We start from the raw sequence: 461,373 nt of genomic DNA, 5'->3' as shown, positions 1-461,373 counted from the left end.
AACACGTGCAGGAAATTTTCCAGTACGCTCTAACCGCCATATTGTAGTTCGTGATAACCCTGTTAATTCTTGCACTTCTTTTGAACGAATTATTTTATCTGGCAATGAAGAATTAGAGGCATGCGTATGGTTGTGGTTTGAAGGCTGAACTGTTACCTGTATATTACCTAGTTGGTAATTTAGTAATTGAAAACCAAAAAACTCAGTTTGTTTTTCGGTAACTTGAATAAACTCGATTTGATGATTAGTCTGTAGCTTAGTGATTTCAGCTAATGGACACCGTAAAAATAGTGATGCTTCAGTAGGTGTGAATCGCTGATACATAGCGATCCCCATACTGTCTGCTAGCTCACATAAATTGGGTGTAAACGGCTTATCCATTTAGTTGTTATGATCCTATAGTTACAATGCTAATTTTTACTTAATTCATGAAAGAAATATGGGGTCAGTGAAAGAAATATGGGGTCACCCATTAGAAATTTCCGGTCAAGCAGACATGTGTGTTTTCTTGTGTTTTTTATTAAAAACCAAGTAAAAATGTTTTTTGTACCGCCAATTTCAATTATTTATTAATACGCACCTAAAAATCACAATGTTGGTGTGAATATGCACCAGTCACCCATCTGAATTAAAGCGGTGTAGTCAGCCAATAAACTGGATGACTACTGCTCTTGGCTACAAAGCCTCAGTAATTATTTAGTGCCAAAGTTAATCCAGTTCTTTACAGAAGTTTCTGTAATTAACAGATCTATGGCTTTGCCTGCTAAAGGCAATCCAACCCGTTATGGCTTTAACTTTGGGCATACTCATTTTTACAATTAAATTGGAATGGTTAAGGTAAAGGTTTAATCAGGTCTCGTGGTTTTTCCAACCCCTTGTATAACTCATTACCTTAACCAAATTCTGTTAACAAAAAGCTTTTTTAGCTTCAAAAGGCACGTCATCTCGCAAAACATAAAAGCAAGCTCTCGCTAATTTATGGGCCACTGTTTTTATCGCAACAGTTTGATTTGTTTTTGCTGCTTTTCGTTGATAATAACTTTTCACTGTTTTGTTATACCTGATAGCAAAGCTAGCGGCTTCAACAAAAGCCCATGCCAAATCTTTATTGCCATTTTTTGAATTTGTGCTGCCTTTCTTTTTACCATTACTGTAACGAGCACCACTGACACATCGACAATAAGATGCGTAATTACCTACCTTGTCAAAACGCTTAATATCACCAGTTTCAAGCATAATAGTGAGGGCTAAAATATTACCAATACCATCAATGCTAGTCAGTTGTTGGAATTGCGCTCTTAATTTAACCTGTTCTAATATGACACGTTCAATCGTCTTAATTTGTGTTTTTAGACAGTTCATTACAGCTAGGTTGCAAACTGTAGCCTGACTAACATTTGTTGATAAAAAATCTTTTTCTATGTCTTCAGCTGAGAGTTGTTTTATTTTGTTATTACTCAGTTTATAACTCAAATGACGCATATATAGCCCCTGGATGGACAAAAGGTTTTTCGTGGCTTGTTGAACAAGTTGCATCCGTTTACGCATCAAATCTCGTACTGCTCGCTCTGCTTTTGGGTAGATATACCCCTCAGGTAGAATATTTAATCTCAACATTTCTGCCAGCCAAGCAGCATCACTATTATCATCAGCATATTTCAAACCAGAATACTGCTGGATCGCTGTCGTATTGGCGAGATGAACACAAAATCCAGCATCCATTAAAGCGTCGACTAACCAATACCAGTTAAAAGTAGACTCAACTACCAAGCCAACTAATTCATTTTCAAAAGAGCCTAAAAACTGAAAAATCATATTTAAATCATTGGGTAATTTTTTTCTTGCTTTAATTTCACCATTTTCATCTTTAATAGCAAATACACTATTATTTGAATGTAAATCAATTCCACCATATAGTTTCATCTTAGGCTCCTAGTGTTCGTAAAAGTGTTTTGGACGGCACATACTTTACGCTTAACACTTAGGAGCTTTCTATATGATTATCAGGTCTTGCATTTTGCATGCTGATTCCACAGGCAAAATAAATCATCCATTTCTGTAATATTCCAGCTAAAACGATTTTGTACGTGTTTTAAATGCGAAGTAGGATTTTTGACAGGTCGGAAACTTGATTCAAGCTAGTCATATTTTTAACCTATAGAGGTAATTATGACTGACGATTTAAAAAAAGAGATTGCTAGATTAGCGGGCGTATTAAATGAACCGGGAGCTATTACAGACTTTGGTTGTTCTGAATCTCAAATTGATAAAATGAAAGAAAAGAGCAAGCAGATAGAATCAAATAAACCAGTATGTGTGGTTAAGGATTGGATGATTTGGGATGTTCAGCCACCTCCTCAGCTTAATGAATCTAATGTTCTGGTTATTAAAGGTAGTACAATTATTTTTGATGAACTAGAGCGGTTTCCCGTAGGAGGTTGGGTTCGAACAGCAGCAATGATTAATATATATGACAATTGCATTTTTGCTACTGGTAATACACATTATATCTTAGTGGGCAGAGGAACTCGTAAAATAGTAGCTTTGGACGATGCACTGAGATTTCTTTAACAGCAAGAATAAAGCTGGGATTAACCCAGCTTTTATTAATTTTTTTGTAATTTATCAGAACTTTTGGGGGACTTTGTAAAAAAGCGTTGATCTAGGCATAAAGTCAATAAATGGTTGATAGACACCTCTGTATCTCCTTCATGGTAAATATCCAGAGCATCTTGAAAAGTGATGTGCTTATCAAGTAAATATCTAGCCCATGAGTCAGCCTGACTTTTTGTTATCCTAGAGGTTCCAGTTCTTCACTTTTAACGCCCTTTGTTACTAAAAGAATAGCGATTGCAATTCGCTGTATTTTGGTGAAATTTTTCATCTTATTCCCGCTGTTAATTAACTTGTAAGAAGTTTAAATACAGAAACTATAAGAAGTCGTTAAAAAGATAAGTAAAACTATATAGTTTTGAGGGTTGCTCATTATTCCCATAATAGCTGATATTTAGAAAAGTAGTTTGTTACCGTTTGTTAGTGGTGTTTTTAATTTAAACGGTAGTATTCTACCGTTGTTGTGCTACTATTTGTATATTAACGGTAACAAACTACTGGTCGATATATGCCAAATGTAACACTTCAATTATTCAATCAAGGTAAGTGGTGGGATGCTGCTGAACTAAGCTTTACATATGAACAAGTAAGTTCAAGTGTAATTTTATCTTACTATCCTGATTATATTGCATCTGTAGCTAGTTATGAAATTAAAGATTGCTGGGCATGTTCTATTAATGCTCCTATCAGTATTATTCCAACAGAATATACGAATTGGCCTGCATTACTCGATGATATTTTACCTGTAGGAAAATCTAGAGATTGGTGGCTGAAGTTTTTGAATGTAAGCCGTGCCGATGAGTTTAAGCAAAACTTCACTTTATTAACACATGCCTGTATGTCGCCAGTGGGTAATCTTAGAGTTAAGGAGTCTGTACCTAAGAAGCTTGCAGATAATAACTTTCGCTTTCCAATAAATGATGTAATTCAATTACAGCACGACTTTCTTGAGTATGCCAATGAGCAAGGGGCAGCCGTTGGTGGGGCAACAGGTGCTGGTGGAGTAGCACCTAAGTTATTACTTATGCTAGAAGATGAGGAAGTTTATATAGATGGTGATTTTGCCGGAAAATCATTAACGGCTACACCTTATTTGACCAAATTTGCGAGAAATAATCGAACGTCTAGGGATAACAATCTATTAAAAGCGGAAGGTATTTATTATAAAGTCTTAACTGATATTTTATTAGAAACTGAAATTGAAACAATTGAAGTGTCTAGGTTGAAAATATTAGAACATAAAGGACAAGTTAGCTTATGGTTACCTCGCTTTGATATTCGAGTCGAAAATAATGAAGCAACCAGAATTGGATTAGAAAGCATTTACTCAATCATTAATGCAGAGCCAGGCAGCTATCATGATCATTTTAAGGTGATGGAAAAAGTTTGGAGTCGAATAAAAAGTGATACAAAAATGACTAGTGCTGAATTTGCAAAGCAGTATGTCGTGAGAGACTTTTTAAATTTAGTTTTTGGTAATTCGGATAATCATGGTCGAAATATTTCGTTTTTAAAATTAGAAGGCGATATCCAATTTGCTCCTATTTATGATTTTGCGCCAATGAAAGCTGATCCTGAAATAGTGACTCGTTTATTTAAGTGGGAAAAGGATTGTGAAAGAAGTGGACAAGTAAACTTTGAAAATGTATCGAAAGAGCTTGCTGATTTTTGTGAACCAGCAGAATTGATTAATTTTATAAAGCCAATTGCCCAAAAACTGATTGAGCTACCCACTATGTTGGAGAAGCTAAATTGCCCTGAAGAGATTTTAAATTTTCCAGCCATAGGTTTTTACAACATAAAAAATAAATTAAAGGATATGGGAGTTTACGATGGCTAATTTATCTGTTGCAGAGCGAAAAGAAATTTTAGCTAAGCTAGAAAGTAATTTAGAACAAAACACTATTTCTCATGGTGAAGTGATCAAAACTATTCGCACAGCATTATATGGTATGACTCAAACACAGTATGCAAAATTTATTAAAGTTTCAGATAAAACATTACGTGATATTGAAAAAGGAAATACAGATCCTCGCTTGTCAGTACTCAATAAGTTATTGGCGCCAGGAGGGTTTAAAATCAGTGCTAGGTTTATAAAGCGTTCTATATAATTACAAGGGCATGCTAACTTACGGCAAAAGCTTAACCGTAACTAATTTATTACCTGCATATTATTCCTCGCAGAGTGTTAATTATCCTGCAATAGAGAAGTAAAACTAAATAGGGGGTAGTTCTGCAAGTTATCGCTGAAATATGGTCATATTAGTTGTATGAAAGAGCTTAAGAGCGCAGGCTAACTGATGGAAACTCTGCAATACCTTGCAGAGTTTCCATCTCGTAATTTATGCTCCACATTTAATATTTGAATGAAAACCTGCAATATGTTGCAGAACCATTGATAGTAGCACTAACACCCCAGCTAGTTACTGCTTGTTTATAGGCTCCATTTTTTTGTGCAGCGTAGTCTCGATATCGTAAAATAGTTGATTGACGCCATTGATTTTTTTTGCCAACTTTGACATCTGGCAAAGGAAAATTTCCTAACTGAATTTGTTTGTATAGCCAAGATTTTTTATAGCCAAGTAATGCTAATACTTCATTTAACGACTAAGAAGGTTCTGGTTTTTTAAATATAGACACCATCATTTATCTTCCTCTCGAACATACTTAACAAGCGTTTCTATGTAATTAGATAGCTTTATTGCTGCCTCTTTTCTTTCAGGGTAAAGGTGATAAATATCATGCATATAGTTGTTTTTAGAGTGACAAATATAGGACTCGGCAATATCGTCACTAATGCTTAAAACACTAAGTAGAGTTCTTGTCGTGTGCCTTAGTTCATGCACTGAAAATTTTAAATCACCGGAAATACGCTTGATAAATTTATTTAGTGTAGATGAGCTGATATGCGGTTTACTACTATTTGATTTTCTTGCTGTTAACAAGTAATCAGAACTATTTCCTATCTCAACTAGTCGATTTAAACATTCTTGCATGAAAGGGGGGATATATTTAGATCTCATGCCTCCTGTTTTAGTTGTTTTCTGCTTCCAAGCAATAACCTCTACTAGTGAAAGCCCATTATTAACTGGTATCAGATCAATCATGAAATCTGATACTTTTGCACTGATTAATTCCATTTTCCTTGGACCCAGTAAGATCAATAAGTATATGGCATAAACGTTAGCTGGTTCTGTTTCAGCTTTAGACTCTAGGCGATGGATTAACGTTTTTAACTCAGTTAACATAAGTGCTTTACGTGATTTTTTTACTTTGTATCCTACGTCTTTAGCTGTCATGTTTTCAGCCGCATTTAAATTCGTTAATTTGTATTCAACGGCTAATGCTAATAATTTTTTTATTATATAAATAGCATGATTAGCTGATGCGGTATAATCATACTTACTAGAGCTGTTCCCTTTGTTTAGTATGCTTTTAGTTACTCGGTTTATATGCCTTCTATCTATCGCAGTAATTAAGATATGACCTATTATTGGACTGATGTTGCCTACATACTTTTGTTGAAGATGAGGAAGGCTTTGCAGTGGCTCGTTACCCACAGGAAAATCAACATCGTCATGATGTAAGAAAACTCGCAAGCAATATCATCACACGTTTCTATTTCATCAATACGTTTTTGAGTCTCATAGATATCTTCATTTATGACTCCGTTTTCTTTCAAACATAATTCATGCTCCCAACAATCAGTAAGGGCTTGCTCGATCGAATAATTGCTACTTAATTTACCAAGTGTTTTATATGGGCGCTTTTTTCTAACTTGTTTCCTAAAAACAAAAGTAACCTCGCCTTTAGTTGATTTTACAGACAAACTATTTATAAGTTTAGTTAGCTGAAATGTATTCCCGTGTTTAGTCGTTAATTGGGCTAGTTTTTCTTTGGCATACAACACACTCTTGCGAAATACCATTGCTTCTCTCTTAAGTAAGTTTAAAGCTTGAGCATATATTTTAAAGTGGTTGCACTGAATTATGCTTGGAAACACTACTTAGATAATTTTATGAGGTGAGGAGGTTAGACTAGGGTGTATAAAAAAAGCTTGAAGTTGTCAAAGCCTATGCAGGCTCTGGTTTTCAGCGCTACTCCCTGAGGCTTGGTACACGTTTGTACTGACATTATAAATACGAAAAGAGAACTCATAGAGGGAATTCTCTTTAGTTTGTTATTAAATATGTAGTAGCTCATATTTAATCTGACACTTTTCAATTTTGGATTTGACCTAATCGCACAGTTGGTTAGGTCAGCGATGAGCCTGAAGCGGACAAAAAGCCGTATTATTTAATTCAATTTATATATTTTTTAATTTTGAATACTATATCCACGTAACCTGATGACTTTTCTAAAAGCTTTTAAAAATGGAGTTTTGGACACGGAAAATTATTTTAAAACTGCTTTTATATACAGTACCAAAAATATTTACAATAAAACAAGCACGCTTTGTGAGTTTTGGTCGCACGCTTTGTCTTGCTGCTAAAAAATAAAACTTGTATAGTCAAGCACGTAGGGAAATATGCACCGATATAATAGGCGCATATAAATTACAAAGCGTGCATGCACACTTTATTTAGTTAAAAATTGTTCAACATGTGTCTGATAATAAAGCATTAAATAGTAATTTTTACGTAGAGGTCTAACCAGAAAAGCGTGCATGCACACTTTACTACCTCCGTTTTTGACGTTATTTTTCTCTAAGCTATTTATTTTTAGTTACTAATTTTTAATTTATATTAAGAGGTCTAACCTGATAAGTGTGCGTGCCGTTTATACAAATGTTAGCCATTACTGCTCTTCAATAATCGAATGTAAATATGAAATATAGAGAAAGCAACCAAGATAGAAACCTTAGAAAGTGATTTATTAACGATAACGACCATCAGTTATTAAGAAAGATAAAACTTAGTAAAGGAATCATTAGAGGGTTATCCTCGTTCGATATTGACTTTGATTACCCAATAACAGCAATCGCTGGGAAAAATGGGTCAGGAAAATCAACATTATTGTCCCTCGCATGTTGTGCTTTTCATAATGGAAAAAAAGGGTTTAAACTTCCAAATAGAAAACAAGCATATTATACATTCGCAGATTTTTTTGTTCAGCATAGTGATGATATTCCGCCAGAAGGGATTGAAATTTACTATGGAATTGCGCATAACAAATGGAGGGCCTCAAGTATTAAACCTGACGGTAAAGGTGTGGGCCTTCAAAAGCGTAGCAAGAAAAAAGGAGGAAAATGGACTGATTATGGAAGGAGAATACATAGAGATGTTGTATTTTTAGGTATTGAAAGAATTGTACCTCACAGCGAAAAAAGTCAATCGAAGAGTTATTCGAAATCATTTTCATATAGTGCTGAAAATGGATGGGAAAATGATGTAAAAGACATTGTTGGTAAAATACTTGGAAAAAAATATGATGAATTCAAGTATGTATCTCATTCTAAATATAGACTTCCAGTAGTAGTTTGTAATGGAAAACGGTATTCAGGCTTCAACATGGGGGCAGGTGAAAATGCACTGTTTGAAGTGTTCTCTGTTATTCATGCAACGAATGAAGGATCTTTAATTATAATTGATGAAATAGAGCTTGGCCTCCATTCTGAAGCACAAAAAAAGTTCATAAACCATTTGAAAAAGGTATGTAAAAAAGAAAAATTCAAATCATATGTACAACTCACTCCAAAGATATTTTTAGTCAATTACCAGATGACGCTAGGGTTTTTATTGAAACTATCAATGGAAAATCTATAGTATCCAAAGGAATATCTCCCGACTTTGCATTTGCAAAGTTGAGCGCCGAAAATCAGCAAGAACTATCAGTTTTAGTTGAAGACAAAGTAGCTAAAGCTTTGATACTTGCTGTTTTACCTAGTGGAATAAGATCTCGAATAAATATAGAAGTCATAGGTTCTGCATCTGCCTTATCACGGCAATTAGCTTCTAATTACATTCGTCAGAAACAAGATAATATAATGGTCGTTTTTGATGGTGATCAGAAGGCGAAGGAAAGTAAAAACTTATCACATGCTTATACTATGACAGAATCAACAAATGATGCTGACGATATAAAAGCATGGATGAAAAGTAGGGTTGAATATTTGCCAAGTGAGACATGGCCACTACAGGTGAAGTAACAAAATGGAGCTACTCACATAAGGATAAAAGTTATACTAGTTCAAAATCGATTGCAAAAAATAAGGATGGCTACGCAGTAGCAACTGATACTGGTCGCCAGTACCAGTACGACTACAACGGTAATTTATCTGTTTTTTCTGGATTTTCTACAATAGTTAATAAATATATTGGCGGTAAAATTGCTTCCTCGATTAGTCATAATGGAAAGCATAAAATAGGTGAATCGTATAATTACGATTCTAGAGGTGAGTTGAAAGAGAAAGTAATTGAAAAAACAAAAGTAGTGTACGAACGTGATGACAATTCAAGGTTGCGAAGTAAAAAAATATTTTATGAAGATCAGCTTATTAGCGATATCTCACTTGAGTATTCGGAGGATGGACTGCATTCAATTAGTGGAGCAATAGAAAAAATTGAGTATCACGATAAAAATGTTATTAAAGCAATAACTTATATTAACGGTGCGACATTAAATACATCATATCTTAACTATCCGAAAGCATATGTCGACGAGATGACATTTAAATCAGGTAATAATCAAACTCTGTATAGTTCAAAATACACATACAACAATGTAAAACATCTTAGTAGCAAAGCAATATTTAGGCCCTTATTTAAGAGTAAAATTGGTAGCGAAGAATTAACAAAGTATGAATACGAGTATCACGAAACAAACAGCTCGGTAAGGCTTGAGTCCACAGAAAGAAACGGTAGAAGAATAGATCATAAATTCTCCAAGTTTGAACGCGATAAGTTTGGTAATGTCACAAAAATAGGTGCAAAGAGATTAACTTGGAATAAAGGGACTCTCAGTAAAATTGGTCGTATTAATCTGTACTTTGACCAAGGTAATCAGCTCAAGTCAGTATATGATTCGAATAGACGTATTTTCCAAAAGATTGATGATGATACGTTACAGTATAAATCCAGATATATTACTAAGGTGGTTTCCGACAATAAATTGTTGGGTGTTTATATAGATAGAAAATTTTATCCTGTAATTACAGATCATCTGGGTAGTATCATTGGAATGTATTCTGAGAGCCATGAAGAATTACTTTGGTACCGGGAATACGACGAGTGGGGAAATAAACGAGTTTGGAACAATCGCAAGTTTTCAAACTCCAAAGCATTGGAGAATACGGTCCTATGGGGATACGCGGGATTGATCTCTATTCCTGAGATAAAAAAATTATACTTTGCCGAACACAGGATATATTCACCTAAAATTGGCGAGTGGTTGAGTCCTGATCCTTTAGTCACTTGGAGTCCTGATAGCATTATCAAGCAACCGGGAAACTGGAATCCTTTTGAATACGCAATGGGAAACCCAGTCAACTTCGTTGATACAAGTGGGTATAGTTCAATGCATTCGCAATTTGTCGGCTACATGACGGCAGGAATAGGGGATATCGCACATGTTGTTCATTACCACGGCATGAGTGCGATAAATTTCGCCCGTGGAATTGCGAACTCAACATTTACCGGAGGTGGTTTACGCCCTTCAGCCAACCTTGGGATAATGAAAATGTCAGGACGTTTTGGAGCTGATAGTTACAGAGGTGCTGAAGCCTTCATTGAAGGTCAATTTAAAGGTGGGCATTCAAGCTATATAGGTCAATTCGGTTATTCAAATGGAGGTATAAGAGCCTTAGGCAGAATAGAGCCACGATTTGGAAGTTCCGCCGGAGGATTGACATTTGGCACAAGCAACAGTCTGCGTTTCAAAACCGAAATTATGGGCTTCGGTCTTCAATATAATACAGATTTATCAGGCCGTTTAGACCTAAAGGTAATGGGATTTAGAGGGGGGGATTTAGGTGTCTATTTCAATCTTCATTTAACCGATTCAAGTTTACAGTTCTTTAACCAAGCAACCTCCTATCAAGATTGGGCTTTTCGAACTTTGCCATATGGAGGGCAGTCATTCTAGTGATATTATTCATTTTGATGCGTCTCGATGAATGTGTAATACCCCCTAAAAAAACACATAACAAAAACCTGCATAGGACGTTTTGCTCCGTGGCTCAATTGTACGCTCACCGTAGCACAATCGCACCACTTCACAAAACGCCTCTGAGGTTGGCGTTAGTTGCCAAGGAAGATTATGCGTTCGATTCTAACTTTTTTACTCTTCATCATTTGTTTCCCTGCATTGGCATGCAGACCAGCGCCTTTTGATTTTGAAAAGGAAGTAGCTGAGGCTGACGTTGTTGCAATTGCTTATGTTACAGGTATCTTTGCCGCAGAAGCAGAGGCTGGTTTGCTAAATGATAATGAAGAAAACGAATTAATTGAATTTCGCATTTCTGTACCAGTTCAAAAAAGTGTTAGATTAATTACAGAGCGATCGCTAAAAGGGGTTGCTAATAAAATTTACCAATCCAGTGCAAGTTGTTCATTTTCTGGGGGCTTAATGGAAAGGGTCGTTCTTTTCAAAAAAGGTTCCAATGTCTGGGTTAGAGAATGGGATGACAATGTAATTAAAGCAATCGAAAATTTAGAGTAATTGGCAACTAATCGGGTAGCCGGAGGTCTCTAACCTCCAGCCCCCACACCACCCATCATGCGGGTCCGCAATGGGCGGTTCATCTCCCGTAATGAATCTTTATCCAAACATCTCTTAATGATACGAGTCCTTGTTTAGCCAAAAAATCATTGTTGAACGCTATATTGATCCCTTTGGTTTTTGAGCTTCTACAAGGTCCCTTACTTGTGATACCACATGAAATAGCTAAATATTCACTCACTCCTAGTTTAATTAAACTTCTCACTTTTGTTCGTGGCTTTCGCCATTGCCGCCAATAACACATGCGTAACCTACGCCTGATCCAAGCATCAAGATCAACCGCGAGTTGATAAACATTGGCTATCAAAAAGTAATAACCCCAACCACGTAAGAATTGAGTGAGTTTATGAATTTGTAGTTTCATTGAAATACCCCAATTACGATTGGTGAGCTTTCTGACTTTTGCTTTAAATAGTTTTAAAGCAGAGTCATGGAGCTGCACCTGACCATAACGGAAGGTAAAACCTAGAAATTTAGAGCCAGACACAGGTCCCACTCGACTTTTAGATTCATTTATAACCAATTTCAAACGCTTGGTTATGTAATTACTGATATCACTTTTGACTTGTTTACCTTGGCTTTTGGTTTTCACCAAAATGATAATATCATCGGCATAACGCGCAAACTTGAGTTGCTTATAGGCTAGCTTTTTGTCCAATTCATCTAATAAAATATTAGACAATAATGGTGATAAAGGACCGCCTTGCGGCACACCTTTATCTGATGGGAACCAAAGACCTGTTTCTATTTCTGCGATCCCTGCACGTAAGTATTTACCGAGTAATCGCATTAGTGCTTTATCTTTGATTTTACGACCAATGCGGTTCATTAGCATGTCATGATTTACTTCATCAAAAAACTTCGATAAATCAATATCAACCGCAGTCTTAAAGCCTTGTTTAACACAAGATTGAACATGACTTACTGCCTGACTTGCTCTTTTACCTGGCCGATACCCATAACTATGAGATGAAAATAGTGGTTCAAAGTACGGAGTAATTACTTGAGAAATGGCTTGTTGGATCATTCTGTCGATAACAGAGGGGATCCCAAGCAATCGCTCACCACCATCCGATTTGGGAATACGTACCCGTTTAACCAGAAGAGGTTGGTAAGTTTCATCGAGGATCTTAGATTTAATCCCTTGCCAGTGTTGCACAGCAAACTCGTTAAATTCCTCGATCTTCATATTATCAATACCCGCTGCACCTTTATTGGTTTTCACATGTTGCCATGCAGTGCCAATATTTTGGTCGCTGAGTATCTGTATCATTAATGTTGATTGGTTCTGGTTAGATTCATTTAAGGTATTATTCACAGTCGAACGCTGAGAGTCACTATCACAACACGGTGATCTTTGTGGTTTCAAGTTCAATTATGGTATCTCCTAAAGTTAAGATGTTCAGGCCTTCACCATGTCTCATCTATTAAGATGAGCATTTGGCTAATATGCCGTCTGCTGACTTCTGATTAATCACTTATAAGATCTCTCTTACAAGCGCGATTGATTTATTATCTTTATTCGCTCAATCAATTCGATAACTAAACTGATTGCCAAGGCTTGATCGACCAGTTGCCTCACTGGTTGCTTTATCAATTGCATGTTAAACAGATCTCCCCGGATAATTGCATTCACTTTCTCTGCACTGCTGCATCATTTACGGTGGCCGTTAGATCACTTGGCTTCGTTGTCTTGTGCCAACTCGCCTCCAGCCTACGCCTCATATGATGTTTTTGTTCATCAACTCGCAGATTTGCTAGCGGCTTCCTCCAGACTATCTCTCACGATTTAGCCCTTGCCATTCGCTAGTAGTTAGCGTTAAATAACATAAAGTTAGTTATTAAACGGTGATCTTCCTACAGAGGACTTTCACCTCATTAGTAAATGCCCATGCCGGGCGTACACAAGTTACATCAACGGAAAAATTACTGTTCACGCATTTTGCAAAGAAACGCAAAATTCGCGCCCAACAATTTTCCGCTGTGTAAGGCGTTAAGTTGCAGAAGTAAGGTTCAGAAATGTCTGAGACAACAATGGAAAATAAGCAAAATTATTTTATAAAACTGTTATCAGGTGGCTTTAGGTTGGTTGATGTTTTTTGGGCTGGTTATTTCATCGTAGGTACTATCTTAGCTCTAGTTGTTTCGAAGCTACAAAATGAACAATCTATCATAGTCGGAGATTGTTTAAATTCAATTTACCTTATTATTATAAGTGTGGCAGTGTGGAATTCTTCAACTCAGTTTATTGGTAAAAAATACTGGGCAATACTTGCCAAAGTATTCGCGGTATTGGCTACACTAAGTAGCTTAATGGGTCTTGCTGTATGGGTTTATCACTTAATGAAAGACTAGAGTGTCTGCAGCTTAACCATCACTTCAAATTTGATTCCGCGAATTGTCATATTTTTTGCAAAATACCAAAAAATTCGCCAATATAGCTCCACAATTTAAGCGGGGCGTTAGCCATATAAGAGACTATGGCTTAAATAGCTCCATATCCTAGTCTATTTTAGAATCAACTGAATGACCGCAATGTCGGAATAGCAGACCTTTACATAGCTCAAAGATTACGTGTAATTTGTCAGTTTATATAAAGTTGTATTTTTGAATTTGTAAGCTCAAACGCAGACTAATCCAATAATATGGTAACCAGGGGTTACCATATTTCCTGATTTTATCCTTGATAGAACCGTTCTAAAATGCGTTTAATTACTGCATAGTTAAACATTGAAACGCTGAATAATATACTCAGTGGTGGGTAACTATCACAAAGCTTATATTCATAGACTGTTTCAACTATTCTCTTATCCCTTAAACGTTTCATTTTTACGTTCAAACTTAGATGGTAGACATTCACAAAAAGCGTTAGATAGTTTTTCTAATGCTTTTCGTTTTTCAGGTAAAAATGAATATTTATTATAAATATGCTGCATTTTTGGTAATTTATGATTTAAAAAAATCTCAGCCACTTGATCAGAGATGCCAATTTTAGCTAACAAAGTTCGTGTGGTTCGGCGGATATCATGAGGTGAGACTTTAAAGGGTAACGATAGCTTTTTAAATGCATGATTTAACGTATCATGATAAACATGGGGTATTGCACTTTTCTTTCTGGCAGGAAATACATACTCATTATCACATGCTCTTACTTTTAGTTCCTTTAGCCAATCAACTGCTTGTGGTGTTAATGGCACTAAAAATTCACGTCTCGGTTTAGTGCGTGTTGCTGGAATCGTCCAGAGTAACTCACTGAAATCAAACTCTTCCCATTTAGCACCTAACAGCTCCATTTTTCGGGTAGCAGTACAAAATAACAGGCAAGTAGCTAAATAGTTATCTCTACTAAATGTAGGTCCAATAGATCCTGTAGCTTTAAAAAAAACAGTGATCTCCGATTCTTTTAAATAGCTTTCTTTTGGTCGTTCTTCACCGCCAGCATCCATGGCGGTAAAAGATAATGCCAAATTGTGTCGAATGAGATCTAATTTCACGGCATGCTTAAAAAGTGCTTTTAGCAGATATAAAGATTTGTTAGCAATTGAGGGGCGGGGTGCTTGTGTACGAGTCCCTTTTTTGATCTTTTGTAATATATCTGAAATTTCTAATCCATTAATTTCATTGATAGGGCGGTTACCTAAAGGTCTTTTGAGATTTATTTCATAAAGACGTTTTAATCGGTCCGCATGAGAATATCGAGACTCGATAATGGTATCAAAGTAATGTTCGAACACTGCATTTAAAGTATTGCGAGTTTTAAACTGTGCTTTACGTTTTTCCATTGCAGGGTCAATATCATTGGCAAGCTGGTGGCGAAGTGTTAATGCTTTATTTCTTGCTTCTTTTAGCGATAAGGTTGGGTAAGGGCCTATTGTAACTACTGCTCGTCTACCATTTATTTGATAACGAAATTTAAAGCTTGCATGGCCGGCTTTAGACAATGAAAAAAATAGACCTTTTTCATCGGCTATTCCTCGTACTGGGACAGCCTTTATGATGATAGATTTTAATAAAGATTCGGTTAACATTTATATCCTCCAAATTTGTAGGGTTATTTGGACGACATTGGTGACCCGAGTCATCGAACTACCACTCGTGCTACCACTTTTTGCAGTTTTCATCCTAAATGAATTGAATAAATCAGGATGTTAAAAACACAAAAGCCCAGCATTACTGGGCTTTAGCGGATGATTATGGACTGTAATGGATATTATTCAATATTTTGGATCTGCTCACGCATTTGCTCAATCAGTACTTTTAGTTCAACAGCTGCATTTGTTATGTCACTGTTGATAGATTTTGAGGCTAGAGTGTTTGCTTCACGGTTAAATTCTTGCATCATGAAATCTAAACGACGGCCACAAGCGCCACCTTTTTTAAGGATTTTACGTGTTTCTTTAACATGAGATTTTAAACGATCAAGTTCTTCAGCAACATCTTGTTTTTGGGCTAAGTAAATTAGTTCTTGCTCAAGTCGGTTGTTGTCGATTTCGGCATTTAGCTCATCTAATCTTAGTTGTAGTCTGTCACGTTGCCATTGTTTTACTGTCGGCATATGATTTTCTACAATATCAACTTGCTCTAAGATTGCTGTTAGACGGGTTGCTATCATTTCTTCTAGGTTTGCACCTTCAGCAGCTCTGGCATCTTTAAAATCATTTAATGTCATTGAAAAAGCAGATAGCATTTCAGCTTGTGCAGCATTCATATCAACTTCTTCAGCTTCCATTACGCCAGGCCAGCGTAAAATATCTACAGGATTAATATCGCCCTGACTTTGGTTTTGAACCCATTTTGCACTATTTACTAATTGCTCAGCGAGTTTTTCGTTTATTGATAATTGGCCCACATTGGCAGGGTTTGCTGTGAATTTAAGAAAAACTTCAACTTTACCACGCTGTAATTCTTTTCTTAGGCGCTCTCTTATTACTGGTTCCATTCCGCGAAACTGTTCAGGTGTGCGGATAAATGTTTCAAGATATCTTTGGTTTACTGAGCGAATTTCCCAAACACCTGTACCCCAATCGCCTTTTACTTCTTGGCGAGCGTATGCCGTCATACTATAGATCATGGATATGATTTCCTAAATTGAGAGCTGTTACTATATTAAGTAAGTAAATTGCGTCTATTATAGCTAGTTAAATATTATTTACAGCTATTTAACTGATTAAAGGTTAATGAACATCATAGTTTGTGATGTCCTTCATTGATAATTACTCGCAACCTTTTATAATAGGCAAAATTTTGAATGAGAGAAGAGTGATAATGCGCCCAAGTGAAAGAACAAGCAACCAAATCCGTCCAGTAACTTTTACCCGTGATTATACGATGCATGCTGAAGGTTCAGTATTAGTAGAGTTTGGTAATACTAAGGTTTTGTGTACTGCAACAGTTGAATCGGGCGTACCTCGCTTTATGAAAGGCCAAGGTAAAGGTTGGGTAACAGCTGAATATTCTATGTTACCACGTGCTACACATACACGTTGTGGTCGTGAAGCAGCGCGTGGAAAGCAAGGCGGTCGTACGATGGAAATCCAACGTTTGATCGCACGTTCACTTCGTGCTGCTATAGATTTAAGTGCATTAGGCGAAAATACAATTACAATTGATTGTGATGTTATTCAAGCGGATGGTGGCACTCGAACAGCTTCTATCAGTGGTGCATGTGTAGCATTAGTAGATGCACTTACACATATGCGTAATAAAGGTATGATTAACTCTAACCCACTTAAATATATGATTGCTGCAATTTCAGTTGGCATATATAAAGGTGAGGCAATTTCAGATCTAGAATACATTGAAGATTCTGTTGCTGAAACTGATATGAATGTCGTAATGACTGAAACTGGTAAATTAATTGAAGTACAAGGTACTGCTGAAGGCGAACCTTTCTCTTTTGAAGAGTTAGATACTTTAACTGGTTTAGCAAAGAATTCGATTCTTGAAATTATTGATGCTCAAAAGAAAGCTTTAGCTTAATCCCTCACTGAATTTATATAAGGTTTATATTAATGAAAGATTATCAAAAAGAATTTATTGAATTTGCTCTTGAAAAGCAGGTTTTAAAATTTGGTGAGTTTACTTTAAAATCAGGTCGTACTAGCCCGTATTTCTTTAATGCTGGTTTATTTAATACTGGTCGTGATCTTGCGCGTTTAGGTCGTTTTTATGCTGCAGCATTAGCTGATGCTAAAATTCCATACGATGTTTTATTTGGCCCAGCTTATAAAGGCATTCCAATTGCAACAACGACAGCGGTTGCATTAGCTGATCATTATGATATCGATATGCCATATTGTTTTAATCGTAAAGAGAAGAAAACACATGGTGAAGGCGGTTCTTTAGTAGGCTCTGAATTAAAGGGTCGTATCATGTTAGTAGATGATGTGATCACAGCAGGTACGGCTATTCGTGAATCAATGGAAATCATTTTAGCTAATGGTGCTTCTTTATCTGGTGTTCTTATCGCTTTAGACCGTCAAGAAAAGGGTAAAGCTGAGCTTTCTGCAATCCAAGAAGTTGAACGTGACTTTGGTACTAAAGTTATCTCAATTGTTAAACTTGCTGACTTAATCACATATCTAGAAGATAAAGGTGATATGGCTGAACATTTAGATACAGTCAAAGCTTACCGTGATAAATATGGTGTTGCGTAATAAAGTTATTTATACAAACCCGCGAAAGCGGGTTTTTTTATAACTAAAGTAAAGTGATGATTTATGGAAGATACAAATAAACCAAATGGTTCTGGAATTAAAAGAGTGTTTAAAGCGAGTTATTGTTCTTATCTAGGATTAAAAGCTGCATTTAAGGAAGAATCTGCATTTAGACAAGAATTGTTATTAGCTTGTTTGATGCTGCCAGTTTCATTTCTCTTAGCTGAATCGCCAATACATTGGGCTATGTTAATAGGTGTTTTACTGTTAGTGTTGATAGTTGAGTTACTGAACTCTGCAATTGAAGCCTTAACAGATAGAGTGAGTACAGAACATCATGTTTTATCTGGTAGAGCAAAAGATATGGGCTCAGCTGCAGTGACTTTATCATTATTAATAGTTGCAGTAACTTGGGGCACCGCTATCTATGCTAAATTTATAAGTTGATAGCAATAAATAGTTTAGTTATGCACAGGGTTTTGTGAATAAGGTGATATTAACTTGTGCCTATTTAAGTATAAAAATTTAATTCAAATAACTTAATAAAAACACTTGCGCAGAATTTAAAAATGTCTATACTGCGCCTCCACCGACACAGACGGCAAGCAACAGACTTTAAGGTAAGAGACTAAAGGGATGTAGCGATATCGAATGATGTTGGATTGAGATTTATCTCAAAAAATTTTGAATCAGATTTAAAGTTAAATATTAATTTTAAATTAACCATTGACTCAAAAATTTTAAGGTGTATTATGCACCTCCGCTTAGAAGCACAGCTTCAAAGCAATGTTCTTTAACAATAAGTAATCATCTGTGTGGGCACTCTTGCAGATTGAGTTCTAAAGTCACTTTTCGAAGTGACACAAAATTAGAGTCTCATTAAAATCTGTTCACTTAATCCTTTTAGGAAAGAGCGAGTGACTACACAGTCATATGCGACGTTAAGTTTAACTTTGTTAAATTTAATATCAAAAACAGAATTCATTGAGCTGTCTCATCTATTTTATAGACAAAGACAAAAAACTTTTTAATTGAAGAGTTTGATCATGGCTCAGATTGAACGCTGGCGGCAGGCCTAACACATGCAAGTCGAGCGGTAACAGAGATAGCTTGCTATCTGCTGACGAGCGGCGGACGGGTGAGTAATGCTTGGGAATATGCCTTTAGGTGGGGGACAACAGTTGGAAACGACTGCTAATACCGCATGATGTCTACGGACCAAAGTGGGGGACCTTCGGGCCTCACGCCTAAAGATTAGCCCAAGTGGGATTAGCTAGTTGGTTGAGGTAAAGGCTCACCAAGGCAACGATCCCTAGCTGGTTTGAGAGGATGATCAGCCACACTGGAACTGAGACACGGTCCAGACTCCTACGGGAGGCAGCAGTGGGGAATATTGCACAATGGGCGCAAGCCTGATGCAGCCATGCCGCGTGTGTGAAGAAGGCCCTAGGGTTGTAAAGCACTTTCAGCGAGGAGGAAAGGTTATAGTTTAATAGACTATAGCTGTGACGTTACTCGCAGAAGAAGCACCGGCTAACTTCGTGCCAGCAGCCGCGGTAATACGAGGGGTGCAAGCGTTAATCGGAATTACTGGGCGTAAAGCGTACGCAGGCGGTTTGTTAAGCGAGATGTGAAAGCCCCGGGCTCAACCTGGGAACTGCATTTCGAACTGGCAGACTAGAGTATGATAGAGGGTGGTAGAATTTCAGGTGTAGCGGTGAAATGCGTAGAGATCTGAAGGAATACCGATGGCGAAGGCAGCCACCTGGGTCAATACTGACGCTCATGTACGAAAGCGTGGGGAGCAAACGGGATTAGATACCCCGGTAGTCCACGCCGTAAACGATGTCTACTAGGAGCTGGAATCTTCGGATGACTTTTCCAAAGCTAACGCATTAAGTAGACCGCCTGGGGAGTACGGCCGCAAGGTTAAAACTCAAATGAATTGACGGGGGCCCGCACAAGCGGTGGAGCATGTGGTTTAATTCGATGCAACGCGAAGAACCTTACCTACACTTGACATCCAGAGAAGAGACTAGAGATAGACTTGTGCCTTCGGGAACTCTGAGACAGGTGCTGCATGGCTGTCGTCAGCTCGTGTTGTGAGATGTTGGGTTAAGTCCCGCAACGAGCGCAACCCCTATCCTTAGTTGCTAGCAGGTAATGCTGAGAACTCTAGGGAGACTGCCGGTGATAAACCGGAGGAAGGTGGGGACGACGTCAAGTCATCATGGCCCTTACGTGTAGGGCTACACACGTGCTACAATGGCAGGTACAGAGTGCTGCGAGCTCGCGAGGGTAAGCGAATCACTTAAAGCCTGTCGTAGTCCGGATTGGAGTCTGCAACTCGACTCCATGAAGTCGGAATCGCTAGTAATCGCGGATCAGAATGCCGCGGTGAATACGTTCCCGGGCCTTGTACACACCGCCCGTCACACCATGGGAGTGGGTTGCTCCAGAAGTGGCTAGTCTAACTGCTTGCAGAGGACGGTCACCACGGAGTGATTCATGACTGGGGTGAAGTCGTAACAAGGTAGCCCTAGGGGAACCTGGGGCTGGATCACCTCCTTATACGAAAGAACTGGTTTGCATGCCAGTGTCCACACAGATGATTATTAAACACTTTGTTCTTCGGAATGATTTGTTTATGTGCTCTTTAAAAATTTGGAAAGCTGATATAAAAATTCTAATAAATGTTTATTAAACATTTATTAAGAGTTTTCAAAAAGTAAAAGAAACGAATGATAGCCATGTTATATGGTGATGCATTCATGCCAATTTATTGTTTACTTATTTATAAGTAATTAATGATTGGCATCTACTTTAGTATTCAAAACATTAACTTCTGGCGAAGTTAACTGTCACGAAATAATACAGCGCATTGTAGTTGTAAAACTATTTTGGGTTGTATGGTTAAGTGAATAAGCGTACACGGTGGATGCCTTGGCAGTTGGAGGCGATGAAGGACGTATTAACTTGCGATAAGCTAAGTCGAGCTAGTAAAAAGCACTTGAGACTTAGATTTCCGAATGGGGAAACCCACCTATTTATAGGTATCGTTAACTGAATACATAGGTTAACGAGGCGAACGCGGAGAACTGAAACATCTAAGTACCCGTAGGAACAGAAATCAACCGAGATTTCGAAAGTAGCGGCGAGCGAAATCGAAACAGCCCTTAAGCTTTATTGTAGTTAGTAGAATGCTCTGGAAAGTGCAACGATACAAGGTGATAGTCCTGTATACGAAAGCTTATATAAAGTGAAATCGAGTAGGTCGGGACACGTGATATCCTGACTGAATATGGGGGGACCATCCTCCAAGGCTAAATACTCCCAACTGACCGATAGTGAACCAGTACCGTGAGGGAAAGGCGAAAAGAACCCCTGTGAGGGGAGTGAAATAGAACCTGAAACCGTGTACGTACAAGCAGTAGGAGCAAAGCTTTGCTTTGTGACTGCGTACCTTTTGTATAATGGGTCAGCGACTTATATTTTGTAGCGAGGTTAACCGAATAGGGGAGCCGTAGGGAAACCGAGTTTTAACTGGGCGACTAGTTGCAGGGTATAGACCCGAAACCCGGTGATCTAGCCATGGGCAGGTTGAAGGTTGAGTAACATCAACTGGAGGACCGAACCCACTTACGTTGAAAAGTGAGGGGATGACTTGTGGCTAGGAGTGAAAGGCTAATCAAACCGGGAGATAGCTGGTTCTCCCCGAAATCTATTTAGGTAGAGCCTCGGATGAATACTGACGGGGGTAGAGCACTGTTTGGGCTAGGGGGTCATCCCGACTTACCAACCCCATGCAAACTCCGAATACCGTTAAGTAATATCCGGGAGACACACGGCGGGTGCTAACGTCCGTCGTGAAGAGGGAAACAACCCAGAGCGCCATCTAAGGTCCCAAAGTGTATGTTAAGTGGGAAACGATGTGGAAAGGCCCAGACAGCCAGGAGGTTGGCTTAGAAGCAGCCACCCTTTAAAGAAAGCGTAATAGCTCACTGGTCGAGTCGGTCTGCGCGGAAGATGTAACGGGGCTAAACATACCACCGAAGATGCGCCTGCGTACTTTGTATGCGGGGTAGGGGAGCGTTCTGTAAGCCGTTGAAGGTGTACCGGGAGGTATGCTGGAGGTATCAGAAGTGCGAATGCTGACATGAGTAACGATAATGGGGGTGAAAAACCCCCACGCCGGAAGACCAAGGGTTCCTATCCCATGTTAATCAGGGTAGGGTGAGTCGACTCCTAAGGCGAGGCCGAAAGGCGTAGTCGATGGGAAACGGGTTAATATTCCCGTACTTATTATGAATGCGAAGGGGGGACGGAGCAGGCTAAACAAGCATGGCGTTGGTTGTCCATGTGAAAGTGCGTAGGCTGATGACTTAGGTAAATCCGGGTTGTCATTAAGGCTGAGACACGAGACGAGTCACTACGGTGATGAAGTTGTTGGTGCCATACTTCCAGGAAAAGCCTCTAAGCTTCAGTTTATAATGAATCGTACCCCAAACCGACACAGGTGGTCAGGTAGAGAATACTAAGGCGCTTGAGAGAACTCGGGTGAAGGAACTAGGCAAAATTGTACCGTAACTTCGGGAGAAGGTACGCCAACATTAGGTGAAGCGCTTTACGTGTGGAGCTGAAGTTGGTCTCAGAAACTAGGTGGCTGGGACTGTTTATTAAAAACACAGCACTGTGCAAAATCGAAAGATGACGTATACGGTGTGACACCTGCCCGGTGCCGGAAGGTTAATTGATGGGGTTATCTTCGGAGAAGCTCTTGATCGAAGCCCCGGTAAACGGCGGCCGTAACTATAACGGTCCTAAGGTAGCGAAATTCCTTGTCGGGTAAGTTCCGACCTGCACGAATGGTGTAACCATGGCCACGCTGTCTCCACCCGAGACTCAGTGAAATTGAAATCGCAGTGAAGATGCTGTGTACCCGCGGCTAGACGGAAAGACCCCGTGAACCTTTACTACAGCTTGGCACTGAACATTGAACCTACATGTGTAGGATAGGTGGGAGACTTTGAAGTAGCGTCGCTAGATGTTATGGAGTCAACCTTGAAATACCACCCTTGTAGTTTTGATGTTCTAACGTAGGTCCCTAAGCGGGATTGCGGACAGTGCCTGGTGGGTAGTTTGACTGGGGCGGTCTCCTCCCAAAGAGTAACGGAGGAGCACGAAGGTTTGCTAAGTACGGTCGGACATCGTACGGTTAGTGTAATGGTAGAAGCAAGCTTAACTGCGAGACAGACACGTCGAGCAGGTACGAAAGTAGGTCATAGTGATCCGGTGGTTCTGAATGGAAGGGCCATCGCTCAACGGATAAAAGGTACTCCGGGGATAACAGGCTGATACCGCCCAAGAGTTCATATCGACGGCGGTGTTTGGCACCTCGATGTCGGCTCATCACATCCTGGGGCTGAAGTCGGTCCCAAGGGTATGGCTGTTCGCCATTTAAAGTGGTACGCGAGCTGGGTTTAGAACGTCGTGAGACAGTTCGGTCCCTATCTGCCGTGGGCGTTTGAGAATTGAGAGGGGTTGCTCCTAGTACGAGAGGACCGGAGTGAACGAACCGCTGGTGTTCGGGTTGTCATGCCAATGGCATTGCCCGGTAGCTACGTTCGGAACTGATAAGCGCTGAAAGCATCTAAGCGCGAAGCAGGCCTCGAGATGATTTCTCACTAGTGCTATAAGCACTCTGAAGGGCCGTTGGAGACTACAACGTTGATAGGCAAGGTGTGTAAGGGTTGTGAGGCCTTGAGCTAACTTGTACTAATTACCCGTGAGGCTTAACCATACAACGCCAAAGTGGTTTTGTGTGTGATAGAAACAAGCAAGAAGTTAGTGTTAACTAAAGTAGAATACTTTTACGAATATCAGCGAACCGAATTTATTAAAGAACAAAACAAAGCATAATCAACAGATTTTGCTTGGTGACAATAGCGTTTTGGACCCACCTGATCCCATGCCGAACTCAGAAGTGAAACGAAACAGCGCCGATGATAGTGTGGGGTTTCCCATGTGAAAGTAGGACATCGCCAGGCCCCTAATTAAAGAAAGCCGATACAGAAATGTATCGGCTTTTTTGCTTTTTATAATTTAAAAATATTGTGTTAGCTGGCATCGCCAGGCTTACCCTCATAATTTCAGTAAAAAGCCTAATACCAATTTCATTAAGTATTAAGTCACTTTAATCCACTCTCTTGAACACATTTTTCGAACCCTATCAGGGTTTGAAATGAATGTGTTCCATGCTTTTGATACTTGCTCTACTATATCTTGGTATCCCGTAAATATTCTGTTTGATAGGCAATGCTGACGGATCCAACTCCAGATCTGTTCTATAGGGTTTAATTCTGGTGAGTATGGCGGTAATTTTATTAACGTGACATTGTTAAAGGGCTGAACTGTATCGAAAGTATGCCAACCAGCGCCATCCATGATCACAACAGCGTGCCTCCCATACTCAGTTGCTTTAGATATTTGCTCCATATGTAATGTCATGACTTCTTTATTAACACAGGGGGTTACTAAGGCTTCCGTCTTTCCATTGTGAGGACATACTGCACCGAATAAGTATCCATATTCAAACTGTTGTTGTTTTACGGCTCTTGGCCTAGAGCCTCGCTCAGCCCAAACTCTTGTTGTTTGATTTTGCTGGCCAAATCGTGCCTCATCTTGAAACCATATATCCATATTTTCTGGCATCACATTAAAGGGGGTGTGAAGGATCGTTGACATACTGAACTTTTTTAAAAGCTTCTTGAGCTTCTTTTGATTGCTTAGGGTGTTTGGAGCGTGTTGTGATCCAGCTTAATTCAAGGCTATGTAATAAGCGGTATACACTGCCAAGTTGATAATTAACATTAAAATTATTGCTAATATAGGTTTGAATATCAGCAGCAATTAATCGTCCACCGTCACTGGACTTTGCATGCTGTAACACAAACGTTTTAACGTCTGCTTGCTGTTTTTCTGTCAGGTTAGCTGGACGACCTGAAATAGGTTTGTTGTCTAATCCCGCTAAGCCACTGTCTAAATAACTTGATACCCATTTATTGACACTACTTCTAGCTGTACTTAGTCGACGAGCAATATTAGCGCGATTTTCACCTTCAAAAAAGAGTGACACTGCAAGTAAGCGCATACGCTTTCTCGCGTTTGATTCTTTTCTCGATAGGGTGAGAAGTTGTTTTGATTTTTCTAAATTCAAGGCTGTTTTTAATGGTTATGGAAACAGCCTATATTAGATCAGAAATTTAATTGAATTGGTATAACTCATTGAGTTGGGATTTTTGCGTTTTAGAGTCTAATATTATTCAGTCTAAAGATGCCAATACATCAGGCTCCACTCTCATAATCATAAGAAAGCCGATACAGATATGTATCGGCTTTTTTGCTTTTTATAATTTAAAAATATTGTGTTAGCTGGCATCGCCAGGCTTACCCTCATAATTTCAGTAAAAATCCCAACTCATTGAGTTGGGATTTTTGCGTTTTAGAGTCTAATATTATTCAGTCTAAAGATGCCAATACATCAGGCTCCACTCTCATAATCACAAGAAAGCCGATACAGAAATGTATCGGCTTTTTTGTTTTGTGGGATTTAGATATTAATTACGAATAACCTAATCGCGGCTCAAGGCCCGCCTACGTATGAACCTCATAAATCGTCGTTTTTATACTATTTATTAGCCTCTTTCTTTTAATAGAACTACCCGCTTCTAGCCTATTTATTACAGAAATGTTATAAAACAAAAAATAATAAAAAGAGATACTTACATGAAACTTCCAAAGGTAGGGCCAGCCGTTCTAGTTACAGCGGCATTTATAGGACCAGGTACTGTGATAACGGCTTCTCTTGCTGGGGCTAACTATGGTTTTGCATTATTATGGGCTTTGTTATTTTCTATGGTAGCGACCTTAATCTTACAGGAAATGGCATGCCGTCTAGGGGTTGTTACTCAAAAAGGTTTAGGTGAAAATATAAGAGAAGCCTGTACAAACCCATTTCTTAAACTGATAGCAATAGGCTTAACTGTTTCGGCTATTGTGATTGGCAATGGGGCTTATCAAAGTGGTAATATTTTAGGTGCAAGTTTAGGGCTTTCAAATCTCTTTTCTGATATTTACATCACAGCTAACATTTCCTTGTGGCCAATCCTTATAGGTTTTATTGCTTTTACAGTTCTAATAAAGGGTAGTTATAAAATAATTGAGCGGGCACTTATGGTACTTGTGGGTTTAATGAGTATCGCATTTATTGCAACAGCTGTTATTTCAAAGCCTGATCTTGGTATGTTCTTCTCTGGTCTATTCATTCCAAGCATTCCTAATGGTGCAACCTTGACTGTAATTGCGTTGATAGGCACAACTGTAGTGCCTTATAATATATTTTTGCACTCATCGAGCGTAAGTAGTAAATGGAATTCACCAGAGCACTTAGATGAGGCTAGGAAAGACCTCTATTTTGCAATCCCTTTAGGAGGATTGATTTCGATTGCAATCATTTCTACAGCAGCATCGGCATTTTTCGGACAAAAAATTTCAATTAATAACGCTGCAGATTTAGCTCCTGCATTGGCTTCAATCTTTGGCGACTACTCTAGTCTATTTATTGCGATAGGGTTATTTTCTGCTGGCATTTCCTCTGCGATCACAGCACCTCTTGCAGCTGCTTTTGCTTTAAGTGGTATTCTGGATTTAAATAAAAGTTTAAATTCATATTCATTTAAAGGTATCTGGCTTAGTATTTTATTTATTGGGGTTATAATTGCTAGTTTGGGTTATAAGCCAGTATCTATTATTTGGTTTGCTCAAGTGGCTAATGGTATTTTACTACCTTTAGTTGCGATATTTTTGCTTTGGATTATGAATTCAAAATTACTGGGTGATTATAAAAATAATAAAATGCAAAACTTATTATCTGTTAGTGTAGTTTTGGTTACTCTTTTATTAAGTGGACGAAGCTTAATGTCGGCATTTGGGATGTTGTAATATGAAGTGTATAGATATTAATTGCGATTTAGGTGAAGGAAAATCTTTAATTTACTGTGAGCATGATGCCAAAATAATGCCTTATATTTCTAGCTGTAACATTGCTTGTGGTGGTCATGCTGGAGATGAAAGTATTATTAAACAGTCTTTACTTAATGCAAAATTAAATGGGCTTAAAATAGGTGCTCACCCAGGATATGAAGACAAAGCAAACTTTGGTCGTGTTTCTTTAGATATTTCAGTCGAAGAAGTCGTAACGAGTATCCAAAAGCAACTTGATTTTTTTATCAAGATTTCATCAAGACTTAATATTTCAATCCATCATATTAAGTTTCATGGCGCTTTATATAATGATCTAGAAAAGCAACCTCAATTAGCCTCTAAGTTAGCAGAGCTAATAAAATATAATTATCTATCCCTAAAAATTTATGGTCTTGCCAATGGTATATTTGAAAAGCAGTGTATTGCACTCGGCATTGATTTTATAGCCGAAGGTTTTATGGATCGTACTTATCTCTCATCAGGTCATTTAACACCTAGAACTGAAGAAAATGCTGTTTTGACTGAACAAGCTCAAAGCATCGCGCAAGCGATATCATTAGCTAGCAATCAAGAAATTAAAACCAGTGATGGTAAAGTTATAACACCCCAGGTGAAAACAATTTGTTTGCATGGTGATAATCCTGAAGCAATTACAATAGCAAAGGCCTTACATTTTAAATTAACCTCTGCTGGATTTTTAATACAGTGAAAAGTGAGCAATACGAAATAGTAATGAATGGTGATTCTGCTATAACAATATTATTTAATGATGTTATTTCAGAGGCGTTAACTAAAAATATTACTTGCTTGTCTGAGCTGTTTAGAAATAATTTCAATGAGTTAATAATAGATATTATTCCTGCATATCAAAGTTTAACTGTTTCTTTTGATAATGAAAAAATTAAGTTTGATAAGTTCATCAAGAATATTGAGTTATTATTAATTCACCCATTACCACAGAAAGTCTATCAGCCAAAAATAATCGAAATCCCTGTGTGTTATGAAGATGAGTTCAGTCCGGATTTAGAGTCGCTTGCCCATTATTGTAAGAAAGATACAGCGCAAGTTGTCATGGAGCATACTCAAGCAATTTACTTGGTTCATATGCTTGGTTTTTTACCTGGGTTTTTATATTTGGGGGGTCTATCCGCTAATTTATCTTGCCCTAGGAAGTCGACTCCAGCTATTTCTATTCCTGCCGGTTCAGTGGGTATTGGCGGCACTCAAACGGGTATCTATCCGGTTTCAAGCCCTGGAGGTTGGCATATTATAGGACGTACACCTTTAAATTTATTTAATCCAAACTCTGAACTACCATTTATTGCAAATCCACTTGATAAAGTTAAATTTTCATCGATATCTAAAGATGAATTCTTAGCAATTAAGGGGTATCTTTAATGAGTTTGTATTTTATAAAATCAGGAATGCAAACGAGTATTCAAGATCTTGGACGTCAAGGTCAAATGCATAATGGTATATCACATAGTGGTGCTATGGATCTTATTGCGTTGAAGGTGGCTAATTGGCTTCTATCTAATCCCTTAAATAGTGCAGTAATTGAAATCACATTAGTTGGACCAGTAATTCGATTTGAACAAGATATGTTTATTGCGATAAGCGGTGCACAATTTGAACTCAGCTTGAACAATAAATCTATTTATAACAATGAAAAAATCCAAGTCACCAGTGGAGATATTTTGTCTTTTGGTAAGTTAATTAATGGTACGAGAGCATATTTAAGTCTTTCTACAAAAATTGATGTTCCCAAGATCTTTAATAGTTATTCAACTCATTTAACAGTTAATTTTGGCGGTTATAAAGGAAGATCCTTTAAAAATGGTGAAAAATTAAATTGTCTCCTACTAGATAGAAATAAAAAAGATGACAAAAAAGTTCCCAAGTATGTAAATAACGCATATACAGGAAGCTATATTCTTAGATGTACAACATCAGTAGAAACCAATTTATTTACTGAAAAACAAAAGGCGAACTTTATCGCTAAAAAATACTCTGTTAATGCCAACTCTAATCGTATGGGAATTAGACTCAACGAAAGTGCATTAGAGTTTGAAAATCCGATAGAAATAACATCTAGTGGATTGATGCAAGGCAGTATTCAAATTACCCCGGCTGGTTTACCTATTATTTCATCTGTAGATGGGCAAACAATTGGTGGCTACCCTAGAATTGCCAATATAATTACTTCAGATCTCCCTTTATTAGGGCAACTTAAAGCGAATGATAAAGTTAGCTTTATGTTTATATCCCATAATCAAGCGAATAAAATATTTAATAAGCAACAGCAAGCATTAAACTTTTTGGATAAATAATTTAGTTCCTCTTTTACTTAGTTAAAGTATTAAATGCTTTAACTACTCTCGTCACGTCCTATTTTTAGATTTTTAATTTATATTTCTTCACAAAGAAGCAACCCATTGATTTTGTTTCTAAAGTGTCATATTTGTAAAATAATTGTTTGAATATTAAATAAGGTATATTGCATGCAATGTTAATTTTGTGTTACTTTGTACCTGCTTTAGCGGAAGTATGCTTTTTATTACTGTTTGTATCGAGTAGGAAATCGAGTGTTTTAAATAAAAGCAAAAAGCATTTTATTAATAATGAAATAACAATAGAGGGTAAAATGAAATTAAATAAATTATTTGTAGCAGTATCGACACTACTCGTAGGCGCTTCAGCTTTTGCTGCACAGCAACCAAGTGCGCCTCAATCAGCACCGACAATCCATCAAGAAGAAAAGCATGTCCATGGTATTCCTGAGGTTGTAAATAAAAATACACCTCAAGCACACAGTGTTTATCAGTCTATAGATACTGAGGCTTTACATAGTTTAGATAAGCACTCTGTAAATAATACAGTCATGGCTGCTGCGGCATGTGATGTCAATTCATTTGCTACTTCAAATGCAAATACTTTAATTAACGCAATAAAATCTCAGGGTTCTACTTGTGTAAATGAATTATTTAATGCTTCTTCTAGCATTCAGCAATCAGCTTATTCGTCAGATAATATGTATTCAATCGCAAACCATCTTAAAGGTCTTTCGCAATCTTATACAGGTGGAGGTGATCCGGATATTGAAGCGATGTTTTTATACTTAAGAGCAGGTTATTATGTTGAATTTTACAATAATAACGTTAACTTTGTTTCTTGGGTAAAACCTGCTGTTAAAGGTGCTATTGATGCATTTGTTAATAACGCGCATTTTTATGATGATAATGATGGTCACGGTAAAACTTTATCTGAAGTTATTATTACTATGGATAGCTCTGAGCAACAAGATGTTTATTTACCGGTAGTTAAAGAATGGTTAAGTCGCTGGAATCAAAGTTATGGTGCTAAGTGGAACATGAGAAGCGCAGTAAATAGTATTTTTACTATTTTATTTCGTGGTCAATATAACGATAATTTTAAAGCTTTAGTTGCAAATGATACAGCATTAGTTAGTCGCTTAAATAGCTTTACTCAACAGTCTTGGATGGTTAATTCTGATTCAGAATATTTAATCGCTAATGCAGCAAGAGAGCTCGGCCGTATGAAAATGTACACAGGTACTTCAATTCAGGCTACGGTTGATTCAGGCTTAAATAAAATTTTCTCTACTTATCAAATGTATGGTAATGGTGATGCTGTTTGGTTAGGTGCTGCAGATACTGCGAGTTATTATGGCAATTGTAATGTCTATAATATTTGTGGTTATGGTGATCAGTTAGAAGCACAAGTACTTTCTCAAACTCATATTTGTAGTCCAACAATTAAAATTCGCTCACAAAACTTAACTGCGACTCAGCAGGCTTCAGCATGTGCCACTATGGGTGCAGAAGAAACTTATTTCCATAATAAAATGGAATCAGGCAGTGTGCCTATCCCAGGTGATAACAACGATCAGTTACAAGTTAATATATTTGATAGCTCAAATGATTATGGCAAATATGGCGGCCCAATTTTTGGTATTGATACTAATAACGGTGGCATGTATTTAGAAGGTGATCCATCAGTTGTTGGCAATATTCCAAACTTTGTTGCTTATGAAGCTGATTACGCAAAAGCAGATCACTATGTCTGGAACTTGGAGCATGAATATGTTCATTATTTAGATGGCCGATTTGATTTGTTTGGTGATTTTAATACACCAACAGAAAAAGTAGTATGGTGGGCTGAAGGTGTTGCTGAATATGTTGCAAATCAAAATAATAACCAGGCTGCAATAGATACAATTCATGATGGTTCGGTTTATAGCTTGAGTGCTGTATTTGAAACAACTTACGATGGTTTTGATCAAGACCGAATTTATCGTTGGGGCTATTTAGCAGTTCGTTTTATGTTTGAAAGACATTTTAGCGAAGTTAAAGCGATGCTAGCTGAAACTCGTGCCGGTGATTGGACTGCATATAAAGCACGTTTAAATACTTGGGTAGCTAATTACAGTAATGAATTTACTACTTGGACTCAAACAGTAACGAGTGATACTGGTGGTGGCACGAATCCACCTGCAAATGAAGCACCTATCGTAGATATTAATGGTCCGTATATTGGTGATACAAATATGGCTATTAGCTTTAGTAGTAATGGTAGTTACGACCCTGATGGTACTATCTCTTCATATGCATGGGACTTTGGTGATGGTTCAACAAGTACATTAACTAACCCTAGCCATGCTTATACAAGCGCAGGTCAATATACTGTTTCTTTAACTGTATTAGATAATAATAACGCAACGGCAACAACAACTACTTCAGCAGATATATCAGGTGTAATAGTTCCTGATAACAGCTTGAAAAATGGTGTTTCGATTAATGTTGTTGGAGCGCAAGATTCAGAAACTTTCTTTACGATGGAAGTACCTGCAGGAGCAACTGATTTAAGCTTTGAAACTTCAGGTGGCGCCGGTGATGCTGATTTATATGTACGTTTTGGTTCAGCACCTACAACGAGTACATATGATTGTCGTCCATGGAAAGGTGGCAATAACGAAACATGTACTATTTCAGATGTGCAAGCTGGTACATATCATGTAATGCTACGTGGCTATAATAGTTTTGATACTAATCTCAAAGGGAGTTTTGTAGGTGGCTCTCCAGTTGGTAATATGCCTGATGCATGTGCTGTTCAAGGCCCTCAAACGGGTGGTGAATTACAAAACGGCTCAGAGGCTTGTTTAGGCAGCCGTACTACATGGTTAACTATTGGTAATGTGAGTGCACATTCAAGCATTGCTATCACATCAGGAAATGGTACAGGTAACTTAGATTTAGAGTTTAGTAACCTAGGCTGGCCAAATAGCTCAAATACTCAAGGTGCTTCTTATAATTCAGGAAATGGTGAATGTATTTACTTAACTAATTTAAGTGAGTACTGGGGCTACATTAAAGTGTCAGGTGAATCTGATGGTGCATCAATAGTTGTTGATTTTGATACAGCAGGGTGTCGTTAATTTAGTTTCTTTTTTATTTTTAAAGCCACGGTTTTCCGTGGCTTTTTTGTATTCAAACATATTTTATAATAAGGAAGTGTTGATATTACATGATGTTATAAGCTAGTGTACCTCTTTAAAGGAGAGATTATGCTAAGTGCTAAAAGTGATTTAAGTTCAACAAATGTTGATTGGTGGTTTATGTATAAATTACCTAAAGGATGTGGGCCTGAAGGTAAGGTTAGTTTAGGTAATGAGTATTTATACTTTCAATCAGGACAAAAAACAGCATTAAGTTTATCAAGCAATAAATTAGGCAATGGTCCTCAAGGGGCTTTATTTAATACTTTACAGCAGCTATTTGAAAGCCAAAGTCCCAATGTTGGTTGGATCCATTATAACGATGAATATCCAGCTTCAATGCAAAATTCAGATTTTCCACCCAATGTACCTGCAAAATTCTATAGTCAAAATGCAAGAGCTAGCGACAGAGGTAAACCTGTAGATCATGGGCATAATGGTCATTGTAAAGGGACATTGGCGTTTGATTTAGAATCAGATACTGCTTTTTGGTTATCTCATTCAACACCACGGATCCCTGGATTGCACTTAGACAATGAACAAGCATTTTTTTATCCTGAATATGCAGATCAATATGCGCAAACTTTTATCTGTATTAGCTTAAAAAATGTCGCGGCGGCTCAATCAATCGCAAATGTATTACAAGAGCAACATCAACCACAAGTATTTGGTAGCCAATTACCATCAATAATCAAACAAGATTCAGAATATTCTGAGCTTTGGCAATTAGCACAAGGTTCTTTACCTCCTGCTTATAGTGAAAAATATGCTGAAAAACACGGTAAAAAAAGTCCATCAGATCTTACTTTTAAGTCAAAAGAAGGAAAGTCATTTAGGTTGCTCGCAAAAAGCGGTGCTTGGTTTGATGATTTTTGGATTGATTTAGTCGGGCCTACCTTAGAAGTGGATTTACGAATAGAAACCTGGCGTAGATTAACAAAAACAGCAGTCCTCCCAACAATAGATGGTAAAGATATCCCTGATGATTATGGTAAACAAGATTTCATAACGACTTATAAAGGGAGGGAGCATCACCATGAGTTTAAGGATTTAGGTGATCAAGAAATTATAGATGAAATCACCCATGTAGATTTACAAATGCTGAAAGACCATAAAGGAAATATGCTGAGTGATTATCATTGGTCTTATACTAAAGATCACGCTAAATGGGCTATTTCAGAAGAGCTCACAGAACGCGGTAAAACGGATAATGAAACAGATATTCCAACTCATATAAGTTGGGTATGCATTGCTGATATGAACCGAATGACTTCACAAGAAAAACGTGGTGGTGGTGCGATATGCTTTCACGAACCGCTTCTTTGGCAAAGTTTAAACGAAATAGAAAGAATAAGCGGAAAAATAACTTAAGGAATGAAGATGAAAGTAAAAATTAATTTAGGCGATGAACCATTGGTAAAGTTGGCATTTTCCTACCCAAATATCCCTACTGATAAACAATCATTAGCTGAAACTGTGCTTCATTGGTGCACACAAATGTTAGAACGCGATGGTTTTTCGGCTAAGGTAGTGAAGGCTGAAGTTATTGTTCAGGAGCAAGATGAAAAAATTGAAGTTAAAAACAAAGAAGATGTGGCATGTTCTGTTAATGTTGAGGTGAAAATCAATTTAAGTAAATCCCATGTTTATTTACAATTAGAAGGGGATGATACGCTTGCTGCTGATTTTGCTATTTATGCTGAAAGATTACCTAAATTACTTAATATCGGTTTAAAGGCATTAAATGATGTTTTTCCAAAATTAGAGAAGGCTGGTAAGTGGGATCCTGAAAAAACAGAGAAATGGCGTTTCTTTTTACCATTAGGCTTACCTATGGTTAAACAAAAGTCATTACAATTTTTCCATTATCCGCCAATACGCTTATTAAACCCGATGCAAGATTATTTACAAGATCCTGTGCCTGTACGTTGGGAAGAGCTTTTAATGGCCAATGGCTTAATAACAAAAGCACAAACTCGATTTTATGAAACCGTAATTGATGCTACTCCGATTGCTGCACCAGACGATCAAGGCTCTAAAGTTCCAAAAAATAAAGACAAATTTAAATATGGTTTAATTCCAATAGAGTATTTTACACAGTATCAAAAAGATTTAGTTGAACTGCTATTAAATGATTCAGCTTTTGACTCAGAGTTTACTATTCCTATTGTGATTTACGGTAAACATCCAAGAGAAGAGTTCGAAACAGTATTTCTCAAAGACACAGATCAAAAGCTAGGGATCAATAAAGTTGCGATAGCAGAAATTATTCCAGGTAAAAAAACGGCTGTTTTAGCTGCTAATCATCCTTATCGTTTCTATGCCCAAGGTCAAATTGGAGATAATTCAAATAAAAACTTTGTTGGCAGTGGTGAATTAGCTCCAGGGAAAAAAGAAGGTGTAACAGCTGTTATGAAAGCGGATTTAGCCGCAGCACGTTGGCAAATACTAATGGCTGACAATCCAAATAAAAATCCACATGATTTAATTGAGGAATGCATAACATATTGGAATGATGAAGCGTTATCTGAACAGGTTAATAATCTTGTAGTACATCAAGGTTCATTGTTTTATCCTGATCCTAACTCTGAATCACTTGAGTTTGAGTTTAAAGTGCCACTTTAGTCGACTTTTAAAGAAGTCAGTTTTCTTTTACTGACTTCTTTTCTTTATACTAAACTTAATTTTATATATTCTATATATATTTTGAGCATGATAGGTTTTAGATTTTATTCACTATTATCAATTCTTCTGATTATCATTTTTTGTTTGATGATAGCTCCTGCCTCTGCAAAAAAAACACGTTATACATTAACAATTAATACGGAAGAAATGTTGCCATATAATTTCACTTCAGATTCAGGAGAAATCATAGGGATCAATGTAGATATCATTAAAGCCTTATTTTCTAATGCTGGAGTTAATTACGATATAAAGTTATATCCTTGGACCCGTGCACTTAAAAAAACGCATTCCCTTGAAAAAAATGGCTTAATTTCTACAGCACGCACGGCTGACCGAGAGCAGATGTTTAAATGGGTTGGTCCTTTAGCTTCTGGTCAAGGGTATTTATATAAATTAAAAAGTAGGGGAGATATGCATTTAACATCATTGGATGATGCAAAGAAGTATTCTGTGGCTATTGTTAGAGGCGGTGTTTACCAAGACCTATTCGAAAACTTAGGATTTAAAGTGGGCGAAAACCTGATGCCATTTTCTTATTCAAAACAATATTTTCAGCCATTTTTATTAGGAAAGGTAGATCTGATTTTAGGCTCAGATATTGTTTTACCTTATATATTTCAAAAGCTCGGTTTTAACATTGGTCTAGTTGAACCAGCGGTGAAAATGGTCGATACACAAGGTAATTTTTTAGCTTTGAATATAAACACTTCTGATGAAATAGTTAAAATCTTAAATGATGAATTACAAAAATTGAAAGATACTGGAGAATTTCAAAAAATAATTGATTCGTATAAATTGAATTAATACGATTTAGATATTAAAAAGGAAGCCGAAGCTTCCTTTTTCAAATGAAAAATTAGCTTATTTATAATAGCTTAAACATTTTTCGACTTCATTTTTAGAGCCAAGTATTACTTCAACTCTTTGGTGAATTGCTTCTGGTTCAATATCTAAGATAGGTTGGCCATTTGCAATAGCTAAACCGCCTGCATTTTCAACTAACATCGCCATTGGGTTTGCTTCATATAATAAACGTAATTTATTTGGCTTTTTAGGATCTTTAGTATCGCTAGGGTAAGTAAAAATACCACCACGACATAAAACACGATGCACATCGCCTACCATAGCTGCAATCCAACGCATGTTGAAGTTTTTAGCACGAGGACCAGTATCACCAGCAAGTAAATCATTTATGTAGTTTTGCATTGGTGCGTGCCAATGTCTTTGGTTTGACATATTAACTGCAAACTCTTGTGTATCTGCTGGGATGGTTACAGATTCTTCAGTTAATAAGAAGCTACCGTGCGTTTTATCTAATGTATATAAACGTGTTGCTTTACCTGTTGTAAGTGCCAACATTGTAGATGGGCCATACAATACATAACCTGCAGCAACTTGTTTTCTACCAGCTTGCATAAAGATGCTTGGATCAGCTGCATCAGAACCTTCAGGCGCTTCCATAATAGAGAAGATAGTACCTACCAATGAGTTAATATCTATATTTGATGAACCATCTAATGGATCAAAAGATACAATATATTTCGCATCAGGGTTACCTGCTACTGTGTAGTCTTCTTCTTCTGAAGCGATAGCTTTTACGTAACCAGACTCTAATAAAATGTCTTTCAATAGTTGATTAGACAGCACATCTAATTTTTTTTGAGTTTCACCTTGAATATTTTCATCTAATGTTGAACCAAGTACGCCTGATAATGCACCTTGACCAACTCTGAATGAAATTTCTTTACAGGCAGCAAGGGTTGTTCGGATCAAAGATAGTAATTCTCTTGGACAGCCATCTTCAAGCAATACCGGTGGTAATCTACGCATTTTTAATTCCTGAAACTAATAGTATGTATGATTTTTGCAGTAGTGAGAGTGCAAAATCAGTAACGCTGGTTAATTAATTTGTTTGATAATTCTGTATATTGTGTATCATTCTAACAATATTTTTAAGTTATTAACTTAAAATATCAAACTTGAACTTAACTTTAACTACAAAAATAAAAGATAAAACTATGCTAAAACTTAAGTCTTTTGTACTTTTAACTTCACTCTTGCTGTTATCTATTGTGACTCAAGCACACGCCGCACTTAAATCTATTGACGATTTTACCAAGGATATGAACAGATTTCCTGGCTATTTCACATTTTTTTATGATGAAAATAGCGGAAATTTATATCTAAAATTAGATAAATTAGCACAACCTTTTTTATTACAGCAAAGTTTACCCAATGGTTTAGGGTCTAACGATATTGGTTTAGATCGTGGGCAGATGGGTGAAACACGCTATGTTCAGTTTGAAAAAATGGGTAATAAAGTGATGTTAAGACAACTTAATACTTATTATCGGGCAAATACCTCAAATAAAGCTGAACAACAAAGTATCAAAGAAGCATTTGCTTCTAGCATTTTACATGGTTTTAAAGTTTCAGCGCAAAATGCTGACAGCGTTTTAATAGATTATACTCCTTACTTATTATCCGATGTGCATGGTGTATCTCGTACTCTGTCTAAGCGTAAACAAGGTAGTTATTCAGTCGATAAAAGCAGAAGTGCTGTATTTATGGCGCGTTCAAAGTCTTTTGCTAAAAATACAGAGCTTGAAGCTGTGTTAACTTTTAAAGGTTCAAAACCTGGTAAGCATGTTCGCCAGATATCAGCTGATCCTTATTCAATTAGTTTAAATTTACATCATTCTTTAATTGAACTGCCTGATGATAATTATCAGCCCCGTAAATTTCATCCGCAATCAGGCTACTGGAGCATAGAACATAAAGACTATGCAGCACCATTAGGTGAATCTATGTTTGTGCGTTATATCCCTCGTCATAGATTAATTAAAAAGGACCCAGGCGCTAAAATCAGTGAGCCTGTTGAACCTATTACTTATTATTTAGATCCGGGCGTACCTGAACCTGTAAAAACAGCATTATTAGATGGTGCACGCTGGTGGGATGATGCTTTTATAGCTGCGGGCTTTAAAAATGCTTATGTAGTTAAAATCTTACCTGAACACGCCGATCCTATGGACATTCGTTATAACGTAATTCAATGGGTGCATCGCGCAACACGGGGTTGGTCATATGGTTCATCAGTCATAGATCCTCGCACAGGTGAAATTATTAAAGGTCATGTGACTTTAGGTTCGTTACGTGTTCGCCAAGATATCTTATTGGCAGAATCATTAGCAGCGCCTTATAAAACTGGTAATGAGTTAAGTGAGGATCCTGTTCGCGCACAATTACATAAAATGGCGCTAGATCGTATTCGCCAGTTAAGTGCGCATGAGGTTGGACATACACTAGGTATTGCACATAACTTTTCATCATCTATAAAAGACCGTGCTTCTGTAATGGATTATCCGCACCCACTTATTAGCTTTAATGAGAATGGCAGCTTAAATACACAAGCGGGTTATGCAGCAGGCATGGGCGAGTGGGATACACAAGTCGTTAAATATGGCTATAGTGAATTTGGCCAAAACGAAGCGCTAGAATTAGCTGCAATCTTAGCTGAGAATAAAAATAAAGGGTTAGAGTTTATATCTGATTCTGATGCAAGACCAACTGGTGGTGCACACCCAACTGCACATCTTTGGGATAATGGCAAAGCGCCAGCAGCAGAATTAATTCGGTTATTATCTATTCGTGAAAAAGCGCTCAATCAGTTTGGTTTAAATAATATTAAGTCTGGTACTGCGTTATCTCAATTGGAAGAAGTTTTAGTGCCTTTATATTTATTACATCGCTTTCAAGTTCAAGCGGTTGCTAAACTGATTGCTGGTGTTGATTATGATTATGAAGTTCGAACCGGTGATACTGCAAAAGGCGCTCAAATCGTAGATAAAGAAAAGCAGCTAGTGGCTTTGAATGCTTTATTAACCACGCTTGATGCAAAAGTGTTGGTTATGCCTGAATCAATATTGTCTTTGATCCCTCCTAAAGCATATGGTGAATATAAAACACGTGAAAGCATAAAAGGCAGAACAGGTCTTACATTAGATGCGATGGCATTGGCAGAAACATCAATCAATCATAGTTTAAAGCAATTATTAAATAGCCAAAGACTAAACAGATTAAATCAACAAGGTGCTCGCTCAGCTAATAACTTGAATTTAGATGATTTAATATCAGCATTAAATAAAGCTGTTTTTGAGAAAAACCAAGGTTCAGGGTTAACTGCTTTAGTTGCAAAACGTATTTCATATTTAACGGTAAAAGCGATTGCTGATAAAGCAGCTGATACAAATGTTGAGCCGGAAGTACAAGCACAACTAAAATTTTACTTAGTCAATTTAGCTGATGAGTTAGGCGAAGTATCATTTTGGCAAAATAAATCTGCAGCAGATAACCAGTTTAAGGTATATTTGTCACAGCAAATTAAAACGTATTTAAATACTGGAGAATGGTCTAAAGATTTTAAAGCTTTAGCTATGCCACCAGGTTCGCCAATTTAATCATGTTTTTATAATATATTTTTATTTGCTCGGTTTATCCGGGCATTTTTTTAGGATGAATTTTCTCTCTATGCATATTCATATTTTAGGTATTTGCGGCACCTTTATGGGTGGGATCGCAGCTTTGGCTAAATCTCTGGGACATACAGTTACCGGCTCAGATCAAAATGTTTACCCGCCTATGAGCACTCAACTTGAAGAGCTAGGCATTGAGTTAACACAAGGGTACGACCCAAAACAGCTAGAGCCTAAACCTGATATGGTTGTGATTGGCAATGCGATGAGTCGTGGTAATCCATGTGTGGAATATGTATTAGAAAAAGGTTTACCTTATACATCAGGTCCTGAATGGCTAAAGCATAATTTATTACAAGACTGTTGGGTATTAGCTGTATCAGGGACTCATGGTAAAACAACAACATCAAGTATGTTAGCTTGGATTTTGGAATATGCGGGATTAAAACCTGGCTTTTTAATTGGTGGCGTAGTGCAAAATTTTGGTATTTCAGCCCGATTAGGCGAAACATCATTTTTTGTAATAGAAGCTGATGAATACGATACCGCTTTTTTTGATAAGCGTAGTAAATTTGTACATTATCTACCAAGAACCTTAATTTTAAATAATCTTGAATTCGATCATGCTGATATATTTAAAGACCTAGAAGCAATTCAAACCCAATTCCATCATTTAATGCGTGTGTTACCGCAAAATGGTAAAGCGATTTGGCCAAGTGAAGATAAAGCATTAGAACAAGTGATTGATAAAGGTTGTTGGAGCGACACGGAGCAATTGGGTAAAGATTGGTCATATAACTTATTAGCAGAAGATGGCAGTGAGTTTGAAGTTTTACTAGCCGGACAAGTTTTAGGAAAAGTAACTTGGCAAGCAATTGGCGAACATAATGTAAAAAATGCCATGATGGCAATTTCAGCCGCCAGACACGTTGGGATTTCTGTTGAGCACGCTATTGATGCGTTAGCTGAATTTATTTCTCCAAAACGCCGTATGGAATTATTAGAAGTAGTAAATAATATTACTGTTTATGATGATTTTGCCCATCACCCAACTGCAATCAAAACCACTTTAGCAGGTTTAAGAGCTAAAGTTGGTAATGCAAAAATACATGCTATTTTAGAGCCGAGATCTAACACAATGAAAATGGGTGTTCATCAAAATACACTGATTAATTCATTAAGTGATGCTGATAATGTTTATTTATTTGAACCTGAAAACCTTAATTGGTCATTAGCACAAGCAGCCAAAGAGGTTGATGCTGACTGCTTACAAAATATTGATGGTATAATTGCGAAAGTACTTGAAAATATCAATCAAGATGAGCATATATTGATTATGAGCAATGGCGGCTTTAACGGTATTCATCAAAAGCTGATCGGCGCATTAAAAAATAAATTTGGGATCATAAATGCTTAAAGCCAACACTGAGTTTAATTCGCCAATTACTTTAGCTTTTAGTGGTGCATCTGGTGCACCATATGGTTTAAGATTATTGGAAGTATTAGTTGCTCAAAACTATCAGGTATATGTTCTGATTTCATCAGCTGCTCGCGTAGTACTTGATACTGAATCTGATATAAAACTTTCTGGTAATGAGGGCAAAGCAACTGAGCAATTAACCGCTTTGGTAAATGCGAAACCAGAACAAATAAAAGTATTTGGCAAAGACAATTGGTTTAGCCCGGTTGCTTCTGGCTCGGCTGCACCTAAAAAAATGATTGTATGTCCTTGTAGTGCAGGTACTGTATCAGCAATTGCCATGGGGGCTTCTGATAATTTATTAGAGCGCGGCGCTGATGTTGTGATTAAAGAGCGCGGCCAATTAATATTAGTACCACGAGAAACCCCCTTTAGTGAAATACACTTAGAAAACATGTTAAAACTGGCAAGAATGGGCGTCACCATAATGCCTGCCGCACCCGGTTTTTATCATAAACCACAAACAATTGATGACTTAGTAGATTTTATGGTTGGCAGAATTTTAGACCATTTATCTATTGAGCACGACCTTCAAAAACGTTGGGGCTATCAGTCCTAGTATTTCAGAAATTTATTTTTTGGTATCTGCGTCGGATACCCATAAAAAGAGAATAAAATGACAGTTGCGCTTAGTATTTCTGGTTTGAAAAAAACCTATAAAAATGGGGTTGAAGCCGTAAAAGGTATCGACTTAAAAGTAGATAAAGGTGATTTTTTTGCCTTGTTAGGTCCAAATGGTGCAGGTAAATCGACCACAATTGGGGTTATTGCTTCTCTTGTTAATAAATCACAAGGTAAAGTCGAAATTTTTGGTCATGATATTGATACTGATTTGGAGCTTGCTAAGTCTGAACTTGGTTTAGTGCCACAAGAATTTAATTTTAGTATGTTTGAAACCCTAAATAATATTTTGGTAACACAAGCAGGTTATTTCGGTGTGCCACGCAAGCTTGCATTTGAGCGTGCTGAAAAATACCTAAAGCAACTAGAGCTTTTTGATAAAAAAGATATGGCTGCGCGTACTTTATCTGGCGGTATGAAGCGTAGGTTAATGATTGCACGTGCATTAATGCATGAACCTAAAGTATTGATTCTTGATGAACCAACTGCGGGTGTGGATATTGAGTTAAGGCGTTCTATGTGGGAGTTCTTGCAAGAACTTAACGAGCAAGGCGTCACAATAATATTAACCACCCATTATTTAGAAGAAGCCGAGATGCTTTGTAAGAATATTGCGATAATAGATAAAGGCATCATAGTTGAAGATACCAGTATGAAGTCTTTATTAGCAACATTGGATAAAGAAACAATCATTTTAGATTTAAAGCAGCCAGTTAAAAAAGTAAATTTGAGTGGTTATGATTTTAGAATGACTGATGATCACACATTAGAAGTTGATATTGTTAAATCTCAAGGTCTAAATAGCATTTTTGAGCAGTTAAGTGCACAAGACAATACGGTTTTAAGTATGCGTAATAAATCTAATCGATTAGAAGAGTTATTCATTTCTTTATTAAATAAAAACAAAGCAAATAATAGTGAGGTTGCATAATGGATTTTACAGGTAACCTTATCGCGTTAAAAAGCATTTGGATTAAAGAGTGTATTCGTTTTTTACGAATTTGGGTGCAAACTTTAGTACCGCCAGCAATCACGATGACACTTTACTTTGTGATATTTGGTAATTTGATTGGTTCTCGTATTGGTGAAATGGGCGGTTTTAATTACATGGAATTTATTGTTCCAGGGTTAATTATGATGTCGGTTATTACTAACTCTTATTCCAATGTCGCTTCCGCCTTTTATTCAACTAAATTTCAAAAAAGTATTGAAGAATTGCTGGTATCTCCGGTGCCCAATTACATTATTGTATTAGGTTATATGGGCGGCGGCATGACTCGCGGCTTATTAGTTGGCTTAATTGTGACTTGTGTTTCAATGTTTTTTGTTGATATTCAAATTCATAATTTAGGCATTATTGTATTAACTGTCTTTTTAACTTCAGCAGTATTTTCATTGGCTGGGTTAATTAATGCGGTATTTGCTAATAGCTTTGATGATATCAGCATAATCCCTACATTTATCTTAACACCACTGACTTATTTAGGTGGCGTATTTTACTCAATCACATTATTGCCTGATTTTTGGCAAACTGTATCGCAAATAAATCCTATTATTTATATGGTAAATGCGTTTAGATTTGGGTTTTTAGGTTATACAGATGTGAACTTAACAGTAGCATTTACGGTATTACTGGTATTTATTACTGTGTTATTTATTACCGCATTAACATTAATTAAAAAAGGCATAGGGCTACGTCATTAATGAATGAATCAAATTCAAATCCAGCCAATTCAAGAAGCATTACAACAAACCAAACTGGTTTAAATGAAAAGCTTGATGAGGTGGTATTACGCCACTTAAATGCTGAATTTAAAAAGCCAATTAGCAAACATACACAAATTGCATTTGATGAAATCAATGCCAAAGTGAAAGCATTCGCCGGTGATATTATTTTAGACTCTTGCTGTGGTGTAGGTGAAAGCACAGCCAATATCGCTAAGTTGCACCCTGATGCTCTGGTTATCGGGATAGATAAGTCTGCGCATAGGTTAGAAAAACACGATGTTGAGTATAAACAAACTGAAGAAGGCCAGTATATTTTAGCTCGTGCAGATTTAAATGATTTTTGGCGCTTGGCTGTTGAGCAAAAATGGCATATTAGTCACCATTATTTGTTATATCCAAACCCTTGGCCTAAAGCGAAGCATTTACAGCGTCGTTGGCACGGTGCTGCTGTTTTCCCTTATATAATTCAATTAGGTGGCAAGTTGGAACTGAGAAGTAATTGGAAAACTTATGTTGATGAATTCGCTCGTGCATTGGAGCTTGCAAAGCTTAAAACGCAAGTGGAGCTCTATCAATCAGATGAGTCAATTACACCGTTTGAGCGAAAGTATTGGGCCAGTGGGCAAAAAAGCCATAGGCTTGTTATAGCGTTATAGCTTAGTAAACATAAAAGCGGACTATTTAGTTCGCTTTTTTATGACCAAATTTCAATTTATGGAAGTGATTTTAAAAACAAATTTGCTTAATTTTTATTTATAAATTCGCAATATTTGATATTTTAGTTACAAATAGACTGACAAATTTAGCTAATAACGAGACATTTTATAGATTTTTGAGTAAAGTTAACGAAATTTGCTAAGACCTTAACCGTGATTAGATCAAATTGTTTACTTAAAGACAGTCAATGAACGAGCAACAAATGAATATAAAGCGCAGTGCAGTAGCTTCTGAAGAAAGTTTAATGCGGATTTTTACCGCTCCCGAAGCGCCGGGATCAACTTTAAATAGAATCGAAAAAGAAATTTCAAGTAACTTAGTGGGTTTTTTAAATGAAAACATAGCCGCTATTGAAAAACCATTGCATGAAATTGAAAAAGACTTTCAAGACTCACAAATACCAGAGCAACCCACATTTGTTTCTGATCATGCGAATACCATAATGGAAAAACTTGTTGCTCATTCTGTTCATACGGCTGCGCCTAGTTTTGTTGGTCATATGACCTCAGCTTTACCGCATTTTGTTTTGCCTTTATCTAAGTTAATGGTTGGCTTGAATCAAAATTTAGTAAAAATTGAAACATCAAAAGCATTTACGCCATTAGAAAGACAAGTTTTAGGCATGATGCACCATTTAGTGTATGGCGAAAATGATGACTTTTATCAGAAGTGGATGCACAGCGCTAAAAACTCCTTAGGTGCTTTTTGTTCAGGCGGTACTATCGCTAATATTTCTGCATTATGGATTGCACGCAATCGCTTATTAAAATCTGATGGTGACTTTAAAGGTATTACAAGTGAAGGCTTAATGGCTGCAATGTTGCATTATGGCTATAAAGGACTCGCTGTTTTAGTATCTGAACGAGCACATTACTCTTTGGGTAAAGCTGCAGATATTTTAGGGGTAGGTCGAAATAACTTTATAGCGATTGAAACGGCTGATGATAATAAAGTTAATGTACAGGCTATGCGAGAAAAAGCACATGAGCTTGAAAGCCAAGGCATTAAAGTGATGGCTATCGTGGGTGTTGCTGGTACTACTGAAACGGGCAACATAGATCCTTTAATAGAATTAGCGGATTTAAGTGAAGAGCTAGACTGTCATTTTCATGTTGATGCAGCTTGGGGTGGCGCAACTTTATTATCGAACAACAATAGACATTTGCTCAAAGGCGTAGAAAGAGCTGATTCAATTACGATAGATGCACATAAACAAATGTATGTTCCTATGGGATCAGGATTAGTTTTGTTTAAAAACCCTGAAGCTTCAAATGTAATAGAGCATCATGCTGAATATATCTTAAGAAAAGGTTCAAAAGATTTAGGTAGTCATACACTAGAGGGAAGTCGCCCTGGAATGGCAATGCTAGTGCATGCATGTTTGCAGATCATTGGCCGTGAAGGCTATGAAATGTTGATTGATAAAGGCATAGAAAAAGCCCGTTTTTTTGCTGATTTAATTCATTCATCAAATGATTTTGAGGTGGTTACTGAGCCTGAACTGTGTATTTTAACTTACAGGTATGTACCACAAAAAATTAAACAACTGTTACTCGCAGAAGGTGAAGACGCCTTAGATGAGCAAACAAAGTTAGATATCTACATCGCATTGAATCGCTTAACAGCAAGTATTCAAAAGAGACAAAGGGAACAAGGGTTCTCATTTGTATCTCGTACACGATTAACACCTGCTCAGTATAATAAATTACCAACAGTTGTATTTAGAGTTGTTTTGGCAAATCCTTTAACTTCTGAGCAGATATTGAAAGATATTCTTGAAGAACAAAAAGAGTTAGCTGCGAGTGACCCTATTTTCAAAAAATACTTAAGTAAATATTGCGAATAAAGGACATTTTAGCGAAGCTTCATCATAATGAGCTTCGCTAAAGTTATTTTATCTTTGATAAAGGCGATAACTTACTTGCCCTGCATTTTTTTCTTTTATTAATTGCCAGTTGTTGGGTGCTTTAAATCCTTTTAAGTCACTTTCTATTTCTAAATATATTAATGCATCTTCATTGAGTAGAGAAAAATCTTCTATTTTTTGGCAACTTATTTGTGCAAGGTCTTGTCTAAATGGCGGATCTACAAATACTAAGTCAAATTTTTCATTTAACTGTTCTAATAATTTCAATGTATCACCTACAATTAGCTGCGCATTTTCAACTTTTAGCGTTTGTAAATTGTCTTTAAGCTGTTTAGCTGCCCCTTGATCTAACTCTAAAAAAGTCGCACTTTTTGCGAACCTTGATAAAGCTTCAAAACCTAAACCGCCAGAGCCTGAAAAGCAATCAAGCACCTTGGCATCTCTGATATCTGTCATTAGCCAATTAAAAACGGTTTCTTTTACACGATCAGTTGTTGGTCGTAATCCTGTTACATCTTGCACTGGTAGTTTACGACCACGATATTGACCGCTAATGATCCGAATATGACCTGCATTGCTTTTATTTGATTTAGTCGTCTTTTTCTTCATCTTATGTGAAAGTCTTCTATGAAAGTGTTAACATTGCAAGATTGCGTATATATACATTTTATCAGATTTATTTGAGTGGTTATTAACAAGCATGGCAAAAAAAAATAAATTTCTTTCTTGGTTAGGTTTTGGCGGCAAAAAAGATAACGAAGAAACACAAAAAGCTGAAGAGTTAGCAGCACAAGAAGCCGCTGAACAAGCAAAAATTGAAGCAGAACGTTTGGCACAAGAAAAAGCTGAACTATTAGCAAAAGAACAAGCTGCAGAGCAAGAACTAATTGAAGCGCAGCGTTTAGCGAAAGAAAAAGCAGAGCAGTTAGCAAAAGAGCAAGCTGCAGAACAAGAACGAATTGAAGCGCAGCGTTTAGCACAAGAAAAAGCAGAACTGCTAGCAAAAGAGCAAGCTGCAGAACAAGAACGAATTGAAGCGCAGCGTTTAGCACAAGAAAAAGCAGAACTGCTAGCAAAAGAGCAAGCTGCAGAACAAGAACGAATTGAAGCGCAGCGTTTAGCACAAGAAAAAGCAGAACTGTTAGCAAAAGAGCAAGCTGCAGAGCAAGAACGAATTGAAGCGCAGCGTTTAGCGCAAGAAAAAGCAGAACTGTTAGCAAAAGAGCAAGCTGCAGAGCAAGAACGAATTGAAGCGCAGCGTTTAGCGCAAGAAAAAGCAGAGCAGTTAGCAAAAGAGCAAGCTGCAGAGCAAGAACGAATTGAAGCGCAGCGTTTAGCGCAAGAAAAAGCAGAGCAGTTAGCAAAAGAGCAAGCTGCAGAGCAAGAACGAATTGAAGCGCAGCGTTTAGCGCAAGAAAAAGCTGAACTATTAGCAAAAGAGCAAGCTGCAGAGCAAGAACGAATTGAAGCGCAGCGTTTAGCGCAAGAAAAAGCTGAACTATTAGCAAAAGAGCAAGCTGCAGAACAAGAACGAATTGAAGCGCAGCGTTTGGCTCAAGAACAAGCTGCAGAACAAGCTCGAGTTGAAGCGCAGCGTTTGGCTCAAGAACAAGCTGCAGAACAGGCTCGAGTTGAAGCAGAGCGTTTGGCACAAGAACAAGCTTCAGAGCAAGAACGCGTTGAACCTGAGCGTTTAGAGCAAGAAAAATCAGAAAAACCGAAAAAGAAACAAGGTTTTTTCAGCAAACTAAAAAATAGCTTAATAAAAACCAAGCAAAATTTAGGTTCTGGTTTAGCGAGTATATTTTCAGGTAAAAAAATTGATGATGATTTATTTGAAGACTTGGAAACTCAACTATTAACTGCTGATTTAGGTGTTGATACAACCGTTAAGTTAATTGATGGATTAACTAAAACCGCTGATCGTAAACAACTTAAAGACGGTGAAGCTTTATATGAAATTCTAAAACAAGATATGGCTAATATGCTTGAGCAAGCAGAAAAACCACTTGATATAGAATTAGAAGAACATACGCCTTTTGTTATCTTAATGGTAGGTGTAAATGGTGTTGGTAAAACAACAACCATAGGTAAACTTGCTAAGCAGTTTCAAGAACAAGGTAAATCAGTTATGTTAGCCGCTGGTGATACCTTTAGAGCCGCAGCTGTTGAGCAGTTACAAGTTTGGGGTGAAAGAAATGATATCCCTGTAATTGCACAGCATACTGGTGCTGATAGTGCATCAGTTGTATTTGATGCGTTAGAAGCTGCAAGAGCACGTAAAGTAGATGTTTTAATTGCAGATACCGCTGGGCGTTTACAAAATAAAGACCACTTAATGGTAGAACTTGAAAAAATATCTCGAGTGATGAAAAAGTTAGATCCAAACGCGCCACATGAAGTAATGCTTACAATAGATGCTGGTACTGGTCAAAATGCCATTAGCCAAGTTGATTTATTTAATAAGGCTGTAGGGCTAACTGGGATTACATTAACTAAGTTAGATGGTACTGCAAAGGGTGGCGTTATCTTTGCGGTTGCAGACAAATTTAATATTCCAATTAGATACATAGGTGTTGGTGAAGGCATTGATGATTTAAGACCTTTCAAAAGCAAAGATTTTATAGATGCTTTATTTAGTCAAGATACTGAAAATCAAAAATAATGCTTAATGAATGAAATAAAGATATAGTAGAAGGGCGCTTAGCGCCCTTTTTTATATCTATTAATATATTAACTTAATGAAATAACTTAAATAAAAAATAATAATGATAAATTTTCAGGAAGTAAGTAAGACATATCCCGGCGGACATACTGCGCTAGAGAAAGTAAGCTTTCATCTTAAAGCAGGTGAGTTAGCTTTTTTAACAGGTCATAGTGGTGCAGGAAAAAGTACATTACTAAAACTGATCAGTGTAATGGAACGACCTTCAGCCGGTAATGTGATGATCAATGGCGTTGATTTAAATTCAATTTCTAAATCACAAGTTCCTTTCGTGCGACGTGATATTGGCATGATCTTTCAAAATCACAGACTATTAGCGAGGCACAATATTTTTGATAATGTTGCACTACCTTTAGTGATAGAAGGTATGCATCGTAAAAATATTACAAAACGCGTACATGCTGCCTTAGATAAAGTTGGCTTACTTAGTAAAGTTAAGTGTTATCCTGAAACTCTATCTGGTGGAGAGCAACAAAGAGTAGGTATTGCCCGTGCAATTGTAAATTCCCCCCCTATTTTATTAGCTGATGAACCTACGGGTAATTTAGATCCTGAGCTATCCTGGGAGATCCTTAAGTTATTTGAAGACTTTAATCGCCATGGCACAACGGTGCTTATTGCGACTCATGATCTAGGGTTAATTGCACGTATGAAATACCACAATTTAACACTCAATAAAGGCAAATTGTTATTAGATCCGCTTAAGGCAGATATATCATGAGTTTATTATTTAAAAGCAGAGTAACTCAAGCCACTAATACAGATACTTCTTTAGTTATGACCTGGTACTTTGTTGTATTAAATATTATGCGTCAAGGTGTACATAGTTTAGGAGAAATGTGGCGTACGACAACAGCATCTATGATGACGATCGCTGTATTAGGCGTGAGTTTAACCTTACCAACAACACTTTATCTAGTTGTTAAAAATGTTCAGCAAGTGAGTAGTGGTTTTGAAAATGCCAGTGAAATATCGTTATTTGTAAAACAAGGCTTGTCAGAGAAAGAAACAAATAGCTTAGTTAAACGCTTAAATTTATATCCTGAAATATCTGCTGTAACCTACATTTCAAATGATACTGCTCTAAAAGAGTTCAAACAGGTTTCAGGTTTTGGTCAGGCATTAGACTATTTAGATTCAAATCCTTTGCCAAGTGTTATCTCAATAACGCCAACTAAACGGCACTCTCAACCAGAAACTGCTCGTAAATTACTTACTAAACTTGAAGATGAACGTGAGATAGATTTTGGAAAATTAGACATAGAGTGGCTTGAGCGCCTTAACGCTTTATTGAGTTTATTACGCGAAAGCGTTATCACCATTGCATTTTTATTACTTACTTCGGTGATTTTGATAATCGGTAATACAATCAGATTATCAATTATGGATAAGAAAGAAGAAATTCAGGTAATGAAGCTTGTAGGTGCAACAAATCAATTTATTCAAACGCCATTTTTATGGACTGGTATTTGGTATGGGGTTATTGGCGGTTTCTTTGCTTATATCTGTATTGAGTTAATGATGTGGTGGTTAGGCTCTGCGGTTTCTGAAGTTGCAGGTGTTTATCAAGCAGAGTTTTTATTACAAGGCTTATCTTTTTTTGAATTTATGAATTTAATAATTTTAGCTGTATTATTGGGGCTTTTTGGCTCTTTTCTTTCGGTTAAACGTTATATTAAAACAATAGAGCCAGATAAAATCTAATAAAATTAAATAATTAGCACTCTCACTATGTAGAGTGCTAAAAGACATGATTTGTAACACTTATGCTCTCGCTTTCACTCACCCTCTTTAGTTATTCTTATATTGAAAATTCATTTGAACTTAAGACTTGACATTTAGGTCAAAACGATTAAATTTAAGTTAGCACTCTTAGAGAAAGACTGCTAAAATGATTTGAAAGATGGATCCTAGAGGTTAAATATGAGCGATAATTTACATACATTAGCATTAACTGTTCCTCAAAGTGCAGGTAGCCATGAAGCTTACCTACAAACTGTGGGTACTATCCCTATGCTAACTGCTGAAGAAGAAAAATCATTGGCTGTTAAATTACAACAAGAAGGCGATTTGTCTGCTGCTAAGCAACTAATTGTTTCTCACTTAAGATTTGTAGCTCATATTGCTAAAAGTTATTCAGGCTATGGTTTAGCACAAGCTGATTTGATGCAAGAAGGTAATATTGGATTGATGAAAGCGGTTAAACGATTTGACCCAACTGTAGGTGTGCGTTTAGTCTCATTTGCAGTTCATTGGATAAAAGCTGAAATCCATGAATTTGTATTAAAAAATTGGCGCATTGTTAAAGTTGCGACCACTAAAGCGCAACGTAAATTGTTTTTTAATCTAAGAAAAAACAAAAAGCGTCTTGGTTGGTTTAATCAAGATGAAGTAAGCACTGTAGCAGATGCTCTGGGTGTGAGTGAAAAAGAAGTACGTGAGATGGAATCTCGTATGAGTAGCCAAGATATGGCATTTGATATGGGCTCTGATGATACTGATGATTCATCTGAAGCAACATCTTACTCTCCAGTTCAGTACTTAACAGATAATAGCTTAGATTTAGCTGATGGTGTAGAACAAGACCAGTATAAAAAACAATCTCAAAACCGTTTGTTTGCTGCTATTAATACACTTGATGAACGTGCAAAAGATATTGTAAGTTCTCGTTGGTTAATGGACCAAAAAGCTACATTACAAGAATTAGCGCAAAAATATGACGTTTCAGCTGAACGTATTCGCCAGCTAGAAAAAACAGCAATGAAAAAACTACAAGCAACTATGGTTGCTTAATAGAATTAGTATAGCGTCATTCTAAAAAATACTTAATAAAAAGGTTTGCTCCAAGAGCAAACCTTTTTTAGATCGGTTTACAAATTAGTTGGCTATAGTTCAGATTTTTTAGCCGATGCCAGTTTCACATATTTATTTTCAACAAGTTGAGATAAAGGCACAAGTTTAATGCCTTGGGCTTTAAGTTTAGGTAGCTCTGTTTGTAAAAATGCAAGTGTCTCTGGGTAAGGGTGGGCAATCGCAATGGCATAATCTCGCTTATTGGCAATGCGGATCAACTGCCTCATTCGAAATTTCATTTGTTTTTCTGTAGGTATATTATCTAAAAACACATGCCTGCCAACATTATCTACATTAAAGAGATTAGCCATGTTCTGAGCTTGGCTTTTTGTTGTCGTTTTACTATCTAAAAAATATAACCCCCTTTCTTGCAGTACTTCCATGGTCCATGCCATAGGTTGTATTTGTTGCGTTAAAAAAGAGCCCATATGATTATTTACGCCTTTTACACATGGATACTCATTTAAAGCTTTCTTTAAAGTATTTTGAATTTGAGACTTTGTCATTTCTTCAGTAAGCGCACCAGGACCTAATGCTTTACCGCTTAAAGCTTGCATTGGAATATGTAATAGAAGCTCTTTATTTCTCTCTCTTGCTTGTTCGGAAAATGCTTTTGCAAAAGGAGTATAAGGTAAAATGGAATAAGATATACTCCCTGGAAGCTTGACCGCTTCCAAGTCGTTTTTGTGATAACCAATATCGTCAATAATGATTGCGACTTGGTTTGCCTTAGCCATACTGCATTGCGTTAGCAGCATTAAAGCGAGTAATTTTGATTTTAAGTGCACTTTTTATTCTTATTATTATTTTTTATTACAACCTAAGTTAAATCAATAATATCTATTGTTTTAACTTAGGTAAATGCTACTTTCTTAAAAGTGGCGATTATTGCTCTAGTATTTTTTGTGCTTTAGCTAATTGCACATCTTTAAAAGTTGAAGTAAATACTTGGTTTTCTTTACCTTTACTTAGGTTCATTATAGCTAATTTATCCGATTGAGGAAGGCTTGATTGTGTAATAGGGATATCAGGTGTAATGCCTATGCCATCAATTGAAATACCTGAAGGTGTATAATATTTAGCTGTAGTAAGTTTTAATGCTGTTTGACCATTGCCTAGTGGGATAAGCGATTGCACTGAACCTTTGCCATATGATCGAGTGCCTACTATCGTCGCACGTTTATTATCCTTTAAGGCGCCGGCTAAGATTTCAGCCGCTGATGCCGAACCTTTATTAATTAATACCACCATAGGTGCACCATTTAATATATCTGAATTACTTGCTGTAAAAACCTGGTTAGCGTCATAAAAACGACCTTTAGTTGATACTATAATACCGCCTCGCAAAAATAAATCTGAAATAGCAACCGCACTATCTAAAATACCGCCAGGGTTATCTCTTAAATCAATTAACAGGCCTTTTAGAGGCAAACCATTTTCAGTTTTCAATCTTGCTATATGTCTGGCAACATCATGCAGTGTATGGTTATTAAAACTCACGATGCGTAAATAGGCATAACCTGCAATATCCACCTTACTTGTGACAGTTTCTAATTCTATTATTTGACGTTCAACTTCAAAGTCTAGGGGGGTTGAAAATCCAGATCTGGCTATGCTTAAGTTTACAGCGGAGGTCTCTGTTTTACTGATCAAAGTCGCAACTTGTTTAATTTGTTTGTTGATCACCGTTTGACCATTGATAGACAGTAAAATATCGCCCTTTTGTAAACCCGCTTGCGCTGCAGGGGAGTTGTTTAAAGATGCGATGATTACGATATGCTCATCACGCATCTCGACTTCTATTCCTAGGCCTGTGTATTGGCCATTGGTTATATTAAATAGGTCTTCGAGCTCTTGTTCGTCTAAGTACTCAGAGTAGGGGTCTAATTGCTTTAAAACTGAATCAACAGCTGAACTATTGAGTTTTTGTGTATTTACTTCGTCAACATAAAAAGTTTGGATATGCTCCAAAATATGTTTCATATTAGCATTAGTAAGCTTTGAACTTGTTTCCTCTGAACTGACAGGTGAAAAATAAAATGCTAATAGAATGATGATAAAGCTAAGAAACTGATTAAATTTTAATGATATATGCATTGGCTACTCCCGGGGTTGGGGGTGTAGCCAATTAAAGTCTTAAATTCGCTTACACCATTTTGTAGGATTAATAGCTTGTCCCTTATGCCGTATTTCGAAGTATAGACCAGGATTCTCTTGTCCACCGCTTTGACCGACTAAAGCGATCAATTCACCTTGAGAAACTTCCTCTCCAACACTTTTTAATAATGCCTGATTATGGCCATATAAACTCATAAACCCTTTGCCATGATCTATCACGATTACCCAACCAAAACCTTTGAGCCAGTCAGCAAAAACAACCTTACCATTATGAATGGTTGTAACTGACGCACCTTCTTTGGCGTTAATAAGCACTCCTTTCCATTTTAATTTCCCATACTTTCTTTGGCCAAATTTATGTTTTAATCGACCTCTACTTGGCCATTTTAACTTGCCTTTAGTACTTTTTAGTCCTTCAAACGTAAGCTGTTGTTTTATATCTTCTTGTAAGTTTTTTAGGGTTTCAATTAAAATTTGTTCATTTTTTTTCAAATATTCAACTGAGCTAGTTGTATTTGTGAATTGTTTTTTTAATAAAGCTAAATTTCCTTTTCTTTTGCTTTTTGCAATTAATAGCGATTTCCTGTTTTGTTTTTGTTCGGCTAATAATGTCAGCAATTTGGCTTGGGTCTGTGCTAATTCATTTTGTTTTTCTTCTAATTGAATAAGTGTAATCTTTAACTTATCAAGCTGGGTTAATCGTGCTTTATTAAGATAACTGTAATAGGTGAGAGTTCTTTCAAATGTTGCTATATTTTCTTGATTTAATAAAAGTTTACTATAGTCATGACTGCCTGTCATATAAGCACTTTTTAATTGGCTTGATAGCGCTTTTTGTTGCTGTTTTTTATTTTGAGTGAGCTTTTTTATTTGTTTTTGTAATTGGTTCTGTTCACTTCTATTAAGCTCGATAGAAAAATCAAGTTCATTAAGTGACTTTGAGTTTTTGGCTATCGCTAATTCTGATTCTTTTAATGTGCTTTCAATCTTATTTATTTTTTGTTTTTGCGTTTTAAGTTTATCGACACTAGATTTTAGCGTTTTTTGTATTTGATTTAAGTCTTGCTCAGTTTGTTTTTCGGTTGCACTAACAGATGTTAGTGAAACCGAAATTAAACAAACAGTTAAAGCAAGTAACTGTTTAATAGTTCGCATAAATAAACCAGTTATTTAAGCTGCATGATGACTGAACCTGTCATTTCTTCAGGTTGCTCCATGCCCATAAGGTGCAGCATAGTAGGCGCAACATCACTGAGTGCTTTACCTTCAAAAGCTTGCGCATTTCTGCCAACATATATAAAAGGTACAGGTTCATTTGTGTGGGCTGTGTGTGCTTGACCTGTTTCAGGGTTTTTCATCAGCTCTGCATTACCGTGATCTGCGGTGATCAAAGCTTCACTGCCTGTTTCTTCAAGTGCTTTTACGATACGACCAATACAGTGGTCAACTGCTTCACAGGCTTTTACTGCAGCATCAAATACACCTGAATGACCAACCATATCACCATTTGGATAGTTACAAATAATGGCATCATGTTCGCCGCTATGGATTGCTGCTACTAATTTATCGGTGAGTAACTCTGAATTCATTTCTGGCTGTAAATCATATGTCGCAACTTTAGGTGATGGGATAAGTTCTCTCGTTTCACCTTTAAATAAGTCTTCTTTGCCGCCACTGAAAAAGAAAGTAACGTGGGCATATTTTTCTGTTTCAGATATACGTAACTGTGTTTTATTATGTTTTGCTAACCATTCACCTAGTACATTGTCTAATTTATTTGGTGGAAATGCTTTTGATGTTTCTATATCTGCTGCATATTCAGTAAGCATCACAAAATCAGCTAACTTTGGTGCTTTTTGTTTAGTAAAACCAGAGAAATCGGCATCAACAAATGCACGTGTCATTTCACGAGCGCGATCGGCTCTAAAGTTCATAAAAATAACTGCATCGCCATCATTTATAGTGGCAGATGAATCCGTTTCACTTTGAATGCTTGTAGCCGCTACAAATTCATCATTTTCATCTCGTGCATAGGCAGCTTCAAGCGCTTCATTCGCAGTCGCATAGGTAAATTGTGATTCACCCGTTACCATTAAGTTATATGCTTGTTCTACACGATCCCAGCGATTATCTCTATCCATTGCAAAATAGCGTCCAATAATGCTTGCTGTACGACCTTTGCCTATTGATGCAAACTTCTCATCTACCGCAGTTAATGAGTTATTTGCGCTTCTAGGTGGCGTATCTCGACCGTCCAAAAATGCGTGTAAGTAAATCTCGTTAGCGCCACGTTCTGCCGCTAAATCAATTGCTGCTAATATATGTTCTTCGTGGCTATGAACACCGCCTGGGCTTAAAAGTCCCATCAAATGCACTGCTTTGTTATTTTCGACTGCTTTATCGATTGCTTTTACTAATACAGGATTGTGATTAAACTCCCCATCATGTATAGATTTAGTAATGCGGGTGAAGTCTTGATAAACGATTCTGCCGGCACCTAAATTGACATGACCTACTTCTGAATTACCCATTTGACCGTCAGGAAGTCCAACATCCAAACCTGAACCTGAAATTAAAGTACTTGGGTAATCTTGCCAAAGTTTATCAATTACAGGTGTATTGGCAGCTAAAATAGCATTACTTTGCGTTTTTTCGCTATAGCCCCAACCATCTAAAATAATAAGTACAAGTGGCTTTTTTTGCAGTGTCATTGGTGATCCTTGTTTATAAAAGCAAGACGAAGAATTAAATTTTGATTAATCAGGCCTTAGCTTACCGCTTTTTGCTGATAAAATCCGCAAAGAAATTCTGATATTAAAATAATTCACTTAAGTTGTATTTATTTTAATTTGTAAAATTACTCAGTTGGTATTGAGAGAAAGGAGCATGTATACTGCTGCTTTTGTTTTATATGCAAATGAATTAATTGGAAGGTCAATGGAACAATATATCGAATTTATTACAAATAATATTGGGTTAAGTTTAATTTGGGTTGGTATTGCAGTAATGCTAATCATGAGCTGGTTTAAATCTAAGTTTTCTCCTATAAAACAGGTTAACCCTCAGCAATTAACGATGGCAGTTAACCGTGAAAATGCAGTTATTTTAGATATAAGAGCTCAAGCTGACTTTAATAAAGGTCATATTGCAAACTCAGTTCATTTAGCTTCAGAAAAAGCAAAACAAAAAGAGTTTTCAACTATTGAAAAGCATAAAAACGATCCCATTATAGTTGTATGTGTCACAGGTATGACGGCATCAGGTGTTGCAGATAGCTTATATAAAGCTGGTTTTACGCAAGTTTCTACCCTTACTGGTGGTATTGGAGCTTGGCAAGGCGCTGGTTTACCGATGACTTCAGGTAAGTAGGAATTGAAAATGAATAATGTTGTTATTTACACTAAAGCATATTGCCCATACTGTGTCAGAGCTAAGGCTTTATTAAACCATAAAAATATTGAATTTACTGAATTCGATATTGGTCAGCAGCCTGAACTCAGAAATGAAATGATAGATAAAGCTAACGGCAGTTATACTGTGCCACAGATCTTTGTTGGTGAACAACATATCGGTGGTTGCGATGATATGATGCATTTAGAAGCGCAAGGTAAATTAGATACATTACTAAATTAGTAATAAGTTTTACCAAAGAATTTTAAAATAATTAAATAGATTTCAATAGGAAATAACAATGTCAGAAGAACAAAGTGTAGCACAAGAACAACAAGCACCACAGTTTTCAATTCAACGTATCTTTACAAAAGACGTATCTTTTGAAACGCCAAATTCTCCAGCTATTTTCCAAAAAGAATGGACGCCAGAAGTTAAACTTGATTTAGATACGCGTTCTAACAAATTAGACGAAGGTGTATTTGAAGTTGTTCTTTCTCTTACTGTGACTGCATCTTTAGGTGAAGAAACCGCATTCTTATGTGAAGTACAACAAGCTGGTATTTTTGCAATTGCTGAGCTTGAAGAAGGTCAAATGGCGCATATGTTAGGTGCTTTCTGCCCGAACGTTTTATTCCCATATGCACGTGAAACAGTAGCTAACTTAGTTAACCGTGGTACTTTTCCACAGCTTAACCTTGCACCAGTTAACTTTGACGCATTATTTGGTCAATATGTACAGCAACGTGCTGCACAAGCTGAACAGCAAGCAACTGAAGTAAACGCTTAAGTTATGACTATTACAGCAAAAAATGCTGTGACAGTATTGGGGGCGGGCTCTTACGGGACCGCCCTTGCTATTTGTTTAGCGAGAAATGGACACCCTATACGCTTATGGGGGAGAGACTCAGGTGCGATTAATGAACTTGAATCAACTCGCACTAATCAGCGTTACCTGCCAGATGTAACTTTTCCGGAATCTCTTTCTTTAGAGTCAGATATCGAAAAAGCAGTCAGTGATTGCCCAATCGTTTTGGTTGTGGTACCAAGTCATGCATTTGCCGATACATTAAAAAGCATTAAACCATTTTTACAGCTAGGCACTAAAATTGTTTGGGCTACAAAAGGTTTAGAGCCAAATACAGGACGTTTATTACAAGATGTCGCAAAAGATGCATTAGGTGATGAAGTGTCTTTAGGTGTATTGTCTGGACCGACATTTGCTAAGGAAATGGCATTAGGTTTACCAACTGCAATTTCTTTATCTTCAACTGATACAGATTTAATCGATTCATTATCTGATTTATTGCATTGTTGTCGCTCGTTCCGTGTTTATACTAATAATGATTTTGTTGGTGTGCAACTGGGCGGTGCGGTTAAAAATGTGATTGCAATTGGTGCGGGTGTTTCTGATGGTACTGGCTTTGGTGCCAATGCCAGAACAGCTTTGATCACCCGTGGTTTAGCTGAAATGTGTCGTTTAGGATCTGCTTTAGGTGCAAAACCAGAAACCTTTATGGGTATGGCCGGTTTAGGCGACTTGATCTTAACCTGTACGGATAATCAATCTAGGAATAGACGTTTTGGTTTAGCGCTAGGTAAAGGCTCTGCTGTTGAGCAGGCAATTACTGAAATTGGCCAGGTTGTTGAAGGTTATCGTAATACCAAAGAAGTATATAACTTAGCACAAAGAGTTGGAGTTGAAATGCCGATCACTGAACAAATTTATCAAGTATTGTATCAAGGTAAAGATGTTAAAGATGCTGCTATGTCATTACTTGGAAGAGAGAAGAAATCTGAAAGTTAGCTATTTTGTATTTTAGTCGGCTGTTTGATTAAGTTAATCACATCACTCGCTGGTATTGGTCGGCTAAAATAATATCCTTGAATAACCTGACACCCCATTATATTTAATAAATAAGCCTGCTCTTTAGTTTCAACGCCTTGAGCAATCACCTCAATATTTAAATACTTTGCTAACTGAATGATAGTTGAAGTAATATTTCTATCTTGTTCAGAGCTTGTAATATCTATTATAAAAGACCTATCAATTTTCAATCTATCTATGGGAAATTTTTTAAATAATTTAAAGATGAATGACCAGTACCAAAATCATCAAGTGCGATTGTAACCCTAGCGCTTTTAGTTTTTTCATTTGCTTTAAAGCAAAGTCAGGATTGTCCATCATCGCACTTTCAGTGACTTCTAATTCAATTGTACGCCCACTAATATTATAAACGGCAAGACAATGAGTCAGATCTTTAACCAAATCTACTTGCTGAAAATGCCTAGCCGATAAATTGATGGCAATGCGACCATTTAAATCAATACTACTTCGCCATAGTTTGATTTGTTTGCAGGCTTGTTTAAATAAGCTTAAAGTGAGAGGCACTATCATGCCGTTACTCTCAGCGATGGGAATAAAGTCATCAGGCTTACCATAGTGCCATCTAGCTGTGGCCAGCGTGCTAAGGCCTCAAAACCAACTATTTTATTTTGCTTTGTATTATATTTTGGCTGATAAAATAGCACTAACTCTTCGTTTTCGATTCCTTGTGATAAGTTATGTTCTTGGCTTAAAAGTTCAGGAGTAGATTTACTTTGAGACTCATCAAAGCCTGTGATTTGAGTGAAAATTTCATTAACTTTTTTGAATTTTAAATTCATTATTAGCGAACCAAATCGCTTCTTTTGTTTGTTTTAATAAAGCCGAAGTTAAGGTATCGGAGTCGATTTTATTATTTTAAATTTAATAATTTGATAAATAGCTAAAAGCAGGCAGATACTAGTCAATAGTAAAAACCATAATAATGAAAATGGTGTTTTTTTAACTACAAAAGTAATTTGGGTATTTTTTATTAAGGGGTCATTTGCATTATGAATTTGTAATATGTGTTGGCCTGAAGGTAAACTTATTAGTTAAGATATTGAATAGTTTTAACTTGTTGTTAATCACTACCCATAAGGCATTTTTTTCAGAGGCGTATATCTTAGATGTATCCCCTGAGGCGACTTTATTAAATAACAAATTCGACTCACTTTGTAATATGGCGCTCCATACTTCCTCTTTTGTAGCTAACCATATAAGGTCTGTATGTTTATTATAATAACTATCCTCAATTGAGCCTAAGTCATTATTTGGCTCAATTATTTTTAATATATTTCAGCTTAAAATCATTATTGAGTAACCAAACAGTACCTTGTTTGTTTTTTGTTAGGTTGATAAAAGCTTGGTTTAAGGTTATTACCTCTTTTGTTTTATTCGATGATAAATCATATTTTATAAGGTTATTTTCTTTATTGATCAGCTAAATCAAATGTTTGTTTGTCAAAATATGTTTATAAGAAAAGCTTTTTAATCCAGGGATAATATGCGAGGTTATTTTTTGAAGTGCAGTCCATCAAAGCGATATACACCAGTGTCTGTAGATAACCAGAAGTCACCTCTAGGATCTTGGGATATATGCTTACTGAATTGATTATCAAGAGATGTTTGAGTAATAACAATGGGTGATTGTGCCTGGGTTACAGGTGAAACAATAAGAAATAATAAAATAGAAAAAAGAGCGTAAAACGACAAAATTTATGCGCATTTACAGATGTCATATTTCAACAAGCCAAGTCCTTTTGTAATTAGAGCTTAGCTTGTTTTTTTATAAATGTGAGTTTAGCAATTAACGTTAATGAGTCTAACTTGCGCCTTTAAAGCCAAGTTGTCTCCAAGATTCATAAACAAAAACAGATACAGCATTTGATAAATTCATGCTTCGGCTGTTTGGTTGCATTGGAATTCTGAGTCTTTGCTCTTCAGGTAATGCATTAATTGTTTCTATTGGTAAGCCACGGGTTTCTGGACCGAATAACAAACAGTCACCAGCTTCAAATGGGGCTTCATGAAAAAATTTAGTACCTTTTGTTGTACAAGCATATATCTTATTTGGTTTTTCACTTTCAATATAAGCTTCTAAGTTAGCGTGTCTTTTTACATTGCTAAATTCATGATAATCCAAACCTGCTCGCTTTATACGTTTATCATCCCATTCAAAACCTAAAGGCTCTATTAAATGTAATGCGTAACCTGTATTGGCACATAAACGAATAATATTACCAGTATTTGGTGGAATTTCAGGTTGGTAAAGTACGATATCTAACATAAAAATCTCGGCTTATTAAGTTATAAACATCATAACAAATTTAGTAAAAATGGTATGCTATCAATTCGAGTAATTAAATGAGAATTTTTATATATGCAAGGTAAAGGATATGATTTTTGGGTAAAGCTTGCGAGCTGGACAGCCATTGTCATGGTCAGTTTAATGATAGTTGCAAAGGTGTGGGCTTGGCTTTCAACGGGTTCATCTGCAATGCTAGGTTCATTAACCGATTCTTTATTGGATATTACTGCAACATTGATTAATTTCTTTGTATTACGCTATGCCTTAATGCCAGCTGATGATGATCATAGATATGGCCATGGTAAAGCTGAGCCGCTAGCTGGGCTTGCACAATCGGCATTTATAGCGGGCAGTGCATGTTTATTAGCATTTCATGGTATTGAAAGGCTAATTAACCCTGTGGAAATCTCAAGTTCAGGCTTTAATATAGGCATAGGCGTGAGTATATTTGCAATTTTTTGTACTTTAATTTTAATTTCTGTTCAAAATTTGGTTGTTAAAAAAACAGGTTCGATTGCGATAAAAGCTGATTCTTTACACTATAAAGGCGACTTGTTATTAAATGCGAGCGTTATGGCTGCGATGATCTTAGCAAGTTTTGGTTGGGTTATTGCTGATCCTATCTTTACCATAGGTGTAGCAATATTTTTGCTTTATAACGCATGGGAAGTTGGCGTAGAAAGCGGGGCGCATTTAATGGACAAAGAGTTGCCTGATGAAGAAAAGCAAGTCATAAAGCGGTTAGTTAATAGTCATTCAAAAGTACATGGTTTACACGATATAAGAACACGACAAGCAGGTAAAACTAAGTTTATTCAATTTCATGTGGAGTTAGATGATGATTTACCACTTCTTATTGCTCATCAGGTAGCTGAAGAGGTTGAGGCTTTATTAAAAGAGGGCATTGATGGCGAGCTTGATATTATAATACATCAGGACCCATTATCTGTTTTGTCACAAAACTCATAAATTAATGAAAGTGTTTTTTGTCTAATATCATCTGTTTCACATAGCAACTCATGTTTGCCATTTTCTAAAATAACCAGTTTGGAAAGTGGCATTTTATTATGCACTAATGTTTGGGCTTGATTACAAACTATGGTATCTGCCTGTGCTTGTAATATTAAGCTTGGTATATCAATTGGTTTATTAAGCGCTTTAGTCATAGATTTAAAAGCGCCATTAAGCCAAGCAATGCTAGTTCCACCTAACTTTATACTTTCATTATTTTGATAACAGTCTGTGAAAACCTGATAGCGTGCTTTGCTTTGTGTAAGTTCATTATCATTAAAATCTTTAGCTTGGTAATTTGATTGACCTGGTGCGTATCTTTCGCCAAACCCCAGCTTATGTAAGCTAACCGCTAAAAACTTAGCTAACCATAAAGGTATATTACCTGTATTAATGCCAAACATAGGGGCGCAAAAAATGGCTTTTTCAAATGAATGTTTATATTCATTTAAGTAATTATAGGCAATGGCTGAACCCATAGAGTGAGCTAACAGAATTTTTTTTCCTTTTGAATACTTATCAACAACTTGTAAGTTAAACTGGTTAAAATCAGTAGAGTATTGAGAGAAATCCTTAATATGCCCGATGTGTGCATTTTTTAATGTGCGTTCTGATAACCCTTGACCTCTATGGTCCAGTATAAAAACTGCAATGTTATTGTTATAAAATTCCCAAATAAGCTCTTTATATTTTAATAAACACTCTATCCTACCAGAGCTTACCACTATGGTATATTTAACCTGTTCAGGGATAACATAAGCAAAGGCTAAGTTAGCACCTGAGGTCGGTAATATTTTTTGCTGTACTTTATTTTGCCAAAAACTTTCTATTGTCTTTTGGTTACTTACAAGTTCACTTTCTCTACTGTAAAACATTAAACCCCTTCAGTGTTTGTTGGTAATTTTATTATGGCAGATAACCCTGAATCTTTTTGGTTGTGCAATTTTATGCAGCCGTTATGGGCTAAAATAGCATGTTTACAAATTGCCAAACCTAAGCCTGTACCGCCAGAGTTTCGCTGTCTTGATTGTGAAACCCTAAAAAAAGGTTCAAATAAATTATTTAAATCCGCTTCCGGTACGCCTGGTCCATCATCAGATATCGTAATTTCAATGTCATCTTTAGTTTGTTTTAACTTAACAGTGATCTCGTTATTTGCGTATTTAATTGCATTTCTTAATACATTATCTAGAGCACTTGAAAGAATTTGACCATCAAATGAAAATTCACTATTTTGTTCACCAATAATGTTAAGTGACTTATTATTCTGCTTAGCTTCAAATTTAGCATCGGATAAAACTGGTTTTAATACTAAATTAAAGGGCTGTTGTTCTTTATTTAGCATTTGGCTTTGGGCTTCTAATCTTGATAGCTTTAAAACATCGCCTATCATTTCATCTAGTGTATTAGCTTCTTTTTCTATGCGGGAGAGATAGTTACTCTCTTTTGAGTCTTGTTGCATTTGCGCTAAACCCGCAGCCATTTGCAAGCGAGTTAAGGGAGATCTTAATTCGTGGGATATATCCGCTAATAACCTTTTTTGACTTGTCATGAGTTTCTCTAAATTTTCAGCCATTTTATTAAAGTCATTGGTCAGTTGTGCTAATTCATCATTACGGTTTGGCTTTACCTTTATACGTGTTTTTAACTTGCCATCAGCTAATGCAAATGCGGCATTTTTTAATGAGTTAATAGGCCTAATTAAGGTACGACTAAATAGTAAACTTAAGCCTAGTGATGCGATTATAGATACAGCTAACTTTTGCCAAGTTGGCATTAATTTCAGCTTAATTCCTAAACTTTGCCTGCCATTAGGTTTTACTTCATAAACCCAGTATAAACCTTCTTTTATTTCCACTTTAATAGGCCCAAAAGCGTGAAACTCTTTGGCGAAAATAGCTTGAGGTTGCAAGTCTTTGCTAAAGCTAAGTAAACTAGCATCAAACCCTTTTACTTCTTTACGGTTCAAAAAGCTATTCTCAGGATTTTCAGCTTTAAAATATAAACTGCGGTATCTTTTTATTCTTGGATGATCTGCAATTTTTTGGATATCTGTATCTCGTTTTTTAGACATGCGTTCAATATTGTGCGCAATATGCTGTAAATTTTTTAGCTTAGGGCCTTTTAGGGGTTCATAAGCAATATCGTTAATTACAATATTACTTAAGAAAATTAATAAACTAACAGTAGCGACTAAAGTTAACCAAAACCATAAAAATATTTTAAAAAATAAATACCGTCTAGGATCAATTGAGGAGATTTTCATTTTTACTCCCCTGATAAAAAGATATAGCCAGAGCCTCTGACCGTTTTTATCTTTTCACCTTGGCTATGCTCAGCGATTTTTTTTCTAATATTACTCACATGCATATCTATAGAGCGATCAAAAGCCACGAGTCTACGACCCAAAACTTGGTTACTGATATCATCTTTACTGATGATATCATTGGCATTTTTTATAAGTAGTAATAAAATTTCATACTCAGTACCTGTTAGCATGAGTACATTTTCATTAGCAAAGACTTCACGGCTCTTTGGGCAAACTCTAATACTATTCATATTAAGACTTGGTGTTTTATTTAAGCTATTTATATGATCGATTCTTCGAGTGATAGCTTTTACACGTGCAAGTAATTCTCTGTGGTTAAATGGTTTAGCTAAGTAATCATCCGCACCGAGTTCTAAACCAAAAATACGGTCAAAATCTTCACCACGTGCGGTCAGCATAATTAAAGGAGTCAATTTTTTTTGCCTAAACTGCTTTAGTACTTCAAAACCATCAAGTTTTGGTAACATTACATCTAATAAAATGAGTGCAAAATCATCTTTTAAAGCACGTTCTAAACCGGCTTTTCCATCATTTTCAGTTACAATATCAAAGCCATGTACCCCTAAGTATTCACTTAAAAGATCACATAGTTCAATATCATCATCAATTAATAAGATTTGCATTAAATTATCCTAAACTTCTTTTATATAATCATACCGTTTTTTAGGTAAGGCTGTTTATCTTTACACAATCTTTACTTACGTTTGCGTTACTTTTCATTACAGTGATTATACTTTTAATCGTTCCCCAACTAATAGGAAGGTTAATTATGAAATTCTCAAATGTATTTTTAATCGCTGCATTATCAGTGGCTTCACTTAGCAGTCTTTCAGTTATTGCTAAACCCGGTATGTCACCTGAACGCATGTTGTTATCTGATCGTGCAAAATCGTTTTTATCTTTAACAGATGCACAGCAATCACAAATTAAATCAATTATAGAGCAACAAAAGTCGGCTTTAGAGCAATATAAAGAAGCTGGTAAAGAGACTCGTCAGCAAACTAAAGCATTAATACACAGCGAAACATTTGATGAGCAAGCTTTTCGTGACTTTTTCCTCAGTAATCAAGATAGCAAATTAGAAATATCTGTTATTAAAGCCAGAGGTAAACATCAAATCTGGAATATATTAGATGAAGATCAACAAGAAAAGCTGCAAAAAATGATGAAACACAGAAAAAATAAAATGCGTAAAAAATTGTCAAAATAATTAAGATTTATTTAGCCTGAATGTTAAATGCAGGCTTGTTTTTATTATGCTTCTAGATAAATAGAATGCAATAACAAATACGAGGAAAAGTGCTTACCAAACATACTAGTCTCTAACTATTTTTATTAATACTAAGTTTTGTTAAGTATCTTGACACATTAAGAAGGTAATTCAATATACTAATAAAAGTTTAAAGAAAACTTAATTTTATTAAAGAAAGATAAAAGACCACAATTTATCTTTCTTGATTCTATACAATTACATCAAATTTACCCTGCAAGTCATTGGCACGAACAGTTAAAAATAATGATGAGTAATACAAAGGAATTTTTATTATGATCTTACCCGTAATTATGGCTGGTGGTTCTGGTACTCGGTTATGGCCATTATCAAGAGGGAATTACCCAAAGCAATTTTTATCACTTTATGGTGAGCAAACAATGCTTCAGCAGACTATATCCCGTTTAGAAGGTTTAAATAATCAACCTAGTATGCTTATTTGTAATGAAGAGCATAGATTTATAGCAGCAGAGCAAATTCGGCAGCTAGGTGTGAAACATAGCGGTATATTTTTAGAGCCCGAAGCGAGAAGTACTGCACCAGCTATTGCTCTGGCTGCATTTAAAGCATTAGAAAATATTCAAGATAAAGATGAGCCAATTTTGCTTGTTTTAGCTGCAGATCATGTAATAGAAAATAAATATAAATTTCAAAAATCGATTAAACAAGCTTATTTTCATGCCCAAGATGATAAACTTGTTACTTTTGGCATTGTTGCAAAAACACCTGAGACTGGCTATGGCTACGTAAAGCGTGGAGAAATGGTTAAAAATCAATTAGGTTCTGCTTATAGAGTTTCAAGCTTTGTTGAAAAACCAGATCTAGAAACTGCTCAGTCTTATGTGCATTCTGGAGAATTTTATTGGAATAGCGGTATGTTTATGTTTAAAGCAAGCCGTTATTTGGCAGTATTAAAACAGTTTCGTCCTGATATATATGAAGCATGTGAAAAATCAATGCAGCAACAGGATGTGGATAATGATTTTATTCGAATAAATAAATCAGCATTTTTAGCATGTCCAGATGAATCTATTGATTACGCAGTTATGGAGCCTATTTGCCAACAAGTGGGTAGTACTGATGCAGTTGTTGTGCCTATGGATGCTGGTTGGAATGATATCGGTGGTTTCTCCGCTTTATGGCAAGTGTCTGAGAAAGACAATAATGGCAATGTTTTCAGAGGTGATATTAAGGCTACCGATACTCAGAACTCATTAGTTATGAGTGATGATAAGCTTGTTGCTTTAGTTGGGGTTGATGATTTAGTTATTGTAAATACAAAAGATGCAGTCTTAGTTGCCCATAAAGATAAGGCACAAGAAATTAAATCCATTGTAAATGAGTTGAAGAAAGAAGTGCGAAGCGAAGCTACTTTTCACCGTAAAGTATATAGGCCTTGGGGGAAATATGACTCTCTTGATAACGGAGAAAGATTTCAAGTAAAGCGTATAACAGTTAAGCCAGGCGCAAAATTATCAGTTCAAATGCATCATCATAGAGCTGAGCATTGGGTTGTTGTGTCTGGAACTGCAAAAATCACTAATGGTGATAATGAAATATTATTAACTGAGAATCAATCAACTTATATTCCTATCGGTGTTGTCCATGCGTTAGAAAATCCAGGTGTTATTCCGCTTGAATTGATAGAAGTGCAATCAGGCTCATATTTAGGTGAGGATGATATTGTAAGGTTTAAAGATAAATACGGTCGTAGTTAAGTCTACTAATTTAAATAATTTGATTTTTAAGGTTTATAAATGTCAAAGGGATCAAATTCATATAACGCAATATTAGATGAGAAAAGAGCAAACATTAACTCAAACTCAGTTGTAGAGTCTAAAAAGTTAACTTGTTTTAAAGCTTACGATATAAGAGGTGAGATAGGTAAAGAGTTAAATGCGGATATCGCTTATCGTATTGGGCGCGCATATGGAGATATTTTATCCCCTAAATCAGTAGTTGTTGGTGCTGATGTTAGGCTTACTTCTAATGAGTTGAAGTTATCTTTAGCAAACGGTTTAATGGATGCTGGGGTTAATGTTTTAGATCTTGGAATGACAGGAACTGAAGAAATCTACTTTGCAACATCTCATTTAAAAGTAGATGGTGGTATAGAAGTAACGGCAAGTCATAACCCAATGAATTTTAATGGTATGAAGCTTGTTAAAGCTCAAGCTCAACCCATCAGCGGTGATACAGGGCTATTTGATATTAAAGTTTTGGCTGAGACACAAGACTTTAAAGAAAAAACAATTGTAAGAGGCACAATCAAGAGTACCTCTACTTTAGAGCAATATGTAAAGCACTTATTAACCTATGTAGATCTTCAAAATATAAAACCGCTTAAATTAGTTGTAAATTCAGGCAATGGTGCTGCAGGTCATGTAATTGATTCATTGGAAGTTGAATTTAAAAAATTAAATGTACCTATTGAGTTTATAAAAATAAATCATTTAGCAGATGGGAATTTCCCTAATGGTATTCCAAACCCGTTATTGCCAGAGAACAGGCAAGAGACTATTGATGCTGTTATTGAGCATAAAGCAGATATGGGTATTGCTTGGGATGGCGATTTTGATCGATGCTTCTTATTTGATGAGAATGGCGACTTTATTGAAGGCTATTATATTGTAGGCCTTTTAGCTGAAGCTTTTTTACAAAAAAATCCTGGTGAAAAGATAATTTATGATCCTCGTTTAAGTTGGAATACCATAGATCTTGTCAATAAAGCTGGTGGTCAAGCCATTCAAAGTAAAACAGGTCATGCATTTATAAAGGAAAGAATGCGTTCTGAAGATGCTATCTATGGTGGTGAAATGAGTGCTCACCATTATTTCAGAGATTTTTCATATTGTGATTCAGGCATGATCCCTTGGTTATTAGTTGCAGAACTTCTTTGTGTTAAAGAGTCTTCTTTATCTAATTTAGTCAAAAATAGAGTCTCAGCATATCCATCACCTGGCGAAATAAATAGAAAAGTTTCAGATGCAGATTTTGTAATAGAAAAAGTGCTAACAGCATATAAAAAAGAGGCTATCAACATTGACTATACCGATGGGATCAGCGTTGATATGGGAACTTGGAGATTTAATCTTCGAAAATCCAATACGGAATCATTACTTAGATTGAACCTTGAAACTCAAGGTGATGAGAGGTTAATGAAAGAAAAATTATTGGAAGTGCTATCGTTGTTAGAATAGGTTGTTATAAATCAATTTAAATCTATATTTAATTAGGCTAGAAAATGGTGATAAAAAAAGCAAAACTTAGTTTAACTCACAATTAGTAAAAATGTGCAGTATTGTTAAGAGCTTATTTTCACAAATACAACATTACGGCCTTCATTTTTATTTAATAAAGCCTTCGATAATGATGAATTTTAACTCCAATGAAACCCATATAAATTGTTTCATCTAAACAGGCAAAATATTACGGTTTATCATAAAAGTTAAAAAATATGACTATCCAAAGTAATGCATTTAATCATCAAGCAGCTCTACAACTACAAGCATGTAATTATTTTTCAAGTAAACTTGCAAATTATACTGACTGCTCTGATGTTTATGCTGATATAAAAGGTAATAATCAAAACTATCTTTTAATAATACGGTAGATTCAATTTCGAAGTGCATAACCACTAAACAGCCATAGGTACCATATGTTCAGTCATTAATTGAGCTGGGCTTTTGTAATCAAGTTTTTTCTCGGTCTGTCATTGAGTTTTACTATGACAGATTTCACTTCTGATTCTTCTATCTTTTTGAAGTTTGTTGATTTTGGCCAATATTGTCGTAATAAGCCATTAGTATTTTCATTTAATCCGCGTTGCCAAGAGCAATAAGGGTCTGCAAAGTAAACACCACAACCCAAATCTGCTGTCATTTTTTCATGATAAGCGAACTCTTTACCATTATCTGCGGTGATAGTCTCAACGACATTTCTGTAGGGTTCTAATAAAGCAATCGTTGCCGCTGTAACAGTTTCTGCTGACTTATTATTTACACTGGTCGACACTGTAAAACGCATTTTACGTTCAACAATAGTGACTAGTGCGCCGCTATGGCCTTTTCCAATTACCAGATCAATTTCCCAATCGCCAATTCTACTTTTTCATCAGCAACTTGTGGTCGCTCATCAATACTCACTCTCTTTTTTTATAAAACCTCGGCCAGCTTGTTTATCTTTATTACGTGATTGATACTTTTGCCTTTTCTACGTAGTGCTTTGAATAAAGCACCACCACGTTGCTTATCCCGCCAGATATGTTGATAAATAGTTTCATGACTAATATTGATTGATTCATTGACCTTAAGCCAACCTGAAATTTTTTCGGGACTCCATTTTCTGTTAGCTTTAAATTGATAAGTTCAATCAATTTCGGCGTCATTTTAATGGCTTTAGATGCATATTCTCTGCGCTGTTGTGCTAAATTTTGAGCTTGCTTAATACGGTAACCACGTAATCCTGTATTACGAGCGAGCTCTCGACTAATGGTTGATTGGCTAACATTAAGTTGCTCTGCTATTTTATTTTGACTCATTTGACTTTTATTTAGAGCATAAATCTGGCATCTTTCTTCATAGCTCGGTTGTTTATATGTTTTCATTGTTGCATCTCTTGCCGGAGAAAGGCGATAAGCATATATTCAGCTGACCACTTTTCCTACCAATTCAAGTTATGCACTTATTATTTGAATCCAAGATGTGTGATCTGAGCAAGCATTTGATAAAAGCCATGTAGTCTCAGCAATTAATATCCCTCATAGTCAAATCACTCAAAATTCCTTTACTAAGTACTCAAAAGATACATTATTTGTTGTTTATTGCTGGGGCCCTGGTTGTAACGGTGCTTCTAAGGACGCTTTAAAAATAGCAACGTTAGACTTTACAGTTAAAGAAATGATGGGCGTATTCATTACTGGGAAGACTTTGAGCGCTACCCTGTTAACCTAAGAGTCACTGAAGTACCATCTTAAATAGATCAAAACAAGCATCCAAAAATAGGTTGCGCAAAGTGATCTCCTATATTTTAAAGAGAATATAATGAAATACTAGATTCGTTTAGCTGAAAATAAATACCAAAAATCTTTAATATAATTAATGAGATCACATGCTGAATTTAAGGGATATGAGATAAAAATAACATTTTCTCATAATAAATTAGCTAATTTAGATTTATTATCAATAACACTCTTTTTAGTTGAATCAGATGACAAAGCTTTAGGACATATGTCGGTTTTTAAACAATTTTCAACATAGGGTATGGATTGGTACTTATATCTAGATTGTCTATATTTAATTGAAGAAAGCAGAGGTTTGGGAATTGGTAAACAACTGATGAAACAGCTGAAAGATTTTGCTACAAAAATAAAATAAAGACTATTCAATGGTAGACACCAAAAAGTAATTTATCAGCTATTTCATTTTATAAAAAGCTTGGTACATCCAAAAAAAAGAAAAACAACGTTTTTTTTGGATGTACCAAGCTAAATATTATAAAGGAAGATTTACTTAACTAAATACAAAGTAATTAACACTGAAAATAGTTAGTTTACAAACCTGCAGATGCTTTTAATGCGTCTGCTTTATCTGTCTTTTCCCAGCTGAATGCTGTAAACGTATCATCGCCTACAGTCATTTCATATGGTTCACGACCGAAGTGCCCGTATGCAGCAGTTTGTTGGTACATAGGATGTAATAAATCTAACATCTTTGTGATGCCGTAAGGACGTAAGTCGAAGTGTTCACGTACTAATTCAACTAGACGTTCTTCAGATACTTTACCTGTGCCAAATGTATCAACAGAGATAGAAGTAGGCTCTGCAACACCTATTGCGTAAGACACTTGAATCTCACAACGATCAGCAAGTCCAGCTGCAACGATATTTTTTGCAACATAACGACCTGCGTATGCAGCACTACGGTCAACTTTTGATGGATCTTTACCAGAGAAAGCTCCGCCACCATGACGTGCCATACCGCCGTATGTATCAACAATGATTTTACGACCTGTTAAACCACAGTCACCTACCGGACCACCAATTACAAAACGGCCCGTTGGATTGATGTGATATTTAGTATCTTCAGTTAATAGTTCAGCTGGTAATACATGTTTAATAATATTTTCCATTACCGCATTAACTAAATCTTCTTGTTTAATATCAGGGTTATGTTGCGTAGATAAAACAACAGTATCAATTGCTACTGGTTTGTTATCTTCATAAACAAAAGTCACTTGAGACTTAGCATCTGGACGTAACCAAGGTAAAACACCTGATTTACGCGCTTCAGCTTGACGTTCAACTAAACGATGAGAGTAATAAAGTGGTGCTGGCATTAATGTTGGTGTTTCATTTGTTGCATAACCAAACATTAAACCTTGGTCACCAGCGCCTTGCTCTTCAGGTTTTGAACGATCAACACCTTGTGCGATTTCTGGAGACTGTTGACCAATTAAATTCATGATGCCACATGTTTCGCCATCAAAACCTACATCAGAAGATGTATAGCCAATTTCACTGATCACGTTACGTGTAAGTTTTTCTAAATCAACCCAAGCATTAGTTGATACTTCACCAGAGATAATCGCAACACCCGTTTTTACCATAGTTTCACAGGCAACTCTCGCATGCTTATCTTTAGCAATGATGGCATCTAATACAGCATCAGAGATTTGATCTGCAATTTTATCCGGATGACCTTCTGATACTGATTCAGAAGTAAAAAAATGTTTTGCCATTTTATGTATACTCACAATAGAGAGCGCTGGTTTTTACACCTACAAGTTGTCTATGGAGGTGAAGCATGCGCTGGGTAAAAATTATCGGTGTATTTTATCTGAAGCGATTACAATTTCATAGCTTTTTTACGCCTAGACGTCTAAACGAAATAAATTATAGCGTTAATATTCTAAATTGTATGAAAAAAACTAAAGAACTTAAAATTTGTAGGGGTTTTTATTGCTCCAGAATCTTTAATAAGTAAGAATGGCCGTTCTATTTTTGCAAACCTGCAATTTAGTAAAAACTTAAATTATTTCCAGCGCACAAAATTGAAGGTAGAAGAAGTTATGCCATCTCGCAAAGAACTAGCAAATGCTATTAGAGTCCTATCAATGGACGCCGTTCAAAAAGCCAAATCAGGTCATCCGGGTGCCCCTATGGGTATGGCGGATATCGCTGAGGTTTTATGGCGTGATTATCTAAAGCATAATCCAACAAACCCAGAATGGGTTGATCGTGACCGATTTATACTCTCAAATGGTCATGGTTCAATGCTGATATATTCTTTGCTTCATTTATCTGGCTATCAACTTTCAATTGAAGATCTTAAAGATTTCCGTCAAATGGATTCTAAAACGCCAGGTCACCCAGAGTATGGTTATGCACCAGGTGTTGAAACAACTACAGGTCCATTAGGCCAAGGTATTACTAATGCTGTTGGTATGGCGATTGCCGAAAAATCTTTAGGCGCACAATTTAACCGTGAAGGTCACGATATCGTAGATCACTTCACTTATACTTTCTTAGGCGATGGCTGTTTAATGGAAGGTATTTCTCATGAAGCATGTTCATTAGCGGGTACATTAGGTTTAGGTAAATTAGTTGCTTTTTGGGATGACAATGGCATTTCAATTGATGGCGAAGTTGAAGGTTGGTTTACTGATGATACTCCAGCTCGTTTTGAATCATATGGTTGGCATGTCATTGCTAATGTTGATGGTCATAACAGTGAAGAAATTCGTGCGGCAATTGATGAAGCACGTGCAGAGACTTCTAAACCAACATTAATTTGTTGTAAAACAGTTATTGGTTACGGTTCACCAAATAAATCAGGTAGCCATGATTGTCACGGTGCTCCATTAGGAGATAACGAGATTGCAGCTGCACGTGAATTCTTAAACTGGGAACATGGCGCATTTGAAATCCCTGAAGATGTTTATTCTGATTGGGACGCTAAAGCAAAAGGTTCTGACTCAGAGTCTAGCTGGAACGAAAAATTTGAAGCATATAAAGCTGCACACCCAGAATTAGCTGCAGAATTAGAACGTCGTCAAAACAGCGAATTGCCAGCTAATTGGGCTGAAAAATCTCAAGCATATGTTGAAGAGTTACAAGCTAACCCTTCAGGTATCGCGACACGTAAAGCATCACAAAATGCATTAAATGCGTTTGGTCCTATGCTTCCTGAATTTATGGGTGGTTCGGCTGATTTAGCAGGTTCTAATCTTACAATTTGGGATGGTTCTAAAAGCTTAACAGGTACTGATGCATCAGGTAACTACATCAACTATGGTGTACGTGAATTTGGTATGTCGGCAATCATGAACGGTATTACATTGCATAAAGGTTTTATTCCTTACGGTGCAACTTTCTTAATGTTTATGGAATACGCACGTAATGCTGTACGTATGGCAGCATTAATGAAGCAACCTGCAATTTTTGTATATACACATGATTCAATTGGTTTAGGTGAAGATGGTCCAACTCACCAACCGGTAGAGCAAATTGCGAGCATGCGTTTAACACCTAATCTTGATAACTGGCGTCCATGTGACCAAGTTGAATCTGCAATTGCATGGAAAGCGGCAATTGAACGTAAAGATGGCCCAACTTCACTAATCTTTACACGTCAAGGTTTAGCACAACAAGATCGTACTGCTGAGCAGTTAGCAAACGTAGCAAAAGGTGGTTACGTACTATCTTGTAATGCAGCTAACAATAACCCTGAGCTAATCTTAATCGCAACTGGTTCTGAAGTGCAATTAGCACAAGATTCAGCAACACAGTTACGTGAGTCAGGTAAAACAGTACGTGTTGTTTCATTACCATCTACGGATGTATTTGAAGCTCAAGATGCTGCATATAAAGAATCAGTATTACCAGTAGCGGTTTCACGTCGCGTAGCGATTGAAGCTGGCATCGCCGATTACTGGTACAAATATGTTGGTTTAAATGGCGCTGTTGTTGGTATGACGACATTTGGTGAGTCTGCACCTGCTAACGAGTTATTTGAACACTTTGGTTTTACAGTTAATAACATCGTAGCGAAAGCAAACGAATTGTTTTAATAAAAAATTAAACTGCTAGTAAAGTAGTATTAATTACTTAAAAAAGATCTTTGTCGATAAAACAAAGATCTTTTTTTATGCTCAAAAATTAACTTCAAAATTCCTCATAAAATAAATGGCAATTTTCTCTGGGGTTCAGGGGCAAGGTCGATTACAATACCACCAAATTTGATATGGCTTCTTTAAGAACTTTTTACTTCAATGGCAATAAGATTAGCAATTAATGGTTTTGGCCGAATAGGCCGTAATATTGTACGTGCTTTATATGAAGCAAACCTCACCGATCAATTTCAAATAGTCGCAATTAATGAGCTTGCAGATCCTAAAGGCATCGCACATTTATTAAAATACGATACTTCCCATGGTCGTTTTAAATTTGATGTTTCTCTTGATGATAACTATTTAACTGTTGAAGAAGATCGTATTGCGCTTTTCAATGAAAAGTCTCCCGCATTTTTACCTTGGCAAGATTTAAATATTGATGTTGTGCTTGAATGTACTGGCATATACCATTCTCGTGAGCATGCCATGTTGCATATTAATGCTGGTGCTAAAAAAGTACTATTTTCACAACCTGCTGACTCAGATATGGATACTACGATTGTTTATGGTATTAACGATGAACAGTTGAAGTCAGAAGATTTGATAGTCTCAAATGGCTCATGTACTACAAATTGCATTGTGCCAGTGATTAAAGTGCTAGACGATGCTTTTGGCATCGAATCTGGTGCAATTACAACTATTCATGCATCTATGCATGATCAACAAGTAATTGATGCTTATCATCCTGATTTACGCCGCACGCGTGCTGCTAGCCAATCTATTATTCCTGTTGATACAAAATTAGCCCGTGGTATTGAAAGAATTTTACCAAAATTTGAAGGTCGTTTTGAAGCAATCGCAATGCGCGTACCAACAATAAATGTTACGGCAATGGATTTAAGCATTACAACTCATACCGATGTAACCATAGAGCAAGTTAATCAAGTTTTATCAGCAACTAGCAACGAAAGACTTGCGGGCATTTTAAGCTATACAGAAGAGCCTTTAGTATCAATTGATTTTAATCATGACCCACATTCGAGCATTATAGACGGAACTCAAACCCGTGTAAGCCATAAGCGTTTAGTGAAATGTTTAGTGTGGTGTGATAACGAATGGGGTTTTGCAAATCGCATGTTAGATACGGCTAAAGCTATGATGCTTGCCAAATAAAGAAATTAATTAACCCCAAAATTTAAGTGCAGTATTTAATTAACTAAGGAGAATTTCATGTCAGTCATTAAAATGGCAGATCTAGATTTATCAGGTAAGCGTGTACTAATTCGTGAAGATCTTAATGTGCCAGTCAAGGATGGAAAAGTGACTTCTGATGCACGTATTCGTGCTTCTTTACCTACTATTAAGTTAGCTTTAGAAAAAGGCGCTAAAGTAATGGTAATGTCTCACTTAGGTCGCCCAACTGAAGGTGAATTTGCAGATGAGTTTTCATTATCACCTGTTGTTGATTATTTAAATGATGCTTTAGAGCAAAATGTTCGTCTTGAAAAAGATTACTTAAACGGCGTAGAAATTAATGACAACGAAGTTGTTGTTTTTGAAAACGTACGTTTTAATAAGGGTGAAAAGAAAAACGACGAAGCACTTGCAAAACAATTAGCTGCTTTATGTGATGTATATGTAATGGATGCATTTGGTACTGCGCATCGTGCTCAAGCTTCAACGCATGGTGTTGGCTTACACGCAAATACAGCATGTGCTGGTCCACTTCTAGCTGCTGAGCTAGAAGCATTAGGTAAAGCACTTGATAATCCAGCGCGTCCATTTGTTGCTATTGTTGGTGGTTCTAAAGTTTCGACTAAACTTACAGTATTAGATTCATTATCTACGATCGTTGATCAACTTGTTTGTGGTGGTGGTATCGCCAATACATTTATTGCAGCAGCAGATCATCAAGTAGGTAAATCATTATTTGAAGCTGATTTAATTGATGAAGCTAAGCGCTTAGTCACAGCAGCTCAAGCTAATAATGGTGATATTCCAGTACCAACAGATGTTGTTGTTGCTTCTGAGTTTTCAGAGTCTGCAGTAGCAACACTTAAAAATGTTGAAGATGTAACAAGCGAAGATATGATTTTTGATATCGGTCCAGATTCTGCAAACGCATTAGCCGAAATTATTAAAAATGCAGGCACAGTTGTTTGGAATGGTCCTGTAGGCGTATTTGAATTTGACCAGTTTGGTAACGGCACTGAAGCAATCGCAAATGCAATTGCTGAGTCTAACGCTTTTTCAATCGCTGGCGGCGGTGATACGTTAGCTGCTATTGATAAATATAATGTTGCAGATAAAATATCTTATATTTCAACTGGCGGTGGTGCATTCTTAGAGTTCTTAGAAGGCAAAAAGCTACCTGCTGTTGAAATGTTAGAGCAACGCGCAAAATAATGTAGCAAGAGGGATTATTCCCTAAAACAAAAAGTAGCTAAATTTAACTCTCACAAATAAATTTAGCTATTTAATTACTCGTTCAAAACCCGATAGTAAGTTACTTAGACTAATCTAAGAGTGAATACTATCAACAATTGGAGAAAGCAAAATGGCTTTAATTAGTATGCGTCAACTTTTGGACCATGCAGCTGAAAATGGTTACGGCGTTCCGGCGTTTAATGTAAATAACCAAGAGCAAATGCGTGCAATAATGGAAGCGGCTGATAAAACAAACAGTCCTGTGATCGTACAAGGTTCAGCTGGTGCGCGTAAATACGCTGGTGCCCCTTTCATTCGTCATATGATTTTAGCTGCAATTGAAGAATGGCCACATATTCCTGTTGTTATGCACCAAGATCACGGTACATCACCTGCAATTTGTCAGCGTTCAATCCAATTAGGTTTTTCATCAGTAATGATGGATGGTTCTTTATTTGAAGATGGTAAAACAGCTTCTACTTATGAGTACAACGTAGATGTAACACGTCGTACTGTTGAAATGGCACATGCATGTGGTGTTTCAGTTGAGGGTGAGCTAGGTGTACTTGGTTCATTAGAAACAGGTGAAGCGGGTGAAGAAGACGGTATTGGTGCTGTTGGTAAATTATCATTAGATCAACTGTTAACTGATCCAGAAGAAGCAGCTGACTTTGTTAAGAAAACAAATGTTGATGCGCTAGCAATTGCATGTGGTACTTCTCATGGTGCTTACAAATTCTCTCGTCCACCAACGGGTGATATTTTAGCAATAGATCAAATCAAAGCGATTCATAAACGCATTCCAAATACGCATTTAGTAATGCACGGTTCTTCATCTGTACCACAAGAGTGGTTAAAAGTGATCAATGAGTTTGGTGGTGAAATGCCAGAAACTTACGGTGTACCAGTTGAGCAAATCGTTGAAGGTATCAAGTATGGCGTACGCAAAGTAAATATCGATACAGATTTACGTTTAGCATCTACTGGTGCTGTTCGCCGTCATTTAGCTGAAAATCCAGCTAACTTTGATCCTCGTAAGTTTTTAGCTGCAGCGACACAAGCTATGACTGACATTTGTATTGATCGCTACGAAGCGTTTGGTACTGCAGGTCAAGCAGACAAACTTAAAGCAATTTCACTTGATGCTATGTCAATGAAATATGCCGCTGGCGAGTTAAATGCGCTAGTTAAGTAATTTAATAGGCTAATCGCCTTTTAAAATGAAAGCCCTCTCAATGAGGGCTTTTTTGTTCTTGGATCATAATATTACTAAGAGGGATCATAAGGCGGGCTTTGGGATCAGTTTTTTACTTACTTAGATCGTAATATTATTCATTAAGATCGTTTTTATTCAGTCGCTCAGTTATTTTAGCATAAATTATCAACTATTTGTGTCTGAAAATTAATCAATCCTTATCAAGTTAACATCATCTAAGTAAAAAAGTGATCTGAAATTTAAATATGATTACTTTAGTTGGTAATTCTTTGATCTAAAAGATCATAGAGCCTCTACTGAAAGTTGCTTTAGTCTCTGATCTTGTTGGCTATTTAGTTCAAGTGTTTGTGCATGTTTTATAAGGTTTTTTTGCGAGAATTGCCAATACTTATTGATATTTAAACTTTGCATCGTATTTAAAAAGTTTAATAAATACACACTGTTAAGCGGCATTAACAGATGTGCTTGTGAAAACTGGCTTAAAGCCTGAAAACTCATTCCTTGGTTTTGTTTATCTATACCCCAGCGATTAAATAGCGCTGCTTTTATTTTTGGATCTCTAAATTGATCGTTAAATACTTTGTTCATGCAATAGTTGAATGAAATCTCTTGAGCACTCAGATCCATCATACCTATTAAGGATAAACGCTTGTTATATAAATTGTGCAGTACTTTTACTTGCTTTAATAATGCGTGTGCGCAGGTCAATAAAAACTGTTTATGGCAGTCCTGCGGCTGTTTTATCAGAATATTGAGTTTCGATAAGTGTTTATCTTTATTTTCAGGTTCTAAACAAATGTTTAAAATTAGTTTTATTACATTTTGATATCCAGACATATCAATAGGGCTTTGATTTTGGCTTATCTCGGACCAAGCTTTTTTACAACGCAGTGCAAATAATTCATTAAACTTCTGATCAGCTTTATGGTTAAGTGTGCGATCTAAGACTAAACATTTGATCCATGTTAAAGATAATGAATTTCGATAATGCTGGTTTTCTAATGTGGTTCTAAGTTTTTGTTGTAGATAATCATTGGCTTCTTCAATTGAATGGTTTTCAAGTATTAAAAGGGCCTTTAACTCTACTTCTTCAGTGGTAAATGAAAACTCATCTAAGTTATCAAATATTTTTAATGCCTGAAATGATTCTTTTTTATTAATAGCATTTTTAATTTTATATAAAATTTGTTTTCTAGAAAGTATATTTAATGACTGCATTTTAAGTAAAGTGAGTTTAAATTTGCTTTCGTTACCACATAAATTAAACAGTGCTATTTGAGCACTTGCTTGTATAGCTGCATTACTTATCGTTTTTAATGTATCTAAAGCTGTACCAGGTAAATCACATTTTAATAAGTTTGTTGCTTTGATTAGGTTAAGCTCATTTTTTTCTTGATTATCTAATCCAACAAATTGCGCATGTTGTAATATATTTTGTTTTTGTATGCCATTAGCTTTAGATAATTGTTTTAGTAACAATTTCAACCTTTTTGAGCTAGCGTTAAAATACTGTAGTTTTTGAGTTAATTTAGCATGATTTACTGGTTTTTCGATGATATCAGTTGTAACGTACCTAAATGGTAAATCTGCAGATACTTTATCTGCCTGATCTGTTATAAAAATGATTCGGGTATGATCTTGCAGAATTTTAAGAGTCAGTAATTGTCTTATGAATTCAGTACCAGTGAAGCAGTTATCAATATCAAAATCTAAAATCAGTAAATCAAAATCAAGTAGTTTAGGTTTCGATATTAATTCTGCACCATTATTTATTATTGTGATGTTAAGGCAACCACTTTGTTTTAGAATACGCTTAAGATGAGAGCGGCTACTTAAGTTAGATTCAATTAGTAATATATTGAGTTTAATATCCGTATCAGAATGCATGTTGTTTATTATTGTTATTATGTTAATAAAGTGATTGTATCTGTTAAATTGTTTCAGTCAAAGCAAATCGATATGCAATAAATAGCAGTTATGGGCTAATATCTAATCAAGCTTCATAAAACTGTCATATTTAATCATAATAATGAATGTAATTAGGAACTTTGAGAGATAATCAGGAATGTCACGAAAAATACTTGTAGTTGATGATGAAGCGCCCATCAGAGAAATGTTGGTGTTTGTACTTGAGCAAAACGGTTATCAAGCTGTTGAAGCTGAAGATTATGATTCTGCTATGGAAGCACTTGCTGTTGAACCATATCCTGAATTAATTTTATTAGATTGGATGCTACCAGATACCAGTGGTATTCAAATAGCTAAAAAAATTAAACAAAATGATCATACTCGAAAAATTCCAATCATCATGCTCACAGCACGTGGCGAAGAAGAAGACAAAATTAAAGGCTTAGAAGTTGGGGCTGATGACTATGTTACTAAACCTTTTTCTCCTAAAGAGCTGATGGCACGCATAAAAGCTGTGATCCGCAGAGTATCTCCAACAGCTTTAGAAGAGTCTATTGAAGTGCATGGTTTACGATTAGACCCAATCTCACATCGTGTCACATCAGCTGGTAAAGAGCTTGATATGGGACCTACAGAATTTAAACTATTACACTTTTTTATGACCCACCCTGAGCGTGTTTATAGTCGAGAGCAATTGTTAGATCAAGTTTGGGGCACCAATGTATATGTTGAAGATCGTACGGTAGATGTGCATATTCGTCGTTTAAGAAAGGCGATCACAAGTGCACATGATAAGTTAGTGCAAACTGTTCGTGGTTCAGGATATCGTTTTTCAAATAAGGTTTAATTTAAACCAAATAACTAGGGTTACTTTATGTTCAGAGTGATCAATAAGCGCATCTTAATACAGCGCTTATTTATGTATTTTTTACCATTATCATTCATCGGAGTCCTTATAGGGGCTCCTTTTTTACTTTTATTCCTTGGAACTGCAAGCCTATTATTTTGGCATTATAAGCAGTTATATAAATTAAGCGATTGGTTGCACAATCAAAAAAGCTTTAACCCACCTGAAGGAGAGGGCAGCTGGGAGCAAATTTTTGATGGTATTTACAGGTTACAGCATAGAAATAGAGATAAGCGAAATGAATTAGCAGGTTTGATCAGGCGATTTAGAGAAGGTGCAGAAGCGGTTCCTGATGCGGTCATTGTTTTGCAAAAAGATCTCAGCATAGTATGGTGTAATAAACTGGCAGTTCAAGTGCTTGGATTAAAATGGCCGAGTGACAGTGGTCAAAGATTAGATAATTTAATTCGCCACCCTGACTTTGCCAAATATATGAACAATAATGACTTCCTTGAACCATTGGAGCTTGACTCTCCTTTAGGCACTGAACAAATTTTAGAATTTCGTGTGATGCCATATGAAACACAGCTGATGGTTGTGGTGCGAGACGTGACTCAATTAAAAATGTTAGAGCAAATTAGAAAAGATTTTGTAGCTAACGTATCTCATGAACTGAGAACACCGCTTACTGTTATTTCAGGTTACCTTGAAATGATGGATGCTGACGCTATGCCACCATTAGGAATTTGGGGGAAAGCACACGGTACTATGTCGGAGCAGTGTGAACGAATGAACGGGCTTGTAAATCAATTACTGATTTTATCCCGTATAGAAGGGCCTCGTAAAACGGAACAAGATGAATTAGTTGATATCCCAAATATGTTAAAGCTCATTTTGGTTCAAACTGAAACATTAAATGCGGATAAAAAGCATGTTATAGAGTTAGAGGTCGATGCTAATTTATCTATATTAGGAAAAACTGAAGAATTAAGAAGTGCTTTTTCTAACTTAATATTTAATGCGATACATTATATACCTGAGCCAGGTCATATTCGTATTGTTTGGCAAATGAAAAATGGTGAAGCGCATTTTGCTGTTCATGACAATGGCGAGGGTATTGCACCTGAGCATATCGGTCGTTTAACAGAGCGTTTTTATCGTGTTGATCAGGCACGTTCTCGTAAAACAGGCGGCTCAGGCTTAGGGTTAGCAATTACAAAACATGTTTTATCACGCCATGAGTCACAATTAAATATTGTAAGTACTGTAGGTGAAGGTTCTTGTTTTTCCTTTAGTTTTTCGAATGAACGTGTGAAAAAATCTTAAGTAGATTCGATAGAATTAGAAAATATGACACTTTATTTACAGGTCATAAAAGTGTCATAAAGTAGTAATCTAACTGTCATTTAAAAGATGAATAATAGCGGCAGTTACATACACATGCTACCTCAGAATACGAGTTTAAGGACTACTGAGCAATTCATGAACTAGGCGCATCTTTGTATTAATGGTTATCCCTTAAAAGAAGATGGAACAACGAACATGATTTGCTCAGTAGCTCCCGTAGGGTTGGTTTAGAAACGCTTTACACTGTGTTAGATGAATTTGGAAGAGAATAAATATGCCTTCATTCATCAGCCTTGTTTAAAGCGTTTCTAATTCCAACTGAATTCTGTATTTTGAGGTAGCATGGGTATCTAGAGAACGGACTTCAAATAGTTGAGGTTCACAAATTGAGAAAGATTGGAGTTACCAATGAAATTTAAAAATTTAGTTGCCGCTATGGGCCTAACACTTACAACTTTAGTTTCAGCTAATGTTGCTGCACTAGATAAATCAATTCCAGAATACACTAAAACAAGCGGTGTAACTGGTAACTTCTCATCTGTAGGCTCAGACACATTAGCAAACATGATGACTTATTGGGCTGAAGAATACAAACGTATTTACCCTAATGTAAATATTCAAATTCAAGCTGCCGGTTCTTCTACTGCACCGCCAGCATTAACGGAAGGTACTTCAAACTTTGGTCCTATGAGCCGTAAAATGAAGTCTAAAGAAGTAGAAGCATTTGAAAAGCGCCATGGCTACAAACCAACAGAAATTCGTGTAGCAATTGATGCTTTAGCAGTATTTGTACATAAAGATAACCCAATTGAAGGTTTAACTATTTCTCAAGTTGATTCAATTTTCTCTTCAACTCGTAAATGTGGTTCTGGTTCTCAAGTTAATCGTTGGAGCGATGTTGGCCTTGAAGGTAACTGGGCTGGTAAAGATGTTCAATTATACGGTCGTAACTCTGTATCAGGTACTTACGGTTACTTTAAAAAGAAAGCACTTTGTAAAGGTGATTTCCGTAGTAACGTAAATGAGCAACCGGGTTCAGCTTCAGTTGTACAGTCAATCTCTTCATCTGTAAATGCGATTGGTTACTCAGGTATAGGTTACAAAACATCAGGTGTTCGTACTGTACCGCTAGCTAAAAAAGGCACGAACTATGTTGATGCAACTTTAGATAATGTAGCTAAAGGGAAATACCCATTATCTCGCTTCTTATACCTTTACGTTAACAAGCACCCAAATAAGCCATTAGCACCAATTGAAGCGCAATTTTTACAAATGGTATTATCTAAAACAGGTCAAGGCATTGTTGAAAAAGATGGTTATGTACCACTTTCAGCTAAATTAGTTAAAAAAGAATTAGCTAAAATCGGATTATAATAGTTCAATTTACCCTGAATTATTAAAGCAGCAAACCGCCCATAAGGGCGGTTTTTTTGTTTTCATAATTTCAAATGTTTCACAAAATTCAGCGAATAAAAAAGGAAGCGCTTTGGCTTCCTCTTATCTATACCGATGCTAATTAATATGTGATAAAAAATGGTCTAAATATACAATAGCTGCGTTGCCTGCATGAAGGTACTTAGGTTTAGTCTAGAGCTATAAACCTGTACTTTCAATTCTAATAGCTAGCTATTGCTCAATCAAGCGCCTTACTATTGAAAATTTATCCTAATTTATATTAGATCACTAATTTAATAGAATTGGTAATGTTATCTAATGGTGGTAGCCTGATTTAGATAACAGTGATTTTTTCTGCTTGTGGACCTTTTTGACCTTGTGTAACTGTAAACTGTACATGTTGGCCTTCAGCAAGCGTTTTAAAACCAGTACTTTCAATAGCGCTGAAATGAGCAAAAACATCAGGGCCATTTTCTTGTTCAATAAATCCGAAACCTTTAGATTCATTAAACCATTTTACAGTACCAGTAGTTGTATTTGACATTGTTCGATCCTATTTTATTCAAGAGTAATTGTTGCTACTAAGATAACGACTTATTTTGTTAAATTAGGCCGTAGCACTTAACAGCGGTTTTGCTGAAATATAGTGCTATTACTTATGAAAACAGGACGAGGTATTATTAAGTGTTACATCGATAAAGTATTGCATAAATATTAAACGTATTTTCAAGCTAATTTTAAGTATATATACGATCGCTTTTTAGTCAATGTATCTAAGGTGATAAAAATACATTTATTTTTAATTTATTATATGATTGTTTCCAAAGTAAAAAATATAAAAGTTGCTGTTATTGTGTTCAGACTTGAATTTAAAGTTTTATTGCTGCGTTTTATTATGGGTAGCTTGATTATTATACAATTAGGCTGTGCGCAAAATAATGTGCCTAAGCATGCTGTCTATCAAAAATCACTCAGTCAGTTACCCATAGAGTTCAAGAGCTTTGAAGCATATCAATTAGCAGCTAAAAATTGGTTAAGTGATAATCGTGTTTTCTTAACTCAAAATCGAACCAAAGAGCTTAAATTTAATACACCCTTTGAGCTGCCTGCTAAATTGAATTCAGGTTCTGAAAATTCCAAAGGTATCTTATTCGTTCATGGTTTAGGTGACTCTCCATATTATTTCTCAGATATTGCACAAACGTTAAATAAACAAGGCTTTTTAGTCAGAGTCTTGTTGCTACCAGGGCATGGCTCTCGCCCAGCAGATTTATTATCTATAACCTCAGATGCTTGGGTAAGGCTGGTCGATATTCAAATCAACGCATTAAAAGCACAAGTCGATAATGTTTATTTAGGAGGGTTCTCAACAGGCGCGAATATAGTGACTAGTGTTGCCTTGTCAGATAATGCTATAAAGGGGCTTATTTTATTTTCACCCGCATTTAAAGCTAAAACTAAATTAGCCCGACTCAGCCCATTATTACCCTTATATAAGCCTTGGCCTTGGCTAAAGTCACCCAATTATATGAAAAATATAGCGCGATACTCACCAGTACCGAGTAATGCATTTGCGCAGTATTATTACACAAGCCGTGATGTACAAAATAAATTGGAAAAGAAGATATTCACTAAACCTGTATTTATGGCTTTGAGCGAAGCTGATTCAGTTGTAGATGTATTAGCTGTGGCAAAATATTTTAGTCAAAACTTTACACATAAAAATTCAAAACTTGTTTGGTTTGGTAATAAACCTGATTTAGAGGATAATCGCATTGTTGTTTATTCGGCTAAATCAGATAAGTACCAGGTAAGTAATTATTCACACATGGGCATGTTATTTAAGCCTGATAATAGCTACTTTGGTTTTCCTTCAGGGTATCGCATTTGTGACAATGGACAAACCGAGTCTGCTTTTAAAAAGTGTTATAAAAAAGGAGATATATGGTATTCGGCTTGGGGCTATAAAGAGCCTGATAAGGCGCACGCACGACTTACTTTTAATCCGAAATTTGATGATATGATGCAGGTATTGAAGCAGGTTTTAACAAAGTAAGTAAATTAAAGTTAATCTACTTACTTTTATATTTATCTCTTTAATCTTTTTCTACTGCGACTTTTAAGCGCTCAGCAAATTCTAAACATTGATTTTGTTTGTCTATGCATTTTGCATTACAGACTTCAAAACCCACATTTTGCTCTGTATGTTTGCCTTTACATACAATATTACATTGATAGTATTTTTGGCCACAGCGTTTGCTTTCAAGTTTATATTCACTGACTCCTTTAGAGGTATTAAAACTACATGCCGATAAAACACATAAAGACACTAACACTAAAGTAAAAGTCACCAAATTATTAATCATTTATATCAACTTGTATATTATCAATTAAACGAACAGAACCTAAAAAGGCAGCCGCTAAAATTACAAAGCTCTTACAATCAGCTTTAGCTTCTTTTAAATCAACTTTATTACAAATGTTAAAGTAATCAGGCTTTAAACCTGCTTTTGATAAAGTATTTTTAGCAGATTGAATGATAGATGAATAATCTCGCTCGCCGCTTTGTAAGGCTTTTTGAGAGTGTTGCAGGCAAGCATACAATACTTTAGCAACATCTTGTTGTTGTGATGTTAAATAACCGTTTCTAGAGCTTTTAGCGAGACCTGACTCTTCACGTTTAGTTGATACACCAATAATATCTATAGGCATAGATAAATCTTCAACCATAGTGCGGATCACTTGTAATTGCTGAAAGTCTTTTTCACCAAAACAGGCGATATCAGGCTGCACTAAATTAAATAATTTACATACAACAGTTGATACACCTCTGAAGTGATCTGGACGTGTTCCTGCACAATGCCCTTCAGATACACCTGGCACTTCTACAAAACTTTGTGCATCTAATCCTTTAGGATAAATAATATCAGGCGTAGGTGTAAATAATAAATCGGTGCCTAAGGCTTGAAGGCCTTGCTGATCTTGCTCTAATGTTCTGGGGTAACTGTCTAAATCTTCGTTAGCGCCAAATTGCATTGGATTGACAAAAATACTGGCAACAACTTTATCGGCAAGTGTTTTTGCTTTTTCTATTAATGAAAAGTGACCTTGGTGCAAGTTGCCCATTGTTGGTACAAAAGCTACGGTTAAGCCACTTTGTTTCCAAGCTTTGATTTGCTGGCGTAATGCTGAAATTTCAGTAACTGTTTTCATTAGTTGAACTCATGCTCTTTTGCAGGGAACTCACCACTTGCAACATCAGTCATATACTTTTTAACTGCATCAGGCATATTGCCAGCTTCTAATAAAAAGTTTTTAGAAAACTTAGGAATATAACCTGCTGAAATGCCAACTAGATCATGCATTACTAATATTTGACCATCGGTTAGGTTACCTGCACCTATGCCAATAGTAGGAATACTTACTGCATCAGTGATAAGTTTAGCTAGGGCAGAAGGAATACATTCTAGCACTAATAGCTGTGCGCCCGCTTTTTCTAATGCTTTAGCATCGCTTATCATTTTTTGTGCTTGTTCTTGTTCTCTACCTTGAATTTTAAATCCACCAAAAACATGAACTGACTGAGGTGTTAAACCTAAGTGACCACATACTGGAATGCCTTGCTGTGTTAATGCTGTGATTGAATCATAAAGCCATTCACCACCTTCAAGCTTTACCATATTAGCGCCTGCGCGCATAAGCTCAGCTGCATTTTTACAGGTATCAGCAAGGTTTGAATAAGTCATAAATGGCATGTCAGCAATAACAAAAGTACTTGGTGCACCCGCACGTACACATCTAGTGTGGTAGGCAATATCTTGGTTAGTAACAGCTAAAGTATCGCTACCACCTTGTAATACCATGCCCATTGAATCGCCAACTAATAAAACATGAACGCCATTATCTTCAAATAAGCTTGAAAAGCTCGCATCGTATGCAGTTAAAGCACCTATTTTAGTGCCTTCATTTTTCATTTTTCTTAAAGTCGATACAGTGATTTTTGACATTATTGTTCTCTATTTATTACTCAAAAGTCTAAAGTTGAATTTTTGAAAGGCCATTTAATGGCACTGTTTTTTGTAAATCTGAAATTTTTATCCCATCAGGCATAATGATATTAGGTGCTATTTCTAATAATGGGTAAATAACAAACTCTCTTAATGTCATGCCATAGTGAGGCACAGTTAAGGTTGGTAAATTTAAAGTTTGTCTACCAAATAATAGAATATCTATATCAAGGGTTCTTGGCCCCCAACGCTCGTCTTTTCTAACACGGCCTAAATCAAGTTCAATTTTTTGTGTTAACGCTAATAAGTCTAATGGTTGTAATTGTGTTTCAATACAGGCAACTGCATTTACATAATCAGGCTGATCTTGTGGGCCCATAGGTTTGCTGCTGTAAAATGCAGAAACCTTAATTTCATCGTTAGTATCAGGTAATGCTTTTAATGCAGCCACTGCTTGATTTAATTGGTTTATAGGGTCATTAAGGTTAGCCCCTAAACCTAAGTATACAGTGTGATATTGAGACATTATTCTACAGACTTATTTTCATTGTTATTTTGCGCATTGCCATTGGCAGGTTTACGACGGCGTGGTCTACGGCGCTTTTTTGGTTTATCTGAGTCATTAGCGCTTTTAGGGCTACTAAAGTCTTGCACCATTTGCTTTTGAAGTTGTGCATCTTTATCTAAATAACCCGTCCACCAATCTGCAAGTTCAACTAGGTCGCCGTCAGAAATATTGGCTCTTAATAATAAGAAGTCATAAGAGGCTCTAAACCTTGGTTGCTGTGTTAATCTAAATGGGCGCTGACCTGTACGTCTAGGCATACGTTGTTGAATATGCCAAATATCTCTAGCGCCTAATGTAAAGCGTTTTGGTACGGCAATATGTTTTGAGCTTTCAGAAAGAATTTGATTAATTGCCAGATTGAAAATTTCATACTCAGGTTGTTTTTGTTCTGCCATTAATTTAGCGCAGCGATTTTGCAATGGGTACCAATGCAATACAGCAAAAACATAAGCGGGTGTTACTTTTTTATCAGCATTAATGCGCTTATCGGTATTGATAAACATTTTTTTAGTGAGTTTAAACTCATCACCTTCAGGCGATGCTTCAATTAATGCATCAAGGGCAGGGAATAACTCTTTAAATAAACTGTATTTTCTTAATAATAAAAAGTTTTGTTCTGCTTTGCCATTTAAGAAAAGTTTTAAGCACTCTTCAAATAAACGTGCCGATGGAATATTACCTAATAGCGATGAAAGCTCGTAAATCGGCGCTTCTGTTTTAGGTGAAATCGTCATATCTAGTTTTGTAGCAAAACGAATCGCACGTAACATACGTACGGGATCTTCACGATATCTTGTTTCTGGATCGCCGATTAATTCAATACTACGATTCTTAATGGCTTCCATACCGCCTGCAAAATCACGGATGCTAAAATCTTTTACCGAGTAATATAGGGCGTTGATAGAAAAGTCACGGCGTTCTGCATCTTCTTCTATGCTGCCATACACATTATCTCTTAATAACTGACCTTGCTCACTTGATTGACTTACTTGATTTTTATCTTCAGGGGCATCGTGATGACCACGCATAGTGGCAACTTCAATGATTTCGCGACCAAATACAATATGCGCTAAACGAAAACGTCTACCGATCAAACGACAGTTACGAAATTGTTTTTTAATTTGTTCTGGAGTGGCATTGGTTACAACATCAAAGTCTTTAGGTTCTATACCTAGTAGCGCATCACGAATACAGCCACCTACTAAGTAAGCATCATAGCCGCCATCTTTTAAACGGTATAAAACTTTTAGTGCATTAGGGCTAAAGCTTTTTCTTGATACGCCATGTTCTGAGCGTTCAATGACTTGAGGTGAACCCATACTTGTTACTTCCTGAGATTGATCTTCGGTTTTTTTTTGTCCATTTTGCCCGACAACTTTACGGCAAAAATCAAATATTTTGGAAATAATAACAAGTCTCCTAATGCATAGTGAAATAAAATTTAAATTTAAGGGGGGTATCATATACCAGAGCAGCTTAAAATTTAAGTATAAACCTGAGTAAACTCACTAAATATGCGCTTTAGCGATTGATTTTTTATTAAAGAGCTAAAAATTGACAGTGAGGGGCGTTATCATTTTTGATTAGTTGTATTTCATTCACTCTAGGTACAGTTGTAAGATCCCAGTGAACAACAGCCCAATTAATTAAATCAGCTACATTTTCATTGATTAAATCAATCGGTGGATTTTGACCCAAAAAACGCAAAGCATCATAAAGTGCTAGTTGTGGTTTGCTTATGTCGATGGAAGGTGCATAATTTTGCTTAGATAATTTAAAACCCGGTTCGGCTACAACTAATGGCACATGGGCAAAGTTAGGTGCTTTTTTATGAAATTGTTGAAATAAAGATATTTGCCTTACTGTAGGTTCAAGTAAGTCGGCACCACGCACGATATGCGTAATATCCTGATTAATATCATCAAGAACTACAACCAATTGATAAGCAAATAAACCATCACGCCTTTTTAATATGTAGTCTTCAGTGGCAAATGTTTCAGCGACTAAGACTTGTCCTTGAACAGCATCATTAAACGTTTTTACTGGGTAATTTTGCTTAATTCTAATGGCTTGATTATCAAAAGGCAGATTAATATCTCTGCAGGCATTGTTATATATGCCACCTAACGCTTTAATTTGTTTACGTGTGCATTGGCAGGCGTAAAGCTGATTACTATTAAGTAGCGATTCTAAATGATGTTGGTAAAAGTCGAGTTGTTTGCTTTGATAGCAAATTTCTTCGTCCCAATATAATCCATAAGCTTCGAGTGTTTTTAATATTAAATCACTCGCACCTTTGACAATGCGTGGGGTATCGATATCTTCAATGCGAACTAACCACTTACCAGATTGTGATTTGGCATCCAAAAAGCTGGCAAGTGCAGCAACAAGTGAACCAAAATGAAGTGGTCCAGAAGGCGAGGGGGCAAATCGACCTCGATATACCCCTGATAATGAACTACTCAATTAATTGATTAGTTATTATTAATAACCAGCTTGCTTTTCTTTAATTTCAGCAAGAGTTTTACAGTCTACACATAAATCAGCAGTAGGACGGGCTTCTAAACGACGAATACCTATCTCAATACCACATGAATTACAGAAACCAAAATCATCTTCTTCGATTAATTTAAGCGTTTTTTCAATTTTCTTGATTAATTTACGTTCACGGTCACGGGTACGTAATTCTAAAGAAAACTCTTCTTCTTGAGCTGCTCTATCTACTGGATCTGGAAAGTTTGCAGCTTCATCTTGCATATGGTTTTTTGTACGGTCAACTTCTTCTCGTAATTGAGTACGCCAAGTAGCAAGAATGTTTTTAAAGTGAGCTAATTGATCATCGCTCATGTACTCTTCACCAGGTGTTTCTTGATACGGTGGGATATCCGCGTAAGCGTATTGACCTGATTTTTTTTGCTCTGCCATATCTGACTCCTAATCCTTATTCTCAATCCCGATATAAATTCGGCGGCTATAAATAGCAAGAACTCAGCCTATTAGCAAGGATTATTGTAATTTAAAGCTAAATTAACGAATATCTTTTTAAAAATAAGCATTTAAACTTGATTGTTCTTTAAACGATTTTGTGTAAGTTATTGCTTTTATTATTACAGAAAATCACGGTTTGAATAATTTACGATTTGTTCATTATACAGGTAAAATGGTAATGATTTATTTATCTCAATATTATTTATATCTATATCTATATCTGTGTTGTAACATAAAATCTCAACACCTGCATCTAAAGCTTGTTTTATACCGTCGGCATATTTTTCATCTACATGCCTAGCAGGCGATAGTTTCTTGATCCCTTGGTGCTGTACTAAAAATAATAAAACAGCGCGATATCCTTGCTGTTTCATGCTTATTAGCTCCCTTATATGTTTTAGCCCTCGGGTTGTGACAGCATCAGGAAAGTAACCTTGACCATTATGCTGCGCATCTTGCCCTAAAAGTGTGACACTTTTAATTTCGATATAACAATCGGCATGTTTGTCATCAGTTAATAATAGGTCAATTCTGCTATTTTCATCACCATATTTTACTTCTTGCTGTAAGGTTTCATAGCCTTTCAGTTCAGGAATCTTGTTATTTGTGATGCCTTCACTGACAATTTTGTTAGCCAAAGCGGTATTTACACAAATCATATCACCTGCGTTATTTTGGCAAAGCTCTAAACTATTTGGGTATTTTCTTTTTAAGTTATCGCTTGTGGAGTAATAAACCTTAAAACCAGGCTCTGCGCATCCTGTCATTGCGCCTGTATTAGCACAATGTATGGTTCTGACTTCACCGTCAGGTAGCGTTATATCTGCTAAAAATCGTTTATAGCGTTTAATTAAAGTGCCATGACTTAAGGTACTACTAAATTTCATTTATTTAGTCTCAATTATTTTGGTAGTGAACTGCGCTATAGTACACTTTTGTCACTTCAATAATGCAAGAGAAATGCAAATGAGCGAAAAAATGATTGTAAGATTAATAGAACAAGCACCTGCGGCACATTGGGGCAATGTAAACTTGTCTTTTGATAATGATGGCGCTTTAGTACATCTATCAGAAAGTGAAACTTTAAAGCATGTACAAAAAGCGGCACGTTCTTTAGCTGGCCAAGGTATAAAAGAAGTGTCTCTTGAAGGTGATGCTTGGTGTACTGAAAGCCAATGGGCTTTCTATCAAGGTTTTGTCAGCCCTAAGGCGCAAGAAGGTGTTACTTTTGTTGATAATGCACAATCAGATTTAAAAGAACTAGCTTCATTAAAAACATCTGCATTATTTGCACGTAAAGTAATTAATGGTTCAGCTGAAGATATTTACCCTGAAAGCTTGGCTGAAAAAGCAGCTGAATTTATTCAATCTTTAGCGCCTGAACATGTAAGTTACCAAATCATTAAAGGTGATGCTTTGTTAGAAGCGCAATGGGCAGGTATTCACGCTGTTGGCCGTGGTAGTGCTCGTAAACCTGTTTTATTAGAGTTAGATTATAATCCGACAGGTGATGAAAATGCGCCTGTTTCTGCTGCGCTAGTAGGCAAAGGTATTACATTTGACTCAGGTGGTTATTCAATTAAAGCCAGCGAAGGCATGGCTACAATGAAATGTGATATGGGCGGTGCAGGTACGGTAACTGCTGGTTTAGCGTTAGCGATTAACCGTGGTATTGATAAGCGCATTAAATTATTTTTATGTTGTGCTGAAAACATGATTTCGAGTAATGCATATAAATTAGGTGATATTTTAACGTATAAAAATGGCACAACAGTTGAAATATTAAATACAGATGCAGAAGGTCGCTTAGTATTAGCTGATGGTTTAATGGCTGCTACTGAAACTGGCGCACCACTTATTATTGATGCTGCAACTTTAACGGGCGCTGCATTAATGGCTGTTGGTCAAGATTACAACGCTTTATTTGGTTTAGACAAAGCATTAGTACGTGAAGTAGAAGACTTTGCGTCAGATGAATTTGAAGCTGCTTGGCCTTTACCACTTGAAAAATGGCATCAAGATAAATGCCCATCTCCTTATGCTGATACTGCCAATAGTCGTTTGCAAAAAGGCGGTGGTTTTGGTGGCGCATCAAATGCCGCTGGCTTCTTATCTCGCTTTGTTGGAAACGAAGGTCAAGGTTGGGTACATATGGACTTAGCTGCATGTTTTGAAAATAATGCAGGTCCACAATGGGCTGCAGGCGCGACTACTTTAGGTATGCGAACAGTGGCTAGAACATTACTGGAAAAAGCTTAGTGCAAAATAGTTAGATTTAGTTAAAAAATAAATAAAAAAACGCGAACTCAGTTCGTGTTTTTTTGTTCAGTTAATTTAATCAATTGGTTGTAAATGAAACAAACTTGTCTTATTTGATAGGTTTTTCGCTCTAATTTGACTTGTAACAACAAATAAGCTTTCTTTTAGTGTATTATTCGCACCCAATTTAACGGCGTTAGCCAATTTCTCTTATGGAGCCTCAAATGTCTGATAAACGATTTATTACAGCGCAACAGCTGTTAGAAGATTCGTTCCGCGTTGCCGCACAAGTTTATGATGATGGATTTCGCCCTGATTTTATAATTGGTATTTGGCGTGGTGGTGCTCCAATTGGTATCGCAGTGCAAGAATATTATGATTTTAAAGGTGTTGAAACAGATCATATTGCTGTTCGTACATCTTCTTATTATGGTATTGGTTTACAGTCAAAAGAAATCAAAGTGCATGGTTTACATTACATCGTTGAAAACGCCAATGCAGGCGATAAATTATTAATCGTTGACGATGTATTTGATTCTGGTCGTAGTATCCAAGCATTAAAAGAAGAGTTATCTAAACTAATGCGTTTGAATATGCCAACAGATGTACGCGTTGCATGTCCTTATTACAAACCTAAAAACTCTAAAGTTGATATCGTTCCTGATTATTTTATCCATGATTCTGAAGAGTGGTTAGTATTCCCACATGAATTATCAGGTTTAACACCAGATGAAATTATTGAAGGTAAAACTGATTTAACTAATATCAAAGATTTATTGGTTTAAATTCAGCTGATTGAACTTAGAAAGGCTGCACTAAGTGCAGCCTTTTTTATAATATGAGATTAAATTATTTATCTAATGTATTAGTGAGCTTTTCAATTGTCAGTTCAAGTCTTTTTATTTCCCGCATAGCCGATTGGCGATTCATCTCCATAAAAGTCCACATTTTTAAAGCAATTTGCACTATAGTCGAAAGTAATAGTACAACACCCCACTGAATTTTATGTAGCATGAGAGTTTGCTCTGAGACTTCAACAAAAAAGAATTGATAGCCAGCCCAAAACATCACTAAAGTAATTAAAAAAGTAACAATAGCCACTAAGATCATCCATCGGCCTAATGAACCTTTAAAGGCATTGAGTAACATTTTAAAAATGCCCGGTTCATGAGCCAGTATATGATCTAAATTTTTAGCTTCAGATTCTAAAGACTGTTTAATTTTGTCATCTAAGTTCATAACGGTATTCCTTAAGGTTAATTATCCATCTTCTGTTTTAATAATTTACGCGCTCGGTTTAATCTAGATTTAACTGTGCCAACAGGTACTTCTAAAATTAAACTGACTTCTTGTAAGCTCATTTGCTCTAAGTAAAATAAATGAATAGTGTGTTTATCTATATCTGGTAGTTCATTGATATGATGAAGCAACACATCATCAGCTTCACTTAATGTTTGTGCTAAAGCTTCAATGGGTTCATCAACTTGAAGCGCACTTTCTTTTGCGTAATGTTTTATTAAATCTAATGTTTGCCAGCGAGTAGCTTGATAAGCCCAGCTTTTAAAAGCGCGAGGGTCTTGTAGTTGCTTTAAAGATTTAGTGATCTTAATCCAAGCATTTTGTACTGCGTCGTGAGCGATCTGCTCGTTATGACAAATTTTATAAGAAAATCTTAAAAGCCCGGGATTAAAATACTGAAAAAGCTCAGTAAAAGCCTGCTCATCGGCTTGCTTTGCATCCATGACTAACAATTCTACTTTGGCTTGTTCCATAATTTAACTATCTCTCAATAGAGCTCTTTTAATTTTCTTATATCTACAAGACGATAGTATTTACGCAAAGGTTCATGGAAATTAAATTATTTTTGATGAAAATGATCTATAAAGTCGCTGAGTTTATCTTCATTGATAGGTTTTAATCCTTTATCTGTTCTTTCGATCAAGCTTTGTTCAACAAGTTCTGAAACAACTCTGCGATATGCCCGCTCAGTTGTAGCAAAGCGCTCAGCTTCGGCGCTGACAGTCGGGTAGGGGCGTAAAACAATGGGGCTGGTATTTTGGTGACGAGATAAACAGTCTTTTGCAATGTTATAGCTTAAAGGTAAAAGTAATTTATCTAAGTTTATTTGATGGTTTTCTAAAAATTTAGCCGCAACTGTTTGGGCTGTGTACAAACATAATTCAGGTTGTTGTAATAAAATACTTTGCCAATGTTTAAAATCAATTAAATGATAATTTACATCGGTTTGGCAGGTGACAGTGTAAATACAAGGTTTAGCATTGAGTGCTTCAATTTCGCCAATCAAAGTAAAATTACAATCTAGTTGACCTAACAATAATCTACGGCCGTTGCCTACATCATAGCTAAAAGAAACAGTGCCTGATCTCACTAATAATAATTTAGTAAGTGGTTGATCTTGATGTAAAAGGCTAGCGCCTTTTTCTTGTTGGTATTCTTTTTCTGCGTAAGTGAGCAGTTGTTCTATTAAGTTAGCTGAAAAATGATATTGAAACATAGTTAGGCCTGAATTTATTTTTTGTATTTTGGGGCTTTGGACATATGTCCTTCAAGGTATACCTGAGCCACTTTAATATGTTTTATATTGATTATACGCGCTTGGCTGAGGAATTATATGTCTTGGGAATATTTAGGTTACTTTGCATCGGTTTTATTAGTAATGTCACTCATGATGACAGACGTTGTAAAACTACGTTGGCTTAACTTAGCAGGCTGTTCTACCTTTGCTATTTATGGCTTGATTATAACTGCTTGGCCTGTGGCTTTTGCCAATGCACTACTGGCTTTAGTTAATTTATACCATATTGTAAAGTTAATGCGTGATAATAAAAAGGACTTGGCAACTGGCTAAATTACTTTGCAACTTTCAATTTATTAGTAATGATGACAGATGTCGTAAAATTATGTAATTATCTGAGCATAAATAAGCAAACTACATATTTATGCTCAATGTTAGTTCTTAGTCCTTTTGGTACTTTTTCTCACCCGCTATCCAAGTTTCTAATACTTGGGTTTGGTAAACTTCTGCAATATCAGATTTAAAAATATCTTTATCAACTAAGATAAAGTCGGCCCATTTACCTCTCTCTAATGATCCAATTTTAAACTCTTGATGTGCTGAGTATGCTGCATCTAATGTAAATGCTTTAAACGCTTGTTTGCGTGTTAATGCTTGCTCTGAGCGCCAGCCATTTTCAGGTTTTTGTTGATGATCCATTCTACCCATAGCTGAATATAAACCATGGAAAATATTAGCTAACTCTACAGGAAAGTCAGAACCAGCGGCTAAATGAGAGCCTTGTTTAATAAAAGCTTGCCAAGCATAAGCACCTTGCAGGCGTTTATCATCTAATCTTACTTCTGCCATATGCATATCAGATGTTGCGTGTACAGGTTGCATAGAAGGAATTATATTTAATGATTTAAATCTAGGAATATCATCTACGTGCACTATCTGAGCATGTTCAATTCTATTTCTTAATAAGCGACCACCGGTATTTTTAAATACATTTTCATAGGCATCTAAAACAATTTTATTAGCCCGGTCACCAATTGCATGAGTATTGGCGGTAAACCCATGTTTAAAGCTTTTTGTATAAAAGTCTTCGAGTGATGCTTGTGACTCAAGCATAAGGCCTGTGTGCTGTGCTCTGTCCGCATAATCACTTAAAAGAGCTGCACCTCGGCTACCTAAAGCGCCATCGGCATAAACTTTTATGCTGCGAATAGATAAAAAATCACTTTGTTCTTGGTAAGTACCTGCTTTTAACATGAAATCTAACTGGGGATCGCTTGCTGATAACATGGCGTAAATTCTAACAGGTAAGTTTTTATCTTTGGCTCTTTGTTTATAAATTTCCCAAGTGTCTTTGTTTATTCCCGCATCATGTGCTGATGTAATACCTAAGCTTAATAAGTGCTCTCCAGCTAAGTCTAACGCTTGATTAATAGCTTGTTTATTTGTTTTTGGGATGTGGTTATTAATTAAATCTTCTGCTTTATCTATAAAAATGCCGCTAGGGTCATTATTGGCTAATCTTATAATTTCCCCGCCCATAGGCGCTTTAATTTGTGAAGTAATATTGGCAAGCGACATTGCTTTACTATTTGCCCAAACTGCATGGCCATCTACACGAGTTAATACCACAGGAATATCACTGACATACTTATCTAAATCTGCTGCAGTAGGGAATTGATTGTTTGGCCAGTTCTCTTGATTCCAACCACGGCCAACAATCCAGCCATTTTTATTTTTTGAAAATGCTTTTAGCTTTTCACCAACATCTCTTTTAGATTGAGTATCACGTAAATCTAAACGAGATAAGTTTTGACCTAAGCCTATTATATGGCCATGGGCATCAATCAGTCCCGGTAATAAAAATTTGTTTTCACCATCAATTTTTTTTGCATTAGGGTAGCTTTTTAGTAATGCCTTATCACCAGTTCTAACCACTTTGCCGTTTTTAAATACCAGAGTGGAAAACTCCTTTAGTTCGCCACTTCGCTCTAAAGTATAACCGGTTACATTATGTACTGCTGTAAATTTTGCTAGTACATTTGATGAGATAACAAGGGAAGATAAAGTTAATAAACCTGCAATTTTAGGTAATAAACGCATAAGAGTGTCTTTTTATTATTAGTGTTAAAACTTTATTCTTTAATTAGATAATTTAAAAGGTTTTTTATAATTAAATTATTTCATGAAAATAACTTTTAGCATCAATATAGCCAATTGAGCTATCTGCTATTTTAGATAATGGGTATTTAGCAGGACCGACAGGTTCTGCCAAAATATAGTGCAAGCCATTTATTGTTGTATATTTATCAGCTTTTAAAGTAGGTAATTGAAACCCGATTAAGGCATGTTGAGGTAAATAAATAAGTGATTGACTGAGCCGTGGGTATATTTTTTTTATAATTGCTGACATTAAAGTCATTTTACTATCACAGTCACCTATGTTGTGCGCTATCACGCGAATCGGTGGATAGTAGCCTAACCCACTTGATTCTGTTCTGCTTTCTAAAGTGGAATAGGGGATTGATTGCAACCAAGATAAAACAAAGTTGATTAAAACCCTGGGCTTTTTAACTGAAATAGATTCTCTAATCGCTTGCGTTACTGGCTCTAAGTAATCGACGCCTTCAATTACAAACTTTTTATGATCTGGTTTTATTTTTTTCCCAGCCCAAGGGGTATTAAATTCAATGTAGTGATGTTGCTTTAAAAAATCTAAATAAGTTTTATTTTCAAGTTGTTTAAGTTGTTGCTCAACTTCATTTATTTTTTTTTCATTTTTACTTTTTATGGTATAGCCTAATTGTGAATGTTGTTGCTTAAAACTGACTCTCACTTCTCTGGGGTTATAGCTACTTGCTTGTTCTAATAAAGCTTTATAAATGTGATTCATTGCTTTATCTTTATCGAAGCGTTTAAAGCGTCTGTATTTATTATTTATAAGTTTTTTGGGTAAGGAGAAGCTTAAAGTTTGAGTTTTATGGTTATGATCTTGCCAAGTATAGTCAAACGAAATGGTGTTTTCGTTTACTGTTTTTTGTAAGTTTTTTGCCTGAACTTGTATACAAAGCAAGTAAAAAAGAATAAAAATAATTAATGGGCGCATCTTATTCCTCAATACTTTAAATATAATATATTAATAATATCAAACCCCTAGCTAATAGTTAAGATGCTAAAGGTGAAAAACCTGGTATTTTAGTTTCATTAATGACGTCTATTTGTTTTTCATTCATAAATTTATCTAACTCTTTATCGGTTCTCTCTGGTGCATGGCTATATAAAATGAGTACTTTAATTTTAGCAGCTTTAGCTAATTTGATTGCTTGATCTATTGAGGAGTGACACCAACCTCATTTTAGCGGCATTTCTAGATCTGTGTATTGTGCATCATGAACCAAGCAGTCAACATTACTTAAAAATTTGACCCGAGAATCAAAGTCAGTATTTAAATTATCTTTTGAGGGAACAGGGAAGGTGCTCATATCCATTTTTTCTAAAATGGCATTATGTTTAACAGGTTGAGTAGGGCACTTTAAATATTGATAAGTCTATTTTTTTGATAAGCGGGTATGAAAAATGGAAAACCTTGAGTATGTTCCCAGTGGTTATGGCTTAATATAATGGTGACAGGTTCATTATTAGAAGCGAGTTCCTCACTTCGCTTTTTAATACCAGTACTCACATCAAAAATAAGCCTTTTATTATCAGCTTCAATTAGTACACAAGCTGAATTACCACCGTACTTTACTGTGGTTTCGACAGGTGTTGGTATCGATCCTCTGGTGCCATAAAAGGTCACTTTCACTTGTATTACTTCCTTTTTTATAGTGTGAAATGACTTACTTGTCCATTAATCCTCTAATATATTTAACTGGCGCGCTGCCATAACTTAAAAATTCATTGTGGAAAGTTTTTAAGTCAAAGTCTTTACCTAGTTTTTGTTTTTGTAGTTCACGGAAATCATATATTTCTCTATAACCAGTATAATAGCTTGTTAATTGAACTTGGCTTAGTGTTGCACGTCGCCATTTACCTGATGCTTCAGCGTGTTCTTGGAAAGCATCATTCATTAATAAGTCTAGACCTTGTTGTTCGGTCATACCTTTAACTTGAATGCTGTAATCTAAAATCGTATTACAGATCACTCGCAAGTTCCATTTGTAATACATCAACCACATTTCAGGTTCAAAATCACCATAACCTTCTTCTAGCATCATGCGCTCAGAATAAACCGCCCAGCCTTCAATCATAGCGCCGTTACCTAAAATGCTCTTGATTAAAGAGGGTGATTCATTTGAATAAACTAACTGTGTAATGTCCTGGAATTGCTTCATGAATATTCAGTATTTGTAAAATCCAATGATTATATTCGCGTAAGTACGATTCAGCTTGCTCTGCGTTCATATTATCAAGTGGCGTCACATTGTAGTATGTATTTTCTTTTGTTTCGTATGGACCAGGAGCACTAATTGATGCACCAGCAAAACCACGCATATAATCAGGTGTTTCACGCACGACTAGCGGCTTTTCAGGATCTAGGTCAATTAAGTCTTTATCCATTACAAACTTTTCAAGAACAGGGATTTGACGTTTAATTTCTGGTACAAATTCATCAGCTAAAACATGTTTAACTGATAAATGTTTAATTAGTTTAGCAACCGCTTTTTGCTTATTTGCAGGCATAGGTTCATCTGCAAGATATTTAGGCCAAAGTTGCTCTGTGATTTTGATCATTTCTTGTAAAACAGTATCTCTATCGTTTACTGCTTTTTGGTAAACTTCCTTAGCTGTATAGCCTGATTGAATATCAAAGGCGAACTTCTCTTCATAAAGTGCTTCACCAATTCTAAATGATCTGGCATTACCATTTTTAGCTAGATCTTTTTCAAGCACTGTTAAAAAGTCGATATAACCTTGAACAGCCTTAGTAGCAGCATTAAATCTTTGTTCGAATAGTGCTTTATCACTGTTTGATAATTCAGAGGCTTTTACTTTTGTTAGTAATTCAGGTGAAAAAACAGAAAAAGCGCCTTTATTTTGGCTAATCGCTAACTGTGTATATTCAATTGTTGGGTTTTCAATATTGTTTTGTGCTGCGTGATAATAATCCGGTACATTTACTAAACGTCGAAGTACTTTTTCAAATTTAATTTTGTCAGAGTCAAAACGACCATTAATAATTTTTGCAAAACCACCCGCTACATTGTAGCTAGATGGGTTCCACTGCCAGCTTTTAAACTTGGTTAAGCTCCAAATATTTTTTTTAAGTAAGTTTTCTATTAAGTAGTAATCAGTTTGTTGATTTGAGCTTAATGAACTTAGATCGAATTTTTCTAAAGCAGTAAGCTGTGCTTGTGTGATAGCGAGATCTTTTTGACGGCTCGATTTGTTTGGCACTGTTAAAATGTCATCGTATTTACCGTAACCTGCCCAAAGAGACCATTCTGGGTTATTTTTCCATAACTCATCAATAAAATTTTTAGAAAAATCAGAAAATTGAGTTTGAACTTGCTCTTGTACAACTGATGGTTGTGATACTTGCTCTGTCGTATTACATGCACTTAATGTGATTACTGATGCAAGCGCTAGGGCTAAAGCTGACTTTTTCATTTTAACTCCAAAAGGATTGGGGATTTAATTAGCCCTTTTATAAGGTATTTATTATTGGTTTTACAGTAAAAAACGGTGAGTTTCATATAACTCATGTGAAATGTGTCTTCTGAATTTAAAGTCGTAAATGAATATAAAAACAAAGCACGTTTGCTTTTATATTGCTCAATAATAATCAAAGGCTTACTATATAAAATAGTGTGGAATTAATAATTTATGGATTAAATATGTTTATAAAATATATTTTTATTTTTCATATAAGTATATTTTTCAGTATCACTGCTTTTGCACAACCCACTATTCCTCCCTTAACAGTAAAATATGGCACATCGTTATTATTAAAAAACGCACAACAAAGTTATTACTTAGATGTATTACAGTTAGCGCTTGAAAAAAGCAGTGATAAATATGGTGCTTTTAAGTTACAAGAACAAGTATTAGAAATGCACCAAGGCCGCACATTAAATATGCTGGAGCAAGGCAAGGTCGTTGATGTCGTATGGAGTATGACTTCTAAAGAGCGTGAACAAAGGTTTAATACGGTTTATATACCCATACTTAAAGGTTTAATGGGATATCGCATTGGTATCATTCGAGCAGATGACCAATATCAATTTACAGATATAAATAGCTTGTCTCAATTAAAACAAACCTCCATAGGGCAAGGTATTGATTGGCCAGATACACAAATTTTATTATCAGGTGGTTTTAATGTGATCCAAGGGGCAGCTAGAAACTTATTGCCAATGCTGAAAATGAAACGCTTTGACTTTTTCCCTCGTGGGCTACATGAACCTTGGGGTGAAATAAAAGAAGATTTAAATCTTAAGGTAGAGTCCAGACTATTATTAAAATATCCCGCACCAATCTACTTTTTTGTAAATAAAATTAATGGAGAGTTGTCTAAAAGATTAGAGTTTGGCCTTAAAAAAGCAATTAAGGATGGTAGCTTTGATAAGCTATTTTATAACCATGAAATGATCTTTAACGTTATTAAAAAAGCGAATTTATCACAAAGGCGTATTTTTGAATTACATAATCCATTATTAAGCGATAAAACAAAGGAATTATTAAGTGATGATACACTTTGGTTATCACCACTTAATTTAACTTATTAGTGACTTTTTAAACGATTCTATTTCGACTTTCATCATTATAAAAAGCAATAATATTTAAACTGATTTCTTTAACTAAACGTGCAATAGACTCTTTTGAACCCCAAGCGATATGTGGTGTAATAATTAAATTATCACCTTTATATTGAATCAGTGGGTTGCATTCTTTTGCAGGCTCAAGACTTAATACATCTGTTGCAGATGCTGCTATTAATTTATTTTTAAGTGCTTTAACGAGGGCTGTTTCATCTACAATACCACCTCTTGCGGTATTAATTAAAACAGCTGTTGGTTTCATTAATGAAAACTCATTATTAGAAATTAAACTTTTAGTTTCTTCTGTGAGTGGTGAGTGAATAGAAACGATATCGGCTTGTTTTAACGCAGATTCAAAATTAGTTCTGCCTTCTCTGCTAGCTTGGTTTTTCCTCTCACTAATCAATACTTTCATGCCAAATGCTTTTGCAATATTTTCAACTCCTTTACCTAATGCACCGTAGCCGATAATTGTCAGAGTTTTATTTTCCAGTTCAGCAATCGGATGATTTAACAAACAAAACATATCACTTTTTTGCCAAGCGTCATTTTTGCAATCTTGAATATATTTATGGCTATTACTCATTAAGGTAAGGATAAGTGTTAAAGTATGTTGTACAACAGAGGCTGTAGAGTAACCAGCGACATTGGTGACCGCTATTCCTTGTGATTTAGCTGTCACTAAATCAATGTTATTGGTTCCGGTTGCTGCAATACATATCAATTTTAATTTAGGTAAATTAATTAACTCTTCATGCCCTAAGCATATCTTATTAGTAATAATGACATCTGCATTTTTACAGTGTTCTTGTATTTGAGATTTACTGGTGGTTTCATATGACTTAACAACAGAGTTTGCTTGTTCATTAATATCAATTAAAGCAGATAAATCAGCATTATTTAAAGTGGCGGCATCTAAAATAACAATATTGATTAAATTTTTTTGCATGATTACAGGCATATGCATCGATTTTAAAATGAGATATATAATAGCGCATTGTGACAATATAGGTACTTCACTTCAAGCTGTGAATTTTTAATTTATTAACATGCTTGACCTTGGTGTTTACTCCAAGGTTTATTATGCTTGTATTAACAGCTCAGATGGAAACGATTATGTATAAAATAGGTGAGTTATCTAAGGTTTTATCAGTATCAACAGATACACTTAGATATTATGAAAAAAATGGCTTATTAACACCTTCAGGGAGAAGTGAATCTGGCTATCGTTTATACAATGACAATGATCTTCGTTGTATGCAGTTTATTGTTAGAGCCAAAAGTATTGGTTTTAGTTTGAATGAAATTAAAGAATTATTATCTATTAATCTTGAAAAACAAGATCATAGTTGTGGTGAAGTTAAATCATTAACTGATTTAAAACTTGCACAAGTTGAAGCTAAAATAATGGAACTGACACGATTTAAAGACTCATTACGTTTATTATCAGACGCTTGTTGTGGCGGTGAAGAAGCTGCAATACATTGTTCAATTTTATCTGCTTTGGAGAATGTAGATGACTCATTTAATCGCGTTAATTGATAACTTTTGGCAACTGTTTGTTATTTCTGCACCTTGGCTTTTATTAGGGTTATTTATAGCAGGTTTGATTAAGGTTTATTTACCAAAAAATTTCTTAATTAAACATTTAGGCAAAGAGGGTTTTGTTTCAACTGTGAAAGCTGCATTAATTGGTGCGCCTATGCCTTTATGTTCTTGTGGTGTGATCCCTGCGGCTTTAGGGTTAAGAAGAGCGGGCGCCTCAAAAAGTGCAACAACAGCATTTTTAGTTTCAACACCTGAAACAGGCGTAGATTCAATTTCAGTATCTTATGTTTTATTAGGCCCATTTATGGCTGTAATTAGGCCAATAGCTGCAATAACAAGTGCAATTGTCGCTGGTTTATTGGTAGGTCGTGATAAAGGTGCCACTCCAGAAGAAAGTGCACATAAACATGATGTAAAAGAAACATGTTGTAGTAAAAAAGAGCCAAAAGTTGAAATTAGTTACTGTAGCAAAAAAGAACCAGAGTCAAAACCTGTAAAAGTAGCTTGTTGCTCTGAAAATAAACATCAAACACCTCATAATCATGAGGGTTCAATTGGTGAACCTAGTAGTCGGATTTTTGAAGCGCTTCATTTTAGCTGTACAAAGTTATTACAAGATACCGCCAAATGGTTATTAATAGGCTTATTTTTTGCTGCTCTGATTCAAAGTTTTGTACCTAACGACTTCTTTACGCAATGGGGAACTGGCATTTTAGCTATGGTAGTCGTGGTTTTGATCAGCATTCCTATGTATATCTGTGCTACTGCTTCAACGCCAATAGCTGCAGGGTTATTACTCTCAGGGGTATCGCCCGGTGCTGTTTTAGTTTTTATGCTTGCAGGCCCTGCTACTAATATTGCAACTTTAGGTGTGGTGATCAATGAGTTAGGTAAACGTGCAGTCGCTGCGTATCTAACTGGTGTAATAGGCATTGCGATTATATTTGGTTTATTGACTGACTTTTTAGTTGAGACATACGGCATTGAAGTGGCGCCTATGCTAGGTGAAGAAAACCATGTCTTACCACATTGGCTAATGCAAGCATTTGCTATATTACTGATAGCCCTGTTAATTAGGCTAGTCGTTTTAAGGTTTAAAAAGTAATTAGTAATGAGATATTTTTATATCTTAAAGGCTGGTTTAGGCTTTAAGATATAACCTTTTAAAATCAAATGTTATTAAATTATTTAAGGTGTAATTTACATAAGCTTTTAATAATATCTCTGTGGGTTTAACCTTTAAATAAACGCATCACCCTTATATGAGTATATGTCACCCAACCTTTCAATGTAACAGATAACTGTTTAAGCGCACCTCAATTAGCATGAACTACGTCAATAAATGTAAATGAAAGTAATTATCGTTATTGATATTATTACTGTATGTATATAGAATGCTCGCAAATAATATTAATTATCATTTACAGTTTAAGGGAACGTAATGAAATTTTCTAAGAGTTTTGCATTATCAGTAGTATGCGCGGCTATTTTAGCTGGTTGTGGCGGTGACGATGGTAAGAATGGCACTAATGGTGTTGACGGTGCTAACGGTACGAGTGGTGTTGATGGTACAAATGGCGTAAGCGTTTTTGTTACAACTTCTGATGTTGTAAATACAAATGCACAACATGCATATGCTGTTTATAGTGACTCTTTAATTGCTGCTAAAGCATTAAAAGAACAATTAGAAGTTTTTGTTGCAGCACCAACAGATGAGAATTTCACAAGAGCTAAAGAGGCGTGGCTTGATTCGCGTGAATCCTATGGTCAGTCTGAAGTTTACCGTTTCCGTGAAGGACCAATTGATAATTTAACAAAAGATGCACAAGGTAACTGGGTTTTAGAGCCTGAAGCGGGTCCTGAAGGTGCAATCAATGCTTGGCCATTAGCCGAAGCATTTATTGATTACACTATAGATATGGATAACTTACAAAATCCTGAAAGCGTATCATCTTTACCTGTAGGCGGAAATATTATTGCTGATAGCGTAACTTATCCTGTAATCAATAAAGCTGTATTACAAGCTGCGTTTGGTGGTGTTAATGATGCACAAGATGAAGCGAATGTAACGTCTGGCTACCATGCTATTGAGTTTTTATTATGGGGTCAGGATTTAAATGAAGATGGCACATACACTGCTAATCGTGATTACTCTGCAGGCTATCGTAAAGCATCAGATTACTACACTGTAGCAAATGATTTTGAAGGTAAAGTCGGGACTTGTACATCAGGTGAAACTGGTGCTGATAATGAGCAATGTATTCGTCGTGGCCAGTTCCTAATCGCAGCAGCTGAACTATTAATTGATGATTTACAAGCGGTAGCTAATACTTGGGCACCTGGTTCTGGTTTTCATTACAATAATTTCACGAATACAGATAACTCAAAAGTATCATTAGCAAAAATCTTAGAAGGCATGGGTCGTTTAAGTTACGGTGAATTAGCAGGTGAGCGTATGAGTATTGCACTTCGTACAGACTCACAAGAAGATGAGCATTCATGTTTTTCTGATAATACTCACCGTGATATTTTCCTAAATGCAAAAGGCATTCAAAATGCATTTTCTGGTCAGTATACGCGTGATACCGGTGAAGTATTGCAAGGTGCAAGTATTTATGACTTATTGGTAGTAGAAGGTCATCCAGAACTTGCTAATAAATTACGTGCAGCACTTGAACTAACGATGGCAAAAGCGTCAGTTATTGATACTAATGCTAAAATGGGTACGTCATTTGATTTACAGATTCAGTTAGCTGATTTTAAACCTGCAGTAACTGAAACGATAGAAGCGCTAAAAGCGCAAACAGATGTGATCAATGAAGCGATCACTGCACTTGAAGTAACAACAAGTGATTTAAAACAAGATACTGACGAATTTGGTGGTTAGTTTTTTGTATTAGTTAAAAACCCACTATTGAGTGGGTTTTTTTGTTTATTAGCTTTTGATTCTATGGGCGTAAAATGAAAAAGCAAATTTTAGCACTTCTTATATCTTCAAGTGTTTTGATATCTGCATGTGGCGGTGGTTCTGACTCTTCTAACAATTCAAATGGTAATACAGATGGTAATTCAGGTGGAAATACTGGCGGTGGTAATGTCATTTTTCCTGGTCAGCCAAAAGATGGTTTGCCAACAATCTCTGCGCAAACACCTGATGAAAACGAGCATTTAAGTGGCGGAGAAGCCAGTACAAATGTATTTAATGAAGATGCATTTAGCCAATCAGCACCTTTGATCCGAAGTGATTTTGAGCTCGATGGTGTATTTAAAACTGGGGATCATTTATTTAGAGGCATACATAAAGGGCAAGGTCCTTTATTTAATAACGCTACTTGCCAAGGCTGTCATATTAAGGACGGTCGTGGAGAAGTACCTGCAAATACAAAAATGGCTATGACAAGCATGTTTTTAAGAGTGAGTGATGATAAAGGAGTACCTGATGTTATATACGGAGATCAAATTCAAACATTTGGCACAGTTGAAGGGCATGATAAAGGTGCATTGCCAAAACACAATGGCGCATTAGACGAAGGTTTAGCTTATGGTGAAGCCTATGCATTTGTAGAGTACGAAATTATTAATGGTCAATTTGATGATGGTGAAAGCTATCAACTCAGAAAGCCAATTTATAAAGTAAAAGATCTGTCTTATGGTGACTTTAATGATGCTGTGAGGTTCTCACCAAGAGTGTCACCTGCGGTATTTGGTTCAGGTTTATTAGGTGCTATTCCACAAGAATATATTACTGCTTATGCAGACGAAGACGATGTTGATAATGATGGAATCTCTGGTAGAGCAGTCTATGTTGAAGAGCCAATCTCAAATGAAAACAAATTAGCGCGCTTTGGTTATAAAGCGGTAACTGCATCTGTATTACAACAAATATCAGGTGCATATCGTGGCGATATGGGCATAACTAACTTTGTTGCTCAAGAAGAACCTTGCACAGATTTACAAGCTGCTTGCATTAATAAAGCAAAACAAGAGCAAGATAATGAAGCAGGTAATTTAGATTTAAGTAAATTATCTTTAGCGCAGGTCGAATTTTATAACCGTTTATTAGCTGTGCCTGAGCGTAGAGGTTTCAATAAACAAACCAATACTTGGGGTGCTGATGTATTAGCAGGACGTACTTTGTTTCATGAGAACAAATGTGCTTCTTGTCATGTACCACGACATAAAACAGGCGAGGCGCAGGGGAGTTTACTCGGTGATGCCGGTTTATTAGATATAGCAGAGTCATCAACACCAATTGCAGCACTAAGCGAACAAGTAATTTATCCATACACAGATTTATTATTACATGATATGGGTGGTCAATGTGCTGAAATTACACGTGAAGATAATGAAGGCAATGCGTGTATCTCAGGAGAACAATGTTATTGGGTGCAAAAGTGTGATGGTTTAGCAGATGATCGTCCAGAAGGAAATGCAACAGGGACTGAATGGAAAACGCCTGCACTTTGGGGTTTAGGTTTAGTACAAACTGTTAATCCAAATGCGACTTTTTTGCATGATGGACGCGCGCGTACTATCAGTGAAGCAATTCTTTGGCACGATGGTGAAGCTAAAACGGCTAAACAAAACTTTGTTGCTTTATCTAAAAATGAACGTAGTCAGTTGTTAGCATTTTTAGAGTCGCTTTAATGAGAGTATTATTTTTACTAAGTTTATTGTGTGTTTTATCTGCATGTCAGCCTGTAGATAAAACATATGCACCTAAGTTTGATATTAGTGAGTTTAAACCCGCAGGTGAGGCAACTTTAAAAAGAGTCAATACCAGAACATTTATTCATCCATCAGGAAATTTATCTTTAGATGATGAATTAGATTTTTGGGATGGATTTTCTTTTTTTAGAGATCCTTGGATAGCAGCGCCTGCTGTAACTGAAGATAGAGATGGTTTAGGTCCATTATTCAATGCGCGCTCTTGCAAGGCATGTCATGCAAGGGGAGGTCGAGGTCGTGAACCTGTTGAAGGTGTTTCAAAACCTATGGCTTTACTGATCCGTTTAGGTGCTAAAATCGACGGTGCAAAAGTAGATGAAAATTATGGTGGCCAATTACAGCCATTTGCAATTCGTTTGTCTCATAAAGCGCTTTCAACAGTGATAGAGCCTGAAGCTGAAATAAAACTCAAGTATGAATTTATTAATGGCACTTACGCTGACGGCTCATCTTATCAATTACGTAAGCCTAGCTATGAATTAGTTAATTTAAATTATGGAAAGCTAGAAGAAAGCACTGTTTTATCACCGCGTTATGCACCTGCTATTTACGGCATGGGTTTGCTTGATGCGATAAAAGAAGAGGACTTACTTGCCCTTGAAGATATTGCCGATTCTAATAATGATGGAATTAGTGCTAAGTACAATTTAGTGCCTGATGTATTAACTCAAAAAGTGGCTGTAGGGCGTTTTGGTTTTAAAGCATTGCACCCCAGTTTAGCGCAACAAACGGCAGGTGCGTTTGTAAATGATATTGGAATTACAAATCCATTTTTTCAGTCTGATACCTGTTCGCATATACAAATAGGCTGTCGTCAAAGGTCTTTACTTGGCGGACATGACAAGCAGCAGGAGATCCCTGAGAAACTGCACGATTTAACTGTTTACATGGGTCAACATGTTGCAGTTCAACCAACTCGTTCACTTAAAAGTAAACAAGCCCAATTAGGACGTGAAATTTTTTATCAATTGAACTGTCATTCATGTCATCAGCCGAGTTTTAAAACTGATGAAAGCTACCCAGTAAAAGAGTTGGCAGGACAAAAAATTTGGCCTTATACCGATCTTGCTTTACACGATATGGGTGAAGGATTATCTGATGGTAAAGCTGAATTTAAAGCTACAGGTTCAGAGTGGCGAACAGCACCATTATGGGGTTTAGGTTTGCAAAAACATATCCAAGGTTATCAAGCTTTTTTACATGACGGTAGAGCCAGAACATTAGAAGAAGCCATTTTATGGCATGGCGGTGAAGCAAAGTCATCACAACAAGCATTTATAAAATTAGATAAATCGCAAAGAGACGCGGTTATCTTTTTCTTAAAACAAATTTAAGGATAATAAAGTGAAAAATTTAGCATTAATTTTAGCCATTAGTTTTGCATTAACTGCATGTGGTGGTTCAGGGTCTTCTAAAAAGGTAGATTCAGGTGAAACTGGCAATGCTGGTGGCGGATCAGGCGGTACAACTACGCCTATCAAAAAAACACAAGATGAAGCGATGACTGCAGTATTAACGTCATTAGCCGATAATTATATTTTGCCAGCGTATAGTGATTTAGTTAATAAAGCTGATGATTTTGAAATGGCGAGCATTGATTTTTGTTCTAATTTAACAGCGACTGAGACTGAGCTTAAAAAATTACAATCAAGTTGGTCTACGTTAAGTTTGTCTTGGCAGCATAGTAAACCAATTAAACTAGGGCCTGTAACCGAAAGCTTTTTTAATTATCGATTACAAATTTGGCCAGATACAAATGCTGCTATTTCAAGGGGGGTGGCAACTTTATTAGCAGCTGAACCACTAAATGAAGAAGTGGTGGCACTAACACAAGATGGTGCACAGGGCATTCCGGCTTTAGAATATTTATTATATCCTGAGTTAGAAGTTAACGGTTTGTTGGTAGCAGATGATAAAGCGAAGCGTTGTGAAGCTGTTATGTCTATTGCAGCAAATGTTAAAACTATCACATCGACAATTAATGATAAGTGGTTACAAACTAGTCGTGATGAGTATATCAATGGTACAGGTGATTTTAGTTGTTCAGATTGTGCAGGCACACCAGAGCAAGCAATTTTAGAAAAACAACTTACTAACTGGTTTGAATTAATGGAAGTGATAGTTGATAACAAAATCAATAAAGCCTTAGACACAGCTTTACCTGGTAAAGTTGACTATGCTGAGCAGTACCGCAGCGAAACTTCATTTGACAATATTAAAGAAAATATAAAGGCGTTAGAGTTAGTTTATTTAGGTGCAAATGATTATGGTTTTGATGATTACTTAGTTGAAATCAATGAAAATGAAACTTTGGATACCACAATAAAAAGTGCATTTTTTGACGTTTATACAGCTATTGATGGTTTAAGTGTGTCATTAGAGCAAGCTATTACTACACAAGAGACTCGTGCTCAGTTAATTGAGATAGCAACAAAAATTACAGCCCTTCGTACAATTATGGCCAGTGACTTTGTGCAAGTAACAGGTTTTAACCCAGGTTTTAATTCAAATGACGGCGATTAATATTAATCGCAGAGGTTTTTGTAAGTCTATGCTAGCTTTTGCTGGCATAGCGACCTTACCTGCATGCGACACTTTAAATACTAAGCATTATGCCAGTGCTTTTAATACATCAAATAATAAACACTTTGTCGCTAAGTTAGACGAAAATGGCAATATCGTATCAAAAGTTGAGATCCCATATCGAGGTCATGATTTAGCCCAAGTACCAAAGGATAAAGATCGCGTGTTTGCCTTTGCACGCAGGCCCGGCAATATGATTTTTGATATTGATTTATCTGATGGCACTTTAAGGCAAACGATAAAATCTCAAGAAGGGCGACATTTTTATGGTCATGGCGTGTTTTCATCTGATGGAAAATGGCTATTTACGCCAGAAAATGACTATGAAAATCAACAAGGAAAAATTGTAGTCAGAGATGTTACAACATTTGATATCGTAGCTGAGTATGATTCCGCAGGTATCGGTCCACACCAATGTGCCTTTTTAAGTGATGGCATTACTTTGGTGATAGCTAATGGTGGTATTGGTACTCATCCGAATACACCTAGAAAAAAGCTGAATTTGGATACCATGAAACCAAATTTGGCCTATTTAAATACCCAAACTGGCAAGATCATAAATCAGTTTCATGCCCCCGATAATCAACTGAGTATTCGCCACTTGGCTGTGAGTGCACAAGACAAAGTGGTAATTGGTATGCAGTACCAAGGTGCTAAAAATCAAAGGGTACCGCTTATTTTTACCCAACAAGGTAATTCGGCGTTAAAGGCATGTGATGTTGACCAAAAAACGTGGCGGAAAATGCAGCAATATACAGCCAGTGTTTGCATAGATAGCGCTTTGAATATAGCGGCAGTCAGTGCACCTAGAGGTGATTTAGTTTCTTACTGGGATTTAAATACAGATAAATTCATTGGTTTATATAACAATAGAGATTGTGCTGGTGTTGCATTAGCAGATGATGGTTTTATGTTGTCCAATGGTAAGGGAGTGATAAAACGTATTGCAGCTTTGAGTCAAAAGCCTATAAAACAGCAAACAGTTTCAGGCATTAAGTGGGATAATCATATGTTGGCATTAGTATAATTTTTAATTGTATATAAATCCCGCTGTTTTTACACTGGTACGACATGTTTACCTTGGCTTAGTGAGAGTAGTCAAGGTAGACTATGGTTCATTTTGTTTTATTAATGTATAGAGTCAAATCCACGTGAGTCAAAAAGAAGATAAATTTGCAGACATTCGTCCCTATAAAGATAGTGAAGTGCCTGCATCATTACAGCGCTTGATCAATGATGATGATTTTATTAACTTAATAGCAAAACATAATATTCCCAAGTGGTTATCACCTTTATCGTTTATCACCAAACCTTTACTGAAAAGGCAATTAGCTAAAAAATGGCTAAAACTAAATACTGTTGAAAAGTTGCAAGACGAGGTTTCCAGATATTTAAGCTTAGTGATAAAAAAAACCACATCACAAGTGACTTTTTCTGGGCTCGATAAATTAGATAAAACAAAGTCATATTTATTCATATCTAATCACAGAGATATTGCTTTAGATCCCGCTTTAGTTAACTGGGGTATGTTTTCTCATGATATGAGTACAGTTCGTATTGCGATTGGCGATAATTTATTACAAGTGCCTTATATCACTGAGCTAATGCGTTTAAATAAAAGCTTTATCGTAAAACGCTCAATCAAAGCACCAAAAGAAATGTTTAAAGCGCTAAGTCAGCTTTCAGCATATATTTTTGATTCTATCGATACGGGAAATTCAGTATGGATAGCGCAAAAAGAAGGGCGAGCAAAAGACGGTAATGACTATACAGATCCTGCATTGCTTAAAATGATTCAGCTTCAAGGTAGAAAGCAAAAGTTAAGCTTTGAAGAGTATGTTCAGAAACTTAATATTGTGCCTGTTTCTATTTCTTATCAATTTGAGCCATGTGATATTGCTAAAGCGAATGAGCGTTACCATAAAGATAAATTTGGTGATTATCAAAAGCAAGATGGTGAAGATATGGATAGCATTATGGAAGGTTTTAGATCAAATAAAGGTCATGTTCACTTGGCATTTGGTCAGCCAATTGTTTCAGGTTGTGAATCTCCAGAAGAGCTAGCTCAAACTATTGATCAGCAAATTCTATCATCATTTTATTTGCACCCCGGTAACTATATAGCTGCAAATCATAATGTTTCAGATGTCAGTGAGCCAGATAAAAAACAGTTTGAACAACGCATGGCGCAAGTGCCAGATGAATTAAAAGAGATTGTTTTAGGTATTTATGCCAAACCTTTAGAAAAACAGTTAAAACAGCTTTAATAGCTGAAAATAAACATTAAAAAAGCCGCTTAAGCGGTTTTTTTGTGCCTAAAATTCGGGCTATACTTATACCAGCTCCAATAAATATATGCTCAATCTAAATGGTCTAAATATCCAATAGCTGCGTTGCTTTCAATCCCAATAGCGAGCTATTACTCAATCAAGCGCCTTGCTCTTGAATATTTATCCTAATTTATATTTGAGCACTAACTTACTGGAACTGGTATTAATATACCTCACACCTTTATTGAGTGGCGTCGTATAAACTGATTAACCTTGTTTGGACATATTTATTAATAAAGGGAGGGATATATGCAACAAATTGAAATATTTGAAATTCCGAGTCCCTGTATTGATGTATGTGAATCCAATTCTAGAGGTTTTTGTTTAGGGTGCTATCGCAGTAGAGATGAGCGGTTTCACTGGCTTAAAATGAGCACTGCAGAGAAAAAGAAAGTACTAATGTTATGCCAGCAAAGGAAAAAACGTCATCAGCAAAAACTCGCCGCGAGTAAAAGGAATGAAGAAGTGCAACACAGTGAACAAAATGGCTTTGATTTTTAAAAGCGATAGCTCTTAATGCCATGTTTATCTTTTAACTTTTGAATCACACCACTTTCTTTTAATGCTAATAACTTTTTGGTTAGAGGCGCTATTAAGTCTTTATTTTTTGCATGTAAGAAATGATAGGAATTAAGAAAACTCACTTCTTGAGTTTGATAGTTAGCGCTTTCAAAGTGGGGGAAATCATGAGAAAGCTGAAAATTTAATAATAAAACTGCATCTACTTTCTTCTGTGCTAAAAGAGATAATTGCGTTTTAATATTTTGAACCGGTATACGCTCTCCTAAATATTGCACTTTGTTCAAAAATTTATGTGCAACAGGAAACCCAGATCTATAACTTATAGAAGAAAAATGAGAAATATCACATGGGTCACAGGTTTTCTTTTCATGGATCAGCAATAATTTAAAATCAAATAATGCAAAAGGGACTTTTATAAGATCAGGGTAATTTTTACTAATATCAGCAATTCGTCCTAATTGACCATCAAATACACCTTGATTTGCGGCCTGTAATACAGTGTCATATGGATGCTCTTTTAATACTAAGTCGTAGCCTAAAGATTTGTAGGCAAGCGTCATAAGCTCAATAACATATTGAGATTGGCTATTTTTAATCGGTAAATTGAAAACGACTTCCTTAGCAGCATCTACTTTAGTACTTAAAGTACTTAATATAAAAGCACTTAAGAACAGCCAAAATTTTAAATTCATTGTGATAGATACACCGTTAGGTTTTTAAAACGAAATCATTTATACTGAGGCAAATTTCAAAGTTAAAATATCATTCAATGAACTATAACCTTTGCTTATTACCTAGAAATGAAAAATATCAAATCCAACTAGATTATGAAGCATCTTATTGGGCCTATCAAATAAAAAAAGGTAAAACTAGCCGAGATGTTGTTTATGGCAATATTTTAGCCCGCCCAAGTTCAGAGCAAGATTATTTAAAACAACAGTTTGAACAATACTTAGCTGTAATGTAGTTTTTTATGCAGCAAAATTTTGAAATATCACTATTAGATAAAATTAAAACACCCATCATCAATAAGTTTTACGACTTAAATCGTGTTAAAGGCAGAGCAAATAAACAAGATGATGTATGGGTCGTACGCCACAATAGCGATATTATAGCTGCTTGTAGAGTACAAAATATATCAGGGCATCTATTCCTTTGTACTTTATTTGTCACGGATAAAATGCGCCAAAAAGGCATTGCCAAATCTCTTATTCGTCATCTAATTAGTTCTTATAAAAATACTGAATATCGTGATATCACCACTTTTCCTTATACTCATTTAACCGGTTTGTACTTATCAACTGGATTTAATTTATATCAAACACTGCCCGAACCTTTAGCTATAATGCTTAATAACTATTTAAATCAAGGGCGAAAGATTTCAGCAATGCGTTATTTTCTTAATAATTAGCTTATTTTTTCCCCATACTAATTGTTATTTTAATTTGTAGATTTTGTTTCTAATTGGTTACAATAAAGACTCATTAAGTCTATATTCAATCTGCTGTTATTTTAATGAGTATATAATTTGTTTTATAGAACATTTCTAAATTTTATATTTTTTATAGTTTTAAGCTTTGTTTGTCAAACTGTTCAAGCTAAAGTTGTGCGCCTTTCCCCTAATGAAGGGTTAGCCCAAAGCTATGTAAGTAACTTGATAGTTGATAAAAAGGGTTACCTTTGGTTAGCAACCCAAGGTGGCTTAAATAAATATGATGGCTATCAAGTTGAAGCCGTTTTAGGGCCTGATAATGTTTTAGCCGATGCCATTATTGATGTGATTTATCAAGATAACCAAGGTTATATTTGGATTACATCATTATTGGTCGGTGTTTTTAGATATGACCCTGATACAGCTGAATTTAAACAGTTTGTAAAAGCGCCAACCAACGAAAATGAAGTATCGTATAAAGCTGTTTTTAGTGTATTAGACTCAGGTCATTCAGGCACTATTTGGTTAGGTAGGGGGCGAGATTTAGCTAAATTAAACATGCATACTGGAAAAATAGAGCCTGTATTCAACATTCCAAATGCCACAATTCAAAGTGCGGTCCGCCAATTATTTTATCACCAAGGTTTTATTTATATTGGTACTACCGAGGGCGCGTATATTTATGAAATTGCATCTGGTCGAACGCGCGTTCTAAATCACCTTCAGAGTACTGAAATCCATATAGATCAAAATAATGTAAAATCGTTTGCTTTAAAAGATCAAAATACACTTTGGGTGGGTGCTGTTAAGGGCCTTTATCAAGTAGATATAAGCAATGCGCAATCATTATTTGAAGAGCCGCAAGTATCATTTAAATCTACAACTTACATAGCCGATTTAAATATATGGAAGATATATCAAAAACAAAATAAGTTGAAACTCGCAACGGATAAAGGTGTATTTGAATATTACCCAGAAGATAATCATTTAGTAAAAAATAATAGCTTAGCTGATAGCGAATATACACAATCAGATGTCAGTATTATTGATATGATTGAAGATCAGCATGGCTCAATGTGGTTGGCAACAAAAACGGATGGCGCTTTTTTTGTGCCAAACGTAGATTATTTCTTCTTTAATTATCATCCTGATAATGTAAAGGGGCAAGGGTTAACGCATCATAATGTATGGGATATTGTAGAGTTTAAAAAGAAACTTTGGTTAGGTACAGCAAATGGTTTGACCCAATTAGATGTAGAAAGCTATCAAACCGAAGGCTACTTAAAAGATTATATTATTGATGAATATAATAAAAAATTTAGTATTTTTAAATTACTACCTTATAAAAATGATCTATGGCTGCAAACAAGTCGCGGTTTGTTCAAGTTTGATACTGTTTCAAAAGAAATTACCCCAGCAAAAACAACCAGCAAAGAGTTTGAAAAATACCTTGTAGACAGGGTTTATGGTATTTATGCCAATTCAGAGGGTGAGCTATATGGTATCCACCCTGATCATGGCATGTTTAAATACAATCTCAATACGTTATCGATTACCCCTTTAAATAAAGGTTTTGAGTCAATAGATCCCTTTTTGGCGATAGGGTTTTTAGAGCCGCTTGCGGATAAACCTAATTTTCCACTATTTTATGCTTCTGGCACTTTATATCGTTATGATATTATAAATGAATCTTTAGAAGTCATTTATCAATTACACAAAAAAGATACCGCTGATATTAATATTAATTCTTATGCTGTAGATAAAAATGGTGTTTTATGGCTGTCATTTAATACACTAGGTTTGATTGGCTTAGATGTAAAAACCTTTAAAGAAGTACATCGTATTGATCGTAAATTTATAGGCTCGTTACTTTACGATATGTTTGTTGATGATATCGGTATTATTTGGATGAGTAGTCATAAAGGAATTTGGCGATTAGACCCTGATAATTTGCATTTTCAACAATATACAGTGGAAGATGGACTTGAAGTGAATGAGTTCAATGGGAGTACAGGAACTAAATTAAGCAATGGCCGAATTGCTTATGGTTCGGTTAAAGGGATAACTGTTTTTACACCTTCTGATAATCGACCAAAACAAGCATTAATAGAGCAAGTGAATATTACTTCAGTACAATTGATGTCTCGTAAATTAGATATTCCAGCAACAGCGCAAGTAAATGAAATTGCATTAAATCATGATGATATTGGCTTAGATATCGCATTTTCTGCTATGGCCTTTAAATATCAAGATCGTATTAAGTTTGAATATCAATTATCTGATGGTAAAAAAGTCACAACCAGAAATACTAACCGAGTGATGTTTCCTAAATTAAATGCCGGTAAATACACGCTATCCGTTCGTGCAAAAGATCCGTTAACAGGTATTTATACAAAACCAGCCACATTAAAAATAAATGTGGCCTATGCACCATGGCGTTCGCCTTATGCGTTAATCACTTATGCATTTATAATTTTTAGTGTGATATTTGTTTGGCTATCTCGACGTAATAAAATGCAACGTAAGCTATTGATAGCCCATAAAGAAACACAACAAAGTGAAGCAAGATTAAAGTTGGCATTACAAGCAAGTCATTCTGGCGTGTGGGATTGGCATACAGATTCAGCATTAATTTATCAGCCAAGGCTTATTACAGATCTGGGTTATGAAAATGAAAAAATTAGTTTAGATGATTATTTAAAAAAGATTCACCCAGAAGATCGGGCTAAATTTAGAATCGAATGGCTTGAGTTTTTATCTACTAACAAAGGTGCTTTTGAATGTACTTATAGAATACGTCATATTGCAGGTCATTGGCGTTGGTATAAAGACTTAGGCAAAGTAATGGTTTGGGATAATGGTCAGCCTATTAATGTATCTGGTACTTATACCAACATTACACGTGAATTAGTGTTTGAAGAAAGCGCGCGTTTATTTGGTGCTGCATTTGAGCATACTCGCGACTGGGTTTTTATTTTAGATAAAAAATTTCGTGTTCGTGCGACCAATCAAGCTGTAAGAGATGATTTTAATCTTTCAAAAAACATCGTATCAAGTCGCAAGTTAGATTTAGGTTTAAGTAAAAATACCCGTCTCAATTATTTAAGAATATTGTCTAAACTCAAACCTTCAGAACACTTTCAATTTGACGAAATAATCATAACGCCAGATAAAGTAAAACATCCGGTTATTATAAAGATCACTGCGATTGCTGATGAAACTAATCAAAATAATTCAATAGAAAACTACATCGTTGTTATTACAGATATAAGCGAACAAAAAGAAGCTGAAAATGAATTACGCGTATTAGCAAACTATGACTCACTAACTAAATTACCAAATCGTTCTTTGCTTTTAGATCGTATAAGCCATGCAACAGAATTGGCGCGCCGTCATGAAAATACACTGGCTTTAATCTTTATTGATTTGGATAGGTTTAAGCAAGTGAACGATTCTTTAGGTCATGATTATGGCGATGAATTATTGGTTGAAATTGCAAATCGATTAAAACTAGCACTCAGAGAGCAAGATACGGTGGCCAGATTAGGTGGTGACGAGTTTGTTATCTTACTAGAAGATATCGATCTCGTTGATGAAGTCTTAACTGTCTGTAATAAGCTAGCACAAGATATTTCAAAGCCTGTAAAATTGGGATTGCAAAAAGTGAGTGTCGGTTCAAGTATGGGCATAGCAATGTTTCCAGAAGATGCTGATGAAACAAATGACTTGTTAAAAGCTGCTGATATCGCCATGTTTCATGCTAAAAAACATAGTAGTGATAGTTATCAGTTTTTCCGCCAAGAAATGAATCATAAGATTCAAAGAAAATTACAGTTAGAAAGTGACCTTAAATTAGCATTTGAAGACGATAAGTTCATTAATTATTATCAGCCAATTATATGTGTTATCACACAAAAAACATTAGGTTTTGAAGTGTTGTTAAGATGGCCAGATAATGGCCGTATGGTTTCTCCTAGTGAATTTATACCAGCAGCTGAGAGCACTGGTTTAATTAAAAAAATAACACTAGCAACACTTCAAAGAGCATTGAAAGATTTATCTGATTGGTTAACCGTTTTACCTGAGTGTTATTTATCAGTTAATTTATCAGCAAAAGACTTTGAAAACCCGCAATTATTTAGCTGTATTTCATCTTTAATTAATGAATATGACATTAAGCCTAAACATCTTGTATTTGAAATTACTGAAACAGTACTAATGCATGACTCTGATAAAGCGTTAGAGTGCATGCAGCAACTAAAGTATTTTGGCTGTAAAATCTATTTAGATGACTTTGGCACGGGTTATTCATCTCTTACTTACTTAAAAAAATTCCCAATAGACGTACTTAAAATAGATCAGAGTTTTGTTAAAGATATTGGCGTAGATACCAATGATGAAACCATCATCAATTCAACATTGGCAATGGCACATAGTCTTGGTAAAGAATGTGTCGCAGAAGGTGTAGAAACTTTTGAACAAGTTCAATTTTTAGAAATGTTAGGGTGTTCATACCTACAAGGATTTTTATTCTCAAAACCTGTCCCTAGTGAGGGTGTAGTTGCGTTATTGAGTAAGGATTGGGGTAAGGAGTTTGAGCCATAAAGTTATTTGGAGCTTATTGCCTCATTAGTTGATGAAACAGCCTCTGTCGGCTCATTGTCATGTGTGTTTCGTCACCGCCAACCATTGAATAAAGCATTCTAACTTGCATTTATTTAATATTAATTGGAATTTATACGCTTTATTAAGGAAGTTAGCTCTTGAATGACCAACTCAGGTTGAACAGCTGGAACTAAATGACCACTTTGTGAAGATAATATTACCTTTCCTCTGGGAAATTGGTTAACCCATTTACTTTAGGGTGTGATTAAAGGCGAAAGGTGTCAATCTTGAGATTGGTGTAAACGTCTTAAAGTGTGATTCCCGATAAAACACTTCGGGAATAACTGCCGATTAGTCTGTATCGTAATAGGATTAGACAAATGTAAAAACTACAATGACTATAAACTTCAAAAACGTCATCTCCGAGGTGTTTTATCGGAGATCTAGTTTTAATTTTTAGTTGTAGGTTTATATCTGATGATGAGATTCCCTATAAAGCACTGAGGGAATGAAAAATGATGCTTCTATCTCGTAACTTAATAAAACAAAACCACTGGTTTTTGTGGCTTTGTAGCCTATTCTAGCCAACAATTTTTACCTTTAGATAAATTCTATCGGTACGTTATTAGTATTGGAGTACCTTAAATGAAAAACATAGATCTATTTGTAAAAAATTGGGGCAGTAAGCAGGCTATGGTGCCTATCGCTGAACAAGATATTTTAGAACTTGAATCTAAGATAAATGGTTTTTTACCTGACTCATATAAATATTTAATATCTACCTATGGTTTAGTTCATACGCCTAATGTATTAACTAAAATCTGTGATTTAGGCTCTGATATTTCTGAAGTACAAGATTTTTTATCACTTGAAGATGTATCTTCACTTTCTCAGTTATATGAATTAACAGGTATGCCAAAAGGGCATGTTTTGTTTGCATCAGATTGTAAGGGAAATATGTTTTGCTTTAAGTTAGCTGATTGTGAAGCACAACAAACTGATTTACCTGTCTGGTTTTTTGAACGTGATGTTTGCACAGTTACAAAAGTATCTAATTCTTTTTTAGACTGGTTAGATGAGTTTAACAAGCTTTAATTAAATATTTTGAATGTAATTAACGAGCGTTAGAAGAGGTTTAGTTTTAAGGCTTTAGTCTGGTTTTTTTTAATGAGATTCCCGATAAAACAACTCGGGAATGACACATGATCGTTCGGTGAAATTATTGAGCTAGGCAATATTTATTACAGTATTTATCAGCTCGAATTTTGAATATTAAAACCAATTAAATACTAAACTCAATTTTGTGTATTTTTACCACAATGTGGGCAGTAGTGCTTTTGATATAAACTACTTTGTTGTTTTTTTATTGCTAATTTAGCTTCTTGTTTACCTAAACCTAGCTCTAATCTCAGTCGTTCTAGTTTGTTTTTTTCATCATCTGTTAATTTTCCGTCTTCTAAAAAAGCATGCACAGTATCTTCAAATAATGTGCGACGTTTTCTTAATTGTTCAGAAAAACTAGAAGCTAATAAACCTGTAGGGATTGCAACCATGCCCATGCTTAATACCGTGATCAGGCCGCCAAAAAAACGGCCTAATGGCGTGATTGGTACAACATCACCATAACCTACCGTTGTTAATGTGGCCATGGCCCACCACATAGATTCAGGTATAGAGCCAAACTTATCTGGCTGTACATCATGTTCTATTAAATATATACCGCATGAGGCGAGGATCAGTACAATTGCCATGATAAAAAAAGCAGCACCAAGTGAGCTGGCTTCTTCTTTAAATGATTGTAATAACAACTGCATTGCGCGTGAATAACGGGTGAGTTTAAATACGCGCATTAAGCGTATTACACGTAAAAAACGTAAATCAAAAGACACAAATAGCATTAAATAAGAAGGTAAAATAGCCAATAAATCTATCAGAGCTAAAGGGCTGGTGATGTATTTTAGCCGCATTATAAAATGGCTATCACCGCTATTTCTATATTTTTCTTTATCAACACATGCCCAAATTCTCGCTAAATATTCTATGGTGAATATGCCAACTGAAATGATTTCAATCCAAATAAAATATATGCGATATTCGATGGCTATGCTCTGAACTGATTCAATCACGATCGCTATAACATTAATTAAAATAAGTAATACTAAGCAAAAATCGAGGTAGCGGCCCCGATTTATTTGTTCTCCGGAACTTTCTAATACTTGAGCAACAAAAAGTCTGAATGATTTCACTTAAATACCTACTTATTTAATATTATTAATATTTTATCATAACTATATGCTTTTTGAATTAAGCTGGCCTTTTATGGTTAAGTAAAGCTTTTAGCTTTGCAGGTTTAATAGGTTTGCTTAAATAGTGGATATCTTTGCTTTTAGTTTCGGCTTTAAGCGCTTCACCGCGCATTGCTGTAATAAGTACTGCGGGTATTTTACTTTGCCAAATATCACGTAAATCTTGAATGAGTGAAATACCATCACATTCATTACTCAATTGATAATCCATTAAGATAATATCGGGAGCTGTATTGTTATTTGCGTGAGCGAGTGCCGTTTCTACAGTATTAAAACTTTGATGATTACAGCCCCATTTATTCAGTAAACTGGCCATGGCATCTAGGTTTTCTTGGGCATCATCAACCATAATCACGTTGAATGATTTTTTACTATCAAATTGAATATTATTAATGGCTTTTTGTTGTACTAACTGTGATTGACCTAGGGGTACCTCGATACTAAAGCAACTGCCTTTGCCTTCGATGGATTTAACTTCTAGCTTTAGCGCTAGTAAATCAGCCATACGTTTAACAACGCCTAAACCTAAGCCTACGCCTTTATTATCGGAACTATTAATACGATAAAAATCACTGAATATTTTATCTTGCTGGTACTGTGAAATACCAGGGCCGGTATCCCAAATTTCGATTCGGATATGTTTAGGTTGAGAGTCTTTAGTAGCAATATATCTACAGCCCACTAAAACCTTGCCTGTATCTGTATATTTTACAGCGTTAGAGACTAAGTTTTGTAAAATACGCCTTAAGTAAGTGGTATCACATTGTACTATGGTGTTTGAAGGGCGGATTTTCAGTTTTAAACCTTTTTCTTGGCATAAAATAGCATATTCACTGGTAAGTGGTTTTAAAATATCATTAATACAAAAATGTCTATTTTCTGGTGTCATCGCACCTTGGTCTAATTTGGCTATTTCTAATAAAGCCGACATCAAATGCACGGTTGAATCTAGGCTATGGCCTAATTTTTCAAAACTATTTTGGTTAGTCTCGCTTAACTCTTTTTCTTCAATTGAAGCTAAATACAAACGTGCAGCATTAAGGGGTTGTAAAATATCATGGCTTGCTAGGGCTAAAAACTTAGTTTTACTTTCATTGGCAGATTCAGCTTCAAACTTGGCAGATGTAAGTGCTTGCTCTGTTTGTTCTCTTCGAATAATCTCAGCTTCTAATTCCACATTAATATTGCTGATCTCTTGAGTTCGCGCTTCAATGCGATTCTCTAGAGAAATGTTAACTTCCTCTAATAGGTTTTGCGTTTCAATATGACTGGTAATGTCTGAGTAACTAGTAACAAAACCACCATCCGGTAACGGGTTACCCGTCATTTCAAAAACTTGGCCATTTTTACGGCGGCGAATAAAGTGATGCGAAGTACCATTTTTTAAATGCTGAACACGTTTATTGATTTGCCTTTCCAGCTCTCCAGGCCCACATTCACCTTTACTCACATTAAAACGAATGACTTCTTCAATAGGCTGCCCAACCTCTAGAAATCCTTCAGGGTATTCAAACATCTCCATATAACCTTTATTCCAGGCGACTAATTTGAGGTCTTTGTTAACTACAGAAATACCATGACTTAGATTCTCCAGTGCCGTAAATAATAGGTTTTGATTAAACTGTAGGGCTTGTGTGGTTTCATCAAAGAAATTAACCACCTCTTCAAATGCCATTTGTTTACCAGTGAGTACTGTACTAATTAAGGCCTGAGCAGATGAAGCACCTAGCACGCCTGTTAATGCACGCTCACAGTAATCTATAAATTCAGAGTTGGGAATTTCGCTATCATCGCCTAAATTTGCATTCATCATATAGTGAGAGATAAGTTGTTTGCTTCTTTGAATACCTAAGAATGTTTGCAATAAAACTTTTAAATCGTAGATACTTGCTTTAATGTCTTTATTTTGACGTTTATCTATTGGCGTTTGCTCTCTAGGGTTTACAAAAGCAGTCGCTTGAATTTTATCAACTAAGCGCTCATGGGCGCCTAAAGAAAAGGTGATATAACAGCCTATATTGGCAAATAAAGCAATAAAAGTACCTTGAGTAATGATACCTTGCTGCACAAAACTGGTATTAACTGACGCACCCTCAAGTAACGGATACATTAAAAATAACATCCAAAATAGAAAACCAGAGATTAAACCCGCATAAACACCATAAGCATGGCCTTTTCGCCAATATAAGCCGCCAATAATAGCAGGTAATAATTGCGTAACTAATGAAAAGGCAACCAGTCCCATACTTGCCAGTGCTGCATTGTTACCTAATTGCTGTCGATATAAATATGCTAAACCTAAGATAGCGGCGATGGTAATGCGCCTAACTAATAATATTTGTCGTTTGTAGCTAGTGGTGATCAGGTTGCGTTTAAATTTACGTTTAAGTAATAATGGTAAAACAACATCATTAGAGATCATGGTACTTAAGGTTAAAGTGGCAACAATGATCATAGCTGTACCCGCAGATAAGCCGCCGATAAAAACAAAGGTTGTTAAAATGGCGTTGTTTTCTGATAGTGGGAAAGCCAATACAAAACTATCTGGCGCAAAATGAGCGCCAATTTCAGGATGAAATGCAGCTGTAGCAATGGGAATAATAACAGCAGCAGTTAATAACAAATAAAGTGGAAATGCCCAGCGAGCAGTTTTTAAATGATTTAAGTCTTGGTTATCAACAACAGTGACATGAAATTGCCTAGGTAAACATATAATGGCAGCTGCAGCCATTAACGCTTGACCTACAAAGTTAAAACTCAATACATTATCAACTTGCCACTCACTAAAAGCACTTTGCTGGGTAAACACTTCAAACATACCCGGTTGGTAATTTAAAAATACATAAATGGCTAAGCCGGCTACAGCTAATAGTGCTAATAATTTAATGAGAGATTCAAAGGCAATAGCGAGCATTAAACCAGAACGGTATTCAGTTACATCAACTTTACGGGTACCAAAAAATATGGCAAATAATGCCATCATAATCGTACCTGCCAGTGCGAGGAAAGTACCTGATACTTGGCTATTATTTTGTACTAATAAAAAACTAGAACTAAGGGCTTTTAACTGCAAAGCAATATATGGAATAGTCGCTAAAAGAGCGATCAAAGTGACTAAAATTGCTGTAAGCTGACGTTTACCATAACGGGCTGATATAAAGTCGGCTATAGTAGTAATATTTTGCTTTTTACTGACGAGTACTAATTTATGTAAAAACCTGTGGCCAAACATAAATAATAAAGCGGGACCTAATAATATAGGTAAAAAACTCCAACCAGAATTAGTTGCGGTGCCAACTGCACCGTAATATGTCCACGACGTACAATAAATGCCTAATGCAAGTGAATATACAAAAGGGTGGTGGCTGATTTTTTTAGCTAAAACTGTTTTTTTGTCACCCCAGCTTGCAAGCCAAAATAACAAAGCCATGTAACATAAGCCAACTAAGATCAGTGTAAGTGTCATGATATTTATATAAAAATGAGGTTTAACATACCTTAACATGTCACGGAAGGCATGTGTGTTATTCCTTAGTCTATCTCAAGCTTATACCAATTGTATTCAAAATTACATTGTTATTTATTTGTTACATATTAAGTTTACAATTCATTTTCAATGGATATTTATTAAGTTACCATATGTTCTTATGACTTAAAAAATAATACATGGAATAATATGAACCGCTTACTAGCCCGCACTTTTTTAATATCAGTTTTAATCAGTGCATATTTTTTATCTGGATGTTCTGAGCCTCAGGCAGATGAAAAAGAAGAAGAAGTGATTTATAAAGTTCCTGTTGAAACGATTACGTTAGAACAACAAGATATTAAAAATACCTATAAAACCACGGCAGTACTCGAAGCTAAATCTGAAAGTAAAGTGACAAATAAAGTCACGGGTATGATTAAAAGTGTATTGGTAGAAGAAGGCATGTTGGTTAAGCAGGGTCAAATACTGGCTGAAATTGATGATGAAAGCTATCAGTTAGAATTTGAAAAGGCGAGCATAGACTTAGAATCAGCAACTGCAGAATATAATCGCAGTAAGCCAAATAAAGGTAAACAGTTAATTTCAGCTAAGGATTTAGAAAAGCTTGAGTTTTTAGTGAAGTCACGCCACAACCAACAAAAAATTACAGCTATTAAAGTGCGAGATAGTAAAGTCCGTGCTCCAATTTCGGGTGTGATAGCTTCGCGTAGTGTTAAAGCTGGAAACATGACATCAAGTGCAGATTCAGAAATGTTCCATATTGTTGCTTTAAATACTTTACAAGGTGTTGTTTATTTACCTGAAGCACAAATGAATGCTGTTCATTTAGGGCAAAAAGCCAGTTTAAATTTCCCAGCTAATGGTGATAAAAGCATTTCTGCTGAAATATCATTAATTTCGCCGATTATAGATACAAATTCAGGTACATTTAAAGTCACACTGCAGGTTGATAACAATACAGGCATGTTAAAGCCAGGCATGTTTGCAAAAGTAGCGCTCACTTTAGATGAGCATAAAAATGTTGCTGTAGTGCCTTTAAAAGCTTTACTCATCACAGACAGTGAAACAAGCCTATTTGTTATTGAAGATAATAAAGCAAAAAAGATAGTGGTAGAAACTGGTTATGAAGAGGGGGGGGTAGTTGAAATTCTTACGCCGTTAGCAACAAATACTCAAATTGTGATTGTTGGCCAGCAAAGTCTTAAAAAAGACAGTTTAGTAACTGTGATAAATAAATCAGAACATACATCTCAAGAAATTGCTGATTAGCACACAACACTACACAGCATAATAAAAATAATATCTGAATTAAGAGTCTGAGTTTATGAGTATTGTCAGTACGGTTGTTAAACGTCCCGTTACAGTTTGCATGTTTACACTTGCCATTATGTTATTTGGTATGGTTGGCTTTTCGCGATTATCAGTGTCACTTTTACCTGATTTATCTTATCCCACTTTAACTATTCGTACGGTTAATCCAGGTGCTGCGCCAGCAGAAATTGAACAATTACTTAGTAAACCAATAGAAGAAGCTGTAGGTGTCGTAAAAGGGATCCGTAAAGTTCATTCAATTTCAAAAGCAGGCCAATCGGATGTGATTGTTGAATTTGATTGGGGTATAGCTATGAACTTTGCTACTCAAAATGTGAGAGAAAAGCTTGATACGCTGTCATTACCTAAAGATGTTAAAAAACCAATTATCTTGAGATTTAACCCCGCACTAGACCCCATAATTCGCTTGGGCATATCAACGACCAATAAAGATTTTAAAGCGTTAAAACAAAACCGTACTTTTGCAGAACAAGAAATAAAACGTCAATTAGAAACCATAGCAGGTGTTGCCGCCGTGCAACTAGGCGGTGGTTTACAGCAAGAAATACAAGTGATATTTGATCAAGAAAAGGCCGCTCAAAGAGGTATATCAGCACAGGATATTGTACAAGGTATTCAAAGTGAAAATATTAATATGTCGGCAGGACGTGTTTATGATGGTCAGCAAGAGTATTTAGTTCGCACTGTAAATCAATTTGCATCTATTGATGAATTGAGCAATATGATAGTTAAACAAGTCGATGGTTATACTATTTACTTAAAAGATATTGCTCAGGTTTATGATGGTGAAAAAGAACGTACTGATATCACTAGAGTGAATAATAACGAAGCCATTGAGTTAGCGATTTACAAAGAGGGTGATGCCAATACTGTCAGCGTTGCAAATTTAGTCAATGAAAAGCTATTAACAATTAAAAAAAGCTTACCAGAAACGCTGACACTCGATGTTATTTATGATCAGTCTGAATTTATCATTGATGCTGTAGATGAAGTTAAAAGCGCAGCAATTGTTGGCGGCATTTTAGCTATGCTCATTTTGTATTTATTTTTAGGCAATTTGTTTAATACTTTAATTATTTCTCTGGCGATCCCTATCTCTATTATAGCGACCTTCAACTTGATGTTTGCCAATGATATTAGTCTAAATATTATGTCTTTAGGAGGCATCGCTTTAGCTGTCGGTTTACTAGTAGATAATGCGATTGTGGTACTTGAAAACATCGCCCGTTATAGAGAAAAAGGCGAGAGCATTATTAATGCTGCAGTTCTGGGTACTCAAGAAGTAACGGGCGCTGTTATTGCCTCAACATTAACGACATTAGCGGTATTTTTTCCGTTAGCGTTTGTTGAAGGTTTTGCTGGTCAGTTATTTAGTGATCAAGCGATGACGGTAACCTTTGCTTTATTGGCATCTTTAGTTGTTGCCTTAACATTGATACCTATGTTGGCATCTAGGCAATTTGCTATTAAAGAAAATACGACAACAGAGCAAGCTGAGCAACAATCTGAAAAAAGTGATAAAAAAAGCACATCTCGATTTAATTTAATCAAAAGAATTTTAGGATTCCCTTTTAAACTGGTATTTAATTATTTGCCTTTAGCAATAACAAAAGTATTTTTATTAATTGCTAATTTATTGATGAAATTAATTAATTTAATACTTAAACCTGCATATAAGTTGTTTAGTGTCTATTTTAGTAAAGTAGCCGTTTTGTATCATTCACTGTTATTAAAATCACTAAAAAATCGCGTTTTGGTTTTATCTTTGGCTATTGTATTTTCTCTTGGGGTGGCGAGTTTAATACCCGATATTGATGTTGAACTTGTACCAGAAGTTGCAAAATCAGAATTTACCCTTGAGATTTCTTTGCCTCAAGGCACACCAATTAAAGTAACAGATCAACATTTGCAAACTTTAGCAAATAGCATTAAGTCAGACCCTAGAGTGAAACATACTTATTCTTTAGCTGGCAGCGGTAGTTTGATGATGAGTTCAGCAAGCAAAGGCGGTGAAAACTGGGGGCAGTTGTTAGTTGCTTTACATAATAGTGATGATATTAAACCTATAAAAGCACTGGTAAGGAATAAAGCCCAAACCATGGCTGATGTGACTGTAACAATAAAACAAGCTGAAATGTTCACAACAGAGCGTCCATTACAGATCATTTTATCCGGTTATAACTTGGCGAGTTTAAAGAAAACAAGTGATGAGTTAGCAAGAATATTAATTGCTGATAAACAATTTACAGATATTAATAAAAGCTTACGTGATGGCCAACCTGAACTGAAAATTGAATTTGATAATGCGCGTTTAGCCAGTTTAGATTTAAGGGCTTCAAATATTGCTGAGCAACTAGTGACTAAAGTAGCTGGTTCAGTTGCAAGTAAATATAATTTGAATGATAGACAAATTGACATTTTAGTGAGAGCTGATGAGCAAGCTAGAAACTCTGTCCAAGCAATAAAACACATTACGATTAATGCCTCTCAAGACAGATCTCTGCCTTTATCTACAGTTGCAAAAATTAGCCAGAGTATCGGTCCAAATGAGATTAATCGCATAGATCAAACTCGAGTAGCCATCGTATCTGCTTCTTTAGCTTTTGGTGATTTAGCCAGTGCAGCATTGAAAACTAATATGATAATAAATAAGTTAAATTTACCAGACAATATTCGCGTGAAAATTGCTGGGCAAAATGAGGAAATGGCTCGATCATTTTCTTCACTTATGATGGCTTTATTATTGGCTGTATTTTTAGTCTATTTAGTGATGGCCTCACAATTTGAGTCTTTGCTTAATCCATTTATTATTTTATTTTCAGTGCCATTGGCTGTTTTAGGTTCTGTATTGGGTTTATATATCACAAGCACAGCCATTAGTGTGATTGTATTAATAGGCGTGATTATGCTCACTGGCATAGTGGTAAACAATGCCATCGTGCTTGTTGATCGCATTAATCAATTACGTGTTCAAGGCATTGAAAAATCACAGGCAATTATCACAGCAAGTAATTCACGCTTGAGGCCTATCATTATGACCTCACTCACTACAGTGTTAGGGTTAGCGCCTTTAGCACTTGCTGGTGGTGAAGGCTCAGAATTAAGGGCGCCTTTAGCAATTACTGTGATGTCAGGTTTATTTGTTGCAACAGCGCTGACACTGCTTGTGATCCCTGTTTTGTATAGTGTATTTGATCGTAAAAAATATGCTCAAACGGTCACCGAAGACACCCAAATAATTCAAGGTGACATTAATTATGATAGCTAATAAAAATGTTACAAAATCGCGTTTGCCAATTAATTTATGGCTGAGCGCGTTGGCGTTAAAGCGCCCGGTAACAACCGTTATGATAATGCTGTCGTTATTTATGACTGGACTCGTTGCGAGCAGGTTATTACCCCAAGAAAGCTGGCCAAGTGTAAATGCGCCAGTAATGTTTATTTATGTGCCATATAGTGGCTCATCACCAAAAGAGGTCGAACGTTTAATTACTCGACCGATTGAAGAAGCCATAGCGACTGTGGGCGGTATATCTTCTATGAAATCTCGCAGCCGTGCTGATTCTGCTGCAATTCAAATTATGATGGATTTAGGTTCTGATCTTGATAGCAAAATTTTAGAAGTCAGAGAAAAAGTCGATATGATCAGCCATTTATTGCCTGATGATGTGCAAAGAGTAAAGGTACAAAAGTTTTCTACTCAAGATATTCCTGTGATGACATTAACGCTCACAGGTAAAAATGATTTATCTCATGCTTATGATTTTTTAAATAAAAAACTCGTTAGAAACATAGAACGATTATCAGGGGTAGGAAAAATAGAATTAAGAGGCGTTGTTAAGCCTAATATTGAAATTAAACTCGATAGTACAAAGATCGCAATGAATCGGGTAAACCAAGGTCAATTATTACAAGGTTTACGTGCCAGTAATTTTATAGTGAAGTCGGCATCGGTTATTAATGGCGAGCGAAAATTTAGAGTATCTCCACAAGGTGAATATAAAAGCTTAACTGATATTAAAAACTTTCAAGTAAAAGCCAATGTAAAGCTCAGTGATGTTGCTAAGGTATCAGTTAAAAGCCCTGAAAAAGACAGTGAAATCAGAAGTGACCGCCAAAAAACCATAGGTTTGGAGGTATTTAAAGAATCTGATGCCAATGTTGTTGATGTTTCAAATAATGTAGTGAACTTTGTTGATTTTATAAAAGCAGAACCTGAGTTTAAAGATATTAAAATCAATATAAAAAACAACAGTGGTAATGAGATCCAGGAGTCATTATCAGATTTACTCAAAGCGGGCTTTGCAGGCATATTTTTATCTTTTGCTGTTTTATATGTATTTTTTAAAAATTATAGGATCACCTTAGTTGTGGTTGCCTCAGTGCCTATTTCATTGAGCTTTGCACTCGCTGGTATGTACTTTATGGGTTATACACTTAACATGCTGACACTAGCAGGCTTATTTATAGCTGTGGGCTTGTTGATTGATAATTCTGTCGTAATTTGTGAAAGCATACTACAACAGCAATCAAGTGCATTAAGTCATTATCAAAAAGTAATTAAAGGCGTTGATAATGTGAGCATCGCAGTGATCAGTGGCACATTAACAACAGTTATCATATTTTTCCCTATCTTAATGGGTGAAAAAAACTTTATTACAGTGTTAATTGAGCAAATTGCAGTGGCTATTTGTTTGCCTTTATTAGCATCATTATTAGTGGCAAAAACTTTGATCCCTTTGATGCTCAGCAAAGTAACAGAAGGAAACCTCAATGCAGTTACGACTCAAGGACGATTAGATAAGGCTTATCGATTCAGCTTAAAAAACATATTACTAAATCCAAAACGTTCTGCTTTAGGTGTTTTATTGTTATGTTTATTAGGCTTTTTTGCTCGAGACTTTGTATCAAATCAAGAAGAGCACAGTAAAAAGTCGAGAGATATTACCATTAGATACCATGTTATAAGTGGGCAAAAATTTGCTGATGTCTCTAAATTAGTTGATGAAATGGAAGCATACCTTTATGACAATCAACAAGAATTTGGTTTTAAAAAAGTAGATAGCCGTATTTATGCGGATTATGCATCCTCGACTATTAGGTTAAAAAAGGGATTATCCATTTCGATATCTGAATTAAAAGAAAAAATCCGTTCAGGCTTTCCTAAAACAGCTATCGCTAAACCTTCATTTTCATGGTCTGATAATAAACAAAAATTTGCCAGTTTATCTCTGTTAGGCAGCTCAACGACACGTTTAATATCATTGAGTGAGTCAGTGATTTTAAGACTTAAGCAAATCGAAGGTTTTGATGAAGTTGGCATTGATGATAATGATAAAAAACGTGAATTACTATTAAGGATTGATAATGAAAAAGTTGCTCGCTTAGGTTTAAATACACAAGATATTGCTAGTCGCATTTCAACCGCTTTAAGAGGTGTAAATTTAAGATCTTTTAGGGATGAAACACTAGGAGAGATAGATATACGCTTGGTTTATCATGATCAAAAGGCACTGCCTTTATCCCAAATTAGAGATTTACCTATATATGAAACGCAAGGGCGTGTTTTAACTTTGCAGCAACTTGTAAAGTTTGATTCACAAGCGATTATGCCTGTCATTAATAGAGTGCAAAGGCAAACAAGTTTAACAATTTCGATTAACCTCAATAAGATAACTCGTAAAGACGCTGCTGTAAAAATAAAACAAGTAATGAAAGAGATCGCATTACCTACAGGTTATGAATGGCAATTAGGCCGAGCTTACCGAAATGATAATATTTCAATGGCTAATATGGCGATAAATATGTTGCTAGCACTGGCATTAATTTTTATGGTGATGGCTGCATTATTTGAATCTTTATTAATGCCTATAGCAATATTATCTTCTATTGCTTTGGCTTTTATTGGTGTTTATTTTACTTTTGCAATCTTGGGCATGGGCCTAGGTGAAACTGCAATGATAGGCATGCTCATATTAATGGGTATAGTGGTAAACAATGGCATAGTATTAATAGACCAAATTAATAAGCTAAAAGGGTCATCAACAAGTTTAATCGAGCCGATAATACAAGCGTGTGCAACTAGAATAAGACCTATTTTAATGACAGTCGCAACAACAATAATAGGGTTAGTACCCGTTGCGATAGCTTCAAGTAATAATGAAGCTTACCCTTTAGCAATCGCAATTATAGGAGGTTTAATTTTTTCAACATTTACCAGTTTATTCTTAGTGCCATATTGTTACTTAATGCTAGTTAAACTGGGTGAGCGCTCAGCTAAACGATTTTCAATCGCCAAAAAATTCGCTGATAAATATATAACAACTTAAAAAGAACAGCTCCTGAGTCAGGAGCTTTTTTATAATGCCTAAAAGGTTAGGTTAACCAATAGAAGGGATCATACCAAACATTTGTAAGAACTGTGCGCTGATGATTAATACACCAGATAATGCCGCTAATAAAAGCGCTGAATTACCACCTCTTACTTGATAATCCTCATTAGAAGCCTGTCGTTGCTTTCTTTGTTTAAATACCATTGCAGTTGGTAAAAATACAGCTAATACAACCAATGCAATAGCGGCATAACCTAGTGCCATAATAAAACCTTGAGGATAAAACAGCGCAAAGCATAAAGGTGGTACAAAAGTGACTAACGCTGTAACAAGCCTATCTTTTTTTGCGTTGCCTTTTTTCAAGGTATCACTGAAAAAATCAAATAAACCAAGGCTTACACCGAGGAATGATGTTGCTAATGCTAAGTCTGCAAAAATAGTAATCGCATTGCTCACTTTAGGGCTTTGCAGCATAGATGCGACACTTGCGATAAACCCTGATAAACCTTCACTTTGTAATAAGTGTGATTGACTCATTACACCTTGGCTGACTACTTGCCAAAATAAGTAAATAACTAAAGGTAATGCCGCGCCCATAATCATAATTCTTCTTAATGACTTTATATCTATACCAACATATTTAACGATTGAAGGAATAGAACCATGAAAACCAAAAGAAGTAAAAACAACCGGGATAGCTGATAATATAAGGCCTTGTTCAATTGGCATTTCTAGTAAGTGTTGACCTTGAACATAAGGGGTTAACATATAAAAAACCGATGCTAAAACAATTACTTTAATTGAAAATAATACGCGATTTATTTTATCTACCGTGCCTGTGCCTAAAGTGATAATGGCACCAAAAACAATCGCAAATAATACTGAACCAGATTGAACTGGTAGCTCTAAATTAGTCCACTCAACAAGTTTAGTTTGTAGTTGAGAACCGCCACCTGCAATATAAGCGGCACATAAGGCGTAAAATAAAAATATCATAGAGCAATTAGCAATTAACTGGCCTTTTCTTCCCAGAAGGCTTTTCGCTAAAGAGTTTAATGTTGCCTCTACATGTGCATATTGATGCACTTCTAACATTAATAAAGCGGTATAAGTCATTAATGCCCATGCAGAAAATAATAATACCGTAGCAGTTGAAAAGCCGAGTCCTGCAGATGCTATTGGCAAAGCAAGCATGCCCGCACCAATTGTCGTACCTGCAATAATCAACATACTGCCTAATGTTTTACCCTGAATCATTTAATCGCCCTTTATTCTTAGTATTCTTGAGCTAGGTTAAGGTTTAAAAATTAAATTGAAAGTATATGAGATAAAAAAATTAATTAACTTGTAGCATAATATTTACAAAAGAGGTTGCTTGGTAACTAAAATTAGCACTTATTGAAGTTATACGCTTTTGATTAATAAAGAAGAATAGGATGTAATTATTACTGGATATAAGCCCAAAGTAAAAGTTACCTCAGGCTTAGTTACAACAATTATCGGGATTATTTTAAGCTTAGGATAGTTTAAATATGTTTACCGCGAGTCCAAGGTGATTCAGATAAAAGGCGTTTACCGGCATCTACTGCACCGGTTTCCATTGTTGTGCCCATAGAGTCGTTCCAGCGATTCAGATAACCAAATAAAGAAATAACACCTAAAATCTCAACAATTTCTCCATCATCCCAGTACTCATGCATTTTCGCTGTAATTTCATCATTTACTGCATTTGGCACACTGGAAGCGGCAAGCGCCAATTCAAATGCCGCTTTTTCAGCTTGTGTATATAAATCACTTTCTCTAAATGACCAAATGTTAGCTAAGCGTTCTTCGGTACCGCCGTAGCGCTCTGCAGCTAAAATCGTATGTGCTTCGCAGTACCTACAACCTGTATTGGCACTAGTGATATAACCTATTAAGCGTTTTTGCTCGGCTGTTACACGTCCATCATTGGCCATTACGGCCATATTTAGATTAATAAATGCTTTTGCAATGGCTGGTCTGTGCTGCATGGTTAAAACACTATTAGGGCAAAAACCTAACGTTTCATTAAAAAATTTAGCAAGTTCAATAACTTCTTCATTGGCATCTGTTGGTAATGGTTTAACTAATGGCATGATAAATTTCCTGTTTTATTTTTATAGTGTATTTAAAATACAATCAAATTGCTGCATATGCAATAATTTTTTTATTGCATATGCAGCATCTTTTGTTTAAGTTTTTATTTTTTATATAAAATGCTAAAGTGACATAATGATTTCATATCAAGGTCAAGCGCATTAGTAAGTCAGCTAGAGATCAGGCTTTTTCCCTGACAAAACAAATTGAAAACCCATTAGATTTAACATCTCATCTGCCATATAGAGTCGCTGTGGTAAGTAATTTATTGGCATTAAATCGCGATTGGAAAATTAGAAACTTAACTGATTTAGATCCAAGAGAAATGCGGGTTTTGATTAATATTGGCTCTTATATGCCTGTTAAATCAGCTGATATTGCTTATCAATCTAGACTAGATTCTTATACGGTAAGCAGGGCGGTTAAAAAGCTTTTAAGTTTAAACTTAATTGAATCTCATCAAGATGAAATTAAAAAGAATGTTAAAAATTTATACTTAAATGAGGCAGGGAAAGCTTTATATCTTGAACTTATAAATGCCATGGATGAAAGATCTAAGCAATTAGAGTCTGTATTATCTGAAGATGAACAAGCTGTATTTTTTGATATGTTAGCGCGAATAGAAAACAAAACCGAAGCACTTTTAGCTGAACAAGCCAGTGAATTTATCAAAGAAGGTTTAGATGCGCCCACAGATCAAAAAGAATTAATTAGATGGTATAAAAAATCAAATAAAAAACCTAATTGAACTTAATTAAATTTTTATTTGGCTATGACCTGTTTTAGGATTTAATAAAATCACTTTTTCTGATTTTAGTTGTTAAATGGCATTATTTTATTCTGAGTTATCATTTCAAAGCTTAATCTATATCAAGTTTCCCTTAGCAATTATCATTAAATTAAAGCCATAAAATTTTTTGTGGTGTGTATTCATGGAGCTTCTTTGTCCTGCAGGCAGTCTTGCCTCATTAAAAGCAGCAGTCGATGCGGGTACTGATGCGGTTTATATTGGTTTTAAAGACGAAACAAACGCGCGGCACTTTGCTGGTTTAAACTTTACTGAACGGCAACTTGAAAAAGGGGTTGCTTATTTAAAACTTGATAATTGTAGACTGCATGTGGCAATTAATACTTTTGCCCACCCTGATGGTATGGTGTGTTGGCAAGCCTCTGTAGATAAAGCGGTAGCAATCGGCGCTGTTATTTATCATCTTATTTAACTGACGAATCTCCTAATACCGCTGGTGCTTGTTCACCTGCAAAATTTGTTGAATAGAAAGAAACAGGTACAGGCTTAGAAACCCATTTAAATGGTATCTTAATTGACAAGTTTAGCGATGACGAAAAAGCAGGGTATCCAACATTATGTAAAGGGCGATTTGATGTTGGTGATGAGCGTTATCATGCATTTGAAGAGCCTACTAGTTTAAAGAGCATGGAAATGTTGCCTGAGTTGATGCAAATGGGCATTAGTGCAATTAAAATTGAAGGTCGCCAACGTAGCCCAGCTTATGTATCTCAAGTGACATCGAGTTGGCGACAAGCGATTGAAGCATGTAAAGCTAATCCTGAAAATTTTAAACCATCAGTTGAGACCAAAGCGTGTTTAAGTAGTTTATCCGAGGGAAGCCAAACTACGCTTGGTGTCTACCATAAGAAGTGGAAATAAAAGCGATGAATGCAATGGTTATTGGCATAAAGTAGAGGGCATGGTTCAGGTTGAGGTTTAAAATGCCATTAATACCTTAGATGTATACAATATTTACTTTCCAAAAACTGCATTTACAGGTGGTTTAGTTATATTAGACTAATGTCTGACATATGCTAAATCACCTCTTTTATTTTGTCTTTCTCAAATTTTTTATTTAAAATTACTTTAGCCAATTCATTTGGTTATGTCTTTTTTTTAGGTTTGGTTTTACTGTACTCTATTAAAGTTAACAATATGTTACGACTAAGGTCTGACTTTCAAGTCGTGTTTTGCTTGTTATGTTTAATCCTGAAGATATATTTTAGTCACTTCAAAATGTTTTTTATAAAGTATAAAAATAATATGCATTTTGAAGCGATTAGAATATTAGCGCACTCAATGGTCCTATTAGGGGAATATGAAAATGGCTTTTAAAAATAATGAACAAGCTAAAGCATATTGGTCAGAGAATCTGTCCTTAATGTTTAAGTTATTAGCGGTTTGGTTTTTGGTCTCTTTTGGCTTTGGTATTTTATTAGTTGATGTATTAAACGAGATTAGATTTTTTGGGTTTAAATTAGGCTTCTGGTTTTCACAACAGGGCGCAATTTACACATTTGTGGCTTTAATTATCGTTTACGCAATGAAAATGAATGCGTTAGATAAAAAATACGGCGTAGACGAATAGGAGCCAATATGATGGATGTTCAAACTCTCACTTTTTTAATTGTTGGTTTAAGCTTTGCGCTTTATATCGGCATTGCAGTATGGGCTCGAGCGGGTTCAACTCAAGAATTTTATGTTGCTGGTGGCGGTGTACCTCCTTTAGCAAATGGTATGGCAACGGCGGCTGATTGGATGAGTGCTGCGTCATTTATTTCAATGGCAGGTATCATTTCTTTTGCAGGTTATGATGGTGGTGTTTACTTAATGGGTTGGACTGGGGGTTATGTATTATTAGCCTTATGTTTAGCACCCTATTTACGTAAATTTGGTAAATTTACGGTTCCTGATTTTATTGGCGATCGTTATTACTCTCAAACAGCACGTACAGTAGCTGTTATTTGTGCCATCTTTATTTGTTTTACTTACATTGCAGGTCAAATGCGTGGTGTAGGAGTTGTATTCTCTCGTTTCTTAGAAGTTGAAATTGAAACAGGTGTTTACATCGGTATGGTAATTGTATTTTTCTATGCTGTTTTAGGTGGCATGAAAGGCATTACATATACGCAAGTTGCTCAGTATTGTATTTTAGTTTTTGCTTACTTAGTACCAGCTGTATTCTTGTCTTTAATGATGACAGGTCATGTATTACCACAAACTGGTTTTGGGGCCACACTATCTGATGGGTCAGGTATGTTACTGCTTGATAAACTTGATGGTTTGAGTACTGAACTCGGCTTTGCACAATATACCGAAGGCTCTAAATCCATGATTGATGTATTTGCTATTACAGGTGCATTAATGGTGGGTACTGCTGGTTTACCGCATGTAATCGTTCGCTTTTTCACAGTACCTAAAGTTAAAGATACACGCATTTCAGCTGCATGGACGTTAATATTTATTGCAATTGTATACACGACAGCGCCTGCACTTGCTTCATTTGCTCGTGTAAATATGGTTGATACCATTAACGGTAAAGATGGTAGCGGTACAGCGTATGCTGAAGCACCTAGCTGGGTTAAAAACTGGGAAAAAACGGGTCTTATCACATTTAATGATAAGAATGGCGATGGCAAAATGTTCTACTCAGCGGGTAAGATCACAGATCCTGCAAGCAAGAACGAAATAAAAATTGACCGCGATATTATTGTATTAGCAACACCTGAAATTGCTGATTTACCAGCATGGGTTATTGCTTTAGTGGCAGCGGGTGGTATTGCAGCAGCATTATCAACAACGGCAGGTTTATTATTGGTTATCTCAACATCAGTGTCCCACGATTTATTGAAACGAACATTGATGCCTAATATTAGTGATAAACAAGAGCTCAGGGCCGCAAGATTGGCAGCTGTGATTGCCATTACCATATCTGCATACTTTGGTATTAATCCACCTGGCTTTGTAGCCTCAGTAGTTGCTTTTGCCTTTGGTTTAGCTGCGTCGAGTTTCTTCCCTGCAATCATTATGGGTATATTCTCTAAGACGATGAATAAAGAAGGTGCTATTGCAGGTATGGTATCGGGTATTTTATTCACAATCGGCTATATTGTTTACTTTAAGTTTATTAGCCCTGATTTAAACAGCGCTGAAAACTGGTTATTTGGTATCTCGCCAGAAGGTATTGGCCTGATTGGTATGGTTGTTAACTTTGTAGTTGCAGTAGCGGTACAAAAAGTGACTAAAGAAATTCCAGCTGATGTAATTGAAATGGTTGATTCAATCCGAAGCCCTAAAGGCTCAGGTGATGCGCACGCTCACTAAAATGAAATAAACTGATATTGATTTTAATCAATAAAGCTTAAAAGCTCGACTATAGTCGAGCTTTTTTTTGCTTGTAAGTAAAGTGAGGTGAGGTTTAAAGGGAGTGAGTCATGACTAACACCATAGAGCAAAAAGAACTTTATCAATTTTTAAGTAATCAAGCGCCATTTTCAGAGCTTGTACCTGCGGCTGCACACTATGCGGTTAATCACTTGCAAATTATTTATTTAAGTAAAGAAAATCAGTCTCAATGGTTAAACTCCCATTCTCCTAGTTTGTTTTTAATTCGTTCCGGTTTATATGACTTAGTGAATACCCATGGGGAAGTGATTGCACGTTTGAGTGAAGGCGATTATTTTGCCTATCCTTCATTGCTCACAGGTGAAACGATAAAAAATAACTTACAAGTACAAAATGAAGGCATAGTGTATGTTTTAGAACAAGGTGACTTTGATTTTTTACGTCGTGAGTATTGGGTTTTTGCACAATATTTTGTACGCGCTCATGCTAATCGCCTATTAGCTTCGAATTATAAAAAACGATAAGAAAATTGGTCGGAGCAAAAAATTTCAGAGTTGATGCACTTTGGCGCTGTCACTCTTCCTCCAGATACGAGCATTCGTGATACGGCTAAAAAAATGAGTTAATCGAGCTTTTCTTCTATGATGATCACCCAAGATGAAAAGTTGTTGGGTGTTGTTACCGATAGAGATTTACGAAATCGTGTTTTGGCAGCAGAAGTTAATCCTGACCAAGCAGTCACCCAGATTATGACATCCAACCCGAAGTATATATTTGAAAATAACCGCGTATTTTCTGCGATGCAATTAATGCTGCGCCATAATATTCATCATTTACCAGTATTAGATGAAAGTTTTAAACCTTTAGGCATGCTTACCAGTACCGATTTATTAAGGCAGCAAAAATCAGACCCAGTGCAACTGATTGGTCGAATATATAAAGCGAATAGCACAATAGATTTAAAACGTTATGCAATGGAAATACCTGAGCTATTGCAAAGTTTTTCTCATAAAGTAGAAGACATTAGCATTATAGGAAAACTATTAAGCAGCTTAACGGATGCGCTAACTGCGCGTTTAATTATTTTATATCAAGAGCAGTTTGGTCAAGCAAAAGTCCCCTTTAGTTGGATTTGTTTTGGCTCACAAGCGAGAGAGGAGTCAACTTTACATCCAGATCAAGATAATGGTTTATTATTGCCTGATAACTTAACGCCAAATCAAGATTCATATTTTAAATTCGCTCGGGGTAGTTTATAAATGGGAGTTGCTCAAAAGGTCATTCAAAAAATAAAAGAGTTTTTGATACCGAATAAACATTTAACATTGCTTCACAAACAAAATTGTTTACATGCAGATTATTTAGCCATAGATTTAGAGTTAACAGGCTTGAACCCTAAAGAAGATGAAATAGTGTCAATTGCTTGGTTGCCGATAAAAAATCAAAAGATTTATGTTTGTCAGGGTGAACATTTTATTAACTCTCAAGTCAGTTGTTTAAAAAAAAGTCCGATATTTCATGGGATCAATCAACAAGCGGTACAAAGCGGGCAACCATTGACTAAGGCATTGCTAAAGCTCGTATCATTATTAGATTGTGTTGTTTTAGTATTTCACAACGCTGAACTCGATTGGGCTTTTTTGCAAAAAGCTTTTATAGAACATGGGATCATATTTTCTACTGAGCAATATAAATCAATTATAATATTAGATACCATGAAAATTGAGCATAAACGCTTGTCTAGGCTAAGTCATGACATAAGCTTTGATGCTTTAAACTTGGAAAAATGTAGGCATAGATATAATTTACCCGATTACTCAAACCACAATGCATTGACTGATGCGATGGTCACAGCTGAGTTATTCCTGGCGCAAATTAATCATATCAGTAGCGGCAAACCATTAGCCGTTAAATCTTTATTGTAGTGCACTGTCTTTTTATTAAATCAATACATTCATTGAAACTATACTGTGATCAAATATATTTATTTTAATTGTCTTTTTTGGACGTCTAAACATCTGGAGCTTGATAATTCTAGCTATCCGTTCATAATAGCGCAATCAGTTTACTTGTTTGGAGATTTTTATGCCTATCACGGTACAAGATCAGCTACCTGCCATAGCTGCTCTTCGCAATGAAAATGTATTTGTTATGCCGCAAAGTCGTGCAAAAACACAAGAAATTCGCCCAATGCGTTTGGCTATTTTAAATTTAATGCCTAATAAGGTAGAGACCGAAGTTCAGTTTATTCGACTTCTGGCAAATAGCCCGCTACAAGTAAATGTCGATTTATTACGTTTAGATACACACAGAAGTAAAAATACTTCAGAGCAGCACTTAGACACTTTTTACCGTTATTTTTCTGAAATCAAAGATAATAATTATGATGCTTTAATTATAACGGGTGCGCCTTTAGCGCATTTAGAGTATGAAAATGTGGGTTATTGGCAAGAGTTAGAAGTTATTTTGGATTGGGCTGAAAGCCATGTTACTTCAACTTTATTTTCTTGTTGGGCAGCTCATGCGAGTTTATTTCATCATTACGGTTTAAAACGAGAGCTTAAAAAAGATAAATTATGTGGTGTATTTAAACATCAATGTTTTTCTGAGCATGGTGCATTAACACGTGGTTTTGATGATGACTTTTTAGTGCCTCATTCTCGTTATGGCAATATATCTTTAGAACAAATTGCAACGGTACCAGAGCTTGAGGTATTAGCGGGTTCCGATAAAGTTGGCGCATATTTAGTTAAAAACCAATCTGGTAGCCAAGTTTTTATAACAGGGCACCCTGAATATGAGGCGGACACTTTGGCGGGAGAATATGCCAGAGATGTTGCCAAAGGCGCCGGTGCTGCAATACCAGAGAATTACTTTCTAAATGATGACCCTAAAATTGAGCCATCAAAAACTTGGCAAAGCCATGCATTTTTATTATTTTCAAATTGGTTAAACTATTATGTATATCAGACTACGCCTTATGATATAAAGCTTATTAGCCAAGATGTCAGAACAAACAATTATGCCGAATAAATTAACGTACCGTCTCCAAATTAGTAGTAAGGATTAACTCATGCCTAATAAACTTGAGCAGTTAAAAGCAGCATTAGAACAACGTATTCTCATTTTAGATGGTGCCATGGGCACTATGATCCAAAAATATAAGCTTGAAGAACAAGATTATCGTGGTGAGCGTTTTGCTGATTGGCATATTTTAATCAAAGGCAATAATGATTTATTAAGCCTGACTCAGCCAAAAATAATAGAACAAATTCACCGTGAATATTTAGAAGCCGGTGCTGATATCATTGAAACTAATACATTTAACTCAACAACTATCTCAATGGAAGATTATGAAATGGCTAAGTTTAGCCGTGAAATCAACCTTGAGTCGGCTAAGTTAGCCCGCAAAGTATGTGATGAAATACAAGCGAAAGATCCGTCTAAACCGCGTTATGTAGCAGGTGTTTTAGGTCCAACCTCTAAAACCTGTTCTTTATCGCCAGATGTAAATGATCCAGCCTTTAGAAATATTACATTTGATCAGCTGGTGGAAGCCTATATTGAATCAACTTTAGCACTGATTGAAGGTGGTTCAGATATTATTTTGATTGAAACTATTTTTGATACCTTAAATTCTAAAGCGGCGGCATTTGGTGTTGAAGAAGCATTTGAGCAAGCGGGTGTCACTTTGCCAGTTATGGTATCTGGCACTATCACAGATGCCTCAGGGCGCACTTTATCTGGGCAAACAACAGAAGCCTTTTATAATTCAATTCGTCACATCAAACCTATCTCTATTGGGTTAAATTGTGCTTTAGGTCCTGATTTATTACGTCAATATGTCGAAGAGCTTTCTCGTGTTTGTGAAACTTATACCTCAGTGCACCCAAATGCCGGTTTACCAAATGAGTTTGGTGAATATGATTTAGAAGCAGATGAAATGTCAGTAGAAATGGTCGATTGGGCAAAGTGTGGTTTTATTAATATTGTAGGTGGATGTTGTGGTACAACGCCTGAACATATTAAAGCTTTTGCTGATGGTGTAAATGGTATAGCTGCGCGTAAACTACCTGAATTGGAAGTTAGAATGCGTTTGTCAGGCCTTGAAGCCTGTAACCTAAATTAGTGTGAGAAGTAAATAATGACACAACAAATAGCTGTTTTTACTAATGTAGGCGAAAGAACAAACGTAACCGGATCTGCGCGGTTTAAACGTTTGATCATGAATGAAGAATATGAAGAAGCTTTAAGTGTTGCCCGTGAGCAAGTAGAAAATGGCGCGCAAGTTATCGATATCAACATGGATGAAGCCATGTTGGACTCAAAAGCTGCCATGGTGAAGTTTCTAAACTTAATTGCTGCAGAACCTGATATCTGTAAAGTGCCTATTATGGTTGATTCTTCTAAATGGGATGTAATTGAAGCTGGCTTAAAGTGTATTCAAGGTAAAGCGATTGTTAACTCTATTTCTTTAAAAGAAGGTGAAGATAACTTTAGACACCAAGCAAAATTGATTAAACGTTTTGGTGCTGCTGCTGTTGTGATGGCATTTGATGAAACTGGGCAAGCTGAAACAGAAGATCGCAAATTTGATATTTGTAAACGTGCTTATGATATTTTGGTTGATGAAATTGGTTTTCCACCAGAAGATATTATTTTTGACCCAAATATTTTTGCTGTCGCGACAGGTATTGAAGAGCATGATAATTATGCGGTTGAATTTATTGAAGGTACACGTCGTATAAAGCAAGGTTTACCGCACTGTAAGGTGTCAGGCGGTGTATCAAACGTATCGTTTTCTTTTCGTGGTAACAACCCAGTACGTGAAGCAATTCACTCTGTATTTTTATATCACGCGATAAAAGCGGGTATGGATATGGGCATAGTAAATGCTAGTCAATTGGCTGTTTATGATGATATTCCATTGGAGCTCAGAAATGCGGTAGAAGATGTTGTTCTCAATACTGATCCTGAAGCGGGTGAGCGTTTAGTTGAAATTGCGCCTAAATACTCTGGATTGGCACAAGAAAGTAAAAAAGAAGATTTAGAATGGCGTACTTGGCCTGTTCAAAAACGTTTAGAACATGCGTTAGTAAAAGGCATTACACAGTTTATTGAAGAAGATACTGAAGAGTGTCGTCTAGAAGCTGATTTACCTATCGAAGTAATTGAAGGTCCACTAATGGACGGCATGAACGTGGTAGGTGACTTATTTGGCGCTGGTAAAATGTTTTTACCACAAGTTGTAAAATCAGCACGTGTAATGAAGCGCGCAGTTGCATATCTTGACCCATTTATTGAGGCGACTAAGGTTAAAGGCTCATCAAATGGTAAGGTTTTGATGGCGACAGTGAAAGGCGATGTTCATGATATTGGCAAAAATATCGTGGGTGTCGTACTGCAATGTAATAACTATGAAGTAATTGATCTAGGTGTAATGGTACCAACAGAAACCATTTTACGTGTAGCAAAAGAAGAAAATGTAGATATTATCGGTTTATCAGGTTTAATCACGCCTTCACTTGATGAGATGGTACATGTTGCTAAAGAAATGACTCGCCAAGGTTTTGACTTACCACTTATGATAGGTGGTGCGACAACATCAAAAGCACATACAGCTGTTAAAATTGAACCGCAGTATCGCGCAGAAGGTGATAAAAAAGGCGTGATATATGTTAACAATGCCAGTCGTGCTGTAGGTGTTGTCTCTAATTTATTAAGTAAAAAAGTTAAAACTGAGTTTTTACAAAAGACCACTACAGAATATGAAAAAGTACGTGATCAACAAGCACGTAAACGTCCTCGCTCTAAGCCTGTAACGCTTGCTAGAGCACGTTCGAATGCAGCTAAGTTAGATTGGGATAATTACACACCGCCAGTACCTAAAAAGTTGGGCATTACGGAATTTAAAGATGTTTCAATTAAAACATTACGAAAATATATAGATTGGACACCTTACTTTATGACTTGGTCATTGGCTGGTAAATATCCACGTATATTAACCGATGAAATAGTGGGTGAAGAAGCGCAAAGCTTGTTTAACGATGCGAATAAAATGTTAGATGAGCTGGAAATCTCAGGTAAGTTACAACCTTTAGGCATTATAGGTTTATTTCCAGCTAATCGCGTTGAAGATGATATCGAAATCTACAGTGATGAAACGAGAAGTGAAGTCTTATTAAGATCTTGTCAATTACGTCAACAGACAGAAAAAACAGACTTTGCCAATTATTGTTTAACCGATTATATCGCTAAAAAAGGTATCAAAGATTATTTTGGTGGTTTTGCAGTGACAGGTGGCTTGGCTGAAGATGAAATTGCTGATGCATTTGATGCCAAGCAAGATGATTATAATAAGATAATGATCAAAGCGATTGCTGACAGATTAGCTGAAGCTTTTGCCGAATACTTGCATGAAAAAGTACGTAAAGAGTATTGGGGTTACGCGGCAGATGAAAATCTGACAAATGATGAATTGATACGTGAAAACTATCAAGGTATTCGTCCTGCTCCAGGTTATCCCGCATGTCCTGAACATACAGAGAAGAAAAAAATCTGGCAGCTTTTAGATGTTGAAAACCGTATTGGTATGAAGCTTACCAGCTCTTATGCGATGTGGCCGGGCGCTGCGGTATCAGGTTGGTATTTTTCTCATCCTGATTCTAAATATTATGCGGTAGCTGCCATTCAAAAAGACCAAGTAGAAGATTATGCACAACGTGCTGATATGACACTTGAAGAAGCAGAACGTTGGTTAGGACCAAATTTAGGATATGAAAATTAATACTAAAATTCATTAACTTACATTTAAAAAAAAGCGACTTGTGTCGCTTTTTTATATATTCCAAATACAGAAATGTAACAAATTATAATTAAGAAACATAAAGGAAACCATATGTTGAATAGGATAGTTCAGCTTTTTTTAATCTTTAACTTTATAACGATGACATTTAATGTACATGCCAAAAATTGAGATGAACTTTTTGATTGGTCCCAATATTACAATGCCAAGATTTCACCAGACGGTAAATATTTAGCAGTTTCCGCACTTGTAAAAAATAAGGCTGTGCTTGTTGTTTTAGATAGAAAAACGTTAAAACCGGTTGGTGGTAGCCAATTCCCTGGTGAATATGAGGTGGGAAATTACCGCTGGGTAAATAATGAAAGAGTTGTTATAAATATGGTAAAACGACTACCATGGCTTGAAACACCAGAGTACTTCGGTGAGTTATATGCCGTTAATTATGATGGTTCAAAAGGGCTTATGATTTATGGTTATCAAGCTGGCGAAATGCAGACTGGCAGTATGATCAAGAAAAAGCAATCCACTCATGGCTGGGCTGAAATAATTGATACTCTACCTGAAGATGAAAAGCATATTTTAATTAGTTCAACACCTATGAGTAACACTGGAGAGCGCTTAGCAACTGTATATAAGTTAAATGTGAATACTGGAATTTTGAAACGCAAAGTTACTAAAGCCCCTGTTTCTCATGCTAAATTTTTAACAGAGCGTAGCGAAAATCTCGGGGGCTTGCCCCCGTGCTGGATAGTGTAGACTGAGCTTGCCTCAGTCTGTAGTATCCAATACATGGAACTTCAAAGAAATTCGCATCATGTTGTTAGATTAATGTACCACTTTGTGTGGATACCTAAGTATCGGCGTAAAGTCTTTTCGGAGCCTTATCGTGAGGCGATGAAAACAATAATCCAAAAAATTGGTTACGATTACGACATTGATATAGTCGAGTTAGAAATACCGGAAGACCATATTCATATGGTCGTAAGAAGTGAGCCAAAAATGTCACCAAGCCAGATCATGCAGGTGATAAAAAGTATTTCAGCCGGAGAATTCTTCAAATTATACCCAGATATTAAAAGGCGTTATTTCTGGGGAGGGAAGCTTTGGACTCAGAGTTATTTTGTTGAAACAATTGGAAATGCAACGGAAGATACTATTCGTAAATATGTGCAAAACCAATTGGTTGAATTGGATAAAAAAGAAGAGCTCGGAAGTCAGTTAGGACTCTTTTGAAACTCGGTCGCTTGCGGCCGATTCTTTTATAAAGTTACTGAACACTTTTCCTGACAGTGAAATAAAAATTACAAGTAAAGAAGATAAAGGTAATTTATATGTTGCTGTTGTAGCCTCATCTCAAGGTGCCGAAACAGTATACTTATATGATAATAAAAATAATAAAATTTCTGTATTGTTTCAGCTTAAAGCTAACTCAGCTAATAATGATGTAGCTAAAGCCAAGTCTAAAAAACAAAGCTTAAAATAATAATATAGCTAAGAAGTAAATTACATTTGGTTGAGTAAATTAATAAACATTGTTTTTAACACCTCATTGTAAGCCAGTAATTAGTCGTTACTGGCTTTTTTAATTGATAAATATAAAAATCAGGAATTGATGTTTCTTGTCGAAAACTTAAGTTCAACTATAATTTTAAGAGAAATAAACGTGTAACCAAGGCATAAAAGGATTTAGAGCCGATGGAAAATAATGAAAACTACAATAGAGTACTTTTTGAAAATACCGTAATTGGGTTAGCTTTATGTCGCATGAACGGCGATTTAATTGATGTAAATACTGCCTATTAAAAAATATTAGTCATTCAGTTGAGCAAGTACTCACCTTAAGTTACTGGCAAATCACACCTGAAAAATATTATTCGCAAGAAAAAACACAATTATAAAGCCTACAAAAAACCGGCAGATATAGACCCTATGAAAAGGAGTATATTCACGCTGATGGTCATTTAGTGCCAGTACGCTTATCGGGCCAAATTGTTACCATAGACGAGGAGGAATATATTTGGTCCAGCGTTGAAGATATGACTTGTATTAAAATCGCAGAATTAGAGCGTGAAAGTTTGATCGGTAAATTAGAAAAATCATTACAAGAAATAAAGACCCTAAAGGGTTTGAACCCTATATGTAGTTATTGCAAAGTGATACGAAATGAAGATGGAACTTGGGAGATGTTAGAGTCTTAATTAGCGAATCACAGTGATGCGCAATTTAGTCATGGCACTTGCACTGATTGTTTAGAGAAAGAGCTAGAAAAAATAAAATCTATCAATGCAAGTGAAGGCGTTATTAAATAATAACTTGATAATAGCGTATTCATTTAAAATGAGATTCAAGTGAATACGCAATTGATTTATCCTTAACATTGAAGTGGGTTATCAGACTTAAGTAAGGCGATTATCTCGCCATCTGAATTATGTTTAAAGGCTAATAAATCACCTTGTACAATATTAGCATCAAGTGCGTTATTGTATTTTAATTGATTTAATAGTGATGCATTAATTTGTACTAGTAACCCTTTATTACAAGACTCGATATACCAATTATCAGTTTTATTAACTAACACGCCTTTGAATTCATGATATTTTTTTAGGTTAGATTGGGACTGAACTCGTTTTTCATTAGCTTGCTTTAGCGCTAAAAGTGATTCACTATTTTGTGCAATCGTTTTAATTTTTTTGTGATAAGTATTTTCTTCAACATAGTGAACTTCAATGAGCGCATTTGTAGGAGAATAGACTACTTCATCAATCTGGTTAATGTATTCTTCTTGGTTAAAAAATAGTGTAAATAAAGTGAATAATGCAACTGCAGTTAAGCTAATCTGAAACGTATTAATCCAATTAAATTTATTTATAGGTTTTTCTGTTCTGCCTAACAGTTTTTTTTCGTCTATAGATAATGTATTGCTAGATTTATGGTTTTTATATAATTGACTTAGTTTATCGTCAAACTTGTCTTTTGGTTGTGACATATTAGCCTCCTATATGTTGTCTAAAGTAAGATTTAGCGTAACGCAATCTAGTTTTTATTGTTTGTTCTTTTTCTTGTGTGATTTGCGCTATTTGTAAAATAGAAAACCCTTCTTGTTGTAAAACAAAAGCTTCTCTTTGCTTAAAAGGTAAGTTTTCTAATACTTGCTTAAATCTTATTTGAATATCGTTATCCAGTGTATCTTGATTTAATGGTTCAGCCTCAGTTTGGTCATCAAAAAGGTCTTGATAACGGTTTTTCTTTCTAAATTCATCAAATAAAGTATTACGGCCAACAGTAAATAACCAAGCTTTAAATGTCCCTTTATTTTGATAATACTCACGTTTATCGATTACCTTGAGCCAAGTTTTTTGGCTAATGTCTTTCGCTAATTCACTATCACTTTGACTTAATAAAAAATGATAAAGGTCATCAGCATGTAATTCTACTAGCCTTTGTAGTAACTCACTTTTTCCTGATTTAGAATAAAGAGACATCAAAGTTTCGGCATCTTTTTTTGGTATTAACCATTCTTTAAAACTTAATATCATCAATAAATGTATCCTTATCACTTACTACTTAAAAGTATTAGGAGTGCTTGCACACTCCTAATTCGAACAAAAAACTTATAGATTGTGGTCTAACTTAAAGTCTAGTTGAATACTTTGTCCTGTTTGCGCAACCGCTTTACCATTAAGCATTTTTGGTTTGTATTTCCATTTTTTTAGTGCGCGTAGCGCTTCTTTATCAAATATACGTTTAGGTTCAGAGTTTATAATGTATGGAGAAATAACAGTACCTATTTCTGATATGGTAAACCCAAGCTGTACCCAACCTTCTTTGCCATCCCTTGCTGCTGTAATTGGATATTTAGGTGTGATCCTCACTAAAGGCGTTGCTTCACCTTGAGAGCCTATCATAGTGGGTATTTTTATCGTTGAACTGACCATTTTTATAACAGGTGCAAAGTGGGTTAACGGGTTTCCTGGATCGACAGTTTCTACCTGAGGTGGCATATTTTTAGGGGGCTGCGGTTTTACTTGTGGTGGAGGAGGCACTCGGGTAATTAATTTGACTGCTTTTATGGGTGGCGCTTGCATTACATCTATTTCTATTATCTCTGGTGCATCCACAGCAGTTTTATATTCACTTTTAATTAAATAATGCATAAATGCAAAAGTGATTATGGTTGTAATGCTTGCGCCAATTATAAAAGATGAAAATTTAAAACTTTTATATAAAGGACTTTGGTTGATTGCTAATGTCATAAGTTTCTCCAGGGGTTTTATCTTCTAAAAATGTAAGACTCATATATAAAACGCCGTAAAAAACCAGAAGGGGTTAAATTATTTTTTAAATATTAAAAATTTTTTATTCGAAGATAATTTAAATTAGCAGGGGAAGTTAATTTTTTTTGCATGATTAAGGAAGTTAAGCTGCTTTTAGCTCAATTGTTGTACATTAATGAAACTCGTATTTTTGACGTGTTTAAGTATAATGTCGCTATTAAATTTATATTTGAGATATGTTGTGGCAGAAGTAAGGGCAAGAGTCCAACTTAAGGTTGGCAAAAATAGTGATGTCTTAGCGCAATTAGTATCATTTACCGGCCTAAAAGATCAATTAGAACATGTCGCTTTGATTTTTAATGACGCAGATAAAAATCAAGAAACACCTTTAGTGCGTATGCACTCAGAATGTTTAACTGGCGACGTTTTTCATTCATCACGATGTGATTGTGGTGAACAGCTAAATGAATCAATCGAAAAAATGCATCAAGAAGGTGGTATTTTACTTTACTTACGTCAAGAAGGACGTGGTATTGGTTTATATAATAAAATTGATGCGTATGTATTACAGTCGCAAGGTATGAATACTTATGAAGCGAATAATCACTTAGGATTTGAAGACGATTTACGTGATTTTTCTGATGCTGTTTTAATGTTAAAAGCCTTAGGTATCTCTCAAGTTCAATTATTAACAAATAACCCTAGAAAAATAAATGCATTAAAAGATGCGGGTATAACAGTTAATAATGTAGTTGGTACACATGCCCATGTTAAAGAGGGTAATAAAGCCTATTTAGAAACTAAAGTTAAACATGGTTCACATCGTTTAGACTTAGGTAAAGTAATTAGTATTCGTAAAGAGAATGAAGATAAATAATGGCAATAGAATTAAGAGTTTTTAAAGCGCAATCTGGATTAGAGTGGTTTAAGGCTGCATGGCAAATTTTTAAGTCTCAGCCAGGCACTTTTATTTTTATGCATCTGTTCATCATTATAGTGGGCTTTATTCCATTTTTGATGCCTTTATTGCAAATTCCAGCCGCTTTAGCTGCACCATTTTTAATTGCAGGGTTTTATCGCGCTGTTTTGGCTAAGCTTCAAGGTCAAAAAATTGCACTTGCTGATATTTTAAAACCATTTTCAGAGAAGGGCACTAGACTCGGTTTATTCCGTTTGGGCTTATATCAAATGGCTGCCGGTATTTTATTAGCGCTTGCTAGTAGTGTTTTATTTGAAGATGCATTATTAATTTTACAAGAAAATGCACAAAATCCAGAGTTTGTGGTTGAGCAATTTATCGCTGCAATACAGCCTGCTAATGTCATTTTATTTATCAGTTTAATTGCTGTTTATATGATGGCTTTTGCGTTTGCAGTTCCGCTTGTTTATTTCAAAAAGAAAGAAGCTATTTTTGAAGTTATAAAAGCAAGTTTATTATCTTTTTGGCACAACTTTGCTGCTTTAGGTGTTTTTGGTGGCATTTTATCTGTATTGATTTTAATTTCATCTTTACTGTCTTTAATTCCATTATTGATTGTTATGCCGATAAGTTACATCGCATTCTTTATTGCTTATCAAGCCATCTTTCAATTAAACGAAGTAAACATAGACCAAAATAATGATGAACCGCCAAGTTCACATGGCCAGTTTAATGCCTAAAGAAAGATGTTAAATGGACGAACAAGCCAAGCAGAAATTAAAAAATTATGTTTTATGGTTATTATCACGACAAGAATACTCTCGTCGTGATTTAACTTTTAAGCTACAGAAAAAAGAAGCATCACCAGAATATATTGAGTCACTATTAGACTGGTGTGAAAGCCTTAATTATATTGATGAAACACGTTATTGCGAAGGTTTTATTCGACGCCATTTAGCCAAAAATCATGGTTATGCCCGAATAAAATCAGAAGCAGGCGCTAAAGGCATTGATAAAACACTGTTAGCATTTCAAATTGAAGAAATGGAAATAGATTGGTTTCAATTAGCCAGAACAGCATATATTAAGAAGTTTTCGAATATTACAGACACGCCCGACTACAAGCAAAAAGCGAAAATAGTACGCTATTTAATGTACCGGGGTTTTAACTATGAACAAATTGAATTCGCATATACCCATAACCAATCATAGTTATGGATTTCAGCGAATCAAACCTAAGTTAGATTCTAGGCATAAAAGTAATGAAATGGCTTTCCCCTTTTTACTTTTATAACAATGAAGATGACTTTGATTTGTTTCGCCCTTTGGGAATTTAAGCGAAAAGCCAGCTCTGTGTTATCACCTTTGCTAAGGCCTATGCCTTAAAAAGGTGTACCATTGGCTGCAAGTGATGCCTTGATCTGGCTTCTCGCTTAAACTCTGAAACCTTAAATATGAATGGCTATGGGTATAGTGTCAGACGAGTGAGATAACCCATGCAACACATGAGCACAGCAAAATTACGTCAAACTTTTTTAGATTTTTATGCTAGTAAACAGCATCAAATCGTACCTTCTAGCAGCTTAGTACCAGGTAATGATCCAACTTTATTATTCACCAATGCGGGAATGGTTCAGTTTAAGGATGTATTTTTAGGTGGTGAAAGCCGTCCTTATACACGAGCTACAAGTTCACAGCGTTGTGTACGTGCCGGTGGTAAACATAATGATTTAGAAAATGTGGGTTACACAGCTCGTCACCATACATTTTTTGAAATGTTAGGTAACTTTAGCTTCGGCGATTACTTTAAAGTTGAAGCAATTCAATTCGCATGGCATTTTTTAACTGAAGTAATTCAATTACCAAAAGAAAAGCTATGGGTAACTGTTTACACTGAAGATGATGAAGCAGCAGATATTTGGATTAACCAAATTGGTGTAAATCCTGATCGTGTATCACGCATTGGTGCTAAAGATAACTTCTGGTCTATGGGTGATACGGGTCCATGTGGTCCATGTACTGAAATTTTCTTTGATCACGGAGAAGATATTTTTGGTGGTCCTCCAGGCACGCCAGATGAAGATGGTGACCGTTACATTGAAATTTGGAACTTAGTTTTCATGCAATTTAACCGTCATGCTGATGGCACTATGGAACCTTTACCTAAGCCTTCTGTTGATACTGGTATGGGTCTTGAACGTATCGCTGCAATTTTACAAGGCGTACATTCAAACTATGAAATTGATATCTTCAAAAACTTAATTAGTTCTGCTGCTGCTGTAACAAATGCAACAGATTTAGAAGATAAATCTCTACGCGTTGTAGCCGATCACATTCGTTCTTGTGCATTTTTAATTGTTGATGGTGTTATGCCATCAAATGAAGGCCGTGGTTATGTATTACGCCGTATTATTCGTCGTGCTGTTCGCCATGGTAATAAGCTAGGTGCGACAGGTTCATTCTTCCATAAGTTAGTTGCTTCATTAATTAATGAAATGGGCGATGCTTATCCAGAACTTGCTAAGCAACAAGCGATTGTTGAAAAAGTATTAAGAATTGAAGAAGAGCAATTCAGTAAAACATTAGATCGTGGTCTAGTGATTTTAGAAGATAGCTTAAAAGCACTTGAAGGTACTGTGATACCAGGTGATTTAGTATTTAAACTTTATGATACTTATGGTTTCCCTTCAGATTTAACTGCAGATGTAGCTCGTGAACGCGAATTAACAATTGATGAAGATGGCTTTAAAGCTGCCATGCAAGTTCAGCGCGAAACAGCGCAAAAAGCAGGTAAGTTTGGTACTGATTATAACGAACAATTAAAGTCAGATCACACAACATCGTTTAAAGGTTACCAAAACGATCATATCAGCAGTACTGTGATTGAGTTGTTTGCCAATGGCGAAAATGCATCTGTACTAGGAGATGGCCAAGAAGGTATTGTGATTTTAGATCGCACTACTTTCTATCCTGAATCAGGTGGTCAAATTGGTGATGCCGGTATTATTAAAGTAACAGGTGGTGAGTTTGTTGTTACTAATACAACTAAGCTTGGTAACGCGATAGCGCATCAAGGTAAAGTTGTAGGTTCAATTGGCTTAAACGACCGTGTTGAAGCACAAATTGATGTGGATCGTCGTGATAGTATTCGTAAAAACCATACTGCAACGCATTTATTACATGAAGCATTACGCCAAGTGCTTGGTGAACATGTAACTCAAAAAGGTTCATTAAATGGACCTGACCGTTTACGTTTCGATTTCTCTCATTTTGAAGGTGTAACAAAAGAAGAGCTACTTAAGATTGAAACGCAAGTAAATACAGAGATCCGTCGTAATCTTGATTTAAATACTGAGTTAATGCAAATTGACGAAGCGAAAGAAAAAGGTGCAATGGCGCTGTTTGGCGAAAAGTATGATGATGAAGTACGTGTTGTTAGCATAGGCGACTTCTCAATCGAATTATGTGGTGGTACTCACGTAAATCGTATTGGTGATATTGGTTTATTTAAATTGGTATCAGAAAGCGGCATTGCTGCAGGTGTGCGCCGTATTGAAGCTGTAACAGGTGTTGCTGCATTAGATCATATTAATGCGCAAGCTGAAGTATTAAATAAAATTGCAAGCTTAGTAAAAGCCGATAGCAATAGCGTACTTGATAAAGTATCTGCCCTTGTTGATAAAGCAAAAGGCTTAGAAAAAGAAATCGGTCAACTTAACGAGAAACTTGCAAGTGCTGCAGGTGCTTCATTATTAGATTCAGTAATTGATATCAATGGCGTTAAAGTTTTAATCGCTAATGTTGAAGGGACTGAATCTAAAGCATTACGTGGTATGGTGGATGACCTTAAAGTAAAACTTAATTCAGGCATTATTGTATTAGGTGTTGCTGCAGGCGCTAAAGTAAGCTTAATTGCTGGTGTAACTAAAGATTTAACTGGTCAATTTAAAGCCGGTGAATTAGTTAACTTTTTAGCACAACAAGTTGGCGGTAAAGGTGGTGGTCGCCCAGATATGGCACAAGCCGGTGGTTCACAACCTGAAAACCTAACTTCAGCGTTAGACAGTGTTGAAGCTTGGATTTCTGAAAAAGTTTAAGTTTGAATTTGTAACCTCCAGATATGGTCAACATAATCGGAGGTTCACAACCTGAAAACCTAACTTCAGCGTTAGATAGTGTTGAAGCTTGGATAGGCGAAAAAGTTTAATTTATTAGTAAAAAGTAACCTCCAGATATGGTCAACACAATTGGAGGTTCACAACCTGAAAACCTAACTTCAGCGTTAGATAGTGTTGAAGCTTGGATAGGCGAAAAAGTTTAATTTATTAGTAAAAAGTAACCTCCAGATATGGTCAACATAATCGGAGGTTCACAGCCTGCAAACCTAACTTCAGCGTTAGACAGTGTTGAAGCTTGGATTTCTGAAAAAGCTTAGACTCTAAGTTTTTTCATTAAAACCTATATAGCCGTTTGATATTTTCTCAAGTGGCTTTTTATTTTTGTGCCTACCCTCGAAAAGTAAAAAATCAATAAACTCATTTATTTAAACATCTTCATCAAAAACTAACTGTCATTTCCAAGTATTATTTCTCAAAATTTGCGCTTAAAGCTTAAAATATAAAAAAATCAAATGTTTTTAGTGTGAATTTATTTCCATAAAGGGTGCATTCAGTTTCAATAGCGTATTCTATTTTTATCAAGTAAAAGCTTGTCTTTCATTGCTTTTTTAGCAAATACAGCTTTAATAAGAGTATGAAAAAAACCAATTAGAACTTTTACTTACTTTTCTCTGTTTTATTCTTTAAAATAAGAAGGGACGGAATCTTTTAATTTTATGAAATACTAGGAGCAAGCGCATGCTAATACTAACTCGTCGCGTCGGTGAGACCCTTATGATAGGTGATGAAGTTACAGTTACTGTACTGGGTGTTAAAGGTAATCAAGTACGTATCGGTGTAAATGCACCAAAAGACATCTCTGTGCATCGTGAAGAGATTTATATGCGCATTCAAGCTGAAAAAGCAAACCCTTCAGCGGGTAACGAATAAGTAATTATTTGATTTAATAACTTAGGTTAATAAGTCAAAATAAAAATGCCAATCAGATCACTGATTGGCATTTTTTGTTTTCTATAATAAATATTTAATCAAACCTCCATATTAGAGGTTTTGTTAATACCAGTTACGTTAATTAACGGAACTGGTATATCTACTAATTAAAGGTTTTCAATCGTTGTTTTCTGTTCAACTAATTTTGCTTTAGCTTCACTTAATTCTGCAAAGATTGCTTTTTCTTTATTAAGTACCGCTTCAGGTGCTTTGCTCACAAATTTTTCATTGTTAAGTTTACCTGTAACACGGCCTAGCTCTTTTTCTAATTTCTCTAACTGTTTATTTAGACGTGCAACTTCTGCTGCAACATCAATTAAACCCGCCATAGGAATTAATACTTCTAAGCTTCCTACCATAGCAGTTGCTGATGCCGGCGCTTGTTCGCCATCACTTAGAGCTGTAAAGCTCTCCAGTTTAGCCAGAGAAGCTAAGAAGGCTTTATTTTCATCTAAACGGCGTTGATCATCGTTTGATACATTTTTAAGTAATACATTAAGCGGCGTATTAGGACTGATGTCCATTTCACCACGAATATTACGTATTGCTAAAATGAATTGTTTAACCCATTCTAAATCAGCCATCGAATCAGTATCTACATTCGCTTCATTAAATGAAGGGAAAGCTTGAACCATAATACTGGTATCAGTTGTATTTAAACCTGCAAGCGGTGCAACACGTTGCCAGATAGTTTCTGTGATGTAAGGCATTAATGGGTGCATTAAGCGTAACAAACTTTCAAGTACAGTAATTAATGTATGGCGCGTACCACGTTGCTCAGCTTCAGTGCCTTGCATTATTACTGGTTTAGTCAACTCTAAGTACCAACCACAGAACTCGTTCCATGTGAAATCGTAAATAGTATTTGCTGCTAAATCAAAACGGTAGTTATCTAAGTGCTCAGTAAATACTTTTACTGTTTGCTCAAATTGACCTAAAACCCAACGATCAGCTAATGAATATTGTTTTTCAAGATCGTTAGTAAAACCACAATCTTGTTCTTCAGTATTCATTAATACATAACGGCTCGCATTCCATAACTTATTACAGAAATTACGGTAACCTTCTAAACGGCTCATATCCCAGTTGATATCACGACCCGTTGATGCCATTGCTGCTAGCGTGAAACGTAATGCATCAGTACCATGTGCTTCAATTCCGCCTGCAAATACTTTACGTGTATCTTTTTCAATTTTAGCAGCAAGCTTAGGTTGCATCATGTTACCAGTACGTTTTTCAACTAGGCTTTCAAGATCAATGCCATCGATCATATCTAATGGGTCGAGGACGTTACCTTTAGACTTCGACATTTTATCGCCGTTATCATCACGAATAAGGCCTGTTACATAAACGGTTTTAAATGGTACTTGTGGTTTACCATTTTCATCTTTGTTGAAGTGCATGGTCATCATGATCATACGCGCAACCCAGAAGAAAATGATATCAAAACCTGTTACTAATACATCTGAAGGGTGGAAAGTTTTTAAATCTTCAGTTTGTGCAGGCCAGCCTTGTGTTGAGAAAGTCCAAAGTGCAGATGAGAACCAAGTATCTAATACGTCATCATCTTGCTTAAGGGCAACATCATCAGCAATATTGTTATCGCGACGTACTTCAGCTTCATCACGACCAACAAATACATTACCTTCGTTATCATACCAAGCTGGGATACGATGTCCCCACCAAAGTTGACGTGAAATACACCAGTCTTGAATATCATTCATCCAAGAAAAATACATGTTTTCGTATTGTTTAGGCACAAATTCAATTTCACCGTCTTCAACTGCTTTAGTTGCAGTTTCAGCTAGTGGTGCCACACGTACATACCACTGATCTGTTAGTAGTGGCTCGATTACGACACCTGAACGATCACCATAAGGAACAGTTAAACCGTGGTCTTCAATTTCTTCTAATAAACCCGCTTGTTCAAACTCAGCTACAATAGCCTTTCTTGCTGCAAAACGGTCTAAACCATGTAAACGCTCAGGAATTGGTGCGTCAAACTCAAGCTCTTTACCATCAAAAGTATACGCTTCACCTTGTGTTAATATGGCTGCGTCTTTATCAAAGATATTAACCATTGGAAGTTGATGACGTTTACCCACTTCATTATCGTTAAAGTCGTGACCAGGCGTGATTTTCACACAACCTGTGCCTTTTTCCATATCTGCATGTTCATCTGCAACGATAGTGACACGACGATTTACGATAGGCAGTAAGATATCTTTACCGATCAGGTCTTGGTAACGTTCATCATCTGCATTAACCGCAACACCTGTATCACCTAACATAGTTTCAGGACGTGTTGTTGCCACTACGATGTAATCTTTACCTTCTTTGGTTTTTAGGCCATCAGCTAAAGGATAACGTAAGTGCCACATATGGCCTTTTTTATCTTTATTTTCTACTTCTAAATCAGAGATAGCTGTATGAAGCTTTGGATCCCAGTTTACTAGGCGTTTACCACGGTAAATTAAGTCTTCTTTATGTAAACGAACAAATACTTCTTTTACTGCTTCAGATAAACCATCGTCCATTGTAAAACGTTCACGATCCCAATCAACTGATGCGCCTAAACGTCGAAGTTGTTTTGTGATAGTGCCGCCAGATTGCTCTTTCCAATCCCAGATCTTATCGATAAATGCATCGCGACCTAAATCATGACGTGTTTTACCTTCTTCAGCAGCCAATTTACGCTCAACGAGCATTTGTGTTGCAATACCAGCGTGATCGGTACCAACTTGCCATAAAGTATTGTTACCTTGCATACGCTTATAACGTGTAAGGGTATCCATAATGGTATCTTGGAATGCATGGCCCATATGTAGGCTACCAGTGACATTTGGTGGTGGGATCATAATTGAATATGCTTCACCTTTACCAGATGGTTTAAAGTAACCTTTTTCTTCCCACCCTTGATATAAAGACTGTTCAATATCTTGCGGGTTATATGTTTTTTCCATTATTGGAGCCTTAATCTAATTTTTTAGTTTAACTATTAACTATCTATCAAGTTTAAATATCTTGTGTAGAAATATTAACGCCCATTTGTCGTAAATATTTATACCTTTCTCTCGCTGCTTGTTTAAGGCTTGTATCGCTAGGAACAAAATCAAAAACTTGACTAAATCTGTTTATAAAATCAGGCACTTTAGTTGCCAAATTAATTAAAATTCTTCTATTGCCAACAGGAGTTGAATCACCGATTTCTACCGGAGCCCCATTTGCAGGACCTTCACCTTGAAGGTTATGTGGTACAAAGCTGTTTGCTTCAAAAGACCACAAATACTCATCTATAATGTGAGAGTCGTTTTTATCGTTTGTATAAATAAAAACACGCTTCCCTTGCCTAAATTGATCCGCGGCCAAGCGCGCAGCGAGATCAAAATGAGCAGGAATATTTGTTTCCAGCTCAGATTTATCTAGCGCTTCGTTGTGTTTTAAAACGTAAAAAATAGCGTTCATAACAGTCTTTTTATTTAAGCAATGGCGTATTCTATAAAAACTAATCCCCTATCGCAAAAGCGAAAGGGGATTTATTTTTAAATCTTGATATATTTTTAAGCTTAAAAGTTCAAAAGTAATTAAATTCTAAACTTAAAGCATTGATATCGCAGCTAAGCTTCTGGCGTTTGAACTTCTTCAGCTTTGTTTAATAAGTATTGGGCTAGCATGGGAACTGGTCTTCCTGTAGCGCCCTTGTTTGCGCCACTTTTCCATGCAGTGCCTGCGATGTCTAAATGTGCCCAGTTATACTTTTTAGTAAATTTAGATAAGAAACATGCTGCGGTAATTGTGCCTGCGGCTTTGCCACCTAAATTAGTAAAGTCAGCAAACGGGCTTGCAAGTTGTTCTTGGTAATCATCCCATAAAGGTAATTGCCACGCTCTATCACCACTTTGCTCGGATGCTTTTAGAATATCGTGTGCTAATGGATTATGGTTTGCTAAAACGCCAGTTGCATGATGTCCTAATGCAACAATGACAGCACCCGTTAGTGTTGCAACATCAATTACAAGTTCAGGATCAAAACTTTCAACATACGTAAGTGCATCACATAATACTAATCGACCTTCGGCATCTGTATTTAATACTTCTACAGTTTGGCCTGACATAGTTGTTAAAACATCACCAGGACGATAAGCATTTGAGCCAGGCATGTTTTCACAGCCAGCAAGTACACCAATTACATTTATAGGTAAGTTCATTTGCGCTAATGTGCGCATAGTACCAATAACACCCGCAGCACCGCCCATATCATATTTCATTTCATCCATGCCTTCGCCTGGTTTTAATGAAATACCACCTGAGTCAAATGTCAGACCTTTACCAACTAAAACGATTGGCGCTTGATCTTCTGAGGCACCGTTATAATGAATAACAGACATAACAGATTCATTTTCACTACCACGACCTACCGCTAAGTATGAGTTCATACCAAGCTCAGCCATTTCTTTTTCGCCTACTAAATTAACTGTGACTTTATCAAATTCAGCTGCAATTTTTTGCGATTCTTCGCCTAAATATGCTGGGTTACAGATATTTGGCGGCATATTAGCGACGTCTTTACATAGCTTCATACCTTCAGCGATTGCAAGACCATGGTCGATTGCATTCTCACCGATTGTCAGTTCACGGCGTGTTGGTACATTAAATACGATTTTACGTAATGGACGTCTGGTATCGCTTTTTTTACTTTTAAGCTGATCAAATGTATATAAGCTGTCTTGTGTTGTCTCAACTGCTTGACGTACTTTCCAGTATGTATCTCTGCCTTTAACATGTTGTTCAGTTAAAAAGCATACAGCTTCCATTGAACCTGTTTCATTCAAAGTACTTATTGTTTTAGAGATGATTTGCTTGTATTGCTTGTCATCTAATTCACGTTCTTTACCACAACCAACAAGTAATATGCGCTCACTCAGTACATTTGGTACATGGTGAAGCAATAACATTTGTCCTGGTTTGCCTTCTAAATCTCCACGGCGTAATAAATTTGAGATATAGCCATCGCTGATGCGATCTAATTGCTCACCAATTGGAGATAAACGTCGCGGTTCGTATACACCTACAACAATACAAGCACTTCTTTGCTTTTCCGGACTTCCGCTTTTTACGCTAAATTCCATAGCGACACCTGCCTTTAATCTGCTTTCTATTGACGCTGATTACAACTTTTTGTGTACCTTCAGCGTCAATGACATATAATTAACTTCTAAAAATAACAAGTTTACTCGAAATTCCACACTATTCCAGTGAAAAGAGATGTTTATAGGGGCATAGATTGCTAATTTTTCGTTATTTGACTGCAGAGGTACTAAAATCTCAATTTGCAGTCTTCTTTACTTTGATGACTATTTTTGTAAGTGAAAAGTTTGTTCGGATATTAACTTCTGCTTCAGAAGGCGGGATCCCAGGCAAATTAGTGATGTCATTTTTGGCACTTAAGTTACCTCAATTAGCTTCTTTAATTTTACCTTTGAGTATATTTCTCGGTATTATTTTAGCTTATAGCCGGATTTATGCTGATAGTGAAATGACAGTATTGAAGGCGTGTGGCGTAAGTGAGTGGTATGTCACACGAGTGACTTTAGTTTCAAGTTTTATCATGGCGATATTCGCAGGTATTGTTACTTTATATCTGGCGCCCTGGGCTGCAGAACAAGAATATCAGTTAATAGAGCAAGCTGAGGCAGACGCGGGTTTATCATCTTTAAGAGCAGGGCGTTTTCAACAAACCGAAAATGGTAAAGCGGTTGTTTTTATTCATGATATAAATCAAGGTGGCAGTGAGTTAAATCGTGTTTTTGTCGCGCAGTTGCCAGAATCCGAAAACGAAAATGAATTAACACCGATTGATAACAAAAAAGCACAACTTGTTTATGCTGATAAAGGCACTGTTGTTGAAGATGTATCTGGGGAGCAAAAACTCATATTAAGTGATGGTAAAAGATATGAAATTAAAAATAAGAGTCAAGCATTAACCTATACCCAATTTGAAGGTTATCAAGTTCAAATTCAAGAACAAGCAATAGAACACAAAAGACGAAAGCTTAAAGCGGTGCCAAGCCATGATCTTGCTGTTATGGATAATAATGAAGCTAGAGCTGAGTTCCAGTGGCGTATTGCGATCCCATTATCTATTCCTATTTTAACATTACTAGCAGTACCTTTAAGTGTGGTTAATCCTCGTCAAGGGAAGTTTGCTAAGTTAGTGCCTGCACTTGGTTTATATCTTGGATATTTCATATTTTTAAATGCAGCTAAGTTTGCCTTAGCTGATGGAGAAATACCGCAATCACTTGGTTTGTGGTGGATTCATTTATCAGCGTTATTTATTGGTTCCTTATTGATTTTAAAAGGCAGGCCCATAGGTTCATTTATTTTTTCTAAGTTTAGAAAAACAGCTAGTTGATTGAAAAATTAGTTAATATTAAAAATTAGAATCGTTTATTTTAAGCATTATTAAAAAGGCATGATGAGTTGAAAACACTTGATTGGTATCTAGGTCGTAGCATTATTCAAACCACAGGGTTTGCATTAATGGTGTTAGTTGGTCTCAATACCTTAATTAAATTTATTGATCAGCTACGTTCAGTTGGTCGTGGCACTTATGACTTGGCGGCTGCGGGGCTTTATACTTTATATAGTATGCCAGGTGACTTAGTATTATTTTTTCCTATGGCTGCGCTTATAGGTGGTTTAACGGGTTTAGGGGCGCTTGCGTCTAATAGTGAGCTTGTGGTGATGCAGTCTGCGGGCATGTCACGTTTACAAATTATTATATCGGTAATGAAAACCGCTTTATTTTTAGCGCTGTGCATGATGGCATTAGGTGAGTGGGGCGTACCAGAAGCGCAAAAAAAAGCAAAAGAGCTACGTGCATCGGCAATATCTGGTGGCAGTGTTTTTAATGCTAAAAAAGGCATTTGGGCAAAGGATAGTGATGTATTTATAAATATAGAGAATGTGGATTCATCAGGGCGATTAAATGGCCTTAATATGTATAACTTTGATAAAGAAACTTTAGAGCTAAAGCAGGTTACTCAGGCAAAAACTGCAATACCTCACGCACAAGGTTGGATGCTAAGTGATGTCAACCGCATCAATTTAGGTGAAGATAAAGTTACGTCTGAAAAGCTAGCACAATCACTTTACCACTCGGATTTAACACCAGAAAAATTAGGCGTTGTTTCAGTTAAACCTGAGGCTTTGGCATTTACTGGTTTAGTGTCTTATTTAAATTACTTAAAGCAAAATGATCAAGATACCAGTAATTATGAGTTGGCTTTCTGGCGTAAGATTATGCAACCGGTATCGATTGCTGTGATGTTACTTGTTGCTTTATCCTTTATTTTTGGGCCGTTACGAACAGTCACTATGGGTGCAAGAATCATAATGGGTGTTGTTACAGGCATTGTATTTAACTTAACAGATAAGATTTTTGGACCGATAGTATTGGTTTATGAAATACCTCCAGTAATAGGGGCTATCGTTCCAAGTCTGTTATTTATCGCTTTTGCGACTTATTTACTTAATAAGAGAAGCTAATTACAGAAATCACCCTCGGGATTTACTGAGGGTGATTTATTTAAATTTATTTATAAAGCGCTAACTCTTAAACCTCTTCTACATTAGCATCTGAAATTAAGTTTATTAACTCATCTTGAAACTCAAACAATTCCGGCTCAATATCTTGTATCGAAGCACCTTTCTTAAGTGATAGCTCCATTGTTTCGGCTAGATTTTTAAGTTTTGGCACGCCTGTATAACAACATGCACCATGAAACTTATGTATGATTTGCAGGATTTTTTCACGCTCTCTATCTATATAGGCTTGCTCTAAGGTTTTTTGTGTTTCAGGGATGCTCAGCATTAACATATTAAGCATTTCATGGGCAAGTCCACTTTTTCCGCCTGCACGTTCTAAAGCTAACTTCCAATCAACAATACTGCTTATAAAGGGTGCATTGGGTGAGTTTAGTATGTGTGAATTTGTTTTAGCTTTAGGTATTTTTAACTGGGCTTTAGGCATGTTATGTTCACCGTATTCATGAATTGCTTGGCGTAACATATCTTCATCTAATGGTTTAGTTAAATATCCTCTAAAACCAATCTTTAATAGGTGTTCTTTTTCACTGGCCAGTGCATGGGCTGTAACGGCAATAATCGGGGTATCTTCATTTAAAGAGGAATCTAAAATCATTTTACAGGCGGTAATGCCATCCATAATAGGCATTTGAATATCTAAAAAGATTAAATCATATTTATGAGTTTTAGCTAAACTTAGCGCTTGAGCACCGTTATGTGCGGTATCTAAATTTTCAATTTGCTCTTCTAATAATGTACAGATCAACTTAAGGTTGGCGGCGTTATCATCAACAACTAATGCTTTTAAAGGTAAAATTTTATCGCAGGTGGTCGGCGTATGAATAGATGGATGATCTAACCTGTATGGCGCTGCTAACGTTTCACATAATTTCTTATGGTTAACAGGTTTACTTAAACAAGCATCAGCACCAATACCAACAAGCGCTTCACGCATATTATGAGAAATAGTATTGACCATTAAATAAAGGTAGTCAGTGTGCTCACGAGTCATACTGATCAAAGTACGTATATCTTTCATTGTATCTGGTGATGCACTATAGCCGATTATTGACATATCGAAATTAAACTCTTGATTCAATGCAGCTTCAAGCTCATCTATGGTTTTACATGCCTCAACATGAATACCCCAATTTTCTAATATTGTTAAAGTTGCATCATGGGAATGTTCATGGGGTTCAAAATATAAAACCCGTTTCTGTTTTAAACTATTAATTGGTAATATTTCTATATGGTTATGTTCAGGTAGTTCAAACATGGCATTAAATGTAAAGCAGCTGCCTTTACCTAAAGCTGAATTTAATGAAATTCCGCCCTTCATTGCTTCAACAATATGTTTAGTAATGATTAAACCTAAACCTGTACCGCCAAATTTCCTGGTAATGCTTGAATCTGCTTGGCCAAATGCCATAAACAAAGAATCTTGCTTATCGGCACTAATGCCATGACCTGTATCTTTAATCGCAACCAATAAAGAGGTGTGTTTTATATCGAAAAGTCGGCATTCTATATCAACAGTAATGCTGCCTGATTCGGTAAATTTAATTGCATTACTTATCAGGTTTATTAATACTTGTTTAAATCGTGTAGGGTCGCCAATTAAGTTTTCAGGCACTTTCTCTTGGATATAAATTGATAACTCTAATGACTTTTCATGGGCGCTTGGTGCTAATAAAGTGAGCACTTCATTTACCGTATCTCGTAATTGAAAATGTATTTTTTCTAATTCCATCGCGCCGGCTTCAAGTTTAGAAAAGTCTAAAATGTCACTAATAATACTTAATAAACTATTAGCAGATAACTCAATAGTATCGAGATAATCAATTTGATTTTTATTTAACGGAGTTTTATAAAGTTGTCTGGTAAAACCAATTACGCCATTTAATGGTGTTCTAAGTTCATGACTCATTTTTGCTAAAAAATCGGATTTTACTTTATTGGCATCTTGCGCTTCTTGTTTGGCGATATTTAATTGAATATTTTGTGTTTCATATTGTTCAAATGTTTCTCGATTATCACTGAGCGCTTGATCAATATGTTTTTGCATTTCATCTTTTTGCATCACCATATTATGGGATATGTTATTTAAACCTTGCCTAATTAGTTCAAACTCGCCGCCCATAGGTCTATCTATGGAAATATCTTGATTGCCACTTTTTAATGTATCTATTGCCAATACTATTTTTTTAAGGGGTTGAGATAATCTTTGACTTAACTTTAAGGCAAAGATTAGCGCAAAAATTAAAGTTGATAAAATAACCAAAAGACTAAAAATCGCTGATTGTTGTTTTGCCATAATGGCTTGATCTTTATTGATTTGGATTGCAACAAACCCAATAATAGGCAAGGCTTGAGTTAAGCTAGAATTATCACTAGAAGCATTATGATCAAAAATAGGCGTATGGAAAACGATATAATTATCGTAAAATGTAACAAGAGTACTTTTGCTTGAATTTGTTTTTTGTTCTAGCTGTGAAAAGTGGCGATGGTAGTTACTGGTAACAACGAAGTTATTATCATGATCGAATATGGCGATGCTTTTTATTAAAGGTGATTGTTTATTATGACTATGGCTAATTAAACGATTTAACGTATTTTTATTTTTATTGACTAAGGCATCTTCAGCTGAAATAGCTAAAGGTTCAATGATATTAGTGCCTTGTTCAACTAAAAAGTCATTTAATTCCAAATAACGATTTATAGTAAAATAAGATCCGAGTACTAAACCTATGATCATTGCGGGTACTAAAGTGAGTAATAAAACCCATTCTTTTAAACCTAATTTAGTCATATAAAGTAATTTATTAATATTTTTTTAATTGAATTACTAAGAGTAAAGCTTAAGTTTTGCTTAATCAATCATTGTGCTTTTATTTATTGAATTTAAAGTGCAATTTAGTTTACTGACGACACAATCAAGGCATTATTAATGGCACAATTTTTCAAGCCACAGAAAAAAACAGTTGCAAAAGGAAAGCAGCAATTGACTATCGATACTTTAAACCATGAAGGGGTAGGTATAACGAGAGTAAATAACAAAGTGGGTTTTGTTGAAGGTGCTTTGCCTAGAGAAGTTGTTTTGGCAAGTCCAACACAAACTAAAGCGAAGTTTGAGCGCTTTTCAGTAAGCAAAGTTATAAAGCCAAGTGAGTTCAGAGTTAAACCATTTTGTACTCATTACAATACATGTGGTGGCTGTCAGTTACAGCACTTAGCGCCAGAACAACAGTTAGTAGAAAAACAAAAAGCGGTTAACTCATTATTTGAAAAGTTTTTAGGTGATGCAAATACAGATTTAAATTGGCAATCAGCTATAGATAGCCAACCTTTAACGTATCGCCGTACAGCACGTATCGCTGTTTTTTACGATAAAAATAAAAAAGAGTATTTATTTGGTTATCGTCAAAAAGGTTCAAAAAAGATAATCAACATTAATAACTGCCAAGTTTTAGAGTCATGTTTTAGTAATATATTTGAAGTATTCCATCCACTTCTAAAAAGGCTTAAAACAGGTCAATCAATTACCCACTTACAGTTATATAGAACCCAAGACCAAGCTTTAATTATAATTCGTCATATTAGAGCTTTAACTGAAAACGATATTAATTTACTGTCATCTGAGGCGGATAAAAATGGCTGGAAAATAGTATTAGAAGGCGAAACTGGTCAATATGAATTTAGTGATAAACATGCAAGTACCCAAGCTGTTATTAATAATAAAAATATTCATCTTCTGCATTACGATATAAATGAATTTAATCTTAAGTTTAATTTTTCATTCGACAACTTTATTCAAGTGAATCATAAAGTTAATGGATTGATGTTAAAACAGGCAATTGACTGGTTAAATTTAAAAAGTGATGAAAAAATACTGGACTTATTTTGTGGTATTGGTAATTTTAGTTTGCCTATGGCTCAAAGAGCAAGCTCGGTGGTTGGCATTGAAGGTGTTGCTTCCTCTGTTGAGATGGCAAAATTTAATGCCAAGAATAATCAAATAGAAAATGTGCGGTTTTTTTGTCAAGACCTCAATGAATCGATGGCAAAGGCAAAATGGTTTAATGAAGAATACGATGTGCTTGTATTAGACCCATCAAGAGCGGGGGCATTCGATATTTTATCTCAGCTTAAACTTAAACGTTTTGCACGTATTTTGTATGTATCTTGCGACCCAGTAACTTTAGCAAGAGATAGTAAATTAATTATAGATGCTGGTTTTAAAATAAGTAAAACTGGTTTAATGAACATGTTTCCGCACACTGGACATGTTGAAACTATGGCGTTGTTTACAAAGTCATAGTAGGTATTAGTCGCTAAAAGGAAGTGTTTTATGGTTTCAATTCGTCAATCACATATAAATGATGATACAGAGACTCATTGGCTAGAATTAATTGATTTGAATGATGAACAGCTAGATGCCATGCGTTTAGCGATTGAGTTTTGTCAGGATTTAGATGAAAACTTACCATTTGAGCAATCAAAGGAAATGGTTGAAATATTAGCTGAGCTTAATATGGATCCTGAAACACTTGCGACCGCCTATTTAACACCTTTATATTTAAGAAAAGTCATCACTATTGAAGATGTTGAAGAAAAACTAGGAAAGTCTTTAGCAACTTTGCTTAAAGGTGTTTTTCAAATGGCGACAATCAGTACCTTAGCACACCAAAATAAAGGTACAATACAGATAGATAATATCAGACGTATGCTTTTAGCTATGGTGGAAGATGTACGTGCTGTTGTCATTAAACTTGCTGAACAAGTATGTCATTTACGCAGTGTCAAAAATGCCAGTGAAGAAGAGCGTGTAATTGCTGCTAAAGAAACCAGTAGTATTTTTGCACCCTTAGCAAACCGTTTAGGCATTGGCCAAATAAAGTGGGAATTAGAAGATCTTTCTTTTCGTTACTTGCATCCCGAGTATTATAAAAAAATAGCCAAGTTATTAGATGATAAACGTTTAGACCGTGAATCTTATATGACGAATATGGTCGCGTCTATTCAATCTAAATTAGATGAAGCCAATGTAGATGCACAAGTCGAAGGGCGCCCCAAGCATATTTTTAGCATTTACAAAAAAATGTATAAAAAGAATTATGACTTTGAACAGTTATTTGATATTCGCGCAATAAGGGTTGTGGTTGATCATATTCAAGATTGTTATGCCGCTTTAGGGATAGTGCATACCAACTGGCAGCATTTACATAAAGAATTTGATGATTATGTTGCCACGCCTAAACCTAATGGCTATCAATCAATTCATACAGTTGTGCTTGGCCCTGAAGGTAAAACAGTTGAAGTGCAAATTCGAACGCAAGGCATGCATGAAGATGCTGAATTGGGTGTTGCTGCCCATTGGAAATATAAAGAGGGATCATTACCAAGTAAAAAATCAGGGTATGATCAAAAAATAAATTGGTTACGCTCTTTATTACAATGGCAAGAAGAAGTCGTTGATGATTCAAGTCTTGCCGATGATCAAGAACTTGCTGAAGAGCTAAAAAATCAAGTTATTGAAGACCGTGCTTATGTATTTACCCCTTCCGGTGATATTGTTGATTTACCTATGGGGTCTACGCCACTAGATTTTGCTTATTATATTCATTCTAATGTCGGTCATAGATGTATAGGCGCTAAAATATTTGGCAAAATAGTGCCATTTACGCATCAGTTAGTGACGAGAGATCAAATAGAGATCCTCACTAAAAAAGAGCCTAGCCCAAGTAGAGATTGGTTAAACCCATCACTTGGTTATATCAAGTCATCTAGGGCGCGCGCTAAAATACATCATTGGTTTAAGCAACAAGATAGAGATAAAAACTTAGCTGCAGGCAAAGAGATTGCAGATGCTGAACTGGTAAAACATGATTTAACTATTAAAGAATTAGACGGGGCGGTAAAGCGTTTTAATTTCAATCAAGTTGATGAGTTATTAGTTGCAATTGGTGCGGGTGATGTGCGTTTAGCGCAATTTATAAATTACCTACAAAGCAAACAAATAAAAGATGATATCCCTAAATTTAAACATCACCATAAAGCAGTATCAACGAAAGGTGATAAAAACGGCATTATAGTTGATGGTGTCGGCAGCTTAATGAGCCATGTTGCTGGTTGTTGCCAACCAGTACCAGGTGATGTGATATCAGGCTATATTACCTTAGGTAGAGGCATTGCGGTTCATAGAAGTGACTGTGAGCAATTTATTCAACTAAGTAACTCAACACCAGAACGTGTCACCGATGTTAGCTGGGCTGCAGATGTGCAAACAAGCTATGCTTTAACAATACGCATAGAGGCTAATGATAGACCTGCACTGATGCGAGATATTAGCTCGGTATTGGCAAATGAAAAAATCAATGTATTAAATATGAGCTTAAATACCCAGCCGCAAAAGCAGTTAGCGATATTTGATATGAAGCTTGAAATTACAGATTTATCTACAATGAATCGCGTCTTGACAAAAGTACAGCAAATTGAAGGCGTATATGAAGCCAGTCGTCATCATTAATAACAACTAAATAATATGAAAAGGCGAAGTATATCTTCGCCTTTTCCATATCTAGAAGGTAATAAACTTTGAGCCAGTCAATAGAAAATTTAATTAACATCATGCAGAAGCTTCGTACTCCTAATACAGGCTGCCCATGGGATTTAAAACAAACCTATCAATCAATCGTACCACATACAATAGAAGAAGCTTATGAAGTTGCCGATGCGATAGAGCAAGGGGATATGGATGAACTTAAAAAGGAGCTAGGTGACTTGTTATTCCAAGTGGTTTTTTATGCACAATTGGCCACTGAAGATAAGCTTTTTGACTTTAATGGTGTTGTTGATGCTGTGTGTGAAAAACTGACACGTCGTCACCCACATGTTTTTGGTGAAGAAAAACTTGAAGATGAGCATAAAATAAAGCAAAACTGGGAAAATGAGAAAGCCAAAGAAAGACAGATTAAAGCAGGGGAGGCGATTTCTGTTTTAGCTGATATTCCTAAAAACTTACCAGCATTGAGCCAAGCAAATAAAATACAAAAACGTGTTGCCCATATTGGGTTTGATTGGCCTGAAATATCTGGTGCATGGGAAAAAGTAAAAGAAGAAGTCATAGAAGTAGAGGAAGAGTTAGAATTAGATTCAAACTCAGATAAAACCGCAGAAGAAATAGGTGACTTAATGTTTGCCTTAGTAAATGTTGCCAGACATGCAAAACGAGACCCTGAGCAATTATTGCGTCAAGCAAATCAAAAGTTTACTAATAGGTTTATGCAAGTGGAATATCACCTTAATAATCACAAGATTAAATTTGAAGATGCTACATTGGCGCAGATGGAGCAAGCATGGGATCAAGTGAAGATAAATGAGAAAAAGAAATAATCATATTTTTTATAATTCTCATTGAGAAAAGACGAGCTTTTTAGTATAATTTTTTCCCGTCTTGATTTCGTTTTTTCTCACATTTAGGGTTCTCATGAGTACAAAATTTATCTTCGTAACGGGTGGCGTTGTTTCATCTTTGGGTAAAGGTATTGCTGCTGCATCATTAGCTGCAATTTTAGAAGCGCGCGGCTTAAAAGTGACAATTCTAAAACTAGACCCATATATCAATGTTGACCCTGGTACTATGAGTCCAATTCAACACGGTGAGGTTTTTGTTACAGAAGATGGTGCAGAAACAGATCTAGATTTAGGTCACTACGAACGTTTTATTCGCACCAAAATGACTAAGAAAAACAACTTTACACAAGGCCGTGTATTTGAAGATGTTTTACGTCGTGAGCGTAAAGGTGAGTACTTAGGTGCTACCATCCAAGTGATCCCGCATATTACAAATGACATCAAACGTCGCGTAATTGAAGGTGCTGAAGGTTATGATATTGCTATGGTAGAAATTGGCGGTACAGTAGGTGATATTGAATCACTTCCTTTCCTTGAAGCAATTCGTCAATTGGGTACTGAACTAGGTCGTGAATCTGCATTATTCATGCATTTAACACTACTACCTTACTTAGGTGCTGCTGGTGAACTTAAAACTAAGCCAACGCAACACTCTGTAAAAGAGCTTCGTTCAATAGGTATTCAACCTGACGTATTGGTATGTCGTTCAAATCGCACAATTCCTGCAAATGAACGCGCTAAGATTTCATTATTTACTAATGTTGAAGAAAAAGCGGTTATCTCATTAAAAGATGTACCGAGCATTTACCAAATTCCAGCATTATTAAAATCTCAAGGGTTAGATGATTTAGTATGTCGTCGCTTCCATTTAGATTGTCCAGAAGCAAATCTTGAAGAGTGGGAACAGGTTCTTTATCAAGAGTCTAACCCAACAACAGAATTAACGATTGGTATGGTTGGTAAATACATTGAATTACCAGATGCATATAAATCAGTAAATGAAGCATTAAAACACGCAGGTCTTAAAAACCGCGTCACAGTTAACATTCAATATGTTGACTCTCAAGACGTAGAAAGCAAAGGCGTAGAGGTATTAGCTGGTTTAGACGCGATACTTGTACCAGGTGGTTTTGGCGGCCGAGGTGTTGAAGGTAAAATCCGTACAGCACAATACGCGCGTGAAAATAAAGTACCTTACTTAGGCATCTGTTTAGGTATGCAGGTTGCTTTAATTGAGTACGCACGTAATGTTGCAGGTCTTGAAGATGCAAACTCAACGGAGTTTGATTCAAACTCTAGCGCACCAGTTGTAGGCCTTATCACTGAATGGTTAGATTCAGAAGGTAAAGTTGAGCAACGTGATGAAGCGTCTGATTTAGGTGGCACGATGCGTTTAGGTTCGCAAAAATGTCATTTAACGCCGGGTTCTAAAGTACGTGAAGTATACGGTTCAGATGAAATATTTGAGCGTCATCGTCATCGTTATGAAGTTAACAATAACTTCATTGAAAAGTTAGAAGCGGCTGGTCTTGCTTTCACTGGTTTATCTGAAGATAAAAAATTAGTAGAAATCATTGAAAATAAAGATCATCCTTGGTTTATTGCTGCTCAGTTCCACCCTGAGTTCACTTCAACGCCTCGTGATGGACACCCATTATTTGAAGGTTTTGTTGCAGCAGCCAAAGAATATCAAAAATCATCATTACCATCGTAATGACATAATAGAAGCCGTGCATTGACACGGCTTTTTTATTGCTAAAAATTAATACTGTTCTATTGAATGAGTATTAATATCCACGAATTACTAAAACTATCATTGGGAAGAGGAACTAAAATGTCAAAAATAGTAAAAATCATTGGTCGTGAAATAATGGATTCACGCGGTAATCCAACTGTTGAAGCAGATGTACATTTAGATAACGGTCTTTGGGGCCGTGCATGTGCACCATCTGGCGCATCAACAGGTAGCCGTGAAGCATTAGAATTACGCGATGGTGATAAATCACGTTATTTAGGCAAAGGTGTTCTAACAGCAGTAAATTACATTAATGGCGAACTTGGCCAAGCTTTAATTGGTCAGAATCCAGTTGAGCAAGCTAAAATTGATGCCATTATGATTGAGCTTGATGGTACAGAAAATAAAGAAAAATTTGGCGCAAACTCTATTCTAGCTGTGTCATTAGCAGTTGCTAAAGCTGCAGCACTTGATAAAGGTGTTGAGCTTTACGAACATATCGCTGATTTAAATGGCACTTCAGGCCAATATTCTATGCCAGTACCTATGATGAATATCATCAACGGTGGTGAGCATGCTGATAACAACGTTGATATTCAAGAGTTCATGATCCAGCCAGTAGGCGCATCAACTTTCACTGAAGCTTTACGTATGGGTGCTGAAATTTTCCATACACTTAAAAAAGTATTAAGTGATCGTGGTTTAAGCACTGCAGTTGGTGATGAAGGTGGTTTTGCACCAGATTTAGCATCAAATGAAGAAGCACTTGCTATCATTACTGAAGCTGTAACACTTGCTGGTTACGAAATGAATAAAGATATCACATTAGCATTAGATTGTGCTGCACCTGAATTCTTCGTAGACGGTAAATACGACCTTAAAGGTGAAGGTAAAGTATTTGATTCAGCTGGTTTCGCTGATTACTTAGCGGGTCTTTCTGAGCGCCACCCAATTGTTTCAATTGAAGATGGCTTAGACGAAAGTGATTGGGCTGGTTGGAAAATCTTAACTGATAAAATCGGTGAGAAAGTACAATTAGTAGGTGATGATTTATTTGTTACTAATACTAAAATCCTTAAGCGTGGTATTGATGAAAACATCGGTAACTCTATCTTAATCAAATTCAACCAAATTGGTTCGCTTACTGAAACTTTAGAAGCAATCAAAATGGCTAAAGATGCTGGTTTTACAGTTGTTATTTCACATCGTTCAGGTGAAACTGAAGATGCAACAATTGCTGATTTAGCGGTAGGTACTGCTGCAGGTCAAATCAAAACTGGTTCACTATGTCGTTCTGACCGTGTTTCTAAATATAACCAACTACTTCGTATTGAAGGTACTTTAGGCGATAAAGTTGCTTATAAAGGCCGTAGCGAAATTAAAGGTCAATAATAAATCTGCTCACTAGCATGATTTAAATAAAAGGTTTGGTTTTACACCAAACCTTTTCCATATTTGAAAATAACCTACCTATTAACTCTAAAATAATTCTAACATCTTTAAAAATCACTCAAAGCTTTTCATAACACATTTATATTAAAGTTATATATAAGTGATTAGTCGTGGCTATTAAATTAAAAGAACATGAAAATTCAACAACACAAGCACTGACTGAAGTAGCACTTGCTTTATCTATGGCATTTTTTGCACTGCTGATTTTGGCTTTAATATCTATGGGTGTGCCAGCAGAATCAAAACAGGTATCAGAGTTAGCTAAAGCAAAAACGATAGCAGTCACTAAAGAAAATACAGACAAAGAAAAGCAAACAAAAGGGGAAGCGCTTAAATATGTAATTTATTATCATGGTCTTTTTTATGATACAGATCTGAATTCAATTAAAGCTAACAGTTTTAACCCTCAAGATAAGCTTATTTTAGCTATCGAAAGTAATTTGCCTATTTCTAAGGTTATTACACTTAAAACACAAATAAACAGCTCAAACCTTTTGATAACAACCTTAAACGAGCAATGGTTATCACGTCTGGAGGAAATATAATGGTTTCAATAATCAAAATGTGTAATAGGAGTATAAGGAATATAGCTAATAGTATTAAAGCCTGTTTTATCTTTATGTTATTACTGTGTGCTACTCATAATGCACAAGCGTCATATCAATCTGAAAAATTAAAAGTGATGAATACTATCATTGAAAAGTCGATAGCATATGATCTAGACCCAATTTTGGCATTGTCAGTTGCCAAGGTCGAATCTAACTTTGAAGGCGATGCTTTAAGTCATGCAGGGGCCAGAGGTGTGATGCAAATTATGCCCGCAACAGCTATGGGGGAGTTTAACGTATCAGCAGCACAGCTTTATGATATCTCAACTAATATAGATATAGGCATTCGGTATTTAAAGCAGTTAATGAATATGTACGACCAAAGGTTAGATATTGCTTTATCTCATTACAATGGTGGCTCAGCTGTTAGGCAGTATGATGGCAGTTTAAAAGTGATCCCTGCAACACATAAGTATGTGCGTAAAGTTATATCAACGAGCAAAAATTTTAAAAACCATGTATTTGTAAATAAACTAATAAAAAAACATATTAATGAATACTTTGCTAAAAATAGTGACAGCGAAGCGGTATTGGATGAAATTGATGACTATAAGTATTTATCAGAAGATGAATTAGCTAAATTAAGCCATATAAGAAAGATCAGACGTCACAATTTAACCCGCAATAAAAAATATAGAGCGCCGCAGCAAAGTAAAGAATCAAATATAAATAAACAAAGTAATCATGTTGAAGACATTAGCATGTTGACACGTAAGCAAAAAGTAAGACAATGGGAGTCAATTTACAAACCAAATGGTCAGTTATCTAATTAATGGCTATTTGGTAACTCATAACTGAATAAAGCATTAAAAGGTTAAGGAAAATAGAACAAAATAATGTAGGGCCTATAAATATCAATGAAAACCAAACACTTAAAGTCAAAAGTGAGTTGAGGTTTCTGTATGCAAAAATTATAGATATATTAACACATAAAGGTGAAATCTCCGGTGGTGACAAACAGGAGTTAAACACTTTAGCTCATGTTGCTGGGTTAGACGAAACGGCTTTAATGTGTTTTATTTCTGAGATTGAGCTCAGTATCAGAGAGCAACTAATACCGTTGAAAAATTGGTTAGCTAGCTTAGAAAAGCATATTTCAGTTATTGAAACAGATAATAAATTAAAAAAAGCATTAATTGAATCAGGCAAGGAAATTGGTTTAACAGAGCTGCAGATCACTGATTTTTTTAAAGATAAGCTGCAAGAATTGAAATCAAATCCTACAAAATTAAATGAAAAGAAAATAAGCAGGAACAACTCTGAAAACATTCAAAAATATTTAAAATCAATCATTCAAGTTTGCCAAGCCTATAAAAATAAAATAATTATATTAATAACCCTAATCGCTTTAACATTCACAGCGATAAGCTGGATTGAACATTTTCAATTAGAAGAAAATGCTTGGAAGAAAGCTAAAGAAACAAATGATATAGATAGTTATGAACGCTTTAGCCAATCTTTCTCTAATGGTGAGTATGATGAATTGGCGCAATCCAGAGCTGATGAAATTATTCATGATAAGTGGACTGCGGCTAAAGTTGAAAATTCAGAATTAGCTTATAAAAACTATATCGAAAAGAATCCTCAAAGCCCTTATCTAAAACAAGCAAGAGATAATTTAAATCAATTAATAACAGATAAAAAAAATAAATTTAATCAACAAGATGATGCCGCTTGGCAGAATGCCCAAAAAATTAATAATGAAGTCTCATATCAAAAGTACTTATCAAATTATATGAGTGGCAAGTATGCCAAACAGGCTGAAAATAACTTATCACATTTAGTTTTAATGCGTAAAAACAAAGCCATAGAGTTAGATAATCAAGCTTGGCTGTTAGCAAATAAAACCGATACAGAACAAAGCTATACAGCGTACTTAAATGAGTATCCTGAGGGACAATATACTGATAGTGCATTGGCGAAAGTGGAACAATTAAAAAATAAACGTACATTTTTACACTCTTTTGATGTGCAATTTATAACGATCCCTTCAGGTGACTTTATGATGGGTGTAAAAAATATTTCTAGTTATGAAGTACCTGTGCATAAGGTAAAAGTCGCGACTTTTAAGCTTATGGCTACAGAAGTCACATTTGCATTATGGCAAGCATGTTATCAAGACAAAGTCTGTTTACATCAGCCTAAAGGTTTTATAAATAGTAAAAATAAACCTGTGGTTAATATCAGTTGGAATGAAATAACCAAACAGTTTATACCTTGGTTTAATAAAAAAACAGGGCAAAAATATCGTTTACCTAGCGAAGCTGAATGGGAGTATGCAGCAAGAGCGGGAAGTTATGATAAATACACATGGGGCGACCGTATCAATTGCTCACAAGCGCGATTTGGGTATTATTCAAATCAGTGTGAAAAACAAAAGTATCCTGACGATGTTAAAACATATCCTAAAAATAGGTTTGGTTTATATGATATGCACGGTAATGTGAAAGAACTCGTGCAAGACTGTTGGAATGATAATTTTAAGAATGCGCCCAATGATGGCTCTGCTTGGTTAACAGGGCGTTGTAGTAAGGCCGTATTAAAAGATGGCTCCTACAAAAGCAAACAAAGCCAATTACGTTTAGGTGTGAGGTATCGTCACGATAAAAATGCACGTTTTGATGATGATGGTTTTCGACTAGCGCAAGATTTATAAACAGAGGAAGTGATATTTTGCAAAAAATGACAAGTGTGATCACTAACTTTGGTGTAAGTGATGAGCTGCAAGGCATATTTTATTCCTTAAGAGAAATGCCGTCATTACACAATAGTGAACAAACAAAGTTTAAAAAACATGAAATAGATAGCTTATCGCAAAATATAGTCTGTCGAAATTATGGCAAGCTTTGCTTAGAATTAAGTTATTTATGTTTTGCGATCATCAATTATCAGGCGCCTGAAAAGAATGAAAATACACGTCGTTTTTCACCATTATTAAGTTACTTTTGGCAAAATGAGTTTTTATCACAAGCACATTTTAGAAATCACTTTCAAAACAAGTTTAGTAGTAATGAATATGAGATATTAATTACTGATAACCTACTGCGTGTAAACCTTAAAAGCACACAATTTGATATATCAATTTCTAGAGTAGGTTTACTCGCTGCACTTTTGGAGTTTATTGTTTATGTAGACCCTAATTTAATCAATGAATTTGAATTAAGTTTAGTATCCGCAGACACATTAAAAATAAAAGAAATCACATCTGACTTACAAAAAAAGATATATCAATTTTTAACGCAACATTTGTCATCAGCGCAAGAGCAGCGACGCTTTCGTTTTATGGCAAGTTTTTTAGATAATCAGACTACTTCAGAAAGTAAACTTGATAGCACGTCATGGCTAACCGATGAATATATTTTAAACTTTTGGTTTAATGCCAGTGAAGAGGGCAATAATTTAGGTTTTAAGTTATTTTCTAGCTGTTTCTATGAGTTGGTTTCATTTCATCATGCTTTATCTGTTTCTTATTCAAAAATAAATGCACGTTCATCTTTATCAATTGGTGAAAACATTGAAGCAGGAGAAGTCTCGGCAGACTTATTAGAGCAAACTTTAGTACAGCTACAACAAGATAAACTAGAGATAGATTGGTTAAATGAAAAACCTAAATTTTTAACAAAAAACCAAACCTTGGCTTTAAAACCCATTATTGAATGTTTGCCTTTTTCTAAAAAGTTAGTACTTACAGTTGCTAGAGTGCATGTATTTGGTAGTTTGCAAGCTGCAATAGTACAAGCGGCTCGAAAAAAAGATAATCAGTTAATCACTCAAAAAATCAATCAACCCCCTGAAACAAACTATCAATTATTCAATGCGTTAATATCTGAGATTTATCAGCAAATTATTGATACTTTGTGGGCTTTATTACATATAAACCATCAGCATGAACAAGCACAAATGTTTACTTTGTTTAATCAGTTAGTAACAGATAAAAAGTTACTAAAAGAATTACAAGCATTATTAGCACTGCAAGTAAATAGTACTAAGATAAAAAATATCAATGCGCTATTTAATGAAATGGTTCAATGGCAATTAAAGTTACCTGAATTAAATAAAACATTAAAACATGCAAACCGAGTTTTTAATGCGAATAATAAAGCAGGGTTTAATACATTACCGCAATTGCAAGAACTTGATGTTTATCATGAAGGCCAAGACTTATTGCTAAAGTTAAAACAAGAGTTAAACTGCTTTATTGGTCAGTTAGATACATTGTTAAGCGAACAATCTCAGCAAGCTAATTCAAAAGGTGAAAATTTTCGCTCAGATACTTTCATATTCTTTAATAAGTTAAATTCACTTTATGGAGTGAGCGATGAATAATGAACAGCAATCTTGTAACAATAGTTTGGCAGAGAAAGTTTATATTGCACATCAGCATCTAAAACAAATACACGAAACACAAAATCACTCAGTTGTTTTATTTGGCGATTTATTTGCTTATATATTTGCCAAAGACAAAGCTAATACATTAAAAATTGAGTTAGCCATCAAACAAAACTTAAATACTCGAAACCAGTATTTAATGCTACTTGAGCAATATCAGTTTTCAATAAGTGACTATCAAGCAGCTGCAAGCAGTGAACATGATTTAAATGAACGATTTGGAGAAGGTTTTACTTTAAAATTTAAAGCGACTAAAAAACATGTTGATCAAATATATGTCATATTAATGATAGAACACAGTGCTGCGCATCATCAAACGGATGAAATTATTTTACACTGTCAATTAAACGAGCAAGTTAAACGCGTACAATTTCCTAATTTAATTGATGGCAGGAGCCAGCTAATACTCGAACAAGAATCACCAGAATATCAATTATTAAGTAATGCAAATGCAAAAATATTTTTATTATAATGAAAAGTCCTAAATGAAGAGCCATGTTTTTATAGCGACAACACAAGGCTTAGTTGCCGTTCAGGATATAGAGTTAATTGATGATCCTGATGTTATGTCACTTGTATGCCTTAATGGCACCGCGCAATCATTAAATATAAGTAATGCTTATCATAGTTTTGTAAAAAAAGGCTCTGGTATTATTCAAAAAGATTTTAATGGTCAGTCTTATCGCATTGATGTATCGGGCAATATAGATCATGGTAACAGCTGGCAATTAGGGTTTTATATTGCGCACTATTTAGAATCAATTGATTTATTAGGAGATGGCGTACCTAATGAAAATGATCATATATTCTGTTTAACTGGCGAAATCAATATAAAAGATAAGTCAGTTAAAAATGTTACTCATATAACAACTAAACTTAAGCTTGCACAAAATCAAATTTTGACTTGGCAAAACTTAGGTTTTGACGTTAAATTTTTATTGCCTGTACAAGATTATTTAACAGAAAAACTAACACCTTATAAAGCATATTGCATTCAAGTTTCTGATTTAGAACAGGCGAAATCACATTTGCCTAAAGCTAATAAGGAGGTGACTAGCAATATTCACTTAATTAATAAACCAGCGAACAGTTTAAAAAAAATATCACCCCAGAACTATATAGCTCACAATAAAAATGCACTATATTTGATAGTACTTAGCGTTTTACTTTTATTATTTATTATAAATACACAGACTGCTCAAGATAATGAATCACAACAAAAGGTTGCGCTCTTTGAAGATGATAACCACCCAGAAAATAAAGTTAATGTGACAAATGAAAACCCATATTTAATTGCACATGTTCGAGAAAAAACGTATTTAAATACCGATAATAAAAAGTGTGATGAGCCACTTTCTACAAATAAATTAGATTTAGTAAATGGTCGATTTAAAACTTTAGCACATGCCAAATTATGTCAGTTATCATTTATCGCACCAGAAAACACCAAACAAGTGTTTATGTTTACTCGGTATAAAAAAGAGCTTATTAATTTAAAACCTGAAAAAAACACTTGGCCAATCACAATACCAAGCAATTTAAATAATGATCTTTTTTATTTATTATTGCCTTTATCTTCACCTTTAACTGATGCTCAAATTATTTCTTTAAATAATGAAATTAAACAGATTAAAGGCCCTATAACAGTCGCTTCCATTTCACCTATTCTAAAACGATTATCAATAAATACGCGTTTACTTCAGCATAAACTTATGACTTTTTAAATTAATCTAAAATTAAATAATAATAAATTAATTATAACCCCCAAAAAAAACCTCAAAGCTTTTCATAGTTAATTTCATACCAATAGATTTAATAATTTTGGAGTGAAAATGAAAACGCATCAGTTTATATATTTAACTTTAGCAACAAGCATCGCTTTATTAACGGGTTGTAGCTCAACTACACCTACTAACAAAGAAAGCCAGTCAATCTCTAACATCGCTGTTGTTGATTCTAATGTACAAGAGAAACAGCCTGAGTATGTTCAACCAGTTACTTTAGATGAAGACTGTAAACACAACGCTTTGGCTTTAGATAACGCAGCCAGAACATCAAGTTCAACGGCACAGTATTTAGCTTCAGCACGTTTATTATCAAATTGTATAAGTGACTTTTCACATAAAGTGCCGTTGCACCTGTCACAAGATGTGATGCAACTGCATGCATTATCGATTTTTAATTACATAAAAGGCGGGGATGTAAGTCAGGCAAAAATGGCTTTTGTGCAATTTAAATCTGCATTTCCAGGGCAAGATTTATATTTCAACGATTACACCTCATTAATTGATACCGCAACGGCATTATTAGAGCCTTCTAAAATCAATGCGCAGCAGGTGGTTTCTTTAAATATTAGCCCGCAATTAAGAGAAGAACTTCAGCGTCGTCAATATTGGTTAAACCACTAAATAAAAATAGAGGAGAGAGTCATGTTATTACATAAAGTAGTTTTCTTATTCATATTAACTAGCTTTAGTTTTTCAGCTATGAGTTCTGCTGATGGTCAAAAGTCTAAAGTGAGTTGGCAACCGGTAGCAAGTGATAAACTGATCCGTTTACCTGTCAATATTATTGAAAAACGTGTTGAGCAAGACTTTAATATGTCACCTATGGCATCACGTGTTAGCAATATTGAAAAAGAAATGCTTAATACAGTGAATAAGATGAAAGTCTTAGGCGAACAATTATCAAATGCGCAAGATGAAGATTTGATAGAACAGCGTCACGCTCTGTTACAGCAAAAGTCACATTATTTAGACTTATTACAAGAAAGTCAAAATTTAAGACAGCGCGCGTTAGTTACTAAACAAGATTTGTATTTAAATATTCTAGATAAAATGACCGCTCAAAATCAGTCAAATTCTAGCAGTTTAGGTTATCAGCTGCGTCAATCACAAAAAGCAGCCAGAGTACGTATGGAAAAAATGATCACCCGTGTTGACCAGCACTTAGTAAATGGCGGTTATGACGAAGCATCCCCTTATGCTACTGAGTATGCTACCAACTTAGATAAAATTAATCAGCTTAAAAACAAAATAAGCCAACATAGCGCCAATAAATCACCGACTTTAAATGGGGTAGAGGTCACCTCACAAGAATATTTGCGCCAATTATTAATTGATGTGTCATCAGAGCAATCTCTGTTAGACCAAGAAAGTTTGTTATTAAGTTATATGGCAAGACTTGTTGCCTTAGATGCAAATGAGATGGAGTACCAAATGTCTTACGGTGCAGATGAGATGGAAGTTAACAGACAAGAAATCACATCCCCTTCAAGTGTTGCAGATTTATTTTTATAGGAATTAAGGAACATATTATGAATACAGTAATGAAAACTAAAACGGTTATTGTGTCTTTATCAATCGGTTTTTTAGCAAGTGCTTTTTCTCTATCAGTAAACGCACAATCAGCTTTAACGCTTGAAAATTTAGAGCGAGAACGTGCTGCGATGTTAAAAACATTTACCAGCGACCAAATCACGCCAAAACAGCAAAAAATGAGTATGAATGCGAGTTACCGCAGATTAACAGATGTAGAGCGTATGGTGTTACGTGATGATAGATTGTTAAATAATCAGTCAGCTATCGTACAAAGAGCGTTTCAAAACTATGAACTGACATTTTTAATCCATGCTAGTGCAGAGAAAAACTTATTACCTATGGAGCTTTGGTTAAGTGAACTGAACATTAGCAGTAATAGCATTTTATCGACTAAAAAAGGACGCCGCTAATGTCTACTATGGAGGTGAAAAACACATCGTTAATGATGAGCTTTAGCCAAAATATAAAAAGCACATTAGGGCTAATGGGTGGAGTCGGTATTATTTTATTAGCGCTAGTCAGTTTTGTTATGCAAATGAATTTAGCTGACTTATTTGTTTGGTTAGAAAAGGTATTTAGTTGGAGCTTTATATTTTGTTATAGCTTGCTATTGGTCATAGGTATCTATTCTGGCGCTAAAGTAAAAACGGCCAATAATACTGAATATTGGTATGAAGTGGGTAGCCAAGTTTCAAATGGCATTGCAACTTTAGCATTAACATTTACCTTACTCGGTATTAGCTTAGGCATTGGCTCTTTAGGACAGCAGTCATTAACGCCAGAGTCGGTTCATTTAGTGATAGGTGAGTTAACTACTCATTTTTCAACGGCATTTATGACCACCGTAATAGGGTTACCAACGGCAAACTTGATCAGAGCTTGGGTATCTTTAAGTGCAATTGCTGATACACCAGATCAAAATTGAGCGCTTTTAGTTTTGCCATATTATTGAATTATGAAGTTTAGATTTTAAATAGGATAAAATTATGAAAACACTTATTTATAGCATTTTTTACTTAAGCGTTATTACTGCAATTGGTTATCTTGCTTATAGTAACTCAAGCAGTAAAGCATGGTTATCAAGTGTATTTACAACACAAAACCAAGGTAAATCAAGCCAAGAAATGCTGGTGGATATAACGCAATCAATCAATATGCAATTTCAAACATTGCAGCAAAAAAATGAAGTTCAAAGCAAAACGGTTGCTATGTTAGAGCAACAAATGAATGAAATAAAAGCACAAATGAAAGAGATGTCCGATGCAGCCAAAATAAAAGAGAGTCAACAAGAACAACAAGTAGCAAAGCAAAATAAAATGATAGTTTCAGATGATACTTTAGCAACTAAAATACAAACTAGCCAAATTACACAGCAGCAAGATATGCAAGCTATTGCACAGCGCAAAATGTCATTAAGAGAGATTGCAGATAAAATGAATATGAAGGCGTTAAATAGCCTTAATCCAGGTTAAACACAGTTATAAAACTGATTTGATTGAGGTGACACTATTATGATTAATTTAAAGTCGAACATTCAAAAAAAGGGGCTGTTTTTATTAACAACGTCATTATGTTTAATAGCCATTTTATACCTGTTAAATCAGAAAGTAATAGAGCAACATCAAATAAAAAAATTAGCTAATAAATTTTTACAGGAGCAGCCAGAGCAACAAATTCAAAAAGAAAAACAAGCACCAAACACCACTGAGATCAACTTATCAAATATTGAGTTACCCGCACCACCAAAAATAAAAAGGGGTCGGAGTCAATTAAATCAAAATAAGCCAAATAAAATCGCAAATACAAAAAATCAAAACACTCAGCATAAAAGTACCAAAGCGATTAAACATCAAGATACAAAAAATGATAAACCAGTGACAGATCAGCAAGCGATAAAAAACTATCAAGATGTATTAGCTGGAAAAGGGCCTTCAATAGAAGTGGCATGGCCAAATTTAGTCAGTGAACGTGAAATGTTATTTCAGTTATTAACGCAATGCACAGGTATGAGGCTAGGTACCTTAAATAATGGTGATATTAACTTAATAGCAAATAGCCACGTAAAAAACGTAAAGCTGAGCGATTTTGTGCGTATTATTAATGGCAAAATGACAAAAAGTGAAAAGTATCAATTTTCAAATACTCAATCAGGCACCCCGGTAAGGTTATTTCCGCTATCAATTGATATAAACCTAATTAAAAAACTCAGTGAAACAAAAACATACTATAAAAGTCAATTTATCACGGGGCAGTACCAAGTTGCTTTAGGTAATATTTGGTTAAAAAATATCTCTTATGATGGCATTCAAGCAAAAGGCCCAAGATTATTATGGCAAAATGATTGTTAACAACCTATTTATTTGGCTTAAATGCTGCATAATGTAAAGTATACTTATTAAGGCGGAAGTCAGAATGCGACTGTGGCACAGCATATTATTTTTGTTATTTAACTTATGTTCCCTAACGCCGGCCTTGGCTGCAGATAAACCCAATATTCTTATAATTGGTGAAGATGCTGCAGGTGATTCGGTACCTAGCGATAGCAGGATTTTCAAACGTGTTTTAGATGCTTTAATTAACCAAATGCATGATCGAGGCTTTGATGTGTATGATCAAGCAATATTGACCTTATCAAATAGAAATAGCGCTAAAATTCGAAGGACTGACAGTGAACTGATTGAAATTGCGCGAGCCAGTAAAAGGCCTCCTATTGATATTGTTGTTATTTTTCAAATATATGCCAGTACACAAAATTTAACATCTCGCACCAGAATAAATACTTTGCTGATGGGCCGTTTATTAAATGTAAAAACAGGCAAGCACTTAGGTAGCTTTGAAGTCGATAGCGGTAAAAGCTTTAACGGACCTGTTGAGTGTAAACAAGAATGTATATTGACCGTGGTGGGAGATAAATCGCGGGTATTAGCAAATGACTTAGGTGCAGTATTAGCCGAAAAGCTATTATGGATAAATAATGGTGATGAAATATCAGATCATAATGATTCAAATAGCATGACAACTGAATATGCTCTGATCTTTGATGGTTTTAACGCTAAAGAATATATGGCAATAGAAGAGTATTTAGTGATTTTTTCAGGGTATGCTCATCATAGACCAATCGAAATCAGACATACCCGCAGTGAAATTTGGTATCAATCAACAATCGGTACTGCTAAGTTAGATCGCAACTTAAACAAAATGCTTACTGAATTAGATATGCAAAGTGTTATTAATTTTGAAGGGAATACTTTTACAGTGAAAAGAATTACCTTTAGAAATAAAAAAGCAAAGGAAAATAATGAAGTTTGGTAAAGTTTATTTTGTTATATTTTTACTGTTTTTTTTATTAACCGATAAAACTTTAGCGCAATCAAACTGGCAACTCGTTGTTGTACCACAAGGAAATGTAAGTAAAAAACAAAATAACATCGCCCCTAAAATATACTTAGATATCACAAGTGCACTCTCAACTCAGTTAGTAAATGATAACTTTACTGTATTTGATCAATCATTATTAAACTTAAATAATTGCATAAATAAAACCTGCGACGTGATCTCAGATAATAAATTATTAAGCTTAGCTCAAACCTATAATTATAAATCACAGCAATTAGCAGTTAATTTAGCCATAGTTTATCGAATTGAAATCTTTGATGAAACTATATTTAATGTTAAAGGAATGCGTTTCAGTTTTTCAAGCTATTTAGTTGATTTAGACTCAGGCGAAAGAGTTGAATCTTATAGTGACTCTAAAAGGTATAACGATTTAACCGTAAACTGTGAAGGTGAGTGTTTTAAGCGCTGGCAGGCAAAAAAAGCTTATCAATTAGCGCAAGATGCTGGTTATATATTAGCTTTAAAGATTAACCGATTACCTAAGCGTTATCGCTATGATTTAGAGTTTAGTCGCTTTAATTCAAGAGACCTAAAAGCCATCACTTCATTTTTAAATGCTATTTCAGAAAATAAAACATATATATCTTTGTCTGATTTTACAATAAAAGGGACGGACTCAAATAATGAAAGTAATAAACTGATTACTTTGACGTCAAGTTACCCTGCTAGCGAGCTAAATCAATTATTGCAAAAAGAGTTTGAGCAACACTCTTTAACGGTTTTAATTGATTATAGAAGTAAGCTAAGCAAGTTCACCATAGTCAAAAGTACATCACCTATACCAATACAGTTTTTAAGTGTGCTATTGATAGCTTTATTTTTAGGCACTTTTATCTATTACTGTTTTTATAAGTTAAATCAAAAATCAGCCGTAAAAAAAGTAAAACAAGCGATTACAGCTAAAGAGTATTACTTAGCTTATTCTCTGTTAGATAAACAATTAAAAAACAAAAATATAAAAAAGTCAGTCGTGAGTGAGTTAGGCTTATTAAGAAAAAACCTTAATGAATATATAGTTCATATACAAGGGAATGTTGTTGCAGATAAGGCCTTGTCAGGCGTGCACTTTTTCATAGATAAACAAATCGATTTATGTAAAGTGAAAGCGGATCATGACCATTTAACTATAAACAATCATCAGCTCAGTTTTGGTTATCAACATTTAGATGAAGCAGGAAAACAGTGCCAATTTATTTATAAAAACAATCACTTTTATTTGCTAGGACAAGGCAGTAAATATGGTTGTCAATATAATGACAACCAGTTATTACAAGGCAGGTTAGTGCAAATAGAAGCTGATAGTAGGCTTCTACTTGCCAATGATATTAACCAAGAGCTAAAGGCTTGCCAATTAATGCTTAACCTAAGTCAGTATGATTCTTCAGCTTTGATTATTTCTTTTAATTCATTACCTTTACAGTTTTTAGAGTCTAATGATTTAGCTATAGTATGGCCTGATCATGAGCTAGATTTAAATAAAACTTGGGTAATGCTTGGAGAACGACTGGCGTTAGGCACGCAAGATAAAAACATTATTGATATTGGCTGCATTAATGGCTCTGAGGCTATTGCTTATTTAAGTTATGATTCAGGTTATTTTATTGAACCTGTGAACAGAAAAACGCCTAAGTTAAAAATGAATAGCCAAGAGATATACGCTAAAGTTCCTATCGATAAAAATGCATTGATCAGCTTAGATGGCTGTGAATTTAGTTTAAATTCCAAATTGAGCTTTTAAAATATCTCCAGTGAAATTTGTTTTTAAATAGAAACCTCTAGGTAAAGTCTGAATTATTTTACCATTAGGACCTATGGCATCAGTTAATGCTTTAGAATTAGCTGCTTTAGGTCTAATTTGCAGTACTTGACCTAGTTTTCCGTTGATTTGATCTATTTCACCAAGCGCAATCATTTCAATTTGTTGCTCCCAGTCTTTTTGTAATAATGCTTCTTGGCTTGGTGTAGGTTGCCATAAAAATCCTGAACCAATAATTCTCTGTTCAGGAGCAATATCTCTTTCAGATAAAATAGGTAGCCATAAAACATGATTAAGTTTCTTTTTAACAGGCGACTTTTGCCATGTTAGCCCTTGTAACTCTTTAAGAGGAACAACAGATACAAAGGTTGTTTCAATGGGTTTGCCTGAGTAAGAAATTGGTAGTGTTTTTAATTCAATGCCCAAATTAATAAAGTCAGGTTCAGGTTTAGAGCCTGCCATAGCACCTAATACCCATTCTATTAATTGTCCGATCCAGCCTTTTTCTCTCAATAAGTCTTTAGGTGTTTTAAATTGGTACTTAGATGCTAAATCACCTATTGTTAGCCCTGCAATATCATCAACGCGGCGTAATAATTCATTGATAGATTGTGGTGCACTAGGGCGCATGCTTGTGGACATTTTAAATACCGAACAATTTTAGGAGCTAAATAATAGCAAAAAATTGTTTTTAACCCTACTTTTCTTAATAAAACACTTGATATTTGTTTTGAAATTCAAATTTTTAAATTTAACAGTGTATAACTTTATAGCAGTGTGTTTTTTGTTCTATTTTGTTTTTGTTGTTTTCTTATGACTCTAAAATAGATTTGAAATTTATATCCTATTGTTTTTAATGTTTTTTTTTATTTTTTTTGTGTTCTTTTATTTATGTTTTAATAGTTTTAGCTTTAAAATACAGGAATATGAACATAGTTATCCACAGAATCTGTGGAAAAAGCTGTTTTAGTTATCTCGACCTGTGGATTTGTTTGCAAAATATACGTATATGTTAAATGTTATGCACAGCAGTAATTATTATAATCATAACCTTGCCGTGGTAGATGCATTATGGAACAATCAACATAGAATATATGATTTTTAAGAGGCACTATAGGTGATTGACGCCGAAGGATTTCGTGCTAATGTTGGAATTGTGATCTGTAATAACCAAGGTCAGGTCTTTTGGGCTAGACGTTACGGTCAACATTCATGGCAATTCCCACAAGGTGGCGTAGATGATGGGGAAACCCCTGAAGAGACTATGTACCGTGAACTTCATGAAGAAGTAGGGCTATTACCTGAAGATGTTGAAATAGTAGCAAGCTCAAAACATTGGTTACGCTATAAGTTACCAAAAAGGCTGATCAGACGAGACTCAAGTCCAGTATGTATTGGTCAAAAACAAAAATGGTTTTTACTTAAGTTAAGATGTAAAGATGAAGATGTTAATCTATTAAAAACAAATCATCCAGAGTTTGATGATTGGCGTTGGGTGAGTTATTGGTATCCGGTACGCCAAGTTGTTTCTTTTAAACGAGATGTTTACCGACGAGTTATGAAAGAATTTGCGCCTATTGCAATGCCTTTTTATAAAAAAGAAACGCATTTAAAAGAGCCTTGGCGCCAACGAGATAAACGATATTAAACTCACAGTCCTTGATTAGGGAGAATAAGGAGTTTAGTTGTGATGCACAGTATATTGAGGCTAGTTTATTAAATGCTAGCCATACTTCGTAAAATTGCACAGGCTGTTTCTCAACAGCCTGATTTGACCAGTGCGCTTGAAACCTTTGTTTCTTTAGTTAAAGAATCAATGAAAACCCAATCCTGCTCAGTATATTTTGCTGATTATAATCAAGAAAACTTTGTATTAATGGCAACTAAAGGACTGAACCCTAAAGCCGTTGGTAAATTTAGAATCGGTTTTACTGAAGGCTTGGTTGGCCTTGTTGCACAACGTGAAGAGCCTTTAAATTTAGCATTTGCTCAAGACCACCCTAGATTTATTTATTCCCCTGATGTTGATGAAGATAATTACAATGCTTTTTTAGCTGTGCCTATAGTGCATCAAAAAAAAATATTGGGCGTTATTGTTATTCAGCAAAACTTAGCTCGTGTATTTAGCCAAGATGAAGAGTCATTTTTAATTACTTTATCGGCACAGCTTGCTTCACAACTGGCTCATGCTGAAATAAGCGAAATACTCAAACAAGATGAAAAAACGCATCAAACCTCCTGTTTAAAAGGTGCTTCAGGTGCGCCTGGTATTGCCATAGGCGAAGCTTTTGTTGTAATGCCTAAGCTTTCGTTTGCAAATTTTGAATTGAAAAAAACTGATTTAGCAGTCAGCAGTCATATTGAGCAAATAAAATTATTTAGGCAAGCAGTTGCCGCTACTCGTAATGAATTTTCAACTATGTCACAGGAGTTAAGTGATACTTTACCTAACGAAGCTTTAGCTGTTTTTCAGGTCTATCAGCAGTTATTAGATGCCAAAAGCTTAGGCCAAAAAGTTGAAAAAGAAATAAAACATGGCTGGTGTGCCAAAAGTGCTTTAAAACGTGTCATTGAAAGTCTTGTTGGCCAGTTTATGGCGATGCAAGATAACTATATCAAAGAGCGTGCTATTGATGTTCAAGATATCGGTATACGGGTATTACATCATATTGTTGATACGGAATGCGCTTTAAAAACTTATCCAGATAATATGATTTTGGTAACTGATGTACTTACCCCAAGCATGTTAGCGCAAGTGACCAAAGATAAATTAATGGGTATTATTAGTATTAGTGGTGGTTCAAATTCACATGCATCTATTTTAACAAAAGCATTAGGTATTCCAGCTGTTTGGGGTGTCACTGACTTGCCTTTATTACAAGTTGATGGCAAAGAAATGATTATTGATGCTTATGCATCAAAAGTTTACATTTCACCTTCTAATATTTTAAAACAAGAATATAGCCAGTTTAAAAAGCAAGAAGGCATATTACATGATCAGTTTGAATCTGAATATCAATTAGATGCCTGCACTTTAGATGGCGAGCATATTCAGTTACTACTCAATGCGGGGCTTGAAGTCTCAACTGAGCTTACCAATGCACACTTTTGTGACGGTGTTGGTTTATATCGAACTGAAGCTTGGTTTATGCAGAAGTCACAGTTTCCAACACAGTTAGAGCAAGAGAACTGGTATAGAGAAGTGCTCACTAGCTATCATCCATCACCTGTGATCATGAGAACACTCGATATAGGTGGAGATAAGGTTTTAAGCTATTTTGATGTTGAAGAAGAAAACCCATTTTTGGGTTGGCGGGGTATTAGATTTAGTTTAGATCACCCTGAGTTATTTTTAGAGCAGTTAAAAGCGATGCTTAAAGCCAATGCGGGTTTAGGTAATTTAAAAATATTATTGCCTATGGTTACTAATGTGACAGAGGTAGAAGAAGCGCAACGCTTATTAAAACAAGCTTACTTTGAACTAGAAGATGAATGGGCTGATCAATTCTATAAAATAGAGCAGCCAGAAGTTGGTGTAATGTTAGAAGTGCCTTCTAGTATATTTTTACTGCCTGAATGGGCTAAAAAAGTAGATTTTTGTTCTGTAGGTAGTAATGACTTGACGCAATATTTACTTGCCGTAGATCGTACAAATTCGCAAGTTGCAGGATTATTTGACCCTTATCACCCCTCAGTTTTAAGGGCGTTAAATCAAATTGCACAAAATTGCATGCAGCATGAATTACCTTTTAGCTTATGTGGCGAGTTGGCTGCTGATCCTGAAGGTGCGATATTATTAGTTGCTATGGGTTATAGGAGTTTAAGCATGAACCCAAGTTCGATTAATAAAGTAAAATGGGTATTAAGAAGATTAAAAATTACAGACATGGAAGATTTACTCAAATCTTGTTTAGGGCAATCGTCAGCTATTGAAGTACATAGAATAATTCGCAACTTTATTATCTTAAATGGATTGAGCCAGTTACTTTATAAAGTTAAAGAAGCTTAAGTTGATATTTCTGTCGGATTAAGACATTGAGTATATAAAGTTAAAGCCGCATAAAGTAAAATACAAAAATAATAAAGATTGAATAATTTTTTAGCTTAGGGCACGTATGAGTGATTTGTTGTGGGTTTTACTAAGCTGTGCACTTTTAGGATGCTTAGTTGGTTTTTTAGCGGGGTTGTTAGGCATAGGTGGTGGGTTAATTATCGTGCCATTTTTAAGTGGTATTTTAGTACACTTTAACTTGGTTGCATTTGATCGGGTTATGGTAATCGCAATTGCAACATCATTAGCATCAATCATTTTTACATCAATCTCTTCTGCTATTGCTCATCATAAACACAACAATATTCCTAGGGATATCACACCTTGGATTATGGGAGGAGTCGCAGTAGGCGCATTAATAAGTGGCTTTATAGCAGGCTCAATTCCCTCAAAAATATTGAAAATTATTTTTGCTATTTGTGTTACATTTATCGCATTAAGAATGTTGATTAATTCAAAGCAAAAAACTCACAGAAAACTACCGAAAAAGCCGGTTCTCACAGCGATGACAGCTTCTCTTGGAGGACTGTCTGGGTTATTAGGCATCGGTGGCGGTGCATTGCTAGTGCCTTTATTGACACATTTTTCAGTTAATATGAAAAAAGCCATAGGTTGTTCAGCTGCCTGCGGCATTGTGATTGCGATATTTGGTACTTTTGGTTATGTCTCGTCTGGTTGGTCTGTTACTCAGGTTAATCAAGGATTCGTAGGTTATGTGTATTTGCCTGCATTATTGGCAATAGTGAGCACATCGGCAATTTTTGCCCAATTGGGGGCAAAAGCGACACAACATTTGCCGGTCAAGATTATTAAAAAAATTTTTGCAGTTATTTTAAGCATTATCGCTGTACGTATGTTATTAGTTTAAAAATTTATTTTAATTACTCAAAAGAATAAAAGTACTTTATAGGTATAAAAAATGAAACAATATTTAGATTTAATGCGCCATGTAAAAGAGCAGGGCACTAAAAAAGAAGATAGAACAGGCACAGGTACTATTAGCGTATTTGGCTATCAAATGCGTTTTAATTTAAGTGGAGGTTTTCCATTAGTAACAACAAAAAAATGCCACTTAAAATCTATTATTCATGAGCTTTTATGGTTTTTACAAGGCGATACCAATATTAAATACCTTAAAGATAACGGTGTTAATATTTGGAATGGCTGGGCGACAGATGAAGGTGAGTTAGGTCCAGTTTATGGTAAACAATGGCGTAGTTGGGTAGGTCACGATGGTCAGGTAATAGATCAAATATCTGAATTAGTTGAGCAAATTAAAACTAATCCTGATTCACGTCGTTTAATTATAAGCGCATGGAATCCGGCTGTTTTACCTGATACGGACTATTCCCCAGCCGAAAATGCAGCTATGGGCAAGCAGGCTTTGCCGCCATGTCATACATTGTTTCAGTTTTATGTTTTAGATGGCAAATTATCATGTCAATTATATCAAAGAAGTGCTGATATTTTACTTGGCGTCCCATTTAATATCGCAAGTTATGCTTTATTAACTATGATGCTGGCACAAGTATGTGATTTAGAAGTCGGTGATTTTGTTCATACATTTGGTGATGCGCATTTATATTTAAATCATATGGAGCAAGTGGAAGAGCAGTTATCACGTAAACCACATTCGTTACCAACTATGGCTATTAATCCAGATGTTAAAGATATATTTGGTTTTAAGTTTGAAGACTTCGAATTAAAAAACTATGAATCTCATCCCGCTATTAAAGCACCAATCGCAATTTAATCAAAATAAAGAAATACTAGGTAAAAAAATGTCAAAAGTATTAAAAGCAGTGATCCCAGTTGCAGGATTAGGAACTCGTATGTTGCCTGCAACAAAAGCAATTCCAAAAGAAATGCTACCAATTGTAGATAAGCCTTTAATTCAATATGTTGTGAATGAAGCGATATCGGCAGGAATAAAAGAAATTGTATTAGTAACTCATAATAGTAAAAATGCCATTGAAAACCATTTTGATACAAGCTTTGAATTAGAGGCTACACTTGAAAAACGTGTAAAACGTCAGCTACTTGACGAAGTTAAATCTATATGTCCTAAAGATGTAACGATTATTCATGTGCGCCAAGGCGTAGCTAAAGGTTTAGGTCATGCGATTGCGTGTGCTCACCCTATCATTGGTGATAGCCCATTTGTGGTTATTTTACCTGATGTAATAATGGATGATTTTAGCGCTGATCTTAAAAAAGATAACTTAGCTGATATGCTTAAAATATTTGGTGAGACTCACAAAAGCCAAATTATGGTAGAGAATGTACCACATCATCAAGTGGATCAGTTTGGTATTGTTGATATTAATGGTGTAGAGCTAGCACCGGGTCAAGCATCTGAAATTAAAGCTATGGTAGAAAAGCCGCCAATAGATGAAGCACCATCAGATTTAGCTGTAGTTGGGCGTTATGTTTTAAGTGAAAATATTTGGCCACTACTAAAACGTACCGCACCAGGCGCGGGTGATGAAATTCAATTAACAGATTCAATCGCTATGCTAATGGAAAGCGAGGCTGTTGAAGCATATTACATGAAAGGCAAAAGCCATGACTGCGGTAGTAAAATAGGCTACATGAAAGCCAATATTGATTTTGCATTAAGACGCGATGACATGAAAGAGGAATTATTAGAGTTTATTAAAACGTTAGTATAAAAATTGTAATGAAAAGTGCTAATTGGCACTTTTTTTGCATCTGCTCTACTGTTTAGTTCAATTTGGGTAGAAATTAATGCGTTTCATAATTATAACATTAGCCATTTATTTGTCGGCTTGTTCGGTTTTTACTGATGATGACAACTTAGATTTGCAAAATAAAGATATAAACCACTTTTCTAAACCACAAATGTCAGAGTTTAGTGCCCATCATTATAGTGAGCAAATCGCTTTAGAGCTGCTGCAGCAATTTCGTCCAATAAAACCAAATACTTCAATTGCTGTAGGAACTTTAGTTCCTGTTAATACATTAACATCAATCTCAGAAAAAGGGCCTTCCAAATTAATTGGTTTGCAAATGCAAGAAGGTTTAACGACTGCTGTTGCTCAGTTAGGGTTTGAAGTAATAGAGTATAAAACTTTACCTAAAATTATTTTAAAACCAGGACAAGATAGCATGTTATCGAGAGATGTTAGTCAGTTAAAAGATAAGCATAAAATTGACTATTTTATTACTGGTACTTTGACTGAGGTTCAAGACCAATATATTGTAAATGTGAAGCTTATAGATAGCCGTAGTAATGTGATTCATGGCGCAGCTACAAAATCAGTCCCACTCAATGCTTTCTGGTCTCAGGAAAAAGTGCAGTTGAGAGATGGTTCTTTAATTCGTAATCATTATTAATGGAGAGTTCAATGCGTTTTAATTACTTAATTATAGCGGCTGGGTTAAGTTTATCTGCTTGTAGTATGTTTAACACCCAAGAAATAAGTGAGCCTTTTGATGATAAGAGTAAATCATCAGGTAACAACTTTCAGTCATATTCAGGTAAAAGTGTATTGGCTGCTTCTAAAAACACCAGTAACTTTAGAACAGTAAAAAACATTAACCATTATGTTAGAGGAATAATGCATGGGCTTATTGATAATATTCAGTATGTTAATAGTCAAACTCCAATAGGCGTTACCAGCTTTGTTTTTTTAGATGGGGATTATGAAAAAGCCCCGTTAATTGGAAATCAATTGTCAGAAAGTTTTATGCATGAGGTTCATAAGTTTGGTATTCCTGTTATAGATTTTAAAACTACAGATTATATTCGTGTAGCCCCTAGTGGCGACTATATATTTAGCCGAGATTTTTTGGAGTTAAAAGGTAATTTACCTATAAAATATGTATTAGGTGGCACATTAGTAAAACTTGACTCAGGTTATATGGTAAATGCAAGAATAGTGGGTGTTAAATCTAAGGCGATAGTGGCTTCATCTCAAGGTTTTATTCCTTCTCATGCGGTCAATGCGTTAATTTCAAGTTCACTTGAAGATGGTATTCCTTTAGTTCAAGGTGAAGAGCCTTAACGCTTAAAGAGATAATTATGAATATTTTAAAGCTTATTTTTCTAACTTTTATTTTTATATTATTAACTGCTTGTACTTCAACTAGTGAAAATAGAGACAATGAATGTGAACTTGATTTAGTTGATAGTTATTGTGATGAAGTAGAAGTTGAGGTTAATAAAGATGCTTTAGTATTTAAAACAAAAGCAGATTATGTCATTAATAATACCAAGCTTTTGAGTGAATACGTGGAGCAAATGGCTATGGGGCTTATGGATAGTTTTCAAGCTTATGCCCCAGATACAAAAATTGCTGTAACTTCCTTTGTTGATCTTAATGGTAATTTACAAAGTACAAATATGTTAGGAAATCAGATTTCAGAAAGCTTTATTCATGAAGTACAACAATATGGCATACCTGTAGTTGATTTTAAAGTGATGCAGTATATTGAAGTGAACAATAGGGGCGACTTTGTTTTTTCACGTAATAATCAAAAATTAGCGGAGTCTCTAGAAGCAGATTACATCTTATCAGGTACATTAGTTTATACAGCGTCTGGTGTTGTTGTAAATGCCAGAATAGTTAACATGTCATCTAAAGTAATTATTGCTTCAACTAAAGGCTTGATACCTACATTTATATTAGAATCTACATTATCACCTAAATTGACGAGTGAAGACACTAATGGCTAAGGGCTTAAAATGAAATATATTTTGTTTATATTAGTATTCGTGATAGTAGGTTGTAGTATCTTTGAAAATAATGATATAGAAAAAAAACGAAAGCAAAAACCTGCAACACAGGTGGTAATTAAAGGTGAAACTCAATTAGAAAAATATGCACGCCTGCGAGCTGAAAATAATAAAAACTTAAAAAGTAACTTACCTTCAGAGCAAGCTAAAAAAATAAAAAATGAGGTCAAGAGAATAACACTTAAGCTATTAAGTAAATTAGATGTATTAGATGGTAATAAATCAATTGTTATTGAACCAATTACAATAGCGGACAAAATGCCTTCTAAATTTACAGAAGTGAGAAATCAAATAGAGTTTCTGTTAATAAATGAGATGTTTGAATTTGGTATACCAGTTATGGATTTCTCTAGAAAAAATAAAGGCTCAGACCTTATCCTCCAGAGTCATTTAAGCTTGTATCAAGAAAGCTATATGCTTAGCACATTTGTTAAGAGTAGAGTCTCTGGTGAAATTAAATCAGCAGCTCAAATCTCATTAGATAATAATTTATTAGAGCAGCTAAAAGATGGAGTTAGAGTTTTAAAGTAACCAAAGCTAGGTGTTCACATCGGTTACTTATTGGTTTAATATGAGTTTATATTTATAGGGTCTCATTAGCTCAGCTGGATAGAGCGGTCCCCTCCTAAGGGATAGGTCAGAGGTTCGAATCCTCTATGGGACGCCATTAATTTAAGTATTTCTCTAGCGCTTCTGAACCACCAATATGCTTACCAGCTATAAATGCTTGAGGTACAGTATCGTTACCAGTAATTGCTTTTAAGCTGGTAAATGATGCATCTTGACCTAAAACGATTTCCTCAAAACTCACGCCTTTTTCTGTTAGTAAGTCTTTTGCTTTTTGACAGAACTGACAGCCAGGTTTAGTGAACATTGATACTGCTTCTAGTGGTTTTTGATTTGGGTTGATATAATTTAGCATAGTATCGGCATCTGATACTTCAAATGGGTCGCCTGGTACGTCTGCTTCAATAAACATCTTATCAATTACGCCATCTTTAACTAGCATAGAATAACGCCAGCTGCGTTTACCAAAGCCTATGTCTGATTTATCAACTAACATGCCCATACCTTTGCTAAACTGACCATTGCCATCTGGGATTAACTGGATATTGTCAGCTTCTTGACTTGTAGCCCAAGCATTCATAACAAAAGTATCGTTCACTGAGATACATACAATGTCATCTACGCCATTTTCTTTAAATACAGATGCCAGTTCGTTAAAGCGTGGTAAATGTGTTGATGAACATGTTGGTGTGAAAGCACCTGGTAGCGAAAATACAACAACCGTTTTGCCTTTAAAAATCTCACTTGTAGATAATTGAACCCAATCATCATTTTTACGAATAGGGAATGTAACATTTGGAACTGTTTGACCTTCGATATTTTTAAGCATTATAAATCCTGTTATTTTGTATGATTTGTTTCGTTTGTATGAGCCTAGTATTACTCAGATTGTTAAATAGGTCTAATTGATTGTAGTTATTAATGTGATTGGTAAAATCGATTGGTTTGTTTTAAATATTTACTTTTATGAATGTTTTAAGGTGTACAATGTTTTAGCTGACTTAACTTGAAATCAAAAACAGATCTTCGATAAAACAATTCGAAGATGACGGGGGGAGGTTATGCGTGTAATAGACCTTCGATAAAACAATTCGAAGATGACAGGGAGGTTATGCGTGTAATAGACCTTAGATAATATAATTTGAAGATAATTTGGTTATGCGTGTAATAGACCTTAGATAATACAATTTGAAGATAATTTGGTTATGAGTGATTAATGACTCTGTAAAATATTACAATAAATGCGCTTCTCAGCGCATTTAATTCAGCTTTATAGTTCAGTCTCTTCAACTTCTATTAATAATACGATATCGCTAGTTTGAACATTAGCTAATAGTTCATCGCCAATGCTATTAGCTATAGCGCTACGGTTATAAACTTGATTAACTCTGATTTGGTTAGCACTTGTAATGATATAAGGCTGTTGAACTCCTTGCTCATCAGTAAAAAAAGATTGATATGCAATAGCAAAAGATTGGCCTTTTTTAACGCCATGCTGTTTGCCTAAATTAAAGGTAACAGTATTGTCTTTAATATATTTTATTTTTCCTTGAATTGGTAAGCAAGATAGTTTTTCTTGTAAATCTAGACTAATTTGATTTGATAGTTCATTTAAAGCTTGTCCATATTCTGAATGCCAAAAAATATTGCTTTTGGTATCAACTTTTTCGGTTTTATCAAAACGCCAAATGCCGCTTGTAGCATAATCTTGTTGTAAAATAACTTCTTGTGTAATTGCATTAAAAAGAATGAGTTCAAAATCAAAAAATCGCTCAAAACTGTTTGATTGCCAAAACATGATGTCAGAATTTTGCTGTGAGCCCATAGATATATCTTTGATCTTAGAAATTAAAACATATTGACTGTCACTATTTTGTGCTACCTGTTCAATAAGCCTAGGGTCAAAATTATACTGTTGATTAAAAAAATCGTTCACTGAAATTGCTTGTTGATAGTAGGCTCTAGGTGTAATTGATTCTGCTGATTTAATACTTTTGAATATTTTTGCGCTAAAGGTTTTATTAATGTCAAAAATTTGGCCATTTCGAGCCTGTTCTTGATTAGGCATTTGTGTTTGTGTAATCGCTAAGCTTTTTTTAAACTCAGATGAAAAACATTGTTTTTCATCTGCAAAAATATCTAAACGTAAGGTAACAGAAACTGATTCGCTTGAATAAACTTCATCGACTAACTCAATATTTTGTATTTCGCCATGGGAGCTGACATGGGTTTGTTCTTGTGTCATTAAACCATTAGCAACAGTCTGCACGCTAGTGACAGATGCACCCGCGAATATAAGAGCTTGTTTAATTGCATCTTCTATGGCTCTTGTTTTTGCACTTTGAGTATCACCGTCTCTTATTTGAGATTGCCCAGTAGATTCATACCATTGAGCGTGTGAGGGAAGTGTTATGCACAATAAAAATAGGAAAAAGTACTTATTCATAAATCGCTCTTTAATTTGTAAAGCATTACATTTTTAATCATAAAGATAGTAAATAAAGCAAATCCTATACCAATCAAGCCAAACTATTTTCATTAATACAAAATGGGCATATAACATGCATAGATAAGATATCAAAAATAACTTTCATCGGATGTAAGTCGACATTATGAATAAGCTAATAATAGGTACCTGTATCGCATCAATCTTAGGTGGATGTTCAAGTATGTTTAATAAACATGTTGAATATGATTATCTGCAACCGGACTCTTTTCCTATTTTAAAAGCGGTTGGTTATGCGCCTATTAGTTTACAGCCTGGTAAAAACCAGCAGCAAAAAGAGATTTTAGCGATTAAAGCATCAAAGCTAGAAGCTTACAGAGAACTTGTTGAGCAAGTATACGGCCAACAAATTACAGCTAACTCATCTGTTCGTGGCATGATCACAACCAATGATACGTTAAACTCTAAAGTTCAAGGCGCTGTTAGAGGCGCTAAAGTGATTAAAAGTTATGCGATTGGCGATAGTTATGCTACAGAATTAGAGCTTGATATGAAGTTAGTTCATGATTTGTATATAGGTCAAGTTAAACCAAGAACGGTAAAAAAGATCACATATTATTAAATTAAGCCGAGTGATTAGGCTTTTATACCTTTGCTTAATAATGTGCCTGCTTGAGACTTACCTTTATTATCATAAGTAAGAGACTTGATTGAACCAAGTAATATATCGGTTACTTTTTTTACGGCGATGTGCGTTTGGTGGGCTGCATGAGCGTTTGTATCATTTTGTTGCTTACAATTATTTAATTGCTCATTTATAGCGTTAATATCCTCTTTTATTGAAGGCACCACTTCTTTTATTTGTTCAAGAGAAGAGTTGATTAACTTTTTATCTAAAGTTGATATTTTATTTAATAAAATGACTTTTTCTTTTGCTGTACTTTCTAAAGCATTACCATTTCTGGAATTGATTGATTCTAATTCATTTTGTAAAATTAGCCATAAAGCATCTAAGTTTTGCTTTTGCTCAATTAAAGACTGCTGAATATTTTGTACTTCATTTTGTTCAATCATTTTATTAACCGTATAAATCGAATTCGAAGCCAGCTATTTTTTCAGCTAGTTTTTCTGCATTCACTTGATAATTACCTTCACTAATCGCTTTTTTAAGTTCGTTTACTTTTTTGCTATCAAAACCTTGCGATTGTTCAGCCTTTTCCTGTAAGCCTCGAAGTTGTTGTGCTTGAGGTGTTAAACTTACAGAGTCAGTAGCTGCTTTAGCTGTCGCTGCGGGCTGATTTTGTACTGGTGTCGTTGAATTGTCTTTACTGACATTCAGCTGCTTTGAATTTGTATAGGCAACATTTTGTTGATTGCCTTTATTTACTTGGTTAACCATGAGATATCTCGCATTAAAATTTCACTACTTTTAGTATCGGCCAATTTTAGAAATAGTTTAACATATATCTTAAATACTTACTTTAACTTGATCAACACCTAGTACTTTAGCATGTAACTTCTTACCAGACTTAGAGTTTTTAACAGAAATATTTTGGCCAATAATTCCATCTTGTAGCGCAAATCCTGCTGTTTTTATTCTTAATCCACGTACACCTGCAAAAATAGTGACCTTATCTCCCTTACAAACCATACAAACTTGCTTATAAGTGATTGCTGATCCACTTCTTAAATTCCGTTTACTACGACTTCCTAATAGAGTAGTGCTTTGTGTTTCATTTAAATATTGTGTTCTGATTAAATGTTTTTGCATTTGTTTTATACTGAGATGTTCTTTTGTAATAATTTCGCCTTTATTTAGGTTTTGATTGACAACAACAATAGGGGCAAGCTCCATAATTTTGACCTGAACATATAAATTCCACTTTTTTTCATCTAAACACTTAATTTGTATCGTACTCTGCCGATTACTTCTTTGTACTTTTGCTGAATTGATTAATAATTCAGTATCACAATTTTTATCGGGTATTCTTGGATCAATGGCAAGCGCTGATAGTTTTCGCGTACCATTAGTCAAACCTTGTAAATCTTGTTCTAAATAATTTATAGCAAGCTGCTCTAATTGCGCTTTTGAATAGCTTACTGCTGTGACGTTATTGGATAATAACGTCAAAAATATAAAAAAAATTAACTTATGATGATTTTTATTAAACAAACTCATTATGTTTCTACTATGCTTTATGTTGAAAACAGGGTATAAATATTTTGCGTCAATAATCAGACGCTTGCTGTATACAAATTTACTTATACTTTTTATGGAAGCAATATTCATTCCTAATATTTAGCTTTTCATTCAGGAGATTGAAATGGCGGGCATTTTAGACTCGGTCAACCAAAGAACACAGTTAGTAGGTCAAAATAGACTAGAGCTTTTGTTATTTAAACTTAGAGGCCGTCAGCGCTTTGGTATAAACGTGTTTAAAGTGAGGGAGGTTTTACAATGCCCACGACTAACTTCGTTACCAAAATCGAATTCGTATATTAGAGGTGTGGCACATATACGTGGTCAAACTATTTCTGTAATTGACTTATCTATGGCAATAGGTGGTAATCCCATTGATGATATTGAAAATGGCTTTATTATCATTGCTGAATATAATCGTTCTGTGCAAGGCTTTTTAGTTGGATCAGTTGAGCGTATAGTGAATATGAATTGGGAGTCTATTTTACCTCCTCCATCAGGCTCTGGTAGAAATTCATATCTTACAGCTGTGACTGAAATAGAAAAAGAACTTGTAGAAATCCTTGATGTTGAAAAAATATTAAGTGATATTTGCCCTGTTGATACAGCGGTTAGCTCTGAGATTGTAGATGACGGCGAAATTCAAAAAGATTTAGGAGAGCGTATTATTTTTATAGCTGATGATTCTGCTGTCGCCCGTAATCAAATAAAAAGAGCGCTTGAACCTCTGGGTATTCAAACCGAACTTGCTAAAAATGGTAAAGAAGCACTTATTAGGCTCAGAGAAATTGCAGAAAAAGAATGTACAACAGATATAACCGAAAGAATTGGTTTGTTAATTTCAGATGTAGAAATGCCTGAAATGGATGGTTATACATTAACTGCAGAAATAAAAGCTGATCCTCGATTAGCACCTTTGCATGTTATATTACATACTTCATTAAGTGGGGTTTTCAATCAAGCTATGATTGAAAAAGTAGGTGCAGATGACTTTATTGCTAAATTTAACCCCGATGAATTGGCTGCAGCAGTTAAAAAATGGGTTCACTGTGATTAATATTCACTTTAACTTAATATATAGGTATATCAAATTTGGCTAATAAAAACTTAGAGCAGCATGAATATAATCAATTTCGCACTTTTTTAGAACAGCAGTGCGGGATTGTTTTGGGTGATAACAAGTTGTATCTAGTAAAAAGCCGTTTAGCACCTTTAATGGGGCGCTTTGAAGTTGAATCATTATCTGAATTGGTAAGTAAAACTTTAAGCCCTAGAGAGCGGCAATTGCGTGCCGCGGTTGTTGATGCAATGACAACCAACGAGACTTTATGGTTTAGAGATCAATATCCATTTGAGCTTTTAAAAAGTAAAATATTCCCAGAATTTAAGAGTTTACGTCGTCCAGTTAAAATTTGGTCAGCGGCAAGTTCATCAGGGCAAGAACCTTACTCGATTGCAATGACAACTGCTGAATATCAGGCTAAAAATTTAGGTTCTTTTACTGCTGGAGCCCAAATTGTAGGTACTGATATTTCAAATACTATGCTGGACTTGTGTAAAAATGCAGAATATGACTCTTTAGCATTAGCGAGAGGCCTTTCTACTGAAAGACGTAAAAAGTTTTTTATGGATAGTGGTCATGGTATGGCAAAGGTTGTTGAACCGGTAAGAAAAATGGCGACATTTAGACATCTCAATTTACTAGATTCTTATGCTTTGATGGGGAAGTTTGATATTATTTTTTGTCGTAATGTACTTATTTACTTTTCTCCTGAAATAAAATCTAAAATCATTGGGCAGTTTGCACAGGCTTTAAATCCAAAGGGATATTTATTTTTAGGCGCGTCAGAATCTATGACGGGATTGAATGACGATTTTGAGATGATCCGTTGTAATCCTGGTATAATTTACCAAAAAAAATAACTATAATTAGACTTGAAGTAAAGAATTTTTTTGTTTTAAGTCTCCCATTTAAGTTGCTGTTTTATCTGCTTTTATTGTTTTTTTTGAATTCACGTTATCTTTATTGCACCTCCTTATTTATTAATCCTTAGCAACATGGTCTAACCTTTGCTTTAATTCCCTAAAGTCAAAAATTTGGAGGGGTTATGGCGATCAGTTTTGAAAAAGCTTTTGGCATACATCCAAGCGCTATGACAGCAAGATCACAGCGTGCAGAAATTATAGCAACAAACATAGCTAATGCAGATACACCTGGTTATAAAGCCAAAGATATAGATTTTGCAGCCGTGTTAAATCAGGCTAAGTCAAAACAATCGAGTTCAATGACCAGAACTCATGAGAAGCACTTCAATATTAATGCTAATTCTATTAATGCTAATGCGCAATTTCGTAACCCTTTGCAGCCTGATACTGGCGATGGAAATTCAGTTGATGTACAAGTGGAACGAAACTTGTATGTACAAAACTCAGTAGAATATCAGGCAAGTCTAAGATTTTTGACAGGTAAGATCCAAGGGCTTAAAAAAGCATTGAGCGGGCAATAGGGCATGAGAGGTAATTTATGAGTTTATTTAATGTATTTGATATAGCTGGTACGGGTATGAGCGCGCAATCAGTGCGTCTAAATACAACAGCAAGTAACCTTTCAAATGCCAATTCAGTAAGTTCAAGTGTTGATGAAACATATAGAGCGAGGCATCCAGTATTTGCCGCAGAATTGACAAAAGCTGCCGCAGCCCAAGGAGGTGAATCTGTTGGAGTAAAAGTCTTAGGCATTGTTGAAAGTGATAAACCTTTAAATGTTGAATATAACCCCGGTCATCCAATGGCTGATAAGGAAGGTTATATATATAGGCCTAACGTTAATACGGTAGAAGAAATGGCTAATATGATTTCAGCATCACGGGCATATCAAACAAATGTACAAATAGCGGATGCAGCAAAAACCATGTTAAGTAAAACAATTTTACTTGGCCAACGTTAATAGGAGCATAAAATGATAAATCCAATTAATGGCAGCCAAAGCAGTAGTTATGTCGATAGTTTGCGAAAAAATGCAGAAAAGGAACCTGATTCTGTACCACAAGGTGAATTGACTCAAGAAGACTTTTTTACTCTAATGACAAAGCAATTGGCGATGCAAGACCCTTCGAATCCGACAGATAATGAAGCCATGATGCAGCAGATGACAAATATGTCTATGGCAGAAGGCATTACAAATATGTCAACAAAGTTTGATGAATTTGCTGAATCAATGTCTTCTAATCAAGCTTTACAAGCGTCGAGTTTAGTTGGACGAGATGTATTGGTTGATACGCATTATGTAACAAATACAGCTGGTGAAGAAATGTCAGGCCGTATTCCTCTAGAGTATCCTGCTTCTGATATTAAAATTCGTATCGAAGATGAAAATGGTGTTGTTGTAGGAGAAGTACCTATGGCTGCTTCTAACGGCGGTAACTTAGAATTTAAATGGGATGGAAAAGACTCACAAGGAAATTCAGTTCCAGATGGTAAGTATAAAATTAGAGCCGTTGGTTTAGTGCAAAATGTGCCAGGTGAAAATGGGACTTTAAAAGCACAGCATATTGAATTACCAGTCCAAATGCGTACTCGTGTTGATAGTGTAAGCATGGGACAAAATGGAACTGGATTAACACTCAACTTCAAAGATTTAGGTAGTGTGAAGTTTGAAGATGTGATTGAAGTTAGTTAATAAGGTAGGAATTATATATGTCATTTAATATAGCTACATGGACTCCCCGTTGTCAAGCAATAACACTTTTTGATAACAAGAAGATCTGACAGCAGCTCTACATTCGGCGTTTTTTAGCTTTGTTACGCTATCGCCCTGATGATTTGCGCTTGAGCAATGCCTCATTCGTTAAACAGAATCTTCTTTTATAAAGAATTATTCTTCCCGACTAAACAGGCTTTCTTGCTCTCGGTCTGACCGTGTTATCGTCAATTGCTAATGCACAGACTCGGTGAGTTAAACTCTTTTTTATTTAACTTTGTTACTTTAAAACTTATTTTACATAATCAATTTGATATTCTTTTTCTGAATGTAACAGTGCCCAAATTAAGCGGGCATTCTTTGCAGCTAATGCAACCGTTGCACGTTTAAAACCGCGTCGTTCAATGAGGTCTTTGACCCACAGACTCGTTCGGTCTGTTTTATTTTTGCAGTTTGCGATTACTGCTCGAGCACCATGTATCAGGCAAGTGCGAATATGTTTTTCACCTCGTTTACTGATACGGCCTAATCGCGCAACCCCACCAGTTGAATATTGCCTTGGTACTAAACCAATCCATGCAGCAAAAGAACGACTGGTATCAAAATGTTTAGCATCATTTACTGTGGCGACTACGGCTGTTGCAGTGACCTCGCCAATACCTGGAATACTCATAAGCCTTTTGGCGTCTTTCATTTGGTTGGCGAGTTTGTACAGTTTTCTATCGTATTTGAGTATTTCTGCATTTAAAGATTTAATACTTTGCCATAAATCATTGAGCAATTCACGCGCAAGAAAAGGTAGGTTATTTTCAGCATCTTCAAGAATACCGTTAATGGCATTTTGTGCAGGGTATCGACCTTTTGGCATGATGATACCGAACTCAGCGAGTAAACCGCGTAATCGGTTTATACGTGCGGTTCTGTCTTTAATTGCACCTTGTCTGATGCGGTGTAAACACAGCACGGCTTGTTGTTCTTCGCTTTTAATACTGACAAAACGTGTTTTTGGTCTTGTAGCTGCTTCGCAAATAGCTTCAGCATCATTGGCGTCATTCTTTTCATTTTGGCGATAGGGAATAACAAATTTAGACGCCATAATACGCACATCATGACCGAGTTTGATAAATTCCCTTGCCCAATAGTGGGCACCGGAGCAAGCTTCCATTGCAATAATACAGGGTGGAAGTTGTGTTATTTCCTCTAATAGCTTGTTTCTTTTGATAGTTTTTCTTAATTTACACTTGTCATGCTTATCAACACCGTGGATACTAAAAACTAATTTGGCTAAATCAATGCCAACAACTTTAATTAAAGACATATGGGCTCTCCATTTTTTGACTGTTTACACTTTCAATATGGCACAAATGCCAATTGGATGGGGAGTCCATATCATTCGTTAAGCGGCTTAACAGCAGCTCAAAAAGACTTAGATACAACAGCAAATAATATTGCCAACGTAAATACTTATGGTTTTAAAGAATCAAGAGCTGAATTTGCAGATGTATTTTCTACTTCTTTATTCTCTAATTCTAAAACACAAAATGGTGGTGGTGTTTTAACACAAGATGTTGCTCAGCAATTCCATCAAGGTAGTTTATTATTCACATCTAACTCGTTAGATATGGCTGTAAGTGGTAATGGTTTTTTTGTGACAACAGACGGTCCATTGAGTCGAGATTTCACTTATACCCGTGCAGGTGCATTTAAGCTTGATGATGAAAACCGTATTGTGACTTCAAACGGTGATTTTTTACAAGGATTACCTGTTAATGATGACGGTTCTGTAAAATCTGTCAGTTTAAGTACAACAGCACCGATTCAAATACCTGATAGTGCAGGTGCACCGGCTGCAACTTCACAAGTAGATTTAAGTTTTAATCTAGATTCAAATGCAACAAACTTAGATCCGTCTCTATTTGATCCAAATGATACTAATACATTTACTTCTTCAACCTCTACTGTTGTCTATGACTCTTTAGGTAATAGCAGAATTTCATCTGTTTATTATGTAAAAACGACTAATCCAGCAGCTTTAGGTGCAGGTGCGGGGGCTGCTCCAGGTACCCCTGGTGTTATCCCTGCTTCTACCAGTACTAATAATAATACATTTGTCATGTTCAGTACATTAACAGATGATGCCGGAAATGTAACACCTGTTGATTTACGTCAAGATCCTAACGTTGCAAACCCGGGAGCTTTAGAATATCAAGCTACAACAGGTCAAAGGGGTATGCTATTACAGTTTGATACATCAGGTGCCGTTATTCCTGGTACTTTTCCAACGCCAAGAACTGAGCCTTTAGGTGCTGTTGGTAATATTGCAACTCCTCCAGCAGTTCCTCATGATGGTGCTGGTGCGATTACTAATGGCGCGAACCCAGATCAAACTTTTAACTTTGTAATGACTAATTTGACTCAGTTTTCAACACCGTTTGAAGTATCTGCATTAAGTCAAGATGGTCAGACTGTGGGTCGATTAACTGGGATCTCAATTGGTACCGATGGTTTAATTGAAGCAAAATATTCAAATGGTGACTCTCAAGCCATTAGTAAAGTAGCACTTGTTCGTTTTCCAAATGATCAAGGTTTGACTCAAATAGGTAATACAAGCTGGACGTCAAGTCAAACTTCAGGTGATCCGCTTGCAGGCGAGCCAGACTCAGGTACTTTTGGTTCAATACGATCGGGCACACTTGAGCAATCAAACGTAAACTTAACCGGTGAATTAGTTGATTTGATCACTGCACAGAGAAACTTCCAAGCTAACTCTAGAGCACTTGAAGTAAATAACTCAATATCTCAAACAATCCTGCAAATCAGATAATAAAGTTGCTTTGAGCCTTTATTATGACACTTCAGTGGCATAGTTTTAAATTAATTATCAATAATTATTATTGGTAGTTAATTTAAAACTTTTAAATTCATAATTAATATTCCTCTCAAACCTCTATTTTCAATTAATATATTTTTAAAACTACTACTTTGTGTAATTAACAAAAAATAATTTTTATTCTTTGGCATTAAAATTGCTAGATATACTGTAAGTATCATTTTTTTGGCGTTTTACAATGGATAAATTGTTATATGTTTCGATGAGTGGCGCAAAACAAAACCTCATAGGAACGGCTGTAAGTGCCAATAATTTGGCTAACGCTAAAACAACCGGCTTTAAATCAGACTTCGAACAAGCGCGTTCTATGCAAGCTTTTGGTGAAGGTATGCCATCTAGAGTTTTTGCCATGACAGAAAGGCCCGGTTCAAATATGAGTTTAGGGCCTATCGCTACAACTGGACGTAATCTAGATATTGCAGTGTCTGGTGGTGGTTGGTTAAGCATTCAAGATAAAGAGGGTAAAGAAGTTTATACCCGAGAAGGTAACTTACATGTTTCAGCTACAGGAGAGTTATTAACTGCTAGAGGAAGCACCGTAATAGGTTCTGGTGGCCCCATTATATTACCTGTTCCAGTCGAAAAAATAGAAATTAGTAGTGACGGTACAATACAGGTTAGGCCTCAAGGTGCGCCTGCTAACTTTATGGAAGAGGTAGACCAATTAAAAATTATTAAACCAGAAAATAATAATCAATTAGAAAAAGGTTTAGATGGATTGTTCCGACCAAAAGATGCAAAAACCGCGGGGGAGTTATGTGGCTTTTGTGAATTAGATCCTAGTGTGAGTGTACTCAGTGGTGCGCTAGAAATGTCTAATGTAAACCCTGTAGAAGAAATGGTGGGCATGATCTCACATCAACGTCAGTTTGAGTTACAGGTCAAAATGATGAAAACAGCAGAGAAGATGGATGAAAGTCAATCTTCTTTACTTAGAATAGTTTAGGTAGGAGAGAAATAATGAACCCAGCATTGTGGATTAGTAAAACAGGGCTTGATGCTCAACAGACAGATATATCTGTTATTTCAAATAACTTAGCGAATGCTAGCACGGTTGGTTATAAAAAGAGCCGTGCAGTATTTGAAGATTTGTTATATCAAAATATCAATCAACCAGGTGGTCGTTCTTCTCAAGATACTGAATTGCCTTCAGGTTTAATGTTAGGTGCGGGTACTAAAGTTGTAGCAACTCAAAAAAACTTTTCACAAGGTAATTTATTAACTACAGATAACTCAATGGACTGGATGATTCAAGGGCAAGGTTTCTTTGAAGTATTAATGCCAGATGGTAGCCAAGCTTACACACGAGCGGGCCAGTTTACGACAGATGGTGATGGAAGAGTAGTGACCTCAGGTGCGGGCTTTCCTGTGCAACCTGAAATGAATGTACCTGACGATGCGCAATCACTTACCGTTTCTCAAGATGGTGAAGTCTCTGTGCATATTAGAGGTCAGGCTGAAAATGTGGTGATAGGCCAGTTAACCATTTCTGATTTTATTAACCCAGCAGGACTTGAGCCGACAGGTCAAAATTTATTTACTGAGACAGCAGTAAGCGGTGCCCCAGTACAAGGTAATCCAGGTGTACAAGGTTTAGGTATTATAGTCCAAGGTGCATTAGAGACATCTAATGTAAATACGACTGAAGAACTTGTTAATTTAATAGAAACACAAAGGGTTTATGAAATGAACTCTAAAGTCATTTCTGCGGTAGATGAAATGATGAGCTTTATTAACCAGCAACTATAAGCATTTTAGGAGATAGGGTTATGTCTAGATTAACGCGTGTTTTTAAACCTACAGTTAGTTTTGTTGTTTGTGTTTTACTTGCCGGCTGTGTATCGACTGCAAATCGACAAGTTGTTTCCAATGACCCTTATTATACTCCCATCGCTCCTGCTGCTGAGGCGAAAAATATAGTTCCAACAGGGTCATTATTTAATTCATACAGTAGTAATGATATGTACTCAGATAAAAAAGCGGTCAGAGTGGGTGATATCATTACTGTGATGCTTAAAGAGTCAACTCAAGCCTCGAAGAGCGCAAAAACGGAAACAGATAAAGAATCCGAATACAACTTAGACCCTATTGTTGGCTTGGGTGGAAAAAATGTAAATATCGGCGGCCAAAGTATCCAGTTAGGTATGAAGTCAGGTGGTTCTTTTACTGGAGAGGGTAAATCTAATCAATCAAATAGTTTAAGCGGTAATATAACTGTGAACGTAATGCGGGTATTAGCAAATGGTAATTTAATGATCCGTGGTGAAAAATGGCTAACATTAAATACTGGAGAAGAGTTTATTAGAGTTGAAGGTATTGTAAGATCTATTGATGTCAGTGCTGAAAATACAGTTGAATCAAACAGAATCGCAAATGCACGTATTCAATATTCAGGTAAAGGTGATTTGCAAGAAACACAAAGTGCAGGCTGGTTATCAGGTTTTTTTATGAGCGTATTATCTCCTTTTTAGGAGAGGCAATTTATGAATATTACACATTTTTTAAAGCTACTTTTATTTTTATCCTTATTTACTTTTTCCATGCAAGCTCTTGCAGAGCGCATTAAAGATGTTGCTATGGTAGAAGGTATACGTTCTAACCAATTATTAGGTTACGGTTTAGTGGTAGGTTTACCTGGCACGGGTGAAAAAACGCTTTATACTGAGCAAACATTTAAAGCGATGTTAAAAAGTTTTGGCATTACCTTGCCTGAAAGTGCAAGGCCTAAAATTAAAAATGTAGCGGTTGTTGCCGTGCATGCTGATTTACCTGCTTTTGCAAAGCCAGGACAACTAATTGATTTAACGGCTTCTTCAATAGGAAGTGCTGGAAGTTTACGGGGTGGCACATTATTACAAACTTTTTTAAAGGGTGTTGATGGTAATGTTTATGCAATCGCTCAAGGTAGTTTAATTGTAAGTGGATTAGGTGCTGAAGGGTTAGATGGCAGTAGTGTCTTAATCAATACCCCTACAGTAGGGCGAATTCCAAACGGTGCTACAGTAGAGCGTTCAGTTCCTAGTCCATTTGGAAAAGGCGATTACATTACTTTTAATTTGAATAATCCTGATTTTACATCAGCAAAGCGCCTAGCTGATTCAATTAATGACTTAGTCGGACCTAATACGGCTCGCCCTATGGATGCAACTTCAATTAGAGTGACTGCTCCTCGAGATGTTTCGCAGCGTGTTGCCTATTTAGCAACTTTAGAGAACCTTGAATTTAAGCCCGCAGATACAGGCGCTAAAATTATTGTTAACTCAAGAACAGGCACAATTGTAATCGGTAAAGATGTAAAATTGCAACCAGCCGCAATTACTCATGGCGGTTTGACAGTCACTATAGCTGAGCAACAGGAAGTTGATCAACCAGACCCTTTTTCTGAAGGCCAAACCGTTGTTACAACACAAAGCATAGTTGATGTTTCTCGTGATGATACTCGCGCTTTTGTTTTTGACCCTGGTGTCAGTTTAGATGATTTAGTCAGAGCGATTAATGAAGTCGGTGCAGCACCAGGCGATTTAATGGCAATACTCGAAGCGCTCAAAGAAGCTGGCGCATTAAGTGGGCAGTTAATCGTAATATAAATTAGCGATATATATTTGAAAATTACCAAGCGCCTCGTTAGGGGGCTTTGTAATTATATGATGTTGTTTCCCCTTTCATTTCTTACTCTCATTTACCCTTCTAAATTAATACTTTTTAGCGTATTTGTTAAGGTAGCTAAAGCTTAAATAATAAAATTAATATTCTGGCTTAATAGTTGCATTTTCCTTAATATTAATCAGTTCAGTGTCAATAAATTGTTATGAATGAAGTCAACCAACAAATGCCAAGCAACTACTTTGATCTTAATAGTCTGAATGACTTAAGACATGATGCTACCAGTAGTAATGGTAATGATAGAGAGGCTTTAAAAAAAGCGGCTCAGCATTTTGAAGGTATATTCATGAATATGTTGATGCAAAGTATGCGTAAAGCAAATGAAGCTTTTGAATCAGATAGTCCTATGAATAGCAGTTCTACAAAATTTTATGAAGGCATGTTTGATCAGCAATTAACATCAGATCTTTCTCAAAATGGCTCATTAGGTTTAGCTGATTTAATTGTTCAACAATTAAGTCCTGATTACCAAACTTATAAGCCGGCTTCTGTTTTACGAAGTGATGCCAGTTTAAATAATGATCCATCTAAAACAGAACAAGTAAATAACTTCGTTTTACAAAACGTAAAAACACACAATTTACCAGAAAAAGAAAGCACGCCTCAATGGATAACTGAGCGATTTAAACAACAGCAAGCTGAGTTTCTAGCAAGTAAATCGCAAGAAAAAGCACAAATTGAGAATGTGCAAACAGCTAAGTTTGAAACGCCTACTGATTTTATTAATACAATGTGGCAATTTGCCAAAAAGGCAGCGGAAAAAATTAACCTAGATCCTGCCGTCATGGTTGCACAAGCTGCACTTGAAACAGGTTGGGGCAAACATATTATTAACCAGCCAAATGGTACCTCAAGTAATAATCTATTTAACATTAAAGCAGATAAAAGCTGGCAGGGTGACAGTGTCAAAAAATCAACTTTAGAGTTTGAAGATGGAGTGGCGGTCAAGAAAAATGCAGCTTTCAGAGCATATCAAACCATTGAAGACAGTTTTAATGACTTTACTGATTTTTTGAGAACGGGCCAACGTTACCAAGAATCACTTTCTAAATCTTCAAACCGGGAACAGTTTTTGCATTCGCTACAGAAAGCTGGTTACGCCACAGATCCTAATTATGCTGAAAAGATTATAGGGATATTAAAAAGCGATCGATTTAGTCAAGGTCTAAAGCAAGTGGTAGGTAACTAATATCAAATAATTTTGGAGTTGTAGGTTATGGGTTTTGGTATTTTAGGAACAGGGGTATCTGGATTAGCAGCAGCACAAAAAGGCTTAGATACTACTGGGCATAATATTGCAAATGCGAATACCAAAGGTTTTAACAGGCAGACTGTTGAGCAAACATCAACGGTTGGTATTCCGTTCGGTGGTGTTTTTTTAGGAAATGGCACACAAATCTCTTCAATTTCACGCGCATTTAATGAATTCTCATTTTCTGAAGTGATCTACAATAAAAGTCAATATAACTTTAATAATGCGATGACTGTAAATGCATCTCGTTTAGATAATTTTTTAGCTGATACAAACACTGGCATCACTAAAAATATTGAAGATATGTTTGATGCCGTAAATGGGGTAACGGAAGAACCCACAATGGTTTCTGCGCGAAATGTATTTTTAAGTTCAGCTGAATCTACAGCAAAACGCTTTAATAATATGTTTACAGAAGTTGAGCAGCAGCACCTTGGCAATATAAATCAAGAAATAGAAACAACTGTAGCTTCAATTAATGAAATTAGTACTAGAATTGCACAATTAAATGGTGAGATTGCAGTCGCATCTTCCGTTGCTGACAACGGTTTTCCGCCAAACGATTTATTAGATAAAAGAGATCAATTAGTTAGTCAGTTAAGTGAATATGTAGAAGTCGGCACTTTGGAACTACCTGATGGCACAATTAATTTAACCATAGGTTCAGGATTAACGTTAGTCACAGGAACATTCCCAATCTCTCTTTCTGTCGAAAGAAATGAATTTGATACTAATACATTAGAAATAGGCATTTCTCCAACGCCAGGAGCACCAAGTAAAGTCATAGTAACAGAGCAACTACAGGGTGGTTCTTTGAGCGGTATTATAAAAACCAGAGATGATTTACTTTTACCTGCGATTAGGGATATGGGCAAAATGGCATTGGCATACGCAGATACATTCAATCGCCAACAGTCTTTGGGCCGAGATTTAAATGGCGATGAAGGGAGCAATTTATATAAAGATATTAATGATCCACAACTGGCTTTATCGCGGACATTAAACTCAAGAAATAATCCAGCGGTCACAGATTTTTCGGTGAATATTAACAATACAGCTTTATTGACAAACCAAGATTATTCTATGGTGGTTGATCCTGGTGGTAACTTAGTTGTCACAGATAAAGATAATAATACTTTAGTGACTTTTACAGCGGTTGATATTACAGCCATGTCACCGCCAACAAATACAAGATTGCAAATTCCGGGCACTGGTATTGACATTAATATTGCTAATAATAATTTAGTTGTAGGCGATAAGTTTTCAATTAGACCCACTTATACCGGCGCTAGGGATATTAATTTAGAAATCGAAGACCCTAATCTTGTTGCCGCAGCTGATAATTATCTGCAAACGACTGCAGTCACTAATCCAAATAATATTGCATTAAATCTCTATGAAATTGCTAATACAGCTGATACAAATTTTCCAAATGCAGTGAACTTTCCACCGCCATTGGATCCCCAAATTACAATAGTCGTCAATGGCGCTGGCACGCAATATAGTATACAAGATTCAGCAGGCACACCGTTAGTTGCACCCGCTGGCGGACCCTTTAACATAACAGCAGATCAAATCATAACGGTCCCGGGCATGCGAGTTGAACTCAAAGGAAATTTAGCCGGTAACGAAGTGTTCACTATTACCAACCAAGATAGTGCGCCACCATTTGATAATAAGCAATTTGGCCAAGGTGATAATACCAATGCACTAACCATGTTGGATTATCAAACCAAAAAAACTTTAGATGGCGGTACTAATACTTTCTCTGAATCTTATGCCGAACTTGTTACTTTTGTCGGTGTGATTACCCAAAGCGGCAAAATAAGTGCTGATTCTTTTCAAGCTCTACTTAAAGGCGCTGAAGAGAGAATGTCTGCCGTGTCGGGCGTTAATTTAGATGAGGAGGCGGCAAATTTGATCCGCTATCAGCAAGCATATTCAGCTTCCGCTAGAATTATTTCTGTTGCTAATGAAATATTTGATACTTTGATACAATCAGTAAGGTAGGAAAAAATTATGCGAATAGGAACACAAAATTTTTATGACCGCAGTTTATTTTCGCTACAAACACGGCAAACAGAATTGGATCGTGCACAAGAAGAAGTATCTTCAGGTAAAAAAGTAATTGTGCCATCAGATGATCCGGTTGCTGCTAATTCAATCATTAAATTAAAAAAAGAACTCGATGTCTCTGCTAGATTTATAAAATCCCAAGATGCAGCTCTAAGGTTTAACAATGAAGGCGAAGCACATTTAAAGAGTATGACGAATGTTTTATACAGAACTCAAGAATTAATGATTCAATCACTCAATGGTACACTAGATTCGGAAGGGTTAAAGGCCATAGGGTTAGAGCTTCAAGCAAATTATGATGAAATGTTGGCATTAACTAACTCTAAAAATGCTAATGGCGATTATTTTTATTCCGGTTTTAAAACAGAGCAAACCCCCTTTGAAGAAGATTCGTTTGGTTATGCCCAGTATCAAGGTGATGATGGTCAAAGAGAAGTATTGGTCGCGGCTTCTTTTTTATTGCCCGTCAATGATGCTGGTAGCAGCTTTATTTCAAACGTTCCCTCTAATTATGGCGGTTTTAGTGCGCCTGCTGCGGTTAGTGGTGCACAAATATCAACAGGTTTGGTGACAGATCCGTCTGAGTTTACACAGCCCACCGCACCAGCGAGTACTTTTCAAATTCAATTTAATGCAACGGTACCATTAAGCTGGCAAGCAACAGATGTGGCAACAGGTACATTAATTGCCGGTCCAAATGAATATCAAGCAGGTGATGAACTGACTGTTCAGGGGATTACAGTTAAAACAGATGTCAATAGTCCACCTGTAGCAGGCGATTTGTTCGATTTAAAGCAAGATTCTGCTTCAGATCCGCAAACAAATATCTTATGGGTTATTCAGCAAGCTATAGATGCAACACAGTTTGTAGGTAATACCTATACTGCGCAAAGTCAAGCAGGATCTAATATTACGGCTACAGGCGGTGAAGTATTAAATAGCGAGCAGCACACCCCTGCTGACTTTCAAGTCAGTTTTCCAGCTCCAGGGCAAATACAGGTCGATGAAGTCGATCGCTCAACCATACCTGTGACGGTTATTGCAAACACAATACCTGCACAAGCTTATAATGCAGCGGGAACAACAATTGCCTTTAATGGAACCGAAATGCAGTTTTCTGGTGCTCAAACAGTTGGTGAAATTGTTAGAATAGATCGTCCTGAAAATACTCGTCGTGCAGATTTAATTGGCAGTTTACAATTAGAGCTAAAAGATAGTTTTATTAATATTGATAACATTAGGTCTCAAATAGGTGCTCGTTTAAATACAATATCAAATGAAGCAAATGCGGTAGAGTCATACAAACTTGTTTTATCTAAAAATTTGTCATCATTAGAAGATGTTGATTTATATGAAGCAATGACTAATTTACAAACGGCTTTAACTGGTTTACAAGCGAGTCAGCAAAGTTTTGCTAAAATACAAAATCTCAGTTTATTTAATTATTTATAATTAAACTGGACAATGTTTTACAGCAAGATCTATAAACAGATAAAGCCTCTTTAAAAAGAGGCTTTATCTGTTTATAGATCTTGTGCCAGTGAGCCATTTGATTGACGGCCAATGACGGCAAAATTTTTCCGTATGTTTTATTAATCAGTTAAATAATAGGTATTACCTTGCTCCAGAGCCCTTTATATATAGATTAAAAATAAAACTATTCATTATTTTTAAATTAGGCATACATATTGCTTTATATTAAACAACACCAAATAGAAGGTAATTAACTATGGCTTTAAGTGTAAATACTAACGTTGCATCGTTGAACGGGCAACGAAATTTATCAAAATCAGGAATGGCGCTAGAAACATCAATGCAACGTCTGTCGTCAGGGCTACGAATCAACAGTGCAAAAGACGATGCTGCTGGTATGCAAATAGCAAACCGTTTAACTTCTCAGATAAATGGGTTATCAGTTGCTCAACGAAATGCCAATGATGGTATTTCTATGGCGCAAACTGCTGAAGGTGCGATGCAAGAGTCTTCGAGTATTTTACAACGCATGCGAGACCTGTCATTGCAAGCAGCAAATGGTTCTAATTCAGCCACAGACAGAGGAGCGTTACAAAAAGAAGTGTCTGCTTTGCAAACAGAATTAACACGCATCGCCGAAACAACCTCATTTGGTGATCAGCAGTTGCTCGATGGCAGTTTTGGTACTAAATCTTTTCAAGTTGGTGCCAATGCCAATGAAACGATTACGGTTAGCTTAGGTGATTTTAAAGCGTCAAGTATCGGCAGTAACAGAATGGATTTGGCAAGTACCACGATTGCTGGTTTAGGTCAAGGTGGTAGTACAGGTGCAGCTAACACAGCTGGTGGTAATAATGTAGCAGCAAGCACTTATAGTATTGTTGGCAGAGACGGTACGACACAAACAGTGACGACACTTGCTGATGAAGAGGCCAGTTCAATAGCCGATAAAATTAATGCCTTGTCTACTAAAACAGGCGTCAATGCAGATGCCCGTACACAAGTTGAATTGAGTGCTTTAGGTAGCACGGCGAATGTGACATTTCAACTTAATGGCACTGCAATTTCAAGTGCTTCAGACTTTTCGTTGATGGCAAAAGCGATTAATGAAAAATCAGGACAAACTGGAGTGTCAGCTGCCACTAATGATGCGGGTAATTTAATCTTAACTGATGAATCAGGCAAAGACATTGATATTCTCGATTTTAAAGAGGATGGTGGTACTGGCACGGTTGTCGCTAAAGGTATGTCATATGATGGCACTGCCGGTGCAGCTGCGACATTAGGTGGCGCGACAGGTACCGATTCTGAATCATTTGCAGGTTCCATTAGGCTGGATTCTACAGACAGTTATTCAGTTACCGCAGGCGATGCGTCACTTGCTGCGGCAACGACGGCAACAGCATCTACATTAGAGCCGGTGGGCAATGTCGATTTAGCGACTCAATCAGGCGCCCAAGATGCCTTGGCTGTTATTGATGGCGCATTGGCTACTATTGATGCGCAACGCGCTGATTTAGGTGCGGTTCAAAATCGTTTTAGTCACACTATTAGCAATTTGGCTAATATAGAGGAAAATGTATCTGCATCACGTAGTCGAATTCAAGACACTGATTTTGCATCAGAAACAGCTGTGATGACAAAAAATCAAATATTACAGCAAGCAGGTACATCTATCTTATCTCAAGCGAATCAAATACCACAAGCGGCTATCAGTTTATTAGGTGGTTAACATTCGCATTTGGTCGTGGTTATAAGTAATATTAAAAAGGCCAGTATATAAGATTGGCCTTTTTTACGATTAATGGTAAATTTTGGGTTGAATGATGAGTATAAAAAATAATTTAGCAAAAGCTGAAATTTATTACCAAGAAGGTGAGTTTGAACAGGCCATATATATTTGTCAAAAAATACTAGAAAAGAAATCAAAGTTGTTTAATGCATTACAAATTAAAGCTGCTTGTTATCAAGGTCTTGGAGAGTTAACCGAGGCGCTTTCGATTTTTCATCAATTGATTGCTATCAATGACAAACACGCTTCAACTTATAATAACATTGGCAATATATATTTACAGCAAAATAAAGTTACTGAAGCCAAGAAGTTTTACCAAAAAGCTCAAAATGTTGCTCCTCAAATGGCTGAAGCAAGTAATAACCTAGGCATATGTAATCAAAAATTAGGTGATTTTTCACTTGCCCAGAGCAATTATAAAAAGGCGATCACACTCGACGGTAAAATAGCTGATTATCATTACAATTTAGGTGTCTTGTATGCGGATTTGGGCTATTTTGATAGTGCTATTAATACATTTTTAAAAACATTAGAGTTAAATAAAAATAAATCTTCAGTTTATTGGCACGTTGTTAAGTGTTACATGTACCAACATCGCTATCAAGATGCACTGGAAGTCATCGATATGGGGCTACTCAGTAAAACACTGTCGGATGATGAACTTTGTGAATTATTAGTTGCTAAAGCGATGCTATTTTGGCTTTTTTATAGTCCAGATGAAGTTGAACATGCATTACAACTAAGTCGCTCTATATACAGTTATGAAAACGATTCTCATAATATGAATAATATGATTATTTTTCATCGCTACATTAGTACTTTATTACAAAGAAGAAAGGAAAAACAATTTTTATATCAACAAAATGTTTTGTCACAGCAAGAAACATTATCGATTAAACCTATATACTTTATCTCTGAAAGCCATGGCTTCTCTCCCAATGACACCCTGATCACTTATCAAAAACAACGGTATGTTGTTCGTTCACTTTTTATTTTTGGCGCTAAAATAATCCATTTTATAAAAAAACAAGATAACCGTTATAAAGCCAGTTTAAATGCAATATTGTCTGATATACCAAAGGGCAGTAAGCTCGTTATGGGGTTTGGTGAAATAGACTGCCGGATAAATGAAGGGATTTTTGTTCACTGTGCAAAAAGGGAATTAGATTTTCATGATGTCATTGATGATATGCTGATGCGTTATGTATCTATGTTACAACAACAAGCAGATAATCTCGATATCGAGTTTCTAATATATGGTGTGCCTGCCCCGCATCCTTTTTATGTAAAGCAGCTTAAAGGTGATGATAAAACCCAGTTTAAGCAATTAATTGCTTATTTTAATCAGTGTTTAGCATCTTTGTGTGATCAGTTTGGCTTTACTTATTTGGATGTTTATCAACTAACCCAATTAAATAAGGAAAGTAATCTAGTGTATCACACAGATGAAATTCATTTAAAGGCGGAAACTGTTTCTGAACTTTTTGAACAACTGAGCCATTAGTAATACATATGGTTACTGTGTAATTCTTTGATAACTGATAGCATTAGGATTACACACTTTATAGATGATTTTTTTGCTGCTTTATTGAGCTCAATGTATTTAACTGGATTATTTGCGGTGATAATAACAGATAACCACTATAACTAAAATTAACACAATTTTTGCTGGGCGTGATTGTAGCGCTGGTACTAGCTTTGGATGAGCGTTAAACAAATTTACAGTATGTTTTAAATCAATACAGCCGTTTGTTAAGCTAAATCACAATCGAGCCAAGTTGTGTTATATTCTTGTCAAATTGTGCCAATATCAATGATGAACGCTGTTTATTTCTCAGCTTACCCAGCCCAATACAACAAATATGTGATTTTGTTTCACGCCTTAAATGGTTGTAATAAACCATATGATTTAGTTTTATTATAAAAACAAGTAACTTTTTCGCTTATTTTTCAATTCAAGTGAGTCGCTATGTGGCAATTTAATTGGCTATAAGTCTCTGGCAAACAAAAGATTTACCTGCGCACACAGCCATTGTTAAAGTGAATTGTTTTACGTTGCGATAAATATGACGCTAGGCACCGTAATGTTGATGAATTGAAATGACTTAGAATCTGTTCAATCGTATTTCATGGGACGTTAAACAGTGAAAATTTATCTGGCGGTGATTTTTTGATAAAAACATTAAAGTTTATTTTGACCCTGCCGTTAACATTTACACAACGGAGCTTAAGGATGAAATATAAGAGTTCCAAATTTAAAATTTATTTATGAATGACACTTTGTAAGCAGGAGTTATAATATGGCTATCTCAGTAAGTACTAATGTTTCATCACTAAACGCACAAAGAAATTTATCTAAGTCGGGTTCTGATTTAGCAACTTCAATGCAGCGTTTATCTTCAGGTATGCGCATCAATAGTGCCAAAGATGATGCGGCTGGCATGCAAATTTCAAGCAGATTAACATCTCAAATAAATGGACTAGGTGTTGCTCAGCGTAACGCCAACGATGGTATTTCTATGGCGCAAACTGCAGAAGGCGCGATGCAAGAGTCTTCGAGTATTTTACAACGCATGCGAGACTTGTCACTGCAATCTGCAAATGGCTCAAACTCGTCAGCAGATAGAGAAGCGTTACAAAAAGAAGTGTCTGCTTTGCAAACAGAATTAACACGTATTGCAGATACCACTTCTTTTGGTGGCCAGCAACTGCTTGATGGCACGTTTGGTTCAAAAGACTTTCAGATTGGCTCAAATGCCAATGAAACAATTTCAGTGAGTTTAAGCAGTATTAAAGCATCAGATATCGGCAGTAACAGAATGGATTTGGCAAGTACCACGATTGCTGGTTTAGGTCAAGGTGGTAGTACAGGTGCAGCTAACACAGCTGGTGGTAATAATGTAGCAGCAAGCACTTATAGTATTGTTGGCAGGGACGGTACGACACAAACGGTGACGACACTTGCTGATGAAGAGGCCAGTTCAATAGCCGATAAAATTAATGCTTTGTCTACTAAAACAGGCGTCAATGCAGATGCCCGTACACAAGTTGAATTGAGTGCTTTAGGTAGTACGGCGAATGTGACATTTCAACTTAATGGCACCGCAATTTCAAGTGCTTCAGACTTTTCGTTGATGGCAAAAGCGATTAATGACAAATCAGGACAAACTGGGGTGTCAGCTGCCACTAATGATGCGGGTAATTTAATCTTAACTGATGAATCAGGCAAAGACATTGATATTCTCGATTTTAAAGAGGATGGTGGTACTGGCACGGTTGTCGCTAAAGGTATGTCATATGATGGCACTGCCGGTGCAGCTGCGACATTAGGTGGCGCGACAGGTACCGATTCTGAATCATTTGCAGGTTCCATTAGGCTGGATTCTACAGACAGTTATTCAGTTACCGCAGCCGATGCGTCACTTGCTGCGGCAACGACGGCAACAGCATCGACATTAGAAGCGGTAGGTAATGTCGATTTAGGCACTCAATCAGGCGCCCAAGATGCCTTGGCTGTTATTGATGGCGCACTGGCGAGCATTGATGCGCAACGCGCTGATTTAGGTGCGGTTCAAAATCGTTTTAGTCACACAATTAGCAATTTGGCTAATATAGAGGAAAATGTATCTGCATCACGTAGTCGAATTCAAGATACTGATTTTGCATCTGAAACAGCTATGATGACAAAAAATCAAATATTGCAACAGGCTGGTACTTCAATTCTTGCGCAATCAAATCAGTTACCGCAGGCAGCACTTAGCTTGTTAGGCTAATATATTGGTAAATGATTTAATAAAGGAAGGAGCCTAAGCCCTTCCTTTTTGCATTTTATTTAATTGTGTATAATTGGTAAAAAATGAACAAAGATAGTCGTATATTCACTAAGTTGGAGTAATACACATGGACTCTTTCAATGTTGACATAAATAGTAATTTAAATTTTTCAACTAAAGCAAAAAATGAGCAGCATAATAATAGTGATACCGTTGGGTTGAGTAAAGAAGTACAAAATACCAAACTGGCTTTAACTGACATTGATACTTCAACTAAAGAAACCAATGAATCTACTATTATAAAAGAACAGCCAACAGAGTTAGTTAATCTTGATGAGTTGGCGCAAAAATTGCAGGATTTTGCGGACGAAACAAATACAAGCTTAGAGTTTTTAGTCGATCAAGACTCTGGCCGAAATGTGATAAAAGTAATAGATAAAACAAGTGGTGATATAGTGAAACAGTACCCAACTGAAGAAGTATTGAGTATTGTTGCTAAGTTATCTGAAGCACCTGGTGCATTTATAAATTTTGAAGTTTAGTAGATAATGGTGTTGATATGTCTCTTTCATTTACAGGTATAGGTTCTGGATTAGAAGTTAACAAAATAGTGACTGCAATTGTTAATGCTGAAAAAGTACCTTATCAAGCACGTGTTACCAGTCAGCAAGGCGATTTTACCGCAGACATCTCAGCTGTTGGTTCTTTAAAAGCCTCTCTTGAAGAAATGACCTCCTCACTATCAGGTTTATCTGATAAAGATAAATATCAACAACGAAGTATTTCAGGTAACGATGACTTTGTATCACTGAGCTCAAATAAAGACGCTGAAGTGGGCAGTTATTCTGTAAAAGTAGATCAATTAGCAATGAGTCATAAATTAATGTCTGCAGCAATAGGTAGTACTGATACTGTTGGCAAAGGCACAATGGCTTTTAAATCAGGCTCCAATGACTTCACTATTGACGTATCTGATACCGCCACTTTAAGTGAATTGAGAGATCAAATTAATAAAAGCAATGATAATACATCAGTTATTGCGACTATTATTACAGATAGTGATGGTCAACATCTGGTTTTAAGTAGTAAAACAACAGGTGTCGGTAACATGGTAGAAGTGACAGTTACAGATGATGATGGCAATAATACAGATGTACAGGGCTTATCTCAATTAGCTTACAGTGGTCATAAATATACTTCAGATACAATACCTCAAGGTGTGAATTTAGGTGAAGGGACTATCGCTATTACCTCTAATACAAATTCATTTAATATTGCTGTTTCAGCTACTGCACCGCTTAATGAAATTCGAGATTTAATTAATAATAGCAATGATAACAACTCTGTAGTTGCAAGTGTTATTACAGAAAACAGTGGTGATGAACGCCTAGTGCTGACGAGTATCGATACTGGTATATCAGATAATATTACATTGTCGGTGACAGACTCTGATAGCAATAATACAGATGCGAGTGGTTTATCTCGCCTAGTCAATGGTGCACAAACAGCAGGCGCTATTACTAATGTAGCACAAATCAACAAAGCTCAAGATGCAAAAATTACCATTGATGGCACTGTTGTAGTTAAAAGTAATACCAATAATTTTAAAGATGTTATTGATGGCATAGATATCACAGCAAATAAAGTACATGACACTAGCGATGACATTAGTAATATTAAAGTTTCTGAAAATAATAATAATGTCGCTACAGGCCTCAATAGTTTCATAGAAAAATTTAATGCTTTTGTAGATTTGAGTAAGCAATTAGGCGCAGCAAGTGAAAATAATGCTGGCACTTTATCTGGTGACGCTATGCTGCGAAACTCTATGAATCAGATCCGTTCTATCTTTTCAACACAATTTGATACTGCAAACAACAGTACTTTAGCCTTAAGTCAATTAGGCATTCGAACAGAACGAAACGGCTATTTAAGTTTAGATAATGATACCTTAAATGAGATGATTGAACAGGATCCTGATGCAGTTCAAAATTTTTTAATTGGTAGTGATAGCGACTCTGGCTTCGTAAATACATTAACGCAAAAGTTAGAGGTATATACAGGTAAAGGCGGTTTGATTGAAAAAAGAATAGAAGGAAAAGAAAGTCAAATTGCTCGCTTGCAAGAAGATGTTGATAAATTCAATCAAAAAATGGCGTCATTAGAGTCAAGGTTGTATGCGCAATACAACGCAATGGATTTACTGGTGGCCAATATGAATTCGACAGGGTCATACTTACAACAACAACTTGATAATATGCCTGGTGTTGTTAAAAACTCAAAATGATTTAGGTTCGTAAAAAATCTAAATGAAAATTTAAGGCCTGTTTATAGAGGCCTTTTTTGTTTGCCCAGCGAAGCTGGCAAACCCGATAGGCTTAAAGATGCCTTATTACCCTGACTAAGGGGAAGATAATCTGAATGGCAAGGGCGTCACTGGCTAGCGGAGAGGTCTGAAGGAAGCCATAGAAAGTTAGAGGTACACAACTAACCGTAACCTGTTTCAGCGGTATTGATGGATAAGCGTCCAAAATAGCGCAAAGTCCTATACTTAGTCAGACCAATACTGTGTTTGAGGGTGGCATTTCTAACTGGGAGCTAGTGCAGTAACTGGGGAAGCCCGTCATCTAAACTTAATTTTAGTAAGTGGCTTAAATTCAAGAGGAAACTCAAGCTTTATTGTCGATGTGAGGTGGCAGATGAACCTGGAGTAGTGAGTAAGTCTAGGCCGTTGAAAGCCAGAAATGGTGTAGAGGAGAAAACTAAGCCGACTATCAGCAATGTGTTTGATAGAGTCAATTTGAGTCAAAAGCTTTAATTGATTGCGAAGGGGGAAGTGAACACGGCTAGCGCATTTTAATCATAAGGTTCTGTGAGAGGGATGAGGAAAAAGCCTCACCCTACTCGATGTTTTAATTAATGCATTTTTAAAGGGCTGCCTATCTTAATTCATAGGCAGTAACATTGGTTGTACTCGTGTTTTATAACTTTAAATTGAACGATATTTAGCTATCGCTTTATTACTTTTCTTATTTTTTAATATCTTATTTGATAATTCTTTTTGCATTTTTTTAATTGCAATAGCATGAGTATCGATTAAAAATTTTAAATTTGATAATTCAATAGCGCTAAGTTTGATGGGGTCACTTTCACAGAGTGCGTGAATATGTTTATCAAGTAATGTATAAGTATCGGTTGCTAATTGCATTTCTGCTTTGGAAATAGCACCAGTAAACGTCATAACTAAATTATTCAGCTTACGATCTTTACATGAAAACTCCATAAATTAAACTGTTTGTGCTTGCAAAACTTGATCTTTTTGACGCATATCAGCTGGAATAGCATCCCAACCTTCTTTAATTGTTTTTATAATATCTGACACTTCAGTTAAAGCATCAATATCATTTTTCAAGTTTCCTTCAACTAATCTACGTTGGCAGTACGCATATAAAGCCGATAAATTATCTGAAATTTCAGCACCGGCTTGCATATTTAAAGCATCTTCAAGTGCGCCGATTAATAAAATACAGGTAGAAATATTCTCACCTTTTTTTTCTATTTCATTTCGAGTAATAAAACCTTTTGCAGCTGCCAGTTTACCAATCACATTAACGAATATAAGATTTATTTGCTCATATGGAGTCATATCTTGAACATTATTAACATTAACTTGACGGTATTTTTTTATAGATAAATGTGCCATAACGGGATCCTAAAAATTAACATGTAAAATTTCAAGCAAGAAAAGTGCCATAATAAATATAAGAAATTCACATTATACTTACAGTATCGCCCAATTATTTAATTTCTTGAATCTTTTTACTAAATTAAATATTAGTTGAGTTTGATAGCTAAAATGGAACTTCATTTGGATCTGATGGGTAAGTTAAAATAAATACGTCAAAATAATAACATACGTCAAAAAAATGCCACTAATAACTTGCATCGTAGTTAAATCAGATTACAATCATAAGCATAATAAAAATATCTAGTAGTCCTAATATATGATAGGTCCAGCAAAAGTATTAATATTTGATGAAAATCAAAGCAGGGCACAGGCATTGTCAGCTTCATTATCGTTTATTGATGAAGCGAATCAAATCGTAAGTGATAGAGATTATAAAAAATATGCTTCGCCAGTCGATTGTGTAACTGCTTTTATTCTAGGCGCTAGCAGCTCGCTTGAACATGAAGTTATTATTCGTGAAAATCCAGCTATTCCATTTCTATTATTAGGTGAGACTTTAGAACCGTTATTATCATTTGCTAATGTTATCGGTTTAATTAGTGAGCCTTTTAACTACGAAATAACCACGCAACTTATCCATGATTGCCAAGAATATCATCGTCTGATCCCTAGAAGCCACAATTCAAGTCGTGGCTCAAAGCATTTTGATGGCTTAATAGGTGAAACACCAAGCATTAAAAATGTGCGCTTTTTAATTGAGCAAGTTGCAATAACAAATGCCAATGTTTTAATTTTAGGTGAGTCAGGTACGGGTAAAGAAGTGGTTGCACGTAATATTCATTTATTATCCAAACGTGTAAGTGGTCCTTTTGTGCCTGTAAACTGTGGCGCAATTCCAGCTGAGTTACTTGAAAGTGAATTATTTGGTCATGAAAAAGGTGCATTTACCGGTGCGATTTCTGCGCGTAAAGGTCGCTTTGAATTAGCACAGGGCGGTACTTTATTTCTTGATGAAATTGGTGATATGCCGCTGCAAATGCAAGTTAAATTATTACGTGTATTACAAGAGCGTACCTATGAAAGAGTGGGTGGTAATAAATCAATTTCAGCAGATGTACGTGTCATCGCAGCAACTCATCGCAACTTAGATGAAATGATTGAAGCTGGCTCGTTTAGAGAAGATTTGTACTACCGATTAAATGTTTTTCCTATCGAGAATCCCGCTTTAAAAGAGCGAAGAGAAGACATTCCATTATTACTTAAAGAATTAATGAAAAGAAACTGTGAACAGGGGGGGTATTCTGCAAAGTTCACTGAGCAAGCTTTAGATAATCTCAAAGAGCATAACTGGCCTGGCAATGTCAGAGAATTAGCTAATTTAGTTGAACGCATGGTGATCATGTTTCCTGACAAAGTGGTTGATGCACAAGATTTGCCTAAAAAATATCAACATTTAGAAGTTGATGCGTTCGTACCTGAATACCCAGAAGAGATTTTAGAGCGACAAGCATTAAATGATATATTTGGCTCTGGTTTTTCTGATGGTGCGGATTATGACGATGATGAAGCTGAGTTTGAGCAACCAGATAGCATTATGGGTTTATTACCTGATGAAGGTATTCAGCTTAAAGAGTATCTAGGTGAGCTGGAAGTGAGCTTAATAACACAAGCTTTAGAACGTCATGATTTTGTTGTTGCCAGAGCTGCTGAAATATTAGGTGTTAGACGCACAACTTTGGTTGAAAAAATGAAAAAATATAATTTAACGAAAGATTAAGACTTAAGTAAGTTATAAAATATAGGGCTATTTATAGCCCTTTTTTATATTCTTCAATAATTTTAGCTCTTCTATGACAATTAAAACTATGATCGTTAACCATGCCACAAGCCTGCATATGCGCATAAACTGTAGTGGGACCTAAAAATTTAATTTATTACGAATGATCCCTGCATTATTTAATAGTTCTTCGATTTTATTTTCATCATATTTAGCAACTTTAATAGGATCAAAATTGTCGAACGCCTTACGATAACTCTCACGTTTTTTAAAACTGTATACCAACTTAGGCCTGCTTGAGCTGACTCTAATGTAATAAACTCAAATAGCTTTTGATCATCAAATAAAGGCACACCCCATTCTTCATCATGATATTTTATACAATCAGTTTTTGTTAAATCTAACCAAGGGCAGTATTCACACATTAAATGGCTCGCTAATTAAATTTTATAGTAATACCTTAACACAGCTAAAAATAGCCAGATATAGCTCACGCCATTTTATTGACCAGTCTAAATTAATCTCAACCATCTGTATTTAAAGGTTTATTTTTTGGCACGATCTCTGCTTTAGTCAATGTAGATTTTTATTTTGTCAGGTTTAAAAGTTATGGCGCTAGCACAAGTATTTCAAAATGATTATACAAGTTCGCAATATAACCCTTGTTTAATGCAAGAGTCATATGTGGGTGAGTTAAATGAATTAAGACAGCAATCAAGTTGGCTTAATCATTTAGTTGATACTTTACCTGCTGGTGTTATTGTACTTGATGGCCGAGGCATGATAGCTCGGGCAAATCAAATTGCTATTGATATGCTAGGAGAACCACTTGAAGGTGAAAAATGGTTAACGATCATTCAAAGATCATTTTGTCCAAAGCAAGATGATGGCCATGAAGTATCATTAAAAGATGGTCGTAAAGTAAAGCTAAATATTTCAGCTTTATCCCCAGAACCTGGTCAACTCATTTTAATGACGGATTTGACAGAAACCCGTTTATTACAAGAGCGGTTAGCGCATATGCAAAGACTTGGTGCGTTAGGAAAAATGGTTGCATCATTAGCCCATCAAGTTCGTACGCCACTTTCTGCTGCGATGCTATATGCCGATCATTTAGGAAATCAAAACTTAAAAGCGCATTCTAGAGACAAATTTCATACAAAGCTGATGTCACGATTGCAAGATCTTGAAACACAAGTAAACGATATGCTGCTATTTGCAAAAAGTGGTGAGCAACAAGTTGTTGAAAAAGTGTCGATGCAGCAACTATTAACAGAAGTAAAAGCAAGCTCTGAAGCTATGGTTACACAACATAATGGTGAGTTGAACATTGAATTACCTGAGCCGGATATTGAAATTACCGGTAATAAAACCGCTTTAGCCAGTGCCATTGCTAATTTAATTCACAATAGTATTCAAGTGAAAGGCCCTGGCTCTAAAATTTTATTATCAGCGAAACGAGATGAAATAGAACCAGATATGGTTTGCATATGTGTATCAGATAATGGACCAGGCGTACCAAAAGAATTAGTCAGTAAGATATTTGAACCGTTTTTTACTACAAAAAGCCAAGGTACAGGGTTAGGTTTAGCGGTTGTAAATGCAGTTGCCAATAGCCACCAAGGCAAAGTAAGTTTAATGCAAGATCAAATCGAAGGCGCTGCGTTTAATATTCATTTACCGATTTTCTTACATGATCTGTAAATAACATCAATTTAGTAGTGATAACAATGAATAAAATGAAGTGTGATAATTGAAACTAATGAGAAGATTGTAAAATGTTTAAAGAGCCAAATTTGATAGTTTCAACAACACTAATTTCAATACAACCCAAAATAAACAAAAGGGTTTTGGAGAAATCATGAGCGACAATAAAATATTAGTAGTTGAAGATGACGCGGGTTTACGCGAAGCACTCATTGATACCTTACAGTTGGCTGGTATAGATTGCATCGAGGCAGACAGTGCAGAACAAGCAATCATGTTACTTAAAAAAGAAAAAGTATCTTTGGTTGTCAGTGATGTGCAGATGGGTGGTCTTTCAGGGATCGATTTACTTAAAAGCATAAAGCTAAATCAACCAGATTTACCCGTTCTTATGATGACTGCTTATGCAACAATCGATGATGCTGTTGAAGCCATGCGTTTAGGTGCTATCGATTACATGGCAAAACCTTTTGCGCCTCAAGTACTGCTTAATATGGTAAGTCGCTATTTACCTGAAAAAGAAAAAGAAACAGATGGCCCAATAGTAGCCGACAAACAAAGCTTAGCATTATTAGATTTAGCTCAAAAAGTGGCTAAATCTCAAGCGAGTGTGATGGTATTAGGACCTAGTGGCTCTGGTAAAGAAGTATTAGCAAGATATATTCATGATCATTCTGATCGTGCTGAATCTCCTTTTATCGCCATCAACTGTGCTGCAATTCCAGAAAATATGCTAGAAGCGACTTTATTTGGTTATGAAAAAGGAGCGTTCACAGGTGCAATAGCTGCTTGTCCTGGTAAGTTTGAACAAGCACAAAAAGGCACTATATTACTTGATGAAATCACGGAAATGGATTTGAGCTTACAAGCTAAATTATTACGTGTATTGCAAGAGCGCGAAGTTGAAAGATTAGGTAGCCGAAAAACAATTAAACTTGATGTCAGAGTATTGGCGACCAGTAATAGAGATTTAAAAATAGCAGTTGCTGAAGGTAAGTTTAGAGAAGATTTATACTATCGTTTAAATGTATTTCCTTTACAGTGGTTACCACTTAAAGACAGACCCGATGATATATTGCCTCTGGCGGAACATTTAATTGCGAGACATTGTGAAAGAGCGGAACAAATAAAGCCTAATTTAACTGATGCAGCTAAACATAAGCTATATCAACACTCATGGCCAGGTAATGTGAGGGAGCTCGATAATGTTATTCAGCGTGCTTTAATTCTACAATCAAGTGATGTAATCGATGAGAATGAAGTATTTTTAGAGCTGGTACAGCCGACTATTACTGAAAACCAAGTAATAGAAGAAGCTGTAACTGAAGTAACGGTCGCTACTGTGCAAAATATGGCGCCAACTTTTAGTGAACCTAGCTTTAAAGATGAATTAAAAGATCAAGAAAATAAGATTATATTGGAAACTTTAGAGTCTTGTCAGGGTCGTCGTAAAGATGTGGCTGAAAAGCTAGGTATTAGCCCCAGAACTCTACGTTATAAATTAGCAAAAATGAGAGACTTAGGTATTCAAGTACCCGCATAATATTTAAAAATATATAAAGAAGACTAAAACCCATTTAGTCTTCTTTCTTCAGTTAAAACGCTTTAAATAACCTCCTTACAATTAGCCAGTCTCCAGACTGAGTCAAAACTCTGACAATAAAAGTTACACTCAAAGTAAATTATCTAACACAATGAATTTAAACACTATATTGGTGTTGGCAAGTATATTGCTTACTATTCGTTATAGTGTTTATAAGTAATGGAGAAATAATGAAAATACCAGCAAATTCGATATTCCAAGAAATGCAATCTATGGCTGTTGAAGCCGGGACTAAAACACAAAATAGATTACCAGTTCAAGGCACTTCTAGTGCAGAGTTTGGTGACTTATTAAAAAGTGCCATAGACAATGTTGCAGGCTTACAAGCAGACGCTAAAGATAAAGTGACAGCTGTTGAAATGGGTGATAGACGCGTATCACTTGCTGAAGCTATGATTGCATCACAAAAGTCGTCAGTGGCATTTGAGGCAACTGTTCAAGTTCGTAATAAACTCGTTGAAGCTTACAAAGATATAATGAATATGCCTGTTTAGAGTAATAATCAATACTCTAAACAGGATAAGTGATAAAATAGCGTTAACTAATTAATATGCATAAAAATATGAATAATATGGCCATTAAATATAGGCTATGGAGTTATTTTGAACCAAGCTAACCAGAGTACAGATCTCTCAATCCCAGATGCTGGCGGCACATTAGATGCTGGCGGTGTGTCAGATTCGGGACAAGAGCAAAAATCAGGGTTTTTAAGTGCCCTCAGTGGAGTTGATGTTTTACGTCAAGTCACATTAATTATTGCTCTGACTATCTGTTTAGCGATTGCGGTATTTATTATTATTTGGGCGCGCCAGCCAGATATGCGTCCACTAGGAAAAATGCCTACCAATGAGTTAATTCAAACATTAGATTTCTTAGATGCGCAAAAAATTGATTATAAACTTGATGGCAATATCGTTTTAGTACCAGAAACAGATTACCAAACGATTAAACTTTTAATGCAAAGAGAAGGGTTAGAGCAAGAGCCCAACTCTGGCACCGATATTTTAATGCAAGATATGGGTTTTGGTGTAAGCCAAAGATTAGAGCGTGAGCGCTTAAAACACGGTAGAGAGCAACAATTAGCACGTACAATAGAAGAATTAAAAAATATAAATCGCGCTAAGGTATTGCTAGCAATTCCAAAAGAAAATGTATTTGCAAGGTTAGAGAAAAAACCTTCCGCAACGGTTGTATTAACTTTAAAGCGAGGACGTATATTACGTGGCGAAGAAGTTGATGCAATCGTTGATATTATCGCATCTGCAGTACAAGGCTTAGAGCCATCTAGAGTAACAGTAACAGATCAAAATGGACGATTATTAAACTCGGGTTCTCAAAACTCGTTATCGGCACGTTCTCGTAAAGAATATGATATAGAACTGAAACGTGAACAAGCTTACTTAGAAAAAATAGACACTATTCTTATTCCTGTTGTTGGTTTAGGTAGTTATACCGCACAAGTTGATTTAATGATGGACTTTAGTGCTGTAGAAGAAACGCAAAAGCGCTTTAATCCAGATTTACCAGCCATTCGTAGTGAAATGACCATAGAAGAAAATAATATAGGTGGTTTAGCTGTAGGTATTCCAGGTGCTTTGTCTAATCAGCCGCCTGTAAAATCTAATATTCCAGAAAAAGCGACTGATGGTAATGCTTCAACAAGTGCGCCAAGTCGTAATCATAAAGAAGCAACACGTAATTACGAATTAGATACAACCATATCTCATAAAAGACAACAAACCGGAGTAATACGTAGAATTAGTGTTGCTGTAGCAATTGATTATAAGTTAGCAACAAATGCTGAAGGTGCCACATCTCAAGTGCCTCGTACCCAGCAAGAGTTAGCAAATATTCGCCGATTATTGCAAGGTGGCGTTGGCTTTAATATGCAACGAGGTGATGTACTTGAAGTTGTTACTGTGCCATTTGTAAAAGCAGCAACATCTGAAATAGTAGAGTTACCTATATGGGAACAACCATGGTTTATTAAGGTTATTCGCTTAGCGCTAGGTGCAATTGTCATTATTGTATTGATTTTAGCTGTTGTACGTCCAATGTTGAAGAAACTGATTAACCCAGATGATACACTTGAAGAATATGATGAAGACTCGTTAAGCTCTGGTGTAGATTTAGGCGATAGTACTATTGACATGTTGTCTCAAGAATTTGATGAATCAGCTGTCGGCTTTGCACCAGATGGAACTTTACAGTTACCAGATTTACATGGTGATGAAGACTTATTAAAAGCAGTTAGAGCACTGGTTGCAAATGAACCTGAATTATCCTCTCAAGTAGTGAAAGCGTGGTTGACCGAAGATGACTGATGAAGAAACACAAGAAGCAACAGGTAGTTTTGATGTTGATAAATTAGACGGTGTAGAGAAAGCGTCAATTTTATTACTAAGCTTGTCTGAAGAAGATGCAGCACAAATTTTAAAAAACTTAGAGCCAAAGCAGGTTCAAAAAGTGGGCATGGCAATGGCTGGATTAGCAGACTTAAGCCAAGATAAAATCACTGCTGTGCATAAACTTTTTATCGATCAGATCCAAAGCTTCAGTAATATTGGTTTCCAATCTGAAGATTTCATCAAAAAAGCACTAACAGCAGCACTAGGTGAAGAAAAAGCAGCAAATATTATTGACCAAATTATAATGGGTTCAGGCGCAAAGGGCCTAGATTCACTAAAATGGATGGACTCTAAGCAAGTTGCTAATATTATTAGAAATGAGCATCCTCAAATACAAACAATTGTATTGTCATACTTAGACCCTGAACAATCAGCTGAAATTGTTGCGCAATTCCCAGAGAAAGTACGTTTAGACTTAACAATGCGTATTGCTAACTTAGAAGAAGTTCAACCTGCTGCATTACAAGAACTAAATGAAATAATGGAAAAACAATTTGCAGGACAAGCAGGCGCACAAGCAGCTAAAATGGGCGGATTAAAAGCAGCCGCTGACATCATGAATTACCTTGATACAAATATTGAGGGTCAACTGATGGATTCAATCCGTGAGCATGATGAAGATATGTCACAGCAGATTCAAGACTTGATGTTTGTATTTGATAACTTAATTGATGTAGATGATCGTGGCATTCAAGCTATTTTACGTGAGGTGCAACAAGATGTACTAATGAAAGCAATTAAAGGTGCTGACGAAGGTCTTAAAGATAATATACTTAAAAATATGTCAAAACGTGCAGCAGAAATGCTTGCCGATGACTTAGAAGCGATGGGCCCTGTTCGTATAAGTGAAGTAGAAGCAGCTCAAAAAGAAATCTTAGCCGTATCTAGAAGATTAGCTGATGCGGGCGAAATAATGCTCGGCGGCGGCGGCGGCGAAGAATTCTTATAATGAAGATATTTAGGCGAGGAGCCTCAAAGTTAAATGAAGTTAGGTAAATATCGTAATGGTCACCCTATTCAATCTGAAGAGGCTGTCAGAGAGCTATTAAAAAACTGGTCAGCCCCAGAAGTGAGTGATGAAAGTAAAGAACAAGACTTTACTGGTCGCTCAACTGCTATAGGTACGTCATTAGAAGATTTGTATAATCCGCCTGTAAAACAGACAGAAGGAATTGAAATTGAGGAAGAAGAGCAAGTTGTAGCACCTATGACTTTGCAAGAGTTGGAAGATATTCGTCAAGCGGCATATGACGAAGGCTTTAACCAAGGTAAAGAGGAAGGTTATCCGGTTGGTCTTGAAGAAGGAAAAACAAAAGGAATACAATCGGGATTTGAAGAAGGCTTAACTCAAGGTAAAGAGCAGGGGATTGAACTCGCTCAACCTATAGTTGATGAAAAACTAGAGCAACTAGACACTTTATTTAATGCTTTAAATACACCTTTAAGACACTACGATGAAGCCGCAGAAATGCAGTTAATCGCATTAACAACTATGTTAGCTGAAGCGGTTATTTATACCGAAGTAAAAACAAATCCAAAAGCCATATTATCGACCTTAAAACAATGCATGGATGCGTTACCTTTAATGCAACAGCAATGTGAAATACAGCTTCATCCTGATGACTTTACAAATATAGTTTCTAGTTATGGTCAAGATGAGATAGATAAAAGAGGTTGGCGATTAAAATCGGAACCAAGTTTAGAGTCAGGGGGCTGTATTGTTAACGCCAATAACTCATCAATAGACTTTAGTTTACAAAGTCGCATATCTGATACATTAAATAGCTTTTTACATGCTTCAGGCATAGATAAAACATCTGAAGACTAGTTGTATTTTAAGTACTGAGGTAATTCATGCAGTCTATTGACTTGGCAGAGAAGTTAGCAACTTATAAAAAGAATATTCAAAAAGTGCCACCCGCTATTGCAGGCAGCTTAACACGAGTTGTTGGCCTAACTCTTCAAGCACAAGGTGTAAAAGCACCAATAGGCAGTCATTGCCAAATAGAAACGCTTCATGGTTTAGTTGATGCAGAAGTGATAGGTTTTAATGGCGATACTTTATATTTAATGCCAAATGATACCATTTCGGGCATGTTACCTGGCGCAAGAGTGATCCCCCAAGTAAAAGATCAAGGCCTGCCTGTTGGCATGGGCCTATTAGGGCGAGTTGTTGATGGTTTAGGCAGGCCATTGGATGGTTTAGGTCCAGTGGTCAGTGAAAAAAAATTAAAATTTGCTCAAAACCAAATTAACCCTTTATCAAGACGATCTATTACACAGCCTATGGATGTTGGCGTTCGTGCAATAAACTCAGTCATTACTGTAGGTCAAGGTCAAAGAATGGGTTTGTTTGCCGGTAGTGGTGTGGGTAAATCTGTATTGCTGGGCATGATGACGCGAGGGTCTACCGCAGATGTCACTGTTGTGGGGCTAGTGGGTGAACGTGGTAGAGAAGTAAAAGAATTTATTGAAGAGATTTTAGGTGAAGAAGGGAGAAAACGCTCCGTTGTTGTTGCAGCTCCTGCAGATTCTTCACCATTAATGCGACTTAAAGGCTGTGAAACCGCAGTAACGATAGCTGAGTACTTTAGAGATCAAGGTTTAAATGTTTTGCTGTTACTTGATTCTGTGACGCGATATGCAATGGCGCAAAGAGAAATAGCTTTAGCGGTTGGTGAGCCGCCAGCTACAAAAGGCTATCCACCTTCTGTTTTTGCAAAACTACCTGCTTTGGTTGAGCGAGCTGGTAACGGTGGCGAAGGACAAGGCTCTATAACTGCATTTTTTACCGTATTATCGGAAGGCGATGATATGCAAGACCCGATTGCTGATGCTGCAAGAGCAATATTAGATGGTCATATTGTATTATCAAGAGAGCTGGCTGATAGTGGCCATTACCCTGCAATTGATATTGAAAAATCGATTAGTCGTGTAATGCCACAGGTTGTATCTCAAGCGCATATGCAACAAGCACGAGTCATAAAGCAAGTTTATTCAATGTATCAACAAAATAAAGATATGATCACCCTAGGCGCTTATCAAAAAGGAACTGATCAGGTATTAGATAAAGCGATTTCAATGATCCCAACTGTAAATCAATTTCTTCAACAGGGTATGACAGATGTCATTCCATATGATGAAGGGCTGCAAGGTTTAGCACAGCTGCTAGGTCAGGCTTAATTACTTAAGGAAAACTAATGGCATTAAAACAACTCAAATTAGTTTTAAAAGTAACTTCTGATAAAGAAGAGAAGTTACGCTTAGAATATATTAAGTCACAACAATACTTGAATGATAGTCAAGAGAAGTTAAACGGTTTATCTGAGTTTAAATTTGACTATATGAAACAATTACAAGCCAAGGGGGAATCTGGATTAACGGGTGCAAACTATAGTCATTATCAATCATTTATAGCTAAAATTGAGAATGCTATGGATCAACAAATTCAAGTTATTAATACGGCAAAACAAGTTGTTGCACAAAGAAAAGAAATTTGGCTAGAACAACAAAGCAAAGCTAAAGCAATTGAAAAATTAATAGAGAAAAAGAATGCTCAGCTATTTCATAAATTAAATAAAGCTGAACAAGTGAGTTTAGATGAATTTACTACCAACCAATTTATACAACGCCAAAACCGATTATAAAATACTTCAGGTAACTCTGGCTTAGTTATTGCTTTTAAATCTATAGCACCTTTATAAAGTTAAAATTAGATTTAAACCATATTCGTTGAATAACTGCGATTTATAAATGAGGTAAATATGGTAAGCATAGATACAGCACTTCCAATTTCAAATAATTCTATTTCAAAACAAAGTACTGCAAATGACATTGGCAGTAAGCAAGATGGTGACGATTTATTTGCAACTATGTTTAGTGCACATGTAACCGAAGAAGCTAATGCGCTTGCTATATCTTCAACTAACAATATCGACACTGTAGACGAAATTAATGGGCAAAGTGGCAAAAAATTGCCAAATTTATCAGAGTTGGATGTCTTCAAGCTTAATGAGGTCAATCAATTAGATAAAAAAAATCAAAAAATCACTGATGTAAATATAGAAAAAAATGAAAAAATTCCAATGTTCGTGGATTTTACAGCTGAAAATGTTGAATCGCTTAATAACTCAGATGATTCTTTTCTGTCGCAAATTCAAGCATCAAATAAAATGAGTTTAAAGGTGTCTGATGAAGCACTTATTAATAATGCAGAAATTAAAAGCTCTAAACTGACCTTAGAACTAGCAATTGATATATCTAAAATATCTCTCAAAGAGCCCGCAGTGGAAGCTACAGTTACTCCAATAAAAAATCATTTAGGTCTAAAAGATGAGTTAGGTTTAAAAGATGATTTAGGTATAAAAGATGAGTTAGGTATAAAAGAGAATCATATTTCAAGTTATATTTCAAAAACAGATGAGAAAATCGGTGAAAACAAGATAGTGCTTAATGACTCAGTGATAAATCAGTTAAAACATGTTCTTCCTGAACTTTCTGTAGTACAAAAATCACAATTAAAACAAAGTCTAGAGTCGGCTTTAGGTGAATTGGAAAAGCAAAAAACCTCAAGTGACATTGAGGCTGAAATAAATAAACTAAGTACTATTTTATTACAAGTTGATGAGTTTATCTCAAAGGAAGGCGTTAAATCTGAGAAAGTTATACCAACACAATCCTTAAATGGTGAGACTGATAATCAAGTAAAAGAAGCTCCTTTAGAGTTTGAACCTGAAGTTCAAGCAATGGCAAAGGCCGCACCTGAAAATAATGCTGTGGCTACTCCAGTGATAGCACCACAGGTAAGTACTATAAAAAGTGACATAACTCATCCTGGGGCTAAAAAAATAGAACAAAATTTTGCGTTAGGTAAAGATAAAAATGACAATGCAAACCTTCAAAATGCATATACATCAGAAAATAATGATTTAGTCGCTGAAGAAGATAGCTTAGTTAGTATTAAGTCTTCAGCTGAATCGAGCAATACAGTTAAAGTAACCAGCCCTAACAGCGACACTACAGCGGTAGCACAAATAAATAAATCAAATGTAAATTCAACTTTTAATGATGTGATCAGACAATTAGAGCCTCAGCCTATTACGGATGTAGAGTTTGACCCTGTGAGTGATTTAACTAATTCAATCACTTCAACCCAAACTAGCACATCATTAAATCAGAAATTAGAAAATGATAAATTATTACAGCAGCCAATTAACATAGCGCGCTCAGATGCTGCTAAATTGCTTAATGAACGTGTCACATTTATGTTAAGCCAACATAATCCCCAGGCAGATATTCGGTTAGACCCACCTGAATTAGGCAGTATGATAATTCGAATTCGTACGGATGCAGAACAAGCTCAAATTAATTTTTCTGTGCAAAACCAAGAGGCTAAAGAGTTATTAGAAGACTCAATGCCTAAATTAAGAGAAATGCTGGCTGAGCAAGGTATTGATTTAGGGGAGAGCAATATAGATCAACAGCAGCAAGGTCAAAGCGAGCAGGAAAGTACAAAGGATAATCAAAAATCAGGGCCATTAAGCAGTACTGAAAATGATGAAGAGATAGCGTCAGTGAAAGTTGCAGGAAATAAACTGGGCGGAGTTGATTTTTATGCTTAAAATATTCAATGAAATTGGTATGATAGCCGTTATAATTAATGAATAACACGATAAGACTCTATCAGGGAATATAAATGGCTGAAGAAAATGATTTAGAAATAGAAACGGGTGGTGGTAAAAGTAAAAAAATGCTTTTCATTATAATCGCTATCGTTGTTTTAATTGCTGGTGGCGCGGGTGCTTTTTTCATAATGTCTGGTGATGATGCGCCTGAAACAGAGGAAACATTAGCTGAAGAATCATTAGAAACACAAAGTGCAGCACCATCAGGTGAAACTGCAGAAATGGGGTCAGCACTGTATGTTGGCATGCCAAGACCTTTTGTTTTTAATGTACCTGGTGCTGGACGAGATCGTTTAGTGCAAATTAAAGTACAACTATTGGTTCGTGGTGATGCAAATGAAGAAGCAGCCAAAAGACATATTCCTTTAATTGAAGGCACATTATTAAGCATTTTTTCTACTGCTAATGCGGATGCATTAAGTACAAGTGCGGGAAAAGCTGATTTAAGAACAAAGTCTTTACAAGAAGTTCAAAAGTCACTAAGTGAAATTGAAGGCAATAAAGTAGTTGAAAAAATACTCTTTACTGGTTTTGTAATGCAATAATGAGGATATAGGGTGAGCGATTTATTATCCCAAGACGAAATTGATGCGCTATTACATGGTGTTGATGAGGTCGAGGAAGACGAAGAAGATGCCGGCAGTGAATCCGGGGATGGGAGTACGATACAGTATGACTTTTCTTCTCAAGACCGAATTGTTCGTGGGCGAATGCCTACCCTGGAGATCGTAAATGAACGATTTGCACGTCATATGCGGATCAGTTTATTTAATATGATGCGTCGCACTGCGGAGGTATCAATTAATGGTGTACAAATGATCAAGTTTGGTGAATATATCCATACTTTATTTGTACCAACAAGCTTAAATATGGTGCGTTTTAGACCTTTAAAAGGGACTGGTTTAATTACCATGGAAGCACGTTTAGTATTTATTCTTGTTGATAACTTCTTTGGTGGTGATGGTCGATACCACGCCAAGATTGAAGGTCGAGAATTTACACCAACCGAACGTCGTATCGTTCAGATGCTACTTAAAATTATTTTTGAAGATTATAAAGACGCTTGGGCACCTGTTATGGATGTCTCGTTTGAGTACCTTGATTCAGAAGTTAACCCTGCAATGGCAAATATTGTAAGTCCAACTGAGGTTGTTGTTATTAGCTCTTTTCATATTGAGTTAGACGGTGGTGGTGGAGATTTTCATATTGCCTTACCTTATTCTATGCTTGAACCGATACGTGAATTACTTGATGCGGGTGTGCAATCTGATACTGAAGATACGGATTTACGCTGGAGTAAAGCGTTAAGAGATGAAATTATGGATGTTGAGGTTGACTTATCAACACGTATGCTTGAAGTTGATTTATCCTTATCTCAAATAATGGAACTTGAAACGGGAGATGTCATTCCTGTTGATATGCCTGAGCATATTACGGTATTTATAGAAGACTTACCGACATATCGCGCTAAAATGGGTCGCTCAAGAGATAATATTGCAGTTCAAATTAGTGAAAAAATAAAACGACCAGAGTCAGTTAAGTCTGAATTACATGTATTTACCAAAGGCGGTAAAAAGCTTGATTCAGATGCGGAGTTGTCATTGTTAGAAGATGATTTACATTTATCTGAAGGTGTTGATTTAGACTGGTAGCGCACAAAAATTAAGTTTAGACAGTTATTTTAGAAAGTTTTAGAGGTTTTTTATATGAGCGATGATCAAGATACAATGGATGAATGGGCTGCAGCCCTAGCCGAAGCGGAAGGTGATGACGAAGGTGGCCAGAGTGGTGAAGCCGAAGTTGCCCAGTTAGAAGAATTAACCGATGAAAAAGCCGACTTAACTGTTGATGAAAAAAGAAAGCTGGATACTATTTTAGATATTCCAGTGACTATTTCAATGGAAGTAGGGCGTTCTCGCATTAGCATAAGAAATTTACTGCAATTAAACCAAGGCTCGGTTGTTGAGCTTGACCGTGTTGCAGGTGAGCCTTTAGATGTGTTAGTTAATGGCACTTTGATTGCGCATGGTGAAGTAGTTGTTGTAAATGATAAATTTGGTATTCGTTTAACAGATGTAATTAGCCAAATTGAAAGGATCAAAAAATTACGATGATAAAGTACCTCGCTTTTCTTGGTATATTTTTGCAATCAAATCTAGTATTTGCGGCGAAAGAAGGCATGCAAAACTTGATGTCGATGGCAATGTCCCTTGCGCTTGTTATTTGCATTATCGTAATTTTGGCTATTTTGGTTAAAAAGTTTAACCCACAGCTGACTAATCTGGATGAATTTAAGGTTATTCGCTCTATTCCACTTGGCAGTAAAGAGCGTTTAATTGTGATTGAAATAGACGATAAACAGCATTTATTAGGGGTGACACCTCATACAATTAATTACTTGTATCAGTTGGAAAAACCACTAGAAGCAAAAGAGATACCGCAATTGGCAAAGTCATTTAGTCAATTACTCAATCCGAAAAAAACAAATTTACAACAAAAGAATAATAAAAATGTATAAAATTATAATGGTGATTCTGTTGTTTTTTGTCTGTGGCAATGCATATGCAGATCAAGGATTACAAGCTTTAACTATTACTTCAAATCCTGATGGTTCACAAGACTATTCAGTAACGTTGCAAGTATTGGCTATGATGACTGCGCTGAGTTTTATTCCAGCAGCTGTTATTATGATGACATCATTTACTAGAATAATCGTTGTTCTAGGTATATTGCGACAAGCCATTGGTTTACAGCAAACGCCTTCAAACCAAATACTTGTTGGTATGTCATTGTTTATGAGTTTATTTATTATGGGGCCTGTTTATAATCAAATAAATGATCGTGCAATCACGCCGTATTTAAATGAGGAAATGACATCAATACAGGCGCTATCAGAAGCTAAAGAGCCATTAAAAGCATTTATGCTATCGCAAACAAGAATTAAAGATTTAGAAACCTTTGCTCAAATTGCAGGCCATACTCAATTAGATAAACCTGAAGATACGCCTTTTTTAGTCATTATACCGGCATTCATTACCAGTGAATTACAGACTGCATTTATTATTGGTTTTATGTTTTTCATTCCATTTTTAATTGTAGATTTAGTAGTTGCAAGTATCTTGATGGCAATGGGTATGATGATGCTATCCCCAATGATTGTTTCTATGCCATTTAAAATTATGTTATTTGTTTTAGTCGATGGTTGGGGACTTGTTATGGGCACGCTCGCAAAAAGTTTTGGTTTGGGAGTTTAAATGGAACCAGAAGTTGTTGTTGAAATAATGAGCGATGCTTTGTTTTTAGTTATAAAGCTTGTTTCAGTGATTATAGTGCCAAGCTTACTGATAGGTTTAGTTGTTGCAGTATTTCAAGCTGCAACTTCTATCAATGAGCAAACCTTAAGTTTCCTACCTCGCTTAATAGTTACTTTAGTTGTATTGATTGTTGGTGGTCATTGGTTAACCCAAGAACTTATCGACTTTTTTAAAACTATAATCATGAATATCCCTTCAGTAATGGGGTAATTTAAGTACAATGGAATATCCTGTATCTATCATAATACAATGGCTTTCTGACTTTATGTTACCTTTTATACGTATTTCTAGCATGTTGATGGTAATGGCTGGCATAGGTGCAAAAAATGTATCAAGTCGCATTAAAATTTCCTTAGCTATGTTAATCACTTTTGTTGCAATGCCAACAATACCACCCTCTGAATTTACTAACTTAATGTCATTAGAAATGGTATTAGTTGCGATTCAGCAATTGCTGATAGGCGTTGCTATCGGTTTTGCTTCTATTTTGTTATTAAATACCTTTGTTTTAGCCGGCCAAATTTTGGCAATGCAAACAGGTCTAGGTTTTGCTTCAGTAATAGACCCTTCAAATGGTCAAAGTGTACCTGCTGTAGGTCAATTTTATTTGATTTTGGCTACTTTGCTTTTTTGGATATATGGTGGTCATTTAATGATGATACAAATGGTGGTAAGTAGTTTTATTATGATCCCAATTGATGGCACTTGGTGGAATATCGAAAACTATAGAACAATAGCTAATTGGGGCGGTTGGTTATTTGCCACTGCTCTCGTTTTATCTTTAGCACCATTAACAGCTATGTTGATCATTAGTATGTCATTTGGTGTGATGACTCGTGCAGCACCCCAGTTGAATATATTCTCTATCGGTTTTCCATTTACCTTAGTAACAGGTTTAGTCATCATATGGGCTACATTAGGTAACTTCACCGCACAGTTTGATCTTCAGTGGCATCAAATGGTTCAATTGATATGTGGTATGGTAGGCTGTAGTTAAAGAGCTAAGAACTATAGAATTAAAGTTACAGGGTGTGTCAGATCTACAATGGCATCAAATGGTTCGATTAATATGTGGCATGGTAGGCTGTAGTTAAAGAACTAAAGAATTAAAATTACAGCGTAAGACAGATCTACAATGGCATCAAATGGTTCGATTAATATGTGGCATGGTAGGCTGTAGTTAAAGAACTAAAGAATTAAAATTACAGCGTAAGACAGATCTACAATGGCATCAAATGATTCGATTAATATGTGATTTAGTAGGTTGTAGTTAATTTTTAAAATCTTGATAAAAGGTAAGGTATGGCTGAAGATTCGGGTGCAGAAAAAACAGAAGACCCCACCGCCAAGCGTTTAGAAGACGCAAAAAAGAAAGGTCAAATAGCCCGCTCTAAAGAAACGGGTACTGCATTTGTTTTAATTATGTCTGCTGTTTCTTTAATTATATACGGGCCTGATATTGGTAAAGCATTATTAAAAGTAATGAAAAGAATGCTGAGTCTAAATCATAATGAAACTTACGATACTACTAAGATGTTTTCTGCCTGGGGTGAAGTTGCAGGAGAGCTTTGGTTTGGTTTAGCCATGTTTGTTTCTATTATTTTAGCGGCCGCATTTATAGGAAATACTTTTTTAGGTGGTTTTAATTTTAGCTGGGGCGCAGCTGCACCTAAAGCAAGTAAAATGTCTATTTACAAAGGTTTTGGTCGCATGTTTGGACCTCAGGCTGCGATTGAATTGACAAAAGCATTATTAAAGTTTGGTCTGGTCGCTGGCGTCGCAATTTTTATTATTATGGGCTATTTTGATGAAATATTGCATCTAAGTATAGAGTCAGCCCCAAGTAATATAAAGCATTCTCTTACTATTCTAGCTTGGGTCTTTTTAGGTTTATCTTGTACATTAACTATCGTTGCTTTAGTAGATGCGCCATTTCAAAAATGGAACCATAACAAGCAGTTAAAAATGAGTTTGCAAGAAATTAAAGATGAGTATAAAAATAGTGAAGGTGATCCGCAAATTAAAGCAAGGATCAGACAAACACAAAGAGAAATGTCACAGCGACGCATGATGCAAGATGTACCTGATGCTGATGTTATCGTAACTAATCCTACTCATTATGCTGTCGCTATTAAATATGATACAGACAAAGCTGGGGCGCCGATAGTTTTAGCTAAAGGCATAGACCAAATGGCATTACAAATACGAAAAATAGCAAAAGAGCATGAAGTGCCAGTTTTAGAATCACCGCCATTAGCGAGATCTTTACATCACTTTACAGATGTAGGAGCGCAAATTCCAGATCAGCTATTTGTTGCAGTTGCACAAGTATTAGCATATGTTTTTCAGCTAAAACAATATAAAAAAGGACGAGGTCAACGACCTACTAAATTAAGTAAAAAGCTTCCAATCCCAGATGAGTTTAAGCAGTAATTATACCAATTCTAATAAATAAATAATCTAAATGGTCTAAATATACAATAGGTGCGTTGCTTGCATGCAGGTACTTAGGTTTAGTCTGGAACTATAAGCCTGTGCTTTCAATCCCAATAGTCAGCGATTACTCAATCAAGCGTCTAACTCTTGATAATTTATCCAAATTTATATTTGCTCACTAACCCATTAGAACAGGTATGAACTTTAATTCAATACTTTATAAAGATGGAATGATAATTGCCTTTACTCAGGCAAGTGTCAATTTTTTGTAATTGTAGTTGTATGGATTTGAAAGCGGTTTTTACTCAGTTAAATAATGAAAAAATGGATTACCTTAAGGGGGTTGGTACGCCTTTATTGGTTTTAGCAGCGCTTGCTATGGTGGTATTGCCTATGCCTCCATTTTTATTGGATATGCTGTTTTCTTTTAATATCGCTTTAGCATTACTCGTATTATTAATCACTGTTTATACACTTAAACCCGTTGATTTTGGTGCTTTCCCTACCGTAATTCTTATCGCAACAGTATTGAGGCTAGCCTTAAATGTTGCCAGTACCCGAGTTGTATTATTAGAAGGTCATAATGGCTCCGACGCCGCAGGTCAAGTAATAGCAGCATTTGGTAATGTTGTGATTGGTGGTAACTATGCTGTAGGTTTAGTTGTATTTATAATCCTGATCATTATTAACTTTGTTGTAATTACAAAGGGTGCAGGACGTATATCTGAAGTATCTGCACGTTTTACATTAGATGCTATGCCAGGTAAACAAATGGCAATTGATGCAGACTTAAATGCGGGTTTTATTACTGCGGATGAAGCGAGAAACCGACGTGGAGAAGTAACACGAGAGGCTGATTTTTATGGTTCAATGGATGGTGCAAGTAAATTTGTAAAAGGCGATGCTATCGCGGGTATCGTGATATTAGTGATCAATATTGTAGGTGGCTTGTTTATTGGCATGATCCAGCATGATTTGTCATTTAATGTCGCTATGGAAGTATATACGCTACTAACAATTGGTGATGGTCTGGTTGCTCAGCTGCCATCTCTACTATTGTCAATTGGTACAGCCATTGTTGTAACCCGCCAAAATGAATCACATAAAATGGGTGAGCAAATATCTAAGCAATTAGGTAATGAAAAAGCACTTTATATTGCATCAGGTATAATGATCACTATGGGTTTAGTGCCTGGTATGCCGCATTTAGCTTTTATTTCTTTAGGATTAATCATTGGTGCTATTGGTTATTATGGGCATAAACAAGCTAACAAACAACAAGCACAAGCAGAGCAAAGTGCTGCAGGTGGGCAATTAACTACAAATGCCGCTGGAGCTGCAGTACCGGCAGCGCAAGAGCAAAAAGAGCTAGGTTGGGATGATGTTCAACAAGTTGATGTAATAGGTTTAGAGGTGGGTTATAGACTTATTCCTATGGTAGATCAAGTACAAGGCGGTGAGCTATTAAGTCGAATCAAAGGCGTACGTAAAAAACTATCACAAGAATTGGGATTTTTAGTACCACCAGTGCATATCAGAGATAATCTTGAATTAGATCCAAACGCATACCAAATTACCTTAATGGGTGTTTCTACTGGTGTTGGTGAGCTTAAGCATGGCAATGAACTTGCGATTAATCCAGGTCAAGTATTTGGTTCTGTACCCGGTATTGAAACAAAAGATCCGGCTTTTGGTTTAGATGCAGTCTGGATTGCACCTGAGCAAAAAGATGAAGCGCAATCTTTAGGGTATACAGTTGTAGATGCTGCAACGGTTGTTGCAACTCATATAAGTCAGCTTTTACATAACAATGCCTCTTTATTGTTAGGTCATGAAGAAGTACAAAACTTATTAGATATGCTTGAAAAAAGTCATCCTCGTTTAGTTGAAGGTTTAGTGCCAGATGTATTACCGCTCACAACTATCGTAAAAGTATTACAAAACTTATTGAATGAAGGTGTGCCAATTAGGGATATGCGTTCAATTGTACAAACCCTTGTTGAATACGGACCAAGAAGCCAAGATGCTGATGTACTAACCGCTGCAGTGCGTATTTCACTAAGAAGATTAATAATCCAAGACGTTGCGGGCGCATCAAATGAAATACCTGTCATAACTTTGGCTCCTGAGTTGGAACAGATGTTGCATCAGTCACTTCAGAATGCAGGCGATGAAGGTGCTGGCATAGAACCTGGGCTTGCTGAGAGGTTGCAAAACTCACTTAGTGAAGCACATCAAAACCAGGAAATGTCAGGTGAACCTTCAATATTGTTGACCTCAGGTATGTTAAGAACGGTTTTATCACGATTTGTTAAAAATACAATACCAGGTTTACGCGTCGTTTCTTATCAAGAAGTACCAGATGAAAAGCAAATTAAAATTATCAGCTCTGTTGGTCAGCAATAATAAGGATAAGGGGTAGAATGTGAAGATTAAACGTTTTTTTGCAAAAGATATGCGCACAGCACTTAATGAAGTTAAAGAAGAGCTAGGTGTAGATGCTGTAATTATGTCAAATAAAAAAATGGCTGATGGTGTTGAAATTGTTGCTGCCGTTGATTACGACAAAACGCCAGCTCAGGCTAAGCCTGCAGCTCGAGTTGAAACACAGGCTGCACAACATCTGACTAATCAGACAAGAGCACGTGCAAATCTAAACACTCACTCACAAATGGCTTCACAATATAGTTCAAAGGTTAATAACTTTGTTCGCCCTAAACCATTAGCAGCAAAACCTGAGCCTGAAGCAAAAATTGCGGATAGTTTAGAGGCCTTATTAAATAGGCAGTCTACTCAGTCTAGAGAAAACGAAAAGTCAAATATGTTTAATAACAAGTTTGATGAATCTATCGAGGAAATAAATGATTCATTTGAATCTCCTTGGTATAACAAGTCAAATGCTCCAGAGAAAAAAGCTGTTAAAGCAGAACATAAAGAGATAAAAGAGCAAAATAATAACGAAATGCAAGCGATGCAAGATGAAATGGCTGCAATTCGCCAATTATTAGAGCATCAAGTATCAGGTTTAATGACACAAGATTTAGCGCGCAGAGATCCAACTCGTGCATATATGATAGAAAGACTTAAAGGCATGGGCATCAATGATGATGTCGCAGATCAAATGGCATGTTTTATTCCTGATGATGTATCAGAAAAAAAAGCATGGGAAGCTTTGTTAGAAATGGTACAAAGCCAGCTTTATACAACGAATAATGAAATATTACGTCAAGGCGGTGTTTTTGCACTTGTAGGGCCAACAGGTGTTGGTAAAACAACAACAGTCGCAAAGCTTGCAGCTTTAGGTGCACAAAAATTTGGCGCTGATAAAGTTGCGTTAATTACAACGGATACCTATCGTATTGGTGCATATGAACAGCTTGCAACTTATGGCCGAATTATAGGTTGTCCAGTTAAGCAAGTTAAAGATGCTAATGAATTAGCTGAAGTTTTATACCATTTACGTGGTAAGCGTCTAGTATTAGTAGATACGGCTGGAATGAGTCAAAGAGATTTGCGTCTGACCGAGCAGTTAAATACATTAATGAGAAATGTTAGAGTTGATATTCGTAGTTATTTGGTTTTAAGTGCAACTGCACAGATGGGCGTTTTGCAAGAAACAGTAAAACACTTTAAAAAGGTACAGTTAAGTGGTTGTATTTTCACCAAACTTGACGAATGTCTAAGTTTAGGAGAAATTATCAGTATTGCGATTCAAAATCGTCTGCCGATAGGGTATCTTACTAATGGTCAGCGCGTACCTGAAGACATTCGAGTTGCAAATGCTGAAAAATTGGTTAAAAAAGCAGAACAATTGTATGCTAAAAAGACTAACGCACAATATCACAGAGATTCAACGGTAGAATCTCAAACAGTAGGAATGTATGATTAATACAGTTATGGATCAAGCAAGTGGCCTGCGTAAAATGAAACAGAACAATAATGCAGTTAAAGTAATCTCAGTGACTGGCGGCAAAGGCGGCGTAGGTAAAACAAATGCCTCTTTGAATATTGCAATAGCCATGGGACAACAAGGTAAACGTGTCCTTGTATTAGATGCCGATTTAGGTTTAGCTAACTGTGATGTCATGTTAGGTCTACGTGTAGAAAAAAATTTATCACACGTGCTTTCTGGCGAGTGTGAATTAGAAGATATTTTAGTTGAAGGGCCTCACGGCATTAGAATTGTGCCTGCAACATCTGGCTCGCAAACGATGGTTGAGCTTTCACCTTCAGAACATGCAGGGTTAATTCGTGCATTTAGTGAACTTAATGCCGATTATGATGTATTAATTGTTGATACTGCAGCAGGTATCTCTGAAATGGTATTAAGCTTTTCTCGTGCAGCACAAGATGTATTAATGGTGGTGTGTGATGAGCCAACTTCAATTACAGATGCATATGCCTTAATTAAGATATTAAGCAGAGAACATGGTGTTTATAAGTTTAAAATTATTGCAAATATGGTAAGAAGTTTAAGAGAAGGTCAAGAACTATTTGCTAAACTGTCTAAAGTAACAGATAGGTTTTTAGACGTTTCATTAGAATTAGTGGCAACAGTACCTTTTGATGAAAATATGAGAAAGTCAACGCGTAAGCAAAAAGCAATTGTTGACCTTTTTCCTAAATCTCCCGCCGCAATCGCATTTAAGACTTTAGCTACAAAAGCAGCTAAATGGCCAATTCCAAATCAGCCTTCGGGGCATCTGGAATTTTTTATTGAAAAATTAGTAAACCGCTAAAGGCATTTTTATTAGTGAATAAAGTAGCCGGATACAGTGATAATAACCATATTGCACAAGTTGTAGAGCGTCATACGCCTTTAGTTAAGCGTATAGCTTATCATATGTTGGCGAGACTCCCCGCAAGTGTGCAGTTGGATGATTTAATTCAATCAGGCATGATAGGTTTGATTGAAGCTGCTAAAAACTTTGATGGCACAAAAGGCGCTAGTTTTGAAACATTTGGTGGCATAAGAATCAGAGGTGCTATGCTAGATGAAATTAGGAAAGGCGATTGGGTACCAAGGTCTGTTCACAGAAACAGCCGTCAGGTTGCTCAAGCCATTTCAGAATTAGAATCTCAGCTAGGTCGAGAAGTAAAAGGCATAGAAGTTGCTGAAAAACTTGATATTACACTCGATGAATACCATCATATCCTTAATGATGTGAATTCAGGTAAAATTCTAGGAATAGAAGATCTCGGTGTTGATGAAGATGTGCTGCAAATATCATCGGATAAATCATTAAGTAATTCGCCTTTTGCGTCAATAAAAAATGATAAGTTTAATGTTTCATTAGTAAAGGCAATAAAAACATTGCCTGAAAGAGATGCTCTTGTATTATCTCTTTACTATAATGAAGAAATGAATTTAAAAGAGATTGGACAAATACTTGATGTAAGTGAGTCTCGTGTTAGTCAGATACATGGACAGGCAATGATAAGGCTAAAAGCTAAAATCAGTGACTGGGTTTAATAAAGTGGTTGTAACCTTGAGTTCGTACCTCACAGGAGGATGTTTTGGATAAAAATATGAAAGTTCTTGTAGTTGATGACTTTTCTACTATGAGAAGAATCATTAAAAATTTGCTAAGAGACTTAGGCTTTACTAATGTCCAAGAAGCAGATGATGGTAGTACTGCACTACCTATGCTACAAAACCAAGAGTTTGATTTTGTAGTAACCGATTGGAATATGCCTGGTATGCAAGGTATAGACTTACTAAGAGCGATTCGAGCTGATGATAGCTTAAAGCATATACCAGTATTAATGGTAACTGCTGAAGCTAAAAAAGAACAAATAATAGCTGCTGCACAAGCTGGCGTTAATGGTTATATTGTTAAGCCCTTCACAGCAGGCACGCTTAAAACCAAATTAGAAAAAGTGTTTGAGCGCTTAGGTTAAATTATGGATGAGTTAATAATTTCAACTGATTTACCTCAAATTACACTTGAACAAGCTAGACAACTTGTATCATTACTTGAAAGTAATGAACAAGCACAAGCTGATGAATTGCTATTGCAAATAACAACACAAATGCAATCTGAGCTATTTGAAGAGGTTGGTAAGTTAACTCGTCAATTACATGACTCATTAAATAACTTTCAGTTAGATTCAAAGCTTACCGATTTAACGAAAGAAGCATTACCAGATGCAAAAGAGCGTTTAAATTATGTCATAAAAATGACAGAGCAAGCTGCGAATAAAACCATGGATGCGATAGAAGCAGGTTTACCAATAGCTGATGAGCTAAAAAACGAACTTGATAACATTAAACCCTCATGGGATCGACTTATGAGTCGCGACCTTAAATTAGGCGAGTTTAAATCCTTATGTCATGGGTTAGATTCGTTTATTTTAAATACGCAGGGTAATACTCAAAAGCTACAAAGCTTAATGACAGAGGTCTTAATGGCCCAAGATTTTCAAGATTTAACAGGGCAAGTTATTCGCAGAGTGATAGAGCTTGTGCGTGAAGTTGAAGAAAGCCTTATTCATATGTTGAAAGTTTTTGGCTCGCCAATTGATGGTGAATTACCTGTAAAAGAAGTTATTGAAGAAAAAAATATAGAATCATCTCTACAAGTTGAAAAAGAATTAGATCAAGTTGCAGAGGGTCCGATTATAGATGCATTAGAACGTGATGATGTTGTATCAGATCAAGATGATGTTGACGACTTATTATCAAGTTTAGGTTTCTAAAAGGGAGAACTGCTGCATGAGTTTTGAACTAGATGAAGATATTTTGCAGGATTTTTTGGTTGAGGCCGGAGAAATTCTCGAATTATTATCTGAGCAGCTTATAGAATTAGAAAATAACCCTGAAGATGCTGATTTATTAAATGCAATATTTAGAGGTTTTCATACTGTCAAAGGTGGTGCTGGATTTTTAGCAATGACTGAGCTTGTAGATGCTTGTCATGGTGCAGAAAATGTTTTTGATATTTTACGTCAAGGGCAAATAAGTGTCACTCCAGAACTTATGGATGTTATTTTACAAGCATTAGATTGTATAAATATTATGTTTGCTTGTATTCAAAATAGAGAAAAGCCTGAAGCCGCCGATCCTAACCTACTAAAAGCGATGCATGACCTTTGCAAACCTCAAAGTGAAGGCGAAGTGTCACCTCCTCATGAAGCTACAGCTCCAGAAGTCGATAATTCTCTCACAACAAGTCCTGAAGAAGATTTAAGCTCTGATTTTGATGACGTATTGTTTGATATGGATGATACAAGTTCAGATGATTCAAATATTGATGATATATCAGAAGATGAATTTGAAAGCTTATTAGATGAACTTCATGGAGCAGGAAAAGGGCCTATAGTTGAAGAGTCAAAAGGGCAACCAGAAATCACAAATGATGCATCTGATGGCGATATTACAGATGATCAATTTGAAAACTTGTTAGACGAATTGCATGGGGTTGGATCGTTTGGTGAAACCCAAAGCACAGCTCCAGAAGAGAAGAATAATGTCGTTGAAAGTACGCCTATAGCTAGTTCTGATTCTGAAGATATTTCAGATGATGAATTTGAAGCTTTATTAGATGAACTTCATGGCAAAGGACAGGGTCCTAAAACGGTAGAATCCGCGCCAACTCCAGCTCAAAAACCTGAGGTTGCAAGTAAACCTAAAATTGAGAAAAAAGTAGAAAAACCAGTAACGAAACCAGTACTAAAACCACAAGCAAAAGCGGAAGAAAAGCCTAAACCAGTAGCAAAACCGGCTGCAGAAAAACCATCTGCTAAATCTCCTGCAGTACAAGCTGAAACAACGGTTCGAGTAGACACTAAACGTCTTGATCAAATAATGAATATGGTTGGTGAACTTGTTTTAGTTAGAAATAGATTAGTAAGCCTAGGTGCGACTAATAGTAGCGAAAGTATGAATAAGGCAATTTCAAATCTTGATGTTGTGACAGCTGATTTGCAAAGTGCTGTGATGAAAACACGGATGCAACCTATTAAAAAGGTATTTGGTCGTTTTCCTCGTGTTGTTCGTGATTTAGCACGTAGTTTGAAAAAAGATATTAACCTTCAATTAGTTGGTGAAGATACTGATTTAGATAAAAACTTAGTTGAAGCACTTGCTGATCCTTTAGTGCATTTAGTTAGGAACTCAGTTGATCATGGTATTGAAATGCCAGATGAACGTGAAGCAACAGGTAAATCTAGAACAGGTACAGTTACACTTTCAGCCTCTCAAGAAGGTGATCATATACTTTTAACCATCAAAGATGATGGTGCAGGTATGGATCCTGATAAGTTAAAAGATATTGCAATTGGTAAAGGTGTAATTGATGCCGATTTTGCATCAAGAATGACTGATAATGAAGCGTTTAATTTAATATTTGCACCAGGTTTTTCGACTAAAGAAGAAATATCTGATATTTCAGGTCGCGGTGTGGGTATGGATGTTGTTAAAACAAAAATCACTCAGCTAAATGGTTCAATTAATATTGAATCTCAAAGAGGAACAGGTACGACATTAGAAATTAAGGTACCACTGACTTTAGCAATATTACCAACATTAATGGTACTTGTTGAAGAGCAGACATTCGCACTTCCTCTAGCTTGTGTAAATGAAATATTCCATCTCGATTTATCGAAAACAAATATAGTTGATGGTCAATTAACAATTATTGTTAGAGATAAGGCAATTCCATTATTTTATCTTGAAAGTTGGCTTGTTAAAAACCCATCTTCAATTGCAGATCAACGCAGTGGAGATGGACATGTTGTTATCGTTCAATTAGGAACGCAGCAAATAGGCTTTGCCGTTGACTCTTTAATAGGTCAAGAAGAAGTAGTAATAAAACCCTTAGATGCCTTACTACAAGGAACTCCGGGCATGGCAGGTGCTACAATAACTTCTGATGGTGGAATCGCTCTAATACTAGATGTACCTAATTTATTAAAGCACTATGCTGGAAAAGTAAAATAACTAAATGAGTAAATTGAATGACAATTAAAGTTTTAGTTGTTGATGATTCAAGTTTTTTTAGACGAAGAGTCAGTGAAATATTAAATCAAGATCCAGAATTAGAAGTAATCGATACAGCAAATAATGGTAAAGAAGCGGTTGAAAAAGCGGCTAAAATAAAACCAGATGTGATTACTATGGATGTTGAAATGCCTATACTTGATGGTATAAGCGCTGTAAAACAAATAATGAAGGCATCTCCGGTGCCAATATTAATGTTTTCTTCTTTAACTCACCATGGTGCAAGTGCAACTTTTGATGCACTTGACGCAGGTGCTTTAGACTTTTTACCTAAAAAGTTTGAAGATATAGCACGAGATAAAGAAGAAGCAATTAAATTATTGCAACAAAAGGTAAAGGAGATAGGTCGACGAAGATTAAGCCGCTTTGTAAGAAAACCGTGCCCAATAGAAAAGCCGGTTATTAAATCTCGTCCAGTAAAACCTGCTGAGAATAACTTTGAGGCTAGAAGAAAAACAACGCAAGATGTAAGAGCTTCAGGAAAAACATATAAAATAGTAGCGATTGGTACATCAACAGGGGGGCCCGTTGCACTACAAAGTATACTGACACAGTTACCATCAAACTTCCCTCATCCGATTCTTTTAATACAGCATATGCCTGCAGCTTTTACCCCTGCATTTGCAGTTCGTCTGAATTCCTTATGTAAAATTCAAGTGAAAGAAGCGCAAAATGGTGAGGCATTAAAAGCTGGCACCGCTTATTTAGCACCTGGTGGTAAGCAGATGTTGGTTGAAGGCAGAGGTTCAGGTCAAAAGATACGAATTTATGAAGACGAAGGAACCAGAGTCACATATAAACCGAGTGTTGATATCACGTTTGCAAGTTTAGCAAAAAGCTATACAAATTCTGTTTTAGCCATTGTATTAACAGGCATGGGAGCTGATGGTCGAGATGGTGCTAGATTGTTAAAACAAGCTGGCTCTAAGATATGGGTTCAAGATGAAAAAACCTGTGTTGTATATGGCATGCCTCAAGCGGTTGCCAACGCAGGGCTTGCTGAAGCAAGTATTGCATTGCCAGATGTCGCAAGTCGCATAACAAGAGAAGTCGGTTGTGGATAAACTATCAATTTCAGGCTTGTTAATTGCTATATTTGCAATTGGTTTTGGTTATTGGTTTGAAGGCGGATTATTATTAAGTTTAGTGAATTATTCAGCCCTCTTGATTGTAATAGGCGGCACATTAGGTGCTGTTATGCTGCAATCTCCTGCGGGAATTTTCCTGCAAGGAATAAAAATGTTTACCTGGATAATAATACCGCCGAGTTATCCAGTAGATAAGGGGATTTCTCAAATAAAGTCATGGTCACATAAAGCACGTCAAGACGGTTATTTATCATTAGAAAATGAAGCTTTAATTAGCAAAGATTATTTTGTTTCTAAGGGCCTTAATATGATGATTGATGGTGTTCAACCTGAGCAATTTCGAGAGACAATGGAAGTTGAACTTATTTTACACCGAGATGCCTTGATTAAATCTTCAAAAATTTATGAAGCGATGGGCGGGTATAGTCCGACAATTGGAATTTTAGGCGCAGTTTTAGGTTTAATACAAGCTATGAATTTTATTAAAGAGCCTGAATTACTTGGGGCAGGGATCGCAACTGCATTTGTTGCAACTATTTATGGAGTGGGTTTTGCTAATTTACTTTTTTTACCTGTTGCAAATAAGCTCAAATGTATTGTTGAAGAGCAGATTATGTACCATGAATTATTAGCTGAAGGTATGTTGTCTATATTGCAAGGAGAGAGTCCTAGCAATATAGAATTAAAGCTTTCTGCATATCAAACACAGAAGCATTACTCTCAAGTAAATACGATTATAGAAAGTTGAGCTACTAAGTATTATGAGGCGTTATCGTAAATCTGCATTAGAAAATAACCATGAGAATTTAGATCGTTGGTTAGTTTCTTATGCAGATTATATGACACTCATGTTTGCTTTTTTTGTGGTTCTATATTCTTTGGCTATTACCAATGAAAACGAATTTAAGATTTTATCAGACTCACTTGAGCAAGTATTTGATAAAACCGCTAATCAGCATGAACAGCAAGATGCAGGGGTTGAAGGTGAAGGGCTGTTAACAAAAAATGCGGTTGATACTGAGTTTGTATTATATGGTAATTCAATCATTGATGAGAAAGAAGGCCCTGAGTTAGTTGATGGTTTTGGGGATTTAGCTAATCTAAAACAAAAAAAGCTAGGAAGCCCCTTAGATTCGCTAGAGCAAGATCTAAAAACTGCGCTATCGGATGAAATTGAGACAGGGCAAGCTAAGTTAGAGCTAAATCAAGATTGGTTAACAATAGAGCTTAATTCAGGTTTGTTATTTGGAAGTGGCAGCTCAGCTTCCACTCATGCAATAGAGCAGGTTGTTTCTAAAGTTTATGATGTAATCAATAGTGTAGAAAATTATATTCGCGTTAGGGGTTATACTGATAATCAGCCTATCAGTAATGAAGTATTTAGTTCTAACTGGCAGTTATCAGTCAGTCGTGCCACGCAAATGCTGCTAGCACTTGAGAATAAAGGGATTAATCCAGCAAGAATGGCGATTGAAGGTTATGGGCAATATGCTCCATTTGCCAGTAATACGTCACCGAAAGGGCGTGCCGAAAATAGAAAGGTCGTTATTGCACTTTCAAAGTTTGGTATGTTTTCCCAGAGTGATTCTCAGGTGATTGCTGTAGAAAATCTAGAACAAGATAAACAAGAATTAGAAGCCCAATTAAAAAAAATAGAACAGCAAGAAATAGATGATAAAACTATCAAGATTATTAATTTACCTGATGGTGGGATAAGAATTACAACTCGAGAAAAAGAGCAGTAGAAAGGATCAAATTTGAAAATTTGGACAGTTGCGAATCAAAAAGGTGGTGTAGGTAAAACAACTACCACAGTAACTTTAGGTGGCATTCTTGCATCTCAAGGTAAGCGAGTATTACTCATTGATACTGATCCTCATGCATCACTCACCTACTATTTTGGCATTGATTCTGAAGAATTAGAAGTGAGTGTGTACGATGTTTTCTCTCGAAGTAAAGGCTTGAATAAAGAAGAAATATTGCAAGCGTTATGTCCTTCAACTATGGATAATTTAGATATATTACCTGCGACCATGGCAATAGCAACTTTAGATCGTAGCATGGGTAATAAAAGTGGCATGGGCTTAATTTTAACTAAAGCTTTGGCTAAAATTGCAGATGAGTATGATTATGCCATTTTAGACTGTCCTCCTGTATTAGGCGTTTTGATGGTTAATGCGTTGGCGGCAAGTGAAAGAGTTTTAATCCCTGTACAAACAGAGTTTTTAGCTTTGAAAGGTTTAGATCGCATGATGAGAACAATGCAATTAATGCAAAGTTCACAATCTAAGAAATATCAATATACGATCATTCCTACTATGTATGATAAGCGCACTAAAGCTTCATTAGAGGCATATAAAACATTACGAGCAACATATGATGAAAAAGTATGGCCTGGGGTGATCCCAATCGATACTAAATTTAGAGATGCAAGCCTAGCGATGAAATCACCGGTAATCTATTGTCCCAAGGCAAGAGGAGTTTATGCATATATGGCATTATTAGACCACCTTTTAAAGCTTGATAAAAAAACTTGCTCTGAGGCAATCAATGAATAAACCTTTATTTGCTAATGAACAAATAATGAAACAATATCTCACAGCTCTATTAACAGAAGATGAGGTATTAAATAAAACTGTTTTACAGCCTGTTGAAAAGTTACTAGAGCAAGTTGTAGAGCCAAAAAATGTTCCTGCGATTAAAAAAGTAACTAAACCCGCTGAAATTAAAGTTAAGTCTAAGCAAGATGAAGAAAAACCGCCTACAATCTCTATAATAGTAGATGATATAAAAGAATTACAAAAGCAAGAAAGTATAGCGAGTGTAAAGCAAGAAGCAGAATACCGAACAGGTGAATTTCAAGCCTTGTTTTTTAAAGTTGCAGGATTGACTTTAGCTGTACCATTGAAGTCTTTAGGCGGCATTCATAAACTTGAAGAAATAAATAAAGTATTCGCTAAACCAAAATGGTTTAAAGGTGTTATGTTAAACCGTGGTACTAAATTGAACGTAATTGATACGGCACAATGGGTTATGCCTGAAAAGTTTAATAAAGAACTTGAGGAAAGTTTAAATTATCAATATCTTATAATGCTAGGTGAAACAAGCTGGGGTTTACAGGCTGAAAGTTTAATTAACAATGTTACGTTACAAAGTGATGATGTTAAATGGCGAGAGCAATCAGGAAAACGCCCTTGGTTAGCAGGTTTAATAAAAGAAAAAATGTGTGCTTTGATTGATGTTGATTCATTAACTGAATTACTCGAGCAAGGGTTAGATAGCAGAGAGTTTGAAAAATAAATATCACGAATGAAAATAATGGCGTGGGAGCATGAATATGAATGAAGAAAGAATAACATCAGTAAATGCAGATGCAAGTGATGATGTATTACAGTGGGTGACATTTCGACTAGAGAATGAAACTTATGGTATTAATGTAATGCAGGTACAAGAAGTATTACGTTATACAGAAATCGCTCCTGTTCCTGGCGCACCAAGTTACGTACTTGGAATAATAAACTTACGTGGTAACGTAGTAACAGTAATTGATACGAGTACACGTTTTGGTTTATCAGGTTTAGATGTAACAGATGATTCTCGCATTGTTATTATCGAAGCTGAAAAGCAAGTTATTGGTATCTTAGTTGATAGTGTTGCTGAAGTGGTTTATTTAAGACGTTCAGAAATTGATAGTACGCCAAACATTGGCACAGAAGAAAGTGCTAAGTTTATTCAAGGTGTATCTAATCGTAATGAACAATTATTAATTTTAGTTGATTTAGATAAGTTGTTGAGTGAAGAAGAATGGAGAGACCTAAATGACTTTTAGTGTTTTTCCTCTAACATTAAGTCAATATTGCATAGGTTGTTAGAATTGGAAAATATTTTACTAATTTTAACTATTATAAGCTTTGTATTCTCGTTCAGTATTATAGTTTTTTTATTTTTATCGAATAAAAAAGTTAAAATTTTAAATAGTGACTTAAATAAAAGGTTTTCAGATTTAAAGCAGCAAAATACAATTTTACGCAGTGAAATAGACGAATTACGAGGTGGTCTATTGAATATGGGTAAACGTATTGTACAACAAGAGAAGCTAAGTCAGGAGTTATCAGAAAATCAACAAGCGCTTCAATATAGCGACCCAGACTCTAAAATGTATTCTCGTGCTGTTAAAATGGTGGAACTTGGTGCGCAATTAGATGAAGTTATGAAAGAGTGTGAATTACCAAGAGCTGAAGCAGAATTGTTGATCTCTTTGCATCAACAAAAATAAAGACACTTGATTGGCTTAGTTACTGCTACTTCCATCACCTCATTCGTTTTGGAAGTAGTGAGCATTTAAGCTTTTATGTTTAAATTACCTGTAAGCCCTTGCCATCCTGTGGGAAACTTCCCTTGCATTACGTATGAAAAAGCGATTAACTCTGCAATAACAATATAAAGTTCTTTTGGGATCTCTTGTCCTAACTCTAATTGTTTTAATGTATCTGCTAGCATTTTATCTTCATGTATTAAAACTCCTTTATCTTTTGCCTGTTCAATAATGTGATCTGCAAAATCACCAAAGCCCTTGATTGTAACGTTAGGAACTGATTTTCCGTCATAAAGTAAGCCTATTGCAGATTTATTGCCACTATTTTTAACATCATCTTTGTCCATAACTTACACCTTAATATTGATAATTGAATGTGCTTTATAGTTGTCGGTAGTGCGCTCGGAAGAAAATTCAATCGCCATTTTACCAACAGATAGACCATGCTCAATCAGCCTTTGTTTTAGCATTTGAATATAGGGTTGTGCTTTATCTACCAATGATTGATTTAAGCTTGAAAAAGTACAATCTACATTTTTATCCATCAATTGTGCATTGGCTTGTAATTGTCCTAAAGCTTCAAAATTAAAGTTTAATCGTATAAACCAAACGTCTTTACCTTCGCCATTTTTTGTGTTCTTTTTGTAATGGCCTAAATCAATTTCAGTTTGTTTTACTGTATCTGGTAATTGCATAGGCAGTAGGAACTGTAAGATGGAGTTAGATAAATTATCAGTTTGATTGTTTACAGATTGACCTTGAATAAGTTGTTGTTGAGATTGTTGCACTGTTTGTTGAATTTGGCCTAGCTCTTGTAATAAAGCGAACCCTGATTTTGTATTTGTTTCTTTTATTACATTCGCGGTTTTTAATTTAAGTCCAGGGAAAATCAGTTGTAATAATTGATCTAACTTTAAAGATTGTTTATTTGCTAAGTCCTTATTACTTTGAACATTTTCGCTCACACTATGAGATGTTAGTATGGTGAGAGCGAGATCTTGCAGTGAGTTATTAAAAGTATTTTCTTTCTCGGTTTTATTTAATAAGTTAGGTTGAACTGATGATAATATTTCAGTGCGTATTTTATCTGCTGAAATATTTGTTTGATTTATCATTCTACTAAAAGCATGGTTTACGAGTTTATTTAAATCGGGAGTTTCAGGATCACTATTTATATTTAATATATTTTCTGTTTTTATATTTGCTGTCGAGCTAGGAGTTCTTTTGGGACCGGTTGTTAGCTTGTTAATTAGGTTAAAGTTAATTTGCTTATTACCTTTATGAGGTTCAAGTTTAGGTTTTAGTTCAACCTTCATTAAACTGACATCTGTTTGGCTAGCAGTTTGCTTTATATCTTTTTTGATTGTTACGTTTGATTGTTGCTGAGCTTCTAGTAAATTCGGTGTTGCTTTAATTGTTGCTTGATGAACTTGATGCTTTTGTGTCTGAGTGGGTAAATCTTTTGCTGTTGTATTTATTGCTTTACTCGTTTGAGTCTCTATAACTTGTTTATTTTTGTTTTCACTTATCGGGGAGGTTATTTCGAGTTTTATCTGGCGTGTTTCATTTTGTTTTACATTTAGCGATAAAGCAGCTTTGAAAGAATTAACTATTTTTTCTAATGGGGCTTTAAAGTTATCACCTTTTGATATTGCTAAGTTAGCAGTGGTTTGATCTTTAGGTTTTTGAATCGTAACTTTGTTAGACTCATTTATTACTATGTTTTGATGAATACTTTCTTTTGTGTGCTTATTAATATTTGTGTCAGTATCAGTTTTGACGCTATTATTCATTAATGATGTAAATATACTCTTAGTTAGGTTAAGTGTTATAGGAGAGCTAATAGGCTTGATTTGAGTGATATTACCTTGAGTTATTAGCTTTGCATTTTGCCACTTTGGAATACTTTCTGAAATATTGACGTTTACGACTGCTATATTATTATTTTGCTTAATTTGAGTGTTTGCTGAATTCGTATTTTTTATCATTAAATCAACGGGTGTTGTTTTTAACCATTGTGTCACCTTTTCAATCGGCAATTTTAGTTCTAATGCCGGTGACGTTGATTTAGGGAGGAATACCTTAGCTGATATCTGTTTGTTTGACTCTTGTAAATTTAGAAAAATATGAGAATTCGAGTTTATTTGGTTTGCGATATTAGGTGGTAATTGAATATTTGCTTTAAGAGAAGGAATAATAAGTGTATTTTTAAGGTTTTTATTTAATTTTGCTAGAAGAGATATTTCTTGGTTTGCTTTTAATGCAAAACCTTTATCTATGAAAGTCTCTTTTTGTGCTTTTGGTTGAACAAATAAATTAAGTATTTTTAATATATCTTGAGTACTTAATGGTGATGTTATTTTGTTTGTATTTGCAATTAAAGTTATTTTTGAACCATCACCATTAATAATCAATTTACCATCATTGAGTTTAATATCTTTATTGTTTATTGAGTCTAAGGCGAGCGATACCTTTTCCCATTTACCATTTAGTTTAATCTCTAGTTGTAGTTTTGAACCGCTACTAGATACGTTTTTGACGTCATAGGCGATGTTAGATTTTAGATGTTTAGGTAAAGATGATGCATCATCAGTTATAGAAAACTGCTGTGCAATTGTATTTTTTGAAATGCCTTTAGTATCAGTCATATAAAGTGAGTTACTTATTATGTTTCATTTAACAATTTAAACCTTAAATTTTATTTTATCTTTATAAAAAACCATTATATAAAACTAAATATTGGCATAAATCAATTTTTTGTCGATTTGCTCTTAATTCCAGCTAAAGCTTTTACGCTTTGTAATACCATTATGATAGACTACTTCCTAAAGAAAATACCCCTAAAAAGTTTAGGGCTGTTAAGAGTGTTTTTAGTTGTTAAAAGTTGAAAATATAACCTGTATTAGGCAAGACCGCTGTTTGTTTGAGGACTTAAGTTTTGAGTTACCTCAAGGCACAATCATGCAAATTGAAGGTCCTAATGGTGCCGGGAAAACATCATTGTTTCGGATCTTATCTGGATTTACAAGATTAGAGCAGGGCAATCGCTTTTGGTTTAATAAAAATATATCAGAGGATGAAGAAAACTTTTTTTCTGAATTATTATATATAGGCCATAAAACGGGTGTAAATACACAGCTTAATGCGATTGAAAATATTCAGTTTTGGCAAGAAATTCATGGTTACGCGCAATCTTCAAAGCAAAATTCGCTAGATGTTTATGAAGTATTAGCTAATTTAGGTTTGGTTGGTTTGGAAGATATTCCCGTTAGAATGTTATCAGCAGGCCAGCAACGTAGAGTTGCTTTAGCTCGGTTATGGATTTCAGATGCAAAACTGTGGATGTTGGATGAGCCTTTTACAGCAGTTGATAAAAAAGGGGTTACCTTACTTCAAGAGCAGTTCAAGCTGCAGCTAAATAGAGGTGGCAGTATCTTGTTAACCTCTCATCAAGATTTAACAGAACATTTTGATGATTTAAAAATATTATCTTTGGAGTACCGTATTTAATGCAAAGAGAATATTCATACCGTCAGTTATTTTTTTCAGTATATAAAAAAGATGTATTACTGGCTTTTAGGCAGCGTTCTGAAATCATAAATCCTTTACTATTTTTCTTGATTGTCATTAGTTTATTTCCATTGGGAATAGGCCCTGAACCACAGTTATTAGCACGCATGGCTCCAGGAATTATTTGGGTCGCAGCTTTACTGTCAACTATGTTGGGTTTAGACAAAATATTTAGAGACGATTATCAAGACGGTTCGTTAGAGCAGTTATTAATGAGCCCGTACCCTACATCGCTTATTGTTATTGCTAAAATAGCAGCACATTGGTCGATCACTGGGTTACCACTTGTTTTATTATCACCCATGTTTGGTTTATTACTGAATATGGATTCAAATTCAATGCAGGCAGCGATAGTGACATTGCTTATAGGCACGCCGTTATTAAGTTTAATTGGTGCGATTGGTGCTGGTTTAACTGTTGGTTTACAAAAAGGGGGAGTTTTACTCAGTTTATTGGTTTTACCTTTGTATATTCCAGTGCTTATTTTTGCAACGTCGGCAATAGACACCAGTGCAATGTCGCTGGATTATAGTGCTCAACTTGCAATTTTAGGTGCAATGTTAGCTGTAGGTTTGGTTACGGCACCATTTGCTGTTTCATCAGCATTAAAAGTCAGTGTGAGTTAATTTAAATTTTATATTGCTGTAGCAAGTCAATATAATGCGTCGTGTTTAAAAAGAGTGTGGATTAGTTATGTGGAAGTGGTTACATCCTTATGCAAAGGCACAAACAGCCTACCGATTGTGTAATACCTTATTGCCGTATTTAGCGGTTGTTGCTGTGATAAGTTTAGTTGTGGGCTGGGTCTGGGGGTTAGGTTTTGCGCCTGCAGATTATCAACAAAAAGACAGTTATAGAATTATTTTTATACATGTCCCGTCAGCCATTCTATCTATGGGGGCATATTCTTCAATGGCAATCGCTGCGTTTATTGCCTTAGTTTGGCAGCTAAGAAATGCGGAGCTTGCTGTTATTGCAATTGCACCCGTGGGCGCAGCGATTACTTTAATAGCATTAATTACAGGCGCTGCATGGGGTAAACCTATGTGGGGTGCTTGGTGGGTGTGGGATGCAAGATTAACATCAGAGTTAATTTTATTATTTTTATATTTAGGTGTTATTTCGCTTTATAACGCTTTTGAAGATAAAGGCAGTGCGGGTCGTGCATCTTGTATACTTGCCCTGGTAGGGGCAATAAATTTACCTGTTATTCACTTTTCAGTTGAATGGTGGAATACGCTTCATCAAGGAGCGACAATCACTAAGTTTGATGGTGGTGCGATTGATTCGAGCATGTTCTGGCCATTAATGTTAAATATCTTTGCATTTGCTGCTTTTGTTGGCGCTGTTGTATTGATGCGTTTAAAAAATGAAATATTGTTACGAGAAAAACATCGTCCTTGGGTACGTGATTTAATTAAAAATCAAACTCCCAATGTAGTAAGTAAGGTAGGAGATAAAGATGCAGTTTAATTCATTTTCAGACTTTATAGCCATGGGTGGTTATGGCTTTTATGTTTGGTTATCCTTTGGAACATGTGCATTGATTTTAATCGGTATTTTCTTAGATAGTAAACTTAGTCACCAACATACTTTAAATGCGCTTGCTAAACAGATAGATCGTGAAGCACGTATTAAAAAAGCAAAGCAGGAGTCACAATAATGAACCCTAGAAGAAAAAAACGCATGATGACACTGCTTGCAGTGGTTTTTGGTTTAGGAACTGCTGTTGGTTTAGTACTTTATGCACTTCAAGGTAATATCAACTTGTTCTATACACCAACTGAATTAATTGAAGGTAAAGGTCCTGAAAAACAAAAACCTTTTGTTGGTCAAAAGTTAAGGATTGGTGGCATGGTGCTGCCAGGTTCTGTGGTAAGAGATCCTAATTCTTTACATGTTGAATTTAAATTAATGGATAAAGGCCCAATTGTAAAAATACTGTATAAAGGTATTTTACCTGACTTATTTAGAGAAGGTCAGGGTATCGTAGCGCAAGGAAACCTTGTAGCACCAGATACAATTGAAGCATTTGAAGTATTGGCTAAGCATGATGAAGAATATATGCCGCCAGAAGTTGCAGAAGCTTTAAAAGGCATTAAGCATGAAAAACCTGTTTATAATAATGCCAAAGGAGATTACTAATGATCCCAGAGTTGGGTTATATCTCATTAACCATTGCGTTAGGTTTATCTATTTTATTATGTATTTACCCTTTATGGGGAGCGTATACAAATAACCTCAGATTAATGCGTGCAGCACCTGCATTTGCTATTGGCCAATGTGTATTTGTTTTTATTTCTTATGCTGCATTAGTATATGCCAGCCTAACCGATGACTTTACTTTAGTGTATGTGGCAAGTAACTCAAGTAGCTCGTTACCTTGGTATTATAAAATAACTTCTACTTGGGGGGGGCATGAAGGCGCGATGCTTTTATGGGTGGTAATGCAAGCTGGTTGGACTGCATTAGTATCAATTTCATCTAAATCTTTACCTTGGCCATTACGTGCACGTGTACTAAGTGTTTTAGGTTTTTTAGGTGTCGGTTTTATGTTCTATACCTTATTAATGTCTAGCCCATTTGAATCTTTATTACCTTATTACCCTGTTGAAGGTCATGATTTGAATCCGCTTTTACAAGACCCAGGTATGATTATTCATCCACCATTGTTATATATGGGTTATGTGGGGTTATCTGTTTCTTTCTCTTTCGCAATTGCAGCTTTATTGACTGGTAAGCTTGATAATACTTGGGCTAAATGGTCTAGACCTTGGACGATAGCTGCTTGGTTATTCTTAACATTAGGTATTACATTAGGGAGTTGGTGGGCATACTCAGAGCTAGGCTGGGGCGGCTGGTGGTTCTGGGATCCAGTTGAAAATGCGTCATTGATGCCATGGTTAATTGCAACAGCATTGCTGCATTCACTTGCCGCAACAGAAAAGCGTGGCGTATTTAAATCATGGACTGTTTTATTAGCAATTGCTGGCTTCTCATTTAGTTTGTTAGGCACATTCATAGTACGCTCTGGTGTACTTGTATCTGTGCATGCATTTACGACAGATCCAGGGCGAGGCATGTTTATACTTGGTTTCTTGGCAATTGTTGTAGGTGGTAGTTTAGCCTTATATGCGATGCGTGCATCTGAAGTTAATAGTGTAGGGCGTTACCGATTATTCTCAAGAGAAGTTGCGCTATGGCTAAATAATATTTTGTTATGTGTTGCAGCCTTAATTGTTTTATTAGGCACGTTATTACCATTAGTGCACAAAGAACTTGGTATGGGTTCTATTTCAATAGGCGAACCTTTCTTTAATGAAATGTTTAGCTATTTATTGGTTCCTTTTGCATTTGCTTTAGGTGTTGCACCATTATTACGCTGGAAACAAAATAAATTTAAAGCATTAAAAAATAAATTATTGTTAATCGCTTTATTAAGCATCGTCATTACCGCAAGCTGGTTATACTCAAGTTACGATGTAGTTTCATCAATGACATTTATTGCTGTTCTTTTAGCTGTGTGGGTTACAATTTCTACGGTATGTGATGTTGTAGAAAGAGCAACGAAACAAACAAGTCTGATCGTTGGTTTAAAGCAGTTGACTAATAGTTATTGGGCAATGGTAAGTGGTCACTTTGGTTTTGCATGTGTTGTTATCAGTGTTGCATTAACATCAGCTTATTCAGTTGAACGTGACGTTAGAATGATGCCAGGTGAAACAGTGACATTAAATGAATATGTTTACCGCTTTGATGGTATTAAAGAAATAGTAGGTGCAAATTATACAGGTCATGCTGCTATTGTAAGTATTCATAAAGAAGGCGAAAAAGTCACTAAATTATACGCTGAGAAACGTCGTTATAATGTCGGCATGCAGTTTATGACTGAAGCGGCAGTTGATGCGTCTTTAGGACGTGACTTATATGTTGCTTTAGGTGAACAACTTAGTAATGGTGCTTGGGCTCTTAGAATCTATCATAAGCCGTATATCCGTTGGATGTGGCTCGGTGGTTTGATTATGTCTTTTGCAGGCTTACTTATTTTACTAGATAAACGTTACCGAGGTACTTCAAAGGCTTCGCAAAAAACAAAAGATAGTAAAGCGTCATCTCAACCAGTTACATCTGGTGAGGTAAGCTGATGAGTGAAGAAAGTAAAAACAGCAAACTGATGTTTGCTGTACCTTTAATTATTTTTTTCTTGCTATGTATTTTTTTATTTAAGGGTTTATTTTCAAATCCAAGAGAATTACAAACAGGGCGTTTAGGTCAGGAAATCCCAGCATTTAATTTACCTGACTTAATGCAAGATAATAAAAACTGGTCTGAAAAAGATTTATTAGGAAAAGTCTATTTAATCAATGTGTGGGGCACTTGGTGTCCGACATGTTTAGTAGAATTACCTTACCTTACAAAATTACGTGAACGCGGTGTTGAAATCATCGGTCTTTATTTAGAGCAAGGTTATGATCCTGATTTTGATGGTGAGTTTAATATCCAAGCATTAAGAGATGAAGTATCTCAAATGCTTGCCCGTACCGGTAACCCATATCAATACAATATATTTGATTTAAACCGCAGTTTAGCTTTTGATTTAGGTGTGTCTGGCGCACCTGAAACATTTTTAGTTGATAGTAAAGGGGTTATTTTACTACATCATACTGGCGACTTAAATGAGCGTACATGGCGTGCTAAATTCGCTCCTAAGTTTACTGAATTAAAAGAGGTTAAGTTGTAATAATGAAATATTTCCTTTTTATCGTATTAATGGGTTTCTCTGCATTGACTTTTGCAGTTGAAGAGGCTCAAACCTTTAAAAATGCGCAGCAAGCGCAACTTTTCAAAGAGTTAAGCTTAGAGCTCAGATGTCCTAAGTGTCAAAATCAAAACATCGCAGATTCGAATGCTGTTGTAGCTAAGGATTTACGCGATAAAGTGATTGAATTAGTAAAATTAGATAAATCGAAAGATTTTATTGTTGAATATATGATTGATAGGTATGGATACTTTGTACATTACAAGCCTCCAGTAACTGCATCAACTTTAGTTTTATGGGTTGTACCAATTTTATTTGTACTGTTTGGTTTTGGCTCGGTTATATTCCGTCAAAAAAAATCAGCGGTTGAGCAAAAATGGTCTGACAAAGATGAGGCTCAATTAACGAAACTTATTTCTAAATATCAAGCTAGTTCAGCTCAAGTGAAACAGGAGTCAGGTCAATGATATTACTTTGGTCTTCTATGGTTTTATTAGCAATATTAGGTGCGATATTTGTTGTTATTCCATTTATTCGAAAATCAGTAAGTGAACCTATTCCAGAGAAAGGAAGCGGTGAGAATGCCCAGCGGATTGATATTTATCATCAGCGTCTAGCTGAGCTGGATGATGATATTAAAATTTCAAAAATTAGTGCTGATGATTTTAATTCTGCTGTAATAGAGCTAAAAAAAGGTTTGTTAAGTGAGCTTTCTCCTGAAAAAAATTTAAATTTTAAAGGTAATAACGTAACTTTACTATTAGCTGGTAGCTTATTTTTAATCAGTTTTACCTGTATATTTTATTATGCAACAGGCAATCATAATCAGTTTAACCAATGGCAAAAAGCACAGGTAGCACTACCTGAATTAGGTAAGCGTGCCATGATGCAGCAAGGTGAACCTTTAACTGCCAATGAGTTGCAACAATTTGCTTTAGCACTTAGAACTAAAATTGCTAAGCAAGGTGAAGATGAAATGGCTTGGATGTTGCTTGGGCAAGTAAGTATGTCACTAGGTGACTATAAATCTGCAATGCAAGCTTTTGATAAAACATTAAACTTGAACCCTCATAATGTCACTGTTCTATTAAGCTATACCCAATTGCTGCTAATAAGCGGTGAGCCTGATTATAATCGTGCAGGAAAAATGCTTACGACTATTTTATCAGTTGAGCCTTCAAACTTTGATGCCATTTCTTTATTAGGTTTAATTGCATATGAACGAGGTGATTTATTAGAAGCTAAAGCGGCATTTGATATGTTACTTGGCTCTATGAGCAAAGATGATGAGCGTTATGCCATGATAAAATCTCGTGTAGAAGAATTGACTGGAAAGTTAAATTCAATGCCTACTCAGCATCCAGTCGTTGATAATACGCAAGTAAATATACCTGTTGAAACACCATCTAACAAAATTGAACAAAGTTCTACTGGACAGAGCAATGCGATTAAAGTGAAAATTGCACTTGCAGCAAACTTAGTGGATAAAATCCCTAATAACGCAACTTTATTTGTATTTGCAAAAGCGGCATCAGGGCCTAGAATGCCATTGGCTGTTGTGAAAAAAAATCAATTTAGTTTTCCATTAGAAGTAACATTATCTGAAGAAAATTCGATGGTTGAAGCGTTATCACTTGCACAATTTGAGCAGGTTATTGTGACTGTAAGAATATCGGTTGATGAAAATGTAATGTCTGCGGCTGGAGAGCTTCAAGGCCAAAGCAGTACAATTGAAGTAAAAAATTCACCTGAGGTAACTGTCTTAGTTGATCAGTTACTGTAATAAGGAATGTTAATGTTTAAAAATGCAGTGTTCTTTTTAATTTTATTTTCATTAATAGGCTGTGCACAAGTGCCTGTTGACAAGCAAGATGAAAAAGATCCACTACAAACAATAAATCGTCCGTTATATGATTTTAATATGGATGTTTTAGATGCTTATATTTTAAGGCCAGCAGCTGTGGGTTATGTTGCAATTACACCACAGCCTGTACGTAGAGGTTTAGTGAACTTAACTGAAAATATAGGTGAGCCAGTTGACAGTATAAATGCTGCTTTACAAGGCAAACCTGGTAATGCCGGTATTAGTGCTGCTAGATTTTTAGTCAACTCTACGGTTGGTCTGTTTGGTATTTTTGACGTTGCTTCTGAAATAGGTTTAACTCAAGTTGATGAAGATTTCGGACAAACCCTAGGCGTATGGGGCGCTGATGATGGTGCTTATCTTATGCTTCCTGGTTATGGTCCAAGTACTGTTCGAAACATTTCCGGAGATGTAGTTGATGGGTTTGCTATACCTTCTATCGCTTTGAGTTTACCGCAAACAATACTGCGATATACTATTAAAGGGTTAGAGGCTAGGGCGTCTTTGTTTCCTCAAGAAGCTTTACTTAACGAGTCTTTAGACCCGTATATTTTTGTTAAAGAGGTATATCTTCAAAGACAATTATTTGAGCTTTATGATGGCAACCCGCCATTAGAGGAAGATGATGAAGAGTTTGATGAAGATTTTTTAGAAGAGCTAGAGTAATAATAGTAGCGATAATTTACGGTTCATTTAATTATTGGAATTTGTATGTATAAAAAAGCTGAAATTAATCATTTCAGCTTTTTATTTTTTTATTGAGCGTTTGAGTTATTTTGACATCGCTTCCATCTGCGTATTAGCCCAATGCACAGCATCATGATAAGAGTCAGGTATTGTTTTTACATCAATGCTAAGTTGCTCAGAAATCACTTTCGCTTCTCCCCAATCAGCAAGTTCATAATGCGCAACTAAAGATAAATAATCTGCAATTAACCCTTCTTTTTTTAATATTGCATCTTTAATTTCAATTGATAGCGGTAGTTTCTCTAAAATTTCAGCCATATCTTGATCTAATATGCCATCGATTAATGAAAACATACCCGCTAGGAAAGCCATAGGCGTGTCTTTCATTTTACCATGCTTAATTGCTAGGCATTCAGCAAAACGTGCTCTTGTAAGTGATAGACGCATTAACTCAGGTGGCTTTGCTGAAGCAACTTGCGCTGTAAATAAAACAGACAAAAATTTTTTAAGTTCTTCTAAGCCTAATACAACCAAAGCTTGTTTGATTGTGCTGATTTCGGCTCTGCGTTTAAATGCTGCTGAATTTGTATAACGTAATAGTTTATAAGCTAAGTTAACATCTCTTTGAAATACTTCTGATATCTTTTTTAAATCCATTTCAGATTTTGATGTTTCATATAAAAGCTCAGCTAATGTAATTTGTGATGGTGCTAAGTTTTTACTTTGAATAACCTCAGGTTTAGAAAAGAAATAACCTTGAAAATATTCAAATCCCATATCCATAGCCGCTTGGAATTGTTCATGAGTTTCGACTTTCTCGGCTAAAAGTTTAATATTCTTATATGGTGCGACATCTTTAATTACTTGTTTGATTTTATCCATTCCTATTTCTAAAAAATCAATTTTTATGATATCGATATAAGGATAAAAATGCTTCCATACAGGATTATGAATATAGTCATCTAACGCAAGTGTATAACCTAATTCTTTAAGTTCCTTAACAATAGCTAGTAATCGCTTACCTGGTTGTACTGTTTCTAGGATCTCAACTACGACTTGTTCTTTATTTAACATCGTTGCATAGCGTTTTTGCAGTGTATCAAGGGTGAAGTTGATAAATGCAGGTTTATCACCTGTTATATCAGCTAAGCCAAGTTGGCTGCCTTCTATTAATTTTGTGGTTGCTTCATTTTCGTCGATATTAGGAAATACATTATCTAAGCTATCGCGAAATAATAATTCATAAGCAAACAGCTTTTTTTCGCGATCTAGTATTGGTTGTCGTGCTGCGTAAAAATACATAAATAATGAACCTGTAACCCAAATATATTAATTATTGCCCTGCTACCTTGAATATATTGTAAATGGGATGTTTTTTCATTATATATTTTCAATTATCTGAGACTATTGTGTAGTTATCGCATCCATATTCTCATTTGGGTGTAGCGTGATATAGTAATGAATTATTAAATAATGGTACTGTACGTAACTATTACACATATACCCAAGTCACTTCAGAATATGAGTTGCAGGATTTAATTTAGAGGTGTTTTGGGTATGAAAATCTCATTTTGGAGGTCCGCTTGGAGTTTGGAACGCTTATTTCATTAGCGATATATTTTATCGTTATGCTTGGCATAGGTTTATATGCTTATAAAAAATCAACCAGTGATGTATCAGGCTATATGCTAGGGGGCAGAAGTTTAAGCCCGAGCGTAGCTGCTTTATCTGCGGGTGCGTCAGATATGAGCGGTTGGATGCTAATGGGTTTACCTGGTGCTATGTATATTGCTGGTATTAGCAGCTTATGGATTGGTATTGGTCTTGTAATTGGTGCATTTTTAAATTACTTAATAGTCGCGCCAAGATTACGTACTTATACCGAAATAGCGAATGACTCTATTACGTTACCAGATTTCTTTGAGAATCGTTTTGAAGATAAATCTCATATGTTACGCCTAGTATCATCTGTTGTGATCATTGTATTTTTTACCTTATATACATCTTCGGGAATTGTTGCTGGCGGTAAATTATTTGAATCATCATTTGGGATGGATTACGAGCTAGGCTTATATGTTACAGCTGGCGTAGTTGTTGCTTACACATTATTTGGTGGTTTTTTAGCGGTAAGCCTTACAGACTTTGTTCAAGGCTGTATTATGTTTGTTGCTTTAATTTTAGTGCCATTTGTAGCCATCAGCGAAGTTGGCGGAATAAGTTAAATGCATGAATCTATTACGACTATTAATCCTGAGTTGTTAAATATGTTTAATGGCGTGAGCTTGTTAGGCATTATTTCGGCTATGGCTTGGGGTTTAGGTTACTTTGGTCAACCGCATATTATTGTTAGATTTATGGCTATCCGTTCAGTGAAAGATGTGCCAGTAGCAAGACGTATCGGCATGAGTTGGATGATAGTATCGCTTATAGGTGCTATGGCAACAGGTTTTGCTGGTATTGCTTATGTTGCGTCAACGGGCATTCAATTAGATGATCCAGAAACAATATTCATTTTACTATCCCAGATATTATTCCATCCATTAATTGCTGGTTTTTTATTGGCTGCAATATTAGCGGCAATTATGAGTACCATATCATCTCAATTATTAGTGACTTCAAGCTCTTTAACAGGTGACTTTTATCAAGCATTTTTGAATAAAGATGCAACAGATAAACAGTTAGTTTTAGTTGGCCGTATCTCTGTATTTTTAGTGGCTTTAGTGGCGATATTTTTAGCATATGATAGAGATAGCTCTATTCTTACACTAGTAAGTAACGCATGGGCTGGTTTTGGTGCTGCGTTTGGTCCTGTTGTGATATTGAGCCTTTACTGGAATAAAATGAATCGCAATGGTGCTTTAGCTGGCATGGTTGTAGGTGCTGCAACAGTATTGTTCTGGATATATGCACCAATCACAATTAATGGTCAATCTTTAAGTGCAACTATGTATGAGCTAGTACCTGGCTTTATTTTATGTACTTTGACTATCATCGTTGTAAGTAAGCTTTCAGGCCAGCCAAAGCAGTCAGTTAGTAATAAATTTGATGAGATGCTTAAAGAACATTAAATTTGCTACGCAACTTTAATTAAGGTCACTACGTGGCGTTACTTTTAAGTATAAAAAAAGCATATTCAAAGTTTGAATATGCTTTTTTATTGAAATGATTAACCTTTAATAGAAGCGCTATTATGCTTTATCTTCAATACCAACAATCAACCATGGTGAATCAGCTTGCGTAAGGTTTCTTTCTAAATGCCAAACCTCATCAATTACTTGCTCATCAGCTTGCTCTGTTAAATCACGGTACTTACCCGTAAACTTAACACTGACTTCCCAAAGCACTGGGCTAGTATTTGCTCTAGCTAATTCACAATCTACAAACATAACCTGTGTTTCAACGGTTTCAACATCTTTTCTTTCAGATGTTAATTCATTAAACAATTCAATCGAAACATATTCTTGAATTGTTTCTAAGTTGTTATCATTCCATGCTTTTTGAAGTGTATGGTAATGATCATTCGCACCTTTTAAGAAACCATTTACATCAAAGCCTTGTGGTAAATTAAATGGCACAGAGTCAGTTTGTTTAGCCGAGCTTGCTGAAAATGGTGTTACATTTTCTTTTTGTTGTTGAGCAGGGAAGAGTGCATTTTGTTGACCAGCATAAGCAGATTGTGTTTGCGCTTTTTTCTGCATAAAGCTTTTAAATAATTTAAATAATACAAACGCAACCAATGCCATTAATAGCATATCCATGATTTGCAAACCTTCAAAGTCTCCACCCATCATAGCAGCAATTAAACCACCCATAAGTAAACCACCAAAAATACCAGCCATTAAGCCTTTTTTACTTGATGATTTCTTTGGTGCTTCTTTTTGCTGTGTCGTAGAACCTTGTTTTTTTGCTTGAGTAGTTTGTTGTGTTTTACCTTTACTGCGACTACCAAACTTCTTACGTGCCTCAGAATCAAAGCTGGTTCCTAGCATTAAAGTAAAAAGAGTAAAGATTATAAATAGTTTTTTCATAACTGACCTGTTTAAAAATAATTCGGTCAAGATTGTAGGGTTTAGAAAATACTTGTCAATGTGTAATGGAGATTAAGTACGCTATTGTTTTCAAGGGTGAAATAAACGTAATTAAATTATAAGTTTATCTTAAATGTCGTTTTGTTGTATGTTTAATTTTAAATGAGGGGGATATTGATTGTACTTAAAACTCCTTTATAAGTTTTAAGTACAGTTTTTTTTATTTGCTACGAAGTAGCCTTTAATAAACCTGCTTAGCAGGTTTATTAAGTTTCCCAAATGATATTATCAGCAACTTGTTTTTGATACTTTTCTAAATCTTGACCATTTTCACCAAGCATAATTAAGCTTGCTTCTTGGGTTTGATAAATTTGACCATTGAAGCGTTCATTATTAAATTGAGATTGCGCATTATAGCCATTTTTACTTGGCACGATGAATAAAGTAACTGGGCCTTGAGCTGTTTGAAAAACTAGGTGCAAGCTTTTCTGTCCATCGAAATCACAAAAAGTTGAATAACTTACTTCACCCGGTAAGCTCGATACAGAACCTCCAAATGATGCGAGTTGCGTATTAATTTGCTCTAATTGATATCTTCTATCTGTTGGCTTCAATGAGTTTAGCTCATGATTGACATGGGCTAATGCATGTTGACCAATGTCTAAAGGAGCTTGTTTCATTGTAAAGTTAATTAATATACTACAACAAAATGCAACTGATGCAGCGATTGCTAAATGCACTCTGCGCTTTTTCTTATCAACTCTATGGCTTTCTATAGCTTGGTTTAAAATAAGTTTATCAGCTAAGTTTTCTGGCACTGGAATATTCAGTGCGTCAGTAATATCTTTATCAAGTTGTTTGATATCATTTAAAAATTTATTTCGATCAACATCTTCTTTGGCGAATGCTTCAATAAGAGGATCATTTTCATTCGGCTCAGCGTAGAGACGTCGGCGAAATTCGAGTTCATCCATCTTATTTTACTCCTCTTTGTATTGTGTCTGTTTGGGTTAAAGAATCTTTTAATTGATTACGCGCTCTAAATAAACGCGTCATTACGGTGTTTTTATTGAGCTCTAAAATTTCACTAATCTCTTCACCGGAGCAACCCATTACAATTTGTAATAATAAAGGTTCTCTATATTCGTCAGGTAATTTCATTATTTGGCGCTGTAAATTTGTTTGTTCCATATTTTGTTCAAGAGAATCAGTGGTGGTATCCATTAATGTATCTTGTTCAACATCAGAGTAATCAAATTGTTTCCGCTCAAATCGTCTGGCATTTTCACGTCTTAATATTGTGATCAACCATGACTTCGCTGCTTTTTGATCTAGCAGTGAATCCAATGAGCGCCATGCGCGTAAGAATGTTTCTTGTAATACGTCCTCTGCAACACTAGGGTCTCGACATAACCAACATGCAAACCGATATAGCTCACTATGGTATGTTTTAACTAATGCCTCGTAACGTTTTTGTTTATCAGCCATATCTATAATGACCTGACGTTCAGACTTTCTATTTCCAAACATTTTTATTTTTCTTATATTTTTTTGATGAATCATTATCTGTAGTGATGTCGGGAAAGTACAGGATATATGAACAAGATTTATTATTTTTACATTATTCAATAAATAGTCGGTTTAATGCTAATAAAATTGTTTTTTTTTTGCTAAAATTTCCGCCTTATAATTTAAGGCAGGCATTATGGAGCAATTGGATGTTTGAAGTGAACCCTGTGATGAATCAAATCAAGGATATTCGCGAAAGAACCGATATGCTTAGGGGGTACCTTTGACTACCCTCTAAGAAAAGAGCGGTTAGAAGAAGTGAATGCCGAACTTGAAGATTCTGCAGTATGGAATGAACCTGAGCGTGCACAAGCGCTAGGTAAAGAAAAATCATCACTAGAAGCTATCGTAGAAACAATAGATGTGCTTGATGCAGGTGTTGAAGATGTTGAAGGCTTAGTTGAATTAGCTGTTGAAGCCGAAGATGAAGATACTTTCGATGAAGCACTATCAGAAGCCAATGCTTTGATTGTGCAATTAGAAAAGCTAGAATTTCGTCGTATGTTCTCTGGTGCGCAAGATGAAAATAACGCATATTTAGATTTACAATCAGGATCAGGCGGCACAGAAGCCCAAGACTGGTGTGAAATGTTGCTTCGTATGTATTTACGTTGGGCTGAAGCGAAAGGCTTTAAAGCACAAGTTATTGAAGTAACACCTGGTGATGTTGCAGGTATTAAAGGCGCAACAATTCAAGTGACAGGCCAATACGCTTATGGTTGGTTACGTACAGAAACAGGCGTACACCGTTTAGTACGTAAAAGCCCATTTGATTCAAGTGGTCGTCGCCATACGTCATTTGCTTCTGCGTTTATTTATCCAGAAATTGATGACAATATAGAAATTGATATCAATCCTGCTGAATTACGTATTGATGTATACCGAGCATCAGGTGCCGGTGGTCAGCACGTAAATACCACAGAATCAGCGGTACGTATTACTCACGTACCAACAAATACTGTTGTGCAATGTCAAAATGAACGTTCACAGCATAAAAATAAAGCTCACGCAATGAAACAACTTAAAGCTAAGTTGTTTGAGTTAGAGTTACAAAAGCAAAATTCTGAAAAGCAATCTCAGGAGGATGCAAAATCTGATATTGGTTGGGGTAGTCAAATTAGATCTTATGTACTTGATGATTCTCGTATTAAAGATTTACGTACGGGAATTGAAAACCGTAATACTCAAGCTGTACTAGATGGTGACTTAGATAGGTTTATTGAAGCAAGCCTTAAATCAGGTTTGTAATTAATATAACGAATAGATAACAGAATCGATAAAGAGTTGAAAATGACAGATCAAATTCAAGATGAAAATAAGCTAATTGCAGAACGTAGAGGCAAATTAGACACAATCCGTGAAAACTGCCCTGCAAATGGTCACCCTAACCAGTTTAATCGTGAACATTATACTTTAGACTTACAAACTGAGTTTGGCGAAAAGTCAAAAGAAGAATTAGTAGAGTTAAATCAGGTAGTATCAATTGCTGGCCGTATTTTAGCTAAACGTGGTCCTTTTTATGTTGTACAAGACATGAAAGGCCGAATTCAAGCATATGCAGCAAAACCAGTACAAAAAGACTTAAAAGAAAAGTATGGCCAATTAGATATCGGTGACATTATCGGTGTAACTGGTTCGTTAAATAAATCAGGTAAAGGTGATTTATATGTTGATATGGCTGAGTACCAGTTATTAACTAAATCATTACGTCCATTACCTGAGAAATTTCATGGTCTATCTGATCAAGAAACTAAATACCGCCAACGTTATGTTGATTTGATCACTAATGAAGATACGCGTAATACATTCCGTATCCGTTCTAAAGTTGTTGAAGGTATTCGTCGTTTCTTAGCTGACCGTGACTTCATGGAAGTTGAAACGCCAATGTTACAAACTATCCCTGGTGGTGCAACGGCTCGTCCATTTGAAACGCATCATAATGCGTTAGATATCGATATGTATTTGCGTATCGCACCAGAACTTTACCTTAAGCGTTTAGTTGTTGGTGGTTTTGAGCGTGTATTCGAAATCAACCGTAACTTTAGAAATGAAGGTTTATCTACGCGTCATAACCCCGAATTCACTATGATTGAATTCTACCAAGCATATGCTGACTACAATGACTTAATGAACTTAACAGAAGATATGTTACGTACAGTTGCAACTGATGTACTTGGTTCACCTATCGTAATTAATACGACGAAAGATGAAGCGGGTGAAGTTGTAGAATCAGTTGAGTATGATTTTGGAAAACCATTTACTCGAATCACTATGGCTGATGCAATCTTAAAATATAACCCAGACTTTAAAGCCGAAGTATTCCAAGATCCTGAAAATCATTTTGAAGAGTTAAAAGCATACGCTAAACAAGTGCATGTTCGTATACCTGAAAAATGTGTTTGGGGTCCAGGCAAGTTCTTATGTGAGATCTTTGAAGAAACTGCTGAGCACAAATTAATACAGCCTACTTTTATTACTGCTTATCCATGGGAAGTATCACCATTAGCACGTCGTAATGATGATAATGCATTTGTAACAGATAGATTTGAATTTTTTGTTGGTGGTCGTGAATTAGCGAATGGTTTCTCTGAGCTAAATGATGCATCTGATCAAGCTGAGCGTTTCTCTCGTCAAGTTGAAGAAAAAGATGCCGGTGATGATGAAGCGATGCATTTCGATGAAGATTACATCCGTGCATTAGAATATGGTTTGCCACCTACGGCTGGTGAAGGCATTGGTATAGATCGCTTAGTAATGCTATTTACTGATTCATCAACAATTAAAGATGTTATTTTATTCCCGCATATGCGACCAGAAGTAGAATAATAGACTCTTAAGTCATCCTTTTTTAAAAACGCCGCATTAGCGGCGTTTTTTATTTGAATTAAAAGATGATAAATATTTGAAATATTGTTTTGATTTTAAGCTAATTAAACATAAAATAAACAATGGTGTGTAAAGACTGAGCATACAGTGAAATTCCTTATAAAAAGGTTTGACTTATTTTTCGAAGTCTTTATTATACGCCCCAACAAGACGGAGAGGTGGCCGAGTGGCCGAAGGCGCTCCCCTGCTAAGGGAGTATAGGGTTTGTAGCTCTATCGAGGGTTCGAATCCCTCCTTCTCCGCCATTTATTTTATATTTGGTTCTTGTTAATGTGATTATGAAGCGGGTGCATAGCTCAGCTGGATAGAGTACTCGGCTACGAACCGAGCGGTCGGAGGTTCGAATCCTCCTGCGCCCACCACTTCATGACATCAAATTTAAGATGTAAAAATAAATAAACAGTAATTCTAAAGTGGGTGCATAGCTCAGCTGGATAGAGTACTCGGCTACGAACCGAGCGGTCGGAGGTTCGAATCCTCCTGCGCCCACCACTTTAGAACATCAAATTTAAGATGTTAAAATAAATAAACAGTAATTCTAAAGCGGGTGCATAGCTCAGCTGGATAGAGTACTCGGCTACGAACCGAGCGGTCGGAGGTTCGAATCCTCCTGCGCCCACCACTTTAGAACATCAAATTTAAGATGTTAAAATAAATAAACAGTAACTTTAAAGTGGGTGCATAGCTCAGCTGGATAGAGTACTCGGCTACGAACCGAGCGGTCGGAGGTTCGAATCCTCCTGCGCCCACCACTTTAGACTCTTTCATTAGAGATACAAGCCGACATAAAGTCGGTTTTTTTGTGCCTTAAATTTGAGTTTGTGGCTCTTCAGATTCTCACCATAACAAAGAACTTTATTTATTTACCAGCAGACTATAGCTAAATAAAAATAATATGACATAATAATTTGCTGACTTATAGTATCGATTTTCGCCGGCACGTATTGGCTTAAAAAGAAAGTTATAACCTCACATTTGAAAACACCAGTGAGCAAATCGCTATCAGCTTAAGAACATTATTTCGCTGGCATAACAACATCACCCCATGCTCTACCCGCCAAAAACCGGCAACTAAGCTTGATATGGACAAACTTGCAAAAGATGTAGAGAACTATCCTGATGATTATCAGTAGGAGCGAGCCAAACGGCTAAATGTGGGCAACCTGCCATTCATTAGGGTCTAAAACGACTCAAGATTACCTATAAAAAAACGTTGAGTCACCCCAAAGCGAATTATGAAGCTCGCGTATGTTTTAGGGAAAAATATCCGCTTATGAAAAAGCAGGTAATCAAATCGTTTATTTGGATGAAAGTGGCTTTGCTCAGTGTATGCCACGCCTTTATGTGTATGCAAAAGTGGGTCCCGCTGCTATGGCAACCATGACTGGCATGCTAGAGGTCGAGTAAATGTTATCGGGGCAATTATCGGTGCTACATTTGTCACGCTGAGTGTTTTTTCTTGCGACATCAACTCAGACGTATTCTACGCATGGCTAACCCAAGGTTTACTCCCTAAAATATCTAATGATGCAGTGATTGTCATGGACAATGCTTCGTTTCATAAAAGAGAGGATATGTTGGATGCTATTGATGAGCATGGATGCAAATTGGAATTTTACCGCCATACAGTCCTGACTTGAATCCAATAGAAAAAAAGTGGGCACAAGTTAAAGCTATATACTTTTCAATGCACTCATAAGCAAAGGGTATAAAATAGGTAAGATAATAGAAGTGAGTACAGCACTGACAATTAAAGATACCGACGCAAAAGCACCTATTTTAGAATCAATCTCTACAGCACGTGCTGTACCAAGTGCATGGCATGCTGCTCCCATAGCTAATCCTTGTGCAGCTTTATCTGATACACCTATTAATTTTAAAAATGGATGAGCAAAAATAGCCCCTAATACGCCAATTAATATTACAATAGCGGCGGCGAGTGCGGCGATCCCACCTAAAGAGTTTGTTAATGTCATTGCAATAGGTGAGGTTACGGCATTGGGTGCGACAGAGGCGATTATCTGATTATCAGCACCTAAGATATAAGCGATAAATAAAGCTGTGCTTGTAGAACTTAGTACACCTAAAGTACAAGCGATTAAAATATTCTTTAATTGTGATTTTATATAAACAAACTCTTTATATAATGGCACTGCTAACGCCACAATTGCAGGCTCTAATAATAAAGTTAAAGGTAAATTACTGTTTGCATAGTCTGAGTAAGTACTGTCACTTGAAATTAAAATGAGCATAATTAAAAGCATAGTCAATAAAATCGGGTTAAGAATAAGCCAAGTCGTTATATTTTGAATAGTTTTAAATATTAAAAATATAACGATGGTAAGAATAATTCCTATATAAATCATGATATCGACTTATTTAACTTCTGAAATATAAGGCCGACGACAGCTAAAGTGATAACGCAGCTTGCAATAACACTGATACTTATCGTTATTAAGTTATCTTTTAATAATCCTAAATGCTCAATAAGCCCTACAAGTGTCGGAATAAAAAGCAAAGGCATATATTTTAATAATGGCACAGAGCAAGGTAATACGGTGTGATGTTTTACAACGCCAGTCATTAATAAAGTAAAAAGTATTAACATGCCAAAAATGGCACTTGGAAAAACAAGGTTAAATGTGTAAGAAATTAGCTTGCCTGCAAATAGACAAGCTAAAATAATGATTGTACTGATAAAATACTTCAAAATTTAATATACACCGACGAATACTTAACTAATAAGCTAACATATAAATCATGACTCGGTTACTAGCCATTTGGTTACCAGTGGGATCTGGGTGAAAACTCAGCTTGTTGTTTTTTCTGATTTGCTTTGATTACTTTTTTTGTGTTTTTATTAAGCAATAGTTTGATTTGATTGCAAGTTTCTCTGGCTAAGATTCTTCGATTATTTGATTGGTGGCTTGTTTGATATAAACGTTTTACTGCTGCAATTGTATCAGGTGATTTTTGTATTATCTGCTCTAATAAAATATTAGTTTGCCCATCTAAATCATCAGTTATAAAGCTAATTAAATTTTGATCTAATGCTTGTTGGGCTGAAATGGGTTCAGCATGTGTTGTTAACCAAAGCGCTTGATCATATGGTATAAGTTTAGCCAATTGGACACTTGCTCCCATATCTGGGCACAATCCCCAGCGTGCTTCCATAATTGCAAAGCTACAATCTTTACGTGCAATTCGGTGATCTGCACCCAAAGCGATCTGCATACCACCTCCCCAACAACGGCCATGAATTTGTGCAATGACAGGAATTGACAGTGACTGCCAACCTAGTGTGACTCTTTGAGCTAAGTTTTGGTTTCCTGGTAGCCATTTGAATAATAGTTTGAATACTTGAATGGGCTGTTTCATCACACTGGCAACATCTAAGCCTGTGCAAAAGTCATTGCCATTTGCTTTTAAAATAACGGCGCGGATATTTTTATCTTTTTTTATTTTTTTTATCACGCGGTCTATCGCTAGGAACATAGAGAAATTAAGTGCATTGAGTTTTTCTGAGCGGTTTAACGTGACAGTGGCAATTTGGTTATTAATACTAAGTATAATTAGATTGTTACTCATCGGACCTCCTTTTTAATCAGCGTAAAATTTTAATAGCAAAAAGTAAAGTGGCAAATGTAAGGAACTGGAAGATAAATAATCAGTCTACTCATACTAGGTTCATTTTTCTATCGTTACAATTAAGGCGATGACTTACTAATCAAGCTATTTAAGGTTTTGATGAAAAGTCACATTTTGTAGACTTTTGATAATATATAATAATTTCATTATTTATCAGCTTAATAAAATAAATCGCTGAGTTATTGTCTTTTATCAGTCAATTACATTACTTTATTATTGATAAGTATTACTATTGTTAATAACACGTTATTTTTTAAATCAAATTAAAACAGTTAAAGGAAGATTATTTATGTCTGCGCATGATTCGCTTAATAAATATAATAAACAAATAAAATCAAAGTTGATTCAAGGCGTATTGATATCTTCAATCGCTTTAGCTTTAACTGCTTGTGGGAAACAAGAAGCAGTAAAAAAAGTAACGCCGCCAGCAGCTGTTTCTGTTTATACAATTAAAACAGATGAAGTTGGTAATTACAGAGAATTTGTAGCGCGTACACAAGCGCATCAAGAAGCTGAAATAAAAGCACGTGTTGAAGGCGAATTATTAAAAAGGCACTTTAATGAAGGTACTGCAATCGCACAAGGCCAAGCATTATTAGAGATAGATCCAGCTGAATTTCAAGCCAGCCTTATTCAAGCTCAAGCTGATCTTAAAAGTAAAATAGCGGCTCAAAATGGTGCTGTAAGAGATTTAAAACGTGGTAAAGATGTTGCAAAGCAAGGATTTATTTCTCAATCTGATTTAGATAAATTAACAACAAATGCGGCACAAACTTCGGCTGCAGTAAAAGCTGCTGAAGCAGCTCTGGCCAAGGCGAAACTTAATTTAAGCTATACCAAAATATCGGCACCTTTTTCTGGAAAAATCGGTAAAGTAAACTTTAATGTCGGTAATATTGTTGGCCCACAAAGTAACGCTTTAGCAACGTTGACTTCAATAGATCCTATTTATGTAAATTTTCAGGTTGAAGAGTCTGATTACATCACTTATTTACAAAAACACAAAGAGATTAAATCTACTCAACAAGTACCTATGGATTTAGCTCTTCGTTTACCTAATAATTCTCAGTATGGGCAAATGGGTAAATTAGACTTTGCAGATACTAAAATCGATCAAGGTACAGGTACTGTTGAAATGCGTGCGGTTTTTCCAAATCCTGAAGGAATTGTACTACCGGGTTTATTTGTAACTTTAATTGTAGAAAGCCAAGATAAAAAAGCCATGTCTTTAGTACCTCAAGCTGCTGTGCAAGAAAACCAACAAGGTAAGTTTGTATTAGTAATAGATGAAAACAATAAGGTTGTTACACGTCATGTCAAACTAGGACGTCGTATTAATGCAATGTGGTTAGTGGAGTCGGGGTTAAAAGCGAACGAAAGCGTGATTATTGAAGGTCTGCAAAAAGTAAAACAAGGCGTTGAAGTTAATCCTGTTGAAAAATCTGTAAATGCAATTACAGGCGTTATAAATAATATAAGCGCAAAATAGAGGCCGACTATGATCAGTAAAATATTTATCAATAGACCTAAGCTTGCCTTAGTCATTTCTATTGTGATCACATTAGCAGGTTTAATCTCTTTGGGATTATTGCCAGTTAATATGTATCCACAAATAACACCGCCTCAAGTGCAAATTACGGCTATGTATCCAGGTGCGAGTGCACAAGTTGTTGAAGAGTCGGTACTTAGACCTATTGAAGAGCAAATAAATGGGGTTGAAGATATGATGTATATCGAATCAACCGCATCAAATAATGGTACTGCAACTATTAATGTATTCTTTAAAGTAGGTACTGATAGTGATATTGCGCAAGTTAATGTGCAAAATCGTGTTGCTTTGGCAGAAAGCGGTTTACCCGAAGAAGTAAAGCGTCAAGGTGTGAGTGTTAAAAAGCAATCTACCAGCATGTTAATGGGTATTACTTTATATTCAGAGAAAGAAAATTTAGATGAAATTTTTCTAAGTAACTACGCAACTAATTATCTTGCTGAACCTATTAGTCGTTTAAAAGGGGTTGCAGCAGCCTCTGTGATGGGTGAAAAAAGCTACTCTATGCGTATTTGGTTAAAGCCAGATAAAATGGCTTCATTAGGTGTTACGGTTAGTGAGATTCAAGGTGCTTTAAAAGAGCAAAATTTGATAGTTGCAGCAGGTAAACTAGGTGCATCTCCTTCATTACCTAACCAACAGTTTGAATATTCAATTCAAGCAAAAGGTCGTCTAAAAACAGTTGAAGAGTTTGGTCAAACGATTATTCGTGCTAATAATGACGGAAGATTTGTTCGTTTAACTGATATCGCAAGTATAGAGTTAGGCTCTCAAGATTATAGTATTCAAGCTAAATTAAACGGTAATGATACTGCATTTTTAGTTATTTATCAGTTATCTGATGCCAATGCAACTGAAGTAGCGGCATCAGTTAAAGCACAGATGGAAATTTTATCAGAGCGTTTTCCTGATGGTTTAAAATATTCAATTCCATTTGATACAACTAAGTTTATTGACCGTTCAATTGAAGAAGTTGTCGTTACACTATTTCAAGCCGTAGTATTAGTAATATTAGTGGTTTTTTTATTCTTACAAAACTGGCGTGCAACGCTTATCCCATCTGTTGCAATCCCTATTTCTTTAATTGGTACGTTTGCATTTATGATGCTAATGGGTTACTCAATTAATACCATTACGTTATTTGGTTTAGTATTGGCTATCGGTATTGTTGTTGATGATGCCATTGTTGTAATTGAAAATGTAGAACGTTTACTTAAAGAAGATAAGTTACCAATCAAAGAAGCAGTAACTAAAGCGATGCAACAAGTATCAGGACCTATCATTGCCACCACTTTAGTACTACTTGCTGTGTTTGTGCCTGTTGCATTTATGCCAGGTATAACAGGTGAGCTATATAAACAATTTTCTGTAACGATTTCTTTTGCTGTGATTATTTCATCTATTAATGCGCTGACTTTAAGTCCTGCTTTATGTGTATTGCTATTAAATGAAAAAGCTATGAAACCAATTGGCTGGCTTGCGCCTTTAGAGCGTGGCATTAAAAAGATGACTGCTAGTTATACAGGTAAAATAGATTTTTTATTAAAACGTTCAGCACGTATCGGTATATTAGCCTTAATTATGTTTGCAGCAACGGGTTGGTTAACTAAAGAAGTACCAACAGGTTTTGTACCAGGTGAAGATCAAGGCTATGTATTTGTAAATGTTCAATTACCTGATGCAGCTTCAAGTGTCAGAACTGCTGAAGTAATGAGTAAAGTCGGTGAAATTATTAAAAATGATCCTGCGGTAACAGACTTTATTAGTGTTGCAGGTACGTCATTATTAAGTGGTGCGGGCTCTAATAATGGTTTAGGTATCATTATATTAAAAGATTGGGAAGATAGAACTACGCCTGAGCTTGGGTTACGACAAGTCATTCGTCGTATTATGGGCCAGCTTTGGACTATGCCTGATGCACAAGTGATGGTATTTAACCCGCCACCAATTCCTGGTCTTGGTAATAGTTCTGGTTTTGAATTTAGATTACAAGATAGTGAAGGGCGCGATCCAATGGAGTTAGCGCAAGTGATGAATGGTTTAATTTATGAAGCGAACCAAAGACCTGAACTAACTCGTGTATTTAGTACTTTTAGTGCTAACGTGCCGCAATACTTTTTAGAAGTCGATCGTAATAAAGCCAAGGCACAAGGTGTTGCACTGAGTGATATATTTACGACATTACAGGCACAGCTTGGCTCTATGTATATCAATGACTTTAATCAGTTTGGACGTACATATCGTGTAATGATCCAAGCAGAAACTAAGTTTAGAAAAGACCCATCTGATTTAAGATATTATTTTGTTAGAAATGCACAGGGCGATATGGTGCCATTAACAACACTTGCTAAATTAGAGCCAATTCTTGGGCCAACAAGCATGAATCACTTCAACCTATATCGTAGTGCAAGTATTACAGGTTCTGCAGCACCGGGTTATTCTAGTGGTGAAGCCATAGCTGTGATGCAAGAATTAGCTGAAAACTTACCGGATGGTTATATATATGAGTGGGCGGGTCAATCTAAGCAAGAACTTGAAGCGGGTGATTTAGCGCCTATGCTATTTGCTTTAGCAATTGTATTTGTTTACTTGTTCTTAGTGGCGCAATATGAAAGTTGGACAATTCCATTCTCGGTTATTTCAGCTGTACCACTTGCCGTATTTGGTTCTATGCTAACTTTATATACTTTAGGTATGGAAAATAACATCTATGCGCAAGTTGGTTTAGTGTTACTGATTGGTTTATCAACTAAAACAGCGATATTGATTGTTGAATTTGCGATGGAACTTAGGGCGCAAGGTCAAAGTATTTATGAAGCTGCACTTAATGCTGCAAGATTACGATTTAGAGCAGTATTGATGACGGCCTTATCATTTGTACTTGGTGTATTGCCTTTAGTATTTTCATCGGGCGCAGGTGCAAGTAGTCGTATTTTCCTTGGTATCACAGTATTAGCAGGTATGATAACTGCAACGATATTTGGTACCTTGTTTATTCCTGTATTTTATTCACTTATTCAAAGAATGCGTGAAAAGTTTAAAGGGAAGCCAAGCGAGAGCCTTTAAACTTGAATGTTTTTTATAAAAGCCAAGTTTTACTTGGCTTTTTTTTTGATTAAGGTATAACGATTCAATTAAATAAATTAGGTAGATAATATGGAAAGTCAATCACATTTGTGGACGTTAGAAGAAGTTGGCAAGCAAGCTTATGATGTGTTTTTAGAGCTAGCACCAGATAACTTAAAACCAGAAGATATCACTAAATTTAACAATGATCGAGAAGAGCATGGGTTTATTGAAGAAGATATCGCAGACGAGAGCTGGAATGGCTTTGTGGAATTCGAAATAGATCAAGAAGATTATGCTCAAGTCATTGTTGGCTTAGAATATGACGGTATTGGCGCAGAAAACCAAGATATTATTTTTGCTAAAATATTAATTAGTCGTGATAAAGCGGCACCTTTTTGTCACGTAATTTGGAAAGATTAGGAGTTTAAAATGTATTACCGAGTATTGATGTTGGCTTGTACTTTAGCCAGTTTCACAACTCATGCTAAAGAGTCTTTTTTTGAAGAATTATCTGAATATGGTCAATTGGATGATGATGAAATTCACAATGAGAGGCATGGAGAGCTATTTTACGGTGATACCGAATTCGGTTTTATTGTAACTTCAGGTAATACAGATTCATTAGCTGTAAAGTTAAAAGCAAATGTTTTTCAAGATTTTGATAAATGGCGTAATCAATTTAAGTTTGATAGCTTGCTTAAAAAAGATAAAAATCAAGATACCGGCGAGACCGAAAAGTCTGCCGAACGTTATTTTGCTTCTGCCCAAGGCAACTATAAATTAGGAGAGCAAGAAGCCTCTTTTTTTATCTATAGTGACTTTGAAAAAGATAAATTTAGCGGTTTTGATTACCAAACATCTTTATCATCGGGCTATGGCAATCGTTTATACTCAGGTGAAAAGAATACCTTAGATTTTGATATTGGTCCTGGTGTAAACTACCAAGTCAAAGAAGAGAATATTTCAGAGGCGGGTTTGTTAATTCGCTTGGCTTTGCATTGGCAAAGAAACATTTCTGAAAGAACCCGCTTTAACCAAACTTTAAGCAGCGAAAAGTCACTGTCGGGATTAAATTCAAGGTTAAAATCAGAAACATCTTTAATTAGTCAAATAAATAATGATTTCTCATTGAAGTTTTCATACCTATATCGTTATAACTCGACACCTGAAGATGATAAACTGAATTTTGATGGCGAGACCAGCGCTACCATAGTATATAACTTCCAATAATTTACATATGAGCTAAAGAGAATTAATTTTGAATTCAACACCAGTATATCAACACAAACAGTTTGCTTATATTATTTTTATCTTATTAAGCTGGATCGCAACTTTTACTGCATTGGCTATTGCTTTATTAGGTCCTATGATCCCTATGGTGATATTTTTAATCATACTTGTAGTTGTGGGTTTTTTATTTCATGGACTAACGATAAAAGTAATTGATGATGAAGTCTCTTGGGGTTTTGGTCCAGGTGTTTTTGGCAAAACAGTTAAACTATCCGATATAGAAAGTGTAAAACCTGTTACAAACTCATTTCGCCATGGTGTTGGTGTTAGGATCACCCATGATGGTTGGGTATATGCAGTACATGGGTTTAGCGCTGTTGAGTTAGAACTTAAAGATGGTACTGCTATTCGTTTAGGTACTAACGATCAAGAGAAATTATTATCTTCGTTAGAGTCGATACTAAAGAAATAAAAGTAGACGAGACTTTAGTTGCGTAAATTAAAGACATAAAAAAACCGCCTACAGGCGGTTTTTTTATGTCTTGCAGTGGGCTTAGCTTTTACAGCTACCAGTGCTACAACAATCATCGTCTTCACCATGGTCATGTGAGTGATCTTCAGAATGATCGTGGCCACAACCGCCAGCATTATGAACATGTCCATGCGCTAACTCTTCTTCAGTTGCATCACGGACTTCAAGTACTTCAACATCAAAAGTAAGGTCAATACCTGAAAGAGGGTGGTTACCATCAATTACAACGTCATCACCTTGAATTTCAATTACAGTTACAGATTGTTCACCTTGATCTGTTGTTGCACGAAATTGCATACCAACTTCAACTTCAATGCCTTCAAACATATCTTTAGAGACAGCTTGCATCAAACCTTCATGACGTTCGCCATAACCATCGATCGCAGGAACTTCAACAGTGAATTTATCACCAACAGTTTTTTCTAATAGTGCCTTTTCAAGACCAGGGATCAAAAAGCCACTACCAATAATCATTTCAAGCGGCTCATTATCAAATGAACTATCAATCGCGTTTTGGTTTTGATCCATCACACTGTAGTGCATTTTTACAACTGTTTTGTCAGCTATTTTCATTTTTAAATTTCCAGATTAATTTTCTTCAATAAGGCTATAAGGTAATGCCTTAATAGTGAAAGAAATTGGGTTGTCTTGTTTTGTTCTAAGTGGTGTATCTAATGCGATATCGTTAGGCATAACTGCTAAAGCGTATGCTTTATTGTTATCAGAATCGAAGCTGGTTTGCAGTAATTTACCTGCACGTCGCCAGTTTTCACCCAGTTGCAGTTCAACTTCGTTAGCTTCAAGTCCCTTAGTAGAATCAGCCTCTAAAATATACATAGCGCGTTTGTTTTTGCCTAAGAACTTCATTCTAGCAACGGTTTCTTGACCTTTGTAACAGCCTTTTTTGAAGCTGATACCACCAATTGCCTGTAAGTTTACCATTTGTGGAACAAACTCAGAAATTGATTGGCCGTTTAGTTTAGGTTCGCCCGCTAATATGGCTATACTGTTCCATTTATCTTCATTATCTAACAGTGAAAATGAAGTTGGAAGTTGATCAAGCTTTGTTTTATCTATGCATAAAATAAGGCGATTATTATCTAACTTGATCGCTTTTCCTAAACTGAAGTCTGCTGCGCAGTTATCTGATTCAGGGAATTGAATGTTTAGCTCATTTAAAGCACTGGAAAGATCATCACCAAAAATACCTATCAGCTGGTGGCTTTCATTTTTTACAATATCGACCTTTGCAAAAACAGCATACTTTTTAAATTCTGCTAAAGCATTTTCAAATTCATCTTTAGATGTGATTGCAAAATAATCATCTTGATAATTAAAAAATCTTAAAATAGCCCAAAGTTTACCTTTGGCGTCACATTGTCCAGCCCACAGGAATGAATCATTGGTAAATAAATTTGTATCTTGAGTTATTTGACCGTGAAGATATGACTTTTTATCTTCACCAGTAAATTGGATCAATTGATCCGATAAATGACAAGCATATATTTGAGGCATTAGCTTTTTAGTATCAGTTGATTTATATGTACATAATAACGTATTTACAGTGCTAAACATCAAAAATTTGATAGAATAAAGATAATTAAATAAAATGACAGATGATTTAGATGAATAACTTAGATAGTAAGGCAAAATTACGTTGGGCTTGCCGCCGTGGTATGTTGGAATTAGATGTATTATTTATGCCTTTTGTTGAAGATGCATATGATTCATTGTCAGATAATGAGAAAGCTATCTTTCAGCGTTTATTAACTGGTGAAGATCCTGAGCTTTTTGCTTGGTTTATGGGTCATGAAGAATGTAAAGATAAAGACCTTAACTCTATGGTTAAACTTATCTTAAACCGCGTTAAAGTTTAACGATTTGCCTGATATAAACACAGGCTATAAAATCACCTTTAGTGAAAATAAAAAAGATATGTCGCTTATCGCTGCCTTTTTTATTTTCGTTTTTTTTGTGTTAATCATCTCTAGCACACATACTATTTCATATGTTATTAGTTTTATTACTTGCATATTCAGTTATATATATTGCCGCTATAAAATCCCGGAAATCTGGCCTGAATCGGGCTCTTTGTTATTATTTTCCAAAGATAAAATTGAACTGAATTTATCGAGTCAGAGTGTTATTAATATTAATCAAGGTAATTCATCAATAGCTCTGGTGATGACCTCAAGTATTCAAAACGATCGGTTTATTATATTATGTCTTCAAATTCAGAATACACATTCAAATAATAAAAATTGGCTGATCCTTAAAAGGGAAAGTATGAATACAACCGATTTTACTCGGTTGCGTCGTATGATCTTGGCGTTAAAAACTAATCAGCAAAGTTAGCTCTGAATTGTTTTAAAATTCAGTATGGTTTGTTTGGTTAGGTTTTAAGATTGTTGGTTCAGGTGAAGTTAATTGTTCGGGGTAATCTAATGTGTAGTGTAAGCCTCTGCTTTCTTTACGCGAAAGTGCACATTGAATTATCAACTCTGCCACTTGTACTAAATTTCTTAACTCTAATAAATTATTACTGACTTTAAAATTAGCATAATAATCTTGAATTTCTTGCTGTAATAACTCAACCCTTCTTTGCGCGCGTTCTAAACGTTTAGTTGTTCTTACGATGCCGACATAATCCCACATAAATAATCGAAGTTCATGCCAGTTATGAGTGATAACAACTTCTTCATCTGAATCTGAAACGCGACTCTCATCCCATTCAGGAATTGAATTAAGGCTAGATGATTCACTTGCATCAAATTTAGTTAAAATATCTTTAGCGGCAGCATGAGCAAAAACAATACACTCTAATAAAGAGTTACTCGCCATACGGTTAGCACCGTGTAGACCGGTATAAGCGACTTCTCCAATGGCATAAAGATTATCTAAATCAGTTTTACCATTGAAGTCAGTTACAACACCACCACAGGTATAATGTGCAGCAGGTACCACAGGTAAAGCTTCTCTTGTGATATCTAGACCAACACTTAAACACTTTGCGTAAATAGTCGGGAAATGTTCAATTATGAAATCTTTATCTTTATGGCTAATATCCAGATAAACACAATTAGCGCCTAAACGTTTCATTTCAAAATCTATTGCGCGCGCTACGATATCTCTTGGTGCAAGCTCTGCACGCTCGTCAAAGTCAGGCATAAAACGCGTACCATCGGGACGTTTTAAATATGCGCCTTCACCACGCATCGCTTCTGTAATTAAAAAGTTTTGTAATTCTGGATGATATAAACTTGTTGGATGAAATTGATTAAATTCCATATTACCGACACGGCAACCAGCTCGCCATGCCATCGCAATCCCATCACCACTGGCGATATCTGGATTCGAAGTATAAAGGTAAACTTTACTTGCACCCCCTGTTGCAAGAGATACAAATTTTGCGGATATGGTTTCTACTTGTTCTTTATTTCTGTTCCAAACATAAAGCCCTTGGCAGTGACTTTTATCTGTTTTTGAAATAACTAAATCAATTGCATTATACTTCTCAAGCAAGGTAATGTTGTCATGTTCTTTTACCCGTGAGATTAAAGTTGTTTGCACCGCTTTACCTGTAGCGTCTGCTGCATGCAATATACGTCTATGACTATGCCCACCTTCTCTGGTTAGGTGATAACGCTCTTTGCCTGCACTGTCATGCTCCATATCAAAGGGAACACCTTGTTTGATTAACCACTTCATACAAGATTTTGCATTACTCGCAGTATAATGCACCGCATCTCGACTACATAGGCCAGCTCCGGCATCTAAAGTATCTTCCACATGAGAGTCTACGCTATCATTTTTATCAAATACTGCTGCAATACCGCCTTGAGCATATAATGTAGAACCTTCATTTAAAGGGCCTTTACTAACGACGAGTACTTTACAGTGATTAGCTAAAGTTAATGCAAGAGAAAGTCCTGCAGCGCCACTGCCAATAATAACGACATCAGTATTATGGTGTTTTTGTTGGTTCATGTATTTGTATCACTTAGGTTACAATGCATATACTTAAATAATCTGAGACACTGGTTTTAAGATTGTTTAAGTATACTTTTCATTTATTTTAAAAAAATTTGCAAAGAAATAGAACTTTTTATTTATATCTTGGTCTGATTATTTGAATTAAGACATATTGTAATAAAAAACAGTAGTAAAAAGTAACATTGATTTTGCGAAATAATAATAGGAGTACCGGCTCGAATGAGCGAGCAGGAATTAGATTTAGCGATAATAAGAAAGGTTCAGCAAGGGGATAAAAACGCCTTCAACCTATTGGTCAGGAAATATCAGAATAAAGTAGCAAGCTTGATATCGCGTTATGTATCAAATCATGCAGATGTTTCTGATGTTGCACAAGAGGCTTTTATAAAGGCTTATCGTGCATTACCAGGCTTTAGAGGAGACAGTGCATTTTATACTTGGTTGTATCGTATTGCTGTAAATTGCGCTAAAAATTATTTGGTGGCTCAAAAAAGAAAGCCGCCTGCAAATGATGTAGATGCCGATGACGCTGAGTTTTATGACGGCGCACATGCTTTAAAAGTAAGTGCTACGCCAGAGAATTTATTGTTAAGTGATGAAGTTAAAAAGGTAATTTTTTCTACCATTGAGACTTTACCTGACGATTTAAAAACAGCGATAACTCTACGAGAACTTGAAGGCATGAGTTATGAAGATATCGCTTTGATCATGGATTGCCCCGTTGGGACAGTTAGATCTCGCATATTTAGAGCACGTGAAGCAATTGACAGTAAGTTAAATCCTTTAATCGAAAATGAATAAGCATCACAGTTAATCGATGCAAAAACAGGCGAGTTAGAATATGACTATTAAGCAGTTAACCGAACAAGATAAAGCTGAAATATCTGCGTTTTTAGATGCAGAAGAAGGCATGAGTGATTTTATGGCTCAATCTGAAGCGGGAAAAACGCTAGAAAGATATTCTTTAATTGGTGATGCAATGCGCGCCGATGATAAAGATTTCATTCATTTAGATATAGCAAGTAAAGTAGCAAGCCAATTAGAGCATGAGCCTATTTTTGCAGACTTTAATAAATCAGAAGTAAAAACAGCAGCCGTTAAAGAAGAAAAAGTGCCAGATAATATAGTGGCATTTAATTGGAAGAAACCGTTTAGCCAAATTGCAATAGCTGCAAGTGTTGCTATGTTTGCGATTATTGGTGTGCAAACCGTACCTTCAGATGAATCGCAGGCTATAACTGAGTCATTACCGAGTTTACAAACGGTTCCTTTTGGCGGTATGGTAGCGCCAGTGAGTTACTCTACAGAGCAACCAGCATTGAAAAATGCAGCTTCTGGATTGAGGAAGTTACAACAGCAACGTATAGGGGCTTTGGTTTTAGAGCATCAAAGACAAACTCGTATTGCTAGTTCAGCAAAAAAACAGCAAAATGAAGACTTAAATAATCATGAAAATGAGGATGCCAAATAAAATAATGAGAAAATTAACCTCTGTAAGTAGTATTTTTCTTTTTATAGGTACTTATTTTGTCGCAATGAGCGCTCCAGTTTACAGTAACTCTGTAGTGGCGCAAGATAGTGAAGTAACAACCCAAATAAATAAAGAAGCACGTCCAGAAACAGCAAAATCATTGCTGATGAAAATGTCAGAAGCCGTTCATAAAAACAACTTTAACGCCTCATTTGCAGTCGTTAAAGGTAATAATATGGAACCTTATAAATGGTTGCATGGCATTAATGGCAATGATGAATTAGAGCACTTAAGTTTATTAAATGGCGCAGGACTTGAAGTTTTTCGTGTTAACAATAAAGTCACCTATTTTGAACCACAATCTGCACCTTATACTGTAATAGCCAAACATATTTCAGGTCCTATCCCTGATGTTTTATTTCAAGATATTACCGTATTAGAACAAGCATATAATTTTACGCTAGGCGGAAAGGGTCGAATCGCCGGGCGTGCAGCGCAATTAGTAAAAATTGAAGCTAAAGATGAATCTAAGTTTAATTATTGGTTATGGTTAGATTTAGAGTCCACTTTATTGCTAAAAGCCGCTTATGTTAATAATAAAGGGGAAGCACTAGAACAGCTGCAATTAACCCACGTTAGCATGACCAAACATATCGCACCTGAACTTATTGAAATGAGTAAAAAACAGCTTCCTGAAGTTGTTGCCCTAGAAAAAGAAGTTTCGAGCGGTGATATCAAAGATGCACAAGGAAATTGGTTAATAGGCTGGTTACCTGATGGTTTTAAATTATTAAAATCAGATCGTCATAACTTAAATTTAAATAATGAGTTAGCTGACTATTACTTATATGGTGATGGTTTAATCGAAGTTTCTGTTTTTGTCCAACGCCCATTACCAGGTAAAAGAAGAGGTGGTATTTTATCTTCAGGGGCGACTTCGATATTTGTCCATAATGCTGATGGCTATGATGTTTCTGTTGTTGGCAATATTCCTGGCATGACAGCAAAAACAATCGCACAATCAGTTCAGCGAAAATAAAGTGTTATTTTTATTTTGAGTAAGTTGAGTAAATAGCGTGATAGAACAAACTTTAACTGTTACCTCTGTGGATGGCTTAACAGCATTTTTAAGACCAGAAGAAAAACCTACCTGTGAAGGATGTAATGGTCAATGTGGCAGCAAAATATTTAGCAAGCTTTTTGGTGATAAATCACCTGAGCTTGCTTTTGTTTTTGAAGAGCAACTCAACATCGGACAAAAAGTAAAAATGGCACTTGATGATAGTCATGTACTCAAAAGCTCACTGCTAGTTTATTTATTACCACTATTATTTGCGATTGTTTTTGCTATTTCAGGTGCTGCATTAATGTCATTATCTGAAGGTTGGCAAATCTTGTTAGCATTTATTGGCGGTGTCATTGGTTTATTATTAGCCAAAAAACAGCTTAAAAAAGTAAATTATGATATAAAAGTCATAAAAATTTACCCAAATAGCCTACCATTAACGCAAATAGATGGTGATTAGGCGCATTTAATTGTAAAATTCCCCTTTCGCGCTATTGTCTTTAATAATAGCTGTCCTTTTTTTTATAGTAGTATTGAATCCAGTTTATGAAGCATATCCGTAATTTTTCGATCATCGCACATATTGACCATGGTAAATCAACTCTTTCAGATCGTCTGATCCATTTTTGTGGTGGTTTATCAGACCGTGAAATGCAAGCTCAAGTTTTGGATTCAATGGACATTGAACGCGAACGTGGTATTACCATTAAAGCGCAAAGTGTCACTTTGGACTACAAAGCAAAAGATGGTGAGACTTACCAACTAAATTTCATCGACACACCTGGTCATGTAGATTTTTCTTATGAAGTATCACGATCTCTTGCTGCCTGTGAAGGTGCATTATTAGTAGTTGATGCCGGTCAGGGCGTTGAAGCGCAGACAGTTGCCAACTGTTACACTGCATTAGAAATGGACGTAGAAGTACTTCCTATTTTAAATAAAATTGATTTACCACAGGCAGAGCCTGAACGTGTTTCAGAAGAAATTGAAGACATTGTTGGCATCGAAGCGACAGATGCTGTGCAATGCTCTGCTAAAACAGGCATAGGTATACAAGATGTTTTAGAAACCATTGTTGAAAATATCCCAGCACCAAAAGGGGAAACAGACGCACCTTTGCTAGCCTTAATTATAGATTCGTGGTTTGACCCATACCAAGGTGTTGTATCTTTAGTACGTATTAAGCAAGGTGTATTAAACTCAGGTGATAAAATCAGAGTTATGTCGACAGACCAAATACACGGCGCTGATAATATTGGTATTTTCACTCCTAAGCAAACTGCAACGCAAACTCTAAAAACAGGTGAAGTTGGATTTATTATCGCCGGCATTAAAGAGATCCACGGTGCACCAGTAGGTGATACAATCACTTTAGCGCGTAAAGGCGCTGAAGAACCTTTATCTGGTTTTGAAAAGGCAAAACCACAAGTTTACGCTGGTATGTTCCCTATCTCATCTGATGATTACGAGAACTTCCGTGATGCACTTGCAAAACTGAGCCTAAATGATGCTTCTTTATTTTATGAGCCAGAGAGTTCAACTGCACTAGGTTTTGGTTTCCGTTGTGGTTTCCTTGGTATGTTACACATGGAAATTATTCAAGAGCGTTTAGAGCGTGAATACGATATGGATTTAATTACCACTGCGCCAACGGTAATTTATGAAATTGAAACTAAACGTGAAACAATTCAAATTGATAATCCGTCTGAACTGCCGCCACTTAACGATATTGTTGAAATTCGTGAGCCTATCGTGGAAGCACATATATTAGTACCAAAAGATTACTTAGGTAATGTCATTACTTTATGTATCGAAAAACGTGGTATGCAAACTAATATGTCTTACCATGGTAATCAAGTCGCTCTTACTTATGAATTACCTATGGCTGAAGTAGTAATGGATTTCTTTGATAAATTGAAATCAACTAGCCGTGGTTTTGCATCATTGGATTATAATTTTAAGCATTTCCAAGCATCAAACATGGTTCGTGTTGATATCTTAATTAATGGTGAGCGTGTAGATGCGTTAGCTATTATTGTACATCATGAAAGCGCACAAACGCGTGGTCGCCAATTAGCAGAAGCACTAAAAGAGCTTATTCCACGTCAGCAGTTTGATATTGCGATTCAAGCCGCGATTGGTGCACATGTTATTGCCCGTACAACAATTAAGCAGTTACGTAAAAATGTAATCGCAAAATGTTACGGTGGTGATGTGAGTCGTAAGAAAAAATTACTGAAAAAACAAAAAGAAGGTAAAAAACGCATGAAGCAAGTGGGTAATGTTGAAGTCCCACAAGAAGCGTTTTTAGCAATCCTCAAAGTTGGTAAATAAGGAAAACACATATTATGGCAGGGTATTTTTCAACCTTTTTAGTGATCTTGACATTAGGCAGTGGCTTAATTTGGTTAGTTGACCATTTAGTGTTTGCGCCTAAAAGAAAAGAGCGCATTGCATTAGCACAAAGTTCATCTGGTGTTGCACTTGATCAAGAAGCGCTTGAAAAAATAGCGCCATTACCTGCTATAACTGAATCTGCAATCTCGATATTTCCGATGATTGCAGCTATCACAGTGTTTAGATCTTTTATATTTGAACCTTTCCAGATTCCGTCGGGTTCAATGATGCCTACGTTACTTGTTGGTGATTTTATATTAGTTCAAAAGTATACCTACGGTATAAAAGACCCAGTTTGGCGTACACAGTTAGTTGAAATGGACAATCCTGAACGTGGCGACATTACAGTATTTAAATATCCTTTAGATACGAATGTTGATTTTATTAAACGTGTTGTTGGATTACCAGGTGATACAGTTGTTTATCGAAATAAACAACTGTATATAAAACCACAATGTCAGTCAGGTGAAACACAAAATGCAGATCTTAAATGTGGTGAGTTTAATAAAATAGGTTTAAATCTTGTAAATGAAGATGAGTTTTCAATGCAAGGAATGGCTCTACCGCGTTTAACTGAAGATTTATCAGGTGGGCATGATATTTTAATTAACCCTATGGCACTAGAAGCAAAAGGTCGTTACTTCACACAACCTGGTACTAAAGCTGATGAATGGCGTGTGCCAGCGGACAGTTACTTTGTAATGGGTGATAACCGAGATAATAGTGCTGATGGTCGTTTTTGGGGATTTGTACCAAAAGAAAATTTAGTAGGTAAAGCCGTTTTTATCTGGATGAGTTTCGAATTTGATAACACAGCAGATGACTTTTTACCTGGTTGGATACCAACAGGCGTTCGTTTTAATCGGTTAGGTTCTATCCAATAAGCCTAGTTTTACAGCGTAATTTAAAGAATGAAAATTAGATAATGAAAAAAGACGCAAAAGATTTATATTCTAAAATTGGGTATTCGTTTGTAAACCCTCAGTTATTAGAGCAAGCTTTAACACATAGAAGCCATAAAGGTCAGCATAACGAAAGACTGGAGTTTTTAGGTGATTCAATATTGAGTTTTGTTATTGCTGATAAACTTTATCATCAATTTCCAAAAGCAAGAGAAGGTGATTTAAGCCGAATGCGCTCAACTTTAGTGCGAGGACAAACCCTTGCAGAGTTTGGCGTTGAGTTTAAGTTAGGCGACTTTTTAAGATTAGGTCCTGGAGAGCTGAAAAGTGGCGGTTATCGCAGAGAGTCAACGTTAGCTGATGCTGTTGAAGCGATAATAGGTGCCGTATTTTTAGATTCTGGTATCGATAATTGTCAGGAACTAATCTTAAAGTGGTATGCATCTCGTCTTGAAGCGATTTCACCTGAAATCAATCAAAAAGATCCAAAAACCTTATTACAAGAGTATCTACAAGCGCGTAAATTACCTTTACCTAGCTATACTGTAATAGATACGAAAGGGCAGGCACATAACCAAATGTTTACGGTTGAGTGTGTTGTTGAAGGTATGGATAGCTTTACATGTGCGGGAACATCTCGACGCAAAGCTGAGCAAAAATCAGCTGAACTTGCGTTACATAAATTAAAGAATGAAGCTAAAAAATGAAACCTGAAAACGATATAAAACACGATGAAGCACCTGATAGCATTTTATCTGATAGCTTAGATCTTAAACATGATATTCCAGATACCCACTGTGGCATGGTTGCCATTGTAGGTCGTCCAAATGTGGGTAAATCTACTTTATTAAATGAAATAATCGAACAAAAGGTGAGCATTACTTCTCGTAAACCACAAACGACTAGACATCGTATTATGGGTATACATACAGAAGATAATTATCAAGCTGTTTATATTGATACTCCTGGGTTACATATAGATGAAAAACGTGCCATTAACCGTTTAATGAACCGTGCTGCAAGTAGTTCTATTGGTGATGTTGAGTTAATTCTATTTTTAGTTGAAGGCACACATTGGACTGAAGATGATGAAATGGTACTAAATAAGGTAATGCTTAGTGGTACGCCTGTTTTATTATTGATCAATAAAGTTGACTTAGTTAAAGATAAAGAAGAGTTATTACCTCATCTTGAGTTTTTAGCGAAAAAAGGTGACTTTTTAGATATTTTACCTATCTCTGCGACTAAAGGTAAAAATATCGAAATAATCAAAAATCATGTAAAAGATCACTTACAGCCTTGTGAGTTTTATTTTCCTGAAGATTATGTTACCGATAGATCTATGCGCTTTTTAGCCGCTGAAATCATTCGAGAAAAGTTAATGCGCTTTATGGGCGATGAAGTACCTTACTCAATTACTGTAGAAATCGAGCAGTTCAAATGGCAAGACAATGGCGTTTGGCAGGTAAATGGCTTGATATTAGTAGAGCGTGAAACTCAAAAGCGTATGGTGATTGGCAATAAAGGCGAAAAGCTGAAAACAATTGGCCGAGAAGCGCGTAAAGACATGGAAACCATGTTGGATAACAAAGTTTTCTTAGAGCTTTGGGTTAAAGTGAAGTCTGGCTGGGCTGATGACGAACGTGCTCTACGTAGCTTAGGTTATGGTAGCGAATAGCGAATTATAAAATAAAATGAATACAACACTTTACAATGCATATCTATTGCATCACAGACCTTATAGTGATTCGCAAATAATGATTGATATGCTTGTAGAGGGCGTAGGGCAACTTAGAATGCTTGCTAGACTTAAAGGCAGGCATTCAATTAAACACAAAGCACAACTGCAACCATTCCAACAACTTCTGATCAGCTTTACTGGTAAAGGTGATTTAAAATACCTCACACAATTTGAATTATCTGGTAAAGTCACTTTACTTAAAGGCAAATCTCTTTATTGCGGGTTTTATTTAAATGAATTATGCCAACGCATCATTCCCCATAATGAACCTATAGAAGATGCTTACGAGCTTTATCATCAGCATATTAATCATTTACAACAAGATAATGAAGTAGAGCTTTATTTGAGAACATTTGAATTTCAATTGTTAGAATTATTAGGCTATGGCATTGATTTTGAGTTTGATATCGCTGGCGATAAAATTCAAACTAAAAGTCAATACCAGTTTTTTGATGAAATGGGATGGGGAAAAATACTGCAAAATGAAGCTGACTATTATAGCTATCAGCAAGCTGTATGCGGTGAACAATTATTAGCAATTTTAAACTATGACTTTAGAAAGTCATCCGTAAGGCAATTGGCGAAACAACTCAGTCGCTATTTATTAAAACCCTTATTGGGAAATAAACCTTTAAAAAGCAGAGAGCTATTTATAAAGCCCTGATTTTATAAAATTATAAGGCAATAACAATGAAAGATGTTTTATTAGGTATTAATGTTGACCACATAGCCACATTACGCCAAGTGAGGGGCACAACTTATCCAGAACCTTCTCATGCAGCAAGCGTTGCAGAGCATGCTGGTGCTGATGGTATTACAATTCATTTACGTGAAGATCGCCGTCATATACAAGACAGAGATGTTGCAGTGATGAAGCAGACAATTCAAACCAGAATGAATCTTGAAATTGCTGTAACTGAAGAAATGATTGCAATAGCAATAGATACTCAACCTGAATATGTATGCTTAGTACCAGAAAAACGTGAAGAGCTGACAACAGAAGGTGGTTTAGATGTTGCTGGCAATCAAGACAAAATAGCTGATGCAGTAAAGCGTTTAACAGATGCGGGTATTAAAGTGTCTTTATTTGTAGATGCAGATGAAAAGCAGTTAAAAGCCTGCTCACATGTGGGTGCACCTTATATTGAAATTCATACTGGTGCTTACGCTGATGCCCAAAATGATAAAGATCAATTAGCAGAACTAAACCGTATTAAAGATGGTGTTGCTTTTGCTGCAGGCCTTGATTTGATTGTCAATGCAGGTCATGGCTTAAATTATCATAATGTAAAACCAATTGCGGCAATAGAAGAGATTTATGAGCTAAATATTGGTCATGCAATCATTGCACGTGCGGCGATTGATGGTTTAGAAAAAGCAGTTAGAGATATGAAACGTTTAATGGTTGAAGCGAGACTTTAATTTAAAAACGGCTAGCAGTAAAAATTTAGCGAGTAAGCATACTCGCTAAATTAATAACATAATTAGTCCATAGATTGATAAATGCGTTTATTTTCTTCTTTAGTTAAAGTAACCATTTCTGTATTAGCAGCATAATCTTGTAAAGCACGTTTATTTTTAAAATCAATAACAACTAATAAATTACCTAGACCCAATAGCGAACAGAAAGCGCGAATAATCCCCTGCTTAATAGAGATATTACTGCCATCTAAGTTTTGAACTTTTAAACGCCATGAGCGCATACCAATTGTTTGTCCGCCTTTAGTCCAAAAATAAACAAAAAAAGCACAATTAACACCGATTAATAAAATACCTCGAATACTCTCTAAGATCAGGTTGCTCTCAATTAAATCTGAAACATCAATTGCATTACCCAATTTGAGTACTTCTAAAGAGATTAACCCTTGTACAGAAAATAAAAAAAGTACCGTAGTTACCATAGAGAACGCAACAACAACCAAAGCGTCATATACCCAAGAAGCTAATCTGCGACCAAGTCCTGTTCTTGGAAAGTTTATTTCGTTACTCGTCATTTCATACCTAATTTATTTAAAGCGTTTTCGCAAGAACTTATTTTATCAAACCAGATAACGTGAGGGAATTTATTAGATAAAAATGTTTATTAAAACTAAATATTCTTAGATATAGCCATCAATAAAATCAATAATACTTATATTGAACAATAACCGAGCAGTTAGCCGGTATAGGGGAAAAAGTACTTGCCGCACAGTCTGATCTTTGTATAATACTTTGCATAAAGACAAGAGCATCTAAAAAATAACTTTTATAAAGCTTGAGCTCTAAAGTGGTTTTTCTTTATTTTTTCATCTGTTTTAATACTGATTAAAGCGAGAGAGTGAAAGAAAAATTATGCCAGTATGATGGAATTGGTAGACATAGGGGATTCAAAATCCCCCGCCTTCGGGTGTGGCGGTTCGAGTCCGCCTACTGGTACCACTTATTTAGAACCCTAACCAATTGGTTAGGGTTTTTTTATGCTTAATTTTTTATTCTTCTAAAATAAAGGCTTAACTTATATTTTAGGTTTGAGTTTAAAGATCAAAACACATTTCAGTAAACCAAAATAAACCCCAACTTATATTTTTTAGTATGACTCCAATATCTATAAAACGATTCTTTGCAAATTAAAATGAAGAAAATGTAATGTAAGAGAGCTATTTTGGGGGTGTAATATAGTTATTTAAAGTTACTTAACCTGAGCTGCGCATAAGAATTGAACTAAATGCCCAAATTGCGATCAGATCGTTTGACTAGAACTTTCAATCACAAGGACTTGGGCATGATTAATTTAGACTTTATTTTCACTGATGACTTCTGTCTTAAATTTGAACCTCAGTGGCAAAATCACCTTATCGAAATTGGACTTAAACAAAGAATTAAGCCTTCTAAACTTACAACGAGTGAGGTAATGACGATTGTTATTGCTTTTCATCGCTCTGGTTACCGTGATTTTAAAACCTATTATATCAATCATGTATGTCAATATTGGTGTAAAGAATTTCCACAATTGGTTAGCTATACGAGAATGCTAAAACTATTACAATCTGTCCTCACACCGTTTTGTAGCTATATGACACATCGACAAGCAAAACCGATAGGGATAGCTTTAGTTGATGCAACTAAAATACAAGTTTGTCACCAGTTACGTATTCCTAGACATAAAGTTTTTAACGGTAGTGCCGAGCGAGGAAAAGGAACTATGTGTTGGTTCTATGGATTTAAACTTCATTTAATCATTAATGATGAAGGTGGGATTTTAGCTGTGAAAATTACAGCAGGAAATGTAGATGACAGAAACCCTATCCCAGATATGGTAAAAAATTTATGGGGTTAATTATATGGAGATAAGGGTTACTTATCTAAAAAGTTGGAAGCCGAATTTGCTGAAAAAAATATCAATTTTGTAACTGGAATTAGAAAAAATATGAAAGCCAAGTTATGAAAGTATGGGATAAAATTAATGCTTAGAAAACGTTTTATTGTTGAAACTGTTTTTGACCAATTAAAAAATATATCTCAGATAGAGCATTCTAGGCATCGTAGTTGCGTAAGCTTTTTGGTTAACTTAATCGCTGGATTAATTGCATATACTTTTCAAAAAAAACAGCCAAGTATTAGAATAATTCGGCTAGACAAAGAGTTTCTTATGCAGATCTGAGGTTAATTACCTCAATGTATTATATTGAGATCTGATCGCGACTAAAGTAAAAGGTTCAATTTATAATGATCTTGCCGTGACAAATTTTGTTTTTTCATTTAAAGTGTTTGATATATAAGTGTTATTACAGATACACTAAATTCAAAATCCTTTGCCTTCGGGCGTGACGGTTCAAGTCCGTCCTCCGGTACCATTTTAAGACCTTGCTATTGCAAGGTTTTTTTATGCCTGAAATTTACTTAAATCAATAGCTAAATTTTACATAATTCCAATGTAGGCGCTATGTAGACCATAAACGACATTTATAATTTACTACTTTTCAAAGTCACTATGCCACTAAAGATATGTAAAGTTTGGAGGAGTGGTAAAGCGTGGTCGGAGAAGTGGCTATAGTAGCCTTACCTTTTGATGGTGTAACAAATTGATTTAAATTGGCATTTAATAAGTTCTGATGTGTTTATTAGCTCGATATAATATATCAAAGGAAGTGTTAACTGCTGAATTTGAACGTGACTGTACATTGCAATTACTTCTTATTAACTATTTGTGACACTTTGTCTTTGTATATTCGCCCAACCGGTACAACAAAATCATTAATATGTACTTCACTGGCCTTGATTAATGTCAATGCATGATGGGCAACCATGTATGAACGATGTACTCGAGAAAAATGTTCCTCTGGCAATAATCGCTCAAAATCAGAAATTTTCATTTGGCTTAGTAACTGAGAGCCTTTTAAATAAACTGAGGAATAGTTGCCATTTGCTTTAACATAAAGTAATTCATTTAATGCCACTTGATGATGTTTTTTATCATCCTTTATAAAGATACTTTCTTGCAGGGCATTGCTGCTGTTCCCACTTTGCATATGACTTTCGATCAACGCTTGTTTATCGGTTATCTTTTGAAATGTTTTACCAAACCGTTCAGCATTAAACGGTTTAAGTAAGTAGTCACTTATTTCGTATTCATAGCTTTCTAATGCATACTCTTGGTGTGCTGAAATAACAACGATTTGTGGGGGCTGTTTGAGTGCGGTTAAAAATTCAAACCCCGTCATTTTCGGCATATTAATATCTAGAAAAATCACGTCAACTTGTTTCGATTGCATCAATTGTTCAGCTTGCATCGCATTAAAACACGAACCCACTAAGTTTAATGTCGGATGAGCTTGTGCAAATCGAGTGATCAATTTATGCGCGGTTGGCTCATCGTCGATGATCAAATAATTCATTAAGTTAATCCGTCTATATAATCCGTTTATGTTAAGTCTATCGAAACTGTTGTTTTATAAAGGCTATCGGTAACATTTGTTTTTATTTGGTGTTTATCTGGAAAAAGCAAAACAAGCCTGCGCTTTAAATTGTCTAATCCCAGTCCACCGCTTGCTCGTTGCTTTTTATTTTTCTCTAATACCGTTTTGTCGAAATTATTTTTGATCGTAAATTCGATCATCTCCGGCTTAGTCGTTAAACAAAAATGAATATACTGACCATCGGTTAAGGTATCAACACCGTGTTTGAAGGCGTTTTCTAGCAAATTAATGAATAATAGTGGCGGAATACGTTGTTGATCATTGGTGATATGTCGTTCAAAACGAATATCCAATCGGTGTTGATGGCGCAGTTGATTTAGTTCAATGAAATTTTCCAAATATGCAATTTCGTCCTCCACCGATACTGTATGTTTACGGCCACCATAAATTGTAAAACGCATCATTTGAGACAGCCGGTATATTACCTCTTCAGTTAAATCAGACTTCTCAACGGCTAGCCCATATAAGTTATTTAAAGTATTAAAGAAAAAGTGTGGATTAATTTGACTTTTTAGTAAACTCAGTTCAGCTTTGAGTGTTTCTTGATGTAAATGGTCAATGTACTGTTTTTGTTTTGCCCTATCTTGTATCAAATAAATAAGCGGTAGCATCAAGCTAATGGTTAAAAATACAATCAGTACCTCAGGGTTTGTGGCAAGATAGATAAGATATAGGCTGACGCCATAACCTAATACTAGCGCAATACTCTTTAACAAAACGTTCAAAATAGCCTTCTTTTTAGCGAAATTCGTCGTTCGACAATGTTTAATCGTCGTTCGTCATTTCATTATTTATTTAATTTTTAGTGATTGTACTATACAGAAAAACAGAAAACACTTCGGACGGACGTATGTTAACTATTAGAAATTTATCAAAAACTTATGACAATGGAGTTCAAGCGCTTAAATCAGTATCACTTGACATAGAACCTGGTTTATTTGGCTTACTTGGGCCAAATGGAGCTGGAAAGTCATCTTTAATGCGCACAATCGCGACGTTGCAACAACCTTCTCACGGACAAATTAGTTTTGATAATAAAGACATTGTTAAAAACCCTAATGTATTACGTGAATGTTTAGGCTATTTGCCGCAAGAATTTGGTGTATACCCGAAAGCCAGCTGCTATGAATTGTTAAATCATTTAGCGTTATTAAAAGGTATTGTTGATAAAGAGCAGCGTCAAACACAAATAGAAAATCTACTGCATTTAACCAATTTATACGACAAGCGTCACAATGACGTTGCGACGTATTCAGGCGGTATGAAACAGCGTTTTGGTATTGCGCAAGCCTTACTAGGTGACCCAAAACTTATTATTGTTGATGAACCAACCGCAGGGCTGGATCCGCAAGAACGCAACCGTTTTCATAATTTATTGTGTGAAATCAGCGAAAACATAGTTGTTATTTTATCAACACATATCGTTGAAGATGTCAGTCAACTTTGTCCAAACATGGCAATTCTTATTAATGGTCAGATTCAATTGCATGGAAAACCTGCTTCGTTAATCCGTACGTTAGACGGTCGAGTCTGGTCAAAAATGGTCAATAGAGCAGAAGCTGCAGACTACCGCACTAGATTCAACGTTTTATCTGAACGATTAATTACTGGCAAAACTCAACTAATCATTGAAAGTGAATTCCAACCAGAAATTGGATTCAAGCCCATTACTCCAGATTTAGAAGATGTTTACTTTTCTACGTTAAACAAGGCTCAAGGTATTGGTCATACAAATCAAGGGGATCAAGATGTTGCTTAAGTTATTACCCTTTGAATTAAAACAACAGATCAAGCAAGGTGGCTTTTGGGCAGCTTCAATCGCTATGATATGGATGGCCGTTTTAATCACTACGCAGCGCGGTTCTGGTTTAGTCTTTGCAAACTCTGCTCACGCTATAAGCCAAACATTATTGTTTATTGCGCCTAATATAATTTTTGTTACTTGTGTCTTAGCGTCGGCTACCGTTTTGCGAGATAGCCAATACAAGATGGAGTCACTAATTTTTACCACGCCAATTGACAAATTAAAGTATTTAGCCAGTAGATACATCAGCATTGCCCTTGCTACGTGTGCGATATTATTCATGGCACTTATTGGCATGATGATTACCCCGCTATTTTTAGATGCCGAATTGGTAGGTCCATTTCAATTAAATTACTACATCAGTAATTATCTGCTGTTTATCGTACCTTCCGTATTTTTATGTACCTCCATAGTATTTGCTGCGGCAATGTTAAGTAAAAGTATGATCACGGTATTTGTTTCTGGGATCATGTTATACGTGATATATATCGTAGGGTCGATATTTGGCAATTCACCATTAATGGCTACATCATCCGTATTATCGGAGGGATATGGCTTCGCTTCATTAATTGAACCATACGGTCTAATCGCTTTTGCAGAACAATCTGCTTATTGGAGTGCTGAGCAACGCAATACTTTTATGCCTTCGCTAACAGGGGCATTGTTATTCAACCGTATTTTATGGCTAGCAATAAGCCTTAGTTTATTTGTCTTTACTTATAGAGTATTCAGCTTTAGGGCTGAACATAAAATAAAAACGAAAAAGAACGTTCAAGATCTATCTGCTACAGCAGAACCTGAACACAAACGTTTCACGCCATATACCAGCCCAAAACCTGTGATTGATTTTAACCAAATTAATTGGCCAGTAGCATGGTCAAAATTCAACATAGAGTACATGACCGCGACACGTGGCAAAGTATTCATGGTGCTGTTGATCACCACTATCGCCTTTACATTAGGAAACTTAATTAACAGTGTTTTTGATGGTCCAGTCGCAGGAGGTCAAGCATTCTTGCCACAAACAGCGTTAATTCTAGGCTGGTTACAAGAACCATTAGCAAAAATTGGTATGTTAGTGGTGATTTTCTTTACGGTAGAACTATATTGGAATGAACGTTTAATCAAAATCGCACCATTAATTGATTGCACACCTACGCAAAATTTTACTTTTTATTTTGCAAAATTAGCGGCAGTACTTACCATCGGTTTTACCTTAATACTGGTGAGCATTACCTCGGCGATTCTATTCCAGTTGTCGCAAGGTTATTTAGATATTCAACCTCAACAGTATTTATTGCTGTTCTATTACAGTGGCGTTCCTATGTTGTTGGCAGCTTTATTAACGCTATTTTTACAGCGTTTTGCCAAAGTAAAAGCCATTGGGTTGTTATTAGGTGTTGGTGTATTTGTACTAAATGGCGTAGCGAAAGGCATGTTACTTGACCATCCATTAACAGTATTTGCCTATCAACCTTATTTCATGTTCTCTGATATGGCTGACACGATTTATCATGCACAAGCTGCTCATTGGTACAACATTTACTGGCTTTCTTTAACAGGTACTTTAGGTGTAATCACCGTTAAATTCTGGCAACGCGGCAGTACAGTTACAGCAGAAAAATTAACGAAAAAAGCCCGTGTGCTGTTGGCAAGCTTAATGTTGGTTTGTGTCACTAGCGCTAGCTATATTTTCTACCAAAAAAATATGTTTAATACCTTTATGACAGAGGAACAAAAGATTGCGCTAATGGCAGACTACGAAAAACAATATAAGTCATACCAAGGTAAATCGTCACCTACAATTGTTGACGTTAAGTTAGCGATGGATATCTTTCCTGAGAATCGTAGTTATCAAATACGAGGCAGTTATATCATTGAAAACCAATCTGATCAGCCGATCACAGATGTATTGGTGTCGGTATTGCGTCAAAGCCATGTGAACTATCAGGTAGAATTAGCGGGTGCAGAATTAATCAAACATGATCAAGTACATCAAACCATGTTGTTTACTTTGACAACACCTTTAGCGCCGAATAAAACAACCTCTGTTGAGTTTTCGCTAACCGCAACACATAACGCTTTTGGCGAATTAGACGGTGAACACTATGTAACCGATGGCGGTAGTTATATAGAAGTTGAAGATGTGATACCACAATTTGGCTTTAACGAAGCTTACGTATTAACAGATGTGGACAATCGTAATGAGCATGATTTACCAAAATTAACGCGTACTATGCCAGAAAAGCACATGCACGTTGAAGCACACGATAAATTAATGTTTGACGCAGTCATTTCCACCACAATGCCGCAAACTGTGGTAACTGTTGGAACGCCTAAAAAGACGTGGATTAATGAAGGACGTCAATTCTTTCACTACCAGTCTGCCCAGCCAATTCAAGCACAGCTAGCTGTCGTTTCAGCGGAATTTACCACTGAAACAAAAAAACATAATGGTGTTGAATTAACGGTCTATCATGCACCTGAGCATAATCAAGACAACGAGATGATTTTAACGGCGTTAACACAATCAATGAATTACTTTACTAAACACTATATGCCTTATAAAGGTAAACATTATGCCATTGTAGAAATTCCATATTTTTCAGCAACTCAGTCATTTGGAAGTTCACAACCAGGTATGTACGTAGGGGTAGAGAATAGAATGTTTAACTTAGATAGCAGACAAGTAGATTTAGCCGAATTTAATCCTCAATTACGTGGAATTTCACATGAATTTGCTCACCAGTTCTGGGGCGACTATCTGGAGCCACATTACATTGCGGGCGCTCCAATGGTGACCGAAACATTAGCTAAATATACCGAGCTTGTTATGTTGAATCATATATATGGAGAAACAGCCGCTTTTGATTTAGTGAATCAATCGTTAGATTTTTATTTGAAAGTTCGTCCATACATGTCTGATATCGAACAACCGTTATATAGCATGGGACACGAGGCTCACTTGTTTTACGGTAAAGGTCAGCACAGTATGTACGCGCTATTGGATATCTTAGGTGAAGACAAGATTAACCAAGCATTAAAGCAACTTTTAACTGAAAAAGGCTACCCATACAAAGCGACAACATTGGATGTATTAGCTGCCTTTAGTCAGCAAGCTACACATGAGCAAGTAGAGCAAATAGATGATTTATTTAAGCGAGTGATATTCCACAGCTTTGAGATACATGGTGCAAAATCACAGCGAGTGTCGAACGAAGCTAATAGTGTATTTATGACCACTATTGATGTCAGTGTATTGAAGTTCGAATTGGACTTACAAACTAACGAAGAGCAAGCCGCGCCTATCAATGAATATATCGATGTCGCCCTTTATGACGGCTACCCAATGTATGACGATAGCAACGCTATGTTAATTGAAAAAGTAAAATTCTATAAAGATCGTAGTGAAGTGACTTTATATACAGAAAGACAACCTACACATGTACAGGTAGATCCTAAATTGCGCAGAATAGACAGAAACTTGTCAGACAACGTTTTCACTATCAACTAGTCCCTTTATAAACACCAGCGGGAGTATTCTAGCTCTCGCTGTTCAACCATTTCACAACTTATTCATTGAAGTTACAGGAGCACATGATGAAACTCATCCATGGGGCAAAACTCGCCTTGTTCAACGCAATCTTAGGCACAGCTTATGTGCCAAAAGCCACATTAGCAGTAACCCTAGAGCATCAAAAAACTAATCAACAAACTTTAGAAGCGCTATATTATCAGCGTGACTATCAATCGGTAATAACTGCGCTTGATGTCCTCGATAGCCCCTTCAACGTAATGAAGATAACGCTGACGATGCTTTAGCGTCTTTCACAAAAGCACACCCGAACAATGCAAAAGTACAATATTGGGCGGGAAATTTATGGCAAATTGTCGCAAAAAATAGTTCGATGTTTTCCAAAATGTCGATATATAGCAATTATGTTGAGGCGATGACAAAAGCGGCCAAACTCGCACCCCAGAATGCTAGATACCAAATGGAAGCAGCTAAAGCTTATGGACAGCCCAGCATCATGGGCGGTGATAGTAATAAACAAGCGCCAATAGTAGCAAAATTATTGCAAGGAAGTTCTCCGTTCGCTCATATTGTACAGATGGACTTATTACAAAACACACAAAAGGAAAGTGAAGCGATCCATTATGCAACGGGTATTGCACAGCAATATAGCAACAACGTAGAAATTGTTGAACGAGCAGCGCAACTCTTATGGACATTTGGTGATAAAAATAAGGCAGGAGAATTGTTTTATCAGGCCTGCATGTTACCCGCACCGATAAAGGAAGCCTATCTGAAATGGGATACTGCGTGTTGGTATAGTGTTTTGTTTAGCGACAATGGTGAATTGTCATTAGAGCAAGGAATTACCGCTGGTAAACGATTACTTGCACAAAGCAGTGTAAAGGATAATGAATATCTAGAAAGCTTAGAACTTTATGCTCAGCTACTAGTGAAAGCAAGACAAACTGCGAATGCAATAAATGCTAGTATTCAATAAAATACGTAGACTTGCAAAGAATTTGTAAAGTGTTTATATTTGTTTTTATTTAATTGAAATATAAAGATAAATTTAGGCGTATACTTTTCAAAATCCCCCGCCTTCGGGTGTGGCGGTTCGAGTCCGCCTACTGGTACCACAATTTAGAACCCTTATCGTTTGGTGAGGGGTTTTTTATGTCTAATTTTTTATTATTCTAAAATAAAGGCTTAGCTTGTACTTTATATTTGAGTTTAAAGCCCACTTCAGTAAATCAAAATAAATTCAGTTTCTACTGTTTAGTGTAATCCCTAATATATGTAAAACGATTCTTTGCAAATATAAATGGAGAAAATTAAAGCTAGTGAGCTCTTTAGGAGGAGGCATAGTTATTTACAAGGTTACTATGTTTGTATTGGCCTTCAAACTATAATTTAAAGTTGATATGGTTTGATTACCATACAGTATTTCTTAAGGCTTGGCTCTGCCTTATATATCGTTAAGTTCCCACCGTATAAAATTTCAATTACTCGTTTTAATTCGGCATCATACTTCTCATGGTCAAATCAATAACCTAGAATAATTGACTTCACTTGTTTTGCGCTAAGATCTTTATCAATATATTTTTTTGAACTACCTTCCCTATGAAAATCTATAAAACGATGTTCTTTTTCATACCTCTAATCAGAGTGTTTAGTAAAAATAGCTGCCATTAAATTCATCATGTAGGAATCGTCAGATAACAAAAGCCTTTTAATTTCACTGATTGCAGTTCCTTCTTGTAACCCTCAGTTACTGTAAGCAATATAAAATTATATTTATAAGATAAATCTTTTTTGTTCGATGATTCGTATTGCATTGTAATTAAATTAAAACAACACAGTGTAATAAATGCTTAACCGGTTCTATAACGTACCGGTCAAGTTATGGAGAACTCAATGACAAGTCAATTTAATCAAAACAGTAAATTGGAAATATATGAAAGAAAAGTACCTTGGATTGCCCACAGTATTGTAACTTTGGCTATCTTGGCTATTTGTTTCCTAGTTGTTGTGGGTCTATTTAGTGCCAAACCCAAAGCCAACAGGTGGGGAGATAGGCCTGCTCCGAGTGTTGCTGTAGAAGTGAGACCCTTAGAGACCAAGTCATTCGATATCTGGGTAAACTCATACGGAACAGCTCAAGCACTTACCGAAACTCGTTTGGTTGCCGATATCAGTGGCCGGGTGGTAGCTGTTTCGCCAAATATTCGAGCTGGTGGCGTTTTTAAGAAAGGTGATATTTTAGCTAAAATTGATAGCAGAGACTTTGAAGTTGAGCTTGATATTGCAATTTCGCAGGCTGCGGATATTGAAGTGAAGTATATTCAAGAATTAGCCCAAGCAGAGCTTGCTGCGAAGGAGTGGAACACAATTCCCGAATCAAAAGCGGCACGAAAACTAGCATTAAGAGAGCCACAACTTGCCGCAGCAAAAGCATCACTACAAGCAGCAAAGTCAAAAGTTAAAAGGGCTAGGTTGAATTTACAAAGAACAGAAGTTGTTGCGCCATTTGATGGAAAAGTGCTTGAGCAATTAATAGACATTGGGGAGTTTGTAACCCCAAGTCAAACGATTGCGTCAATTTACAGTAATGATGTTGTTGAAGTGCGCCTACCTATCAAAGTAGACGATCTAGAACACTTACTCCTACCTGAAGGTGAAACTCTTGCTAACGAGCTACCTGCAGTATTATTTGAAAGTGATATGGGTAATCAAACGCATCAATGGATTGGAAAAATTGTTCGTACTGAAGGGGCTTTCGATCCTCGCACCAGAATGCTTTACGTTGTCGCACAAATAGAAAAGCCTTTTATACCCTCAAAGCAGAGACCAGCAGTGAGAATCGGCCAATTTATGAGAGCCAAAATAGAAGGCAAACGCTATGAAGATGTTTTTGTCATTCCTCGTCGTGCTGTTTCTCAAGATTTTATGGTGAGTGTCGTTGATAATGGCTTACTTAAAAAGCGTAAAATCACGCCTATCTGGACTGATAACGACTCAGTAGTGGTTGCTCCACAGCAGGCAAATACACTTTTAACGGTGAGCTATCAATCGTCCAACAATAATCTTTCTGCTGGCTTACTAAACAAATCAGATATCCTAATTCTTACTCCTACGGCTAATTTACCTGATGGTACAAAAGTAAAGCCGTTAGACGGCGATAATTCGCCAGTAAAAGAAGCCACTAAAAAGCAATTGATAGCAGAGTCTTCGGCTGTAAGCGAAAATACTGAAGTAGAGGATGCTTTTTCCCCTAATGCTTCGATGTCAGTTAGCGCGCAATAGGAGTTTGCATAATGATTGCTTGGTTTGCTAAAAACGATGTTGCTGCGAATATATTATTAGTATTAATAATGTTAGCTGGTGCCTATGTGATGCTCAACAAAGTGCCTGTTGATCTATTTCCTGAAATTGAAGTACGCAGTGTTAGCGTCAGCGTTACTTTACCCAGTGCATCGCCACAAGAAGTTGAAGAAGGCATCACGATTAAGATAGAAGAAGCGGTTCAAGATATTGAAGGTATCCGTCAAATTAATTCTCAAAGCAGTGAGGGCAGAGCATCCGTTACTTTATCTGTTGAAGAAGGCTATGACGTAAGGGAGCTGCTTGAAGAAGTAAAAATTCGCGTTGATGCGATTAGTAATTTTCCTGTAGAAGCGGAGAACTTATTAATTCAAGTGCCTCAATGGCGCAGAGATGCAATCGGAGTAATGATTTATGGTAATTATGATGCCGTAACATTAAGGCGTATGGCTGAAGACGTGAGGGATGAGCTTGTTCAATTAGATGATATATCCCAAGTAGCAATTGAGGATGTTCTTCCGTTTGAGATGTCTATTGAAATACCAGAATGGGCACTTCGTAAATATGACCTAACTTTGGCCCAGGTTTCTAATATTTTGCGCCAAAACTCCCGTGATTCTTCAGCAGGTAACCTACGAACGTCCGGTGGTGAGATCTTTATTCGCAGTAGAGGGCAAGCTTACCAAGCTAATGACTTTGCTAATATTCCTATTATTACCACTCAAGACGGCACCATGTTGCGCTTAGGAGATATAGCCAATATCAAGGATGCGTTTGCTGAAATATCGCTAAATACGCGTTTTAATGGTGTACCCGCAATAGAGATTGAAGTATTTAGAACCGGAAATGAAAGTGTTATCGATATAACCTCCGCGGTAAGAGATTACATTGAAGCAAAGCAAAGCCAATTGCCGCAAGGTCTATCAATGGACTACTGGCGAGATCGAAGCGAACCAGTAAAAGCAAGGCTTGATACGTTAACTAAGAGTGCATGGCAGGGCGCATTATTGGTGATAATTATGCTTGCGTTATTTTTAAGACCCGCAGTTGCCTTCTGGGTATGCTTGGGTATCCCTATGTGTTTTTTAGGGGCATTTCTATTCATGCCTTTATTCGGCGTCAGTATCAACCTGATGAGTCTATTTGCCTTTATATTAGTGCTCGGTATTGTCGTTGATGATGCGATTGTTACCGGCGAAAACGTGTATTCTCACTTACAACGAGGCGAAGATCCGCTAAAGGCTGCCATTAACGGAACGCGAGAAGTTGCGGTGCCGGTAACTTTTGGTATTTTAACCACTGCTGCAGCTTTTTTACCACTTGCCTTTCAAACAGGACGAGCTAGTTGGTATGCAGCCATCACGTTTGTAGTAGTGCCAGTATTATTATTTTCACTTATAGAGTCGAAATTTATCTTACCGGCACATCTAAAACATGTTCGCCCACTTTCAAATAATCCTTCTCGACTATCACAACTTCAACAAAAAATTGCTCGTTCACTGGAAGTGTTGATTGAAAAACTCTATCAACCAGCTCTAGCACAAGCAATGCGCTGGCGCTACGCAACGCTCGCGTTAATGGTTGCCGCTTTTATCATGGTGCTAGGCACTTTGTTTAGTGGGCACACTAAATTTGTATTTTTCCCTCGTATACAAAGTGAGGTAGCTACGGCAAATTTGATCATGCCTTCAGGGACAGCATTCAACTCTACTGACAGTTATGTTAGAGCGATTACGCAGCATGCCCAAGATTTGCGCGAAGAATTTCGCGACCCTGAGACCGGAGAGTCTGTTATTCGTAATATTTATGCGATCAGTGGAGGGAGAAATTCAACAACGGGCAGAGTTCGTGTTGAAACAGTCCCGCCTGAAAAACGCACTTTAGTGGTAACGACACAAGATATTGTCAATGAATGGCGTAAGCGTGTTGGACCAATCCCAGGGGCAGAGCAACTAAACTATCGTGCAGAGATTGGCGGTTGGGGTGGTTCTCCTATTGATATTGAACTGAAAAGCAACGATGTCAGTGCACTTAATGAGATCTCCGAGCAATTAAAAGTGAAGTTGGCTACTTATTCCGGTGTGTTTGATATAGAGGATTCCTTGTCAGATGGTAAAGAAGAGTTGCAGCTTGTTTTAAAACCTGAAGCAAGACTGTTAGGACTAGATCTTAATAGCGTTTCAAGTCAAGTGAGACAAGCCGTATTTGGTTTTGAAGTGCAGCGTATTCAGCGAGGTCGTGAAGAAGTTCGGGTTATGGTGAGATACCCTATCGAAGCGCGACAGTCTATTGAAACGTTAGAACAAATGATGATACGTATTGGCCCTAACCAAGAAGTCGCCTTATGGCAAGTCGCTGATGTTCTTCCTGGTGTGAGTCCAAATACAATTTTGCGGATAGATAGACAAAGAACCTTATCCGTAACGGCCGATTTTGATAAGAAAACAGGCGACATGTCTTTAGTTCAAAAAGAGCTGCAGTCTTGGTTAGCGATCAAAATGAATGCCTATCCGGGTGTTAGTTTTGAATTAGCAGGCGAGGCGAGAGATCAAAAAGAGTCATCTGAGGGGCTGATCGTTGGTGCGATAGCGTTATCGATATTAATTTATGTTTTATTGGCGATTCCATTTAAGTCGTATTCACAACCCTTGATTGTGATGTCAGTCATTCCTTTTGGATTGGTTGGCGCGGTGATAGGGCATTGGATCATGGGCTTGGATTTAACCTTGCTAAGTTTCATGGGCATATTAGCGTTATCTGGTGTAGTCGTTAATGACTCACTCGTGTTAGTTGACTATGTCAATCAACGTCGCTTGGCAGGTACGTCAGTGAAAAAAGCGGTTTATGAAGCAGGGGGAAGGCGCTTTAGAGCGGTATTGTTGACGTCTCTCACTACATTTGCAGGTTTGATACCATTACTCTTTGAAGAATCTACCCAGGCGCAATTTTTAATTCCAATGGCGGTGAGTTTAGGGTTTGGCATTATATTCGCCACGTTGATCACCTTGTTTATTGTGCCGATGAACTACCTTATTTTAGACGATTTAAAACGTTACTTTCAACAATATGGCAAAGATGTAAAGTCGCTTGTTATACGTTAGGTGTATAGATTGAAAAAAGAAAAGAAAATACCTACCTCTCGATTATCCAGATTAGCGACCTTAGGCTCCTTGGTCACTAAAGTCGCGAGTAATATGGTTTTAGACGGAGCAAAGCAATGGTCGAAAGGCCAACCGACATCCGTTAAAAAATTGCTCGTACAACCTAGCAATATTAAGCATTTAGCTGACAAACTGTCACAGCTTCGTGGTGCGGCAATGAAAGTAGGGCAATTGTTATCTATGGATGCCGGCGATTTGTTACCTGCAGAGTTAAGTCAGCTATTAGATAACCTCCGGTCAAACGCACAACCTATGCCACTCAAGCAATTGTTAGCAGTGTTAGAAAAGGAATGGGGATTTAGTTGGCTCGATAACTTTGCACACTTTGAGCTTAAACCTTTTGCTTCAGCATCTATTGGACAAGTTCATACGGCTTACCTTGATAATGGTAAAAAGCTTGCAGTAAAGGTGCAATATCAAGGTATTGCTGATGCGATTAGTAGTGATGTTGATAACGTTGCGGCATTATTAAAATTGTCAGGGCTGCTGCCCTCGCATATTAAGATTGATGAATTATTAGCAGAAGCGAAGCTGCAATTACTTGCCGAAGCGGATTACGTCAATGAAGCAAATTTTGTCAAAAACTACGCTGAGGTGCTCAGTGATGATCAATTTGTTTTACCTAGGGTTATTGAAGACTTTAGTACTCAGTCGATATTAGCCATGACATTTATTGAAGGTGTACCTATTGACGAAATAACGCTATTACCGCAACAATTAAGAGACAAGGCGGTTGAGTCACTCATTGGTTTGTTTTTCGATGAGCTTTTTACCTACCAGTTAATGCAAACAGATCCCAACTTTGCTAATTATCTCTATCAAGTTGATACCGAGCGTATAGTGCTACTTGATTTTGGTGCCACTCTGAAAATTCCACAGGCGATAAGTCGTGGTTATTTAGCCTTAATCAAAGCCAGTGTCAACAATGAAAAAATGGCTATGGTTGATGCAGCTAAAAGCATTGGTTTTTTTGCTGATAATATTGAATCAACCTACTTATCGCAGGTGTTAGACATTTTTGCCTTGGCCTGTGAGCCTTTGGTACATGACAAGACTTATGACTTTGCAAAGAGCGGTTTAGCGTTGAGAATTAAAGAGAAAGGTTTGTTAATTAATACTCAGCAAGAGCAATGGCACACACCACCGATTGATGCGGTATTTATCCACCGTAAACTAGCTGGATTGTATTTACTTGCTGCCAAGCTTGAGGCTAAAGTGAATACGCATCAGTTATTTTCTAAATTTATTCATCATGAGGCATAGTGAAATGCTTGAATATCCTGATAAATCGAGAGTTATTGAAATGGCCTGGGAAGATCGCACGCCATTTGAAGCCATCGAAATTTTATATGGCTTAACTGAGCCACAAGTGATTCGACTTATGCGCCAAGAATTAAAAAGTAAAACCTTTAAAAATTGGCGCAGTAGAGTATCGGGTCGAAAAACAAAATACTTAAGCATACGAAGCGAAGCCGTATCTCGCTCTCATTGTATGAGCCAATATAAAGTAAAATCAGCAAACAAAAGTAAGGCACGTTAAAAAACTTTAAAGAGTATCTAAGTTGCGCAAATAATCCTGAGCTTTGGCTAATGTTGCTTGTCATTGTTCTGCTGTTTGTTTGCGCCAATTTCGATAAACCATGGCTTGTCTTGGGTTTGATTCAAACAATTCGCTGTGTTTATCCATAAAATGCCAATACAAGCTATTTGAAGGCCAGGCATTCTCACTGGTCTTTTCTTTAACATTGTAATGACAGCTTTAGCAGTAATCACTCATTTTATTTACGTAATTACCACTGGCGGCATAGGCTTTTGAAGCAATAAGCCCACCATCAGTAAACTGACTCATACCGCGAGTATTAGGTAGTTAAACCCATTCAATAGCATCAACATAAATCCCCAAATACCATTGGTCAACTTGCGCAGGCTTTATGCCTGTTAATAAACAAAAGTTTCCGGTGATCATTAAGCGTTGAATATGATGTGCGTAACTATATTGCAGCGATTGATTGGCCATAATAATGTTGAGTCACCTTGTCCTATTGTTTTGAACTTATGACGGGCTAAGCGACCATTTATGTCACTAACATCATGACTAAATACTAATGGTGCGGGGATTGAGGCGATATCCTTTTTTTAAGTTTATTGCTATTTTGCTGATCATAATTCCACTTGCCACCCTCAGGTTTATTGTCATCGTCAACAAGCACAATAAAACGCTTTCGCCTATAGCGCCAATCGAGCTCAACTTCGTTAACTAAACAGCTAGCGACTATTTGTCGGTCTCTATTTGACATGAAACTTGTACTGTTTAGTTGATTCATTGGCTTGATGGCGTCGCTCATATTCACTAATTGCTTGCCAAACATTTTTAACACTAAGACAACCAATTGCTAACCAAGGGCTAAAGAGTGATGATCGCTGTAAACCATGAAAATCATTACGTGTTTGTTTGTAATGGTCTGCTGCGCCAGATAAAAATAATCTGCTAAATGCAGTGGAGCGACATCGTAACCACCTTTAATGGTTATTTCGTTTATTGCCTTGTATGGTGATTTTGATCAGGGAATAATTTGTCAACAACAATAATGGCATTGTCTAAAGATGTGCTTTCTATGGTATTGGTTGTTTGAAGATATTTATCATTACGTTGCCAATTTGAGATGAAGGCTCTATAACTATGTTAATTAAGTTTTTATCAACAACCTTTCTAAATTTCGAAAAACTACCGATAACTGCGTTGCTATTAACAATTAAGTCCTCGGTAAACAATGTATTCAACCATGCTGTTTCAAAAGTTACATCTGGTAATTTATTTTGTATCGCCTTTAAACTTTGGTTTTCTTGATAGCCTACTTGCTGAGCACAACCTAAGGTGTCTATTGCTAGCTCATCAACTAATTTAGGTAAAATATTTTCAGGCTCACCATCAATACCTTTAACTCAACATTTAAGTTCTGCGGAGCTTTTGCTAGTGCTTTTAATGATTGCTTTAAAAATTGCCATCGATTGAATCCCATTGCACTATTTAATAGCGATGATGAGTTAAACCATTGAGAGTTAATAAAGCAACAATGCAATGATTTGCTTTCGTTAGCTAGCTTGGCAAGTAGTGAGTTATCCTCAATGCGTAAATCATTGATAAACCAATATAGCGCCTTCATAGGTATCAGTTGCTGATGTATTTATAGAAAAAAGTAACTATTTCTGTTTCTCTTTATCATATACGTACAGTAATAGCTTTTTGATTAGTGCGATCAAGCATTAATAACAACATTTAATACGGCGAGCATAGACTCTGTTATGAAAGCCCTTTTCATTCAGACGTTACAGTTTGATAAAGTAGCATTTAAGTGGGCAATATTAGAGCCTCACCTAGTTAAAAGCTAAATTTGGCTGGCATGTAATCAAAGTTCTCTACAGGACTTAACTTACAACTCAAGACCAAAAGACCGGGGCAATAACTGAATGATAAACGGTTAATGTATTGAACTACATGGTAATAATCTGGGTAGATGGGCGTATAAGTGAATCTAAACATGTCCAACACTAGCTAAGTCTATTAGTGTGCTTGTCCATAATGGTCTATTAAGATACTGAATTATCTAGGTATTTGTGAATACTTCAAAATCCTTTGCCTTCAGGTGAGTTGGTGGGAGTCCGGCTACTGGTACCACTTTTTAACCCTTAGATTTGCTAAGGGTTTTTTATGCCTGAAATTTGACTAAATACAAAGAAAAGAGGCAGCTTTTAATTTACATCTATTTTGCATTTTACTTTTATTTTTTTGTTAATGTTAGTGCCTAATAACGGTAAAATCAAGTAGTTATCAAGTTCACCTTATTAAAGCTCAGCTTTAAATAAATATTTAAATAATGTTAAGTTATTTATATTAAAGGCTTTATTTGCTTTTTATGTCGTTAACACTGTATATTATTTTGCTGAGTTTAAAAGTTTGTATGTTATGTAAAAGGGGTTTGAAATTGATAAAAATTGATAATCTCACCCGAACTTATGGTTCTGGTGAGATTCAAGTCAATGCACTGAGCGATGTATCACTCACCATTGAAGAGAATGAGTTTGTGGCTGTTATGGGCACTTCTGGTTCAGGTAAGTCAACTTTAATGAATATTCTAGGCTGTTTAGATACGCCAACTTCGGGTGAGTATTTACTGTCAGATCAATCTATCAAAGAAATTGATGATGTGAGCTTATCTAAAATTAGAAATGAAAAAATAGGCTTTATTTTTCAAACATTCCATTTATTACCAAGATTAACAGCACTACAAAATGTGACCTTGCCATTGAGGTATAGTGATATAGATCCTGATGAAGCATTAAAGCTCGGCAATGAAATGTTAGATAAGGTTGGTTTGAAAGACCGTAGCCATCATAAACCATTTGAAATGTCAGGTGGTCAACGCCAAAGAGTTGCAATCGCAAGAGCACTAGTAAACAAACCAAAAGTGATTTTTGCTGATGAACCTACCGGTAATTTAGATTCAAAAACATCATATGAAATTATGGATTTGTTATGTCAATTACATGCTCAAGGTCAAACTATTGTAATGGTTACCCATGAGGAAGATATAGCGGCCTTTGCTAATCGAATTATTCGTATGAAAGACGGTAAAGTGGTTGAGGACAGATTATGTACCAAGCAATAATATTGGGTTTAGGTTTGTTATTAATGTCTCATGCTTCAATGGCATCAGTAATTTTATCTGGACAAGTTAAAGCTGCTGATAATCAAACATTTTATGCGCCAAAAACAGGCAGTTGGAAAGTTCAGGTACAATGGATGTTACCTGAAGGTGAAGTCGCTGAAAAAGGTGATCTTATTGTTGTATTTGATAGTGGCACAATTCAAAGTGAAATAGATCAACTAAAAACAAGTTTGATTTCCGCTGAAGAAGAGTTACATCGCATACAAAGTAGTAATGCTCAAAGTTTACTCGAAGCAAGTTATGGGAAAAAAAGAACTGAACTGTTATTAACTAAATCACGTATTGATGCGGGTGTGTCTGCTGATAATCTTAGCCAGTATGACTATAAAATGAATCAATTAGAATTTGAAAAAGCAGTGATAGCGGATGCAAAAGCACAAGAAACTTTAAAGCAAACTAAGGTTGCCAATAAAGTTGCTATAACTAAACAAAAAATAACAATAAAAAAATACCAACAGCAATTAAAGTATAATCAAAATAAATTCAAAAAAATGCGTGTTTATGCAGAACGTTCAGGTCCTGTGTTGTACGCAAGTCACCCTTGGAACGGAGAAAAAGTATTTGTCGGTATGACCGCGCAACCCGCTTGGAAAATTGCAGAGATCCCTTCTTTAAATGGCTTATATATTGAAGCCTGGGTTCATGAAGTTGATCATAAAAATTTGCTATTGAATAGTCAGGCACAACTGAAATTTGATGCTTACCCCAATACTCATTTATCAGCCAAATTAACCGAAATTTCTACGCAACCAGAGGCTCAAAAAGAGTGGGGGAATGATGTATATTACCGAACTGTTTTTGAGTTCAATGCTAATACGCATTTTAAAGTCTTACCAGGAATGAGCGCACAATTAGAGTTCGAGGGAATAATAAATGAATAAGCTATTTATATTATCTATTGTAGTTTTATTGCTTGGCTGTGAGCAAGTTGTAAGTGAAGCTGTAAAAGTAGAGAAAATAGAAGTCATAGTTTATGCCAGCGGAGAGCTTGAATCTAAACAAACAGCGGTTATAGCGCCTCCTTCAATAGCTAGAATGTGGCAGTACCAAATAAAACAGATGCTGCCTGAAAATACTCAAGTAAAAAAAGGGGAAGTACTGGTCTCTTTTGATGATAAAAAAATAACCGATAGATTGTTTGATAAGCAGGTTGAATTAGACCGTGCTCAAAAAGAATTAGATAATAAAAAAATAAAAGAAATAGCAACCGAACAAGAGTTCATATTAGCGGTAGCCGAAAAAGAAATGGAGTTTGAAAAAGCAAAACGTAAGGCAGAAATTGTTGATAATAGTCGTTCTGAAAATGATAGAAAAAAATCTGAAATCGACTTTACAGTAGCGAAAAATGATCTGTTCCTATCACAAGAAAAATTAAATTTTCATAAAAAAAATAGTATATTGAACCTTAAATTAGCCCAAGGGAAAGTAGCGCGTTTAACAGTTGAAGTAGATGACTTTAATAGAGATATAGAAAGACTGAAAGTTAAAGCGCCAATGGACGGTATGGTGATTTATAAAGCTAATTGGGAGGGAGAAAAACCAGCAGTTGGAGAAAGTGTACAGTTTGGACAACCTATCCTTGAGTTAGCCGTCATTGAACACATGCAGTTAAAAGTTCAAGTTGCAGAGCCAGATAGTGGTAAGTTGGTATTAGGGCAAAAAGTAAAAATTATACTTGATGGTACTCAAGAGCAAATCTTTAGCGGTAAAGTAGTCAATTTAGGTCGTGTATTTAGAAGTAAATCGGCTCAAGATAAAAAGCGTATTTTAGATACTATCATTGAATTTGATAAAACCAATTCGTCAGTAATGCGCCCGGGGATGACCGCTCGAATAGAGGTGATCACTAAAGTGCTTGATAAAGCGTTAACTTTACCTTTAGAGGCCGTGAAAGGCGCTGCTGATAGCAAAGTAATCACACTTGAGTCAGGTCTAGAGAAACCAGTAGAAGTCGCACATATCATAGGCAACAAAGTTGTGTTAGCTAAAGGTGTTAAACAAGGAGATATCGTCGCGCTATGAATAAATTAATTTTTATACCTATGCTCTTTTTATTAGCTTGTAATTCTCAGGAGAACGCTACTTTAAAGTACATAGTAAAAAATGAAAACTTTTCTGTCATCATACCTGCAAAAGGAGAGTTGTTTGCTGCCAAAGCAACAGTGATAAGTTCACCTGTTTCGCGTAATGGTGTGCAGAGTATTGCTTGGCTTGCACCTGAATTTTCTTTGGTTAAACAAGGTGATGTTATTGCGCGTTTTGATGGTGAAGCAATGCAAGTCAAAAGTAGAGAGAAAGAAAATGAACTTGCGATTACAAAACAAGAAATTATCGAAAAAACAGGTGCTTTAAGTAAAGAGCTTGATGCTATCAGTAAGGATATTTTAATCATAGATCAGGAAAAGCTTTTTGCTGAAAAATTCTCTATTGATGATGAAAGGATCCGCTCTAAATTAGAAATTATAGATTCACTGCAAAATACAGCTTATCTTGGCTCTAAGCAAGATTATTTAAATTGGAAAAGTGATAGTTTCAATGAAAGCTCAGCTGGAGATATGGACTTATTAAAAATGCAGCAAGATCAACATCAAGGTAAGCTTGATTTACTGAACGATAGTTTAAATCAATTAGAAATCAAAGCGCCACACGATGGTTTATTAGTTTATAAAAAAAATTGGCGTGGTGAAAAACCCAGAGCCGGCCAATCAATGTGGCCAGGTGAGAAAATCGCTGAGTTACCAAATATTACGCAAATGAAAGCCAAGTTATATGTCATTGAAAGTGAAGCAATTGACTTAGCTGAAGGCAAAGCCGTTAATTTGCAATTATTTGCATATTCAAATCTGCCTTTTAAGGGGGTGGTTGAATCGGTTGCTCCTTTCCCAGCGTCAATAAAAAGAGGTGATCCACAAAAGTACTTTGAAGTGATTGTGACTTTAGATGAACAAAACCCTAAACTTTTTGTTCCTGGCAGAAAATTACAAGCAAGTATTGAAATAGCAAAACCTGAATCTAAATTAATCGTACCGTTACAGGCCATATACACCAAAGAAAATCAATCATTTGTATACATTTATCAAGATGATGAATTAACTATGACAGCTGTAACATTAGGAAAAGCAAGTTTAAGTCATGTTGAAATATTGACTGGATTAACAGCGGGTCAGGAAATCACTTTAATGGATCAGGAGCAAAGCTAAATGAAATATCTTGATATATTTATTGATACTGCGGCAGAGTTAGCGCAGCATAAATTACGTACTTTGCTTACTTTATTAGGTATGATTTTTGGTGTAGGTGCGGTAATTGCGATGCTTAATATTGGTGAAGGTGCGGAGCGCGAAGCCTTAAAAATGATAGATACTATGGGTTTACATAATCTTATTATTGAAGCGAAAGAATTTGAAGATAAAGAGCTTAAAGAGCAGCGTAAACACTCAGCAGGGTTAAGTATTAGAGATGGTGAAATAGCAGCCAAATCATTACCTTTTGTCGAGGCTTTTAGTGCTCAAAAGTTAATTGATACGTATAGCATTTTCAGTGCCCAAGGTAAAAGTGATGGAGAGGCAATCGGTGTTAGTTCAAGCTTTTTTGAATTATCGAAATTTAATTTAGCACAAGGACGTATGCTCAATGACGATGATGATTTAAGTTTTTCTCAAGTTGTATTATTAGGCTCAGCTACTGCAAAACAGTTATTTCCTTTAGGTGGGGCTGTGGGCCAAAATATCAAAATAAACCATTTATGGTTTAAAGTAGTAGGTGTTCTAGAGGCCCCATTCTTGAAAAAACAAGAGTTTCAAGGCATTAAACTTGGTGGTGCACAAAGCCGCGTATTTGTACCACTTAAAACATCTATGCATAAGTTTGCAAGTAAAGAGCTAGATAGTGAAGTTACCAGTATTAAGTTAAAGATCAATAAGGCTGTAGACCCGATTGAGGCGGCTAAAGCAGTAAGTCATTTATTAACGCGTCGCCATAATAAAATAGATGATTACACTTTAGTGATCCCTGCGGCTTTACTCGCACAGCAAAAACAAACACAACAGATATTTAATATCGTAATGTCATGTGTTGCGGGTATTTCATTATTAGTAGGTGGCATAGGTATTATGAATATCATGCTTGCCACTGTACTTGAGCGTACTAAAGAAATTGGCTTATTACGTGCCATTGGTGCAACTCAAAAAGATATTCAACTACAGTTTATTTCAGAGAGCTTTACTATTTCAATATTAGGTGGAATATTAGGTGTGTTTTTTGGCATCTTATTGTCAGAGCTAATCTCTATTTATTCACAGTGGGCAGTTTCTTGGTCGCTAACTGCGATAATTTTATCGTTTAGTATATGTGCCATGGTAGGCCTCACTTTTGGTGTGTATCCCGCGATAAAAGCATCAAAGCTTGATCCAATTGATGCTTTACAAAGTGATTAGCTATCGATTTATATAAACCCTAATACATAATTATATTAGGGTTTTTTATAGATTAAATTAAAACTTAATCACAGATAATAGGTTTGAATATTTATCAGTCCATATTTGAGTTTCTTCAGGCTTTAAATTTAAATAAGTTGCTCTTATTTTTACCATGTCATTATTGATGAAATCTTTATTATGCGTTAAAACAACCCATTGTGTTGTTTGCTCTGCTGATGAACTTGAAGCTGCAATAAAATGGTTTAAAGGAATATTTAGCTTTACTGCTAATGCATTTATTAAAGGCAATAAATCTAAGTGGTTATTAGAGATATGTAATGCGAGTAATCCTTCTTTTTTAAGGTGTTTTAAATATAACTCAAATGCCTCAAGTGTTAATAAATGCACGGGTATTGCATCACTTGAAAAAGCATCTATAACAAGGGCATCATACTGTTGGCTTCCAGTATCTTTTAGCTCATTTTGCATCGTTATTCTTGCATCTCCAAGCCTAATATCTGTTTTTGCTTTGCTATCAGATAAGTAGCTGAAATGTTGTCTAGCAACGGTTGCAACATCAGGATTGAGTTCATAAAATACATAATGATCTTGTGGTTGTGCGTAGCTTGCTAAAGTGCCCGTGCCTAAGCCGACAATGCCAACTTTATTTGATTGCATCTTATCTAAGTTATTTAAAGCTAACGCTACGCCACTATTTGCACGGTAGTAACTAGTAGGTTTGCTTTTATACGCTTCAATAAGAGATTGGCTGCCATGGTTTGTTGCGCCATCAAATAACACTCTAATAGGGCTGTCGTTTAGTGTTTGATCTTTAACGGCCAAAACACCATAAAAATTACGACTATTATGCACATCTGATGTAAAATATCGGCTATCTAACTGATTAAAATAAAACCCAAAAGTAATGAAAGAAATACTTGAGGCGATACATAAAAACTTGTTATTGGCCTTTTTAATTTTACTTAGTTCAAGTGATTGGTTTTGCCAGTATAAGCTGAGTGAAAATAAAATATATATAAAACCAATTCCCACAATAAGTTCGTAATATTGCGAAAAAATTTTCTCAGCAACAATCGCTGTAAACAAGCTACCAATTACACCGCCTAGTGCAAGGATTAAATAAAATAGCGTTAACTTATTTTTATGTGGCTGTAATTTAGCGAGCTCCCCATGACAAATCATACATGCTGATAATAATAGTATGCTGTAAGTGAGCACTTGCTCTAGTAGGCTAAAGTGTATACCAACAAAGAATAAAAAAGTGCCAGCAAAACTGCTACATGCAAAACACGTAAACCAAAATTTTTGTATGTACCACTTAGGGCTATTAAAACAAATAATATAAGTCAATAAATAGATACATAAAGGCAGGATCCATAAAAATGGCGTTGGCGGAATATTAATAGTCATCGCACTGGTTGTTGCCATCATTAAAATAACACTACAAGCAGATAACCCTAACCATAAACAAACGTACTTACAATCGGTCGGCGCTTTATCATTCTTTTGGTTTTTAAGTAAGTAATTAAACTTAAATAATCTAAAACTACAAAAAAGAATACTGATCATAAATAGGTAATATCCATAGCCCCAAATAGTACTTTGAAGTGTGGTGTCTAAATTAGGCTCTATAACAAAGGGGTATGATAATAATGCCAATAAAGACCCTAAGTTTGATAAAGCATAAAGGCGATAAGGCTGATTGTTATTAGTGTTTAAACTGTACCATTTCTGAATTAATGGTGCTGTCGTGCTGAGTAAAAAATAGGGAAAGCCAATTGCCATAAAAAGGCTAGTTATGATATTGATTTGTGGCGTTTGGCTAGTCAGTAAATGTTCTGAATTCAATTGACCAATGGGCATAGCCACTAGACTTAATAAAATAAACCCGCTGTGGATCGTTATTTGTTGGTTAACTTTTTTTATTTTACTTAATGTATGTGCGTATAAATAACCAAGTAGTAAAAATAGTTGAAAAAATAACATACATGCAGTCCAAATTGCTGCACCACCACCAAAATAAGGCAAGGCCATTTTGGCTATAATAGGTTGCACTTGGAACAATAAAAAGGAACTAATAAAAATTGTGATTAAAAAGGGCATATAGAACAGAATTCTCAATAAAGGATATGGGTTTATGAAACAGTTACTTAAGTAGCGCTAATATCACATATTTTTAAAAAGTTATAAATAATTAAAAACTTTTCACAAGATTATTTATGAGCAATTAATGAATGCTACATGTGTAGCTATTACCAATATGAGAGTTTATGCTATTTAAATTAGGTTCATCTTTGTTGGAGGTTGGTATGCTTTATACTGGAACAGATATTTATTGTGATTTAATTTTAACAGGCGAGTTAGCTGTTGAGGTTGTACATGAAACAGATGCTATTTTAGCTTTTAAGCATACTCAGCCTCATTGGCAGGTGCATATTGTGGTGATCCCTAAGATGCATATTAGCTCATTTATTGAAGTCGAGTCTCCCTATAAAGCGGTATTTGATGAGTTGATTAAAGTTGTGCAGCTTATATCTAAAAAGGTCAGTGAGGAAAATGGTGCAGCCAGAGTAATGACTAACTTAGGTGATTACCAAGATTCAAAGCATCTGCATTTTCATGTGAACTTTGGTGAAATTATTAAAAGCTAGCTTAGACAATAATTGAAAAGGAAATTTACATGCGTTTTATTCTATTTTCATTGGCACTATTATCATTTTCACTCTTTGCCAGTAACCATAAAGAGGAGAAGCAGGCTGTAATAGAGGCTGTGAAAAATTACATGATATCTCAGCATAAGGCTAAGCCTGAATTAATGGAAAAGGCTTTGCATCCTGAATTAGCTAAAAGAACCCATTGGCAACAAAAAGATGGTTCAGAGTTTATTATGCAAACAAGCTTTGACACTATGCTTAAAGTAGCGAAAAACTATAATAAAAATGGAGATAAATTTGGAGATAATCCAAAAGTTGAAATAGAAGTTCTCGCTTTAGATAAACGCATTGCTTCTGTTAAATTAACTACTGATGATTGGGTTGATTATATGCATTTAGTTAAAAATGATAAAAACCAATGGCAAATTATTAATGTGCTTTTGCAGTATCATGATATTAAAAAACATTCATACTAATTAAAGACTGATAGATTTAAAAAAGAATAAAGCAAATAGTCACTTTATTCTTTTTCTTCAAGTAATTCTTTGATGGTAATGAATAGTGGGTAAAACCATTGATATTTATTACAAAACTCATCTAATTCAGCTGCGGTACTTGAGTTATGGATCAAGTGAAACGTAGTCATATTAGCCATTACAAATAGTTTAAATTTTTGACCGTTGCCCGTTTCATCATCTTTTATAATACTAGCTTGGTAGTATTCAAAATCTGTTTTTACGTTTTCAAGTAAAGCATCACGCTCAGAGGTTGATACCTTAGGAATATCTTCTTTCATGGTTATATATTTTAGCTGAATTACCCTTGGGCAAGAATATACCTTAATCGCTAGGAAAACACTTGAGTTATTCTGAAAAAATAATTGCGCTACTTTTTATTCTGCACTTTATTTAACGCGTTTTGTAATCTTTGAATAACTGACTTTGGTGTATCTAGGCTCATAGCCATACATGCTTGTCTTTCTTCGTTAGATAAAATTGAAAATACCTTTTTCAGTCTTGCTATAGGTAAACCTACTTGTTGCATTCTAAGTTCTAAAGGTTCTTCTTCTTGAATGATTAAATCTATTCTGCCTTTAAATAATTTTCGAATATTGGCTAATTCATCGGTTGCGATATCCACATTCTTATCGACAGAAAACCCTTGAGCCATCAAATAGTCATAAGTGACACCACTACCTACAACACCTAAATGGTATGACTTTAGATCATCAATATGCTTTATTTTTATATCATTTCTATTATCTAAGCTGTATATGCTAACTCCTTGCGTTGAAATTAGCGGGCAAATCCATTGAAAATCAGACTCTCTACTGCCAATTCTAAAAATGGTGTAAATAAGGGTGTTTTTGTTGTTTTTAGACAGGTTATACGCTCTATTCCAGCCATATACTTCTATTTTGTATGTAAATCCCGCCTCTTTCATTACCTTTTTTAACATGTCTGTAGCTATGCCAACGACTTGATTATTGTGATTAACATAATTGAAAGGTGGCCATGGTTCAGTTACAACCAAAATGTCGTTATCCCTAATTAAATTTGGACGTTTTGATTCAGCAAAAGTGGGCGAGTCACTGAATATACATAACAAAATAAAAAAGAAGTATAAACGCATGTTCATAGAGATGTTAAGTTCAAAAAAATGATATTTAATTATGAGTAGTATCAATTAAAAAATCCAATAAAGGTCAAAATTACTGAATAAAAACTTGTTTGATATATTTATCTATTAAAATAAAAAACCAATATTAAGTGATCACAGGCTATTCTTTGAGGCGGCTAATGTTAAATACATATGATTGATTATTGGATCAAAAATGAATATATAATCCGCGGTATTATTTATTGATATTAATGACTTTAAAAACCTGAACGATAATTTTTTAAATGATGTGGTTGAGAAAGTTATGAAAGTATTTACTTTTACTCTAAGCATGAATTTAGAGGTGTTGATGTAATTGTCCGCTTAGTCAATAATGAATTTGTTGTGGTTTTACATATCAAATTTGAATCAGATTTAACAAATATGATCATTATATTTAAAATTCTAATTTACATAATTTAAGTACTCAAAATTTACCAATAAGTAATTTGAGTGTTGGGAAAATGACTTATAATAAAAAGAGAATAACTTGAGTGAGTTATTAAAATTAGTAGATCAAAATACGTATGAGAAGACAGCTTAATAATATTTTTCATACAAAAATCAAATTATAAGATTTAAACAGTGTTTCGTGTATTAGCTTATGTACAATAAACACTGTTTATATCTAAACCCAAACTGTGTAATACAAGTCGAAATTAAGCTGGGTAGTTAAGCAAAAATTTCTTCGACATCGTCTTCATAAGTGAATTCATTGTATTCAATCAATTCACGGCGTAAGCGTTGTTTTTCCTTAATAGCCTCTATTTCACGCCATTTTCTTTTTTTTGTTTTTCTTCCTCTGCGCTCAGATGTTGTATTCTCTGAGTCTTCTAGTAAATCTGAAATGTCGTCTAAAAACTGTGATTCTGCCATGATTATTTCCTTGTTTGTGGTTTATGCAAACTTTAGATTGAAAATATGACAGAAGTGTTACTTGTGAATGACAATTCAATGAAAGTATTATAAGAGGTCGTTATTAATTAACTTTCGCCAACCTTTTACGTTTTGTGGCCCTGTGATCCGCACTATGGTATTACGTAATAAACGGCCAAATAAACTTTTACCAAGCTTAGCTAGCTTTATCACTTTGTTTGATTCATCAATGACCCAACTGATCCGAGTAAGCCTCTGTTCTTTAAATAACCTCAAAACTTGTTCTGATGTATTGTTTGCGTCAACTAATAGTTGGCTTAGTGCTAAAACATCTTCGAGTGCCATCCCAACACCTTGTTGTAACGAAGGAGGGCAACCATGTAAAGCATCACCAATAAGCAATACATTATGTTTAAATACTTCACGAGATTTAACTGATTTTAGCTGGCCTTTAATAACCGCATCTGCGTTATAAATGGCATTTTTTACTGATTGCTCATAACCAGAAAACACCTGTTTCATACCTTGTTTGGCATCAAGTTTAAAAATCTCACCGGTAGGGTCTGAAATTTGACCATAACAATAAAGTTTATCTTTTGATATTGGGTAAAACATGAATAAATCATTTTCCCCAAGTAGGTAACTTGGTTGCATATTATGATTTGGATAATCAATACAAAAACGCCAGTTTGATACCTTTAAGTCTAGTAAATCTGGCGTATCAAATACTTTATTTCGTGTATCTGAATTAATACCATCTGCAGCTACTACTAAATCATATTCTTTTTGTGAGTTATCATTAAAAGAGACTAAACATGTATTGTCATTGTGCTGTAGATCACAGATGAATTTATTATATTGCACATTAGTTTCAATATCTTTAAGCAAAACCTGCATTAAATTATCACGCTCTAATGCCACAAAAGGCTGCTGATTGAGCGGCGCTTCTAATAATGAAGCTTTGCTCAATAGCTTTCTGGAGGCTTTTTCAAAACGCACTTCAGTCACTTGATGCGCATGTTTTAATATTTCATCTTTAAAACCTAAGCTTTCAAAACCAGCCATAGCATTTGCAGGTAAACAAATACCAGCACCTTGCAGGCGTGCACTTGGTGCTTTTTCAATGAGATCAATCTCATGCTGGGTATGCTTTAATTTATGAAAAAGGCTCAAACCCGCAATGCCAGAACCTACAATTAATATCTTCATATTCTGTCTTATTGTTTTAATTAAAGAAATTATCGCCGTTATCGTATTTTAAATAAAGAGATATTAATTGTTTAGTTTATGGTGCAGTATCATTAAAAGTTATCTTTTTAAGCCAAAGCTAAGGCCATGATACCAACAGTGCTATGTATTTCTTTTTCAAAGTAATCAACTTTTACACTTGGTGTTTATATTTTTACTTTATTGGCAAATGATAAGCCCCATTTGTAATTTTTTGTACTAATTTTTCTAAGATGTGAGTTATTAGCTAATTTGAAATATATTATAGTTGATACATTTTCTAAATCTTTTTCAGATTAGACACGATTAAGGTAATTATCATGCCAAATATAAATAATATAGGCGAGCAAGTAGTGAGGGCGTATAGGTTAGTTTACCCTATAACTATGGGTGTAAGATTCTATATAATACATTACACTAAACAATTAGGTTAATATCAGGTACTCGTTAAATAAAAATGATTTAAAGAGTACCAACTTTTTTAATGTGTTATTTAGCCACAAACTCTACCTGTGCTTCCACAAACGCCTGTTTGACATATGGCAGCACCTGTAAACGTGTCTCCAATTGTAGTATTACAATCATCAGTGTGTACAGGAGCACATTGATTAACTTTATTTGTATGGCAAAATGTGGTTCCATCACAAACATCAAAGTTTGTTGCCGGAGTTATACCGCCTGCTACATTAGGAGTTGCTGCTAATGGTAACTCGCCCAATTTAGAAACTAAATTTTTAATTTTTTTCTTTTTTAATCTCAATTTCATAACTATATTCCTTTTTAGATTTTATTTTGTACCTCTTTTAGATTACCTTTTGTTATTTTTGATTTCAATACTTTTTATTTTAGATAGTTAGTTGTATATATTTAGAAACATCCGGAGTATCTAGTTAGTGTTTACAATAGCTTTATTCTTATTCTGAATTTTATTAAATTTCATTTTATAATAAAAAACAGTTGGTTAAATTCATCTGTCTGGGGTACATTGCTGTTTTAGGTGATTTTTACATGTTACCGAAAAGCAATTAAAAAACATAAAAGGATATTTTGTGGTTCAGGCGTTAGAATATGCAATACAGAATAAAGAAATCATTAATCAAATTTTAAATAAATTTAATCAAAAAATTTTAAACTTAGAAAACCAAAATACAAATAGTGGTTTGCTCAGTGGCTTAACTGGAGATTTGCTTTTTTTATTTAAACTCAGTCAATATAATTTTGAATTAGTTGATGAGAATATTTTTAATGAGAAATTAGAGTTTTTGCAATCACAGTTATCATTGAGTATTAATCGTTATGATTTAAGTTCTGGGTTAAGTGGTCAAGGTTGGTTTTTAGAGTATATTAACCAAGCGCAAGAAGCTGATTATGATCCTGAGTTATGCGAAGAAATAGATGATATTTTGTTTAATACTCTCTGCATTGATAATTGGCAAGGTGAAATTGAAATGGTATTAGGTTTGTCTGGCATCGCTATGTATGCAGGAAGAAGGCAATTAAAATATCCATCTAAATCACTATTTGAAAAAATAATCAAACATTTTGAAGATTCAGCTATTCAAATATCTGAAAATACGCTTTCCTGGTCACAACCGAAAGATTCTGTGTATCGTTTTAATAAAGATGAGCCTGAAGCCGTAGAATATAACCTAGGGTTAGCCCATGGTGTTCCAAGTATTATTGCGGCTATATTGCCTGCTCTAAAAATTCCATCTTTATTTGATCGTACTAAACGCTTATTAGTCCAAAGTTGTGATTGGCTTTTAGACCAAGAGCTGAAAGAAGAGAACAAAATAAGCTGTTTCGGTTCATCTTGTAATGATAACAACGGTTCTCGTTTAGGCTGGTGTTATGGTGATTTAACGATAGCACTAACCTTAGCTCGTGTAGGGAATGCATTAGAAATGCCTTCATATATAAATAAGGCAAAAGAAATTAGTTTTCATTCGGCTCACAGAGATGAGAGGCAAGGAATGATCCGAGATGCAGGTTTGTGTCACGGGAGTGCTGGTTTAGTACTTATTTTTCAATTATTGCATCAAGAATTAAAAGAACCTCAACTATTACAAGCTGCAAATAAGTGGTTAACTTATACCTTAGAGCGATACAAAAACCATGAGTTGCATGGTTTATTTATGTATTCTGGGTTAACTAATCAATATGAAGAAGAAACTGGTTTTCTAATGGGTTATGGTGGGATTGGTTTATGTTTATTATCAGCTTTAGGTGAAGACGCCGATTGGGCTGATAGCTTGTTGATGGCGTAGATGAAAAGGTTTAAGAATAAATGTCAAAATCTAGTATAAAGCACCAAAATTTTTTTGTGATCCGCACACCAAGGTTACCTATAGATATTTTAAAGTCTTTAGGTACAAGCAAAAAGCAAACGCAACAAGTTCTTGAAAATTGGATAATGGATCCACAGATACAAGAAGCCCTATATTTAGCGAGTCCTTCTTTATTAGAACGAATAGAACAATTCTATAAAAATAAAAAAGAGAAAAAGAATGGGATTGTTAAAAAATCAGATATAAAACAGGCTAAAAAATTAGAATTAGCTTTGCTGAAGTATATGATTAGAATGTGTTCTCGACCAACACCTTTTGGGTTATTTTCCGGTATTAGCATGGGAGAAATAACCGACGAAACACGCATCATTAGTAGAGATTTATCTGAAGATAGTCGTAAAACAAGATTAGATATTTTTTATTTAAGTGCTATTAAAGAATATTTTTTAAAACACAATGCGCATAGTGAACAATTAAAATACTATCCAAATACTAGTCATTATTTTGTTGCTGAGCATTGCAGGTATATTGAAGCTTATCAATCCGAAGACTCTAGGCTGTATAGATTAAGTGCTATTGAAAGAGATGAGTATTTTGACTTTATATTATCAGTAGCTAAAAAAGGGCTCAGTTTTAATCAATTAGTAGATGTTTTTTTACAGCGTTTTTCTGATGAACAAGATAATCATGAAAATGAAACAGATAGGTCAGATGTAATTGATTATATTCAACAGTTAATTGATGAATCTGTTTTATTGGCTGATATTCCCTTACCTTTAACAGGAAAGGCTCCTGATGCGGTTTTGGTAGAGTCTTTAAATAAAATAGGACAAAGTGAAACTGCTGATCATTTGGCGACCTCTTTATTTCAATTAGAACAATTAGATAAGAAAGTTGATAGGTGTGTTTCAGATTACAAAAAAGTTTTTGAGTATTTAAACCAACTTCCCATAAAAACACAAGAAAATAAACTTTTTCAATTAGATGTATACCGCGCCTATTCACAGTGTGAACTTAGCCAAAATCAAATATCGAGCTTATTAAAACAAATTAAATTAATTAAAGCTTTATCTATTTCCAAACAAAATTCATTCAGAGATTTTATAAATAAATTTAATTCTCGGTTTGAAGGTCAATTTGTACCTTTGGATATATTACTTGATGATGAGTCAGGTATCAGTTTTTCAAATGAGTCTGGTTATGAAGCGCCATTACTTGCTGGTTTACATTTGAGAACAGCTTCTTCTGTTCAAGGTGGAGCTAACCAAATTTCATTATTAGATAACTTGATAACACAAGAAATAAGTACACCAAAAAATAGAAATAAATCAGTTATTAAACTTAGTTCTAAAGCGCTATTAAAACATCTTGATAAGCCTTTATCTGAAGTGGACTTACCGATATCTTTTGCTGCTATGATATCTTTATATGAAGATCAAAATACGGGTTCTTCAATCGTTCAATTCAACGGCTGTTATGGACCATCTGCGGCTAATTTATTGGGGCGTTTTTGTCATTTAAACAATGATTTAAAACGAAGTGTTATTACACATTTGGAAGCTGAAAGTAACCATTCAAGTGATGTCATTTTTGCTGAAATAGTGCATATGCCAGAAGGTAGACCTGGTAATGTAATTGCCAGACCTCATTTAAGAGAGTATGAAATAGTATTTTTAGCTGACTCAAGCTTATCTAGTGAATATCAAATTCAGATTAGTGATTTACATGTATGGGTTGAATCGGGTTTAGTTAAACTTTGGTCTAAGCGTCTAAACAAGCAAATTATTCCACGTTTATCTTCCGCTCATAATTATTCTGCACGTAGTTTAAGTGCTTATAAGTTTTTAAGTATGTTGCAGCACCAAGATGCTTCAGCACCTAGATTTACTTTACCTAGCAGTCAAGTTAATGTGTGTTTTGTACCTAGAATAATGTTAGATAATTTGATTTTATCTGAAAAGAAATGGCGCATTCCTCGTAAAGAAATTGAAGGATTGTTTAATGCTTCTGTAATAGAAAGTGATGGAATTGATATTCAAAAATGGCATGAACTTAAAGATATATATCAATTAGATGAGCATATTTCCTATGCAATGAGTGATAATGTTTTACAAATTCATTTACTAAACCCTTTAATGCTTGAAATATTGTTGGGAGAAACTAAAGGACAAGAAATTGTTGAATTAAAAGAGGTGCTTACTACACAATTTTCGACACCTGTTAAATCACATGAAGGGCTGAGTTATACTAATGAACTTATTATCCCTTTTTTGAATACTGGTGCAAAAGTACACAATCATTTTAGTGATGATCCTCAAAAAAATATTTTAGCAACACCAATAAAACGTCGTTTTTCACCCGGTTCACAATGGTTAAGTTTAAAAATATATACAGGAAATACAGCAGTCGAGAGTTTATTAGCTGAACATTTATTACCTGAAATAGAGCAATCATCTTCATTATTTAAAAAATGGTTTTTTATTCGTTATGGCGATCCCGATTGGCACTTAAGAATACGTTTTTTTGGTGAACCAAGTGAGTTATACGGACAACTTTTACCAAGACTGAATGCCTTACTTGACCCTATGGTTGAAAATAATGAAATACACAAAGTAGAATTATTTACATACGAAAGGGAAGTTGAGCGTTATGGTGGTCCAAATGCAATGGCATTGGTTGAAGACTTGTTTATGGCTGATAGTCAGCTAGTGATTGCAACAAGCCAATTAGAGTCTGAATTTAATGATGATGTACGATGCAGAGTTGCATTATTAATGACAGATCAGTTACTAAATGAGTTTAAATTTGACGCTAAAGAAAAATTGAATTTAATTAGTGATCTGAGGACTGGATTTGGCAAAGAATTTAATGAATCAAGTCAGTTAAGAAAACAGCTAGGAGACAAGTATAAAAAAATACAAAGCCAATTGTTTTCGGATTTTTCGAAAATACAAAAGCAATCTCTTACCGAATCAACACAAGAACAACAGCAGATTTTTGATATATTAGGTAACTGGAAAATACAAGTATCTCCAGTTATCAAACGTCTTAATCAATTGATATCATCAGATGAAGGTATTAAATGTAGTAAAGATACTTTAATGAGCTCTTTATTACACATGCATCATAACCGTATGTTTAAAGCATATGGTCGTGAACATGAGTTAGTGATGCACGATTTTCTTAGACGATATTATTTTTCGGCAGGAAAGAGAAATTAAATTTTACATAATGTAACTCAGTTAAGAGTTACATTATGATAATTATGTTATTAATTGAGCGATTTAAGATAAAGCTAGGTTAAATGGAACAGTTATTCAGACAAGAAGTAATAAATAAAAGAAAATACCGATTATCTGGGGTTGTGAGCTTAGTACAACCTCCGGTATTTAAGTATTTGACTTTATTAATATTAACGATTGTTATCATTAGTATCGTATTTTTAACTTTAGGCAGTTATACCCGAAAAGAAACGGTATCAGGTATTTTGCAACCAGATGCTGGTCTGCTAAAGCTAAAAGCACCCCAAATAGGTGTTATTACAGAGCTTTTAGTAAGAGAAGGCCAAAAAGTTAAAAAAGGTGATGCTTTATTACGTATAAAATCTGAAAAACATGGCGTTAAGGGATTAGAGTTAAATCAATCCATTATTAAGCAATATGAATTTCAAATAAATATTTTAAAATCGCAATTAACAAAACAAAGGCTTAAACATACTTTTGAAATACAAGCGTTGAAGAATAATTACAAAGATGCAGTTAAACGGTTAGCTCAACTCGAATTACAAAGTGATATTTTTAATGAGCGTGTTGTTATAAATAAAGAAATCGTTGATCAAGTAAGTAAACTTGCTGGAACGGGTTATATATCTGATCTCGAACTTAAAAAACAACAAGACAGTTTATTATCTTTAAATCAACAAGTTGCTAGAATTGATTCAGAACGATTATCAATACAAAATCAAAGGGAACAATTTAATAATCAGCTATCTCAATTACCAATAAACCAGGCAAAAGAAAATAATTTATTGGAAAGTCAAATAGCACAATTAGAGTCTCAATTACTCACAACGCAACAGCAAAGGTTAAGTGAATTAAGATCGCCAGCGAATGGTATTGTGACAGGTTTGATTGCAAAAACGGGCAAGTCAGTCAATTTAAACCAAAATTTATTAAATATTCTACCTGAAAACAGCAAGATGCAGGCTGTTATTTATATTCCAACTTCAGCATTTGGTTTTATTGAAATAGACCAAAAAACAAGGTTAAGATATCACGCATTTCCTTATCAAAAATATGGTATATATGAAGGTGTGATCTCACAAATAAGTGCAAATGTTATTTTACCCGATGAAACGGATATACCAGGATTAATCACTTTACCTTCATATCGTGTTGTTGTTTCATTAAAAACTCAAGATATCCAGGCTTATGGAAAAAATATTCCACTTCGCTCGGGTATGAGGTTAGATGCTGATATTGTGATTGAGCAGCGCTCTTTAGTACGTTGGTTATTTGATCCTGTTTTTAGTATTCAAGGCCAGTTGTAAGTTAATTTTCATAAGTATAAAAATAAAAAGAGTCGTTATAATGTCTTTAAATGACACAAATCCAGCGAGTAAATTACAATTTTGGCACCGCAAGAAACTGCCTTTAATTTTACAATCTGAGGCAACTGAATGCGGATTAGCGTGTTTAGCTATGGTTGCGGGATATCATGGTTATCAAAGTGATTTATTATCCATGCGTCAGCAATTCAGTCTATCACTAGAAGGCGCTACGTTACTTGATATAATGCAGTTTTCAGAGAAGTTATCGTTAACTTCAAGACCTTTACGAATTGAATTAGATGATCTTGAAGATTTGCAAACACCTTGTATTTTACATTGGGATTTGAATCATTTTGTGGTTTTAAAATCGGCAAATGCAAAGTCTATTGTGATATATGATCCCGCAAGTGGCGAAAAACGTTTAAGTTTAGCTGAAGCTTCAAATCACTTTACTGGCATAGCTCTTGAGCTGACACCAACAAAAGAGTTTACACTTAAAGAAAAACCGCCAAGCTTAAAGTTTTCAGATTTTTGGCAAAAAATAACAGGACTTAAAAGTTCTCTTATTTTGATTTTTGTTTTATCACTGTTACTGCAAGTTTTTGCTTTAGCAACACCTTATTATATTCAACTAGTCATTGATGATGTTATTTTAACTGCAGATACCTCCTTACTCACTGTATTGGGTATTGGCTTTGGTTTAGTGCTTATCTTTGAAATTGTTACCAATAGTCTCAGGGGATTTACTTTATTACATTTTGGTAGCTTGATGAATATCCAGTTGGGTGCAAATTTGTTTCATCATCTGGTTCGTTTGCCGCTAAATTATTTTGAGAAACGACATATGGGTGATGTTGTTTCACGGTTTGGATCATTACAGCAAGTTAAAGAGTTACTGACAACAGGAGTAATAGAAACCATAATCGATGGCTTGATGGCAATTATTACCCTTGTAATGATTTTCTTTTACAGTCCTTTGCTTTCTGCAGTTGTAGTCATCGCAGTCACTTTTTATGCGGTTTTAAGAATATTAATGTATCGACCTTTTCGAAATATAACCGAACAGGAGATTATAGCTCGAGCCGAGGAACATAGTAACTTTATGGAAACAGTCAGGGCGATCCAGACCATAAAATTATTTGGTTCTGAAGTTAAACGTGAAGGGCAATGGCAAAATCGGTACGCCAATGCGATAAATCAAAACATTCGTCTGGGACACTTTCAAATATCATATGCTGGGATAAATCGATTATTATTTGGTTTGGAAAATATAATAGTTATCTATCTTGCCGCGTCTTTAGTAATTCAAGGAGGGTTTAGTACAGGGATGCTATTTGCCTTTATGGCTTATAAACAGCAGTTTATGGATAAAACAGCGAAACTTATTGAAAAATTAATTGAATTTAAAATGCTGAGCTTACATTTTGAACGTTTAGCTGATATCGCTTTAACAGAGAAGGAGCCGTTGCTAGGTGACAATATTAAGCCGCATAATATTAAAGGCAAAATATTACTAAAGAACGTGTCGTTTAAATACAGCGACGCCACTCCTAATGTTATTGATGACCTTAGCATGGAAATAAGCCCTGGTGAATCAGTTGCGATTACCGGTCCTTCAGGTTGTGGGAAATCTACTTTATTAAAATTGATGTTAGGTTTAAATCATCATAATAGCGGTGATATCCTCATTGATGATATTCCACTAAATCAATTAGGACCTAGTCAATATCGTCAACAAATAGCTGCGGTAATGCAAAATGATGAGTTATTATCAGGCTCTGTTGCTGATAATATTGCTTTTTTTGATACACCAATTGATATGGAGCGTGTAGTCTATTGTGCTGAATTAGCCGCGATACATGATGATATAAGTAAAATGCCGATGGGGTACGATAGTTTAATTGGCGATATGGGGTCTAGTTTATCTGGTGGCCAAAAACAACGGTTAATCTTAGCAAGAGCTTTATATAAACAACCAAAAATATTATTTATGGATGAAGCTACTAGTCATTTAGATACAACTCTTGAATCAGATATCAATCAGGCAATAAAACAGTTAGATATAACCCGTGTGATCATAGCGCATAGAAAAGAGACGATAGCTTCAGCTGATAGAGAAATAAAACTAATAAAAGGGAATGAAATATCAAAGGTTGTTGAGAAAGCTTGATAAACCAGATAGTAAAAATATTGTATTAATAATAGTTTACATAAAATAAACGCGTTAAATTATTTATCGCGTTTATTTTATAATTATCTTTCAACTACTAATCAATGATTATTAAAAGCAGTATCCAGTTGTATCGCAAATAATCGGGCTTGTAGCACAAACTTTAGGGCTAGTGTATAAATTCACACCACCACCAATTTTAGGTGTCATATCTAGAGGTATTGATTTTTCATCATGAGACAAATTTTTATATTTTTCTTATTTAATTTAAGTTTCATTTGTTTTTCCTTTTTAAAATGAGTTTATATACTTATACGCTGTACCTGTTAAGTAAACTAATTTGACGCATAAATATACATTTATTAAACTGAAAATATAATTCACTTTAATATTAAATTATCAACTTGATTTTATATACTGATTGATTTTGTTCAGATAAAGTTTGTCTTTGATTAAATTAATAGTTATCTTTGTGGTGTAAAAACCTTAAACCATGGTACCAAGCTAACATACCAACAGTTCCATGCCTTTCTTGTTCAAAGTAATCTACTTTTACACTTGGCGTTAAGTTTTTAGTATTTTTTACTTTGTTGGCAAATGTTAAACCCCATTGATAATTTGTTTTACCAATTTTTCCAAGATGTGAGTTATTAGCTAATGCAAAATATATTTTAGCTGATACGTTTTCTAAATCTTTTTCAGAATAAACACGATTTAGGTAATTATCATGCCAAATATAAGTCGCATCTGTGATCAAGTAGTGGGTAAATAATTCAGGTTGACTCAATAATACATGGGCAGTAAATAAGCCTGCAAAAGATTCACCAATTAATGTGCGCTTATTATTTACACGAAAGTTATTTGCCATATAGGGAAATAGTTCTTTATTAATGAAGGCGATCAGTTTATTAGCATCACCTACCTTACCTAAATCATCTAATAACTTCCCCTCAAATGTAAATTCGGCAATGCTAGGTGTGAGATATTGCTCTCGAGAACCGACATTAGGGAGTGCAACAATAATATGCTCCTCAATTTGTTGTTCTAAGTTATAAGAGCTTAACGACTCAACCATACCCACTAAACCTTTAAAACGGGTTAAATCGCCGTCTAATGCGTAAATCACAGGGTAGGTTTTATTTGGTTTTTTATTATATGACGGAGGTAAATAAACAGAGAATGGGCGGTTTTGTTTTAATATTTGAGAATCTAAATGATGGGTTTGACCAATTTCAATATTCTTAGCTTGGGCAGCTAGAGAAACGGTTAATAAAATGATTAATGAAATAAACTTAAATTGACGCACGCTAACTTCCTTAAATTTTTTTAATTTAATATAAAGGCTTTTATTAGAAATTAAAAATGGGAAGTTGTTTCTATATGTTTTTAAGCAATAAAAAAGGCTTAACTAAATAGTCAAGCCTTTTACTGACGGGATCGTTTAAGTCATTTAAGCGATTTGTTTTTCAGCTAGGTTTAATTCCATCGTTGCTTTTAATAAGCGGTAAAGATTAATAGAGGCATCTATCTCTTCTTTACGATTTGTTAAACTTTCTATGTTTAAACCTAATGGCACATCTAAGTGTGCGCAGCTTTGTAAAATTTGGTTTAGATTGTCACGACAGATCCTAATAGATTCATTTAATGAATCACTTGAATCTAATATACGCCACTTTGTAGCTTCAGGCACTGAAATGCCTAACCACTTCATGAAATCTAACGTCTTTTCACCACCACATGGCGTGAAAGTTAGAATAATACGTTTTGGCGTGATCCCTTTATGACGACAGCTTCTTGAATAACTCGTGATTAAATCAATTGTTTCTTGTGCATTGTAAACTGCTTGAGAAATAAAAAACTCACAACCTTGATCGATTTTTTCTAATAAACGGTCATGTTCATTGCGTTTGCTTGCGTGACGTTCGGCAATTGTAACGCCACCTAAAAATACTTTACTTTTGTGGTTTGCTAATGTTTTATACGCATTCGGTAGGCTCAGTTTGATATCTCCACTAGAAGATGGACTACCTACTAATACTAAATTTTTAAGTTTGAATTTTTCTGCGGTTTCATCTAACCAAGCGTTAAACTCATTTTCATCACGTTGAGCCACACTTTTGTATGTAATCACGTCTAATTCAGATAATTTGCTAATAAGTTGGCTATATTCACGCGGATCAATTGTTTGTTTAAACGGGAATGGGCGTGGTACAGCTGTTCGACTACTTTCATCTTGGATGTCGTAAATGATCACGCCATCGTATTCAATTTCATGTAAACGATCTAATAGTTTATTAGCTATGGTTTCTAGTTGTGCTTTATCAGTGCCCATTTTTGGTGGAGTAGTACCGATCAGATATACACCTTGCTTTGGGTCTTGAATTTTCTGTTTTAATGATAAAGCCATTTTTTTTCCACCGTAATTATCTTAGGAATTAAATATAGCAGCCATTTAGACGTCTAGATAGTCTTTTTTTGTTGAGTCTTTTTCATTTGGCTTGAATTAAATTCAAGTTGATGCTTTGATGGCATAGTAATTACTGTTTACATTTTTTCACGTTATTCATCGGATTTACTCGATTAGAAAATATTGCTCTAGCATAATGAGGATGTTTGGTACTAATAAAGTTTAGTTCAATTAGTATTTCATATAATAAAAGTTCAGGGGAAATGAATGAAATTTAAAGTACTGGCATCTGCAATGGCTGTGTCTATGGCGTTATCGGGTTGTGTATTCCATATTGATGCAAATAATCGTGATAATAATGACAACTCTGCACAGGCTTCATCACAACAAACAGCAAGTGTAAAAGCCACTAAGCAGTCAAACAATAAAGTTTTTGCACAAGATTATGTATTAGAAGAGTTATCAAATGGCTTAAAGGTTATGGTAGTTAAAACTGATTACCCGGACGTTGTGTCATTACAAATTCCAGTATCTGTTGGTTCTCGTGATGAAGTAGAAGTTGGCAAAACAGGCTTTGCTCACTTTTTTGAGCATATGATGTTTAAAGGTTCAGAAAAATATCCGCAAGAAGTCTATTCAGATATTTTGAAAAACTCAGGTGTTGATAACCGCGCTTATACAACAAATGATTATACAAACTACCATTTAAACTTTTCAAAAGAGCATTTAGCTAAAGTATTAGAAATAGAAGCTGATATCTTTCAAAATTTATCTTATACAGAAGAGCAATTTAGAACAGAAGCTCAAACGGTTAAAGGCGAATATTTAAAGAATAATGCAAGCCCAATTCGTAAATTGTTATCAGCTGTACGCAAAGAAGCATTTGATACCCATACATACAAACATACTACTATGGGTTTTTTTGAAGATATTCAAGCAATGCCAGATCAAATGGAATATGGTCAAAAGTTCTTTGAAAATTTCTATGTGCCAAAAAATGTATCATTAGTTATTGTAGGTGATGTAGATCCTGCTCAAACTATGCAATTAGTTAAACAAACTTGGGGGCAGTGGCAAGCAAAGGGCGTAGATGCTGTTGTACCAGCAGAGCCTAAACAAACTGCGCCTAAATACATTCACGAAAAAAATGATGGCTTACCTGGTCATTGGTTATTAGTGTCTTACAAAGGTACGGCTTGGCAGCCTAAGCAAAAAGACAGAGCGGGCTTAGATTTAATCTCTCAACTTTATTTTTCTGAAAATTCAGATTTATATCAAGAGCTAGTAGTAGAAAAACAAATTGCCAGCCAAATGTTTACTTATAATCCAGAAACCAAAGATGAAGGCTTATTACACGTATTTGTGAAGGTAGATAAAGAGTCTGATTTAGCGGTAGCACGAGATTTAATCAATGATACGTATGCACAAGTGCGTACTGAGTTAGTGAATGCTGATAAGTTAGCTAACTTGAAGTCTAACTTAAAATATAGCTTTATAAATGGTTTAGATTCATCTCAATCAATTGCTTCAACACTTGCAAGTTATATGCATTTTGAGCGTGATCCTGAAGTGATTAATCAGCTTTACGCTAGTTCAGATGCAATAACAGCGCAAGATATTAAAACTATCGCAAATAAATATTTTGTAGATAGTAGTCGTACAACCGTGACTATGTCTGATTTAAAAACGGTATCAGGGTTTGAGCAAGAAGTTGATTTAAATACAGCAGTAACGGCTTTAAATAACAAACCAACAAAACGTTACTTTAATGTATTAGATAAAACAAATGACTCACCTTTAGTTGATGTGAACTTTTTATTTTACACCGGCGCGGCTGCAGATCCACAAGGTAAAAAAGGCTTAGCTGCATTAACCGCTAATATGATTTCACAAGGTGGCTCAGAGTCTCGTAGCTATAAAGAAATCAAAAAAGCCATGTATCCATTGGCTGGCAGTTTTTCTGCTCAATTAGATAAGGAAATGATGTCTTTTTCTGGTAGAGTGCATAAAAATAATGCTGATACTTGGTATGCATTAATTAGCGATCAATTATTAAATCCAGGCTGGCGTGAAGATGATTTTAAACGCATCAAAAAAGAAATGATCGATGGCATTAAGTCAGGTCTAAAAGCCTCTAATGATGAAGAGTTAGGCAAAGAAGTGCTTTACGCTAAACTTTATGAAAACCATGTATATGAAAGTTATAACTATGGTGATTTATCGGATTTAGAAGCGATCACTTTAGCAGATGTTAAGGCTTTTTATAAAGCAGAGTTAACACAAGCTAAATTAAACGTCGGTATTACAGGTGCGATGCCTAAGAAATTGAAACAAGACATGTTTACAGATTTAATGAGCCTGCCTAAAGGTGATGAATCTAGATTAACAGTGGCAGATGCACCTAAATTAGTTGGCCATCATGCAACTATCGTTGAAAAGTCAGCTAAATCGACAGCTGTATCATTTGGTTTCCCTATTGATACCATTCGTAGTGATAAAGACTGGACAGCACTTTGGTTAGTACGCTCGTATTTTGGTGAACATAGAAGCTCTAATAGCTTCTTATATCAAAGAATTCGTCAAACGCGTGGTATGAACTATGGTGATTACTCTTATATTGAATATTTCCCTCGTGGTATGTATCAAACAAAGCCTGATGCTAATTTAGGGCGCTCTGAACAAATCTTCCAAATTTGGCTAAGACCATTACGTTCAAATAATGATGCTCATTTTGCAACACGTACTGCTTTATTTGAATTAGACAACTTAATAAAAGAAGGTATGACACAAGAAAGTTTTGAAGCAACTCGTAATTTCTTAACTAACTTTGTACCACAAATGGTTGCTAGCCAAGATAAACAGTTAGGTTATGCGCTCGATAGCCAGTTCTATAAAACGGATGAGTTTGTATCTTATGTACGTAAACAAATAGAATCTCTAACAGTTGAAGATATAAACCGTGTAATAAAAGAGAACTTACAAATTGATAATATTCAATACGTATTTATTACGGGTGATGGTAAAGATATGCAAAAACGCTTAGCGTCTGAGCAGGTTTCACCTTTAAAATATAATACTGATAAACCAGCTGAACTTATCGCTGAAGATAAGATCATTGAAAGTTATAAACTGAGTATTCCTAAAAAGAATATTGAAGTATTAGCAATAGATGATGTTTTTAAATAAACTTTTTAGTTTTTAAGATAAGCCCATTGCAATATATGTTGTAATGGGCTTTTTTATGTAAAAATTGATTGATTAGTTTTCTACACGTGTTTCAGCTTGCAATATATTGGCGACAGCGATCAGTAATTCATCTCCTGCATCATGTCCAAGTTGATCGTTTATAGGTTTAAAGTTATCTAAATCAATCATAACTAAGCTGACGTCATGACTTTGTCGTTTTGCGAGCACCAGGGCTTTTTCTAAAAATGGCATTAAAAAGTGGCGGTTATATAAGCCAGTTAGATGATCTGTCATAGCGACTTGTTCTAATGCATGTTGCTGGTGTTTTACTTGCAAATATAAATGATGGGCTAAAACAAGGTTATTTACTCTTGCTGCTAGCTCTGCTTAGATCACAGGTTTAGTGATGAAGTCGTTTGCACCTTTTTTTAATGCATCAATGCGTTGTGTTGAATTGAGTTTTCCCGATAGCGCTAAAATTGGGATCAAAGACTTTCCATTGTCTTATTTGCAACAGATAAATGATCTTCTACATATAATACATGACCAGATCTTTCACATTTTATGATTTCATTTTGAGTGCTAAACTTAATACCTGTCATATTTGATAAGTGCATTGAAATACATATGAAATCAAAGGTACTTTTATAATAATGCATAAGCCAATTAAAACCGCGCCTATAAATATCATATTAATTGAACCAAATTTCTCTTGAGTTTGCCTGTAAAAAGTGAAGGTACAAACATAGCTAGTACGTGCCATTGAATAATAAAAGCGGAGTCTTTGAAGTCAAAACCATGGCGGTGCATGGCAAGGGGGGTTGCTGTCATCCATAGGCTCATTAAAGTAAAACTAATCATTGCAGCAGTAACAGCTATGATAAATTTTGGTTGTATTAATATCGTTTTTAAATCCCTTTTAGGGTCTTCATTTTGTGCTTGTTGTACTTTAGCAGAAGAGACAAACTGCAATATAAAAATAGCCAAATTATAAAGGCAGGCAAGGGCTATAAATGTATTGCTAAAATTAAGCGAAGGTAATAATTTCTCGACCTAAATCGCTAAGTTTCGACCTAAAATGGCTGAGATTATGCCACTTGCCATTATAAATGAGATTACACGACTTGGATTTTTTGGATCAGCCTCAATCGCTGCAAAGCGATAAAGGGTGGCAAAAAAATAAGCTAAATGAACTTTTTTCTAATGCATAAACCGCTATTAAAATACCCACGATGCCGATTGCATTAACTAAGCTAAAGCCATTTTTTCTGCCTGTTTTGCCATTAGTAAGGAGGCTGGAATAGTTGCAAATAATAAACCTAAACTTTGTGTCGCAACGGGTAGGGTGATCCACCCTTCATTAGGGCTGAGTTGCTGGCCAATGAGTGCAGTCACTGTTACTAGCATAATGTTACCAGTGGTAATTAAACCTTGGCAAAAAGCGAGTATTAATACATTTTTATTCATTTATAGTTTTAGTATTTTTTTAGACGTCGAAAATACGTGTTTATTTGCGTAAACACAAACTTATATTTTGTTACATTTAATGCTATTTAACTTTTAGTTATGACTTATAACCAATAAAGCAAGGATGTGATCACACATTAAACATGAATTCAGTTAAACTGTTATAATAAGAAGTGAACGATCGTATATTGATAAGAGTACAGCATAATGCGTTATGAAGTTTGGGAACAATTAAGAGTTGAAGCAACTGCCTTAGTAAAAAAAGAACCACTTTTGGCAAGTCATGTATATTCATGTGTTTTAAACCATGAGTGTTTAGGATCTGCTTTGAGTTTTATTGTTGCCAATAAGTTATCTGATGCAGTGGTCTCTCCTTTCACTTTTAGAGAGTTATTTGATCAGGCTTTTGTTGATTGTGATCGCATGCTGACTTTTGTTGCAACTGATATTAAAGCGGTAACAGAGCGAGATCCTGCAGCGGTTAATTATTTAACTGTTCTACTGAACCTTAAAGGGTTTCAATCAATTCAAGTACACAGATTAGCACACTGTTTATGGCGCCAAGACCGTAAAGAACTCGCTCGTTTTATTCAAAGCCGCAACTCAGAAGTGTTCGGTGTTGATATTCATCCTGCCTGTAAAGTAGGTAAAGGCATAATGTTTGACCATGCAACAGGTATTGTTATTGGCGAAACAGCTGTTATTGAAGACAACGTATCGATTCTACAGTCCGTTACTTTAGGCGGTACAGGTAATGAGCAAGGCGATCGACATCCTAAAATCCGTGAAGGTGTATTAATTGGTGCAGGCGCTAAAGTATTAGGCAATATTGAAGTAGGTGCGGGTGCTAAAGTTGGTTCAGGTTCTGTTGTACTAAATGATGTTAAACCACATACAACAGTAGTCGGTGTACCTGCTAAATCAGTTGGTAAACCAGATTCTCAATGCCCAGCTAAATCTATGGAACAAAATTTTTATGAAGATGAAGATTCATTATCAAGTTCATATTTGTAAGCTTAACTTCTAAAAACGACATTAAAGGCGACTTAACTCGCCTTTTTTATTAACTGATTTCTATTACTTTACTTATCACTTTACCATCAGCTAGTTGAGTTACTAATTCATCTTCAAGGCTAGTTGATTTAACTGAATTGATCACTTTCCCTTGATTACTGGTAATTGAGTATCCTCGTGCAAGTACTGTTAGCGGGCTTGTGCTATCTAATTTTGAAGCCGATATAGCCAGTTTATTTTGACAAGTCTGTAATTTAGCCGAAATCGCATTTTCTAACTTATTTTTTAAATAAGCCAAGTTCATATTTGCTTGATTTATACTATCTTGTGGGTTGTATCTTTGTAACTTTGGTTTTAAATAGTTTAACTGATGCTGATTATTATTGATCTTTCTTTCAATGGCACGTTGAAGCCTCATTGATAGCTCATCTAGTTTTTGACTTTGCTGCTGTAATTTATGTTCTGGGTGATGTAACTTTAAATTTTGGTATAAATCGTTTTGTTTATGTTGTTGCTGTGTTAAATATAAAGTAAACGCACGTTGTAATCGGCTTTTAAATTCATTTATTTGATTATGTATATAGCTTGAATCAGGACTTACTAACTCTGCTGCTGCTGAAGGTGTTGCTGCACGTACATCTGCAACAAAATCACTGATGGTCGTATCTATCTCATGGCCTACAGCACTTACAATCGGAATATCAGAATTAAAAATAGCATAAGCAAGTTGTTCATGATTAAAAGACCATAAATCTTCTAATGAGCCACCACCGCGACCTAAAATAATGACATCAACTTCATCTCTTTGATTGGCTAGATTAATTTTTTCTATCAATTGCTGGTGGACTTGTGCACCTTGCACTTGGGCTGGATATAAAATAACTTCAAGTTGCGGAGCGCGTCGCTTTAATACAGTTAAAATATCTTTAAAAGCAGCACCCGTTGCAGAGGTGATCACACCCACTTTATTTATAGCACTTGGCAAAGCTTGTTTATCCATGGCATTGAATAAACCTTCAGCGGCTAATTTTTGTTGTAACGCTTCAAACTCTTGTTTTAATAAACCTTGTCCAGCGGGTTCAATTTGCTCAACGATAAGCTGATAATCACCCCGTGGCTCATATAAGGAAATACGTGCACATACGGTGACTTGCTCACCATTTTTAGGTCTAAAACTTGATGCGCGATTATTGCCTCGCCACATAGCAGCACGAATTTGTGCGTTATCGTCTTTTAAAGTGAAATACCAATGTCCTGATGCAGGCGCAACAAAATTAGAAATTTCTCCGTTCAAAGTGAGTGAAGCAAAGTTACGCTCTAATAAAAAGCGAATTTCTTTGTTTAATTTTGAGACTGTGTAAACTAGTTGTTTACTTTGCATTTTTTCTGAGCCAAACATGATTTTCCAAGTGAATAAATTGTAGCGTGTCCACTGTACCACAAATAAATAATTATTTTAATTTACTAAACGACAAACTGCTGTTAAAATCCGGCCGCAACTCTATATAATTTTATATTAACCTTCAATTGTGAGAAGTTGCCACATGCTACGAATAGCTAAAGAAGCTTTAACCTTTGATGACGTACTTTTAGTACCTGGTCATTCTACTGTATTACCTCATACTGCCAATCTAAATACGCGCTTAACGCGTGGTATTGAACTTAATTTACCTTTAGTATCTGCTTCAATGGATACAGTGACAGAAGCGCGTCTTGCGATCGCTATGGCACAAGAGGGCGGTTTAGGTTTTATTCATAAAAATATGACGATTGAAGAACAAGCTAACAATGTTCGTAAAGTAAAAAATTACGAAGCAGGGATTGTTTCTGAACCTGTTACTGTTACTGCAGAGTTAACAATTAAAGATGCATTAATCTTATCTGAAGATAAAGGTTTTTCTGGTTTTCCAGTAACTGATGCTAACAATACTTTAATGGGCATAGTGACAAGCCGTGATATGCGTTTTGAAACTAAATTAGAGCAACCAGTTTCAACTGTTATGACTAAGCAAGATAAATTAGTGACAGTGAAAGAGGGCGCCAAACGTGAAGAAATTTTAAGCTTAATGCATGAACACAGAATTGAAAAAATTCTTGTCGTTGATGATGCATTTAAACTTAAAGGCATGATCACAGTAAAAGATTACCAAAAAGCACAAGAGAAGCCGAATGCATGTAAAGACGAATTTGGTCGTTTACGTGTTGGTGCTGCTGTAGGTGTTGGTGCTGGTACTGATGAACGCATTCATGCACTAGTTGAAGCCGGCCTTGATGTATTACTAATCGATACTTCTCATGGTCACTCTCAAGGTGTTATTGACCGTGTTGCCCAAGCACGTAAAGATTTCCCAGATTTACAAATAGTTGCTGGTAATGTTGCAACAGCTGAAGGTGCTATTGCACTTGCAGATGCGGGTGTAGATGCTGTTAAAGTTGGTATCGGCCCAGGCTCTATCTGTACTACACGTATCGTTACAGGTTGTGGTGTACCGCAAATTACTGCAATTTCAGATGCTGTTGAAGGCTTAAAAGGTCGCGGTATTCCAGTGATTGCTGATGGTGGTATTCGTTTCTCAGGCGATATCGCTAAAGCACTTGTTGCTGGTGCATCATGTGTAATGGTAGGTTCTATGCTTGCTGGTACTGAAGAAGCGCCAGGTGAAGTTGAGCTATACCAAGGTCGTTACTACAAATCATACCGTGGTATGGGTAGTTTAGGTGCGATGAACCAAAAAGAAGGTTCATCAGATCGTTACTTCCAAGACTCTAAAGAAGCTGAAAAGCTCGTTCCTGAAGGTATTGAAGGTCGTGTTGCATATAAAGGGCCTATTGCTAATATTATACATCAGCAAGTTGGTGGTATCCGTAGCTCTATGGGCTTAACGGGTTGTGCAACTATCACAGAAATGAACAGTAAACCTATGTTTGTACGTGTTACTTCTGCTGGTATGGGTGAGTCGCACGTTCATGACGTGCAAATCACTAAAGAAGCGCCAAACTACCGTCAATAGAATTACTAATAAATTCTATTAAGTCCACAGGATGACAAAAGCATAATAAGGGCTAACATGAGTTAGCCTTTATTTATACTTTTATAGCAGAATATTAAAACATCGTATTATCTGCTTGATCCTGAAATATTCAATAGCAAAGCTATTACCAGTAAAAATATCGAAATATGATTTTATTTTGGAATTTTTAAGAGAGACTATTCATGAGCAAAAACATACACGATTCACGTATCCTAATTTTAGATTTCGGTTCTCAATACACACAATTAATTGCACGAAAAATACGTGAAATTGGTGTTTACTGTGAACTTTGGGCATGGGATGTTACTGAAGAACAAATTAAAGAATTTAATCCTCAAGGTATCATATTATCTGGTGGTCCTGAGTCGACTACATTAGAAGGTAGTCCACGTGCACCTGAATATGTATTTAATGCAGGTGTGCCAGTATTGGGTGTATGTTACGGCATGCAAACAATGGCAAAACAACTTGGCGGTAAAGTTGAAAGCTCAGATAAAAAAGAGTTTGGTTACGCACAAGTAGAAAACATTGCACATTCTAATCTAATGGAAAATATTGAAGATCATTTATCAGACAATGGTAATGGTTTATTAGATGTGTGGATGAGCCACGGCGATAAAGTAATTGAAATTCCAAGTGACTTTACAACAATTGCACAAACAGATACTTGTCCTCATGCAATTATGGCTAATGATGAAAAACGTTTCTACGGCATTCAATTCCACCCAGAAGTAACACATACAAAACAAGGCTTACGTATTTTAGAACGTTTTGCGATTGATATTTGTGGCTGTGAAAAATTATGGACGCCAGCAAAAATTATTGAAGACGCTGTTGCGCGTATGAAAGAGCAAGTTGGCGATGATGAAGTAATTCTTGGTTTATCGGGTGGTGTTGATTCATCAGTTGTTGCTATGTTATTAAATCGTGCTATTGGCGATAAACTAACATGTGTATTTGTTGATAACGGTCTGCTTCGTTTAAACGAAGGTCAGCAAGTGATGGAAATGTTTGGTGATCACTTTGGTTTAAATATTATAAAAGTGGATGCTGAAGCGCAGTTCTTAAAAGATCTTGAAGGCTTATCAGATCCAGAACTTAAGCGTAAAGCCATTGGCCATACATTTATTGATATTTTTGATGCTGAATCTAAAAAGCTTAAAAATGCAAAATGGTTAGCACAAGGTACTATTTACCCTGACGTTATCGAATCAGCTGCATCAGCCACTGGTAAAGCACATGTAATTAAATCACATCATAACGTAGGTGGCTTACCTGACGATATGGAAATGGGTTTAGTTGAGCCTTTACGTGAATTATTTAAAGATGAAGTACGTAAAATTGGTTTAGAGCTAGGTTTACCATATGACATGCTTTACCGTCATCCTTTCCCTGGACCAGGTTTAGGTGTACGTGTTCTTGGCGAGATCAAAAAAGAATATTGTGACTTATTACGTCGTGCAGATGCAATCTTCATTGAAGAATTACATAAAGCTGAATTATACCATAAAGTAAGCCAAGCATTTACCGTATTTTTGCCAGTTAAATCTGTTGGCGTTATGGGCGATGCACGTAAATATGATTGGGTTGTATCATTACGTTGTGTTGAAACAATTGATTTTATGACAGCGCGTTGGTCACATTTGCCATATGATTTCTTAGGTTTAGTTTCAAATAGAATCATAAATGAAATTGATGGTATTTCTCGCGTTGTTTATGATATTTCAGGAAAACCACCTGCAACAATAGAGTGGGAATAATTTAAATTATTTAAAAATAGTTTAAATATTTTTTAAAAATGCGGCTTTTTAGTCGCGTTTTTTGTTTTTAATAATTTCATTAAAAATAAAACATTAATGAAATTTAACTGTTTTATTGGTTTTTTAGAGGTAATTGATGGCTAAATAATCGTTGTGTTTAATTACTAAGCGGTTAATTAAAAAAGTGAAAAAAGTACTTTACCTTTAAAGTTATCTCCCTATAATACGACGTCATTGCAGGGGCGTAGTTCCAATTGGTAGAACAGCGGTCTCCAAAACCGATGGTTGGGAGTTCGAGTCTCTCCGCCCCTGCCACTTCTTTCTTATATCTTAGCTTTACCTTAAATTACAAACTCCTTAAAATACTTTATCTTCAATTTTGTTTTTAGCTTTTAGACTGGAAATTTTAAATGCACTTAAATTATGCCGATATTTTTGGTGTCGAATCATTAAGTTTAAATAAACACTTTTCAAAGCCAATAGACAGTGATGAACAAAGTAACTTTGATGCAGCTTTTCATATGCCTGAACAACTTCAAAGTGATTTGATTAAAACGATCGAATCGCTCAATGTTGATAATAACCAGGCGTATTGTTTAGTTGCCCAAGAAAAGGCCGGTTATGAAATATTACAGACCGATGTTTTGAGTATTTCAATTTGTTTTGAAGGTTTAAGCATTGAACATAAAAAACAGCTATGGCTGGCATTAACCAATACTCTAAAAATTAGCAGTGACGCTCTATGACAAAAATACAAGCACTAACAGAGGCTAGTGTTGATTCTATGATGTTAATAGAACAATCTTGCCATACTCACCCAATGACGCACAAAAACATGCTATCGTGCTTTGGCGGGCGCTATTTTAGTAAAGGCCTATATATCGCTGATACCTTAGTTGGTTTTTATATGGCTGAAATGGCAGGTCCTGATTTTACTTTAATGGATATTTGCATTGCACCTCAGTATCAAGGTAAAGGGTATGCTAAATTATTAATCGCAAACTTTATTGAAGAAGCGAATAATCGTAGTGCTGAAAGTATATTCTTAGAAGTGAGAGTCAGTAACCTCAGTGCAATTTCACTCTATGAAAAATGTGGCTTTAATGAGATGGGAATAAGAAAAGATTATTATCCTGCAGATAATGGACGTGAAGATGGTAAATTAATGGGCTTAGTGCTGTTCTCTTTTATTTAAATAATAGATCTGTTTAATAAAGTTATGCACTTTGGTTTATAGAATGTATTAGCTTATCAAAACTATGCTGTACATTATCATACTCTTGTTGTTTTAAATTCATTTCTAACGTGGAAGCCGCATCGCTAATCGCCATAAAACCAAAACAACCAGAGCTGCCTTTAATGTTATGTGACAAGTCTTTTAGTTTTTCCCACTGTTGCGCGTCGTGGAATGATTCAAGATCAGTTATAAGGCCTGGCAATTTGCTTTTATAAGTCTCATTTAATCTTGTAAATTCATTGTTAGCTAAAATATCATCCCACTTTTGATTACTTATTTTTTGTAAGCTCAGATATTTTTCAAGTGTAAATTCAAGTGCTTTTTTATCAATTGGTTTGGCTAGCGCTTCATTACAACCTGCTTCAATATAGGTTTCTACATCATGTTTCATTACATTTGCAGTCAAAGCGATGATTGGACCATCATAAGCCGTATGTCTTAGCATTTGAGTGGCTTCTTGGCCTCCCATAACGGGCATTTGCATATCCATTAGGATTAAGTCGTAATCATTAGTTAAAGCCATTTCAACGGCTTCAGAACCATTGTTGGCAAACTCTGGATTTAACCCCCAATGTTCAAGCAATAACCTTATTAATTCTTGATTATCTAAGTTATCTTCTGCGACTAGAATTTTTGCATCATAATGTGCTGATTCAATTGGTTGTTTTATTATTTTAATCGGATTTAAATCTACTGTTGATTCTAATAGTTTAATATCAGTATTTTGGTTATTTGTTGCTATGCTGAGAGAAAAACGACTGCCTATCCCTTTTTCACTGGCCACTTCAACATCCCCGCCTAATAAATGAGCCAAGTTTTTAGAAATACATAGACCTAAACCTGTTCCACCAAATTTTCTTGTGGTACTTGAATCAGCTTGCTCAAAAGGTTTAAAAATTCTTTCGAGCTCATTTTTAGACATGCCGATACCTGAATCGGTAATTACAAATTTGAGCTTTTGAATATTGGGAATAAATTCAATAGCAAGGCTTACATAACCTTGCTCGGTAAACTTTACGCCATTAGTACAAATGTTGAGTAAAACTTGTTTAAGTCGCGTGATATCGCTTTTGATTGTTTTAGGTAAAGGGAAGGTATAGTCAATTCTAAATTCTAAGTTTTTGCTGTTAGCTAAAACATTGATAACAGAATTAACATCTTCAATAAGTTGTGCTAAATCAAATTCTTGTTGTTCTATTTCTAATTTTTCGGCCTCAATTTTAGAAAGATCTAAAATGTTATTTATCAACTCTAGCAGGTGCTTTGAATTTCTTAATACTGTATTTAAATGATTATCTTTAATATGGTGAACCTCTTTTACAAGCATTTGCTCAGTAAAACCGATAATCGCGGTAAGCGGTGTACGGATCTCATGGCTCATATTTGCTAAAAATCGACTTTTCAGCTCGCTTGCCTGTTTTGCTTGATCTATAGCATGTTCAAGTTGATGATTCATTTTTGCTAGTGCTTCAGTTCTTGCATGAACTTTATCTTCAAGATGTTCCTTATAGTCTTCTAATTGACCTTGGTAATGCCTGATCTGATTAACCATGTGATTAAAGTCGTGAAATAATGCGCCCATTTCATCTTTACTAACAATCGGTAATCGTACTTTTAGATCGCCATCACCGACCCTTTGGCTGGCTTTACCTAATTGAGCTAGTGGGGTTAACAATAATGTTCTGACAACGATAAAAATTAATATAGGCAATAAAACGACAGAAATAAGCACGATTAATGCGGTGATCAGACTAATCGTTTTACCTGATTCATATAAAGTATCTTTAGGGATCGAAGACGCGTAATAAGAGCCATCATTCATTTGATATGAATATAACATACGAGACTTTTGATCTATGCTACTTATTTTTAAGGGAATAAGGTGCTCGCCTTTTGCAGCAAGTTTAATATTTGTTAATTCATATTCAGTTAAAAATATACCGCGTTTTGAAAAATCAGAACTAAATAATATTTTGCCTTCGTTATTTATAATTAGGTTAAGTGTATGCTCATAAGGTGCATCTAAAATGCTCGCATTAATCACTGATGGGTCTAAATGCAATATTAAATAGGCTAATAGTTTGGGGCTTTCTAAATCAAACTGTGATTTAAAAATGGGTTTTACAAAGTAAATAGATGTTGTGCCATTTTCTGATTGCTGCATAAACTGCATTCTAGAGAGGTTATTTTTTTTAAAAAATTTAGTAAATGGATATTTTTTTGGTTCAGCAAAGAGGTCACTAGAATAAAAAGCTAAACTTTTTTCTTCTAAGGTGATTAAATCAATACTTAATATATCAGGATATGCATCTGTATAACTGGCAAAAACATCTAATAGATCGCCAATTCGAACGGTATTATTAGAAGGTTTATTTGAGTCTGTTTCTATAAATTGGCTTAAAACGGGTGAATTAGATAAAAGATCTGTTGCGGAGTGAAATACTTCAATGTAATTGAAAATATTTTGCTGTTGTTGCTGAACAAAGTGACTCACAATTATATCAGCTTGTTTTTCTGTAGATTGCGTTACATTGGATAATGTAAATCCACCTAAAAAAAGTAAAGGAATAATCACAAGTGGCGTTACATACCAAAGTAACTTAATGCTCAACTTGCTTTCAATCATTATTTATTCTTCCTTTCCTTATTTTTTTGCTAAATAGTTACTACTTTTTATTTATAACATCTGGTGGATCATAATTAAATAGATTAATCTGTTTGTATCAATAGTTTATTTTAATAAAGGACTTATTTTAAATAATAGCATGATCTTCAGTTTACAAAGCAAGGAGAAACTAACAAGGATGAATAAGTGGCGTTTGGGCACTTATGCATTTGTGTTTGCTATTTTTTCTTTTTCGCTTAGTGCAACTGAGCTGCCAGCAAGCCTTCAAGTTGTTTTAATATCTAAAATCCTGTCTTTTGAACACTCTAGCAGCCATAAAAAACAAGTATCTATTTTTGTGCTCGGTTCGCCAAAGATATACCAAGCATTTAATAAACTCAAAATTAAAAATTATGGTGAAATTAGTATAAACCAATTAGAAATAGGCGCTAGTTTACCAAAAAAATCTTTTAATATAATTTATGTTGGCGATGAAAAAAAAATAGAAGCCGCTGTGAGGTATGCTGAACAGAATAATGCTTTATTAGTTGCACCAAATACCCAATGGGTCAAAAAAGGAATAACCGTCGCGATAGGCACAAAAGATGGTCGACCACATTTTTATATTAACTTAGCGACAAGTGCTGCTTCAGGGTTAAAGTGGGATCAGAAAATCTTAAAAGTCGCCGAAATATACTAATACTATTAATTGTAAAACTAAGCTCTGAATGCTCATTTGGTTGTCGCATTGGTATATGAAAAATAGAACAAGCGGATCCATTAAGTTTAATTTAAAAACGCTAACTAAAATTTCACTCTTATTTTTGCTTCTATCACGCGACCTGGTTGCGGATGATAAGGTGGGATGAATCCTAGAGGGTTCGCGTTATTCAGTGGGTCATATCGGGATATATCACTACTGCCATCTTGCCTACCAACCCCAAGATATTTTTCATCGAATAAGTTTTTAATTTCAATCGAAGGTGTCAGTGTTAATTCACCAATATTAAAGTTTTTATAACTCACTAATAAGTTAGCTACATGATAATTAGGTACATTTTTAGTGAAGTAGCTATTAATTTCAGGTGCTTGCCTATCAAGAGCATGATTGAACCTTAAATTGATATTTAATTTGTCGTTTAAAGTTAAATAATTTAAGCCCCAATTGATCTTGTTTTTTGCAATATGTGCTAAAGGATTGTTATGGCAAGCATGTTTACCATCGGTATATTGATAATTTAAATATAGTGATAAAGAATGACTTGGTCGCCACTGGCTATCCAAAGAAAAACCATATGTATCAGTATGATCTCGATTCATATATCCGCTACCACTATCTGAGTTATCAATTTTTAAAGTAATGATATCGGTTTGTTGGCTAAAGAAAACGGATGCTTTTAAACTGGCATCAAAATCATCTGAATTAGATGCCAATTGACTGACTATTTCATAGGTTTTTATTTTTTCCGGCTGTAAATCATGATTGCCTCTAAATTCATCATTTAGCTCAAAAATAGAAGGCTCTCTAAATGCTTCACCATATAAAAATTTAATACGCCAATCTGCTTTTTCGATATACTCATCTGCATTATAAGTTAAAGCAATTCTTGGGTTTGTTGTTGAATCATGCTCATCACTTATGCCATGTCTTAAACCTAATGTGTAATCAATATTGGTTGTAAGTGTGTTTTGATATTGAATATAAATTGCTTTTTCATCTACTTTATTGACTTGCGCATATTCATATTGATTTAAGCTATTCCCCATTAATGCTTGTAGCCAAGATGAATGAGTACCTTGGTTGTTTATATCTTGATAAGCACCGAGAGAAACAACTTGCTCCATTTTATCTGAGCTTTGTAGTCTGTAACCAAATAATAGGTTTTGCTTGGGGTTAATTTGCCATTCAAGTTGTTGCTCAAAACCTGTTTGCGAACTTACGCTATGGTAACTTTTAACTAAATCTACAAACCTGTAACTATATTGAAAACCCGTATCGGGTAGTTGTTTATTTTGTCGATACCAAAGTTTATTGATAAGTGAAATGTTTGAATTTATGTTGTAATCAGCATCTATATTAAATGATTGTGCACTATGGTGTTTTTTATAACTTGAAGCCCGGGTTTGATATTCAAAGCCAGTAATATAGTTACCAAGCCCTTGCTTTTGATCCCAAAGCGACATGCCTAAAGTGAATTGTGTAAAGCCGTTTTTGACGGTTTGTTTAGGTCGCCAAATAGCTTTACCTCTTAAAGCCCATTCTTTACTCTGATTATTATAACCAAGTTGTTGATTGGTTCCTGCGAATGGATTGGGGCTTTCTCTAATAAAGTTACCTTGCTCATCATAGTTATAAGTAATATGTGTAGGCCAAGGTAGTGAAGAAAAATATCCAGCTGGATCTGCACGATCTAGTCCAGAATCACCATCTGTTTCATAAAGCCTACCAGATGCTTGTAAATATAGTTCACTAAATTGATGGTCAACAATAAAGCTATTTGAGCGAGCATTATTTTCACCCATGGTAGATAAAAATTGGTCGCCAATTTCATTGTCTGATTGCGCAGTAATAAAGTGGATGATACCAGAATAAGCATTGGCACCATATGTTGCAGAGCCTGGGCCTTGAATAATTTCTATTCGTTTTAAATCGACAAAAATTTGTTGATTATCCCAAGGCTGGGACCAATTAAATGCAATATGATTTTGTACAATACCATCAACTAAAATGAGCAATTGCACATTACCAGGAGATCCGCCAATACCACGGTTGATGCTATGTGTTGTATATTCACCCGCATTTGATTCTCCTGTCGCAAAATCAAAACCAGGTACATCTTTTAATACTTCAACTAAATTTTCGTAACCGCGCTGTTCAATGGTATTAGCTGAAACTACAGTGATATTGGCTGGTGCATCAAGTATTTTTTGACTTTTCCGACTGGCACTGACCACTTCTAAGTTAAGTAACTCATTTAATGATAACGATTGTAATTTATCTATATTGTAAATATTAGCTTCAGCCCCATTCGCATGAAGTTCATTGGAGGTAAATAATAAAACTAATATGGATAAGTACGAGTATTTCATCAATAAATTAAATAACTTGATAGATGATTCTAACTTAGCATAAAAGTGTTAATAAGTTTACGCAAATGAGTAAATTATTTTCATTTTATATTTTTTATAATTCGCTATTTCCTCTGCAAAAAGTAATTTTTTTTTGCTATAATCGGGTCCATTTTTTTATTCTATTAATTCTGAGATTGGCGGTTTAAATGTCCAGTGTTCCAACTGAGGTAGCGAAAAGACGCACCTTCGCGATTATTTCGCATCCTGATGCCGGTAAAACGACTATTACTGAAAAAGTTCTTTTATTCGGAAACGCTTTGCAAAAAGCCGGTACAGTAAAAGGGCGCGGCTCTAATCAACATGCTAAATCTGATTGGATGGAAATGGAAAAAGAGCGTGGTATCTCTGTTACTACTTCTGTAATGCAATTTCCATATAACGATCGTTTAGTTAATTTACTAGATACTCCTGGACATGAAGATTTCTCGGAAGATACTTATCGTACATTAACTGCTGTTGATTCATGTTTAATGGTCATTGATGCTGCTAAAGGTGTAGAAGATCGTACTCGTAAATTAATGGAAGTAACACGTTTACGTACAACACCAATTGTTACTTTCATGAATAAATGTGACCGTGATACACGTGATCCAATGGAAGTATTAGATGAAGTAGAACATGAGCTTAAAATTGCTTGTGCTCCAGTTACTTGGCCAATTGGTTGTGGTAAAGAGTTTAAAGGTGTTTATCACATACATCGTGATGAAACGATTCTTTATCAAACAGGTCAAGGTCATACAATTCAAGAAGTACGCATTATTAAAGGCTTAGATAATACCGACCTTGATGCTGAAATTGGTGAAGACCTAGCTGAAAGTTTACGTGAAGAGTTAGAACTTGTAATCGGTGCTTCACATGAATTTGATCAAGAACTATTTTTAAAAGGTGAATTATCACCTGTTTACTTTGGTACTGCATTAGGTAACTTTGGTGTAGATCATATGTTAGATGGTTTAACAAAATGGGCTCCAGAGCCATTATCTCGTCAAACAGCTGAACGTGAAGTTGAAGCAAAAGAAGAAAAGTTCTCAGGCTTTGTATTTAAAATACAAGCTAATATGGATCCAAAACATCGTGACCGAATTGCATTTATGCGTATTGTATCGGGCAAATATAGCCAAGGTATGAAAATGGATCATGTTCGTTTAGGTAAAAAAGTAAGCATCTCAGATGCGGTAACTTTTATGGCTGGTGATCGTGCTCGTGCAGAAGAGGCTTTTGCAGGTGATATTATCGGTTTACATAATCACGGTACCATTCAAATTGGTGATACTTTTACGCAAGGTGAAAAGTTAAAATTCAGTGGCATACCTAACTTCGCACCGGAATTATTCCGTCGTATTCGTTTAAAAGATCCGTTAAAGCAAAAACAACTTCTTAAAGGGCTTATTCAGTTATCTGAAGAAGGTGCTGTTCAAGTATTTAGGCCTTTGATCAGTAATGACCTCATTGTTGGTGCCGTTGGTGTACTACAGTTTGATGTTGTTGTTGCACGCTTAAAATCAGAATATAACGTTGATGCTATTTACGAGAGTGTTAATGTCGCAACTGCGCGTTGGGTTACATGTGATGATGAGAAAAAACTTGCAGAATTTAAGCGTAAATGTGAAGTGAACTTATCGTTAGATGGCGGTGGTAACTTGTCTTATGTTGCACCTAGTATGGTTAATTTGAACCTATCTAGAGAGCGTTATCCAGATGTTGAGTTCCATCAGACACGTGAACACTAATTTTTCGGCTCATAAATGATGATGGCTGCATTGCCCTAATCATTTATGAATTGAAAAAGATTTATTTGATAAAAATAAGATGATAAATCATCTTAAATCGAAAGAATTTAAAGAGATAAAAATGAATATTCGTCAATTATTAGTAGAAAGAGCCCTAGTGGCTATGGATGCTGCTGGCTTACCTGAAGGTTCAAATCCAGCAGTAACACAAAGCACACGCCCACAATTTGGTGATTACCAAATAAATGGTGCGATGGGCGCGGCAAAAAAATTAAAAACTAATCCACGTGAATTAGCACAGAAAATTATTGATAACTTATCAGTAGATGATATTGCTGCAAAAATTGAAATTGCAGGACCTGGTTTTATCAATATTCATTTAAAATCTGAGTTTTTATCTGAAAAATTAGTTGCTGCAAATACTGATGAAAAATTAGGTGTAGCAGAACATAAAGATGATAAAAAAGTTGTTGTAGATTATTCATCTCCTAACTTAGCCAAAGAAATGCACGTTGGTCATTTACGTTCAACTATTATAGGCGATTCAGTTGTTCGTGCGCTTGAGTTCAGAGGTGATACTGTTGTTCGCCAAAATCACATGGGTGATTGGGGTACGCAGTTTGGTATGCTAATCGCGCATTTAGAAGATTTATTAGAGCAAGGAATTGATTTAGAATCAGTGGCATTAGCTGATTTAGAAAGCTTCTACCGAGATTCTAAAACGCGCTTTGATGACGAAGAAGGTTTTGCTGATCGTGCACGTAGTTACGTAGTTAAATTACAAAGTGGAGATGCGCATTGTAATAAACTATGGAAGTTATTCATTGATACTTCAGTTAAACATTCTAATGAAGTTTACCAAAAGTTAAATGTAACTCTAAAGCCTGAACATATTATGGCTGAGAGTGCTTACAATGGTGAATTAAACAATATTATCACCTTGTTAAAAGATAAAAGTATTGCACAAGAATCACAAGGTGCACAAGTTGTATTCCTTGATGAATTAGCAAATAAAGATGGCGAACCATCAGTATTTATCGTGCAAAAATCAGGTGGTGGTTTTTTATATGCAACAACTGATTTAGCGGCATGTGATTATCGTTCAAACAAGTTAATGGCAGATCGTATTTTAATTTTTGTAGATGCACGCCAAAGTTTACACTTCAATCAAGTAGAATTAGCGGCGCGTAAAGCTGATTTATTACGTGAAGAAACAAGCTACGAATTTTGTCCATTTGGCACTATGATGGGTGCTGATGGTAAACCGTTTAAAACACGTACTGGCGGCACTGTTAAGCTAGCTGATTTATTAGAAGAAGCTATCACTCGTGCAACAGCTAAACTAGCTGAGCGAGAATCGGATATGTCAGAAGAAGAACGTAACGAAGTAGCACGTAAAGTAGGTATCGGCGCAGTTAAATACGCTGACTTATCTAAAAACCGTACGAGCGATTACATATTCAACTGGGATACGATGTTAAGCTTTGAAGGTGCAACAGCACCTTACTTACAATACGCTTATACACGTGTTCGTAGTATCTTCCGTAAAGCAGATGTTGATACTGCTACTTTTAGTGCGGATATCATTATTAATGAGCCTCCAGAAAAAACATTAGCACTAAAACTTCTTCAACTAGAGGAAGTATTAGATCAAATGATCAATGATGCAACACCACATGTTTTATGTGCTTATTTATACGAATTATCTAGCCTTTACATGACATTCTATGAAGCATGCCCTGTACTTAAAGAAGGTGTAGAAACTGAAGTTAAAGAAAGTCGTTTAGTACTGTGTAATTTAGTTGCTAAAACACTTGCTAAGGGTTTAGATTTACTCGGCATAGAAGTAATGGAAAAAATGTAACCTAGAGATTGAATTTGCCTTGTTAATTCCTCATATAATTGTAAGCAGGCAGATATCAGATTTATTTATGCGTCTGCTCATAAGAATAAGGTATTTAAATGCCTCGTTTAAACTCAAATAGTTTGAAAAATACCAGATGTATGTTCATCGGCTAAATCAGAAAAGAGTCTCGGACTGCTAAAATAGTTTAAAAATTTGATTGTGATTACTTGAAAAGCTTTCAACGATTTTGTTGGAAGCTTTTTTGTTTTCGAAATAGCATTAAATTTTTAAATTCTAATTTAAAAATAAGGTATTATTACACCATTAACATAAAGAGTCCGTATTAAACCTACACTGGATCAAAGATGAAATTAGAAGATATTAGAAGAGAATATTTAAAAGACGGTTTAAGAAGAGATCTATTGCTTCATGATCCTATTTCACAGTTTGAATCATGGTTAAAGCAAGCTGTTGATGCAGAACTTGCTGATCCAACAGCTATGGTAGTGGCAACAGTTGATGAAAATGGTCAGCCTTCCCAACGTATCGTTTTATTAAAGCATTTAGATGAAAATGGCTTTGTATTTTTTACCAATACAGAATCTAGAAAAGCACAAGAACTCGCACAAAACAATCAAGTGTGCTTACATTTTCCTTGGCATAATTTAGAGAGACAAGTCATTGTTTATGGTAAAGCCGTGCCACTGTCAAAAATGGCTGTTACTAAATACTTTTTATCGCGACCAAAAGAGAGTCAAATCGCTGCTTGGGCTTCAGCGCAAAGCCGTCCAGTTTCATCAAGAAATGTATTGATGGAAAAATTCTCTCAAGTGAAAAGTAAATTTGCACAAGGTGAAGTACCACTGCCTTCATTTTGGGGCGGATATTGTATTGAACCGCATAAAGTTGAGTTTTGGCAGGGCGGTGCGAATCGTTTGCATGATAGATTTATGTATCAAAAGCAATCTGATGGTACATGGCAAGTTGAACGTTTAAATCCTTAATATATGAAACTAAATGATGCCTGAAGATCAATTTTTTGATTCACATTGCCATATAGACTTTTCTGAGTTTGATGGCAATCGAGAAGTGCTATTACAGCAAGCTCTAAATTCAGGTATCAATAAAATGTTAGTGCCGGGGATCACGTTGGAACAATCAAAACATCTCTTGTGCTCACAGTTACCAAAGTTAAAGTTGCCTCAGCTATATTATGCAATTGGATTACACCCCTATTTTTTATCTGAACATCAAACTGATCATATTGAAGCACTCGAACAACTTTATATATTAAATCGTGATAAAGTCGTTGCGATAGGAGAGTGTGGAATTGACAGCAGTATTAGCGATATAGAAAAACAAAAACAGATTTTTATAGCGCATATTCACTTAGCAAATAAATACCAATTGCCTCTGATTGTGCATCACAGGCAGAGTCATCATCTAATAGCTCAAGCTTTTAAGCAAAATAAACCTAAATTTGGTGGTGTGATACACGCTTTTAATGGCAGTCTACAACAAGCAAAGACATATATTAAAATGGGTTTTAAAATTGGTGTTGGGGGAGTGATCACTTATCAAAGAGCTAAAAAAACACGAAACACCATTAGTCAGTTACCATTAAAATCTTTATTACTTGAAACAGATGCGCCTTCTATGCCTATAAGTGGCATGCAAGGTGAAATAAATACACCCATTGCTTTAATTACTATTTTTGAGCAGTTAGCATCGCTTAGAGATGAAAATAAAGATGAAATAGTCAAGCAGCTTTATAAAAACAGCTTAAGTACTTTTAATTTAAACTAATTGATTATTGTTTTAAAATCTTTTTTGTATAGCGATTTACTTGCCAGCGTTTAATCGTTCGTGCCGCTAACCAAGTTAAGATGCAGCTTAAAATTAGCATTAAACCTATTTGTCTGCCTAATTGATGAAAATGATTATGACCTTCATTCATTGCAGCGCGAGATAAATACGTTATTCTTACAAATCCGATACGGTTCTTGCCATCAAACATGGGTTGAATGACAGGTGATGATAGCTTTGAGATCCCAGGCATAGCATTAGGTTGTTTTAAATACTCTTGATATAAAACACTTCCCTCACTTTGAGTAATCAAAGTGCCATGTTTATCAAAAATTGACGCTGAAACAATAAAAGGGTCTTTTACCATATTGTTTACTATAGATTTTAATTGCTTGGTTTGGTTGCTATTTATTGCATCGCTTGCAGAATAAGACATTTGCAAGGCTAAGCTTCTTGCGGTGTGATGAGTTTGTTTGGCGATGATTTCGTGGCTATCAAAACTTGAAGTTAAACCCAAATTAATCAGTAAAGATAAACAGATGAGCGTAAGCGCCAAGCGAGAGACTCGTTGATATATTGTTGCTATGGCTGGGTTGTTAAGTTGTTTTTTTTTCATATTGCTCACTATGTTGCAGACATTCTCTCTATTTCTTGGTAAAAATGCAAATACTTACCTTATGTATAAAAGTGCATTACTTGGAGCTATAAATGTCATCTTATAATTTGTCTGACACTCAGGGCAAAAAACTATCATCAATATTAAAATTAGATCAATGGTTTAGGTTATCTATCAGAGAGTCAATTATAACTGAAAATGCACTACAGCCGTGTTCACAAATGAATTATTTATTGGCATTTGGTTGTGAAATAACTACATCTCACATAAATAAAATTACAGATTTTTTAAAATCAAAACAAATAGATGATGCAAATATTTGTTATTTTCAACCAGATTCTAAACTAGAGCCCGCTTTGGTGATTCAGTGTCAATTTGATATTGCTCACTTAAAACCTCTAATAGCAGCGCTTTCACAAGCACTTTCTTGCCAACTGGCTGTATTTGATGATGCTCCAAAAATAACACAACTAGGCTTGCTAGTAATGGATATGGATTCAACCGCAATTACAATTGAATGCATTGATGAAATTGCGCGATTAGCTAATGTATATGAAGAAGTCGCTTCTGTTACTGCACAAGCTATGAGCGGCGCCTTAGAGTTCAGTGATAGCTTGAAGTTAAGAGTATCAAAACTTGAAGGTATAGAGTTAAAATTAATTGAAAAGTTAAAAAAACAGCTGCCATTAATGCCAGGTGTTTTAGATTTATGTGAATATCTAAAATCAAAAGGTTGGACATTAGCAATTGCTTCAGGTGGTTTTATTCCTTTTGCTGAGCGTGTCCAGCAGCTAATAGGCTTAGATTTTATTCATGCAAATGAACTTGAAGTCAAAGGTGATAAACTAACAGGCAATGTATTAGGTGTAATTGTAGATGCGCAAGAAAAAGCTAATTTTTTGAATAAAATGGCTAACGAGCTAAATATAGATATAAAGCAAACATTAGCTATGGGTGATGGCGCAAATGATTTAAAAATGATGTCTGCTGCAGGTTTGGGTATTGCGGTACATGGTAAACCTAAAGTGGTTAAAGAAGCTGATGTTGCAATAAATGACGGTTCATTACTTCAGGTGGCATATTTTATTTCAATACCAAACAGATAGAGTTAATAAGCTAAAGTTTAGTTAACTTTAGCTTATTCTTTGTAACCATTGTTTTTTTCTTTGTTGCATGGCTGAAACTAAACTGGCTTCAATATTAAACCTTTGCATTAACTCATTAGAAATATCTAACATTTCACCCACACCAACAACTGACCACAGCTCATTCTCTAAAACTTTTGCTTTGTGCAGGGCATACTGTGTGATATAGCTTAATTCTTTTGATAAATAATCGGTATCAGGACGACCAGTTCTTGAAATATATACTCTAAAACCAAAAAACAACTCTCGTTTAATGCAAGCGGTTACAAAGCTTTTTTTATTAATTTCATTGGTATCTAACGGTATATAATCAATAATGATTGCTGATTTAATATCTTTTGCGGCAGGATTAAAGCGCAAATATAATTCTAATTGAAATGGCTTGTCTTGGCGCTTCATATCTCTTAATTTAGGCATAAGTAAGTCATTGATTACATGGCTTGGAAAAATACTTTCAATATTAAAATGTGAATCAAGTAAACCAAATTGACTTAAAATTAAATGTAATGGACTCGCATATAAGCCATGACCAATTGCGCCGACTGAATAACTAGGTCCTAATTTATGGATATAGAATGGGAATTGGCACACAGCTTTAGTTTGCATATTTCTTAATGCAGTTGATAGGCCTGGTATCTTAGGTGATTCTTCCGATGCTTTTAATTTAGATTTATTATGAGAAATTAATTGAGTGAAAAATGTTGTACCAATATGTTCGCTTTCAAGTGTCGGGCGATAGCTTCGTAAGTTAATGATGGTTTTAGTTTTACTAACCGCCATGACCTCATAAGGTAAATTATTTAAGTCATGTTTTTTAGTGATTTTTTGTAGGTCTGGTAGTGCCATCAATAATAGATCACTAGCGATATATTCAGTTGGTTTAGTCAGTTCAATTTGTAAACCACTTTCTGAGAAATCTCTGGTTGAGCCTGTTACTTGACCCTTATCTTCTTGTTCTAAAATAACGGCAGTTTTGTACAAATAACGAGTTTCAGATCTTAAATTGACATATTCTAAAGAAACAACATCAATATTAGGATAGCTAGCTTGTTTAGCATGCCCAAATTGCTTTAAAGCGTTTGCTTGATCTTTATTAAACTTATTTTTTTGATACTCAGCTTGTGATTGCTTTGTTGTAATATCAGTTAATAAAGCCAAGTATTTTATATCTTTAATCACACCTTGCACGCGAGGCGAGGGTGGTTTGTTTAATTTTGCAATTTCAGAATCGGCAGTTTCTGGTAGTGATAATGGAATAAAGGCATCATCAGTATGCGTTGGCATAATTTGGATTTTAAAAGTACGCCAACTTAATTTGCTACTACCAAAACCTAAAAATAGGTTCTTTAATGCTGGAGTTTTTAATAGCTCATAATCAGTGGCTGAATAATAATAAATTTTTTCAGCAGAAATATGAGTAAAGCAATAAAATAAACCTTCTTTAACGTGCCCCGGTTGAGATAAAATTTCGGCCAGCCTAGCTTTATGTAAAATACTGCTTAAAATAAAGTTTTTATTTTCATCATTAAAGTATCTTATTGTATCTATGTTATTTTCATTACTTAGAAGTAAACTTGGTACTAATGTATGATCACTTTCACTGAAAAAAACCGGTAAAGATGTGACCCGTGGCAAATAATATTGCTCATAACCCTTAACAATAACTGCGTCTAAGGTATTGTCTAAATTCACTTTATAACGGCGTTTATTGCCATGAATAAAACTTCTTAAAAAATCATCAAAACTTGCGCTGTTTTCAGTGAAAGTGCGTTTCATTCTAATATGATTTGTATCATCATTGATGGCCTCTACTGCAACTACCTCATATTCAACACCATCTTTTAAGCCCAATTCAAAATCTTGTTCTAAACCAATTAAACGCATTTTTATTTTTTGTTCACGTTTAAACTGATATCTGACAGGCATTTTTACTTTACATCCGCTGACAGAAATATCTGATGTACTCGCTTCAATTGAATCAGATGGTGATAATTGGATTTTAATTTTTATCGCATAGTTCATTCGCTCTTCAATACGAGTATCGTATGAGGCGAACTTTACCATGTGACAAAGAGTATCAGTTGATTGTTCCTCAGTCACTTTAGGTTTAGTCAAAGCTTGTTGCTTGGCTTTTTTTTGTAGTACCTTATGGTTATTTTCTGTATTGGTCACTGCTTCATATACAGCTAATGTATAATCACCGTGTTGTTTTATTGCTTTTTCAAACACTTCAATGGCCAAATTATCCATAAAGTGCTGTTTATCTTTATATTCATAAGGTCTAACTTCACCTGTAACTTGACCTCTTAAATCAATAAATCGTGCAACAGGTTGCGAAAGGCGAGTCATTTCCATTTTTAATAGAAATTGATCAGGCTTAGATAGCTGAGCTGTTTTCTTTTTAAAAACAGTATCAAATTTTGTTTTGCCTAAATCAGATTTAAGGTCTTGGATTAAATCTTGATGTTTAAGCAGGACATCATCAGCCATATAAAGGGTTCCGTCATCTATATAAAGTAAGTTTATTGTTATTAATTATTATAATAGCGGCAATTAATTGTCGTTAAAACTAATAATACATTTAAAAAGCGGTAAATAGTCATAAAAATATTAACCAAGCAAAAAATATGCCTTAAAATATCTAATTATATGACTTATCAATCAATTCCGTTTATATTCACTTTAGTAAAAATTTTACTGAAGCAGTATATCTGTCATCTATGGAGAGAAAATGAAAAAACTATTAATTGGTACTGCTGTTGTGGCTGCCATCGCAGGTGGCATTAGCTACGCAAATTATGCATTAATGCTAGATGCAAAAGCTGAGGTTGATAAGCAACTTGCGATGATAAATTCTGAGTTAGGGGTTAAGATAGATTATCAAGATGTATCAGTGAATGTATTAGAAAAATCATTTTTAATTGAAAAAATTAAGTTGGCCGCCCCAGATGGTAGTCATTTTGCGGATGTGAAATCAGTTAAAGTTATTGGTTATGATCCTCAAAAAATAACAGATTATGCCGAATTTAATTTAAAAGAATTAGTCATTTCAGATGCAGTAAAGCAACAGTTACCACAAGGGGTTGCTGATGAGTTTATAAACTCAAAGATCAACTTACTGTCTAGTATGAAATATGACGAAAGTAATAATCATGCTGATTTTAAAAATGAAATACAATCATCAGGTGTTGCTGGTTTTAAGTTTGATTTATCGCTTGCTAATGTAAAAGAATTGTTTGATTTATCAGTGAAGATGAATGAACAGCATAGAGCTCTAGTTTTGTCAGGAAAAGAGCAAACACTAGAGCAGCAATTCCAACAACAAACACAACTTATGAATGTTATTCAGGGTGTAAAACCTGAAACTGTGAGCTTTGAAATTACTAATCTATGTAAGTTAGAGTCAGCTTTGACTCAGTTAGCTTCTGCTCAGAAAATGGAATTAGTGCAATTACAAGAAATGATAAAGCAACAGCTATCATTTTCACCAGCACCTCAAGTATTAAAAGAGGGGTTAACAACTTTTATAGATAACTTAGGCTTTTTAAATATTTCCATTGCAGTGCCTGATAATATGAGCGTTGCAGACTTTCAAAAACCAGAAACGTTACAAAAACTGGCCTCACCTGAAGAAATGGCGAAGTTTTTCAATTTAACAGTAGCTGCAAAATAATAGGAAAGTAGATTAGAGATTAGTAATGTTTAATCTTTAAAGCACAGTATCTTTTAAAAAGCTGCTGTGCTAATCAATTGAAGGTGCTTTTATATTGTTTCTAAAGCGACTTGGTGTATAGCCCTTCATTTTTAAAAAACGTCTATTAAAATTTGATATATTATTGAAACCACATTGATCGCTGATCACGGATATAGGTAAGTTGGAACTAATGAGTAGTTTACATGCTTGACCAATTTTTAACTGATTAATAAACTCAGTTAATGTACGCTCAGTGCGTTTTTTGAAGAAACGATGAAAATGATTGGTACTCATATGAACCATTTCAGCTAAATCTTCAGCATAAATCTGCACAGTGTAATTATCTTGAATATATTTGATAACCTTATCTAATTTATCAATCTCACTCCGACCTTTTGAACCGTAACTATATTGACTACTAGATAATAGTTTAGTTTGCTGATCTACACACATTAAATCTAATAACTGAACAAGTAAAACATATCGTGATAAAGGTGAAGCATCTGGCATTTTTTTAAATAGCGCAATTGCTTCTATTGCTGATTGATGACTAAACTCTATGCCTCTATGAGATAATTTAAACATTTCTTTAAGTATATTTAACTCAACATTGTCATCTATAATACTATCCATCCATTTTAAAGGGATTTGAGCTACATAAACAATTTGCTCCGTTTTATCTAGATTTTTTTTAGAGTGCCAAGTGTGGGGTAAGTTAGGGCCAACAAGCACTAAGTCAGCTTCGCGGTATGATGCGATATTGTCACCGACATACCTGATCCCTTTACTATTTAAAGTAAGGCAAATTTCATATTCTGGATGGTAGTGCCAATTAAAATCTATATTTGGCATAGTGTATTTAACAAAACGCCAAGAGCAATTGCTACTTGGTAGTACTTTTTCACACATAGGTTTCATAAAAATAAATCCATTTATCTTTTTTCTAAAAACTCATTTTGAGTTTTGTAGTTCAAAGCACATCTAGAATAAAACGATTTAATTGAATCCATTCTTATCTGAACTTCATGAGGTTGAGGGCGCTGTAATGTAGTTGAGTCAGGAAATAAACCCATGCCAGATAATAAACAGTGCCATGACATACTTGTATAATATTTATCTACATTCTGACGATTCAATTGAGCGGTTAAATTCTCACCTTTTCCCCAGCAGGAGTATATGTTTTTCAATGAGTCGGAAATTAGGTGAGGGTTTGCTGCATTCTCTCGCCAATATTGCGTATCTTTGCGGGAATTAGTTTTGTAATGAGTGACTATATAATCTCTGATCCCATCAAAATATTGATTTATATTTGCATTGAAAATGATTTGATTCTTAGGTGTAAACTGACCTTTTTCGAATTCGTCGACAAAAATGGCAGCCGTTTGTTGAACTAAAAATAATGCAGTTGCTTCCAATGGTTCTATGAAACCTTGAGATAAACCAATACAAAGACAATTCTTATACCAATGACTCTCACGTCTACCTACTTTCATTTTTAAATGTTTTGCCTCAACATCTGAATCTAATAAATTTAATTGTGACCTGAGTTCGGTTTCTGCTAAATCGGGACTACAAAAATCAGTGCTATATACATAGCCATTACCAGTTCTATTAGTTAAAGGTATTTTCCAAGCCCAGCCATTTTTTAACGCGCTAGAAGTTGTCTCAGATTTCAAAATGGTTTGTTTAGGAGTACTAATAGCAACTCCTGCATTATTAAAAAGTAAGTTACTATAATCAACAAAAGGTACTTTTAGCGTTTTGTCTATTAATGTTGCATTAAAACCAGAACAATCAATAAAAAAATCAGCTTGAAAAATTTGGCTATCTTCTGATATGAGATGTTTGATATTGCCATCAGGTTTTAATTCAGCGCTGCTAATCTTGCTTTGTTGATATTTAACTCCCATTGCGAGCGCTTTATTTTTTAAAAATTGACCTAGTAAGTGAGAATCAAAGTGGTAGCCATATTCAGTTTCGAAAGGAAAATTATAATCTGCAATGGGAGCTAAATTATTTTTAGCTAAATAATGGGCAAAAAAGAAATCATTAGGGTGGGCTACTACATCAGAACCTTTTCGTCTCATTTGTGTATTGAAATAAAAAGCAGAAGTAAATTTATCATCTAATTGTGAAGGAAAAGGATGAAAGTAACTTTCAAATCCCGGTTTGGTTGACCAATTATTAAATGTAATACCAGTTTTATATGTCGCATTACATTGCCCCATCCACTCGGATTCTGCAATATTGAGTTTTTTAAAAAATGTTTTTAATGCAGGTGTAGAACCTTCGCCAACACCTATGACAGGAATATCTTTTGACTCGATTAAGGTGATCTCAAATTCTTTTTTTATCCAGGCATGGGCGAATATCAAAGCTGACATCCAACCAGCAGTACCTCCACCAAGTACGATTATTTTTTTATTTTGCATGACAGTCTCACGTAATAATTACCTAAAAAGCCTCCATAGAGTGTATAGAGGCTTTATTGTTTTTATATACGACTTTTGTTCTACTTTAAGTCATTTATTAGAGGTTTATAAACGACCTCTAATACCTAAAGTCATACGACGTTCATAAATATTTTGTGAAATAGTATTACCCGACCACTGAGAATAGTTGTTTTCATATTCCTCTGTCATATTACTACCAGATGCATAAACACTTATATTTTCATTAATGTCGTAACTTGCAGAAAGGTCGATGTACGTTGTTGCTTCAGTCCAGATAGGAAGCGTGCCAATACCAAATACATTACTATTTTCAGCTAGGCGTTCACTACGATAGTTAGCTGCGATACGGAATTGGAAGCCTGATTTTTCATACCATAAAACAGCGTTTCCTGACTCTTTTGAGTTATCAACGATAGGTAAGGTTTTACCTGCAAAGTCTTCATTACCACTTTCACTTGGTGCATATGTATAATTTAATTGTGCACCAAACCCACTTAAGAAGCCGGGTAAGAAATCGAACCCTTGCTGATAAGAAAATTCAACACCTGAAATCGTACCACCATTACCATTTACTTCACCAGTAACGACAACTTCTCGACGCACTACGCCATCACCATCTGGTAAGCCCATCATTTGAGAGCCAGTTTCAATAAATGAATCGATTTCCATGCTAAATACAGCGACAGAAACTAAACCACTTGGAGCGAAGTACCATTCGGCACCGATATCCATATTAGTTGAACGCCATGGATCAAGTTGTGGATTACCGTTTAGCGCACCAGTAACTGCAACTTGAAGATCTGGCGATACGCCAAGCTCATCAGCACGATCACCTGCACGACTGCGCCCCACAGATAAACCTCGACCTAAACGACCCAAATCTAAACGTGTCATTGTTTTACCGTATGCGGCACGTACAATAAACTCATCAGTTAAGTCAAAAGCAATATTTGCAGCTGGTAAGAAGTCAGAATAGTCTCGCTCAGTTCTTATATCACCATCATCACCATCAGCAGTACAAAGCACACAAGGTGATGCACCAAGCTCATTTTGTAGAATATCTAAATTAGTTTTGATGTATTGGAAACCAACATTTGCGCGATAATCATCTCCATTAAAGTTAGCTTTAAAATAAGCAGTTTGAGTTTCTTCTGTTACTTGATAAGAATCTTTAGGGCTTGATAGCTTTTTGTTATTTGGATAAATTGCATTTTGGAATGCCCAAGGATCATCCATTACTTTAGGGTCGATAAAGTAATAGCTGCCAGAACTTGCAGGTCCAAAATCATTTGTTTGTGTGATCCATTCGCTAGGTAAATCAGTGAAATATTGTGTAGAGCCTAATGTTAAGTCACCATTTGCAACACTTAATTCACCATCACCATTGGTATCACCTAATGCACCACCTGAGTCTTTCCACATTACATCTCTTGTAATATCCCCTGTTGTCATCGGTGCAACCATGATCCAAGTATCACGTTCTACATCACGTTTGCCCCAACGAACTCCAAAATCAACTGATGATAAATGGTCACCTTCTAAACTGTAATTACCATCAAAGCGTAATACATCGAGTGTAGCATCCTCTTCAAAGTTGTTTTCTGAATAAGTTGATACTAAATTGTAACGGCTTAAATCAGAACCAAATGCTTCACCATTTATACTTGGGAATGATAATGATGGGTGAGCGCCTGTAATATCGTATGTTACTTGTGGGCGTTCAGGACCGTAACCTCTAGGGTTTACAGGCTCAGCACCAGAACCATCATTACGACTTAGTCCATGCTGTGCGCCACTTGTTAAATAACCTTGGGCAACATTTTCTGTATGTGTCCTTTCTGCTTCACCATGTAAGTAACGTACTGAACCTGAAAAGTCTCCACCATTATCAAATGCTAAACCTAAGTTAATATTGAGTGAGTTTCTATCATTCGTTTGACTTTCAGAGTAAGCATTTATACGTGGTGCATCTAGCATTACAACATCAGATGTATATAAAGAACCACCAAAGTCGTTAGGACCACGCTCTACAGGGTTTTGAGGTTTTATCCAACCATAATCAGACCAGGCATTATCAGCAACTAAACCTTGACTACGATCAGCATCTTCCATTTCTGTATAAAATACATCAGCTGTGAGTTCGAGTGACTCCGATAGTGTCGCTTGAAAACTAGAGCTTAAACCCAAACGCTCACGTTCAGAAAAGCGGTTCATAATACCGTAATCAACAAATCCAAAATAACTATCGTTAGTATCACCATCACCATTTACATCGGTAGCATTTGACGCACAGGGCCAAGCACAACCATCGCCTTCACCATAAGCTAAAGCCCAGCCTTCATGAGGTGCACCATAACGGTAGTTTGCTAAGTTATTTTTATCATATGAAACTGAGAATAAGGCACCTATTTCATCGCCATTATAGCCAACAAAACCTGTGTATTTGCCATCATTTTCTTCTGAAAAAGAGCCTGTTGTTGCTTCTGCTGAACCGGCAACAGTAAATCCTTCACTTAAATCAAATGGACGTCTTGTTTTTAAGTTAACAGTTCCTGAAATACCGCCTGCTAAAATATCTGATGTAGGTGATTTTAATACATCCATACCTGATACTAATGAAGAAGGAATATCAGTAAAGTCTGGTTGAGTTGTTGTGATTGAACCTGCGCTTAAGAATTGTTCGCCATTGAGTAAAGTACCAACTTGAGGCATACCACGTACATTGATAGTTGCACCTTCACCAGCAGAGCGACGAATTTGAATCCCTGGGACACGTTGCAATGAATCTGCAATTGTAATATCTGGTAGTTTACCTATATCTTCTGCAGTAATTGAGTCAGAAACACCATTTGCAAAACGTTTAGTATTTAAGCTTTTTTCTGTAGAGGCACGAATACCTCTTACTTCTATTACTTCAAGGTTTTCATTCTTTACACCCTGCTTTTCTTCAGCAATAGCACTAAATGATAATAAGCTTGCGGCTATGCTTAGTGATAGAGCTGATTTTTTGAAAGAAACGCTCCCTGACAGCGCTGTCTTTATGTTCGTATTCATTTATTCCATTCCCCTAGATATCGATAGTTATTTTTAAGTAATGTTTATTTTTTGTTATTTTGGAAATAACATCCTTAGTGTGCAGAGTATTTAGCGTAAATAGTGATACTATTTTGGCTTTTATTAGTATTTTTCTATCAAATTACAACTCTTATTTTAACTAGTAGTTTACATAAGTAAATCGATGGTGATAGAAAAGTATGGCTATTGAATTGGTTAGTATCTCTTTTAATGATATTTGCGTGCAATATTTAAAATAGAGATTAACGGTATCCAGACATTTTATATATTTAGTTGTTTGGTTAATCCCCTCATATATGTTCTGCCCAGTGCATATATAGTTTTTCTCTTTGTTAAATCTGAGCTTTAGTTAAATAAACTAAAGCTCAGGTTATTTAATTTAAAAAAACCGAGAGAAAATCATGAATAAAAATAAAGTAGTCGTTATTTTGGTTTTATTAACCTTTTTTGTTATCTCATTTATAACAAATATCTTAGGACCTATTTTTCCTGCATTTATAGAAAGTTTTGACATTGGTTTTGTTTTAGCGGGTTTCTTTCCTTTTTCTTTTTTTATTTCTTATGGGTTGATGTCGGTACCTTCGGGGATGTTGGTACATAAATTTGGTGAAAAGCGCGTTATTTTAAGTGCTTTTATTTTAAGTTTTTTAGGTGCTAGTTTATTTTCCTTTCTTCCAAGCTTTTCAATCGCAATGTGTTCTCTATTTTTAATTGGTTGTGCTATGTCTATGCTACAAGTTGCTATCAATCCTTTATTAAGAGCCAGTGGAGGCAGTGAAAACTTTGCATTTTTATCCGTATCAGCACAATTACTATTTGGTTTAGCAGGTGTTGTAACACCTTTAGTATATTCAAATGTGATACAAGAAATGTCGCAACAGACAGTGCTAGGAAATATTTTTAATGCTTTAGTTCCTAGCAATATGATGTGGTTATCTATGTACTGGGTTTTTGCTGCTATTTCGTTATTGATGATCATTATTGTGTTATCTATCCCAATTCAAAATGTTAAAAAAACACAAGACGAAGTGACAGCTCCATTGCAAGTTTATCCTCAATTACTTAAGCAACCAATCGTCATTAAATTTTTCTTTGCGATTGTATGTTATGTCGCGGTAGAACAAGGTATTGCAAATTCAATTTCACTATTTTTACAGCAATATCACGGTTTAGAGCCTAATACTATTGGCGCCGCTGTCGTCAGTGATTTCTGGCTTGCACTAACTTTTGGCTGTTTATTAGGCTTAGTTTTATTAAAAGTTTTTGATGCCAAACATCTGCTAATTGCATTTAGTTTGTTGGCAATGCTGAGTTTTAGTGGTGCTTTATTTGGAAGTGCTGAAATTTGCGTCATTGCTTTTCCTGCAATTGGCTTCTTTTTATCTATTATGTGGTCAGTGTTATTTTCATTAGCACTTAATTCTTTACCAAAAGATCATGGTTCATTTTCGGGCATATTATGTACAGGTATTTTAGGTGGTGCGATTGCTTCCCCAGTAATTGGTTTATTAGCCGAATCTTTTGATAGTTTAAGGATAGGTATGTTAATTATTTTAGTACCACTCATTTATATTTTTAGTGTGGGGATTTGGGCTAACCCATTAGTAAAAAATCAAAGAATTCAGTTTTCGAAATCAAAGAAAATTCAAACAGTGTAAGTAGTAAAGTCTTATTTGGAGTTAAAGTGGATAGTAAAGTTTTATGTATTGATCTTGGTGGTACTAAATTAAGTTTGGCACATGTATCTAATGGTGATATTACAAACCAACAAACTTATAAAGTACCCTCACTTGTATCATTATCTGAGTTTAATCAATTTTTGTTTAATGCAATAACGCCCTTTGTAACTAATGAGGTAAATGGCATTTCTATCGGGGTACCTAGTCTGGTTGATATGTCATCAGGTAAAGTTCTAGAAACGGTCAATATTCCAGCATGGCAGAATATTGAAATTAAATCGCTATTGGAAAGTCAGTTTAAGATCCCTGTTATTGTTAATAATGATGCAAATTGTTTTGCTGTTGGTGAATATCATTATGGTTTAGGGAAGCAGTGTAACAACATTATAGGTGTATGTATGGGTACAGGTTTAGGTGCTGGATTGATATTAAACGGCAAGCTATATACCGGAAATTATAGCGCTGCAGGTGAGCTTGGTAGCTTTCCTTATTTAGATGCAACGATTGAAGATTATTGTTCTGGTAAATTGTTTACCAATTATTTTAATACTTCTGGCGCTCAGGCTTTTATAAAAGCAAGTGAAGGATGTGATAAAACAATGGAAATATTTAAACAGCTTGGTTGCCATGTTGGGGCTGCATTACATCAAGTCATTCTTTCTTTTGATCCGGATAAAGTCGTTTTAGGTGGCTCGGTAAGCAAAAGTTTTAAACTTTTTCACAATTCAATGATGCAAACTTTAAAAGGTTTGGTACATCCTACTTTATTTAAAAATATACAAGTTGTGCAAAGTGAATTAGAGCATGCCGCTTTATTAGGTGCTTACAAAATATTTATCGATGAAAAGTAGAAGGAAGAATGATGCGTTATTTTAGTATGTTAGCTTTATTTTGTTTATTGGTTGGATGTCAAGGAATAGAAAAAACAACTTCATTTACTCAGCAAAACCTAAATGACTTTTCAAATTCTGTGGAGGTAAAATATGGGCTATTAAACTCTTTACCAAAATCATGTCCTAATGAATTAAAACAATGTTATTACTCAAAAATTGAAATAACGCTTCCTTATGATTTAAAAGATAACAATTGGGAGATTTATTTTAGTCAGCTAACACCGGTTATATCCGATGAATCGCAATATTTTGATATTATTCATATAAATGGAGATTTACAAAAGTTAGTGCCAACACTTTTATTTAATGGTTTTAAATCAGATGATACTCAGGAAGTGACTTTTTATAGTTCAGGCTCTCAAATCTCTCGTTCAGAGTTTATGCCAAACTTTATCGCCAATTATAAAGGGTTAGAAGCCAAAATTATTGAAAGTACAAAAACAGGCATTGAACCTGATTCAGGATTAGAAACCCAACCTTATTTATTGCCTTTTACGGATAAGGCAACGCAATTTAAATTATCTAAAAATGATAAAACTGTTTGGGCCAGTAGTCAGGCTTTATATCAATCAACACCTGAAATACATGAAAATATAGATATAAGCGCACAATTAATACCGAAACCAAAAAATTTGCAAGTAGATGTAAGTTTGGCTGTTTTAGATTTATCTTTAGGAGTTAACTTTACTTTAACTGGTTTAAGTGATTCTGATATACAAGCAGCAATCTCAAGGTTGAGTTTTTTAGGCATACCACAAAATAAAAAAGGCGTGGCAATTAAACTCAGTGTAAATAAATCCTTAAAATTGGATCCTGAAGGATATCAATTAAGTGCTAATAAAGAAGGCATTGAAATAACTGCATCAGATCCAACTGGTATATTTTATGGTTTGATGTCAGTCTCGGGCTTGGTATCAACTGATAATTTAACTATTCCTTTTTTAACGATTGAAGATACGCCTAGATATGATTTTAGAGGGCTTCATATAGATGTAGCTCGAAATTTTCGCTCTAAAGCTTTTATTTTAAAAACCTTAGATCAAATGGCTGCATATAAGCTCAATAAGTTACACTTACATTTGGCAGATGATGAAGGCTGGCGATTAGAAATAGAGGGCTTAGAAGAGCTTACCAGTATAGGTGCGAAACGTTGTTTTGATTTATCAGAACAATCATGTCTTTTACCGCAATTAGGGGCTGGCGTAACAGGTAATAGCCATTTAGATGGTTTTTATTCTAAACAAGATTATCTAGATATTTTAGTTTATGCCAAACATCGTCATATTCAAGTGATCCCTTCTTTAGATATGCCTGGGCATAGCCGCGCTGCTGTGGTTTCAATGCAGGCAAGATATCAAAAATATATCTCAACAGATAAGAATAAAGCCGAGCAATATTGGCTAACAGAGCCAGAAGATAAAACGCAATACGCTTCGATTCAGCATTACAATGATAATACATTAAATGTGTGTTTAGACAGTACTTACGATTTTATTGATAAAGTGATCTCTGAAGTACAAAAGCTTCATCAAAAGTCAGGTATGCCATTAAGCATCTATCATATAGGTGCGGATGAAACAGCTGGGGCTTGGGTTAAATCACCTGCTTGTATTGCTTTGAAAAACAGAGAGGGTGAAGCACTTAAAGGTTTACATACTTTGAATGGTTACTTTATCGAGAAAGTAGCCAATATGCTGGATAAAAAAGGAATACAGGTCGCTGGCTGGAATGATGGCATGGGAGAAACTCGTCCAGAAAAAATGCCCAAGAACGTACAAACAAATTCTTGGGCGCTGTTATTTGAAGAAGGTCATAAAGTGACGCATAATCAAGCTAATTTAGAGTGGCAAACAGTTTTATCTACACCAGAAGTAACTTATTTTGACTTCCCTTATGAAGCACATCCAAAAGAGCGGGGTAATCATTGGGCTGCCCGTAATATTGATAGCAGAAAAGTATTTGAATTTATGCCTGATAACTTGCCTGCGCATGCTCAAATTTGGACTGACGTTAAAAATCAATCATATCAAGCAAATGATAGCCGCAGTAACCTCAATAATGGCGTTAAATTTAAAGGCATACAAGCACACCTTTGGAGTGAAATGATCCGCTCTGATCAACAAGCTGAATATATGCTTTTCCCTAGATTATTAGCTTTTGCAGAGCGAGCATGGCACAAGCCAGACTGGGAATTAGATTATAACTATCAAGGTATGCATTTTGATAAAAGTAGTCAGCACTTTAGCGATGAAGCTAAAAGGTTACGCGAAGTTGATTGGCAGCGATTTGCCTCTATCGTGGGTAAGAAGGAATTAGCTAAGTTAGAAATGGCCAATATATTTTATCGTATTCCTTCTGTAGCCACTAAAGTCGATGAAGGAAAGTTAAGCACTAAAACGCTCTATCCAAATCTGCCTATCGAGTTTAAAAATAAACAAGGAGTTTGGCAGGCTTTATCTGGCGAAGAAAAAAGTGAAAACATAAAGGCGATCAGAGCTGTATCTGTATTGGGTTCTAGAAAAGGACGCAGCCTTAATTTATAGCGCCAGTAATTTCAATGCGCTCCTGGTTTGATAGCCTAATAGTTATGCCGTCTAATGTTTTGATTTCGTTTACAGAGATATCTTTTTTCTAACAAGATAAGATTGTTCATTGGTCGAAGTAGGTGAAATGATAGAACGTTAACCACTTTATTATCATCTTTCCATTGCATAAATATATAGGCTGCACTGAGGCATAATGATAAAGCGGCAAATCCAAAAGTCAGGTATTTAACTTGTGAAGGAACACCTGTTTTTATGTGTTTTGATTTGGAAGATGTTTGATTCTTTTTTCTAAGATAAAACATAACAGATACTATGATTAAAATAGTAATGATAATTTTTGTTAACACCGCTCTTGCCTCTAAATTTTTATAAATGCAACGCGTATTTCACATCAAAAAAGCCATGCGGTTGCATGGCTAAATCAATATTTTTTGTAATAGATATGTCTAGTGAAGGATACGCGCTTTAATTGTGCCTTCGATTGCGCGTAACTCTTTTAATGCAACATCAGAATGCTCAGTATTTACATCAATTACAACATAACCGATATTATCATCTGTTTGCAGATATTGTGCAGCGATATTAATACCATGCTGTGCAAAGGCTTGGTTAATTTGAGTTAATACACCTGGGTGATTTTGATGAATATGTAATAAGCGACTACGACCTTGAAGTTCAGGCAATGATACCTCAGGGAAGTTAACAGCTGATACTGTAGAGCCGTTATCAGAGTACTTAGCAAGTTTACCCGCAACTTCAATACCGATATTTTCTTGTGCTTCTTGTGTCGAACCACCAACATGCGGAGTTAAAATAACATTATCAAACTCACGTAATGGCGAAATAAATTCTTCATCATTTGATTTAGGTTCAACAGGGAATACGTCAATTGCAGCGCCCGCAAGTTTGTCTTCAGACAAAGTTTGCGCTAATGCATCAATATCAACCACTGTGCCACGAGAAGCGTTGATTAAAATCGCTCCTTGCTTCATTACCTCAAGTTCAGCTGCACCTATCAGGTTTTTAGTTTGAGCCGTTTCAGGCACATGTAAACTGATCACATCAGAAGTTTGCAATAATGCTGTTAAGCTATGAACTTGATTTGTATTACCTAAGGTTAATTTATCTTCGATATCATAAAATTGCACATCCATACCAATATGTTCAGCCATGATCCCTAATTGCGTACCAATGTGGCCATAACCGATAATTCCTAAGGTTTTACCACGCGCTTCATAAGAACCAACTGCAGATTTGAACCACTCTCCGCGATGTGCCATCGCGTTTCTTTTTGGAATGCCACGAAGTAACATGATCATTTGACCCAATACTAACTCAGCTACTGAACGAGTATTTGAAAATGGTGCATTAAAAACGGCAATACCGCGTTTTTGTGCATCAAGTAAATCAACTTGATTAGTACCAATACAAAAACAACCTATACCAATTAATTTTTCGGCTGCACCTAATACATCTGATGTAAGGTGAGTACGAGAGCGTATACCAACAAAATGAACATCTTTTATTTTTTCAATCAGTTCAGCTTCAGGCAATGACGTTTTGACATATTCAATATGAGTGTAACCATTGCGTTTTAGTGTTTCTACAGCGCTTTGGTGTAGACCCTCTAATAATAGAATTTTAATTTTTTCTTTTGCCAAAGATATTTTGTTCATTGCCTGAGCCTATTAATCAATTATTTAATTGTTTGTGGACCGTCAGGTGTGCCAACAATAACAATATCTGCACCGCGTTGTGCAAATAAGCCGTTTGTAACTACACCAACAATCTGGTTTATTTTTTCTTCTAATGCTTTAGCATCAGTAATCTGTAAATTGTATACGTCTAAAATAACATTGCCGTTATCTGTAATCACACCTGTACGGTAGGTCGGATCACCACCTAGCTTAACGAGTTCACGTGCAACATAGCTGCGAGCCATAGGGATCACTTCAACAGGTAATGGAAAATCACCCATTACTTCAACTTGTTTTGTGCTATCTACAATACACACGAACTTTTTAGCAACTGCAGCGACAATTTTTTCTCTTGTTAATGCTGCGCCACCACCTTTGATCATATCTTTTTGATGATTAATTTCATCTGCGCCATCTACATAAACACTTAGATTATCAACGCTATTTAAATCAAAAATTTCGATACCCAGTGCTTTTAGCTTTTCAGTTGAAGCTTCTGAACTTGATACCGCACCAATAAGTGTATCTTTCACTGTGCCTAACGCATCAATAAAGTGATTTACGGTTGAACCCGTACCTACACCAACAATGCTGTTTTCTTCAACATATTCTAGTGCAGCCCAAGCTGCAGCTTTTTTCATTTCATCTTGCGTCATGTGTGTCTCCGGCTTTAAAGTATTTTTTAAATATACTTCAGAGTTTATAATCTAAGAACGGTATTTTTTGCTTCGGCATTATACTAACTATTAAGCTACCAGCGGTAGATTTTTTCAGGGGTTACGATGGTTTTTAGTGGGATATCCCAACTTTCAATTGGCAATGACTCTACCTTTTGACAATTATGTGCAATGCCAATTAATAAAGGTTTTTGCCAACCTTCTGTATAATACCTAGCGAGTGTGCGGTCATAAAACCCACCACCCATACCTAATCGGTTACCTGAATCATCAAACGCCACGAGCGGCGTAAATATAATATCCAACTCATTTACAGGACAAACATGACTGCAATTTAATTCGGGTTCAAAGATACCATAGCGATTAGCTTTCATGGGTGAGTTTTTCTCATACTTCTGAAATAGTAAATTTCCGGGTGTAAAAGGATGAATTACAGGTAGATATATTTCATGGTTACCTTGTTGTAATTTATCTATTAATTTCGATGTTTTTAGCTCGCCGTCATTACTTAAGTAGAGTGCTATTTTAGCGTTATTATAGCTGTTTAATAGTTGAGATAAATTCACTTTAATGGAGTTCGCGGCAATTTTTTGTTCTTTAAGTGATAATGAATTGCGTTTTTTTCGAACTAAATCTCTAATTTCTGATCTTTTCAAGGCTGAGTCACTTAAAACTTTAATAAATCAGGGTAAGCTAAACTAATGCCAAGCGCGATTAGTAAGAGTACAAAAATTGAGGAAGTAATCGCCAAAAATAGGCGGTTAGGGCCTTTTTTTATAGGGGAGTCAAAATCTTCATCAAACTCCAAAGGTTCTGGAGACTCTAATAAGTCATTATCATCATCTAAAGAGGGTAATTGTGCTGATGTATTTTGAGAAAGTTCATCTACCTTTTCTTCTAATCTAATAAGGCTTGTTGTGATGTAATCAAGTGCGCTCATTATTTTTGCGTCTTTTTCAGCTTGGCTGATAGATAAACTTTGATTATTTTGCTTTACACCTACAGAACTTACTTTAGCTGTAATATCAACAATATTGACATTGATGCCCATCGTTGCGAATACCTTTTGTTGCTTTAAGGCTTTTTCTTGGCTAATGGCATTAAATACTTCTTCGCCTTGCAGGAATTTATCAGCGACTGCAGAACTTAACTTTAATTTTGTTTGTAAAATGTCTCTAGCTTGAAGTTCACTAAGCTTACTAGATAATGACTCAAAAGTTATTTTAAAGCTTAAACTCATGAAGTGTGTCTCGATATGCATTTTCGTGTGAATTATATAGAAATTATATAGGGTTTATCTCAGTTGTCGAAATTTAATTGAAGAGAATCTGGTATAAGCTCTTTAATTACATAAAAAAAGCCGATTTTAAAAATCGGCTTTTTGAATAAAATGTATCAATCTAGTATTTTGCTGATTCACTTTTCTTAGGTAAAGCTGTTTGAATAAACTCTCTTAAATCTTGATTAGAGCTTTCTAAATCTGCACGACGTAAATACATCATGTGTCCGCTTCTATAACCTTTAAAGCTCATTCTGTCTTTCATTTTACCACTAGGGTCTAACTGCCACATGGTATATTTAGCATCAAAGTAGTTAGTAGCACCGTCGTAGTAACCCGCTTGAACCATCACGTTTAAGTATGGATTTTGTGCCATAGCTTGGCGTAAGTTTTCGCCTGTTTTGTTTTTAGTGCGATCCCAAGGGTGAACAGGGCCAAACATATTATATTTAAGATCTGTTTTGTAGTTTAACTCATCACGTAAATAAGAATTGATAGCAGGTGTAAATGAGTGCAACCAAGATGTCAGTTCAGCAGAGTAATCAGGGCGTTCGCCAGCATCACGTTTATCTATGCCTAAGTAACGAGAGTCAAGACGACCTAATGTGACACCTCTATCACGAAGTAGTTCTTTCCAGAAAAATGACGCTGGTATATCTAAGTTGTTTTGTGCAACAAATTGTTCAGAAAGACCCGAGTAATGCGCCATTTTTTTGATGACCTTTTGTTTTTCTTCAGCAGAAATAAAGCCACCTTTTGAAATAGCAGGGATAAGTTCATTAATTGTGAATGATTCAACTTCTGGTAATAGGGCTTCTAAATCTTGCTGTTGTAAGTCATTTGATAATGCTTTGTGGTACCAAGCTGCAGCGGTGAAGTAAGGTAGGCGATTAGCCGCTTTAACAGGTCCATCACGTTTAATACCAATATCAGTTGGTGATACTAAAACAACACCGTTTAAGTACATCCATTGTCTATTTTGTAATTCTAGTGCTAAACCAGAAACGCGTGTTGTACCGTAGCTTTCACCTATTAAAAATTTAGGAGATAACCAACGGTCATGGCGACTAACAAAAGTATTCACCCATTGTGCTAAATATTTAACGTCAGCGTTAACCCCAAAAAACATTTCTTTTTGTTTCGCTTTTGAAGGTAGTTCGCCTTTTTCATTTTCTAAAACACGAGAAAACCCAGTATTTACAGGATTTACATATAGGATATCTGCAATGTCTAATACAGAAAATGGATTATCTTGCACACCATACGGCTGTAAAGGATAACCTTCATTATCGATATTTAATACACGTGGACCCGTATAAGCGATATGCATCCATACAGATGCTGAACCTGGACCACCATTAAATGAAATAAGAAGAGGGCGTTTTGCTTTATTTCTAACACCTTTTTTCTGGTAATAGCTGTAATGTAGACTTGCAACAGCATCACCGTTCTCATTCCATACAGGTTGAGTGCCAGTTGTTGTGCTATAAGCTATTTTTTCGCCTAATATTTTAACTTTATGCTCAGTAACAACAGTATTATCAGCTTCTATACGTCTGTTATTATTTTCTTTATTACTATCAGTCGCGGCCCAAGCCGTATTAACTGTGCATAAAGCGATAAAACCAAGGGTTTTAACCAGTTTCATGGTGTGTCCTAAATATATTAAAGTGACATTAGCATGCAATATCCAATTTATAACCGCAAAACTCTTGAGACTGAATAGCCAATAAACGCGTTAAAATTAGCACAACAGTATCAATGTACTTTTCTAAAAAAGTTTAATAAGAAATAGTCGCTTTATATGTGTTTTATGAACAAGGTATAGAATAGAAGTATAGTTTGAAATAGATAACTCTGAATACATAATTATTTAGTTAGTCTTTTGTGTAAATATTTCCATTTTAAATATAAGCGGTAATATTGTATGTTGGTTGTATCTTTTTACATACGGCCTTTAAATGATAACAAACTGTAACAAGTTGTGTTTTTTGCAACGTAATAATGTTAATGTGCATGCTCATTTCTAGATAAGTGTGGAGTATATCTAATGCAAAGGGTGTTAATTGTTGAAGATAGTAAAGTAGTACAGCAAGTATTACGTCATTTGACTGCACAATTAGATGTGCCTATAGATTTTGCTTGGTCTTTACGCGAAGCTGCAACTTTTCTTAAAAATCATACTTATGACTTAGCTTTAGTTGATTTAACTCTTCCTGATGCGCCAAATGGTGAGGTGGCAAAACTTACCTTAAATCAAAAAATTCCGACAGTTGTGCTTACCTCAACAATTGAAGAGTATAAGCGTCAGCAAATGTTAGAAATGGGCGTTGTTGATTATGTTTTAAAAGATAACCGCGACTCTTATTTGTTTGCTGTTAAATTAATCACTCAATTACTTGAAAACAAAGGTCGTAAAGTCTTAGTTGCAGATGATTCTAAAACTAGCCGAAAAATGATGAAGCATATGTTAGAGCAATTGCTTTATGATGTTATCGAAGCTGAAGATGGTGCCCAAGCGCTAGAGGTTTTATCAAAAGATCAAACGATTAATTTGTTGATGACTGATTATGCCATGCCAGAAATGGATGGTTTTGAACTGGTAAAAGCAATTCGTAATAAGCGGGGCAGAGATGAACTTGCCATTATTGGTATTTCAGGCTCAGGTAGTCAAAGCCTATCTGCAAAATTTATTAAAAATGGTGCAAATGATTTTTTAGTTAAACCATTTTTACCTGAAGAATTCCATTGTCGTGTAATGCAAACCATGGAACAAATTAAGTTAATTGCGGAAATTAAAGATACTGCAAATCGAGATTACTTAACGAACCTCTATAACCGAAGATATTTTTACAACCAATCTGAGCGCACTGTTAAATCATTAAAACACAGTAATGAAGCAGCTGTCATGGTGATGCTAGATATCGATCACTTTAAACCGATAAATGATACTTATGGGCATCAAGCAGGTGATAGTGTGCTAGTTGCAGTTTCAAATGCGATGCAAAAGTATTTCTCTAATTATCTAGTGGCTAGAGTCGGTGGAGAAGAGTTTGCTATTTTATTAAAGGGCTTAAACTTAGAGCAAGCATTTGAATTCGTTGATGAGTTTAGATTTCAAATCTCAAATACAAGTTTTAATTTTTCTGGTCAACCAATAGGTGTATCAATTAGTGCTGGTATTGCATTATCAGAAGATGAAGAGTTATCACAATTGATAAATATTGCAGACTCAGCATTATACGATGCTAAAAGCCAAGGAAGAAATCAGGTTGTACAATATCAAATAGAAGTATGTGATGAGCTGAAATAGCTTAAGTTAAATAAAATAGACAGATACAAAAAAACCGAGCTAAGCTCGGTTTTTTGTTTTTTATTAAAGCTGGGTAAATTCTAAAAGCTGCTTTAGTTTAGTTGCTTGTCTGCGGGAGATCTCTACTGTTTGACCATTGCTTAGTTTAGCCTCTAATCCATAGCTAATTGCTTGTTCCATGCTCTCTATCGCGTCTAAACGAATAATATCTGAACGACTCGCTCTAAAGTAATGACTTGCATCTAATTTAGCTTCAATTTTATTGAGTGAGCTATGTAAAAAAGCTTTACCGTGAGGCGTATAAATAGCTGCATGGTTACCAATAGATTCAAAACGAATTATATCGCTCAGAGGAATTATGCGCATAGTTTCGCCATATTTAACCATTAACTTATGGTCATCAGGTAAGCCCGTTTGTTGTTTAGACTGCTCTAATCTGGCTTCTAATTTGGCGATTGCATCTGAAAGTCGTTCTGGGTTTACCGGTTTTACGAGGTAATCCATCGCATTTAAAGAAAATGCATCAACAGCAAATTGGTCATAAGCGGTACAAAAAATAATGTTTACGTCATCGCCTAGAGATTCAGCAAGTTCCAAACCTGTTGAGCCTGGCATATGAATATCTAAGAATATTGCATCTGGCTGTTGCTCTTTGATTTTTATAGCTGCTTCATCTGCATTTTTAGCTTCATCAATAATTTCAATGTTAGAATGCTTTGATAATAGACGTTTTAATTCGTTTCTTGCCAAACGTTCATCATCTACAATAATCACTTTCATACTTGTCATTTTTTTATTTAAAGCTTATTAAGCTCTAACTCCATCTTGTAGCTGTTAGTTGTTAATTCTTGTTTTAATGTATATTTCACTGCACCATCAAGTGGTGAAAGTTCATTGCTAAAGTCGATATCGCCTTGCTTTAATTTAGGTGATTGCGCTAAGTGTAGCGAAAATAAAACCCCTGAATCAGTTGCAGAACAAGTTAAGTTAAGGGTATTTTCAAACACACTATAGGCATCTTTTTCATGCAGTATTTTTTCTACTACAGGCAATAAAACAGAACAAGGCAGTTTTAATTGTTCGCCTAAATGCATTCCGTCTAACTTAACTGTAATACGCTCTTCTAAGCGCAGTTGTTCAAGACTTAAATATTGGGTGATATGACTTAATTCATTGTGTACTGAAGTGGCAATTTTACCATCAGCTAATTTGTAACGTAATAGATGAGCTAATTCGCTGAGTAGTTCACTTGCTTTGTCCTGATCCTCAAAAATAGTATAGCGAATCGCATTCATACTATTAAATATGAAATGAGGATTAAGTGCAGAATCAGGTTGTTTATTGAACATAAATAGCTTTATCCATATTTTCTCGAAAGTAGTATTACGTTTCTTTTTTATTATCGATCATCATCAGTCTAAATTTAAAATTGCTTTATGCCTAATGTTAAATGATAAAGGGTTAATATTGGTGTTAAGTGGTAATAGCATTAGTCGCTGAGTTTATTTTTAAAGGCAAGGTTAAAATAAGTTTATGACTTTGCCAGTCTTTTTTTACATCCAATCGCGCTTGGTTTTTATACATATATTGCAGTCTTAATCTTAAATTTTTAAGATAACTAAAATCTGATTTATACTTTTTAACTGAAGTATGTAACATCTCTATTTTGTAGTTATCACTTACAATATAACCGTCAATACTTAATGCATGAGTTTGATTTTTAGCATTATTTAATATGTGTGACAACATAAAAATCATGCTCATAGCGGGCAAATTAGGAATGTTTTCTTGGTTTTTTAGTGAAATATGTATTGTTTCAGGAGATCTGTTTTGCTCTTTTAATAAACCTAAATAATTATTGAGACTCATTAATTCTTCGTTGATATCTGCATGATTTGTTTTACTAGACATTAAGTTATATCTGAACAATTCAGAAGCTTGCGTGACAATGTCAGCTGCTAATTCGGTATCTTTATCAATTGAAGTTTTAATGGCATCCATAGTGGCATATAAAAACTCAGGATTAATTTGATTAAGTAATAATTTTAATTCTTGACTATCGCTTTGCTCTTTCAGTTGCTTATAAAAGCGACTTGATGAAATAAAACTATAAAGTACTAACCATGTTCCAGAAGTCGTCCAATAACCGGACCAAGTTAATAAAATTTTCATTTCAAAGGATATGTCAGAGACTTCAGAATTCATAGCCTCAGACATATCAGTAAAAGTAAATGTAGGAGGACCTAACTTTAAATAAGACATATCCACTAAAAAATAAAATGAGCCACAAATAAGTGAGTTTAATAAAAGCCATAGAATATTTTTAAATATGCCGTTATTTCTCTTTTCAGCAAACTTGTAGATACCTCTAGCAATTATATGGCAGCTTAAAAACATATTTACAATACTGACTAAGACAAATGACATTATTTGAGGTTTACTTGCTATTAAGGACAGTGTTGTTAAGCTAGAAATTGTACTCATAATTGCAAAAACTAAAAAACATATCCCTTGATATTGCCAGTAATTTTTACCAACTTGCGTTAAATAAGTAGACTTCATTATTTATCCTTTAGCGGTAAAGTAAGGGTGGCTGTAAATAAATCTTTTGTTTTATCTACCTTTATATGCGCAGTGTCACCGTACATTAAAAATAAACGTTGCTCTAAATTTGATAAGCCAGTGCCTGTGCCTTGGGCTTTATATTTTCCATGATATAGCGGGTTAGTAACTGATAATTGCCAATGTTTATTTGTTTTATGGGCTTTGATTGACAATAAACTTTGTTCAATGCGCGGGGCAATACCGTGTTTAATGGCATTTTCAAGTAAGGTTAATAATCCCATTGTGGGTACTTGCAACTTTAAAATTTCAGGTTCTATAAAAATTTCTATTAATAAACGCTCTTCTAATCTCGTTTGCTCTATATCTAAATAAAACTCACATACGCGTAATTCATCTTCTAATGAGGCCGTTATTTTTTGATTTGAGCTCAAATTATATCTAAATAGCTCTGTTAGTTTATCAACTAACTCTTTTGCTAGCGCTTTATCCTCAAAAATCATTCCTCTAATGCTGTTCATCGAGTTGAATAAAAAGTGTGGATTGAGCTGGCTCATTAATAAGGCAAGCTGCCCTGACTTTACTTTTTCTTTAATTTGTACGCGATTTCTGATGCTGGTTAGTAAAAAATACCATGTACTCCAGGCACTATATAATAGCGTTGTAGCAAACAGCATGGTTAATGCGTAAGTAAATTGCCAACGCGGGCTATAAGCGCCCATGTTTTCTAAATAAGCTTGGGATTCATTACCAATACGTAATGCTTTAGTTGCGCTATCAATATCAGGAGAAAGTACAGACTGTAAATTAATGACCAGTGTGCTATCGACCAAACAAGACATTAAAATGCATCCGATCACAGTGGCAAATAGTTTTTTACCTGTGATGCCGGCTTGCTGTTGATATTTAATTGCGCCACGAATAACAAAGTGCGTTAAAGCAACAAGTAAGACTGAGTTGATGATAAATAGCGTGAAAACCGCCCATTCTGGATATATAGCAAATTTATATTGTCTAATAGGTAGAAATTGAAGCGCAAACAGAATACATGCAGTTAGTGCCTGAATAATCCAGTAACTCATTGAAAATCAAAATCCTTTATTATTTATTCTTATTGGATATTTATTTATGCTCAAGCCAGATATTGAGTCTATATGTAAATAATGCCACATTTTATCTAATTTGTATCTGTATTAGTCACTTCCCTTTTAATTTCACGCACCATATACGCCTATTTATGCACCAATTCTGTGCATTGGTACTTCTATTACTGTCTTTATTTATTCCAACTATCTGAAATTTAGTTCTTTTTATTTCTGGCATAAAGGTTGGATTACTTAGTTTATAAATATAGTTAGTTACAAAATAATTAGCAGTTTAGAACTAAAAAGTAACCTATTTAACTAGCAAAAAATTGAACATAAGGGGAATTAACCATGAAAATGATCACTGCCATTATCAAACCTTTCAAACTTGATGATGTAAGAGAGGCGCTTTCTGACTTAGGTGTTGAAGGTATGACAGTTGTAGATGTGAAGGGTTTTGGTCGTCAAAGAGGCCATACAGAGCTTTATCGCGGTGCAGAGTATCAAGTTGATTTTATCCCAAAAATAAAATTAGAAATCGCTACCAGAACTGAAAATGTAGACCGTTTGATTGAAGTGATCACACGTGTTGGCTCAACAGGAAAAATTGGTGACGGAAAAATATTTGTATATGACTTAGATCAAATCGTACGTATTCGTACTGGTGAACTAGATGATGAAGCAATTTAAGGGGATAGAATAATGGAAAATACAGTATTAGAACTCAAATTTGCCTTAGATACTTTTTACTTTTTAGTATCCGGTATTTTAGTAATGTGGATGGCTGCAGGTTTTGCCATGTTAGAAGCAGGTTTAGTGCGCTCTAAAAATACCACTGAAATTTTAACAAAAAATGTCGCGCTTTATGCTATCGCTTGTACCATGTTTTTATTAGTTGGTTATAACATCATGTATGTAGATAACGCTGAAGGTGGTTTTATTCCAAGTTTAGGTGCTTTGATTGGTACTCAAGCCGAAGGTGCAGATCATTCTTTAGAGTCTGATTTTTTCTTCCAAGTTGTATTTGTTGCAACAGCGATGTCAATTGTTTCAGGTGCTGTAGCTGAGCGTATGAAACTTTGGTCTTTCTTAATTTTCACTGTGGTACTGACAGGTTTTATTTATCCTTTAGAAGGTTATTGGACTTGGGGTGGTGGCTTTTTATCAGAGTTAGGTTTTGTTGATTTTGCAGGTTCTGGCATTGTACATATGGCAGGTGCTGCAGCGGCTTTAGCTGGTGTGATTTTATTAGGTGCGCGTAAAGGTAAATACGGTAAAAAAGGTGAGATTTACCCAATTCCAGGTTCTAACTTACCACTTGCAACTTTAGGTACATTTATCTTATGGATGGGTTGGTTTGGTTTTAACGGTGGTTCACAATTACTTTTATCTGATATGGAAAACGCTTCTGCTATCGGTAAAATTATGGTCAATACCAATGCAGCAGCAGCAGCGGGTGCAATAGCTGCATTGTTAGTATGTAAGTTACAGTGGGGCAAAGCTGATTTAACTATGGTATTAAATGGTGCATTAGCTGGTTTAGTTGTAATTACTGCAGATCCGGCATCGCCTTCACCTGTTTTATCTCTGTTATTAGGTGGTTTAGGTGGCTCTTTAGTGGTATTTAGTATCGTAATGTTAGATAAACTTAAAATAGATGATCCAGTAGGTGCAATTTCAGTTCATGGTGTATGTGGTATTTTAGGTTTATTATTAGTACCAATTTCAAATGCTGAAGCAACAATAATAAAACAGTTAATCGGTATCGCTTGTATCTTTAGCTTTGTATTTATTGCGTCATTTGTTACTTGGATGATAATTAAGAAGACAATGGGTATACGTGTTGGCGAAGAAGAAGAGTTAAACGGTATGGATCAACATGATTGTGGAATTGATGCATATCCTGAATTTGTTTCAATGCGTAACTAGTACGATAGAAATAGAAGATATCCGATAGAATCATGAAATATGATTAAACCTTAAAATCCTCACTATTTATAGTGGGGACTTTTTTATTTTTGCTAATCTTATAAAAGAGTGATTTTTAGAGATTTCGATTATATCTATATCGGCTTGAGTTGTTGAAGGTGATATTTGTTTAAATGATCTTATTGCTTTGTCTTTAGGTGATGGGTACCTCATAGATAAAGCATTTTCAGTCAAACAAGCATCTGAGCTTATTTTAGAGAAAAATTATGATGTTGTTCTGCTTGATTATTATTTACCAAATGGTGTAGGCATAGATATAGCTAATTGCCTAAAATCTCAAAATACACTGCCCATTATAGTGTTTATTAGTGCCTCAGATGACTTAGATATAAAAATGGCTGCTTTTAATAGTGGAGCGATTGAATGGATAGATAAAAAAGTTTTTAGCCTGCAATACTAACCATAAAATTGATGTTACATTAAAAGTAAAAAAACTCATTCGATGCGATAAGACAGGCTGAAAAATCCTCTAATGAAGTTGTTTTTGCTGCCATGTCAGATTCATTTGTATGGGGCACAGCAGCTAAAGCGATACAATCGAGTTTATTAAGTCGTAATATTAATTCTTTTATTAATACAATTTTTAAATACTTCAATGATTTAGATTTAATTGCATCCATTGATATTAATGAGAATCAACACTTAAGTTTTTGGGATAGTCCAACTGATGGCGCAACTGGTATGGAAGAAGACTTACTTATATTGGCGATGCAAACAGGGAAGAGAGTTTTAAATGTTGGTCGTCGTTATTTTATTCAAACAGAAAATTTAAGTTTTTTAATTAAAAATATTCCTGAAGATGAGGTTAAAAAAAGGTCAGTTATTAGATGTGTTAGCTGCAGTTAACCGATAAAGAAGAATTAAATCTCACTTAGTTAACAGAAAAAACATTACTGAAGTTTGAGCAAATGGCTGATAGTCATTTAAATATAATCTGATCATTAGATGATGTAATGCAGGATTTTCAAAAGCAATTAAAGTAATACCCATTAAAATATCTTTATTTTGCTCGATATAAAATTACTGTCATATTAAAGGTTTATAATTTTTATTTCATAGATTAAAAATACGCATTGCGCCTCTTTAAAATTTCAATATAATCTTACATATATTTGCTTATCCGTATATAAGAATGTTAACTGAAATATCTCAATTTTATAAAACGTGCAGTGAGCCAGTTAGGCTAAGAATTTTAAATATACTGTTAAATAATCAACAAGTATGTGTATGTGATCTGGTGACTACACTCGATTTACAACAGAGTATGATCAGTAGACATTTAACTTACTTAAAAAATGCCAATATTGTTACCGTAAGCCGTTCGGGGACTTGGCGTTATTATGAAATAAACTCAAAATTATCAACAGATAAGCAAGATGTGCTGACAATATTAAAAGTGCAGCTTTTGCAAGATGAGCAATGCTGTGCAGATATAAATCAATTTAAAACAAGTTGTTGTGATTAAGGAATAAAAAATGAAAGTTGCTATTAATGGTTTTGGCCGTATGGGTAAATTACTAACTCGTTTATTAATCGAGCTAGGCACTCATGAAATCGTGTATATCAATGATCCTGCTTGTGATGCAAAAACAGTTGCACACTTATTAGCGTTTGATTCAGTTCAAGGGCGTTTTAAAGATAATGAAATTACCTCTTCAGAATCACAAGTAATCATAAAAAACTCAAAAATTGATGTAATAAGCACAGCTGATTTAAATGCATTACCTGTAGATAATATCGATTTATTAATTGATTGTTCGGGTAAATATCGCCAGTCAGCATTATTTCAAGACTTATTAAATAAAGGCCTTAAAAAAGTTTTAGTTGCATGTCCAGTAAAAGATGATGGTGCAATAAACTTAGTATATGGCGTTAATCATCAAGATTATGATGCAGATATACATAACGTGATCACTGCTGCTTCTTGTACTACAAACTGTTTAGCACCTGTAATTAAAGTTTTAAAAGAGTCTGTAGGCATCAAACATGGTGCAATGACAACGATTCACGATATTACCAATACGCAAACAATCGTTGATAAAGCACATAAAGATTTACGACGTGCACGTGCCTGTGGCGAGTCTCTTATTCCGACAAGTTCAGGCTCAACAACTGCAATTATGACAATATTCCCTGATCTACAAGGCAAGTTAGATGGTTTAGCAGTACGTGTGCCTTTATTGAGTGGGTCTTTAGTTGATTTAGTGATTGAAACAGAGCAAGAAACATCAGTTGAGCAAATTAATCAGCTGTTTGATGATGCTAAAAATGGCGAGCTTAAAGATATTTTAGATATTGAATATCGTCCATTAGTATCAGTTGATTTTGTTGGTGATCAGCATAGTGCCATAGTTGATGGCTTATCTACTCAAGTGATCAACAAAACTATGGTTAAGGTACTTGCTTGGTACGATAACGAAATTAATTATGTAAGTCGCATGCAAGATATTGTTGATTTAATAGATCAAAAAAGTCATTAGTTTAAATAGCAACTAAATCAAATTAGTCATTCCCGAGATCTGTTATCGGGAATCTTTTGGCAATTTAATTAGATATAGTGAAAGGTGTAATTTAAACAGAGATCTCCGATCGAAGATGTCCTAGTTATGCTTTTTAAGTTTATGCTGATTTTCTAAAATAGAGTACAAGTAACAAATGAAATATAGCATTAAAGATTACAAGTAGATCACAGGCTCTTAGCTTAGATAGTTTACTTTTCAGAGTATTAATTGAATGAAACAAAGCATAAAAGATTATATGTGGATCACTGGTTCTTATTGGGGATTCACACTCACAGATGGCGCACTTCGAATGCTGGTAGTTTTATACTTTCACCAGCTTGGCTACAGCTCGTTAGAAGTTGCTTCATTATTTTTATTTTATGAATTTTTTGGTATAGTCACTAATTTATTTGGTGGCTGGTTAGGGGCAAGGTTTGGTTTGAAAACCACTTTATTTAGTGGTTTAGCGTTGCAAATAGTCGCGCTGGTATTGCTCGCACAAACACAATGGCTTAGTGTCATTTTTGTTATGTTAATGCAGGCTATTTCAGGTATAGCCAAAGACCTCAATAAAATGAGTGCTAAAACAGCCATTAAACAATTAGTACCAGAAAATGATGGTTCAACTTTATTTAAATGGGTGAGTATTTTAACTGGTTCTAAAAATGCATTAAAAGGCATCGGCTTCTTTTTAGGCGGTGTTTTACTAAGTGTATTTGGCTATGAAAATGCACTGTATATTTTGGCTATAGGGTTACTATTAGTCGCTACTTTATGTGCGCTAAATTTAAAGTCGAGCCTAAAAGCTAAAAAATATAAAGCCAAATTCAGTGAGTTATTTTCAAAAAGTGAATCAATTAATTTATTGTCTGCAGCGAGATTCTTTTTGTTTAGTGCTAGAGATATCTGGTTTGTTGTCGCTTTGCCGGTATTTTTGATATCTGAACTTGAATGGCATCACAGCTCTGTGGGGGTTTTGATGGCTTCTTGGGTTATTCTTTATGGTATTGTGCAGTCAATATCACCCAATTTATTAGGCTTTAAAACGCAACATCCAAATGCCAATACCGCAGTAAAAAGTGCATTAGCATTACTTGCGGCGCCTTTAAGCATGATAGTCGCAAACTTTATAGGTCTTAGCGCACAAAATGTAGTAGTTATTGGTTTATTATTTTTTGCAGTCGTTTTTGCTATTAACTCTGCGGTTCATTCATTTTTAATTGTACATTATGCTAATAGTGAAAACGCTTCATTAGATGTGGGTTTTTATTATATGGCTAATGCCAGTGGTAGGTTGTTGGGCACGATCTTATCTGGTTTTTTATATCAGCAATACGGGTTTCAAAGCACCATATGGACTAGCTTTATTTTAATCGCTTTATGTGTATTGATCAGTATCAGATTAGCCAATAAAACAACTCACTAATTTATCATTAATTGTTAAATTTCAGTAATGGCCTTTTGACAAGCAGTTAAAAGGTTATTGCTTAAATCTTTATCGTTTAGTGCTCGAGAAATCGCTAAACCACCAATCATAAGTACCACGCTTTGCAACGCTTGTTGCTGATCTTCAGTATGTATACTGGCTTGCTCAACAAAGCATTTGAACATTTTTGTATAGGTGTTTTTGATTTCTTCATTTTGCTGTGAAATATCAGATACTAAAAAGGCTAAGGGGCAGGGGGCTTCTTCGCATTCATCTCTATGAGTTTGGCTTAAATAATATTGTGCAATATTGACTAAACTAGCATTGCTGTTTTTAGGCTTACGGGTTTGTGCGGTTTGCGCGCCTTTAATTAAGGACTGTGAGTATAAATCGCTCTTTGATTTGAAGTGTGAATAAAAAGCGCCTCGGGTAAGCTTAGCATCTTGCATAACTTGATCAATAGAAATCTTTTCAAAGCCATTATGAGCAAATAGTTTAGCCGCACTGGCTAAAATCTTATCTTTTGTTTGCTGTTTATGTTCTTTATGCCAAGCCATTATCAATACTCTTTGTTTGTAGTTTTATGAATTATGTCACAATTTTAAAATATGTTCTTGAACATATTTAAAATCAGATTAGATTAATATTTATTCACAATAAAGGAAGAAAAGAAATGAGCTTAAATATTAATTCAGATCCAGTACATATTTTTGGTTTACCTAAATCTAACTTTGTTCGCACAGTTATGTTGATCTGTGAACAAAAAGGAATTAAATATACAGTGGGGTTTGAAGTAAAAGGCAAACCTGTCGAGTTTAAAAGTGACGCACATTTAAAAATGCACCCTTATGGCAAGATCCCAATTTTATTGCATAATGATTTTGCATTAGCTGAAACAGCTTCAATCTGTCGTTATTTAGATAATAATTTTACTGGCACTAAAGTGCAATTCGAACAAGAGCAAAAATCAGCATATCATGATGCTTTTTGTGCAATTGCATCGATTGATATAGACAAGGCAATTTTAAGAGATTTTTTAGTCGAATTTGCATTTCCAAAAGGAGAAAACGGCACTGTACGTATGGATGTTGTTAAAGCTGCGATACCTAATGTTCATAATGCTTTAAGGGTTATAGGGCAAGAACTAGCAAGTAATAATCAGGTTATAAATGGTGAGAAATTAAGCATTGCTGATGCCTTATTAGCGCCAATGCTTCACTATATAAATACTGTTACACGTGATTTTAAGCTGTTATCAGAGCACCCTGAAGTGGGAAGCTATTTAACAAAGTTAATGACGTTTGACTCTTGTAAAAAAGTTTTACTATAAAGTTACCAACCACAAAAAAAGCCATTAATGAATGGCCTTTTGTAAACTTTAGTTTTTCATTTATTCGGAATAAAGATCTGTTATAAATCTGTCTGAACGAGGAAGATAGTAATCATCGTAATCTAATGAAAAGGCAACATTTGTTGCTTTTCCTTTTAGCTCACTTCGTGGTACAAAACCATAAGCACGAGAATCAGCACTGTTTCTACGATTATCTCCCATTACTAAATAATGATCTTCAGGAACTAAAACAGTAGAAAAGTTACTAAATTGCTCATTACCATTTTTTTCAATACGAATTTTATGGGTAAAACCGTTAATTGTTTCATTGGCAAAGAGTTCATTACTATTGTGAGTTGTTACAGTGTGGTTAAGCTTTTCACCATTAATAAATAAGACTTCATCTTTTAAGCTGACCTTGTCACCCGGAAGTCCAATAACACGTTTTATTAATCTGTTTTGTGCAGCATCAGATTCAAAAACAATGATTTCACCTCTTTTTGGCTCTCCTGTTCTAACAATTGAAGTATGACTGAACGGCACTCTTAAATCATAAGCCATTTTATTTACTACAATACGATCCCCTTCTTTAATGGTTGGCTGCATTGAACCTGTTGGCACTGTATACCAATCGGCTACAGCACTTCTAAATACTGACATTAAAACGATAAATACCACAAGTTGTCTATTATTTATCCAAAAAGTTTTTAATTTACTCATAAAGTGATGTTCCCTATTTATAGTTTTTCTAATGCTATTATATGAGTAGGCCACATAAAGAATAAAAAGTTCATCGTTGAAATGTTTCAAAATATGTAAAGCCATTTTTTTAGTTATGACCTTGCGTAATGTAAGGTTACAATGACTCAAAACTATTTATATGTGTTGAATAACCTTGTTACCTGTTGAAGAAATTTATCCCTCATTAGTTGAAACCTTAAATAATAATACAATGACTTTATTACAAGCGCCGCCAGGTGCGGGTAAATCAACTTGGTTACCGTTACAACTTATTAGAGATAATTACTTTAAACATATTATTATGCTAGAGCCTAGGCGTTTAGCTGCGCGTAATATTGCAGGTTATTTGGCGCAATGCCAAAATGAAAAAATAGGCCAAAGCATTGGTTTACGGATACGCCAAGAAAAACAAGTCAGCAAAGATACCCGCTTAGAAATCGTAACTGAGGGCATGCTCACACGTATGCTACAAAACGATCCGGAATTAACAGGTGTAGATTTAGTTATATTTGATGAATTTCATGAACGTTCAATTGCTGCAGATACTGCATTAGCTTTTGCTTTAGAAACACAATCTGCTTTAAGAGATGATTTAAAAGTATTATTAATGTCGGCAACGTTAGACGCTGAACATATAACCCAAAAACTGGCTTCGTTTGATCATGATTGTCCTGTTATCACAAGTGAAGGGCGCAGTTACCCAATTGATGAAAAATATATTCCTTTAAAAGACGAAACTCGCTGGTTAGAGCAGATCCCAAGTATTATTAAACAAGCATTAGCAGAGCAAACAGGTAGTGTTTTAGTATTTTTACCGGGTCAAAAAGAAATAAACTTTGTTGCGCGTAATTTAAATGAGCTTGATGCAGATACAAGTGTATTTAGCTTATATGGTGAACAAGATAAAAATACCCAACAACAAGCAATAAAACCAGCCGAGTCAGGTAAACGTAAAGTGGTATTAACCACTAATGTTGCCGAAACCAGTTTAACCATAGCAGGCATTCGCATTGTGATAGATAGCGGTAAAAAGCGGGCTGCTAAGTTTAATTTAAAAACAGGTGTTACTGAGCTTATTACCAGCAATATATCGCAATCGTCTGCAGTGCAAAGAGCGGGACGTGCCGGAAGAATTGAATCGGGCATTGTATATAGGTTAGGTTCTAAGCAAACTTTTGAGCGCCGTAATAGCCATGATTTACCAGATATATTAAGTTCAGATATAAGTAACTTTGTACTTGAAGCAAAGCTGTGGGGCGCAGATATAAATGAATTATGTTTATTAGATAAACCTTTACTAGGGCAAATTGTACAAGCACAATCATTATTAGTCATGCTTGAGGCTATTGATGAAAATGGCAAATTAACAACAATAGGGCAAAAGGTATTATCTTTTGGCGCTGATATTCGTTTAGCCCATATGTTAGTAAAAGCGCAAACATTAGAAAATCAATATCCCGGCATTACAGTTTTAGCAGTGTATTTAACAGCATTATTAGAGAGCGGTGTGAAAAGTAGTAATGAACTATCTATCGCTTTACATAGCCAAGTTCAAAATCCACATCCTGTATTTAAAAAACAATTAAGTTATTGGCTTAAACGCTTAAAATTAAAACCTGTATATGAATTAGAATCATCTTATTTAAGCATCTTACTTGCTTTGGCATATCCAGATCGCCTTGCTAAAAAGCGCGGCAATGGTTATTTACTTGCCAATGGCGCCGGTGCCGATTTATCTCAAGATTATTGGCATGAAGATGAGTTTATTTGTATTGCACAAATGGGCGGGTTAAAAGGTAGTAAAGTTTTCAGTGCAACGCCTTGTGATATGGCATTACTTGAAGAGGCTTTACCGCATTTATTTAATGAAATAGAAATCTGTGAATTTGATGAAAAAGCAGGGCGTTTTATTCATGAAAACCGCATTATGCTAGGTGCTCTGAGTGTAACTGAACAACAAATTCATACAGGCATAGATCAAAGCTTAAGAATACAAGCCTGGCTAGGGTTAGTGAAAAAACATGGCTTTAAAATATTTGTCGAAAATAAAGATGCCAAACAGCTATTTATACGTATGTCTCTAGCAGCTAAGTATTTTCCTGAGCAATATAACCCAATAAATATGAATCTATTATTAGGTTCTCTAGAAACTTGGTTAGCGCCTTATTTATCGGATATTAAAAAGTTAGAACAGCTAAAAAAATTCAATTATCTAGAAGCGTTAAAAAATGTATTTGATTGGCAAATGCAAAGTAGTTTAAATGACATTTTGCCGTTACGGATGTCGGTGCCAAGTGGTTCAAATGTTCGTATTGAATATCAACTTGATGGTCCTGCAAAACTCGCTGTACGCATGCAAGAAGTGTTTGGGTTAGCAAGTACGCCTATGCTGGCACAAGGTAAATTACCATTGCTGATGGAGCTATTATCTCCTGCGAAACGCCCACTGCAATTAACCCAAGACTTAGCCACTTTTTGGCAAGGCAGTTATAAAGACATTCAAAAAGAGATGAAGGGCAGGTATCCCAGACATTTTTGGCCAGATGAGCCCGCAACTGCACAAGCTACCAATAAGGTAAAAAGTAAGATGTAACATTTATTTCATAGATTTAAAGCAGCTCCATTAAAAATGGAGCTATCTAAAATTTAGTTGTTACTCCATTTTATTTATTGCGGTTTGAATACATTAATCATTTCAGACCATTCTTGCTCTAGTGTAACAAAGCTTTTACCTGTTACAGATTTAATTGCTTGGCCTTGATATATTCTGAAATATTTATCTAGGCCATAGTTTTCAATTAAAAACTGGGTAAATGCGCCTTCTTGCAGATAAGCTAATTGCCTACCTAATCCAGTTTTAGATGAATGTCTGATCTCTTCTGCTTGTTCAAGTGAAATTAATGCGCCGTATTTATGAGATTTAATGGCAACACTGCGATAAAGATCAATACCAAAATTGGGATATTCAGCTTCTTCACCAAACCTATGTTGCATAAAAACAGCTAATCCATCATCAAAAAAACGATCTTCATAGCCATTCTTTTTCTTTTTACGAAAGGCACTGACTGAATAAACGTGAGTTAATTCATGAATGATGGCAAGTCCTTTTCCTTCATACTCATGTTCTTCACCAAAAGCCTTTAAAACACGACTTTCAGGTATATGAATCGTATTCCAATCTTGATAGGGTATTCTTTTTGTTTTGGATATATAAACAAGCAAACGTTCTTTAATAGGTGTTCCTTCATACTCTTTTGATTGTTTTAAATAAGACTGAACTATTTTAATATTATGCTCGATCTCTCTTGCCAGCTTTTCGATAACGTTAATTGGCACGTTAGTATCATAAATAACAGTAAAGTCTTTGGTTTTAAACTCTAGTGCATTGCTTAAAAAAGACTGAAGTAAACATGCTAACACTAGTAGAATTTTAATTGTTGTATTCATTTTGACTCTTAGTTTGTGAGCGTTATAACTTCTTTTTGTAAAGAAGCTATAATTTAAATTAATAAATGTTTATGAGTGTTTAAATCTATTTAGAAAACTGCAGTTTTACTTGTCTGACTTTATGCTCAATTGAGAGTCCAACAATACCGGCTAAAATAGCGAGTAAGCCTAATATACGTAACCAGTTATTAAAACCTCTATTATTATCAAATTTTTGCTTGCGGCTTAAATAGTAAAACCGTTTACCGCCGTCAATTTCTTTCACAAAATACTCGCCTTGTGAGTCCTTAAATTCTAACTGATGAAAATTCAACCTTGCCAACACATCATCAGTCATTTGCTTCTTATGTGCTGTAAATATTCGTAAAGGCTCATCTTTTTTAACTATGCCTAACGACTCATAACTAAAAGTTCGTGTGGTATCGGGCTTATATATCCATTCTTGTTCGCCAGATATTAAAGCCGTAGCACCTAAAATAATTAATAATGAAGAAATCCAAATCCAACGTAACATGTATTTCATTGATTGGGTTTGGTATTGTTTTAAGTTACTTTTCACAACACTGAGTTTGCTTAAGGTTTGTTTAATATACTCAGGTTCAAATTGATTAATAAAAGATTCAAATTCAATTTCGAAAGCATTTAAAATTTGATTAAAAATTTCATCTGATGGAAATGCTTTATCATTTTCTAGTTTAGATAAGTAAGATTGCTCTATACCTATGAGTTGAGCAAGTTCAGGTTGGCTCATTTCTTTATCTGTTCTGAGGTGTTTTATTTTTTGACCTAATGTCATGGGTTATTTCCTTTATCTTTAAAAAACAATGACATTCTTGAGTATTCATTTGGGAATAAACAGATGAATATTAGGTGATATCAATGAATATAAAGACTTTTTGGAAATATTTACAGCGTTATTCTAGTTTAAATTTAAAGATTGAAGCCATTGAGCATGATATTGAGACATTTTTTTATGGCGTTTTGATTGTTGGTGATCAATTTTATCTTGTGCAGAAAAAAATGGGCCTACGCGACAAAAGGCACAATACTTATCCGATAAACTTGTTTTAGCATAATGAGGTATTGTGAGTTTTGTACTTAACTCAGTATGGGTTTGATTACTATAAACATAAGTATTACCTTGGGTATCTTTTACATGTTTATCTCTATCAACATTTCGAATTTTGTATCCCGGAAAGTCAGTGATATCAAAATTCATTTGTCCTAAATATGCAATTGGATTTTTGTCATTTTCAAGACCTAATAATAGTGAGTTTTCAATATCCCATTCTCTATAAGGTTTTACATCCTTAGAAGTAATGAAACATAAGTTTTCACCCTTAGGATCTAAAAAATGGCTAAAAGCGTTAGTTAAAAAAGAGCGTAGTAAATGTCTATTAAGCGTATTAACTGAAATAGGAGTTTGACCACATTGTTGTTGAAAGTCTTCTTTTGATGAAAAAGCGGGTATTAACGGGAATTGGAATATTACTAAATCATATGAATGTTTACTTAAAGTTGACCAAGAGTCATTATTTTTTACGTCAAATAGCGTAAGCACTTCGCAATTATTTTGACGTAATGTTTGATAAGCTTTGTCATCATATTTATCTGTGAGTGTTTTTAAGGAGTCAAAAATAGTTGCTGTTAATTTTTTAGGTTTATGGTGATTAAATAATGAAGCAGAGAAAGATAAATCACCATCGCCTATGGTTAAAATTCGCCAGTTTGGATTGATAAACATTTATCGCCTCTTGAGGATTATTAAAAGGGCGAGATTATAGCTTACCAATAGCGTTTAACCTAGTTGATAAGCTAACTGTTTTTGTAACGTTTAGTCTCTTAATTTAAGTAATTTCGTATCTATAATACTAATTTGCCATTGATTCACTTGTTGCTTTTTAGCCAGTTTTAACGCTTTTTCAAAATAAGAAATAGCTGACTTATCATCTTTTAATTGCTCATACGTCGTGGCGATACTTTTTAAGTATTCAATTGAGGTTTCAAATTTACTTTCAAGTGATTTAAGTAAAGCTAAGGCGGCTTTAGGTGAATTAAAGTGGCTAACATAACTTGCTTGCATGATAATAAATGCTTGTTCAGATGCGGGGAGAGATTTGATTGTTTGTTCCATAAATGGTGCTAGTTCATCTGCTTTTTTATTCATATAAAAGTAACGAATGGCAGATTTAATGCTAGGCGTAGGAATAGCTTGATTTATATTTAGTTCAGAAACTAGTTTGGCATAATGTGAAACAATAGAGTTAGGAGTATGTTTCTTTCTCAACATTTTTTCAGCAATGAACCAGCCTTTAAATATTGATTTTAAACTGTTTCTTAATGATATTAAACCTACAGAATTATGATTTTCATCTGGGTAATGCGTGAATTTCCAATTGATATTGGCAGGTTGTAGTTCATCTAATATATTTATAAAGCCATATTGATTCATACGTGTTTCATCGCCCAGAGATAAATATAATGAAACAGGTTTGTGATTACTGTTAGCAATTTTATCGTTAGCTGTTTTAGTGAATGCTTGTTTGTTTAACCATAGCGATGGACTTGTCGAAATATAATTATTAAATGAGTCAGGCTGTTCAACTAACGCATTTAAAACAAATAAACCTGCAATAGAGTGTCCAACTAAAATATTATTATCAGCAGTTCTGTAGTGTTTATTGATATAAGGTTTAAGCTCTTTATTTATAAAAGATAAAAACTCATTTGCTTTGCCTTTATCTTCTGCTTTTAAAGGTGAAGTCAGTCCTTCAGGCGTCATATATTGACGATACTTATCTGTGCCTTTATCAGCAATGCCAACTAAAATCACATCAGGTATTAACTGTGCTTTATTTGCCATTAAATCTAACATGCCAGAAACCGCATGAAAGTTATAATCGCCATCTAATAAATAGATCACTGGGTAAGTTGCAGTTGGGTTCGCTTGGTAGTTTTCAGGTAATAAAACTTGAAGTTCACGTTGTTCACTCAAAACTTTTGAGTTGATTTTAACTCTTTCACCTAAGTTAAAGTGAGTTGCTAGCGTACTTTGGCTTAGCAAAATAAAAAATGTAGAGAGGATGAAGCTGATTGTTCTTATCATGTTTTTTCCGTTTATTGATTCCGTGTATTAGTTTTTTATAACTTAACTGGTTTGTTATTGGCTTGATTTATTATGTAGTTGATAACTATTTTTCCTAAACCTTTGCCTTGATATTCAGGATGAATTTGAATCTGCAAAACTTCGAACGCTGCATCATGAGTTAAATATTTAATCGTGCCTACTTTTTCATTTTTATAATAAATAATTTTGAGCCGACTCCTTTTCCTTGATAAGCTTCGCTGACACCCATACCAAGACTGGCGACATGTCTTCGCCTTGGAGAGATAAAGTGTTCAATGTTAATTTGACCACATATTTTGTTATCTACCATGGCAACTAAGCTGTGAACATTATCAGGCCAGTTTTCTAACTTTTTTCGCCAAACATCTTCACTGGGAAAAGGCAACTGTAAAGTACCAGCATAGCAACTTTTTTGTTCATAAATTTGCTTTATAGCGATAAAATCAGATTGATTACTATGTCTAATTTGAATGTCCATTTCTAATGATTTCCTTATAGTTATATCAATTTAAGCGATACAGCTAAGGTTTTAGCTGTAATAAATAATACCAATATCAAAATGCTATAAATACTATATGCCATGTACTTATTTGGTTTATGTGTAAATTTAACTAAAACAAACAGCATTAAACTATAAATTATGAGCTCACTAGAGAACTTTATTTGCGTTAATAAATTTTGTTTATCTTGCGTCCAGTTTTCAGCTAATACATGAGTGAAAATTTGACCCCATAAAAGTTGATAAACCACTGCTATTGGTAAAAATATCACAGTAAAAGTTTTGTAGATTGATAATTGATTTTTCATTGTTTTCTTTAATGTAAATAAATACGTTACTGTAAGAACTTCTCTTTTTCATCGATAATACATTGCTCGACAGTTGTTGGTTGATTGCTTCTATCTGTTACCCAACATTCATCATAAATAGAACAGTAACAAAGTTCGAGAGATATTTTTTTATCAGCATCAAAAAATAACTTTGTATTTTTTCCTTTATATCTAAGTGATGTTATTACGCCCTGAGAAGGCAAGATACGAGTGCCAGTATGTGATTGAATGAAGTTTTTAAAGTTAGATATGTCTGTCCATTGTTTAATTATTTTTGAATCATAGCTCACTTTTGCATATTTGATTAATGCAGGTCCAGTACCGTTATTTGACACGCCATATTCAAAAAATTTTTCTGGATGAAAGCTTTTATATATTTCAAGCCTAGGCCAAACTGAAGCTTTAGCATAAGCACGATCAGTTGCTGCTGAATAGATAGAAACACCTGCTGTGATAATACTGATAAAGAGTGCTGATAAAGCGATAATCATTTCAGGGCTGCGGAATATAGATTTATTGCTCATTTTTGAAATTATCCAAATGTAAAATTATTTTTTTTATTAACCTAGATAATAAAGTATTTATTTCATTAAAACAGGGTTTATCGCGTAACGATTTAAAAGTGTTTTAAAATAAAACGGCAAAAAGAGCTTTAGTATTAACAATATCATATAAATTTACCTTCCTGATGTTAATATATACACACTTCTTTTATCAGAGAAACCAAATTGAAATTTGAAAATAAAAATGTATTACTTTTTGATTTAGACGGTACTTTAGTTGATAGCGCACCTGATTTAGCATTAGCGGTAAACCAAACATTAACTGAACTTGGCATGACAACGTTTGAGCAAGATATTATTCATGGTTGGGTTGGTAATGGCGCACAAGTTTTAATAAATCGTGCATTATCAGGTTCAGTTGATGTATCAAAAACACTTGATGCGGCACTGAGTGAAAAAGCATTGGCAATATTCTTGGCTGCTTATGAAGCGAATGTATGTGTTGAAACTGTGACTTACCCTAACGTAGGTGACACGTTAAAAGCATTAAAAGAAAAAGGTTTTAGATTAGCGATTATTACCAATAAACCAGAGCGTTTTATTGCGCCAATTCTATCGGGTTTAGGTTTAAATGGTTTATTTGAGCTAATAATAGGTGGTGATACTTTAGCTAAACGTAAGCCAGATCCTTTGCAGTTAAATTATGCATGTGAACAACTCGCCGTTACTGCTAATGAATGTATTATGATAGGCGATTCTAAAAACGATATTTTGGCTGCCAAAGCGACCAATATGCAAAGTGTTGGTTTAACGTATGGTTATAATTATGGTGAAGCGATAGATGTTTATCAGCCTGAGCTAGTTTTATCTGACTTTGCAGACTTATTAACTGTGCTTTAATTTTGTAGCAGTTCTTTCATTTGTCGTCCCCGAAGTATTGTATCGGGGATCTTGTTTAAAAGTTATATAAAAGTGCAAGAGATCTCCGATAAAACAACTCGGAGATGACGGGATTAAAGTACGCGGAAATACAGATTACCTAACTTTAATTTATGAGACTTTAAACTTATACTTCTATACGTCGTCCTCGAAGTCTTGTATCGAGGACCTTGTTTTAAATTCCATTACCTTTCATTTTTATACCAATTGTATTAATTAACTTCCCATTCAGCGGGAGTTAAAAGCGCTTTAGACAAGGCAAATAATTGAAGCCATAGTTATTCTATTTCAAAATTATTTAACGCAGTATAAAACGCTTTTAAACCCGCCTTACAGGAGCCTCTGGGGATTTACACTTCGTTGTTATGTTATCTTTTAAGGGAATGACCATTACTGCGATAACATGCCTAGAATTGAAAACCCCCAAAGGCTCTGAGTGGGAACTTACTTAATACAATTGGTATTACTCACTAACTTGGCCAACCACTTTTGCTAAATCAATGGGGTAATTTCTTTGTTTTGCTAATTTAATTGCAAGGTTTGTTACTTCACTTTGATTTAATGAATCGGTCACTGGATAGTGTTCTGTTTGGTATGCTGCTTTTGAATCTAATAAACCAACTTCTACTAACTTTTCAACAATTAAGTTTGCACCATCTATCGCAGATGAGGCTTTTACAATCTCAGCTCTTGCGTAGTTATGTCCACTGAAAGTCACATCAGCAGCGCGTAAATCAGCATCAGCACCGGGTATTTGTTGAGCGCCAAATAAAGGGTTTCCGCCCATTTCTGCACTACTAAAATTAGGTATAAATTGACTCATATGTGAAATAGATTTATTTGTTCTTGCATACACGTTTCTTGCTTGCCAAGCATCGTCTATCTTTGTAATAAACTCTTGTTCTAACTGAGGTTGAGCACTTTTTGAAGTTGTAGCAACTAAGCCATTTTTGAATAAAGTAATATCTTGTGTCATGCCATGTAGTTGAAAATAACCATTGGCATAAGGGGTTAATTGCGCCATGCCTTGAGGTGTGCCGCGTTCACCATAAAAAATCACTTCAGGCCACTGACCTTCACATTGTTGCCAATGGGTTATATATGCAGCTTTAAACTCCACCATACGTTCACGCTTTAAAGTAAGCATGTCATCAATTTCACCGGTTTTAAAACCACATGCGTTGACTAAGTAATCGACTTTAATAGGCGCCTGATCATCTGTTTTTAAAACCCACTGATTATTGCCTTTAGTTATATTGGTTACTTTGGTGTTTGTAAGTACTTGGCAACTATTTAGCTTGTCTGTGGCTAAAATAGCTGAGGCTGCAAGACGAAAAGCACTTAAACCATATTCTTGAACTAAAACTAATGGAAATTTAACAGCATCAAAATCAATATTTTTAGCGACAGGTATCATCCAATCATCTAAAGTTTCAGTTTGTTTAGGTAAATCTTTTTTAGCTAGTTTTATTAATTTACTTTTCGTATACAGCGCAAAATAATCGTTTGCTGGACCTAAAACCTGATTAGAGCCATCTTGAGTGATCAATTGTGCATACTCAGTTCTTAGCTTTTCCAAACGTGACATTAAATCTTCAGGATTGCCTTTATCTGCTTCAGGGATTGCAACAACTGTAGGGCGAATATTTGCGCTGTGTTTATAAAGCTTAAGAGTATCAATTGATTGGCGTAGAAGCGTGATGCATTGCTCTTCTGATATCTCTCGATATAAATTACCGCCCGCGTGTAAATGGCAAATTGGCGGACCATTTACTAATGAAGGTCCTTTTTCGATGAGCGTGACTTTTATATTAAGTTCGGCTAAACGTAATGCTATGGTTGAACCTGCTATACCACCGCCAATAATACCAATATGAATTGGTCTTGGCTGAGAATTTAACGGATTAATATCTGACATAGCTAATTTTTAGGTACCTGAAATCAATAAACCCGCGCATTTTACGTGCCTGAGAAGTATTTTTACAGTATTTAATTAAAAAATATGTATTAATTTTAATATGAAATGAATATATATTAAAACCCTATAAACTCTAGGGTTTTAATAAGTTTAGGTAAAATTAGAAAGGCATTGGATATTGTTTTAATACTTGTTTGATATCTGATAGCACAGCATCGCTCAGTGGTTCACTAAATGCTGCTATATTTTCTTCAAGTTGTGTCATATTAGTGGCGCCAATAATGGTAGAAGTCACACCATTTACTTGATCGCACCAACCTAATGCCAGTTTAGTAGGAGATATATCATGTTGTTTTGCAATATCTAAATATGCATCAACGGCTTTACTTGAGTGTTCGGTATCTCTAAATAAACCATTGCGCTGCATAAAGGTCCAGCGACTCCCTTCAGGGCGAGCACCATTTTGATATTTACCCGTTAATAAACCAGTAGCAAGCGGTGACCAAGGTAGGTAAGCGATATCTTCATTTACACAGTTTTCAATTAAATATGGCCAGTCTTTAGCATGTAATAAGCTAAATTCATTTTGAATTGATACCATGCGCGGTAGGTTATGCTGCTCGCTTAAACGTAAATATTGATTTATTCCCCAAGGCGTATCGTCAGACAAACCGCAATAACCGATTTTTCCTGCCTTTACACATTTATCTAACCCTTGCAAAATGTCTAACATTTGCTCGGTTTGTTCAGTGGCATTTACATCTGTGTAATTGATATTGCCAGGCCATTGATTGCCAAAATGTGGCGATGTACGGTTTGGCCAATGCAATTGATATAAATCGATATAATCAGTTTGTAGTCGTTTTAAGGAGTCTTCTACCGCCTGTACTACGGTTTTGCCACTAATTTTACTGCCTTCACGGATATAAGAAAAACCAGGACCAGCAATTTTTGATGCCAGTACGATTTCTTTACGGCGAGATGGGTTAGCATTAAGCCAATTACCTATTATTGCTTCTGTTTTTCCATAAGTCTCTTCAGATGGCGGTACTGCATACATTTCTGCTGTATCAATAAAGTTAATACCTTGTTCTTGAGCGTAATCTAATTGGGCATTGGCATCTTGTTGATTATTTTGTAATCCCCAAGTCATACTGCCTAAACAAATGCGGGATACCTCTAATGGGCTACTACCTAAACGAACATATTTCATGCGTATTCCTTAATTATTTTCTTGAGCAGCTAAGCAAATCTATTCTATCTGCTAAAACATCTGTATCCTAGACACTAAATTTAAATAGTGATGCAAAATGGTTACATTTTTTTGTTTCAAATTATTTTATCTAGTAAATAAAAGACGTAATATAAAATAGATGGCAACTAAAAAAACATCAGATAAAAACGCTCCTGCAAAAGAAAAAGCAGTGAAAAAAACAGCTGGAAAAAAAGAATCAGTAAAAAAGCCTGCAGCTAAAAAAACAGCAAAAAAATCACCTGCTAAAAAAGCAACTCAAAAAAAAACAACTAACAAAAAAATATCTAAAGCACCGCTAAAGTCGCGCATTTTTAGTTGGATTTTTTCTGTTACTTGGAAGTCGGCTTTAGCGGTTTCTTTGTGTGCCATTTTATATTTTATATATTTAGATTCAAAAATAACCCGCCAATTTGAAGGCAATAAATGGCAATTACCAGCACAAATATATGCCCGTGCTATGACGTTTTATCCGGGGCAATATTTATCTAGTGATGAAGTGATATGGGAGCTGAACCGACTTAACTATTCTGAAGTTAATCATATTACCAATACAGGGCAATACGTCATAAATAAAAGTAAGAACGGGCATCGAATTCGTATTCATCGCCGTGCTTTTGAATTTCATACCGGTACTGAGTCAGATATTATTATTGAGTTAGTATTTGGCTCCAAGCGTTTGGTGGCAATTAAAGATAGTAGAGGCAGACAGCTAGGTGGTGCCAAGCTAGAGCCAGTACAAATTGCACGTTTGAGTAATGCAACAGGGCAAGACCGTGAATTTGTACCACTAGAACGTATGCCTGATATGTTAAAAGAAACATTACAGGTAGTAGAAGATAAGGATTTTTATAGTCATCATGGCGTATCCCCATTTTCTATCTTACGCGCTTTATATACCAATATTAAAGCGGGTAGAACAGTTCAAGGTGGTAGTACGTTAACGCAGCAGTTAGCTAAAAATTTTTATTTAACACGTGAACGTACCTTAATGCGTAAAATCAATGAAGCCTTTATTGCGCTGATATTAGATTACCGTTATAGCAAAGATCAGATTTTAGAGGCTTACTTAAATGAGGTGTATTTAGGTCAAGCTTATAATCAAGGTGTTCACGGTATGGGACTAGCCAGTGATTTTTACTTTGCTAAACCAATAGATGAGCTTGAATTTGATCAAGTTGCTTTATTAATCGGCATGGTTAAAGGCCCTTCATTTTATAACCCAAGACGTTATCCTGAACGTGCTATGAAACGCCGTGATTTAGTGCTGCGTTTAATGGCTGAAAATCAACTTATTAGCCCTAGAGAATATAAACAGGCATTAAATCGTCCGCTTAATATTCAATCGTTAAAGCGCAGTGCCAAAGTAGCGCATCCTGGGTATTTAGATTTAGTGAGTCGTCATCTAAAAACTTTACTACCTGATGTAGATACCATAGATGCAGGTGTGCGAGTATTTACTTATTTTGATCTGCAAAAACAAACAGCGATGGAGCATTCTGTTGTAAATAGTCTGTATTATTTAGAAAAACGTAAAAAAACCGACAAATTGCAAGCGGCTATGATTTCAGTGAATTTACAACATGCTGGGGTCTCCGCTTTAGTTGCAGGGCGTAAAACGGGCTATTCAGGTTTTAATCGCGTATTAGATGCTAAACGCAATATTGGCTCTTTAGTTAAACCTGCAGTTTATTTAACGGCATTACAGGAGCCTGAATATAGCTTAGGGACCTTATTACAAGATGAAGCAATAACACTTAATGATGAAACAGGGCGTAACTGGCAACCTGCAAATTACGATAGAAAATTCCGTGGTCCTATGCCGCTGTATAAAGCATTTAGTAATAGTATTAATTTACCTGCCGTGCATTTAGGTTTAGAAGTCGGCGTTGAAAATGTTGCTAACACTTTAAACAAGCTCGGTGCAAAACAAGATATTCAAACATATCCTTCTTTATTGTTAGGTGCGGTTGAAATGTCGAGCTTTGAAGTCGCTCAAATGTACACAACTTTAGGTTTATCGGGTTATTACCAAAAACTCACTTCAATTGCTGCCATTACCGATTCGGTTGGTAATATATTGCATCAACATAAAGCCAAACCTAAAAAAGTGTTTGATCAAGAATCTAGCTATTTAACCCGATACGCAATGAAAAAAGTAACGCGTGAAGGTACCGCAAAACGTTTGAAATCACACTTTCCTACAATGCAATTAGCAGGTAAAACAGGCACTACAAACAACTTAAGAGATAGTTGGTTCGCAGGTTTTGACCAAAATACAGCTACTGTAATTTGGGTGGGCCGTGATGATAATAAATCAACTTCACTTACGGGTAGCAGCGGTGCGTTAGAGCTTTATATTCGTTATTTAAAACAGCTGAATCCTGAATCAATTGCAGAAACACGACCAAACACGATTAAATGGGCCTTTGTAAATGAAGAAACTGGCAAACAAGCGCCACCAGGCTGTGGCACTGTTATAAAGTTACCTGTTAGAGTCAGTGAGTTTAACCCTAGACCTAAGTGTGAGCGCTAAATATGAATATTAAAACACTCATACAAACAAAAACACTCATGGTTCAAGGAACAACTTCTGATGCCGGGAAAACGACTTTAGTTTGTGGTTTAGGTCGCGTATTTAAACGCAAAGGGATACAAGTTGCTCCCTTTAAGCCTCAAAATATGGCATTGAATAGTGCTGTGACAATTGATGGTGGTGAAATTGGTCGTGCGCAAGCATTACAAGCACAGGCCTGTGATTTAGAGCCTATCTGTGATTTTAACCCTGTATTGTTAAAACCCAGCTCAGATATTGGCTGCCAAGTGATCATTAACGGTAAAGTTGCAGCACAATTAGATGCGCAAAACTACCACGAATACAAACCAACAGCGATGGAAGCGGTGCTTAAAGCACATCAACGTTTATCTACTGATTTTGAAAATATATTAGTTGAAGGGGCTGGGAGTCCTGCAGAAATCAATCTACGTGATCGTGATATTGCCAATATGGGATTTGCTGAAGAAGTTGATTGCCCTGTCATTTTAATTGCAGATATAGACAAAGGCGGGGTATTTGCACATTTAACGGGTACTTTAGCGTGTTTAAGTGAATCGGAACAAAAAAGGGTGATCGGTTTTGTGATCAACCGTTTTAGAGGCGACCCGGCTTTATTAACTTCAGGATTAGATTGGCTTGAAGAAAAAACAGGCAAGCCAGTACTTGGGGTTTTACCTTATTTACAAGGTTTACACTTAGACAGTGAAGATTCAGTTGCGCAAGAGCAAGTAATAGATAAACCAAAACTAAATGTTGTGATCCCTGTTTATCCAAGAGCCAGTAATCATAATGATTTTGACTCTTTACGCGCGCACCCCGATGTTAATGTGCAGTTAGTTGGGCCGCAGCTCATTGGTGCGCAAGCAACAAACAGTGAATTACAGTCAAATAAACCACAAGCTGATTTACTCATTTTACCTGGTTCTAAAAATACGCAAGCAGATTTAGCTTGGTTTAAAGAGCAAGGCTGGGAAGACTACTTAAAACGCCACTTAAGATATGGCGGTAAAGTATTGGCTATTTGCGGTGGTCTGCAAATGTTAGGGCAAGAAATTAAAGACCCAGATGGCATAGAAAGCCCACAATGCAAAACCACACAAGGTTTAGGTTTATTACCGTTTGTTACGACATTAAAAGCGAATAAAGAACTGAGCTTAAAAAATGGGGTTTTAGACTTACCAGATCAAAATAAAGTCGATATTCAAGGATATGAAATTCATGCAGGTGATACTTTAATTGATAATTCAATAAATACAGCAGATATAAAACAAGTGGTATTTGATAACGATAAATTAAAAGCATCATTTGGCTCGGGTGTTCTATCAGACGATGAGCAAATATTTGCCAGTTATTGGCACGGGTTAATGGATACGCCAGCAGCACTGACTGCTATTTTAAATTGGGCTACTGATACAAAAAATGGTTCTGAATTTAAACACCTTGATTACCAAGTATTACGTGAACAAAGCATTAATCATTTGGCTGACAGCATAGAAAAAGAATTTGATTGGGATAAATTAACGGCGGCACTTAATAAGTTTAACGGCTAGTTTAAAAAAAGAGATAATAAAAACTGCGTTTTATTATCTCTTTTTGAATAAAGGTTTATTTTTCACCTTCGGTTATACGGTCATTATCAGCTTGGGTGTCACTTTCATTTCGTAAAAATCCAGCTGCATCACCTTGAGATGATAATTGTTCAGATGTATTTCTTGATGCCTGATTAACTTTTAAAATATTTTCAGCATGTTGTAAATCGGCAGTATTGGTAAAGCCTGCAATATTTTCACGCGCTTTTAAGAAGTCTCTAATCTCATTAATAATACTTTGCAGTTCACTTTCATTTTTTTCCATAGACATAACATAACGTTGCATCTCAATATTATTATTGCCGCTAGATGCAAAAGTGCTTGTTGTGATACGAGAGCTTACCACCCAAGGTGTAATAGATGACTTTACAACAACATTTTCGCTTCGCGTTGAATCATGAATAGACATACCCGTTGATATTTTAGACTCTGCAAAAGTACCTTCAGTTTTCATATACATTAATAAAGAATCAAATTGCACTTCAGCCCAAAAAATATGAGAGAAGTTTTCCATCAGACGACCAATAGTTACAAAAATTTGCCACATAAATAATGTTGTAATTAAGCCAACGCCAATAACAGAGCCTTGCGCTATGATGTCAGAAAGTACAGATTGTCCTTGTTGTCCAGATAACTGAGGAGGGTTATTAATCATGTTTTGAACATATTCAACAACTATAGCAATATCTGTTGTTAAGCTAAAAAATACAAATGCAGCAGTGACCAGCAATACTTGAGCAGAAATGGTGGCGGCTAATCGCACTAACTTAAAGTTTTTACTATGTTCTGTCGGTTTAAACTCAGGTTGTGTTTCTATGAGTAATTCACCAGAGAAAGAGCCTTTACCTTGGCTTTGCTCATTTAATACGGGATCAAAATTAAGATAAGTTCGGTTTGGTATCTCTTTGTAGCGGCGATTGGCTAATACGATATTTTCAATATTAATAAAAACTTCGTTAGGATGAACAGACTCTTGTAAGTTTTCTCTAAATTCACTTACTTCTGTTTTAGGTTCAGATTGTTGACTGCGAATAACCACCATGAAGATGATAAGTGCGCAACTAATGGCACCTAAAATAAATAACAATATAAGACTTGGCCAAGCTGAAAAGAACTGTGCCTTATCAAATAATTGATTTAAGGTATCAGGTTTATCAATGTTTTTAGTGATAAAGTGGTATCCCATACCAATTACAACAGGAAAAATAATAGAGAAGGCAATTATCTTTGCAAGGCTGCCAGCGTCAGCGCTTTTAAGTTGCTTAACTTTTCTTAAATCCACTGCTGATGCCGCTTTTCGCCATGCGGTGATAAGATAGCCTAACAATAAAACTGAAAATGCAGGGATAATAATATGTCCAGCTTCTCCGGCTAAACCACTCGATGACACAAAATAAGTTAAACCAAAAGCAACTAAGGCAACAAAAGTGGTTAATAAAATAGCGATCACTTCTTGCATGATATTACGGATTGGATAAGGTAAAAATATTAGCTTTGGAAAAATAGAGTGAACAAAACGACCCATCCAGCCTTGAGGCTCTTTAAATGTGGTGTTTTTACGACCCATTAGCATAGATTCTAATGTTGATGCTTCATAAGCTAATGCGTTTTGTTTTTTTTCTAAATTAGCGTTATCAGATTCACTTTTTGTTTGGTTATATGCCAAGGAACTAGGAATAGAACGACCAACAAAAAACTTAAACAATTGAAATAAACCGCTACCACAACGGGTTAAACCACTGATAAGTAGAACTAAGCCAAAAATAGCATAAATCCAAGCTTCGATCATATTTTTTTCAATAATATGCGTGATTTGAAATAAGCTATAAAAACCTAAACATGAAATTAGTAGTCCGCCTATTGTGCGCGCTAATCCCTCTTTTTTAAAGGGATTGGTGATCCCTAAACCGCTAGACCCAAAGTCATATGCCATTTTATACTCCAGTATAAATTTATCCGTTTACTTAATTTAAAAGTATTTAAATACTTTCAATATATAGATCATACCTGCTAACGAATTAATTTTCATGAAGTTTTTGATACAACAATAATGTACAAGTTTTTTATTGTTGGTATGTTAATTTTAAGGCTATTATTTCCAATTGTGTCATTTAGATTTAAAAGAGGAAAGATTTTGACTGAAAAAGCAGCATTTACTTTGCATCAAGAACTCGGTGGACTTGAAATGGTTGAAGCTGATTTTTGTAATCATAATTTTTCAAAGCATAGCCATGAAACATACACGATAAATGTGATTGAAAAAGGTGCGCAACGATTTTTAAGTTCAGGTAATAATTATATGGCACCCGAACATAGTATTATTTTTGTAAATGCTGATGAAGTACATACTGGCCAATCAGGCACAGATAATGGTTGGTCATATCGTGGTATCGCGCCATTTGAATCACATTTTACTAAATTAGCATCTGATATTGGATTAACTGAAGGTTTTGCGCCTTATTTTCCTAATGCAGTTGTACAAGATCCACAAATGGCTACTGAATTACGTCAGTTATTTCATATCCTTGCCAGCTCAGATAATACGCTTTTACGTGAAACCATGCTGTATTAACGCGTTTAATGCTCAAGCATGGTAAAAGCCGAAGTGAGATAGAGCAACAGCAAACATCCAGCCAAAAGCTTGAATGGGTTAAACAATATATTAACGATCATTTAGAACAAAATATAACGTTAGAAACCTTAGCTAAAATAAGTGATTTTACGCCATTTTATTTAGTAAGACAGTTTCAAAAAATGTATGGGTTACCGCCTCATGCTTATCAAATTCAGCAAAGGCTACGTAAAAGTAAATCTCTATTACGGCAAGGAAATAAGGTTGCTGATGTAGCTACAGATGTTGGTTTTTACGATCAGAGCCACTTTCATCGCCACTTTAAAAAAGCCAATGGCGTAACCCCAAGTCGTTATGCGAGACAAGTAGGTTAAATCTTTTAGGTCAAAATAATAAACACTATTACGCCGATTAAGCTTATATACCCAAACCACTCCAAGATGCAGAATTCAGTTGGCGTTAGAAACGCTTTAGACAAGGCATTGATTGCAGATAATGGTCATTCCCTTTTCAAAATCAATAACGCAGTATAAAGCGTTTCTAAACCAACCCTGCGGGGACATCTGAGCAAATTATGCTCGTTGTCCCATCTTCTTTTAAGGGAGCAACCATTAATACAAAGATGCGCCTAGATCATGATTTGCTCAGCAGTCCTGAAACTCGCATCTTGAAGTGGCTTGGGTATACATATATTAATCAATAGTTGACATATCAAGATTACAGATGTAATTTAAATTACATCTGTAATCTATGCTGTTGCTGTCTATATGAATTATTTAAAATCGTTATCTTTATCAATGTTATTAGTGTGTTTTTTCGCCAAAGGTGAAGATATTAATGATAAAACTTTACAGTGTTATGCTGAACCGTCAGAGCCAGGTATTGCGATACTAGTAAGTAAACAGGGTAAGGTCATTTATAAACATGCATTAGGCTTAGCTGATGTATCAAAAACAACCTCCATAACAACTGATTCTATATTTCAAATAGGTTCAATTACCAAGCAATTTACAGCCGCTGCTATTTTGTTATTAGAGCAACAAAATAAGCTCTCACTGAGTGATACTTTGAGTGACTTTCTCCCATATTACTCAAAAGCAGGAAAGAAAATCACTTTAGGGCAAATGTTGAGTCATACTTCAGGGCTGCCTAATTACTTAGGAAACTCAGAAACCATGTTAAAAGCCAAAAAATATGCTCACATCGATATGATATTAACGCAACTATCGAAAGATCCGCTTATTGCTGAGCCGGGTGAGCAATATGCTTATTCCAATACTGCGTATGTATTTTTAGGAAAAGTCATTGAGCAAGTATCGGGTCTGAGCTATGCCCAATTTATGCAGCAAAACATTTTTAATCCACTGAATCTTAAAAATACTTTTGTAATAACTACAACAGAGTCAGATCCAAAAATAGTAAAAGGCTATGAAAAAAATAAAGATGGCCAAATAATTGATTTAATGCCGGTCGACCGAAGTTGGATTGCTGCTGCAGGTGCGATTGCTTCAAATTTAGGTGATATGCATAAATGGCATTTAAGTTTAATAAATGGTGATCTTATCAATGCACAAAATTTTAAAAAAATGATAACCCCCTTTAAGTTAAACTCAGGAGAAGCTATAAATTACGGGTTAGGATTTGATATTTACTCAATTAACCATAAAAAAAGTATCAGCCATCAAGGCTCAGTGCCGGGTTTCTTTAGTTTTTCTGCATATTTTCCGGAACAAAATGTATATGGTATCGCCCTTAGTAATAGCAATACGCATCCAGGTCCTGCTTGATTACATATACTGAGTAAAGGCTTAAAAACTTTACCTGACAAAGTAAGCGTTATTAACCCATTAGATATAAATAGACTTGTTGGGCAATATGATATAGGTGATGGAGAAGTGAGAACCATTAGTTTTGAAAACAATCAGTTGTTCTCTCAAAAACAAGGTAAAGAAAAATATCCATTAGTTTTAAGAGAAAATAACGCGTTTTCTTTTGAGTGCGATTCTGATTATTTTCAATTGATTACAACTGGTGAAGGTAAAGTGGGATTACAAAGGAGGTCTTTGTATTTTGGTAAAGGGAATATTTCATTTAAGCTACTTTAATAAAGTATGTTTATATCAATAAAGTTACTTATATTGGGATTATATTAATTTTAAATATAATCCCTAATACATTCTTTTCTTAAACTAACACCCCCGATTGTTGCGGTTGGGCAATGCGAACTATCTGTTTTTGGCTATAGAGCCATATGCTCAGTGATAAAATAAACAATGCTAAAATACTCCATAGATTGATAGTTTGAGTTTTAAACTTGCTATCAAATTGAGGTACTGTGCTTAAATCTTTTAGTGTGGCATTGGCGCTACAACCAGAGCATGGAGAAAAATCATTATTTTCATTTGCTTTAGCTATTTCACGACTAAAAAATACTTGTAGTTCGCTGTGGTGACGCTCAACATTTTTCATAAAAGCGTGATGTCTTAAAAGATCGTTTCCTGCTAATGAGACAAGTTGTGCTTGAACTAGGGTCGCTGGCGATAAAAACTTAAAGTTATCGGCAAAAGTTTGTTGAGTATTTTTAGCCTGTTCGAACACTTGATCTAAATGCGCCATGGATTTTTCTATCGCATTAATTGATGCAATTTTCTTTAATGCAAAGTCTGCAGGTTTGTTTTGATTGGCCAATTCAGGATGATCTTGAAAAAACGCAGCAAGGGTTTTTTCTGATGCTTTTTTTGCTTCGTCGGCGCTGTGGCGCAGCTCATCTAAATAATGCAAACGAGAAGGCGTTGGGTAAAGTTGATTGATGCTGGTATTTATTGCAGCAGGGAGCACGATAACTAGCATAAGCCAAATAGTCATGAGTTTAGCTGCATTGTTAGCAACAGTCTTACCTTTACTAATAACCCAAACACTGATCGCCAGCCAAAATACGGTATAGCTAATTACAATCAGTATATAGCTTACAATTTGAGATAAGCTGATACCTATTTGCTGTGTCACTAAAAGAAAAATACTTATAATTAGAAAGGGCCCAACCACTAAGCTAGCTCTTAGTAAAATTTGCATATTAATAAGGGTTTTAATATTTGCGCCTTGTAACAGCATTAAACGTAATTGACCTTGTTGTCTTTCTTGAGAAAGCGCGTTAAAGCACACTGCAATAATTAACAAGGGTAGAATATAAATAATGACAAAGCTTAAATCAAACTGACCGAGCATGAGTTTTAATGGATGCTGGTAATCATATTGGTGAATAATATTTTGCTTTTCTTTTACTAACATTTTGAAAAAATAAGGTAAAACATCTGACTGACCTGTCGCGATAGGTGAAGTAGGTAAGGGCGGTTTACTCGCGTAGTTAACCATTAGGTAAAATGCTTGCCCGCGTAAGTCGTATTGATCTTGCCACCATTTTATATCTTTGGTTTTCAGCAGGCGCTCTTCTAATCCCTCAGCAGCTTTGTTTAGCGCCATTGCTTGTTCTATTTTTGCTTGCTGTATGACTTGATGTTGCTGTTGACTATGATTAAAACCACTAAAAAATGCGATAGTTGCACATGCACAGCTAATAACGACAACCCAAGTAATGAGTTTTTCGCGCCATAGGTTTTTAAGTTCGGTAGAGAGTAACAGGTTAATCATCTTTGTTCCTCACGTTTTATTTTTTTAAGAGTGAAAGCACACAACACTGTTAGCGTCACTAACCAAGCTAATAAGTTTAAAAAACTAGGTATATATTGCTGGTAAAGTTGACTAAATGAAGGGCTTTGATAGTTAAATTTTGGTATTTTTTGCCATAATTCAACGCCAGCTTTATAGTGGCCAGTTGTTTTATGTGCGTTATCTCTTTGGTTAAAGTTAAGGGTTTCTTGAATTAATCGTCGTTGCTTTTCAGCTTCGGCAGAAAAGTGTAAATGATGCTTAAAATCAGTTTCAGCCAATCCCATAGAAAGAGTTTGTAATGCGATAAATGGGCTTAAAATACCAAGTTGTTGGTAAGTGTCTGATTGAGACTGGAGTTGGTTATTACGCTCAGAAAATAATAAATCAAATTTTTTGTCAGCATATTGTTCACCAAATTGAAGCTGTGCTCCTCCCCAATTAAAGGGAAGTTGGTCGGTTGTACTCACTTTATACTGCGCTAATGTTTGTTGCTTAAATTTAGCGATTGCTTGTTCACGTTCTGGTGTATACACATCGCTTTTTAATCGTGATTCGAATGCTTGGCTAGATATCACAGGATTAGCTATTGTAGCGTAATACATTGCTAATTTAGGGAGTAACAAACTGGTAAATACCCAAAGACTTAATAAAATTATGAGAGCTTTTCTGGCACTGTTTGCTAATGATGAAATTGCGACTGTAAGTAAACACCAAATAAAGACATATATAAGATAAACGCCTAAAAATAAACCGGCTCTTAAGTGTATGGTATTAAATATTAATATGCTGATCGCTACAGGAATAAGTAAAGCACTTGCAATAGTAAATAACATCAATGTTTTGGTAAAAAATAGCCGTGCTGGACTGACACCCATAGCTAATAATTGTTTTAATGTACCTTGTTCTCGCTCTGTGGCAACTAAACCAAAACCGATTAATACCACAAGTAAAGGTAGCAATACTTGTAGCACAAAAGCGGGTGAAAGCTGACCAAATCGCGCAATAGATAATGTATCTTGTATTGGTCTAAACAAAGCGTTATTGCGGGTATGTGCTTCAAGTCTAATCACATTACCTTGATAGTCTTGTAGTCCTGAATCTAAAAGTGACAATGATGATGCAGGCTTCATTACATATGTACCATAATGGGCAGCAGAATGAGGACCTTTATCGCCTTGATTTAGCCAGCGTGCTCGCTCTGATTCAGAGACAGCTTGTTGATCTGCCACATATTGACTATGACTTTGCCAGCTAGATAAACAGGCAACTAACAATAATAATGCCGCGATTCCCAGTAACCAAGTTAGTTGACCTTGTCGCTTGGTATCAACCCACTCTTTTTTAAGTGCAAGTGTTAGCATGTAACAGCTCCCTTTATATGTTCAAGGTATACCGTTTCAAGTTGTACTTGCTTAATTTGTTCAAAACCTAAAGTATCGACTAATTGACCTTGATTTATGATAGCAACACGATGGGCATCTTCTTGGGCTCTAAAAAGATCATGTGTAGCCATTAAAATAGCAACGCCTTGAGAGGCCAGTTTTTTTAATAAATGGCTAAACTCATGGCTAGCTGAAGGATCAAGCCCAGAAGTCGGCTCATCTAAAATAAGCGCTTGAGCATTTTTAGAGAGTGCGATGGCAATGCCTACTTTTTGTCGCATGCCTTTTGAGTAACCAGCCACTTGTTTTGTGAATGCATGTTCAGGTAAACCAACAAATTTGAGCCGTTCTTTAAATTCTAATTCTGTTTTTTCAATTTGTGCCATTTTGCTAAAATAAATCAGGTTTTCTATACCTGTGAGTCGGGGATATAGTGCAACTTGTTCCGGTATATAGGCTATTTTTTTTCGGGCGGTAATAACATCTTGCTGCGGATCAATACCTGCAATACTAATCTCACCACTATCTGGTTTTAAAAAACCTAATAAACAATTTATAGTTGTGGTTTTTCCTGCGCCATTAGGCCCAAGTAAAGCAAGTATTTCGCCTTTGTTGACGTTAAGTGAAAGCCCATTTAGTGCTTGATAATCACCAAATTGCTTTTTTAAATTATTGATGGTGATCACCACATCAGATTGTTTTGCCATCATTTTTTCCTTGTTAATTAAATATTGTTCAATTAGCCCCTAGATACGACTCAATCTATGCTTTGTATGGAGCAGATAAATCGATAAATGGTTTTATAGTAGGTCGTTTTGTGACAGGTATTGTAACGTCTTAGTGAAATAATTTTGATATGTTATATTATAGCTATTATTTTTTGTAGATATTAATATTCTTTTATTCCGAACGCGTTAATTTTTGTTGGTGAGAAGCTGGTTATACAATGGCATTTGAAAATATAAGTTACATGTAATCAATGACTTAATTAAAGAACTGATCATTGATTTATTACGTATATATCTGAGGTGATTTATAAATTGGTTTAAGCTTTAACGGCTAGAAATATAGCTTGATATTATGCTTAGCAACTTATTGATAGACAAAGCGCTGTTTTGAGTAAAGCGATTAATGCTATTTTTAATAAGGGACTTGTTTTGTTTTTGGTACTAAGAAAATAACCTCATTGAGCCAGAAAAGACTCGAGATCTGTTTATGTGTTGTAACAGTTTTTGATTTGCGCGTGATCTTTTACGTTTTGCTGCAAGCAACAAAGTACAGACATTACAACTATTTGATGTATTGTTGCTTACTTTTTTAGTGCACCCTTTTTGATTGCAAGTTTGTTTTTCCATTGGTGTAAATTGCTCTTTAATAATTTATTATGTCGTCATTATTAAAGATATTTCTTAGGATAAATTATTTAAATTACCAGCGGTATAACTCGATGCTAAGCGGTCATTATCAGTTATAAACCTATTGATAAGCTTATTTAAAAATGCCTTGTTGGTATGCGGTTGTTACTTTGTTGATTATTTCTGCATGGCTTAAATTGATTTTATTGAGCTTACTAAAGCCAAAATACGTTTTTTTATTTCTAAGTTCCTCTAAGGTAATGGGAGATACTTTTAAGTCTGAGTTGTTTATTTCTTTAGTTAGGGCCGTTAGCGTGACTGGAGTTATCATTATGAGGTCTATTCGATCTTTTAGTAATAATGAAAAACCAATCCGTGAACTTTGTATTGAAATTTTCTTTAATGAGTTATCGTTATCAAATCGAGGGAAATATAACGTACCTCTCTCAACACCAATAATTTTTCCTTTTAAGTCATTATATGTATTAATTGAAATTCCTTTTTTTGAAACCACTTTCATTGTATCTGCAGATTTAAAAGGTGCATAAAAAGCAAACTTACTTCTTTCATCTGTTGGGTTCAGGCCTGCTACTACATCAACTTCTCCTTTTTTTAGCATCACAATGCATCTTGCAAAATTGGGTGAACGTTGAAATTTTAAATGTCTTTTTAATACATTACTTAGTTTCTCTAATGCTGAAATATGAATGCCGTGTGGTTTATCACTTAGGTATTGGTAAGGGGGATGTTCATCAATACAGGCAACTAAATCTTCATCATGTGCATGTATAAGTGATGTCCATAAAAAACATAAAAAAAGCAAAGCAGATTTTTTCATCATTCAGAAACCTAAATTGTATTATTTAGCAGTAAGTTTACACTATATTGAGCCATTTATTTTTTAGCTTATGATTTCCAAATTGGCTTTGTATTAAAATTTGCATTTTTATATAAAAAGAAAAAACATTTAATTACTTTAATGTAGCACTTTAAACTTGCGGTTTTTAGCTGTTTTAGAAAATAAATCTAAGTCACTTAACTAGCTTGAAATTTTTCGAGTAATTGATAAATAAAGTGAATGATAGGTATGTTTGTATTAGTTTTTAATTGCTATTTATCTTTTTATTGAAAAATGGATATATGGTTAATAGCCCTTTTTTATATGAATTAAAGCTATCGTAAGATGTTTATAGTTACGAATAAACTATTTTTAAATGTTGAGCTGTTTTGTAGGCAGGGATTTGCTTCAAAAGATGTAAACACTAGAGTGAATCAGGAGAAATTACCGATAATCCGCTTAGTTTTTAAAGAGAGTGCGATAAGGTTTAATTTCTTTAGATATTCATGTGTAAACTCAGTGGCATAACTATAAAGCTAATGAATTGATTGCATCGGTTACGGTTTTAAATTGAATTTTAGTCAAACACAATTCTGCTTTTGAAAACTCATGGGCTTGAATTAACTCAGTCAGTGTTTGCAAAGATACAGGCAAGCCAATTTTTAAAAAAGTAAACTCATTGGTATTAGTTTGGCGTACTTGATAGGTTTGACCTGTTGAGTCGATTAAGTAGTCTTCGTCATGACAAATTAATGATTCAAATTCACTAGATAAATCAGCTTTAGAGCTGAGGTATATTAACTCATCATCGCCATATAATTTGAATATAGTAGGATACTTAATCATATGACTCTCTTTACGGCTCATATTTTAAAAAGATCCCCTTTATAAACACTATGGGGATGACAAACTAAATCACTTATAAGACACTGGTAAAGGCTTAGCTTATTTAAAGTAGTCCATTTTATCTTGAAGTTCAGCCGACATTTTAGCTAAATGAGTTGATTCTTGCTCTGTGGTTTGTGCTGAACTTAAAGTATCTTCAGCTAATAGGCCTATTTCAATCGAGCAGTTAAGTGCTTGCTCAGTTGAATGGGTTTGATTACTTGAAAGTTGCACGATATCGGCACTGAAACTATCAATATTTAACATACCTTGCTCAGCTTGATTAAGTATTTCACGGGTTTGATTTGCAGCTGAAACACCTTGCTCCATTTTTTCAACACTTGATTGCATTTTACTTTGAGTATCATTTGAAGCGGTTTGTAATGAACTAATGATTGAATGAATTTCTTCTGTTTGCTGTTGTGTGCGTTTTGCTAATGTTCTAACTTCATCGGCTACAACAGCAAAACCTCGACCTTGTTCGCCTGCTCGGGCGGCTTCAATAGCGGCATTAAGTGCCAGTAAGTTTGTTTGTTCGGCTATGCCGCTTATCGCTAAGCTTACTTTACTAATGTTTTGCGTATCTTCAGCGAGTTTATCTAAAGCTATTTTACTGAGTTCAAATTCACCTTGTAAATCTGCCATATGGTTTGCCAAAGAAATTGTATTTAGTGTGCCTTGTTTTACATGTGAGCCTGCGTTTTGAGCTAAGTTTACGGCCTCTTGCGCTTTAGACTCTACTTCGTGAGCTGAAGCTGTCATATCACTGAGCAGTGCATTAATATCGGCTGTTTTATTTTGTTGCTGTGATACATCTATGCGTGTTTTTTCACTTACTTGGGCTAAATCTTGGGTTGCATTACCTAACTCTGAAGACGTTTCTTTTGCTTGGTCTACTAACTCTGAAAACTTAACCAACATTTTGTTATATAGCAGTGCTATTTGCGATAATTCATCATTACCTGTTAATTGGGCTATGGCTTTTAAATCGCCTTGTGCTGCATGATTTACTGCTTTTGAAAAACTTTTAATTGTGCCTACAACTGAAAAGTAAAACCCTAGCATTAAATAGAAAGCCAGCATTAAGCTTAAAATGGAAGCAAATAATACTAATCTGTTAATCCACTGCTCTGTAGCGAGTTTATTTTCTAGCTGAGCTATTAAAACAGGTAACAGGTGGTTAATGAGTTGGCTTAGGTTATTTAAGGTACTTTTTTGTGCTTGGTTAAATTGTGATGAAGCAATATTTATTTCATCAGGCTCTAATATTTTGGCATCAATGAGCTTTTTAAGTTCTATAATCACATCTTGTGTCGCAGTGATTTTACTTTCTAATATCGCTTTTATGTCGCTGTTGTATTGCGTAGCTACTTGTACTTTTTGAACCAATTCTGATGCAGCAAATGGCAGCGATTTATTTGCATTTGATAAGGCTATATAGGTATCTGGTGTAAAGCTTCCAGCATTAATCACTGTGCTTGCTTGTTCTGATGCTAAACGGGTTTGCTCAATGAGTTTTGGCAAAGATTCCACTAAAGCACGATTTAAATAAGTACTTGATAAATTATCTATAATGGCTAATGAAGATTGAATTGAAATAGACTCAAGCACTTTACTAGCAGAGTCACTGTTGGTTTGGTAACCCGCTTTATTTGCGATTATTTTTGCTTGAGATTCGTTTTTATCAATGATGGTATTGAGCACTTGTGGATAAATTTTTAAACCCATAAGTTCTTGTTGTGTAATATCTATTGAAGCAGCCAATTTTGAATTTAGAAAAAATAAGCTCAAGCTTAACGGTAATAATAAAATACCAAAAACTAAAGTAATTTTTTTAGAATACTTTAGTTGCTCCATTAACTTTGTAGCTGGTCTGGCGAACTTCCTTAAGCCTGTCATATTATCTTCTTCTAATTAGCTAGTATTCACATATTAAATACAGTAGAACAGTATTGTGATGATTTTAGTTCAAAAAAATGAAGAATAAAGGAAATAGTGCGTAAACTTGGTTAATTACAATAAAAAACGCCGAGTTATCACTCGGCGTTTTTGAAATTATCAAACGTTTTTAATCAGACTTATAATTTAGCAAAAACGCGTGCAGCCGCTTCAATTGTAAGCTTTATTTCTTCATCGCCATGCTCTGTGCATACAAAACCTGTTTCGTATGCAGATGGCGCTAAGTACACACCTTCTTCTAGCATTAGGTGGAAGAAACGTTTAAAGCGCTCAGCATCACATTTAGTTGCTTGCTCATAGGTTGTAATTGTTTTCTCTTCAGTGAAGAAAAAACCAAACATACCGCCAGCATAGTTAGTTGTTAAAGGAATGCCTGCTTTATCAGCTTCTTGTTGAAAGCCTTCACATAATCGAATACTTTTTGCTTCTAAATCAGCATGTAAGCCTGGTTTAGAGATAAGCTCTAATGACTTAAGGCCTGCAGCCATAGCAATAGGGTTACCTGAAAGCGTACCAGCTTGATAAACTGGACCTACAGGTGCAATGAAGTCCATGATTTCTTTTTTGCCGCCAAATGCGCCAACTGGCATACCGCCGCCAATTACTTTACCTAAAGTTGTTAAATCTGGAGTGATATTGTAATAAGCCTGTGCGCAGCCTAATGCAACACGAAAACCTGTCATTACTTCATCAAAAATAAGTACTGATTTGTATTCATCACATACAGAGCGTAAACCTTCTAAAAAGCCTTCAACTGGTGGAATACAGTTCATGTTACCAGCAACTGGCTCAACAATAATACAGGCGATTTCATCTGCGTATTTTACAAAGATATCTTTTACTTCATCTAAGTTATTAAATGAGACTGTTAAAGTATGTTTTGCGAAATCTTCTGGAATACCTGGAGAATTAGGTACACCCATAGTTAACGCGCCAGAACCTGCTTTAACTAATAAAGAGTCAGCATGACCGTGGTAACAGCCTTCAAACTTAAGTATTTTGTCACGACCAGTAAAACCACGGGCTAAACGTATCGCACTCATAGTTGCTTCAGTACCAGAACTTACCATACGTACTTTTTCAATTGATGGTACTAGCTCTTTTACTTTCTCAGCCATTAAAATTTCAGTTTCGGTTGGTGCGCCATAGCTTAGGCCATGTTCAACAGCATCTAAAACAGCTTGTTTAATTTCTGGGTGATTATGGCCTAAAATCATAGGACCCCAAGAACCAACATAATCTATGTATTCTTTACCATCGGCATCTTTCATACGCGCGCCTTGCGCTCGCTTAATAAATAAAGGTGTACCGCCTACGCCATTAAATGCACGTACTGGTGAATTTACGCCACCAGGAATAGAGTCTTGCGCTCTTTGAAATAAGTCTTGGCTAGTTGTCATGAAAATGCCTTAATAATGTGTTTTTAATATGTTTGTATTAGTAATTTCAAATGGTTATTAGCTGTTTTTCTTTGCGCTATACCAAGGAACTTCCGTTTCGTATTTATCAACTAGGTTTTCAACACCTAAAGTTAATGCAAATAGTGCCATTCTGGCGATTACACCATTTTGTACTTGACGGAAAATTGCTAAGTTATCGTTGTTATTTAAATCGTTATCTAATTCGTTTGCATCACCTCGGCTATCACGCGGTAATGGATGCATAAGTACTGAGTTTTTATTACAGTGTGCATCGTAAATAGCTTGGCTTATTTTGAACCCACCACGATATTTATTCGCTTCTTCTTGAGAAGGAAAACGCTCTTCTTGAATACGTGTTTGGTAAACAATATCTGCAGCTAAATTACCTTCCATTTGGTTTACTAATTCAATTTGATGACCTGAATTTGTTACTGCATCTAAAACATAGTCAGGCATTTGTAAGCCGTCTGGAGAAACCATAGTGAATTTCACACCTTTATAGTGACATAAAAGTTTAGATAAAGAGTGAACAGTACGGCCATATTTTAAATCACCTACAAGGGCGATATGCATGCCATCAATGTTACGATCAAAGCGGTTTAGCTCTTTTTCAATAGTTAATAAATCTAATAACGCTTGAGTAGGGTGCTCGTTTGGTCCATCACCACCATTAATTACTGGTACTGTTGAACCTGTTGCAAATTCGGCAACTGAATTAGCGTCTGGGTGACGCATTGCAACTGCATCTGCATATGATGAAATAACACGTGCTGTATCGTAAAGTGATTCACCTTTGGCTAGTGCTGAGCTTTGCATGCCTGTGGTTTCGCGAACTAATCCGCCTAATAAATTAAAGGCGGTACCAAAACTTACACGAGTACGTGTACTTGGCTCAAAAAACAAGTTAGCTAAAACTGCACCTTCAAGCACTTTTGTACGTTTTTGTTTTTTAGCGTAAGGTTCCATTTTTTTTGCAACAGCAAAAATAGCCTCAATACTATCCCTATTTAATTGATTAACCGAAAGAATATGTTCGCCTTGAAAGTTCAGCATGTGTTCAATCCTATATAGTATGTTGGCAGTAAATTTGGGGAGATAATTGTTGGCTGCAGATTATACCCATGATGTCCCTAGATGACAAAGCATCTCGCGGTATCTTATGTATAATTTGCAGCTTAAAAGCAGTTTAAAAAAGCGGTTTTATTACCGCTAAAAAGATAATCGCTAATAATACTAAAACAGGTAGTTCATTTATTACTCGGTAAAATTTATCACTGCGTTTATTTCTGTCATGTTTAAAGTCAGCTAAAAGCTTAAAGCAGTAACCGTGATATATGTACAAAGCGATAACTAATATGAGTTTGTAATGTAACCACATGCTGACCTTAAACCATTCTCGGCCATATTCAAAAATCATTAATACGCCAAAAACCAAAGTTAATACTGCAAATGGCGTAACAAAGTATAATAACTTACGCTCCATCGTTTTAAGCATTTCTTGGCTATCTTTATTATCTGTCATTGCGTGATTTACAAATAATCGTGGTAAATAAAAAATGCCAGCAAACCAGGCAACCATAAAAAATATGTGCAGCGATTTGTATATTAAAAGTGTTGTCATTACTTGCCTTTATAACGGTTAAATTGACGGTTTAAACTAAACTATTTCTTATCGTTAGTATTTGATGAATATGATCCCAGCGTATCAGCCCCATGATTTGTTCATTGTCTAATTGGTTATAGATATAAACTGAGCTACTACGTTTATCTTTTAAAATATCAAATACATCAGCAAGGGTACATTGGCTGCTGAGTCCTTCCAATTCTACATATTGTATTGGAATGGCATTATCTGACATTAAACTTAAATCATATTCGGCTAATCGGTAGCCATTTTCTTCATCAAATACAATTAATGGTGCTTGATTTTCTGGATCTGAAGTTACGGCATTAAGCGTTGCGTTAATTTGATCTTTATCATCTGAATATAATAATTTGAAATTTTCGTCCATTTCAGCCATTACACCAATTTTTTGCAATGCTTCTACGGCAGGAGAAATTTGATACGGCAATCCTTGAAAGTCTAACTGTTGTAAAAATATAGAGCGATTGCCAAAAAATTGTAAGGCACTTACATAAGCTGTGGTGATCACTACCATAGCGGGCACCGTTATATGTGAGCTTGAGGTCATTTCCATTACAGCAACCAAAGCTGCCAATGGTGCATGTAATGTAGCTGCAAACAAACCCGCCATACCTAATACTGCATAGGTACCCACAACATAATCATCAGGGCTCAGATAACTGCCAAAATACGACATTAAAGTGCCAATCAATACACCTAAACCAAATACTGAGCCAATTATGCCGCCAGGAATACCTAAGCCTAAAACAAATAGTGTAGCGATAAGCTTGGCAATTAAAATTGTCATTAATAATTGTAAGTTTTCTGCGGAGATAACAGATAAATGAATGGCACTCATACCTGAGCCCATAGCTTGAGGCACTAAAAATGAAATAAGCCCCATAATCGTTCCTGCTAATAATAAGCGCGGAAACATGCTAATGCGTCTAAAAACTTTGATAACGTACATTAAGTTTCGATTAAATGCATAGGCAATTGCGCCTAATGTTAATCCGCAGATAATTAAATAAGGATAATGCCAAATAGGTAAGGGTGTTACATTAATAAGTGATAATTCATAGGTGTTGCCAAAAACGAACTGTGTTGTCACAGCGCCAGTCACTGCAGCTAAGATAATTGGTACAAAAATATGAATTTTATATTCTCTTAGCACTACTTCCATTACAAAGATAACCGCAGCTAAAGGAGTATTGAACGAAGCAGAAATACCTGCTGCAACGCCACAACCTACTAAGGTGCGCATTGAGTTATAGGGCAAATGAAGTTTAGAGCCAATAAAGCTGGCTCCTGCGGCACCTATGTGAATAGAAGGCCCTTCTCTACCTACGGTAAAACCACTTATAAGGGCAATTGCACCGCCTAAAAATTGGTTTAATGTACTATTAATCGGGATGTTGCCGTAATTTTGTTTTATGCGATGGATAATAAATGGCACGCCTAAACGATAATGTTTATAGCGAGAAATCATGGCGATGGCATAAATAAGTAAAGCACCAATAACTGGGATAAATAGTCTATATAATTCGGGAAGTTCAGTGTAGTTATCGGATTCAGGTAAAAAAATGGCTTGCACGCCAATGATAAGTAATCTGAATATAATGATTAAGATAGCTGCAAATAAGCCAGCAACGATACCTAGCAGACACAGTTGAGCCGACGTTTTAGGTTTGGATAAACTTTTTCTGAGCGCTTCAAGCGATGTATGTGTCAACTCAAACAAAGAGATACCTATAAAATATGAGTACCAAAAAAGTAATTGCAGTTTATCAGAAGCTTAGTGAATTTTCATAAAAATAAGCGCTAAAATTAGATTAATTTAGCTTTGTCTATCCTGTGTATTTTTTAGTAAATACTTGATTAAAACAGTCAGGTATTAGATAATCGAGCTATATAAATTTATTTAAGTAGAAGTATGTCTGAGCAATTACCGATACAATTTACGGATAATGCAGCAAACAAAGTTAAGCAGCTAATCGAGGAGGAAGAGAATCCAGAACTTAAACTTCGTGTTTATGTTACGGGCGGAGGCTGTTCAGGGTTTCAATATGGTTTTACTTTTGATGAAAAAACCAACCCAGGTGATATGACTATTGAAAAAAATGGCGTAACGTTAGTGGTAGACCCTATGAGTATTCAATACTTAGTTGATGGCACTGTTGATTACACTGAAGGACTTGAAGGTTCTCGCTTTTTTGTAAATAATCCAAACGCAACAGCAACGTGTGGCTGTGGTTCATCATTTAGTGTTTAATAAATAAACTAAATATTATTAGTAAGTTAAAAAAGCCGCATCATGCGGTTTTTTTGTTTCTGTTATCTGGAATGTAAAGCTTGTTTACATCTTATTACTTACTTTGCCTGCAAAAACTTCGTATGATTGAGAGATAATAATTATTAGCATTAACCTTGGAGAGAAAGGATGCATACATTTCAGCGCATTCGTCAATTGTTAGATGAAAAACCGTTCATCATCGCATTAAGTATTAGTATTGGTATTATACTTTGGATGTTATCTGGACCCTCCAATGCACAAGACCCCAAAAACACTTCAAATAAAACAACAGATCAGCAAGCACCTTTAGCAAAAGTGAAAGTAGAAACACTAAAAGCCCAAGATATTTTTAAAACCCTTACATTATACGGAAAATCTGAACCTGATAAAATCTCCACTATCAGTGCGAGAGAAGAAGGTGAAGTAAAAGATATTTATGTTAAAGAGGGTCAATTTGTTGAAAAAGGCACTGTCATTTTATCTCTTGATCAATCTGACTTGAACGAAAGAATAGTCTCTGCAAAATCATTATTAGTTCAAAGAAAATTAGAGTATCAAGGCTTTGTTAAGTTAAAGCAAAAAGGCTTACAAGACGAAGTGAAACTGTCTCGTAGTAAAGCACAGCTAGAACAAGCAAAATCAGACCTTTCAAGTTTAAAATTGAGTTTATCTCGTAGCCAAATTAAAGCACCATTTAGCGGTGTAATTAATCAAAGACTTGTTGAAATTGGTAGCTATGTTGGTCGTGGTGACCCAATCTTAGAATTAGCTGATTTAGACCCATTAGTTGTGCGTGCTGATGTTACCCAGTCTGAAATTTTTGGATTAACCCTAGAGCAGGAAGTAAAAGCAACCTTAGTTAATAAAGAAACTTATTCTGGAAATATTAGATATATTGCATCAGTTGCAGATGACAATACTAATACTTTCAAAATTGAAGCTAAATTTTCAAACCCAGATATGAAGTTTAGAGCCGGTTTTTCAACGCAATTAGATATTGATTTTGAAGCCGTAAAAGCCATTCATATTAGCCCTGCATTTATGGCATTAGACCCTAAAGGTAGCATAGGCGTTAAAACATTAAATGATAAAAATGAAGTTGTGTTTTCCCCAATTAATATAGTGAAATCTACTTCAGAAGGTATTTGGATGTCAGGCTTAGGTGAAGAAGTTAAAGTAATCACCTTAGGCCAAGGTTTTGTAAGAATAGGTGATGTTGTTGAACCTGTTTTTTCAACTGATGATTCAATTAAAAAACAAGACTAAGGCCGAATAATGAAAACAATAATTGACGGCGTGTTAAATAAAACTAGAACGGTTTTATCTATTTTTTTTTTGTTGCTGATTGCAGGTTGGATGACCTATCAGAGCATTCCAAAAGAAGCTAACCCAGATGTAAATATTCCATTTATTTATGTATCAATTGTACATGATGGCATTTCACCTGAAGATGCAGAAAGACTGCTTATTCGCCCAATGGAAGTGGAATTTCGCGGAATACAGGGCGTAAAAGAAATGAAAGCCACTGCCAGTGAAGGACATGCTTCAATTACATTAGAGTTTTTGGCTGGATTAGATACGAACGATTTATTAGCTGAAGTACGAAACAAAGTGTCACTGGCAAAAGCGAAACTACCAAGCGAATCCGAAGAACCTGAAGTGCATGAAGTTCTGATGGAAGATCAGCAACCCACTATTACTCTTACTTTATCTGGAAACGTGCCTGAACGTGGGTTATTAACAATAGCGCGTAATTTAAAAGATGATATTGAAGGTATATCGAGTGTAATGGAAGTGGATATTGGTGGCGACCGTGAAGATATGGTTGAAATCATTGTTGATCCATTATTGATGGTATCTTATGGCTTAGATCAAACTGATATTTATAATCTAATCAGTAATAATAATAAATTAGTTGCCGCAGGTACTTTAGATACAGGTAAAGGCCGATTTGCCATTAAAATCCCATCAGTTTTCGAAACAATTCAAGACGTCATGGAGCAACCAGTCAAGGTTGTTGGTGATAAAGTTGTGCGTTTTATGGATGTGGCACAAATACGTCGCTCTTATAAAGATCCTACTTCCATTGCCCGTATTAATGGGGAATCAGCCGTTGCTTTAGAAGTTAAAAAGCGCAGTGGCGAAAATATCATAGATACAGTGAATGAAGTGAAAGAGATTGTTGAAAAAGCAAAAGTACTTTGGCCTGATCACATTAAAGTAAATTATACTGCTGATAGCTCACAAGACGTAAAAGATATGCTTTCAGACTTACAAAATAATGTAATGTCAGCTGTTTTATTAGTGGTGGTAGTGATTATTGCTATTTTAGGCAGTCGCTCTGCATTTTTAGTCGGGGTTGCGATACCAGGCTCATTTTTAACGGGCATTTTAGTACTTTCTTTATTTGGTTTAACGGTAAATATCGTGGTGTTATTTGCTTTGATCATGGCGGTAGGCATGTTGGTTGATGGCGCGATTGTTGTCACTGAATTTGCTGATCGTATGATGAGTGAAGGTATGCATCGTAAACAAGCTTATGCTATGGCTGCTAAACGTATGGCATGGCCTATTATCGCCTCTACTGCGACAACATTAGCGGCATTTGCGCCATTAATTTTTTGGCCAGGCATGATGGGCGAGTTTATGAAATATTTACCCATCACTTTAATTGCAACTTTAACAGCTTCATTGGTGATGGCGTTAATATTTGTGCCAGCATTAGGTAGCCTAATAGGTAAAGTAAGACCAATTAAAGAGTCTGAAAAACAAAAGTTAGTGGCTGCTGAAGAAGGCGATGTGACTAAATTACATGGTTTTAGCGGTAAGTATGTTCGTGTATTAGATAAAGCGATTTCACGCCCTTGGTGGGTTTTATTTGGTGCGATTATAATTTCGATTTTAGTGTTTGTTGGTTATGGTGCGTCAAAACTTGGGGTGCAATTTTTCCCTGAAGTTGAGCCGAATGGCATTAACTTAAAAGTACGTTCGTTTGGTGATTTATCAATTTATGAGAAAGACACCATAATGCAAGATGTTGAAGGTCGTATTTTATCAATAGAAGGCATTAAAACTATTTACTCGCGTACAGGCGGTAAAGACTTAATTGGTACAGTACGTTTAAATCTAGATGATTGGGACCAACGCTTACCTGCTGATGATATTATTGAACAAGTAATATTACTGACAGAAAATATTGCTGGTGTAGAAGTCGAGCTTAGAAAAGATGAAAACGGCCCTGGTGGTGGTAAAGATTTGTCTATTGAATTAAGTTCTAAATACCCTGAAGCCTTAAATAATGAAGCAAGACGTATTCGTCAAGCGCTAGAAGCTGATGGCTCATTTATGAATATAGATGATACCGCATCAAAACAAGGCATTGAATGGCAGCTTAAAATAGATAGAACTAACGCGGCAAGATTTGGTGCTGACGCCACGATGTTAGGCGCTAACGTGCAAATGATCACCAATGGTCTGAAATTAGGAGAATACCGCCCTGATGATGTAGATGACGAAATTGATATCAGAGTACGTTTTCCTCATGAGAAACGCGATTTAGGTCGAATAGAAACATTACGTATTAAAACCATGCATGGTCAAATTCCAGTATCCCATTTTGTTGAAAAATCGCCGGTGCAAAAGGTAGATACAATTCACAGAGTGGATAGTCATCGCGTTGTTACCGTTAATGCAGATATGAAAGCAGATCAGTTGTTAAGTCTTGCTTTACCTCGTTTACAAGCCCAACTTAAAGAGCAAGGAATGGATCCTAGAGTAAAATTAAAAGTGCGCGGTGAAAATGAAGAGCAAGATGAGTCTGAAGTATTTTTGAAAAATGCACTCATGGTTACACTGTTTGTTATGGGTCTTATTTTAGTAACTCAGTCTAATAGTTTTTATCAGGCGTTTTTGATTCTTAGTGCTGTGTTATTTTCTACAGTAGGTGTATTTTTAGGTCTGTTAATTTTACAGCAGCCATTTGGCATTGTTATGTCGGGTATCGGTGTTATCGCTTTAGCGGGGATTGTAGTGAACAATAATATTGTATTAATAGATACATATAACCTACTTAGAGCACAAGGCATGGCGGCTAAAGAAGCGATTCTTAGAACGGGAGCGCAAAGATTAAGACCTGTATTGTTAACAACGGTAACAACCATTTTAGGTTTAATGCCTATGGTATTGCAGGTGAATATAGATTTCTTTAATCGTGAAGTGGCAGTGGGTGCACCATCAACGCAGTGGTGGGTTCAGCTCTCGACAGCTGTTGCTGGTGGTTTGACCTTTGCAACGGTATTAACCTTAGTATTAACACCGTGTTTATTAATGCTCAGAGCAAGACGACAAGAAAGAAATCCACTTCACAAAATAAAAACCTTGTGAAGTTAGCTCCTAAATCAAATTAACTTTAAAAAACCACTTACTCAAGTGGTTTTTTATTGATTTGTAACAAAAATCATCAATGTAAAAAAGCCTAAAATTAAACTACTAAATCCAAGTATATATAAAAAACCTTTTTTACCTTGCTTTAAGCTTAAATTATTTTGTTTTAAAAAAAAGAACCACAAGAGACAAAGTACTATAGGAAGTAAAAACATTAATCGAATCATATTTGGCTAATTATCACTATTTTCTATTTATTAGTTAATAGAGTATACCAATACTCATTGGAAAGTCAGTTTTATGTGATTTAGACGCAGAATAATGAACATTCATCACATTTTATGTAATTGAAGGTGAATAACAGCTAATATTATACTATTAGTAATATCTAAATATTTTTTTAGACCTATATTAGGTAATTTCGTTAAAAACGGCTATACCTAATATATGGCTTGTGTTTTAATGGGGTCAAATCAATTGTTGCGTTTCAAAGCTTGAACGTTTTGAGCCATAGCATTGAGCATTATTGGGAGGGGCACTCCCATTTACTTTAATATAAAAAACATCTAGTAGGAGATGCTTTTATGATGGGAAAAACAGTTTCATCTGATGAAAATAGTAGACTAACGTCTTGGCTTAAAGAAAAACGTCAATAAAAAGGTCATACAATGAGAAGCCTAGCGCAAATTATTGGTACACCTCATTCATTCATCGGTAAAATAGAGAATCAAGAGCGCCGTTTAGACGTTGTTGAATTTGTTCGTTACTGTAACGCGTTGGAAGTCGATCCAACTGAAGGCTTAGCTTTATTAGATGCTGAATAGTTTTCGTACTAAGTCATTTAAATTGTATTTAAATGACTTTAAAAATAGAATGCAGGGAAGCATTTTATATTTATTTATACCACACTCAATGTATAAAATCCTAAAATCCAGTTTTCTAGCTCTTAGTACCTGTCTCCCTAATTTCCATTCTTATGAAAATTATTTTCTAAACGATACATATGATGTCTGATCAAGTATAAAAATACTAAAGATGGGATCACCATAACCGCCGTTAATACAAAAAATAATGCCCAATTACCATCTAACCAATCTACTAACATGCCACTTGAAGATGAAAGCAAGGTTCTAGCGAAATTACCTAGAGATGCAAGTAGCGCATATTGGGCTGCGGTAAAGCTACGATTACAGAGCATAGATAGAAATGCCACCATAGCGACGAGTGACCAAGCTTGTGTGAAACCATCAACTACTACTGTTAACGCATACATCCATTCAACAGGGCCAATAAGTGCGATAACCGCAAATAATAGGTTAGATAGTGCCATAGCAATACCACTTATAAATAAGCCTTTTACAATTCCGTATTTGTGATTAAATAAGCTGCCTAAAAAAGCAAAAACGATAGTGATTATACCAGTGCCAAATTTAGAATAAGTGCCAATTTGTGTATTGGTAAAACCCACTTCTTTATAAAAAACGATAGACATACGCCCTAAAAAAGCTTCGCCAATTTTAAATAAGAATATAAACGCAAGTAGAGCTAACGCTGTTTTAACGCCATTACGTTTAAAAAATTCTGAAAAGGGCGCTATCAGGGTAACTAAAAGCCAACTTGTTACTTTTGCTGAGATAGTATTTTGGTTATCAGTAAATAATGTTTTTTGATACTGAGTTTCGAGTTTTGATTGTATTTCATCTCGGTTAGAATCTGGTTCTTTTACCCAAAATACACATAAGCTTAAACAAAACATCATAAAAGCCAGTACAACATATACTTGGTTCCAGTCCCAACCAGGGAAATCTGCAAAGTAAAAAGGCACGGTGCCCAATAATGCGTAACCTGACCACCAACCTGATGTTGCCATTGCAGCCGCAGCAGTTGCCTTATGGCTCTCATTTTCAGCTAAGCTATCAATACGGAATGCATCAATCGAAATATCTTGTGTGGCCGATGCAATTGCTATCACAATTGAAATCATCGCAACTAATTTTAAGTTAGCACTTATATCAACAGTAGAAAGTAACAGCGTAGCTGCAATGATGAAAAACTGCGTGAATAAAATCCAACTACGTCTTAGGCCTAGTAGCTTATTTAAAATAGGTAATTTAACGCGGTCAACTAAAGGCGACCATAAGAAATTGATAGAATAAGCGCCAAAAACTAAACCAAAAAGACCTATGGTACTGCGAGACAAACCTTCATCTTTTAGCCAAGCTGAAAGCACAGAACCGATTAAAACCCAAGGAAAACCGCTGGCCATGCCAAAGATGAAAATACTTATTAAACGCTTATCTTTAAAATAGCTTAAGTATTCTTTCATTGAAATATCAGTGGTCATATCGGGTTCTTATCATTTTTATAAATTTAATACTCCCAAATGTTGGGAGTGTATATTGGAATAAACGTTATAGTTTTTCTTCAGGTAAGACGATTACATCATAAATTAATACAGGTTTGACTGGCACAAAGTCGTAGCCAATTTTTTCGTTATATCCTGTTTCAACTTTCATGATTTTATCTAACGTTTGGTAGCCTTCTGAAACACTACCAAATACAGCAAAACCCCAACCACGACCCGGATTTAAGTGGTGGTTATCGTCCATATTGAAAAAGAACTGACGATCAGCTGAGTGGGGTTTTCTATCTTGATATGCCATAGCAATAGAGTACATTTCATTTTTCATACCATTGCCGCTTTCGTTAAAAATAGGCGCAATTGTATGCATGCCATCATGATCTTTATCATAACCACCGCCTTGAATTACAAAGTCTTGCTCGTTTTCTTCGTCACGTTCTACACGATGAAAAATGGAGCCTTTATAATCGCCGTTAACGACATACGTTAAAAAGTTATTCACTGTAATAGGCGCGCGCGCGCGGTCTAGTTCAATAATGATATTACCCAGGCTTGTTTTAAGCTCTACTTTAGGAAATAAGTTACTTTTTTGCACAAATTTACCATCGGCAGCACTTAAAGCTGACATTGAAATCACTGCCATTGTGCTCAATATTAGCGTTTTAATGAATGGTTTTATCATGGGTATCCTTAACCTTGTAAAAATTCTTGAAGTTCAACATCGTTAACAATACGGGAAATCATTTGTTCTAACAATGTATTAAGCTGGCCTTCTACTTTTGCTTTGTCAAAAATTAGAGGCCCTTCGCTATTTTGACTGCCATTATAATATTTATTGAAGCTACGCTTACCTTTATTAAGTTTAACTTCTAATTCAATTATGCCTTCACTACGATACTTAAGTGTTTGTTGTTTTACGATGACTTCTAGTTGATGAATATGCAAAGCCATTTGATTTTGAGAAGACGCATTAATATTAACACCGTTTGTTTTTAACGCTTTGGATAAAGCACTATTAAGAGAGTGTTCTAAATCATTACTAGCGACTTTAGTCACATCATCTTTTTTCAAAATACGTAAAGTCGTGGGTGTTTCTCGATTATCTTGTACAGATAAATCTATATTATTTGCAATTGAAAGCTGAGCGGCTGCTGTGTAATTAGGAGCGATAATAATACGTTCAGGAAGGGACTGACATGCAGATACTGCAAGTATACAAAACAATAGGGCTATTTTTTTCATGGTGATCCGTGATATTTTTATTTGATTATAAATATTGCAATAAGGATATTTAATATAAAAGAGAAATATCCTTTTAATTGTTACATATTCTTTAAGATTGTAATGCTTTCTCTTTTGTTGAACTTAAAACCACAAAGCGACTATTTGAGCCAAGTAATTTACAGTTACCAAATATACGTTCTAACTTACCATGGTAATCAAGGTGACGATTACCAATAATACGTAGCTCACCGCCCACTTTTAATACACGTCGTGCATCAATAAACATTTGCCATGCAATATGATCTGTTACAGCTTGCTGCTGATGAAATGGGGGGTTACATAAAATAATATCTTGGCTCTCTGCGTCAAACCCCGTCATACAGTCATTTTGCATAAAAGTACATTGGTCTAACTTTTCTGGCAGGTTTTGCTGTATGTTTAATCCCGCAGAGTTTACTGCCATATCAGACTCATCCACAAAGATGATTTCTGAATTAGGACATTTAGTTAATGTTGTAAGACCAATCACACCATTACCACAGCCTAAATCTACTATGCTTTTTACCTTTTTAGTTTGTGGTAAAAAGTTTATAAAGAATCGTGCACCAATATCTAATGAATCACGTGAAAATACATTTGCATGATTATTAATTGTAAAGTCGGTGTTTTTCAGTTCCCACTTGATTGTCTCAGGTGTGTCTTGTGCTTGTTTTTCAAATTTAGCAAAGACTAGGCGAGATTTTTTTACGGCAAGGGATGTTTTAGCTTCGCCAATATATTTTTCAAAGGCTTTAGACGTTGAGTTATGGATATCTTTGGTTTTACCTGCACCTATCACTAAAGTACCTGGCTTTAATACTTGGCTTAATTTGGCAAGTTGGTGAGCTAATAAACCATTGTTTTTTGGAATTTTGATTAAGACTAAATCTATTTCACTTGATGGTAAGTCAAAACAGCTTAATAAATCTAAGTTAGCACTCGTTAGGTTATTTTTTTCGATATTGTATTTTGCTGCTTGATGCGCAATAAATGAATCGCTGATCAAAGTATTTGCTTTATCATTAAAATAACAACTTAAAGCACCAAAACTATCATTTAAGATAGCAATATTGTTAAGTTCGTTGTGATGTTCTTCAACATAATTTATTAAATATTCATCAGCAGAATCCCAAGCCTGCAAGCTACGCGTTTTTTGTTCTAAAGGAAAACGTTCTAAGGTAAATGTTTTATTTCCTAGCACTGCTTGGGTTAATTCTTGTATCATGAGTATTTTATACCAATATTATATTATTTATCTGAATTGATTTTACCATGCCTTTATTTAATTGTTCACCTGATTTACCAAACTGCTTCAATTATTATGTAAATTGCATAAGTGAAGCTAAATCTGACGCTTTGTATAACTACTTAGTGAGCAATATGAATTGGCAGCAACCTGTTATTTCTATGTTTGGTAAACAAGTATTAATACCAAGAAAGCAAGTTTATATGTCAGATGGTAAATTTAATTATGCTTATTCAGGTATGGCACTGGAAATTGAGCCTTGGGATCCTATTTTAGAAAAATTTGCATCCAGATTAACAAAACAATTTGAAGTGCCATTTAATGCGGTATTAGTTAATTGGTACCGAGATGGTAATGATAGTGTCGGGTGGCATGCAGATGATGAAGCTGAATTAGGCGTTGATCCTGTTATCGCCTCAATTTCATTAGGTGATCGCAGGTTATTTAAAATAAAAAATGTTGTAACTAAACAAACTTTTGATATTCAACTTGAAAATGGTAGTTGTTTACTGATGTCAGGTAAAAGCCAATCACAATATCAACATTGTTTACCTAAAATGGCCAATACCAATATTGGTAATTCTGTCAGAGGGAGAATAAACCTGACTTTTAGGTATATTCATCCTGATATTTAAAATAAAATAGTCTGATAATTTAGATTTAATGTGAAAGGTTTAGCATGCAAACTCAAATAGAACAAAAATTACAGGCTAACTTGGCTTGTCAGCATTTAGTGGTGACTAATGAAAGTCATATGCATAGCGCAGGTACGGATTCTCATTTTAAAGTTGTGATAGTCAGTTCTGATTTTGAAGGTAAACGCCTATTACAAAGACACCGTGCTATTAACAAGGTACTTGCTGATGAACTCGCGAATCATATTCACGCATTAGCGCTTCATACTTATACTGAACATGAGTGGACTGAGCTAAATGGAGAAGCACCATTATCTCCTAAATGTGCTGGCGGCTCTAAAAAATAGACTGTTTACTCCATATTAATGATTTCTATTTATATAACTCAAAAGAATAACAAAGGTTTATTCTAGGTTTAATAAATGTTAAATTCTCGCGATATATAAAAGTAATTATCGCGAGATGAATCACATTTTAACGAAAATACATCAAAAAATAGATCAATTCACCGAAGTCTTAGGTAATACGATAGCTTGGCTGACCGCTTTTATGGTGGTAATTATGTTATCCATTGTACTATTACGCTACGGCTTTAATATTGGTTGGATTGCTATGCAGGAATCCGCCTTATATCTACATGCCTTTGTATTTATGCTGGGCTGCTCTTACACCTTAAAACATAACGGTCATGTAAGAGTGGATATCTTCTATCGTAATTTCAGCCCTAAAAAACAAGCCTGGGTTAATTTACTCGGATGTTTACTGCTGTTAATTCCAGTAACAATTTTTATATCGGTCATGAGCTTCGAGTATGTTGTCAGTTCTTGGCAAGTAATGGAGGGATCTCGTGAAGCGGGCGGTTTGCCTGGCGTATTTATATTAAAGTCTTTGATCCCGTTGTTATCTTTTACACTTATTATTCAAGCAATTTCAGAAATGCTAAAAGCAATTGAAATTATCCTTGGAAAATCGCAAATTAATTAATCAGGAGTTAAGACCATGGAGTATATGGCCTTATATTTATTTATTGCAGTTTGCCTTGTTTTATTAATTGGCTTTCCTGTCGCATTTTCTTTAGCTGGCACTGCACTTGCTTTTGCTGGTGTTGGCATGATGTTAGGGCATTTTGATGCGTCATTTTTACATGCCATTCCTAATCGGTTATTTGGTATAGTCTCAAATTCAATTTTAATGGCTGTTCCCTTATTTATATTTATGGGCGTTATGCTCGAAAAGTCTAAAGTAGCTGAAAATCTTTTAGATGCTATGGCCCTTGTTATGGGAAAAACAAAGGCTGGCATGGGTATAGCGGTAACTTTAGTTGGTATGTTACTCGCTGCAAGTACCGGTATCGTTGGCGCAACTGTAGTTACTATGGGTTTATTGGCTTTGCCTACCATGCTAAAACGTGGTTATAGCGCGCAATATAGCTCGGGCATTATTGCGGCAACAGGCTCTTTGGGGCAAATTATTCCCCCTTCAATTGCGTTAGTCTTATTAGGTGATGTGCTTTCAAGTAGCTATCAGCAAGCCCAGCTTAATATGGGGATATTTTCACCTGAAACTATTTCTATTGCTGATTTGTTTGCCGGAGCGATGATCCCTGGGCTTATTTTAGTCTTGCTTTATATAATTTATTCTTTTGTTTTAGCTATTTTTAAACCTGAGCAAGTACCTTGTTTATTAGATGAAGATATTGAATATATTAAAAGTAGAAAATCAGTGGGTGTTTTTGCTGCATTGGTACCACCTTTATTACTGATTTTTTGTGTGCTCGGCTCTATTTTATTTGGTGTGGCAACGCCGACTGAAGCGGCTGGAGTAGGGGCTTTTGGTGCCTCTATTTTAGCTATTTGGCAAAAACAATTTACCTTAGTGAACTTGCAAGATGTGATGCGTCAAACTTTAAAAATAACGGCTATGGTATTTATGATTTTAATTGGTGCTTCCATTTTTTCATTGGTATTTAGAGGTTTTGGCGGCGAAGAGTTAATCGCAGGCTTTTTTGAGCAATTACCTGGTGGTGTAGTATCTGCAGTATTAATTGTAATGCTCGTGATGTTTTTATTAGGTTTTATTCTTGATTTTATTGAAATTACATTTGTTGTAGTACCAATTGTTGCACCTATATTACTGATGATGGGTGTTGACCCTATTTGGTTGGGTATAATGATAGCTGTAAATTTACAAACCTCATTCTTAACACCGCCATTTGGTTTTGCATTGTTTTATTTGCGAGGCGTAGCGCGAAAGTCAGTTTTAACATCTGATATATATAAAGGGGTGATTCCATTTATTATCATGCAACTGTTTCTCTTGATTTTAATGTCGGTTTATCCGAAAGTAGTCACTTGGCTTCCGGATTTGTTATACCCGTAGTGATTAATAATATGGGAACAAATTCGTACTTATTTAAATAACAACAATGATAAAACATTAAATAATCAATAAATATCATTAAAGTAAAGATAAAAAGTCAATATATTAGGTTTAAGTATTTAATTTAAATATAAAACCCAATTTAAAAGGGAGAGAAATAAAAATGAAATTGATCAAAAAGGCAGTTCTTGCAGGCCTTGTTAGTATGTTGATGTTTGGTTGTTCTGAGAAAAATAATAACTCAAATCAGGGAAACCAAACGCAAAAGGCTCAAGTCGAGCAGAAGTTTAACTGGAAACTTGTTACCAGTTGGCCAAAAAATTATCCGGGTTTAGGTACTGCCCCTGAAAGGTTTGCTAAAAACGTTAATTTAATGAGTAATGGCAGGTTAACGGTTAAAGTGTATGGGGCAGGGGAGTTAGTTCCGGGTTTTGAAGTTTTTGATACTGTTTCTGCCGGTACTGCACAGATGGGCCATAGTGCTGCTTATTATTGGAAAGGAAAATTACCTGCAGCGCAATTTTTTACTGCGATTCCTTTTGGTATGAACGCCCAAGAAATGAATGGTTGGTTACATCACGGTGGTGGTATGGATTTATGGCAAGATTTATATAAACCGTATAACTTGATCCCAGCGGCAGGTGGCAATACAGGTGTTCAAATGGCGGGTTGGTTTAAAAAAGAAATCAACACAGTTGAAGACTTAAAAGGTCTTAAAATGCGTATTCCTGGTTTAGGCGGTGAAGTACTTAAAAAGTTAGGTGGCTTGCCAGTATCATTAACGGGTGGTGAATTATTTACATCATTACAAACGGGCGCCATTGATGCGACTGAATGGGTTGGACCATATAATGACCTTGCATTTGGTTTAAATAAAGCCGCAGAATTTTATTATTATTCAGGTTGGCATGAGCCTGGCGCAAACCTTGAATTTTTAGTTAACCAAGATGCGTTTAATGAATTACCTAAAGACTTGCAAGCAATTGTAACAGCGGCAATGCGTGTTGCTAATACTGATATGCTTGATGAATATACAGCGCGTAATAATGATGCTTTAGAGCAATTAGTAAATAAACATGATGTCCAATTGAGAAAATTCTCACCAGAAATCATGGCTGCATTAAAGCAAGGCATGAATGAAGTAATGGAAAGCCAAATTGCAGCAGATCCTAAAATGAAAGAAATATGGCAGTCATATCAAGCTTTTTATAGCCAAGCTAAGACTTATCATGATATTTCTGAAAAAGAATATTATTTAAATAGATAATTTTATGTATAACATTTAAAGCCACATGAACTACCATGTGGCTTTTTAATTTTGACGTAATAAATAGCTCAATGAAAGCCGTTTTTTAAACTTATCGCTAAATACCACAGAAGAAATACAGCATCGTATATACTCAAACTACTTCAATGAGCGCGCTTCAGTGTTAATTAAATTGATTTTAAACTTACCTCTTAGGCGATTTACTGTAACTTTTACTATGCCCCCAACTTATAAAAATAGATCCGCATTACTATAAGGTGCTCTTTAATTATAATTCCCAGTGAAGCGCTGAACCGTTTATCTTGTGCTGGTTTGTGGATAGGTGATTGATAAGTTGCTTTTTAAAGCGCTATTTATTTTTAAGTTCATTATCTAATGTAAATAAATGGATAGATCAATTTGATTATGATTTGTTGGCAGCAAACTGGTAAGATAATTTCAATAAAGCTAACACATCCGACCTGTTTAACTGATTTAAGCGTTAAACTAGCACCTAATTTACTGAACAATTTAATAAGTATGGAATAATAATATGGTCATTAAGCCTAAAATCCGTGGATTCATCTGCACTAACGCACATCCTGTAGGCTGTGCAGAACATGTTAACGAACAAATAGCATATGTAAAATCAAATGGCCCAGTTGCAAATGGTCCAAAAAATGTTTTAGTGATAGGTGCCTCAACTGGTTATGGTTTGGCTTCTCGTATAACTGCTACTTTTGGTTCAGGTGCAAATACATTAGGTATTTTCTTTGAAAAAGAAGGGACAGAAAAGCGCACAGGTTCAGCTGGTTGGTATAATTCAGCTGCATTTCATGCTGAAGCTGAAAAAGCGGGTGTATATGCTAAGAGTATTAATGGCGATGCATTTTCTGATGAGATAAAAGCGAAAACGATTGAAACAATTAAAGCTGATATGGGCAAAATTGATTTAGTTATTTATTCTTTAGCTTCTCCACGTCGTACAGATCCAAAAACAGGTGAAGTACACTCATCTACTTTAAAGCCAATTGGTCAAGAGATCACAACAAAGAATCTAAATACTTCTAAACGTATTATTGATTCAGTGACTGTAGAAGCGGCAAATGAAGATGAAATTGCTAATACTGTAAAAGTAATGGGCGGTGAAGATTGGGAGTTATGGCTAGAAGCATTAAATGATGCTGACGTGTTAGCTGATAACTTCAAAACAACTGCTTATACTTATATTGGTAAAGAATTAACTTGGCCTATTTACGGCCATGCAACAATTGGTAAAGCGAAAGAAGACTTAGATCGTGCAGCTGGCGCTATTAAAGCATTAACTGCAGATAAAAAAGGTGAAGCTTATGTTTCTTCACTGAATGCTGTAGTAACACAAGCAAGTTCTGCTATTCCAATTATGCCACTATATATTTCTGCTTTATTTAAAGTAATGAAAGCAGATGGTACTTATGAAGGCACAATTGAGCAAATTGATAGCTTATTTAGAGAAAATTTATTTGGTGCAACACCGCGATTTGATGCTGATGGTCATTTATTCCAAAACTACAAAGAATTAGAAGACGATGTACAACAACGTGTTCAAAAAGTATGGGATACAGTAGAGACTGATACAATTGATGAACTAACAGATTACGTTGGTTACCATAATGAGTTTTTACGTTTATTTGGCTTTGGTATTGATGCAGTAGATTACGATGCTGACATGAGTCCTGTTGCTGTTATTGAGCAAATGGTTTAAGCAAACATATTTTTAGCTTAGATATTTAATTTATGCTCAGAAGAACCACTTATCTTGGTTGAGGTAAGTGGTTTTTTTATGCCTAAATTTTAATTAATAAATTGCACTGAAAAACGTTTCTATATTTAGCTATAAGCTCATATCATGAAAATTTTTCAATAATAAACTGGTTAGTAGAGTTATTGATAGTTATTCTCAATAACAGTCGTTAATCGTACGTTTTTAATAAAAAAAAGTATCTTTTTTAGACTTTAGTCTATGCTTAATTATTGGGTGAAAATTAGGCATGTTTGTTTTTAATATAAATTAGTTAATTTGTAAGCATTAATTTCAAATATGCCCTCGCAAAGACTAGGGTTTTAATGTTAAAATCCCGCAAATTATTTTAGTTTCGCTGTGTAGTCTTTTCTTGTTTGAAATTTGAACTTCAAATGAGGCACCTTTACGGGAGCTTATAAAAAGTTGGGTTGCTTTTTTAAGTTAGATTACGTGGCCGGTTAGATGAACAGTTTCTTTCCTTTAATGTAATGCAAGTGTCTATGATCAATATAAAAAAAGGTCTGGATCTTCCAATAGAAGGTGCACCACAGCAAGTAATTCATGACGGCTCTGCCGTTAAACGAGTTGCCGTGCTTGGTGAGGAATTTATTGGAATGCGTCCGTCCATGCAAGTTCGATTGGGTGACCAAGTCAAAAAAGGCCAAGTTCTTTTTTCAGATAAAAAGACTCCTGGCGTAAAATTCACAGCAACAGCTTCGGGTGTTGTTAAAGAGATTAACCGTGGTGCAAAGCGTGTTTTGCAATCCGTTGTTATCGAAGTCGATGGCAATGAGCAAATCACTTTTGATTCTTTCACTTTAGATTCGCTTGCGACGCTAGATCGTGAAAAAGTTCAAAATGTACTTGTTGAATCGGGACAGTGGACAGCAATGCGCACTAGACCATTCAGTAAAGTGCCTGCTTTAGATGCAACGCCTAGTTCAATCTTTGTAACCGCAATGGATACTAATCCATTAGCCGTTGATCCAGTTGTTGTGATCGGTGAAAATAGCGAAGCTTTTGAAGCGGGTCTATCTGTGGTTTCACGTTTGACAGATGGTAAGGTTTTTGTTTGTAAACAAGCTGGAACGTCAATTCCAAACTCTTCAGTTGCTTCAGTTGAAGTACAAGAGTTTGCAGGTGTTCACCCAGCGGGTCTTGTGGGTACACATATCCATAACTTAGATCCAGTATCAGCTGACAAGCAAGTATGGCACTTAGGTTACCAAGACGTGATTGCGTTTGGTAAGCTTTTCCTTACAGGTGAAATTTTCACTGACCGTGTTATCTCAGTTGCAGGTCCTGCAGTTAAGAACCCACGTTTAGTTAAAACAAAACTTGGTGCTAATCTTGATGATTTAGTTAGTGGTGAATTAGAAGACGGCGAAAACCGTATTATTTCTGGTTCAGTATTATCTGGTTCTACTGCAAGCGGTCCACATGCTTACCTTGGTCGTTACCATAGTCAAGTATCAGTATTAGCTGAAGGTCGTGAAAAAGAATTATTCGGGTGGATCGCTCCAGGTTCGAAGAAATTCTCAGTAACTCGTACTTTCTTATCGCATTTATCGCCTAAGCGTCTATTTAATATGACGACTTCTACAGGTGGTTCTGAACGTTCTATGGTACCGATTGGTAACTACGAGCGCATCATGCCGTTAGATATCCTTCCAACTCATTTATTACGTGATTTAATTGTACGTGATCTTGATAGTGCTGTTTCTTTAGGTGCACTTGAATTAGATGAAGAAGATTTAGCGTTATGTACTTTCGTTTGCCCAGGTAAATACGAATATGGCGTAATTCTTCGTGATTGCCTGAATACAATCGAGAAGGAAGGCTAATAATGAGCTTAAAGAATTATTTAGAAAAGATTGAACCTAATTTTGAACCAGGTGGTAAATACGAAAAGTGGTTTGTGCTTTACGAAGCAGCTGCAACTATTTTCTATACTCCAGGTTTCGTAACTAAAAACGGTTCTCACGTACGTGATAATATCGACCTTAAACGTATTATGATCTTAGTTTGGATGGCAACATTCCCAGCTATGTTTTTTGGTATGTTTAACATTGGTCATCAAGCTGCTGACGCACTTGCTGGCGGCGCTGTTTTAGCTGATAGCTGGCAGGTTGGTTTGTTCCAAATGTTCGGTGGTGAATTAACTGCATCATCAGCATGGGGCGCCAAAATGTTTTATGGTGCATGTCATTATCTACCTATTTACGCAACTATCTTTATAGTTGGTGGTTTCTGGGAAGTATTATTTGCTGGTATTCGTAAACATGAAGTAAATGAAGGTTTCTTTGTTACTTCAGTATTGTTTTCACTGATCCTGCCTGCAACTATCCCATTATGGCAAGTCGCATTAGGTATTACTTTTGGTGTTGTAATCGCCAAAGAAGTATTTGGTGGTACAGGTCGTAACTTCTTAAACCCAGCTTTATCGGGCCGTGCATTCTTATTCTTTGCATATCCAGCAGCAATTTCCGGTGATACAGTTTGGACTGCAGTAGATAACTTCTCTGGTGCAACTATGCTTGCACAAGGTGTTATTGGTTCGATTGATTTTTCTGATATGAATGCATGGTTAAATGCATTTTATGGATTTATTCCAGGTTCAATGGGTGAAACATCAACTTTAGCCTTAGCGATTGGTGGTTTGTTCATTATGTACGTACGTATTGCTTCATGGCGCATCGTGTCTGGTGTAATGATTGGTATGATCGCAACTTCTTTACTACTAAACGCAGTGGGTTCTGATACGAATCAAATGTTTGCTATGCCTTGGCATTGGCATTTAGTACTAGGTGGTTTTGCTTTTGGTATGTTCTTCATGGCAACAGACCCAGTATCAGCAGCTTTCACTAACAAAGGTAAATGGTGCTATGGTGCTTTAATTGGTTTTATGGTTGTGATGATCCGTGTTGTAAACCCTGCATACCCAGAAGGTATGATGTTAGCAATTCTTTTCGCTAACTTGTTTGCACCGTTATTCGATCACTTCGTTGTACAGTCGAATATCAAACGGAGGTTAGCACGCAATGTCTAGTAATAAAGAAACAATCGGTAAAACGCTTGGTGTTGTAGTTGGATTATGTCTAGTGTGTGCTATTTTAGTATCAAGCGCAGCTGTTAAACTTCGTCCACTTCAAGATTTAAACAAAGCAATAGATGTTCAAACAAATATCTTAGCTGCTGCTGGCATTGAAGTGAAATCTGGCGATGATATTCAAGCTATCTTCGGTCAAAATGTTGAAGCTAAAGTAGTTAACATGAAAACAGGTAAGTTTGTTGATACTGATCCAAATAGCTTTGATTTTGAAAAAAGCAAATTTGATCAGAAAATATCTAAATCTTTAAAAGAGTTAGGTATTGAAGACAAAGCTGGTATTCAGCGTATGACTGATGAATCACCTGTGTACTTTGTAAAAGAAAATGGCAAAGTAAACACAATCATTTTACCTGTACAAGGTTATGGTTTATGGGGTGTTATGTTTGGTTTTATCGCACTTGATACTGATACGACTACTGTTAAAAACATTAACTTTTACAAGCACAATGAAACTCCTGGTCTAGGCGGCGAGATTCAAAACCCTAAATGGGTTTCAACTTGGGCTGGTAAACAGCTTCCTGTTGATGTACTTAAAGGTTACACAGGTAATGACGTGAATAAGTTAGATGGCCTTTCTGGTGCTACTTTAACTTCAATCGGTGTTGATAATACGTTTAAATTCTGGACAGGTGAAAACGGCTTCGGTCCTTTCCTTGCAGAAGTTCGTAAAGGAGCGTTGAACTAATGGCTGATTCTAAAGAAATCAAACAGGCGCTGTTAGGCCCTGTATTTGCTAATAACCCAATCGCATTACAAGTACTAGGTGTTTGTTCTGCATTAGCGGTAACTTCAAGCTTAAAAAATGCTTTGATAATGACTATGGCTGTAATGGTTGTAACTGCATTTTCAAGCATGTTTATTTCAATGCTACGTAACCACATACCTTCAAGTGTACGTATTATTGTTCAAATGACGATTATCGCATCTGTTGTAATTATCGTAGACCAAGTATTACAAGCATACTCTTATGCAACGGCAAAAGAGCTTTCAGTATTTGTTGGCCTAATCATTACTAACTGTATCGTAATGGGTCGTGCTGAAGCATACGCTATGAAAACTGGTCCTATGATGTCATTTGTTGATGGTTTAGGTAATGGTTTAGGTTACGGCGTAGTACTATTAACTGTTGGTTTTATTCGTGAACTATTCGGTAAAGGAACATTATTTGATGTTTCAATTATTCCATTAGTTGCAGACGGTGGTTGGTACCATCCTATGGGTCTATTGATCTTACCACCAAGTTCTTTCTTCATTATTGGTTTATTCATATGGGTACTACGTACTTATAAGAAAGACCAAGTAGAAAAGGCTTAAGGGGATAATAATGGAACATTATATTAGTTTATTTGTAAAAGCGGTTTTCGTAGAAAACTTAGCATTATCATTCTTCCTTGGTATGTGTACTTTCTTAGCTGTATCTAAAAAAGTAACTACAGCAATTGGTCTTGGTGTTGCAGTTATCTTTGTATTAGGTATTGCTGTACCGGTAAATAACTTAGTTTACCACGCTGTATTAGCACCGGGTTCTCTTGAATGGTTAGGTTACCCAGAAGCTGATTTAAGCTTCTTACGTTACTTAACGTTTATCGGTGTTATTGCTGCTTTAGTACAAATTGTTGAAATGGCTTTAGATAACTTCTTCCCTGCGTTATACAACGCACTAGGTATCTTCTTACCACTTATCACAGTTAACTGTGCAATCTTTGGTGCAGTAGCATTCATGGTTGAACGTAACTATAACTTTGGTGAGTCAGTTGTATATGGTATTGGTGCTGGTGTTGGTTGGGCGCTTGCGATTGCTACATTAGCTGGTATTCGTGAAAAGATGAAATATTCTGATATCCCTGATGGTCTTCGTGGCTTAGGTATTACGTTCATCACCGTTGGTCTTATGGGTCTTGGCTTTATGTCATTCTCTGGTATTTCACTTTAAAGGGCGATAGAAAATGGATATTATTTTTCTTGGCGTAGGTATGTTCACCGCTATCGTGGTACTACTTGTTTTAGTTATTTTAATGGCAAAAGCAAAGTTAGTTCCAAGTGGTGATATCACAATCGGTATCAATGAAGACGCTGATAAAGCAATTAAAACAACTGCAGGTAGTAAATTATTAGGTGCATTAGCCGACTCAGGTATTTTTGTATCTTCTGCTTGTGGTGGCGGTGGCTCATGTGGTCAGTGTCGTGTAAACATTAAATCTGGTGGTGGTGATATTCTACCAACTGAGCTTGACCATATTACTAAAGGTGAAGCAAGAGAAGGTTGTCGTTTAGCATGTCAGGTAAATGTTAAACGTGACATGGAAATTGAACTTGAAGAAGAAATCTTCGGTGTTAAAAGATGGGAATGTGAAGTTATCTCAAATGATAATAAAGCAACTTTCATCAAAGAGCTTAAGCTTGGCATCCCAGATGGTGAATCAGTTCCTTTCCGTGCAGGTGGTTATATTCAGATTGAAGCTCCACCACATCACGTAAAATATGCAGACTTTGATGTACCTGCTGAATACCGTGGTGACTGGGAACATTTTGGTTTCTTCAATTTAGAGTCTAAAGTAGATGATGAAACAATTCGTGCATACTCTATGGCTAACTATCCTGAAGAAGAAGGCATTATCATGCTTAACGTGCGTATCGCTTCGCCTCCTCCAAGAGACTTAAGCTTACCATGTGGTAAAATGTCATCTTACATTTGGTCACTTAAAGCTGGCGATAAAGTGACAATTTCAGGCCCATTTGGTGAGTTCTTCGCTAAAGAAACTGATAATGAAATGGTATTCGTTGGTGGTGGTGCTGGTATGGCTCCAATGCGTTCTCACATATTCGATCAACTTAAGCGTTTAAAATCTAAGCGTAAGATGAGCTTCTGGTATGGTGCGCGTTCTGTTCGTGAAATGTTCTATGTTGAAGATTTTGACGGATTAGCAGCTGAAAATCCAAACTTCGAATGGCATTGTGCTCTTTCAGATCCTCAACCTGAGGACAACTGGGAAGGTTACACTGGTTTCATTCATAATGTTCTTTTAGAAAACTACTTAAAAGATCATGAAGCACCTGAAGATTGTGAGTTCTACATGTGTGGTCCTCCAATGATGAATGCCGCTGTTATCAGCATGCTTAAAGAGCTAGGTGTTGAAGATGAAAATATCTTACTTGATGACTTTGGTGGTTAAGTAAAACACTCAACTAAAGCGACTATTAATTAGAAGCTTATAGTTTGAAGCTATAAAAAAGCTTGTTACTGGTTTATACTGGTAACAAGCTTCTTTTATGTGAAAAATGAAGTGATTTCACAATAAATTAATACGAAATGATTAATTTTTATTCCATAAATTAGAACCTAATCGACAATTAAACTGGAAATATTGATGGACTCTTACATCTCTAATAAATTCTTATTCAATAAAAAATGGATTTTTAGCTTTTTATTGGTGTTAACACTCTTTTTAATGTTGGGCTGTGAGCCAAATAATAAAAAAGAAAAATTCCAAGAAGTGCTTTTACAAGGTAAAACGATGGGCACAACATTTACTGTAAAAGTATTTGTGCCGGAATCAGAAGTTCGTTCATTAAATTTATTTTCAGATATAAAAGATTTGTTGGCTGAAATTAATCAATCTATGTCTACCTATATAGATGACTCAGAAATTAGTCAATTTAATCGTTTAGAAGCAAGTACAGTTTTTCCTTTATCAGCAGATTTTAGAACTGTTATGACTGAATCAATTAGACTAGCACAAAGTACTAAAACTTTTGATGTGACAATGGGACCATTAATTGATTTATGGGGATTTGGTCCAGATAAACAGCCAACAAAAGTACCGACTGCTGAACAACTAGAAAGTATTAAAGAAAAAATGGGTGTTGATAAGTTATCCTTATCAAATGCAGGTTTAACAAAATCTATCCAAGAATTAGAGTTGAGTTTCTCAGCGATAGCCAAAGGTTTTGGTGTAGATAAAGTCGCTGAATTATTAGAGATTAATGGTTATACCAACTATATGGTTGAGATTGGTGGTGAGTTAAGACTAAGTGGTACTAAACCCAATGGCGCTTTATGGAGGATTGCAATTGAGCAGCCTGATCCATCTTTATTTCAGCGCGCAGTTCATAAAGAGCTGAAGTTAGGGACTATTAGTGTAGCTACATCAGGTGACTACCGTATATTCTACGAACTAGAAGGCGAGACTTATGCGCATATTATCAGCCCAGAAACCGGCAAACCTATTAAGCAAGATTTAGTATCGGTCACTGTTTTACACCCATCATCTATGACTGCTGACGCATTAGCTACAGCTCTGACGGTCATGGGTACTGAAAAAGCAAAAGTATACGCAGAAGAAAATGATATTGCTGTATACCTTATTAGTAAAACAACTGAAGGATTAATGTCATATTCAAGCCCTCAGTTTGCGCCGTACTTATAAAGTATAAAATAGCGCGCATTTTAGTCACGCTATTTTGAGCTAAGTTTGAATTACTATAGTTATTGTTTTGTACTACCTGTATAATACGCCACGAAATTTAGCTTTTTCAATTTAGTGATTTTAGGGGCCTAGTTATGTCACTTTTTGTTCTTACATTTGTTTTACTGGTAATTGTTGCGGCAGCGATGGCTGTAGGTATGATGGTTAAAAATAAAGCTATGGCAAGTAGTTGTGGTGGTTTAGGTGCCATGGGTATTGAAAAAGCTTGTGATTGTGATGATCCATGTGATCGTAGAAAAGAACGCATGGCTAAAGAGCAATCTTGGAAAGATAATCAAATACTTTAGTTCAAACTAAAGTTTGACTATTAAGCCTCGTTTATCGAGGTTTTTTTGTGTTTAAAATTATTTAAATTTGACACTGTATAAATAAACAGTAAAAATAGCTGTATGAAAAAATTTATACATATAGACATGGATTGCTTTTATGCTGCAGTTGAAATGCGCGACAATCCAGCTTTGCGTGACGTCCCCTTAGCTATAGGGGGCAAGAGCCGAAGAGGCGTTATATCTACCTCTAACTATATTGCTCGCCAATATGGTGTACGTTCAGCTATGTCTAATTATAAAGCCCTGCAATTATGCCCTCACCTAGTATTAGTTCCTGGCCGCATGTCGGTATATAAAGAAGCTTCAAATCAAATACGCGAAATATTTCACCAATATACTGATTTAGTTGAGCCCCTTTCACTTGATGAAGCTTATTTAGATGTTACAGATTCCCCTCTTTGTTCAGGCAGTGCCACGTTAATGGCACAAGAAATAAGACAAAAGATATTTGATAAAACAGGCTTAACGGCATCAGCAGGTGTGGCCCCAATCAAGTTTATAGCCAAAATTGCCAGC

The 461,373-nt window shown here is 35.6% G+C and carries 396 protein-coding genes, 8 tRNA genes, 3 rRNA genes and 13 pseudogenes (2 of these 420 cut by a window edge); 281 read left to right on the top strand and 139 right to left on the bottom strand.

Annotated elements, in window-relative coordinates:
• Together PSA_RS17125 and PSA_RS17120 are read right to left on the bottom strand one after the other, a co-directional pair.
• Positions 1–381: the 5' portion of an AlpA family transcriptional regulator gene (locus PSA_RS17125; RefSeq protein ID WP_042150489.1), read on the bottom strand. 66 nt of this gene lie to the left of the window's left edge; the window shows 381 of its 447 coding nt (coding positions 1–381); its start codon is at positions 379–381; its stop codon lies beyond the left edge, outside the window.
• 525 nt (positions 382–906) lie between these two features.
• Positions 907–1,923, bottom strand: coding sequence for an IS110 family transposase (locus tag PSA_RS17120; protein WP_059364971.1), 1,017 nt, complete (start codon positions 1,921–1,923; stop codon positions 907–909).
• A gap of 246 nt (positions 1,924–2,169) precedes the next feature.
• On the opposite strand from PSA_RS17120, the gene PSA_RS17115 reads away from it, so the two are divergent.
• The 3 genes from PSA_RS17115 to PSA_RS17105 all read left to right on the top strand — a co-directional run bounded on the left by PSA_RS17115 (position 2,170) and on the right by PSA_RS17105 (position 4,724).
• Entirely contained in the window at positions 2,170–2,571 is a 402-nt protein-coding gene (locus PSA_RS17115) for a hypothetical protein (RefSeq protein ID WP_042153358.1), read from the top strand.
• Positions 2,572–3,121: 550 nt separating this feature from the next.
• Positions 3,122–4,453 carry a HipA domain-containing protein gene (locus tag PSA_RS17110; RefSeq protein WP_042153354.1) on the top strand — a complete coding sequence of 444 codons (1,332 nt, stop codon included), beginning with the start codon at positions 3,122–3,124 and terminating at the stop codon, positions 4,451–4,453.
• Positions 4,446–4,724 carry a helix-turn-helix transcriptional regulator gene (locus PSA_RS17105; RefSeq protein ID WP_042153351.1) on the top strand — a complete coding sequence of 93 codons (279 nt, stop codon included), beginning with the start codon at positions 4,446–4,448 and terminating at the stop codon, positions 4,722–4,724. The genes PSA_RS17110 and PSA_RS17105 overlap by 8 nt, the downstream gene beginning before the upstream one ends.
• 244 nt (positions 4,725–4,968) lie before the next feature.
• Here the strand turns inward: PSA_RS17105 and PSA_RS25370 are convergent, their stop codons facing one another.
• From PSA_RS25370 to PSA_RS17095, 3 genes are all read right to left on the bottom strand, one after another.
• A complete protein-coding gene (locus PSA_RS25370; RefSeq protein ID WP_157575788.1) occupies positions 4,969–5,142 on the bottom strand; it encodes a hypothetical protein in 174 nt (57 codons plus the stop codon).
• Positions 5,143–5,255: 113 nt separating this feature from the next.
• Complete coding sequence (locus PSA_RS17100) at positions 5,256–6,173, bottom strand: tyrosine-type recombinase/integrase (protein ID WP_127924256.1); 918 nt, start codon at positions 6,171–6,173, stop codon at positions 5,256–5,258.
• A complete protein-coding gene (locus PSA_RS17095; protein WP_042153345.1) occupies positions 6,122–6,541 on the bottom strand; it encodes a hypothetical protein in 420 nt (139 codons plus the stop codon). The genes PSA_RS17100 and PSA_RS17095 overlap by 52 nt, the downstream gene beginning before the upstream one ends.
• Before the next feature lie 946 nt (positions 6,542–7,487).
• Between PSA_RS17095 and PSA_RS17090 the strand changes: the two genes are divergently transcribed.
• The 4 genes from PSA_RS17090 to PSA_RS17075 all read left to right on the top strand — a co-directional run bounded on the left by PSA_RS17090 (position 7,488) and on the right by PSA_RS17075 (position 11,271).
• On the top strand, positions 7,488–8,378 hold the full coding sequence (locus PSA_RS17090; protein WP_082305767.1) for an AAA family ATPase: 891 nt from the start codon (positions 7,488–7,490) through the stop codon (positions 8,376–8,378).
• 38 nt (positions 8,379–8,416) lie between these two features.
• Positions 8,417–8,761 carry a hypothetical protein gene (locus PSA_RS17085; RefSeq protein WP_052380281.1) on the top strand — a complete coding sequence of 115 codons (345 nt, stop codon included), beginning with the start codon at positions 8,417–8,419 and terminating at the stop codon, positions 8,759–8,761.
• A complete protein-coding gene (locus PSA_RS17080) occupies positions 8,740–10,695 on the top strand; it encodes an RHS repeat-associated core domain-containing protein (RefSeq protein ID WP_042153342.1) in 1,956 nt (651 codons plus the stop codon). Before PSA_RS17085 ends, PSA_RS17080 begins: the two co-directional genes overlap by 22 nt.
• A gap of 174 nt (positions 10,696–10,869) precedes the next feature.
• Positions 10,870–11,271, top strand: a complete 402-nt coding sequence (locus PSA_RS17075) for a hypothetical protein (RefSeq protein WP_042153339.1) — start codon at positions 10,870–10,872, stop codon at positions 11,269–11,271.
• Between the two features lie 79 nt (positions 11,272–11,350).
• Here the strand turns inward: PSA_RS17075 and ltrA are convergent, their stop codons facing one another.
• Entirely contained in the window at positions 11,351–12,706 is a 1,356-nt protein-coding gene (gene ltrA, locus PSA_RS17070; protein WP_059364969.1) for a group II intron reverse transcriptase/maturase, read from the bottom strand.
• A 644-nt stretch (positions 12,707–13,350) separates the two neighbouring features.
• Between ltrA and PSA_RS17065 the strand changes: the two genes are divergently transcribed.
• Positions 13,351–13,686, top strand: a complete 336-nt coding sequence (locus PSA_RS17065; protein ID WP_042153319.1) for a hypothetical protein — start codon at positions 13,351–13,353, stop codon at positions 13,684–13,686.
• Between the two features lie 452 nt (positions 13,687–14,138).
• Here PSA_RS17065 and PSA_RS17060 read toward each other — a convergent pair whose 3' ends face one another.
• Together PSA_RS17060 and PSA_RS17055 are read right to left on the bottom strand one after the other, a co-directional pair.
• Positions 14,139–15,359, bottom strand: a complete 1,221-nt coding sequence (locus PSA_RS17060) for a site-specific integrase (protein WP_052380280.1) — start codon at positions 15,357–15,359, stop codon at positions 14,139–14,141.
• Positions 15,360–15,541: 182 nt separating this feature from the next.
• The gene (locus PSA_RS17055; RefSeq protein WP_042153316.1) at positions 15,542–16,402 is read right to left on the bottom strand and encodes a YicC/YloC family endoribonuclease; all 861 of its coding nucleotides are present in this window, start codon (positions 16,400–16,402) and stop codon (positions 15,542–15,544) included.
• Positions 16,403–16,596: 194 nt separating this feature from the next.
• Between PSA_RS17055 and rph the strand changes: the two genes are divergently transcribed.
• From rph to rrf, 6 genes are all read left to right on the top strand, one after another.
• Positions 16,597–17,310 (top strand): ribonuclease PH, encoded by a 714-nt coding sequence (gene rph / locus PSA_RS17050; RefSeq protein WP_042153314.1) that lies wholly within the window; start codon positions 16,597–16,599, stop codon positions 17,308–17,310.
• Between the two features lie 32 nt (positions 17,311–17,342).
• On the top strand, positions 17,343–17,987 hold the full coding sequence (gene pyrE, locus PSA_RS17045; RefSeq protein ID WP_042153311.1) for an orotate phosphoribosyltransferase: 645 nt from the start codon (positions 17,343–17,345) through the stop codon (positions 17,985–17,987).
• Between the two features lie 63 nt (positions 17,988–18,050).
• The gene (locus PSA_RS17040) at positions 18,051–18,434 is read left to right on the top strand and encodes a diacylglycerol kinase (protein WP_042153308.1); all 384 of its coding nucleotides are present in this window, start codon (positions 18,051–18,053) and stop codon (positions 18,432–18,434) included.
• Between the two features lie 581 nt (positions 18,435–19,015).
• A 16S ribosomal RNA gene (locus tag PSA_RS17035) occupies positions 19,016–20,558 on the top strand.
• 340 nt (positions 20,559–20,898) lie between these two features.
• Positions 20,899–23,787 (top strand): 23S ribosomal RNA (locus PSA_RS17030).
• 132 nt (positions 23,788–23,919) lie between these two features.
• Positions 23,920–24,034, top strand: a 5S ribosomal RNA gene (gene rrf / locus PSA_RS17025).
• The 16S, 23S and 5S rRNA genes sit together here, the layout of an rRNA operon.
• 136 nt (positions 24,035–24,170) lie before the next feature.
• On the opposite strand, the gene PSA_RS24715 is transcribed toward rrf, so the two are convergent.
• Positions 24,171–25,137 (bottom strand): IS630 family transposase gene (locus PSA_RS24715; RefSeq protein WP_127924266.1). Its coding sequence is split into 2 segments (ribosomal slippage): positions 24,171–24,743 and positions 24,745–25,137, totalling 966 coding nucleotides; the frame shifts between segments, so codons are not numbered across the junction.
• A 635-nt stretch (positions 25,138–25,772) separates the two neighbouring features.
• Here PSA_RS24715 and PSA_RS17010 point away from each other — a divergent pair.
• The 8 genes from PSA_RS17010 to PSA_RS16975 all read left to right on the top strand — a co-directional run bounded on the left by PSA_RS17010 (position 25,773) and on the right by PSA_RS16975 (position 36,033).
• Positions 25,773–26,987, top strand: coding sequence for an Nramp family divalent metal transporter (locus tag PSA_RS17010; protein WP_042148264.1), 1,215 nt, complete (start codon positions 25,773–25,775; stop codon positions 26,985–26,987).
• 1 nt (position 26,988) lies between these two features.
• Positions 26,989–27,738 (top strand): 5-oxoprolinase subunit PxpA, encoded by a 750-nt coding sequence (gene pxpA / locus PSA_RS17005; protein ID WP_042148261.1) that lies wholly within the window; start codon positions 26,989–26,991, stop codon positions 27,736–27,738.
• On the top strand, positions 27,735–28,427 hold the full coding sequence (gene pxpB, locus PSA_RS17000; RefSeq protein WP_052380098.1) for a 5-oxoprolinase subunit PxpB: 693 nt from the start codon (positions 27,735–27,737) through the stop codon (positions 28,425–28,427). The genes pxpA and pxpB overlap by 4 nt, the downstream gene beginning before the upstream one ends.
• Positions 28,427–29,359 carry a biotin-dependent carboxyltransferase family protein gene (locus tag PSA_RS16995; protein WP_042148259.1) on the top strand — a complete coding sequence of 311 codons (933 nt, stop codon included), beginning with the start codon at positions 28,427–28,429 and terminating at the stop codon, positions 29,357–29,359. The genes pxpB and PSA_RS16995 overlap by 1 nt, the downstream gene beginning before the upstream one ends.
• Before the next feature lie 314 nt (positions 29,360–29,673).
• A complete protein-coding gene (locus tag PSA_RS16990) occupies positions 29,674–32,484 on the top strand; it encodes a collagenase (RefSeq protein ID WP_042148273.1) in 2,811 nt (936 codons plus the stop codon).
• Between the two features lie 129 nt (positions 32,485–32,613).
• On the top strand, positions 32,614–33,915 hold the full coding sequence (locus PSA_RS16985) for a deoxyribonuclease II family protein (protein ID WP_042148256.1): 1,302 nt from the start codon (positions 32,614–32,616) through the stop codon (positions 33,913–33,915).
• A 9-nt stretch (positions 33,916–33,924) separates the two neighbouring features.
• Positions 33,925–35,169, top strand: a complete 1,245-nt coding sequence (locus PSA_RS16980; RefSeq protein ID WP_042148255.1) for a hypothetical protein — start codon at positions 33,925–33,927, stop codon at positions 35,167–35,169.
• Positions 35,170–35,316: 147 nt separating this feature from the next.
• Positions 35,317–36,033: an ABC transporter substrate-binding protein gene (locus tag PSA_RS16975; RefSeq protein WP_042148252.1), complete on the top strand. Its 717-nt coding sequence runs from the start codon at positions 35,317–35,319 to the stop codon at positions 36,031–36,033.
• A gap of 57 nt (positions 36,034–36,090) precedes the next feature.
• On the opposite strand, the gene PSA_RS16970 is transcribed toward PSA_RS16975, so the two are convergent.
• Complete coding sequence (locus PSA_RS16970; RefSeq protein ID WP_042148249.1) at positions 36,091–37,059, bottom strand: class 1 fructose-bisphosphatase; 969 nt, start codon at positions 37,057–37,059, stop codon at positions 36,091–36,093.
• Positions 37,060–37,247: 188 nt separating this feature from the next.
• Here PSA_RS16970 and PSA_RS16965 point away from each other — a divergent pair, with 188 nt between their 5' ends.
• The 7 genes from PSA_RS16965 (at position 37,248) to panP (ending at position 46,096) form a co-directional block, all read left to right on the top strand.
• Positions 37,248–39,689, top strand: a complete 2,442-nt coding sequence (locus PSA_RS16965; RefSeq protein WP_042148246.1) for a zinc-dependent metalloprotease — start codon at positions 37,248–37,250, stop codon at positions 39,687–39,689.
• Between the two features lie 70 nt (positions 39,690–39,759).
• Positions 39,760–41,121, top strand: a complete 1,362-nt coding sequence (gene mpl, locus PSA_RS16960; protein WP_042148243.1) for a UDP-N-acetylmuramate:L-alanyl-gamma-D-glutamyl-meso-diaminopimelate ligase — start codon at positions 39,760–39,762, stop codon at positions 41,119–41,121.
• Positions 41,114–41,743, top strand: coding sequence for a flavin prenyltransferase UbiX (locus PSA_RS16955; protein ID WP_042148241.1), 630 nt, complete (start codon positions 41,114–41,116; stop codon positions 41,741–41,743). The genes mpl and PSA_RS16955 overlap by 8 nt, the downstream gene beginning before the upstream one ends.
• A gap of 57 nt (positions 41,744–41,800) precedes the next feature.
• A complete protein-coding gene (locus tag PSA_RS16950) occupies positions 41,801–42,736 on the top strand; it encodes an ABC transporter ATP-binding protein (protein ID WP_042148238.1) in 936 nt (311 codons plus the stop codon).
• Positions 42,736–43,509 (top strand): ABC transporter permease, encoded by a 774-nt coding sequence (locus PSA_RS16945; RefSeq protein WP_042148236.1) that lies wholly within the window; start codon positions 42,736–42,738, stop codon positions 43,507–43,509. The genes PSA_RS16950 and PSA_RS16945 overlap by 1 nt, the downstream gene beginning before the upstream one ends.
• Complete coding sequence (locus PSA_RS16940; RefSeq protein ID WP_042148233.1) at positions 43,509–44,189, top strand: tRNA (guanosine(46)-N(7))-methyltransferase TrmB; 681 nt, start codon at positions 43,509–43,511, stop codon at positions 44,187–44,189. The genes PSA_RS16945 and PSA_RS16940 overlap by 1 nt, the downstream gene beginning before the upstream one ends.
• Positions 44,190–44,452: 263 nt before the next feature.
• Positions 44,453–46,096, top strand: coding sequence for a pyridoxal-dependent aspartate 1-decarboxylase PanP (panP, locus tag PSA_RS16935; protein ID WP_042148269.1), 1,644 nt, complete (start codon positions 44,453–44,455; stop codon positions 46,094–46,096).
• Positions 46,097–46,144: 48 nt separating this feature from the next.
• Here panP and rsmD read toward each other — a convergent pair whose 3' ends face one another.
• The gene (rsmD, locus tag PSA_RS16930; RefSeq protein WP_042148232.1) at positions 46,145–46,726 is read right to left on the bottom strand and encodes a 16S rRNA (guanine(966)-N(2))-methyltransferase RsmD; all 582 of its coding nucleotides are present in this window, start codon (positions 46,724–46,726) and stop codon (positions 46,145–46,147) included.
• Between the two features lie 91 nt (positions 46,727–46,817).
• Here rsmD and ftsY point away from each other — a divergent pair, with 91 nt between their 5' ends.
• The 4 genes from ftsY (at position 46,818) to rpoH (ending at position 51,635) form a co-directional block, all read left to right on the top strand.
• Positions 46,818–48,782: a signal recognition particle-docking protein FtsY gene (ftsY, locus tag PSA_RS16925; RefSeq protein WP_082305765.1), complete on the top strand. Its 1,965-nt coding sequence runs from the start codon at positions 46,818–46,820 to the stop codon at positions 48,780–48,782.
• A gap of 103 nt (positions 48,783–48,885) precedes the next feature.
• On the top strand, positions 48,886–49,563 hold the full coding sequence (ftsE, locus tag PSA_RS16920; RefSeq protein ID WP_042148173.1) for a cell division ATP-binding protein FtsE: 678 nt from the start codon (positions 48,886–48,888) through the stop codon (positions 49,561–49,563).
• Positions 49,560–50,546: a permease-like cell division protein FtsX gene (gene ftsX / locus PSA_RS16915; RefSeq protein WP_042148170.1), complete on the top strand. Its 987-nt coding sequence runs from the start codon at positions 49,560–49,562 to the stop codon at positions 50,544–50,546. Before ftsE ends, ftsX begins: the two co-directional genes overlap by 4 nt.
• 219 nt (positions 50,547–50,765) lie before the next feature.
• On the top strand, positions 50,766–51,635 hold the full coding sequence (rpoH, locus tag PSA_RS16910) for an RNA polymerase sigma factor RpoH (protein ID WP_042148167.1): 870 nt from the start codon (positions 50,766–50,768) through the stop codon (positions 51,633–51,635).
• Between the two features lie 92 nt (positions 51,636–51,727).
• Here rpoH and PSA_RS16905 read toward each other — a convergent pair whose 3' ends face one another.
• From PSA_RS16905 to gpmM, 4 genes are all read right to left on the bottom strand, one after another.
• Entirely contained in the window at positions 51,728–52,453 is a 726-nt protein-coding gene (locus PSA_RS16905) for a divergent polysaccharide deacetylase family protein (RefSeq protein ID WP_042148220.1), read from the bottom strand.
• Between the two features lie 127 nt (positions 52,454–52,580).
• Positions 52,581–53,792 carry a S41 family peptidase gene (locus PSA_RS16900; protein WP_042148164.1) on the bottom strand — a complete coding sequence of 404 codons (1,212 nt, stop codon included), beginning with the start codon at positions 53,790–53,792 and terminating at the stop codon, positions 52,581–52,583.
• A 39-nt stretch (positions 53,793–53,831) separates the two neighbouring features.
• The gene (locus tag PSA_RS16895; RefSeq protein WP_042148161.1) at positions 53,832–54,968 is read right to left on the bottom strand and encodes a murein hydrolase activator EnvC; all 1,137 of its coding nucleotides are present in this window, start codon (positions 54,966–54,968) and stop codon (positions 53,832–53,834) included.
• Positions 54,969–54,979: 11 nt separating this feature from the next.
• The gene (gene gpmM / locus PSA_RS16890) at positions 54,980–56,524 is read right to left on the bottom strand and encodes a 2,3-bisphosphoglycerate-independent phosphoglycerate mutase (RefSeq protein ID WP_042148159.1); all 1,545 of its coding nucleotides are present in this window, start codon (positions 56,522–56,524) and stop codon (positions 54,980–54,982) included.
• A 226-nt stretch (positions 56,525–56,750) separates the two neighbouring features.
• On the opposite strand from gpmM, the gene PSA_RS16885 reads away from it, so the two are divergent.
• The 4 genes from PSA_RS16885 to gpsA are packed head-to-tail and all read left to right on the top strand — an operon-like array spanning position 56,751 to position 59,010.
• Positions 56,751–57,182 (top strand): rhodanese-like domain-containing protein, encoded by a 432-nt coding sequence (locus tag PSA_RS16885; protein ID WP_042148217.1) that lies wholly within the window; start codon positions 56,751–56,753, stop codon positions 57,180–57,182.
• 9 nt (positions 57,183–57,191) lie between these two features.
• Positions 57,192–57,446, top strand: coding sequence for a glutaredoxin 3 (grxC, locus tag PSA_RS16880; RefSeq protein ID WP_042148158.1), 255 nt, complete (start codon positions 57,192–57,194; stop codon positions 57,444–57,446).
• A 58-nt stretch (positions 57,447–57,504) separates the two neighbouring features.
• A complete protein-coding gene (gene secB, locus PSA_RS16875; RefSeq protein ID WP_042148155.1) occupies positions 57,505–57,993 on the top strand; it encodes a protein-export chaperone SecB in 489 nt (162 codons plus the stop codon).
• Between the two features lie 3 nt (positions 57,994–57,996).
• Positions 57,997–59,010, top strand: a complete 1,014-nt coding sequence (gpsA, locus tag PSA_RS16870; protein ID WP_042148152.1) for an NAD(P)H-dependent glycerol-3-phosphate dehydrogenase — start codon at positions 57,997–57,999, stop codon at positions 59,008–59,010.
• On the opposite strand, the gene PSA_RS26890 is transcribed toward gpsA, so the two are convergent.
• The 4 genes and pseudogenes from PSA_RS26890 to trmL form a co-directional block, all read right to left on the bottom strand.
• Positions 59,007–59,261: an EAL domain-containing protein gene (locus PSA_RS26890; protein ID WP_052380095.1), complete on the bottom strand. Its 255-nt coding sequence runs from the start codon at positions 59,259–59,261 to the stop codon at positions 59,007–59,009. The genes gpsA and PSA_RS26890 overlap by 4 nt on opposite strands.
• A 28-nt stretch (positions 59,262–59,289) precedes the next feature.
• Positions 59,290–59,870: pseudogene (locus PSA_RS27270) on the bottom strand (EAL domain-containing protein).
• Positions 59,871–60,582: 712 nt separating this feature from the next.
• Positions 60,583–60,783, bottom strand: a complete 201-nt coding sequence (locus PSA_RS25365) for a hypothetical protein (RefSeq protein ID WP_127924175.1) — start codon at positions 60,781–60,783, stop codon at positions 60,583–60,585.
• 109 nt (positions 60,784–60,892) lie between these two features.
• On the bottom strand, positions 60,893–61,357 hold the full coding sequence (trmL, locus tag PSA_RS16850) for a tRNA (uridine(34)/cytosine(34)/5-carboxymethylaminomethyluridine(34)-2'-O)-methyltransferase TrmL (protein ID WP_042148148.1): 465 nt from the start codon (positions 61,355–61,357) through the stop codon (positions 60,893–60,895).
• A gap of 93 nt (positions 61,358–61,450) precedes the next feature.
• Between trmL and PSA_RS16845 the strand changes: the two genes are divergently transcribed.
• Positions 61,451–62,347 (top strand): cation diffusion facilitator family transporter, encoded by an 897-nt coding sequence (locus tag PSA_RS16845; RefSeq protein ID WP_082305762.1) that lies wholly within the window; start codon positions 61,451–61,453, stop codon positions 62,345–62,347.
• Here PSA_RS16845 and PSA_RS16840 read toward each other — a convergent pair.
• Genes PSA_RS16840 through PSA_RS16830 form a run of 3 tightly spaced genes read right to left on the bottom strand, consistent with a single transcriptional unit; the run spans position 62,311 to position 65,341 of the window.
• A complete protein-coding gene (locus PSA_RS16840; protein WP_042148145.1) occupies positions 62,311–63,264 on the bottom strand; it encodes an alpha/beta fold hydrolase in 954 nt (317 codons plus the stop codon). The two genes, PSA_RS16845 and PSA_RS16840, sit on opposite strands and share 37 nt — an antisense overlap.
• A complete protein-coding gene (locus tag PSA_RS16835) occupies positions 63,264–64,655 on the bottom strand; it encodes an ATP-binding protein (protein ID WP_042148141.1) in 1,392 nt (463 codons plus the stop codon). Before PSA_RS16835 ends, PSA_RS16840 begins: the two co-directional genes overlap by 1 nt.
• A gap of 2 nt (positions 64,656–64,657) precedes the next feature.
• The gene (locus PSA_RS16830) at positions 64,658–65,341 is read right to left on the bottom strand and encodes a response regulator (protein WP_042148138.1); all 684 of its coding nucleotides are present in this window, start codon (positions 65,339–65,341) and stop codon (positions 64,658–64,660) included.
• A gap of 146 nt (positions 65,342–65,487) precedes the next feature.
• Here PSA_RS16830 and PSA_RS16825 point away from each other — a divergent pair, with 146 nt between their 5' ends.
• The 3 genes from PSA_RS16825 to PSA_RS16815 all read left to right on the top strand — a co-directional run bounded on the left by PSA_RS16825 (position 65,488) and on the right by PSA_RS16815 (position 69,188).
• Positions 65,488–65,928 (top strand): Spy/CpxP family protein refolding chaperone, encoded by a 441-nt coding sequence (locus PSA_RS16825; protein ID WP_042148134.1) that lies wholly within the window; start codon positions 65,488–65,490, stop codon positions 65,926–65,928.
• Between the two features lie 335 nt (positions 65,929–66,263).
• The gene (locus PSA_RS16820; protein ID WP_042148132.1) at positions 66,264–67,706 is read left to right on the top strand and encodes a mannose-1-phosphate guanylyltransferase/mannose-6-phosphate isomerase; all 1,443 of its coding nucleotides are present in this window, start codon (positions 66,264–66,266) and stop codon (positions 67,704–67,706) included.
• Positions 67,707–67,745: 39 nt separating this feature from the next.
• On the top strand, positions 67,746–69,188 hold the full coding sequence (locus tag PSA_RS16815; protein ID WP_082305761.1) for a phosphomannomutase: 1,443 nt from the start codon (positions 67,746–67,748) through the stop codon (positions 69,186–69,188).
• 279 nt (positions 69,189–69,467) lie between these two features.
• On the opposite strand, the gene PSA_RS25925 is transcribed toward PSA_RS16815, so the two are convergent.
• The 3 genes from PSA_RS25925 to PSA_RS26425 form a co-directional block, all read right to left on the bottom strand.
• On the bottom strand, positions 69,468–69,620 hold the full coding sequence (locus PSA_RS25925) for a hypothetical protein (protein ID WP_197276830.1): 153 nt from the start codon (positions 69,618–69,620) through the stop codon (positions 69,468–69,470).
• A 37-nt stretch (positions 69,621–69,657) separates the two neighbouring features.
• Positions 69,658–70,062 carry an IS30 family transposase gene (locus PSA_RS26430; protein WP_127924174.1) on the bottom strand — a complete coding sequence of 135 codons (405 nt, stop codon included), beginning with the start codon at positions 70,060–70,062 and terminating at the stop codon, positions 69,658–69,660.
• Positions 70,063–70,174: 112 nt separating this feature from the next.
• Positions 70,175–70,594 carry a helix-turn-helix domain-containing protein gene (locus PSA_RS26425; protein ID WP_127924173.1) on the bottom strand — a complete coding sequence of 140 codons (420 nt, stop codon included), beginning with the start codon at positions 70,592–70,594 and terminating at the stop codon, positions 70,175–70,177.
• 142 nt (positions 70,595–70,736) lie between these two features.
• Between PSA_RS26425 and PSA_RS27265 the strand changes: the two genes are divergently transcribed.
• Together PSA_RS27265 and PSA_RS27260 are read left to right on the top strand one after the other, a co-directional pair.
• Entirely contained in the window at positions 70,737–70,940 is a 204-nt protein-coding gene (locus tag PSA_RS27265; RefSeq protein ID WP_337589998.1) for a hypothetical protein, read from the top strand.
• A gap of 309 nt (positions 70,941–71,249) precedes the next feature.
• Entirely contained in the window at positions 71,250–71,363 is a 114-nt protein-coding gene (locus PSA_RS27260) for a GNAT family N-acetyltransferase (protein WP_371257818.1), read from the top strand.
• Positions 71,364–71,538: 175 nt separating this feature from the next.
• Here the strand turns inward: PSA_RS27260 and metK are convergent, their stop codons facing one another.
• Positions 71,539–72,726: a methionine adenosyltransferase gene (gene metK / locus PSA_RS16805; RefSeq protein WP_042148204.1), complete on the bottom strand. Its 1,188-nt coding sequence runs from the start codon at positions 72,724–72,726 to the stop codon at positions 71,539–71,541.
• Between the two features lie 330 nt (positions 72,727–73,056).
• Here metK and tkt point away from each other — a divergent pair, with 330 nt between their 5' ends.
• The 4 genes from tkt to fba all read left to right on the top strand — a co-directional run bounded on the left by tkt (position 73,057) and on the right by fba (position 78,721).
• Positions 73,057–75,057: a transketolase gene (tkt, locus tag PSA_RS16800; RefSeq protein ID WP_042148129.1), complete on the top strand. Its 2,001-nt coding sequence runs from the start codon at positions 73,057–73,059 to the stop codon at positions 75,055–75,057.
• Between the two features lie 201 nt (positions 75,058–75,258).
• Positions 75,259–76,272, top strand: a complete 1,014-nt coding sequence (epd, locus tag PSA_RS16795; protein WP_042148126.1) for an erythrose-4-phosphate dehydrogenase — start codon at positions 75,259–75,261, stop codon at positions 76,270–76,272.
• A 57-nt stretch (positions 76,273–76,329) separates the two neighbouring features.
• Positions 76,330–77,505, top strand: coding sequence for a phosphoglycerate kinase (locus tag PSA_RS16790; protein WP_042148121.1), 1,176 nt, complete (start codon positions 76,330–76,332; stop codon positions 77,503–77,505).
• Between the two features lie 151 nt (positions 77,506–77,656).
• Entirely contained in the window at positions 77,657–78,721 is a 1,065-nt protein-coding gene (gene fba, locus PSA_RS16785) for a class II fructose-bisphosphate aldolase (RefSeq protein ID WP_042148119.1), read from the top strand.
• A gap of 303 nt (positions 78,722–79,024) precedes the next feature.
• Here the strand turns inward: fba and PSA_RS16780 are convergent, their stop codons facing one another.
• Entirely contained in the window at positions 79,025–80,629 is a 1,605-nt protein-coding gene (locus PSA_RS16780) for a response regulator (RefSeq protein ID WP_042148115.1), read from the bottom strand.
• Positions 80,630–80,807: 178 nt separating this feature from the next.
• On the opposite strand from PSA_RS16780, the gene phoB reads away from it, so the two are divergent.
• The 3 genes from phoB (at position 80,808) to PSA_RS16765 (ending at position 84,218) form a co-directional block, all read left to right on the top strand.
• A complete protein-coding gene (phoB, locus tag PSA_RS16775; RefSeq protein WP_042148112.1) occupies positions 80,808–81,497 on the top strand; it encodes a phosphate regulon transcriptional regulator PhoB in 690 nt (229 codons plus the stop codon).
• A 27-nt stretch (positions 81,498–81,524) separates the two neighbouring features.
• A complete protein-coding gene (gene phoR / locus PSA_RS16770) occupies positions 81,525–82,823 on the top strand; it encodes a phosphate regulon sensor histidine kinase PhoR (RefSeq protein ID WP_042148110.1) in 1,299 nt (432 codons plus the stop codon).
• Positions 82,824–83,252: 429 nt separating this feature from the next.
• On the top strand, positions 83,253–84,218 hold the full coding sequence (locus PSA_RS16765) for a PstS family phosphate ABC transporter substrate-binding protein (protein ID WP_042148106.1): 966 nt from the start codon (positions 83,253–83,255) through the stop codon (positions 84,216–84,218).
• Between the two features lie 355 nt (positions 84,219–84,573).
• Here the strand turns inward: PSA_RS16765 and PSA_RS16760 are convergent, their stop codons facing one another.
• Positions 84,574–84,783 (bottom strand): cold-shock protein, encoded by a 210-nt coding sequence (locus tag PSA_RS16760; protein ID WP_042148104.1) that lies wholly within the window; start codon positions 84,781–84,783, stop codon positions 84,574–84,576.
• 234 nt (positions 84,784–85,017) lie between these two features.
• On the opposite strand from PSA_RS16760, the gene PSA_RS16755 reads away from it, so the two are divergent.
• Positions 85,018–86,295 carry a carboxylesterase gene (locus PSA_RS16755; RefSeq protein WP_127924172.1) on the top strand — a complete coding sequence of 426 codons (1,278 nt, stop codon included), beginning with the start codon at positions 85,018–85,020 and terminating at the stop codon, positions 86,293–86,295.
• 40 nt (positions 86,296–86,335) lie between these two features.
• On the opposite strand, the gene PSA_RS16750 is transcribed toward PSA_RS16755, so the two are convergent.
• The 8 genes from PSA_RS16750 to sfsA all read right to left on the bottom strand — a co-directional run bounded on the left by PSA_RS16750 (position 86,336) and on the right by sfsA (position 92,689).
• Positions 86,336–86,605, bottom strand: coding sequence for a hypothetical protein (locus tag PSA_RS16750; RefSeq protein ID WP_042148095.1), 270 nt, complete (start codon positions 86,603–86,605; stop codon positions 86,336–86,338).
• Positions 86,598–87,452 carry a pantoate--beta-alanine ligase gene (gene panC, locus PSA_RS16745; protein ID WP_042148092.1) on the bottom strand — a complete coding sequence of 285 codons (855 nt, stop codon included), beginning with the start codon at positions 87,450–87,452 and terminating at the stop codon, positions 86,598–86,600. The genes PSA_RS16750 and panC overlap by 8 nt, the downstream gene beginning before the upstream one ends.
• Positions 87,452–88,246 (bottom strand): 3-methyl-2-oxobutanoate hydroxymethyltransferase, encoded by a 795-nt coding sequence (panB, locus tag PSA_RS16740; protein WP_042148089.1) that lies wholly within the window; start codon positions 88,244–88,246, stop codon positions 87,452–87,454. The genes panC and panB overlap by 1 nt, the downstream gene beginning before the upstream one ends.
• Before the next feature lie 28 nt (positions 88,247–88,274).
• Positions 88,275–88,772 (bottom strand): 2-amino-4-hydroxy-6-hydroxymethyldihydropteridine diphosphokinase, encoded by a 498-nt coding sequence (gene folK / locus PSA_RS16735; protein ID WP_042148086.1) that lies wholly within the window; start codon positions 88,770–88,772, stop codon positions 88,275–88,277.
• The gene (pcnB, locus tag PSA_RS16730; protein ID WP_042148082.1) at positions 88,772–90,133 is read right to left on the bottom strand and encodes a polynucleotide adenylyltransferase PcnB; all 1,362 of its coding nucleotides are present in this window, start codon (positions 90,131–90,133) and stop codon (positions 88,772–88,774) included. The genes folK and pcnB overlap by 1 nt, the downstream gene beginning before the upstream one ends.
• A 220-nt stretch (positions 90,134–90,353) precedes the next feature.
• The gene (gluQRS, locus tag PSA_RS16725) at positions 90,354–91,280 is read right to left on the bottom strand and encodes a tRNA glutamyl-Q(34) synthetase GluQRS (protein WP_042148079.1); all 927 of its coding nucleotides are present in this window, start codon (positions 91,278–91,280) and stop codon (positions 90,354–90,356) included.
• Between the two features lie 18 nt (positions 91,281–91,298).
• Positions 91,299–91,739 (bottom strand): RNA polymerase-binding protein DksA, encoded by a 441-nt coding sequence (gene dksA, locus PSA_RS16720; protein ID WP_042148077.1) that lies wholly within the window; start codon positions 91,737–91,739, stop codon positions 91,299–91,301.
• A 182-nt stretch (positions 91,740–91,921) separates the two neighbouring features.
• Positions 91,922–92,689: a DNA/RNA nuclease SfsA gene (gene sfsA, locus PSA_RS16715; RefSeq protein WP_042148073.1), complete on the bottom strand. Its 768-nt coding sequence runs from the start codon at positions 92,687–92,689 to the stop codon at positions 91,922–91,924.
• Between the two features lie 79 nt (positions 92,690–92,768).
• On the opposite strand from sfsA, the gene pepB reads away from it, so the two are divergent.
• Both pepB and PSA_RS16705 read left to right on the top strand, forming a co-directional pair.
• Positions 92,769–94,061: an aminopeptidase PepB gene (pepB, locus tag PSA_RS16710; RefSeq protein ID WP_042148070.1), complete on the top strand. Its 1,293-nt coding sequence runs from the start codon at positions 92,769–92,771 to the stop codon at positions 94,059–94,061.
• 224 nt (positions 94,062–94,285) lie between these two features.
• Entirely contained in the window at positions 94,286–94,846 is a 561-nt protein-coding gene (locus PSA_RS16705; protein WP_042148067.1) for a phosphoribosyltransferase, read from the top strand.
• Positions 94,847–94,910: 64 nt separating this feature from the next.
• On the opposite strand, the gene PSA_RS16700 is transcribed toward PSA_RS16705, so the two are convergent.
• The 3 genes from PSA_RS16700 to PSA_RS16690 form a co-directional block, all read right to left on the bottom strand.
• A complete protein-coding gene (locus PSA_RS16700) occupies positions 94,911–95,300 on the bottom strand; it encodes a DUF6768 family protein (protein ID WP_042148064.1) in 390 nt (129 codons plus the stop codon).
• Between the two features lie 17 nt (positions 95,301–95,317).
• Positions 95,318–95,833, bottom strand: coding sequence for an RNA polymerase sigma factor (locus PSA_RS16695; protein WP_042148062.1), 516 nt, complete (start codon positions 95,831–95,833; stop codon positions 95,318–95,320).
• 86 nt (positions 95,834–95,919) lie between these two features.
• Positions 95,920–96,576 (bottom strand): Crp/Fnr family transcriptional regulator, encoded by a 657-nt coding sequence (locus tag PSA_RS16690; RefSeq protein ID WP_042148059.1) that lies wholly within the window; start codon positions 96,574–96,576, stop codon positions 95,920–95,922.
• A 117-nt stretch (positions 96,577–96,693) separates the two neighbouring features.
• Here PSA_RS16690 and PSA_RS16685 point away from each other — a divergent pair, with 117 nt between their 5' ends.
• Positions 96,694–96,930, top strand: coding sequence for a YgjV family protein (locus tag PSA_RS16685; protein ID WP_042148056.1), 237 nt, complete (start codon positions 96,694–96,696; stop codon positions 96,928–96,930).
• A gap of 108 nt (positions 96,931–97,038) precedes the next feature.
• On the opposite strand, the gene PSA_RS16680 is transcribed toward PSA_RS16685, so the two are convergent.
• The 4 genes and pseudogenes from PSA_RS16680 to PSA_RS16665 all read right to left on the bottom strand — a co-directional run bounded on the left by PSA_RS16680 (position 97,039) and on the right by PSA_RS16665 (position 102,204).
• Complete coding sequence (locus PSA_RS16680; protein ID WP_042148053.1) at positions 97,039–98,697, bottom strand: amidohydrolase; 1,659 nt, start codon at positions 98,695–98,697, stop codon at positions 97,039–97,041.
• A 70-nt stretch (positions 98,698–98,767) separates the two neighbouring features.
• The gene (locus tag PSA_RS16675; RefSeq protein WP_042148051.1) at positions 98,768–99,700 is read right to left on the bottom strand and encodes a hypothetical protein; all 933 of its coding nucleotides are present in this window, start codon (positions 99,698–99,700) and stop codon (positions 98,768–98,770) included.
• Between the two features lie 426 nt (positions 99,701–100,126).
• Positions 100,127–100,399, bottom strand: coding sequence for an MBL fold metallo-hydrolase (locus PSA_RS25360; RefSeq protein WP_042148048.1), 273 nt, complete (start codon positions 100,397–100,399; stop codon positions 100,127–100,129).
• 34 nt (positions 100,400–100,433) lie between these two features.
• Positions 100,434–102,204 (bottom strand): annotated as a pseudogene (locus tag PSA_RS16665) (DUF885 domain-containing protein).
• A gap of 227 nt (positions 102,205–102,431) precedes the next feature.
• On the opposite strand from PSA_RS16665, the gene PSA_RS16660 reads away from it, so the two are divergent.
• On the top strand, positions 102,432–103,322 hold the full coding sequence (locus PSA_RS16660; protein WP_052380092.1) for a hypothetical protein: 891 nt from the start codon (positions 102,432–102,434) through the stop codon (positions 103,320–103,322).
• A gap of 7 nt (positions 103,323–103,329) precedes the next feature.
• On the opposite strand, the gene PSA_RS16655 is transcribed toward PSA_RS16660, so the two are convergent.
• Entirely contained in the window at positions 103,330–104,289 is a 960-nt protein-coding gene (locus tag PSA_RS16655) for a D-2-hydroxyacid dehydrogenase (protein ID WP_042148194.1), read from the bottom strand.
• Positions 104,290–104,438: 149 nt separating this feature from the next.
• On the opposite strand from PSA_RS16655, the gene zntR reads away from it, so the two are divergent.
• From zntR to PSA_RS16610, 9 genes are all read left to right on the top strand, one after another.
• Positions 104,439–104,897 (top strand): Zn(2+)-responsive transcriptional regulator, encoded by a 459-nt coding sequence (zntR, locus tag PSA_RS16650; protein WP_231665278.1) that lies wholly within the window; start codon positions 104,439–104,441, stop codon positions 104,895–104,897.
• The gene (locus tag PSA_RS16645) at positions 104,872–106,008 is read left to right on the top strand and encodes an SO_0444 family Cu/Zn efflux transporter (RefSeq protein ID WP_042148045.1); all 1,137 of its coding nucleotides are present in this window, start codon (positions 104,872–104,874) and stop codon (positions 106,006–106,008) included. The genes zntR and PSA_RS16645 overlap by 26 nt, the downstream gene beginning before the upstream one ends.
• A 336-nt stretch (positions 106,009–106,344) precedes the next feature.
• Positions 106,345–107,790, top strand: a complete 1,446-nt coding sequence (locus PSA_RS16640; protein ID WP_042148042.1) for an imelysin family protein — start codon at positions 106,345–106,347, stop codon at positions 107,788–107,790.
• A gap of 74 nt (positions 107,791–107,864) precedes the next feature.
• Positions 107,865–109,550 (top strand): di-heme oxidoredictase family protein, encoded by a 1,686-nt coding sequence (locus PSA_RS16635; RefSeq protein ID WP_042148038.1) that lies wholly within the window; start codon positions 107,865–107,867, stop codon positions 109,548–109,550.
• Entirely contained in the window at positions 109,550–110,965 is a 1,416-nt protein-coding gene (locus tag PSA_RS16630; RefSeq protein WP_042148035.1) for a di-heme oxidoredictase family protein, read from the top strand. Before PSA_RS16635 ends, PSA_RS16630 begins: the two co-directional genes overlap by 1 nt.
• A gap of 10 nt (positions 110,966–110,975) precedes the next feature.
• Positions 110,976–112,154, top strand: coding sequence for an imelysin family protein (locus PSA_RS16625; RefSeq protein ID WP_042148032.1), 1,179 nt, complete (start codon positions 110,976–110,978; stop codon positions 112,152–112,154).
• A complete protein-coding gene (locus tag PSA_RS16620) occupies positions 112,141–113,241 on the top strand; it encodes a DUF1513 domain-containing protein (RefSeq protein WP_052380091.1) in 1,101 nt (366 codons plus the stop codon). Before PSA_RS16625 ends, PSA_RS16620 begins: the two co-directional genes overlap by 14 nt.
• Positions 113,242–113,365: 124 nt before the next feature.
• Complete coding sequence (locus PSA_RS16615; RefSeq protein ID WP_042148030.1) at positions 113,366–114,481, top strand: 1-acyl-sn-glycerol-3-phosphate acyltransferase; 1,116 nt, start codon at positions 113,366–113,368, stop codon at positions 114,479–114,481.
• A gap of 312 nt (positions 114,482–114,793) precedes the next feature.
• Positions 114,794–115,045: a DUF1289 domain-containing protein gene (locus PSA_RS16610; protein WP_042148027.1), complete on the top strand. Its 252-nt coding sequence runs from the start codon at positions 114,794–114,796 to the stop codon at positions 115,043–115,045.
• Here the strand turns inward: PSA_RS16610 and PSA_RS16605 are convergent.
• On the bottom strand, positions 115,042–115,758 hold the full coding sequence (locus PSA_RS16605) for a hypothetical protein (protein WP_052380090.1): 717 nt from the start codon (positions 115,756–115,758) through the stop codon (positions 115,042–115,044). The two genes, PSA_RS16610 and PSA_RS16605, sit on opposite strands and share 4 nt — an antisense overlap.
• A gap of 77 nt (positions 115,759–115,835) precedes the next feature.
• On the opposite strand from PSA_RS16605, the gene PSA_RS16600 reads away from it, so the two are divergent.
• The 4 genes from PSA_RS16600 (at position 115,836) to PSA_RS16585 (ending at position 122,198) form a co-directional block, all read left to right on the top strand.
• The gene (locus PSA_RS16600; RefSeq protein WP_042148024.1) at positions 115,836–116,033 is read left to right on the top strand and encodes a DUF3283 family protein; all 198 of its coding nucleotides are present in this window, start codon (positions 115,836–115,838) and stop codon (positions 116,031–116,033) included.
• A 6-nt stretch (positions 116,034–116,039) separates the two neighbouring features.
• On the top strand, positions 116,040–116,477 hold the full coding sequence (locus PSA_RS16595; RefSeq protein WP_042148021.1) for a GNAT family N-acetyltransferase: 438 nt from the start codon (positions 116,040–116,042) through the stop codon (positions 116,475–116,477).
• Positions 116,478–116,672: 195 nt separating this feature from the next.
• Positions 116,673–121,103 carry an EAL domain-containing protein gene (locus PSA_RS16590; RefSeq protein WP_231665277.1) on the top strand — a complete coding sequence of 1,477 codons (4,431 nt, stop codon included), beginning with the start codon at positions 116,673–116,675 and terminating at the stop codon, positions 121,101–121,103.
• A 645-nt stretch (positions 121,104–121,748) separates the two neighbouring features.
• Entirely contained in the window at positions 121,749–122,198 is a 450-nt protein-coding gene (locus PSA_RS16585) for an SMI1/KNR4 family protein (protein ID WP_042148015.1), read from the top strand.
• 200 nt (positions 122,199–122,398) lie between these two features.
• Here the strand turns inward: PSA_RS16585 and PSA_RS16580 are convergent, their stop codons facing one another.
• Together PSA_RS16580 and PSA_RS16575 are read right to left on the bottom strand one after the other, a co-directional pair.
• Positions 122,399–123,349: an ion transporter gene (locus PSA_RS16580; RefSeq protein ID WP_042148012.1), complete on the bottom strand. Its 951-nt coding sequence runs from the start codon at positions 123,347–123,349 to the stop codon at positions 122,399–122,401.
• Between the two features lie 58 nt (positions 123,350–123,407).
• A complete protein-coding gene (locus tag PSA_RS16575) occupies positions 123,408–126,875 on the bottom strand; it encodes a hybrid sensor histidine kinase/response regulator (protein WP_042148009.1) in 3,468 nt (1,155 codons plus the stop codon).
• Positions 126,876–127,085: 210 nt separating this feature from the next.
• Here PSA_RS16575 and PSA_RS16570 point away from each other — a divergent pair, with 210 nt between their 5' ends.
• Genes PSA_RS16570 through PSA_RS16560 form a run of 3 tightly spaced genes read left to right on the top strand, consistent with a single transcriptional unit; the run spans position 127,086 to position 134,560 of the window.
• Positions 127,086–128,168 (top strand): efflux RND transporter periplasmic adaptor subunit, encoded by a 1,083-nt coding sequence (locus PSA_RS16570; protein WP_042148007.1) that lies wholly within the window; start codon positions 127,086–127,088, stop codon positions 128,166–128,168.
• Positions 128,169–128,223: 55 nt separating this feature from the next.
• A complete protein-coding gene (locus PSA_RS16565; RefSeq protein WP_042148005.1) occupies positions 128,224–131,499 on the top strand; it encodes an efflux RND transporter permease subunit in 3,276 nt (1,091 codons plus the stop codon).
• Positions 131,489–134,560 carry an efflux RND transporter permease subunit gene (locus PSA_RS16560; protein ID WP_042148002.1) on the top strand — a complete coding sequence of 1,024 codons (3,072 nt, stop codon included), beginning with the start codon at positions 131,489–131,491 and terminating at the stop codon, positions 134,558–134,560. The genes PSA_RS16565 and PSA_RS16560 overlap by 11 nt, the downstream gene beginning before the upstream one ends.
• Before the next feature lie 51 nt (positions 134,561–134,611).
• Here the strand turns inward: PSA_RS16560 and PSA_RS16555 are convergent, their stop codons facing one another.
• Both PSA_RS16555 and PSA_RS16550 read right to left on the bottom strand, forming a co-directional pair.
• Positions 134,612–135,820: an aromatic amino acid transport family protein gene (locus tag PSA_RS16555; protein WP_042147999.1), complete on the bottom strand. Its 1,209-nt coding sequence runs from the start codon at positions 135,818–135,820 to the stop codon at positions 134,612–134,614.
• Positions 135,821–136,089: 269 nt separating this feature from the next.
• Positions 136,090–136,680, bottom strand: a complete 591-nt coding sequence (locus tag PSA_RS16550) for a carboxymuconolactone decarboxylase family protein (protein WP_042147998.1) — start codon at positions 136,678–136,680, stop codon at positions 136,090–136,092.
• Between the two features lie 269 nt (positions 136,681–136,949).
• Between PSA_RS16550 and PSA_RS16545 the strand changes: the two genes are divergently transcribed.
• The 12 genes and pseudogenes from PSA_RS16545 (at position 136,950) to PSA_RS16480 (ending at position 149,819) form a co-directional block, all read left to right on the top strand.
• Complete coding sequence (locus PSA_RS16545) at positions 136,950–137,429, top strand: MarR family winged helix-turn-helix transcriptional regulator (RefSeq protein WP_197276829.1); 480 nt, start codon at positions 136,950–136,952, stop codon at positions 137,427–137,429.
• Positions 137,430–137,613: 184 nt separating this feature from the next.
• Positions 137,614–138,350, top strand: a pseudogene (locus tag PSA_RS24705) (peptidase U32 family protein).
• Positions 138,351–138,795: 445 nt separating this feature from the next.
• Positions 138,796–139,059 carry a DUF4212 domain-containing protein gene (locus tag PSA_RS16530; protein WP_042148182.1) on the top strand — a complete coding sequence of 88 codons (264 nt, stop codon included), beginning with the start codon at positions 138,796–138,798 and terminating at the stop codon, positions 139,057–139,059.
• Positions 139,060–139,070: 11 nt separating this feature from the next.
• On the top strand, positions 139,071–140,795 hold the full coding sequence (locus PSA_RS16525; RefSeq protein WP_042147992.1) for a sodium:solute symporter family protein: 1,725 nt from the start codon (positions 139,071–139,073) through the stop codon (positions 140,793–140,795).
• A 110-nt stretch (positions 140,796–140,905) separates the two neighbouring features.
• Positions 140,906–142,054 (top strand): annotated as a pseudogene (locus tag PSA_RS24700) (CBS domain-containing protein); the annotation flags it as partial.
• A gap of 21 nt (positions 142,055–142,075) precedes the next feature.
• The gene (locus tag PSA_RS16510) at positions 142,076–142,741 is read left to right on the top strand and encodes a 3'-5' exonuclease (protein WP_082305759.1); all 666 of its coding nucleotides are present in this window, start codon (positions 142,076–142,078) and stop codon (positions 142,739–142,741) included.
• A gap of 160 nt (positions 142,742–142,901) precedes the next feature.
• Complete coding sequence (gene metA, locus PSA_RS16505; protein WP_042147990.1) at positions 142,902–143,849, top strand: homoserine O-succinyltransferase; 948 nt, start codon at positions 142,902–142,904, stop codon at positions 143,847–143,849.
• A gap of 40 nt (positions 143,850–143,889) precedes the next feature.
• Positions 143,890–144,945 (top strand): homocysteine S-methyltransferase family protein, encoded by a 1,056-nt coding sequence (locus PSA_RS16500; RefSeq protein WP_042147988.1) that lies wholly within the window; start codon positions 143,890–143,892, stop codon positions 144,943–144,945.
• A 15-nt stretch (positions 144,946–144,960) separates the two neighbouring features.
• Positions 144,961–147,603, top strand: a complete 2,643-nt coding sequence (gene metH, locus PSA_RS16495; RefSeq protein WP_042147985.1) for a methionine synthase — start codon at positions 144,961–144,963, stop codon at positions 147,601–147,603.
• A 282-nt stretch (positions 147,604–147,885) separates the two neighbouring features.
• Complete coding sequence (locus PSA_RS16490; protein WP_059364966.1) at positions 147,886–148,377, top strand: hypothetical protein; 492 nt, start codon at positions 147,886–147,888, stop codon at positions 148,375–148,377.
• A 33-nt stretch (positions 148,378–148,410) separates the two neighbouring features.
• Positions 148,411–148,854: an IS200/IS605 family transposase gene (gene tnpA / locus PSA_RS16485; protein ID WP_157575787.1), complete on the top strand. Its 444-nt coding sequence runs from the start codon at positions 148,411–148,413 to the stop codon at positions 148,852–148,854.
• 731 nt (positions 148,855–149,585) lie between these two features.
• A complete protein-coding gene (locus PSA_RS16480) occupies positions 149,586–149,819 on the top strand; it encodes a hypothetical protein (protein ID WP_042143140.1) in 234 nt (77 codons plus the stop codon).
• Between the two features lie 173 nt (positions 149,820–149,992).
• Here PSA_RS16480 and PSA_RS16475 read toward each other — a convergent pair whose 3' ends face one another.
• From PSA_RS16475 to PSA_RS16465, 3 genes are all read right to left on the bottom strand, one after another.
• Complete coding sequence (locus PSA_RS16475) at positions 149,993–150,607, bottom strand: hypothetical protein (RefSeq protein ID WP_052379830.1); 615 nt, start codon at positions 150,605–150,607, stop codon at positions 149,993–149,995.
• Position 150,608: 1 nt separating this feature from the next.
• Complete coding sequence (locus PSA_RS16470; protein ID WP_193216486.1) at positions 150,609–151,157, bottom strand: RNA polymerase sigma factor; 549 nt, start codon at positions 151,155–151,157, stop codon at positions 150,609–150,611.
• A gap of 75 nt (positions 151,158–151,232) precedes the next feature.
• Positions 151,233–151,874, bottom strand: a complete 642-nt coding sequence (locus tag PSA_RS16465) for an energy transducer TonB (protein ID WP_042143139.1) — start codon at positions 151,872–151,874, stop codon at positions 151,233–151,235.
• Between the two features lie 262 nt (positions 151,875–152,136).
• Between PSA_RS16465 and ribA the strand changes: the two genes are divergently transcribed.
• The 5 genes from ribA (at position 152,137) to csrA (ending at position 157,862) form a co-directional block, all read left to right on the top strand.
• On the top strand, positions 152,137–152,772 hold the full coding sequence (gene ribA / locus PSA_RS16460; protein ID WP_042143142.1) for a GTP cyclohydrolase II: 636 nt from the start codon (positions 152,137–152,139) through the stop codon (positions 152,770–152,772).
• On the top strand, positions 152,772–153,554 hold the full coding sequence (locus PSA_RS16455) for a BPSS1780 family membrane protein (protein ID WP_042143138.1): 783 nt from the start codon (positions 152,772–152,774) through the stop codon (positions 153,552–153,554). Before ribA ends, PSA_RS16455 begins: the two co-directional genes overlap by 1 nt.
• A gap of 13 nt (positions 153,555–153,567) precedes the next feature.
• Positions 153,568–154,026 (top strand): regulatory protein RecX, encoded by a 459-nt coding sequence (locus tag PSA_RS16450; RefSeq protein WP_042143137.1) that lies wholly within the window; start codon positions 153,568–153,570, stop codon positions 154,024–154,026.
• 284 nt (positions 154,027–154,310) lie between these two features.
• On the top strand, positions 154,311–156,911 hold the full coding sequence (alaS, locus tag PSA_RS16445; protein WP_042143136.1) for an alanine--tRNA ligase: 2,601 nt from the start codon (positions 154,311–154,313) through the stop codon (positions 156,909–156,911).
• A gap of 759 nt (positions 156,912–157,670) precedes the next feature.
• A complete protein-coding gene (gene csrA / locus PSA_RS16440) occupies positions 157,671–157,862 on the top strand; it encodes a carbon storage regulator CsrA (RefSeq protein WP_042143112.1) in 192 nt (63 codons plus the stop codon).
• Positions 157,863–158,029: 167 nt separating this feature from the next.
• On the opposite strand, the gene PSA_RS16435 is transcribed toward csrA, so the two are convergent.
• The 3 genes from PSA_RS16435 to pepA form a co-directional block, all read right to left on the bottom strand.
• Positions 158,030–160,885 carry a valine--tRNA ligase gene (locus tag PSA_RS16435; RefSeq protein WP_042143110.1) on the bottom strand — a complete coding sequence of 952 codons (2,856 nt, stop codon included), beginning with the start codon at positions 160,883–160,885 and terminating at the stop codon, positions 158,030–158,032.
• A 52-nt stretch (positions 160,886–160,937) separates the two neighbouring features.
• Positions 160,938–161,387, bottom strand: a complete 450-nt coding sequence (locus PSA_RS16430) for a DNA polymerase III subunit chi (RefSeq protein ID WP_042143109.1) — start codon at positions 161,385–161,387, stop codon at positions 160,938–160,940.
• A 152-nt stretch (positions 161,388–161,539) separates the two neighbouring features.
• A complete protein-coding gene (pepA, locus tag PSA_RS16425; protein WP_042143107.1) occupies positions 161,540–163,051 on the bottom strand; it encodes a leucyl aminopeptidase in 1,512 nt (503 codons plus the stop codon).
• 155 nt (positions 163,052–163,206) lie between these two features.
• Between pepA and lptF the strand changes: the two genes are divergently transcribed.
• On the top strand, positions 163,207–164,337 hold the full coding sequence (lptF, locus tag PSA_RS16420) for an LPS export ABC transporter permease LptF (protein ID WP_042143106.1): 1,131 nt from the start codon (positions 163,207–163,209) through the stop codon (positions 164,335–164,337).
• 128 nt (positions 164,338–164,465) lie between these two features.
• A complete protein-coding gene (gene lptG / locus PSA_RS16415) occupies positions 164,466–165,473 on the top strand; it encodes an LPS export ABC transporter permease LptG (RefSeq protein WP_231665384.1) in 1,008 nt (335 codons plus the stop codon).
• 67 nt (positions 165,474–165,540) lie between these two features.
• Here lptG and barA read toward each other — a convergent pair whose 3' ends face one another.
• The gene (barA, locus tag PSA_RS16410; protein ID WP_042143102.1) at positions 165,541–168,321 is read right to left on the bottom strand and encodes a two-component sensor histidine kinase BarA; all 2,781 of its coding nucleotides are present in this window, start codon (positions 168,319–168,321) and stop codon (positions 165,541–165,543) included.
• A gap of 138 nt (positions 168,322–168,459) precedes the next feature.
• Between barA and rlmD the strand changes: the two genes are divergently transcribed.
• From rlmD to PSA_RS16315, 19 genes are all read left to right on the top strand, one after another.
• On the top strand, positions 168,460–169,830 hold the full coding sequence (rlmD, locus tag PSA_RS16405) for a 23S rRNA (uracil(1939)-C(5))-methyltransferase RlmD (RefSeq protein ID WP_042143099.1): 1,371 nt from the start codon (positions 168,460–168,462) through the stop codon (positions 169,828–169,830).
• A 30-nt stretch (positions 169,831–169,860) separates the two neighbouring features.
• A complete protein-coding gene (gene relA / locus PSA_RS16400) occupies positions 169,861–172,038 on the top strand; it encodes a GTP diphosphokinase (protein WP_042143096.1) in 2,178 nt (725 codons plus the stop codon).
• A gap of 68 nt (positions 172,039–172,106) precedes the next feature.
• Positions 172,107–172,904, top strand: coding sequence for a nucleoside triphosphate pyrophosphohydrolase (gene mazG, locus PSA_RS16395; RefSeq protein WP_269432806.1), 798 nt, complete (start codon positions 172,107–172,109; stop codon positions 172,902–172,904).
• A gap of 94 nt (positions 172,905–172,998) precedes the next feature.
• Positions 172,999–174,639, top strand: a complete 1,641-nt coding sequence (locus PSA_RS16390) for a CTP synthase (protein ID WP_042143093.1) — start codon at positions 172,999–173,001, stop codon at positions 174,637–174,639.
• A gap of 120 nt (positions 174,640–174,759) precedes the next feature.
• Positions 174,760–176,052, top strand: a complete 1,293-nt coding sequence (gene eno, locus PSA_RS16385; protein ID WP_042143092.1) for a phosphopyruvate hydratase — start codon at positions 174,760–174,762, stop codon at positions 176,050–176,052.
• 170 nt (positions 176,053–176,222) lie between these two features.
• Positions 176,223–176,657, top strand: coding sequence for a hypothetical protein (locus PSA_RS16380; protein ID WP_052379829.1), 435 nt, complete (start codon positions 176,223–176,225; stop codon positions 176,655–176,657).
• Positions 176,657–177,493 carry a lytic transglycosylase domain-containing protein gene (locus PSA_RS16375; protein ID WP_193216485.1) on the top strand — a complete coding sequence of 279 codons (837 nt, stop codon included), beginning with the start codon at positions 176,657–176,659 and terminating at the stop codon, positions 177,491–177,493. Before PSA_RS16380 ends, PSA_RS16375 begins: the two co-directional genes overlap by 1 nt.
• Positions 177,494–177,609: 116 nt before the next feature.
• Entirely contained in the window at positions 177,610–179,376 is a 1,767-nt protein-coding gene (locus PSA_RS16370; protein ID WP_052379827.1) for a formylglycine-generating enzyme family protein, read from the top strand.
• 17 nt (positions 179,377–179,393) lie between these two features.
• Positions 179,394–181,046: a hypothetical protein gene (locus PSA_RS16365; RefSeq protein ID WP_042143090.1), complete on the top strand. Its 1,653-nt coding sequence runs from the start codon at positions 179,394–179,396 to the stop codon at positions 181,044–181,046.
• Positions 181,039–181,581: a hypothetical protein gene (locus PSA_RS16360; protein ID WP_042143088.1), complete on the top strand. Its 543-nt coding sequence runs from the start codon at positions 181,039–181,041 to the stop codon at positions 181,579–181,581. Before PSA_RS16365 ends, PSA_RS16360 begins: the two co-directional genes overlap by 8 nt.
• A gap of 13 nt (positions 181,582–181,594) precedes the next feature.
• The gene (locus PSA_RS16355) at positions 181,595–182,833 is read left to right on the top strand and encodes a hypothetical protein (RefSeq protein ID WP_042143084.1); all 1,239 of its coding nucleotides are present in this window, start codon (positions 181,595–181,597) and stop codon (positions 182,831–182,833) included.
• A gap of 108 nt (positions 182,834–182,941) precedes the next feature.
• Positions 182,942–183,517: a hypothetical protein gene (locus tag PSA_RS16350; protein WP_042143082.1), complete on the top strand. Its 576-nt coding sequence runs from the start codon at positions 182,942–182,944 to the stop codon at positions 183,515–183,517.
• Positions 183,518–183,538: 21 nt separating this feature from the next.
• Positions 183,539–184,408: a hypothetical protein gene (locus PSA_RS16345; RefSeq protein WP_052379826.1), complete on the top strand. Its 870-nt coding sequence runs from the start codon at positions 183,539–183,541 to the stop codon at positions 184,406–184,408.
• A 17-nt stretch (positions 184,409–184,425) separates the two neighbouring features.
• Positions 184,426–184,839, top strand: coding sequence for a hypothetical protein (locus tag PSA_RS16340; protein ID WP_052379825.1), 414 nt, complete (start codon positions 184,426–184,428; stop codon positions 184,837–184,839).
• A complete protein-coding gene (locus tag PSA_RS16335; RefSeq protein ID WP_231665276.1) occupies positions 184,839–185,354 on the top strand; it encodes a hypothetical protein in 516 nt (171 codons plus the stop codon). The genes PSA_RS16340 and PSA_RS16335 overlap by 1 nt, the downstream gene beginning before the upstream one ends.
• A 61-nt stretch (positions 185,355–185,415) precedes the next feature.
• Entirely contained in the window at positions 185,416–185,901 is a 486-nt protein-coding gene (locus tag PSA_RS16330; RefSeq protein ID WP_042143078.1) for a hypothetical protein, read from the top strand.
• Between the two features lie 39 nt (positions 185,902–185,940).
• Positions 185,941–186,777: a hypothetical protein gene (locus PSA_RS16325; protein ID WP_042143076.1), complete on the top strand. Its 837-nt coding sequence runs from the start codon at positions 185,941–185,943 to the stop codon at positions 186,775–186,777.
• A 64-nt stretch (positions 186,778–186,841) separates the two neighbouring features.
• Positions 186,842–187,741, top strand: coding sequence for a hypothetical protein (locus tag PSA_RS16320; RefSeq protein WP_052379824.1), 900 nt, complete (start codon positions 186,842–186,844; stop codon positions 187,739–187,741).
• A complete protein-coding gene (locus PSA_RS16315) occupies positions 187,728–189,563 on the top strand; it encodes a hypothetical protein (RefSeq protein WP_042143073.1) in 1,836 nt (611 codons plus the stop codon). Before PSA_RS16320 ends, PSA_RS16315 begins: the two co-directional genes overlap by 14 nt.
• On the opposite strand, the gene mutH is transcribed toward PSA_RS16315, so the two are convergent.
• Positions 189,540–190,211, bottom strand: coding sequence for a DNA mismatch repair endonuclease MutH (gene mutH / locus PSA_RS16310; protein ID WP_042143118.1), 672 nt, complete (start codon positions 190,209–190,211; stop codon positions 189,540–189,542). The genes PSA_RS16315 and mutH overlap by 24 nt on opposite strands.
• Positions 190,212–190,698: 487 nt before the next feature.
• Between mutH and rppH the strand changes: the two genes are divergently transcribed.
• From rppH to PSA_RS16260, 10 genes are all read left to right on the top strand, one after another.
• Positions 190,699–191,229, top strand: a complete 531-nt coding sequence (gene rppH, locus PSA_RS16305) for an RNA pyrophosphohydrolase (protein WP_042143071.1) — start codon at positions 190,699–190,701, stop codon at positions 191,227–191,229.
• A gap of 72 nt (positions 191,230–191,301) precedes the next feature.
• Positions 191,302–193,590 carry a phosphoenolpyruvate--protein phosphotransferase gene (gene ptsP, locus PSA_RS16300; RefSeq protein ID WP_042143068.1) on the top strand — a complete coding sequence of 763 codons (2,289 nt, stop codon included), beginning with the start codon at positions 191,302–191,304 and terminating at the stop codon, positions 193,588–193,590.
• Between the two features lie 106 nt (positions 193,591–193,696).
• Complete coding sequence (locus PSA_RS16295) at positions 193,697–194,500, top strand: sulfite exporter TauE/SafE family protein (RefSeq protein WP_042143066.1); 804 nt, start codon at positions 193,697–193,699, stop codon at positions 194,498–194,500.
• Between the two features lie 51 nt (positions 194,501–194,551).
• The gene (locus PSA_RS16290; RefSeq protein WP_042143063.1) at positions 194,552–195,385 is read left to right on the top strand and encodes a thymidylate synthase; all 834 of its coding nucleotides are present in this window, start codon (positions 194,552–194,554) and stop codon (positions 195,383–195,385) included.
• A gap of 28 nt (positions 195,386–195,413) precedes the next feature.
• Entirely contained in the window at positions 195,414–196,304 is an 891-nt protein-coding gene (gene galU, locus PSA_RS16285) for a UTP--glucose-1-phosphate uridylyltransferase GalU (protein ID WP_042143061.1), read from the top strand.
• A 76-nt stretch (positions 196,305–196,380) separates the two neighbouring features.
• Entirely contained in the window at positions 196,381–196,989 is a 609-nt protein-coding gene (locus tag PSA_RS16280; RefSeq protein WP_052379823.1) for a FlgO family outer membrane protein, read from the top strand.
• 11 nt (positions 196,990–197,000) lie between these two features.
• Entirely contained in the window at positions 197,001–197,660 is a 660-nt protein-coding gene (locus tag PSA_RS16275; protein ID WP_042143059.1) for a FlgO family outer membrane protein, read from the top strand.
• A 17-nt stretch (positions 197,661–197,677) separates the two neighbouring features.
• On the top strand, positions 197,678–198,331 hold the full coding sequence (locus tag PSA_RS16270) for a FlgO family outer membrane protein (protein ID WP_042143057.1): 654 nt from the start codon (positions 197,678–197,680) through the stop codon (positions 198,329–198,331).
• Positions 198,332–198,340: 9 nt separating this feature from the next.
• Positions 198,341–198,922 carry a hypothetical protein gene (locus PSA_RS16265; protein ID WP_042143055.1) on the top strand — a complete coding sequence of 194 codons (582 nt, stop codon included), beginning with the start codon at positions 198,341–198,343 and terminating at the stop codon, positions 198,920–198,922.
• Between the two features lie 59 nt (positions 198,923–198,981).
• A tRNA-Arg gene (locus PSA_RS16260) sits at positions 198,982–199,058 on the top strand.
• Here the strand turns inward: PSA_RS16260 and PSA_RS16255 are convergent.
• Both PSA_RS16255 and PSA_RS16250 read right to left on the bottom strand, forming a co-directional pair.
• On the bottom strand, positions 199,059–199,787 hold the full coding sequence (locus tag PSA_RS16255) for a glutathione peroxidase (protein WP_042143052.1): 729 nt from the start codon (positions 199,785–199,787) through the stop codon (positions 199,059–199,061). It abuts the tRNA gene before it with no gap.
• 441 nt (positions 199,788–200,228) lie between these two features.
• Positions 200,229–201,404: a flagella assembly protein FlgT gene (locus tag PSA_RS16250; RefSeq protein ID WP_042143050.1), complete on the bottom strand. Its 1,176-nt coding sequence runs from the start codon at positions 201,402–201,404 to the stop codon at positions 200,229–200,231.
• Between the two features lie 166 nt (positions 201,405–201,570).
• Here PSA_RS16250 and PSA_RS16245 point away from each other — a divergent pair, with 166 nt between their 5' ends.
• Entirely contained in the window at positions 201,571–202,026 is a 456-nt protein-coding gene (locus tag PSA_RS16245; RefSeq protein ID WP_042143048.1) for an LPP20 family lipoprotein, read from the top strand.
• A gap of 14 nt (positions 202,027–202,040) precedes the next feature.
• Here the strand turns inward: PSA_RS16245 and flgN are convergent, their stop codons facing one another.
• The 3 genes from flgN to flgA form a co-directional block, all read right to left on the bottom strand.
• Positions 202,041–202,478, bottom strand: a complete 438-nt coding sequence (flgN, locus tag PSA_RS16240) for a flagellar export chaperone FlgN (RefSeq protein WP_042143046.1) — start codon at positions 202,476–202,478, stop codon at positions 202,041–202,043.
• A gap of 4 nt (positions 202,479–202,482) precedes the next feature.
• Positions 202,483–202,803, bottom strand: coding sequence for a flagellar biosynthesis anti-sigma factor FlgM (gene flgM / locus PSA_RS16235; RefSeq protein ID WP_042143044.1), 321 nt, complete (start codon positions 202,801–202,803; stop codon positions 202,483–202,485).
• Positions 202,804–202,872: 69 nt separating this feature from the next.
• Entirely contained in the window at positions 202,873–203,694 is an 822-nt protein-coding gene (flgA, locus tag PSA_RS16230; RefSeq protein WP_082305757.1) for a flagellar basal body P-ring formation chaperone FlgA, read from the bottom strand.
• A 34-nt stretch (positions 203,695–203,728) separates the two neighbouring features.
• Here flgA and PSA_RS16225 point away from each other — a divergent pair, with 34 nt between their 5' ends.
• The 5 genes from PSA_RS16225 (at position 203,729) to PSA_RS16205 (ending at position 207,283) form a co-directional block, all read left to right on the top strand.
• The gene (locus tag PSA_RS16225) at positions 203,729–204,661 is read left to right on the top strand and encodes a chemotaxis protein CheV (protein WP_042143041.1); all 933 of its coding nucleotides are present in this window, start codon (positions 203,729–203,731) and stop codon (positions 204,659–204,661) included.
• A gap of 35 nt (positions 204,662–204,696) precedes the next feature.
• Positions 204,697–205,527: a protein-glutamate O-methyltransferase CheR gene (locus PSA_RS16220; RefSeq protein ID WP_042143039.1), complete on the top strand. Its 831-nt coding sequence runs from the start codon at positions 204,697–204,699 to the stop codon at positions 205,525–205,527.
• Between the two features lie 185 nt (positions 205,528–205,712).
• Positions 205,713–206,111 carry a flagellar basal body rod protein FlgB gene (flgB, locus tag PSA_RS16215; RefSeq protein ID WP_042143037.1) on the top strand — a complete coding sequence of 133 codons (399 nt, stop codon included), beginning with the start codon at positions 205,713–205,715 and terminating at the stop codon, positions 206,109–206,111.
• A gap of 17 nt (positions 206,112–206,128) precedes the next feature.
• On the top strand, positions 206,129–206,551 hold the full coding sequence (gene flgC / locus PSA_RS16210) for a flagellar basal body rod protein FlgC (RefSeq protein WP_042143035.1): 423 nt from the start codon (positions 206,129–206,131) through the stop codon (positions 206,549–206,551).
• A gap of 12 nt (positions 206,552–206,563) precedes the next feature.
• A complete protein-coding gene (locus PSA_RS16205) occupies positions 206,564–207,283 on the top strand; it encodes a flagellar hook assembly protein FlgD (protein ID WP_052379822.1) in 720 nt (239 codons plus the stop codon).
• Positions 207,284–207,596: 313 nt separating this feature from the next.
• Here PSA_RS16205 and PSA_RS16200 read toward each other — a convergent pair whose 3' ends face one another.
• The gene (locus PSA_RS16200) at positions 207,597–208,622 is read right to left on the bottom strand and encodes an IS110 family transposase (RefSeq protein ID WP_059364957.1); all 1,026 of its coding nucleotides are present in this window, start codon (positions 208,620–208,622) and stop codon (positions 207,597–207,599) included.
• A gap of 57 nt (positions 208,623–208,679) precedes the next feature.
• Here PSA_RS16200 and flgE point away from each other — a divergent pair, with 57 nt between their 5' ends.
• From flgE to fliD, 13 genes are all read left to right on the top strand, one after another.
• On the top strand, positions 208,680–210,128 hold the full coding sequence (gene flgE / locus PSA_RS16195; protein WP_059364998.1) for a flagellar hook protein FlgE: 1,449 nt from the start codon (positions 208,680–208,682) through the stop codon (positions 210,126–210,128).
• A gap of 244 nt (positions 210,129–210,372) precedes the next feature.
• Complete coding sequence (locus PSA_RS16190) at positions 210,373–211,140, top strand: flagellar basal body rod protein FlgF (protein ID WP_042143030.1); 768 nt, start codon at positions 210,373–210,375, stop codon at positions 211,138–211,140.
• 14 nt (positions 211,141–211,154) lie between these two features.
• The gene (gene flgG, locus PSA_RS16185; protein ID WP_042143029.1) at positions 211,155–211,943 is read left to right on the top strand and encodes a flagellar basal-body rod protein FlgG; all 789 of its coding nucleotides are present in this window, start codon (positions 211,155–211,157) and stop codon (positions 211,941–211,943) included.
• A gap of 20 nt (positions 211,944–211,963) precedes the next feature.
• Entirely contained in the window at positions 211,964–212,665 is a 702-nt protein-coding gene (flgH, locus tag PSA_RS16180) for a flagellar basal body L-ring protein FlgH (protein WP_042143027.1), read from the top strand.
• A gap of 69 nt (positions 212,666–212,734) precedes the next feature.
• On the top strand, positions 212,735–213,781 hold the full coding sequence (locus PSA_RS16175; RefSeq protein WP_231665383.1) for a flagellar basal body P-ring protein FlgI: 1,047 nt from the start codon (positions 212,735–212,737) through the stop codon (positions 213,779–213,781).
• Positions 213,782–214,002: 221 nt separating this feature from the next.
• A complete protein-coding gene (gene flgJ, locus PSA_RS16170; protein WP_042143023.1) occupies positions 214,003–215,046 on the top strand; it encodes a flagellar assembly peptidoglycan hydrolase FlgJ in 1,044 nt (347 codons plus the stop codon).
• Between the two features lie 27 nt (positions 215,047–215,073).
• The gene (gene flgK / locus PSA_RS16165; RefSeq protein WP_042143019.1) at positions 215,074–217,119 is read left to right on the top strand and encodes a flagellar hook-associated protein FlgK; all 2,046 of its coding nucleotides are present in this window, start codon (positions 215,074–215,076) and stop codon (positions 217,117–217,119) included.
• Between the two features lie 9 nt (positions 217,120–217,128).
• Positions 217,129–218,637 carry a flagellar hook-associated protein FlgL gene (gene flgL, locus PSA_RS16160; RefSeq protein WP_042143016.1) on the top strand — a complete coding sequence of 503 codons (1,509 nt, stop codon included), beginning with the start codon at positions 217,129–217,131 and terminating at the stop codon, positions 218,635–218,637.
• A 277-nt stretch (positions 218,638–218,914) separates the two neighbouring features.
• On the top strand, positions 218,915–220,390 hold the full coding sequence (locus tag PSA_RS16155) for a flagellin (protein WP_059364956.1): 1,476 nt from the start codon (positions 218,915–218,917) through the stop codon (positions 220,388–220,390).
• A 94-nt stretch (positions 220,391–220,484) separates the two neighbouring features.
• Positions 220,485–221,954 (top strand): tetratricopeptide repeat protein, encoded by a 1,470-nt coding sequence (locus PSA_RS16150; RefSeq protein ID WP_042143004.1) that lies wholly within the window; start codon positions 220,485–220,487, stop codon positions 221,952–221,954.
• 796 nt (positions 221,955–222,750) lie between these two features.
• Complete coding sequence (locus PSA_RS16145; protein WP_059364954.1) at positions 222,751–224,223, top strand: flagellin; 1,473 nt, start codon at positions 222,751–222,753, stop codon at positions 224,221–224,223.
• Between the two features lie 127 nt (positions 224,224–224,350).
• The gene (locus tag PSA_RS16140; protein ID WP_042142983.1) at positions 224,351–224,764 is read left to right on the top strand and encodes a flagellar protein FlaG; all 414 of its coding nucleotides are present in this window, start codon (positions 224,351–224,353) and stop codon (positions 224,762–224,764) included.
• A gap of 17 nt (positions 224,765–224,781) precedes the next feature.
• Positions 224,782–226,509: a flagellar filament capping protein FliD gene (gene fliD / locus PSA_RS16135; RefSeq protein ID WP_052379821.1), complete on the top strand. Its 1,728-nt coding sequence runs from the start codon at positions 224,782–224,784 to the stop codon at positions 226,507–226,509.
• Between the two features lie 702 nt (positions 226,510–227,211).
• Here fliD and PSA_RS16130 read toward each other — a convergent pair.
• Positions 227,212–227,505: a hypothetical protein gene (locus PSA_RS16130; RefSeq protein WP_042142980.1), complete on the bottom strand. Its 294-nt coding sequence runs from the start codon at positions 227,503–227,505 to the stop codon at positions 227,212–227,214.
• A gap of 3 nt (positions 227,506–227,508) precedes the next feature.
• Positions 227,509–227,925 (bottom strand): flagellar export chaperone FliS, encoded by a 417-nt coding sequence (fliS, locus tag PSA_RS16125; RefSeq protein ID WP_042142978.1) that lies wholly within the window; start codon positions 227,923–227,925, stop codon positions 227,509–227,511.
• A gap of 301 nt (positions 227,926–228,226) precedes the next feature.
• On the opposite strand from fliS, the gene PSA_RS16120 reads away from it, so the two are divergent.
• Positions 228,227–229,687 (top strand): sigma-54 dependent transcriptional regulator, encoded by a 1,461-nt coding sequence (locus PSA_RS16120; RefSeq protein WP_042142977.1) that lies wholly within the window; start codon positions 228,227–228,229, stop codon positions 229,685–229,687.
• Positions 229,688–229,718: 31 nt separating this feature from the next.
• On the opposite strand, the pseudogene PSA_RS24695 reads toward PSA_RS16120, so the two are convergent.
• Positions 229,719–230,112, bottom strand: a pseudogene (locus PSA_RS24695) (DNA-3-methyladenine glycosylase I).
• Positions 230,113–230,296: 184 nt separating this feature from the next.
• Between PSA_RS24695 and PSA_RS16110 the strand changes: the two are divergent.
• The 31 genes from PSA_RS16110 (at position 230,297) to PSA_RS15960 (ending at position 261,204) form a co-directional block, all read left to right on the top strand.
• Positions 230,297–231,391, top strand: a complete 1,095-nt coding sequence (locus tag PSA_RS16110) for a PAS domain-containing sensor histidine kinase (RefSeq protein ID WP_042142975.1) — start codon at positions 230,297–230,299, stop codon at positions 231,389–231,391.
• Positions 231,392–231,548: 157 nt separating this feature from the next.
• Positions 231,549–232,937, top strand: coding sequence for a sigma-54 dependent transcriptional regulator (locus tag PSA_RS16105; RefSeq protein ID WP_042142973.1), 1,389 nt, complete (start codon positions 231,549–231,551; stop codon positions 232,935–232,937).
• Between the two features lie 230 nt (positions 232,938–233,167).
• Positions 233,168–233,491: a flagellar hook-basal body complex protein FliE gene (fliE, locus tag PSA_RS16100; protein WP_042142971.1), complete on the top strand. Its 324-nt coding sequence runs from the start codon at positions 233,168–233,170 to the stop codon at positions 233,489–233,491.
• Positions 233,492–233,599: 108 nt separating this feature from the next.
• On the top strand, positions 233,600–235,321 hold the full coding sequence (gene fliF, locus PSA_RS16095; RefSeq protein ID WP_042142969.1) for a flagellar basal-body MS-ring/collar protein FliF: 1,722 nt from the start codon (positions 233,600–233,602) through the stop codon (positions 235,319–235,321).
• A complete protein-coding gene (gene fliG / locus PSA_RS16090) occupies positions 235,314–236,354 on the top strand; it encodes a flagellar motor switch protein FliG (RefSeq protein ID WP_042142966.1) in 1,041 nt (346 codons plus the stop codon). The genes fliF and fliG overlap by 8 nt, the downstream gene beginning before the upstream one ends.
• 33 nt (positions 236,355–236,387) lie before the next feature.
• Positions 236,388–237,233: a flagellar assembly protein FliH gene (fliH, locus tag PSA_RS16085; protein ID WP_042142964.1), complete on the top strand. Its 846-nt coding sequence runs from the start codon at positions 236,388–236,390 to the stop codon at positions 237,231–237,233.
• A gap of 26 nt (positions 237,234–237,259) precedes the next feature.
• A complete protein-coding gene (fliI, locus tag PSA_RS16080) occupies positions 237,260–238,588 on the top strand; it encodes a flagellar protein export ATPase FliI (RefSeq protein WP_042142962.1) in 1,329 nt (442 codons plus the stop codon).
• Positions 238,589–238,605: 17 nt separating this feature from the next.
• Positions 238,606–239,052, top strand: a complete 447-nt coding sequence (gene fliJ, locus PSA_RS16075; protein ID WP_042142960.1) for a flagellar export protein FliJ — start codon at positions 238,606–238,608, stop codon at positions 239,050–239,052.
• A gap of 117 nt (positions 239,053–239,169) precedes the next feature.
• Positions 239,170–241,026, top strand: coding sequence for a flagellar hook-length control protein FliK (locus PSA_RS16070; protein WP_042142959.1), 1,857 nt, complete (start codon positions 239,170–239,172; stop codon positions 241,024–241,026).
• Between the two features lie 74 nt (positions 241,027–241,100).
• The gene (fliL, locus tag PSA_RS16065) at positions 241,101–241,634 is read left to right on the top strand and encodes a flagellar basal body-associated protein FliL (RefSeq protein ID WP_042142957.1); all 534 of its coding nucleotides are present in this window, start codon (positions 241,101–241,103) and stop codon (positions 241,632–241,634) included.
• Positions 241,635–241,646: 12 nt separating this feature from the next.
• The gene (gene fliM, locus PSA_RS16060; RefSeq protein WP_042142955.1) at positions 241,647–242,741 is read left to right on the top strand and encodes a flagellar motor switch protein FliM; all 1,095 of its coding nucleotides are present in this window, start codon (positions 241,647–241,649) and stop codon (positions 242,739–242,741) included.
• Between the two features lie 54 nt (positions 242,742–242,795).
• Positions 242,796–243,203 (top strand): flagellar motor switch protein FliN, encoded by a 408-nt coding sequence (fliN, locus tag PSA_RS16055; RefSeq protein ID WP_042142953.1) that lies wholly within the window; start codon positions 242,796–242,798, stop codon positions 243,201–243,203.
• A gap of 65 nt (positions 243,204–243,268) precedes the next feature.
• The gene (fliO, locus tag PSA_RS16050; RefSeq protein ID WP_042142987.1) at positions 243,269–243,607 is read left to right on the top strand and encodes a flagellar biosynthetic protein FliO; all 339 of its coding nucleotides are present in this window, start codon (positions 243,269–243,271) and stop codon (positions 243,605–243,607) included.
• A complete protein-coding gene (gene fliP, locus PSA_RS16045) occupies positions 243,600–244,343 on the top strand; it encodes a flagellar type III secretion system pore protein FliP (protein WP_042142952.1) in 744 nt (247 codons plus the stop codon). Before fliO ends, fliP begins: the two co-directional genes overlap by 8 nt.
• A complete protein-coding gene (fliQ, locus tag PSA_RS16040) occupies positions 244,344–244,613 on the top strand; it encodes a flagellar biosynthesis protein FliQ (RefSeq protein WP_042142949.1) in 270 nt (89 codons plus the stop codon).
• A gap of 10 nt (positions 244,614–244,623) precedes the next feature.
• The gene (fliR, locus tag PSA_RS16035; protein ID WP_042142947.1) at positions 244,624–245,400 is read left to right on the top strand and encodes a flagellar biosynthetic protein FliR; all 777 of its coding nucleotides are present in this window, start codon (positions 244,624–244,626) and stop codon (positions 245,398–245,400) included.
• Between the two features lie 305 nt (positions 245,401–245,705).
• On the top strand, positions 245,706–246,836 hold the full coding sequence (gene flhB / locus PSA_RS16030; RefSeq protein WP_042142934.1) for a flagellar biosynthesis protein FlhB: 1,131 nt from the start codon (positions 245,706–245,708) through the stop codon (positions 246,834–246,836).
• A 285-nt stretch (positions 246,837–247,121) separates the two neighbouring features.
• The gene (flhA, locus tag PSA_RS16025) at positions 247,122–249,245 is read left to right on the top strand and encodes a flagellar biosynthesis protein FlhA (RefSeq protein ID WP_042142932.1); all 2,124 of its coding nucleotides are present in this window, start codon (positions 247,122–247,124) and stop codon (positions 249,243–249,245) included.
• A 19-nt stretch (positions 249,246–249,264) separates the two neighbouring features.
• Entirely contained in the window at positions 249,265–250,728 is a 1,464-nt protein-coding gene (gene flhF / locus PSA_RS16020) for a flagellar biosynthesis protein FlhF (protein WP_042142930.1), read from the top strand.
• Positions 250,721–251,578, top strand: a complete 858-nt coding sequence (locus PSA_RS16015) for a MinD/ParA family protein (RefSeq protein WP_042142928.1) — start codon at positions 250,721–250,723, stop codon at positions 251,576–251,578. The genes flhF and PSA_RS16015 overlap by 8 nt, the downstream gene beginning before the upstream one ends.
• Positions 251,579–251,592: 14 nt before the next feature.
• Positions 251,593–252,312 carry an RNA polymerase sigma factor FliA gene (locus PSA_RS16010; protein ID WP_042142926.1) on the top strand — a complete coding sequence of 240 codons (720 nt, stop codon included), beginning with the start codon at positions 251,593–251,595 and terminating at the stop codon, positions 252,310–252,312.
• 44 nt (positions 252,313–252,356) lie between these two features.
• Entirely contained in the window at positions 252,357–252,740 is a 384-nt protein-coding gene (gene cheY / locus PSA_RS16005; protein WP_059364952.1) for a chemotaxis response regulator CheY, read from the top strand.
• A gap of 3 nt (positions 252,741–252,743) precedes the next feature.
• A complete protein-coding gene (locus tag PSA_RS16000) occupies positions 252,744–253,538 on the top strand; it encodes a protein phosphatase CheZ (RefSeq protein WP_042142921.1) in 795 nt (264 codons plus the stop codon).
• Positions 253,539–253,554: 16 nt separating this feature from the next.
• On the top strand, positions 253,555–255,780 hold the full coding sequence (locus PSA_RS15995; protein WP_042142919.1) for a chemotaxis protein CheA: 2,226 nt from the start codon (positions 253,555–253,557) through the stop codon (positions 255,778–255,780).
• A 17-nt stretch (positions 255,781–255,797) separates the two neighbouring features.
• Complete coding sequence (locus tag PSA_RS15990) at positions 255,798–256,904, top strand: chemotaxis response regulator protein-glutamate methylesterase (protein ID WP_042142916.1); 1,107 nt, start codon at positions 255,798–255,800, stop codon at positions 256,902–256,904.
• Positions 256,897–257,676, top strand: coding sequence for a flagellar motor protein (locus tag PSA_RS15985; protein WP_042142914.1), 780 nt, complete (start codon positions 256,897–256,899; stop codon positions 257,674–257,676). The genes PSA_RS15990 and PSA_RS15985 overlap by 8 nt, the downstream gene beginning before the upstream one ends.
• 13 nt (positions 257,677–257,689) lie before the next feature.
• Positions 257,690–258,673: a flagellar motor protein MotB gene (locus tag PSA_RS15980; RefSeq protein WP_042142912.1), complete on the top strand. Its 984-nt coding sequence runs from the start codon at positions 257,690–257,692 to the stop codon at positions 258,671–258,673.
• A 12-nt stretch (positions 258,674–258,685) separates the two neighbouring features.
• A complete protein-coding gene (locus tag PSA_RS15975) occupies positions 258,686–259,486 on the top strand; it encodes a ParA family protein (RefSeq protein WP_042142910.1) in 801 nt (266 codons plus the stop codon).
• A complete protein-coding gene (locus PSA_RS15970; RefSeq protein WP_042142908.1) occupies positions 259,479–260,228 on the top strand; it encodes a chemotaxis protein CheW in 750 nt (249 codons plus the stop codon). Before PSA_RS15975 ends, PSA_RS15970 begins: the two co-directional genes overlap by 8 nt.
• A 37-nt stretch (positions 260,229–260,265) precedes the next feature.
• A complete protein-coding gene (locus PSA_RS15965) occupies positions 260,266–260,757 on the top strand; it encodes a chemotaxis protein CheW (protein ID WP_042142944.1) in 492 nt (163 codons plus the stop codon).
• Positions 260,758–260,802: 45 nt separating this feature from the next.
• Positions 260,803–261,204 carry a DUF2802 domain-containing protein gene (locus PSA_RS15960; RefSeq protein ID WP_231665275.1) on the top strand — a complete coding sequence of 134 codons (402 nt, stop codon included), beginning with the start codon at positions 260,803–260,805 and terminating at the stop codon, positions 261,202–261,204.
• Positions 261,205–261,269: 65 nt separating this feature from the next.
• Here PSA_RS15960 and PSA_RS15955 read toward each other — a convergent pair whose 3' ends face one another.
• Together PSA_RS15955 and PSA_RS15950 are read right to left on the bottom strand one after the other, a co-directional pair.
• A complete protein-coding gene (locus PSA_RS15955) occupies positions 261,270–261,590 on the bottom strand; it encodes an EscU/YscU/HrcU family type III secretion system export apparatus switch protein (protein WP_042142907.1) in 321 nt (106 codons plus the stop codon).
• Between the two features lie 3 nt (positions 261,591–261,593).
• Entirely contained in the window at positions 261,594–263,891 is a 2,298-nt protein-coding gene (locus PSA_RS15950; protein ID WP_042142905.1) for a flagellar hook-length control protein FliK, read from the bottom strand.
• A gap of 226 nt (positions 263,892–264,117) precedes the next feature.
• On the opposite strand from PSA_RS15950, the gene ccmA reads away from it, so the two are divergent.
• The 10 genes from ccmA (at position 264,118) to PSA_RS15900 (ending at position 272,102) form a co-directional block, all read left to right on the top strand.
• Positions 264,118–264,753 (top strand): cytochrome c biogenesis heme-transporting ATPase CcmA, encoded by a 636-nt coding sequence (gene ccmA, locus PSA_RS15945; protein ID WP_082305755.1) that lies wholly within the window; start codon positions 264,118–264,120, stop codon positions 264,751–264,753.
• On the top strand, positions 264,753–265,439 hold the full coding sequence (gene ccmB / locus PSA_RS15940) for a heme exporter protein CcmB (protein ID WP_042142902.1): 687 nt from the start codon (positions 264,753–264,755) through the stop codon (positions 265,437–265,439). Before ccmA ends, ccmB begins: the two co-directional genes overlap by 1 nt.
• 67 nt (positions 265,440–265,506) lie before the next feature.
• Entirely contained in the window at positions 265,507–266,286 is a 780-nt protein-coding gene (locus tag PSA_RS15935) for a heme ABC transporter permease (protein WP_042142899.1), read from the top strand.
• Complete coding sequence (gene ccmD, locus PSA_RS15930) at positions 266,276–266,476, top strand: heme exporter protein CcmD (protein ID WP_042142897.1); 201 nt, start codon at positions 266,276–266,278, stop codon at positions 266,474–266,476. Before PSA_RS15935 ends, ccmD begins: the two co-directional genes overlap by 11 nt.
• On the top strand, positions 266,476–266,958 hold the full coding sequence (ccmE, locus tag PSA_RS15925; RefSeq protein WP_042142895.1) for a cytochrome c maturation protein CcmE: 483 nt from the start codon (positions 266,476–266,478) through the stop codon (positions 266,956–266,958). Before ccmD ends, ccmE begins: the two co-directional genes overlap by 1 nt.
• Positions 266,958–268,958 (top strand): heme lyase CcmF/NrfE family subunit, encoded by a 2,001-nt coding sequence (locus PSA_RS15920; RefSeq protein ID WP_042142892.1) that lies wholly within the window; start codon positions 266,958–266,960, stop codon positions 268,956–268,958. Before ccmE ends, PSA_RS15920 begins: the two co-directional genes overlap by 1 nt.
• A 29-nt stretch (positions 268,959–268,987) precedes the next feature.
• Complete coding sequence (locus PSA_RS15915) at positions 268,988–269,554, top strand: redoxin family protein (RefSeq protein ID WP_082305819.1); 567 nt, start codon at positions 268,988–268,990, stop codon at positions 269,552–269,554.
• A gap of 2 nt (positions 269,555–269,556) precedes the next feature.
• Positions 269,557–270,039, top strand: a complete 483-nt coding sequence (locus tag PSA_RS15910; protein WP_042142886.1) for a cytochrome c-type biogenesis protein — start codon at positions 269,557–269,559, stop codon at positions 270,037–270,039.
• Positions 270,036–271,355, top strand: a complete 1,320-nt coding sequence (gene ccmI, locus PSA_RS15905) for a c-type cytochrome biogenesis protein CcmI (protein WP_042142882.1) — start codon at positions 270,036–270,038, stop codon at positions 271,353–271,355. Before PSA_RS15910 ends, ccmI begins: the two co-directional genes overlap by 4 nt.
• Before the next feature lie 12 nt (positions 271,356–271,367).
• Positions 271,368–272,102, top strand: coding sequence for a VacJ family lipoprotein (locus PSA_RS15900; protein ID WP_042142879.1), 735 nt, complete (start codon positions 271,368–271,370; stop codon positions 272,100–272,102).
• A gap of 105 nt (positions 272,103–272,207) precedes the next feature.
• Here PSA_RS15900 and PSA_RS15895 read toward each other — a convergent pair whose 3' ends face one another.
• On the bottom strand, positions 272,208–273,425 hold the full coding sequence (locus PSA_RS15895; RefSeq protein ID WP_042142876.1) for an EAL and HDOD domain-containing protein: 1,218 nt from the start codon (positions 273,423–273,425) through the stop codon (positions 272,208–272,210).
• Positions 273,426–273,706: 281 nt separating this feature from the next.
• Between PSA_RS15895 and putP the strand changes: the two are divergent.
• Positions 273,707–275,191 (top strand): annotated as a pseudogene (gene putP / locus PSA_RS15890) (sodium/proline symporter PutP).
• Positions 275,192–275,311: 120 nt separating this feature from the next.
• On the opposite strand, the gene PSA_RS15885 reads toward putP, so the two are convergent.
• The 3 genes from PSA_RS15885 to PSA_RS15875 form a co-directional block, all read right to left on the bottom strand.
• Positions 275,312–276,151, bottom strand: coding sequence for a Tim44 domain-containing protein (locus PSA_RS15885; RefSeq protein WP_042142873.1), 840 nt, complete (start codon positions 276,149–276,151; stop codon positions 275,312–275,314).
• 266 nt (positions 276,152–276,417) lie between these two features.
• Entirely contained in the window at positions 276,418–277,125 is a 708-nt protein-coding gene (locus tag PSA_RS15880) for a DUF3379 family protein (RefSeq protein WP_042142870.1), read from the bottom strand.
• A gap of 1 nt (position 277,126) precedes the next feature.
• On the bottom strand, positions 277,127–277,681 hold the full coding sequence (locus PSA_RS15875) for a sigma-70 family RNA polymerase sigma factor (RefSeq protein WP_042142868.1): 555 nt from the start codon (positions 277,679–277,681) through the stop codon (positions 277,127–277,129).
• A gap of 188 nt (positions 277,682–277,869) precedes the next feature.
• Between PSA_RS15875 and prfB the strand changes: the two genes are divergently transcribed.
• The 9 genes and pseudogenes from prfB (at position 277,870) to PSA_RS27250 (ending at position 282,305) form a co-directional block, all read left to right on the top strand.
• Positions 277,870–278,968, top strand: a protein-coding gene (gene prfB / locus PSA_RS15870; RefSeq protein ID WP_127924052.1) for a peptide chain release factor 2 whose coding sequence is annotated in 2 segments (ribosomal slippage) — positions 277,870–277,944 and positions 277,946–278,968 — 1,098 coding nt in all. Because the reading frame shifts where the segments join, the coding sequence is not laid out codon by codon here.
• A 42-nt stretch (positions 278,969–279,010) separates the two neighbouring features.
• Positions 279,011–280,546, top strand: coding sequence for a lysine--tRNA ligase (lysS, locus tag PSA_RS15865; protein WP_042142866.1), 1,536 nt, complete (start codon positions 279,011–279,013; stop codon positions 280,544–280,546).
• Between the two features lie 212 nt (positions 280,547–280,758).
• A tRNA-Ser gene (locus PSA_RS15860) sits at positions 280,759–280,851 on the top strand.
• Between the two features lie 40 nt (positions 280,852–280,891).
• Positions 280,892–280,968 (top strand) — tRNA-Arg (locus tag PSA_RS15855).
• Positions 280,969–281,021: 53 nt separating this feature from the next.
• A tRNA-Arg gene (locus tag PSA_RS15850) sits at positions 281,022–281,098 on the top strand.
• A gap of 53 nt (positions 281,099–281,151) precedes the next feature.
• A tRNA-Arg gene (locus PSA_RS15845) sits at positions 281,152–281,228 on the top strand.
• Between the two features lie 53 nt (positions 281,229–281,281).
• Positions 281,282–281,358: transfer RNA gene (locus PSA_RS15840), tRNA-Arg, on the top strand.
• A 240-nt stretch (positions 281,359–281,598) separates the two neighbouring features.
• Positions 281,599–281,739, top strand: a pseudogene (locus PSA_RS27255) (IS630 transposase-related protein); the annotation flags it as partial.
• Positions 281,740–281,931: 192 nt separating this feature from the next.
• A pseudogene (locus PSA_RS27250) lies at positions 281,932–282,305 on the top strand (transposase).
• On the opposite strand, the gene PSA_RS15830 reads toward PSA_RS27250, so the two are convergent.
• From PSA_RS15830 to PSA_RS15820, 3 genes are all read right to left on the bottom strand, one after another.
• The gene (locus tag PSA_RS15830; protein ID WP_042142826.1) at positions 282,280–282,972 is read right to left on the bottom strand and encodes an LrgB family protein; all 693 of its coding nucleotides are present in this window, start codon (positions 282,970–282,972) and stop codon (positions 282,280–282,282) included. The pseudogene PSA_RS27250 and the gene PSA_RS15830 overlap by 26 nt on opposite strands.
• The gene (locus PSA_RS15825) at positions 282,969–283,316 is read right to left on the bottom strand and encodes a CidA/LrgA family protein (protein WP_042142825.1); all 348 of its coding nucleotides are present in this window, start codon (positions 283,314–283,316) and stop codon (positions 282,969–282,971) included. The genes PSA_RS15830 and PSA_RS15825 overlap by 4 nt, the downstream gene beginning before the upstream one ends.
• A gap of 74 nt (positions 283,317–283,390) precedes the next feature.
• Entirely contained in the window at positions 283,391–284,194 is an 804-nt protein-coding gene (locus PSA_RS15820) for a crotonase/enoyl-CoA hydratase family protein (RefSeq protein ID WP_042142823.1), read from the bottom strand.
• A gap of 349 nt (positions 284,195–284,543) precedes the next feature.
• On the opposite strand from PSA_RS15820, the gene PSA_RS15815 reads away from it, so the two are divergent.
• The 5 genes from PSA_RS15815 (at position 284,544) to PSA_RS15795 (ending at position 290,574) form a co-directional block, all read left to right on the top strand.
• The gene (locus tag PSA_RS15815; protein ID WP_052379818.1) at positions 284,544–285,743 is read left to right on the top strand and encodes an efflux RND transporter periplasmic adaptor subunit; all 1,200 of its coding nucleotides are present in this window, start codon (positions 284,544–284,546) and stop codon (positions 285,741–285,743) included.
• Between the two features lie 9 nt (positions 285,744–285,752).
• Positions 285,753–288,869 (top strand): efflux RND transporter permease subunit, encoded by a 3,117-nt coding sequence (locus PSA_RS15810; protein WP_042142821.1) that lies wholly within the window; start codon positions 285,753–285,755, stop codon positions 288,867–288,869.
• Between the two features lie 90 nt (positions 288,870–288,959).
• Entirely contained in the window at positions 288,960–289,292 is a 333-nt protein-coding gene (locus PSA_RS15805) for an HI1450 family dsDNA-mimic protein (protein WP_042142819.1), read from the top strand.
• Between the two features lie 9 nt (positions 289,293–289,301).
• The gene (locus PSA_RS15800) at positions 289,302–290,102 is read left to right on the top strand and encodes a YdiY family protein (RefSeq protein WP_042142817.1); all 801 of its coding nucleotides are present in this window, start codon (positions 289,302–289,304) and stop codon (positions 290,100–290,102) included.
• A 28-nt stretch (positions 290,103–290,130) separates the two neighbouring features.
• Entirely contained in the window at positions 290,131–290,574 is a 444-nt protein-coding gene (locus PSA_RS15795; protein WP_042142815.1) for a hypothetical protein, read from the top strand.
• A gap of 81 nt (positions 290,575–290,655) precedes the next feature.
• Here the strand turns inward: PSA_RS15795 and PSA_RS15790 are convergent, their stop codons facing one another.
• Positions 290,656–291,207: a peptidylprolyl isomerase gene (locus PSA_RS15790; RefSeq protein ID WP_042142813.1), complete on the bottom strand. Its 552-nt coding sequence runs from the start codon at positions 291,205–291,207 to the stop codon at positions 290,656–290,658.
• Positions 291,208–291,222: 15 nt separating this feature from the next.
• A complete protein-coding gene (ygfZ, locus tag PSA_RS15785; RefSeq protein WP_042142853.1) occupies positions 291,223–292,149 on the bottom strand; it encodes a tRNA-modifying protein YgfZ in 927 nt (308 codons plus the stop codon).
• A gap of 110 nt (positions 292,150–292,259) precedes the next feature.
• Here ygfZ and PSA_RS15780 point away from each other — a divergent pair, with 110 nt between their 5' ends.
• Positions 292,260–292,511, top strand: a complete 252-nt coding sequence (locus PSA_RS15780; protein WP_042142811.1) for a succinate dehydrogenase assembly factor 2 — start codon at positions 292,260–292,262, stop codon at positions 292,509–292,511.
• A 490-nt stretch (positions 292,512–293,001) separates the two neighbouring features.
• On the opposite strand, the gene nadB is transcribed toward PSA_RS15780, so the two are convergent.
• Complete coding sequence (gene nadB, locus PSA_RS15770) at positions 293,002–294,621, bottom strand: L-aspartate oxidase (RefSeq protein WP_042142806.1); 1,620 nt, start codon at positions 294,619–294,621, stop codon at positions 293,002–293,004.
• 225 nt (positions 294,622–294,846) lie between these two features.
• On the opposite strand from nadB, the gene rpoE reads away from it, so the two are divergent.
• The 10 genes from rpoE (at position 294,847) to pdxJ (ending at position 303,626) form a co-directional block, all read left to right on the top strand.
• Positions 294,847–295,428 carry an RNA polymerase sigma factor RpoE gene (gene rpoE / locus PSA_RS15765; protein WP_042142804.1) on the top strand — a complete coding sequence of 194 codons (582 nt, stop codon included), beginning with the start codon at positions 294,847–294,849 and terminating at the stop codon, positions 295,426–295,428.
• Between the two features lie 40 nt (positions 295,429–295,468).
• The gene (locus tag PSA_RS15760) at positions 295,469–296,098 is read left to right on the top strand and encodes a sigma-E factor negative regulatory protein (RefSeq protein ID WP_042142802.1); all 630 of its coding nucleotides are present in this window, start codon (positions 295,469–295,471) and stop codon (positions 296,096–296,098) included.
• Positions 296,099–296,162: 64 nt separating this feature from the next.
• Positions 296,163–297,137, top strand: a complete 975-nt coding sequence (locus tag PSA_RS15755) for a MucB/RseB C-terminal domain-containing protein (RefSeq protein ID WP_082305818.1) — start codon at positions 296,163–296,165, stop codon at positions 297,135–297,137.
• 37 nt (positions 297,138–297,174) lie between these two features.
• A complete protein-coding gene (locus tag PSA_RS15750) occupies positions 297,175–297,624 on the top strand; it encodes a SoxR reducing system RseC family protein (RefSeq protein ID WP_042142800.1) in 450 nt (149 codons plus the stop codon).
• An 86-nt stretch (positions 297,625–297,710) separates the two neighbouring features.
• The gene (gene lepA, locus PSA_RS15745) at positions 297,711–299,498 is read left to right on the top strand and encodes a translation elongation factor 4 (protein WP_042142798.1); all 1,788 of its coding nucleotides are present in this window, start codon (positions 297,711–297,713) and stop codon (positions 299,496–299,498) included.
• Between the two features lie 14 nt (positions 299,499–299,512).
• Complete coding sequence (lepB, locus tag PSA_RS15740) at positions 299,513–300,445, top strand: signal peptidase I (protein ID WP_042142796.1); 933 nt, start codon at positions 299,513–299,515, stop codon at positions 300,443–300,445.
• A gap of 41 nt (positions 300,446–300,486) precedes the next feature.
• Complete coding sequence (gene rnc, locus PSA_RS15735) at positions 300,487–301,170, top strand: ribonuclease III (protein WP_042142794.1); 684 nt, start codon at positions 300,487–300,489, stop codon at positions 301,168–301,170.
• Positions 301,171–301,265: 95 nt separating this feature from the next.
• On the top strand, positions 301,266–302,141 hold the full coding sequence (era, locus tag PSA_RS15730) for a GTPase Era (protein ID WP_042142848.1): 876 nt from the start codon (positions 301,266–301,268) through the stop codon (positions 302,139–302,141).
• Between the two features lie 16 nt (positions 302,142–302,157).
• Positions 302,158–302,868 (top strand): DNA repair protein RecO, encoded by a 711-nt coding sequence (gene recO / locus PSA_RS15725; RefSeq protein ID WP_042142792.1) that lies wholly within the window; start codon positions 302,158–302,160, stop codon positions 302,866–302,868.
• Between the two features lie 26 nt (positions 302,869–302,894).
• Positions 302,895–303,626 carry a pyridoxine 5'-phosphate synthase gene (pdxJ, locus tag PSA_RS15720; protein ID WP_042142790.1) on the top strand — a complete coding sequence of 244 codons (732 nt, stop codon included), beginning with the start codon at positions 302,895–302,897 and terminating at the stop codon, positions 303,624–303,626.
• A 62-nt stretch (positions 303,627–303,688) separates the two neighbouring features.
• On the opposite strand, the gene PSA_RS15715 is transcribed toward pdxJ, so the two are convergent.
• Positions 303,689–304,198, bottom strand: coding sequence for an RDD family protein (locus PSA_RS15715; protein ID WP_042142788.1), 510 nt, complete (start codon positions 304,196–304,198; stop codon positions 303,689–303,691).
• A 339-nt stretch (positions 304,199–304,537) separates the two neighbouring features.
• Between PSA_RS15715 and PSA_RS15710 the strand changes: the two genes are divergently transcribed.
• Together PSA_RS15710 and PSA_RS15705 are read left to right on the top strand one after the other, a co-directional pair.
• A tRNA-Leu gene (locus PSA_RS15710) sits at positions 304,538–304,622 on the top strand.
• A 343-nt stretch (positions 304,623–304,965) separates the two neighbouring features.
• A pseudogene (locus PSA_RS15705) lies at positions 304,966–305,844 on the top strand (IS982 family transposase).
• A gap of 526 nt (positions 305,845–306,370) precedes the next feature.
• Here the strand turns inward: PSA_RS15705 and PSA_RS15700 are convergent.
• Both PSA_RS15700 and PSA_RS15695 read right to left on the bottom strand, forming a co-directional pair.
• Positions 306,371–307,078, bottom strand: coding sequence for a LytTR family DNA-binding domain-containing protein (locus tag PSA_RS15700; RefSeq protein ID WP_042142786.1), 708 nt, complete (start codon positions 307,076–307,078; stop codon positions 306,371–306,373).
• 26 nt (positions 307,079–307,104) lie between these two features.
• Entirely contained in the window at positions 307,105–307,884 is a 780-nt protein-coding gene (locus PSA_RS15695) for a sensor histidine kinase (protein WP_059364950.1), read from the bottom strand.
• 125 nt (positions 307,885–308,009) lie between these two features.
• On the opposite strand from PSA_RS15695, the gene PSA_RS15690 reads away from it, so the two are divergent.
• The 8 genes from PSA_RS15690 (at position 308,010) to PSA_RS15655 (ending at position 320,502) form a co-directional block, all read left to right on the top strand.
• The gene (locus PSA_RS15690) at positions 308,010–308,918 is read left to right on the top strand and encodes an ABC transporter ATP-binding protein (protein ID WP_042142782.1); all 909 of its coding nucleotides are present in this window, start codon (positions 308,010–308,012) and stop codon (positions 308,916–308,918) included.
• Positions 308,908–312,477 carry a M1 family aminopeptidase gene (locus tag PSA_RS15685; protein ID WP_042142780.1) on the top strand — a complete coding sequence of 1,190 codons (3,570 nt, stop codon included), beginning with the start codon at positions 308,908–308,910 and terminating at the stop codon, positions 312,475–312,477. The genes PSA_RS15690 and PSA_RS15685 overlap by 11 nt, the downstream gene beginning before the upstream one ends.
• 86 nt (positions 312,478–312,563) lie before the next feature.
• Positions 312,564–312,785 (top strand): hypothetical protein, encoded by a 222-nt coding sequence (locus PSA_RS15680; RefSeq protein WP_042142778.1) that lies wholly within the window; start codon positions 312,564–312,566, stop codon positions 312,783–312,785.
• Between the two features lie 98 nt (positions 312,786–312,883).
• Positions 312,884–313,477: a hypothetical protein gene (locus tag PSA_RS15675; protein WP_042142776.1), complete on the top strand. Its 594-nt coding sequence runs from the start codon at positions 312,884–312,886 to the stop codon at positions 313,475–313,477.
• A gap of 917 nt (positions 313,478–314,394) precedes the next feature.
• Positions 314,395–315,783 (top strand): efflux RND transporter periplasmic adaptor subunit, encoded by a 1,389-nt coding sequence (locus PSA_RS15670; RefSeq protein ID WP_052379815.1) that lies wholly within the window; start codon positions 314,395–314,397, stop codon positions 315,781–315,783.
• Positions 315,784–315,794: 11 nt separating this feature from the next.
• On the top strand, positions 315,795–318,902 hold the full coding sequence (locus tag PSA_RS15665) for an efflux RND transporter permease subunit (RefSeq protein ID WP_042142774.1): 3,108 nt from the start codon (positions 315,795–315,797) through the stop codon (positions 318,900–318,902).
• A 9-nt stretch (positions 318,903–318,911) separates the two neighbouring features.
• Positions 318,912–320,225 (top strand): AarF/ABC1/UbiB kinase family protein, encoded by a 1,314-nt coding sequence (locus tag PSA_RS15660; protein WP_042142772.1) that lies wholly within the window; start codon positions 318,912–318,914, stop codon positions 320,223–320,225.
• Positions 320,226–320,229: 4 nt separating this feature from the next.
• Positions 320,230–320,502 (top strand): TIGR03643 family protein, encoded by a 273-nt coding sequence (locus tag PSA_RS15655; RefSeq protein WP_127924050.1) that lies wholly within the window; start codon positions 320,230–320,232, stop codon positions 320,500–320,502.
• A gap of 60 nt (positions 320,503–320,562) precedes the next feature.
• Here PSA_RS15655 and PSA_RS25910 read toward each other — a convergent pair.
• Positions 320,563–321,259 (bottom strand): annotated as a pseudogene (locus tag PSA_RS25910) (cryptochrome/photolyase family protein).
• A gap of 316 nt (positions 321,260–321,575) precedes the next feature.
• Positions 321,576–322,126, bottom strand: a pseudogene (locus tag PSA_RS27245) (deoxyribodipyrimidine photo-lyase).
• A 166-nt stretch (positions 322,127–322,292) separates the two neighbouring features.
• Between PSA_RS27245 and PSA_RS25340 the strand changes: the two are divergent.
• From PSA_RS25340 to PSA_RS15620, 6 genes and pseudogenes are all read left to right on the top strand, one after another.
• Positions 322,293–322,392, top strand: a pseudogene (locus tag PSA_RS25340) (peptidylprolyl isomerase); the annotation flags it as partial.
• 553 nt (positions 322,393–322,945) lie between these two features.
• On the top strand, positions 322,946–323,629 hold the full coding sequence (locus tag PSA_RS15640) for an ABC transporter ATP-binding protein (protein WP_042142767.1): 684 nt from the start codon (positions 322,946–322,948) through the stop codon (positions 323,627–323,629).
• Entirely contained in the window at positions 323,614–324,570 is a 957-nt protein-coding gene (locus PSA_RS15635; RefSeq protein WP_052379812.1) for an HlyD family secretion protein, read from the top strand. Before PSA_RS15640 ends, PSA_RS15635 begins: the two co-directional genes overlap by 16 nt.
• Positions 324,563–325,711: an efflux RND transporter periplasmic adaptor subunit gene (locus PSA_RS15630; RefSeq protein WP_042142764.1), complete on the top strand. Its 1,149-nt coding sequence runs from the start codon at positions 324,563–324,565 to the stop codon at positions 325,709–325,711. Before PSA_RS15635 ends, PSA_RS15630 begins: the two co-directional genes overlap by 8 nt.
• A complete protein-coding gene (locus PSA_RS15625; RefSeq protein ID WP_042142762.1) occupies positions 325,708–326,889 on the top strand; it encodes an efflux RND transporter periplasmic adaptor subunit in 1,182 nt (393 codons plus the stop codon). Before PSA_RS15630 ends, PSA_RS15625 begins: the two co-directional genes overlap by 4 nt.
• Entirely contained in the window at positions 326,890–328,125 is a 1,236-nt protein-coding gene (locus PSA_RS15620; protein WP_042142760.1) for an ABC transporter permease, read from the top strand.
• Between the two features lie 57 nt (positions 328,126–328,182).
• Here the strand turns inward: PSA_RS15620 and PSA_RS15615 are convergent, their stop codons facing one another.
• Positions 328,183–330,183, bottom strand: a complete 2,001-nt coding sequence (locus PSA_RS15615; protein ID WP_127924049.1) for a fused MFS/spermidine synthase — start codon at positions 330,181–330,183, stop codon at positions 328,183–328,185.
• A 215-nt stretch (positions 330,184–330,398) separates the two neighbouring features.
• On the opposite strand from PSA_RS15615, the gene PSA_RS15610 reads away from it, so the two are divergent.
• Together PSA_RS15610 and PSA_RS15605 are read left to right on the top strand one after the other, a co-directional pair.
• The gene (locus PSA_RS15610) at positions 330,399–330,779 is read left to right on the top strand and encodes an HIT domain-containing protein (RefSeq protein WP_231665273.1); all 381 of its coding nucleotides are present in this window, start codon (positions 330,399–330,401) and stop codon (positions 330,777–330,779) included.
• A gap of 29 nt (positions 330,780–330,808) precedes the next feature.
• Complete coding sequence (locus PSA_RS15605) at positions 330,809–331,258, top strand: nuclear transport factor 2 family protein (protein WP_042142756.1); 450 nt, start codon at positions 330,809–330,811, stop codon at positions 331,256–331,258.
• A 44-nt stretch (positions 331,259–331,302) separates the two neighbouring features.
• On the opposite strand, the gene PSA_RS15600 is transcribed toward PSA_RS15605, so the two are convergent.
• The 5 genes from PSA_RS15600 to PSA_RS15580 form a co-directional block, all read right to left on the bottom strand.
• Positions 331,303–331,578, bottom strand: coding sequence for a hypothetical protein (locus PSA_RS15600; RefSeq protein WP_042142754.1), 276 nt, complete (start codon positions 331,576–331,578; stop codon positions 331,303–331,305).
• Between the two features lie 89 nt (positions 331,579–331,667).
• Positions 331,668–332,420: an ABC transporter substrate-binding protein gene (locus PSA_RS15595; protein WP_127924048.1), complete on the bottom strand. Its 753-nt coding sequence runs from the start codon at positions 332,418–332,420 to the stop codon at positions 331,668–331,670.
• 693 nt (positions 332,421–333,113) lie between these two features.
• On the bottom strand, positions 333,114–333,317 hold the full coding sequence (locus tag PSA_RS15590; RefSeq protein WP_042142750.1) for a DUF3545 family protein: 204 nt from the start codon (positions 333,315–333,317) through the stop codon (positions 333,114–333,116).
• 87 nt (positions 333,318–333,404) lie between these two features.
• On the bottom strand, positions 333,405–334,526 hold the full coding sequence (locus tag PSA_RS15585; protein WP_042142747.1) for an FAD-dependent monooxygenase: 1,122 nt from the start codon (positions 334,524–334,526) through the stop codon (positions 333,405–333,407).
• 511 nt (positions 334,527–335,037) lie between these two features.
• Positions 335,038–335,310 carry a hypothetical protein gene (locus tag PSA_RS15580; protein WP_042142745.1) on the bottom strand — a complete coding sequence of 91 codons (273 nt, stop codon included), beginning with the start codon at positions 335,308–335,310 and terminating at the stop codon, positions 335,038–335,040.
• Positions 335,311–335,593: 283 nt separating this feature from the next.
• On the opposite strand from PSA_RS15580, the gene PSA_RS15575 reads away from it, so the two are divergent.
• From PSA_RS15575 to PSA_RS15560, 4 genes are all read left to right on the top strand, one after another.
• Positions 335,594–336,811: a lanthionine synthetase LanC family protein gene (locus PSA_RS15575; RefSeq protein WP_042142743.1), complete on the top strand. Its 1,218-nt coding sequence runs from the start codon at positions 335,594–335,596 to the stop codon at positions 336,809–336,811.
• Positions 336,812–336,831: 20 nt separating this feature from the next.
• Positions 336,832–340,053 (top strand): lantibiotic dehydratase, encoded by a 3,222-nt coding sequence (locus PSA_RS15570; protein WP_042142741.1) that lies wholly within the window; start codon positions 336,832–336,834, stop codon positions 340,051–340,053.
• A gap of 83 nt (positions 340,054–340,136) precedes the next feature.
• A complete protein-coding gene (locus tag PSA_RS15565) occupies positions 340,137–341,381 on the top strand; it encodes an HlyD family efflux transporter periplasmic adaptor subunit (RefSeq protein ID WP_042142739.1) in 1,245 nt (414 codons plus the stop codon).
• A gap of 40 nt (positions 341,382–341,421) precedes the next feature.
• The gene (locus PSA_RS15560; protein ID WP_042142737.1) at positions 341,422–343,551 is read left to right on the top strand and encodes a peptidase domain-containing ABC transporter; all 2,130 of its coding nucleotides are present in this window, start codon (positions 341,422–341,424) and stop codon (positions 343,549–343,551) included.
• Between the two features lie 457 nt (positions 343,552–344,008).
• Here the strand turns inward: PSA_RS15560 and PSA_RS15555 are convergent, their stop codons facing one another.
• Both PSA_RS15555 and PSA_RS15550 read right to left on the bottom strand, forming a co-directional pair.
• Entirely contained in the window at positions 344,009–344,857 is an 849-nt protein-coding gene (locus tag PSA_RS15555; protein ID WP_042142735.1) for an alpha/beta hydrolase, read from the bottom strand.
• Between the two features lie 144 nt (positions 344,858–345,001).
• Complete coding sequence (locus PSA_RS15550) at positions 345,002–345,958, bottom strand: methylenetetrahydrofolate reductase (RefSeq protein ID WP_042142733.1); 957 nt, start codon at positions 345,956–345,958, stop codon at positions 345,002–345,004.
• Between the two features lie 267 nt (positions 345,959–346,225).
• Between PSA_RS15550 and PSA_RS15545 the strand changes: the two genes are divergently transcribed.
• The gene (locus tag PSA_RS15545) at positions 346,226–349,144 is read left to right on the top strand and encodes a pitrilysin family protein (RefSeq protein ID WP_042142731.1); all 2,919 of its coding nucleotides are present in this window, start codon (positions 346,226–346,228) and stop codon (positions 349,142–349,144) included.
• Positions 349,145–349,216: 72 nt separating this feature from the next.
• On the opposite strand, the gene PSA_RS15540 is transcribed toward PSA_RS15545, so the two are convergent.
• The 4 genes from PSA_RS15540 to PSA_RS15530 form a co-directional block, all read right to left on the bottom strand.
• Positions 349,217–349,480 carry a GGDEF domain-containing protein gene (locus PSA_RS15540; RefSeq protein ID WP_042142729.1) on the bottom strand — a complete coding sequence of 88 codons (264 nt, stop codon included), beginning with the start codon at positions 349,478–349,480 and terminating at the stop codon, positions 349,217–349,219.
• A gap of 51 nt (positions 349,481–349,531) precedes the next feature.
• Complete coding sequence (locus PSA_RS25330) at positions 349,532–349,633, bottom strand: response regulator transcription factor (RefSeq protein WP_127924046.1); 102 nt, start codon at positions 349,631–349,633, stop codon at positions 349,532–349,534.
• A gap of 198 nt (positions 349,634–349,831) precedes the next feature.
• Positions 349,832–350,116, bottom strand: coding sequence for a hypothetical protein (locus PSA_RS15535; RefSeq protein ID WP_052379810.1), 285 nt, complete (start codon positions 350,114–350,116; stop codon positions 349,832–349,834).
• A gap of 276 nt (positions 350,117–350,392) precedes the next feature.
• Positions 350,393–350,611 (bottom strand): hypothetical protein, encoded by a 219-nt coding sequence (locus PSA_RS15530; RefSeq protein ID WP_052379809.1) that lies wholly within the window; start codon positions 350,609–350,611, stop codon positions 350,393–350,395.
• A gap of 207 nt (positions 350,612–350,818) precedes the next feature.
• Here PSA_RS15530 and cysE point away from each other — a divergent pair, with 207 nt between their 5' ends.
• Positions 350,819–351,625, top strand: coding sequence for a serine O-acetyltransferase (gene cysE, locus PSA_RS15525; RefSeq protein ID WP_042142726.1), 807 nt, complete (start codon positions 350,819–350,821; stop codon positions 351,623–351,625).
• Positions 351,626–351,674: 49 nt separating this feature from the next.
• Here cysE and xseA read toward each other — a convergent pair whose 3' ends face one another.
• Positions 351,675–353,024, bottom strand: coding sequence for an exodeoxyribonuclease VII large subunit (gene xseA / locus PSA_RS15520; RefSeq protein WP_371257814.1), 1,350 nt, complete (start codon positions 353,022–353,024; stop codon positions 351,675–351,677).
• 145 nt (positions 353,025–353,169) lie between these two features.
• Between xseA and guaB the strand changes: the two genes are divergently transcribed.
• The 5 genes from guaB to rimI all read left to right on the top strand — a co-directional run bounded on the left by guaB (position 353,170) and on the right by rimI (position 357,612).
• On the top strand, positions 353,170–354,636 hold the full coding sequence (gene guaB, locus PSA_RS15515; RefSeq protein WP_042142724.1) for an IMP dehydrogenase: 1,467 nt from the start codon (positions 353,170–353,172) through the stop codon (positions 354,634–354,636).
• A 203-nt stretch (positions 354,637–354,839) separates the two neighbouring features.
• Complete coding sequence (guaA, locus tag PSA_RS15510) at positions 354,840–356,417, top strand: glutamine-hydrolyzing GMP synthase (protein WP_042142720.1); 1,578 nt, start codon at positions 354,840–354,842, stop codon at positions 356,415–356,417.
• 238 nt (positions 356,418–356,655) lie between these two features.
• Positions 356,656–356,732, top strand: a tRNA-Trp gene (locus PSA_RS15505).
• Positions 356,733–356,827: 95 nt separating this feature from the next.
• On the top strand, positions 356,828–357,163 hold the full coding sequence (locus tag PSA_RS15500; RefSeq protein WP_042142719.1) for a hypothetical protein: 336 nt from the start codon (positions 356,828–356,830) through the stop codon (positions 357,161–357,163).
• On the top strand, positions 357,160–357,612 hold the full coding sequence (gene rimI / locus PSA_RS15495) for a ribosomal protein S18-alanine N-acetyltransferase (RefSeq protein ID WP_042142716.1): 453 nt from the start codon (positions 357,160–357,162) through the stop codon (positions 357,610–357,612). The genes PSA_RS15500 and rimI overlap by 4 nt, the downstream gene beginning before the upstream one ends.
• Positions 357,613–357,634: 22 nt before the next feature.
• Here the strand turns inward: rimI and PSA_RS15490 are convergent, their stop codons facing one another.
• Positions 357,635–360,280 carry a hybrid sensor histidine kinase/response regulator gene (locus tag PSA_RS15490; RefSeq protein ID WP_042142714.1) on the bottom strand — a complete coding sequence of 882 codons (2,646 nt, stop codon included), beginning with the start codon at positions 360,278–360,280 and terminating at the stop codon, positions 357,635–357,637.
• 178 nt (positions 360,281–360,458) lie between these two features.
• Between PSA_RS15490 and PSA_RS15485 the strand changes: the two genes are divergently transcribed.
• Positions 360,459–360,959 carry a YfiR family protein gene (locus PSA_RS15485; RefSeq protein ID WP_042142712.1) on the top strand — a complete coding sequence of 167 codons (501 nt, stop codon included), beginning with the start codon at positions 360,459–360,461 and terminating at the stop codon, positions 360,957–360,959.
• 104 nt (positions 360,960–361,063) lie between these two features.
• On the opposite strand, the gene PSA_RS15480 is transcribed toward PSA_RS15485, so the two are convergent.
• Positions 361,064–363,349, bottom strand: coding sequence for a TonB-dependent siderophore receptor (locus PSA_RS15480; protein WP_042142710.1), 2,286 nt, complete (start codon positions 363,347–363,349; stop codon positions 361,064–361,066).
• 188 nt (positions 363,350–363,537) lie between these two features.
• Here PSA_RS15480 and prfC point away from each other — a divergent pair, with 188 nt between their 5' ends.
• From prfC to PSA_RS15460, 4 genes are all read left to right on the top strand, one after another.
• A complete protein-coding gene (prfC, locus tag PSA_RS15475; RefSeq protein WP_042142708.1) occupies positions 363,538–365,121 on the top strand; it encodes a peptide chain release factor 3 in 1,584 nt (527 codons plus the stop codon).
• Positions 365,122–365,242: 121 nt separating this feature from the next.
• The gene (gene argS / locus PSA_RS15470) at positions 365,243–366,985 is read left to right on the top strand and encodes an arginine--tRNA ligase (RefSeq protein ID WP_042142706.1); all 1,743 of its coding nucleotides are present in this window, start codon (positions 365,243–365,245) and stop codon (positions 366,983–366,985) included.
• A gap of 347 nt (positions 366,986–367,332) precedes the next feature.
• A complete protein-coding gene (pdxH, locus tag PSA_RS15465) occupies positions 367,333–367,971 on the top strand; it encodes a pyridoxamine 5'-phosphate oxidase (RefSeq protein WP_042142704.1) in 639 nt (212 codons plus the stop codon).
• 13 nt (positions 367,972–367,984) lie between these two features.
• Positions 367,985–368,773: a TatD family hydrolase gene (locus PSA_RS15460; RefSeq protein WP_231665272.1), complete on the top strand. Its 789-nt coding sequence runs from the start codon at positions 367,985–367,987 to the stop codon at positions 368,771–368,773.
• Between the two features lie 4 nt (positions 368,774–368,777).
• Here PSA_RS15460 and PSA_RS15455 read toward each other — a convergent pair whose 3' ends face one another.
• Positions 368,778–369,389 (bottom strand): AhpA/YtjB family protein, encoded by a 612-nt coding sequence (locus PSA_RS15455; RefSeq protein ID WP_042142702.1) that lies wholly within the window; start codon positions 369,387–369,389, stop codon positions 368,778–368,780.
• 92 nt (positions 369,390–369,481) lie between these two features.
• Between PSA_RS15455 and serB the strand changes: the two genes are divergently transcribed.
• Positions 369,482–370,495, top strand: coding sequence for a phosphoserine phosphatase SerB (serB, locus tag PSA_RS15450; RefSeq protein WP_042142700.1), 1,014 nt, complete (start codon positions 369,482–369,484; stop codon positions 370,493–370,495).
• A gap of 27 nt (positions 370,496–370,522) precedes the next feature.
• Here the strand turns inward: serB and PSA_RS15445 are convergent, their stop codons facing one another.
• Entirely contained in the window at positions 370,523–373,024 is a 2,502-nt protein-coding gene (locus PSA_RS15445; protein ID WP_042142697.1) for a PilZ domain-containing protein, read from the bottom strand.
• Positions 373,025–373,265: 241 nt separating this feature from the next.
• Between PSA_RS15445 and PSA_RS15440 the strand changes: the two genes are divergently transcribed.
• Positions 373,266–374,207 (top strand): hypothetical protein, encoded by a 942-nt coding sequence (locus PSA_RS15440; RefSeq protein WP_042142696.1) that lies wholly within the window; start codon positions 373,266–373,268, stop codon positions 374,205–374,207.
• 69 nt (positions 374,208–374,276) lie between these two features.
• Here the strand turns inward: PSA_RS15440 and PSA_RS15435 are convergent, their stop codons facing one another.
• From PSA_RS15435 to PSA_RS15425, 3 genes are all read right to left on the bottom strand, one after another.
• On the bottom strand, positions 374,277–375,146 hold the full coding sequence (locus tag PSA_RS15435; protein ID WP_042142694.1) for an AraC family transcriptional regulator: 870 nt from the start codon (positions 375,144–375,146) through the stop codon (positions 374,277–374,279).
• Between the two features lie 14 nt (positions 375,147–375,160).
• Entirely contained in the window at positions 375,161–376,660 is a 1,500-nt protein-coding gene (locus PSA_RS15430; RefSeq protein ID WP_042142692.1) for a tryptophan halogenase family protein, read from the bottom strand.
• Positions 376,661–376,765: 105 nt separating this feature from the next.
• Positions 376,766–379,735 (bottom strand): TonB-dependent receptor, encoded by a 2,970-nt coding sequence (locus PSA_RS15425; RefSeq protein ID WP_042142690.1) that lies wholly within the window; start codon positions 379,733–379,735, stop codon positions 376,766–376,768.
• Positions 379,736–380,157: 422 nt separating this feature from the next.
• Here PSA_RS15425 and PSA_RS15420 point away from each other — a divergent pair, with 422 nt between their 5' ends.
• Genes PSA_RS15420 through PSA_RS15410 form a run of 3 tightly spaced genes read left to right on the top strand, consistent with a single transcriptional unit; the run spans position 380,158 to position 384,871 of the window.
• Complete coding sequence (locus PSA_RS15420; RefSeq protein ID WP_042142689.1) at positions 380,158–381,414, top strand: MFS transporter; 1,257 nt, start codon at positions 380,158–380,160, stop codon at positions 381,412–381,414.
• Positions 381,415–381,440: 26 nt separating this feature from the next.
• A complete protein-coding gene (locus tag PSA_RS15415; RefSeq protein WP_042142687.1) occupies positions 381,441–382,286 on the top strand; it encodes an ROK family protein in 846 nt (281 codons plus the stop codon).
• A gap of 11 nt (positions 382,287–382,297) precedes the next feature.
• On the top strand, positions 382,298–384,871 hold the full coding sequence (locus tag PSA_RS15410; protein ID WP_042142685.1) for a family 20 glycosylhydrolase: 2,574 nt from the start codon (positions 382,298–382,300) through the stop codon (positions 384,869–384,871).
• Between the two features lie 449 nt (positions 384,872–385,320).
• On the opposite strand, the gene serA is transcribed toward PSA_RS15410, so the two are convergent.
• The 5 genes from serA to PSA_RS15380 all read right to left on the bottom strand — a co-directional run bounded on the left by serA (position 385,321) and on the right by PSA_RS15380 (position 390,175).
• On the bottom strand, positions 385,321–386,550 hold the full coding sequence (gene serA, locus PSA_RS15400; protein ID WP_042142680.1) for a phosphoglycerate dehydrogenase: 1,230 nt from the start codon (positions 386,548–386,550) through the stop codon (positions 385,321–385,323).
• A 20-nt stretch (positions 386,551–386,570) separates the two neighbouring features.
• Positions 386,571–387,227, bottom strand: a complete 657-nt coding sequence (rpiA, locus tag PSA_RS15395; RefSeq protein ID WP_042142677.1) for a ribose-5-phosphate isomerase RpiA — start codon at positions 387,225–387,227, stop codon at positions 386,571–386,573.
• A 95-nt stretch (positions 387,228–387,322) separates the two neighbouring features.
• A complete protein-coding gene (locus tag PSA_RS15390) occupies positions 387,323–387,904 on the bottom strand; it encodes a 5-formyltetrahydrofolate cyclo-ligase (RefSeq protein WP_082305748.1) in 582 nt (193 codons plus the stop codon).
• 11 nt (positions 387,905–387,915) lie between these two features.
• Positions 387,916–388,488, bottom strand: a complete 573-nt coding sequence (locus tag PSA_RS15385) for a hypothetical protein (protein ID WP_042142672.1) — start codon at positions 388,486–388,488, stop codon at positions 387,916–387,918.
• 160 nt (positions 388,489–388,648) lie between these two features.
• Positions 388,649–390,175 (bottom strand): S10 family peptidase, encoded by a 1,527-nt coding sequence (locus PSA_RS15380; protein WP_042142669.1) that lies wholly within the window; start codon positions 390,173–390,175, stop codon positions 388,649–388,651.
• Positions 390,176–390,577: 402 nt separating this feature from the next.
• Between PSA_RS15380 and PSA_RS15375 the strand changes: the two genes are divergently transcribed.
• Positions 390,578–391,840 carry a response regulator gene (locus PSA_RS15375; protein WP_042142667.1) on the top strand — a complete coding sequence of 421 codons (1,263 nt, stop codon included), beginning with the start codon at positions 390,578–390,580 and terminating at the stop codon, positions 391,838–391,840.
• Between the two features lie 63 nt (positions 391,841–391,903).
• Here PSA_RS15375 and PSA_RS15370 read toward each other — a convergent pair whose 3' ends face one another.
• The 4 genes from PSA_RS15370 to PSA_RS15355 all read right to left on the bottom strand — a co-directional run bounded on the left by PSA_RS15370 (position 391,904) and on the right by PSA_RS15355 (position 395,484).
• Positions 391,904–392,629, bottom strand: coding sequence for a LytTR family DNA-binding domain-containing protein (locus PSA_RS15370; protein ID WP_052379808.1), 726 nt, complete (start codon positions 392,627–392,629; stop codon positions 391,904–391,906).
• Between the two features lie 8 nt (positions 392,630–392,637).
• On the bottom strand, positions 392,638–393,189 hold the full coding sequence (locus PSA_RS15365; protein ID WP_042142664.1) for a histidine kinase: 552 nt from the start codon (positions 393,187–393,189) through the stop codon (positions 392,638–392,640).
• A gap of 124 nt (positions 393,190–393,313) precedes the next feature.
• Entirely contained in the window at positions 393,314–394,402 is a 1,089-nt protein-coding gene (locus PSA_RS15360; protein ID WP_042142662.1) for a histidine kinase, read from the bottom strand.
• Positions 394,402–395,484: a sensor histidine kinase gene (locus PSA_RS15355; RefSeq protein ID WP_042142659.1), complete on the bottom strand. Its 1,083-nt coding sequence runs from the start codon at positions 395,482–395,484 to the stop codon at positions 394,402–394,404. The genes PSA_RS15360 and PSA_RS15355 overlap by 1 nt, the downstream gene beginning before the upstream one ends.
• 354 nt (positions 395,485–395,838) lie before the next feature.
• Here PSA_RS15355 and PSA_RS15350 point away from each other — a divergent pair, with 354 nt between their 5' ends.
• The 7 genes from PSA_RS15350 (at position 395,839) to arsJ (ending at position 401,403) form a co-directional block, all read left to right on the top strand.
• The gene (locus PSA_RS15350) at positions 395,839–396,177 is read left to right on the top strand and encodes a P-II family nitrogen regulator (protein WP_042142657.1); all 339 of its coding nucleotides are present in this window, start codon (positions 395,839–395,841) and stop codon (positions 396,175–396,177) included.
• Between the two features lie 12 nt (positions 396,178–396,189).
• Positions 396,190–397,416, top strand: coding sequence for an ammonium transporter (locus tag PSA_RS15345; RefSeq protein WP_042142654.1), 1,227 nt, complete (start codon positions 396,190–396,192; stop codon positions 397,414–397,416).
• Between the two features lie 187 nt (positions 397,417–397,603).
• Positions 397,604–397,876 carry a response regulator gene (locus PSA_RS15340; protein ID WP_042142652.1) on the top strand — a complete coding sequence of 91 codons (273 nt, stop codon included), beginning with the start codon at positions 397,604–397,606 and terminating at the stop codon, positions 397,874–397,876.
• 92 nt (positions 397,877–397,968) lie between these two features.
• On the top strand, positions 397,969–398,322 hold the full coding sequence (locus tag PSA_RS15335; protein ID WP_042142650.1) for a hypothetical protein: 354 nt from the start codon (positions 397,969–397,971) through the stop codon (positions 398,320–398,322).
• A gap of 286 nt (positions 398,323–398,608) precedes the next feature.
• Positions 398,609–398,941: a helix-turn-helix transcriptional regulator gene (locus PSA_RS15330; protein WP_082305746.1), complete on the top strand. Its 333-nt coding sequence runs from the start codon at positions 398,609–398,611 to the stop codon at positions 398,939–398,941.
• 10 nt (positions 398,942–398,951) lie between these two features.
• Entirely contained in the window at positions 398,952–399,956 is a 1,005-nt protein-coding gene (locus PSA_RS15325; protein ID WP_042142649.1) for an ArsJ-associated glyceraldehyde-3-phosphate dehydrogenase, read from the top strand.
• A 253-nt stretch (positions 399,957–400,209) separates the two neighbouring features.
• A complete protein-coding gene (gene arsJ / locus PSA_RS15320) occupies positions 400,210–401,403 on the top strand; it encodes an organoarsenical effux MFS transporter ArsJ (RefSeq protein ID WP_042142647.1) in 1,194 nt (397 codons plus the stop codon).
• Between the two features lie 14 nt (positions 401,404–401,417).
• Here the strand turns inward: arsJ and PSA_RS15315 are convergent, their stop codons facing one another.
• A complete protein-coding gene (locus PSA_RS15315; protein WP_042142645.1) occupies positions 401,418–401,960 on the bottom strand; it encodes a TetR/AcrR family transcriptional regulator in 543 nt (180 codons plus the stop codon).
• A 116-nt stretch (positions 401,961–402,076) separates the two neighbouring features.
• Between PSA_RS15315 and PSA_RS15310 the strand changes: the two genes are divergently transcribed.
• Complete coding sequence (locus PSA_RS15310) at positions 402,077–402,733, top strand: glutathione S-transferase family protein (RefSeq protein ID WP_042142644.1); 657 nt, start codon at positions 402,077–402,079, stop codon at positions 402,731–402,733.
• 60 nt (positions 402,734–402,793) lie between these two features.
• Here the strand turns inward: PSA_RS15310 and lepB (PSA_RS15305) are convergent, their stop codons facing one another.
• The gene (lepB, locus tag PSA_RS15305; protein ID WP_042142642.1) at positions 402,794–403,453 is read right to left on the bottom strand and encodes a signal peptidase I; all 660 of its coding nucleotides are present in this window, start codon (positions 403,451–403,453) and stop codon (positions 402,794–402,796) included.
• A 175-nt stretch (positions 403,454–403,628) separates the two neighbouring features.
• On the opposite strand from lepB (PSA_RS15305), the gene hrpB reads away from it, so the two are divergent.
• The gene (hrpB, locus tag PSA_RS15300) at positions 403,629–406,067 is read left to right on the top strand and encodes an ATP-dependent helicase HrpB (protein WP_042142640.1); all 2,439 of its coding nucleotides are present in this window, start codon (positions 403,629–403,631) and stop codon (positions 406,065–406,067) included.
• Between the two features lie 74 nt (positions 406,068–406,141).
• Here the strand turns inward: hrpB and PSA_RS15295 are convergent, their stop codons facing one another.
• From PSA_RS15295 to PSA_RS15265, 8 genes are all read right to left on the bottom strand, one after another.
• Positions 406,142–406,921 carry a hypothetical protein gene (locus PSA_RS15295; protein ID WP_042142638.1) on the bottom strand — a complete coding sequence of 260 codons (780 nt, stop codon included), beginning with the start codon at positions 406,919–406,921 and terminating at the stop codon, positions 406,142–406,144.
• 85 nt (positions 406,922–407,006) lie between these two features.
• The gene (locus PSA_RS15290; RefSeq protein WP_052379806.1) at positions 407,007–407,717 is read right to left on the bottom strand and encodes a helix-turn-helix domain-containing protein; all 711 of its coding nucleotides are present in this window, start codon (positions 407,715–407,717) and stop codon (positions 407,007–407,009) included.
• Between the two features lie 123 nt (positions 407,718–407,840).
• Entirely contained in the window at positions 407,841–408,665 is an 825-nt protein-coding gene (locus PSA_RS15285; RefSeq protein WP_042142636.1) for a class I SAM-dependent methyltransferase, read from the bottom strand.
• Positions 408,666–408,755: 90 nt separating this feature from the next.
• Entirely contained in the window at positions 408,756–410,027 is a 1,272-nt protein-coding gene (locus PSA_RS15280; protein WP_042142633.1) for an alpha/beta hydrolase-fold protein, read from the bottom strand.
• Positions 410,028–410,062: 35 nt separating this feature from the next.
• Positions 410,063–410,230, bottom strand: coding sequence for a GNAT family N-acetyltransferase (locus PSA_RS27240; protein WP_371257863.1), 168 nt, complete (start codon positions 410,228–410,230; stop codon positions 410,063–410,065).
• The gene (locus PSA_RS15275; RefSeq protein ID WP_052379805.1) at positions 410,206–410,526 is read right to left on the bottom strand and encodes a GNAT family N-acetyltransferase; all 321 of its coding nucleotides are present in this window, start codon (positions 410,524–410,526) and stop codon (positions 410,206–410,208) included. Before PSA_RS15275 ends, PSA_RS27240 begins: the two co-directional genes overlap by 25 nt.
• Before the next feature lie 20 nt (positions 410,527–410,546).
• On the bottom strand, positions 410,547–410,855 hold the full coding sequence (locus tag PSA_RS15270) for a hypothetical protein (RefSeq protein WP_042142631.1): 309 nt from the start codon (positions 410,853–410,855) through the stop codon (positions 410,547–410,549).
• Positions 410,856–410,881: 26 nt separating this feature from the next.
• Positions 410,882–411,400, bottom strand: coding sequence for a hypothetical protein (locus PSA_RS15265; RefSeq protein WP_042142629.1), 519 nt, complete (start codon positions 411,398–411,400; stop codon positions 410,882–410,884).
• Positions 411,401–411,604: 204 nt separating this feature from the next.
• Between PSA_RS15265 and PSA_RS15260 the strand changes: the two genes are divergently transcribed.
• Positions 411,605–412,279, top strand: a complete 675-nt coding sequence (locus tag PSA_RS15260; protein ID WP_042142627.1) for a phosphoglycolate phosphatase — start codon at positions 411,605–411,607, stop codon at positions 412,277–412,279.
• A gap of 502 nt (positions 412,280–412,781) precedes the next feature.
• On the opposite strand, the gene PSA_RS15255 is transcribed toward PSA_RS15260, so the two are convergent.
• Both PSA_RS15255 and PSA_RS15250 read right to left on the bottom strand, forming a co-directional pair.
• Positions 412,782–414,236 (bottom strand): FAD-dependent oxidoreductase, encoded by a 1,455-nt coding sequence (locus PSA_RS15255; protein ID WP_042142621.1) that lies wholly within the window; start codon positions 414,234–414,236, stop codon positions 412,782–412,784.
• A gap of 160 nt (positions 414,237–414,396) precedes the next feature.
• A complete protein-coding gene (locus tag PSA_RS15250; protein ID WP_042142619.1) occupies positions 414,397–415,449 on the bottom strand; it encodes an aldo/keto reductase in 1,053 nt (350 codons plus the stop codon).
• 160 nt (positions 415,450–415,609) lie between these two features.
• Between PSA_RS15250 and mrcB the strand changes: the two genes are divergently transcribed.
• Together mrcB and PSA_RS15240 are read left to right on the top strand one after the other, a co-directional pair.
• Entirely contained in the window at positions 415,610–418,024 is a 2,415-nt protein-coding gene (gene mrcB, locus PSA_RS15245) for a penicillin-binding protein 1B (RefSeq protein WP_082305744.1), read from the top strand.
• 2 nt (positions 418,025–418,026) lie between these two features.
• Positions 418,027–419,595, top strand: a complete 1,569-nt coding sequence (locus tag PSA_RS15240) for a cobyric acid synthase (RefSeq protein ID WP_042142617.1) — start codon at positions 418,027–418,029, stop codon at positions 419,593–419,595.
• Positions 419,596–419,650: 55 nt separating this feature from the next.
• On the opposite strand, the gene PSA_RS15235 is transcribed toward PSA_RS15240, so the two are convergent.
• Positions 419,651–421,567 carry a hypothetical protein gene (locus PSA_RS15235; protein ID WP_042142615.1) on the bottom strand — a complete coding sequence of 639 codons (1,917 nt, stop codon included), beginning with the start codon at positions 421,565–421,567 and terminating at the stop codon, positions 419,651–419,653.
• Positions 421,568–421,768: 201 nt separating this feature from the next.
• Between PSA_RS15235 and PSA_RS26420 the strand changes: the two genes are divergently transcribed.
• From PSA_RS26420 to PSA_RS15220, 4 genes are all read left to right on the top strand, one after another.
• Positions 421,769–422,206, top strand: a complete 438-nt coding sequence (locus tag PSA_RS26420) for an AraC family ligand binding domain-containing protein (protein ID WP_231665271.1) — start codon at positions 421,769–421,771, stop codon at positions 422,204–422,206.
• A gap of 8 nt (positions 422,207–422,214) precedes the next feature.
• Positions 422,215–422,580 (top strand): AraC family transcriptional regulator, encoded by a 366-nt coding sequence (locus PSA_RS26415; protein WP_231665270.1) that lies wholly within the window; start codon positions 422,215–422,217, stop codon positions 422,578–422,580.
• A 393-nt stretch (positions 422,581–422,973) separates the two neighbouring features.
• Entirely contained in the window at positions 422,974–423,993 is a 1,020-nt protein-coding gene (locus tag PSA_RS15225; protein WP_042142584.1) for a serine hydrolase, read from the top strand.
• A gap of 108 nt (positions 423,994–424,101) precedes the next feature.
• Positions 424,102–424,311, top strand: a complete 210-nt coding sequence (locus PSA_RS15220; RefSeq protein WP_042142582.1) for a hypothetical protein — start codon at positions 424,102–424,104, stop codon at positions 424,309–424,311.
• Between the two features lie 79 nt (positions 424,312–424,390).
• On the opposite strand, the gene PSA_RS15215 is transcribed toward PSA_RS15220, so the two are convergent.
• From PSA_RS15215 to PSA_RS15170, 10 genes are all read right to left on the bottom strand, one after another.
• The gene (locus PSA_RS15215; protein ID WP_042142579.1) at positions 424,391–425,854 is read right to left on the bottom strand and encodes a DUF3526 domain-containing protein; all 1,464 of its coding nucleotides are present in this window, start codon (positions 425,852–425,854) and stop codon (positions 424,391–424,393) included.
• Entirely contained in the window at positions 425,851–427,236 is a 1,386-nt protein-coding gene (locus PSA_RS15210) for a DUF3526 domain-containing protein (protein ID WP_042142578.1), read from the bottom strand. The genes PSA_RS15215 and PSA_RS15210 overlap by 4 nt, the downstream gene beginning before the upstream one ends.
• Complete coding sequence (locus tag PSA_RS15205) at positions 427,230–427,964, bottom strand: ABC transporter ATP-binding protein (RefSeq protein WP_082305743.1); 735 nt, start codon at positions 427,962–427,964, stop codon at positions 427,230–427,232. The genes PSA_RS15210 and PSA_RS15205 overlap by 7 nt, the downstream gene beginning before the upstream one ends.
• A 781-nt stretch (positions 427,965–428,745) precedes the next feature.
• Complete coding sequence (locus PSA_RS15200) at positions 428,746–429,450, bottom strand: ABC transporter substrate-binding protein (RefSeq protein ID WP_231665269.1); 705 nt, start codon at positions 429,448–429,450, stop codon at positions 428,746–428,748.
• Between the two features lie 528 nt (positions 429,451–429,978).
• Entirely contained in the window at positions 429,979–430,296 is a 318-nt protein-coding gene (locus PSA_RS15195; protein ID WP_042142604.1) for a DUF4144 family protein, read from the bottom strand.
• Between the two features lie 99 nt (positions 430,297–430,395).
• On the bottom strand, positions 430,396–432,234 hold the full coding sequence (locus PSA_RS15190) for a methyl-accepting chemotaxis protein (RefSeq protein ID WP_042142576.1): 1,839 nt from the start codon (positions 432,232–432,234) through the stop codon (positions 430,396–430,398).
• A gap of 179 nt (positions 432,235–432,413) precedes the next feature.
• Positions 432,414–433,694, bottom strand: coding sequence for a glutamate-1-semialdehyde 2,1-aminomutase (gene hemL, locus PSA_RS15185; protein WP_042142574.1), 1,281 nt, complete (start codon positions 433,692–433,694; stop codon positions 432,414–432,416).
• A 57-nt stretch (positions 433,695–433,751) separates the two neighbouring features.
• Positions 433,752–434,768 (bottom strand): aspartate carbamoyltransferase, encoded by a 1,017-nt coding sequence (locus PSA_RS15180; protein ID WP_042142572.1) that lies wholly within the window; start codon positions 434,766–434,768, stop codon positions 433,752–433,754.
• A 133-nt stretch (positions 434,769–434,901) separates the two neighbouring features.
• Entirely contained in the window at positions 434,902–435,336 is a 435-nt protein-coding gene (locus tag PSA_RS15175; RefSeq protein ID WP_042142570.1) for a CopD family protein, read from the bottom strand.
• A gap of 31 nt (positions 435,337–435,367) precedes the next feature.
• Positions 435,368–437,071 carry a chloride channel protein gene (locus tag PSA_RS15170; RefSeq protein ID WP_042142601.1) on the bottom strand — a complete coding sequence of 568 codons (1,704 nt, stop codon included), beginning with the start codon at positions 437,069–437,071 and terminating at the stop codon, positions 435,368–435,370.
• A gap of 201 nt (positions 437,072–437,272) precedes the next feature.
• Between PSA_RS15170 and erpA the strand changes: the two genes are divergently transcribed.
• From erpA to PSA_RS15150, 4 genes and pseudogenes are all read left to right on the top strand, one after another.
• The gene (gene erpA, locus PSA_RS15165) at positions 437,273–437,611 is read left to right on the top strand and encodes an iron-sulfur cluster insertion protein ErpA (protein ID WP_042142567.1); all 339 of its coding nucleotides are present in this window, start codon (positions 437,273–437,275) and stop codon (positions 437,609–437,611) included.
• 168 nt (positions 437,612–437,779) lie between these two features.
• Complete coding sequence (locus tag PSA_RS15160) at positions 437,780–438,898, top strand: efflux RND transporter periplasmic adaptor subunit (protein ID WP_042142565.1); 1,119 nt, start codon at positions 437,780–437,782, stop codon at positions 438,896–438,898.
• A 9-nt stretch (positions 438,899–438,907) separates the two neighbouring features.
• Positions 438,908–442,015 (top strand): efflux RND transporter permease subunit, encoded by a 3,108-nt coding sequence (locus PSA_RS15155; protein WP_042142563.1) that lies wholly within the window; start codon positions 438,908–438,910, stop codon positions 442,013–442,015.
• Between the two features lie 584 nt (positions 442,016–442,599).
• A pseudogene (locus tag PSA_RS15150) lies at positions 442,600–442,839 on the top strand (helix-turn-helix domain-containing protein).
• Positions 442,840–442,976: 137 nt separating this feature from the next.
• Here the strand turns inward: PSA_RS15150 and PSA_RS15145 are convergent.
• From PSA_RS15145 to PSA_RS15130, 4 genes are all read right to left on the bottom strand, one after another.
• The gene (locus PSA_RS15145) at positions 442,977–444,359 is read right to left on the bottom strand and encodes an MFS transporter (RefSeq protein WP_042142557.1); all 1,383 of its coding nucleotides are present in this window, start codon (positions 444,357–444,359) and stop codon (positions 442,977–442,979) included.
• A gap of 67 nt (positions 444,360–444,426) precedes the next feature.
• Positions 444,427–445,044 (bottom strand): peptidylprolyl isomerase, encoded by a 618-nt coding sequence (locus tag PSA_RS15140; protein ID WP_042142599.1) that lies wholly within the window; start codon positions 445,042–445,044, stop codon positions 444,427–444,429.
• Between the two features lie 23 nt (positions 445,045–445,067).
• Positions 445,068–445,619: a YajG family lipoprotein gene (locus PSA_RS15135; protein WP_042142555.1), complete on the bottom strand. Its 552-nt coding sequence runs from the start codon at positions 445,617–445,619 to the stop codon at positions 445,068–445,070.
• 91 nt (positions 445,620–445,710) lie between these two features.
• On the bottom strand, positions 445,711–446,865 hold the full coding sequence (locus PSA_RS15130; RefSeq protein ID WP_042142553.1) for a methyltransferase: 1,155 nt from the start codon (positions 446,863–446,865) through the stop codon (positions 445,711–445,713).
• 47 nt (positions 446,866–446,912) lie between these two features.
• Here PSA_RS15130 and PSA_RS15125 point away from each other — a divergent pair, with 47 nt between their 5' ends.
• The 15 genes from PSA_RS15125 to dinB all read left to right on the top strand — a co-directional run.
• Positions 446,913–447,521 carry an alpha-ketoglutarate-dependent dioxygenase AlkB gene (locus PSA_RS15125; RefSeq protein WP_042142551.1) on the top strand — a complete coding sequence of 203 codons (609 nt, stop codon included), beginning with the start codon at positions 446,913–446,915 and terminating at the stop codon, positions 447,519–447,521.
• Positions 447,522–447,565: 44 nt separating this feature from the next.
• Positions 447,566–447,868, top strand: a complete 303-nt coding sequence (locus PSA_RS15120) for a BolA family transcriptional regulator (RefSeq protein ID WP_042142549.1) — start codon at positions 447,566–447,568, stop codon at positions 447,866–447,868.
• Between the two features lie 214 nt (positions 447,869–448,082).
• The gene (locus PSA_RS15115) at positions 448,083–448,505 is read left to right on the top strand and encodes a TRAP transporter small permease subunit (protein WP_231665268.1); all 423 of its coding nucleotides are present in this window, start codon (positions 448,083–448,085) and stop codon (positions 448,503–448,505) included.
• A gap of 15 nt (positions 448,506–448,520) precedes the next feature.
• Positions 448,521–449,900 (top strand): TRAP transporter large permease subunit, encoded by a 1,380-nt coding sequence (locus PSA_RS15110; RefSeq protein WP_042142546.1) that lies wholly within the window; start codon positions 448,521–448,523, stop codon positions 449,898–449,900.
• 163 nt (positions 449,901–450,063) lie between these two features.
• Positions 450,064–451,167: a TRAP transporter substrate-binding protein gene (locus tag PSA_RS15105; RefSeq protein WP_042142543.1), complete on the top strand. Its 1,104-nt coding sequence runs from the start codon at positions 450,064–450,066 to the stop codon at positions 451,165–451,167.
• 532 nt (positions 451,168–451,699) lie between these two features.
• Positions 451,700–452,890, top strand: coding sequence for an enoyl-ACP reductase FabV (gene fabV, locus PSA_RS15100; protein WP_042142541.1), 1,191 nt, complete (start codon positions 451,700–451,702; stop codon positions 452,888–452,890).
• Between the two features lie 539 nt (positions 452,891–453,429).
• Entirely contained in the window at positions 453,430–454,773 is a 1,344-nt protein-coding gene (locus tag PSA_RS15095) for a Na(+)-translocating NADH-quinone reductase subunit A (RefSeq protein WP_042142539.1), read from the top strand.
• Positions 454,774–454,775: 2 nt separating this feature from the next.
• A complete protein-coding gene (locus tag PSA_RS15090; RefSeq protein WP_042142538.1) occupies positions 454,776–455,978 on the top strand; it encodes an NADH:ubiquinone reductase (Na(+)-transporting) subunit B in 1,203 nt (400 codons plus the stop codon).
• Entirely contained in the window at positions 455,971–456,726 is a 756-nt protein-coding gene (locus PSA_RS15085; RefSeq protein ID WP_042142536.1) for a Na(+)-translocating NADH-quinone reductase subunit C, read from the top strand. The genes PSA_RS15090 and PSA_RS15085 overlap by 8 nt, the downstream gene beginning before the upstream one ends.
• The gene (locus PSA_RS15080) at positions 456,726–457,355 is read left to right on the top strand and encodes an NADH:ubiquinone reductase (Na(+)-transporting) subunit D (protein WP_042142533.1); all 630 of its coding nucleotides are present in this window, start codon (positions 456,726–456,728) and stop codon (positions 457,353–457,355) included. The genes PSA_RS15085 and PSA_RS15080 overlap by 1 nt, the downstream gene beginning before the upstream one ends.
• Before the next feature lie 10 nt (positions 457,356–457,365).
• On the top strand, positions 457,366–457,974 hold the full coding sequence (gene nqrE / locus PSA_RS15075; protein ID WP_042142531.1) for an NADH:ubiquinone reductase (Na(+)-transporting) subunit E: 609 nt from the start codon (positions 457,366–457,368) through the stop codon (positions 457,972–457,974).
• Between the two features lie 13 nt (positions 457,975–457,987).
• A complete protein-coding gene (gene nqrF, locus PSA_RS15070; RefSeq protein WP_042142529.1) occupies positions 457,988–459,214 on the top strand; it encodes an NADH:ubiquinone reductase (Na(+)-transporting) subunit F in 1,227 nt (408 codons plus the stop codon).
• A 195-nt stretch (positions 459,215–459,409) separates the two neighbouring features.
• On the top strand, positions 459,410–460,468 hold the full coding sequence (locus PSA_RS15065; protein ID WP_042142526.1) for an FAD:protein FMN transferase: 1,059 nt from the start codon (positions 459,410–459,412) through the stop codon (positions 460,466–460,468).
• Positions 460,469–460,602: 134 nt separating this feature from the next.
• Positions 460,603–460,815 (top strand): (Na+)-NQR maturation NqrM, encoded by a 213-nt coding sequence (gene nqrM / locus PSA_RS15060; protein ID WP_042142525.1) that lies wholly within the window; start codon positions 460,603–460,605, stop codon positions 460,813–460,815.
• A gap of 102 nt (positions 460,816–460,917) precedes the next feature.
• Positions 460,918–461,373, top strand: partial view of a DNA polymerase IV gene (gene dinB, locus PSA_RS15055; RefSeq protein ID WP_042142523.1) — the 5' portion only. 597 nt of this gene lie beyond the right edge of the window; only the first 456 of its 1,053 coding nucleotides appear in the window; it begins with the start codon at positions 460,918–460,920; the stop codon falls past the right edge of the window.

Source organism: Pseudoalteromonas sp. '520P1 No. 423', from assembly GCF_001269985.1.
Taxonomy (GTDB): Bacteria; Pseudomonadota; Gammaproteobacteria; order Enterobacterales; family Alteromonadaceae; genus Pseudoalteromonas.
Note: the sequence above shows the minus strand (reverse complement) of the source record. Positions and strands in the feature narration are given on the sequence as shown.

Coding starts and splice junctions, on each gene's coding strand:
- galU (WP_042143061.1), top strand. CDS start 195,414: ATGTCAAAAGTATTAAAAGCAGTGATCCCAGTTGCAGGATTAGGAACT.
- PSA_RS25925 (WP_197276830.1), bottom strand. CDS start 69,620: ATGCACTTCGAAATTGAATCTACCGTATTATTAAAAGATAGTTTTGAT.
- fliP (WP_042142952.1), top strand. CDS start 243,600: ATGTATAAAATTATAATGGTGATTCTGTTGTTTTTTGTCTGTGGCAAT.
- PSA_RS15665 (WP_042142774.1), top strand. CDS start 315,795: ATGATTGCTTGGTTTGCTAAAAACGATGTTGCTGCGAATATATTATTA.
- PSA_RS15430 (WP_042142692.1), bottom strand. CDS start 376,660: ATGCAAAATAAAAAAATAATCGTACTTGGTGGAGGTACTGCTGGTTGG.
- metH (WP_042147985.1), top strand. CDS start 144,961: ATGACACAACAAATAGCTGTTTTTACTAATGTAGGCGAAAGAACAAAC.
- rpoH (WP_042148167.1), top strand. CDS start 50,766: ATGAGCGATAATTTACATACATTAGCATTAACTGTTCCTCAAAGTGCA.
- PSA_RS15820 (WP_042142823.1), bottom strand. CDS start 284,194: ATGAGTAACAATCTAATTATACTTAGTATTAATAACCAAATTGCCACT.
- PSA_RS15365 (WP_042142664.1), bottom strand. CDS start 393,189: ATGTTCAATAAACAACCTGATTCTGCACTTAATCCTCATTTCATATTT.
- PSA_RS15445 (WP_042142697.1), bottom strand. CDS start 373,024: ATGGCTGATGATGTCCTGCTTAAACATCAAGATTTAATCCAAGACCTT.
- PSA_RS17080 (WP_042153342.1), top strand. CDS start 8,740: ATGGCCACTACAGGTGAAGTAACAAAATGGAGCTACTCACATAAGGAT.
- gpsA (WP_042148152.1), top strand. CDS start 57,997: ATGACTATTACAGCAAAAAATGCTGTGACAGTATTGGGGGCGGGCTCT.
- fliR (WP_042142947.1), top strand. CDS start 244,624: ATGGAATATCCTGTATCTATCATAATACAATGGCTTTCTGACTTTATG.
- nqrE (WP_042142531.1), top strand. CDS start 457,366: ATGGAACATTATATTAGTTTATTTGTAAAAGCGGTTTTCGTAGAAAAC.
- PSA_RS16015 (WP_042142928.1), top strand. CDS start 250,721: ATGATTAATACAGTTATGGATCAAGCAAGTGGCCTGCGTAAAATGAAA.
- PSA_RS16250 (WP_042143050.1), bottom strand. CDS start 201,404: ATGAATAAGTACTTTTTCCTATTTTTATTGTGCATAACACTTCCCTCA.
- PSA_RS15175 (WP_042142570.1), bottom strand. CDS start 435,336: ATGACAACACTTTTAATATACAAATCGCTGCACATATTTTTTATGGTT.
- PSA_RS16835 (WP_042148141.1), bottom strand. CDS start 64,655: ATGAAAATCTCCTCAATTGATCCTAGACGGTATTTATTTTTTAAAATA.
- flgB (WP_042143037.1), top strand. CDS start 205,713: ATGGCGATCAGTTTTGAAAAAGCTTTTGGCATACATCCAAGCGCTATG.
- flgL (WP_042143016.1), top strand. CDS start 217,129: ATGCGAATAGGAACACAAAATTTTTATGACCGCAGTTTATTTTCGCTA.
- PSA_RS15255 (WP_042142621.1), bottom strand. CDS start 414,236: ATGTCAGATATTAATCCGTTAAATTCTCAGCCAAGACCAATTCATATT.
- PSA_RS16595 (WP_042148021.1), top strand. CDS start 116,040: ATGCAGCAAAATTTTGAAATATCACTATTAGATAAAATTAAAACACCC.
- PSA_RS17105 (WP_042153351.1), top strand. CDS start 4,446: ATGGCTAATTTATCTGTTGCAGAGCGAAAAGAAATTTTAGCTAAGCTA.
- PSA_RS15980 (WP_042142912.1), top strand. CDS start 257,690: ATGAGGCGTTATCGTAAATCTGCATTAGAAAATAACCATGAGAATTTA.
- fabV (WP_042142541.1), top strand. CDS start 451,700: ATGGTCATTAAGCCTAAAATCCGTGGATTCATCTGCACTAACGCACAT.
- PSA_RS15885 (WP_042142873.1), bottom strand. CDS start 276,151: ATGAAAAAACTATTTATAATCTTTACTCTTTTTACTTTAATGCTAGGA.
- PSA_RS16815 (WP_082305761.1), top strand. CDS start 67,746: ATGTCAAAGGGATCAAATTCATATAACGCAATATTAGATGAGAAAAGA.
- PSA_RS15600 (WP_042142754.1), bottom strand. CDS start 331,578: ATGAAAGAAGATATTCCTAAGGTATCAACCTCTGAGCGTGATGCTTTA.
- pepA (WP_042143107.1), bottom strand. CDS start 163,051: ATGGAATTTAGCGTAAAAAGCGGAAGTCCGGAAAAGCAAAGAAGTGCT.
- flgG (WP_042143029.1), top strand. CDS start 211,155: ATGAACCCAGCATTGTGGATTAGTAAAACAGGGCTTGATGCTCAACAG.
- PSA_RS16470 (WP_193216486.1), bottom strand. CDS start 151,157: ATGATATTAAGTTTTAAAGAATGGTTAATACCAAAAAAAGATGCCGAA.
- pxpA (WP_042148261.1), top strand. CDS start 26,989: ATGAAGTGTATAGATATTAATTGCGATTTAGGTGAAGGAAAATCTTTA.
- PSA_RS16825 (WP_042148134.1), top strand. CDS start 65,488: ATGAAATTCTCAAATGTATTTTTAATCGCTGCATTATCAGTGGCTTCA.
- flgH (WP_042143027.1), top strand. CDS start 211,964: ATGTCTAGATTAACGCGTGTTTTTAAACCTACAGTTAGTTTTGTTGTT.
- relA (WP_042143096.1), top strand. CDS start 169,861: ATGGTTTCAATTCGTCAATCACATATAAATGATGATACAGAGACTCAT.
- panC (WP_042148092.1), bottom strand. CDS start 87,452: ATGAAAACAGTTACTGAAATTTCAGCATTACGCCAGCAAATCAAAGCT.
- PSA_RS15830 (WP_042142826.1), bottom strand. CDS start 282,972: ATGATTTATATAGGAATTATTCTTACCATCGTTATATTTTTAATATTT.
- pepB (WP_042148070.1), top strand. CDS start 92,769: ATGAGCGAAAAAATGATTGTAAGATTAATAGAACAAGCACCTGCGGCA.
- PSA_RS15965 (WP_042142944.1), top strand. CDS start 260,266: ATGAATGAAGAAAGAATAACATCAGTAAATGCAGATGCAAGTGATGAT.
- PSA_RS15810 (WP_042142821.1), top strand. CDS start 285,753: ATGATCAGTAAAATATTTATCAATAGACCTAAGCTTGCCTTAGTCATT.
- PSA_RS16640 (WP_042148042.1), top strand. CDS start 106,345: ATGAAATTTTCTAAGAGTTTTGCATTATCAGTAGTATGCGCGGCTATT.
- PSA_RS16605 (WP_052380090.1), bottom strand. CDS start 115,758: ATGAATTTAAAATTTTGGCTGTTCTTAAGTGCTTTTATATTAAGTACT.
- PSA_RS16510 (WP_082305759.1), top strand. CDS start 142,076: ATGGGAGTTGCTCAAAAGGTCATTCAAAAAATAAAAGAGTTTTTGATA.
- PSA_RS15755 (WP_082305818.1), top strand. CDS start 296,163: ATGAGCGCTCCAGTTTACAGTAACTCTGTAGTGGCGCAAGATAGTGAA.
- PSA_RS16245 (WP_042143048.1), top strand. CDS start 201,571: ATGAATAAGCTAATAATAGGTACCTGTATCGCATCAATCTTAGGTGGA.
- PSA_RS15290 (WP_052379806.1), bottom strand. CDS start 407,717: ATGACATTAGGTCAAAAAATAAAACACCTCAGAACAGATAAAGAAATG.
- mutH (WP_042143118.1), bottom strand. CDS start 190,211: ATGCGCCCTAGTGCACCACAATCTATCAATGAATTATTACGCCGCGTT.
- recO (WP_042142792.1), top strand. CDS start 302,158: ATGAATACAACACTTTACAATGCATATCTATTGCATCACAGACCTTAT.
- fliS (WP_042142978.1), bottom strand. CDS start 227,925: ATGGCACATTTATCTATAAAAAAATACCGTCAAGTTAATGTTAATAAT.
- PSA_RS16565 (WP_042148005.1), top strand. CDS start 128,224: ATGAGTATTGTCAGTACGGTTGTTAAACGTCCCGTTACAGTTTGCATG.
- rpoE (WP_042142804.1), top strand. CDS start 294,847: ATGAGCGAGCAGGAATTAGATTTAGCGATAATAAGAAAGGTTCAGCAA.
- PSA_RS16200 (WP_059364957.1), bottom strand. CDS start 208,622: ATGTCTTTAATTAAAGTTGTTGGCATTGATTTAGCCAAATTAGTTTTT.
- PSA_RS15205 (WP_082305743.1), bottom strand. CDS start 427,964: ATGGCAAAACAATCTGATGTGGTGATCACCATCAATAATTTAAAAAAG.
- PSA_RS16530 (WP_042148182.1), top strand. CDS start 138,796: ATGGCTTTTAAAAATAATGAACAAGCTAAAGCATATTGGTCAGAGAAT.
- PSA_RS15225 (WP_042142584.1), top strand. CDS start 422,974: ATGAATTATTTAAAATCGTTATCTTTATCAATGTTATTAGTGTGTTTT.
- PSA_RS15360 (WP_042142662.1), bottom strand. CDS start 394,402: ATGAAGTCTACTTATTTAACGCAAGTTGGTAAAAATTACTGGCAATAT.
- PSA_RS15115 (WP_231665268.1), top strand. CDS start 448,083: ATGTTATCCATTGTACTATTACGCTACGGCTTTAATATTGGTTGGATT.
- PSA_RS15875 (WP_042142868.1), bottom strand. CDS start 277,681: ATGTTTGGAAATAGAAAGTCTGAACGTCAGGTCATTATAGATATGGCT.
- fliO (WP_042142987.1), top strand. CDS start 243,269: ATGCAAAACTTGATGTCGATGGCAATGTCCCTTGCGCTTGTTATTTGC.
- erpA (WP_042142567.1), top strand. CDS start 437,273: ATGTCTGAGCAATTACCGATACAATTTACGGATAATGCAGCAAACAAA.
- PSA_RS15130 (WP_042142553.1), bottom strand. CDS start 446,865: ATGATACAAGAATTAACCCAAGCAGTGCTAGGAAATAAAACATTTACC.
- pdxH (WP_042142704.1), top strand. CDS start 367,333: ATGAAATTAGAAGATATTAGAAGAGAATATTTAAAAGACGGTTTAAGA.
- fliI (WP_042142962.1), top strand. CDS start 237,260: ATGCAGTCTATTGACTTGGCAGAGAAGTTAGCAACTTATAAAAAGAAT.
- flgM (WP_042143044.1), bottom strand. CDS start 202,803: ATGGTTAACCAAGTAAATAAAGGCAATCAACAAAATGTTGCCTATACA.
- PSA_RS26425 (WP_127924173.1), bottom strand. CDS start 70,594: ATGAAAACATATAAACAACCGAGCTATGAAGAAAGATGCCAGATTTAT.
- PSA_RS16475 (WP_052379830.1), bottom strand. CDS start 150,607: ATGTCACAACCAAAAGACAAGTTTGACGATAAACTAAGTCAATTATAT.
- PSA_RS16995 (WP_042148259.1), top strand. CDS start 28,427: ATGAGTTTGTATTTTATAAAATCAGGAATGCAAACGAGTATTCAAGAT.
- mrcB (WP_082305744.1), top strand. CDS start 415,610: ATGGCAACTAAAAAAACATCAGATAAAAACGCTCCTGCAAAAGAAAAA.
- PSA_RS15370 (WP_052379808.1), bottom strand. CDS start 392,629: ATGACAAGTATGAAAGTGATTATTGTAGATGATGAACGTTTGGCAAGA.
- flhB (WP_042142934.1), top strand. CDS start 245,706: ATGGCTGAAGATTCGGGTGCAGAAAAAACAGAAGACCCCACCGCCAAG.
- PSA_RS15355 (WP_042142659.1), bottom strand. CDS start 395,484: ATGAGTTACTGGATTATTCAGGCACTAACTGCATGTATTCTGTTTGCG.
- PSA_RS15700 (WP_042142786.1), bottom strand. CDS start 307,078: ATGAATTATTTGATCATCGACGATGAGCCAACCGCGCATAAATTGATC.
- PSA_RS16780 (WP_042148115.1), bottom strand. CDS start 80,629: ATGCATTCTGATACGGATATTAAACTCAATATATTACTAATTGAATCT.
- epd (WP_042148126.1), top strand. CDS start 75,259: ATGGCAATAAGATTAGCAATTAATGGTTTTGGCCGAATAGGCCGTAAT.
- PSA_RS15065 (WP_042142526.1), top strand. CDS start 459,410: ATGGACTCTTACATCTCTAATAAATTCTTATTCAATAAAAAATGGATT.
- PSA_RS15565 (WP_042142739.1), top strand. CDS start 340,137: ATGGAACAGTTATTCAGACAAGAAGTAATAAATAAAAGAAAATACCGA.
- PSA_RS16945 (WP_042148236.1), top strand. CDS start 42,736: ATGGATTTTACAGGTAACCTTATCGCGTTAAAAAGCATTTGGATTAAA.
- PSA_RS15530 (WP_052379809.1), bottom strand. CDS start 350,611: ATGAATAAAAATGTATTAATACTCGCTTTTTGCCAAGGTTTAATTACC.
- ccmE (WP_042142895.1), top strand. CDS start 266,476: ATGAACCCTAGAAGAAAAAAACGCATGATGACACTGCTTGCAGTGGTT.
- pdxJ (WP_042142790.1), top strand. CDS start 302,895: ATGAAAGATGTTTTATTAGGTATTAATGTTGACCACATAGCCACATTA.
- PSA_RS16105 (WP_042142973.1), top strand. CDS start 231,549: ATGAGCGACAATAAAATATTAGTAGTTGAAGATGACGCGGGTTTACGC.
- PSA_RS15550 (WP_042142733.1), bottom strand. CDS start 345,958: ATGGCTTTATCATTAAAACAGAAAATTCAAGACCCAAAGCAAGGTGTA.
- lepB (WP_042142796.1), top strand. CDS start 299,513: ATGGCAGGGTATTTTTCAACCTTTTTAGTGATCTTGACATTAGGCAGT.
- PSA_RS16295 (WP_042143066.1), top strand. CDS start 193,697: ATGAGTGATTTGTTGTGGGTTTTACTAAGCTGTGCACTTTTAGGATGC.
- PSA_RS16335 (WP_231665276.1), top strand. CDS start 184,839: ATGTCTACTATGGAGGTGAAAAACACATCGTTAATGATGAGCTTTAGC.
- PSA_RS16205 (WP_052379822.1), top strand. CDS start 206,564: ATGATAAATCCAATTAATGGCAGCCAAAGCAGTAGTTATGTCGATAGT.
- PSA_RS16325 (WP_042143076.1), top strand. CDS start 185,941: ATGATTAATTTAAAGTCGAACATTCAAAAAAAGGGGCTGTTTTTATTA.
- PSA_RS15815 (WP_052379818.1), top strand. CDS start 284,544: ATGTCTGCGCATGATTCGCTTAATAAATATAATAAACAAATAAAATCA.
- PSA_RS16620 (WP_052380091.1), top strand. CDS start 112,141: ATGACGGCGATTAATATTAATCGCAGAGGTTTTTGTAAGTCTATGCTA.
- zntR (WP_231665278.1), top strand. CDS start 104,439: ATGCTTGTATTAACAGCTCAGATGGAAACGATTATGTATAAAATAGGT.
- fliJ (WP_042142960.1), top strand. CDS start 238,606: ATGGCATTAAAACAACTCAAATTAGTTTTAAAAGTAACTTCTGATAAA.
- PSA_RS16360 (WP_042143088.1), top strand. CDS start 181,039: ATGAATAATGAACAGCAATCTTGTAACAATAGTTTGGCAGAGAAAGTT.
- PSA_RS16465 (WP_042143139.1), bottom strand. CDS start 151,874: ATGACATTAGCAATCAACCAAAGTCCTTTATATAAAAGTTTTAAATTT.
- PSA_RS16435 (WP_042143110.1), bottom strand. CDS start 160,885: ATGGAAAAAACATATAACCCGCAAGATATTGAACAGTCTTTATATCAA.
- PSA_RS15155 (WP_042142563.1), top strand. CDS start 438,908: ATGAAAACAATAATTGACGGCGTGTTAAATAAAACTAGAACGGTTTTA.
- fliN (WP_042142953.1), top strand. CDS start 242,796: ATGAGCGATGATCAAGATACAATGGATGAATGGGCTGCAGCCCTAGCC.
- PSA_RS15215 (WP_042142579.1), bottom strand. CDS start 425,854: ATGATTAACCTGTTACTCTCTACCGAACTTAAAAACCTATGGCGCGAA.
- ygfZ (WP_042142853.1), bottom strand. CDS start 292,149: ATGCCTCAAATATATGCTTGTCATTTATCGGATCAATTGATCCAATTT.
- PSA_RS15195 (WP_042142604.1), bottom strand. CDS start 430,296: ATGATTAAGTATCCTACTATATTCAAATTATATGGCGATGATGAGTTA.
- PSA_RS16315 (WP_042143073.1), top strand. CDS start 187,728: ATGAAGTTTGGTAAAGTTTATTTTGTTATATTTTTACTGTTTTTTTTA.
- eno (WP_042143092.1), top strand. CDS start 174,760: ATGTCAAAAATAGTAAAAATCATTGGTCGTGAAATAATGGATTCACGC.
- PSA_RS17055 (WP_042153316.1), bottom strand. CDS start 16,402: ATGATCTATAGTATGACGGCATACGCTCGCCAAGAAGTAAAAGGCGAT.
- PSA_RS16900 (WP_042148164.1), bottom strand. CDS start 53,792: ATGCATATATCATTAAAATTTAATCAGTTTCTTAGCTTTATCATCATT.
- PSA_RS16955 (WP_042148241.1), top strand. CDS start 41,114: ATGCTTAAAGCCAACACTGAGTTTAATTCGCCAATTACTTTAGCTTTT.
- PSA_RS15345 (WP_042142654.1), top strand. CDS start 396,190: ATGGAAAATACAGTATTAGAACTCAAATTTGCCTTAGATACTTTTTAC.
- trmL (WP_042148148.1), bottom strand. CDS start 61,357: ATGTTAGATATCGTACTTTACCAACCTGAAATTCCACCAAATACTGGT.
- secB (WP_042148155.1), top strand. CDS start 57,505: ATGTCAGAAGAACAAAGTGTAGCACAAGAACAACAAGCACCACAGTTT.
- PSA_RS15485 (WP_042142712.1), top strand. CDS start 360,459: ATGAATAAGTGGCGTTTGGGCACTTATGCATTTGTGTTTGCTATTTTT.
- ftsY (WP_082305765.1), top strand. CDS start 46,818: ATGGCAAAAAAAAATAAATTTCTTTCTTGGTTAGGTTTTGGCGGCAAA.
- PSA_RS15990 (WP_042142916.1), top strand. CDS start 255,798: ATGACAATTAAAGTTTTAGTTGTTGATGATTCAAGTTTTTTTAGACGA.
- PSA_RS15110 (WP_042142546.1), top strand. CDS start 448,521: ATGGAGTATATGGCCTTATATTTATTTATTGCAGTTTGCCTTGTTTTA.
- PSA_RS16685 (WP_042148056.1), top strand. CDS start 96,694: ATGTCTTGGGAATATTTAGGTTACTTTGCATCGGTTTTATTAGTAATG.
- PSA_RS15580 (WP_042142745.1), bottom strand. CDS start 335,310: ATGAAATTGAGATTAAAAAAGAAAAAAATTAAAAATTTAGTTTCTAAA.
- PSA_RS16280 (WP_052379823.1), top strand. CDS start 196,381: ATGCGTTTCATAATTATAACATTAGCCATTTATTTGTCGGCTTGTTCG.
- PSA_RS17040 (WP_042153308.1), top strand. CDS start 18,051: ATGGAAGATACAAATAAACCAAATGGTTCTGGAATTAAAAGAGTGTTT.
- PSA_RS16275 (WP_042143059.1), top strand. CDS start 197,001: ATGCGTTTTAATTACTTAATTATAGCGGCTGGGTTAAGTTTATCTGCT.
- PSA_RS15160 (WP_042142565.1), top strand. CDS start 437,780: ATGCATACATTTCAGCGCATTCGTCAATTGTTAGATGAAAAACCGTTC.
- PSA_RS15915 (WP_082305819.1), top strand. CDS start 268,988: ATGTTTGCTGTACCTTTAATTATTTTTTTCTTGCTATGTATTTTTTTA.
- cysE (WP_042142726.1), top strand. CDS start 350,819: ATGCGTTATGAAGTTTGGGAACAATTAAGAGTTGAAGCAACTGCCTTA.
- fliQ (WP_042142949.1), top strand. CDS start 244,344: ATGGAACCAGAAGTTGTTGTTGAAATAATGAGCGATGCTTTGTTTTTA.
- flgJ (WP_042143023.1), top strand. CDS start 214,003: ATGAATGAAGTCAACCAACAAATGCCAAGCAACTACTTTGATCTTAAT.
- PSA_RS16450 (WP_042143137.1), top strand. CDS start 153,568: ATGGACGAACAAGCCAAGCAGAAATTAAAAAATTATGTTTTATGGTTA.
- era (WP_042142848.1), top strand. CDS start 301,266: ATGGTTGCCATTGTAGGTCGTCCAAATGTGGGTAAATCTACTTTATTA.
- PSA_RS15560 (WP_042142737.1), top strand. CDS start 341,422: ATGTCTTTAAATGACACAAATCCAGCGAGTAAATTACAATTTTGGCAC.
- PSA_RS16830 (WP_042148138.1), bottom strand. CDS start 65,341: ATGCAAATCTTATTAATTGATGATGATATTGAACTATGTGATCTTTTA.
- ptsP (WP_042143068.1), top strand. CDS start 191,302: ATGCTAGCCATACTTCGTAAAATTGCACAGGCTGTTTCTCAACAGCCT.
- guaA (WP_042142720.1), top strand. CDS start 354,840: ATGAGCAAAAACATACACGATTCACGTATCCTAATTTTAGATTTCGGT.
- PSA_RS15995 (WP_042142919.1), top strand. CDS start 253,555: ATGAGTTTTGAACTAGATGAAGATATTTTGCAGGATTTTTTGGTTGAG.
- PSA_RS15250 (WP_042142619.1), bottom strand. CDS start 415,449: ATGAAATATGTTCGTTTAGGTAGTAGCCCATTAGAGGTATCCCGCATT.
- lptG (WP_231665384.1), top strand. CDS start 164,466: ATGGTGTTAGTTGGTCTCAATACCTTAATTAAATTTATTGATCAGCTA.
- PSA_RS16390 (WP_042143093.1), top strand. CDS start 172,999: ATGAGTACAAAATTTATCTTCGTAACGGGTGGCGTTGTTTCATCTTTG.
- PSA_RS16320 (WP_052379824.1), top strand. CDS start 186,842: ATGCGACTGTGGCACAGCATATTATTTTTGTTATTTAACTTATGTTCC.
- PSA_RS15685 (WP_042142780.1), top strand. CDS start 308,908: ATGTTGCTTAAGTTATTACCCTTTGAATTAAAACAACAGATCAAGCAA.
- panP (WP_042148269.1), top strand. CDS start 44,453: ATGAATATAAAGCGCAGTGCAGTAGCTTCTGAAGAAAGTTTAATGCGG.
- flgE (WP_059364998.1), top strand. CDS start 208,680: ATGGGGAGTCCATATCATTCGTTAAGCGGCTTAACAGCAGCTCAAAAA.
- PSA_RS15790 (WP_042142813.1), bottom strand. CDS start 291,207: ATGAAAATAGCTGACAAAACAGTTGTAAAAATGCACTACAGTGTGATG.
- PSA_RS16145 (WP_059364954.1), top strand. CDS start 222,751: ATGGCTATCTCAGTAAGTACTAATGTTTCATCACTAAACGCACAAAGA.
- PSA_RS16965 (WP_042148246.1), top strand. CDS start 37,248: ATGCTAAAACTTAAGTCTTTTGTACTTTTAACTTCACTCTTGCTGTTA.
- PSA_RS17095 (WP_042153345.1), bottom strand. CDS start 6,541: ATGGTATTTCGCAAGAGTGTGTTGTATGCCAAAGAAAAACTAGCCCAA.
- metA (WP_042147990.1), top strand. CDS start 142,902: ATGCCTATCACGGTACAAGATCAGCTACCTGCCATAGCTGCTCTTCGC.
- PSA_RS16630 (WP_042148035.1), top strand. CDS start 109,550: ATGAGAGTATTATTTTTACTAAGTTTATTGTGTGTTTTATCTGCATGT.
- PSA_RS16820 (WP_042148132.1), top strand. CDS start 66,264: ATGATCTTACCCGTAATTATGGCTGGTGGTTCTGGTACTCGGTTATGG.
- PSA_RS16695 (WP_042148062.1), bottom strand. CDS start 95,833: ATGGAACAAGCCAAAGTAGAATTGTTAGTCATGGATGCAAAGCAAGCC.
- grxC (WP_042148158.1), top strand. CDS start 57,192: ATGAATAATGTTGTTATTTACACTAAAGCATATTGCCCATACTGTGTC.
- flgC (WP_042143035.1), top strand. CDS start 206,129: ATGAGTTTATTTAATGTATTTGATATAGCTGGTACGGGTATGAGCGCG.
- PSA_RS16765 (WP_042148106.1), top strand. CDS start 83,253: ATGAAATTTAAAAATTTAGTTGCCGCTATGGGCCTAACACTTACAACT.
- flgK (WP_042143019.1), top strand. CDS start 215,074: ATGGGTTTTGGTATTTTAGGAACAGGGGTATCTGGATTAGCAGCAGCA.
- PSA_RS15480 (WP_042142710.1), bottom strand. CDS start 363,349: ATGAAATACTCGTACTTATCCATATTAGTTTTATTATTTACCTCCAAT.
- phoB (WP_042148112.1), top strand. CDS start 80,808: ATGTCACGAAAAATACTTGTAGTTGATGATGAAGCGCCCATCAGAGAA.
- PSA_RS15570 (WP_042142741.1), top strand. CDS start 336,832: ATGTCAAAATCTAGTATAAAGCACCAAAATTTTTTTGTGATCCGCACA.
- PSA_RS15760 (WP_042142802.1), top strand. CDS start 295,469: ATGACTATTAAGCAGTTAACCGAACAAGATAAAGCTGAAATATCTGCG.
- lepA (WP_042142798.1), top strand. CDS start 297,711: ATGAAGCATATCCGTAATTTTTCGATCATCGCACATATTGACCATGGT.
- rimI (WP_042142716.1), top strand. CDS start 357,160: ATGACAAAAATACAAGCACTAACAGAGGCTAGTGTTGATTCTATGATG.
- fliG (WP_042142966.1), top strand. CDS start 235,314: ATGACTGATGAAGAAACACAAGAAGCAACAGGTAGTTTTGATGTTGAT.
- PSA_RS17120 (WP_059364971.1), bottom strand. CDS start 1,923: ATGAAACTATATGGTGGAATTGATTTACATTCAAATAATAGTGTATTT.
- PSA_RS16585 (WP_042148015.1), top strand. CDS start 121,749: ATGAAAAACATAGATCTATTTGTAAAAAATTGGGGCAGTAAGCAGGCT.
- PSA_RS16555 (WP_042147999.1), bottom strand. CDS start 135,820: ATGATTCAGGGTAAAACATTAGGCAGTATGTTGATTATTGCAGGTACG.
- PSA_RS16340 (WP_052379825.1), top strand. CDS start 184,426: ATGAATACAGTAATGAAAACTAAAACGGTTATTGTGTCTTTATCAATC.
- PSA_RS16645 (WP_042148045.1), top strand. CDS start 104,872: ATGACTCATTTAATCGCGTTAATTGATAACTTTTGGCAACTGTTTGTT.
- PSA_RS16525 (WP_042147992.1), top strand. CDS start 139,071: ATGGATGTTCAAACTCTCACTTTTTTAATTGTTGGTTTAAGCTTTGCG.
- PSA_RS15715 (WP_042142788.1), bottom strand. CDS start 304,198: ATGACGAGTAACGAAATAAACTTTCCAAGAACAGGACTTGGTCGCAGA.
- PSA_RS15680 (WP_042142778.1), top strand. CDS start 312,564: ATGAAACTCATCCATGGGGCAAAACTCGCCTTGTTCAACGCAATCTTA.
- lysS (WP_042142866.1), top strand. CDS start 279,011: ATGACAGATCAAATTCAAGATGAAAATAAGCTAATTGCAGAACGTAGA.
- PSA_RS16680 (WP_042148053.1), bottom strand. CDS start 98,697: ATGCGTTTATTACCTAAAATTGCAGGTTTATTAACTTTATCTTCCCTT.
- nqrF (WP_042142529.1), top strand. CDS start 457,988: ATGGATATTATTTTTCTTGGCGTAGGTATGTTCACCGCTATCGTGGTA.
- PSA_RS15595 (WP_127924048.1), bottom strand. CDS start 332,420: ATGAACATGCGTTTATACTTCTTTTTTATTTTGTTATGTATATTCAGT.
- rph (WP_042153314.1), top strand. CDS start 16,597: ATGCGCCCAAGTGAAAGAACAAGCAACCAAATCCGTCCAGTAACTTTT.
- PSA_RS15330 (WP_082305746.1), top strand. CDS start 398,609: ATGTTAACTGAAATATCTCAATTTTATAAAACGTGCAGTGAGCCAGTT.
- PSA_RS15630 (WP_042142764.1), top strand. CDS start 324,563: ATGAATAAGCTATTTATATTATCTATTGTAGTTTTATTGCTTGGCTGT.
- PSA_RS15275 (WP_052379805.1), bottom strand. CDS start 410,526: ATGGACATTCAAATTAGACATAGTAATCAATCTGATTTTATCGCTATA.
- PSA_RS16895 (WP_042148161.1), bottom strand. CDS start 54,968: ATGCGAACTATTAAACAGTTACTTGCTTTAACTGTTTGTTTAATTTCG.
- PSA_RS27260 (WP_371257818.1), top strand. CDS start 71,250: ATGGATTGGTACTTATATCTAGATTGTCTATATTTAATTGAAGAAAGC.
- dksA (WP_042148077.1), bottom strand. CDS start 91,739: ATGGCAGAGCAAAAAAAATCAGGTCAATACGCTTACGCGGATATCCCA.
- PSA_RS16265 (WP_042143055.1), top strand. CDS start 198,341: ATGAAATATATTTTGTTTATATTAGTATTCGTGATAGTAGGTTGTAGT.
- ccmD (WP_042142897.1), top strand. CDS start 266,276: ATGCAGTTTAATTCATTTTCAGACTTTATAGCCATGGGTGGTTATGGC.
- PSA_RS15090 (WP_042142538.1), top strand. CDS start 454,776: ATGAGCTTAAAGAATTATTTAGAAAAGATTGAACCTAATTTTGAACCA.
- nqrM (WP_042142525.1), top strand. CDS start 460,603: ATGTCACTTTTTGTTCTTACATTTGTTTTACTGGTAATTGTTGCGGCA.
- PSA_RS15240 (WP_042142617.1), top strand. CDS start 418,027: ATGAATATTAAAACACTCATACAAACAAAAACACTCATGGTTCAAGGA.
- xseA (WP_371257814.1), bottom strand. CDS start 353,024: ATGTTTGGCTCAGAAAAAATGCAAAGTAAACAACTAGTTTACACAGTC.
- PSA_RS16845 (WP_082305762.1), top strand. CDS start 61,451: ATGCAAGGTAAAGGATATGATTTTTGGGTAAAGCTTGCGAGCTGGACA.
- arsJ (WP_042142647.1), top strand. CDS start 400,210: ATGAAACAAAGCATAAAAGATTATATGTGGATCACTGGTTCTTATTGG.
- PSA_RS16700 (WP_042148064.1), bottom strand. CDS start 95,300: ATGAACTTAGATGACAAAATTAAACAGTCTTTAGAATCTGAAGCTAAA.
- PSA_RS15085 (WP_042142536.1), top strand. CDS start 455,971: ATGTCTAGTAATAAAGAAACAATCGGTAAAACGCTTGGTGTTGTAGTT.
- PSA_RS15105 (WP_042142543.1), top strand. CDS start 450,064: ATGAAATTGATCAAAAAGGCAGTTCTTGCAGGCCTTGTTAGTATGTTG.
- PSA_RS16560 (WP_042148002.1), top strand. CDS start 131,489: ATGATAGCTAATAAAAATGTTACAAAATCGCGTTTGCCAATTAATTTA.
- PSA_RS15180 (WP_042142572.1), bottom strand. CDS start 434,768: ATGCTGAACTTTCAAGGCGAACATATTCTTTCGGTTAATCAATTAAAT.
- PSA_RS15310 (WP_042142644.1), top strand. CDS start 402,077: ATGAGCTTAAATATTAATTCAGATCCAGTACATATTTTTGGTTTACCT.
- panB (WP_042148089.1), bottom strand. CDS start 88,246: ATGTCAAAAATCACTGTATCGACTTTAAGAAAAATGAAAAATGAAGGC.
- PSA_RS15590 (WP_042142750.1), bottom strand. CDS start 333,317: ATGGCAGAATCACAGTTTTTAGACGACATTTCAGATTTACTAGAAGAC.
- PSA_RS15585 (WP_042142747.1), bottom strand. CDS start 334,526: ATGAAGATATTAATTGTAGGTTCTGGCATTGCGGGTTTGAGCCTTTTT.
- mpl (WP_042148243.1), top strand. CDS start 39,760: ATGCATATTCATATTTTAGGTATTTGCGGCACCTTTATGGGTGGGATC.
- prfC (WP_042142708.1), top strand. CDS start 363,538: ATGTCCAGTGTTCCAACTGAGGTAGCGAAAAGACGCACCTTCGCGATT.
- rlmD (WP_042143099.1), top strand. CDS start 168,460: ATGGCACAATTTTTCAAGCCACAGAAAAAAACAGTTGCAAAAGGAAAG.
- PSA_RS16270 (WP_042143057.1), top strand. CDS start 197,678: ATGAATATTTTAAAGCTTATTTTTCTAACTTTTATTTTTATATTATTA.
- PSA_RS15375 (WP_042142667.1), top strand. CDS start 390,578: ATGCAAAGGGTGTTAATTGTTGAAGATAGTAAAGTAGTACAGCAAGTA.
- metK (WP_042148204.1), bottom strand. CDS start 72,726: ATGGCAAAACATTTTTTTACTTCTGAATCAGTATCAGAAGGTCATCCG.
- PSA_RS16375 (WP_193216485.1), top strand. CDS start 176,657: ATGGTTTCAATAATCAAAATGTGTAATAGGAGTATAAGGAATATAGCT.
- PSA_RS16975 (WP_042148252.1), top strand. CDS start 35,317: ATGATAGCTCCTGCCTCTGCAAAAAAAACACGTTATACATTAACAATT.
- PSA_RS15425 (WP_042142690.1), bottom strand. CDS start 379,735: ATGAATACGAACATAAAGACAGCGCTGTCAGGGAGCGTTTCTTTCAAA.
- PSA_RS16000 (WP_042142921.1), top strand. CDS start 252,744: ATGGATGAGTTAATAATTTCAACTGATTTACCTCAAATTACACTTGAA.
- PSA_RS16985 (WP_042148256.1), top strand. CDS start 32,614: ATGCTAAGTGCTAAAAGTGATTTAAGTTCAACAAATGTTGATTGGTGG.
- pcnB (WP_042148082.1), bottom strand. CDS start 90,133: ATGGGTTCACCTCAAGTCATTGAACGCTCAGAACATGGCGTATCAAGA.
- ccmI (WP_042142882.1), top strand. CDS start 270,036: ATGATATTACTTTGGTCTTCTATGGTTTTATTAGCAATATTAGGTGCG.
- PSA_RS16175 (WP_231665383.1), top strand. CDS start 212,735: ATGCAAGCTCTTGCAGAGCGCATTAAAGATGTTGCTATGGTAGAAGGT.
- sfsA (WP_042148073.1), bottom strand. CDS start 92,689: ATGAAATTTAGTAGTACCTTAAGTCATGGCACTTTAATTAAACGCTAT.
- PSA_RS15350 (WP_042142657.1), top strand. CDS start 395,839: ATGAAAATGATCACTGCCATTATCAAACCTTTCAAACTTGATGATGTA.
- guaB (WP_042142724.1), top strand. CDS start 353,170: ATGCTACGAATAGCTAAAGAAGCTTTAACCTTTGATGACGTACTTTTA.
- PSA_RS16190 (WP_042143030.1), top strand. CDS start 210,373: ATGGATAAATTGTTATATGTTTCGATGAGTGGCGCAAAACAAAACCTC.
- PSA_RS15900 (WP_042142879.1), top strand. CDS start 271,368: ATGTTTAAAAATGCAGTGTTCTTTTTAATTTTATTTTCATTAATAGGC.
- PSA_RS15805 (WP_042142819.1), top strand. CDS start 288,960: ATGGAAAGTCAATCACATTTGTGGACGTTAGAAGAAGTTGGCAAGCAA.
- flgA (WP_082305757.1), bottom strand. CDS start 203,694: ATGAATATTGCTTCCATAAAAAGTATAAGTAAATTTGTATACAGCAAG.
- ftsE (WP_042148173.1), top strand. CDS start 48,886: ATGATAAATTTTCAGGAAGTAAGTAAGACATATCCCGGCGGACATACT.
- PSA_RS16940 (WP_042148233.1), top strand. CDS start 43,509: ATGAATGAATCAAATTCAAATCCAGCCAATTCAAGAAGCATTACAACA.
- PSA_RS16110 (WP_042142975.1), top strand. CDS start 230,297: ATGGCGCTAGCACAAGTATTTCAAAATGATTATACAAGTTCGCAATAT.
- PSA_RS15235 (WP_042142615.1), bottom strand. CDS start 421,567: ATGGCATATGACTTTGGGTCTAGCGGTTTAGGGATCACCAATCCCTTT.
- lepB (WP_042142642.1), bottom strand. CDS start 403,453: ATGAGTAAATTAAAAACTTTTTGGATAAATAATAGACAACTTGTGGTA.
- PSA_RS17060 (WP_052380280.1), bottom strand. CDS start 15,359: ATGTTAACCGAATCTTTATTAAAATCTATCATCATAAAGGCTGTCCCA.
- folK (WP_042148086.1), bottom strand. CDS start 88,772: ATGTCTCAATATCACACTGTATACTTAGGTTTAGGGGCTAACCTTAAT.
- tnpA (WP_157575787.1), top strand. CDS start 148,411: ATGGAACTTCAAAGAAATTCGCATCATGTTGTTAGATTAATGTACCAC.
- PSA_RS15095 (WP_042142539.1), top strand. CDS start 453,430: ATGATCAATATAAAAAAAGGTCTGGATCTTCCAATAGAAGGTGCACCA.
- PSA_RS15125 (WP_042142551.1), top strand. CDS start 446,913: ATGCCTTTATTTAATTGTTCACCTGATTTACCAAACTGCTTCAATTAT.
- PSA_RS15120 (WP_042142549.1), top strand. CDS start 447,566: ATGCAAACTCAAATAGAACAAAAATTACAGGCTAACTTGGCTTGTCAG.
- PSA_RS15895 (WP_042142876.1), bottom strand. CDS start 273,425: ATGTATTTTTACGCAGCACGACAACCAATACTAGATCGCGAAAAAAAG.
- rsmD (WP_042148232.1), bottom strand. CDS start 46,726: ATGAAGAAAAAGACGACTAAATCAAATAAAAGCAATGCAGGTCATATT.
- PSA_RS15675 (WP_042142776.1), top strand. CDS start 312,884: ATGTCGATATATAGCAATTATGTTGAGGCGATGACAAAAGCGGCCAAA.
- PSA_RS15670 (WP_052379815.1), top strand. CDS start 314,395: ATGACAAGTCAATTTAATCAAAACAGTAAATTGGAAATATATGAAAGA.
- PSA_RS16330 (WP_042143078.1), top strand. CDS start 185,416: ATGAAAACACTTATTTATAGCATTTTTTACTTAAGCGTTATTACTGCA.
- PSA_RS16635 (WP_042148038.1), top strand. CDS start 107,865: ATGAAAAAGCAAATTTTAGCACTTCTTATATCTTCAAGTGTTTTGATA.
- PSA_RS17010 (WP_042148264.1), top strand. CDS start 25,773: ATGAAACTTCCAAAGGTAGGGCCAGCCGTTCTAGTTACAGCGGCATTT.
- PSA_RS16950 (WP_042148238.1), top strand. CDS start 41,801: ATGACAGTTGCGCTTAGTATTTCTGGTTTGAAAAAAACCTATAAAAAT.
- PSA_RS16225 (WP_042143041.1), top strand. CDS start 203,729: ATGGCGGGCATTTTAGACTCGGTCAACCAAAGAACACAGTTAGTAGGT.
- PSA_RS15285 (WP_042142636.1), bottom strand. CDS start 408,665: ATGTTTATCAATCCAAACTGGCGAATTTTAACCATAGGCGATGGTGAT.
- serB (WP_042142700.1), top strand. CDS start 369,482: ATGTCATCTTATAATTTGTCTGACACTCAGGGCAAAAAACTATCATCA.
- flhA (WP_042142932.1), top strand. CDS start 247,122: ATGGATTTGAAAGCGGTTTTTACTCAGTTAAATAATGAAAAAATGGAT.
- PSA_RS16355 (WP_042143084.1), top strand. CDS start 181,595: ATGAAGAGCCATGTTTTTATAGCGACAACACAAGGCTTAGTTGCCGTT.
- PSA_RS16600 (WP_042148024.1), top strand. CDS start 115,836: ATGAACTATAACCTTTGCTTATTACCTAGAAATGAAAAATATCAAATC.
- PSA_RS16840 (WP_042148145.1), bottom strand. CDS start 63,264: ATGTTTTACAGTAGAGAAAGTGAACTTGTAAGTAACCAAAAGACAATA.
- PSA_RS15880 (WP_042142870.1), bottom strand. CDS start 277,125: ATGGATGAACTCGAATTTCGCCGACGTCTCTACGCTGAGCCGAATGAA.
- fliE (WP_042142971.1), top strand. CDS start 233,168: ATGAAAATACCAGCAAATTCGATATTCCAAGAAATGCAATCTATGGCT.
- PSA_RS15380 (WP_042142669.1), bottom strand. CDS start 390,175: ATGAAACTGGTTAAAACCCTTGGTTTTATCGCTTTATGCACAGTTAAT.
- PSA_RS15780 (WP_042142811.1), top strand. CDS start 292,260: ATGAATAACTTAGATAGTAAGGCAAAATTACGTTGGGCTTGCCGCCGT.
- PSA_RS15605 (WP_042142756.1), top strand. CDS start 330,809: ATGCGTTTTATTCTATTTTCATTGGCACTATTATCATTTTCACTCTTT.
- PSA_RS15620 (WP_042142760.1), top strand. CDS start 326,890: ATGAAATATCTTGATATATTTATTGATACTGCGGCAGAGTTAGCGCAG.
- PSA_RS16255 (WP_042143052.1), bottom strand. CDS start 199,787: ATGCTTAAAAATATCGAAGGTCAAACAGTTCCAAATGTTACATTCCCT.
- PSA_RS15455 (WP_042142702.1), bottom strand. CDS start 369,389: ATGAAAAAAAAACAACTTAACAACCCAGCCATAGCAACAATATATCAA.
- PSA_RS15410 (WP_042142685.1), top strand. CDS start 382,298: ATGCGTTATTTTAGTATGTTAGCTTTATTTTGTTTATTGGTTGGATGT.
- PSA_RS16430 (WP_042143109.1), bottom strand. CDS start 161,387: ATGAACGCTATTTTTTACGTTTTAAAACACAACGAAGCGCTAGATAAA.
- gpmM (WP_042148159.1), bottom strand. CDS start 56,524: ATGACACTGCAAAAAAAGCCACTTGTACTTATTATTTTAGATGGTTGG.
- fba (WP_042148119.1), top strand. CDS start 77,657: ATGGCTTTAATTAGTATGCGTCAACTTTTGGACCATGCAGCTGAAAAT.
- fliD (WP_052379821.1), top strand. CDS start 224,782: ATGTCTCTTTCATTTACAGGTATAGGTTCTGGATTAGAAGTTAACAAA.
- PSA_RS15910 (WP_042142886.1), top strand. CDS start 269,557: ATGAAATATTTCCTTTTTATCGTATTAATGGGTTTCTCTGCATTGACT.
- PSA_RS16885 (WP_042148217.1), top strand. CDS start 56,751: ATGGAACAATATATCGAATTTATTACAAATAATATTGGGTTAAGTTTA.
- PSA_RS15920 (WP_042142892.1), top strand. CDS start 266,958: ATGATCCCAGAGTTGGGTTATATCTCATTAACCATTGCGTTAGGTTTA.
- PSA_RS17075 (WP_042153339.1), top strand. CDS start 10,870: ATGCGTTCGATTCTAACTTTTTTACTCTTCATCATTTGTTTCCCTGCA.
- PSA_RS16550 (WP_042147998.1), bottom strand. CDS start 136,680: ATGCCATTAGTTAAACCATTACCAACAGATGCCAATGAAGAAGTTATT.
- PSA_RS15625 (WP_042142762.1), top strand. CDS start 325,708: ATGAATAAATTAATTTTTATACCTATGCTCTTTTTATTAGCTTGTAAT.
- hemL (WP_042142574.1), bottom strand. CDS start 433,694: ATGACAACTAGCCAAGACTTATTTCAAAGAGCGCAAGACTCTATTCCT.
- PSA_RS15610 (WP_231665273.1), top strand. CDS start 330,399: ATGCTATTTAAATTAGGTTCATCTTTGTTGGAGGTTGGTATGCTTTAT.
- PSA_RS15435 (WP_042142694.1), bottom strand. CDS start 375,146: ATGAAACCTATGTGTGAAAAAGTACTACCAAGTAGCAATTGCTCTTGG.
- argS (WP_042142706.1), top strand. CDS start 365,243: ATGAATATTCGTCAATTATTAGTAGAAAGAGCCCTAGTGGCTATGGAT.
- flgN (WP_042143046.1), bottom strand. CDS start 202,478: ATGATTGAACAAAATGAAGTACAAAATATTCAGCAGTCTTTAATTGAG.
- PSA_RS16660 (WP_052380092.1), top strand. CDS start 102,432: ATGTTTATAAAATATATTTTTATTTTTCATATAAGTATATTTTTCAGT.
- PSA_RS15270 (WP_042142631.1), bottom strand. CDS start 410,855: ATGAAAAATCAATTATCAATCTACAAAACTTTTACTGTGATATTTTTA.
- csrA (WP_042143112.1), top strand. CDS start 157,671: ATGCTAATACTAACTCGTCGCGTCGGTGAGACCCTTATGATAGGTGAT.
- PSA_RS15970 (WP_042142908.1), top strand. CDS start 259,479: ATGAATAAACCTTTATTTGCTAATGAACAAATAATGAAACAATATCTC.
- PSA_RS16575 (WP_042148009.1), bottom strand. CDS start 126,875: ATGACACTTACACTGATCTTAGTTGGCTTATGTTACATGGCTTTGTTA.
- ftsX (WP_042148170.1), top strand. CDS start 49,560: ATGAGTTTATTATTTAAAAGCAGAGTAACTCAAGCCACTAATACAGAT.
- PSA_RS15145 (WP_042142557.1), bottom strand. CDS start 444,359: ATGACCACTGATATTTCAATGAAAGAATACTTAAGCTATTTTAAAGAT.
- PSA_RS15280 (WP_042142633.1), bottom strand. CDS start 410,027: ATGATAAGAACAATCAGCTTCATCCTCTCTACATTTTTTATTTTGCTA.
- PSA_RS16155 (WP_059364956.1), top strand. CDS start 218,915: ATGGCTTTAAGTGTAAATACTAACGTTGCATCGTTGAACGGGCAACGA.
- PSA_RS16690 (WP_042148059.1), bottom strand. CDS start 96,576: ATGTTTCAATATCATTTTTCAGCTAACTTAATAGAACAACTGCTCACT.
- ccmB (WP_042142902.1), top strand. CDS start 264,753: ATGCAAAGAGAATATTCATACCGTCAGTTATTTTTTTCAGTATATAAA.
- PSA_RS16750 (WP_042148095.1), bottom strand. CDS start 86,605: ATGATTAATAATTTGGTGACTTTTACTTTAGTGTTAGTGTCTTTATGT.
- PSA_RS15315 (WP_042142645.1), bottom strand. CDS start 401,960: ATGGCTTGGCATAAAGAACATAAACAGCAAACAAAAGATAAGATTTTA.
- PSA_RS15210 (WP_042142578.1), bottom strand. CDS start 427,236: ATGCTAACACTTGCACTTAAAAAAGAGTGGGTTGATACCAAGCGACAA.
- pyrE (WP_042153311.1), top strand. CDS start 17,343: ATGAAAGATTATCAAAAAGAATTTATTGAATTTGCTCTTGAAAAGCAG.
- PSA_RS15190 (WP_042142576.1), bottom strand. CDS start 432,234: ATGACAGGCTTAAGGAAGTTCGCCAGACCAGCTACAAAGTTAATGGAG.
- fliH (WP_042142964.1), top strand. CDS start 236,388: ATGAAGTTAGGTAAATATCGTAATGGTCACCCTATTCAATCTGAAGAG.
- PSA_RS16760 (WP_042148104.1), bottom strand. CDS start 84,783: ATGTCAAATACAACTACTGGTACTGTAAAATGGTTTAATGAATCTAAA.
- PSA_RS16455 (WP_042143138.1), top strand. CDS start 152,772: ATGGCAATAGAATTAAGAGTTTTTAAAGCGCAATCTGGATTAGAGTGG.
- PSA_RS16120 (WP_042142977.1), top strand. CDS start 228,227: ATGATAGGTCCAGCAAAAGTATTAATATTTGATGAAAATCAAAGCAGG.
- PSA_RS15635 (WP_052379812.1), top strand. CDS start 323,614: ATGTACCAAGCAATAATATTGGGTTTAGGTTTGTTATTAATGTCTCAT.
- PSA_RS16070 (WP_042142959.1), top strand. CDS start 239,170: ATGGTAAGCATAGATACAGCACTTCCAATTTCAAATAATTCTATTTCA.
- PSA_RS17115 (WP_042153358.1), top strand. CDS start 2,170: ATGACTGACGATTTAAAAAAAGAGATTGCTAGATTAGCGGGCGTATTA.
- PSA_RS15490 (WP_042142714.1), bottom strand. CDS start 360,280: ATGATTGAAAGCAAGTTGAGCATTAAGTTACTTTGGTATGTAACGCCA.
- PSA_RS15460 (WP_231665272.1), top strand. CDS start 367,985: ATGATGCCTGAAGATCAATTTTTTGATTCACATTGCCATATAGACTTT.
- PSA_RS15545 (WP_042142731.1), top strand. CDS start 346,226: ATGAAATTTAAAGTACTGGCATCTGCAATGGCTGTGTCTATGGCGTTA.
- PSA_RS16675 (WP_042148051.1), bottom strand. CDS start 99,700: ATGCGCCCATTAATTATTTTTATTCTTTTTTACTTGCTTTGTATACAA.
- PSA_RS16500 (WP_042147988.1), top strand. CDS start 143,890: ATGCCTAATAAACTTGAGCAGTTAAAAGCAGCATTAGAACAACGTATT.
- PSA_RS16350 (WP_042143082.1), top strand. CDS start 182,942: ATGAAAACGCATCAGTTTATATATTTAACTTTAGCAACAAGCATCGCT.
- PSA_RS15385 (WP_042142672.1), bottom strand. CDS start 388,488: ATGAGTTTAAGCTTTAAAATAACTTTTGAGTCATTATCTAGTAAGCTT.
- PSA_RS15200 (WP_231665269.1), bottom strand. CDS start 429,450: ATGAAAAAATCTGCTTTGCTTTTTTTATGTTTTTTATGGACATCACTT.
- barA (WP_042143102.1), bottom strand. CDS start 168,321: ATGACTAAATTAGGTTTAAAAGAATGGGTTTTATTACTCACTTTAGTA.
- PSA_RS16970 (WP_042148249.1), bottom strand. CDS start 37,059: ATGCGTAGATTACCACCGGTATTGCTTGAAGATGGCTGTCCAAGAGAA.
- PSA_RS15955 (WP_042142907.1), bottom strand. CDS start 261,590: ATGGACAAAGATGATGTTAAAAATAGTGGCAATAAATCTGCAATAGGC.
- PSA_RS15335 (WP_042142650.1), top strand. CDS start 397,969: ATGTCAGATTCATTTGTATGGGGCACAGCAGCTAAAGCGATACAATCG.
- alaS (WP_042143136.1), top strand. CDS start 154,311: ATGCAACACATGAGCACAGCAAAATTACGTCAAACTTTTTTAGATTTT.
- phoR (WP_042148110.1), top strand. CDS start 81,525: ATGTTCAGAGTGATCAATAAGCGCATCTTAATACAGCGCTTATTTATG.
- PSA_RS16570 (WP_042148007.1), top strand. CDS start 127,086: ATGAACCGCTTACTAGCCCGCACTTTTTTAATATCAGTTTTAATCAGT.
- PSA_RS15655 (WP_127924050.1), top strand. CDS start 320,230: ATGCTTGAATATCCTGATAAATCGAGAGTTATTGAAATGGCCTGGGAA.
- PSA_RS26415 (WP_231665270.1), top strand. CDS start 422,215: ATGCTCAAGCATGGTAAAAGCCGAAGTGAGATAGAGCAACAGCAAACA.
- nadB (WP_042142806.1), bottom strand. CDS start 294,621: ATGAACCAACAAAAACACCATAATACTGATGTCGTTATTATTGGCAGT.
- PSA_RS16150 (WP_042143004.1), top strand. CDS start 220,485: ATGAGTATAAAAAATAATTTAGCAAAAGCTGAAATTTATTACCAAGAA.
- PSA_RS16980 (WP_042148255.1), top strand. CDS start 33,925: ATGAAAGTAAAAATTAATTTAGGCGATGAACCATTGGTAAAGTTGGCA.
- PSA_RS15800 (WP_042142817.1), top strand. CDS start 289,302: ATGTATTACCGAGTATTGATGTTGGCTTGTACTTTAGCCAGTTTCACA.
- tkt (WP_042148129.1), top strand. CDS start 73,057: ATGCCATCTCGCAAAGAACTAGCAAATGCTATTAGAGTCCTATCAATG.
- serA (WP_042142680.1), bottom strand. CDS start 386,550: ATGAACAAAATATCTTTGGCAAAAGAAAAAATTAAAATTCTATTATTA.
- PSA_RS15325 (WP_042142649.1), top strand. CDS start 398,952: ATGAAAGTTGCTATTAATGGTTTTGGCCGTATGGGTAAATTACTAACT.
- PSA_RS15295 (WP_042142638.1), bottom strand. CDS start 406,921: ATGAATACAACAATTAAAATTCTACTAGTGTTAGCATGTTTACTTCAG.
- PSA_RS16345 (WP_052379826.1), top strand. CDS start 183,539: ATGTTATTACATAAAGTAGTTTTCTTATTCATATTAACTAGCTTTAGT.
- PSA_RS15690 (WP_042142782.1), top strand. CDS start 308,010: ATGTTAACTATTAGAAATTTATCAAAAACTTATGACAATGGAGTTCAA.
- PSA_RS17110 (WP_042153354.1), top strand. CDS start 3,122: ATGCCAAATGTAACACTTCAATTATTCAATCAAGGTAAGTGGTGGGAT.
- PSA_RS15935 (WP_042142899.1), top strand. CDS start 265,507: ATGTGGAAGTGGTTACATCCTTATGCAAAGGCACAAACAGCCTACCGA.
- PSA_RS17065 (WP_042153319.1), top strand. CDS start 13,351: ATGTCTGAGACAACAATGGAAAATAAGCAAAATTATTTTATAAAACTG.
- rpiA (WP_042142677.1), bottom strand. CDS start 387,227: ATGACGCAAGATGAAATGAAAAAAGCTGCAGCTTGGGCTGCACTAGAA.
- PSA_RS16705 (WP_042148067.1), top strand. CDS start 94,286: ATGTCTGATAAACGATTTATTACAGCGCAACAGCTGTTAGAAGATTCG.
- PSA_RS16990 (WP_042148273.1), top strand. CDS start 29,674: ATGAAATTAAATAAATTATTTGTAGCAGTATCGACACTACTCGTAGGC.
- PSA_RS15420 (WP_042142689.1), top strand. CDS start 380,158: ATGAATAAAAATAAAGTAGTCGTTATTTTGGTTTTATTAACCTTTTTT.
- PSA_RS15500 (WP_042142719.1), top strand. CDS start 356,828: ATGCACTTAAATTATGCCGATATTTTTGGTGTCGAATCATTAAGTTTA.
- fliL (WP_042142957.1), top strand. CDS start 241,101: ATGGCTGAAGAAAATGATTTAGAAATAGAAACGGGTGGTGGTAAAAGT.
- PSA_RS16130 (WP_042142980.1), bottom strand. CDS start 227,505: ATGGAGTTTTCATGTAAAGATCGTAAGCTGAATAATTTAGTTATGACG.
- PSA_RS16140 (WP_042142983.1), top strand. CDS start 224,351: ATGGACTCTTTCAATGTTGACATAAATAGTAATTTAAATTTTTCAACT.
- rnc (WP_042142794.1), top strand. CDS start 300,487: ATGAAAAAAGACGCAAAAGATTTATATTCTAAAATTGGGTATTCGTTT.
- PSA_RS15950 (WP_042142905.1), bottom strand. CDS start 263,891: ATGACTGATACTAAAGGCATTTCAAAAAATACAATTGCACAGCAGTTT.
- PSA_RS16790 (WP_042148121.1), top strand. CDS start 76,330: ATGTCAGTCATTAAAATGGCAGATCTAGATTTATCAGGTAAGCGTGTA.
- PSA_RS15265 (WP_042142629.1), bottom strand. CDS start 411,400: ATGAGCAATAAATCTATATTCCGCAGCCCTGAAATGATTATCGCTTTA.
- PSA_RS15135 (WP_042142555.1), bottom strand. CDS start 445,619: ATGAAAAAAATAGCCCTATTGTTTTGTATACTTGCAGTATCTGCATGT.
- PSA_RS16610 (WP_042148027.1), top strand. CDS start 114,794: ATGCAACAAATTGAAATATTTGAAATTCCGAGTCCCTGTATTGATGTA.
- PSA_RS15080 (WP_042142533.1), top strand. CDS start 456,726: ATGGCTGATTCTAAAGAAATCAAACAGGCGCTGTTAGGCCCTGTATTT.
- PSA_RS16905 (WP_042148220.1), bottom strand. CDS start 52,453: ATGCTGCTAACGCAATGCAGTATGGCTAAGGCAAACCAAGTCGCAATC.
- PSA_RS15440 (WP_042142696.1), top strand. CDS start 373,266: ATGAAAAAACTATTAATTGGTACTGCTGTTGTGGCTGCCATCGCAGGT.
- PSA_RS16290 (WP_042143063.1), top strand. CDS start 194,552: ATGAAACAATATTTAGATTTAATGCGCCATGTAAAAGAGCAGGGCACT.